This is a genomic window from Caulobacter sp. GW822-FHT01G02 (genome assembly GCF_058802865.1).
The window spans coordinates 54,328-489,787 of record NZ_JBXAON010000005.1 but is presented as its reverse complement, the minus strand read 5'-3'; the positions used below and the strand labels follow the sequence as shown (position 1 = coordinate 489,787).

At 67.7% G+C, this 435,460-nt stretch carries 392 protein-coding genes, 2 tRNA genes, 9 pseudogenes and 1 riboswitch (1 of these 404 cut by a window edge); of the genes and pseudogenes, 187 read left to right on the top strand and 216 right to left on the bottom strand.

The genetic code is table 11. The features are described 5' to 3' along the window. Positions 1-153 precede the first annotated feature (153 nt). Both AC1RNC_RS17575 and AC1RNC_RS17570 read left to right on the top strand, forming a co-directional pair. The gene (locus tag AC1RNC_RS17575) at positions 154-438 is read left to right on the top strand and encodes a hypothetical protein (RefSeq protein ID WP_492887606.1); all 285 of its coding nucleotides are present in this window, start codon (positions 154-156) and stop codon (positions 436-438) included. Between the two features lie 204 nt (positions 439-642). Continuing rightward, the gene (locus tag AC1RNC_RS17570; protein WP_492887605.1) at positions 643-2,748 is read left to right on the top strand and encodes a TonB-dependent receptor plug domain-containing protein; all 2,106 of its coding nucleotides are present in this window, start codon (positions 643-645) and stop codon (positions 2,746-2,748) included. Between the two features lie 6 nt (positions 2,749-2,754). On the opposite strand, the gene pgi is transcribed toward AC1RNC_RS17570, so the two are convergent. After that, entirely contained in the window at positions 2,755-4,374 is a 1,620-nt protein-coding gene (gene pgi / locus AC1RNC_RS17565) for a glucose-6-phosphate isomerase (RefSeq protein WP_492887604.1), read from the bottom strand. Positions 4,375-4,480: 106 nt separating this feature from the next. Between pgi and AC1RNC_RS17560 the strand changes: the two genes are divergently transcribed. Beyond that, positions 4,481-4,975 (top strand): hypothetical protein, encoded by a 495-nt coding sequence (locus AC1RNC_RS17560; RefSeq protein ID WP_492887603.1) that lies wholly within the window; start codon positions 4,481-4,483, stop codon positions 4,973-4,975. 85 nt (positions 4,976-5,060) lie between these two features. Beyond that, the gene (locus tag AC1RNC_RS17555; RefSeq protein WP_492887602.1) at positions 5,061-5,792 is read left to right on the top strand and encodes a DUF1353 domain-containing protein; all 732 of its coding nucleotides are present in this window, start codon (positions 5,061-5,063) and stop codon (positions 5,790-5,792) included. On the opposite strand, the gene AC1RNC_RS17550 is transcribed toward AC1RNC_RS17555, so the two are convergent. Then, positions 5,793-7,952, bottom strand: a complete 2,160-nt coding sequence (locus AC1RNC_RS17550) for a protein-disulfide reductase DsbD family protein (protein ID WP_492887601.1) — start codon at positions 7,950-7,952, stop codon at positions 5,793-5,795. Between the two features lie 111 nt (positions 7,953-8,063). Between AC1RNC_RS17550 and AC1RNC_RS17545 the strand changes: the two genes are divergently transcribed. Next, on the top strand, positions 8,064-8,456 hold the full coding sequence (locus tag AC1RNC_RS17545) for a hotdog family protein (protein WP_099581833.1): 393 nt from the start codon (positions 8,064-8,066) through the stop codon (positions 8,454-8,456). Between the two features lie 170 nt (positions 8,457-8,626). Here AC1RNC_RS17545 and AC1RNC_RS17540 read toward each other — a convergent pair whose 3' ends face one another. The 6 genes from AC1RNC_RS17540 to AC1RNC_RS17515 all read right to left on the bottom strand — a co-directional run bounded on the left by AC1RNC_RS17540 (position 8,627) and on the right by AC1RNC_RS17515 (position 17,031). Then, positions 8,627-9,433 (bottom strand): SapC family protein, encoded by an 807-nt coding sequence (locus AC1RNC_RS17540; protein WP_492836248.1) that lies wholly within the window; start codon positions 9,431-9,433, stop codon positions 8,627-8,629. A gap of 277 nt (positions 9,434-9,710) precedes the next feature. Then, positions 9,711-11,738, bottom strand: a complete 2,028-nt coding sequence (locus AC1RNC_RS17535) for a TonB-dependent receptor (RefSeq protein ID WP_492887600.1) — start codon at positions 11,736-11,738, stop codon at positions 9,711-9,713. Between the two features lie 279 nt (positions 11,739-12,017). Further along, complete coding sequence (locus AC1RNC_RS17530) at positions 12,018-12,545, bottom strand: GNAT family N-acetyltransferase (protein ID WP_492887599.1); 528 nt, start codon at positions 12,543-12,545, stop codon at positions 12,018-12,020. Positions 12,546-12,558: 13 nt separating this feature from the next. Beyond that, positions 12,559-13,437, bottom strand: a complete 879-nt coding sequence (gene aguB / locus AC1RNC_RS17525; protein ID WP_492887598.1) for an N-carbamoylputrescine amidase — start codon at positions 13,435-13,437, stop codon at positions 12,559-12,561. Next, positions 13,437-14,444 (bottom strand): agmatine deiminase family protein, encoded by a 1,008-nt coding sequence (locus AC1RNC_RS17520; RefSeq protein ID WP_492887597.1) that lies wholly within the window; start codon positions 14,442-14,444, stop codon positions 13,437-13,439. Before AC1RNC_RS17520 ends, aguB begins: the two co-directional genes overlap by 1 nt. 172 nt (positions 14,445-14,616) lie before the next feature. Further along, positions 14,617-17,031 (bottom strand): TonB-dependent receptor, encoded by a 2,415-nt coding sequence (locus tag AC1RNC_RS17515; RefSeq protein ID WP_492887596.1) that lies wholly within the window; start codon positions 17,029-17,031, stop codon positions 14,617-14,619. A 187-nt stretch (positions 17,032-17,218) separates the two neighbouring features. Between AC1RNC_RS17515 and AC1RNC_RS17510 the strand changes: the two genes are divergently transcribed. Together AC1RNC_RS17510 and AC1RNC_RS17505 are read left to right on the top strand one after the other, a co-directional pair. Continuing rightward, complete coding sequence (locus tag AC1RNC_RS17510) at positions 17,219-18,793, top strand: ArnT family glycosyltransferase (protein WP_492887595.1); 1,575 nt, start codon at positions 17,219-17,221, stop codon at positions 18,791-18,793. Between the two features lie 78 nt (positions 18,794-18,871). Beyond that, a complete protein-coding gene (locus tag AC1RNC_RS17505) occupies positions 18,872-19,864 on the top strand; it encodes a DJ-1/PfpI family protein (RefSeq protein ID WP_492887594.1) in 993 nt (330 codons plus the stop codon). Here AC1RNC_RS17505 and AC1RNC_RS17500 read toward each other — a convergent pair. Together AC1RNC_RS17500 and AC1RNC_RS17495 are read right to left on the bottom strand one after the other, a co-directional pair. Then, positions 19,861-20,502 (bottom strand): 3-oxoacid CoA-transferase subunit B, encoded by a 642-nt coding sequence (locus tag AC1RNC_RS17500; RefSeq protein WP_492887593.1) that lies wholly within the window; start codon positions 20,500-20,502, stop codon positions 19,861-19,863. The two genes, AC1RNC_RS17505 and AC1RNC_RS17500, sit on opposite strands and share 4 nt — an antisense overlap. Continuing rightward, positions 20,502-21,230, bottom strand: a complete 729-nt coding sequence (locus tag AC1RNC_RS17495; protein ID WP_492887592.1) for a CoA transferase subunit A — start codon at positions 21,228-21,230, stop codon at positions 20,502-20,504. Before AC1RNC_RS17495 ends, AC1RNC_RS17500 begins: the two co-directional genes overlap by 1 nt. A gap of 171 nt (positions 21,231-21,401) precedes the next feature. Between AC1RNC_RS17495 and kefF the strand changes: the two genes are divergently transcribed. Next, positions 21,402-22,010, top strand: a complete 609-nt coding sequence (gene kefF / locus AC1RNC_RS17490; RefSeq protein ID WP_492887591.1) for a glutathione-regulated potassium-efflux system oxidoreductase KefF — start codon at positions 21,402-21,404, stop codon at positions 22,008-22,010. A 5-nt stretch (positions 22,011-22,015) separates the two neighbouring features. Further along, complete coding sequence (locus AC1RNC_RS17485) at positions 22,016-23,920, top strand: monovalent cation:proton antiporter-2 (CPA2) family protein (RefSeq protein ID WP_492887590.1); 1,905 nt, start codon at positions 22,016-22,018, stop codon at positions 23,918-23,920. A 3-nt stretch (positions 23,921-23,923) separates the two neighbouring features. Here the strand turns inward: AC1RNC_RS17485 and AC1RNC_RS17480 are convergent, their stop codons facing one another. The 3 genes from AC1RNC_RS17480 to AC1RNC_RS17470 all read right to left on the bottom strand — a co-directional run bounded on the left by AC1RNC_RS17480 (position 23,924) and on the right by AC1RNC_RS17470 (position 27,123). After that, positions 23,924-24,946 carry a helix-turn-helix domain-containing protein gene (locus AC1RNC_RS17480; protein WP_492887589.1) on the bottom strand — a complete coding sequence of 341 codons (1,023 nt, stop codon included), beginning with the start codon at positions 24,944-24,946 and terminating at the stop codon, positions 23,924-23,926. Positions 24,947-25,299: 353 nt separating this feature from the next. Continuing rightward, the gene (cerH, locus tag AC1RNC_RS17475) at positions 25,300-26,331 is read right to left on the bottom strand and encodes a ceramide hydroxylase CerH (protein WP_492887621.1); all 1,032 of its coding nucleotides are present in this window, start codon (positions 26,329-26,331) and stop codon (positions 25,300-25,302) included. Between the two features lie 120 nt (positions 26,332-26,451). Further along, the gene (locus AC1RNC_RS17470) at positions 26,452-27,123 is read right to left on the bottom strand and encodes a YiaD family glycine zipper/OmpA-like lipoprotein (protein WP_125157074.1); all 672 of its coding nucleotides are present in this window, start codon (positions 27,121-27,123) and stop codon (positions 26,452-26,454) included. 178 nt (positions 27,124-27,301) lie between these two features. Between AC1RNC_RS17470 and AC1RNC_RS17465 the strand changes: the two genes are divergently transcribed. Beyond that, positions 27,302-28,237 carry an isopenicillin N synthase family dioxygenase gene (locus AC1RNC_RS17465; protein WP_492836222.1) on the top strand — a complete coding sequence of 312 codons (936 nt, stop codon included), beginning with the start codon at positions 27,302-27,304 and terminating at the stop codon, positions 28,235-28,237. Positions 28,238-28,319: 82 nt separating this feature from the next. On the opposite strand, the gene AC1RNC_RS17460 is transcribed toward AC1RNC_RS17465, so the two are convergent. Beyond that, a complete protein-coding gene (locus AC1RNC_RS17460) occupies positions 28,320-29,924 on the bottom strand; it encodes a ubiquitin-activating E1 FCCH domain-containing protein (protein ID WP_492887588.1) in 1,605 nt (534 codons plus the stop codon). A gap of 117 nt (positions 29,925-30,041) precedes the next feature. On the opposite strand from AC1RNC_RS17460, the gene trmD reads away from it, so the two are divergent. The 3 genes from trmD to AC1RNC_RS17445 all read left to right on the top strand — a co-directional run bounded on the left by trmD (position 30,042) and on the right by AC1RNC_RS17445 (position 32,042). Beyond that, entirely contained in the window at positions 30,042-30,779 is a 738-nt protein-coding gene (gene trmD, locus AC1RNC_RS17455; RefSeq protein WP_492887587.1) for a tRNA (guanosine(37)-N1)-methyltransferase TrmD, read from the top strand. Positions 30,780-30,781: 2 nt separating this feature from the next. Next, a complete protein-coding gene (gene rplS / locus AC1RNC_RS17450; RefSeq protein WP_492887586.1) occupies positions 30,782-31,189 on the top strand; it encodes a 50S ribosomal protein L19 in 408 nt (135 codons plus the stop codon). 118 nt (positions 31,190-31,307) lie between these two features. Continuing rightward, a complete protein-coding gene (locus AC1RNC_RS17445; protein ID WP_492887585.1) occupies positions 31,308-32,042 on the top strand; it encodes an SDR family oxidoreductase in 735 nt (244 codons plus the stop codon). An 11-nt stretch (positions 32,043-32,053) separates the two neighbouring features. On the opposite strand, the gene AC1RNC_RS17440 is transcribed toward AC1RNC_RS17445, so the two are convergent. Continuing rightward, positions 32,054-32,185 carry a hypothetical protein gene (locus tag AC1RNC_RS17440; RefSeq protein ID WP_492836214.1) on the bottom strand — a complete coding sequence of 44 codons (132 nt, stop codon included), beginning with the start codon at positions 32,183-32,185 and terminating at the stop codon, positions 32,054-32,056. A 93-nt stretch (positions 32,186-32,278) separates the two neighbouring features. Here AC1RNC_RS17440 and AC1RNC_RS17435 point away from each other — a divergent pair, with 93 nt between their 5' ends. From AC1RNC_RS17435 to AC1RNC_RS17405, 7 genes and pseudogenes are all read left to right on the top strand, one after another. After that, on the top strand, positions 32,279-33,244 hold the full coding sequence (locus AC1RNC_RS17435) for a LysR substrate-binding domain-containing protein (protein ID WP_492887584.1): 966 nt from the start codon (positions 32,279-32,281) through the stop codon (positions 33,242-33,244). Between the two features lie 283 nt (positions 33,245-33,527). Then, positions 33,528-34,964, top strand: a complete 1,437-nt coding sequence (leuC, locus tag AC1RNC_RS17430; protein ID WP_492887582.1) for a 3-isopropylmalate dehydratase large subunit — start codon at positions 33,528-33,530, stop codon at positions 34,962-34,964. Further along, positions 34,964-35,572, top strand: coding sequence for a 3-isopropylmalate dehydratase small subunit (gene leuD / locus AC1RNC_RS17425; RefSeq protein ID WP_492887581.1), 609 nt, complete (start codon positions 34,964-34,966; stop codon positions 35,570-35,572). The genes leuC and leuD overlap by 1 nt, the downstream gene beginning before the upstream one ends. A gap of 7 nt (positions 35,573-35,579) precedes the next feature. Continuing rightward, positions 35,580-35,697, top strand: a pseudogene (locus tag AC1RNC_RS17420) (hypothetical protein); the annotation flags it as partial. A 15-nt stretch (positions 35,698-35,712) separates the two neighbouring features. Continuing rightward, complete coding sequence (locus tag AC1RNC_RS17415) at positions 35,713-36,015, top strand: putative quinol monooxygenase (protein ID WP_492887579.1); 303 nt, start codon at positions 35,713-35,715, stop codon at positions 36,013-36,015. Between the two features lie 18 nt (positions 36,016-36,033). Continuing rightward, positions 36,034-37,086, top strand: a complete 1,053-nt coding sequence (gene leuB / locus AC1RNC_RS17410) for a 3-isopropylmalate dehydrogenase (protein ID WP_492887578.1) — start codon at positions 36,034-36,036, stop codon at positions 37,084-37,086. Positions 37,087-37,150: 64 nt separating this feature from the next. Beyond that, a complete protein-coding gene (locus AC1RNC_RS17405) occupies positions 37,151-38,770 on the top strand; it encodes a long-chain fatty acid--CoA ligase (RefSeq protein ID WP_492887577.1) in 1,620 nt (539 codons plus the stop codon). 22 nt (positions 38,771-38,792) lie between these two features. On the opposite strand, the gene AC1RNC_RS17400 is transcribed toward AC1RNC_RS17405, so the two are convergent. Continuing rightward, a complete protein-coding gene (locus AC1RNC_RS17400; protein ID WP_492887576.1) occupies positions 38,793-39,188 on the bottom strand; it encodes an SRPBCC family protein in 396 nt (131 codons plus the stop codon). 114 nt (positions 39,189-39,302) lie between these two features. On the opposite strand from AC1RNC_RS17400, the gene AC1RNC_RS17395 reads away from it, so the two are divergent. After that, entirely contained in the window at positions 39,303-39,614 is a 312-nt protein-coding gene (locus AC1RNC_RS17395) for a hypothetical protein (protein ID WP_492887575.1), read from the top strand. A 90-nt stretch (positions 39,615-39,704) separates the two neighbouring features. Here AC1RNC_RS17395 and AC1RNC_RS17390 read toward each other — a convergent pair whose 3' ends face one another. Then, positions 39,705-40,007 (bottom strand): hypothetical protein, encoded by a 303-nt coding sequence (locus AC1RNC_RS17390; RefSeq protein WP_492887574.1) that lies wholly within the window; start codon positions 40,005-40,007, stop codon positions 39,705-39,707. 110 nt (positions 40,008-40,117) lie between these two features. Between AC1RNC_RS17390 and AC1RNC_RS17385 the strand changes: the two genes are divergently transcribed. Further along, complete coding sequence (locus AC1RNC_RS17385; RefSeq protein ID WP_492887573.1) at positions 40,118-41,554, top strand: IS1182 family transposase; 1,437 nt, start codon at positions 40,118-40,120, stop codon at positions 41,552-41,554. Positions 41,555-41,853: 299 nt separating this feature from the next. On the opposite strand, the pseudogene AC1RNC_RS17380 reads toward AC1RNC_RS17385, so the two are convergent. From AC1RNC_RS17380 to AC1RNC_RS17370, 3 genes and pseudogenes are all read right to left on the bottom strand, one after another. Continuing rightward, positions 41,854-41,992: pseudogene (locus AC1RNC_RS17380) on the bottom strand (hypothetical protein); the annotation flags it as partial. A 653-nt stretch (positions 41,993-42,645) separates the two neighbouring features. After that, the gene (locus AC1RNC_RS17375) at positions 42,646-43,080 is read right to left on the bottom strand and encodes an acyl-CoA thioesterase (protein WP_492887572.1); all 435 of its coding nucleotides are present in this window, start codon (positions 43,078-43,080) and stop codon (positions 42,646-42,648) included. Positions 43,081-43,096: 16 nt separating this feature from the next. After that, positions 43,097-43,414: a zinc-finger domain-containing protein gene (locus AC1RNC_RS17370; RefSeq protein ID WP_492887570.1), complete on the bottom strand. Its 318-nt coding sequence runs from the start codon at positions 43,412-43,414 to the stop codon at positions 43,097-43,099. A 243-nt stretch (positions 43,415-43,657) separates the two neighbouring features. Between AC1RNC_RS17370 and AC1RNC_RS17365 the strand changes: the two genes are divergently transcribed. The 4 genes from AC1RNC_RS17365 (at position 43,658) to AC1RNC_RS17350 (ending at position 46,616) form a co-directional block, all read left to right on the top strand. After that, positions 43,658-44,620, top strand: coding sequence for an ABC transporter ATP-binding protein (locus AC1RNC_RS17365; protein ID WP_492887568.1), 963 nt, complete (start codon positions 43,658-43,660; stop codon positions 44,618-44,620). Positions 44,621-44,624: 4 nt separating this feature from the next. After that, positions 44,625-45,056: a hypothetical protein gene (locus tag AC1RNC_RS17360; protein WP_492887566.1), complete on the top strand. Its 432-nt coding sequence runs from the start codon at positions 44,625-44,627 to the stop codon at positions 45,054-45,056. Between the two features lie 109 nt (positions 45,057-45,165). Further along, positions 45,166-46,488 (top strand): NCS2 family permease, encoded by a 1,323-nt coding sequence (locus AC1RNC_RS17355; protein WP_492887565.1) that lies wholly within the window; start codon positions 45,166-45,168, stop codon positions 46,486-46,488. Positions 46,489-46,539: 51 nt separating this feature from the next. Continuing rightward, positions 46,540-46,616, top strand: a tRNA-Arg gene (locus AC1RNC_RS17350). A gap of 167 nt (positions 46,617-46,783) precedes the next feature. Here the strand turns inward: AC1RNC_RS17350 and AC1RNC_RS17345 are convergent. From AC1RNC_RS17345 to AC1RNC_RS17335, 3 genes are all read right to left on the bottom strand, one after another. Continuing rightward, a complete protein-coding gene (locus tag AC1RNC_RS17345; protein WP_492887564.1) occupies positions 46,784-47,722 on the bottom strand; it encodes a hypothetical protein in 939 nt (312 codons plus the stop codon). A gap of 142 nt (positions 47,723-47,864) precedes the next feature. Then, entirely contained in the window at positions 47,865-48,653 is a 789-nt protein-coding gene (locus tag AC1RNC_RS17340) for an alpha/beta fold hydrolase (protein WP_492887563.1), read from the bottom strand. Positions 48,654-48,780: 127 nt separating this feature from the next. Continuing rightward, entirely contained in the window at positions 48,781-49,731 is a 951-nt protein-coding gene (locus AC1RNC_RS17335) for an AraC family transcriptional regulator (RefSeq protein ID WP_492887562.1), read from the bottom strand. Between AC1RNC_RS17335 and AC1RNC_RS17330 the strand changes: the two are divergent. After that, a pseudogene (locus tag AC1RNC_RS17330) lies at positions 49,712-50,095 on the top strand (esterase/lipase family protein); the annotation flags it as partial. The gene AC1RNC_RS17335 and the pseudogene AC1RNC_RS17330 overlap by 20 nt on opposite strands. Before the next feature lie 134 nt (positions 50,096-50,229). Beyond that, positions 50,230-50,433 (top strand): hypothetical protein, encoded by a 204-nt coding sequence (locus tag AC1RNC_RS17325; protein ID WP_492887623.1) that lies wholly within the window; start codon positions 50,230-50,232, stop codon positions 50,431-50,433. Between the two features lie 388 nt (positions 50,434-50,821). Here AC1RNC_RS17325 and AC1RNC_RS17320 read toward each other — a convergent pair whose 3' ends face one another. Together AC1RNC_RS17320 and AC1RNC_RS17315 are read right to left on the bottom strand one after the other, a co-directional pair. Further along, positions 50,822-52,177, bottom strand: a complete 1,356-nt coding sequence (locus tag AC1RNC_RS17320) for an ATP-binding protein (protein ID WP_492887560.1) — start codon at positions 52,175-52,177, stop codon at positions 50,822-50,824. Then, the gene (locus tag AC1RNC_RS17315) at positions 52,177-52,821 is read right to left on the bottom strand and encodes a response regulator transcription factor (RefSeq protein WP_492887619.1); all 645 of its coding nucleotides are present in this window, start codon (positions 52,819-52,821) and stop codon (positions 52,177-52,179) included. The genes AC1RNC_RS17320 and AC1RNC_RS17315 overlap by 1 nt, the downstream gene beginning before the upstream one ends. Before the next feature lie 156 nt (positions 52,822-52,977). Between AC1RNC_RS17315 and AC1RNC_RS17310 the strand changes: the two genes are divergently transcribed. The 5 genes from AC1RNC_RS17310 to AC1RNC_RS17290 all read left to right on the top strand — a co-directional run bounded on the left by AC1RNC_RS17310 (position 52,978) and on the right by AC1RNC_RS17290 (position 59,602). Then, positions 52,978-54,015 (top strand): efflux RND transporter periplasmic adaptor subunit, encoded by a 1,038-nt coding sequence (locus tag AC1RNC_RS17310; RefSeq protein ID WP_492887558.1) that lies wholly within the window; start codon positions 52,978-52,980, stop codon positions 54,013-54,015. A gap of 1 nt (position 54,016) precedes the next feature. Further along, entirely contained in the window at positions 54,017-57,103 is a 3,087-nt protein-coding gene (locus tag AC1RNC_RS17305) for an efflux RND transporter permease subunit (RefSeq protein WP_492887557.1), read from the top strand. Then, complete coding sequence (locus AC1RNC_RS17300) at positions 57,100-58,359, top strand: TolC family protein (RefSeq protein ID WP_492887556.1); 1,260 nt, start codon at positions 57,100-57,102, stop codon at positions 58,357-58,359. The genes AC1RNC_RS17305 and AC1RNC_RS17300 overlap by 4 nt, the downstream gene beginning before the upstream one ends. Further along, on the top strand, positions 58,356-58,712 hold the full coding sequence (locus AC1RNC_RS17295; RefSeq protein WP_492887554.1) for a hypothetical protein: 357 nt from the start codon (positions 58,356-58,358) through the stop codon (positions 58,710-58,712). The genes AC1RNC_RS17300 and AC1RNC_RS17295 overlap by 4 nt, the downstream gene beginning before the upstream one ends. Positions 58,713-59,104: 392 nt before the next feature. Then, a complete protein-coding gene (locus AC1RNC_RS17290; protein ID WP_492887553.1) occupies positions 59,105-59,602 on the top strand; it encodes a hypothetical protein in 498 nt (165 codons plus the stop codon). A 139-nt stretch (positions 59,603-59,741) separates the two neighbouring features. Here AC1RNC_RS17290 and AC1RNC_RS17285 read toward each other — a convergent pair whose 3' ends face one another. Beyond that, on the bottom strand, positions 59,742-60,728 hold the full coding sequence (locus AC1RNC_RS17285) for an alpha/beta hydrolase (RefSeq protein WP_492887551.1): 987 nt from the start codon (positions 60,726-60,728) through the stop codon (positions 59,742-59,744). Between the two features lie 506 nt (positions 60,729-61,234). Between AC1RNC_RS17285 and AC1RNC_RS17280 the strand changes: the two genes are divergently transcribed. Beyond that, positions 61,235-62,236, top strand: a complete 1,002-nt coding sequence (locus tag AC1RNC_RS17280) for a LacI family DNA-binding transcriptional regulator (protein ID WP_492887618.1) — start codon at positions 61,235-61,237, stop codon at positions 62,234-62,236. Here AC1RNC_RS17280 and AC1RNC_RS17275 read toward each other — a convergent pair. Both AC1RNC_RS17275 and AC1RNC_RS17270 read right to left on the bottom strand, forming a co-directional pair. After that, positions 62,233-63,852 (bottom strand): glycoside hydrolase family 43 protein, encoded by a 1,620-nt coding sequence (locus tag AC1RNC_RS17275; RefSeq protein ID WP_492887550.1) that lies wholly within the window; start codon positions 63,850-63,852, stop codon positions 62,233-62,235. The two genes, AC1RNC_RS17280 and AC1RNC_RS17275, sit on opposite strands and share 4 nt — an antisense overlap. Beyond that, positions 63,836-65,035, bottom strand: coding sequence for an MFS transporter (locus tag AC1RNC_RS17270; protein ID WP_492887616.1), 1,200 nt, complete (start codon positions 65,033-65,035; stop codon positions 63,836-63,838). The genes AC1RNC_RS17275 and AC1RNC_RS17270 overlap by 17 nt, the downstream gene beginning before the upstream one ends. Positions 65,036-65,504: 469 nt before the next feature. On the opposite strand from AC1RNC_RS17270, the gene AC1RNC_RS17265 reads away from it, so the two are divergent. Continuing rightward, positions 65,505-68,384, top strand: coding sequence for a TonB-dependent receptor domain-containing protein (locus AC1RNC_RS17265; RefSeq protein ID WP_492887614.1), 2,880 nt, complete (start codon positions 65,505-65,507; stop codon positions 68,382-68,384). 53 nt (positions 68,385-68,437) lie between these two features. Here the strand turns inward: AC1RNC_RS17265 and AC1RNC_RS17260 are convergent, their stop codons facing one another. Together AC1RNC_RS17260 and AC1RNC_RS17255 are read right to left on the bottom strand one after the other, a co-directional pair. Continuing rightward, positions 68,438-70,780, bottom strand: coding sequence for a beta-L-arabinofuranosidase domain-containing protein (locus AC1RNC_RS17260; RefSeq protein WP_492887549.1), 2,343 nt, complete (start codon positions 70,778-70,780; stop codon positions 68,438-68,440). Further along, positions 70,777-73,122, bottom strand: coding sequence for a glycoside hydrolase family 95 protein (locus tag AC1RNC_RS17255; protein ID WP_492887547.1), 2,346 nt, complete (start codon positions 73,120-73,122; stop codon positions 70,777-70,779). The genes AC1RNC_RS17260 and AC1RNC_RS17255 overlap by 4 nt, the downstream gene beginning before the upstream one ends. 253 nt (positions 73,123-73,375) lie before the next feature. Here AC1RNC_RS17255 and AC1RNC_RS17250 point away from each other — a divergent pair, with 253 nt between their 5' ends. From AC1RNC_RS17250 to AC1RNC_RS17240, 3 genes are all read left to right on the top strand, one after another. Next, the gene (locus AC1RNC_RS17250) at positions 73,376-75,088 is read left to right on the top strand and encodes a glycoside hydrolase family 43 protein (RefSeq protein ID WP_492887546.1); all 1,713 of its coding nucleotides are present in this window, start codon (positions 73,376-73,378) and stop codon (positions 75,086-75,088) included. 93 nt (positions 75,089-75,181) lie between these two features. Then, positions 75,182-76,759 carry an alpha-N-arabinofuranosidase gene (locus AC1RNC_RS17245; protein ID WP_492887613.1) on the top strand — a complete coding sequence of 526 codons (1,578 nt, stop codon included), beginning with the start codon at positions 75,182-75,184 and terminating at the stop codon, positions 76,757-76,759. A 183-nt stretch (positions 76,760-76,942) separates the two neighbouring features. Next, a complete protein-coding gene (locus AC1RNC_RS17240; protein ID WP_492887545.1) occupies positions 76,943-77,680 on the top strand; it encodes a FadR/GntR family transcriptional regulator in 738 nt (245 codons plus the stop codon). A gap of 9 nt (positions 77,681-77,689) precedes the next feature. Here AC1RNC_RS17240 and AC1RNC_RS17235 read toward each other — a convergent pair whose 3' ends face one another. The 3 genes from AC1RNC_RS17235 to AC1RNC_RS17225 all read right to left on the bottom strand — a co-directional run bounded on the left by AC1RNC_RS17235 (position 77,690) and on the right by AC1RNC_RS17225 (position 82,576). After that, the gene (locus AC1RNC_RS17235) at positions 77,690-79,249 is read right to left on the bottom strand and encodes a glycoside hydrolase family 43 protein (protein WP_492887543.1); all 1,560 of its coding nucleotides are present in this window, start codon (positions 79,247-79,249) and stop codon (positions 77,690-77,692) included. Between the two features lie 27 nt (positions 79,250-79,276). Next, complete coding sequence (locus tag AC1RNC_RS17230) at positions 79,277-81,079, bottom strand: IlvD/Edd family dehydratase (RefSeq protein WP_492887542.1); 1,803 nt, start codon at positions 81,077-81,079, stop codon at positions 79,277-79,279. A 183-nt stretch (positions 81,080-81,262) separates the two neighbouring features. Beyond that, positions 81,263-82,576, bottom strand: a complete 1,314-nt coding sequence (locus tag AC1RNC_RS17225) for a sugar MFS transporter (RefSeq protein WP_492887541.1) — start codon at positions 82,574-82,576, stop codon at positions 81,263-81,265. A 125-nt stretch (positions 82,577-82,701) separates the two neighbouring features. Between AC1RNC_RS17225 and AC1RNC_RS17220 the strand changes: the two genes are divergently transcribed. Genes AC1RNC_RS17220 through AC1RNC_RS17210 form a run of 3 tightly spaced genes read left to right on the top strand, consistent with a single transcriptional unit; the run spans position 82,702 to position 85,776 of the window. Beyond that, the gene (locus AC1RNC_RS17220; protein WP_492887540.1) at positions 82,702-83,847 is read left to right on the top strand and encodes an aldose epimerase family protein; all 1,146 of its coding nucleotides are present in this window, start codon (positions 82,702-82,704) and stop codon (positions 83,845-83,847) included. 19 nt (positions 83,848-83,866) lie between these two features. Further along, positions 83,867-84,853 (top strand): AraD1 family protein, encoded by a 987-nt coding sequence (araD1, locus tag AC1RNC_RS17215; protein ID WP_492887539.1) that lies wholly within the window; start codon positions 83,867-83,869, stop codon positions 84,851-84,853. After that, entirely contained in the window at positions 84,850-85,776 is a 927-nt protein-coding gene (locus tag AC1RNC_RS17210; protein ID WP_492887537.1) for a Gfo/Idh/MocA family protein, read from the top strand. Before araD1 ends, AC1RNC_RS17210 begins: the two co-directional genes overlap by 4 nt. A 30-nt stretch (positions 85,777-85,806) precedes the next feature. Here AC1RNC_RS17210 and AC1RNC_RS17205 read toward each other — a convergent pair whose 3' ends face one another. Next, entirely contained in the window at positions 85,807-86,904 is a 1,098-nt protein-coding gene (locus tag AC1RNC_RS17205; RefSeq protein ID WP_492887536.1) for an alpha/beta hydrolase, read from the bottom strand. A 241-nt stretch (positions 86,905-87,145) separates the two neighbouring features. Here AC1RNC_RS17205 and AC1RNC_RS17200 point away from each other — a divergent pair, with 241 nt between their 5' ends. Continuing rightward, the gene (locus AC1RNC_RS17200; RefSeq protein WP_492887535.1) at positions 87,146-89,218 is read left to right on the top strand and encodes an alpha-L-arabinofuranosidase family protein; all 2,073 of its coding nucleotides are present in this window, start codon (positions 87,146-87,148) and stop codon (positions 89,216-89,218) included. 33 nt (positions 89,219-89,251) lie between these two features. Here AC1RNC_RS17200 and AC1RNC_RS17195 read toward each other — a convergent pair whose 3' ends face one another. Together AC1RNC_RS17195 and AC1RNC_RS17190 are read right to left on the bottom strand one after the other, a co-directional pair. After that, complete coding sequence (locus AC1RNC_RS17195) at positions 89,252-90,274, bottom strand: cupin-like domain-containing protein (protein ID WP_492887534.1); 1,023 nt, start codon at positions 90,272-90,274, stop codon at positions 89,252-89,254. Then, positions 90,271-90,951, bottom strand: coding sequence for a SapC family protein (locus tag AC1RNC_RS17190; protein WP_492887533.1), 681 nt, complete (start codon positions 90,949-90,951; stop codon positions 90,271-90,273). The genes AC1RNC_RS17195 and AC1RNC_RS17190 overlap by 4 nt, the downstream gene beginning before the upstream one ends. A gap of 300 nt (positions 90,952-91,251) precedes the next feature. On the opposite strand from AC1RNC_RS17190, the gene AC1RNC_RS17185 reads away from it, so the two are divergent. The 6 genes from AC1RNC_RS17185 to AC1RNC_RS17160 all read left to right on the top strand — a co-directional run bounded on the left by AC1RNC_RS17185 (position 91,252) and on the right by AC1RNC_RS17160 (position 103,981). Then, on the top strand, positions 91,252-94,203 hold the full coding sequence (locus AC1RNC_RS17185) for a TonB-dependent receptor (RefSeq protein WP_492887532.1): 2,952 nt from the start codon (positions 91,252-91,254) through the stop codon (positions 94,201-94,203). A gap of 65 nt (positions 94,204-94,268) precedes the next feature. Continuing rightward, complete coding sequence (locus tag AC1RNC_RS17180; RefSeq protein ID WP_492887531.1) at positions 94,269-95,813, top strand: tryptophan halogenase family protein; 1,545 nt, start codon at positions 94,269-94,271, stop codon at positions 95,811-95,813. Beyond that, positions 95,810-97,924, top strand: a complete 2,115-nt coding sequence (locus AC1RNC_RS17175) for a right-handed parallel beta-helix repeat-containing protein (RefSeq protein WP_492887530.1) — start codon at positions 95,810-95,812, stop codon at positions 97,922-97,924. The genes AC1RNC_RS17180 and AC1RNC_RS17175 overlap by 4 nt, the downstream gene beginning before the upstream one ends. A 35-nt stretch (positions 97,925-97,959) precedes the next feature. Beyond that, positions 97,960-100,668, top strand: a complete 2,709-nt coding sequence (locus AC1RNC_RS17170) for a glycoside hydrolase family 3 C-terminal domain-containing protein (protein WP_492887529.1) — start codon at positions 97,960-97,962, stop codon at positions 100,666-100,668. A gap of 28 nt (positions 100,669-100,696) precedes the next feature. Beyond that, on the top strand, positions 100,697-102,619 hold the full coding sequence (locus tag AC1RNC_RS17165) for a sialate O-acetylesterase (RefSeq protein WP_492887528.1): 1,923 nt from the start codon (positions 100,697-100,699) through the stop codon (positions 102,617-102,619). A gap of 99 nt (positions 102,620-102,718) precedes the next feature. Continuing rightward, positions 102,719-103,981: a DUF3422 domain-containing protein gene (locus AC1RNC_RS17160; RefSeq protein ID WP_492887527.1), complete on the top strand. Its 1,263-nt coding sequence runs from the start codon at positions 102,719-102,721 to the stop codon at positions 103,979-103,981. A gap of 68 nt (positions 103,982-104,049) precedes the next feature. Here the strand turns inward: AC1RNC_RS17160 and AC1RNC_RS17155 are convergent, their stop codons facing one another. Next, complete coding sequence (locus tag AC1RNC_RS17155; protein WP_492887526.1) at positions 104,050-105,051, bottom strand: glycoside hydrolase family 43 protein; 1,002 nt, start codon at positions 105,049-105,051, stop codon at positions 104,050-104,052. A gap of 93 nt (positions 105,052-105,144) precedes the next feature. Beyond that, on the bottom strand, positions 105,145-107,043 hold the full coding sequence (locus tag AC1RNC_RS17150; RefSeq protein ID WP_492887525.1) for an NPCBM/NEW2 domain-containing protein: 1,899 nt from the start codon (positions 107,041-107,043) through the stop codon (positions 105,145-105,147). A 409-nt stretch (positions 107,044-107,452) separates the two neighbouring features. On the opposite strand from AC1RNC_RS17150, the gene AC1RNC_RS17145 reads away from it, so the two are divergent. Further along, positions 107,453-109,939 (top strand): glycoside hydrolase family 9 protein, encoded by a 2,487-nt coding sequence (locus AC1RNC_RS17145; protein ID WP_492887524.1) that lies wholly within the window; start codon positions 107,453-107,455, stop codon positions 109,937-109,939. 111 nt (positions 109,940-110,050) lie between these two features. On the opposite strand, the gene AC1RNC_RS17140 is transcribed toward AC1RNC_RS17145, so the two are convergent. From AC1RNC_RS17140 to AC1RNC_RS17115, 6 genes are all read right to left on the bottom strand, one after another. Then, positions 110,051-111,655, bottom strand: coding sequence for an MBL fold metallo-hydrolase (locus AC1RNC_RS17140; RefSeq protein WP_492887523.1), 1,605 nt, complete (start codon positions 111,653-111,655; stop codon positions 110,051-110,053). 4 nt (positions 111,656-111,659) lie between these two features. Next, on the bottom strand, positions 111,660-114,188 hold the full coding sequence (locus tag AC1RNC_RS17135; protein ID WP_492887522.1) for a cation-translocating P-type ATPase: 2,529 nt from the start codon (positions 114,186-114,188) through the stop codon (positions 111,660-111,662). 34 nt (positions 114,189-114,222) lie between these two features. Further along, a complete protein-coding gene (locus tag AC1RNC_RS17130; protein WP_492887521.1) occupies positions 114,223-115,062 on the bottom strand; it encodes a universal stress protein in 840 nt (279 codons plus the stop codon). A 152-nt stretch (positions 115,063-115,214) separates the two neighbouring features. Beyond that, positions 115,215-116,438, bottom strand: coding sequence for an MgtC/SapB family protein (locus tag AC1RNC_RS17125; RefSeq protein WP_492887612.1), 1,224 nt, complete (start codon positions 116,436-116,438; stop codon positions 115,215-115,217). A 149-nt stretch (positions 116,439-116,587) separates the two neighbouring features. Continuing rightward, entirely contained in the window at positions 116,588-117,184 is a 597-nt protein-coding gene (locus AC1RNC_RS17120) for a polysaccharide biosynthesis/export family protein (RefSeq protein WP_492887520.1), read from the bottom strand. 102 nt (positions 117,185-117,286) lie between these two features. Then, complete coding sequence (locus AC1RNC_RS17115; protein ID WP_492887519.1) at positions 117,287-118,075, bottom strand: metallophosphoesterase family protein; 789 nt, start codon at positions 118,073-118,075, stop codon at positions 117,287-117,289. 259 nt (positions 118,076-118,334) lie between these two features. On the opposite strand from AC1RNC_RS17115, the gene AC1RNC_RS17110 reads away from it, so the two are divergent. Then, positions 118,335-119,171, top strand: coding sequence for a transglutaminase-like cysteine peptidase (locus AC1RNC_RS17110; protein ID WP_492887518.1), 837 nt, complete (start codon positions 118,335-118,337; stop codon positions 119,169-119,171). Positions 119,172-119,319: 148 nt separating this feature from the next. On the opposite strand, the gene AC1RNC_RS17105 is transcribed toward AC1RNC_RS17110, so the two are convergent. Further along, positions 119,320-119,472, bottom strand: coding sequence for a hypothetical protein (locus AC1RNC_RS17105; RefSeq protein WP_492887517.1), 153 nt, complete (start codon positions 119,470-119,472; stop codon positions 119,320-119,322). 195 nt (positions 119,473-119,667) lie between these two features. Between AC1RNC_RS17105 and AC1RNC_RS17100 the strand changes: the two genes are divergently transcribed. Beyond that, positions 119,668-120,321: a sugar transferase gene (locus tag AC1RNC_RS17100; RefSeq protein ID WP_492887516.1), complete on the top strand. Its 654-nt coding sequence runs from the start codon at positions 119,668-119,670 to the stop codon at positions 120,319-120,321. Here AC1RNC_RS17100 and AC1RNC_RS17095 read toward each other — a convergent pair. The 8 genes from AC1RNC_RS17095 to AC1RNC_RS17060 form a co-directional block, all read right to left on the bottom strand. Beyond that, a complete protein-coding gene (locus AC1RNC_RS17095) occupies positions 120,315-122,186 on the bottom strand; it encodes an O-antigen ligase family protein (protein ID WP_492887515.1) in 1,872 nt (623 codons plus the stop codon). The genes AC1RNC_RS17100 and AC1RNC_RS17095 overlap by 7 nt on opposite strands. Before the next feature lie 52 nt (positions 122,187-122,238). Further along, positions 122,239-124,464, bottom strand: coding sequence for a GumC family protein (locus AC1RNC_RS17090; protein WP_492887514.1), 2,226 nt, complete (start codon positions 124,462-124,464; stop codon positions 122,239-122,241). A 45-nt stretch (positions 124,465-124,509) separates the two neighbouring features. Further along, entirely contained in the window at positions 124,510-125,772 is a 1,263-nt protein-coding gene (locus AC1RNC_RS17085) for an outer membrane beta-barrel protein (protein WP_492887513.1), read from the bottom strand. A 66-nt stretch (positions 125,773-125,838) separates the two neighbouring features. Beyond that, positions 125,839-126,447 carry a hypothetical protein gene (locus AC1RNC_RS17080; RefSeq protein WP_492887512.1) on the bottom strand — a complete coding sequence of 203 codons (609 nt, stop codon included), beginning with the start codon at positions 126,445-126,447 and terminating at the stop codon, positions 125,839-125,841. Between the two features lie 360 nt (positions 126,448-126,807). Then, complete coding sequence (locus AC1RNC_RS17075; RefSeq protein WP_492887511.1) at positions 126,808-127,875, bottom strand: methyl-accepting chemotaxis protein; 1,068 nt, start codon at positions 127,873-127,875, stop codon at positions 126,808-126,810. Positions 127,876-128,240: 365 nt separating this feature from the next. Then, a complete protein-coding gene (locus tag AC1RNC_RS17070) occupies positions 128,241-130,400 on the bottom strand; it encodes a DUF6351 family protein (protein WP_492887510.1) in 2,160 nt (719 codons plus the stop codon). Between the two features lie 25 nt (positions 130,401-130,425). Then, the gene (locus tag AC1RNC_RS17065) at positions 130,426-133,320 is read right to left on the bottom strand and encodes a TonB-dependent receptor plug domain-containing protein (protein ID WP_492887509.1); all 2,895 of its coding nucleotides are present in this window, start codon (positions 133,318-133,320) and stop codon (positions 130,426-130,428) included. Positions 133,321-133,446: 126 nt separating this feature from the next. Then, positions 133,447-134,802 carry a CitMHS family transporter gene (locus AC1RNC_RS17060; RefSeq protein WP_492887508.1) on the bottom strand — a complete coding sequence of 452 codons (1,356 nt, stop codon included), beginning with the start codon at positions 134,800-134,802 and terminating at the stop codon, positions 133,447-133,449. Between the two features lie 201 nt (positions 134,803-135,003). Here AC1RNC_RS17060 and AC1RNC_RS17055 point away from each other — a divergent pair, with 201 nt between their 5' ends. Both AC1RNC_RS17055 and AC1RNC_RS17050 read left to right on the top strand, forming a co-directional pair. Next, positions 135,004-136,413 (top strand): sensor histidine kinase, encoded by a 1,410-nt coding sequence (locus tag AC1RNC_RS17055; RefSeq protein ID WP_492887507.1) that lies wholly within the window; start codon positions 135,004-135,006, stop codon positions 136,411-136,413. After that, positions 136,410-137,522: an ABC transporter substrate-binding protein gene (locus AC1RNC_RS17050; RefSeq protein WP_492887506.1), complete on the top strand. Its 1,113-nt coding sequence runs from the start codon at positions 136,410-136,412 to the stop codon at positions 137,520-137,522. The genes AC1RNC_RS17055 and AC1RNC_RS17050 overlap by 4 nt, the downstream gene beginning before the upstream one ends. Before the next feature lie 98 nt (positions 137,523-137,620). Here AC1RNC_RS17050 and AC1RNC_RS17045 read toward each other — a convergent pair whose 3' ends face one another. Then, positions 137,621-138,289: a response regulator transcription factor gene (locus AC1RNC_RS17045; protein WP_492887505.1), complete on the bottom strand. Its 669-nt coding sequence runs from the start codon at positions 138,287-138,289 to the stop codon at positions 137,621-137,623. 221 nt (positions 138,290-138,510) lie between these two features. Between AC1RNC_RS17045 and AC1RNC_RS17040 the strand changes: the two genes are divergently transcribed. Next, entirely contained in the window at positions 138,511-139,722 is a 1,212-nt protein-coding gene (locus AC1RNC_RS17040; protein ID WP_492887504.1) for a serine hydrolase domain-containing protein, read from the top strand. 146 nt (positions 139,723-139,868) lie between these two features. After that, positions 139,869-140,255, top strand: coding sequence for a hypothetical protein (locus tag AC1RNC_RS17035; RefSeq protein ID WP_492837670.1), 387 nt, complete (start codon positions 139,869-139,871; stop codon positions 140,253-140,255). A gap of 238 nt (positions 140,256-140,493) precedes the next feature. Here the strand turns inward: AC1RNC_RS17035 and gyrB are convergent, their stop codons facing one another. The 7 genes from gyrB to hrcA form a co-directional block, all read right to left on the bottom strand. After that, positions 140,494-142,959, bottom strand: a complete 2,466-nt coding sequence (gyrB, locus tag AC1RNC_RS17030; protein WP_492887503.1) for a DNA topoisomerase (ATP-hydrolyzing) subunit B — start codon at positions 142,957-142,959, stop codon at positions 140,494-140,496. Continuing rightward, on the bottom strand, positions 142,956-144,119 hold the full coding sequence (recF, locus tag AC1RNC_RS17025) for a DNA replication/repair protein RecF (protein WP_492887502.1): 1,164 nt from the start codon (positions 144,117-144,119) through the stop codon (positions 142,956-142,958). Before recF ends, gyrB begins: the two co-directional genes overlap by 4 nt. 43 nt (positions 144,120-144,162) lie before the next feature. Continuing rightward, positions 144,163-144,324 (bottom strand): hypothetical protein, encoded by a 162-nt coding sequence (locus tag AC1RNC_RS17020; RefSeq protein ID WP_492887501.1) that lies wholly within the window; start codon positions 144,322-144,324, stop codon positions 144,163-144,165. An 81-nt stretch (positions 144,325-144,405) separates the two neighbouring features. Further along, positions 144,406-144,777 carry a VOC family protein gene (locus AC1RNC_RS17015; protein WP_492887500.1) on the bottom strand — a complete coding sequence of 124 codons (372 nt, stop codon included), beginning with the start codon at positions 144,775-144,777 and terminating at the stop codon, positions 144,406-144,408. A gap of 177 nt (positions 144,778-144,954) precedes the next feature. Continuing rightward, a complete protein-coding gene (gene dnaN, locus AC1RNC_RS17010) occupies positions 144,955-146,073 on the bottom strand; it encodes a DNA polymerase III subunit beta (RefSeq protein WP_492837675.1) in 1,119 nt (372 codons plus the stop codon). A gap of 155 nt (positions 146,074-146,228) precedes the next feature. Then, on the bottom strand, positions 146,229-146,849 hold the full coding sequence (gene grpE / locus AC1RNC_RS17005) for a nucleotide exchange factor GrpE (protein WP_492837676.1): 621 nt from the start codon (positions 146,847-146,849) through the stop codon (positions 146,229-146,231). Between the two features lie 12 nt (positions 146,850-146,861). Continuing rightward, positions 146,862-147,938, bottom strand: coding sequence for a heat-inducible transcriptional repressor HrcA (hrcA, locus tag AC1RNC_RS17000; protein ID WP_492887499.1), 1,077 nt, complete (start codon positions 147,936-147,938; stop codon positions 146,862-146,864). A gap of 140 nt (positions 147,939-148,078) precedes the next feature. Between hrcA and rph the strand changes: the two genes are divergently transcribed. The 3 genes from rph to AC1RNC_RS16985 all read left to right on the top strand — a co-directional run bounded on the left by rph (position 148,079) and on the right by AC1RNC_RS16985 (position 150,707). Beyond that, positions 148,079-148,795, top strand: a complete 717-nt coding sequence (gene rph, locus AC1RNC_RS16995) for a ribonuclease PH (RefSeq protein ID WP_492887498.1) — start codon at positions 148,079-148,081, stop codon at positions 148,793-148,795. 119 nt (positions 148,796-148,914) lie between these two features. Continuing rightward, on the top strand, positions 148,915-149,892 hold the full coding sequence (locus AC1RNC_RS16990; RefSeq protein ID WP_492887497.1) for a S1C family serine protease: 978 nt from the start codon (positions 148,915-148,917) through the stop codon (positions 149,890-149,892). Positions 149,893-149,921: 29 nt separating this feature from the next. After that, positions 149,922-150,707 (top strand): retropepsin-like aspartic protease family protein, encoded by a 786-nt coding sequence (locus AC1RNC_RS16985; RefSeq protein ID WP_492887496.1) that lies wholly within the window; start codon positions 149,922-149,924, stop codon positions 150,705-150,707. 26 nt (positions 150,708-150,733) lie between these two features. Here the strand turns inward: AC1RNC_RS16985 and AC1RNC_RS16980 are convergent, their stop codons facing one another. The 4 genes from AC1RNC_RS16980 to AC1RNC_RS16965 form a co-directional block, all read right to left on the bottom strand. After that, positions 150,734-151,057 carry a hypothetical protein gene (locus AC1RNC_RS16980; RefSeq protein ID WP_125157210.1) on the bottom strand — a complete coding sequence of 108 codons (324 nt, stop codon included), beginning with the start codon at positions 151,055-151,057 and terminating at the stop codon, positions 150,734-150,736. A gap of 83 nt (positions 151,058-151,140) precedes the next feature. Beyond that, entirely contained in the window at positions 151,141-151,380 is a 240-nt protein-coding gene (locus AC1RNC_RS16975; protein WP_492837681.1) for a helix-turn-helix domain-containing protein, read from the bottom strand. Positions 151,381-151,397: 17 nt separating this feature from the next. Further along, on the bottom strand, positions 151,398-151,931 hold the full coding sequence (locus AC1RNC_RS16970; protein ID WP_324112865.1) for a DUF2975 domain-containing protein: 534 nt from the start codon (positions 151,929-151,931) through the stop codon (positions 151,398-151,400). 94 nt (positions 151,932-152,025) lie between these two features. Then, positions 152,026-152,142: a hypothetical protein gene (locus AC1RNC_RS16965; protein WP_492837682.1), complete on the bottom strand. Its 117-nt coding sequence runs from the start codon at positions 152,140-152,142 to the stop codon at positions 152,026-152,028. A gap of 231 nt (positions 152,143-152,373) precedes the next feature. Between AC1RNC_RS16965 and rdgB the strand changes: the two genes are divergently transcribed. From rdgB to AC1RNC_RS16925, 8 genes and pseudogenes are all read left to right on the top strand, one after another. Continuing rightward, the gene (rdgB, locus tag AC1RNC_RS16960) at positions 152,374-152,976 is read left to right on the top strand and encodes an RdgB/HAM1 family non-canonical purine NTP pyrophosphatase (RefSeq protein ID WP_492887495.1); all 603 of its coding nucleotides are present in this window, start codon (positions 152,374-152,376) and stop codon (positions 152,974-152,976) included. After that, positions 152,969-154,123 (top strand): radical SAM family heme chaperone HemW, encoded by a 1,155-nt coding sequence (gene hemW, locus AC1RNC_RS16955; RefSeq protein WP_492887494.1) that lies wholly within the window; start codon positions 152,969-152,971, stop codon positions 154,121-154,123. The genes rdgB and hemW overlap by 8 nt, the downstream gene beginning before the upstream one ends. A gap of 36 nt (positions 154,124-154,159) precedes the next feature. Next, positions 154,160-155,032: a 16S rRNA (cytidine(1402)-2'-O)-methyltransferase gene (gene rsmI / locus AC1RNC_RS16950; protein WP_492887493.1), complete on the top strand. Its 873-nt coding sequence runs from the start codon at positions 154,160-154,162 to the stop codon at positions 155,030-155,032. Then, positions 155,032-155,439 carry a YraN family protein gene (locus tag AC1RNC_RS16945; protein WP_492887492.1) on the top strand — a complete coding sequence of 136 codons (408 nt, stop codon included), beginning with the start codon at positions 155,032-155,034 and terminating at the stop codon, positions 155,437-155,439. Before rsmI ends, AC1RNC_RS16945 begins: the two co-directional genes overlap by 1 nt. Next, on the top strand, positions 155,436-156,251 hold the full coding sequence (locus AC1RNC_RS16940) for a SirB1 family protein (RefSeq protein WP_492887491.1): 816 nt from the start codon (positions 155,436-155,438) through the stop codon (positions 156,249-156,251). Before AC1RNC_RS16945 ends, AC1RNC_RS16940 begins: the two co-directional genes overlap by 4 nt. A gap of 84 nt (positions 156,252-156,335) precedes the next feature. Continuing rightward, positions 156,336-157,289 carry a glutathione synthase gene (gene gshB, locus AC1RNC_RS16935; protein WP_492887490.1) on the top strand — a complete coding sequence of 318 codons (954 nt, stop codon included), beginning with the start codon at positions 156,336-156,338 and terminating at the stop codon, positions 157,287-157,289. Between the two features lie 108 nt (positions 157,290-157,397). After that, positions 157,398-158,234: pseudogene (locus AC1RNC_RS16930) on the top strand (ATP-binding protein); the annotation flags it as partial. 272 nt (positions 158,235-158,506) lie between these two features. Next, positions 158,507-159,547, top strand: a complete 1,041-nt coding sequence (locus AC1RNC_RS16925; RefSeq protein ID WP_492887489.1) for a hypothetical protein — start codon at positions 158,507-158,509, stop codon at positions 159,545-159,547. A gap of 666 nt (positions 159,548-160,213) precedes the next feature. Here the strand turns inward: AC1RNC_RS16925 and AC1RNC_RS16920 are convergent. From AC1RNC_RS16920 to AC1RNC_RS16910, 3 genes are all read right to left on the bottom strand, one after another. After that, positions 160,214-160,807 carry a 7-cyano-7-deazaguanine synthase gene (locus tag AC1RNC_RS16920; RefSeq protein WP_492887488.1) on the bottom strand — a complete coding sequence of 198 codons (594 nt, stop codon included), beginning with the start codon at positions 160,805-160,807 and terminating at the stop codon, positions 160,214-160,216. 1 nt (position 160,808) lies between these two features. After that, positions 160,809-162,011 carry a PfkB family carbohydrate kinase gene (locus AC1RNC_RS16915; protein WP_492887487.1) on the bottom strand — a complete coding sequence of 401 codons (1,203 nt, stop codon included), beginning with the start codon at positions 162,009-162,011 and terminating at the stop codon, positions 160,809-160,811. A 295-nt stretch (positions 162,012-162,306) separates the two neighbouring features. Next, entirely contained in the window at positions 162,307-163,191 is an 885-nt protein-coding gene (locus tag AC1RNC_RS16910; protein ID WP_492887486.1) for an 8-oxoguanine DNA glycosylase, read from the bottom strand. Between the two features lie 498 nt (positions 163,192-163,689). Here AC1RNC_RS16910 and AC1RNC_RS16905 point away from each other — a divergent pair, with 498 nt between their 5' ends. Next, positions 163,690-165,510, top strand: a complete 1,821-nt coding sequence (locus tag AC1RNC_RS16905) for a hypothetical protein (protein WP_492887485.1) — start codon at positions 163,690-163,692, stop codon at positions 165,508-165,510. A gap of 42 nt (positions 165,511-165,552) precedes the next feature. Here the strand turns inward: AC1RNC_RS16905 and AC1RNC_RS16900 are convergent, their stop codons facing one another. After that, positions 165,553-165,828: a toxin-antitoxin system HicB family antitoxin gene (locus AC1RNC_RS16900; RefSeq protein WP_492887484.1), complete on the bottom strand. Its 276-nt coding sequence runs from the start codon at positions 165,826-165,828 to the stop codon at positions 165,553-165,555. 217 nt (positions 165,829-166,045) lie between these two features. Here AC1RNC_RS16900 and AC1RNC_RS16895 point away from each other — a divergent pair, with 217 nt between their 5' ends. Further along, positions 166,046-167,464, top strand: a complete 1,419-nt coding sequence (locus AC1RNC_RS16895) for a recombinase family protein (RefSeq protein ID WP_492887483.1) — start codon at positions 166,046-166,048, stop codon at positions 167,462-167,464. Positions 167,465-167,556: 92 nt separating this feature from the next. Here AC1RNC_RS16895 and AC1RNC_RS16890 read toward each other — a convergent pair whose 3' ends face one another. From AC1RNC_RS16890 to AC1RNC_RS16855, 8 genes are all read right to left on the bottom strand, one after another. Continuing rightward, positions 167,557-169,104, bottom strand: coding sequence for a DUF4062 domain-containing protein (locus tag AC1RNC_RS16890; RefSeq protein ID WP_492887482.1), 1,548 nt, complete (start codon positions 169,102-169,104; stop codon positions 167,557-167,559). A 294-nt stretch (positions 169,105-169,398) separates the two neighbouring features. Further along, on the bottom strand, positions 169,399-171,828 hold the full coding sequence (locus AC1RNC_RS16885; protein ID WP_492887481.1) for an AAA family ATPase: 2,430 nt from the start codon (positions 171,826-171,828) through the stop codon (positions 169,399-169,401). Positions 171,829-171,836: 8 nt separating this feature from the next. Further along, positions 171,837-172,406 carry a hypothetical protein gene (locus tag AC1RNC_RS16880; RefSeq protein ID WP_492887480.1) on the bottom strand — a complete coding sequence of 190 codons (570 nt, stop codon included), beginning with the start codon at positions 172,404-172,406 and terminating at the stop codon, positions 171,837-171,839. Continuing rightward, positions 172,403-174,118, bottom strand: coding sequence for an SIR2 family protein (locus tag AC1RNC_RS16875; protein ID WP_492887479.1), 1,716 nt, complete (start codon positions 174,116-174,118; stop codon positions 172,403-172,405). The genes AC1RNC_RS16880 and AC1RNC_RS16875 overlap by 4 nt, the downstream gene beginning before the upstream one ends. 225 nt (positions 174,119-174,343) lie before the next feature. Continuing rightward, entirely contained in the window at positions 174,344-175,528 is a 1,185-nt protein-coding gene (locus tag AC1RNC_RS16870; protein ID WP_492887478.1) for a TniQ family protein, read from the bottom strand. After that, positions 175,525-176,439 (bottom strand): TniB family NTP-binding protein, encoded by a 915-nt coding sequence (locus AC1RNC_RS16865; RefSeq protein WP_492887477.1) that lies wholly within the window; start codon positions 176,437-176,439, stop codon positions 175,525-175,527. Before AC1RNC_RS16865 ends, AC1RNC_RS16870 begins: the two co-directional genes overlap by 4 nt. After that, a complete protein-coding gene (locus AC1RNC_RS16860) occupies positions 176,439-178,361 on the bottom strand; it encodes a transposase (RefSeq protein ID WP_492887476.1) in 1,923 nt (640 codons plus the stop codon). Before AC1RNC_RS16860 ends, AC1RNC_RS16865 begins: the two co-directional genes overlap by 1 nt. Further along, positions 178,348-179,043 carry a TnsA endonuclease N-terminal domain-containing protein gene (locus tag AC1RNC_RS16855; RefSeq protein WP_492887475.1) on the bottom strand — a complete coding sequence of 232 codons (696 nt, stop codon included), beginning with the start codon at positions 179,041-179,043 and terminating at the stop codon, positions 178,348-178,350. Before AC1RNC_RS16855 ends, AC1RNC_RS16860 begins: the two co-directional genes overlap by 14 nt. 81 nt (positions 179,044-179,124) lie before the next feature. Between AC1RNC_RS16855 and AC1RNC_RS16850 the strand changes: the two genes are divergently transcribed. The 4 genes and pseudogenes from AC1RNC_RS16850 to AC1RNC_RS16835 form a co-directional block, all read left to right on the top strand. Next, the gene (locus AC1RNC_RS16850; protein WP_492887474.1) at positions 179,125-179,883 is read left to right on the top strand and encodes an ATP-binding protein; all 759 of its coding nucleotides are present in this window, start codon (positions 179,125-179,127) and stop codon (positions 179,881-179,883) included. A 36-nt stretch (positions 179,884-179,919) separates the two neighbouring features. Continuing rightward, on the top strand, positions 179,920-181,476 hold the full coding sequence (locus tag AC1RNC_RS16845; protein ID WP_492887473.1) for a response regulator: 1,557 nt from the start codon (positions 179,920-179,922) through the stop codon (positions 181,474-181,476). A gap of 33 nt (positions 181,477-181,509) precedes the next feature. Continuing rightward, the gene (locus tag AC1RNC_RS16840) at positions 181,510-183,207 is read left to right on the top strand and encodes an AmpG family muropeptide MFS transporter (RefSeq protein ID WP_492887472.1); all 1,698 of its coding nucleotides are present in this window, start codon (positions 181,510-181,512) and stop codon (positions 183,205-183,207) included. A 9-nt stretch (positions 183,208-183,216) separates the two neighbouring features. Then, a pseudogene (locus AC1RNC_RS16835) lies at positions 183,217-183,302 on the top strand (hypothetical protein); the annotation flags it as partial. Positions 183,303-183,313: 11 nt separating this feature from the next. Here the strand turns inward: AC1RNC_RS16835 and AC1RNC_RS16830 are convergent. The 6 genes from AC1RNC_RS16830 to AC1RNC_RS16805 all read right to left on the bottom strand — a co-directional run bounded on the left by AC1RNC_RS16830 (position 183,314) and on the right by AC1RNC_RS16805 (position 188,293). Further along, on the bottom strand, positions 183,314-184,147 hold the full coding sequence (locus AC1RNC_RS16830) for a S1 family peptidase (protein WP_492887471.1): 834 nt from the start codon (positions 184,145-184,147) through the stop codon (positions 183,314-183,316). 24 nt (positions 184,148-184,171) lie between these two features. Further along, positions 184,172-184,600, bottom strand: coding sequence for a DUF350 domain-containing protein (locus AC1RNC_RS16825; protein WP_492837695.1), 429 nt, complete (start codon positions 184,598-184,600; stop codon positions 184,172-184,174). Between the two features lie 110 nt (positions 184,601-184,710). After that, complete coding sequence (rlmN, locus tag AC1RNC_RS16820) at positions 184,711-185,922, bottom strand: dual-specificity RNA methyltransferase RlmN (protein ID WP_492887611.1); 1,212 nt, start codon at positions 185,920-185,922, stop codon at positions 184,711-184,713. Positions 185,923-186,108: 186 nt separating this feature from the next. Beyond that, positions 186,109-186,909 (bottom strand): SDR family NAD(P)-dependent oxidoreductase, encoded by an 801-nt coding sequence (locus AC1RNC_RS16815; RefSeq protein WP_492887470.1) that lies wholly within the window; start codon positions 186,907-186,909, stop codon positions 186,109-186,111. Positions 186,910-187,084: 175 nt separating this feature from the next. Then, on the bottom strand, positions 187,085-187,693 hold the full coding sequence (locus tag AC1RNC_RS16810) for a flavodoxin family protein (protein WP_492887469.1): 609 nt from the start codon (positions 187,691-187,693) through the stop codon (positions 187,085-187,087). 159 nt (positions 187,694-187,852) lie between these two features. Next, the gene (locus AC1RNC_RS16805; RefSeq protein WP_492837698.1) at positions 187,853-188,293 is read right to left on the bottom strand and encodes an Rrf2 family transcriptional regulator; all 441 of its coding nucleotides are present in this window, start codon (positions 188,291-188,293) and stop codon (positions 187,853-187,855) included. A 199-nt stretch (positions 188,294-188,492) separates the two neighbouring features. On the opposite strand from AC1RNC_RS16805, the gene AC1RNC_RS16800 reads away from it, so the two are divergent. From AC1RNC_RS16800 to AC1RNC_RS16790, 3 genes are all read left to right on the top strand, one after another. Next, positions 188,493-190,496, top strand: coding sequence for a potassium transporter Kup (locus AC1RNC_RS16800; protein WP_492887468.1), 2,004 nt, complete (start codon positions 188,493-188,495; stop codon positions 190,494-190,496). Between the two features lie 15 nt (positions 190,497-190,511). Further along, positions 190,512-190,874, top strand: a complete 363-nt coding sequence (locus AC1RNC_RS16795) for a hypothetical protein (protein WP_492887467.1) — start codon at positions 190,512-190,514, stop codon at positions 190,872-190,874. Between the two features lie 85 nt (positions 190,875-190,959). Then, positions 190,960-192,186, top strand: a complete 1,227-nt coding sequence (locus AC1RNC_RS16790; RefSeq protein WP_492887466.1) for an argininosuccinate synthase — start codon at positions 190,960-190,962, stop codon at positions 192,184-192,186. 59 nt (positions 192,187-192,245) lie between these two features. Here the strand turns inward: AC1RNC_RS16790 and AC1RNC_RS16785 are convergent, their stop codons facing one another. After that, positions 192,246-192,446, bottom strand: a complete 201-nt coding sequence (locus AC1RNC_RS16785) for a KTSC domain-containing protein (protein ID WP_125157233.1) — start codon at positions 192,444-192,446, stop codon at positions 192,246-192,248. A 188-nt stretch (positions 192,447-192,634) separates the two neighbouring features. On the opposite strand from AC1RNC_RS16785, the gene AC1RNC_RS16780 reads away from it, so the two are divergent. From AC1RNC_RS16780 to AC1RNC_RS16770, 3 genes are all read left to right on the top strand, one after another. Then, positions 192,635-193,042 (top strand): MAPEG family protein, encoded by a 408-nt coding sequence (locus AC1RNC_RS16780; RefSeq protein ID WP_492837704.1) that lies wholly within the window; start codon positions 192,635-192,637, stop codon positions 193,040-193,042. Positions 193,043-193,075: 33 nt separating this feature from the next. After that, entirely contained in the window at positions 193,076-193,708 is a 633-nt protein-coding gene (locus AC1RNC_RS16775) for a LysE family translocator (protein WP_492887465.1), read from the top strand. Between the two features lie 97 nt (positions 193,709-193,805). Further along, the gene (locus tag AC1RNC_RS16770; protein WP_492887464.1) at positions 193,806-194,399 is read left to right on the top strand and encodes a CC0125/CC1285 family lipoprotein; all 594 of its coding nucleotides are present in this window, start codon (positions 193,806-193,808) and stop codon (positions 194,397-194,399) included. A 12-nt stretch (positions 194,400-194,411) separates the two neighbouring features. Here the strand turns inward: AC1RNC_RS16770 and AC1RNC_RS16765 are convergent. Together AC1RNC_RS16765 and AC1RNC_RS16760 are read right to left on the bottom strand one after the other, a co-directional pair. Further along, a pseudogene (locus tag AC1RNC_RS16765) lies at positions 194,412-194,489 on the bottom strand (hypothetical protein); the annotation flags it as partial. 61 nt (positions 194,490-194,550) lie between these two features. After that, complete coding sequence (locus AC1RNC_RS16760; RefSeq protein ID WP_168077022.1) at positions 194,551-195,333, bottom strand: SDR family NAD(P)-dependent oxidoreductase; 783 nt, start codon at positions 195,331-195,333, stop codon at positions 194,551-194,553. A gap of 55 nt (positions 195,334-195,388) precedes the next feature. Here AC1RNC_RS16760 and AC1RNC_RS16755 point away from each other — a divergent pair, with 55 nt between their 5' ends. Then, the gene (locus tag AC1RNC_RS16755; protein ID WP_492887463.1) at positions 195,389-195,799 is read left to right on the top strand and encodes a YkvA family protein; all 411 of its coding nucleotides are present in this window, start codon (positions 195,389-195,391) and stop codon (positions 195,797-195,799) included. 14 nt (positions 195,800-195,813) lie between these two features. Beyond that, positions 195,814-196,284 (top strand): nuclear transport factor 2 family protein, encoded by a 471-nt coding sequence (locus tag AC1RNC_RS16750; protein WP_492887462.1) that lies wholly within the window; start codon positions 195,814-195,816, stop codon positions 196,282-196,284. On the opposite strand, the gene AC1RNC_RS16745 is transcribed toward AC1RNC_RS16750, so the two are convergent. Next, positions 196,281-196,802 (bottom strand): GNAT family N-acetyltransferase, encoded by a 522-nt coding sequence (locus AC1RNC_RS16745; RefSeq protein ID WP_492887461.1) that lies wholly within the window; start codon positions 196,800-196,802, stop codon positions 196,281-196,283. The two genes, AC1RNC_RS16750 and AC1RNC_RS16745, sit on opposite strands and share 4 nt — an antisense overlap. Positions 196,803-196,931: 129 nt before the next feature. Between AC1RNC_RS16745 and AC1RNC_RS16740 the strand changes: the two genes are divergently transcribed. Next, positions 196,932-198,107, top strand: coding sequence for a class I SAM-dependent methyltransferase (locus tag AC1RNC_RS16740; protein WP_492887460.1), 1,176 nt, complete (start codon positions 196,932-196,934; stop codon positions 198,105-198,107). Positions 198,108-198,132: 25 nt separating this feature from the next. On the opposite strand, the gene glmS is transcribed toward AC1RNC_RS16740, so the two are convergent. Continuing rightward, the gene (glmS, locus tag AC1RNC_RS16735) at positions 198,133-199,968 is read right to left on the bottom strand and encodes a glutamine--fructose-6-phosphate transaminase (isomerizing) (protein WP_492887459.1); all 1,836 of its coding nucleotides are present in this window, start codon (positions 199,966-199,968) and stop codon (positions 198,133-198,135) included. Positions 199,969-200,128: 160 nt separating this feature from the next. Between glmS and glmM the strand changes: the two genes are divergently transcribed. After that, on the top strand, positions 200,129-201,475 hold the full coding sequence (gene glmM, locus AC1RNC_RS16730; RefSeq protein WP_492887458.1) for a phosphoglucosamine mutase: 1,347 nt from the start codon (positions 200,129-200,131) through the stop codon (positions 201,473-201,475). On the opposite strand, the gene AC1RNC_RS16725 is transcribed toward glmM, so the two are convergent. Beyond that, positions 201,472-202,218 carry a DUF6065 family protein gene (locus AC1RNC_RS16725; RefSeq protein WP_492887457.1) on the bottom strand — a complete coding sequence of 249 codons (747 nt, stop codon included), beginning with the start codon at positions 202,216-202,218 and terminating at the stop codon, positions 201,472-201,474. The genes glmM and AC1RNC_RS16725 overlap by 4 nt on opposite strands. A gap of 269 nt (positions 202,219-202,487) precedes the next feature. On the opposite strand from AC1RNC_RS16725, the gene AC1RNC_RS16720 reads away from it, so the two are divergent. The 5 genes from AC1RNC_RS16720 (at position 202,488) to AC1RNC_RS16700 (ending at position 205,350) form a co-directional block, all read left to right on the top strand. Continuing rightward, entirely contained in the window at positions 202,488-202,991 is a 504-nt protein-coding gene (locus tag AC1RNC_RS16720) for a prolyl-tRNA synthetase associated domain-containing protein (RefSeq protein WP_492837719.1), read from the top strand. Positions 202,992-203,088: 97 nt separating this feature from the next. After that, positions 203,089-203,988 carry a tetratricopeptide repeat protein gene (locus AC1RNC_RS16715; RefSeq protein WP_492887456.1) on the top strand — a complete coding sequence of 300 codons (900 nt, stop codon included), beginning with the start codon at positions 203,089-203,091 and terminating at the stop codon, positions 203,986-203,988. 19 nt (positions 203,989-204,007) lie between these two features. After that, the gene (locus AC1RNC_RS16710) at positions 204,008-204,691 is read left to right on the top strand and encodes an LON peptidase substrate-binding domain-containing protein (protein WP_492887455.1); all 684 of its coding nucleotides are present in this window, start codon (positions 204,008-204,010) and stop codon (positions 204,689-204,691) included. Between the two features lie 9 nt (positions 204,692-204,700). Next, entirely contained in the window at positions 204,701-204,901 is a 201-nt protein-coding gene (locus tag AC1RNC_RS16705; protein ID WP_125157247.1) for a Trm112 family protein, read from the top strand. 53 nt (positions 204,902-204,954) lie between these two features. Further along, a complete protein-coding gene (locus AC1RNC_RS16700) occupies positions 204,955-205,350 on the top strand; it encodes a hypothetical protein (RefSeq protein ID WP_492887454.1) in 396 nt (131 codons plus the stop codon). Positions 205,351-205,365: 15 nt separating this feature from the next. On the opposite strand, the gene AC1RNC_RS16695 is transcribed toward AC1RNC_RS16700, so the two are convergent. Together AC1RNC_RS16695 and AC1RNC_RS16690 are read right to left on the bottom strand one after the other, a co-directional pair. Continuing rightward, complete coding sequence (locus AC1RNC_RS16695; RefSeq protein ID WP_492887453.1) at positions 205,366-206,622, bottom strand: UbiH/UbiF/VisC/COQ6 family ubiquinone biosynthesis hydroxylase; 1,257 nt, start codon at positions 206,620-206,622, stop codon at positions 205,366-205,368. 45 nt (positions 206,623-206,667) lie between these two features. Further along, positions 206,668-207,363 carry a MarC family protein gene (locus AC1RNC_RS16690; RefSeq protein ID WP_492887452.1) on the bottom strand — a complete coding sequence of 232 codons (696 nt, stop codon included), beginning with the start codon at positions 207,361-207,363 and terminating at the stop codon, positions 206,668-206,670. 90 nt (positions 207,364-207,453) lie between these two features. On the opposite strand from AC1RNC_RS16690, the gene pyrF reads away from it, so the two are divergent. Beyond that, on the top strand, positions 207,454-208,155 hold the full coding sequence (pyrF, locus tag AC1RNC_RS16685; protein ID WP_492887451.1) for an orotidine-5'-phosphate decarboxylase: 702 nt from the start codon (positions 207,454-207,456) through the stop codon (positions 208,153-208,155). On the opposite strand, the gene ggt is transcribed toward pyrF, so the two are convergent. Next, positions 208,152-209,849: a gamma-glutamyltransferase gene (gene ggt / locus AC1RNC_RS16680; RefSeq protein WP_492887450.1), complete on the bottom strand. Its 1,698-nt coding sequence runs from the start codon at positions 209,847-209,849 to the stop codon at positions 208,152-208,154. The genes pyrF and ggt overlap by 4 nt on opposite strands. Positions 209,850-209,964: 115 nt before the next feature. On the opposite strand from ggt, the gene AC1RNC_RS16675 reads away from it, so the two are divergent. Next, complete coding sequence (locus tag AC1RNC_RS16675; RefSeq protein ID WP_492887449.1) at positions 209,965-210,375, top strand: DUF1801 domain-containing protein; 411 nt, start codon at positions 209,965-209,967, stop codon at positions 210,373-210,375. Between the two features lie 7 nt (positions 210,376-210,382). On the opposite strand, the gene AC1RNC_RS16670 is transcribed toward AC1RNC_RS16675, so the two are convergent. From AC1RNC_RS16670 to AC1RNC_RS16660, 3 genes are all read right to left on the bottom strand, one after another. Further along, positions 210,383-213,409, bottom strand: a complete 3,027-nt coding sequence (locus AC1RNC_RS16670) for a DUF2339 domain-containing protein (RefSeq protein ID WP_492887448.1) — start codon at positions 213,407-213,409, stop codon at positions 210,383-210,385. Positions 213,410-213,497: 88 nt separating this feature from the next. Further along, on the bottom strand, positions 213,498-213,941 hold the full coding sequence (locus tag AC1RNC_RS16665) for an ester cyclase (RefSeq protein WP_492887447.1): 444 nt from the start codon (positions 213,939-213,941) through the stop codon (positions 213,498-213,500). A 39-nt stretch (positions 213,942-213,980) separates the two neighbouring features. Then, complete coding sequence (locus AC1RNC_RS16660; protein WP_492887446.1) at positions 213,981-214,214, bottom strand: DUF1674 domain-containing protein; 234 nt, start codon at positions 214,212-214,214, stop codon at positions 213,981-213,983. Positions 214,215-214,305: 91 nt separating this feature from the next. On the opposite strand from AC1RNC_RS16660, the gene rsmB reads away from it, so the two are divergent. From rsmB to AC1RNC_RS16625, 7 genes are all read left to right on the top strand, one after another. After that, positions 214,306-215,592 (top strand): 16S rRNA (cytosine(967)-C(5))-methyltransferase RsmB, encoded by a 1,287-nt coding sequence (gene rsmB, locus AC1RNC_RS16655; RefSeq protein WP_492887445.1) that lies wholly within the window; start codon positions 214,306-214,308, stop codon positions 215,590-215,592. 74 nt (positions 215,593-215,666) lie between these two features. Beyond that, a complete protein-coding gene (rpe, locus tag AC1RNC_RS16650) occupies positions 215,667-216,326 on the top strand; it encodes a ribulose-phosphate 3-epimerase (RefSeq protein WP_492887444.1) in 660 nt (219 codons plus the stop codon). 9 nt (positions 216,327-216,335) lie between these two features. Continuing rightward, positions 216,336-218,078 (top strand): heparinase II/III family protein, encoded by a 1,743-nt coding sequence (locus AC1RNC_RS16645; RefSeq protein ID WP_492887443.1) that lies wholly within the window; start codon positions 216,336-216,338, stop codon positions 218,076-218,078. Positions 218,079-218,083: 5 nt separating this feature from the next. Then, positions 218,084-218,368, top strand: coding sequence for a hypothetical protein (locus AC1RNC_RS16640; protein WP_492887442.1), 285 nt, complete (start codon positions 218,084-218,086; stop codon positions 218,366-218,368). Positions 218,369-219,045: 677 nt separating this feature from the next. Beyond that, a complete protein-coding gene (locus AC1RNC_RS16635) occupies positions 219,046-219,774 on the top strand; it encodes a hypothetical protein (protein ID WP_492887441.1) in 729 nt (242 codons plus the stop codon). Between the two features lie 1,118 nt (positions 219,775-220,892). Next, a riboswitch (ZMP/ZTP riboswitch) is annotated at positions 220,893-220,972 on the top strand. Between the two features lie 26 nt (positions 220,973-220,998). After that, the gene (gene purH / locus AC1RNC_RS16630; RefSeq protein WP_492887440.1) at positions 220,999-222,588 is read left to right on the top strand and encodes a bifunctional phosphoribosylaminoimidazolecarboxamide formyltransferase/IMP cyclohydrolase; all 1,590 of its coding nucleotides are present in this window, start codon (positions 220,999-221,001) and stop codon (positions 222,586-222,588) included. 148 nt (positions 222,589-222,736) lie between these two features. Next, a complete protein-coding gene (locus tag AC1RNC_RS16625) occupies positions 222,737-223,489 on the top strand; it encodes a dienelactone hydrolase family protein (RefSeq protein ID WP_492887439.1) in 753 nt (250 codons plus the stop codon). On the opposite strand, the gene AC1RNC_RS16620 is transcribed toward AC1RNC_RS16625, so the two are convergent. From AC1RNC_RS16620 to AC1RNC_RS16605, 4 genes are all read right to left on the bottom strand, one after another. Further along, complete coding sequence (locus tag AC1RNC_RS16620; protein ID WP_492887438.1) at positions 223,456-224,670, bottom strand: DUF418 domain-containing protein; 1,215 nt, start codon at positions 224,668-224,670, stop codon at positions 223,456-223,458. The genes AC1RNC_RS16625 and AC1RNC_RS16620 overlap by 34 nt on opposite strands. 37 nt (positions 224,671-224,707) lie before the next feature. Then, positions 224,708-226,027: an MFS transporter gene (locus tag AC1RNC_RS16615; RefSeq protein WP_492887437.1), complete on the bottom strand. Its 1,320-nt coding sequence runs from the start codon at positions 226,025-226,027 to the stop codon at positions 224,708-224,710. 57 nt (positions 226,028-226,084) lie between these two features. Next, positions 226,085-230,911 carry an NAD-glutamate dehydrogenase gene (locus tag AC1RNC_RS16610; RefSeq protein WP_492887436.1) on the bottom strand — a complete coding sequence of 1,609 codons (4,827 nt, stop codon included), beginning with the start codon at positions 230,909-230,911 and terminating at the stop codon, positions 226,085-226,087. Between the two features lie 289 nt (positions 230,912-231,200). Continuing rightward, positions 231,201-232,352 (bottom strand): AI-2E family transporter, encoded by a 1,152-nt coding sequence (locus AC1RNC_RS16605; RefSeq protein WP_492887435.1) that lies wholly within the window; start codon positions 232,350-232,352, stop codon positions 231,201-231,203. 97 nt (positions 232,353-232,449) lie between these two features. On the opposite strand from AC1RNC_RS16605, the gene AC1RNC_RS16600 reads away from it, so the two are divergent. Then, complete coding sequence (locus AC1RNC_RS16600) at positions 232,450-233,997, top strand: helicase HerA-like C-terminal domain-containing protein (protein WP_492887434.1); 1,548 nt, start codon at positions 232,450-232,452, stop codon at positions 233,995-233,997. Here AC1RNC_RS16600 and AC1RNC_RS16595 read toward each other — a convergent pair. The 3 genes from AC1RNC_RS16595 to galE form a co-directional block, all read right to left on the bottom strand. Further along, complete coding sequence (locus AC1RNC_RS16595; protein ID WP_492887433.1) at positions 233,994-236,342, bottom strand: ATP-binding protein; 2,349 nt, start codon at positions 236,340-236,342, stop codon at positions 233,994-233,996. The genes AC1RNC_RS16600 and AC1RNC_RS16595 overlap by 4 nt on opposite strands. Positions 236,343-236,452: 110 nt before the next feature. Continuing rightward, a complete protein-coding gene (locus AC1RNC_RS16590) occupies positions 236,453-238,885 on the bottom strand; it encodes a bifunctional diguanylate cyclase/phosphodiesterase (RefSeq protein ID WP_492887432.1) in 2,433 nt (810 codons plus the stop codon). 136 nt (positions 238,886-239,021) lie between these two features. Beyond that, positions 239,022-239,999: a UDP-glucose 4-epimerase GalE gene (gene galE / locus AC1RNC_RS16585; protein ID WP_492887431.1), complete on the bottom strand. Its 978-nt coding sequence runs from the start codon at positions 239,997-239,999 to the stop codon at positions 239,022-239,024. Between the two features lie 194 nt (positions 240,000-240,193). Here galE and AC1RNC_RS16580 point away from each other — a divergent pair, with 194 nt between their 5' ends. Then, positions 240,194-241,501 carry a UDP-glucose dehydrogenase family protein gene (locus tag AC1RNC_RS16580; protein ID WP_492887430.1) on the top strand — a complete coding sequence of 436 codons (1,308 nt, stop codon included), beginning with the start codon at positions 240,194-240,196 and terminating at the stop codon, positions 241,499-241,501. Positions 241,502-241,503: 2 nt separating this feature from the next. Then, positions 241,504-242,478 carry an NAD-dependent epimerase/dehydratase family protein gene (locus AC1RNC_RS16575; protein WP_492887429.1) on the top strand — a complete coding sequence of 325 codons (975 nt, stop codon included), beginning with the start codon at positions 241,504-241,506 and terminating at the stop codon, positions 242,476-242,478. Here AC1RNC_RS16575 and AC1RNC_RS16570 read toward each other — a convergent pair. From AC1RNC_RS16570 to AC1RNC_RS16550, 5 genes are all read right to left on the bottom strand, one after another. Then, on the bottom strand, positions 242,466-243,359 hold the full coding sequence (locus tag AC1RNC_RS16570) for a DMT family transporter (RefSeq protein WP_492837749.1): 894 nt from the start codon (positions 243,357-243,359) through the stop codon (positions 242,466-242,468). The two genes, AC1RNC_RS16575 and AC1RNC_RS16570, sit on opposite strands and share 13 nt — an antisense overlap. Then, positions 243,356-244,246 (bottom strand): SDR family NAD(P)-dependent oxidoreductase, encoded by an 891-nt coding sequence (locus AC1RNC_RS16565; protein ID WP_492887428.1) that lies wholly within the window; start codon positions 244,244-244,246, stop codon positions 243,356-243,358. Before AC1RNC_RS16565 ends, AC1RNC_RS16570 begins: the two co-directional genes overlap by 4 nt. A gap of 109 nt (positions 244,247-244,355) precedes the next feature. Then, complete coding sequence (locus AC1RNC_RS16560; protein ID WP_492887427.1) at positions 244,356-244,547, bottom strand: hypothetical protein; 192 nt, start codon at positions 244,545-244,547, stop codon at positions 244,356-244,358. A 66-nt stretch (positions 244,548-244,613) separates the two neighbouring features. Beyond that, positions 244,614-245,531, bottom strand: coding sequence for a WecB/TagA/CpsF family glycosyltransferase (locus AC1RNC_RS16555; RefSeq protein ID WP_492887426.1), 918 nt, complete (start codon positions 245,529-245,531; stop codon positions 244,614-244,616). A 117-nt stretch (positions 245,532-245,648) separates the two neighbouring features. Continuing rightward, the gene (locus tag AC1RNC_RS16550) at positions 245,649-246,647 is read right to left on the bottom strand and encodes an NADPH:quinone oxidoreductase family protein (protein ID WP_492837755.1); all 999 of its coding nucleotides are present in this window, start codon (positions 246,645-246,647) and stop codon (positions 245,649-245,651) included. 70 nt (positions 246,648-246,717) lie between these two features. Here AC1RNC_RS16550 and AC1RNC_RS16545 point away from each other — a divergent pair, with 70 nt between their 5' ends. The 4 genes from AC1RNC_RS16545 (at position 246,718) to AC1RNC_RS16530 (ending at position 251,417) form a co-directional block, all read left to right on the top strand. After that, positions 246,718-247,596, top strand: a complete 879-nt coding sequence (locus tag AC1RNC_RS16545; RefSeq protein WP_492887425.1) for an isoaspartyl peptidase/L-asparaginase family protein — start codon at positions 246,718-246,720, stop codon at positions 247,594-247,596. Positions 247,597-247,683: 87 nt separating this feature from the next. Beyond that, positions 247,684-249,321 (top strand): phosphoglucomutase (alpha-D-glucose-1,6-bisphosphate-dependent), encoded by a 1,638-nt coding sequence (pgm, locus tag AC1RNC_RS16540; protein ID WP_492887424.1) that lies wholly within the window; start codon positions 247,684-247,686, stop codon positions 249,319-249,321. Positions 249,322-249,365: 44 nt separating this feature from the next. Continuing rightward, positions 249,366-251,024 (top strand): lysine--tRNA ligase, encoded by a 1,659-nt coding sequence (locus AC1RNC_RS16535; RefSeq protein ID WP_492887423.1) that lies wholly within the window; start codon positions 249,366-249,368, stop codon positions 251,022-251,024. A 183-nt stretch (positions 251,025-251,207) separates the two neighbouring features. Next, positions 251,208-251,417 (top strand): hypothetical protein, encoded by a 210-nt coding sequence (locus tag AC1RNC_RS16530; protein ID WP_492887422.1) that lies wholly within the window; start codon positions 251,208-251,210, stop codon positions 251,415-251,417. A gap of 75 nt (positions 251,418-251,492) precedes the next feature. Here the strand turns inward: AC1RNC_RS16530 and AC1RNC_RS16525 are convergent, their stop codons facing one another. Next, on the bottom strand, positions 251,493-252,152 hold the full coding sequence (locus tag AC1RNC_RS16525) for a S24 family peptidase (RefSeq protein WP_492887421.1): 660 nt from the start codon (positions 252,150-252,152) through the stop codon (positions 251,493-251,495). Positions 252,153-252,345: 193 nt separating this feature from the next. On the opposite strand from AC1RNC_RS16525, the gene AC1RNC_RS16520 reads away from it, so the two are divergent. The 7 genes from AC1RNC_RS16520 (at position 252,346) to AC1RNC_RS16490 (ending at position 260,528) form a co-directional block, all read left to right on the top strand. Continuing rightward, positions 252,346-252,825 carry a MerR family transcriptional regulator gene (locus tag AC1RNC_RS16520; RefSeq protein WP_125157280.1) on the top strand — a complete coding sequence of 160 codons (480 nt, stop codon included), beginning with the start codon at positions 252,346-252,348 and terminating at the stop codon, positions 252,823-252,825. 90 nt (positions 252,826-252,915) lie between these two features. Next, positions 252,916-254,709, top strand: a complete 1,794-nt coding sequence (locus AC1RNC_RS16515) for an acyl-CoA dehydrogenase C-terminal domain-containing protein (RefSeq protein WP_492887420.1) — start codon at positions 252,916-252,918, stop codon at positions 254,707-254,709. Between the two features lie 2 nt (positions 254,710-254,711). After that, positions 254,712-255,875: an acyl-CoA dehydrogenase family protein gene (locus tag AC1RNC_RS16510; protein ID WP_492887419.1), complete on the top strand. Its 1,164-nt coding sequence runs from the start codon at positions 254,712-254,714 to the stop codon at positions 255,873-255,875. Next, positions 255,872-256,258: a hypothetical protein gene (locus AC1RNC_RS16505; protein ID WP_492887418.1), complete on the top strand. Its 387-nt coding sequence runs from the start codon at positions 255,872-255,874 to the stop codon at positions 256,256-256,258. Before AC1RNC_RS16510 ends, AC1RNC_RS16505 begins: the two co-directional genes overlap by 4 nt. A 64-nt stretch (positions 256,259-256,322) precedes the next feature. Next, positions 256,323-257,528: an acetyl-CoA C-acetyltransferase gene (locus tag AC1RNC_RS16500; protein ID WP_492887417.1), complete on the top strand. Its 1,206-nt coding sequence runs from the start codon at positions 256,323-256,325 to the stop codon at positions 257,526-257,528. Positions 257,529-257,546: 18 nt separating this feature from the next. Next, on the top strand, positions 257,547-259,745 hold the full coding sequence (locus AC1RNC_RS16495) for a 3-hydroxyacyl-CoA dehydrogenase NAD-binding domain-containing protein (RefSeq protein WP_492887416.1): 2,199 nt from the start codon (positions 257,547-257,549) through the stop codon (positions 259,743-259,745). A gap of 132 nt (positions 259,746-259,877) precedes the next feature. Continuing rightward, positions 259,878-260,528 (top strand): hypothetical protein, encoded by a 651-nt coding sequence (locus tag AC1RNC_RS16490; protein ID WP_492887415.1) that lies wholly within the window; start codon positions 259,878-259,880, stop codon positions 260,526-260,528. A 7-nt stretch (positions 260,529-260,535) separates the two neighbouring features. Here AC1RNC_RS16490 and AC1RNC_RS16485 read toward each other — a convergent pair whose 3' ends face one another. The 6 genes from AC1RNC_RS16485 to hemC form a co-directional block, all read right to left on the bottom strand. Then, positions 260,536-260,835: a hypothetical protein gene (locus AC1RNC_RS16485; protein WP_492887414.1), complete on the bottom strand. Its 300-nt coding sequence runs from the start codon at positions 260,833-260,835 to the stop codon at positions 260,536-260,538. Between the two features lie 71 nt (positions 260,836-260,906). Then, positions 260,907-260,982, bottom strand: a tRNA-Thr gene (locus AC1RNC_RS16480). Between the two features lie 40 nt (positions 260,983-261,022). Continuing rightward, positions 261,023-262,579, bottom strand: coding sequence for a heme biosynthesis protein HemY (locus AC1RNC_RS16475; RefSeq protein WP_492887413.1), 1,557 nt, complete (start codon positions 262,577-262,579; stop codon positions 261,023-261,025). Further along, positions 262,576-263,469: a COG4223 family protein gene (locus AC1RNC_RS16470; RefSeq protein WP_492887412.1), complete on the bottom strand. Its 894-nt coding sequence runs from the start codon at positions 263,467-263,469 to the stop codon at positions 262,576-262,578. Before AC1RNC_RS16470 ends, AC1RNC_RS16475 begins: the two co-directional genes overlap by 4 nt. Before the next feature lie 98 nt (positions 263,470-263,567). Next, positions 263,568-264,287, bottom strand: coding sequence for a uroporphyrinogen-III synthase (locus AC1RNC_RS16465; protein WP_492887411.1), 720 nt, complete (start codon positions 264,285-264,287; stop codon positions 263,568-263,570). Positions 264,288-264,291: 4 nt separating this feature from the next. Next, positions 264,292-265,260 (bottom strand): hydroxymethylbilane synthase, encoded by a 969-nt coding sequence (gene hemC / locus AC1RNC_RS16460; protein WP_492887410.1) that lies wholly within the window; start codon positions 265,258-265,260, stop codon positions 264,292-264,294. Between the two features lie 71 nt (positions 265,261-265,331). On the opposite strand from hemC, the gene tsaD reads away from it, so the two are divergent. The 6 genes from tsaD (at position 265,332) to AC1RNC_RS16430 (ending at position 270,453) form a co-directional block, all read left to right on the top strand. Next, entirely contained in the window at positions 265,332-266,435 is a 1,104-nt protein-coding gene (tsaD, locus tag AC1RNC_RS16455) for a tRNA (adenosine(37)-N6)-threonylcarbamoyltransferase complex transferase subunit TsaD (protein ID WP_492887409.1), read from the top strand. Next, positions 266,432-267,427, top strand: a complete 996-nt coding sequence (locus AC1RNC_RS16450; RefSeq protein ID WP_492887408.1) for an NAD(P)H-dependent glycerol-3-phosphate dehydrogenase — start codon at positions 266,432-266,434, stop codon at positions 267,425-267,427. Before tsaD ends, AC1RNC_RS16450 begins: the two co-directional genes overlap by 4 nt. Before the next feature lie 31 nt (positions 267,428-267,458). Beyond that, entirely contained in the window at positions 267,459-267,743 is a 285-nt protein-coding gene (locus tag AC1RNC_RS16445) for a YciI family protein (RefSeq protein WP_492887407.1), read from the top strand. 1 nt (position 267,744) lies between these two features. Further along, a complete protein-coding gene (locus AC1RNC_RS16440; protein WP_492887406.1) occupies positions 267,745-268,110 on the top strand; it encodes a Rieske (2Fe-2S) protein in 366 nt (121 codons plus the stop codon). 45 nt (positions 268,111-268,155) lie between these two features. Beyond that, complete coding sequence (locus tag AC1RNC_RS16435) at positions 268,156-268,533, top strand: hypothetical protein (RefSeq protein ID WP_492887405.1); 378 nt, start codon at positions 268,156-268,158, stop codon at positions 268,531-268,533. A 120-nt stretch (positions 268,534-268,653) separates the two neighbouring features. Beyond that, positions 268,654-270,453 (top strand): methyl-accepting chemotaxis protein, encoded by a 1,800-nt coding sequence (locus AC1RNC_RS16430; protein ID WP_492887404.1) that lies wholly within the window; start codon positions 268,654-268,656, stop codon positions 270,451-270,453. On the opposite strand, the gene moaC is transcribed toward AC1RNC_RS16430, so the two are convergent. From moaC to moaA, 5 genes are read right to left on the bottom strand one after another with little or no spacing between them, the layout of a single operon-like run. Further along, the gene (gene moaC, locus AC1RNC_RS16425; protein ID WP_492887403.1) at positions 270,450-270,929 is read right to left on the bottom strand and encodes a cyclic pyranopterin monophosphate synthase MoaC; all 480 of its coding nucleotides are present in this window, start codon (positions 270,927-270,929) and stop codon (positions 270,450-270,452) included. The genes AC1RNC_RS16430 and moaC overlap by 4 nt on opposite strands. Then, on the bottom strand, positions 270,926-271,477 hold the full coding sequence (gene moaB / locus AC1RNC_RS16420) for a molybdenum cofactor biosynthesis protein B (RefSeq protein WP_492887402.1): 552 nt from the start codon (positions 271,475-271,477) through the stop codon (positions 270,926-270,928). The genes moaC and moaB overlap by 4 nt, the downstream gene beginning before the upstream one ends. 10 nt (positions 271,478-271,487) lie before the next feature. After that, positions 271,488-271,946 (bottom strand): molybdenum cofactor biosynthesis protein MoaE, encoded by a 459-nt coding sequence (locus tag AC1RNC_RS16415; protein ID WP_492887401.1) that lies wholly within the window; start codon positions 271,944-271,946, stop codon positions 271,488-271,490. Continuing rightward, positions 271,943-272,182: a MoaD/ThiS family protein gene (locus AC1RNC_RS16410; RefSeq protein ID WP_492887400.1), complete on the bottom strand. Its 240-nt coding sequence runs from the start codon at positions 272,180-272,182 to the stop codon at positions 271,943-271,945. The genes AC1RNC_RS16415 and AC1RNC_RS16410 overlap by 4 nt, the downstream gene beginning before the upstream one ends. Before the next feature lie 3 nt (positions 272,183-272,185). Then, entirely contained in the window at positions 272,186-273,229 is a 1,044-nt protein-coding gene (gene moaA, locus AC1RNC_RS16405; protein ID WP_492887399.1) for a GTP 3',8-cyclase MoaA, read from the bottom strand. Between the two features lie 30 nt (positions 273,230-273,259). Between moaA and AC1RNC_RS16400 the strand changes: the two genes are divergently transcribed. After that, the gene (locus AC1RNC_RS16400) at positions 273,260-273,880 is read left to right on the top strand and encodes a nucleotidyltransferase family protein (protein WP_492887398.1); all 621 of its coding nucleotides are present in this window, start codon (positions 273,260-273,262) and stop codon (positions 273,878-273,880) included. Between the two features lie 48 nt (positions 273,881-273,928). On the opposite strand, the gene AC1RNC_RS16395 is transcribed toward AC1RNC_RS16400, so the two are convergent. The 7 genes and pseudogenes from AC1RNC_RS16395 to AC1RNC_RS16365 form a co-directional block, all read right to left on the bottom strand. Continuing rightward, on the bottom strand, positions 273,929-274,153 hold the full coding sequence (locus AC1RNC_RS16395; RefSeq protein WP_492837792.1) for a hypothetical protein: 225 nt from the start codon (positions 274,151-274,153) through the stop codon (positions 273,929-273,931). Continuing rightward, the gene (locus AC1RNC_RS16390) at positions 274,131-274,559 is read right to left on the bottom strand and encodes a hypothetical protein (protein WP_492887397.1); all 429 of its coding nucleotides are present in this window, start codon (positions 274,557-274,559) and stop codon (positions 274,131-274,133) included. The genes AC1RNC_RS16395 and AC1RNC_RS16390 overlap by 23 nt, the downstream gene beginning before the upstream one ends. 147 nt (positions 274,560-274,706) lie before the next feature. Beyond that, positions 274,707-274,841, bottom strand: coding sequence for a hypothetical protein (locus tag AC1RNC_RS16385; protein ID WP_492887622.1), 135 nt, complete (start codon positions 274,839-274,841; stop codon positions 274,707-274,709). Next, the gene (locus AC1RNC_RS16380) at positions 274,838-275,128 is read right to left on the bottom strand and encodes a hypothetical protein (protein WP_492887610.1); all 291 of its coding nucleotides are present in this window, start codon (positions 275,126-275,128) and stop codon (positions 274,838-274,840) included. The genes AC1RNC_RS16385 and AC1RNC_RS16380 overlap by 4 nt, the downstream gene beginning before the upstream one ends. 124 nt (positions 275,129-275,252) lie before the next feature. After that, positions 275,253-275,432 (bottom strand): annotated as a pseudogene (locus AC1RNC_RS16375) (LuxR C-terminal-related transcriptional regulator); the annotation flags it as partial. Between the two features lie 62 nt (positions 275,433-275,494). Further along, the gene (locus AC1RNC_RS16370; RefSeq protein WP_492887396.1) at positions 275,495-277,681 is read right to left on the bottom strand and encodes a xanthine dehydrogenase family protein molybdopterin-binding subunit; all 2,187 of its coding nucleotides are present in this window, start codon (positions 277,679-277,681) and stop codon (positions 275,495-275,497) included. Beyond that, positions 277,678-278,208, bottom strand: coding sequence for a (2Fe-2S)-binding protein (locus AC1RNC_RS16365; RefSeq protein ID WP_492887395.1), 531 nt, complete (start codon positions 278,206-278,208; stop codon positions 277,678-277,680). The genes AC1RNC_RS16370 and AC1RNC_RS16365 overlap by 4 nt, the downstream gene beginning before the upstream one ends. 202 nt (positions 278,209-278,410) lie before the next feature. Between AC1RNC_RS16365 and AC1RNC_RS16360 the strand changes: the two genes are divergently transcribed. Together AC1RNC_RS16360 and AC1RNC_RS16355 are read left to right on the top strand one after the other, a co-directional pair. Then, positions 278,411-278,725, top strand: coding sequence for an MliC family protein (locus AC1RNC_RS16360; RefSeq protein WP_492837796.1), 315 nt, complete (start codon positions 278,411-278,413; stop codon positions 278,723-278,725). A gap of 14 nt (positions 278,726-278,739) precedes the next feature. Continuing rightward, on the top strand, positions 278,740-279,633 hold the full coding sequence (locus tag AC1RNC_RS16355; protein ID WP_492887394.1) for an NAD(P)-dependent oxidoreductase: 894 nt from the start codon (positions 278,740-278,742) through the stop codon (positions 279,631-279,633). On the opposite strand, the gene AC1RNC_RS16350 is transcribed toward AC1RNC_RS16355, so the two are convergent. The 4 genes from AC1RNC_RS16350 to AC1RNC_RS16335 all read right to left on the bottom strand — a co-directional run bounded on the left by AC1RNC_RS16350 (position 279,630) and on the right by AC1RNC_RS16335 (position 287,360). Beyond that, entirely contained in the window at positions 279,630-281,270 is a 1,641-nt protein-coding gene (locus AC1RNC_RS16350) for an MFS transporter (protein ID WP_492887393.1), read from the bottom strand. The genes AC1RNC_RS16355 and AC1RNC_RS16350 overlap by 4 nt on opposite strands. 75 nt (positions 281,271-281,345) lie before the next feature. Next, positions 281,346-284,054, bottom strand: a complete 2,709-nt coding sequence (locus tag AC1RNC_RS16345) for a PAS domain-containing hybrid sensor histidine kinase/response regulator (RefSeq protein ID WP_492887392.1) — start codon at positions 284,052-284,054, stop codon at positions 281,346-281,348. A gap of 99 nt (positions 284,055-284,153) precedes the next feature. After that, positions 284,154-284,837, bottom strand: coding sequence for a Fe2+-dependent dioxygenase (locus AC1RNC_RS16340; RefSeq protein ID WP_492887391.1), 684 nt, complete (start codon positions 284,835-284,837; stop codon positions 284,154-284,156). Positions 284,838-285,020: 183 nt separating this feature from the next. After that, positions 285,021-287,360, bottom strand: a complete 2,340-nt coding sequence (locus AC1RNC_RS16335) for a TonB-dependent receptor (RefSeq protein WP_492887390.1) — start codon at positions 287,358-287,360, stop codon at positions 285,021-285,023. Positions 287,361-287,600: 240 nt separating this feature from the next. Between AC1RNC_RS16335 and AC1RNC_RS16330 the strand changes: the two genes are divergently transcribed. Next, on the top strand, positions 287,601-288,299 hold the full coding sequence (locus AC1RNC_RS16330) for a ribonuclease T2 (RefSeq protein WP_492887389.1): 699 nt from the start codon (positions 287,601-287,603) through the stop codon (positions 288,297-288,299). A 36-nt stretch (positions 288,300-288,335) separates the two neighbouring features. Here AC1RNC_RS16330 and AC1RNC_RS16325 read toward each other — a convergent pair whose 3' ends face one another. From AC1RNC_RS16325 to AC1RNC_RS16300, 6 genes are all read right to left on the bottom strand, one after another. After that, positions 288,336-288,839 carry a universal stress protein gene (locus tag AC1RNC_RS16325; RefSeq protein ID WP_492887388.1) on the bottom strand — a complete coding sequence of 168 codons (504 nt, stop codon included), beginning with the start codon at positions 288,837-288,839 and terminating at the stop codon, positions 288,336-288,338. A gap of 31 nt (positions 288,840-288,870) precedes the next feature. Continuing rightward, positions 288,871-289,902, bottom strand: a complete 1,032-nt coding sequence (trpS, locus tag AC1RNC_RS16320) for a tryptophan--tRNA ligase (protein WP_492887387.1) — start codon at positions 289,900-289,902, stop codon at positions 288,871-288,873. A gap of 80 nt (positions 289,903-289,982) precedes the next feature. Continuing rightward, entirely contained in the window at positions 289,983-290,030 is a 48-nt protein-coding gene (locus tag AC1RNC_RS16315; RefSeq protein ID WP_370450218.1) for a hypothetical protein, read from the bottom strand. A gap of 32 nt (positions 290,031-290,062) precedes the next feature. Continuing rightward, a complete protein-coding gene (gene murJ / locus AC1RNC_RS16310; protein ID WP_492887386.1) occupies positions 290,063-291,697 on the bottom strand; it encodes a murein biosynthesis integral membrane protein MurJ in 1,635 nt (544 codons plus the stop codon). 1,437 nt (positions 291,698-293,134) lie between these two features. Next, positions 293,135-293,671, bottom strand: coding sequence for an RNA 2',3'-cyclic phosphodiesterase (gene thpR / locus AC1RNC_RS16305; RefSeq protein WP_492887385.1), 537 nt, complete (start codon positions 293,669-293,671; stop codon positions 293,135-293,137). A gap of 13 nt (positions 293,672-293,684) precedes the next feature. Continuing rightward, positions 293,685-294,737 (bottom strand): aldo/keto reductase, encoded by a 1,053-nt coding sequence (locus AC1RNC_RS16300; RefSeq protein ID WP_492887384.1) that lies wholly within the window; start codon positions 294,735-294,737, stop codon positions 293,685-293,687. A gap of 222 nt (positions 294,738-294,959) precedes the next feature. On the opposite strand from AC1RNC_RS16300, the gene AC1RNC_RS16295 reads away from it, so the two are divergent. Next, a complete protein-coding gene (locus AC1RNC_RS16295; RefSeq protein ID WP_492838826.1) occupies positions 294,960-295,712 on the top strand; it encodes a Bax inhibitor-1/YccA family protein in 753 nt (250 codons plus the stop codon). A gap of 138 nt (positions 295,713-295,850) precedes the next feature. Then, positions 295,851-296,195 carry a hypothetical protein gene (locus AC1RNC_RS16290; RefSeq protein WP_125158868.1) on the top strand — a complete coding sequence of 115 codons (345 nt, stop codon included), beginning with the start codon at positions 295,851-295,853 and terminating at the stop codon, positions 296,193-296,195. Between the two features lie 3 nt (positions 296,196-296,198). Here AC1RNC_RS16290 and AC1RNC_RS16285 read toward each other — a convergent pair whose 3' ends face one another. The 3 genes from AC1RNC_RS16285 to acnA form a co-directional block, all read right to left on the bottom strand. Next, the gene (locus AC1RNC_RS16285) at positions 296,199-296,531 is read right to left on the bottom strand and encodes a DUF2794 domain-containing protein (RefSeq protein WP_492887383.1); all 333 of its coding nucleotides are present in this window, start codon (positions 296,529-296,531) and stop codon (positions 296,199-296,201) included. Between the two features lie 568 nt (positions 296,532-297,099). Beyond that, on the bottom strand, positions 297,100-297,831 hold the full coding sequence (locus tag AC1RNC_RS16280; protein ID WP_492887382.1) for a DUF1223 domain-containing protein: 732 nt from the start codon (positions 297,829-297,831) through the stop codon (positions 297,100-297,102). Positions 297,832-297,998: 167 nt separating this feature from the next. Continuing rightward, positions 297,999-300,689 (bottom strand): aconitate hydratase AcnA, encoded by a 2,691-nt coding sequence (acnA, locus tag AC1RNC_RS16275; protein WP_492887381.1) that lies wholly within the window; start codon positions 300,687-300,689, stop codon positions 297,999-298,001. A 183-nt stretch (positions 300,690-300,872) separates the two neighbouring features. Between acnA and ccmA the strand changes: the two genes are divergently transcribed. Continuing rightward, a complete protein-coding gene (gene ccmA, locus AC1RNC_RS16270; RefSeq protein WP_125158872.1) occupies positions 300,873-301,502 on the top strand; it encodes a heme ABC exporter ATP-binding protein CcmA in 630 nt (209 codons plus the stop codon). Further along, entirely contained in the window at positions 301,499-302,164 is a 666-nt protein-coding gene (ccmB, locus tag AC1RNC_RS16265) for a heme exporter protein CcmB (RefSeq protein ID WP_492887380.1), read from the top strand. Before ccmA ends, ccmB begins: the two co-directional genes overlap by 4 nt. 10 nt (positions 302,165-302,174) lie before the next feature. On the opposite strand, the gene AC1RNC_RS16260 is transcribed toward ccmB, so the two are convergent. Further along, positions 302,175-303,068 carry a DMT family transporter gene (locus AC1RNC_RS16260; RefSeq protein ID WP_492887379.1) on the bottom strand — a complete coding sequence of 298 codons (894 nt, stop codon included), beginning with the start codon at positions 303,066-303,068 and terminating at the stop codon, positions 302,175-302,177. Positions 303,069-303,307: 239 nt separating this feature from the next. Between AC1RNC_RS16260 and AC1RNC_RS16255 the strand changes: the two genes are divergently transcribed. From AC1RNC_RS16255 to AC1RNC_RS16240, 4 genes are all read left to right on the top strand, one after another. Continuing rightward, the gene (locus AC1RNC_RS16255; RefSeq protein WP_492887378.1) at positions 303,308-303,949 is read left to right on the top strand and encodes a Spy/CpxP family protein refolding chaperone; all 642 of its coding nucleotides are present in this window, start codon (positions 303,308-303,310) and stop codon (positions 303,947-303,949) included. 107 nt (positions 303,950-304,056) lie between these two features. Continuing rightward, the gene (gene ccmC / locus AC1RNC_RS16250; RefSeq protein ID WP_492838837.1) at positions 304,057-304,800 is read left to right on the top strand and encodes a heme ABC transporter permease CcmC; all 744 of its coding nucleotides are present in this window, start codon (positions 304,057-304,059) and stop codon (positions 304,798-304,800) included. After that, a complete protein-coding gene (gene ccmD, locus AC1RNC_RS16245; protein WP_492887377.1) occupies positions 304,797-304,979 on the top strand; it encodes a heme exporter protein CcmD in 183 nt (60 codons plus the stop codon). The genes ccmC and ccmD overlap by 4 nt, the downstream gene beginning before the upstream one ends. Further along, positions 304,976-305,488: a DsbE family thiol:disulfide interchange protein gene (locus AC1RNC_RS16240; protein WP_492887376.1), complete on the top strand. Its 513-nt coding sequence runs from the start codon at positions 304,976-304,978 to the stop codon at positions 305,486-305,488. The genes ccmD and AC1RNC_RS16240 overlap by 4 nt, the downstream gene beginning before the upstream one ends. A 44-nt stretch (positions 305,489-305,532) precedes the next feature. Here the strand turns inward: AC1RNC_RS16240 and AC1RNC_RS16235 are convergent, their stop codons facing one another. From AC1RNC_RS16235 to rimP, 14 genes are all read right to left on the bottom strand, one after another. Beyond that, positions 305,533-306,369 (bottom strand): alpha/beta fold hydrolase, encoded by an 837-nt coding sequence (locus AC1RNC_RS16235; protein ID WP_492887375.1) that lies wholly within the window; start codon positions 306,367-306,369, stop codon positions 305,533-305,535. Between the two features lie 125 nt (positions 306,370-306,494). Next, positions 306,495-306,758, bottom strand: coding sequence for a hypothetical protein (locus tag AC1RNC_RS16230; RefSeq protein WP_492887374.1), 264 nt, complete (start codon positions 306,756-306,758; stop codon positions 306,495-306,497). Positions 306,759-306,884: 126 nt separating this feature from the next. Then, on the bottom strand, positions 306,885-309,023 hold the full coding sequence (gene pnp / locus AC1RNC_RS16225; protein ID WP_492887373.1) for a polyribonucleotide nucleotidyltransferase: 2,139 nt from the start codon (positions 309,021-309,023) through the stop codon (positions 306,885-306,887). A 313-nt stretch (positions 309,024-309,336) separates the two neighbouring features. Further along, a complete protein-coding gene (gene rpsO, locus AC1RNC_RS16220) occupies positions 309,337-309,606 on the bottom strand; it encodes a 30S ribosomal protein S15 (protein WP_099581985.1) in 270 nt (89 codons plus the stop codon). 14 nt (positions 309,607-309,620) lie between these two features. Further along, positions 309,621-310,553: a tRNA pseudouridine(55) synthase TruB gene (gene truB / locus AC1RNC_RS16215; protein ID WP_492887372.1), complete on the bottom strand. Its 933-nt coding sequence runs from the start codon at positions 310,551-310,553 to the stop codon at positions 309,621-309,623. Between the two features lie 2 nt (positions 310,554-310,555). After that, complete coding sequence (gene rbfA / locus AC1RNC_RS16210; protein ID WP_492887371.1) at positions 310,556-311,053, bottom strand: 30S ribosome-binding factor RbfA; 498 nt, start codon at positions 311,051-311,053, stop codon at positions 310,556-310,558. A 110-nt stretch (positions 311,054-311,163) separates the two neighbouring features. Then, positions 311,164-311,949, bottom strand: coding sequence for a dienelactone hydrolase family protein (locus AC1RNC_RS16205; RefSeq protein ID WP_492887370.1), 786 nt, complete (start codon positions 311,947-311,949; stop codon positions 311,164-311,166). A gap of 103 nt (positions 311,950-312,052) precedes the next feature. After that, entirely contained in the window at positions 312,053-312,409 is a 357-nt protein-coding gene (locus tag AC1RNC_RS16200; protein WP_492887369.1) for a YciI family protein, read from the bottom strand. A 95-nt stretch (positions 312,410-312,504) separates the two neighbouring features. Continuing rightward, the gene (locus AC1RNC_RS16195) at positions 312,505-313,071 is read right to left on the bottom strand and encodes a hypothetical protein (RefSeq protein WP_492887368.1); all 567 of its coding nucleotides are present in this window, start codon (positions 313,069-313,071) and stop codon (positions 312,505-312,507) included. Next, positions 313,068-313,583, bottom strand: coding sequence for a DUF2939 domain-containing protein (locus AC1RNC_RS16190; protein ID WP_492838854.1), 516 nt, complete (start codon positions 313,581-313,583; stop codon positions 313,068-313,070). The genes AC1RNC_RS16195 and AC1RNC_RS16190 overlap by 4 nt, the downstream gene beginning before the upstream one ends. Positions 313,584-313,713: 130 nt before the next feature. Further along, positions 313,714-316,818 carry a translation initiation factor IF-2 gene (gene infB, locus AC1RNC_RS16185; RefSeq protein WP_492887367.1) on the bottom strand — a complete coding sequence of 1,035 codons (3,105 nt, stop codon included), beginning with the start codon at positions 316,816-316,818 and terminating at the stop codon, positions 313,714-313,716. Positions 316,819-317,113: 295 nt separating this feature from the next. Then, complete coding sequence (locus AC1RNC_RS16180) at positions 317,114-317,761, bottom strand: RNA-binding protein (protein WP_492838858.1); 648 nt, start codon at positions 317,759-317,761, stop codon at positions 317,114-317,116. A 98-nt stretch (positions 317,762-317,859) separates the two neighbouring features. Beyond that, positions 317,860-319,548 carry a transcription termination factor NusA gene (nusA, locus tag AC1RNC_RS16175; RefSeq protein ID WP_492887366.1) on the bottom strand — a complete coding sequence of 563 codons (1,689 nt, stop codon included), beginning with the start codon at positions 319,546-319,548 and terminating at the stop codon, positions 317,860-317,862. Positions 319,549-319,550: 2 nt separating this feature from the next. Continuing rightward, on the bottom strand, positions 319,551-320,126 hold the full coding sequence (gene rimP / locus AC1RNC_RS16170; protein WP_492887365.1) for a ribosome maturation factor RimP: 576 nt from the start codon (positions 320,124-320,126) through the stop codon (positions 319,551-319,553). Positions 320,127-320,482: 356 nt separating this feature from the next. Between rimP and ppa the strand changes: the two genes are divergently transcribed. Continuing rightward, on the top strand, positions 320,483-321,016 hold the full coding sequence (ppa, locus tag AC1RNC_RS16165) for an inorganic diphosphatase (RefSeq protein ID WP_013077233.1): 534 nt from the start codon (positions 320,483-320,485) through the stop codon (positions 321,014-321,016). 47 nt (positions 321,017-321,063) lie between these two features. Here the strand turns inward: ppa and trmB are convergent, their stop codons facing one another. From trmB to AC1RNC_RS16095, 14 genes are all read right to left on the bottom strand, one after another. Further along, positions 321,064-321,744 carry a tRNA (guanosine(46)-N7)-methyltransferase TrmB gene (gene trmB / locus AC1RNC_RS16160; RefSeq protein ID WP_492887364.1) on the bottom strand — a complete coding sequence of 227 codons (681 nt, stop codon included), beginning with the start codon at positions 321,742-321,744 and terminating at the stop codon, positions 321,064-321,066. Between the two features lie 91 nt (positions 321,745-321,835). Further along, a complete protein-coding gene (gene metK / locus AC1RNC_RS16155; protein WP_492887363.1) occupies positions 321,836-323,059 on the bottom strand; it encodes a methionine adenosyltransferase in 1,224 nt (407 codons plus the stop codon). A gap of 113 nt (positions 323,060-323,172) precedes the next feature. Beyond that, on the bottom strand, positions 323,173-323,607 hold the full coding sequence (locus tag AC1RNC_RS16150; protein WP_492887362.1) for a helix-turn-helix domain-containing protein: 435 nt from the start codon (positions 323,605-323,607) through the stop codon (positions 323,173-323,175). Positions 323,608-323,647: 40 nt separating this feature from the next. Further along, positions 323,648-325,228 (bottom strand): apolipoprotein N-acyltransferase, encoded by a 1,581-nt coding sequence (gene lnt, locus AC1RNC_RS16145; protein ID WP_492887361.1) that lies wholly within the window; start codon positions 325,226-325,228, stop codon positions 323,648-323,650. Continuing rightward, complete coding sequence (locus tag AC1RNC_RS16140) at positions 325,225-326,139, bottom strand: hemolysin family protein (protein ID WP_492887360.1); 915 nt, start codon at positions 326,137-326,139, stop codon at positions 325,225-325,227. The genes lnt and AC1RNC_RS16140 overlap by 4 nt, the downstream gene beginning before the upstream one ends. Before the next feature lie 8 nt (positions 326,140-326,147). After that, positions 326,148-326,615 (bottom strand): rRNA maturation RNase YbeY, encoded by a 468-nt coding sequence (gene ybeY / locus AC1RNC_RS16135; protein ID WP_492887609.1) that lies wholly within the window; start codon positions 326,613-326,615, stop codon positions 326,148-326,150. Between the two features lie 36 nt (positions 326,616-326,651). Continuing rightward, on the bottom strand, positions 326,652-327,596 hold the full coding sequence (locus tag AC1RNC_RS16130; protein ID WP_492887359.1) for a PhoH family protein: 945 nt from the start codon (positions 327,594-327,596) through the stop codon (positions 326,652-326,654). Further along, entirely contained in the window at positions 327,593-328,960 is a 1,368-nt protein-coding gene (miaB, locus tag AC1RNC_RS16125) for a tRNA (N6-isopentenyl adenosine(37)-C2)-methylthiotransferase MiaB (RefSeq protein WP_492887358.1), read from the bottom strand. Before miaB ends, AC1RNC_RS16130 begins: the two co-directional genes overlap by 4 nt. A gap of 63 nt (positions 328,961-329,023) precedes the next feature. Next, the gene (locus tag AC1RNC_RS16120) at positions 329,024-329,431 is read right to left on the bottom strand and encodes a Fur family transcriptional regulator (protein ID WP_125158899.1); all 408 of its coding nucleotides are present in this window, start codon (positions 329,429-329,431) and stop codon (positions 329,024-329,026) included. A gap of 44 nt (positions 329,432-329,475) precedes the next feature. Further along, positions 329,476-329,928 carry a ribosomal protein S18-alanine N-acetyltransferase gene (rimI, locus tag AC1RNC_RS16115; protein ID WP_492887357.1) on the bottom strand — a complete coding sequence of 151 codons (453 nt, stop codon included), beginning with the start codon at positions 329,926-329,928 and terminating at the stop codon, positions 329,476-329,478. After that, positions 329,925-330,566, bottom strand: a complete 642-nt coding sequence (gene tsaB, locus AC1RNC_RS16110; protein WP_492887356.1) for a tRNA (adenosine(37)-N6)-threonylcarbamoyltransferase complex dimerization subunit type 1 TsaB — start codon at positions 330,564-330,566, stop codon at positions 329,925-329,927. The genes rimI and tsaB overlap by 4 nt, the downstream gene beginning before the upstream one ends. A 3-nt stretch (positions 330,567-330,569) precedes the next feature. Beyond that, positions 330,570-331,223: a DUF1131 family protein gene (locus AC1RNC_RS16105; protein WP_492887355.1), complete on the bottom strand. Its 654-nt coding sequence runs from the start codon at positions 331,221-331,223 to the stop codon at positions 330,570-330,572. A 156-nt stretch (positions 331,224-331,379) separates the two neighbouring features. Continuing rightward, the gene (locus tag AC1RNC_RS16100) at positions 331,380-331,967 is read right to left on the bottom strand and encodes a malonic semialdehyde reductase (RefSeq protein WP_492838879.1); all 588 of its coding nucleotides are present in this window, start codon (positions 331,965-331,967) and stop codon (positions 331,380-331,382) included. Between the two features lie 79 nt (positions 331,968-332,046). After that, positions 332,047-332,646: a NifU family protein gene (locus AC1RNC_RS16095; RefSeq protein WP_492887354.1), complete on the bottom strand. Its 600-nt coding sequence runs from the start codon at positions 332,644-332,646 to the stop codon at positions 332,047-332,049. Positions 332,647-332,792: 146 nt separating this feature from the next. Between AC1RNC_RS16095 and AC1RNC_RS16090 the strand changes: the two genes are divergently transcribed. Further along, positions 332,793-334,061 (top strand): cytochrome P450, encoded by a 1,269-nt coding sequence (locus tag AC1RNC_RS16090; RefSeq protein ID WP_492887353.1) that lies wholly within the window; start codon positions 332,793-332,795, stop codon positions 334,059-334,061. Positions 334,062-334,190: 129 nt separating this feature from the next. On the opposite strand, the gene AC1RNC_RS16085 is transcribed toward AC1RNC_RS16090, so the two are convergent. Beyond that, the gene (locus AC1RNC_RS16085; protein ID WP_492887352.1) at positions 334,191-334,574 is read right to left on the bottom strand and encodes a hypothetical protein; all 384 of its coding nucleotides are present in this window, start codon (positions 334,572-334,574) and stop codon (positions 334,191-334,193) included. Between the two features lie 118 nt (positions 334,575-334,692). Here AC1RNC_RS16085 and AC1RNC_RS16080 point away from each other — a divergent pair, with 118 nt between their 5' ends. Continuing rightward, complete coding sequence (locus AC1RNC_RS16080) at positions 334,693-334,968, top strand: hypothetical protein (protein ID WP_492887351.1); 276 nt, start codon at positions 334,693-334,695, stop codon at positions 334,966-334,968. 11 nt (positions 334,969-334,979) lie between these two features. Here AC1RNC_RS16080 and AC1RNC_RS16075 read toward each other — a convergent pair whose 3' ends face one another. The 3 genes from AC1RNC_RS16075 to ftsY form a co-directional block, all read right to left on the bottom strand. Next, entirely contained in the window at positions 334,980-335,531 is a 552-nt protein-coding gene (locus AC1RNC_RS16075; protein WP_125158908.1) for a MarR family winged helix-turn-helix transcriptional regulator, read from the bottom strand. A 106-nt stretch (positions 335,532-335,637) separates the two neighbouring features. Continuing rightward, the gene (locus AC1RNC_RS16070) at positions 335,638-336,249 is read right to left on the bottom strand and encodes an inner membrane-spanning protein YciB (RefSeq protein ID WP_492887350.1); all 612 of its coding nucleotides are present in this window, start codon (positions 336,247-336,249) and stop codon (positions 335,638-335,640) included. Between the two features lie 3 nt (positions 336,250-336,252). Next, positions 336,253-337,194: a signal recognition particle-docking protein FtsY gene (gene ftsY / locus AC1RNC_RS16065; RefSeq protein WP_492887349.1), complete on the bottom strand. Its 942-nt coding sequence runs from the start codon at positions 337,192-337,194 to the stop codon at positions 336,253-336,255. Between the two features lie 91 nt (positions 337,195-337,285). Here ftsY and AC1RNC_RS16060 point away from each other — a divergent pair, with 91 nt between their 5' ends. Beyond that, positions 337,286-337,930: a trimeric intracellular cation channel family protein gene (locus AC1RNC_RS16060; protein WP_492887348.1), complete on the top strand. Its 645-nt coding sequence runs from the start codon at positions 337,286-337,288 to the stop codon at positions 337,928-337,930. Positions 337,931-337,978: 48 nt separating this feature from the next. Here the strand turns inward: AC1RNC_RS16060 and AC1RNC_RS16055 are convergent, their stop codons facing one another. The 3 genes from AC1RNC_RS16055 to dapF all read right to left on the bottom strand — a co-directional run bounded on the left by AC1RNC_RS16055 (position 337,979) and on the right by dapF (position 341,137). After that, entirely contained in the window at positions 337,979-338,872 is an 894-nt protein-coding gene (locus tag AC1RNC_RS16055; RefSeq protein ID WP_492887347.1) for an endonuclease/exonuclease/phosphatase family protein, read from the bottom strand. 74 nt (positions 338,873-338,946) lie between these two features. Continuing rightward, on the bottom strand, positions 338,947-340,278 hold the full coding sequence (mtaB, locus tag AC1RNC_RS16050; protein ID WP_492887346.1) for a tRNA (N(6)-L-threonylcarbamoyladenosine(37)-C(2))-methylthiotransferase MtaB: 1,332 nt from the start codon (positions 340,276-340,278) through the stop codon (positions 338,947-338,949). A gap of 4 nt (positions 340,279-340,282) precedes the next feature. Then, the gene (gene dapF / locus AC1RNC_RS16045; RefSeq protein WP_492887345.1) at positions 340,283-341,137 is read right to left on the bottom strand and encodes a diaminopimelate epimerase; all 855 of its coding nucleotides are present in this window, start codon (positions 341,135-341,137) and stop codon (positions 340,283-340,285) included. A 31-nt stretch (positions 341,138-341,168) separates the two neighbouring features. Here dapF and AC1RNC_RS16040 point away from each other — a divergent pair, with 31 nt between their 5' ends. From AC1RNC_RS16040 to AC1RNC_RS16025, 4 genes are all read left to right on the top strand, one after another. Further along, positions 341,169-341,963, top strand: coding sequence for a potassium channel family protein (locus tag AC1RNC_RS16040; RefSeq protein WP_492887344.1), 795 nt, complete (start codon positions 341,169-341,171; stop codon positions 341,961-341,963). A 53-nt stretch (positions 341,964-342,016) separates the two neighbouring features. Beyond that, positions 342,017-344,158 (top strand): prolyl oligopeptidase family serine peptidase, encoded by a 2,142-nt coding sequence (locus tag AC1RNC_RS16035; RefSeq protein ID WP_492887343.1) that lies wholly within the window; start codon positions 342,017-342,019, stop codon positions 344,156-344,158. A 24-nt stretch (positions 344,159-344,182) separates the two neighbouring features. Continuing rightward, the gene (locus AC1RNC_RS16030) at positions 344,183-346,303 is read left to right on the top strand and encodes a prolyl oligopeptidase family serine peptidase (protein ID WP_492887608.1); all 2,121 of its coding nucleotides are present in this window, start codon (positions 344,183-344,185) and stop codon (positions 346,301-346,303) included. Between the two features lie 99 nt (positions 346,304-346,402). Continuing rightward, on the top strand, positions 346,403-347,488 hold the full coding sequence (locus AC1RNC_RS16025) for a GNAT family N-acetyltransferase (RefSeq protein ID WP_492887342.1): 1,086 nt from the start codon (positions 346,403-346,405) through the stop codon (positions 347,486-347,488). Between the two features lie 14 nt (positions 347,489-347,502). Here AC1RNC_RS16025 and AC1RNC_RS16020 read toward each other — a convergent pair whose 3' ends face one another. Continuing rightward, positions 347,503-347,838: a DUF2218 domain-containing protein gene (locus AC1RNC_RS16020; RefSeq protein WP_492887341.1), complete on the bottom strand. Its 336-nt coding sequence runs from the start codon at positions 347,836-347,838 to the stop codon at positions 347,503-347,505. A gap of 17 nt (positions 347,839-347,855) precedes the next feature. Continuing rightward, positions 347,856-348,446: a PadR family transcriptional regulator gene (locus tag AC1RNC_RS16015; protein ID WP_492838906.1), complete on the bottom strand. Its 591-nt coding sequence runs from the start codon at positions 348,444-348,446 to the stop codon at positions 347,856-347,858. A gap of 225 nt (positions 348,447-348,671) precedes the next feature. Here AC1RNC_RS16015 and AC1RNC_RS16010 point away from each other — a divergent pair, with 225 nt between their 5' ends. From AC1RNC_RS16010 to AC1RNC_RS15990, 5 genes are read left to right on the top strand one after another with little or no spacing between them, the layout of a single operon-like run. Next, positions 348,672-349,556, top strand: a complete 885-nt coding sequence (locus AC1RNC_RS16010; RefSeq protein WP_492887340.1) for an MlaA family lipoprotein — start codon at positions 348,672-348,674, stop codon at positions 349,554-349,556. Further along, entirely contained in the window at positions 349,553-350,218 is a 666-nt protein-coding gene (locus AC1RNC_RS16005; RefSeq protein ID WP_492887339.1) for an MlaC/ttg2D family ABC transporter substrate-binding protein, read from the top strand. The genes AC1RNC_RS16010 and AC1RNC_RS16005 overlap by 4 nt, the downstream gene beginning before the upstream one ends. A 32-nt stretch (positions 350,219-350,250) precedes the next feature. After that, entirely contained in the window at positions 350,251-350,766 is a 516-nt protein-coding gene (gene mlaD, locus AC1RNC_RS16000) for an outer membrane lipid asymmetry maintenance protein MlaD (protein WP_492838911.1), read from the top strand. 1 nt (position 350,767) lies between these two features. After that, on the top strand, positions 350,768-351,589 hold the full coding sequence (locus AC1RNC_RS15995) for an MlaE family ABC transporter permease (protein WP_492887338.1): 822 nt from the start codon (positions 350,768-350,770) through the stop codon (positions 351,587-351,589). After that, complete coding sequence (locus tag AC1RNC_RS15990) at positions 351,586-352,356, top strand: ABC transporter ATP-binding protein (protein ID WP_492887337.1); 771 nt, start codon at positions 351,586-351,588, stop codon at positions 352,354-352,356. The genes AC1RNC_RS15995 and AC1RNC_RS15990 overlap by 4 nt, the downstream gene beginning before the upstream one ends. Before the next feature lie 191 nt (positions 352,357-352,547). On the opposite strand, the gene AC1RNC_RS15985 is transcribed toward AC1RNC_RS15990, so the two are convergent. Next, a complete protein-coding gene (locus AC1RNC_RS15985; RefSeq protein ID WP_492887336.1) occupies positions 352,548-353,453 on the bottom strand; it encodes a hydrogen peroxide-inducible genes activator in 906 nt (301 codons plus the stop codon). 231 nt (positions 353,454-353,684) lie between these two features. On the opposite strand from AC1RNC_RS15985, the gene ahpD reads away from it, so the two are divergent. Continuing rightward, positions 353,685-354,236 carry an alkylhydroperoxidase, AhpD family gene (ahpD, locus tag AC1RNC_RS15980; RefSeq protein WP_492887335.1) on the top strand — a complete coding sequence of 184 codons (552 nt, stop codon included), beginning with the start codon at positions 353,685-353,687 and terminating at the stop codon, positions 354,234-354,236. 151 nt (positions 354,237-354,387) lie between these two features. After that, positions 354,388-355,761 (top strand): crescentin, encoded by a 1,374-nt coding sequence (gene creS, locus AC1RNC_RS15975; protein WP_492887334.1) that lies wholly within the window; start codon positions 354,388-354,390, stop codon positions 355,759-355,761. Between the two features lie 147 nt (positions 355,762-355,908). Here the strand turns inward: creS and AC1RNC_RS15970 are convergent, their stop codons facing one another. From AC1RNC_RS15970 to AC1RNC_RS15960, 3 genes are all read right to left on the bottom strand, one after another. Continuing rightward, entirely contained in the window at positions 355,909-356,430 is a 522-nt protein-coding gene (locus AC1RNC_RS15970) for an SRPBCC family protein (RefSeq protein WP_492887333.1), read from the bottom strand. Between the two features lie 68 nt (positions 356,431-356,498). Further along, on the bottom strand, positions 356,499-357,488 hold the full coding sequence (locus tag AC1RNC_RS15965) for a TraB/GumN family protein (RefSeq protein ID WP_492887332.1): 990 nt from the start codon (positions 357,486-357,488) through the stop codon (positions 356,499-356,501). Positions 357,489-357,558: 70 nt separating this feature from the next. Then, positions 357,559-359,685, bottom strand: coding sequence for a M3 family metallopeptidase (locus AC1RNC_RS15960; RefSeq protein ID WP_492887331.1), 2,127 nt, complete (start codon positions 359,683-359,685; stop codon positions 357,559-357,561). Between the two features lie 133 nt (positions 359,686-359,818). Between AC1RNC_RS15960 and AC1RNC_RS15955 the strand changes: the two genes are divergently transcribed. The 6 genes from AC1RNC_RS15955 to AC1RNC_RS15930 all read left to right on the top strand — a co-directional run bounded on the left by AC1RNC_RS15955 (position 359,819) and on the right by AC1RNC_RS15930 (position 368,634). Further along, a complete protein-coding gene (locus tag AC1RNC_RS15955) occupies positions 359,819-360,667 on the top strand; it encodes a glutamate racemase (RefSeq protein ID WP_492887330.1) in 849 nt (282 codons plus the stop codon). Between the two features lie 139 nt (positions 360,668-360,806). Beyond that, the gene (locus AC1RNC_RS15950; RefSeq protein WP_492887329.1) at positions 360,807-363,308 is read left to right on the top strand and encodes an FtsK/SpoIIIE family DNA translocase; all 2,502 of its coding nucleotides are present in this window, start codon (positions 360,807-360,809) and stop codon (positions 363,306-363,308) included. A gap of 266 nt (positions 363,309-363,574) precedes the next feature. Next, positions 363,575-364,216: an outer-membrane lipoprotein carrier protein LolA gene (locus tag AC1RNC_RS15945; RefSeq protein WP_492838933.1), complete on the top strand. Its 642-nt coding sequence runs from the start codon at positions 363,575-363,577 to the stop codon at positions 364,214-364,216. 239 nt (positions 364,217-364,455) lie between these two features. After that, complete coding sequence (locus AC1RNC_RS15940; protein WP_492887328.1) at positions 364,456-365,262, top strand: exodeoxyribonuclease III; 807 nt, start codon at positions 364,456-364,458, stop codon at positions 365,260-365,262. Positions 365,263-365,479: 217 nt separating this feature from the next. Beyond that, positions 365,480-367,324, top strand: a complete 1,845-nt coding sequence (locus AC1RNC_RS15935) for a methyl-accepting chemotaxis protein (RefSeq protein ID WP_492887327.1) — start codon at positions 365,480-365,482, stop codon at positions 367,322-367,324. Positions 367,325-367,338: 14 nt separating this feature from the next. After that, complete coding sequence (locus AC1RNC_RS15930) at positions 367,339-368,634, top strand: DcaP family trimeric outer membrane transporter (protein ID WP_492887326.1); 1,296 nt, start codon at positions 367,339-367,341, stop codon at positions 368,632-368,634. A gap of 12 nt (positions 368,635-368,646) precedes the next feature. Here the strand turns inward: AC1RNC_RS15930 and dnaQ are convergent, their stop codons facing one another. The 5 genes from dnaQ to AC1RNC_RS15905 are packed head-to-tail and all read right to left on the bottom strand — an operon-like array spanning position 368,647 to position 372,351. Next, complete coding sequence (gene dnaQ, locus AC1RNC_RS15925) at positions 368,647-369,357, bottom strand: DNA polymerase III subunit epsilon (RefSeq protein ID WP_492887325.1); 711 nt, start codon at positions 369,355-369,357, stop codon at positions 368,647-368,649. Between the two features lie 31 nt (positions 369,358-369,388). Then, positions 369,389-369,988 carry a dephospho-CoA kinase gene (gene coaE, locus AC1RNC_RS15920; protein ID WP_492887324.1) on the bottom strand — a complete coding sequence of 200 codons (600 nt, stop codon included), beginning with the start codon at positions 369,986-369,988 and terminating at the stop codon, positions 369,389-369,391. A 1-nt stretch (position 369,989) separates the two neighbouring features. Further along, the gene (gene aroE, locus AC1RNC_RS15915) at positions 369,990-370,859 is read right to left on the bottom strand and encodes a shikimate dehydrogenase (protein ID WP_492887323.1); all 870 of its coding nucleotides are present in this window, start codon (positions 370,857-370,859) and stop codon (positions 369,990-369,992) included. Next, positions 370,856-371,449, bottom strand: coding sequence for a Maf family protein (locus AC1RNC_RS15910; RefSeq protein WP_492887322.1), 594 nt, complete (start codon positions 371,447-371,449; stop codon positions 370,856-370,858). The genes aroE and AC1RNC_RS15910 overlap by 4 nt, the downstream gene beginning before the upstream one ends. Continuing rightward, positions 371,446-372,351 (bottom strand): pyruvate, water dikinase regulatory protein, encoded by a 906-nt coding sequence (locus AC1RNC_RS15905; RefSeq protein ID WP_492838948.1) that lies wholly within the window; start codon positions 372,349-372,351, stop codon positions 371,446-371,448. Before AC1RNC_RS15905 ends, AC1RNC_RS15910 begins: the two co-directional genes overlap by 4 nt. A 447-nt stretch (positions 372,352-372,798) precedes the next feature. Here AC1RNC_RS15905 and hemE point away from each other — a divergent pair, with 447 nt between their 5' ends. The 4 genes from hemE to rho all read left to right on the top strand — a co-directional run bounded on the left by hemE (position 372,799) and on the right by rho (position 377,062). Continuing rightward, on the top strand, positions 372,799-373,857 hold the full coding sequence (gene hemE, locus AC1RNC_RS15900; RefSeq protein WP_492887321.1) for a uroporphyrinogen decarboxylase: 1,059 nt from the start codon (positions 372,799-372,801) through the stop codon (positions 373,855-373,857). Beyond that, positions 373,854-374,885: a ferrochelatase gene (gene hemH, locus AC1RNC_RS15895; RefSeq protein WP_492887320.1), complete on the top strand. Its 1,032-nt coding sequence runs from the start codon at positions 373,854-373,856 to the stop codon at positions 374,883-374,885. The genes hemE and hemH overlap by 4 nt, the downstream gene beginning before the upstream one ends. Further along, positions 374,882-375,349, top strand: a complete 468-nt coding sequence (locus AC1RNC_RS15890; protein WP_492838952.1) for a CopD family protein — start codon at positions 374,882-374,884, stop codon at positions 375,347-375,349. The genes hemH and AC1RNC_RS15890 overlap by 4 nt, the downstream gene beginning before the upstream one ends. Positions 375,350-375,613: 264 nt before the next feature. Continuing rightward, complete coding sequence (rho, locus tag AC1RNC_RS15885; protein ID WP_492838954.1) at positions 375,614-377,062, top strand: transcription termination factor Rho; 1,449 nt, start codon at positions 375,614-375,616, stop codon at positions 377,060-377,062. A 108-nt stretch (positions 377,063-377,170) separates the two neighbouring features. On the opposite strand, the gene AC1RNC_RS15880 is transcribed toward rho, so the two are convergent. Next, complete coding sequence (locus tag AC1RNC_RS15880; protein ID WP_492887319.1) at positions 377,171-378,136, bottom strand: quinone oxidoreductase family protein; 966 nt, start codon at positions 378,134-378,136, stop codon at positions 377,171-377,173. Further along, the gene (locus AC1RNC_RS15875) at positions 378,136-378,831 is read right to left on the bottom strand and encodes a dienelactone hydrolase family protein (RefSeq protein WP_492887318.1); all 696 of its coding nucleotides are present in this window, start codon (positions 378,829-378,831) and stop codon (positions 378,136-378,138) included. Before AC1RNC_RS15875 ends, AC1RNC_RS15880 begins: the two co-directional genes overlap by 1 nt. Before the next feature lie 125 nt (positions 378,832-378,956). Between AC1RNC_RS15875 and AC1RNC_RS15870 the strand changes: the two genes are divergently transcribed. From AC1RNC_RS15870 to AC1RNC_RS15845, 6 genes are all read left to right on the top strand, one after another. After that, positions 378,957-379,202: a DUF6489 family protein gene (locus tag AC1RNC_RS15870; RefSeq protein ID WP_492838959.1), complete on the top strand. Its 246-nt coding sequence runs from the start codon at positions 378,957-378,959 to the stop codon at positions 379,200-379,202. A 3-nt stretch (positions 379,203-379,205) separates the two neighbouring features. Next, positions 379,206-380,546 carry a tRNA uridine-5-carboxymethylaminomethyl(34) synthesis GTPase MnmE gene (mnmE, locus tag AC1RNC_RS15865; RefSeq protein WP_492887317.1) on the top strand — a complete coding sequence of 447 codons (1,341 nt, stop codon included), beginning with the start codon at positions 379,206-379,208 and terminating at the stop codon, positions 380,544-380,546. Between the two features lie 170 nt (positions 380,547-380,716). Then, positions 380,717-382,573 (top strand): tRNA uridine-5-carboxymethylaminomethyl(34) synthesis enzyme MnmG, encoded by a 1,857-nt coding sequence (gene mnmG / locus AC1RNC_RS15860; RefSeq protein ID WP_492887316.1) that lies wholly within the window; start codon positions 380,717-380,719, stop codon positions 382,571-382,573. A gap of 4 nt (positions 382,574-382,577) precedes the next feature. Continuing rightward, entirely contained in the window at positions 382,578-383,213 is a 636-nt protein-coding gene (gene rsmG / locus AC1RNC_RS15855) for a 16S rRNA (guanine(527)-N(7))-methyltransferase RsmG (protein WP_492887315.1), read from the top strand. Beyond that, positions 383,203-384,006 carry a ParA family protein gene (locus AC1RNC_RS15850; RefSeq protein WP_492887314.1) on the top strand — a complete coding sequence of 268 codons (804 nt, stop codon included), beginning with the start codon at positions 383,203-383,205 and terminating at the stop codon, positions 384,004-384,006. The genes rsmG and AC1RNC_RS15850 overlap by 11 nt, the downstream gene beginning before the upstream one ends. Positions 384,007-384,046: 40 nt before the next feature. Then, entirely contained in the window at positions 384,047-384,958 is a 912-nt protein-coding gene (locus AC1RNC_RS15845; protein WP_492887313.1) for a ParB/RepB/Spo0J family partition protein, read from the top strand. A 218-nt stretch (positions 384,959-385,176) separates the two neighbouring features. On the opposite strand, the gene holA is transcribed toward AC1RNC_RS15845, so the two are convergent. The 4 genes from holA to AC1RNC_RS15825 form a co-directional block, all read right to left on the bottom strand. Continuing rightward, entirely contained in the window at positions 385,177-386,229 is a 1,053-nt protein-coding gene (gene holA / locus AC1RNC_RS15840) for a DNA polymerase III subunit delta (protein ID WP_492887312.1), read from the bottom strand. 12 nt (positions 386,230-386,241) lie between these two features. After that, positions 386,242-386,748: an LPS assembly lipoprotein LptE gene (lptE, locus tag AC1RNC_RS15835; protein ID WP_492887311.1), complete on the bottom strand. Its 507-nt coding sequence runs from the start codon at positions 386,746-386,748 to the stop codon at positions 386,242-386,244. Between the two features lie 17 nt (positions 386,749-386,765). After that, positions 386,766-389,351 (bottom strand): leucine--tRNA ligase, encoded by a 2,586-nt coding sequence (gene leuS / locus AC1RNC_RS15830; RefSeq protein ID WP_492887310.1) that lies wholly within the window; start codon positions 389,349-389,351, stop codon positions 386,766-386,768. A gap of 141 nt (positions 389,352-389,492) precedes the next feature. Then, the gene (locus tag AC1RNC_RS15825) at positions 389,493-390,020 is read right to left on the bottom strand and encodes a DUF3576 domain-containing protein (protein ID WP_492887309.1); all 528 of its coding nucleotides are present in this window, start codon (positions 390,018-390,020) and stop codon (positions 389,493-389,495) included. Between the two features lie 252 nt (positions 390,021-390,272). On the opposite strand from AC1RNC_RS15825, the gene AC1RNC_RS15820 reads away from it, so the two are divergent. Continuing rightward, a complete protein-coding gene (locus tag AC1RNC_RS15820) occupies positions 390,273-390,683 on the top strand; it encodes an NtrZ family periplasmic regulatory protein (RefSeq protein WP_199743570.1) in 411 nt (136 codons plus the stop codon). On the opposite strand, the gene AC1RNC_RS15815 is transcribed toward AC1RNC_RS15820, so the two are convergent. Next, complete coding sequence (locus tag AC1RNC_RS15815) at positions 390,673-391,311, bottom strand: thiamine phosphate synthase (protein ID WP_492887308.1); 639 nt, start codon at positions 391,309-391,311, stop codon at positions 390,673-390,675. The genes AC1RNC_RS15820 and AC1RNC_RS15815 overlap by 11 nt on opposite strands. 5 nt (positions 391,312-391,316) lie before the next feature. On the opposite strand from AC1RNC_RS15815, the gene AC1RNC_RS15810 reads away from it, so the two are divergent. Continuing rightward, positions 391,317-391,970: a YggS family pyridoxal phosphate-dependent enzyme gene (locus AC1RNC_RS15810; RefSeq protein ID WP_492887307.1), complete on the top strand. Its 654-nt coding sequence runs from the start codon at positions 391,317-391,319 to the stop codon at positions 391,968-391,970. On the opposite strand, the gene AC1RNC_RS15805 is transcribed toward AC1RNC_RS15810, so the two are convergent. Beyond that, a complete protein-coding gene (locus tag AC1RNC_RS15805) occupies positions 391,967-392,476 on the bottom strand; it encodes a L,D-transpeptidase family protein (protein WP_492887306.1) in 510 nt (169 codons plus the stop codon). The genes AC1RNC_RS15810 and AC1RNC_RS15805 overlap by 4 nt on opposite strands. Positions 392,477-392,606: 130 nt before the next feature. Between AC1RNC_RS15805 and AC1RNC_RS15800 the strand changes: the two genes are divergently transcribed. After that, positions 392,607-393,293 carry a response regulator transcription factor gene (locus AC1RNC_RS15800; RefSeq protein WP_492839141.1) on the top strand — a complete coding sequence of 229 codons (687 nt, stop codon included), beginning with the start codon at positions 392,607-392,609 and terminating at the stop codon, positions 393,291-393,293. Positions 393,294-393,308: 15 nt separating this feature from the next. Here AC1RNC_RS15800 and AC1RNC_RS15795 read toward each other — a convergent pair. Next, a pseudogene (locus AC1RNC_RS15795) lies at positions 393,309-393,432 on the bottom strand (hypothetical protein); the annotation flags it as partial. A 56-nt stretch (positions 393,433-393,488) separates the two neighbouring features. Next, positions 393,489-393,995 (bottom strand): protein-export chaperone SecB, encoded by a 507-nt coding sequence (gene secB, locus AC1RNC_RS15790; RefSeq protein ID WP_492887305.1) that lies wholly within the window; start codon positions 393,993-393,995, stop codon positions 393,489-393,491. 144 nt (positions 393,996-394,139) lie between these two features. Here secB and timA point away from each other — a divergent pair, with 144 nt between their 5' ends. The 3 genes from timA to AC1RNC_RS15775 are packed head-to-tail and all read left to right on the top strand — an operon-like array spanning position 394,140 to position 396,497. Further along, complete coding sequence (gene timA, locus AC1RNC_RS15785; protein WP_492887304.1) at positions 394,140-394,745, top strand: TIM44-related membrane protein TimA; 606 nt, start codon at positions 394,140-394,142, stop codon at positions 394,743-394,745. Next, entirely contained in the window at positions 394,745-395,929 is a 1,185-nt protein-coding gene (mltA, locus tag AC1RNC_RS15780; protein ID WP_492887303.1) for a murein transglycosylase A, read from the top strand. The genes timA and mltA overlap by 1 nt, the downstream gene beginning before the upstream one ends. Position 395,930: 1 nt before the next feature. Next, on the top strand, positions 395,931-396,497 hold the full coding sequence (locus AC1RNC_RS15775) for a Smr/MutS family protein (protein ID WP_492839142.1): 567 nt from the start codon (positions 395,931-395,933) through the stop codon (positions 396,495-396,497). An 18-nt stretch (positions 396,498-396,515) separates the two neighbouring features. Here AC1RNC_RS15775 and AC1RNC_RS15770 read toward each other — a convergent pair whose 3' ends face one another. The 6 genes from AC1RNC_RS15770 to AC1RNC_RS15745 are packed head-to-tail and all read right to left on the bottom strand — an operon-like array spanning position 396,516 to position 400,592. Further along, a complete protein-coding gene (locus AC1RNC_RS15770) occupies positions 396,516-396,842 on the bottom strand; it encodes a phosphoribosyl-ATP diphosphatase (protein WP_492838984.1) in 327 nt (108 codons plus the stop codon). Then, a complete protein-coding gene (hisF, locus tag AC1RNC_RS15765) occupies positions 396,839-397,615 on the bottom strand; it encodes an imidazole glycerol phosphate synthase subunit HisF (protein WP_492838985.1) in 777 nt (258 codons plus the stop codon). The genes AC1RNC_RS15770 and hisF overlap by 4 nt, the downstream gene beginning before the upstream one ends. Next, on the bottom strand, positions 397,615-398,349 hold the full coding sequence (gene hisA / locus AC1RNC_RS15760; protein ID WP_199170688.1) for a 1-(5-phosphoribosyl)-5-[(5-phosphoribosylamino)methylideneamino]imidazole-4-carboxamide isomerase: 735 nt from the start codon (positions 398,347-398,349) through the stop codon (positions 397,615-397,617). Before hisA ends, hisF begins: the two co-directional genes overlap by 1 nt. After that, entirely contained in the window at positions 398,337-398,978 is a 642-nt protein-coding gene (gene hisH, locus AC1RNC_RS15755) for an imidazole glycerol phosphate synthase subunit HisH (RefSeq protein ID WP_492887302.1), read from the bottom strand. Before hisH ends, hisA begins: the two co-directional genes overlap by 13 nt. Positions 398,979-398,987: 9 nt before the next feature. Next, entirely contained in the window at positions 398,988-399,578 is a 591-nt protein-coding gene (gene hisB, locus AC1RNC_RS15750) for an imidazoleglycerol-phosphate dehydratase HisB (RefSeq protein ID WP_492838991.1), read from the bottom strand. Positions 399,579-399,602: 24 nt separating this feature from the next. Continuing rightward, entirely contained in the window at positions 399,603-400,592 is a 990-nt protein-coding gene (locus AC1RNC_RS15745) for an adenosine kinase (RefSeq protein ID WP_492887301.1), read from the bottom strand. 146 nt (positions 400,593-400,738) lie between these two features. On the opposite strand from AC1RNC_RS15745, the gene AC1RNC_RS15740 reads away from it, so the two are divergent. Then, positions 400,739-401,596, top strand: a complete 858-nt coding sequence (locus AC1RNC_RS15740; RefSeq protein ID WP_492887300.1) for an ATP-grasp domain-containing protein — start codon at positions 400,739-400,741, stop codon at positions 401,594-401,596. Here the strand turns inward: AC1RNC_RS15740 and nth are convergent. Further along, positions 401,593-402,300, bottom strand: a complete 708-nt coding sequence (gene nth, locus AC1RNC_RS15735; protein ID WP_492887607.1) for an endonuclease III — start codon at positions 402,298-402,300, stop codon at positions 401,593-401,595. The genes AC1RNC_RS15740 and nth overlap by 4 nt on opposite strands. A gap of 69 nt (positions 402,301-402,369) precedes the next feature. Between nth and AC1RNC_RS15730 the strand changes: the two genes are divergently transcribed. From AC1RNC_RS15730 to AC1RNC_RS15720, 3 genes and pseudogenes are all read left to right on the top strand, one after another. Continuing rightward, complete coding sequence (locus AC1RNC_RS15730; RefSeq protein ID WP_492887299.1) at positions 402,370-402,846, top strand: DUF2244 domain-containing protein; 477 nt, start codon at positions 402,370-402,372, stop codon at positions 402,844-402,846. A 73-nt stretch (positions 402,847-402,919) separates the two neighbouring features. Then, on the top strand, positions 402,920-403,822 hold the full coding sequence (locus AC1RNC_RS15725) for a methylated-DNA--[protein]-cysteine S-methyltransferase (RefSeq protein WP_492887298.1): 903 nt from the start codon (positions 402,920-402,922) through the stop codon (positions 403,820-403,822). A 6-nt stretch (positions 403,823-403,828) separates the two neighbouring features. Then, positions 403,829-403,926: pseudogene (locus AC1RNC_RS15720) on the top strand (hypothetical protein); the annotation flags it as partial. Positions 403,927-403,934: 8 nt separating this feature from the next. Here AC1RNC_RS15720 and hslU read toward each other — a convergent pair. The 3 genes from hslU to hslV all read right to left on the bottom strand — a co-directional run bounded on the left by hslU (position 403,935) and on the right by hslV (position 406,750). Beyond that, positions 403,935-405,230: an ATP-dependent protease ATPase subunit HslU gene (gene hslU / locus AC1RNC_RS15715; RefSeq protein WP_492838999.1), complete on the bottom strand. Its 1,296-nt coding sequence runs from the start codon at positions 405,228-405,230 to the stop codon at positions 403,935-403,937. Continuing rightward, the gene (locus AC1RNC_RS15710; RefSeq protein ID WP_492887297.1) at positions 405,227-406,066 is read right to left on the bottom strand and encodes a DUF4440 domain-containing protein; all 840 of its coding nucleotides are present in this window, start codon (positions 406,064-406,066) and stop codon (positions 405,227-405,229) included. The genes hslU and AC1RNC_RS15710 overlap by 4 nt, the downstream gene beginning before the upstream one ends. Positions 406,067-406,150: 84 nt before the next feature. Further along, positions 406,151-406,750: an ATP-dependent protease subunit HslV gene (gene hslV / locus AC1RNC_RS15705; protein ID WP_492887296.1), complete on the bottom strand. Its 600-nt coding sequence runs from the start codon at positions 406,748-406,750 to the stop codon at positions 406,151-406,153. Between the two features lie 5 nt (positions 406,751-406,755). Between hslV and AC1RNC_RS15700 the strand changes: the two genes are divergently transcribed. From AC1RNC_RS15700 to AC1RNC_RS15685, 4 genes are all read left to right on the top strand, one after another. Then, positions 406,756-407,493, top strand: coding sequence for a HesA/MoeB/ThiF family protein (locus AC1RNC_RS15700; RefSeq protein ID WP_492887295.1), 738 nt, complete (start codon positions 406,756-406,758; stop codon positions 407,491-407,493). Positions 407,494-407,551: 58 nt separating this feature from the next. Then, the gene (locus AC1RNC_RS15695; RefSeq protein WP_492887294.1) at positions 407,552-408,514 is read left to right on the top strand and encodes an alpha/beta fold hydrolase; all 963 of its coding nucleotides are present in this window, start codon (positions 407,552-407,554) and stop codon (positions 408,512-408,514) included. 79 nt (positions 408,515-408,593) lie between these two features. Further along, positions 408,594-410,108 (top strand): succinyl-CoA:acetate CoA-transferase ScpC, encoded by a 1,515-nt coding sequence (gene scpC / locus AC1RNC_RS15690; protein WP_492839007.1) that lies wholly within the window; start codon positions 408,594-408,596, stop codon positions 410,106-410,108. 82 nt (positions 410,109-410,190) lie between these two features. Then, positions 410,191-410,574: a group II truncated hemoglobin gene (locus tag AC1RNC_RS15685; RefSeq protein ID WP_492887293.1), complete on the top strand. Its 384-nt coding sequence runs from the start codon at positions 410,191-410,193 to the stop codon at positions 410,572-410,574. Positions 410,575-410,578: 4 nt separating this feature from the next. On the opposite strand, the gene AC1RNC_RS15680 is transcribed toward AC1RNC_RS15685, so the two are convergent. Then, the gene (locus AC1RNC_RS15680) at positions 410,579-411,565 is read right to left on the bottom strand and encodes a 2-hydroxyacid dehydrogenase (RefSeq protein WP_492887292.1); all 987 of its coding nucleotides are present in this window, start codon (positions 411,563-411,565) and stop codon (positions 410,579-410,581) included. Between the two features lie 72 nt (positions 411,566-411,637). On the opposite strand from AC1RNC_RS15680, the gene AC1RNC_RS15675 reads away from it, so the two are divergent. From AC1RNC_RS15675 to AC1RNC_RS15660, 4 genes are all read left to right on the top strand, one after another. Beyond that, the gene (locus AC1RNC_RS15675) at positions 411,638-412,162 is read left to right on the top strand and encodes an SH3 domain-containing protein (protein ID WP_492839011.1); all 525 of its coding nucleotides are present in this window, start codon (positions 411,638-411,640) and stop codon (positions 412,160-412,162) included. Between the two features lie 80 nt (positions 412,163-412,242). After that, the gene (fabA, locus tag AC1RNC_RS15670) at positions 412,243-412,758 is read left to right on the top strand and encodes a 3-hydroxyacyl-[acyl-carrier-protein] dehydratase FabA (RefSeq protein ID WP_125158983.1); all 516 of its coding nucleotides are present in this window, start codon (positions 412,243-412,245) and stop codon (positions 412,756-412,758) included. 104 nt (positions 412,759-412,862) lie between these two features. Continuing rightward, positions 412,863-414,077 carry a beta-ketoacyl-ACP synthase I gene (gene fabB / locus AC1RNC_RS15665; protein ID WP_492887291.1) on the top strand — a complete coding sequence of 405 codons (1,215 nt, stop codon included), beginning with the start codon at positions 412,863-412,865 and terminating at the stop codon, positions 414,075-414,077. 72 nt (positions 414,078-414,149) lie between these two features. After that, complete coding sequence (locus AC1RNC_RS15660) at positions 414,150-414,965, top strand: enoyl-ACP reductase FabI (RefSeq protein WP_492887290.1); 816 nt, start codon at positions 414,150-414,152, stop codon at positions 414,963-414,965. A 54-nt stretch (positions 414,966-415,019) separates the two neighbouring features. Here AC1RNC_RS15660 and AC1RNC_RS15655 read toward each other — a convergent pair whose 3' ends face one another. From AC1RNC_RS15655 to AC1RNC_RS15645, 3 genes are read right to left on the bottom strand one after another with little or no spacing between them, the layout of a single operon-like run. After that, a complete protein-coding gene (locus AC1RNC_RS15655) occupies positions 415,020-415,628 on the bottom strand; it encodes a TetR/AcrR family transcriptional regulator (RefSeq protein ID WP_492887289.1) in 609 nt (202 codons plus the stop codon). Positions 415,629-415,644: 16 nt separating this feature from the next. Beyond that, positions 415,645-417,234 carry a DHA2 family efflux MFS transporter permease subunit gene (locus tag AC1RNC_RS15650; protein ID WP_492887288.1) on the bottom strand — a complete coding sequence of 530 codons (1,590 nt, stop codon included), beginning with the start codon at positions 417,232-417,234 and terminating at the stop codon, positions 415,645-415,647. Between the two features lie 16 nt (positions 417,235-417,250). Further along, complete coding sequence (locus AC1RNC_RS15645; RefSeq protein ID WP_492839017.1) at positions 417,251-418,369, bottom strand: HlyD family secretion protein; 1,119 nt, start codon at positions 418,367-418,369, stop codon at positions 417,251-417,253. A gap of 66 nt (positions 418,370-418,435) precedes the next feature. Between AC1RNC_RS15645 and AC1RNC_RS15640 the strand changes: the two genes are divergently transcribed. Further along, positions 418,436-418,660, top strand: coding sequence for a hypothetical protein (locus tag AC1RNC_RS15640; protein ID WP_492887287.1), 225 nt, complete (start codon positions 418,436-418,438; stop codon positions 418,658-418,660). 18 nt (positions 418,661-418,678) lie between these two features. Beyond that, a complete protein-coding gene (locus AC1RNC_RS15635; protein WP_492839018.1) occupies positions 418,679-418,807 on the top strand; it encodes a hypothetical protein in 129 nt (42 codons plus the stop codon). Between the two features lie 54 nt (positions 418,808-418,861). Here the strand turns inward: AC1RNC_RS15635 and dut are convergent, their stop codons facing one another. Further along, complete coding sequence (dut, locus tag AC1RNC_RS15630) at positions 418,862-419,329, bottom strand: dUTP diphosphatase (protein ID WP_492887286.1); 468 nt, start codon at positions 419,327-419,329, stop codon at positions 418,862-418,864. Between the two features lie 153 nt (positions 419,330-419,482). Beyond that, entirely contained in the window at positions 419,483-420,679 is a 1,197-nt protein-coding gene (gene coaBC / locus AC1RNC_RS15625) for a bifunctional phosphopantothenoylcysteine decarboxylase/phosphopantothenate--cysteine ligase CoaBC (RefSeq protein WP_492887285.1), read from the bottom strand. Positions 420,680-420,846: 167 nt separating this feature from the next. Between coaBC and AC1RNC_RS15620 the strand changes: the two genes are divergently transcribed. After that, a complete protein-coding gene (locus AC1RNC_RS15620; RefSeq protein WP_492887284.1) occupies positions 420,847-421,410 on the top strand; it encodes a hypothetical protein in 564 nt (187 codons plus the stop codon). Positions 421,411-421,414: 4 nt separating this feature from the next. Here the strand turns inward: AC1RNC_RS15620 and ubiB are convergent, their stop codons facing one another. After that, complete coding sequence (gene ubiB, locus AC1RNC_RS15615; protein ID WP_492887283.1) at positions 421,415-422,923, bottom strand: 2-polyprenylphenol 6-hydroxylase; 1,509 nt, start codon at positions 422,921-422,923, stop codon at positions 421,415-421,417. 153 nt (positions 422,924-423,076) lie between these two features. Beyond that, positions 423,077-423,835, bottom strand: a complete 759-nt coding sequence (locus tag AC1RNC_RS15610) for a class I SAM-dependent methyltransferase (protein WP_492887282.1) — start codon at positions 423,833-423,835, stop codon at positions 423,077-423,079. Between the two features lie 85 nt (positions 423,836-423,920). On the opposite strand from AC1RNC_RS15610, the gene mutM reads away from it, so the two are divergent. Beyond that, positions 423,921-424,784, top strand: a complete 864-nt coding sequence (mutM, locus tag AC1RNC_RS15605; protein ID WP_492887281.1) for a bifunctional DNA-formamidopyrimidine glycosylase/DNA-(apurinic or apyrimidinic site) lyase — start codon at positions 423,921-423,923, stop codon at positions 424,782-424,784. 4 nt (positions 424,785-424,788) lie between these two features. On the opposite strand, the gene AC1RNC_RS15600 is transcribed toward mutM, so the two are convergent. Beyond that, positions 424,789-425,277, bottom strand: a complete 489-nt coding sequence (locus AC1RNC_RS15600; protein ID WP_492887280.1) for a GNAT family N-acetyltransferase — start codon at positions 425,275-425,277, stop codon at positions 424,789-424,791. A 115-nt stretch (positions 425,278-425,392) separates the two neighbouring features. Between AC1RNC_RS15600 and AC1RNC_RS15595 the strand changes: the two genes are divergently transcribed. The 3 genes from AC1RNC_RS15595 to dnaA all read left to right on the top strand — a co-directional run bounded on the left by AC1RNC_RS15595 (position 425,393) and on the right by dnaA (position 428,543). After that, a complete protein-coding gene (locus tag AC1RNC_RS15595) occupies positions 425,393-426,181 on the top strand; it encodes an enoyl-CoA hydratase (protein ID WP_492887279.1) in 789 nt (262 codons plus the stop codon). 207 nt (positions 426,182-426,388) lie between these two features. Beyond that, positions 426,389-426,664, top strand: coding sequence for a 30S ribosomal protein S20 (rpsT, locus tag AC1RNC_RS15590; protein WP_004617408.1), 276 nt, complete (start codon positions 426,389-426,391; stop codon positions 426,662-426,664). A gap of 403 nt (positions 426,665-427,067) precedes the next feature. Further along, positions 427,068-428,543 carry a chromosomal replication initiator protein DnaA gene (gene dnaA, locus AC1RNC_RS15585; RefSeq protein ID WP_492887278.1) on the top strand — a complete coding sequence of 492 codons (1,476 nt, stop codon included), beginning with the start codon at positions 427,068-427,070 and terminating at the stop codon, positions 428,541-428,543. Positions 428,544-428,632: 89 nt separating this feature from the next. On the opposite strand, the gene AC1RNC_RS15580 is transcribed toward dnaA, so the two are convergent. Then, positions 428,633-429,244 (bottom strand): alpha-ketoglutarate-dependent dioxygenase AlkB, encoded by a 612-nt coding sequence (locus tag AC1RNC_RS15580; RefSeq protein WP_492887277.1) that lies wholly within the window; start codon positions 429,242-429,244, stop codon positions 428,633-428,635. Between the two features lie 92 nt (positions 429,245-429,336). On the opposite strand from AC1RNC_RS15580, the gene AC1RNC_RS15575 reads away from it, so the two are divergent. The 3 genes from AC1RNC_RS15575 to dnaJ all read left to right on the top strand — a co-directional run. Beyond that, on the top strand, positions 429,337-432,009 hold the full coding sequence (locus AC1RNC_RS15575; RefSeq protein WP_492887276.1) for a M1 family metallopeptidase: 2,673 nt from the start codon (positions 429,337-429,339) through the stop codon (positions 432,007-432,009). Between the two features lie 328 nt (positions 432,010-432,337). Continuing rightward, positions 432,338-434,239: a molecular chaperone DnaK gene (gene dnaK, locus AC1RNC_RS15570; RefSeq protein WP_492887275.1), complete on the top strand. Its 1,902-nt coding sequence runs from the start codon at positions 432,338-432,340 to the stop codon at positions 434,237-434,239. A 160-nt stretch (positions 434,240-434,399) separates the two neighbouring features. Then, positions 434,400-435,460: the 5' portion of a molecular chaperone DnaJ gene (gene dnaJ, locus AC1RNC_RS15565; protein WP_492887274.1), read on the top strand. 97 nt of this gene lie beyond the right edge of the window; the window shows 1,061 of its 1,158 coding nt (coding positions 1-1,061); the start codon lies at positions 434,400-434,402; its stop codon lies beyond the right edge, outside the window.

Sequence of the window (435,460 nt, the reverse complement as noted above, 5' to 3'; positions counted from 1 at the left end):
CTACGGTCTCCGGGTTCGCCCGGCCGCTCCGTCGCCTCCCCACACGCCTTCAGCGGCCGCGCCGCGTGAAGCCGATCCCCCTTGCCCCCACCTGACCGCCGCGCGGTCGTCCGCCCCCGCAAGGGGCGGAGCAGCAAGAGACAGGAGAACCCCATGCCCAAGTCCAAGCCCCCGCGTCGCAAGCGCCCCCGTCACGTCGTCTCGCGCACCCGGACGCTGCTCGACTTCTATGACGACCTGGAGCGGATCACGGCCCAGGCCGAGCGCGAGGCCGAGGCGCTGGCCGACAAGGTCCCGCCGGCGGAGCTGGCGATCATGCGGGCGACCTGCGCCGAGAACCGGCGGATCTTCGCCGAGGGCCGGGCCGAACTGCTGGCCCCCAGCCGCACGCCGGTGCTGGATCGCCTGGCGACCGAGGCGCGCCAACGCGCCAAGTAATCGCCGTTCAGTCGCGATCCGCCCCGGTCCTGTAAATGATTTCTTAAGTCGAGCGCGGGGCGCGGCCAGATTTATCCACATGAGCCGCCGGTATAGAAAGATGAACGCCCTGTAATATAACCGCGAAGTAACGCACCTTTCGGTCTTGTAACTTGAGATGAAGACCCTACGCCGTCACAGCTTCCCGTACCGAGGGGAAAGTTGATGACCAAGACCATGCTGATGGCCACTGCGGCCATGCTATGCATCGCCAGCGCGGCTCACGCCGGCGACGCCGACAAGGCGCCGGCCACTCCGATTCCCGCCGGCCAGGAGGCCGCCCAGAACCCGGTGCCGACCGGCCCGACCGACAAGGCGCCGCTGGACGACGCCAGCCAGCGCGGGGTGCTGGTGTTCCAGCCGGAATTCTTCGCCGCCCAGCGTCCGAACACCGCCCAGGACATGGTCAACCGGGTGCCGGGCTTCATCATCAACGACGGCGCCGGGACGCGCGGCTTCGAGGGCGCGGTCGGCAACGTCCTGATCAACGGCGACCGCCCGGCGTCGAAGAACGACACCAGCTCCAACGTGCTGGGCCGCATCCCGGCCAACCGGGTCGAGCGCATCGAGCTGATCCGCGGCGGCGCCCCGGGCGTCGACATGCAGGGCTATTCGGTGATCGTGAACGTGATCCTGAAGAAGGGCGTCAGCCGGCAGTCGATCCTGACCTGGAACGCCATGCTGTTCGACGGCGGCCAGGACCTCTACGGCGGCAACTACCAGTTCACCGCCACCAATGGCGACAAGACCTGGAGCGTGACGCTCAGCGACAGCATGAGCAGCAGCGACAGCAACGGCCCGGGCACCAATGTGCGCCACGACGGGACCGGCAAGCTGATCCGCGACGAGAAGTACCTGAACGACGGCTATGGCGGCGGGCGCGGCGTTCGCGGCAACCTGTCGACCCCGTTCAAGGGCGGCAAGCTGGAAGCCACGGCGCGCTTCGGCGTCAACGACTGGCAGCAGTGGCAGCAGCTGAGCTCGCCCGTCGCCCTGCGCCGCAGCGACTATGCCGAGGAGAGCCACACCACCGAGCTGGGCCTGACCTACACCCGCCCCCTGGCGCCGAAGTGGGCCCTGGAGACGCGGGCGATGTACTCGTTCGAGAATTTCGACAACGCCTCGACCAGCGACGAGACCCTGAACGGCGCGGCCAGCCCGCAGCAGCGCTTCACCGCCGACGGCGACGACTCCGAGTCGATCCTGCGCGGCCTGCTGCGCCACGACTTCTCCAAGGCCATCACGATCGAGGCCGGGGCCGAAGTCGCCTACAACATGCTGGACGTGAAGCAGGCCTATTCGGTCGGCGGCGTGGGCGTTCCCTTGCCCTCGGCCTCGGTCAAGGTCGAGGAGCTGCGCGGCGAGGCCTTCACCAAGGCCACCTGGCGGGTGAACCCCAAGCTGACGCTGGAGGGCGGCCTGCGGCTGGAGAAGTCGACGATCAAGCAGTCGGGCGACGCCAGCAACGAGAAGAGCTTCTTCTACGCCAAGCCGCGCTTCCTGGCGACCTGGACGCCGGTGGCCAACAACCAGCTGCGCGTGCGGTTCGAGCGCGAGCTGGGCCAGCTGGACTTCGAGGACTTCGCCGCCTCGTCGGACCTGGAGGACGAGACCGTCTATGGCGGCAATGTCGACCTCAAGCCCGAGCAGCGCTGGATCAGCGAGATCGGCTACGAGCGCCGCTTCTGGGGCGAGGGCGTCATCTCGATCACCTATCGCCACGACGAGATCATCGGCGTGATCGACCGCCTGCCGCTGCCGGACAACCTGTCGGCCACCGGCAATATCGGCGACGGCACGCTGGACCGCCTGTCGCTGAACATCGTGGTGCCGACCGACAAGCTGGGCGTCAAGGGCGGCCGCTTCACGTTCAAGAACGACTGGAACGAGACTCACGTGAAGGATCCGACGACCGGCAAGGATCGTCCGATCACCAAGGTGCGCCCGACCCAGGCCAATATCGGCTTCCAGCAGGACCTGCCCAGGCGCCGCATCCAGTGGGGGATCAACTGGCTGCCGCTGCTGGGCCAGGGCACCTACGACGTCGACCAGACCAACGTGTGGCGCGGCTCGAACTATTACGAAGCCTTCACCGAATACAAGCCGACCCCGACCCTGGCGATCCGCGCCCAGCTGAACATCTGGGACGACTACACCATCCGCCGCACGGTGTTCGCCAACCGCGCGCCGGAACGGGCCGTGGCCTATGTCGAGGACCGCGCCATCAACCCGCGCACTTTCGTCAGCCTGCGGGTGCGCAAGACGTTCTAGCGGCGGCTACTTCTTCAGCCGCCGGATCAAGGCCGTGGTCGACGGGTCATGCTGGCCCGTCGCGCCGCTCTCCAGCTCGGGCAGGATGCGACCCGCCATCACCTTGCCCAGCTCGACGCCCCACTGGTCGAAGCTGTTGATCCCCCAGATCACGCCTTCGACGAAGGTCTTGTGCTCGTAGAGGGCGATCAGGGCGCCGAAGGTCTGGGGCGTCAGGCGCTCCAGCAGCAGCAGGGTCGAGGGTCGGTTGCCGGCGAAGGTCCGCTGCGGGGCCAGGGTGGCGATCTCGGCCTCCGGCACGCCCTTGGCGGTGAGCTCGGCGACGACATCCTCCGTGGTCCGACCGACCATGAAGGCCTCGGCCTGGGCCAGCAGGTTCGACAGCAGCTTCTCGTGCATGCCGGCCGGCCCCTCGTCCGACCGGGCGACGCCGATCAGCTCCATCGGCGTGATGTCGGTCCCCTGGTGCATGCACTGGAAATAGGCGTGCTGGACGTTCGTCCCCTCGTCGCCGAACACCACCGTGGCCGTGCCCCGCTTGGCGGGCTGGCCATCCGGACCGACCGACTTGCCGTTCGATTCCATCTCCAGCTGCTGCAGGAACGACGCCAGGCGGCGCAGGCGGTGCGAATAGGGCACGACGGAGCGGGCGCGGCGGTCCAGGCCGTTGCGATTGAAGATCTGGGCCAGGGCCACCAGCACCGGGGCGTTCTTGTCCAGCGGCGCGGAACGGAAGTGCGCGTCCATGGCCGCGCCGCCATCCAGGAAGCCCTGGAACGCGTCCCACCCCGCCGCGACGGCCACCGACAGGCTGACCGACGACCACAGCGAATAGCGGCCGCCGACCCAGTCCCAGAAGCCGAACACCCGCTCGTCCGGCACGCCGAAGGCGGCGGTCTTGTCCAAGGCGGTCGAGATGGCGGCCAGGTGCTGATTGGCGCCGTCCTCTCCCAGGGCGGCGGCCAGCCAGGCGCGCGCGGCCCCGGCGTTGGCCAGGGTCTCCTGCGTCGTGAAGGTCTTGGAGACGACGATGACCAGGGTCTCCTCGGGGTCCATGTCGGCCGTGGTCAGGGCGAATTCGGCGCCGTCGACATTGGCGATGAACCGCAGGTCGATCTGGGTCTTCACGGGTCGCAGGGCGTCCCACAGCAGGCGCGGGCCGAGGTCCGACCCGCCGATGCCGATATGCAGGATCGCCTTGAACGGCTTGCCGGTCGCGCCCTTGATCTGGCCCGACCGGACGGCCTCGGCGAAGGCCTTCATCCGCTGGCGGACGGCCTCGACCTCGGCCATCACCGGCTGGCCCAGGGCCTTGAAGTCCGCGTCCGCCGGAGCCCGCAAGGCGGTGTGCAGCACGGCGCGGCCCTCGGACGAATTGATCGCCTCGCCGCCGAACATCCGGGTCCGTGCGCCTTCGACATCGGCCGCGTGGGCCAGGTCGAGGGCGGCCTCCAGCCCGGCCTCGTCCCAGGCCTGCTTGGACAGATCCAGGTGCAGGCCGGCGACGTCGAGGGTCAGCAGATCCAGACGGTCAGGCTCGGCCGCGAAGAAGTCGACGATGCGCTGTTCGCCCGCGGCCTTGGCGGCGGTTTCCAGGCGGGTCCAGGCGGCGTCGAGATCGGCCATCGGTAGTCCTCTGAATCTTGGTAAATCGGCGTTTACGAAACCGGGCTTATCAAACACCTGCCGCCACGTCATGGCAGACCAATGACGTTTTTTGCGGGAGTCCCCCATGTCCTGTGACGCCGTCGCCTTTTCCGCCATGCTCTGGATGGCCTCGTTCAATCCCGGGCAAGCTATCGGGCCAGCGCCAGCCGTCCTGCAACAGCCCTCCGTTCCCCAGTCGGTCGCCGGCGAGCCGCTGTTCCTCGACATCGTCAAGCGCGCCAGGCAGCTGAAGGCCGAGACGGAAGGCTACCGCAAGACGTTGGCCAAGGCCGACCCGGCCGGCGCGGCGACGAAGCTGAAGAGCTTCGATGCGTTCTCCACCCGGATCGGCGACCTCTCGGCGCTGGACATGAAGGGCCACGTGACTCTGAAGGAACGCGGCGCGGTCGACGATCTCAAGTGCATCCTGCGCGGCATCAGCCAGGACCTGCCCGAGAAGCTCGCCGCCGTCGGCGCGGCCACGACGATCAAGGCCCAGGACCTGGCCCTGCGCGACATGGCCTATCTGCTGAACGACAATGTCGAAGTGATCACCGCGCCGCCCCAACCGGCGGCCTAAGGCCGAAACTTCGCCATTGTCGCTTGATACCTGACCGCCGGGCGCTCAGAAGATCGCCCTGACCCTTCCTGCTCTCCCCGGCTCGATGTCCCGCACCAAGACCCTCGCCGCCGTCGTCGGCTCCGGCCTGCTCCTCGCCGCCTGCGCCAGCGAGACGAACACCACCGTCTTCGTGCCGGTCGTCGCGCCGGTGCTTCCCAGTTCGCTGACGCCGCAGCCGATCATGCTGTTCAACCAGACCAAGGACGGCCGCAAGCTGTTCACCCTGGACGCCGAGTTCCCCTATTGCGACGTCGAGACCGGCAAGGTGATCGTGGTGCCGCGCTGGTACGTCACCGACTTCGCCAGCGTGCCCTGGTACGGCCAGGGCTTCGTCGATCCTCAGGGCCCGACGGCGCGCGCCGCCATCGTCCACGACTGGCTCTACACGATCGGCGAACCGGGCAAGCGCGAGGAGGCCGACCAGATCTTCCTGCGGGCCATGCTGAAATACGGCGTCACGCCCTTCCAGGCCAATCTCGCCTATCAGGCCGTGCGGCTGGGCGGCGAGAAGGGCTACGGCCTGCCGACCGACTGGCGCTTCGTCGATCCCAAGCGCCAGGATCTCGTGCAGCCCGCGCCGTTCGCCAAGCCGCGCACCGGCATGGTCCGATACCTGCCCAAGTGCCAGGGCTTCGGCGCCCTGATCCAGACCGGCTGGCGGGCCTATCCGGTCAAGGTCAACGCCCCGGTGATTCCGCCGCCGCTGGTCGTGACCAAGACCCCGCTGGACAAGGTCAAGGACAAGCTGCCGTTCGGCAGCGACAAGAAGAAGTAACTAGGCCCCCGCCTTCTCGATCGCCTCGATCACCAGGCCCTCGGTCAGCAACTGGGGCAGGATGACCGGCGCGCCGCCGCCCTTCGGATAGACCACGTAGAGCGGTACGCCGACCCGGTCGAACTCGGCCAGGGCCTTGGCGATGACCGGGTCGCGATTGGTCCAGTCGGCCTTCAGATAGACCGCGTTCCGGGCCTTGAAGGCCTCGGCGACCTTCGAACCCGAGAGAGCGACCTTTTCGTTGACCTGACAGGTCACGCACCAGGCGGCGGTGAAGTCGACCAGGATCGGCCGGCCCTCGGCCTGCAGCGCCTTCACCTTCTCCGGCGACCAGGCTTCCGCGGTCAGGCCAGGCCCCGAGGGCGCGGCCTCACCGGCGGCGGCGGCGGCGGCGCTCGGCGGCTGGGCGGCCAGGGCGCCGGAAGCGGCCAGGGCGATGGCGCCGGCCACCACCAGCAAAGCGATCACGGTCGAGACGGCCCCGCCCTTGCCCGCCGCGCGGCGGTTCTGGGCGACGCCATGGAGCCAGGCGCCGAAGGCGGCCAGCACGCCGGCGGCCAGCAGCTGGCCCAGGGCGATCGGACCCGATTGCTGGGCGAACACCCAGGCCAGCCACAGGGCCGCGCCGTACATCGGGAAGGCCAGGCCCTTCTTCAGCACGTCCATCCAGGCGCCGGGACGCGGCAACAACTTCAGGAGGCCAGGGATGAAGGCCACCGCCACGAACGGGGCGGCGAAGCCGAGGGCCAGGGCCAGGAACACCGCCAGCGCCACGACCGGCGGCTGGGTCAGGGCGTAGCCCAGGGCGCCGGCCATGAACGGCGCGGTGCAGGGCGCGGCCACGACGACAGCCAGGGCGCCGGTGAAAAACGCCCCGGTCGCGCCGCCCTGGGCCGAAGCGCCCGAGCCGACGTTCTGCACCGAGGTCCCGATCTCGAAGACGCCCGACATGTTCAGGGCGACCAGAAGCATCAGCAGGCTCAAGCCCGCGATGACCAGCGGCGACTGCAGCTGGAAGCCCCAGCCCACCGCCGCGCCGCCAGCGCGCACCACTAGCAACAGGCCGGCCAGAGCCATGAAGGTCGAGACGACGCCCAGCAGGAACACCAGCCCCTGCAGGCGGGCCTTGCCGGCGTCGTGGGCGTGACCGGCCAGGCTGGCCGCCTTCATCGACAGCACTGGGAAAACGCATGGCATCAGGTTCAGGATCAGCCCGCCGACGAAGGCGAACAGCAGGGCGCCCGCCAGACCGCCCGAGGTCTTGCCGTCCCCGGCGGCCTTCTCGGCGGGCGGCGGCCCCATCCCCGCGGCGGTCGCGGGCGGGTCGCCCGGCGTCGCGGTGATTTCCCAGGCCCCGGCCTTGGTCGCGATGACGCCGGCCACCTCGGCCGGCGCGATCCCGCCGCCGACGAAGTCGTAGCCCGGCTTCAGCGACAGGGTCAGGCCCTCGGGGCCGCGATCGACGACTTGGTCGGCGGCGTGCTCGATGGCCTTGGGCGAATAGGGGAAGAAATAGGCGCCAGCCATGTCAGCGCCCTTCAGGGCTTCCCCGGTGACGGCCAGCTTCAGGGCCTGGCCGTCCAGCTTGAACACCGCCTTCAGACCGGCCGGCTTGGGCGCCTTGGCCAGGACGTCACCGACGACCGTCCCCCACTTGGGATCGGCGGCCGGCGCGGCCACGACCGGCAGCAGCAGGGAGAGCTTGGCCTCCTCCGGCACACAGACCTGTTCGCAGACCAGGTAGAAGACGTCGGCGGTCAGGCTGATCGTCGTCCCGACCTGGGCGTCCGCCGCCGCGGTGATCGGCACGGGAATGAAGACCTCGCCCTCGTAGGCGTAGTCCAGCAACGGACCCAGCCTGGCGGTCTTCGGCGTCGGCCAGACCATGTCCCCGGCCTTCCAGCCGGCGGGCAGGGTCCAGGTGATCTTGGTCGCCTCGCCCGCGTCGCCCGGATTGCGCCAATAGGTGTGCCAGCCGGGAATGATCTTCTGGCGCAGGGCCACATAGACCGTGCCGCCCGGCGCGATTCCCGTCTCCTGGGCGACCAGTTCGGACTGGATATGCCCGGAATTGACCACCGGCCCGGCCAGCGCGGCGCCCGCCAGAAGGCTCGCGGCCAGCAAGGCTTGCAGGGCGAGGACGGCTCTCTTGAGGAACATGCGCGGGTCCGGAAGGAAAAGTCTGCGGACGAACACATGGCCCGGCCTAGCCGGCTCGACAATGGCGAAGACGCAGCCGACAGTCGAATACGGAATCACCCGGAGAGACCCATGCCCGCCGCGTTCGACGACATCGAGATCGGCCAGGTCGTGAACCTGGGCTCGCGGGCCGTGGACGGCAAGGCGCTGGACGCCTTCATCGCCGCCTTCACCCCCGGCTGGCCGGTCGAGAACGGCGCCCCGGACGGCATGGTCTTCGCCATCTGGACACGCCTCGACGGCGAGGCCAGCGCCGCCTGGCCGCAGACCAAGCGCCTGGGCGTCGACGCGCTGCGCTGGATGCGCAACCCGCCCGTCGGCGAGTTGCTGCGCGGCCGCATGACCGTGATGGGCAAGGACCCGGTCGGCGAGGGCAAGGGCATCGTCATCGCCCAGCACGACCTGCTCGACGAGGCCGGCCGCCTGGTCTTTTCCTGCCTGACCCGCAGCATCTTCGCGCGGTAGAGCAATTTCCGACGAAGTGGATACCGGTTCGTCGTCAGAAAATGCGTCAAAACAAGATGCTAGAGCATTTCACCGATCCAGTTGGATCGGTGATGCTCTAGCCGCGGCCAAGAAAAAGGGCGGCGAAGCCGAAGCCCCGCCGCCCTCTTGTCTTCAGCGCTCGCCGAACCTTAGTTCAGGTTCGCGGCGGCGGCGGCGGTCTCGGCTTCGGCCTGACGCATCATGGTCTTGTTGACCAGACGGTCCCAGCCGAGCAGCGACACCAGGTGCGCGTAGATCTGGGCCAGGGCGCCGTTTTCCTGCAGTTCCTTGAGCTTGGCGGCCGGCAGGGCGTTCAGCTTCTCTTCCGAAACGCCGTAGTACTCGGCGACAGTGACCGGTTCGCCAGCGGCGGCGCCGGTTTCGTCCTGCGGCTGGAAGGTGGCCTTCTTCAGTTCGAACAGGTCCAGTTCCTTCAGCAGGGCGACGAACGAATCGGTGCGGCGACGCTCCAGCTCGAAGTCGTCGCAGAACTTGATGCACTGCTGGGTGTATTCGGTCGGCTCGCCCTTGGCGTCGAACAGCGGGGTCTGGCCTTGCTCGCTCAGCAGCTCCGAGCCGCGGTCGATGCAGACGATCAGGCGGTCCTGGCCGTCGTCATTGGCCAGCACGAACGGATAGCGGCGGATATAGGCCGGGATGTAGACGTTCGGCTCGACCGAACCGTCGGCGCCGATGAACAGGTTCTCGGCGTTGTTCAGGCCCATCACGGCCAGCGGCACGCGGTCTTCACCGGCGAAGATCACCGGGAAGGTCAGGGCGGCCGGACCGAATTCCGAGACCGTCAGCGGCACGGCGGTGCCGGCGGCGGCGAAGGCGTACGGCTTTTCCTTGTGGACCAGGGCCAGCTTGGCGTGCTGTTCGCGGTTCAACGGCTCCGGCGAATTGTAGAACAGGACGTTGCCGGAGATCTGGCCGGCGGACTGGTTCGTTTCCATGAAGAGCTCTGCGACAAAATAAGAAACGGACGCTCGAACGCTTCAAGACGACCGCAAAGGGTCCGGCGTTCTAGCCGATCCAAAAAGAACCGGCAATCTGGACCGCCGTCATAGAGACGCTCGACGGCCGTTATTCAACGGGCGCGCGAGCGGTTAAGCTTGATATCCGCCTCGCGGAGCGAGACGCAGTCCGGAGCCTGGCGGAAGGGGGCCAGGCTCCGGCGCGCGGCGGCACCTCTCTGGGGGCTGACGGAGAGGGCCGCTCCTCGACCCGGCGCTAAAAGCGCCAGGCGAAACCGGCGCGGACCGAGCGGCCCGGCGAGGGCGCGAAGTCCTTCAGGAACGAGACGTGCTCGCGGATGGTCTCGTTGGTCAGGTTGCGGCCGTCGATGAACACGCGAAGGCCGGAATCGGCGATCGGCTTGTAGGTCACCATGGCGTTGACCTGGGTGTAGCTGTCGGTCGGCAGCTCGAAGGCGGCGACGCGGTTCTGGCTGGCCACGCGGCGGACCTCGCCCTGGACCTCGAGGCGCGTGGTGCTCCAGATGGCGCGGCCGGTCACGGCCCAGGGCGGCACGCGGGCCGGCACGCCCAGGTCGGTCGAGCCGCACACCCAGTCGTACGAGCCTTCCAGCTTCAGCGACCGCTCGCCCTCGCGCCAGGCGACGTAGGAGGCCTCGGCCTCGGCGCCGTGGAACTTGGCGTCGGTCTGGCTGTACTGGAACACCGGCAGGCCATCCTCGACGGCGCCCGTGCGGGCCTCCTCGATGAAGCCGTTGTACTGGGCGCCCCACAGGTGGGCTTCGGCGCGCAGGCGATCGCCGGTGTAGCGATAGGTCGCCTCGACCGAGACCACCTTCTCGGACTTCAGGTCGGCGTCGCCGACCTCGTAGCCGCCGGTGCCGGGGTGCGGGCCGTCGGCGAACAGCTCGGCCTCGGTCGGGGCGCGGCCGTTGCGCGACACGGTCAGGGCCACGAACTGGTGCTCGGCGGGCTTGTAGAACACGCCCAGCGAACCCGAGACATTGTCGAAGGTCTTGTCGGCGAAGCTGGTCTTCAGCTCGCGGCTGTCGAAGCGCAGGCCCGCGTCGACGCCCCAGTCGCCCTTGTCCAGACGCTGCAGGGTGAAGACGCCGTATTCCTTGATGTCGGTGGAGGGCACGAAGGCCTCGTCGCCAATGGCCTCGAAGTGGCGCTTCAGAGCCTGGAAGCCCACCGCGCCCTGCCAGCCGTCGCGTTCCTTCTGCACCAGTTCGACGCGGCCCTCTGTGCCGTTCGACAGGAAGCGGGTGCCGACTTCGCCGCTGTCGACGCCGATCTCGGCGTGCTCGTACTTGGCGTGGCCGACCGACAGGCGGACCTTGTCGAACGGGCCGAGGTCGACATCCTGCTCGCCGCGCACGTCGTAGCGGGTCTGCTGCAGGTGGATCGACACCGGGCCTTCGGCGTTCGGATCGATCGGGGCCAGGATCTGCTCGTAGGGCACGCCGTAGGTCGTATCGATCTTCTTGACCGAGACCCCGAAGAAGCCGCTGTCGTGGACGTAGGAGACGCCCGCGCCGTAGGCGTCGACCTCGACGTCGGCGTTGCGAACCTTCTTCTCCGGATCGACGGTCAGGCCGTTGGCCTTGGCCAGCCGGGCCGAGACCGGGGCGGTCGGAACGTCGTAGTCGCTGCTCTCGCGGTGATCCGCGTCGATGGCGAAGACCAGCGGACCCTTGCCGAACTTGGCCGAACCGTTGATCGACTTGCCGTCGTCGACCGACGAGACCGAGCCGGCCAGGCGGCCTTCGAAGCCGTTGGCCGGGGCCGACGACGGCACCCGGTCGTCGATGATATTCACCACGCCGCCGATGCCCGAGCCGCCATAGGCCAGGGTCGAGGGACCACGCAGCACTTCCACCCGCGACGCCTCGCCCGGATCGGAGGCCACGGCGTGGTCGGGCGACAGCGACGAGGCGTCGACCTGGCCGACGCCGTTCTGCAGCACCATCACCCGCGGACCCGACAGGCCGCGGATCACCGGGCGGCTGGCGCCGGGACCGTAGAAGGTCGAGCGCAGACCCGGCTGGCCGTTCAACATGTCGCCCAGGCCGGCGGGCGGGGCGACGTCCAACTGGTCGCGGGTCACGATGTTGACGCTGCTGGTCACCGTATCCAGCGACACCGCATAGGGGGCGGCGGTGATGACGACCTTGTCGACCTGGTTGGCTTGCTGGTCAGCGGCCGGCTCCTCGGCGTGGGCGGAAACGGCGGCGGCGAGCGCGACGAGACTCGCGGCGGAAAAGGCGACGCGACGAAGCATGGGCGGTCCTGAAACGACTGAAACTTGGCCGGAGGCGCGGCCGCGAGAGCGCGTTATGAAATAACATATCTTCGCGTCAATCCGCTTTCTCTCGACGCGCGACTTTCCCGCCCCTGTGTGGGCGAATGACCATGCGGAAGCATCCGATGACCCGTTTCGCGCTCATCGCCGCCGCCGCTTCGGGCCTGGCCCTGGCCGGCTGCGCGGCCTGGGTTCGGCCAGGGTCACGCGGCGGCATGACGATCCGGGCTTCATGGCCGATCTGGCCAAGGCGCGGGCCTAGGCGCGCGCCACGAACACCACGTGGGCGCGCAGCGGATCGCTTTCCGCCACGCCCGGATGGTCGAAGTCGCGCGCCGGGTCATGGCTCATGCCGATCCGCCGCATGACGCTCTGCGAGGCCAGATTCGTACGGGCGGTGAAGGCGATGATCTCGGGCAGGCGCAGGGTCTCGAAGCCGTAGGCCAACGCCGCCTTCGCCGCCTCGGTGGCGTAGCCCTGACCCCAGGCCTCGGGATGGAAGCGCCAGCCGATCTCGACCGTCTTAGGCATGGCCATCTCGGGCGGAACCCACCAGAGGCCGGTCATGCCGACCACGCGCGCGTCGGCCTGGCGCTCGACGACCCAGAAGCCGAAGCCGTGCTCGGCCTGATGAGCCTGAACCCGGTCGACGAAGGCGTCGCTCTCGGCCCGACCGCGCACGCCGCCCAGCCAGGCGCCGACTCGCGCATCGCCGTTCATGGTGGCGATGGCGTCGCGATCGGCGTCGACCGCCGGACGCAGGACCAGGCGGTCGGTGGAAATCATGCCAAGCTCTCCACTAAGCAGGCCGACCGGTGGCCAGGGCGGCGTAGAACTCTGGCCGGCGATCACGGAAGAAGCCCCAGGCGGCGCGGTGCGTCGTCAGGAAGTCCAGATCGAAGGTGGCGTTGACCAGGCCCTCGTCGGCGCGCCCCAACTCGCTGACCAGATCGCCGCGATGGTCGGCGATGAAGCTGGAGCCATAGAAGGTCTGGCCGCCGTTCGGATAGCCGTCCCACGGTTCGAAGCCGATACGGTTGGCGCCGACCACCGGGATCACGTTCGAGACGGCGTGGCCCTGCATGGCCCGACGCCACGGCAGGGCGGTGTCCAGACTGGAGTCATGCGGCTCGCTGCCGATGGCGGTCGGATAGAACAGGGCCTCGGCGCCCATCAGGGCCATGGCGCGGGCGGCCTCCGGATACCACTGGTCCCAGCAGATGCCGACGCCCAGACGGCCGAAGCGCGTATCCCAGACCTTGAAGCCCGTGTCGCCGGGCCGGAAATAGTACTTCTCCATATAGCCCGGACCGTCCGGAATATGGCTCTTGCGATAGACGCCCAGCAGCGACCCGTCGGCGTCGGCCATGACCAGGCTGTTGAAGTAGTGAGGCCCCTCGCGCTCGTAGATCGAGATCGGGATCACCACGCCCAGCTCGCCGGCCAGCGGTGCGATGGCCTTGACGACCGGGTGCTCGCGCCACGGATGGGCCTCGGCGAACCACCGCTCCTCCTGGGCGACGCAGAAGTACGGGCCCTGGAACAGCTCCGACGGCAGGACGACCTGCGCGCCGTTGGACGCCGCTTCACGAATGAAGGCTTCCGTCTTCTTGATGTTGGCCTGCAGGTCCATGCCATACGAGGTCTGGATCGCGGCGACGCTGAGCGTGCGGGCCATCAGGCGGTCTCCGGCTCTTGCTGGGAAATGCAGTGGAACGAACCGCCGCCGGTCAGGATGGCGGTGGACGGCAGGCCGATCACCTGACGCTCCGGGAACACGCCCTTGATCACCTCGACGGCGAAGGCCCCCGACTCCTCGGCGTAGATCGGCACGATGATCGCCTCGTTGGCGATCAGGAAGTTCATGTGCGAGGCCGGGATCGGCTCGCCGTCCTCGTCCAGGATCAGGCCCGGCGACGGGATGCGGACGACCTGCAGCGGCGAGCCGCGGCTATCGGTCATGCCGGCCAGCATGCGGGCGGTCTCGGCATAGACCTCGGCGTTCGGGTCGTTCGCGCCGAAGCCCATCGGGCAGGCCACGACGCCCGGCGCGACGAAGCGGGCCAGGTTGTCGACGTGGCCGTCGGTGTGGTCGTTCAGCAGGCCGTCACCCAGCCACAGCACCTTCTTGGCGCCCAGGGCGTCGGCGAGGGCGGCCGTGGCCGCGGCTTCGTCCCAGCCGGTGTTGCGGTTGGCGTTCAGCAGACACTGGCGCGTCGTCAGGATGGTGCCGTTGCCGTCGTGGTCCAGCGCGCCGCCCTCGAGGATGAAGGGGTTGCGGACCAGCGGCGCGCCCGAGGCGGCGGCGATCTGCTCGGCGACGATGTCGTCGCCCTCCAGGCTGTACTTGCCGCCCCAGCCGTTGAACTGGAAACCGGCCGCGCGCGCCGAGCCCTTATCGTCGACGAAGATCGGCCCGGTGTCGCGCAGCCAGATGTCGCCGAACTGGCCGCGGACGATCTCGACCGTGGTGTCGGAGAGCAGGGCGCGGGCGGCGGCCTCGGCCTCGTCGCCGACCACCATCAGGCGCACGCGCTCGCCGCCCGGGCCGGCCAGGGCGCGGGCCAGGTCGGCGACTTCCTGCTGCGCCTGTTCCAGATTCTCCTGCCAGAGGTCGGCATGGCTTGGGAAACCCACCCACATGGCGCGGTGCGGAGCCCACTCGGCGGGGACGGTGACGGTCATTCGAAAGCCCAATAGAGACGGGGAAAAACGAAAGGGGGCGCAGATGGCCCCCAAAGGAGTCCGGGTCAAGGGGTCCGGGTCAAGCGTCGCCTAACTATCAGGCCTAGATGACAAAGAAAAAGGGCGGCCCGGAAACCGGGCCGCCCTCGTCCTTGGTCTTGGATCGCGTCGCTTAGAAAGCGGCGTGGATCGTCGCGCTGATCGTGCGCGGCGAACCCGGCTGACCCAGGCCGGTGCCCGACGGGTTCACCGCCAGATCGCCCAGGTACTTCTCGTTGCCCAGGTTCTTCACGTTGACCTGGAAGTAGGTGCCCTTCAGGCCGAAACCGTCCAGAGCGTAGCGCACGTCCATGTCGAGCAGGGCGTAGTGCGGGGCCTTTTCGGTGTTGGTCAGGTTGGTCCAGCGCTCGCCGACGTACTTGGCCTGAACGCCGAGGCTCAGAGCGTCAGTGATGTCCCAGTCAACGCGGGCAGCGCCTTGGTACTTCGGCGCTTCGTACAGTTCCTTGCCCTTGGTCAGCAGGAGCGAGCCCAGGGCGGTGCCCGGGATGTTCTCTTGCAGTTCCGAGTCCTGGTACGAGAACGAGGCGTAGAAGCTCAGATAGTCTTCCGGCTTGAAGCCCAGTTGGGCGTCGAAGCCCTTCTTCTTCACGTCACCGACGTTGACCGAGAAGGCAATGTTGTCCTGCTCGTTGAACGCGCGCTCGATGCGGTTGTTGAACTGAGCGAACCACACCGCGGCGCTGAACAGGACAGTCGGCGACTGGAAGCGATAACCCATGTCGAACGAGTCGGTGATTTCCGGCTGCGGGTTCGTGGCCTTCCGGTCGTACAGGTCGTCCGTACGCGGAGCCGATAGGGTCTGGGCGTAGCTGATGTAGACCGACTGGTGGTCAGCCAGTTGGTAGCTGGCGGCCACGCTCGGCAGGACCTTGTCGTACTTGCGGGTGAACTGGCGCGGACGACCGTATTGGGTCGCGCCTTGGCCCGGCAGGGTGACCAGGGTCTGGCCGAAGCCATCGTCCGTACCCGCCACGGCCGTCGGGGCCTGATTGGTGCAGTAGGCGTTGAAGGTGTCGGCCTGATAGCAGAAGTTGTTCAGCTCACGCTTGAAGAACGGGGCGCGCAGGCCGGCGTTGACCAGCAGGTTGTCGTCCATGAACTTGCCGCGGTACTCGACCGAGAACTGGTTCAGGGTGGCGACCGAGACGCGGTCACGCTTGCGCAGGATGCTGCCGTCCGAGAGCTTGATCGGCGTGCCGTAGCCGTCCTTGCCGCCGAAGACGCTGTTCGGCGTCGTGTCGCTGCTGAAGGTCGTGTACTCGCCGGTCTGGCGGTGGTGCGCTTCGTCGTAGGTGTAGGCGGCGCGGAAGCTCTGGCTGTCCGAGAACTTCCAGATCAGCGACGAGGTGACGCCGTAGCGGCGGGTGTTCGTCGTGTTCGGCGAGTACAGCAGGACGGTGTCGAGGATGTCGCCGTCGCCATTCAGGTCCTGGCCGCCGGTCAGCGCGCTGCCGCGGATCAGGCCGCTGCCCGTCGTGGCGCCGCTTTCGTTGAACAGGGCGCGGCCGCCGCCGTTGGCCAGCACGTACTGGAACGAGGGGTCGACGGTCAGGATGAAGCTGTCACCGATGTGGAACAGCGACTGACCGCGGATGTTGCCCGTGTTCGACGGGTTGATGTTGTACTTGTAGCAGGTGCCCGCGTTCGTATCGATCTGGGCGGTGCCGGCCACGGCGGTCGGACGGGTGCAGGTCGCGCGGCTGTAGCCGATGCCGGTGCCCGCATTGAAGGCGGCCAGCGACATGCGGTTGATGAAGTTGTTGCGGTTCTGGTTGTAGTTGGCGATCAGGCTGATGAAGTCGCCGTTGTCGCCGATCGGCTGATAGATGCGGGCGTTATACTGCTTCTTGTGGATCTTGCCCGGGCCGTTGAAGACGTCGTTGATGGCGTCAGCGGCGCTGAACCAGGCGCTGGTGCCCCACGGGCCGACCTTGCCGGTGTCGATCACGGCGAAGAAGCGGCGGAAGTTGCCGTCGCCGGCTTGGGCTTCCACGACGCCGCTGAACTGTTCGTTCGGCTTGCGGGTCACGTAGTTGACGGTGCCGCCAGCGGCCGCGGCCGTCGGGCTGTCGACGTCGGTCGTGCCGGTGTTGACGTCAACTTTGGCGATCAGTTCCGAGTCCATCTGCTGGTTCGGATAGATGGCGTAGTTGCCGCTGTCGTTCAGCGGGATACCGTCTTGCAGAAGGGCGATGCGCTGGCTGTCGAAGCCGCGGATGGAAATGTCGCCGCCGGCCGAGCCGTAGGCGTCGTTGTTGGTGAAGTTGACGCCCGGCAGAAGGTTCAGCGAGTCCAGAATGGTCTGGCCCGGCACCTGGCGGGAGATGAATTCCTGGGTGATGGTCGAACGCGACTTCGGAACCGTCTGCGACACGATCGCGCCATTTTGGTTCTTCAGGGTCGTGGCGGTGACGACGACTTGTTCAACAGCGTCCGAACCCGTCGATTGCGCCATCGCGGCGCCGCTGGCCATCAGGCAACCGACCAGCGCGGTCGTCGCCAGGGCGAAATTTCTCATATTCATCTTGAAGATCCCCTCATTATTCGACACGCCTGCCGTGGACGGCATGGATGAGCATCGTTGGGGGCCGTTTAGCGAAAGTTTTAGAAGGTTTGGTGACGGAAAGGCCACGCCCTCCCCCAAACTGTCATAAAGGGCGGATAACGCGGAAGAATTGGTCAAATTTTTCTTACTTGGCTAGTTAGGCGTCATGGTAACCGCACACGAATCTTCGAGATTCTCGATCGAGTCCCGCGCCTGGCGCCTGATGCTGATGATGGTCGCCGCGCTCACGCTGGCGCGGCTGATCGCCCTGTTTTCGACGCCTCTTGAGCTGTACCCGGACGAAGCCCAGTACTGGCTGTGGTCGCGCGAGCTGGCGTTCGGCTACTTCTCCAAGCCGCCGATGATCGCCTGGCTGATCTGGGCCACGACCCATGTCGGCGGCGACGCCGAGGCCTGGGTGCGACTTTCCGCCCCGCTCCTGCACGGCGCGACCGCCCTGGTGGTCCACCGCATCGCCGGCAAGCTCTACGGCGGCTGGACGGGTCTGGTCGCGGCGGCGATCTACAGCCTGATGCCGGGCGTGGTGCTGTCGTCGGGCCTGATGGCCACCGACGCGCCGCTGCTGTTCTTCCTGTCGCTGACGATCTGGGCCTATGTCGCCCTGGCCGAGGAGACCGCGCCGCGCCGCTACTTCGTCGCCGCCGGCATGGGCGTGGCCCTGGGCCTGGCCTTCCTGTCCAAGTACGCCGCCGTCTACGCCCTGGGCAGCATCGTGATCCACTTCGCCATCTCGAAGGAGGCCCGCAAGCGCTGGTGCCCGGCCGCGGCGGTGCTGTTCGTCACGGCCTTCGTCCTGACCCTGGCCCCCAACTTCGCCTGGAACGCCAGCCACCATTTCGCGACGGTCAAGCACACGGCCTCGAACGCCAACTGGGGTTCGCATCAGCTGTTCAATTTCCGTGAGCTGATCGAGTTCGTCGCCTCGCAGTTCGGCGTGTTCGGTCCCGTGCCGTTCGCCGTGCTGCTGGGCGGCGCGGTCTGGCTGGGCGTGAAGAAAAAGCTTCAGTCGCCGGATCTCCTGCTGCTCTGCTTCTGCGCGCCGCCGCTGATCATCGTGGCCGGCGAGGCCTTCGTCTCGCGCGCCAACGCCAACTGGGCCGGGGCCGCCTTCGTCGCGGGGTCGGTGCTGTCGGCCGGTTGGCTGCTGCGCTGGAACGCCCGGCGCTGGCTGATCGCGGGCCTCGCCTTCGAGGCCCTCTTCGCCGCCTTCTTCGTGGTCTGCATGGTCAACCCGAAGGCCGCCGACGCCGTGGGCCTGTCGAACGGCTTCAAGCGCGTGCGCGGCTGGGACCAGACCGTCCAGGCGATCATCGAGCGCTCGCGCGAGGAGCAGGCTCTGCGCGGCCCGCTCAGCGCCGTCGCGATGGACGATCGCTTCGTCTACAACGCCGCCGCCTATTACGGCCGCGACTATTTCGGCCAGCCGGGCGCGCCGCCCTTGCGGATGTGGGTGCACGAGGCCCAACCGCAGAACCAGGCCGAGACCGAGGCCCCACTCGACGCCGACTACGGCCGCCGCGCCCTGATCGTCAGCCTGGAAGGCGGCTACCGGCCCGAGATCGAGCAGGACTTCAAGGCGACCTCCGGCATGCAGATCAGCCGCGTGCGCCTCGACAAGAAGCGCTCGCGCCGGATCGATCTGTTCATCGCCGAAGGCTTCGCCCCCCTGCCCCGCGATCCGGTGACGGGCCTGCCGCCGGAGCCGAAGCGGAAGCCCTAGGCAGGTTTCGAGGGATAACCGTCCTTTCTTAAGCGCCGCCATCACCGAGACTTCCCACGTGTTCGAAGGGAGGTCCCGATGCTGCGCCTGTTCGTGTTCCTGTTGGCCCTAGTCGCGGGCGCGCCCGCCTGGGCCAAGCCGCTGGTGGTGATCCTGGCCGAGCCACGCGGGACCGAGACCACCGACCTGATCGCGCCCTACGCCGTGCTGGCCGGATCCGGATCGGTGGATGTCAGGGTGATCGCGCCCAGCCTGGCGCCGGTTCGGCTGATGCCGGGCCGGGCCTGGATCCGTCCGCAGACGACCTACGCCACGCTAGGCAGACGGCCGGACGTCATCGTGGCGCCGTTCATGATGCCGGCCTATGACCCTGCCCGCGACGCCTGGCTGCGCGAGCAGGCCAGGGCGGGCGTCCGCATCGTCGCGATCTGCGCCGGGGCCGAGACCCTGGCCCGCGCCGGCCTCCTGGACGGCCGCGAGGCCACCACCCACTGGTTCGAGATGGCGCGCCTGGGCAAGGCCTATCCCAAGGTGCGCTGGCGCAAGGACCGCCGCTGGATCGTCGATGGTCCCGTGACCACCACCGCCGGAGTGACGGCCTCAATCCCGGCGAGCCTCGCCCTGCTGCGCGACCTCGCCGGGGAGGAGGTGATGCAGGCCACCGCCGCGCGGCTGCGGGTCCCGCTTCCGGTCCAGACCCATGACGGCGCGGCGTTTAGGGTGGGCGGCGACGCGGCCCTGGCCGGCCTCTCGGGCTGGGCCAACGCCTGGCGCGGCGAGAAGGTGGCGGTGTCGATCGAGGACGGTTTCGACGAGCTGGCCTTCGGCGCGGCTCTGGACGCCTGGTCACGGACCAACCGCTCGGAAGCCTTCGCCAGTCGGGATGCGGTGTCGAAACACGGCCTGGCGGTGATCGCGCCGGCGAAGCTTCCCCGGCCGAGCCGGACGGTGGCGGCGGACACGGGCGATCCGACCACCATCCTGAACGACATCGCCGCCGCCTATGGCAAGGCGACGGCGCGTTGTGTGGCGCTGACGATGGAGCACCCTTACTGGCTGAAGCGCGACTAGACCGCGACCTCGAACGCGGCCTCGGTCTTGGCCTTGACCTCGTCGACGGTCACGCCTGGGGCCAGCTGGATCAGCTTCACCGGCGTCTTGCCGCGGTTGATCTCGAAGACGCCCAGTTCGGTGATCAGCAGATCCACGACACCCGCGCCCGTCAGCGGCAGCGAGCACGCCTTCAAGAGCTTCGGCGCGCCCGACTTCTCGCAGTGGTCCATGACCACCACCACGCGCTTGACGCCGGCCACCAGGTCCATGGCCCCGCCCATGCCCTTGACCATCTTGCCGGGCACCATCCAGTTGGCGAGATCGCCGGTCTCGGACACCTGCATGCCGCCCAGGATCGACAGGGCGATGTGACCGCCGCGGATCATGGCGAAGCTGTCCGACGAGCTGAAATACGAGCTCGAGTCCAACTCGGTGATCGTCTGCTTGCCGGCGTTGATCAGGTCGGCGTCCTCCTCGCCCTCGTAGGGGAAGGGGCCCATGCCCAGCATGCCGTTCTCGCTCTGCAGCGTCACGGACATGCCCTCGGGAATGTAGTTGGCCACCAGGGTCGGGATGCCGATCCCAAGGTTCACGTAGAAGCCGTCCTGCAGCTCCTTGGCGGCGCGGGCCGCCATTTCGTCACGGGTCCAGGCCATCAGACTTCAACTCCAGCGGCGGCGGTTTCCTTTGGACGGGTGGTCACCCGCTCGATGCGCTTCTCGAACCTGGCGCCCTTGACGATGAAATCGACATAGATGCCGGGGGTATGGATGGCGTCCTTGTCCAGAGCGCCGATCTCGACCAGCTGCTCGACCTCGACCACGGTCTTCCGGCCGGCCGTGGCCATCATCGGATTGAAGTTCCGGGCGGTCTTCCGGTAGATCAGGTTGCCCTCGGCGTCGCCTTTCCAGGCCTTGACGATCGCGAGGTCAGCGGTCAGGCCGCGCTCCATCACGTACATCTCGCCGTCGAACTCGCGCACTTCCTTGCCCTCGGCCACCAGGGTGCCGTAGCCGGTGCGCGTGAAGAAGGCCGGGATGCCCGCTCCGCCCGCACGGATGCGTTCGGCCAGCGTGCCCTGCGGATTGAACTCAAGTTCCAGTTCGCCGCTGAGGTAGAGCTGTTCGAACAGCTTGTTCTCGCCCACATAGGACGAGATCATCTTCTTGATCTGGCGGTTCTCCAGCAGGATCCCCAGGCCGAAGCCGTCGACGCCGCAATTATTGGAGATGACCGTGAGGTCCTTCGTCCCAGCCTCGCGGATCGCCGCGATCAGGTTCTCCGGAATGCCGCAGAGGCCAAAGCCCCCGGCCATGATGGTCATGCCGTCGAACAACAGCCCGGCGAGGGCCTCGACGGCGTCCTTCTTCACCTTGTCGACCATGGTGTCTCCCTATTCCCGAGCTCGCGGGCTATCCCGAACGGGGTCGGCCTGTTTATCCGTAACGGATGAAAAGGCTGCCTCGCCGCACCTGTTTGGCTCTTGGCGAACCGTGTCGCCCGAGCCGCGAAAAAATTCAACCCTTGATGAATTATTTTCCGAAAGGGTCGCCTGATGACCGACGCTAGCACCGGCTCCGTGACGCCCGCCACCCCAAGGACCGCCTCCGGCGTGCTCCTCGTGCTGGCCCACCCCGCGCTTGAACGGTCTCGCGCCAATCGCGCCCTGGCCAAGGCGGCCAAGGGCCTCTCGGGCGTCACCTTCAAGGATCTCTACGAGATCTATCCGGACTTCGCGGTCGACATCGAGGCCGAGCAGGCGGCCCTGCTGGCCCACGACGTCATCGCCCTGCAGTTTCCGCTCTACTGGTACTCGACCCCGGCCCTGATGAAGGAGTGGCTGGACCTGGTCTGGCTGCACGGCTTCGCCTATGGCGAGGACGGCGTCGCGCTGAAGGGCAAGAAGCTGTTCGTGGCCTGCTCCACCGGCGCCAGCGCCAAGGCGTACCATATGCACGGCTACAACCGGTTCAGCATGGACGAGTTCCTGCGACCGCTGGAGCAGACCGCCCACCTGTGCGGCATGGAGTGGGAGACGCCGTTCGTGGTTCACGGCGCCTCCGTGAAGGACGACGCCGCCCTGAAGGCCGAGGCTGAGCGCTACAAGGCGCGGGTGGCCTCGCTGCTGCCGGCGTCCCGGGTTACCGGCAAGGCGGAGACATAAGACGCATGGAGAACTTTCTCACCCAGACCCTGGTCTATCTGGGCGCGGCCGTCGTCTCGGTGCCGATCGCCAAGCGGCTGGGGCTGGGCTCGGTGCTGGGCTACCTGATCGCCGGCGTGGTCATCGGCCCGTTCGCGCTGTCCCTGGTCGGCGACCAGGCCGACGTCATGAAGTTCGCCGAGTTCGGCGTCGTCATCCTGCTGTTCCTGATCGGCCTCGAGGTGCAGCCCTCGATGCTGTGGGACATGCGCAAGGCCATCTTCGGGCTGGGCGGGGCCCAGGTGCTGGGCACGGCCCTGGCCATCGCCGCCGCCGCTCTGGCGCTGGGCCTGCCCTGGCAGACGGCCCTGGCCGTGGGCCTGGTGCTGGCCATGTCCTCGACCGCGATCGTGCTCCAGACCCTGGACGAGAAGGGGCTCCGGCAAGGCCCCGTCGGGCGCGCCGCCTTTGGGGTGCTGCTGCTGCAGGACCTGGCGGTCATTCCGATGTTCGCCCTGCTGCCACTGCTGGCCACCGGCGCGGCGGGCCACGCGGCGGGCGGCGGCGGCCATGGCGGCGGGAGTCTCGTGGCCCACCTGCCGATCTGGGCCCAGACCCTGTCGGTGTTCGCCGCCGTCGCCGGAGTGATCGGCGGCGGCCGCTATCTGGTCCAGCCGCTGTTCCGCTTCATCGCCAAGGCCCGCCTGCGCGAGATCTTCGTCGCCGCCGCCCTGCTGATCGTGGTCGCGGTCGCCAGCCTGATGCAGATCGTCGGCCTGTCGCCCGCCCTGGGGGCCTTCCTGGCCGGGGTGGTGCTGGCCGAGAGCGAGTTCCGCCGCGAGCTGGAAAGCGACATCGAGCCCTTCCGGGGCCTGCTGCTGGGCCTGTTCTTCATCACCGTCGGGGCGGGCGTCGACCTGCCGCTGGTGGCGCGCCAGCCGTTGCAGCTGCTCGGCGTCGTCATCGGCCTGATGGTGCTGAAATTCATCGTCATGTACGGCATCGCCCGCCTGTTCGGCGCGCCCAGGCGCGGGGCGATGGCGGTGGCCACGGCCCTGGCCCAGGGCGGCGAGTTCGCCTTCGTGCTGCTCAGCTTCACGGTCGGCGCGGGGGTGATCGGCGTGCAGTTGGCGGCCCTGCTGACCGCCGCGGTCGCCGTCTCGATGGCCCTGACGCCCGTCGCGATGATCCTCTACGAACGCGTCGCCGCCCTGATGGATGCGGCGATCCCGGACGTCGTCCCCGACACCGGCGCCTTCGACGAGGGCGAGCCGGACATCATCATCGCCGGCTTCGGCCGCTTCGGTCAGATCACCGGCCGCCTGCTGCAGGCCAGCGGCTTCAAGTCGACGGTTCTCGACAGCGACATCGAGCAGATCGAGCTGCTGCAGCGCTTCGGCCGCCGGGTGCACTATGGGGACGCCACGCGCCTCGATTTGCTACGCGCCGCCGGCGCCGAGCGGGCCCGGATGCTGATCGTCGCCCTGGATGACCGCGAAAAGACCGTCGAGCTGGTCGAGACCGCCCGCAAGGCCTTCCCAGACCTCGTGATCCTGGCCCGCGCCTGGGACCGTCGCCACGCCTACGACCTGCTGGCCAACGGCGCCGACGCGGTCGAGCGCGAGACCTTCGAGTCGGCCCTGGCCCTGGGGACCACCGCCTTGCAGAAGTTGGGCTACCGCGCTCACCGGGCGCACCGGGCGGCCGCCTTCTTCCGTCGCCACGACCGCCGGGTGTTCGAGGAACTGCGCCCGATGTGGGGCCAGGAGGAGGCCTATATCCTGGCCTCGCGCGACGCGGCCAAGACCATGGACCGCCTGCTGGACGCCGACCTCCACCGCATGCGCCCAGGCGACGCCGGCGGGGCCTGGGACACGGCCAGCCTGGACGAGGAACTGCGCGAGCGCGCCGAGCGGGAGGGAGCGGAGTAGGCTCTAGGCCGCGTCCAGCGCCCTCAGCCAGTCGGGCAGCGCGCCGGCCGAGGCCTGCAGCGCGTTGGCCCGCGCCGCCGCCGTCACGCCCTGTCCACGCGCCTCGCCCGGCGTCATGCCGAAGCGGCTCTTGAACGCCCGGCTGAAGCTTGACCAGACGGTGAAGCCGTAGCGTTCGGCCACCTGGGCCATGGCCAGAGGCTGGATCGGATCGGACAGCGCCTCGAACACCCGGCGCAGGCGTCGGTTGCGGATGTGTTCGCTGACCCCGCCCAACGGCGCGAACAGCCGATAGAGCGAAGCGCGCGAGACGCCGAATTGGCGGCACAGCATCTCGGCCCCTAGATCTGGGTCGTGCAGGTTGGCGTCGATGAACCGGCGCATCCGCGCGCGCTGGGTGTCGGCCGAGGCCCGCCGAGCCGCGTCGCCGCGCTGGCCCAGGATCAGGCCGGCCAGCAGGTCGGTCGTGGCGCGGCCGACACCATACGCCTCCTCCGGGCGCAGATTGGTCGCCACGCGCATCAGGCTCTCGGCGTGCGATTTCAAGAGCTGCGCGCCCGCGCTCTCTCGGCGCAGGACGAGGCCATGCAGCGGGTCCAGGTCGATGTCGCGAGCGTCGAAAGCGTCGCGCGGCAAGGCCAGATTCAGGTTCACGCAGTCGCCCGCCTGGGACTGGAAGGTGCGGGTCAGGTCAAGAACGCAGACATCACCAGGCCGCGCGAAGGTTTCGTCCCGCCCCGTCCGGCGGCTATCCCCGCCCTCGAGGATGATCTGCACCAAGATCAGCTCCAGCCCAGTCGCGGCGACCTTCCGCGCGTCGCGGCCATAGGCGAAGGCTCCGCCGGTCATGTGGGCCGCGCCCAGCAGCATCGGGCCGATGTTGAAGGTGTCGACCCAGAGGTCGGGGCCCGCGGCGTCGACGCCGTTCAGCCGGACGTCGAAGATCGGCGCGATGGCCTCCGCATAGGCGTGCACGCCCTGGCGGCCCGGCGTGACCTGGGTGCCCGCCTGATAGTGGGGAAGCATCGACGCTTGCGACATGGAACTCGAACCCGGAAACGCGAACCAACGATAAGCGGACAGCTGAGCCAAATCCCGAAAGCCGTCCGCCGTCAACGGCTGGGCCAGGCGCGCGCCGCGTCTCAGATTCATGACCCGCCGTCTCAAACCCCTGGCGCCCCGTTGCCAGGCGTCAGACCCAGGCTCTACGGAAGCGGCCGGCGCGAAAATCGTCTGATCCATTCCCTTGGTGACGAACTCGCGCCGAGCGGTTTGGTCCGGTCCGTCCAGGGTGGGGAACTTTTGGAGGGTCCGGACCGCCGCGTGAACAACCCAAACTACCGCGACGCGGACTCCCGCCGAGTCCGCGTCGCTTTTTTTTAGGTCGCCGGCTGCTTCTGGCCCACCCGGCGGAAGAGATCCGTCAGGGCCTCGAACAGACCCTTCTCCGAGGCCTGATGGTAGATCGAGTCCGTCGTGAGGGCGGCCGACAGGCGGGCGTGGGCCTTGCCCAGATTGTGATACGGCAGGCGCGGCAGCAGGTGGTGCAGGGCGTGGTAACGCAGGCCGACCGGGGCCCACAGCGCCGAGGCCAGGTTCGGCGGCGGCACGTTGACCGAGTCCAGGAACTGTTCGTCGAGGGTCATCTTGTCGCCCTGGTTGTCCCAGTGGTGGGCGACCAGGGTGCGGGCCTGGTTGAGGAAGGTGGCCAGCGAGAAGATCAGGAGACCGGTCAGCACGGCGCGCAGCGGCAGCCAGCCGGCGACGGTGGCGGCGATCACCGCCCACGACCACAGCCAGCAGGCGACGTCCTGGACCACCCAGGCGGCGCGCCAGCGGTTGAGGTCGTCGCGCACGAAGTCGGGATTGATGATCAGGGCCGACAGCTTGGTCTTCAGGTAACGGCGCAGCGGCGGAACCACGAACGACAGCGGGATCAGGATCGCCGAGCGCAGGATCACGCCCAGCGGAGCCAGCAGCGCCACGAACAGGAAGCCGGCCAGCTTCAGCGGCGTGAAGCGCGACAGCGGCATGTATTCCGGATCCAGCGCCGTGCCGAAGCGGTCCTTGATGTGGTGGATGTTGTGCACGCCCTCGTACATCAGCGAAGGGGTCATTAGCGGCACGCCGACCAGGATGTTCCAGCCGACGCGGAAGCCCGGGGCCTCGTCGTCGCGGATGTGGGTCAGCTCGTGGATGAAGCTCAGGGCGCGATAGAGGGCCAGCACGCTGACCAAACCGGCGCCCAGGCCGATCGCCAGGTTGGCCGTCGTCGCGGCGACATAGAGCCCGCCCCACATCAGGACGACCGAGACGATCATGTCGACCCAGTAGATCGCCGCGTTCGGCGTCATCAGGTCATCGGTCAGCGCATAGGCCTGCTTGGTCAGACTGACGCCCTGGCTCGCCAACTTGTTCACTTCGACCTCGCGCCGCCCACAAACCCGTAACAGGCATGACGAATTGGCGACGACGCGAGGGAAAAGCAACCGTTTGGATCAAAGACGCGACAATTCCGCGCCCTTAGGTGTTCACTGGGTCAGCGGCCGCAGGATGATCTCCACCCGGCGGTTCTGGGCGCGGCCGGCGGCGGTGGCGTTGTCGGCGATCGGCTGGCGCGAGCCCATGCCGGCCACGAAGACGCGGTCCGACAACACCCGGCCCTGGCGGACCAGGTAGTCGGCCACCGCGCTGGCGCGGCGCTCGGAAAGACCCTGGTTGTAGTCCGCGCCGCCGCTGCTGTCGGCGTGGCCCACCACGTCGATCGTGGTTTGCGGATAGGCGTTCAGCGTGCGGGCCACGTCATCCAGCACGCGGGTGAACTGCGGCTGCACGTCCGACTTGTCGACGGCGAAGGTCACGTCGCTGGGCATGACCAGAACGATCTGATCGCCGTTGCGGCGGATCATCACGCCCGAGGTCTCGAGGCTGCGGCGCAGGTCGGCCTGCTGGCGGTCCATGTAGTTGCCGACCGCGCCGCCGGCCAGCGCGCCGATGCCAGCGCCGATCAGCGCGTTCTTGCGACCCTGCTCGCCCTTGTTGGTGTTGGTCAGGTAGCCCAGCAGCGCGCCGCCTGCAGCCCCGGCCAGCACGCCGGTCCCGGTGTTGTTGCGCACCGGCATGCCCGTATAGGGATCGGTGGTGGTGCAGGCGACCAGGGCGGTAGCGCCCATCAGTACAGCGACCAAGGCAATCTTGCGCATTCTCGCAACCCTCACGGCTTTGTTGTAGATCAACGTCAGACGGGCAAACGCCCTTCTTATGGTCAAGTTCCAATATCGCACCTGACGCCAGGATGAACGGTCTTCGTTTCACCCCTGGCCCGGTGTAGTAAGAAGGAACTTACTCATCTCCCATTCCGCTGTCTCAGGGCTCGAAGAAGTGTCTACCTCCGCCATCGAACCGATCTCGTTCTCCCTCTACAGCAAGGATTTTCCGCGCTTCGCCCAAGAGCTGGGCGCGTCGTTCGAGCGCTACGGCTTCGCCGTGCTGTCGGAGTACGACATCCCGCAGGACCGCATCGACGCGGCGATCGCCGACACCAAGGCCTTCTTCGCCCTGCCGGAAGAGATCAAGAAGCAATATGCCGGGGTCAAGGGCGGCGCGCGCGGCTACATCCCGTTCGGGGTCGAGACCGCCAAGGGCGCCACGCACCACGACCTGAAGGAATTCTGGCACATGGGCCGCGACCTGCCGCCCGGCCACCGCTTCCGCGCCACCATGGCCGACAATGTCTGGCCGGCCGAGATCCCGGCCTTCAAGCACGACGTATCCTGGTTCTACAACGCGCTCGACAGCATGGGCGGCAAGGTGCTGGAGGCGATCGCCACCTATCTGAAGCTGGACCGCGACTTCTTCTATCCGACCATCGAGAACGGCAATTCGGTGCTGCGCCTGCTGCACTATCCGCCGATCCCGCAGGACGCCACCGGCGTGCGCGCCGGGGCCCACGGCGACATCAACACCATCACCCTGCTGATGGGCGCCGAGGAAGGCGGTCTTGAGCTGCTGGACCGCAACGGCGACTGGCTGCCGATCAACCCGCCCCCGGGCTGCATCGTCATCAACATCGGCGACATGCTGGAGCGGCTGACCAACCACGTCCTGCCCTCGACCATCCACCGCGTGCAGAACCCGCCGCCCGAGCGCCGCCACATCCCGCGCTACTCGACGCCGTTCTTCCTGCACTTCGCGTCGGACTACGAGATCAAGACCCTGCCCAACTGCATTAGCCCTGAGAACCCGGACCGCTATCCGGAGTCGATCACGGCGGACGAGTTCCTCCAGCAGCGCCTGCGCGAGATCAAGCTGGCGTAGAACGCCGCGCCGGAACCCGGACAAGACAAAGCCCCGCCGGTCGCTCGGCGGGGCTTTTTCGTTCCGCGACAGCCGGTTTTCGCTACTTGGCGATCCGAAGGTTGGAGATACCCTGGGCGATCGACTTGAACGACGACTTGAGGTCCGAGCCCGTCGCGGGGAAATAGACCTTGTCGGAGTCGGTGGCGCAGTATTTCAGCATATCCTTGGCGGCGTTGCTGGTGACCGTGAACCCGACCGTGTAGATGGTCAGCCCATAGGTCGACTTCTTCATCTCGTCGCACATCTTCTTGGTCTGCGTGAAGGGGTCGCCGTTGGTGGCGTTGCAATTGATGTGATCGTTGCCGCTGCCGCTGCCGCTGCCCGCGTCGGCGGCGATGACGCCCTTGCAGTAGGGGGTGTTGAAATCGCCGTCGGTCATCAGCACCACGACCTTCATCAGGTCCTTGGCCTTGTAGGCCGCCGGGCGCTGCGAGGCATTGGGCCAGAGATAGCCGAAGTTCGGTGAGATCATGTACCAGCCCCACGCGAAGCCGATCTGGCCGGCCGTCGAACCCGCCGCCTCGAGGTCGTTAATCGCGCTCTTCAAGGCCGTGCGATCGCTGGAGAGCGGCGTGATCGTCGCGGTCGGACACTTGTTGCCGTTGCTGGCATAGTTGCGCCCGACATAGGCCGTGCTCGGCGCGACGTCTGTATAGGCGTTGGTTCCGGTGCGCTCGCTGACGCAATCACCGATGGTCAGGGTCTGGTTACCCCAATTGGCGTTGGGGAAGTTGAACTTCGCGCAGCCTGGATTGGTGCTGTACTCGCAGGTGGCGACGCCGCCCGAGGTGTATTTCGATGAACTGGACGTATTGGCGTTGATCTTGAACGTATTCGTCGTCGTGGCGGTCACCGAATAGGTGTTGCCGTTCAGCATCGTCATACCGGACACGCCCGCGAACGAGACCTGGTCGCCGACGATCAAGCCATGGCCATTGGAGGTGACGATGGCCCCGTTGGCCTTGCTGATGGCGCTGACGGGATAATTGTTGACCGGCCCACGGATGTCATCCGCGTACGATCCGACATTGACCCCCACCGAATAAGGGACGATCGCCACCTTGGAATAGAAGGGCGACTGGACGTCCTTGACGACGATGTCGACCAAGTCGGAGGCGCCGGTCTTCAGGTCGGACAGCCGCGTGCCGGCCATCGAGCCGGTGATGTCGAGCACGATCGCCACTTCCAGGTTCCTCGACGCGCGGACCACGTCGGACGTCGCCGTGATGGTGATGTTCTGCTGGGTCCACAGGTTGGCGATGATGGGCGTCAGCGTGCCCGTCGCCGTTCCCAGGATATGGTTGTCCGTCCCGGCCTTGAAGGTCGAGCTGGAGTTAGTCAGCCCCAGGTTCAGGCCGGAAATCTCGGCCGCGAAGGCCGCGTCCCCTATGCTGTCCAAGGCGGCGTCGGTCGTGGCCGGCGAGCGGGCGGCGATCAGGGTGGCGGCGTCCAGGGCGTCCTGCATCTGCCGGCGCTGCAGGCTGACACGGCTGATATCCACCAGGCCGAACACCAGCACCGCCAGCGGCAGGGCCAGCAGGGCGAACTGCACGGCGATCGCGCCGCGTTCGTCGCGCCGCAGACGGCGAGCGAAGGCGGCGAAGCCTTCGGTCAGGCGTCGGAGGAAGCGGCTCTCGGTCGGCATGGTCGGATTCCGGGTGTGATTTTCCGCGTGACCTTCGCCGATGAGGGTGAACAAGCCGAAAACGCCGTTGATGAACGCCCCTTCGACTCCGAGCCCGCCTGCGGCTAAACAGCGCCCATGCCGTTCACCGCCACCGTCCTGACCATGTTCCCCGAGGCCTTTCCCGGCCCGCTCGGCGTTTCGATGATCGGGACCGCCTGGAAGGAACAGGACCTGTGGCGTTTGGAAACACTGGACATTCGGGCCTTTTCCAAGGATAAGCGCGGCTTCCTCGACGACACCCCCGCGGGTGGCGGCGCGGGAGCCGTGCTCAAAGCGGACGTCATCGCCTCTGCGCTCGACAGCGTGGAGCTCGATGGTCGGCCGCTTTTGTACATGAGCGCCCGGGGCAAGCCCCTGACCCAGGCGCGCGTTCGAGAGTGGTCCAAGGCGCCCGGCATCGTGGTGCTGTGCGGCCGCTTCGAGGGGGTGGATCAGCGGGTGCTCGACGCCCGCGGGTTCGAGGAGGTCTCGGTCGGAGACGCCGTTCTCGCCGGTGGCGAGGCGGCGGCGATGGTCGTGATCGAGGCGTGCGTTCGACTGGCCCCGGGTGTGCTGGGGAACATCGAGAGCACGCTGGAAGAAAGCTTCGAGGACGGCCTCCTCGAGCATCCGCAGTACACGCGACCGCGGACGTTCGAAGGGCTCGACATCCCCGAGGTGCTGCTGTCGGGCGATCACAAGCGGATCGACCAATGGCGCAAGCATATGCGTGAAGAAACGACCCGCGAGCGGCGTCCAGATCTCTGGGAAGCGCATCTCGCCAATCAACAGGCAAAAGGCGGCCCGAAAACGGGTAAGCCCAAGGAGAAATGATCATGGCGATCAACATCATCGCTCAGCTCGAGCAAGAAGAATCGGCCCGTCTGCTGGCCGCCCGCGCGATCCCGGAATTCCGTCCCGGCGACACCCTGCGCGTCAACGTGAAGATCAAGGAAGGCGAACGCGAGCGCGTTCAGGCCTACGAAGGCGTCTGTATCGCTCGTCAGGGCGCGGGCGTCCACGAGAGCTTCACGGTCCGCAAGATCTCGTTCGGCGAAGGCGTGGAACGTCTGTTCCCGCTGCTCTCGCCGAGCATCGAAAGCATCGAAGTCAAGCGTCGCGGCGTCGTCCGTCGCGCCAAGCTGTACTACCTGCGCGACCGTCGCGGTAAGTCGGCCCGGATCGCCGAGCGCTCGAACAGCAACACCAAGGCCACGGCCGCCGCGGCTTCGTCGGAAGACTAAGTCTTCTCGACTTTCGCGAATGAACGAGGCCCCGGCGGGAAACCGCCGGGGCCTTTTTCTTGGTCGATGGCCACGCAGGGCCTAGACGTCTCCGCTGGCGAGCACCAAGGCGGGACCCATGAAGGCCATTCTCATCACCGGCGCCAGCCGAGGGATCGGGCGAGCGACAGCCCTTCGCGCCGCCGAGGAAGGCTGGTCGATCGCCATCAACTACAGGACCGACCGCGACGCGGCGGAGGCGACCATGGCGGCCGTGCGCGAGCGCGGCGTCCCGGCCGTTCTCGTTCCCGGCGACGTGGCCTCGGAGCCCGACACCCTCGCCATGTTCCAGCAGGCCAAGGCGGCTCTTGGCCCCCTGGCTGGCGTCGTGATCAACGCCGGGATCGTCGCCCCGCCCCAACGCCTGGCGGACATGGACGTCGCCCGCCTGCGGCGGATGTTCGAGGTGAACGTCCTGGGCGCCTACCTCACGGCGCGCGAAGCCGCGCGAGCGCTCACGAGCGCCCGGGGCGGCGCGATCGTCGTGGTGTCCTCCGCCGCGGCGCGACTGGGCTCGCCTTTCGAATATGTCGACTATGCCGGATCGAAGGCCGCGCTCGACACCCTCGCCGTCGGCCTGGCGAAGGAACTGGCGGGCGACGGCGTGCGGGTCAATTCCGTCCGCCCTGGCCTGATCGAAACGGAGATCCACGCCAGCGGCGGCCAGCCGGACCGCGCCCACCGCCTCGGCGCCCAGACCCCGCTAGGCCGCGCCGGCCTTCCCGAGGAAGTCGCCGAAGCCATCGTCTGGTTGCTGAGCGACGCGGCCTCGTACGTGACGGGCGCGACCCTGGATGTCAGCGGCGGCCGCTGACATCCACCGGGCTATCGCGGGACGATCGGACGCGGATGCTTCCGAGGCTTGGCCGGCGCCCGCAGGGCGGCCCACAGCTCCTGCAGGGCCAGCACCCAGCCGAACGTGGTTTCCTTATGGGTCTTGAAGGCTTCGTCCATCATGTTGGCCTCCCATGGCTATCCATGACGGCGAAAATCGTCGTTCCGCGCCCGAGTGACAAACGCGGACTCCTTGGATACACATAAGCATTGCTTATGGCCGACATCCTTTCCCGCCTGCCGCTCAGCGCCATTCGCGTGTTCGAGGCGGCCGCTCGCCTGAAGAGCTTCACCCGCGCGGCCGACGCCCTGGGGGTGACCCAGGCCGCCGTCAGCTGGCAGGTGAAGGCGCTGGAGCGGCAGCTCGACCAGCCGCTCTTCAACCGCCTGCCGCGCGAGGTGACCCTGACCCCGGCCGGCGAGCGCCTGTCGCGCGCCGCGACCGAGGCGATCTCGTTGCTGCGCTCGGCGGTCTCCGATCTGGTCGAGGCCGAGGAAGGGGTTCTGTCGATCACCACGGTCCAGAGCCTGGGCGGCCAATGGCTGGCCCCGCGCCTGGGCGGCTTCCAGATCGCCCATCCGCGCATCGCCGTCCGGCTGGAGGCCTCGAGCCGGGTGGTCGACCTGTCGCGCGAGGGCGTCGACATGGCCCTGCGCGGCGGCCACGGGAAATGGCCGGGCACGACCGCGCATTTCCTGATTCCCGCCGTCCAGACGCCGCTGGTTTCGCCCGAGTTCCTGGCCAGGATCGGCGGCCTCGGCCGGCCCGAGGACCTGCTGGACGTCCAGCGCATCGGCGTCGCCCGCGAATGGGACGAGTGGTTCCAAGCCGCTGGCGTGGCGGCCAGCCCCGAGCAGCCGCCGCCCACCCTGGCCTCCGACGCCCAGGCCCTGGAAGTGGCCAGCGCCCTGGCCGGCCACGGCGCGGCCCTGGGCTCGCCGATCTTCTTCGCGCGGGAACTGGCCGAGGGCCGGCTGATCATGCCGTTCGACGTCGTCGCCCTCTACACCGGCGGCTATTGGCTGGCCTATCCCAGCGACCGCGCCCGCGTGCGCAAGATCGCCGCCTTCCGCGACTGGGTGCTGGACCAGGCCGCCGCCGATCCGCTGATCGCCCGCTACGCCACGCTGGCGCCCTTGGAGTCACCGGCTGTCTCGCCGTTGGCGCGCTCGACCCCATAGTCAAGTTTGCGTGCGGACGCACCATCTTGACAAACCGCCGTTCCGTGAGATGGTTAATCCACCCCCGGCCTCGGCCGGGCTTCCTGACCGTCTCCTTTCTAGTGGACGGCCCTTTCCGGGCGGAGCCATCGGCCCCCGGAAGCAAAGAATGATGCTAGGGCGCGCCGAAACCACTGGCGCGCCCTATGTCGTCCTGTCGTCCGGGTCACACAGAACGCAAGAATTTGGCCCACCAGCCGCCCCCCACTGGATTTCGACGCACGATCCGCCCTATATCCCCGCCATGTCCGGCAAAACCCTTTACGACAAGATCTGGGACGCCCACGTCGTCAGCGAAACCGACGGCGAGGCTATCCTCTATATCGACCTGCACCTGATCCACGAGGTGACCACGCCGCAGGCCTTCGCCGGCCTTCGCGCGGCCGGCCGCAAGGTGCGCCGCCCCGACCGCACCCTGGCCGTGGCCGACCACAATATCCCGACCGAGGGTCAGGCGCTCGGCGTCGACGCCGTGGCCGACGAGGAAGCGCGCCTTCAGCTCAAGACGCTGGCCCGCAACGTCGCCGACAACGGCATCGAGTTCTTCCCGATGGGCGACATCCGCAACGGCATCGTCCACGTGGTCGGCCCCGAGCAGGGCCGCACCCAGCCGGGCATGACCATCGTCTGCGGCGACAGCCACACCTCGACCCACGGGGCCTTCGGGGCCCTGGCCCACGGCATCGGCACGTCCGAGGTCGAGCACGTCCTGGCCACCCAGACCCTGCGCCAGAAGAAGGCCAGGAACATGCTGGTCCGCGTCGACGGCCAGCTTGGCCCCGGCGTCACCGGCAAGGACATCGCCCTGGCCGTGATCGGCGAGATCGGCACGGCCGGCGGCACCGGCTATGTCATCGAGTTCGCCGGCCAGGCCGTGCGCGACCTGTCGATGGAGGGGCGCATGACCCTCTGCAACCTGACCATCGAAGGCGGCGCCAAGGCCGGCCTGATCGCGCCCGACGACAAGACCTTCGCCTACATCCAGGGCAAGCCCGCCGCCCCCAAGGGCGCGGCCTGGGACATGGCCGTCAGCCACTGGAAGACCTTCTTCACCGACGAGGACGCCGTCTTCGACCGCACCGTGGTCATCGACGGCTCTGCCCTGGTTCCGATGGTCACCTGGGGCACCTCCCCCGAGGACGTCATCCCGGTGACCGGCAATGTCCCGGATCCGGAAAGCTTCGCCACGCCCGACAAGCGCGCGGCCGCCCACCGGGCGCTCGACTATATGGGCCTGACCGCCGGTCAGCCGATCTCGGAAGCCCGCATCGACCGCGTGTTCATCGGCTCGTGCACCAACAGCCGGATCGAAGACATGCGCGCCGCCGCCGCCGTGGTGCAGGAAGCCTTCCTGCACGGCCGCATGGTGGCCCCGCACGTCAAGGCCATGGTCGTGCCCGGCTCGGGCCTGGTGAAGGAACAGGCCGAGGAAGAAGGCCTGGACGCCATCTTCAAGGCCGCCGGCTTCGACTGGCGCGAGCCCGGCTGCTCGATGTGCCTGGCCATGAACCCCGACAAGCTGCAGCCGCACGAGCGCTGCGCCTCGACCAGCAACCGCAACTTCGAGGGCCGCCAGGGCCGCGCCGGCCGCACCCACCTCGTCTCCCCCGCCATGGCGGCGGCCGCGGCGATCGCCGGGCATCTGACCGACGTGCGCACCTTCCTTGAGGAGACCGCCTGATGCGCGCCTTCACCCGCCTCGACGGCCGCGCGGCTCCGCTGGAGCTGGCCAATATCGACACCGACCAGATCATCCCCAAGCAGTTCCTCAAGACCGTGGAGCGCGAGGGCCTGGCCAAGGGCCTGTTCTACGACTTCCGCGTCGACGGCGAAGGCAACGAGATCAAGGACTTCGTGCTCAACAAGCCGGAGTACAGAGGCGCCTCCGTGCTGATCGCCGGCGACAATTTCGGCTGCGGCAGCTCGCGCGAGCACGCCCCCTGGGCCCTGATGGACTTCGGGATCATGTGCGTGATCTCGACCAGCTTCGCCGACATCTTCTACAACAACTGCTTCAATAACGGCCTGCTGCCGGTGGTGGTGAAGCCCGATGAGCTGGCGCTGCTGATGGAGGAGGCCAAGGGCGGCAACCACATGGTCAGCGTCGACCTCGAGGCCCAGACCGTGATCTCGCCGTCGGGCAAGACCATCGCCTTCGACATCGATCCGGTGCGCAAGGAAAAGATGCTCAAGGGCCTCGACGCCATCGGCGAGACCCTGATGCACGGCGGCGACATCGACGTCTACGAGAGCAAGCGCGCGATCAGCCAGCCCTGGCTGGAGATCTAATTCAGCAATAGCTTGTCATCCCGGCCGTAGCGCAGCGGAGAGCCGGGACCCAGGGGCCGCCGCACGCGCTTGGCCCCTGGGTCCCGGATCGGCCTTCGGCCGTCCGGGATGACAAGATGTTTTGGCTCGGGACGACCAGCATGACCATCATCCTCGCCGGCACGATCCGCGTCGCGCCCGACCGCCTGGCGGATCTCCGCCCCCACCTCCGCGCCCAGGTCGAGAACAGCCGGGCCGAGCCGGGGTGCCTGGACTACGCCCTGACCGAAGACCCGCTCGACCCTGGCCTGATCCGGGTCTACGAGCATTTCGTCGACGAAGAGGCCCTGGCCTTCCACCGCGCCAGCCCGCACATGGCCGCCTGGCGCGCCTGCTGGCCGGAACTCGGCGTCGGCGAGCGCCGCATGTCGTCGTTCGACGTCTCCGCCTACCGCGAAATCTGATCCTAGAGAGAGCCTCCCATGTCCACCCTGCTCCTCCTGCCCGGCGACGGCATCGGCCCGGAAGTCTGCGCGCAGGTGCGCCGCGTGGCGGCCGCCCTCACGCCGGATCTCGAGGTCTCCGAAGCCCCCTATGGCGGCTCCAGCTATGACGCCCATGGCACGCCGCTGCTGGACGAGGTCCGCGACCAGGCCATCGCCAGCGACGCGGTGCTGATGGGCGCCGTCGGCGGCCCTCAGTGGGCCAACGCCCCGCGCCACCTGCGCCCCGAGGCGGGCCTGCTGAACCTGCGCAAGGCCATGGACGTCTACGCCAACCTGCGCCCCGCCTACTGCTTCGAGGCTCTGGCCGACGCCTCCAGCCTGAAGCGCGAGCTGGTCTCGGGCCTGGACATCATGTTCGTGCGCGAACTGGTCGGCGGCGTCTATTTCGGCCAGCCGCGCGGCATCGAGGACCTGCCGGACGGCCAGAAGAAGGGCTTCGACACCCAGGTCTACACGACCAGCGAGATCGAGCGGGTCGGCCGCGTGGCCTTCGAACTGGCCCGGGGCCGGACCAACAAGGTCCACTCGGCCGAGAAGTCGAACGTCATGGAGTCGGGCCTGTTGTGGAAGCAGGTGATCACCGAGCTGCACGCCCGCGAATATCCGGACGTCCAGCTGGAGCACATCCTGGCCGACAACTGCGCCATGCAGCTGGTCCGCGCGCCCAAGCAGTTCGACGTCATCGTCACCGACAATCTGTTCGGCGACATCCTGTCGGACGCCGCGGCCATGCTGACCGGCTCGCTGGGCATGCTGCCCTCGGCCGCCCTGGGCGCGCCCGGCAAGCCGGGCCTCTACGAGCCGATCCACGGCTCGGCCCCCGACATCGCCGGCAAGGGCCTGGCCAATCCGCTGGCCGCCATCCTGTCGTTCGAAATGGCCCTGCGCTGGTCGCTGGGTCAGGTCGAGGCGGCCGACGTGCTGCTGGCGGCGGTCAAGAAGGCCCTCGACGACGGCGCGCGCACCCGGGATCTGGGCGGGTCGCTGACCACCGCCCAGATGGGCGACGCGGTGCTGGCGGCGCTCTAACCCCTTCCCCAACACCCGTTTCACACCCTAGGCTCCTCCCAACAAGACATGTTGGGAGGGACCGATGATCGCGGGCCTGATGCAGACGACGCCGCTGATGATCAGCGGCATTCTCACCTATGCGGCCCAGGCCCACGGGACGCGCGAGATCGTCTCCAAGCTGATCGACGAGCCGCTTTGGCGCTACGACTACGCGGGTCTCGGCCGCCGTAGCGCCCAGTTGGCCCACGCCCTCCAGCGCCTGGGCGTGAAGCCCGGCGACCGGGTCACCTCCCTGGCCTGGAACACCCACCGGCACCTGGAGCTGTTCTACGCCGTCCCCGGAATCGGCGCGGTGCTGCACACGGCCAATCCCCGCCTGTTCGACGAGCAAATCATCTACACGATCAATCACGCGGAAAGCGGCGTGCTGTTCTACGAGCGGAGCTTCGCGGCCCTGGTCGAACGGATCGCTCCCCAGCTGACCACGGTGAAGACCTTCGTCATGCTGTCGGATCCCGAACGGACCCTCCCCGGCTCGGTCGGCGCCATCTCCTACGAGGCCCTGATCGCTGGCGAGGCTGAAAGCTTCGACTGGCCGGTCTTCGACGAGAACGCCGGGGCCTTCCTCTGCTACACCTCGGGCACGACGGGCGATCCCAAGGGCGTGCTCTATTCGCACCGCGCCGTGGTGCTGCACGCCATGGCCGGCGGGCTGAACAGCGCGTTCGGCTTCACCGCCTTCGACGTGGTCATGCCCTGCTCCAGCCTTTACCACGCCACCGCCTGGGGCCTGCCGTTCAGCGCCCCGATCTGCGGCGCCAAGCTGGTGCTCCCCGCCGACAAGATGGACGGCGCCAGCCTGCATGCGCTGATCGAGGGCGAGGGCGTCACCTTCACCGGCGGCGTGCCGACCATCTGGACGATGTATCTGGACTGGCTGGAAAGGAACGACGCCTCGCCGACAACGCTGAAGCGCGTCGTGATCGGCGGCAGCGCCGTGCCGCGCGCCATGGCCGAGGCGTTCAAGCGGCTCTACGGCGTCCAGACCCTGCAGATCTGGGGCATGACCGAGACCTGTCCGATCGGCGTCGTCTCCACCCCCACCCCCGCTCTCGCGGCCCTGGGCGAGGAGGCGATGGACGAGGCCATCTGGACCCGCCAGGGCCGCCTTCAGTTCGGCATCGAGCTACGCGTCGAGCTGGAGGACGGGAGCGAGGCCCCGCACGACGGCGAAACCTCCGGCGCGCTCCTGGTGCGCGGCCCCTGGGTGGTGCGCCGCTACTTCCGCCAGGACACGGACGCCGCGCGCGCCGATGGCTGGTTCGACACCGGCGACATCGCCACGCTGGACGCTCACGGCTTCATGCGCATCACCGACCGCCAGAAGGACGTCATCAAGTCCGGCGGCGAGTGGATCAGCTCGATCGACCTGGAGAACGTCGCCGTCGGCTGCCCCGGCGTGCGGATCGCCGCCGTCATCGGCGTGCCGCATCCGAAGTGGGAGGAACGGCCGCTGCTGGTCATCGAGGCCCACGAAGGCTCGATCCTTGGCAAGGCCGATGTGCTCGACTATCTGGCGACCCGGATCGTCAAATGGTGGACGCCCGACGACGTGGTCTTCGCCGTCGTGCCGCTGACCGCCACGGGCAAGATCGACAAGAAGGTCCTGCGCGAAGCCTGGAAGGCCCACCTCATCGGCTAGCGCTACGGCGCGCGGGGAACCGTCACGCCTCGAGCAGCGCCTTCAGTCTGGCCAGATCCCTGGCCACGGCCGCCGCGTCGCGATCGTAGGCGGCGTCGTCGTACAGGGTGGGCGGCCGGTAAAGGACCATGCCGACCTCGGCCCCCTCGCCGTTGGCCACCACCCGCAGCGGCATGTAGAGCTCGGTCCCGTCCGCCAGGGTCACCCAGTGATCGAGCACGCCATAGGGGTTATCCGGCGAGAACCGCACGCGGACGTCGCCGCCCGGGCCGTGGGCGAGCCACCGCTCGCCGTCCCGGGTCAGACCCGAGGCCAGGCCCGCCGCCCATTTGGGGAAGCTCTCGGGATCCTTGGCGAAAGCGTAGACTTCTCCCGCGGGCCTATGGATTCGGATGCTGATGTATCGGGACTCGAACATGGGTCTCTACTCCACGGTCACCTGGGCCTGGGCTGGGGCCACTTTCGTGAAAGCGGCGCGGCTGTCGAGAGAGCTTGGGGTGTTTATCGGACTTCCGGAATGAAGCTTTAAGTAATGTTGCCCGAAGATGCATCCATGACGAATGAGATGCGAAACCGGGTCCGGGCCGGATTGCTTTCTGTCGGTACGTTTCTCGCGGCTTTCTTTGGCGCGGGTTTGGCAGTTCGCGCCATCAGCACCGGTACCTACCAACAACACGGACACCTATCTCACGACCGCGTAGGCTTGATCCTATATGTCGGGATGATGAGCCTTGGTGCGCTTGTCGCAGCCGGCATTGGCGTTGCGTTCGCTTATTCTGCTTGGTCGGCCCGGGGAGAAAGCGCTCGCATTGATGCCTACCTCAAAAAGCGCCAGCCTCACTAGCCGGCGACCTAAGTCAAACTCGCCCCTATAAGGAACGCAAACGGGTCGGGTGCAGAAACGGGCGCCGCGCCCGAAACCAGAACTTGGGCGTCATTCCGGAAAGCGGGCCGGGCCGAGGTCTGTTCGGGGTTGTTGGCTACCGTTCTCAGCCAACTCCAGTCGCGCGAGGCTGACCGAGGCGTATCTGAGCACGTAAGGCGTTTGCTCAGGCTCGCCCTCTGGGATTGCCGAGCCAAAGAAGGCGACGTAGCAGTCGTAGAACTTGACCTGTGGATGTAGCCAGCAACTGACGACCACACCAAATTCCGGCCCGCCATCAATTAGACCGTCGTAGCGAACAAGAGTACCGGGCTCTATCGGCGCGTCAGTGAAGCTGTCGCTACGTTCTCGCATGGCCTTCCATCGCACGTCGCTGCTGAAGTCATCAACGTCTGACTTGGGTCGAGGCTGTGTGAAAACGCGACGGATCAGCTAGACTCCTGACGAGCAGTCGGGAGGTGTGCATGAGCCGCTTCGTTGAAGGTGTTGATCGCCGACAGCCGACGCTGCTTCCCGAATGCCTGGACGACTATGTCGCCGCCGAGAACCCGGTACGGGTGGTCGATGTGTTCGTCGATGAGCTTGACCTGGGCGGGCTGGGCTTTGAGGTGGCGCCGGCGGCGACGGGGCGACCGGCCTACCACCCGGCGATGCTGCTGAAGCTCTATGTGTACGGCTACCTGAACAAGGTGCAGTCCAGCCGGCGGCTGGAGCGCGAGGCGCGGCGCAATATCGAGCTGATGTGGCTGACGGGCCGGCTGGCGCCCGACCACAAGACCATCGCCGACTTTCGCAAGGACAACGGCCCAGCGATCCAGGCGGCCTGCGCCCAGTTCGTGGTTCTGTGCCGCCAGATCGGTCTGTTCGGCGCGGCGCTGGTGGCCATCGACGGCAGCAAGTTCAAGGCGGTCAACACCCGCGACAAGAACTTCACGCCCTACAAGCTCAAGAAGCGCCTGGAGCAGGTGGCCGAGCACATCGCCGGCTATCTGCGCGATCTGGACACCGCCGACCGCCAGGAGGGCGAGACCATCGAGGCTCGCTCGGATCGACTGAAGGAGAAGGTCGATCGCCTGCGCGAGCAGATGCGGATGCTGCGGGCGATGGACGCGCAAGTGGCCGCCTCGGACGACGGTCAGGTCTCGCTGACCGATCCCGACGCCCGATCGATGGCCACCAGCGGACGCGGCAGCGGCATCGTCGGCTACAACGTCCAGTCGGCCGTCGATGCCGAGCATCACCTGATCGTCGCCCACGACGTCGTCATGACCGGCAGCGACCGCCAGCAGCTGTCGTCGATGGCTGGCAAGGCCAAGGACGCCTTGGGCCTGGATGAGCTCGAGGTTCTCGCTGATCGTGGCTACTTCTCCGGCGAGGAGATCCTGAGCTGCGAGGCCATGGGCGTGACAGCCTACGTGCCCAGGCCTCTGACCTCCGGCGCCAAGGCAGATGGCCGGTTCGGCAAGCAGGACTTCGTCTACCTGCCCGATCAGGACGTCTATCGCTGCCCGTCGGGCGCGCTGCTGCCGCGCCACATGACGACCGTCGAGAAGGGCATGACGCTGCACCGCTACTGGGATCACTTCAGCTGTCAGACCTGCGCCCTCAAGCCCCAATGCACGCCCAGCGTCGCGCGGCGCGTGACCCGCTGGGAGCACGAGGGCGTCATCGACGCCCTGCAGATCCGGATGGATCGTCGTCCTGGCGCCATGCGCCAGCGAAGGCGGACCGTCGAGCACCCCTTCGGCACGATCAAGGCCTGGATGGGATCAACGCACTTCCTGATGAAGCGCCTGCCCAACGTGAAGACCGAGATCGGCCTCCACATCCTGGCCTACAATCTCAAGCGGGTGATCGCCATCATGGGCGCCCAGCCGCTCATGGCCGCGATCACGGCTTGACGCCAAACTCGCCGCGCGGCGGAACCGCCATGCTACGGCGCGAACGTCCGCGAGTTTTTACACAGCCTCGGTCGAAAGCCGACCTCCCTGGTCGGTGCGATCCTTAAATCTCTTGGAGGCTGCAGCGTGCAGGGCTGTCCAGGTCAGTCAAGGCTCGCCTCCGGCGACCGCGCGCGGCGACGCGGAGCGTCGGCCTTGAGTGACCTGGACAGCCCTGCGATCGTCTCGCCGTGAGATGTAAGGGGCGCGCTCTTCCGGGGCGGACGGGCTTTTTCTCACTGATCCTAAAACATCCCCCGTCATTCCCGCCCTTGTGGCGGGAACCCCTGGTTCAGCTGACACGTGAGACGCCTTGGCGGGCTGGCCCGCCACACCACCGCCCTTGCGGCGGACAGAGGGGTTCCCGCCACAAGGGCGGGAATGACGATTGTTTGGGGGGATTGAGGGCGCTCTATCCCCGGCGTTCGCGATATGGAAATCTACGAAATCAAGGGCTTGTCGATTTTTCGCGCCCCTGAATGATCCGCGTTGAATCCGCCTGCACAATCATAGCCGTCCCCGTCGCGGGGGAGGGCGTTTGGATCCGGCCCAAAACGGCGGCGGGGGTAGGTTGAGCGGGGCCGCTGGCGGTTCCCGGCGGTGTCGTCAGGTCGTGCGGCTTACTCTTTAGGAGCGCGTACGGGTGACGGTATCGTTGGGATCAAAGCCATCAGCGGAGCGACAGGGCGGTGATCGTACAAGCCGCCTATCGTGGATCGTCGGGGTCGAGACGGATGTAGCCGATCGACTTGGTCCGCGCCCGTCCGGGGGCTAGTGGGGTCCCGAGCTGAAAGACGCTCACGCCCCCCATCCTCACGGGCAAGAACAGCCTGGCGGAGCGGTCAAGCGAGCCGAAACACAACAAACCATCACGGTCTCCGGGTTCGCCCGGCCGCTCCGTCGCCTCCCCATACGCCTTCAGCGGCCGCGCCGCGTGAAGCGGTTCACGCTTGTCTGACTCAGCACTGGCCCCCACCTGACCTGCTCACGCCGGTCTGTCCGCCCCCAAGCGGGGCGGAGAGCCTATGAGCGGCTTATGCGCCCGAAGCACCCTAAACCGGCAGCGGCCTTGGCTTGCGGTCGTCGCCGATGGCCACGAATGTGAAGACGCCCTCGGTCACCTTGTGGGCCTGCTCGCCGTCGCGACGGCGGCGCCAGGCCTCGACCTGGACCCTCAGCGAGGTGCGGCCCGTGTGGATCAGGCGCGCGAACAGGCTGACCTCGTCGCCGACGAACACCGGGCTGATGAAGGTCATGCCGTCGATGGCGATGGTGGCGCAGCGGCCGGCGGCGCGGTGGAAGGCCACCGAGGCGGCCGCCAGGTCCATCTGCGACAGCAGCCAGCCGCCGAAGATATCGCCTTCGGGATTGGTGTCGGAGGGCATGGCGATGGCGCGCAGCACCGGCGCCTCGTGCGGCCACTCCAGCGCTTCCCAGGCCTTGGCCAGGGTCTCGGCGCGGTTCGATGGGGAGATGTCGTCGGCCATGGGACGGGCGGCGGGCCTAGTGCCCGCCGGCGCCTTCATAGACGCCCGGGGCCAGGATCTCGTCCTCGTCGCCCACGGCGGTCGAAGCCACGAAGCGGCGGTCGCAATAGGGGCAGTCGACGAAGCCGGCCGCGCCCATCTCCAGCCACACGCGCGGATGGCCCAGGGCCCCGCCGACGCCGTCGCAGGCGATGCGGTGCGAGCGGACCGAGATCGTCTCCGGCGCGGGACCGACCTGGGCCAGGGTGTCCATGGCGGTCGGAACCGTCGCCGGCTCGGTCGTCGCCGATCCGGGCAGGGCGTCGAGGGAGGAGGTGGACGGGGTCTTGGCCATATTGGGAAATCCCTGATTTCGAGCGCGACAGACGAAAGTGGCCGCCGGTTTCGGCGTCCGTCGCGCGCCAAACGATAGACAGGAGCCTTTCTCGCGAGAAAGGCTCCGGACGCGGCCTTGGCGCGGCGGCGAACGAGGCATACCTATGCGACGCTCAAAGGCGCCGTCAATCGACGCGCGCCTCAAACGACATTTCCCGGCCTCCCCGCCACTCGCTCCGCCCATCTTCTATCTGGACGCTCCATGGACCTGCCCGCCTACGCCATCGAAGCCGAGGGCCTGTACAAGACCTATGCCGCCACCAAGACCTCGCCGGAAAAGCGGGCGCTGAACGGCATCGACCTGAAGATTCCACGCGGCTCGATCTTCGGCCTGCTGGGTCCCAACGGCGCGGGCAAGTCGACCTTCATCAACATCCTGGCCGGCCTGGTGCGCAAGAGCTCGGGCACGGTGAGGATCTGGGGCCGCGACATCGACCAGCGCCCGCGCGACGCCCGCGCCGCGATCGGCGTGGTGCCGCAGGAACTGGCCGCCGACGTCTTCTTCACCCCGCGCGAGTCGATGGAGGTGCAGGCCGGCTTCTACGGCGTGCCCAAGAACGAGCGCCGCACCGACGAGCTGCTCAACGCCCTGGGCCTGGGCGACAAGGCCAATGCCTATGTCCGCCAGCTATCGGGCGGCATGAAACGGCGACTGATGGTGGCGAAAGCCATGGTCCACCAGCCGCCGGTGCTGATCCTCGACGAGCCGACCGCCGGGGTCGACGTCGAGCTGCGCCGCCAGCTCTGGCGCTATGTGAAGGGTCTCAACGAGCTGGGCGTCACCATCGTGCTGACCACCCATTACCTGGAAGAGGCCCAGGAGCTGTGCGACGAGATCGCCATCATCAACCGCGGCGAGGTGGTGGCCTGCGAGCCGACGGCTACCCTGCTTCGCCGCATGGACAGCCGCAATGTCGTGGTGACGCCGGAGGAGCCGGTGCTGACCGCCCCAGCCCTGGCGGGCTTCGACACCAAGCTGCGGGCCAACGGCGCCTTCCAGGTCAGCTATCGCACGGGCCAGTCCAGCGTCGAGCAGGTGCTGGCGGCGGTGCGCGCGAGCGGCCTGAAGATCAAGGACATCGCCACCGAGGACCCGGATCTGGAAGACGTCTTCCTGGCCCTGACCTACAACGACCCGAACGCGGCCGATCCGACCAAGGACTGAGCGCATGACGAGCAAGCCTGACGCGCTACGGCGCCTGATCGACCTCCCCGGCGTCAAGGACCTGGAGTACCGGGCGCTGCTCAAGCGCGACTTCGCCGAACCCGAGGCCCGGGCCGAGTTCCCGGAGATCGACGCCTGCGTGCTCGCCCTGTTCGGCTTGACCGCCGACGCGGCCGACACGGTGGAGCGGCCGCCGGGCTGGGACGATGTCGAAAGCCAGCCGCCGGCCGCGCAGGTCGCCGCGTTCGAGGCGGAGGGCTGGGACGTCACCGACGACAAGCGCCGACCGTTGCGCGTCCTGGGTCACTTTTCCGCGCCGCTGTGGCTGGCGGTGCGCGGCGTGGCCGGAACCCTGCCCTTCCAGCCGGAAAGCACCGAGCCGGAAGCCTGGATGTCCAAGCTGGAGGCCGAGGCCAAGCGCTTTCGCAAGCGCTAGAAGCGTCGGGCGGCGTCGATAAGGCCGGCGACAAGCTAAGGCTTGCGTTCCAGGGCGCGCCCGCCAAACTCGCCCCGACCTGTTTGAGCGCGCGTTGGGGGCGCATCGCATGACCTTTCTTGAGCGGCGGTTCGGGCTTAAGGCCCAGGGCACGTCGGTGCGCACCGAGGTGCTGGCCGGCTTCACCACCTTCCTGACCATGGCCTATATCGTGATCGTCAATCCGGCGATCCTGGGCCAGGCCGGCATGCCGATCGCCGCCGTCGCCGCCGCCACCTGCCTGGCCGCCGGCTTCGGCTCGATCCTGATGGGCCTGATCGCCAACTACCCGATCGCCCTGGCCCCCGGCATGGGCCTCAACGCCTATTTCACCTTCACCGTCGTCAAGGGCATGGGCCTGCCGTGGGAGACCGCCCTGGGCTGCGTCTTTCTGTCGGGCGTGGCCTTCCTGGTGCTGACCGTGGCGGGGATCCGCCAGCTGATCGTCGGGGCGATCCCGCGTCCGCTGTTCTCGGCCGTCGCGGCGGGCGTGGGCCTGTTCATCGCCTTCATCGGCCTGAAGGAGGCCGGCATCATCGTCGCCAATCCGGCCACCACGGTGGCCTTGGGGGACCTGACCCAGCCGACGGCGGTCCTGGCCATACTGGGCCTCGCCATCATGGGCGGGCTGATGGTCTGGCGGGTGAAGGGCGCGATCCTGATCGGCATCCTGGTCGCCGCCGCGGCCGGATGGGCCCTGGGTCTGGCCAAGGTCGTTCCCGGCGAGTACGGCCTGGCCGCCCTGACGGCCACCGCCTTCAAGCTGGACATCCCAGCCGCCCTTCGCCTGAACGGCGGAGCCGGCATGGCCATCGCCGAGGTGATCTTCGTCTTCCTGTTCGTCGACCTGTTCGACAATGTCGGCACCCTGGTCGCGGTGACCAAGAAGGCCGGTCTGGTGCAACCGGATGGCACGATCCCGCGCCTGAACCGCATCCTCACCGCCGATAGCATCGCCACGATCGGCGGCTCGCTGGCCGGCACCTCGACCGTGGTCAGCTATATCGAGAGCGCCTCGGGCGTCGCGGCCGGCGGGCGGACGGGCCTGACGGCCATCGTGGTCGGCCTGCTGTTCCTGCTGACCCTGTTCTTCGCGCCCTGGGTGCAGGCGATCCCGGCCGCCGCCACGGCCCCGGCCCTGATCATCGTCGGCTCGATGATGGTCGGCGCCCTGGCCGACATCGACTGGGACGATCCGGGCGTGGCCATCCCCGCCTTCCTGACCGTGATCGCCATCCCCCTGACCTTCTCGATCGCCAACGGCCTGGCGTTCGGCATCACCGCCTTCGCCGTCCTGAAGCTGATGCGCGGCCAGGCCAAGCCCGGCGACTGGCTGCTGTTCGTCCTGGCGGCGCTGTTCGTGGCGCGATTCATCTACATGGGAGCCGCGTGATCGCGTTGCGCCCGCGCCGCCTTTCGGCTAAGACCCGCTTCCCGCAAGGATGCACCCGTAGCTCAGCTGGATAGAGCGTTGCCCTCCGAAGGCAAAGGTCACACGTTCGAATCGTGTCGGGTGCGCCAAAAACCTCCGCGAAAACTGTCGGGTTTCATGAAACCTGACTCGTATTCCACTCAATTGACTCTGCGAGCTAACGGATCGTTCGCGCCAGGAGCGGAACTTGGCGAGTGTCCAAGAAGCTGACATTCGGCGGCGGGCCCGATCACAAGATGATCGACGGCGGAGGGGCCTACCGCTTGAGCAGGTAGAACGTCTTGTTCGGGTAGTCCCAGACAGTCTTGTACTGCTGGAGGAAGGCGTAGCCGAGACTCATGATCCGGGGCGAAGTGAGGCCGATCGCCTTGGCGAAGGGGGCCGCGTCCTCGATCGGATGGCCGCCGATCTTGGCAAGCGAGATGGAGGGGCCCTTGGCGAACTGGACCGCCTTGATGTCGATGGCGTCGTCCTCGCCGGCGACGGGCGTGATCGCCCCCGCGGCCGTCAACTGCTCCAGCGTCGCCTTGTCGGCGAACAGGTTGCCGTACTGGCCGGTGTCAAGCACGGTCTCGAAATCCAGGCCGCCGACCTTGGCGGTCAGCACCGGATTGTTGGGCAGCTTGAGCGTCTCGAAGGGGATGGCGGCGACCACCGTCTCGCCCTTCAGGAAGGCCTTGGACCCGCCCTTGTAGAAGGTCGCCCTCGACGCCTTGTAGTCGACCTTCACCGCGTAGCCGTCCCAGAACTGATAGCCCAGCCAGCCGATGAAGTCGGGGGTAATACGCTCCAGCTGGGCCGCGTCCTGGCTGCGGAAGGTGGTGACGCGGCCGTAGCTCAGCCCACCGGGTAGCTGGACGTTGTCGACGCTGGGGCGCAGGACCTTCTCGTAGGTCTGGCCGCTGCCGAAGACTCCGCGTCCGATGACGCGGCCGGCGGGCAGGTCGAGGTGGTTGTGGTTCAGGACCAGGGCCTCGAACGCGCCGGTGTCGAGCAGGAGCTTGCCCTTCACCCCAGCGATCTTGGCCTCCACGAACGGGAACTCGCGGACCATCACGAAGGGGAAGGAGACGGTGTCACCCTTCAGGCGGAACTCCGGCGCGATCTGGGTCTCGCTGGAAACATCCTGGGTCAGGGCGGCGGCCGGGGCGGCCAGGGTCAGGGCGATAGCGGCGGTGAGCGCTGCGCGCAGCATGGGAAGCTCCCTTCGGGGTCGGTTCGGAGACGCCCGCATACCGCGCGGACCGGTGGGTGACTTGATCATCTCTGATGTCGCTGCACGATGGGAAGGGGCGAACAGCCTTGGCCCTTCCGCCCCTTTCGTGCGCCTGGAGGGTCTACTGGGCGGCCTTCTCGATCGCATCTGCGAGGCCGTCCGGATCGGTCAGGAACGGCGTGTGGCCGGTCTGCAGGGTATACTCGACGCGCACTGGGGTGGTGGCGACCATCTTGGCCTGAAAGGCCGGGCTGATCACTTGGTCCATGGCGGTGTGGATATAGACCTTGTCGACCTTGCCGAAGTTGGCGGCGGTCACCTTGACCGGAGTAGCCAGCGGGGCCAGCGGCTCGTCCAGGATCAGGTCCGGGATCGCCTTGCGCAGGCCCTCGGGTCCGCCGTTGGCGAACAGGTCGGCGCGCGCCGAGTACTCGATCGAAGCGATGCCCTTGTCCTTCTGGATCTGTAGGTGCGGGCCGATCTTGGCGTCCGGGTCCCGCTGGGCCAGCGACACCAGCGAGTCGCCGTCCCGCGGCAGATAGGCGGCCAGATAGACCAACGTCCTGATCTTCTGGGGCGCCTGCTCGGCGGCGGCGGAGACGACGATGCCGCCGAAGCTGTGGCCGACCACGACCGCCGGTTGCTTGGCCTGGTCCAGAGCCTGGACGACGGTGTCGCGGTAGGCGTCCAGGCTGACCTTGTCCGGTGTCATCGGATTGCTGGGGCGGCCCGGCAGGTCGACGGTGATGACCTGATAGCCGTCCTTCTGTAGCTTCGCAGTGACATGACCCCAGACCTGGCCGTTCTCGAAGGCGCCGTGCACCAGGACGATGGGCGGCTTTTCTGCAGCCATGGCGTTGGCGCCAAGGGCGAAGGCGGAAGTGGCCAGAGCGGCGATAATCGTTTTCATCGTTCCCATTCCTCTAATCTTTTCCGCGGCCCTCATCGGTGCGGCGAGGAGGAACTTAGGCGGCGCGGTCGTCTTCCGGCCATGTTCGGGCCTCCGGATGGCATGCTCCATCGTCCGGATTTTCGAGCTAGGCGGGCGACTGGCGACGAACCTCGCTCGGCGCGTAGCCGAAATGCGCCTTGAAAGCCCGGCTGAACGCGGCGTCCGAGGCGTAGCCGCTGCGATAGGCCGCCTCGGTCACCTTCAGCCCGCCGCTGCGCAACAGGTCGGCGGCGATGGTCAGGCGCCAGCGCGACAGGTAGCGCAGCGGCGGCTCGCCCACGGCGGCGGTGAAGCGCTCGGCGAAGATCGAGCGCGACATCCGGGCGATCTCGGCCAGCGACTGGACCGTCCAGCGATGAAAGGGATCGGCGTGCATGGCGCTAAGCACCCGGCCGATGCGCTCCTCGCCCAGGCCGCCCAACCAGCCCATCCGATTGGCCTCGCTGGCCGCCCAGCTGCGCAGGGTGCGGATCACCAGCAGATCGATTAGGCGCGAGATCATCAGCGACGAACCCGGATTCGGCTCCTGCGCCTCGGCCAACAGGAACCGCGAAATCGCCGCCAGCCAGGGCGGCGCGCCGTTCTCGCCCTTGGGAATATGAATCAGCGACGGCAGGGACGACATGATCGCCGGCAGCGGACTGCCCTCGAAGCTGAAGAAGCCGCCGACCAGCCTGGCCCCCTCCCCGTCGCCGCCGTGGCGCAGGACCAGGCCATCGCGGTCGAAGTGGTCCGCGGCGGCCGTCTCGATGCTTTCGACCGGCGAGTCGAGGGCGTCGGTCATGACGTGCCCCTTGCCCTGGGGCAGGAGGACAAGGTCGCCCTCCCGCGTCAGGATCGGCCCTTCCCCGGTCGGCGTGATCCACATCTCGCCGCTCTCGACGAAATGGAAGTGGGCCGGTCCTGCCTGGAACCGCAGCCCCCACGGCGCCCCGAGAATGGCGGTGTAGACAAGTTCGCCGCGCAGCCGGATCAGGGTGAGCACCTCGGAGAGCACGTCATTGCGCGCGGCCGACATGCCGAAGTCTTGGGTCATTCCGGACGATCCATCATGTTATTCGGAGACGACGGCATGTCCCGCCCAAACCGCGAGGCCTAGGTTTCCCCCATCGACGCAGGCCGAAACAAGCCACTTTTCGCTTCACGGGGAGACGAACATGACCATCGAAACCACGAATTCACCCGCCGTCGCCATGGCTGCAGAAAAGCCGCCGATCGTCCTGGTCCACGGAGCCTTCGCCAACGCGCCGGTCTGGGGTCATGTCGCCGCCCGGCTGCGCGCCGCCGGCCACGAAGTCACCGCCGTCGACCTGCCGGGCCGCCCCGGCGCGCCGATGGAGCCCGACAAGGTTACCCTGGACCTGCATCGCGACGCTGTGGTCAACGCCCTGCGCGTCCTGGGGCGTCCCGCCGTGCTGGTCGGCCACAGCTTCGCCGGCATCGCCGCCCCGCCGCCGCGGCCGAGCAGGCGCCGGAGACCGTCCGCACCCTGGTCTTCGTCGCCGCCTATCTGCCCAAGAACGGCGACTCCCTGGTGTCGCTGGCTCAGCAGGATCCGGACGCCAGGATCGGCCCCAATCTGCGCATCGACCATGACAAGGCGATCGCCGTCGTCGACTACGCCGCCCGCGCCGAGCTGTTCGCCAATGACGGCCCCGAGGGCCTGAAAGCCAAGCTGCCGGACCTGATCCTGGACGAGCCGCTGGCGCCGCTGGCCACGCCCCTCAGCATCAGCTGACGACCGGTTCGGCCGGATCGACAAGGTCTATGTTCGCACCGCCCTGGACCAGGTCATCAGTCCGACCTTCCAGGACCGCATGCTGGCGGCCACGCCCGTGCGCAAGACCGTCACCCTCCTGACGGGCCACCTGCCGTTCCTGACCGATCCCGACGGCCTGACCCAGGCGATCATCGGCGCAGCGGAATAGGCCGGCGCCGCATGGGCGGCGGGCTTTCGCAGCATGGCGGCCTCGCGGAGTGAAGCCCCGCGGCGCTGGAGGCTCGCGAAGTCCGGATGGTGCCAATTGCCGCCGTTGGCGCACCTCCAGGAACACGACGTTCGCTTAGGTGCGGTTACACGACGGCGGTCGGCGCGCACGCCCGCAATCTCGGATGGCTTTCCCCGTCTACTCCGTGATCGACGGAAGAGCCAGGATCACCCGCAACCCACCCAGCGGCGCGAGGTCCAAGGCCACGCTCCCTTCGTAGAGCTCCACGAGGTCTCGGACGATCGATAGCCCCAATCCATGGCCGGGCGTTCGCTCATCGAGCCGTTCACCGAGGCCAAAGACGTGCTCGTAGGCTTCTTGCGGCAGGCCGGGTCCGTCATCGTCGACGACGATCTCCGCGAAATCGCCCCGACGCCGAACCAGGACCTCTATTCTCGACCTCGCCCATTTTCCCGCGTTGTCGAGGACGTTGCCGACAATCTCGCTGAGATCCTGGGCGTCGAGCGCGACCATCGGCTGGTTTTGGTAGGTCACGCTGAACGTCACATCCCGGCGCCCATAAAGGCGCGAAAGCGCCGCGACGACCGGGTCCAGACTTGAGCGCACATCAGCGGCGACACCGGGCGAGCGTTTCAACGCCACCGCGCGCGCCCTGGCGAGTTGATAGTCGATCTGGCGCCGCATCCGTTCGCATTGCAGCTCGATGACGTCGGCCGCCTCGCGCTGACCCGTGGCGCGCAGCCGCTCGGCTTCGTCGGTGAGGACGGCGAGCGGCGTCTTGAGCGCGTGGGCGAGGTTGCCGGCCTGGGTGCGGGCGCGCCGCAGCATCTCGAGATTGCCCTCCAGCAGAGCATTGAGGTCGATCGCCAGGGGCCGCACTTCACTGGGAAGGTCCTCTGGCAAACGGCTCGCCTTGCCCATACGGACAGCCGACAGCGCGTGACGCATACGGGTGAGCGGCCGCAAGCCAAACCAGACTTGAAGCATCGCCGCACCGATCAGGCCGGACGCGACGATCGCCAGCGACAGAAAGAGGGTCCAGTTGAACCGTCCCAAAACCTCGTCGAGAAGGCGCTGCTCGACGCCGATGCCCAAACGTAACGGCGGTCCGTGCGGATTGGCCACCGAACGCTCCACTAAACGAAGCTGTCCGGAAGGGCCCTCAACGAAGACATGGCGCTCGACGCCGAGGGCGGGAAGCGGATCCGGTAATGGCAGGTCCCGTCCAGCCAGGGACGGTGAGGTGATGGCTTGGCCGCTCGCCGCTTCCACACGCCAATAGAAGCCCGAGTCCTTGGGCAAAAACCGGGGATCGCTGAGCCGGCGGTGCAGCAAGAGCTTGCCGTCCGGCGCAATGTCGATCAGCGCCGCCAGTTCGGCGGCATGGCCGTGCAGTTCGTCGTCGAACTGTTGCGTCACGTGAGCCCTGAACAGCTCGGACAGCAGGACACCGCTGACGGTAAGTCCCGCGATGATCCATATCGCGGCGCCGACGATCAGGCGGGTGCGAAAACTGGTCCAGAGCTGGCGCATCAAGCGAACTTGTATCCCAGGCCCCGGATCGTGCGGATGGCGTCCTTGCCCAGTTTCTTGCGCAGGCGGGCGACATAGACCTCGATCGTGTTCGACTCCCGCGTCTCATCCAGACTGTAGACGTGGTCAATGAGCTCGCCCTGGGAGACCACCCGGCCGGCGCGGTGCATCAGATAAGCCAAGACCTTCAGCTCGCGAGCGGTGAGTTCGACGGCGTCGGCGCCGCGCTGGACAGTCCCCGCCTCGGGATCCAGCACAATGTCGCCGCGGCGCATGACGGACGACGAGCGGCCCGCCGAGCGCCGTGTCAGCGCCCGCAGCCGCGCCACCACCTCGGCGTTCTGGAAGGGCTTGCCCAGATAGTCGTCGGCCCCTGCGTTGAGGCCATCCACGCGGTCGGTCCAAGCGTCCCGCGCTGTGAGCACCAGCACCGGCATGTCGCGTCCTTCGCGACGCCATTGTTTCAGAACCTCCAGGCCCGACAGGCGCGGCAGGCCAAGATCCAGCACCACGGCGTCGAAGTCGTTGGTCCGCCCCAGGAACAAGGCCGTCTCGCCATCGCCGGCCTGCTCGACGACAAAGCTGGCTTCCGCCAGCGCCGCGGCCAGGCGACGGGCGATCTCCGGATCATCTTCGACGAGCAGGATGCGAATGGCGGGTCTCCTCTGACTGACGTCTCAGCATAGCAGCACCGCCTGAAAAGAACCTGACACGGCGCTTTCAGGTTCGTTTCAGCTTCGCTTCAGACAGGCTTCAGGCTCGCGGCGCATCAGGGCGGGACAAAGCCTTGCGAGACGCCCATGCCCCCCGCCCATCCACTGATCGCCGCCGCGCTCGCGGCCTGCCTCTTGAGCACCTCCGCGTTGGCCGCGGGTCCGATGGCGTTGAGCGCGGCGCAGGAGAAGGCCATGGGCATCGTTCTGGCCACCGCCAAGCCCGCGTTGGGCGCCCCCTTGGCCGCGCTTCCCGGCGCGATCACCCCCCCGCTCAACGACCGGCGAGTGGTCGCCGCCCCGTTCGCGGGAACGGTGACGCGGATCCACGTGCTCGAAGGCCAATCGGTCAAGGCCGGCGCGCCGCTAGTGACCCTGTTCAGCCGCGAGGCGCTGGCGGTGTCCTCCGAGCTCGTCCAGAGCCAGGCTGAACTGCGCGTGGCCGAGGCCGCCGCGCGCCGGCTGCAACAGCTAGCCAGCGAAGGCGTCATCGCCGGCGCTCGCGCCGAGGAGGCCCAGGCCCGCCTCGCTCAGGCTCGCGCCATGGTCAACGAGCGTCGTCGCCTGCTCTCCGGCGCCGGCGGGACGAGCGGCGAATATGTCCTGCGCGCCCCGATCGCCGGTCGCGTCGCGGCCGTGACCGCCCAGCCCGGCGGCGGCCTCGAGGCCATGGCGCCCGCCGTGACCCTGGACCGCGCCGACCGCCTGTGGGTCGAAGCGCGGGTGTCGCCCGAGATCGCGCGCAAGCTGAAGGTCGGCTATCGGGTCCGGGTCGGCGACATCGCCGGACGCATTGTGGCGCTGGGCGCAAGCATAGACCCCAAGAGCCGGTCGTTGCCCCTGCGCGCCGAACTCGACACCGCCACCGGGCTTGCGCCAGGCCAGACAGTCACGGTGACGGTCCTGAGCCCCGCCCCGACCGGCGCTCAAGCCATTCCCCGCAGCGCCCTGGCGCAGGACAGCGACGGCGCACGCGTGTTCGTCAAGGCCGCCGCCGGATATGAGGCGCGGTCGGTGACCGTGGTGGGCGCGGCGGGCGCGGAAGCGGTCGTCACCGGGCTTCCCCCAGGCGCGCGCGTGGCGGCCTCGGGCGCCTCGCAACTGAAGTCGGCGCTGGGCCACTAGGATGCGCAAGCTCATCGCTTTCGCGCTCTCGCAGCGCCTGCTGGCCGCCGTGCTGGCCATCGCCCTGGTCGGTCTGGGCGCCAACGCGTTCCTGAAGCTGCCGGTCGACGCCTTCCCCGACATCTCGCCAACCCAGGTGAAGATCATTCTCAAGGCCCCAGGGATGACCCCCGAGGAGGTCGAGAGCCAGGTCATCACACCGCTGGAGATGGAGCTGCTGGGCATTCCCAAGCAGGCCATGCTGCGCTCGACGGCCAAATACGCCATTGCGGACCTAACCATCGATTTCGCGCCAGGCACGGACGTCTATTGGGCTCGCCAGCAGACCGCGGAGCGGCTCTCAAACGCCCTCGGCGCTCTACCGGACGGCGTCAGCGGCGGCCTGTCACCGATCTCGACGCCCCTGTCCGACGTCTTCATGTTCACGATCGAGGGCGAAGGCCTGACGCTTGAGCAGAAGCGCACCCTGCTGGACTGGACCATTCGTCCGGCGCTGCGCGGACTTCCGGGCGTGGCCGATGTCAACGTGCTGGGCGGCCGCGCCAGGACCTTCGAGGTGTCGCCCGACCCGGCCGCGCTGGCTGCGGCGGGTCTGACCGCGCAGGCGATCGTCGACGCCATCCCGGCCTCGAACCGCAACGACGGCTCGGGTCGTCTCAGCGAGGGCGAGGAGGCTCTGGTCGTGCGCGTGGCCGGCGCGATCACCAGCTTGGACGATCTGCGCGACACCGCGATCGCCTTGCCCAGCGGGGGCGTGGCCCGTCTCGGCGACCTGGCGCAGGTCAGCGAGGGCGCCCTGACACGCTATGGCGCGGTCACCGAGAACGGCCAGGGCGAAGTCGCTCAGGCGATCGTCATCGCCCTACGCGGCGCCGACGCCAAGGCGGTCGTCCGATCGGTCGAAGCGCGGTTGAAGGAGCTTCAGCCGTCCCTGCCCAAGGGCGTGACGGTGAGTCCATTCTACAACCGCTCCGACCTGATCCAGCGCGCGACGGGAACGGTCAACAAGGCCCTGGTGGAAGCCACCATCCTGGTGGTCATTCTGCTGCTGTTGTTCCTGGGCGATCTGCGGGCCGCGACTGTTGTGGCGGTGACCCTGCCGCTGGCCGCGCTGACCACCTTCCTGCTGATGCGGACCTTTGGCCTGTCGGCGAACCTGATGAGCCTGGGCGGGCTGGCCATCGCCATCGGCATGCTGGTCGACGCCGCCGTCGTCGTGGTCGAGAACACCGTCGAGCGTCTGGACAATCCCAGCATCACCGGCTCGCGCCGCCTGCACGCGATCTATGAAGCCGTTGCCGAAGTCGCCGCGCCGGTCACGTCAGGCGTGCTGATCATCTGCCTGGTGTTCCTGCCCCTGCTCAGCCTGCAGGGCCTGGAAGGCAAGCTGTTCGCGCCGGTAGCCCTGACCATCGTCTTCGCCCTGGGCTCGTCGCTGCTGCTGTCGTTCACCGTGATCCCGGTCCTGGCCTCGCTGCTGCTGAAGGCTCATGCGCACCGAGAGTCCTGGATCATGCGCAGGATCGGACCGTTCTACGAGCGTCAACTGGCCCGCGCCCTGGCCCGTCCCAAGCCAGTCTTCGCCGCGGCGGGCGGCGGCATGGTGCTAGCGGCGATCGCCTATGTGCTGATCGGCAAGAGCTTCATGCCGACCATGGACGAGGGCGCGATCCTGATGCAGCTGGCCAAGCTGCCCTCGATCAATCTCGACGCCAGCGCCAGACAGGACATGGCCGTGCAGCGCGCGATCCTGACGCAAGTACCCGAGGTGAAGCGGATCGTCGCCCGTGTCGGCTCCGACGAGCTTGGCCTTGATCCCATGGGCCTGAACGAGACCGACAGCTTCCTCGTGCTGGCCGACCGCAAGGACTGGCGCAGAAAGGACAAGGCCTGGCTGACCGAAGAGATCCGCAAGGTCGCGGCCCAGTTTCCCGGAGTGGAAGCCACCTTCACCCAACCGATCGAGATGCGAGTCTCTGAGATGCTGACCGGCAGTCGGGGGGACCTAGCCGTCAAGGTGTTCGGCCCGGATCTCCAAACGCTGGGCGATCTGGCCGGCCGTATCGAGGAGACCCTCAAGAAGACGCGCGGCGCGTCCGACATCTACACGGTCGCCGGCGACAGCGTGACCTATCTGCAGCTGGACGTCGATCGGGCCGCCGCTGTGCGGGTCGGCTTGTCCGCTCAGGCTCTGCAGCAGGAACTACGCGCCCAGTTGGAAGGCGCACCGGCTGGCGTCGTCTTCGAACAGGGCAAGCGCACGCCGATCCTGGTCCGGGGGCCTCAGACCCTTCGCGAGGATCCCGTCCTGTTCGAACAAGCTCAGATCGCCACGCCTGATGGCGGCGTCGTGCGCGCCGGCGACGTGGCGCGCGTGGAACGTCGGGAGGGTCCGGTCAAGATCGATCGGGAGAACGCTTCCCGCTTCGCCGTGATCCAGGCCTATGTCCAGGGTCGCGACCTCGTGGGCTTCGTCAAGGAAGCCCAGGCCAATGTCGCGCGCGATGTTCCGCTGCCGCCCGGCTATCGCATCGCGTGGGGCGGACAGTTCGAGAACCAGAAACGGGCCGCCGCGCGTCTCGGCGTGGTGGTGCCGATGGCGCTGGCCCTGATCTTTCTGGTCCTGTTCATCAGCCTGAAGTCCACCCGCCAGTCGCTGCTGATCCTGGCCAACATCCCGTTCGCGATGATCGGCGGTCTGGTGGCCCTGTGGATCTCGGGCGAATACCTGTCGGTCCCGGCGTCGGTCGGACTGATCGCCCTGCTCGGCATCGCGGTGCTCAACGGCCTCGTCCTGGTCTCGCACTTCAATGAGCTGGTCCAGCGCGGCCGCGACGTGGCGACCGCTGTGACCGAGGGGGCCCGCCGCCGCCTGCGGCCCGTACTGATGACCGCCAGCATCACGGCGCTGGGCCTTGTGCCGTTGCTGACCGCCACCGGTCCCGGCTCCGAGATCCAGCGCCCGCTCGCCATTGTCGTGGTCGGGGGTCTGGTGACCTCGACCCTGCTCACCCTGATCCTGCTGCCCATCCTCTATCGCCGCTTCGGCGTCGAGCCTGGAGCCGCAGTGCTGGAGGCTTCATCGTGAAGGTCATTCTTCTCGCCGCCGCGGCCGGGCTGGTCCTGGCCTCAGCCGCCACCGCCGCCGACACCGGCTGGACGCGCCCGGATTTCCTGCCGAGCGACGCGCTCATTCTGTCGGCGTTGGAGGGTTCGCCCGAGCTGGCGGAGGCGCGGGCCCTTCAGCGCGGCGCCGAGGCCGAACAGCGCGGCCTGGCCGCCGGCCCCTACGAGACAACAATCGGCCTCTCGAGCGACCGGCGCCGGGTTCGAGGCGAAGGCGACTTCGCCGAATGGTCCTTGCAGGCCAGCCGCCCCCTGCGCTCGCCGGGGAAGCGTAACCTGGATCTTGCGGCGGGCGCGTCCGGCGCTCTAGCGGCGCGCGACAGCGTCGACGACGCGCGCCACCAAGCCTCCCTGCGCCTGGCCGGCCTCTGGATCGAATGGCTGGAAGCCGAGGCCCGCATTACGGTCGACCGTGACGAGATCGCCGTCGAGCAAAAAGAGGTCGCGGCGCTGCGGCGGCGGGTCGAACTCCGGGACGCCGCCTTGCTAGAGCTTGAACTGGCGCAGGCGGCCCTGGCCCGAGCCCATGCGACCCTGGCTGAAACCCAGGGACGCGCCGAGGCGGCGCGCTCGGCGCTCGACATGCTCTACCCAGGCCTGCCCCCAGCCCAGGCGCCGAGCTTGTCCGAGCCCATGGCCCCAACCCGCGCTCTGGACGACTGGATCCCCGTAGTCGTCGCGCGGAGCCACGAGATCACCATCGCCAAGGCCCTCGCTGACCGCGACGGCGCGCTCGCCCGGCGAGCAAAACTCGACCAGCGCCCCGACCCAACCTTGGCGCTTCGTGTCTTCAATGAGCGGGGCGGCGCCGAAACGGGCGCAGGTTTCACCGTCAGTATCCCCTTCGGCGGCGGCGGACGCTCGGCGACCGCTGAGCGTCAGGCCGCGTCGGCTTCCGCCGCGGAGGCGCGCTATCGCATGGTGGCGCGCAATGTCGAGGCCGAGGGACGCAACGACGTGGCCAAGGCCCGATCGGGGCTCACAGCCTGGGCGCGCAGCCGCGAAGCCGCAGCCGCAGCCGCTCAGGCCACGGATCGCGTGCAGCGCGCCTACGGGCTCGGCGAGCGGAACCTGACGGACCTGCTCGCGGCGCGTCGCCAGCTGTTTGACGCGCGCCGGACCGAGGTCTCGGCCCGCGCCGCCGCCCAGGGCGCGCTGCTGCGACTGGCGCTGGACGCCCATGAACTTTGGCTTTCGGAAGAGGAGGCGTCGCAATGACGGTCATGATCAGCTTCGCGCTCGCCCTGGCGCTTTTACAGACCGGACCGCGGCCAGACGTGGTGATCGGTGAGATCGGCAGCCGTGCGTTCGTTCTGAAGTCGGTCAACCTCGATCCACGTCCCGACGATCGCCCGGTGCTGCGCGGATGGATGTGCCGCCGAGCCGCTGGCGCATCCATCCGCCGTCTCGCCGTCGCGGCTGAAAACGCGTCAGGCGTGACGATTTGGAAGGGCGTCGTGGCGACGCCCAGCTTCGCCCCTGGCCGGACGCATGAATGCCGCGTTCTGAAGATCGACTTGCCGCCGGAGATCGCGCCTCAAGCCGTACGGTGGCGCCTGGAGCGCCCTTGACGGCGGACCAGGATTGCCGTCACCCCGCGCTACAAGAGACCGAACACGGCGCTCCCGGGGCGGCGAAACGATAGAAACATTACTCAAAACGGGTCATCGTACTCGGTAAACAGAATACGATGAGATATTCGCCAAGTTAAAATTGACGAATACGCAGAACATTCAGACTCGTCTCAGGTACGAGTGCTAACAGCTCAGAGCAACATAACCCGCACCATCGGAAGGCAGCTGAAACGTCGGGAAAGCACAACTGCACTCAATCGAGCCAAGAAAAATACGTTTTCACCTTTGACGCGTCAGGTAAGGTCACGTCCGTCGCCGAGCTCGAAGGCAATGGTCGGTTTTCCTACGAACGGATCGACCGGAATGAGACCTACAATCGCTATGGCGATTTGGTCATCAAGCTCGAGACCGAACGTGGATCCACGGAGTGGACCGCCTATGCCGACAGCGACCGCGACGGCCTGTGGGCCGAGCTGGCCTCGGGCTATGGAGTGCCCGATATGCCGGGCCTCGCGACCCCGCTGAAGTCCGCAGCCCAGACCGTCCAGAAGCCGCAGTTGGCTCACCTCCGGAAATGCGACATTCGCCTGGGGGCGCACGGAAACGTCGGTTGCGGGCATCCCACTGTTGCACGCCGAGTTCATGCCACTTCCGCACAACCATCCCCCACCCCCGCCATCCCGCCGATCCGGCTGAAGAAGGTCGAGCAAGGCCTTCGCGCCGGTCAGTCCATCCGGGCGGTAGCCAAGGCGACCGGCGTCTCGACCGCCACCGTCCAGAGGGTCAAGCAGACCATGGCCAAGACGGTTCAGCCCCTTCAGCTGTCTCGTGTCGGGTGCGCCAAAAACCTCCGCGAAAACAAAAGCCTATTTCTCCCATTTCGCTGACCGGCGCGTTGGAAGACGTACGCCGCGCGATCTTCAACAAACCGTATCATCCAGTGGCGCACCGAGCCCGTCGAGGGAATCGTATCGCTCGGCGAATGTGATCCATATCCTCGGTGCGCGACCGCTCTAGCTGTCCAGGCTAGTTCCCCCGCGACGGGCGAGCGCTCGCCGGTTTCAGGAGCCCGTGCATTCCCATCCAGCGGGCGAAGGCGTCGAACCAGCCGGTGCTGGTGGTTGCCTTCTGATACATGCCAAAGCCGTGGCCGCCCTGTTCGTAGAGGTGGAACTCGACCGGCCGCTTGGCCGTCCGCCAGCTCTCGATCAGGCCAAAGCCGCCGTTCGCGAAGAAAGGGTCATCAGCCGCCAGCGCGACGAACAGCGGCGGCGCGTCAGCCGGAACGGTGACGGGCGCCAGCGAGCCATAGATCGTCCCGATGAACGCGGGCTTGGCGTCCTGCCCCGCGAGCGTGGTGGCCATGGTCAGCATGGCGCCCGCCGAGAACCCGACCATCCCGATCCGGTCGGGATCGACATGCCATTCGGCCGCGCGCTTGCGGACCAGCGCGAAGGCGGCGCGGGAGTCGGCGATCTGCGGGGCCAGACCCGCGATGGCCTGTTCGGGATTTGGCCGCGGGTTTCGCGCCGTATTGGCGAACATCTCGGTCATGGACCGCTCGAAGCCGGCCATGTCGGCGGGCGTCTGGTTCAGGCGATACTTGAGCACGAAGGCGGCCACGCCCTTGTCGGCCAGGGCCTGGGCGACCTGCCAGCCTTCATTTTCCATGGACAGGGTGCGAAAACCCCCGCCCGGCGCGACGATGACCGCCGCGCCCGTGGCCTTGGCCGGATCGGGCAGGAACGGGGTCAAGGTCGCGACGGTGACGTTGCGCGCGAACACGCTGCCATACTGACTGTGCCAGGATTCAGCGGCGGTGGCGCCCGGCAGCGCGCCGGTTCCCAGCTCGATCGCCTTCGGCTGCGCCGGGGTCGCGATCGGCGTCATCTTGTCGGCCTGAGCCTGGACGGGCGCGGCGACGGCGCACGTCACGGCCATGGCGCCCGCGACAAGGCCCGCGCGCACCGCCCTCACCCACGCCGACCGGCGATCTTTGTTGATCCGCTCCATGGCGCAACCTCCCATTTTTGACTTTGTTACCGGTATCATTCCGGCTTTTTACTCCTACAAATAAGCGGGGCGTTTGTCACGTCCTGATGGGGAACCAAGTTTGGCTGGCGCCACGCGTTGAGAGATAAGGTTGAGAGATAAAAAAGCCGCCCGAGCCTGGCGATGTGACCGGGCTCGGGCGGGCCGCCCAGGAGGGGGAAAGCGGGCAGTCGAAAGCTCGCGGCCAAAGGACGAAAGCGGCGGAGCCTCGAAACCAAGTCCAAGGCCGCGCCACGCCCCCGATCTGTAAGACAGATTGCGGAATGGTTGCGTTAACGTAATCGTATTTACTTGAACCTGTCCAACCAATAACAGTGGCGATACCGATAATCGTGACGCCACTGGCAGGTCCGCCCGCCCCATGGCGCTGATTTTGAGTCGAGCCGACAATCGACTAGGTAGGGTTTCAATGACGGTGGCGGGGTAGACGATTGGCCAGAAATACTGAGGGCGCCCGCGGCCCAACAATTGTCGATGTCGCGGCCGCGGCCGGTGTTTCCCCCATGACCGTGTCGCGCGTGATCAATGCCCGCCCGGGCGTGGGCCCCGACACACGCCTTGTTGTCACCGAAGCGATCCATCGCCTGGGCTACACGCCGAACGTCGCCGCGCGCAGCCTCGTGACGTCGGCGGAGCTGCGGATCGGCGTCGTCTATTCCAATCCCAGCGCCGCCTTCATGAGCGAGTTCCTGACCGGGGTCTACGAAGAGGCGTCCACGCGCGGAGCCCGTCTGATCCTGCTCAAGGGCGGCGAAGGCGGGCGTCCGCCCCAGGACGCCGAATTGAAGACCCTGATCGCCGCCGGCGTGCGCGGCGTGATCCTGGCCCCTCCCCTGGGAGAATCCCCCACGGTCCTGCAGGTGCTGCGCAAGGCGCGACTGCCCCTGGCGGCGGTCGGCGCCTATGGCGTGACGGGCGCCATCTGCGTACGGATCGACGATCGGCGGGCCGCCTACGAGATGACGCGAGACCTGATCGCCGAAGGGCATCGCCGCCTGGGCTTCATTCTCGGTAATCCCGACCAGGCGGCGAGCGCCGAGCGGTTGGCGGGGTTCTACGCCGCGGTTCGGGAGGCCGACGACGTGCAGACGATGATCGCCCAGGGCGATTTCAGCTTCACCTCGGGCCTCGCGGCGGCCGAGCTCCTGCTCGATGCGTCACCCGCGCCGACGGCGATCTTCGCCAGCAACGACGACATGGCCGCGGCCGTGGTGTCGGTCGCGCACCGTCGCCACCTCGACGTGCCCGGCGAACTCACGGTCGCCGGGTTCGATGACACCGCCGCGGCGGTCACCCTGTGGCCGCCGCTCACCACGGTGCGTCAGCCGGTTCGCGAGCTGGCCGCCGAGGCGCTCGGCCTGCTGGCGGCGCAGATCTCCGGGGCCGAGGCCCCTCTGAGCGATCACCGCGACCGGGTGCTCGATCACCAACTCGTTCGCCGGCTGTCGACCTCGCCGCCCCTGAGCTAATCGTCACCCCGACCTTCGTAGCGGAAGAAGGCGAAGTCGGCGGGCGTCGCCCTCCCCGACATGTCCTGGCACGCCATCCCCACGAAGGTCCCCGTGAAATTGGGCAGGCCGGGCAAGGACGCCTCGTCGGACAGGATGCTGGCGTCCAGCGCGTCGGGCAGGTCGCGCCAATCGTTTTCACGGTCGCCGCGCCAGGCGAACCGAAGCTGGTCCAGGTCGACCTCGACCCGCAGTTCGATCGGTCCTTCGGGCAGGCTGGCGACGAGAACCTTGAGAGTGCAACCGCCAGCGTCCGGAGAGGCGGTCATCAGCTGCAGCTGACGCTCGCCCGCGTCGCGAGTGACGTGGAGGTAGTGGAACTTGGTGCTGTTGTAGTAGCAGACCAGCCCGGCGGCCTGCTGGAAGTCGACCGGGTCGAACGCGAGCCGCGTCGTGGCCGTGAACCGCAGATCCTCCTGGCGCCGGGCCACGAGCGCCTGACGGAAGGGACTGCCGATGGTCTCCCGTCCGTAGAGACGCAGATATCCGGGCCGGGCCGCCAGGCTGAAGAGCTCGTCCGGACAGGGCGTGCGCAGCCACTGAAATTCGGACGGCAACGAGTCGACGGCAAAATCGCCGTTCCACGTCTGCGCCGGCCAAGGCGCCGGCGGGAGACCAGGGGCAGCGGGCGTCGGATCGGGCGCGCCATCGACCGTCAGACTTCTGAGCCAGCCGTCCTCGCACCACCGCATCGGCTGCAGAGCCGTCTCGCGCCCCAGGACGCATCGCTGCCGGCCCGGCAAGGGCCTGCCGCACAGATAGGCCATCCACGGCGTTCCGTCGGCCAGCTCGATCAGGTCGCCATGCCCGGCGCGGGCCAGCGGACCATCGCGTCGGCCGCCGGAGGACAGGACCACCGCGTCGGGGTGCAGCTCATACGGTCCAAGCAGGTGGCGTGAGCGCGCCATGACCACCGCGTGCCCCCACCCCGTGCCGCCCTCGGCCACCAGCAGGTGATACCAGCCGTCTCGCTTGTAGAGATGCGGTCCCTCGGTGAAGCCCCGGTCCGTGCCTTGGAAGATCAACTCGCGTTCGCCGATCAGGGCGCCGGTGGCGCGATCGAGTTCCTGGATGACGATGCCCGCGAACCGCGGCCTGTCCGGACGATGGTCCCACAGCATGTTGAGCAGCCAGCTGCGCCCGTCGTCGTCATGGAACAGCGCCGGATCGAAGCCGCTGCTGTTGAGATAGACCGGGTCGGACCAGACGCCGTCGATCTGGTCGCAGGTGACCAGGTAGTTGTGGAAATCCCTGAGGGTCACGCCCGTCGCGCCGTCCAGGGTCGATTGCCCGAACCGTTTCACATCGGTGTAGACCAGCCAGAAGCGCCCATCGGCATGGCTGAGGTCCGGCGCCCAGACCCCGCAGGAGTCGGGATCGCCGCGCATGTCCAGCTGGGACGCGCGCGCCAGGGGGCGGGCCGCCAGTCGCCAGTGCGCGAGGTCGCGGCTGTGGTGGATCTGGACGCCCGGAAACCACTCGAACGTCGAGGTCGCGATGAACACGTCGTCGCCGACGCGAACGATCGATGGGTCCGGATTGAACCCTCTGAGGACGGGATTACGAAGCTGGGACATGTCGTTTACGCACAAGGGTCCAGAGCAGGGCGGCGCCGACGAGGTCGAGCAGGCCGAGTATGACGAAGAAGGGGCCGTAGCCGACCTGGTCGACGAGCTTGCCCAGCGCCAGGGTGAAGATCAGGATGCCGAGGTTTCCCGCCAGCCCTGCGAAGCCGGCCACGGTCGCGACCTCATCACGGCGGAACAGGTCCGAGGCCATGGTGATCACCGTCACCGACAGGGTCTGATGGGCGAAGCCGCCGACGCATAGCAGCGCCAGGGCGACGTACGGATTGGCCGCCAGGCCAACCAGCGTCATGGCGGTCATCAGCACCGCGCCCAGGCTGAACGCCCAGCGCCGCGCGTCGATCAGGTCGACGCCGCGCTTCTGCAGATAAGCCACGGCCGCGGGGCCGAACAGGCAGCCCAGGTCGGCGGCGAGAAAGGGCAACCAGGCGAACAGGGCGATCTGCTTCAGGTCGAAACCGCGCACGCGCATCAGGTAGAGCGGCATCCAGAACGACAGCATCCCCCACACGGGATCGGCGAGCATTCTGGGCAGGGCGATGCCCCACAGGTCGCGGCGGCGCACCAGTTGCGCCAGGGATGCGCGCTTGCCGCGCGCCGTCAGCTCGGCTTCCTGGCCCTGCTCGATATGGCCGCGTTCGGTCGCGCCAAGCCGCCGGTGCTCGGCCGGCGCCCGGTACCAGACGATCCAGGCCGCCACCCACACCAGACCCAGCGCGCCGGCGGCGACGAAGGCCAGACGCCAGCTGCCCATCATCACGGCCCAGGCGACGAGCATCGGGGCGAACACCGCGCCGAACGACGCGCCGATATTGTAGACGCCGCCGGCGAAGCCACGCTCGCGCGCGGGGAACCACTCGGCGATCAGCTTCTGGCCGGCGGGCTGGGCCGAGCCCTCGGTCAGGCCCAGAGCCAGGCGCAGCCCGGCGAATGGAATCCACCCCTGAGCGAAGATGTGCGCCATGGTGATCAGGGACCACAGGATGGCGCAGAGGGCGAAGCCGAGCCGCAGCCCGACGCCGTCGAGGAAGTAGCCCACGAGCGGCTGGAACATCACGCCCAATTGGAAGGCGCTGGTGATCCACGAATACTGCTCGCTGGAGATCGACTGCTCGCTGAGCACCATCGGCGCGGCGACGCCCAGCACCGATCGCGACAGGTAGTTGAGCACCATCGCCAGGACGAACAGGCCCAGAATGGTCCATCGGATGTAGGCGAAGCGCGGCCGTCGAAGCGCTCGACCGTCGTTCTGACCTGCTGACACGCCCCCTCCTCCGGTAACGTTATCATCCCCGATCGGCGAGAACGCCGACCCGCCTTCGTCGAGGCCTGGCGCGGTTTCACTCGCCAACCCACAACCGACTAGCGAACCAGAACGATCGTTTCAACGATAATATGTCGGAGTATTGACACCGGGGCGGCGGCCATACCAAGATCACTGATAACGTTACCATCGCGGTTGGCCATGGCGACGATCAAGCACGCAGAGCCGGTGAGCCTGCGGATAGGGAGGGAAGAGAATGAACGCCAATGGCATGACGTCCTCGGAGGGCGGCGGCGCGCATAGCCGCGCCCAGATCGAGGCTCGGAACAACACCACACGGATTCGGGACCGGATTTTGCGGTCGGCCAGCGCCGGCGCGATGACCGCGGCCCTGTTCGCGGCCGCGCCCGCCCTGGCTCAAACGGCCCCTGCTTCGGCGCCGGCCAACGACTCGGCCACGGTCACCGAGGTGGTCGTCACCGGCACGCGCATCCAGACCACCGGCTTCACCGCGCCGACGCCGACCTCGGTGATCGGCGAGGCCCAGATCCAGAACAACGCCCAGCCGAACGTCTTCGCCACCATCGTCCAACTACCGTCGCTACAGGGCTCGAGCGGTTCGGCGACGAACACCTTCAGCACGTCCAGCGGCCAGCAGGGCCTGAGCTCGTTCTCGCTGCGCGGCCTGGGCACGATCCGCACCCTCACCCTGCTGGACGGCCAGCGCGTGGTCGGGGCCTATTATACGGGCGTCACCGACGTCAGCCTGTTCCCGCAACTGTTGATCCAGCGCGTCGACGTCGTGAACGGCGGCGCCTCGGCCTCCTACGGTTCGGACGCGGTGGGCGGCGTCGTCAACTTCATCACCGACACCCGCTTCGAGGGTCTGAAAGGCAACGTCCAGGCGGGCGTCTCGAAGTACAATGACAACGAGCAAGGCCTGGTGCAGCTGGCCGGCGGCCGCAGCTTCGCGGGCGACCGCGTGCATGTGGTCGGCAGCGTCGAATGGGCCAAGGAGAACGGCGTCGGTCCGGGCGACTTCGGCCTGGACCTAGCGGGTGACCGTCACTGGTTCACCCAGACGACCATGATCGATCGCAACGTCCTCAATGACGGCTCGCCGCGTTACGTGATGCGCGACAACGCCCAGCCTTACGCCTACACCAAGTACGGCTTGATCACGGCCGGTCCGCTGCAAGGCATCGCCTTCGACCAGGCTGGCAACCCGTTCCAGTTCCAATACGGCTCGAACGGCGTTCCGTCCAAGACCGCTGGCGGCGCCGTCACCGGCTGCTTCCCGGGCTTCTGCGTCGGCGGCGACCTGTCCGGTAACGTCGACTCGGGCCGCACGCTGCAGTCGAAGATCGAGCGCAAGGTCGCCTACGGCCGCGTTGGCTACGACTTCGCCGAGGGCAATGAGGCCTACGTCTCGTTCAATCTGGGCCAGGTCAAGACCAGCAACCAGCCCGTCAACGGCATGAATCGGACGGGCCTGACGCTGCAGTGCTCCAACCCTTACCTGCCGACCTCGGTGCGGGACGCCTGCGCGACCGCCGGCATCACCAGCTTCCAGTACGGCGCCAGCAACGCGGTGCTGCCCAATACCAAGGTCCATACAGACCGTCGTCAGTATCGCGTCGTCGCCGGCCTGAAGGGCAAGTTCGCAGCGGTGGGCTCGGATTGGACCTACGACGCCTACTACCAGCACGGTGAAAACAAGACCGCTATCGACGTCGACCACATCATCCTGACGCCACGCTTCAACCAGGCGATCCAGGCCACCACGTTGAACGGGGCGATCGTCTGCGCCGATCCCGTGGCGCGCGCCAACGGCTGCCAGCCGCTCAACATCTTCGGCGGCAAGCCCCCCTCCGCCGCGGCCCTGGAATATGTCCAACCCGCCGCCGGCCCGTTCCAGCGCCTGCTCATGAAACAGGACGTGGCCAGCCTGAACTTCTCGGGCGCCCCGATCGACCTGTGGGCCGGTCCGCTTTCGGTGGCCTTCGGCGCTGAATATCGCCGGGAATATTACACCGTCCGCGCGGACCCATATGGCGCCGGCGTCGCCGATCGCAGCCCCTACGGCGGCAGCTATCCGGCGGATCCGCTGCTCAACACTCTCGGCAACAACTGGCACGCGGGTAACTACAAGAACGGCAACGGCGTCTACAACGTCAAGGAAGCCTTCCTCGAAGTCGACCTGCCGCTGTTCAACAACGACTCCGCCGGCCGCGCCAACTTCAACGCCGCGGCGCGGGTCACCGACTACAGCACCTCGGGCACCATCTGGACGTGGAAGGCGGGCGGAACCTGGGACACGCCGATCGACGGCCTGCGCTTCCGTGGCGTGACCTCGCGCGACGTCCGCGCGCCCAACCTGTCGGAGCTATTCGCCGCACCGGTCACCACGACCCTGCCGAACTTCTTCGATCGGGCGAACAACCGGAACGTGGTGGCGATCCAGAACGCTGTCGGCAACCCGAACCTGACGCCGGAAATCGCGCGCAACTCCCAGATCGGCGTGGTCCTGGCCAATCCGTCCTGGCTGCCAGGCTTCAGCGCGTCGTTCGACTACTACAAGATCAAGGTCGACGACGTCGTCTCCAGCCTGGGCGCGGCCCAGATCGTCGACTACTGCATCGACAAGGTCCTGCCCCAGACCTGTAGCGCCTATAACCTCAACAACCCCAACGGCCCGAACTACATCAACGTCCAGTCCTTCAACCTGGCGTCGATCAAGACCAGCGGCTTCGACATCGAGGCCAGCTATCGCTGGCAGCAACCGCTGGGCCTGTCGGGCGCCTTCACCCTGCGCGCCCTGGCCACCCACATCCGCGACTTCTGGACCGACACCGGCCTGCCCGGCACGGCGCCCGTCGACTCGGCTGGCGTGAACCAAGGCAGCACGCCGAACTGGAAGTGGCTGGCGATCCAAAGTTACGAGACCGACCGCTTCAGCCTGACCCTGCAGGAACGCTGGTTCACCGACGGCAACTACGGCAACCAGTATGTGGTCTGCGCCCCGGGAACCTGCCCCGCCTCGACGCCCAACGCGCCGACCATCGACAAGAACTTCATGCCCGGCGCGTTCTACATGGACGTCGGCGGGACCTACAACATCCGCAAGGACGTGAGCGCCTACTTCAAGGTCGACAACCTGTTCGACCGCGATCCGGCCAAGTCGCCCAACTACGCCAACCCGGCCCTCTACGACATCGTCGGCCGGATGTACCGCGCGGGCGTTCGCTTCCGCTTCTAGATCCCCCCGACTACGGAGGTCAGGCGTCCGCGCCTGACCTCCTTATTTTTGCTTCAGGTCTCTCGCCGCGGCGCTTCGATCAGCTCGAGCCCGTAGAGGACACTCGTCCCCTTGCGACCGATCAGCCTGACCTTCGAGCGCTTCTGGTCGCTGGGCGGCAGGGGATAGTCGACGATGACCCAGTCGTTGCGCTTGGGTCCGGACCGACGCTCCACGGCGACTTGCCGCCCGTCGAACTCGATCGCCATCTCGCGGTCGGCGTCGTTGCCCCAATAGGTCGCGCGCAGGAACGCGGCGCCGGGTCGACGGGCCATCGTGAACGACACCTCCGCGCCCTCGGGGATCGACCGGCTGTGACGGCCATAGAAGGTCCCCGGCTGTCCGGCCGTGGCCGTCAGCCCGTGATCGCGCTCGGGCTGCATCTCGCCGATATGGAAGACGTCGATCCTCCGTCGCGCCAGGTCGGCCCGCTGCGCCTCGGACGCCAGATAGTCCTGACGCTGAGCCTTCCAGTCCGTCGGCGTGAAGGTCTGGAAGTAGACCGCCGTCCGCCGGTCATAGAGCGCGTTGAACGGCCGCAGGGTTTGACTCTGCCCCAGGACATCGACCGTGGCGTAGCGATGAACCCCGCCGCCCGGGACAAGGGTGTCGGTGGGCGAGGCCTTGGCCAGGAGCGCCGGCGCGGGGCCGTCGAACGGCTTGTCCGAAGGTCCGAGATCGGCCGCCAGGACCAAGGGTCCGCTGAGAAAGGCGTAGGTGGCCGGGGCGCCCTTGAGCGGCTCGGCGCGCAAGGTCATCGGCAAGGTCACGGTGATCGTATCGCCTGCCCGCCACACGCGCGTCACGCGCCAGTAGCCATCCGAAACCGGCGCGTCGAGCACCTGACCGTTTAGCGCGATCCGCGCGCCCTGCGCCCAGCCGGGGCGGCGAATGGCGAGGGTGGCAGCGGTCGCCGAAGGACGGACCACCCGAAGCACGACCTCGCCCTGCTCGGGATAGCGCGTCCGCAGTTCGAGCCTGGCGTCGCCCGGGAGATCCAGCGTCGAGGGCACAAAGAGATTGACGTAGATCGCGTCCGACCCGCGCCAGAAGATGCTGTCGGCGTGCTTGGCGTGGCTTTCCATGCCTGAGCCCACGCAACACCAGAAGCTGTCTTCCGGCGTGGAATAGTCGCGCTTGGCGCCCGCCTGAAGCGGCATGAAATAGACGAACTGGCCGGTGTCGGGCCGCTGGTGCGCCAGGATGTGATTGAGCTGCGCCCGCTCGTAGTAGTCGAACAACGCGCCGTCCGGCTTCCAGGCATAGAGATGCCGCGTCAGCTTCAGCATGTTGTAGGTGTTGCAGGCCTCGCAGGTGCCCGTCGTCAGCGTGCCGCCCAGTTGGTCGGCCGGACCGAAGTGCTCGCGCTCGGAATTGCCGCCCAGCACATAGCTGTGGTGATCGACGACCGTCTGGTGAAAGAACGCCGCCGCCTCGCCGTGGTCAGCCTGGCCGGTTGTTTCGTAGAAGCGCGCCAGGCCGACGGCCTTCGGGATCTGGGTGTTGGCGTGAAGCCCGGCCAGGGCGTCCCGGTGGGCCAGCAGCGGATCGACGAAAGCCCGGTGGCGCAGCCGCTCGGCGGTGCGCAGCCAACGGGCGTCGCCCGTAAGGGCGTACAGCTCGGCATAGGATTCCAGGATGCCGCCGTGCTCGACGGATAGCACCTTCTGGACCTGCTCGTCCGACAGGGGCGCCAAGACGCCGGCCAGGTAGTCGGCCAGGCCCAGGGCGATCGGCAGGGCCCGCGCGTTGTGGGCCAGCAGATGCGCGTCGATCACGCCCGCCAGCACCTTGTGGTAGGCGTAGATCGGGACCCAGCCGCCGTTCAGCGTCCAGGTGACCTCGATCTGGCCGCGCCGAACCTCCTCGAAGATGACCTTTCCCGGAACCTCCTTGCCGCCCCGGTCGGCGGTCGTGCCGCCGACATAGCCGTCACCCTCGGCGGCCTGGATTCTCGCCATCTCCGCGAGCGTGCGGTCGAGGACGGCCGCGACGGCGGGATCGCCGGTGTTGGCCACCGTCAGGCTGCAGGCCGATAGCCAGTGGCCCAAGGAATGACCAGCGATGCTCTCGCTCTCCCATCCGCCGTAGCGCGGCTTGTTCGCTGGCAGGCCGGCCGACCAATAGAAGTTGTGCAGCAGCCGTTCGGGATCCAGCGACAGCAGGTAGCGGCGGTTGGCCGCCATGGCGTCGGCGAACGGCGACGGCTCCAGCATTACGTATCGGGCCGGGATCGGCTCGACCTTGCGCAACGGGTTGGGCGCTTGCGCCGAGGCCTTGCCCACGAACGTGACGCTCAGAGCGGCGCCGGCCAGCAGCACCGACCGCCGGCTGGGGGTGAGAGCCTGGCCGCTCATGCGCGCACCAGGGCGCCGTCGCGGGCCGCGAGGCGGACGCTTTGACCTTGCTTCATCTCGATCTCCAGGGTCGATGACCCATGAACCACGGTGTGGCGGCCGTCGGCCTCGGCGGTCAGCACCGCCTCGGAAAGCTTGCCGCCCGCCCAACGCACATCGACACCGACCGCGCCCCTCGCCCGCAGGCCGGTGATGTGGCCGGTCGGCCAGGCCGATGGCAGGGCCGGCAGCAGATAAAGGCGGTCGTTGCGACTTTGCAGGATCATCTCGGTCATGCCCGAGGTCCCGCCGAAATTGCCGTCGATCTGGAACGGCGGGTGGGCGTCGAACATGTTCGGATAGGTCCGCTCGGGGCCGAGCAACAGCCTGAGCACGCTGTGGGCGTGGTCGCCGTCGCCCAGTCTCGCCCAGAGGTTCAGCCGCCAGGCGATGGCCCAGCCGGTGGTGAGGTCGCCGCGCTTCAGCAGGGACGTCTTGGCCGCCGCCGCCAGCTTCGGCGTGGTGTCGATCCCGATCTGGTCCGATGGGAACAGGCCATAGAGGTGCGAGACGTGCCGGTGCTGGGGCTCCTTGGCGTCGGCGTCCCAGTCCTCCTGCCATTCCTGCAGCTGGCCGTCCTTGCCGATCCTGTACGGCGCCAGCTTGTCGCGCGCCGCCGTCAGCTCGGCCACGAAGGCCGGATCCGCGCCGAGGATAGCCTCGGCTTTCAGGCAGTTGTCGAACAGGTCCCGGATGATCGCCTGATCCATGGTCGGACCGGCGACCAGCGAGGAGCCATGACCATGATCGTTCTCCGGCGAGATTGACGGGCTGGTGACCAGCACGCCGAACTTCGGATCGACGACCAGGGTGTCGAGGAAGAACCGCGCCGAGCCCTTCATCAGCGGATAGACACGGGCCAGATAGGCCTTGTCGCGACCGTAGTCGTAGTGGTCGAAGACGTGTTTGCAGAGCCAGGCGCCGCCCGTGGGCCAGACGCCGTAGATCGCGCCGTCGATCGGCGCGGTGGCGCGCCACAGGTCGGTGTTGTGGTGGGCGACCCAGCCGCGCGCGCCGTACATGACCTTGGCGGTGCGGGCGCCGGTCTTGGCCAGGTCCTGGACCAGCGCGATCAACGGCTCGACGCAGGGCGCGAGATGGGTCGGCTCGGCCGGCCAGTAGTTCATCTCGGTATTGATGTTGATCGTGTACTTGCTCTCCCAGGGGGGCGAGGTCTTGTCGTTCCAGACCCCCTGCAGGTTGGCCGGCTGGCCGCCTGGGCGCGAACAGGCGATCAGCAGGTAGCGGCCGTACTGGTAATACAGCGCCGCCAGCGAGGGATCGTCCGTGCTCGGCGACCGCCGGATTCGCTCGTCCGTGGGCAGCAGGTCGGCGCGGGTGCGGCCGAAGTCGACGCTGACACGACGGAACAACGCCCGGTGATCGGCCTGGTGATCGGCCAGGATCTTCGCCCAGGGCTTGCCGACGAGCCTGGTCAGCGTCGCGTTGTTCAGCGCCTTGGGGTCTCCGGAGACGTCGTCGTACCTGCGATAGCTGGTGGCCGCCGCGATCAGCAGCACGACTTCGTCGGCATTCCGGACCGACAACACGCCGCCCTGTCCCGTCACCGCGCCCCCCTTGGCGCGGACTTCCACGCGGCACTCGAACGTCAGGGCGGCGGAGATACCCTCCCGGCTCTCATTGGCGCCGGCCAGGACCAGGGCGCGCCCCTCGACCCTGGCGACGGGCTTGGACTTCAGCGGGCTGGCGAAGGACAGATCGACGCTGATCGCGCCCTTGCGGCTGGCGCTCAGGCGCACGGCGATGACCCCGTCCGGATAACTGCCGATCACCTCTCGGCGATAGCGTACGCCGCCGGTCGTGAAGGTCGTGGCGGCGACCGCCCCGTCGATGTCGAGGTCGCGCACATAGTCGCCGCTCGCCTCGCCCAGCCCCGGAAAATCGAGCTTCAGGTCGCCGATCGTCTGGTAGGCCATCTGCCGCCTGGGCGCGCCCAGGAACCTGGCGTCGGCCAGCTTGGTGGCCTGGGCGTATTCGCCGGCGTCGATCAGGCGGCGGATCTCCGGCAGCGCCGCCAGCGCCTCGGGATTGGCCGGGTCGTATGGACCGCCGGCCCACAGGGTGTCTTCGTTCAGTTGCAGCCGCTCGGACGCCACGCCGCCGAACACCATGGCGCCCAGCTTGCCCGAGCCGATCGGCAGGGCCTCGACCCACGCCTTGGCGGGCTGGCGATACCAGAGGCGCAGCGGCGAGGCCTTGGTCTGGGCGGCGCGCGCCCGCGCCGCGGTCAGGGCCGAGGCGGCGCCGAGGACGGCGAGCGTGGAGCGGCGAGTCAGCGTCATAATACTCCGACAAAAGCACACTCGACCGCCAGCCTACAAGCTGGATAAAAACAACCGGCCCATCCCATAAGTTAGCGCTACCATTACTTCATTCCGCACGTTAGGGTTGGCCAAGCCATGACGCATGGCGATCCGGATGGGCGACTTGCCCGACATAATAACGACCGCGCGCCGACGCGGCAGGGAGACACGAAACGTCATGTCAGCGTACGCTTTCCCAGGTCGTCGATCGCGACGACTGGTCCATGGACGGATGTTGAGCCTGGCCTCCGCCCTGGCCTTGCTCGCCGGATCGGGCCATGCGCAAGCGCCAAAGACGGTCTCGAGCGCCGCGCCGACGGCGGCGTTCGATTGGTTCGAATACGAAGGCGCGGATCCGTCGGACGCGGCCTTCAAACCGACGCCGGGCCAGTACGCCAATCCGATCCTCAAGGGCACCTATCCCGACCCGGCGGTCATGCGTGTCGGCAAGGACTTCTATTTCGTCAGCTCGACCTTCGCCTGGTTCCCGGGGCTGCCGATCTTCCATTCGACGGATCTCGTGCACTGGAAGCAAATCGGCAACGCCATCGACCGCCCAGGCATGCTCGACTTCGGACGCCTTGGCCTCTCGCGCGCGGTGTTCGCCCCGACGCTGAGCCACCACGACGGCACGTTCTACCTCCTCAACACCTGTGTCGACTGCAAGGGCAACTTCCTGATCACGGCGAAGGACCCCAAGGGCCCCTGGTCCGACCCGGTGTGGCTGCCGACGGTCGAGGGCATTGATCCGTATCTCTTCTTCGACGACGACGGCAGCGCCCTGATCGTCTTCAATGGCGAGCCGCCCGGCCCGGCCGAGTACAGGGGCCACCGCGCCATCTGGGCGATCGCCTACGACATCAAGACCGGAAAAACCGTCGGCGAACGCAAGCTCCTGCTGGACAAGGGCGTCAATCCCGCCGCCAAGCCCATCTGGCCCGAAGGTCCGCACATCCTGAAGAAGGACGGCTGGTACTACCTCATCGCGGCCGAAGGCGGCACGGCGGAAGGCCACAGCCAGGTCGCGCTGCGCTCCAGGAGCGCCTGGGGACCATATGTTCCGTACACGAATAATCCGGTCCTGACCCAGCGCGGCCTGCCGAAGGACCGCCCGCTGCCGATCACCTCGGCCGGCCATGCCAACCTGGTCGACACCCCGGACGGAAAGTGGTGGGCGACCTTCCTGGCGGTGCGCCCTTACGGCGATGACCTCTACAACACCGGCCGGGAGACCTTCCTTCTGCCCGTGGAATGGAAGGACGGCTGGCCGATCATTCTCGAGAACGGCAAGACCATTCCGTACGTCCACGCCAAGCCGGACCTGCCGGAGATGACGCCCAGGCCGCCGCCGACGGCCGGCGCCTTCAAGGTTCGCGACGAGTTCGACGGCAAGGCCTTGCCGCTCAACTGGGTGACCATGCGCATCCCCCGGCAGCGCTGGTGGCGACTGGACAGCGGCAAGCTGATCCTGACCGCGCGGCCCGAGACCATCGGCGGCATGACCCAGCCCTCCTTCTGGGGACGGCGGCAGCAGCACCTCAACGCCAGCGCCGCCACGGAAATGCGCTTCCGCCCGACCAAGGTCGGCGACAAGGCCGGCATGGTCGCCGTGCAGAACGACGACCACTTCTTTTTTCTGGGCCTGGAGCGAAACGCCCAGGGACAGGACGAGATCGTGCTCGAACGCCGCGCCAGCCCCAGCGACCCGGAAGGCGGCGTGAAGATCGCCAGCGCGCCCGTAGCGCTGAAGGCCGATGCGCCCGTCTGGCTGAAGGTCACCGCCCGGGGCGGCGCCTACGACTTCTCGTACGCCCTGGCCGCCGGACAATGGAAGACCCTGAAGGCCGGCGAGGATGGATCGATCCTCTCGACCAAGAAGGCCGGCGGCTTCGTGGGCGCTCTGCTGGGCGTCTACGCCCACGACGGCGGCGCCCAGGGCCAGTGAACATAGACGCGGACTTTTGACCAACGGAAGGCGGCGCCGAAGCGACCGTCGGTGAAGCGCCCAGAGGCGCCGAGGGGAGACAAGATGACCAGAATGACGTGGCCGATGGCCGCCTGCGCCCTGACGCTCGCCGCGACCGCGCCGGCGCTGGCCCAGACCAAGACCGATGCGCCGATCGCCGTCCGCATCGAGGCCGGGGCGCCCGGGGCCAAGATCGATCGCAACATCTTCGGCCAGTTCGCCGAACACCTGGGCAGCGGCATCTATGGCGGCGTCTGGGTCGGCAAGGACTCGACCATCCCCAATGTCCGCGGCATCCGCACCGACGTCGTCAAGGCGCTGCGCGACATCAAGGTGCCGAACGTGCGCTGGCCCGGCGGCTGCTTCGCCGACGAATATCACTGGCGTCACGGCATCGGCCCGATCGAGGGTCGCCGCAAGACGATCAACTCCAACTGGGGCGGCGCGGTCGAGCCCAACACCTTCGGGACCGACGAGTTCATGGACTTCGTCGGCCAGATCGGCAGCGACGCCTACATCTCGGTCAATGTCGGCTCGGGCACGGTCCAGGAAGCGGCCGAGTGGGTCGAGTACATGACCGCCGATCCGGAGACCACGGCCGGCAAGGAACGCGCCGCCAACGGCCACCGCGAGCCCTACAAGATCAAGTATCTGGGCCTGGGCAACGAGAGCTGGAGCTGCGGCGGCGCCATGCGGCCGGAGTACTATGCCGACCAGATGAAGCGCTACGCCCGCTTCGTGCGCAACTACAATCCCAAGCAGACCGGCGCCGACGCCATGCAGCGCATCGCCGTGGGCCCCGACCAGGGCAAGCCGGCCTATACCGAGGCGGTGATGGCCGCGCAGAAGGGACACGACTGGGCGTGGAACATCGAAGGCCTGTCGCTGCACTCCTACACGACGGGCGGCTGGCCGCCGTCGTTTTCCAGCACCAAGTTCGACGAGACCGCCTACGCCAAGCTGCTGAAGGAAACGCTCGGCATGGACGGGCTGATCACCAAGCACGCCACGATCATGGACAAGTATGATCCGGAGAAGAAGGTGCCGCTGGCCGTCGACGAATGGGGCGTGTGGCTGGCGCCGCTGGAAGGCACCAATCCGGGCTTCCTGGTCCAGCAGAACTCGATGCGCGACGCGCTGGTGGCGGCGCTCAACCTGAACATCTTCGCGCGTCACGCCGACCGTGTGCGGATCACCAACATCGCCCAGATGATCAACGTGCTGCAGGCGATGATCCTGACCGACAAGGACAAGATGGTCCTGACGCCGACCTATCACGTCTACAAGATGTACCTGCCCTTCCAGGACGCGACGTTCGTGCCGGTGAAGTTCGACGCCGGGACCTATACGCAGGGCGACATCACCCTGCCGCGCATCGACGCCATCGCCGCGCGCGACACCCAGGGCAAGCTGTGGCTGGCGGTCTCCAACCTCGACCCTGGCAAGTCGGCCAGTATCCGGGCCGACATCGCCGGCGTCAAAGCCGCCTCCGCCACCGGCCAAGTCATGACGGCGCCGCGCGTCGACAGCGTCAATACCTTCGACGCCCCCAACGCGGTCGTCCCCAAGCCCTATTCGGCGAAGGCCGGCGCGGGCGGTCTGACGCTGGAAGCCCCGCCCAAGTCGATCATGGTCGTCCGCCTGGACTGACGACATCTGACCACTTCCCGCATGATGGCGAGGGCTCCCATCGCATCATGCGGGAAGAAGCGCCTTCGCCGTCATGGCCGGCAGCGGCGATCATGCCGCGGCGGCAAACTTGCCTGACAACTTGCCAACGCCCGCGTGCTTGCGCTTATAGAAATGAGCGCACCCACGCAGGAGCCCGAGCCCATGTCCACCGACGAACCAGACGACAAGTCGATCCCCCGATCGGCGAGAGGGTCTGGTCGACGGCTGCGGGGCGCGGTGGCGCACTATCTGGGCAGCGCCATCGTCTCGGGCCAGATCGCGCCCGGCGAGAAGCTGACCGGCGAAATCGCCAACGCCGAGGCCCTGGACGTCTCGCGTAGCGCCTACCGCGAAGCCGTCCAGGTGCTGACCGCCAAGGGCCTGGTCGAGAGCCGCCCCAAGGCGGGCACCCGGGTCCTGCCGCGCAGCCGCTGGAATATCCTGGATCCTCAGGTGCTGGCCTGGGCCTTCTCGGCCGAACCCGACGTCAGCTTCGTGCGCGACCTGTTCGAGCTTCGGGCGATCGTCGAACCCGCCGCGGCGCGCCTCGCCGCCGAGCGACGCGACAAGGACGACCTCAAGACCATGAAGGACGCCCTGACCAAGATGCGCCGCCACACCCTGGCGACCGAGGCTGGCCGGGCGGCCGACCGCGCCTTCCACGACGCCCTTCTGGGCGCCACGCACAACAGCGCGATGATGGCGCTCAGCGCCAGCATCAGCGCCGCCGTCAGTTGGACCACAGAGTTCAAGCAGCGTTCGCGCGCCCTGCCCCGCGATCCGGTGCCCGACCACGCCAAGGTCTTCGACGCCATCGCGGCGGGCGATCCCGACGCGGCCAGCGCGGCCATGCGCGCCCTCGTCGACCTGGCGCTGGATGACACCCGATCGGCGATGTAGAGCCCTCTCCTAGGGCTTGCTCAGCGTGAAGCTGTCGACATCCAGGCGGCCCGGACCGCCGGCGGGATTGTAGCAGAAGAGACCATACTGCTGACCCTGGAAGGTCCCGGTCCGCCAGTCGAAGGCCAGCGGGAAATCACCGGGCATAGCGGTCCAGGCCTTGCCGTCCAGGCTGTAGCCCAGGGCCGCCTTGTCGGTGGTGAAATCCATCTCGACCGACAGCCACAGGTCCACGAGCGGGACCGTCAAGGCCTCGCCCCGCGGCGTCGTCTTGGGCCCCTCCTGGGTACTCTCGACCAGGCGCGCGGACAGCGCGCCCCGCCCGTCGGCCGTCCGGGTGACGACCAACTGGCTGGAGAACTTGCCGAACGTGCCGAAGCCGCAGGCGTCGCCGACCGTCAGTCCCCGCACGTCCAGCTTGACCACGCCCCGCCCGCGCGGCGCCTGGCCCTTTTGCAGGAGGGTGTTGCGCGCGGTCCAGAACTGGTCGCTGGTCGTGGCCTTCAGGCGCAGATAGCCCGGCCGCTCGCGCAGCGACCAGCGGCTGTCGTCGGGATTGTGGTTCCACTGCCACTGCCGGCCCAACGCCTTGCCGCCGAAATCGTCGGAGCTGGGCGGCTCGACGAAGGCCCCGCCGGCGATGGGCTTGGCGGCGACGTCGGGCACGCGGCCGGGCGCCTCGGGCGTCCCCCAGACCGGCCAGTCGTCGCGCCAGAACACCGGACTGATATTGGTCACCCGCCCGATGGCGCCGGCGTCGCGCATGACGAAGCCGTACCAGCCGCCGTCCGGCAGATCGACCAGAGCGCCCTGGTGCCCGCCGGTGGTGTCGTCGATCTGATCACGGGTCTCCCACGGCCCAGTCAGGCTGCGGGCGCGCGACACGGTCAAGGCCAGGCGTCGCGGGATGGCGTTGAAGAGGTAGTACCAGCCGCCCCGCTTGATCAGCTTCGAGCCCTCGGCGCCCTTGATGTAGTGGATCTTCCGCGCGCTGGTGACGGCGGTCAGGTCGGCGTTGAGGCTGAGCAGGGTGATCGTGCCGTCCGCGCTGCTGGCGGTGACGACATAGCCCTTGCCGTCGTCGTCGAAGAACAGGGCGGGGTCGAAGGCTTCGCGATCAAGCTCGCGCACGCTCCAGGGCCCCCGGATGTCGCCGGCGGAATAGATCCGGGTGTTCCGACCCACCGGCGTGACGGCGATGTAGAAGCGCCCGCCATGACGGCGCAGGCTGGGGGCGTAGACGCCGTGGCGATAGTCGCCGCCGTCGGCCAGGTCGTATTTGGGATTGCCCGTCAGCTTCGGCATCACGTGGCTGACGATGTCCCAGTTCACCAGGTCTCGAGAGTGCAGGATCGTCAGGCCCGGCGCGTTCACGAAGGTGGTCGAGGCGAAATAGAAGTCCTCGCCGACCCGGATGATGTCGGGATCGGGATAGTCGGCGTTGAGCGGCGGGTTGTGATAGGTCCCCTGCCCGCTATCGGCGCGCCAGACCTGGGCCTGGACGCTCGCGGCGGCGCAGGCCAGACTCAGGGCCAGGGCCGACACGATCAGCTTGGATGGCTTTGGCATGAGACCCTCGGATCGTCGCCGGAGCGACTAGTGGTTGTCGCGCGGCAGGCCCTTGGTCTGGGCGATGCGCTGGTACTTCACGGCCGGTTCGAGGACCGCGCCGGTCTCCATCTGGCCGACCACCGCGCGCTGCATTTCCTGCCACGGCGTCTGGCTCTCCGGATAGGCGAAGCCGCCCGCCGCATCGAGAGCCTTGCGGCGCTCGACGATCTCGGCGGCCGAGACCAGCACATCGACGCGCGACTTGCGCAGGTCGAAGCGCACGCGGTCACCGGTCTTCAGCAGCGCCAGGCCGCCGCCCACCGCCGCTTCCGGCGAAGCGTTCAGGATCGAGGGCGAGCCGGAGGTGCCCGACTGGCGCCCGTCGCCCACGCAGGGCAGTTGGTGGACGCCTTGTTTGATCAGGTAGTCGGGCGCGCGCATGTTCACGACCTCGGCCGCGCCGGGATAGCCGACAGGCCCCGCGCCGCGCATGAACAGGATCGAGTTCGAGGTGATCCCGACCGCAGGATCGTCGATGCGACGGTGATAGTCCTCCGGCCCGTCGAAGACGACCGCGTCGCCCTCGAAGGCGTCCGGATCATCGGGATTGGACAGATAGCGCTCGCGGAACTCCTGGCTGACCACGCTGGTCTTCATGATCGCCGAGTTGAACAGATTGCCGCGCATGACCACGAAACCGGCCCGCTCGACCAGCGGCCGCGAGAACGGACGGATGACGTCCTCGTCCTCGATCACCGCGCCGCGATACTGCTCACCGATCGTCTGGCCCGAGACGGTCTTCACGTCCTCGCGGATCAGCCCCTGCTCGATCAGCTGGCCGAACACCGCCGGCACGCCACCGGCGCGGTAGTAATCCTCGCCCAGATATTCGCCGGCCGGCTGCAGGTTGACCAGCAGCGGCACCTCCTCGCCGAACTGCTGCCAGTCGTCGATCGACAGCTCGACGCCGATATGGCGCGCCAGGGCGTTCAGGTGGATCGGGGCGTTGGTCGAGCCGCCGATGGCCGAGTTGACGACCACGGCATTGAGGAAGGCGTCGCGGGTCAGGATGTCGGACGGCTTGAGGTCCTCGTGGACCATGTCGACGATGCGCAGGCCCGTCCGATAGGCGTTCTCCTGCCGGTCGCGATAAGGCGCCGGGATCGCCGCCGAGCCGGGCAGCGACATGCCCAGGGCCTCGGTCAGCGAGTTCATGGTCGTGGCCGTGCCCATGGTGTTGCAGTAGCCCGTCGAGGGCGCGGAGCTGGCCACCAGTTTGATGAAGCCGGCGTTGTCGATCTCGCCGGCCGCCAGCATCTCGCGGGCCTGCCAGACGATGGTGCCCGAGCCGGTTCGCTTGCCCTTGTGCCAGCCGTTCAGCATGGGCCCGACCGACAGCGCGATGGCCGGGATGTTCACGGTCGCCGCCGCCATCAGACAGGCCGGCGTGGTCTTGTCGCAGCCGATGGTCAGCACCACGCCGTCGATCGGATAGCCGTAGAGCAGCTCGACGAGGCCCAGATAGGACAGGTTGCGGTCCAGCCCCGCCGTCGGACGCTTGCCGGTCTCCTGGATCGGGTGGACGGGGAACTCCAGGACAATCCCACCGGCGGAGCGAACGCCCTCGCGCACACGCTCGGCCAGGACCAGGTGATGCCGGTTGCAGGGCGACAGGTCCGAGCCGGTCTGGGCGATGCCGATGATGGGTTTGCCCGACTGCAGCTCTTCCAGCGACAGGCCGAAGTTCATGTAGCGCTCGAGATAGAGCGCGGTCATGTCGGTGTTATCGGGGTTATCGAACCAGGCGCGCGAACGGAGCTTGGGTGCGTCGCTTTTGGGGGAAACCATGAAGAGCCTTGTCGCTGCTTAGTCCGGCTCGGCGCCGGTAGCTTGCTGAACTCCATCAGAGTGGCAAATCACCGCGCGCCTCGCTCGTATTTGTCTGACTATAATTTCAACGAAACAGGGTCAATCGACTAGGCCGAGCCTTAACCATGCGCGCAACCGCGTTGGGCGCATGGCGGAGCCGATTCAGGCCGCTTCGCCGACCTTGTCCGCGTCCTGCGCGTCCCCGGTCGGCTTGCAACCCCAGAGCGCGTAGAACAGCACATAGAGTTCGCACACCGCCGTCAGCAGGAACGACACCTGCAGGCCGTAGGCGTCGGCGATCTGCCCCTGGACCACCACCAGCGCGCCGCCGGCGATGGCCATGACCAGAAGCCCCGAACCCTCTTCGGTCAGCGGTCCCAGGTTCTTGATGCCGAGCGTGAAGATGGTGGGGAACATGATCGAGTGGAAAAGGCCCACCGCGATCAGGCTCCACATCGCCAGCGGCCCATGGGCCAGGACCGTGACGATCATCACGATGAACGCCAGCAGGCTGGCTGCGGCCAGGATCTTCTCGGCGGCGACCTTGCGCATCAGCTGGCTGCCGACGAAGCGGCCGACCATCATCCCGCCCCAGAGCAGGAACAGGTAGCGCGAAGCCTGCGCATGGGTGACGCCGCCGATCTCGGGCGCGGAGATGAAGTTGATGAAGAGGTTGCTGACGCCGATTTCGGCGATCAGGTAGATGAAGATGGCCGGCACGCCGAGCACCAGATTGCGGTGGCGCCACAGCGAGTGCTTCTTGCGCTCCTCGGCGCCGGCGCGTTGGGCGGCCAGCCCCAGTTCGGGCAGCTTGTAGAAGGCGATGACGACCGCCAGGGCCACCAGCACCACCGCGACGATGAAGTACGGCAGTTGCACAGACTGAGCATCGGCGAGGCGCTGCGCGGGCGTGAGAACCGCCCCGGCCTGACTGTTGCCCGAGGCCGAGCGTGACAGGATCAGCCAGCCGCCGAACAGCGGCGCCAGCGTCGTGCCCATCGAGTTGAAGGCCTGCACGAGGTTCAGACGCGACGACGCCGTCTCGGGCGGTCCGATCACCGCCACATAGGGGTTGGCCGCGACCTGCAGCAGCGTGATCCCCGAGGCGATGATGAACAGCGCCGTCAGCACCACGCCGTAGGACGGGATCCGCGCGGCCGGGATCATCAGCAGCGCGCCCAGCGCCATGATCAGGAGGCCGGTCACCAGGGCGCGCTTGTAGCCGATCTTCTCGATCAGCTTGGCCGAAGGCAACGAGGCGACGAAATAGGCGATGAACCAGGTCGATTCGATCAGGGTGGTCTGGGTGTAGTTGAGGTCGAACACCGAGCGCAGATGCGGCAGCAGGGTGTTGTTGATCACCGTGATGAAGCCCCACATGAAAAAGAGGCTGGCCAGCAGGGTCAGGGCCGATTTCTGCGTGACCGCGGAACCGCCGTCCGACCGCGCGGCCGACGTCATGGGCGCTGGCGCCATTGGATAGTCTCCCGAATGTGATGCTCGGCGCGACGTCGGTTGCGCACGTTTGTTTTGTCGGAGTATATGGCGGTCACCATGACCGTCAATCGAGAGCGGTCAACAGGATCGGGGAGAAGGTTCGAATGCGCGTCGCAAACCTGTCGGCTGGAGCGGTGGCCCTGCTCACCCTCGCTGGCCCGATCGCCGGTCATGCCGCGACCCTGTCGCGCGCCGCCTTCGGCCAGACGCCCTCGGGCGAAGCGGTCGAGGCCTTCACCCTGACCAACGCTCACGGGGTCAGCGCCACCGTGATCACCTATGGCGCCACCCTTCAGTCGCTGGTCGCGCCGGGCCGCAATGGCGCCAAGGCCGACATCGTGCTCGGCTTCGCCGACGCCGGCGCCTATGCCCGCAACGCCAGCTATTTCGGCGCGACGGTCGGACGCGTCGCCAACCGCATCGGCAAGGGCCGCTTCACGCTGGACGGCAAGAGCTATCAGCTGGCGCTGAACAACAACGGCGTCGCCGCCCTGCACGGCGGTGTGAAGGGCTTCGACAAGGTCGTCTGGAAGGTGCTCGACGCGAAGTCCGGCGCCGCCGGCGCGTCCGTGACCCTGGGTTATGTCAGCCCGGATGGCGACCAGGGCTATCCGGGGACCCTGACCGCCACGGCGACCTACGCCCTGGACGAGAAGAACCAGCTGACGGTGACCTACGGCGCGACGACCGACAAGCCGACCATCGTCAATATGAGCAATCACGCCCTGTTCAACCTCGCGGGCGAAGGCTCGGCCGACGGCGCCATGGGCAACGTCCTCACCCTCCTCGCCGACGGCTACACGCCTGTCGACGCCGAATTGATCCCGACCGGCGAGATCAAGCCGGTGGCCGGCACGGCGTTCGACTTCCGCAAGCCGACCGCCGTGGGGACGCGCATCCGCGACGCCCGCGATCCGCAGATGGTCATCGGCCGGGGCTATGACCACAACTACGTCCTGAACGGCAAGTCCGGCGCCCTGCGCCTAGCCGCGCGCCTGTCCGATCCCAAGAGCGGCCGCACGCTGGACGTCCTGTCGGACCAGCCCGGCATCCAGTTCTACGCCGGCAACTTCATCGACGGCACGATGGTGGGCAAGAGCGGCAAGATCTATCGCCAGGGCGACGGCATCGCGCTGGAGCCGCAGCACTTTCCCGACGCGCCGAACAAGCCGGCCTTCGCCTCGATCCGCCTGAACCCGGGCGAGCGCTACAGCAACCGCATGGTCTTCAAGCTCTCCATCGCGAAGTAGCCAGTAAGGACAGTCCAGAATGACGTTTGTACAATTTGTCGACGGCGTGGGCCGGCGCGGCCTGGCGATGCTCGATGACCAGGGAACCGCCCGTCAGGTCAGCGTCGCCGACACCCTGCTGGACCTGGCCCACAAGGCGCTGGCGGCGCGATCGACCCTGGTCGAAACCGCGCGATCGGCGCTTGGCGAGACGGTCGACATCGCCGCCGCCCTGGCCGAGGGGCGCGTGCTGGCGCCGATCGACCATCCGGATCCCGCGCACCTGTTCCTGACCGGCACCGGCCTGACGCACCTCGGCTCGGCCGAGGGACGCGACAAGATGCACAAGGCCGCCCAGTCTGGCGAGCAACTGACCGACTCCATGCGGATGTTCCTGATGGGCGTCGAAGGCGGCAAGCCCGCGCCCGGCCAGACCGGCGTGCAGCCCGAGTGGTTCTACAAGGGCGACGGCTCGCAACTGGTCGGCCCCGGCCAGCCGCTGACCTCGCCCAGCTTCGCCCAGGACGGCGGCGAGGAGCCCGAGATCGCCGGCGTCTATCTGATCGGTCCCGACGGGACGCCGCACCGACTGGGCTTCTGCCTGGCCAACGAGTTCTCCGACCACGTGATCGAGCGCGGCAACTACCTGTGGCTGGCGCACTCCAAGCTGCGCAACGCGGCGCTCGGTCCCGAGCTGCTGCCGGGCGCCCTGCCCGCCGACGTGCGCGGGACCAGCCGCATCGTGCGTGACGGCGAGACCATCTGGGAAAAGCCCTTCCTGTCGGGCGAGGCGAACATGTCCCACGCCATCGCCAATCTCGAGCATCACCACTTCAAGTACGACCTGTTCCGCCGCCCCGGCGACGTGCACGTCCACTTCTTCGGCACCGCCACCCTGTCCTTCTCCGAGGGCTTCCAGACCCAGGAAGGCGATGTGTTCGAGATCGAGGCCGCGCCGTTCCGCTATCCGGTCAGCAACCCGCTGGCCCAGGCGGTCGACCAGCCCGTGACCGTGAAGGCGCTGTGACCCCGATCCGCCTCGCTCTCGTTGGCCTGGGCAAGATCGCCCACGACCAGCACGCGCCGGCCATCGCCGCCGATCGCCGCTTCGAACTGGCCGCTGTCGTCAGCCGTCACGCCGGTCTGGACGGCGTCGCCCACTTCGCCAAGCTGGAGGACCTTCTTGCCGACGGCCTGGCGATCGACGCCGTGGCCCTGTGCACGCCGCCCCAGCCGCGCCACGCCCTGGCGCATCTGGCGCTGGCGGCCGGCAAGCACGTCATGCTGGAAAAGCCGCCGGGCGCGACGCTGAGCGAGGTCGAGGACCTGCGTCAGGTCGCGGCCGCCCGGGGGCTGACCCTGCAGGCGACCTGGCACTCGCGCCATGCCGCGGCCGTTGAGCCCGCGCGCGCCTGGCTGGCCGAACGGTCCGTCAACGCCGTGCGGATCAACTGGAAGGAAGACGTCCGCGTCTGGCATCCGGGCCAGGACTGGATCTGGGAGGCGGGCGGCCTGGGCGTCTTCGACCCCGCCATCAACGCCCTGTCGATCGCCACGCGCGTCCTGCCCCGCCCGTTCTTCCTGTCGCGCGGCCTGCTGCACGTGCCGGCCAATCGCCAGGCGCCGATCCAGGCCGAGCTGGACTTCCGCGACACGGCCGGCGCGCCGATCCGCGTCGAGCTGGATTTCCTCCAGACCGGTCCGCAAAGCTGGGACATCGAGGTCGACACCGACGACGGCGCGCTGAAGCTGACCAATGGCGGCGCCAAACTGTGGATCGACGGCAAGCTGCTGCACGAAGGACCCGACCGCGAATATCCGGGCCTCTACGACGCCTTCGCCCGGCTGATCGCCGACGGGGCCAGCGACGTGGACACCTCGCCGCTGCGCCACGTCGCCGACGCGTTTCTGCTCGGCGAGCGCCGCGTCGCGCCGGCCTTCGACTGGTAAGGCCGCGAGGCCTCACCAGCGCCAGGAACGCTAACGTTTATCGAAGGCCAGGTTGCGGCTGAAGAACGGCAGCACGTGATCCTGGAAGCGGGTCGGCACGTCGCTGGTGTGGTCGCCCGGATAGATCTCGAAGCTGTTGGCCAGGCCATAGCGGTCCATCACCGCGTGAAGCTTGGCCGCGTCGTCCTTCAGCCCGTCACGGTCGCCGACATCGATGGCGATCGCCTTGTAGCGCCGCAGAGCGCCGACATACTGGTCGATGAAGGCCAGGGGCGCGTTGGCGGCCCATTTGGCCACCACGTCCGGCCGGGTCACGCCGTTCTCGACCGGCAGGTCCAGATAGAGCGGCGGCTTCTGCGGATTGGGCGACCACGCCGCGGCCGTGGCCAGCTGGGCGCGCAGGCCCCAAGGCAGCTTGGCGGCGTCCTGCAACGTCTTGACCTCGGCGAGCGCGGCGGCCGCGCCGGGAGGGGCCTGGGCTGGGTCGCGTGGCGACAGGCAGCAGGGGCTCATCATGTAGAGCGCCCCGAACACATCGGCATGGCGCATGCCGATCCGGCTGGCGCCGTATCCGCCCATCGAGTGGCCCACCAGGCCGCGACTCTCGCGCCGGGCCAGGGTGCGATAATGCTGGTCGACATAGGCGACCAGGTCCCGGGACACGAAGGTCTCGAAGTCGCCCGTGGTCTGGGAGCTGGAATACATCGAGCCGTTGTGCACGGTCTTGCTGTCTGGCAGCACGACGATCACCTCGCCCGCGCCCTTGGCGAAGGCCCCCGCGATCGTCTGGGACGCGTGGATCTCGCCGCTCCATTGCTCGGCGCTGATCGAGTAGCCGTGCAGCGCGTAGACGACCGGGTAGCGCCGCTTGGGGTGGCTGGCATAGCCCGGCGGCAGGAACACCAGCACGTCACGATCGGCGGTTTCGCCCTCGAGATTGCCCTCGATCGCCGGCGAATGGACCTTGATGCGCTGGAGCGTGACCGGCTTGGCGCCGGCGACGGCCGGGGGCGCGTTGGTGGCCACCTGGGCCTGCGCCAGGGTCGCCCCGGACAGCGCGATCGCCATCGCGCAGGCCAGCCTGGCCCAGCCATGGCCGCGCCCGGCGTTGATGTTGGATCTCTTCATTCAAACCCTCCCTCGTCACTTTGCGATCTTGCGTCGCGCAACTTGTTAGCGTTACCATTTGTCCGTCTAAAAGATTTCGACGTCAACCGTTCCGGCTGGATTGCAGACGGCCTTCGGAAGACGCCTTTGACCTGCATACCGAGCACTAGGACGGGTAACTCGACGAGGACGGACGCCGCGAAAATGGCGCTGCGCGTCGCGTCCATAATTCAAAAAAGACTGAGTAATTAGGGAGAAGACAATGCGATACGGGTTGATGCTGGGCGCGTGCCTGGCGGGGTCGATGGCGATCGCCACCGTGACCTGCGCGGCGACGCCGGTCACGTTGACCATCGACGGCGCCCAGCGCGCCGCGCCGATCACCAAATACGAATACGGCATGTTCATCGAGCCGATCGGCGGACTGGTGGCCCGCACGCTGTGGGCCGAGATGCTGGACGACCGCAAGTTCTACTACCCCGTCGTCGCGCCCGCTCTCGATCAACCTCCGCCCCTGAACGCCGAAGGTCGGCCCGGGGTGAGCTATCGCAAGTGGCGGCCGGTGGGCGCGGACAATGCGGTGACGATGGACGCCAAGGCGCCCTACGTCGGGAAGCAGAGTCCCGTGATCGGCGTGGACGCCACGACCCGCAGGGGCCTGTCACAGGCCGGCATCGGCCTGGCCAAGGGCAAGCGCTATGACGGCTACCTCCAGCTGGCCGGCGATCCGGGCGCCAGGATCGAGGTGACCTTGATCTGGGGCGACGGCCCCGAGGCGCGTCAGACCGTGACCCTGCCGGCGCCGGGCGCGGACTGGAAGCGCGCCGACTTCAGCTTCACCCCGACGGCCGACGCCGCCGACGCGCGCCTGGAGATCACCGGCCTGGGCTCGGGATCGTTCCGCGTCGGCGCGGTGTCCCTGATGCCTTCCGACAACATCCGGGGCTGGCGCGCTGACACCACCGCCATCGCGCGATCGCTCAATTCGGGCATGTGGCGGCTGCCCGGAGGCAACTTCCTGTCGGACTGGGACTGGCACAGCGCCATCGGACCGCGCGACAAACGCCCGCCGATGTTCGATCATGCCTGGAGCGCCATGCAGCCCGACGACATCGGCATGGACGAGTGGATGGATCTGACCAGGATCATTGGCGTCGAACCCTATGTCACCGTCAACGCCGGCCTGGGCGACGCCAACTCGGCGGCCGAGGAGGTCGAGTATCTCAACGGCCCGGCCACCAGCCCCTGGGGCGCCCGTCGGGCCGCCAACGGCCACCCCGAGCCCTATGGCGTCAAGTTCTGGAACATCGGCAACGAGCCCTACGGCTGGTGGCAGATCGGCAAGACCTCGCTCGACTATTTCATGATCAAGCACAACGCCTTCGCCGACGCGATGCGGGCGGTCGATCCGACCATCACCCTGATCGGCTCGGGCGCCATGCCCGACCAGATGCATCCGAAGGACACCAAGGAGAACGCCTCCCTGGAAAGCATCGCCCCCAAGTTCGGGACCGAGTGGGACTGGACCGGCGGCCTCCTGGCCAAGGCCTGGGGCAATTTCGACGGCATCTCAGAGCACTGGTACGATCGCCCCGAGGAACGGCCGAACGCGCCCAAGGACGCCGAACTGATTGAATACGTCCGCGCGCCCTCGAACCAGGTGCGGATGAAGGCCGAGGAGTGGAAGATCTACCAGAAGCGCTTCCCGGCGATGGAGGCCAAGAAGATCTTCCTGTCGATCGACGAGTACGCCTATTTCGGCGAGGTCAATCTCAAGTCGGCCCTGGCCTACGCCATGGTGCTGCAGGAGATGCTGCGCCACACCGACTTCCTGACCATGGGCGCCTTCACGACCGGCGCCTCGACCATGGACATCACGCCCACGGCGGCGACGCTCAACACAACCGGCCTGATCTTCAAACTCTATGGCGAGCGCTTCGGGACCGGCGTCACGCCGCTGGCCGTAGAGGGGCAGGCGCCGCAGCCGCCCCCGCGCTACCCCGTCGGCTTCGCCCATCCCCAGGTGCGCGCCGGCAGTTCGACCTACCCGCTCGACGTGATCGCCGGCCTGACCCCGGACGGCAAGGCCCTGCGGGTCGGCGTCGTCAACGCCACCTTCGAGGCTCAGACCGTGAAGCTCGACCTCAAGGCGCTGAACGTTCGCGGCGCAGGCCGCAAGTGGGTGCTGAGCGGTCCGGATCTCAAGGCCCAGAACAAGGTCGGGGCGCCGGACGGCGTCACGGTCAAAGAGGGCTCCGCCGCCGCCCTGTCAAAGGGCCTGTCGGTCTCGCCCACCTCCGTGACCATCTTCGAGTTCCCCATCGTGCGGCGCTGACGTCAACGGGCGCCGGCCTCCGGGGTTGGCGCCCTAGCCGACGCGTAGCGCGCGCATGACCAGGGCCCGGACGCGGCCATGGGCGCTCTTGTCGAGCAGTCCGTGGCGCTCGACCGGCAGATGGTCCAGCGGATGACCGTCGGGCCGAAAGACGTAGTGGTCGAAGAACGCCCGCCAGGCCGCGCGTTCGGCCGGCGGACGCTCGGCGATGGCGGTCATGGCCAGCATCATCGTCAGATAGGGCGCGTCGGGACCGACGGCCGCGCTGTCCCACCAGTAGTTGACCAGCATGTTGACCGGCTCCAGCGCCTCGACCTGATGCCACCAGAGCTTGGGCAGGAACAGCGTGTCGCCGGGCTGAAGCTCGACCACCCAGGCGCGGGACGCGGCGGCGGTGAAGCGCGGATACCGCGGATCACCGGCCGGGGCGTTGGCCGCCATCGAGATGGGCTGACCCGCCAGGGTGTGGTCGATCGGCCCGACATAGAGATCGCCGACCGCGTCGGGCGGATAGAGGGTGAAGCGTCGTCGCCCCGCCACGACGCAGGCGATGTTGTCATAGGTGTCGTAGTGGCAGGCCACGCGGCCGGCGTTGCCGAGCCAGACGCGCGGCCGGATCGCCGGCGCCAGCAGGTCGAGCCGGTTGTCCTCGTCGAAGCCCGGAACATAGTCGTCGACCGGGAGCGAACCCATGTAGTGGGTGGCGAGGCGGGCGTCGGCGGCGGCCCGCCCCATGCGATCCAGCCCCTGGGCCAGGGTCATGGATACGCGATCGAAATTGAACCCTTCCGGCCCGTCGCCATAGTCGTAGCGCCCGGCGATGGCTGGCGCGCCGACGAAGGTCTCGCCCATGCGGTCCGTCGCGAGGCCCAGGAGATAGGCCGCCAAGGTCGGCCAGCCTTCGTTGGCGGCCCGCACGGCGGGCCAGGCGCGGCATAGCCCCGCGAGCACGACCGGCTCGCAGCCGGCGGCCAGTTCGGCGAAGGCCTCCGCTCCGCCTGGGGCAAGATCTCCAGGCTCGATCCGCCGGGGTCCCGAAGAGGAGGGCGGCCTCATGCGGCGAGCTTGTCGTTCCGCAGCTTGGCCAGGGCCGAGACCTGCCTGAGCGAGCCGCTCATCGCGTAGACCAACTGCAGATCCCCGCGCCGGAAAAGCCGCAGCACGGCCGCGTCGTCCAGTTCGCTCAAGGCGTCGAGGCTGACGGTATAGAGCCCGTTCAGAGAAAGGCTCCGGCCGTCATCGAAGGAGAGATCGATGTCGATCGGCTCGATGAGCTTCAGCGACAGCAGGACCTGTATGAAGCGCTCGCTCTCGGCCACGCCCGCCTGAAGCTGAGCTAAGACATGTTGCAGCCGGCGGGTGGCGGCTGTGGGCTCGCCCTGCGCGTCGAAAAGCGGCGCGCCCTGGCCGGCGGCGAACCTGGGATGATCAAGGTCGACGGCGATCACGCCGCCGTCCGTCAGGAAGACCCCCTGACGCTCGAGGTCCAGGGGCGTGAACAAGGCCTGAGTCGTTTCCCCGACGCCAACAAGACTCTCGCCCGGCTCGAAGCCAAACATGGCGCCCGCGTAGAATTGGCCCGTGTCCGCGTTCTTGGTCAGGAAGATGGGGCACACGGCGGCCGCCGCGACGAATTCCGACGGCACGATCTGGACGAAGTGCGGGCCGGCCGCCGGAAGCGGGCCAAGCCGCAGGCGGGCGTGATCCTGGGCGTTCAGCAACTGCAGATCCATCGTCCCTCCCCGCCGCTCGCCGTTTGTTCGGAGCGGCTTTGGTTACCCCTAACGCGTCCAGCGCCAGAGGTCTAACGCGACAATAATTACACCGACAAATAGATATTGATACCGGTACCTTTTCGGACTACCGTTCGCCCATAAGCATAAAAATGCATGTGGGAGGATGTGATGCGCTACCGACGCCATGCTTTGGCGAAGCTCCCTCATACCCAGTGAATTCGCGAGCTTACAACGCTCTCGGATAAGGCCGGCCACACGTGCCGGCAACAAGTCATCCCATGACACCTGGAGGGGGAAATGAAGCTATCCAACTTTTCTTATCAGAGTAAATCCGCGCGCGGATTGGGCGGCAAGCTCGCCCTGGTCGGCGCGTCGAGTCTGCTGGTCCTCAGCCTCTGCGGCGCCGCCAACGCGGCGGAAAACGCCGACGAGGTGATCGCGACCGCCTCGCCCATGGCCGCTCCAGCGGCGGAACCGGCCGCGGCGCCGCAGGCCTCCGATCAAAGCGTGGTCGAGGAAGTCATCGTCACGGGCCTGCGCGGCTCGCTGCAACGCAACCTCGACATCAAGCGCAGTTCGGCCGGCGTCGTCGACGCCATCTCGGCCGAGGACATCGGCAAGTTCCCCGACTCGAACGTCGCCGCCTCGCTGCAGCGGCTGCCGGGCGTGTCGATCCAGCGTTCCGGGGCCCGCGGCGAGCCGCAGGGCATCACGGTCCGCGGCTTTGGCGGCGACTTCAACGAGACCCTGTACGACGGCCGCCGGATCTCGACGGCGACCGGCGGTCGCTCGGTCGATTTCAGCACCGTCGGCGCGGACTTCGTCGGCGGCCTGAGCGTCCTGAAGACTCCGGACGTGTCGCTGTCGAGCAGCTCGATCGGCGCCACGGTCAACGTCTCCTTCCCCAAGCCCTTCGACCATCCGGGTCGCCGCATGGCCCTGAGCGCTTCGGGTTCGGTGCAGGACGACGCCGGCAAGTTCGTGCCCACGGTCGGCGCGCTGTTCAGCGACACCTTCGCCGACAACAAGTTCGGGGTGCTGGTCGACGCGATGTACACGCGCCACGACACCCAGACCAACCGCGTCTATGTCAGCGGCTGGCCGGGCGGCTACTACGCGCCGTGCCAGTTGACGGCGGCGTGCACCCCCGCCCAGCTGTCCGCGGGCAAGACGGTCCTGGGCTGGTTCGAGCAACAGGCCGGCGCGACCCAGATCTACACCAAGGATGAGCGCCTCGACGGCCGCATCGCCCTGCAATGGGCGCCGGTCGAGGGCGTGACGGTCACCCTGGACGACAACTATTCGCGCCAGAACATCCGCGCGGACAACTTCGGCTACGGCATCTGGTTCAACCAGGACGGCCTTCGGAACGTCAAGCTTGACCAGAACGGGACGACCGTCGACTTCACCCAGGCCGGCTCGCAGACCGACTTCACGGCCGGCACCGACCGTTCGGTCCTGCGGACGAACCAGACCGGCCTGAACCTGCAGTGGGAAGTCTCCGAGAACCTGAAGTTCGAGGCCGACGGCAGCTACGCCAAGAGCTGGCTGAACCCGGGCGGCGAGATCACCAGCGACAACGCCGACGTCGGCTACGGCTTCGGCATCGGCCCGTCCCTGGGTATCAGCATCGGCGGCAGCAGCGACAACACGCTTCCGGTCCTCCACGGCTACGGCCCCAACGGCGACGGGTCGCGGTGGGCTGACACCTCGGTGATCGGCTCCCACGTGGTGGTGCGCCAGGCCCAGCAGAACACCGACGTCGTCAAGCAGCTGCGCTTCGCCGGGTCGTGGGAGCAGGACGGCTTCAAGATCAAGGCCGGCGGCACCTACCTGGAAGACCACTACAAGTTCCAGCAAAGCAATACGTTCGTGAACAACTTCTGGCAGGCCTATCCCGGCTACGGTCCCGCCTCGGGTCCTAACGGCGGGGTCATGGTCCCGGCCAGCCTGTTCACCGAAAAGGTCAGCACCAAGAACTTCATCCCCGGCTTCGACGGCGCCCTGCCGCCCTACCTGCTGAAGTTTGACGCTCAAGAATACCAGAAGTTCCTGACCGGCCTGGGCAACCCGCAAGCCAAGAACATCCCCGGCTTCAACTACAGCGGCAGCGGCGTTGGAACCCAGTTCACCGGCGCGTTCGACATGGCGCTCGACAACGGCAGCATCCGCGACATCACCGAGAAGACGTGGTCGCTGTTCGTGAAGGCCAATTTCGACATCGAGGTGGCCGGCATGCCGTTCCACTTCAACGCCGGCGTGCGCGAGGAGAACACCCACGTCACCTCGGCGGGCTTCGGTCAGGTGCCGACCGCGATCACGCGCAGCGCCGGGGATCCCACCCTGCTGACCGTGTCGCTGAGCGCGCCTCAGAGCGTGTCGACCAAGAGCAACTACTCGTACCTGTTGCCCAGCCTCGACATGAAACTGGAGCTGACGGACAGCATCCACCTGCGTCTGGACGCCTCGCGCACCCTGACCCGCCCGGGCCTCAACCTGCTGACCCCCGTGGCCAGCGTGGGCACCGGCCAGCGCGTCGGCGCCCTGACGGCCAGTGGCGGCAGCCCCTCGCTGAAGCCTTACCTGGCCGACAACTTCGACGCCGCGGTCGAGTGGTACTACAAGCCCAACTCGTACGCGGCGGTGAACTTCTTCATCAAGGACGTCAGCAACTTCATCGTCGGCGGCACCCAGCGGCAGACAATCAACGGCGTGATCGATCCAACGACCGGTCAGCCGGCGATCTTCAGCGTCACCCAGCAGGTGAACGGACCGGAAGCCACCGTGCGCGGGGTCGAACTGGCCTGGCAGCACGTGTTCGGCGACAGCGGCTTCGGCTTCAACGCCAACGCCACCTTCGTCGACACCAACAAGCCCTACGATCCCAAGGACATCTCCCAGAGCGGCTTTGCGATCACGGGCCTGGCCAACTCGGCCAACCTCGTGGCCTTCTATGACAAGAACGGTCTGGAGGCCCGCGTGGCGGTCAACTACCGCAAGGAGTATCTGCGCGCTTTCGGCCAGAACCAGAACACCGGTGCGTTCGGCTCCGAGCCGACCTTCGAGAACCCGAACCTGCAGATCGACTTCAGCACCAGCTACGCGATCACCAAGCAGATCACCGGCTTCTTCGAGGCGCTCAACCTGACCAACGAAGTCCAGAGCACGCACGGGCGGTTCGACAACCAGCTGCTCGACGTGTTCGCCTACGGCCGCCGCTATACGGCCGGGGTCCGCTTCCGCTTCTAGTATTCCCCTCCCCTAGACTGGGAACGTCGAGCCGTCGTTCCCAGTCGCTTTTTCTTCGATAGGCCATGGTCCGTCCCGTCAAGAATATCGTCATCGTCGGCGGCGGGACCGCGGGCTGGCTCACCGCCGGCGTGATCGCCGCCAAGCATCGGGCGCGGCAGGCGACCGGCTTCACGGTCACCCTCGTGGAGTCGCCGACCACGCCGATCATCGGCGTCGGCGAGGGCACCTGGCCGACCCTGCGCACGACCCTGTCCAAGATCGGGGTTTCCGAAACCGACTTCTTCCGCGAGTGCGACGCCGCGTTCAAACAAGGCGCCAAGTTCGCGCGCTGGACCACGGGCGAGCCCGACGACGCCTATTATCACCCGCTGGTGCTGCCCCAGAGCTTCGGGCAGATCAACCTAGCGCCCCACTGGCTGGCCAGCGACGCGTCCGGCAGCTTCTGCGACGCGGTCTGTCCGCAGGGCCGCCTCTGCGACGAGGGCCTGGGGCCCAAGACCATCACCGCCCCGCCCTATCAAGGCGCGGCCAACTACGCCTACCACCTGGACGCGGGCAAGTTCGCGCCGTTCCTCCAACGCCACTGTTGCGATAAGCTGGGCGTCCGCCATGTCCTGGCCGACGTGCGCGGCGTGGCCCTGGCCGAGGACGGCGACATCCGCGCCGTGGTCACCGAACAGGCCGGCGAGATCGAGGGCGATCTCTTCGTGGACTGCACCGGCTTCCGCTCGCTGCTGCTGGGCGAAACCCTGGGCGTGAAGTTCCGCGACTGCGGCGACGTCCTTTTCTGCGACACCGCCCTGGCCGTCCAGATCCCCTACGAGCGTCCCGACAGCCCCATCGCCACCCACACCATCTCCACCGCCCAGTCGGCCGGCTGGATCTGGGACATCGGCCTGCCGACACGGCGTGGCACGGGCCACGTCTATTCCAGTCGCCATATCTCCGACGACGAGGCCGAGCGCGAGCTGCGGGCCTATCTCGGTCCGGCCGGCAAGGACCTGCCGGTGCGCAAGATCGCCATCCGCTCGGGCCACCGCGAAACCTTCTGGAAGCGCAACTGCGTGGCCGTGGGCCTGGCGGCGGGCTTCCTGGAACCGCTGGAAGCCTCGGCCATCGTGCTGATCGAACTGTCGGCCAAGCTCATTGCCGAGCAGATGCCCGCCTGCCGCGAGGTGATGGACATCGTCGCCGCCCGCTTCAACGCCACGACCCACTACCGCTGGGGCCGGATCATCGACTTCCTCAAGCTGCACTACGTGCTGAGCCAGAGGACCGACACCGCCTTCTGGCGCGACAACCGCGACCCGGCGACCATCCCCGAGCGCCTGTCGGACCTGCTGCTGCTGTGGCGTCACCAGCCGCCGTGGCTGCACGAGGAGTTCGACCGGGCCGACGAGGTGTTTCCCTCGGCCAGCTACCAGTATGTGCTCTACGGCATGGGCTTCCGCACCGAGGTCGAGGCCGCCGCGCTCGCCGACGAGGCGGCCCTGGCCCAACGCGCCCTGCGTGAGAACGCCCTGCAAAGCGAACGCCTGCTGTCCAGCCTGCCGAAACACCGCGACCTCATCCGCAAGATCGTCGAGCACGGCCTGCAGCCGGTATGACGCGCGATACATCGCTCTTCCATCGCGGTCGCGCGGCCGTCCTGCTGTCCGTCGTCCTGGCGGGCGGAGCGGCCCACGGCGCGCAGCTACCGCCGGCGCCCAACATCCCCGTCATCACGGCCGCCGATCGGCCCAACTCCGAAAAGGCGTTCTCGTCGGTCGAGATCCACGACCGCCCGGCGCCCATACCCGTCATCTTCGAGGTCGCCCCCGGCGGCTCGGACGCCGCCGACGGCGCGCCCGGCCGCCCGTTCGCGACCCTCGCCCGCGCCCAGGCCGCGGTGCGGTCGGTCAACAAGACCCACTCGGTCACGGTGCGACTCGCGGACGGGGTCTATCGCCTGACCAAGCCGCTGCGCTTCTCGGTCGAGGACGGCGGCCAGGACGGCTATGTGGTCCGCTGGGAAGCGGCCAAGGGCGCGCGGCCCGTCCTCTCGGGCGGCCAGCCGGTCGAAGGCTGGCGCCAGGCGGACACAGCGCGCGACATCTGGGTGGCCGACATCCCGCGCGGCGCCGATCCACGCCAGATCTGGGTCAATGACCGGCTGGCGCATCGCGCGGCGGTCGAGGCCCCGCGCAAGGCCTTCGCCTTCCACGACTGGGGCATCCAGATCGTCGATCCGGCCTGGCGCTTCCTAGCCGACCTGCCCGACCAGACCCGGCTGGAGGTGGAGAACACCGGCTTCTTCACCGACCGTCGCGCCCGGGTCGAGCGCATCCAGGGCGACCGCATCGTCCTGGCCCAGCCCGGCTGGCGAAACAATCTGATCGGCTACGACACCTTCGCCCGGCCAGTCTCGGGGGACAGGGCGCGCTTCTTCATCGGCAACGCCCTGGCCTTTGTCCGGGCCGGCGGCGACTGGTGGGCCGATCCCGCCCAAGGCAAGCTCTACTACAAGCCGCGCGACGGCGAGGTCATGGCCTCGAGCCGGGTGGTCATGCCGCGCCAGGAAGCCCTGGTCTCGATCGCCGGCCGTCCTGGTCAACCCGTGCACGACCTGCAGTTCGCGGGCGTCGGCTTCGCCCACACCAGCTGGCTTGGCCCCTCCAGCGCCGAGGGCTACGCCAGCCAGCAGAGCGGCGCCTTCCTGTCGGGCCAGGTCCCGAACTATCCCAGCGATCCGATCCGCGACTGCAGCTGGGGATGCTGGGCCTTCGAGGGGATGCGGAACCAATGGCGGCAACAGCCAGCGGCGGTTCAGGTCGCCGCGGCCGCGCGCATCGTCTTCGAGGACGCCGAGTTCGCTCACCTTGGCCAGATCGCCCTGGGCATCGGCAACGACGCCAGCGCCAACCTGAGCGGGGCGGGCCTGGAGACACGCTCGGTGGAGGTGGTCCGCGGCCGCTTCCACGACCTGGCCGGCGGCGCGATCATGGTCGGCGGCGTCTCGCCCGACGCGCACCACCCGGGGCGACCGGAGCAGGCCGTGCGCGACATCATCATCCGCGACAACACCATCCAAGGCGTCTCGCAGGTCTATCGGGAACAGGCCGCGATCCTGGTCACCTATGCGACCGCCGCCGTGATCCTGCACAACGAGGTCTCGGACGCGCCCTATGACGGCATCGACGTGGGCTGGGGCTGGGGCGTCAACGACCCAGGCGGCAACAGCGCCTATATGAGCCTGGGGCGCGGCTACTACGACCAGCCCGGCAATCGCGTCTACGACACGCCGACCACCCTGCGCGACACCGTGATCGTCGGCAATCGCGTCCATGGCGTGAAGCGGTGGTTTCCCGACGGCGGCGCCATCTATCACCTGTCGGCCGATCCCGGCGCCCTGATCGCGGAAAACCACGTCTACGACGTCCCCGGCGGCATCGGCGTCTATCTGGACGAAGGGTCGCGATACGTCACCGTGCGCGACAACGTCTTCGACGGCCTTGGCCTGTGGGTCAATCTGAACGCGCTGGACGGCGCCTATCCGCGCCGCACGGCGGCGGACAACGTCGCGCGCGGCAATTGGCGCAACGGCGGCAAGGCCAACGGATCCTGGTCCGACTACGCCAACAACCGCCTGATCGACAACGTCGCCGTCGAGGGCCAAGCCTGGCCCGCGCCCGCCCGCGAGGTGATCGCGCGCGCCGGTCCCCGCCCCGCCGAGCCCTGAACACAGCCTGGACGCCCATCATGAGGTCTTCTTCCATGTCCAAGTCATCCTGGCTTCAATGCGCCGCCAGCGCGGCGCTCTGCGCGAGCCTGGCCTTGAGCGCGCCCGCTCTCGCCCTCTCCGCGCCCGCCGCCCCGGCCAAGCCCGAAACGTCGGTAGCCCGCGCCAAGGCCGACCGGCTTGCCGCCGAGCTGGTCGGCAGGATGACCACCGAAGAGAAGCTGGATCAGTTGCTCAACACCGCCCCGGCCATCCCCCGGCTCGGGATCCCGGCCTACAACTGGTGGACGGAGTCGCTGCACGGCGCGCTGGGAACCCTGCCGACCACCAACTTCCCCGAACCGATCGGCCTGGCCGCCAGCTTCGACACCGGCCTTGTCCAGGACGTCGCCGCCGCGATCAGCGCCGAGGTCCGCGACCTGCACATCCTGTCGCGGCAGACCGGCCGGATGGGACGCATCGGCACGGGCCTCGACACCTGGTCGCCGAACATCAACATCTTCCGGGATCCGCGCTGGGGTCGTGGCCAGGAGACCTATGGCGAGGACCCGTTCCTGACCGCCCGCATCGGCGTGGCCTTCGTGCGGGGCATCCAGGGGCCCGACCCCGACCTGCCGCGCGTCATCGCCACGCCCAAGCACTTCGCGGTCCATAGCGGACCGGAGTCGACTCGGCACGGCGCCAACGTCTTCGTCTCGCGCCACGATCTGGAAGACACCTATCTGCCCGCGTTCCGCGCCGCGATCACCGAAGGCCAGGCCGGATCGGTGATGTGCGCCTACAACCGCATCGACGGCCAGCCGGCCTGCGCGAGCGACCTGCTGCTGAAGGACCATCTACGCGGCGCGTGGAAGTTCGATGGCTACGTCGTTTCCGACTGCGACGCCGTCAAGGACATCGCCGACAATCACAAATATTCGCCCGATGCAGCCACCGCCGTCGCCGCCGCGATGCGGGCCGGCGTCGACAACGAGTGCAACGGCGCGACCCTGACCGACACCGCCGGCCTCGCCCGGCCTTACGCGGACGCGCTGAAGCGCGGATTGATCACCGAAACCGATGTCGACCAGGCCCTGATCCGGCTCTATTCGGCGCGCCTGCGGGTCGGCGACCTGCCCGGCGTGCGGGCGGTCGAAACCCGCCCGGGGCCGGTGACCTCGGTGATGACGCCCCAGCATGAGGCCCTGGCGCTGGCCGCCAGCGAGAAAAGCCTGGTGCTGCTGAAGAATGACGGCCTGCTGCCCCTGAAGCCCGGCCTGCGCATCGCGGTGATCGGGCCGCTGGCCGACGCCACCCGCGTCCTGCGCGGCAACTATTCCTCGGCCCTGTCGGCGCCGCCGATCTCGGTGCTGGACGGTCTTCGCCGCGCCATGCCGTCGGCCAAGATCATCCACGCGCCGTTCGGCGCTTCCTTCACCGACGGCGATCGCGTGCCGAGCACGGCCCTGGTCACGCCGGATGGCAAGCCCGGCCTGCTGGCCCGCTACTACAACACCGTCGAGCCGCCGCCGACGCGCTTCGAGCCGGGGACCTTCGGCGAGGCGGTGGCCAAGATGCGCTATCTCGACAAGCCGGTCGTCACCCGCATCGAGCCGGACATCGCCTCGCGAAGCCTGGACCTGGCCTCGGTCTCCGACCACCACCGCGTGGTCTGGACGGGCTTCCTGGTTCCACCCGAGAGCGGAACCTATCGCCTGGGCCTGGCGGGCTTCAACGGCGAGCTCAAGCTCGACGGCAAGCCCTTCGCCGACCTGCGCAAGGCCGGCTGGGCCAGCCTGCCGACTCTCAAGACCATCCGCCTGGAGAAGGGTCATCGCTATCCGATCGAGATCGTCTCGGAGTCCCACGCCCTGTCCGGCATCAATCTCGTCTGGAAGCGCGTCTCGGACGATCCAACCGCCGAGCTGAAGAGGGCGGCCGCCCAGGCCGACGTGCTGGTCGCCGTGGTCGGCTTGACCTCCGACCTGGAGGCCGAGGAGTCCCCGGTCGAGGTCCCCGGCTTCAAGGGCGGCGACAAGACGACCCTGGACCTGCCGCCCGATCAGCAAAAGCTGCTGGAACAGGCCAAGGCCCTGGGCAAGCCGCTGGTCGTGGTGACGATGAACGGCAGCCCGGTGAACCTGACCTGGGCCAAGGCCAACGCCTCGGCCATCGTGGAGGCCTGGTATCCGGGCCAGTCCGGCGGCCTGGCCGTCGCCAACGTGCTGTCGGGCAAGACCAATCCGTCGGGCCGCCTGCCGCTGACCTTCTACCGTTCGATCGACGATCTCCCGCCCTTCGGCGACTATGCGATGGCCGGCCGCACCTATCGGTACTTCACGGGCGAGCCGGTCTATCCGTTCGGCTTTGGTCTCAGCTACACGCGCTACGACTATGCGCCGGTCTCGGTCGAACCCTTGCCGGGCGGCGCGGACCAGGGCGTTCGCGTGACGACCACCGTGCGTAATGTCGGCGCGCGGGCGGGCGAGGAAGTCGCCCAGCTCTATCTGAACTTCCCCGACACGCCCGGCGCGCCGCGCGTGGCCCTGCGCGGCTTCCAGCGCGTGGCGCTCAAGCCCGGCGAGGCCCGGAAGGTGACCTTCACCCTGTCGCCGCGCGATCTCAGCTCGGTGACCCCGGAGGGCGATCGCCGCGTGGCGGCCGGCGCCTATCGCGTCAGCATCGGATCGGGCCAACCCGGCACGGGCGTTCCGAGCCAGTCGGCCCCGTTCACGATTGGCGCCGCCGTGGCGCTGGCGAAATAGACCGGCCTCGGCGGATCAGGAGAAGAGCGTGAAGACCATCGCGACCATCACCGGGGCCCTCGCCCTCCTCCTCCCGACGCTGGCGAGCGCCGCGCCCAGGCTGGAGGGCGCGATCGGCGACCACGCCGTGCTGCAGCGGGACAGGCCCATCATCGTCACGGGCCGTTCCGCGCCCGGCGAGAAGGTCCTGGTCAATCTGGCAGGGCGCTCGGCCACGGGCCAGGCCGATCGCGATGGCCGCTTTCGCATCGCCTTGCCGCCGCTCGCCGCCGGCGGCCCCTACCAGATGCTGGTCGACGCGCCCAGCGGCCAGACCTTCGTCAACGACCTCCTGATCGGCGACGTCTTCCTCTGCTCGGGCCAGAGCAACATGGAGCTGTCGACCGAGCAGTCGCAGAACAGCTTCCAGATCGCCGGCGCCGCCGATCCGCAGATGCGATTGATGACGGTCGGCAAGCAGTTGGCGGAGACGCCGAAGGACCGCTTCGACGTCCCGCCGGCCTGGACGACAGCCACGCCCGGGACGATCGCCAAGTTCTCGGCCGTCTGCTTCTACGCGGGCCAGGACCTGCGGCGGACCACCAAGGCGCCGATCGGCCTGATCCATTCCAGCTGGGGCGGCTCGCGGATTTCCGCCTGGATGGCGCCCGAGGGTCTGCGGGCCGGCGGCCTGGACCTGGAAGCCAAGGCGCTGGAGCTCCATGCCCGTGACGCGGCGGCGGCCGAGGCCATGGTCGCACGTCAGTGGGAGACCTGGTGGCGCGACCGCTCGGGTCTCGCGAGCGCCGAGCAGCCCTGGCGCGGCGAGCATCCCGACTGGTCACCCGTTCCCGCGATCAGTTTTTTCGGGCGCTGGGGCGCGCCCGAGATGGCCAAATATCTCGGCATGGTGTGGTTCGAGAAGGCCGTGGACCTCACGCCCGCCCAGGCCGCGCAAGGCGCCGTCCTGTCGCTGGGCCTGATCGACGACGCCGATCGCACCTGGGTCAATGGCAAGGCCGTCGGCGGGTCCAGCATCGGCGCCCCACGCCGCTACCGACTGGCCCCGGGCACGCTGGTCGCCGGGCGCAACCGGATCACGGTCAACGACGACAACGTCTATGCCGATGGCGGCCTGGCGGGCCCCGCCGAACTCATGCGTCTCCAGCTGGACGACGGGACATCGGTCCCGCTTGACGCCGGCTGGCGCTACGCCCTGGCGGGACGGCCCAAGACCAACGCTCCGCGCGCGCCGTGGGACGACATTAACGGCGCGGGCGTCCTCTACAACGCGATGATCTCGCCCCTTGGGCCGGTCGGCCTGGCCGGGGCGCTCTGGTACCAGGGCGAGTCCGACACCGGCCTGCCCGGCTACGAGCGCCGCCTCGCGGCGATGATGGCCGACTGGCGTCGCCAGTTCGAGGCCCCGACGCTGCCCTTCGCGATCATCCAGCTGTCGGCCTACGGCGCCGGCGCGAGCAGGCCCGTCGAAAGCGGCTGGGCCGGCGTGCGCGACGCCCAGCGACGCGCCGCGGAGACCGACGGCCACGCGGCCGTGGTCGTCACCCTGGACCTCGGCGACCCCTACGATATCCATCCTGGCGAGAAGCAGGAGGTCGGCCGTCGCGCGGCGGACGCGTTGCGGGTCCTCGCCTACGGAGAAGCCGTCGCCGCCGGCCCAAGGGTCGCGACCGCAGAGCGCGCGCCCGACGGCGGCGTCGTCTTGACGTTCGTCGGCGCGGCCGGAGGCCTGGTCGCCCGCGGCGCGGACACCGCCATCGGCTTCGAGCTTTGCGGCGCGGACGGCGCCTGCCGCTACGCCCCCGGCCGTGTCGCTGGCGATAAGGTCACGCTGAAAGGCGACGGCGGGGCCATCGGACGCGTGCGCTACGCCTGGGCGGACAGTCCGACGGTGAACCTCTTCGATCAGGCCGGCCGGGCTGTCGGTTCGTTCGAGATCAAGGTTCCCTAGTCCCGGCAAGGCGCGTGACGACGGCGGACAAGTTGGCTAGATTTATGTGACCGGTAACATTGAACATAGACCAACGATCCGGGAGCATGGGGTAAGGACGTGACGGATAGCCGGGATCATCCGCTCAGGGTGGCGCTGAGTGAACTGATGCATCTGCGCGCCCTGCCGCTGGAGCAGGCGCCGGTCAGGCTGCGCCAGTGGGTGTTCCTGGTGGGCGCCGACGAACGGGCGTCCGAGGCGGCCTTCGTGGCGTTGTTCGCGCCAGGCCAGGATCCCGCCGTCGGCAGGGTTCTGGCGACCAGCCCGGCCGGCGGCTGGCTGTGGGAGCGGCATCAGGAATTCTCGACCTGGACCCGGTTCACCTACGGCCCGCTGGGCCCGGAGCTTGGCTTCGAGACCAACGTCGGCGAGGACTGCTTCTGGCTGGACGGAGCGCCGGGTCAGGTGTTCAGGGGCGTCGAGATCTCTGTCTCCGCGCCGGGCGCCGAGCCGCCGGCCGAGGCGATCCTGAACCGACATATCGACCTAGCCCATTGCGTTTCGTGCGAGGTCTTCGACGGCGCCGCGCGGATCTGGACGGACTTTCGCCTGCGCGAAGGCGGCACGGGGCGCATCCACGTCCACAACATCGCCCTGGCCAATGATGAGGTCTCGCGCCTGGTCCAGACGCTGTTGGAGATCGGCAACTATCGGAAGCTGGCGCTGATCGGCTTTCCGCCCGCCCGCGAGCTTTTGGCCTGGCTGGACGGCGCCGAAGCCAGGCTTTCGGCGATCGCCAGCGGCCTGGCGAGCGGCGAGGACAGCCAGGCGGTGCTAGACAGCCTCCTGAAACTCTCCGCCGAGGTAGAGCTGCGCGCCGCCCACAGCCGTTTCCGGCGCGGCGCGACGGAATCCTATCACCGCCTGACCCTGGACAGGCTAGAGGCGCTGCGAGAGCGCCATGTTCCCGGCTATTCGACCATGAGCGAGTTCATCGCGCGGCGCCTGCAACCGGCCATGCGCACCCGCGAGGCGGCCGACCGGCGGCTGGACGACCTTTCGGTGCGCGTCGCGCGCTGTGGCGATCTTCTGCAGGCCCGTCTGGGCATCGTCCTGGACCGCCAGAACCAGGAGACCCTGCGCGGCATGGGCGCCAGCCTCCAGCTGCAAGCCAAGCTGCAGGGCCTGGTCGAGGGCCTGTCGATCTTCGCGGTCGGCTATTACGTGCTGGGCCTGCTCGGCTATTTCCTGAAGCCCTGGCTGCACGGCTGGCCGGGCGCGAGCGAACAGGTTCTCTCGGCGCTGGTTCCCCTGGTGCTGCTCGCCGTCGCCGCCAGCCTGCACCGGCGCAAGAAGCGCCTGATCGATCGGGGCGACGGATGACCCGCCTGATCGGAGCGCCGCCAGAGCTCTTCTGACGACGCTCGGTCTCCACGTCCTCGGAAAATGCTTTAGCGGGCCGGGACCGAAACCCCGGCCTCGGTCTGCACGACCGGCAGCATCGCGCCGTCGGGACTGTAGCGAAGGCGTTCGACGGTCACGGCGCGGCGACCGATCGCCCCGCTCTGGTCGCCGACCGCGAGGGTCGCGTTGTGCAGGAAGATATACCACTCGCCCTTGAAACGGACGATGCCGGGATGGATCGTGAAGCTGTACTTGCCCGAGCCGGTCAGGAGGCCCCGAGGGGTCCAGGGACCGGTGATGGCGGGCGCGGTGGCGTAGGACACATGCTCGTCGCGCTGGGTGCTTCGGTCGAGCGAGGCATAGGTCAGGTAGTAGGTCCCGTCGCGCTTGTGCAGCCACGGGCCCTCCTCGAAATGCGGCGGCGTGATCTCGGTGATCGGACCGTCGATCTCGATCATGTTGGGCTTGAGCTTGGCGATGTAGCAGGAGCGATTGCCCCAGGCGATCCAGGTGGTTCCATCGTCGTCGGTGAACACCGTCGGATCGATGTCCTCCCAGCTGTGCGGCCCCTTCGGGGTCATCTCGTTGGTGATCAGCGCCGACCCGCGCGCGTCGACGAACGGGCCGGTGGGCGAGTCGGAGACCGCCACGCCGATCGCCTTGCCCGGGTGCGTGTTGTCATGCTCGACGGCGGCGTAGAAATAGAACTTGCCGTTCTTCTCGATCGCCTGCGAGGCCCAGGCGTCCTTCTTGGCCCACTTGAAGTCCGTGGCCTTCATGATCGGTGGGTAGGCCGTCCACGTCTTCATGTCCGTGGTCGAGTAGACCAGCCACTCGCGCATGTTGAACATCTCGTCACGCTGGGCTTCGTCGTGGCCCACGTAGAGAAAGAGGCGATCTCCGACCACCAGCGGCGCGGGATCAGCGGTGAACCGGTCCCGGAAGATGGGGTTCGAGCCTGCCGCCGGCGCTTTTTCATCGCCGGCCGCGCCTGGCGTCGCCATGCCCAGGGCCGCCATCAACGCGAGCGCCGCAATTTTCGAAACCATCCGACCGTCTCCCCAACGCCTAATATTTCTCTAATGAAAACGCCGCCCAGGCGCGGTGCGAACCACCATCGCCTGGGTTTCCCGCCGGGTTGATCAGCGCTCGAGAAGCGCCGCTTCACCCCAGGTCACGGGCAAGCGCTGGTTGTCGCCGCGAGGGCTGCGCGCCACCAACTCGATCAGCTTCACGCCGGCGACCGGGGCCGAGATCGGCTGGGCCGCCATGCCCCATTTGACCGGCTTGCTGGTCGCCAGCAGCTTGCCGTCGCCATAGACGGCGAAGGTCACGGCGGCGGCCTTGTCGCTGGCGCTGTCATCGACGCCGACCATCGCGGTGAAGCGCTGCGCCCCGTTATTCCGAACCTCCATCCGAGAGTTGGCGAGGATGCCGATGCCCGCCGCGAACGGCTTCCCCGCGACACGCAGCACCTGGCCGTAGGGCGCGCTGTCGGCCCGCGCGCCGCCCCAGCCGGCATAGGACGGCCGGTCGCCCGCACCGCTCGTGCCACCCCAGCCCGCCGCGGTGCGGAAGATGGAGGGATCGGGCGTGGGTTCCAGAACGCCGTCGACCGCCGGGTTCACGCTCCCCGGCTGTTCCGACAGATAGTAGCCCCCAGGCAGCGCGCGCGCGCCGTGGGCGCGGAAGATCAGGGTCTCGCGCGGCTTGACGTGGAGCTTGGTCCGCTTGGTGAACGTCGTCCGCTGCTTGCTCCACAGGTCGGTCAGCGCGATCGGCGCGTCGTCGCTGAACTTCAGATGGGTCGCGTTAAGGTCGACGTCATAGTCGACCGAGCCCCGGTTGAAGATCGCCACGGCCTTGTCGCCCGACGCCAGGGTCTTCACTAGGATCTGCAGGTCGCTGGAGTCGTGCGCCAGCGTCGCCTGGTTGCCGGCTGGATCCTGGTCCAGCGCGATGATGTCGGCGTTGCCGAAGATATCGAGCAGCGCCTTGGGCGTCTTGCGCAGGTCGGTCCCGATCAGCAGCGGCGCGTTGAGCATCGCCCACAATGCGAAGTGCGAGCGGGCTTCGGTCAGGTGGTCCGCGTCGAAATCCCCGGCCCCGATGTGCAGCATGTCCGGGTCGTTCCAGGACCCGGGGTGCGCGTAGAGCGACCGCGTCACGGTCGTATCGTAGTTGACCAGCAACCGCCCCCAGGCCGGCGAAATGTCGTCGCTGGTGCGCGAGAGGCCGCCATAGTCCTTGCCCCAGGCGCGGACATTGGCCGCCCCCCAGACGCAGAGCGACAGCAGGTAGTCGCCGTCCGGATTTTCCCGAGCCAGCGCGACATTGATCTGTCGGAACATCGCCTGGATCGCCGGAATGTCGGTTCGCGTCACCGCCCCGGAATCCAGGAATGGTCCCAGCGCCCGGAACTTGCCCGAACGCACGCGTTCGCTTTGCGGTCCGTAGTCGCGCAGGCCGCAGCCATCGACCTTGATGAAGTCGAAGCCCCAATCCTTGAAATAAAGCGCGATGTCCTGGTCGATGCGGCCGTAGATGCCGACCTCGCGCTCCAGGACCGTGCCCTTGGGCAGGTCGTCATCGGTCGGGGAATAGGCTTCGGAGCAGGTGTTGCGGCCCAGGTCGGAATAGATGCCGGCCTTCAGCCCCATGGCGTGAAGTTTGTCCGTGAACGGCTTGAAGCTGGGGGCGTCGCCGCCGGTGCGCGCCGACGGGAACTTGTCGTCGCGGATGATCATCCGCCCGTCGGGCATCCGCCGCCTTAGCGCCCAGCCATCGTCGATGTTGATATAGCGATAGCCCTTGGCCGCCAGGCCGCTGTCGACGATCTGCTTCGCCGAGCCGAGGATCTTGTCCTCGTCGATGTCGGTGGCGAAGGCGTTCCAGGTGCTCCACCCCATGGGCGGCGTGGCCGCGCGGCCAGCGGTATAGGCCGTCCAGCGTCCGGTCGGCGCCAACGGATCGCCCTGCGCCGCGGCGACGGACGGTCCAAGAAGCGCGGCGATCACCCCCGCGGTCAGCAGCTTCCTCATCGTTTCCCGCGCCGTTTTTTATGGGTTGCTGAACGGCTCGGCTGTCGCAGCCCAAACGCTCACTATAAGCGCGATGTTTACTCCGACAAAACCTGCCGTCAACATACGCTCCATCGTCCGTCTGGCCGGCCAAGCGTTCCCCACGCCTGGCGCTTCACCTCGCACCCAAGACGCCAGGGCTGTTTGGCGACGTGGACGCCGACCCGCGATAGACGCCAATAACACCGACAAATATGGATTGTCGGAACGGCGCGCCCGGGCCTAAATCCCTCCCATGGGCGGGCTTTCCGCTCAGTATGGCCCGCGCGATACGCAACGGCCGGAAGACCCTACTCCCAGATCGGCGACGTGAAGATCACCGCTGGGCGATACATAAAAAATTGTTACCGGTAACAAGGGAGGAACTGGAATGCCAAGGATCGTCGCCGCCCCGCTGTCCCTAGCCGCGTGTTCGATATTCGCGATCGCGACCGCCCAGGCCCAAACGCCGCGGCTGAGTCCGGACCAGACGCTCGAGGCCCCGGGCCTCAGCGTGATCGTCGAGCAAAATCACTTCAGCCCGATCTTCTTCGACGAGAAGAACGCAGGCATCCAGATCGTCCTGCACGGCGAGCGGATCGCCACCGACGGCGAGGTCCGGCTCAATCCGACGCCCGAACAATGGGACCCGGTGCCGATCTTCGGCGAACGCACGCTCGGCGAGACGCCGGGTCAGCTGGTCGTGAGATCGAGCTATCCGAAGGAAAAGCTGAGCTACCGCGTGAAGGTGACTCCCGAGGACGGCGGTTTCCGCATCGCGGTGGATCTCGACGCCCCACTGCCGCCGGAGCTTGTCGGCAAGGCCGGCTTCAATCTCGATTTCCTGCCCACCGCCTATTTCGGCAAGACCTATCTGATGGGCGAGCGGCCGGGCCTGTTCCCGCGCAATCCCAACGGCCCCATGGCGACCGACGGCTCGGGCGATCCCCAGCCGATGGCCTCCGGCGCCCGCAGCGTGACCCTCTCGCCGGAAGACCCCAAGACCCGGGTCACGATCACCGCCAACGCGCCGCTCGCCCTCTATGACGCGCGCAATCGGGCTCAGAACGGCTGGTTCGTCGTGCGGTCCATGATCGCCGCCGGAGCCAAGGAAGACGCCGTCGTCTGGCATGTGCGACCCAATGTCATCCCGGGCTGGACACGGACCCCCGTCGTCTCCTTCAACCAGGCCGGCTACACGCCGCAGCGCGGCAAGGTCGCGCTGATCGAGCTGGATCCGAACTTCAAGGCGCCGGCCGAGGCCACGCTGGTCAAGCTGACCGACAGCGGCGAGAAGCCCGTGTTCAGCGCGCCGGTCCAGCCGCGCGGCAAGTTCCTGCGCTACAACTACGCCGCGTTCGACTTCTCCAGCGTGCGCGAGCCCGGCGTCTACGCGATCTCTTACGCCGGGCAGACGACCAACCCCTTTCCGATCGCCGCCGACGCCTATTCGCGGATCTGGCAGCCTTCGCTCGACACCTACCTTCCCGTCCAGATGGACCACATGACCGTGCGGGAACAGTACCGGGTGTGGCAGCGCGCCTCGCACCTCGACGACGCGGTCCAGGCTCCACCCAATCACGTCCATTTCGACGGCTATCGGATGGGGCCGAACCTCGACTCCCCCTTCAAGCCGGGCGAGCACATCCCGGGCCTGGCGGTCGGCGGCTTCCAGGACGCCGGCGACTACGACATCCAGACCCCGCAAAACGCGCAGGTGGTGCGTGATCTCGTCTGGACGCGCGAGCTCTTCGGGCTCGACTGGGACGAAACCAGCGTCGACGAGAAGGCGCGCGAGGTGGAGATCCGCAAGCCGGACGGCGCGCCCGACGCGCTCCAGCAGGTCCGCCACGGCGTCGTGCAACTGCTCGCGCAGTACAAGGTCTTCGGCCACTCGATCGTCGGCATCATCGACCCGAAGCTGCGCCAGTACGCGCACCTCGGCGACGCCGCCTCCCAGACAGACGGCAAGCTATACGACGCCGCGCTGGGGCCGAACGAGGTCCGGGGCGACCACTCGGGCGTCCCCGACGACCGCTGGGCGTTCACCACCGCCTATCCCGCGAATGACCTGATGGTGGCCGGCAGCCTTGCGTCGGCCAGCCGCGCGCTGAAGGACTTCGACCCGGCGATGTCGGCCGAAGCGCTGTCCGCCGCCAAGGCGCTGTGGACCAAGCGCGAGGGCGAGGCCGCCAACGGCAGCGACGGCCGTGACGACAGCGGGAACATGTCCCGCTTTCTCGACCTGGCCAAGGTCGCCGCGACGGTGGAGCTGATCATCACCACCAAGGGCGACGCGGTCTATACGGCGCGGCTGCGCGCCCTGATGCCGGCGATCGAGGCGAACTTCGATCGCGTCAGCGGCGTCGCCGTGCGCGCCCTTCCCTATATGGATGCGAGCTACAAGGCGCGGATCAGGACCCTGGTGAGCGCCGCCAAGTCGCGGGCCGACACCGGACTGGCGGGCAACCCCTTCGGCGTCCCGGTCGGCATGGGCTCATGGGCGGGGTCCGGCGAAGTCGCCGGCTTCGGGATCAACATGTACCTTATGCACAAGGCGTTCCCGGACCTGATCGGACCGGAATACACCCTGCACGCCCTGGACTACATGCTCGGCCGCCATCCCGCGAACAACCTGTCCCTGGTCTCGACCGTCGGAACCCGCTCGAAGCTGAACGGCTACGGGCACAACCGCGCGGACTACGGCTTCATCCCCGGCGGGATGGCGCCGGGCGTGCTGGTCATCAAGCCGGACTTCCCCGAAATGATGACCGACTGGCCGTTCTTGTGGTTCGAGAGCGAATACACGGTGAGCTCCACCACCGCCTATATCCTCGCGGCCAAGGCGGCGATCGCGGCCACCGAAGACACTCGCTAGAAGTCAGACCCAGGTCGCCACGGAGAGGACTCCGTGGCGACCTTCGATGTCGGGCTGCTTCGATTTTGGAACCGCGAGCTTCCTCCAGAAACCGCGTGACGCCCCCCGAGCTCAGGCGTCGGAAAAGTCCCCCGCCTCGTTCAAGGCGGCCTCCAACGCCTGCAGCAGCCTCGAACGGGCCTCTTCGCTGGGGGCTTCCTGGATCTTGGCGTTGAGCCGGGCGAACAGGTCGGCGCGCTGGTTGTGCCAGTCGAGGGCCGCGGCTTTTCCCGGCTGAAGTCGAGGCGGGCCGCCGGGGACCTGATGCGCCTCGGACCGGGTCAGTTCGAAGGTCTCGTCGAGAACAGGTATGGCGATGCGCGCGGCCGGAAAGCCGACCTGCTCCAGGCGTTCGGCCAGACCGGTCAGGGCGCCCGGCTCTCCGTGCGCCAGGAAGACCTGGCCCGCGATCGGCTGACGCTCCAAAGCCCAGCGCACCAGGCCCTTGGCGTCGGCATGAGCCGAATAGACGTCCAGCACCCTGATCCGCGCCTTGACCTGAAAGTCATCGCCCTGGATCCGCACCAATTTCTTGCCGTCGACCAGCAGGCGGCCAAGCGTGCCCGCCGCCTGGAAGCCGGTGATCAGCACGGTCACCTCGGATCGCCACAGCAGGCGCTTGAGATGCCGGCGGATGCGACCGGCGTCGCACATGCCGCTGCCCGCCAGGATGATATGCCAGTCGCGCACCTTCTCCAGCTGATCGCTTTCCTCGGGCTTCATCAGATAGTGCAGGTTGGGGGCGTGCCGTAGCAGACTGAACGGATTGGCCTCAGTATCCCGGTTCCACCCGCGCTCGAGGAAGACGTCGGTGGCCTCGATGGCCAGGGGAGAATCCAGGAAGATCTCGCCGCGCGGCGCCTCGCCCGATTCCATCACCGCCAGAAGATCCAGCAGCAGCTCCTGGGCGCGACCGACCGCGAAGGTCGGCATCAGCAAGGGCCCGCCGGCGGCGTGGGCCTGACGCAGTTCCTCGGCCAGCAGCCGGCGCCGTTCGGCGGTGTCGGCCAGATCCCGCTCGCGGTCGCCGTAGGTCGATTCCAACACCAGGTGATCGACGCCCGTCGGTCCGGTCGGCTCGGGGAGGTAGGCCTGACCTCCGGCGCCCAGGTCGCCGGAGAACAGGATCCGTTCGGCGTCTTCGTCGGGTCCGACGATCACCTCGATCGAGGTGGCGCCCAGCATATGGCCCGCGTTCCAGAAACGGGCCCTCACGCCGGGGACGATCTCGGTGATCTCGTCGAGCTTGACCTTCTCGAACAACTCCATCGTCCGGGCCGCGTCCCTGGCCGTATAGACCGGCTCGACCAGCGGGCGACCGCGCCGCTGGTTGCGTCGATTGAGGTGGAAGACCTCGCTTTCCTGGATCTCCCCGGCGTCGGCCAGCATCACCTCGCACAGGGCCCGGGTCGGGGCCGTGGCGTAGATGGGCCCCTTGTAGCCCGCGCGCATCAGCTTCGGCAGCATGCCCGAATGGTCGATATGGGCGTGGGTCAGCAGCACCGCGTCGATGGCGTCCACGTCGAAGGGAAAGGGGTCGTAGTTGAGGGCCTTCAGAGTCTTGGAGCCCTGGAACATGCCGCAGTCGATCAGAAGGGTGAAGCCTTCGCCGCTGAGGCGGGCGCAGAAGCCCGTCACGCATTCGGCGGCGCCGTGAAAGGTCAGGCTCAAACTCATGGGACTACTTTCTTCTGGTCTGCTCGAATGAACGAAGCCGCGACAGGCCTGCCGTCCAGCCGCCGCTCAGCATTGCGGTGACCAGCACGACGATCGCGAGGGTCAGGTCGGGCGCCGCCACCTTGAAGACCGCGGCCACCGGCGCGACGCTCAGGATCACCGCCAGCAGGGCGACGATCGCCGACGCGATGATCCAATAGGCGCGCCGATGGGGCGACAGCAGCTTGCCCGACGCGGCCGCGTCGGCCAGGGCCAGGATCAGGTTGCCCAGCACCAGGGTCGTGAAGGCCGCGCCCCGCGCCTGATCCTCGGGATAGTTCCGCAGGGCCCAGATATAGACGCCCAGAACCCCGCCCAGGACGGCCAGTCCCTGGAGGAGGGCCAGGCCGATTTGCTTCCAGCCGAACAGCGGCTCGTCGCGACGGCGAGGTGGGCGCTTCATCGCCCGCGCCTCGCTGGGCTCGGCCTCGAAGACCAGGGCGCAGATCGGGTCGATGGCCAGCTCCATCAGCACGACATGCATGGGAAACAGCAGGGACGGCAGACCCAGCAGGATGGGGGCCAGCGCCAGGCCAGCGATCGGCACGTGGATGGCGGTGACGTAGGTCAGGGCGCGGCGCAGGTTGGTGAAGATTCGCCGCCCCAGGCGCACACCGCCGACGATGGAGGCGAAGCTGTCGTCCAGCAGGACGAGATCGGCCGCCTCGCGCGCGACATCCGTTCCCTTCTTGCCCATGGCGATGCCGATGTGCGCGGCCTCCAGCGCCGGAGCGTCGTTGACGCCGTCGCCGGTCATGGCCACGACCTCTCCGTTCGCCTTCAGGGCCTCGACCAGTCGCAGTTTCTGGGCGGGCGCGATGCGTGCGAAGACCCGCACGCCGCGCAGACGCTCGCAGAGGGCGGCGAAGGACAGTTCCTCGATCTCGGATCCGAGCAGGACGCCGGCCGAGGTGTCCAGACCCGCCGCCTTGGCGATGGCCAGGGCCGTGGCGGGATGGTCGCCGGTGATCATCACGACGGCGACGCCCGCCGCGCGCGCCTCGGCCAAGGCTTGCGGCACGTCCCGGCGCAGCGGGTCGATGAAGCCGATCAGTCCGCCGAACGTGAAGGCGACGGTCCGAGGATCATCATCCGCGAAATCGCCCTCCACCCGGGCCGAAGCCACGCCCAGGACGCGCAGCCCCTGCCGCGCATAGTCCTCGACCACGGCTTGCAGGCGCGCGATCTCGGTGTCGGACAGCCGGCACAGATTGAAGATCGCCTCGGGCGCCCCCTTGGCCGCGGCGATCCGCGCCTCGCCGGCGCGACGCCAGACCTGGACGACCGCCAGCAGTTCGGGCCGCAGAGGCCAGGCGCGCTCGGGCTCGCCCTGGATCACCTCCCCGTCGACCAGCGCGTCCATCGAGAGGTGACGCACCGCCTTGTCCATCGGGTCGATCGGTCGCACCGCCGAGGCCAGGGCGGCCAGCTCCAGCAGGTCTCCGGCCGCGCCCTCGATGGGGCGCGCCGCCTCGACGGCCATGTCGCCGGCCTCCGTCCACAGGCGGGCGACCCGCATCTGGTTTTCGGTGAGGGTCCCGGTCTTGTCGACGCAGAGCACCGTGGCGCCGCCCAGGGTCTCGATGACCGCGCTTCGCCGCGTCAGCACCTGGTGGGTCGCCAGCCGCCACGCGCCCAGCGCCAGGAACACGGCCAACACCATGGGAAACTCTTCGGGGATCAGCGAGATCGCCACCGTCACCCCGGCCAGGACGCCGCCGATCCAATCGTGACGCAACCATCCGTAGGCGACCGCGACGAGCACGCAGAATCCCAGGGCCAGCGCGCCCAATATGGCGACAAGGCGTCCGGCGGTCTTCTGCAGCGGCGTCGGCTCGTGATCGATCGCCGCAAGCGATGCGCCGATCTGGCCCAGCGCCGAGCGCGGCCCGGTGCGGGTCACCCGCGCGACGCCCTGTCCGCGGACCACGAGGGTGCCGGCGAAGAGATCGGGCGAGCCGTCCGCCCCTGGCGCCGGATTGGGCGCGCCGACATCGTCGGGCCCGGCGGGCGGCTTGGTCACCGGCGCCGACTCGCCGGTCAGGGCGGACTCGTCGACGGTGAGCACCTCGCCTCCGACCAGTCGGGCGTCCGCCGGCAGACGTTCGCCCTCGCCGATCAGCAACAGGTCGTCGGGAACGAGGTCGCGCGCGGCGACCTGGCGTTCGACGCCGTCGCGAATGACCCGGGCCAGGGGCTGGGCCAGATCGCGCAAGGCGCTCAACGCCCGTTCGCTGCGCGCCTCCTGCAGAACCACCAGCCCCACCGAAGCCAAGGCCCCGGCGGTCAGAAAGAGCCCTTCGCCCAGGTCGCCGAGCACCAGGTAGAGGACCGCCGCCCCGACCAGCAGCAGGAACATCGGCTCGCGCAAGGTCTCGCCGAGGATTCCGGCCAGACCGCGCCGGCTCGCGTGCGGCAGTTCATTGGGACCGACGGCGACCAGACGCGCGGCCGCCTCCGCCTCGTCCAGGCCGCGCAACAGTTCGACGGTCATGCAACCATCCTCCTCGGGAGGCTCGGTGAGCGACTCAGTGCGAGAGGAAGAGCGGGACCTTTGGCGCGTGCAACATGTACTCGGTGGCGCCGCCGAGAATGAACTCCTGGAGGCGCGATCGACCATAGGCGCCCATCACCAGGAGGTCGGGAGGGGTCTTCGCCAAATAGGCTTCAAGGCTCTCACCAATCGACACGCCCTTCCCATCGACCTCTTCGGCGACGGCGGCGACACCGTGGGCCTTCAGGTGACGGACGGCCTCGGCGGCGAGGCCGGCGACGGCGGCCGGCTTCTCATTGATCACCGTGAGCACGCGAACCTCGCCGGCGCGCGCGAGGATGGGCAAGGCGTCGGCCAGGGCGCGGGCGGCGCACCGGCTCCCGTCCCAGGCCACCACGACCGAGCCGAGCTTGGCGGCCGGCAAGCCTCCGCGATAAACCAGAACCGGCCGCCCCGAGCCGAAGACGGCGCTGGTCGCCACCTCGGCCTGGCCGTCCAGCGGTCCGCCCAGCGGCACCAGACACAGGTCGCGAGTCCGGGCGCGAGCCGCCACATGGTCGGCCACGGCGTAGTATTCCACGGTCTCGATCAGGGCTTGGCCGAGCACCCCGGCGTCCCGAGCCTGAGCGGTGAAGGCCGCCAGGCTGGCGTGACCGTTGGCCAGACTCTTGGCCTGCTCGTCGACCGCCATGCTGCTCAACCCGATCAGGTAGTCGGCGATCCGATTGCTGTGGACAGGAAACCTCACCCCCACCGCCAGGGCCGAAACCCGGCCGCCGATCAGCCGGACGAAGCCGACCGCGCCCTCGATCGCCTCGGGCGGCGTTGCCTCAGGATAGGTGTCGACGTGAAGCAGGATGTCGTTGAGGCTCATCCGTGAAATCCATTTTCTTGGCCGAGCCGATCGTATCGACAAGCCCCATGACCAATACAACGTCGGGCGGGCGGGCCGTCGTCACCTTGACGCAAGTCAATTCGCGCCGTCGCGACTTCGGCCCCAGGGACGGACGGGTCCGCCACTTCCCGTCATGACGCGGACGTCAGCAGGGCGCCAAGCCAGGCCGCGCCGGCGACCAGGAACAGACCTGGCGCGACCCGCCAGGCGAAACCACGCTGCCCGCCCGAAAAGGCGAAGACCAGCTTGGTCAGGGTGTTGGTCGAAAGCCCGGCGAGAATAGGTAGCACGGCTTGCTCCGGGGTCATCCGACCCGACCCGACCAGGGACGCGATCGAGATCGCCGCGGCATGAGTGTCGACCAGGCCCGCCAGGGCCGCCCCGGCGACGGCTCCGGCCGCTCCGAACCGTTCGCGAAGCGCCGCGGAAACGACAAGGATCGCCGCCAGGGTCACGGCGAAGGTCAGGGCCGTCGTCAGGCTGAAGGCCTGGCCTGGATCGGGGTCGTCACGGGCGGGTTGACGCAGCGCCAGGCGCGTGAACGCCGCGCCATAGGCCACCGCCGCCAGGCCCGCGCACAGCAGCGGCCCGGCCATGACCCGCAGGGTCGGCAGGCTGGTGACGGCGATCACGAGCGTCATCTGGACGATGGTGGCGACCGTCGACAGCACCGCGCCCGCCACCGCCGCCGAGAGCGCCGCCGGCGTCGCCGCCGCTCGTCCGGCCATGGCGCCGATCGTCGCCGTGCTCGAGATGAAGCCGGAAGCCAGCCCGGCCAGGGGCAGACCCCACCGGGCGCCGAGCGCGCGCACCGCGACGTGGCCAGCGGCGCCGATGGCCAAGACCAGGACGACGACGACCCAGACCGAGCGGGGGTTGAGGGCCTGGAACGGCCCCATCGCGCGATCGGGCAGCAAGGGCAGGACGACCAGGGTCGCGCCTGCCAGGATCAGGGCGTCGCGAACCTCGTCCGGGGTCAGGACCTGGCTGACGAAATGATGCAGCGGGGTCCGGGCGGCCAACAGGATCGCGACGACGACCCCGACACAGGCGGCGACACCAGGCGAAAGGATCGCCAGCCCGCCCACCAGGACCGACATGATCAGGGCGACCTCGGTGGTCAACCCGGCGTCCGGCTCGGCGCGGGCCCGCCAATAGCTCAGGGCCGCCAGAACGGCGACTCCGGCCGTTACGACCGCCAGAAGCATCGGCCCGCCGACGGCCAGGCTGACCGCTCCGGCCAGGGAGGTGACCGAGAAAGTGCGGATCCCGGCCGCCGAGGACGAGGCTCGCGCCTGCTTGCGACGCTCGCGCTCGGCGCCGATCAGCAGACCGACTCCAAGAGCGACGGCCAGGTTCAGGATGGGGACATCAGGAATGGGGCTGGCTCCGATGGCGCGTGCTCAAGACTAGGATCGGTTCAGTGCTAGACCTTTCCCGCCGAAACGACAAAGGCCCGGCGGGGGTGTCCCGCCGGGCCTTGTCTCGTTCGGTGCGCTCTGGATCAGAAGAAGCGTTCGCCGATCCGGATCGTGTCGCCCGGCGCCACCAGGGTCGACGGCTCGAGCGCGCCCTTCGCCTCGGTCGTTTCGCCATTGTGCTTGATGTAGACGCTCTTCTTGTCGGCCCGGTAGGTGAAGCCGCCCGCGGTGGCCACCGCGTTCAGAACCGTCAGGCCGGCGGTGTAGGGATAGGTGCCCGGCTTTCCGACCTCGCCCAGGATATAGAACGGGCGGAAGGTCAGGACCTCGGCGCTGACGCGCGGCTCCTTCAGATAGCCGTCGCTCAGCGACTTCTGCACGGCGTCCTGGAACTGGCCGACGGTTAGACCGCCCGCCTTGATCTCGCCGATCAGCGGCAGCGACATCAGCCCGCTGCCGGTGACGAAGAATTCGCCCGACAGGGTGGGCTCGCCGTAGACGGTCACCCGGACTTTGTCGCCGGCGCCGAGCAGGTAGTCCATCGACTGCGTCGCCGGGATGGGCGTGTCGCTGACCAAGGGTTGCTGGGCGCGCGCCACGCCACCCCAGCCGCCGGCGGCGATGCAGACGACCAGCGCCAGCATCGAAAAGAGGCGCGAGAGTTTCGAAACAACGATCATCGCGAAGCGTCTCACCTTGAACGTTTAGAACCTGGGGACTTCTCAGGCCTGGAAATTAAAATGCCACATCGCACGTGACCGTGACATGAACAAGATCAAGACTCAGGTCGCGCGCGCTTTACTGAACTGAATGATCTTAGGCTCGCCGCCATCAAGTCTAACGGCGGTCAGGACGCCGGTCGCATAGGCGCCTGTATCGACATTGATCCGCTGGCGTCCGACGAAAGCCTCCTCGACCGGCGTGTGGCCGTGGACGACGGTGGCCTTCAGCCCGTGCGGGTTGTCGAGGAATTCGTTGCGGATCCACAGCAGATCGGCGGCGACTTGGCGCTCCAGCGGCAGACCCGGGCGCACGCCCGCGTGGACGAAGACATAGTCGCCATAGACGACCACCAGCTCCAGCTGGCGCAGAAAGGTCTCGTGGGCCGGTGGGAGGGCGGCGCGGAAGGCCTGACGGGCCTGCTCCCATACCTCCGGCTCAGCGCGGCCGACCGGGCGCTGCACGCCGTAGGACGTCAAGGTCTCGCCGCCGCCATATTCGATCCAGGAGGGTCCGGCCATCGGATCGTCGAGGAAGTGCAGCAGCGTCTCCTCGTGATTGCCCATCAGGGTGCGGAATTCGAAGCGGCCCACGGCGGCCTGCGCTTTCAGCAGGATCAGCCGATCGATCACCGCCGAGGATTGAGCGCCGCGGTCGACATAGTCGCCCAGCATGACCAGCACCGGCGGGTCCTCGCGGCCCGTGGCGCGATAGTCTTCGGTCACCGCCCCGATCAGGCCGTCCAGAAGGTCGAGCCGCCCGTGCACGTCCCCCACGGCGTAAACCATTCGACCGCCCGTGGACGACGCGCGGCGCGGCTGGGATTTCGGACGAAAGAGGGACTTGAACATCGGACTCGTCAGGACGGCGATAAACGCCAGGACCAAGAACCCTGATTTTGCCCCAGCCGACGACGTAGTTCAACGACGCATTCAGCAGTTAATTCGCAATTCATCATGCTCATTTCCTCTCAATTTACCAAGTATATTTCTTGTTCATTGTAGTTAATTTTAGAATTACCACAGTTAAACATTCGAATTATACCATCTAAATTCAGCTCAAATTTGCGCCCCAAATGAATACTGACCTCACGAACACAGCGAGGTCAGCATGTTCAAGGCACGTAACATTGTTCTGGGACTCGTCAGCGCCATCGCCATGATGACCGGCGCCAACGCTCAGGCCGGCTCGGCCCCGTTCATGCCGCGCGGCGAAGGCGTCGGCGCTCCGATGGGTTTCGCCGACCTGTGCCGCCGAGACGCCAACGCCTGCGGCGCGCCGGCGAGCCAGCTGGCCTTCTTGGGCGGCGCGGTCGGCCTGATCGCGACCTCTTCGGTGGGCGCGCCCTCGCAACATCATTTCGAGGCCGCCGCGTCGACCGCGTCGACCGACGAGGACGGGGCGAACCTGATCACGGTGGAGATCGTCCGGGCCTGGACGCCCGCCACGGTCGAGGACTTCGTCGCCGCCGGCCAGGCGCGGCCCGTCGCCGCCGCGGTCGTCACGACGCCCGCCGCCGCCGTGAACGCGCCCCAGGGTCTCGCCTGGACCACGCGCACCGACCGCGAACAGGTGAAGCTGCTGAATCAGGTCAACCAGCTGGTCAATCGCACGGTCAAGAAAGCTACGGACCAGGATCTCTATGGCGAGCTCGAATACTGGTCTCTGCCGCGACTGGTGAACGGCAAGCTCTACGGCGACTGCGAGGACTATGCGTTGGAGAAGCGCCGTCAGCTGATCGCGGCTGGCGTGCCGGAAACGGCCTTGTCCATGGCCGTCGCCTTCACGGCCCGCGGCGAAAGCCACGCCGTGCTGATGGTCTCGCTAGAGAGCGGCGACTGGGTGCTGGACAATCTGACCCCTTGGGCGACCCCCTGGGGAGACCTGAACTATCGCTGGGTCGAGCGCCAGATCCCCGGCACCGCCCTGTGGACCATGGTCACCTGATCGACCGTCAGGCCTGAATGCGAAAACCCCCGGACCATCAGGTCCGGGGGTTTTCTCGTTGAGCCTCTTCGCACGAACGAAAACGCCCGCTCGATGATGAGCGGGCGTGCGGACCAAACTTAGGATCGGCCTGGCGTGAATGGAGAGCCTAGAAGATGTGGGAGACGGTCAGCGCCAAGGCGCCCCACAGCCCCGCCGAAATGATCGCGCCCATGCCCAGCCCCAGCAGCGGGGGGAGGCGTTTGGCGCGAGTCGGCGCGACGGCTTCGACTTGGGCAAACGAGATCTTGGCTTCAATCATCGATCACACTCCTGATGTGATGACTGTAGTGCGGCGCAGCTAATCGCCCGTGAATGAACAGAGTCTACGTGCGTTAAGCATATATGTGAGGTCCGTGGATTTTTCCCGGCGACGCTGTACAGCGTTTGCGCTAGCCTGAGGTCGTCGGAACTGGAAACCAGTCGCGACGCGGTGGGGAACTCAGAGGGTTGTCTGGTGGACGGGGGAGGCCATATCGAATTTCTCTCGCCAGAATTGCATGGTCCGCTACCGCGGGTAGCCGTGGATCCCTGCAAGCGCGCGCTGGACGTCATGGCCTCCGCCTTGTTGTTGCTGCTGTTCGCGCCGCTCCTCCTGCTGGCGGCTCTGCTGGTCAAGCTTGAGTCTCCCGGTCCCGCCCTCTTCCGACAGACCCGTGGCGGCCTCGGCGGCGCGCGCTTCCAGATTCTCAAGCTGCGCACCATGCACTGTCGCGAGGACGGGCCCGAACTGACCCAGGCGCAGCGCGGCGACAACCGGATCACCCGGATCGGCCGCCTCCTGCGCGCCAGCAGCATCGATGAGCTGCCTCAACTGCTGAACGTGCTGCGCGGCGACATGTCCCTGGTCGGTCCCCGCCCCCATGCCGCGGTCCATGACGAATATTACGGCGTGCGCATTCCGGACTACTACGCCCGCTACCAGGCGCGGCCGGGCCTGACCGGCTGGGCTCAGGTCAAGGGCCTGCGCGGCGGCACAGAGACGGTCGAGGCCATGCGTCGCCGGGTCGAGGCCGATATCGAGTACATCCAGACCTGGTCGATCCTGAAGGATGCCCAGATCGTCCTTCTCACCATTCCCAGCCTGCTGATCGCCGAGAACGCCTACTGAGCCTTGGTCTGGGCCAGGGAAAGGCGTTCGGCGACGATCAGGAACGCCAGCGCGAGTCGACCCGAAGGGCTGCTGATGGTGCTGACCACGCTCCTGAGGCGCCCCTCGCCGCCAGGCCGGCCAAACTCGATACGCGCCTGATAGACGACCTGATCGCGCACGGCGTCCGACAACTCGGGCCAGTGCTCATAGGCCAGACGCGTTCGACTCCGGAAGAGGCTGGTCTGCAGCGGAGCGACGGCGAACGAACGGCCGAGCGCGACATTGGCTGCGGCGATGTCGCCCCGCTGGAAATCGACGGCCGCCTTCCGAAGCCACGCGGCGCCGGATCCAGGACGCAGGGCGACTTCGCGACGGCTGAGGCCTTCCAGACGCGCCCGCGCCGTCGACCCCGCCGGGGAGGCAAGACCGGTCTCGATGCTGCTCGCCAGAACCTCCGCCGAAGCCGTCGGCATGGCGGAGAGGTCGCCGCCGAACCGTGACGCCGCCAAGGGAAGAGCGAACAACAGGGAGATCACGAGAGCGACGCCCGCGAAAGCTGTCGTTCCCCAGTCAGCCTTTCGCTCGGCGCGCGCGCGACGCGGCGCCGAGGTCGCGGTCATCGCGCCGAGCCCCACGGCGAAGACCGCCTGCAGAGCCGGGACCTGAACGGCGAAATCCGAGAGGCCATGCAGCAGGACGACCACCGTGGCGGCGATCGTGGCGCGCGCCAGCGCTCCGATCGTGCCCGGCCTGATCGCGTCCTGTCCGACACGCCAGAGCGCGGCGAGCAGCCAGGCCAGCATGACGACGGAGCCGACGATCCCGGCCTCCTCCAGCCATTGGAGGTAGAGGTTGTGCGTGGCGCGCACATCGAACAGGACGTTCAGGTTCCCGGTGGTGGTGATCAGCTGATTGACGACCGGAAAAGACCCGAGACCGAACCCGAACCAGGGCGAAGACTGGAAGGCTTGCCAGTGGGCGTCGAAGATCGCCTTTCGAACGGCGACGTCGCTGTCGAGGTGCTCCAGGCGCGCGGCCGTCAGATCGGCGCTGCGCATGGCCACGCCGATGACGATCAGCAGGGCCGCCGCGCCGCCAACGATCGCGATGGCGCGAACCCGTCGCCCCTGGGCCAGCACTTGCCATGTCAACAGCACCGCTAGACCGACCACGGTGGCGAAGATTCCGCCCCGCGAGGCTGTCAGCGCCAGGGCGACGGCGAAGACCGCCGCGGCGGCCAGGCTCAGGCTGGCGTTCAGGTCCATCCGGTCGAGACGCAGGGCGCCACCGGCGCGCTGGATGGCCTGGGAGAAGAACATCACGGCGAAGACAGCGCCTACGCCCATCAAGGTGGCGACGGAGTTGGGGCTGAACAGGGTCGCCGTCAGACGTCGCCCGGCGCGCAGGCTGACATGGTCGATGATCGCTATCGCCGCGAAGGCCGCGAGCCCGAGCAGCAGCCACCAGACCAATGTCCTGCGCCGGGTCTCCGACGCGCCGACAATGCGGGCCGCCAGGAACAGGCAGGCCAGGTTCACGAGGCTCACGAGATTGAGCATGAGGGCGGAGCGGTCGACGGTGATCGCACCGCCATTCCGGTCCAGATAGTTCCAGACGGGGTGCGCGCCGCCGGGCCCGAACGGCGTCAGGGGCCAGGCCGTGACGGCCAGCAAGCCGATGAACAGAAGGCCGGGCCAAGGCGCGGTCAGAATGCTTGGGACCTTTCGCGCCCAGCCGCAGGTTCGCAGCAGGATCAGGAGAAAGGCGGCCTGGAGCACGCCGAAGACAGCGGCCATGGCCACGTCACTGGCCCCGAATGCGATGATCTCGGCCAGGACCAGAACGACGAGGGCGCCGATCGCGACGCCCTCGGAGGTCTGCAATTTTCGCGTCCTGGCCGCCCCGGGCGAGGACGCTCCCCCGCCCGTGCGTGTCCTAGTCCGCATAGTACTTTCGATAGTTCGCGTAATAATAATAGGAGTCGCCGTAGCCGTAGCGGGACTGGGCCTTGAGATCCATCTGGGTCAGGGCCACGCCGGCGATAAAGGCGCGCGTGCCCTGCAGCAGGGCCAGGGCCGACTGCACGGCCTTTACCGGCGTCTTCTTCCAACGGACCAGCATCACCACCGCGTCGGCGTGCGGCGCCAGGATGCGGGTGTCGGCGATGGCCAGCAACGGCGCGGTGTCCAGCAGCACGATCTCGTAGCGATCGCGCAGGTCCTGCAGCAGCTTGTGCATGGCCGACGAACCGAGCACGTCGCGCGGCGTGTAGGCCGACTTGGCCAGCGGCAGGATGTGCGCGCCGCTCTCATCCATGATCACGGCCTGATCCAGAGTGGCGACGCCATTGAGAACCTCCAGCAGACCGATCGAGGCCGGCTCCTTGAGGAACTGGCTGATCGCGCTCTGGCGCAGGTCGCAGTCGACCACCACCACCTTGGCTCCCGAGGTCGCCAGGGTGCGGGCCAGGCAGAAGGTCGTCGTGGTCTTGCCTTCGCCCGGCAAGGACGAGGTGACCGCGATGACCTTCACGGGCTCGCCCACCTTCGAGAACAGGATCGAGGCGCGCAGCTTGCGCAGGCTTTCGGCGAAGCTGGAGAGCGGTTTGGCCAGAAGATAGTCGGCCGGCGTCATGCCCTTCAGAATCTTGGCGTCGTCGACCGTGGTGCCCAAGGTCGGGACGGCGCCGAGATAGGGCAGGCCCAGACGGCGCTCGACCTCATCCTCGGTGAACAGGCCCGCCATCAGGATCTCGGCCAGGACGATCGCGGCCACGCCCGCGCCCAAGGCCAGAACCAGGCCGAGCGCTAGGTTCAGCGATGGTTTCGGATAGCTGGGGCCGGTCGGAATCTTGGCCGGCGACACCACCCGGGCGTCGGCCTGCTCGATGCCGTCCGAGGCCGTGGTCTGCTTGAAGCGGGCCAGCAGGCTCTCGTACAAGGTCTTCACCGACTGCGCCTTACGCTCCAGCTCGGCCAGGCCGATGCTGGCGCGGTTGTTTCCCGCCAGCGTTCCCCTCGAGGCGGACACGCTGGACGCCACCGAACCGGTCCGCTGACGTGCGACCTGGGCCTGGGCTTCCAGATTGGAAATGATACGGCGGATTTCGGCCTGGATCTGGCCGTCGATGTCGGCCAGCTCACGCTTGGCCTTCAGCAGGTCCGGATGACGATCTCCATAGCGTCCGCCGAGATCCGCCACTTGGGCGCTCTTCTCGGCCCGCTGCTTGCGCAGCTGCTGCACCACCGGCGAGTTCAGGGATTCACCGACATCCTCGCCCGTGCTGCCGCGCGCCAGCTGCTGGCGCGCGATGTTCAGGCGCGCATCGGTCTCGGCCTGCGCGGCGCGGCTCAGGGCCAGTTGCTGGTTCAGGCCGGAGATTTCCTGCTCGGTCAGGGTCGCGCCTTCGGCGCTGAGCAGGTTGTTGGCGATCTTGTACTGCTGAACCGCCGCGTCCGCCTGCTGGACCTGGTCGCGCAACTCGCCGACACGGGTGTCCAGCCATTCATTGGCCTTCTGGGTCGCGTCGAACTTCGCCTCAAGCTGTTCGGTCAGATAGAGGTTGGCGAAAGCGTTGGCCAGTTCGGCCGCGCGCTTCGGATCGGTATGGGTATAGTCGATCGCGATGAGATAGGTCAGGCCCGCGCGGCGAACCTTCAGCCCCCCCAGCACATTGTCGACGATGCGTTCGCGTCGGCGCTGCAGCTCGATCGGATCCGTCGGCGTGGCCGTTGTCGGCGACGCCGCCTTCTTCAACGAGGAGAACCAGGCCTTCGCCCCTTTGGCCTGCGCGAGGTAGGGATTGAAGTAGGGGTCTTCCTCGAGCTTTAGATCCTTGACGACGCGCCCCGCCAGGGAGCGCGACTTCAGCACCTCGACCTCGGTGTCGACGACGGACGAATCCGCCGGCAGGCCCGAGAGCACCGCGCTCATATCGGTGACCTGTTCCCTGCGGACATCCAGCATCACCTGCGCGGTCGCGGTGTAGCGCGGCGTCTGTTGCAGGGTGAACAACACCACCGCCGCGAACACCACCACCGCCACCGCCGCGAAGAGTCGGAAGCGTCGCCTGAACGTCGCGATCACGATGTTCAGGTCAAAAGACAACGCTCCGGTGTCATTCACCGGAGCGTTCGAAGTTTCAAAACCGGAGCCGTCCATGGATACTCTCAGCAATCGGCAAACCTTGCCGTTTTGTGGTCGTTGCTAGAACTGCAGCGCCACGGACGCAATCAGCTTGTTGTCCTTGAACGACGAAGCCTTGGCCAAGCCGCTCGAGTCCTGCTTCAGGTAGTTGTACGTCAGGAACAGGCCCACGCGACGATTCAGCAGGTAGGTGGCTGTCGCCGAGAAGTTGTCGCGCTTGTCGCTGCGATCCACGCCCTTGTAGTTGTCCTTGCCGTGCGTGTAGGCGCCGGACAGCAGCACGTTACGCAGCAGCTCGTGGTCGATCGACGCGCCGATGTTGTTGGAAATGAAGCCGGCCGAACCCGTCGCGGTCGATTCCTCGATCGTGCGCGAGCCGTTCAGGCCGACGGTCGTCAGCTGGGTCGGGAACCACTCCAGGCGCCCCGCGGCGCTGAAACCGCTGATGCTCTTGTAGAGGGCGCTGTTGTCGTAGGACTGCTTCATGTAGCCGACCTGAACGTCGCCACGCACCAGATCGGACGCTTCGAAGTTGGCGCCGACGCCCAAGAGATAGCCGTCCGACGAACGATCGGTCGCGCCGCTGAGATCATAGTCCTTCTTGTTGCCCGTGGCCGTCGCATAGACCGCCGTGTCCGGACTGACCGCGTATTCGGCCTTTGCGCCGTAGTACAGTTCGTTGCGGTCACGCGTATTCTGATTGAACGCCGCGCCCTGGTCCTTGTAGTTGAAATCCTTGTCGTCAAGGCGGCCGGTCAGGCGCAGACGATTGAATTCCTTCACCGCAGTCAGGTTGGTGGTGGTGAGGTTGTACTCGACGGGCTTGGGCGTCGCGCCGGCGGGCGTGCCGGCCGTGATCGCCGAGCGCGGCTCGATCAGGCGCTGATACTGAGCCGAGCCGGAGATGTTCGAGCCCCGCACCACATCAATGCGACCGTTGGCCGCGAGCGTATATTCTTTGGCGTTTTCGGTCTTTTCGTCGCCATAGCGTATGACGTTGCCGCCCGCGAAGAAGCCGAGCGCGTTGCGCGACCAGTTCGACCGGACGGCCACTTCCGGCTTCACGCGCCAAATGTTGTCGTCGATCTTGCCCGCCGCCACGGCGTAGATGTTGTCGTTGTGCTCAAGGTCGACGGTCACGCGCGGATAGACGGTGAAACCGCCAGCCTTCTGGCCGGTCGCCTCATAGTCCGGTCGCGGGCGCTGACGAACGGAGACGTTCTTGTCACGCTTGAAGTTTGAACCGAGATCCTGCGCCTGAACAGCTTGTGGCGCGGTCAACGCGATACAGGCCGCAATGGCCGAGCACGTCAGAAGTCGCATAGCTTAATCCCCACCAAGGGTCGGTCGCCGCGCGTCGTGGCGCGCCAATCCGCCCGAATTTAAATCTTAGCCGCAGTAGGTCGCGATCACGCCCGCGCAGGGGTCGAACGCCGCCGGGGCCGTCGGGGCCGCCGCCGTCAGCCCGCCCGCACCGGGAGGATTGGCCGTCGGCGGGTTGACGAGGCTGGGCGCATCACCGCCCTGCGTCGTAGCGGCCGTGATGATGTTATTGACCTGCGTGACAACGGCCGTCGCGACCGCCGCCGGGACGGCGCCCGCGGCAACGGCGCTGTTGAGGGCGGCGCTAACGGCAGCCGCCGTCGCTCCCTTGCTGATCGCATCCTGCATCACGGCGGTGGTCGCCGCCTGAAGGATACCGGACTGCTTCGCCTTGGCCGCGTCGACCTTATCCTGAGCAGCCTTTTTCTCGGTGGCGGGCGCGGTGGCCGGAAGCGCGTTTAGCGCGGCCTGAGCGGCTGCGCCTTCATTCTGGGCGGCCACGAATTCCGGGGACTTGGTCGCGTTCGTTATGGCCTGGGTGACCTGCGCGGCAATCTGCGCCTGGGTCGGCGCGGCGGCGTTCGCGACAGACAGGAGGGTCGTCGGGCCCATAGAAAGCGGGGCAATCGCCATGATGGCGCCCAGGGTCAAGGCGCGTATGCGGTTAGAAGCCATGATTGCTCCCTCCAATTGAACGGCGTCCCTTTAGGACAACGTGAATAAATGCTCTAGCCCAGATAACGCGGTCTCGTCTTTTCCTAGCGACACCGTTCCCCGAAGAACACACTCAAGGCGCAATCTATGGGAGAAAGATAACTTGGTCGACGGTTTACACTTAAAAGTATGACGCGGTACCGCCGCCCAGCAGACGCACAGATAACATGCCGGGCGCATGGCTAGGCTTAGACTAACCATGTGGGACCGAGAATGGCAATGCTGCACTGCGAGAATCGGCGGCCGGCGCCGAGAATCTGATCGCTTTCGCGTCCGGGGCGATTAATTTGTCCGAATATTCCGCAATGGATCTGGTTAAGATTAAGCCGCCGCGACAGTCACGCCGGGAATTTGTCGCCGCTGCACAAGACATCCGTACCAGCCGAGACCGGCATAGGTCTCGTAGCCCGGCGTCAACGCATAGCCGACCGTGATGTCGCCGTCGGCGTAGCTGCCCATCGCACCGCTGGACACATCCAGCGGAAACACCTCGGTCAGGACGCCCTGGTTGTCGGAAGAGGCCAAGACGCGACCTTTCTGGTCCAGCAGCATGACGCGCGAACGCTCGCGCTCCTCCGGGGTCAGGCGAACGCCATCCACCACGGCCTGGGCCTGAGGCCGCCAGTCGAAATGGACGCCCAGCACGCCCAGGATCTTGCCCTTGGCCTGGCCGCCCTCGCGAATGGCCGTGGCGTAGGTGGCCACGGGCGCGTCGCCGAGGGCGCGAGCCTTCTCGATGTCACAGGCCACGAAGTCGTCGCCGGTCGCGGTGCGCATGCCGTCGCGGAACCACTTGGCGTCGGCGACGGACTGGCCGACCACGCCGGGATACTTGCCCGGCCGGCCATTGGCGACCACCCGCCCCTTGGTGTCGCAGATCCACAGGTCGAGATAGACGGTGTAGGCGTCGAGAATCACACCGAGGCGCTCACTGGCGTGACGGCTGGCGGCGGGATCGGCGTCGGCCAGGCAGGCGACCACCGCCGAGTCCGTGGCCCACCAACGGACGTCGCAGGTCCGCTCATAGAGATTGCGGTCGACGATCTCGATGGCGTTCAAAGCCAGATCGGCCAGGCGCTGGCCGCGCATGTGACCCAGGATCGCCCCGCCGATCGCCGAGAGCTCGTCGAGGTCGGCCCGCACCTGGCTTTCCAAGGCGGCGGCCACGGCGTCGATCTCGGTGGAGATCTTCTTGAATTCCTCGGCGACGATGGCGAAGCCCTTGCCGGCCTCGCCGGCGCGCGCCGCCACGATCAAGGCGTTGATCGACAACATCTTGGCCGCGCGGTTGACCCGGGCGATCTCGCCGATCTTGGCGCCCGCCACGCTGGACAGACGCTCCGACAAGTCCAGTATCCGTTCAGGACGAAGACTGACGTCTTGTTCCATCACAGGTAAGCCCCCACGCAAAACTTCCGTCCAATCGACTCACTTTACGCAAAATGACGCCCTCGTCATCGCCACGCGATGACACCGTTGGCCACACTCAAACAGGGACGGACTTCGTTAACGAGAAAACGCCGGATCGCCTTCGATTTGGGCGCCCGGCGCTTATAAAGACATCGCTCTTGGGCCGACTCATCCAAGCGGAGAACCAGCGCCGCTGATAATCCTCAGCTTTTCCATCCGCCAGTTCAAATCCGTTGAGACGCCTGGGCTCAGTCAGAATGAGGCCCGACATCCCCGACTGGCTGTTCACCCTGCCCGAGGCGGAATACCTGCGCCGCTGCGCGCCCGATCACATCGCCGCCGGATCACGAAGCCGCCCCTGCCGGACCGAAGGACAGCCAGCGTCCCATCAAAGGCTGCTGTTCCACGCCCGGCTTGGCATAGTCGCAGACGCCTTCGGGGAAGATCTCGCGCAGCTGCGCCAGCTCCTCGGGCTTTAGCGGCTTGACGTAGTCGGCCGGATCCAGTGGCTTCAACTGGCACTTGAGCACGTCGTTGGCCAGGGGCGCGCCAGCGACGATGTAGGGGTTGGCGTGCGGCGGATAGAGCCGGTTGCAGGCGGTGTCCTGTCCCCAGATCTGGCGCTCGGCGATCTTGCCGCCGTCCTTGTCGAAGCAGGCGTCGACCAGCGCGAGCGGCTTGGCGGCGACCACACGCTGGCGCGGTGTCAGTCCTGGCGGCGCGGCGCGCAACGCCCGCAGCCAGGCGTCCATCTGGTCGAGGGCTTCCAGCAGCACCGGATTGTTCAGACTGAACAGGCCCCTCCTGGAACTGTCGGTCAGCAACACCTGATTGTCGGCGTCGCCGTTGACGCGGATCAGGCGCTCGCGGAATGAAAACGAGTGAAAGCGCTGGTGGGGATCACCGTTGTCGAAGTCGGCATAGGCGCGGTAGTCGATGATCGGGACCGAGGCGAGACCGCCGCCGCCCGACAGGAACCGACCGCTGCGATAGCCCAGGGCGATCGCCGCCAGGTCGCCGCGCGTTCGCTCCGGGGTGAACTTCGCATCGATGTCGACCCCGCCGATGTTGCGATTCAGGTCCACGAACTGCGCCGCGCTGATCGCGCCGGCGTTGAAGGCGGTCAGCCCGTATTGCACCCCGACATTGTCCAGCGGTCGACGCGCGAAGCCGGTCGCGGGATCGACGCCAAAGCCGGCGCGGCCGTGGTCGTAGATCGAACAGCGCGCACCGCGCGGATTGCCCTTGGGATCGTACAGCAGATCCTTGGGCACGGCCTTGGGGCAAACGTCGGTCGGGTCGATACGATCGCCGCGATCACCCTGTTTCTCCAGCGAGGTGTAGTCGGGCAGGCCCGAGGCGGCGACGATCTGGTCCTGGGTCCAATCGGTCTTCGCCCCCGCCTTATAGTAGCGATAGACCAGCTTGGCGCCGAACGAATGGACGCTGACCGCCGCGTGGCCGACGTCGGGAAAGCTGCAGCCCACGACGACGCCGTCCAGCAGGCCCGGATAGTTGTCGGCGATCTGCTCGGCCTGGTAGGAGCCGCCCGAACAGCCCCAGCCGATCGTGCGCTCGGGTAGGCCGAAATGCTCGATGAAGCGCTCCTTGACCATCATCATGGTCTCGGACGCCAGCAGGTCGTTGCAGTTGTTGCCGAAGACGTTGAGCGTCGAGGAGGCCACCGCATAGCCGCGCGCCAGCATCTGGTGCTCCAGCACCCCGCCGGTCGTCTTGCCCTGCACGTACATGCCGCCCGGACAGCCGCCGCCGAAGGTGTAGACCAGGCCTCGGTTCCAGATCCGCGGCGGCCGCGTGGGCGACAGCGCTGGTCCGCGCGGGTCGTGCAGCACCGCGATCTGGTAGATCGAGCGGTTCACGACCCCGGTCTCGACCCGCACGATATAGGGATGACGTCCGCCGGCCGCGTCGATGATCTCGTCGAGGTCGCCCGGCAGGCCGTCGGTCGGCAAGGCTTTGAAGTCGCCATCCTTCTGGCGATAAACATAGTCCACCCGGGTCGGAACATCGCAATCGGCGCTCAGCGCTGGACCCAGCTTCTCGCCCGTTCCCGCGAGGGTGAACTCCTCGGTCTGGCAGATGAACGGCGTCTCGTGCGGACCCGAGATCACCGGCCCCTGAACCGGCCAGTTGGTCAGGGTCAGTCGCGCCGGGGTCGCGCCGGGGCGGCTGACCTCGAGGATGTTGTCGCCCAGAGCCAGGCCCGAGACGACCCCGACCAGCGCCCCGCCCGATCCACGCTGGAAGGCCGCGTCGACCGGGCGGCCGTTCAGCGTCACGCGGACGCCGGCGGGAGCGCTGACCTCAACCAGGGCGTCGCCGCCCGTGACGAGGTCGTTGTGAGAGGAGAGCACGCGAATACGGGCCGCGTCGCCGGTCTGGACATGCTCAGCCGAGACATAGGGCTGAGCGCTGGCGCCCGCTCCCCAGGCCAGAACCAGTCCCAGCATCATGCGCCAGAACATCGACCGCGTAATCCGCATGGTGCGCCCTCCCCTACTCCTCGCCCTAGCGGCGCAGCCGCAGGCCGACCTTGAACATCGGTCCGATCACGTCGTACTGCGGCGAGGCGTTCAGGCCATAACCCCAGCCGAAACCCTTTGGCGGCTTGACGTTGAAGACGTTGTCGGCGTTGGCGAACACCTCGGCCTCCCCGCCCAAACCCTGGAACGTGTAGTTGACGTTCAGGTTGGTGTAGAGGCGCGCGGCGACGTGGTTGTCGTCGATCTCGTTGGGCGCCTTGAAGTCGTTGCTGACCACGCCGCTGGACAGGTAGCGATTGACCACCGTCACGCGCAGCGGACCGTTCTTGTAGAAGGCGCTGGATTGCACCGTCCAGTGCGGCTGGCGGTCGCCCAGCGAGCCGGCCAGGTCCAGGGCGGTGACGCCGTCATTGGTCTCGAACTTGCCGACATAGTTGGCCAGCATCCGCAGACCGACCTCGCCGTCCCAGCCGGAGACCAGGTTTGACACCGGCATGCGATAGGACGCCTCGATGTCCAGGCCGCTGGTCTCGAAGCCGGCCAGGTTCAGGTTGGTCGAGCGGATCTCGATGATGTCGCCGCCCAGGCGGGTGATCTGGCCGCACAGCTCCGCGTTGCCGTTGAAGCAGCGATCAACGATCTGCTGCACCGCCAGGGTCGAGATCGAGTCGCGGATCTTGATCTGGTAATAGTCGACCGAGGCCGAAAAGCCGGAGAAGAAGCGCGGCTGGAAGACGACGCCGCCGGAGACGGTGTCGGCGATCTCCGGCGTCAGAGCGGCGTTGCCGCCACCGATCTGCTGCAGGTTGACGGTCACCGAACCCGGCTTGAACCGGTCGATGACGTTGGCGCGGGCCTGGGTCGCGCCGGTGTACAGTTCCTGCAGGCTGGGCGCGCGGATGTCGCGCGACCGGGTGAAGCGCAGGCGAATGTCCTCGATCGGCGTCCAGGTGACGCCGGCCTTCCAGGTCTCGACGCGGCCCGAGGTGGAATAGTCGGTCACCCGACCCGCCAGGTTGGCGTCGGCCTGGCCCAGGCCCTCGCTCTTGAGCAGCGGCACGACGAGTTCGCCGAAGGCCTCCTTGACGTTGTACGAGCCGCCATAAGGCTTGGGATTGCCGATGCCGAACGCGCTTTCCCGCGACAGCGGGTCGGAGACGGCCTTGATCTCCTCGCGGCGATACGAGGCGCCGGTCGCGAACGACACCGGCCCGGCCCAGGTCGAGAACAGGTCGCCTTGCAGCGAGCCTTCGATGACGTGCTGGGTGTAGCGCTGGCGGGTGAACTGTTCGCCCAGCACGTAGTCGATCGCCGCCTGCGAGGCCGCGCCCTGGCCGAAGATGTTCAACGGCGCGCAGCCGTTGTTCGGATTGGTCAGGGTCGAGCGGCAGACTATCGTGCCCGGCGCGATGCCGGCGGCGTTGCCGGGCGGCGCGACCACCGCATCTACCGCCAGGTTGACGTTGCCCTGGGCGGTGACGCCGCCACGCGAGGTGATCAGGTTATCGTCGACCGTGCCAAAATAGGTGTTCTGGCCGAACTGGTAGTAGGCGTTCCACTTCCAGCCGCCGCCCAGCGCGCCGTCCAAGCCGGTGACGAAGCGGTAGGTGGTGTTGGTGTTCTTGATCCGCGAATTGCCGGTCCAGTCGTCGTTCATCCGGCCGATGTTCAGGAGGGCGGGCCCAGCCGGATTGCCGCCGCCGGCGCCCGACATCTGGGCCTTGATGCTGGCCGGCAGGAAAGCGTTGTCGGCGCTGACCGACAGCCAGGTCGTGGCGCTGGTGCCAAAGCGGTAGGGCGGCACCGAATAGGACGGACCAACATTGCTCTTGGTGTACATGCCCTCGACGAAGGCGCTGAAATTGTCGGTCAGCTTGTAGTCGGCGTGGCTGAACAGGCTGATCCGGTCCGACGGGTTCACCGCTTTGATATTGTCGTAGATCTGGGTGTAGTCGCCGTAGGGATCGGTCGCCGGGGCCAACATGTTACCGGTCGGATTGACGTAGGTCCCATAGATGAAGCGGTGGGTGGAGCCGCCCGGACCGAAGGCCGTGCCGGCCAGCGAGCAGTTCGGGATATTGGCGCCGGTCGCGGTGCGGCAACCGTTCACGAGGCCGCCCGTCGACATATAGGCGGCCACGATATTGCCCGCGACCTTGACACGGCGCGGCTGGCCGTTGGTCGCCGTATAGGCGGGATTGTTGATCACGCCGGGCCGCGCCGCCAGCCAGTCGCGGTCCATCAGGTTCTGCGGCCCGCCGACGAAATATTCCGCCGAGGCGATGATATGGCCGCGCGCGTCGGCGAACGAGCGGCCGACGGCGGCCGAGATCGTGCCTTCGCCGTTGTCGCCGTGGCTGGAAACGCCCGTGGAGATCTCGGCCTTGAAACCGTCGAACTTGGTGTCGAGCACGAAGTTGACCACGCCGGAGACAGCGTCAGACCCCCAGGCGGCCGAAGCGCCGCCGGTCACCACGTCGATGCGCGAGATCAGGGCGCTGGGCAGGATGTTGACGTCGACGATGCCGTTACCGGTCGAGGGCACGACGCGGCGGCGGTCCAGCATGACCAGGTTGCGATTGGCGCCCAGGCCGCGCATGTCCAGGCTGCCCTGGCCGCCATTGGCCGAGCCGTTGCTGCCGCTGCGCGCGCCGCCCTGATTGCGGAAGACCGGCAGGTTGCGGGAGACGTCGACCAGGCGCGTGACGGCCTGCTCCTTGAGCTGCTCGCCGCCGACGACGGTCACGGGAGTCGGCGCCTCGAAGCCGTCGCGAACGACGCGCGAGCTGGTGACGACGATGGTCTCGACCGAGGTCTCGCTGTCCGCGGCCTGAGTGACGGCTTGCGCTTGGGCGTTGGCCGCCGTGGCCATGGCCAGGCAGAGCATGGACGCACTGGTCCACAGAGTGTGTTGACGCATGTTTCGGCTCCCTTTTCCCCGGAGCTCTTGGCCGCCGCTTTCGCGGGTCGGTGAGCTCTTCATAGGGTTTGTTCTAGTGTGTGAACCTGACAGCAGCCTTGCGGCCCAAGCTCAGGCGACGAGAGGTCAGGCGATGAACGGAAAGGCTCCCACGAGGCCGCCCGCGATCAGCAGCACCAGCGAGGTGGCCACGGCCCAGCGGACCGTGAATTTCTGGTGCTCGCCGAACTCCACGCCGGCCAGGTTGACCAGCAGGTAGGTGGACGGGACGAGCGGGCTGAGCAGATGCAGCGGCTGGCCCACCAGCGAGGCGCTGGCGATGGCCTGGCGGCTGACCCCATAGTGCGAAGCCGTCTCGGCCAGGATGGGCAGCATCCCGAAATAGAAGGCGTCGTTGGAGATGAAGAAGGTCATCGGCAGGCTGATCAGGCCGGTGATCGGCGCCATGTAGGGTCCGAACGCGGGCGGGATAATCGCCACCAGCCCCTTGGACATGGATTCGACCATGCCCGTGCCGTTGAGGATGCCGGTGAAGATGCCGGCCGCGAAGATCAGCGATACAACCGCCAGGATGTTGGCCGAATGCGCCGCCACCCGCGCCTTCTGGGCTTCCAGATTGGGATAATTGACCACGGCGGCGATGCAGAAGGCCACCATGAACAGCACCGGCAGCGGCAGCAGACCGATGATCAGCACGACCATCAGGGCCCCGGTCAGAGCGGCGTTGAACCATAGCAGCTTGGGCCGGCGCGCCTCGGGATCGGACGAGACCGTGAACGCCCCGCCCGCGACATCGACAATCTCGGCGACGCCGGCGTCGCCCACGACGGTCTGTTCGAACCGCGGCGTGTCCTCGCCCAGCACCAGGCGGCCCAGCCGCTTACGCTCGAAGCGTCCATAGACGAAGGCCAGCCCCAGCAGCCAGACGAACGCGATGACCATGGCCGGCACCAGGGGCAGGAAGACGTCGGCGGCTTCCAGTTGCAGCGCACTGGCGGCGCGGGCGGTCGGCCCGCCCCAGGGCGTCAGGTTCATCACGCCGCTCGACAGCATGATCAGGCAGGCCATGATCAGCGGATTAAGGCCCAGGCGCTTGTAGAGCGGCAACAGCGCGGCGGCGGTGATCATGTAGGTGGTCGAACCGTCGCCATCCAGCGAGACGAAGGTGGCCAGCACCACCGTGCCCATGACGATCCGCACCGGGTCGCCGTGGACCATCCGCAGCAGCGCCCGAACCAGCGGGTCGAACAGGCCCGCATCGATCATCACGCCGAAATAGAGGATCGCGAACATCAGCATCACGCCGGTCGGCGCGATGCTCTTGATGCCCGACAGCATCATGGGCCCCAGGCCGGCGCCGAAGCCCGCCAGCAAGCCGAAGACGATGGGAATGAAGATCAGCGCCACCAGCGGCGTCAGGCGCCGCGTCATGATCAGCACCATGAACGTGGCGACCATCGCGAAGCCGAAGAGAGAAAGCATCAAAGCCGTCGGCGCCAAACCTCGCCCCTACCCTAAGAATCGTCCTGGGCTTCGGCGTGCCGGCCAGGGCTGTTTGAGGGCACTGTAGGGCGGTTGGCTTGCAGGAACCTGTCGTCATCAAATCGGCTGACGACGACGTCGCGCTGGCCCTACTATCGCGTCAGGGGGCGACAGAATCCCCCTGGGGGAGACAGCGCGGCCGTGGCCTTGTCGAACGTGATCGGCCTTCGCCTGTTCGGGCCGGAGGCCCGCCAGTCGGTCTTCGATCGTCTTCGCGTGATGCTGGCCGGCGTGTTTCTGATCGGCGGAGCCCTGGCGCTGGTCGCCGCCTTCCTGTTCTCCCGCACCGCCGCCAACGAGGCCTATGACCGCCTGCTGATCAGCGCGGCCCTGCAGATGGCCGAGACGGTGGCCGTCGGCGAAACCGGCGTCACCGCCAACCCGCCCGATGCGGCCTTCGAGACCCTGGCTCAGGCCAAGAACGACCGTGTGTTCTACGTCGTGCGCGATCCGCGCGGCCGGGTCATCACCGGTACGCCGAACCTGCCTGGGCTGGCGACCTCGTCGGAACTGAATCGCCCGCGGATCGGCGACGACGAGGTTGGCGGCGCGCCGGTGCGGACAGCAACCGTGGGGCGCTACGTGACCACGCCCGCCGGCGGCGGCTGGGCCAGCGTCGTCGTCGCTCAGACCCACCTGGCGCGGAACACCTTGGTCTGGTCGCTGATGCTGAAGATCGCGGCCCTGGTCATCTTCGTCAGCGCCCTGGGCTTCTTCGCCGCCCTGGCCGCCGCGCGGCGCGCGCTGCTCCCCCTGTCACGCATCGAACAGGCCCTAGCGGCGCGGGAAGCCAACGACGTGACGCCGCTGGAGGTGGAAAGTCCGCGCGAAACCCAGGCCCTGGTCGACGCCATCAATCTGGTCATGGCCCGGTTCGACGATCGGATGTCGCGTCTGCAGACCTTCGTCGGCATCGCCGCCCACCAACTGCGAACGCCGATCGCCGCCTTGATGGCCCAGGTCGAGCTGCTGGACGGCGATCGCGCGGCCGCCGCTCGCCACGCCAGGATCGAGCGGCTTCGCGAGCGCCTGATCGAACTGGGACGCCTGACCAACCAGCTCCTGGGCCACGCCATGGTCATCTACCGGGCGGGCACCATCACGCCAACGGTCGTCGACTTGTCGGACATCGCCCGCAAGGCTTTGAACGACGGCGTTCCCCGCGCCTTGGACCGCAATCTGACCCTGGCCTTCGACGCGCCGGATCCGGTCATGATCCTGGGCGACGAGGTCACCCTGCGCGAAGGCCTGACCAACTTGGTCAACAACGCCGCCCTGCATGGCGCCCGCGCGCGGCTGGAAGTCGGCGTCACCCACGAGAACGGCGAGGCCGTGGTCTGGATCTTCGACGACGGTCCCGGCATCGGGCCAGACGACTGGGCCGCGGCGCTCAAGCCCTTCACCAGTCCGCGCGGCGCGCGCGCCGGCGCCGGCCTTGGCTTGGCCATCGCCCAGGAGATCGCCGTCGCGCACGGCGGCCAGCTCGAACCCCGGCGCGGCCCGGACGGCTTCGAGATCCGCATGCGCCTGCCCGCCGTGGAGGCTCCATGAAGCGCGCCCTGCCCTGGCTGTTCGGCCTTGTCGTGCTGGTCATCGGCTGCGTCCTGGTCTGGCGGCGCCCCGAACCGCTGCAGCCGCCCTATCCGCGCCCCAGCGTCGGGGCGCAGACGCTGTTTCCGGCCCGCGATCTCGGCGCACGGTTGCTGACCATCGAGGGCGCGACGGACGTCAGCTTCATGCGCCCGTTCATCGTCGCCTTCCAGGCCACCCACCCGGACGTCTCGATCCAGTATGTCGACATGCTGAGCAGCGAGCTGCTGACCCGGGCCCAGAAGGGTTGCGATCGCGTCCAGGCCCAGCCGGACCTCTATGTCACCATCGCCACCGATCACTTGGTGGCGCTGGCCAATCACGGTTGCGGACGCCCCGCGCCCAAGGCCGTGGCCGCCCTGGCCCCGGCGGCCGCGCAATGGCGGCGCGAAGTGATCGCCTTCAGCCTGGAGCCAGCCGTCTTCGTCTACGACAGCCGCGCCTTCCCCAAGGGCGAGCCGCCGTCGAGCCACTTGGCGCTGGTCGAGTCGCTGCGCGCCGATCCCCTGGCGTGGCGCGGCCGCATCGGCACCTACGATATCGAACAGTCCGGCCCCGGCTACAACTACGCCAGCTTCGACGCCCGCCAGGCGGCGATCTACGGCCGGCTGATCGAGAGCTTCGGCCGCAGCCTGGTGCGGACCTATTGCTGCTCAAACGAGATGGTCGACGCCGTCGGTCGCGGCGAGATCCGCATGGCCTATAATGTCCAGCTCTCCTACGCCTATGCCGGCCAGCGACGCTACGGCCATGTCGGCGTGGTTCTGCCGTCCGACTACCAGGCCATCCAGACCCGCTCGGTGATGATGAGCCGTGACGCCCGCAACCCCGGCGACGCCACGGCCTTCGTCCAGTTGCTGGTCTCGCCGCGCGGTCAGCTCATCGCCCGCGAGCAGGTCCAGCCGCCGCGAGGCGCGATCACCCGTGGCGCGCTGTCCGAAGCCGAGCGCGCCAGCCAGGAGGTGGTCGGCTCCTCTCTGCTGTCGCTGCGCGATCCGGCCAAGCGCGGCGCCTTCATCCGCGAATGGCGCCGGGCGCTCTATCCGCCGCCTGAGGCGCGGACGCCCTAGAGCATTTTCCGACGAAGTGGATACCGGTTCGTCGTCAGAAAATGCGTTAAAACAAGATGCTAGAGCATTTCACCGATCCAATTGGATCGGAAAATGCTCTAGCTGGCGGCGACGATCTGATAGCCAAGGCCGCGATGGGTGCGGATCTCGGCAAGGGAGCCGGCCAGCTTGGGCCGCAATCGGGTGATGATGACCTCGACCGCGTTCTCGGACGGCTCGGCGGCGTAGTCGAAGATCTGGTCCAGGATCTGGGCCTTGCTGAGGATCTTGGCCTGGTTGGCCAGCAGCACCTCCAGCACCGACAGCTCCCGGCGTGTCAGGTTGATCGGCGCGCCCTTCACGGCCGCGATGCGGGCGGCGCGGTCCAGGCTGACGTTCTGGCAGGCCAGCACGTTGGTGCGGTCGCCGCTGCGCCGCCGCAACAGGGACCGCGCCCTGGCCTCCAGCTCGCGGAAGTCGAACGGCTTGACCAGATAGTCGTCGGCGCCGTGATCCAGCACGTCGACGCGGTCGTCGACGGTCGAGCGGGCGGTCACCACCAGCACCGGCGTCCCGCAGCGCCGGGCCCGCAGGTTTCGCAGCACCGTCACCCCGTCCATCTCGGGCAGGTTCAGGTCCAACACCACCAGCTCGTAGGTGGTGTCATGCAGCAGATCGTCGGCGCTGACGCCGTCCTGCGCCCAGTCGACCGCGTGGCCCATCCGCGCGATGCACGCGACGATGCCTTCTCCGAGGTCGGCCGTATCCTCGACGACGAGAACCCGCACGCTTCACTCCCTTTGTCCGGCCCTCGCTTCGTGGGGCCTTTTTATCAAGTCTGCCCAAGTCGCCTGGCGCGCGCCAGGCCTGGGAGACTCAATGCAAGGCAGACGATACTGCGCCAGTCTGACAGCTGGCTGTCAGGTTGGGGCGGCAGAGTGCTCGCCGCCGGGGGACAGGGTCACCACAACGAAGGACCTCGCCCCGGCGCGTCGATTGGGAGGCAGATTTGAAATTGACGAAACACCTGTTGGCCGCCGCATGTCTGGCGGCGCTGGCGCCCGTGACGGCCGGCGCCCAGACCGCATCGACATCGCAGGCGACCGTTCCCAGCCCGCTGGCCCACGCCGCGCCCTATGCCGAGCACGTCAGCACGCCCTCGCGTCGGGCGGCGGTCGAAGCCGGCCGCAAGCGGATCGCGGACTACATGGCCCAGCGCGGCGTGCCGGGCCTGGCCATCGCCGTGTCGATCGACAATGTCTTCGTCTGGTCCGAGGGTTTCGGCCTGGCCGATGTCGAACAGGGCGTGCCTGTCACCCCATCGACCCTCTTCCGCACCGGCAGCGTCGCCAAGCCCATGAGCATGGCGATCGCCGCCCGTCTGCACGACCAGGGCAAGCTCGACTTCGACACGCCCGTGCAGAAGCTGGTCCCGACCTTCCCCGTGAAAAGCAAGCCGATCACCTTCCGGATGCTGGCGGGAATGCTGGGCGGCCTGCGCCACTACCGCCTGGGCAGCGACGACTTCTTCAACGCCGTCAAGTACGACAACCTGCTCGGCTACGTCGATACGTTCAAGGACGAGCCGCTTGCCTTCGAGCCGGGCGCGAAATTCAACTATTCCAGCCTCGGCACCAACCTGCAGGGCGCCATGACCCAGGCCGCCGGCGGCAAGCTCTTCCCGGATCTGGCCCAGGAACTGGTGTTCGAACCGCTGGGCATGGTCCACACCCTGCCTGACCGCAACGAGGAGATCATCCCCTACCGCGTCCGCTACTATGAGCGCACCGGCGGTGAGCACACCTATCGCATCCGCCAATCCTCGTGGGGTGACGGCGGACGCGGCGTGCTGCTGAACGCCCCCTACAGCGACAACAGCAACAAGTTTGCCTCCGGGGGCTATCTGACCACGCCCGAGGATCTGGTCCGCTTCGGTCAGGCTCACCTCGCGCCCGGCTTCCTGAAGGCGGCCACGCTGAAGGAGCTCTTCACCGAACAGAAGACCACCGACGGCAAGGGCACCGGCTACGGGATGAACTGGTTCATCGACAAGACCCCCGCCGGCGACCCGATCTACTGGCATTCCGGCTCGTCGGTCGGCGGCAACTCGATGCTGCTGATCTATCCGAAGCAGAACCTGGTTCTGTCCATGCAGACCAACCTGACGGACTCTAACCTCAAGGGTCTGCCGCGCGAGCTGGCCCAGCTGTTCATGAAGTGAAGTCGACGCGATCGTTCAACGATTGAATGCACAGATCGCCGTCGCGGACGGTGATCGTGGCGGACTGAAGGTGACGATTTGGCTTTGACCCAGACCTCAGTACAGGTGTCCAAATGACCACAGGATATCGCGTTCGCGAAGCAAGGATGTTGCGGATCTATTGCCCGGTCGAACGGCAGACGATCATTGCTCTGGCCGGTGGAGACGCGTCGGCCATGGAGCGGGACCCAACCCTGGCGAAGATGCTGCGGATTCTGCGCGCAGATGGACCTTTAGGCGATTTCGGAATCTACAAATCCGTGGCCGAGATCGTCGCTGGCTGGGAAATCTTCAGACCTGAAACCGGCGCTCAACCTGCATTCGGCGAACCCGGTCAACCAGCAGCTTCTCCGACTGTTATACTGACCACCTACTTCCCCTATGATGCGTCGGCGCATGCTGTAGATCGCTGCCTGGAAGCGATTATGCTTGCCCATCCCTGGGAAACACCTGTTATCGAACTTCGCGATGCGTCGCTGTTGGAACGAAGCTAGTTCAGCGACGGCGCCGAAGAGCATTTCGGGCGCCGCCGCCTTTGGCCCGCAGGTCAGGACAAGCCGAGCGGTCGAACAGGCCGGGTTCAGGTCGATGACGCCCCTGGTTGGGGCAAGATTCCATCAGCAAGAAACCGGTTCACTAAGCTCGACGGATTCCACCCAGCGTGGCTTACGCTCTCATCTGTCGTGGATCATTTCTCACTCTTGGTGAGCCGGTCCAACTCTCTACAGAGGCTTAGACATCGACCTCGGCGTCCAGGGCGTTTTCCTGGATGAACTCGCGGCGCGGCTCGACCAGATCGCCCATCAGACGACTGAACATCTCGTCCGCGTCGTCGGCGTGGTTGACGCGAACCTGCAGCAGGGTGCGGGCCTCGACGTCCAGCGTCGTCTCCCACAGCTGATCCGGGTTCATCTCGCCCAGGCCCTTGTAGCGCTGGATGCTCAGCCCCTTGCGGCCGGCGTCCATCACGGCGGCGACTAGGTCCATCGGCCCCCGGACGGTGGTCGACTTGTCCTTGCGACGGAACACGGCTCGCCCAGAGAAGATCTCAGCCAGAGCCCCGGCCCGCTCGGCCAGGCGTCGGGCGTCGGCGGCCTGCAGCAGGCCATCGTCCAGCACGACGCTCTCGGTGACGCCGCGACGGGTGCGCTTGAAGACATAGGCCGTGTCGCCGCGTTCGCCGGTCCACGGTCCGTCGCCTTCCTCGGCGTAGAGGTCGAGGCGGGTCGCCGCCGCGGCGATGTCGGGGTTGTCGCCCAACAGGCCGGCCAGGGCCGACTGCTCGACGGCGAAGGACGGCGCGCGGGCGGCCAGGCGATCGATATTGCCCTTGGCCTGGCGGCACAGCTGCACCAGGGCCAGCAGGTCCTGGCCGGTGCGGCGCTCGCCCGACGGCAGGTCAAGCTCCGCCCCCTCGACGCCCTCGTCGATCAGGAAGGCGTCCATCTCGCTGTCGTCCTTCAGATAGCGCGAGGACTTGCCCTTGGCGGCTTTATAGAGCGGCGGCTGGGCGATGTAGATGTAGCCGCGCTCGATCAGCTCCGGCATCTGCCGGTAGAAGAAGGTCAGCAGCAGGGTGCGGATGTGGGCGCCGTCCACGTCGGCGTCGGTCATCAGCACGATCTTGTGGTAGCGCACCTTGTCCGGGTTGAAGTCGTCGCGGCCAATGCCGGCGCCCAGGGCCGTGATCAGCGTGCCGATCTGGTCGGATGACAGCATCTTGTCGAACCGCGCGCGCTCGACGTTCAGGATCTTGCCGCGCAGCGGCAGGACGGCCTGGTTGTCGCGGTTACGGGCCTGCTTGGCCGAGCCGCCGGCCGAGTCACCCTCGACGATGAAGATCTCGGACTTGGCCGGGTCGCGCTCGGAACAGTCGGCCAGCTTGCCGGGCAGCGAGGTGATGTCCAGCGCGCTCTTGCGGCGGGTCAGTTCGCGGGCCTTGCGAGCGGCTTCGCGGGCGGCGGCGGCCTCGGCGATCTTGCTGACGATGGCCCGGGCCTCGTTCGGGTGCTCCTCGAACCAGGTCGCCAGACCTTCCTGCACCAGGCCTTCGACGGCCGGGCGCACCTCGGACGAAACCAGCTTGTCCTTGGTCTGCGAGCTGAACTTGGGGTCCGGCACCTTGACCGACAGCACGCAGGTCAGGCCTTCGCGGGCGTCTTCGCCGCCGACGCTGACCTTTTCCTTCTTGGTGATGCCCGAGCTCTCGGCATAGCCGGTGATGATCCGGGTCAGGGCCGCGCGGAAGGCCGACAAGTGCGTGCCGCCATCCCGCTGCGGGATGTTGTTGGTGAAGCACAGCATCTGCTCGTGGTAGCTATCGTTCCACCATAGGGCCAGATCGACCTCGACCTTGTCCTTGACGCCGCGCACCACGATCGGGGTCTTCAGCAGCGGGGTCTTGACCTTGTCCAGGTGGCGGACGAAAGCCTCGATGCCGCCGTCATAGTGCAGCTTCTCTTCCCACGGCTCGGCGTCGCGCAGATCACGGAAATAGATCGTCACGCCCGAGTTCAGGAACGCCAGCTCGCGCAGGCGGTGCTCCAGGGTCTTCCGGTCGAATTCAATGAACGCGAAGGTGGACCGCGACGGGAAGAAGGTCACTTCCGTACCCGACAGCAGCTCGCCGGCCTTCGGCCCGTCCTCACGCATCGGCGAGTCGCCCGTGACCTTCAGCGAGGTCACCGCGTCACCGCGCTCGAAGCGCATCTGGTGGGCCTTGCCGCCCCGGTGGATCTTCAGTTCCAGCCAGTCCGACAGGGCGTTGACGACCGAGACGCCGACGCCGTGCAGGCCGCCCGAGACCTTGTAGCTGTTCTGGTCGAACTTACCGCCGGCGTGCAGCTGGGTCATGATGACCTCGGCCGCCGAGACGCCTTCGCCCTCGTGGATGTCGGTGGGGATGCCGCGACCGTCGTCGGTGACCGTCACCGAACCATCGGCGTTGAGGATCACCTGGACCTTCGTCGCGTGACCGGCCAGGGCCTCGTCGATGGCGTTGTCGACCACCTCATAGACCATGTGGTGCAGGCCCGAGCCGTCGTCGGTGTCGCCGATGTACATGCCGGGGCGCTTGCGGACGGCGTCCAGGCCCTTCAGCACCTTGATCGAGTCCGCGCCGTACTGGGCGGCGGCTTCCTCGGTGGTCATTTCGTGGGCCGGCGCTTCGGGAACTTGGTCTTCGGTGTTCTCGGTCATTCGTCTTCCAGGATGGTCAGGCCGGCGTCGCACACGCGAACACCTAGCGCCCGACCCTTGAGATGGTCGAACAGCGACTCGTCCGTGCCGGTGAGGAAGGCCTGGAGCTTGAGCGCCGTGAGTTCGTCGGCCAAGGCGGCCCGACGGGTAAGGTCGAGATGCGCGGCGACTTCGTCGAGCAATATTACAGGATTCGGCGCGGATTCCGCACGCGAAAGTCGCGCCGCCTGGGCCAAAACCAGGTTCAAAATCAGGGCTTTTTGCTCGCCCGTGGAGCATTCCGCCGCCGGACGGTCCTTGTCGACGTGGAAGATGGCAAGATCGCCGCGATGGGGGCCGGTCAGGGCCCGCCCGGCCGCCCCGTCTCGCGCGCGCGCGACGGCCAGGGCGGCGGCCAGACGCTCTTCGATCTCCGCGAACGGAACCTCGTCCAGCGCCATCTTCTCCCACTCGCCGGTCAGGGTCAGGCGGGCCTGCGGGAAGGGGCGGTCGCCGCGTCCGTCGATCTCGTTCTGCAGGGCCAGCAGCGTGCGGGCGCGGGCCTGGGACAGCAGAGCGCCGGACTCCGCCAGCCGGGCCTCCAGGGCGTTCAACCAGGTCGCATCCGGCGCGCGCCCGGCCTCGGCCGCGTCGGTCAGCAGGCGCATGCGCTCGCGCTGGGCTTTGTCATAAGCGTTGGCGTTGGCCGCGTGTCCGGGCTCGCCGGCGAAGACCAGGCGGTCGAAGAACCGGCGGCGCTCGGACGCGGCCTCCAGAAACAGGCGGTCCTGGGCCGGCGTCAGCCAGATCGGCCGGACGTGGTCGGCCAGGCGGCCCGGCGAGACAGTCTCGCCCTCGATGCGAACGGTGCGGCGGGCGGCCCCGCCCTGCTCGACGCCGGTGCCGATGCGGAGGGGGGCGTCCTCACCGGACTCGACCTCGGCGGCCACGGCCCAGGCCCGGCCGACCGCTTCACCGGGCAACCGACGGCCGACCTCGGCCATGCTGGACCCACGCAGACCCTTGCCGGGGGTCAGCAGGCTGATCGCTTCGAGAAGATTGGTCTTGCCCGCCCCGTTGGCCCCGAACAGATAGACGCTGCGCCCCTCGGTCTCGAGGCGCGCGCGCGCGTACGAGCGGAAATCCGTCAGGGTCAGGGAAAGCAGTGCGGCCGACGCCATGAGCGCCTAATAGCATTTCGGGAGCGATGCGCAGCCCAGCACTTCAGGCGAAGCTGCCGCGTCGCCCCAGCGCAAGGTGAGCCAGGGTGTGAACCTCGCCCCAGGCCAAGTGCAGGACATGCCGCCCGGAGACGAGCAGCAGGGTCCAGATGCCCACGCTCAGCGCGACCGCACCAACGCGCTCCCAGGCGATACGCATGCTCATCTCCACGTCGAATTGGACGTGGGTTGCGCCCCGATAGAGACCGAAAGCGGTCCTAACCGGGGCGAAACTTGGCCGCGAAACCTAACCCAGCTTGTAGCCGCAGAGCTTGTTGCCATCCAGATCGCGGAAATAGGCGAAATAGGCCTTCGGCATCCGCGCGCCCGGCTGGCCCTCGTCCTTGCCGCCCAGTTCCAGGGCCTTGGCGTGGAAGGCGTCGACCTCCTCGACCGTGTCGAAGGCGAAGCCGCCCATCATGCCGTTGCCGACGCAGGCCGGATTGCCGTCATACGGGCCCAGCACCCCGAACATGCAGCCGTCGCCGCGATAGAGACGGCCGCCCGACGGGTGCTCGAACAGCGGTTTCATGCCGATCGAGCCCAGCAGGCCGTCATAAAAGGCCTTGGCCTTCTCCAGGTCGTTCGAACCGACCGTCACGTAGTTCAGCTTGGCCATGGGCCACCTCCCGTTTTCTTACGAAACGGACCTTAGCGCGCTTATGAGCGTTCGCAACATGACCCTCGCGTCAGGGTGGGCGTGAAGACCCGCCGCTTAACGCCTCCGCGGCGTCCCAGACAGCAGAACGGGCGCCCGAAGCGCCCGTCCTTTGTTCTTCAAGACTCTGTCGCGGGATCAGACTCGCAGCGGCATCAGCACGTACTTCACGCCCGGATCGACCGGATCGACCACCAGGGTCGGGCTGGCCGGGTCGGCGAAGCGGAACTCGGCCTGCGGGCCGGCGATCTGGCCGCATACGTCCAGCAGGTAGCGGGCGTTGAAGCCGATCTCGAAGGGCTCGCCGTCGTAGTCGACCTCGACCTCTTCCACGGCCTGGCCGGCTTCCATGTTGCGCACGGTCAGGGTGATGCGGCCCGGCTCGATGGCCAGCTTCACCGAGCGGCTCTTCTCGGCCGAGATGGTGGCCACGCGGTCGACGGCCTTGGCGAACAGATCGTTGTCCAGGGTCAGGATCTTGGCGTTGTCGCGCGGAATGACGCGCAGATAGTCCGGGAACGCGCCGTCGATGACCTTGGAGGTCAGGGCGGCCTGGCCGAACTCGAAGCGGACCTTCTGGGGCGAGACCTGCAGGTCGACCGTCTCGCCGGCCGATTCCATCAGGCGGCGGGCCTCGGCGATGGTCTTGCGCGGCACGATCACGCCCGGCAGGCCGGCCGCGCCCTCGGGGGCCGGCATCTCGGCCAGGGCCAGGCGGTGACCGTCGGTGGCCACGGCGCGCAGCTTGGTCTCGCCGCCCTCGTTGACCGTGTGGACGTAGAGGCCGTTCAGGTAATAGCGGGTCTCTTCGGTCGAGATCGCGAAGCGGGTCTTGTCGATCAGGCGGATCAGCTCGTTGGTGTCGACCGCGATCCGACTGGAGAGGCCGTCGCTGCTCATCACCGGGAAGTCGCCGGCCGGCAGCACCGGCAGGTTGAAGCGCGAGCGGCCGGCCTGGATCACCAGGCGCGGATCATCGCCGCTGAAGCTCAGCGAGACGTCGGCGCCGTCGGGCAGCTTGCGGACGATTTCATAGAGGGTGTGGGCCGGCGCGGTGATCTGGCCGGGCACGTCGATCTGGGCGAAGCCCTCGTCGATGATCTCCATGTCCAGGTCGGTGGCCGAGAAGGACAGGCGGTCGCCTTCGGCCGACAGCAGGATATTCGACAGGATCGGGATGGTGTTGCGGCGCTCGACGACGCTCTGCACGTGACCCAGCGCCTTCAGGAGCGCCGCCCGTTCGATTGTAAGCTTCATAGTCCGGTCCAGATCGTGCGGGCGGAATGCAAGGAATCGCCCGCTACCCCCGTTGAGAATGGACCGCCGACATTATCGCAAAGCGCGCAGGGGGAAAGGGGGCGCGCCCGTCATTCGCGCGCCCCGGAGTCCGAAAAACGAAGCTTTCCGCCTCGTCAGGCTTTTTGATCGAACGAACCGCCCGCGTTGTCGCCGTCCGCGCCGGCGCCGGCATACGGATTGGCGGCCGACGACTCGTTGGTGGAAGGTCCGGTCGAGCCCTTGGCCGCCACGGCGACCATGGCCGGACGCACCAGGCGCCCCATCAGCTCGTAGCCGGCCTGCAGGACGGTGATCACGCCGCCGGCGGCGACGTCGGTCGCCGGCTGCTCCATCACCGCCTGGTGCAGGTGCGGGTCGAACTTCTCGCCCTTGGCGGGCGCGATCTGCTTGAGGCCATTGCGTTCGAAGGCGGCTTGCAGCTCCTTCTCGGTCATCTCGACGCCAATGATGAAGTTCTTCACCGCCGCGTCGGTCGAGTCCTTGGGGCTGTGGGCCGTGGCGCGCGACAGGTTGTCGGCGACGCCCAGCAGGTCGCGGCCGAACTTCTGGATCGCGTAGGCGCGGGCGTCGTTCATCTCGCGCTCGGCGCGGCGCTTGGTGTTCTCGGCCTCGGCGGCGTAGCGCAGGGCCTGCTCCTTCAGAGCAGCCACTTCCAGCTTCAGCGCCTCGATCTCCTGCGACGCGTCGTCAGCTTCGAAGGCGACGTCTTCAGCCGGCGTTTGCTCGTCGGTCATATCCTACAGTCCTTATCCATCCATCATCCGCCCGAGCACCCGGGCGGTATAGTCCACCAACGGAATGACACGGGCGTAGTTCAAGCGGGCGGGCCCGATCACGCCGATCGCGCCCAGCACCTTCTGCCGGCCCGTCATATAGGGCGCCGCGATCACCGAGGAACCCGAAAGCGAAAACAGGCGCGTCTCCGCTCCGATATAGATGCGCACGCCCTCGGCGTCACGAACGTCATCCAGCAGGCCGATCAGCTGGCCCTTCTGCTCCAGGTCGTCGAACAGCTGGCGCACGCGGTCGATGTCCTCGCGCGCCCGGGCGTCGACCAGCAGGTTCCCCTGCCCCCGCACGATCAGCGAGCGGGCGTCGCCCTCGCCGCCGCTCCAGGCCGCCAGGCCGTCCTCGACCAGGCGCGCGGCGGTCTCGTCCAGCTGGCGGCGGGCGATGTCCAGTTCGCCGCCCATCTCGCTCCGCGCCTCCGACAGCGTGCGGCCGCGCAGGCGGGCGTTGAGGAAGTTGCTGGCCTCCTGCAGCGCCGAGGGCGTCACGCCGGGAGCCTGGCGCATCAGCCGGTTCTCGACCTGGCCGTCCTCGAACACCATGACCGCCAGCACCTGGCCGCCGCCGAGCGGCACGAACTCCACATGCTTGACCCCGCCCTCGCGGACGGGCGTGACGACGATGCCGGCCCCGCCGGCCAGGCCGGAAAGAATGGACGAGGCCTCGCCCAGGGCTTCCTCGAACGAGCGGCCCTTCACGGCCAGCCGCGCCTCGATGGCGCGCTTTTCCCCTTCGCCGATGTCGCCGACTTCCAGGAAGCCGTCGACGAACATGCGCAGGCCCGCGTGGGTCGGCATCCGGCCGGCGCTGGTGTGGGGAGCGTCCAGCAGGCCCAGCTGCGCCAGATCCTGCATGGTGTTGCGGATCGAGGCCGGCGACAAGGCCAGGCCGCCCTTGGAAATAGTCCGCGACCCGACCGGCTCGCCGGTCTCCAGATACGACTCCACGACCCGGCGGAAGATGTCGCGGGCGCGGCTGTCCATCTCGCCAAGGCCTGGCGCGGGGACGATCGGACCAGGGAACAGATGAGTCATGCTCTAAAAGGCCATGAAGGGCGTGTCGTTTGGGACCCGGTCAGCGGACAAAAGCGGTCGGCCTCTTTCAACTACGGCTATCAATAGGATAAGCGGCCCCTCACACACATTCAAATATCCCTGAGATCAGGAGTTTCCTCATGCGTCCGTCCGAACGCGCCCCCGACCAGTTGCGCGCCGTCACGCTGGAAACCGGCGTCAACCGCTACGCCGAGGGCTCCTGCCTGATCAGCTTCGGCCACACCAAGGTGCTGGTCACCGCCACGGTCGAGGAGAGCGTTCCCGGCTGGATGCGCAACAAGGGCGCCGGCTGGGTCACGGCCGAGTACGGCATGCTGCCGCGCGCGACCCACACCCGCGGCCGTCGCGAGGCCGCCGTCGGCAAGCAGACCGGCCGCACCCAGGAAATCCAGCGCCTGATCGGCCGTTCCCTGCGCGCCGTCGTCGACCTCAAGGCCTTGGGCGAGCGCCAGATCAGCCTGGACTGCGACGTCATCCAGGCCGACGGCGGCACCCGCACCGCCGCCATCACGGGCGCCTGGGTCGCCCTTCGCCTGGCGGTCAACTACCTGCTGGAAGAGGGCGTGCTGAAGACCGACCCGATCCAGGGCCAGGTGGCGGCCGTCTCGTGCGGCGTCTTCAAGGACACCCCGGTCCTGGACCTCGACTACGAAGAAGACTCGAGCGCCGAGGCCGACAGCAACTTCGTCCTGACCGACGTGGGCGACATCGTCGAGATCCAGGCCACCGGCGAAAAGCGCGGCTTCACCAAGTCCGAGTTCCAGAGCCTGTTCGGCCTGGCCGAGAAGGGCGTCAACGAGCTGTTCGTGATGCAACGCGCGGCGATCGGAGCCTAGGAGCTTCCATCTCCAACTCGCGAGAAGAACGTGGTGGCCGCGCCATCACGTTCGGGTCGCACTTGCCGGAACGGGGTAACGGTCCCAGATTCCTATCTTAAGGATTTCAGGAGTTTCGCGTGACCACCCCGTTCGAAGGCCATGAAGTCGAAGCCCGCCTGCGCCCGTCGGCGGAGGCCTATCGCTTCGACCTCGACCAGGCGCTGTCCTCCATGGTGGCGCTGGAAGCCACCGTGCCCCCCGACGCCTATACGGCCGGGATTCTGGGGACCGAGCGCGTCGGCAACGGCGTTGTCATCGGCCCCGGCGGCCTCGTGCTGACCATGGCCTATCTGATCACCGAGGCCGAGGAGGTTGTGCTCACGCGCAACGACGGCCGCCGCGTGCCGGCCCACGTGCTGGGCCTGGATGTCCGCTCGGGCCTGGGCCTCGTCCAGGCGCTGGAACCGCTGGACCTGCCGGTCATGACCATCGGCAGCGCCAAGGACCTGGACACCGGCGCGCCGATCATCGCCGCCGGGGCCGGCGGTCGCGCCCACGCCGTGGCCGGCAAGGTGCTGGCCCGCATGCCGTTCGCCGGCTACTGGGAATACCTGCTGGACGACGCCATCATCACCGGCCCGGCCCACCCGCACTGGAGCGGCGCGGCCCTGATCGGCCCCAAGGGCGACCTCGTCGGCCTCGGCTCCCTGACCCTGGAAGGCCGCGACAATGAAGGTCTGGCCCGTCCGATCAACATGTTCGTGCCGGCCGAGCTGCTGCCGCCCATCCTGGACGAACTGGCGCGCGGCCGCAGCCCGCACCCGCCCCGGCCGTGGCTGGGCGTCTTCGCCCAGGAGATGGACCATCACGTCGTCATCGTCGGCATCTCACCCAAGGGCCCGGCCGCCCGCGCCGAGCTGAGAGCCGGCGATCTGATCCTCGCCGTCGACGGCATGCCGGTCTCGACCCTGGCCGAATTCTACGAGACGATGTGGAGCCTCGGCGACGCCGGCGTCGGCGTGCCGCTGAAGATCCTGCGCGAGGGCGACGCCTTCGAGGTCGAGATCCGCTCGATGGACCGCGCCAGCCTGCTGAAAAAGCGGCGGCTGAATTGACGCCTTCGCCAAATGATAGCGGCCGCCCAATGAAAGGCCCATGGGACCAACCCGACGCGCCGCCGGCGGCGGTCAGGTCAGGGCCGCCAGGGATCCCGCGTCATCGGCTCTGGCTGTGGCTGGGGGTGCTGGCCGCCATCGGCGCCTTGGCGTTCGCGCTCTGGCGCGCCTTTCCCGAAGCGATGCGGACCGGCGACGACAAGGCCGACCTCGTCTACCAGATCGGCTTGGTGGTGCTGGTCTCGACGGCGCTGCTGCGCGGCCTGCAGGGCTCGATCAGCCAGCACCTGAAATATGTCGCGATCTGGAGCGGTATCATCGCGGTCCTGGCGTTGGGCTACGCCTACCGCGCCGAGCTGGCCGACGTCCCGCAACGGCTCAAGCTGGCCTTCAATGTCGGCACGCCCGTGGCGGTCGGCGAGCGCACCCTGATGGTTCCGCAAGGCGAAGGCGGCCACTACGTCGTCGACGGCCTGGTCAACGGCCAGCGCGTGCGCTTCATGGTCGACACCGGCGCGACCGAGACCGTGCTCAGCCCCGACGACGCCCGCCGCCTCGGGATCGCCGTCGACACGTTGAACTACGGCTACGAGACCGAGACCGCCAACGGCAAGGGCTACAGCGCCGCCTACGACGCCACGAGCCTCGAGATCGGCTCGATCAAGCTCGAGGGCTTCCGGGTGATGGTCAACAAGGCGCCGATGAACGGCTCGCTGCTGGGGATGAGCTTCCTCAAGCGTCTGGACGCCTTCGAATTCCGCGACCGCCAGATGATCCTGAAGTGGCGCGAGGACGAGAAAGGACGCGCCTACTAGGCGCGCCCCTCCCGGCAAGCCCGCGCCTAGCGCGGCTGCGGCGGCGCGACCCAGCCGTCGGCGTTGTCGATATAGGCTTTTCGGCTGGCCTTGTCGTAGAGGCAGAGCTTGGCGTTGTTGGAGCCGCGCGAACGGTCGGAGACCAGCACCGCGACCTTACCGACGCGGTCGTCGAAGCCGATGATCGGCGAAGGCCGGGCGTTGCGGTAGCCCGAGGCGGCGACGCAGCTGCGGGTGACACGCTGATTGAACTCGGCCCAGGCGCCCGGACTGGAGGCTTGGGCGGAGACGGCGGACGCTAGGGCGCCGACGGCGAAGACAGAAGCGAAGATTACGCGAGTCACGGTCAATTCGATTTTCCCAGGATGTCGAGGCGCCCCCGCCTCACCCCTGAAACGTCCTGCCCCGTCGGTGGTTTCCTCGGGCGCGCGAACTAGTCGTCTTCGTCGTCGTCATGCCCGCCGGCCGGGCCGTATTCGAAGGTCAGCAGGTCGCCGGGCTGGCATTGCAACTCCCGGCACAGGGCGTCCAGGGTCGAGAATCGGACGGCGCGGGCCTTGCCGGTCTTGAGGATCGACAGGTTGGCGATCGTCACCCCCACCCGGTCGGAGAGCTCCGTCAGCGACATTCGGCGGTCGAGCAGCACGCGGTCGAGGTTCACGCGGACAGGCATGCTTGGATCGCTCCGGTTCAGATCGTGAGTTCGGCTTCGCGACGAAGGCGGGCGCCCTCGCGGAAAACCTCGGCCAGGACGAAGACGACCAGCACCGAGAACCAGGCGGTCAGGGTGAAGCTGTCGTCGATGACCTTGGCCTTGGGGGCCAGCCAGCGGGCCATGCCCGAGAAGACGTAGCGCCCAACCTCGAGGCCCGCCAGAACGAGGCCGATCAGGCGCAGGCGCACCACGTTGTCGGGATGGAAGGGATCGCCGGCGGTCAGGGTGGCGAAGATCTTGCGCAGGCGCTCGACGATGACCATCCAGCCGCCCAGCAGCAGCGCCCAGGCGGCCAGGGCGCCGGCGAACAGCGGCCCGTCGCGGCTGACCGCCTCGACGGCGTCGCTGATCGGCAACATCGAGGCCAGAAGTTCTGGATTGAAGCTGAACAGCAGGGCGACCAGCGTGAACAGCGACAGAAGGCTCACGAAGATCCACAGCCCGACATAGATCACGTCGAGGATGATCTTCAGAAAACTCGATACGGAGCCTGGGCCCAAGGCGCGCATGGCTGCTTCCCCCCGACAGCGACGCTAAGCAAATTGCCCCGCGTCGCGGCGGGCGTCAAAAAACCCAGTCTCGGCTCTGGAAACCCTTACCCGCCTAGAGAGTCTGCACCACGAAGGCCACGGCCGACACCGGCACGGCCACGATGAGCGCGGCGGTGATGACGGTCATGAGAACCTTGTCGGCGATGCGGAACAGGCGGGCGGCGGACATCGTGTTTCCAGTTTGAGAGACGTGGACGGGGTCGAGCCATTCGGCCTCTATCCACAGGTCAACAGATAGAGCGCGTTTCCGGTTCCGCCAATGTTGTTTATCGAGAAACGATATTAAACTCTGGTAATGATGCACGGTCGCGCGGAACAGTTGCCGTAAGGTCACAGTGGTGTCGACGGCGGTCTCCAAGCCAGGGTAAGGAAGCGCGTTGCCGTGCTTAGGAGATGTCGGATGGCGCTGAAGCTTGAATCGGGCGCGAAGCTTGTGCTGGCCACCCACAATCCCGGCAAGGCGCCCGAGATCGCCGCCCTGCTGGACGGCCGCTTCGAGATCGTCACCGCCGGCCAGCTGGGCCTGCCCGAGCCGGAGGAAACAGAAGGTAGTTTTGTCGGCAACGCCCTGCTGAAGGCGCGTCACGCGGCCGACCGCTCGGGCTTGCCGGCCATGGCCGACGACAGCGGCCTGTCGGTCAAGGCGCTGGACGGCGCGCCGGGGATCTTTTCGGCCCGCTGGGCAGGACCCTCCAAGGATTTCGTCGCGGCCATGAAAAACGTCGAGACGCGGCTGGAGGAGACGGGTTCCGACGACCGCTCGGCCTGGTTCACCTCGGCCCTGGCGGTGGCCTGGCCGAACGGCCCGGCCGTGGTGGTCGAGGGCCGCGTCGACGGAATCCTGGTGTTCCCCGGCCGTGGGGCGCGCGGCTTCGGCTACGACCCGATCTTCCTGCCGGAGGGCGAAAGCCTGACCTTCGGCGAGATGGAGCCGGCCGCCAAGGACGCCATTAGCCACCGCGCCCGCGCCTTCGCTAAGCTGAAGGCGGCGCTGATTGACTGATCCTTCCAGGGCCCCGCTGGGCGTCTATGCCCACTGGCCGTACTGCGCGCGCATCTGCCCCTATTGCGACTTCAACGTCGTGCGCGACCGGGGCAAGACCGACGAGCAGGCGGCGCTGGCCGACGCCATCGTGGCCGACCTGGAGGCCCAGCGCGCCCTGACCGGCGAGCGAACCTTGCTCTCGATCTTCTTCGGCGGCGGCACGCCCTCGCTGATGGATCCGGGGGAGGTCGCCCGGGTGATCGACACCGCCAGGCGCCTGTGGTCGCCGGCCGACGACCTGGAGATCAGCCTCGAGGCCAATCCCACCGACGCCGAAGCCGATCGGTTCAAAGCCCTGGCCGACGCCGGGATCCAGCGCCTGTCGCTCGGCGTCCAGGCGCTGGACGATGAATCCCTGAGGGCCCTGGGTCGCAACCACGACGCCGGCGCGGCGCGGCGGGCGATCACGGCGGCGACCAAGGCCTTCCCCCGCCTGTCGATCGACTTGATCTACGCCCGTCCCGGCCAGACCGACGCGGCCTGGCGCGCCGAGCTTTCCGAGGCCATCGCCCTGGGCCCCGAGCACGTCTCGCCCTACCAGCTGACCATCGAAGCGGGCACCGCCTTCGACCGCGCCGTCGGCCGCGGAACCCTGGTCGTCCCCGACGAGGACCTGGCCGCCACCCTGTTCGAGACCACGCAGGAGATCCTGGAGGCCGCCGGCTTCGACGCCTACGAGGTCTCCAACCACGCCCGGGGCGAGGCGGCGCGATCGCGGCACAACCTCGTCTACTGGCGCGGCGTCGACTATGTCGGGGTCGGGCCGGGCGCGCATGGCCGCCTCGCCTTGCCCGAAGGCCGCGCGGCGACCGTCGCCCACCGCGCCATCAAGGACTACATCGCCGCCGTGACCGAGACCGGCGTCGGCTTGGAGCGCGAGATGCTCACCCCCAAGGAAGCGGCCGAGGAGCGCCTGGTCCTGGGCCTGCGCATCGACGATGGCGTCAGCTTCGACGAGATGACCCCGCTGGGCCTGACTCCTGACCTGCCCAAGGTCCGCGATCTCGTCGAGGCCGGCCTGCTGGGCGACGATCGCAACCGATTGCGCGCCACCCGCGCCGGTCGCCTGGTGCTGGACCGGCTGACAGGCGCGCTCGCGACCTGATATGCCTGTTTCGGCTAACTCAAGGACACCCGCACGTTGAGCCGTCAGCTTCCCCCGCCAGCCCTGTCCGACGCGCCCCTGGCGCCCGGCCTCTATCTGGTGGCGACGCCGATCGGCAACCTGCGCGACATCACCCTGCGGGCCCTGGACGTGCTGGCCGCCTGCGACGTGTTGCTGGCCGAGGACACCCGCGTCACCGGCAAGCTGCTGGCGGCCTATGCCATCAAGACCAAGCTGGAGCGCCACGACGAACACGTGGCCGAACGCGCCATTCCCGGCGTCCTGCAGCGGCTGGAGGCCGGCGAGCGCGTCGCCCTGGTCTCCGACGCCGGCACCCCGATGGTCTCCGACCCCGGCCATCGCCTGGCCAAGGCGGCGATCGCCGCCGGCCATCCAGTGATCCCGATCCCCGGAGCCTCGGCGGTCCTGGCGGCCCTGACCCTGGCCGGCCTGCCGACCGACCGCTTCCTGTTCGCCGGCTTTCCGCCGCCCAAGAGCGCCGCGCGGCGGACCTTCTTCGAGGAATTCGCCAACACCCGCGCCACCTTGATCTTCTACGAAGGCGCCTCGCGGGTCGACGACTGCCTGGCCGACATGGCCGCCGTGTTCGGCGGAACGCGGCCGGCGGCGGTGTGCCGCGAACTGACCAAGCTCTATGAGACCTGCATTCGCGGGCCGCTCGCCGAACTGGCCGCGGATCCGCGCTTCGCGGCGCCCAAGGGCGAGATCGTCATCCTGGTCGGTCCCGGAGCCGAGGAACTCGCCACCGCCGACGACGCCGAGGCCGCCCTGCGCGAGGCTATGGCCCGCCTGCCCCTGGGCGAGGCCGCTTCGGAAGTCGCCAAGGCCTTGGGCCTCTCCCGCAAGGATCTCTACCGCCAGGCGCTGGCCTTGAAGGAGCAGACCTGATGGTCCCCGGCGGTCGCCATGCGCATGTTCGCCAGGCCAAAGCTCGGCAGGAGAGAGGCGCCGCGGCCCGCAAGCTGGGCCGTAGGGCCGAGGTGGTCGCGGCCCTGTGGCTGATGGCCAAGGGCTACCGCATCCTGGGCTTCCGCTTGGCCACCCCGCTCGGCGAAATCGACCTGCTGGCGCAACGCGGCAAGGTGCTGGCCGTTGTGGAGGTCAAGCAGAGATCAACGATCGAGGACGCCCTGGACGCCGTGACGCCCACCCAGCGCGACCGCCTGCGCCGCGCCGCCGCCCATGTCAGCGCGCACCGCGTGGCCTTGCGCGATCTCTTCGTGCGCCTGGATCTCATCGCCCTGGCCCCCGGCCGCGCGCCGCGCCACCTTCCCAACGCCTGGGGGGCCGCATGACGCGCGACGAGGCCGAGGCGATCCTGACCAAGGCCGGCGAAGGCCCCGACGAGGGCTTCCCGCTGTTCGAGGCGGCCCTGGCCTGCGCCGTCCATGACGATCCCAGCCGCGACACCCAACCGGCCCTGGACCTGGCCCGCGACGCCGTCGAGCGCTTGCGCCGGCGCGCCGAGGCCGAGTCGCCGGAGGAGGCCGTGGCCGAGACCCTGGCCGGGGATCTCCGCCTGACCGGCGACGTGCTGACCTACGACCATCCCGACAACGCCGACATCATCGCCATCGCCGAGCGCCGCAAGGGCCTGCCCGTGGCGCTCGGCGTCTTCTACCTGCACGCCGCCCGGCAGGTCGGGCTGGAGCTCTACGGCGTCGACTTCCCCGGCCACTTCCTGCTGCGAATCGAGACCGAAGAGGGTCCGCTGGCCCTGGATCCCTTCAGCGAGGGCCGGGTGGTGCTGCCGTCGGAGCTGTCGCGCCGGGCGCTGCGAACGGGCCTGATGCCCGACGTCGCCTCGCGGCTGGAGCTCCTGATGGCGCCGATCTCGGACCGCGCCGTGCTGATCCGCCTGCAGAACAACATCTTCGCCCGCGCCCAGCAGGCCAAGGACTGGGTCCGCGCCGAGCGCTCGGCCCTGCGCCGCGCCCTGCTCAACCCCGCCGACCACCGCCCCTGGCTCGACGTCGCCGCCGCCCGCGAAGGCCAGGGCGCCCTGGCCGGCGCCCTGCAGGCCCTCTCGCGCGCCCAGATCCTGGACGGCGGCGCGGCCATCGCCGCCCGAGCCGCCCGCGAACGGATGCGGCTAAGGCTGAACTAGAACGCGTCCGCCGTTGGACCTGGGCGCGAGAACGCCTAACTAAGCCGTCGCGTCCAAACGCCAGGAAGAACCCCAGGAGCCCCCATGTCGCTGCGAGTCGCCGTCCAGATGGATCCCGTCCTGGGGATCAACATCGAAACCGACACGACCTTCCTGATGATGATGGAAGCCCAGGCTCGGGGCCACAAGCTGTGGTTCTACACGCCCGACAAGCTGTCGCAGGAAGACGGCCGGGTGTTCGCCCGCGCCCAGTCCCTGGAGCTTTCGGCCGTCCACGGCGCGCACGCCAATCTGGGCGAGCTCGTGGTCCTCGACATGAAGGACGACATCGACGTCGTCCTGATGCGCCAGGATCCGCCGTTCGACATGGCCTACATCACGGCCACGCACTTCCTGGAGAAGGTGCACCCCCACACCCTGGTGGTGAACAACCCCGCCGAGGTGCGCAACGCGCCGGAGAAGCTGTTCGTCACCGACTTCCCGGGCGTGCAGCCGCCGACCCTGATCACCTCCGACCACGAGGCGATCTACGACTTCCGCGCCCGGCACGGCGACATCGTGCTGAAGCCCCTCTATGGCGGCGGCGGCTCGGGCGTGGCCCGTCTGTTGGCGGACGATCCCAACCTCGACGCCCTGCTGGAGCTGCACGCCATGATCGGTCGCGAGCAGGTCATCGCCCAGAAGTTCGTGCCGGCCGTCAGCAAGGGCGACAAGCGCGTTCTGCTGGTCGACGGCGAACCCGTCGGGGCCATCAACCGGGTGCCGGCCGACGGCCAGGTGCGCTCGAACCTTCGGGTCGGCGGCCGCGCCGAGGCCGTCGAACTGACCCCGCGCGACCTGGAGCTCTGCCGAATCATCGGCCCCGAGCTGAAGCGCCGTGGACTGATCTTTGTCGGCATCGACGTCATTGGCGAGTACCTCACCGAAATCAACGTCACGTCACCAACTGGCGCCCAACAGCTGAAGCGTTTTACCGGGATCGACGCGGCGTCTGTACTTTGGGACCGCATCGAGGACATTCGCCGAAACGGTGGGTAACTCTGCGGAAACGTGGATGTTTCGCGAAACGTTCGTTTTTCGTTCTTGCTCCATTTCACGCGCTATGCTGTGACTTGTGGATAAATCAAATATCCGCAAGGGGTTGGAATGGCCGCCAGGGTGGTCACCGTCGCGTTCGAGGGCGTCGAGGCCCGACGCGTCGATGTCGAGGTGCAGCTGACGACCGGCGCTCAGGTGTTCGTCATTGTCGGCCTGGCCGACAAGGCCGTCGCCGAGAGCCGTGAGCGGGTGCGCGGAGCCTTCGCGGGCCTTGGCCTGTCCTTGCCCGGCAAGCGCATCGTCGCCAACCTGGCGCCGGCCGACATGCCCAAGGAAGGCACGCACTTCGACCTGCCGATCGCCCTGGCGGTGATGTCCGCCATCGGCGTGATCCCGATGGACGCGCTCGACGGCTGGGCGGCCATGGGCGAGCTCTCGCTGGACGGCCGCATCGTACCGGCGGCGGGAGCCCTGCCGGCGGCGATGGCGGCCGGGGCCATGGACCTGGGCCTGATCTGTCCGGAGGCGTCCGGTCCCGAGGCGGCCTGGGCTGGCGAGACCCGGATTCTGGCGCCACGCTCGCTGGTGGCGCTGATCAATCACTTTCGGGGCAGCCAGATCCTGTCGGCCCCCGCGCCCGGCCCGATCGTCGAGGGCGAGCGGCCCAAGGACCTGCGCGACGTCAAGGGCCAGGAGCACGCCAAGCGGGCCCTGGAGATCGCCGCGGCCGGCGGCCACAATCTGCTGTTCGTCGGTCCGCCCGGCTCGGGCAAGTCGATGCTGGCCCAGCGCCTGCCGGGCCTCCTGCCGCCGCTGAGCTCCAAGGAGCTGCTGGAGACCTCGATGGTCCACTCGGTGGCCGGGCTGATCGCGCGCGGCGCCCTGACCCGCGACCGCCCCTTTCGCGCGCCACATCACAGCGCCAGCATGGCCGCCCTGACCGGCTGTGAACTCTCAAAGATAATGAGAATTATCGAAGAAAATGAGATGTCAAATACGCATACCTTAGCGGGACGCGGGGAACGCAACGCCAATCGCTGACTGTGGCCGCCTTGGGCGTTGCTGTTATCCACCGGCCGGGAATGTCGCTTCAGATCCTGGAGATGTGCGCATCTGGGATCGATGCGGCTTTTCCTCCGGTCGGCATCGCCTAGGGCTTTCCGAAAGCTTAAGACGGAGCATTGACGCCTCTGACAAACCCAGGCGAAACACTCACTATGCCAGCTTCGCCCACCGCAGCACCGGATCAGCCTAAGCAACTGTCGGTAACACAGAATTCGCCATCGGCATCGACTCCTCCGCCGCAAATCGGAGATACGGCACCTAAAGGGGCACCCGAGAGTTTACCCCAAGTGGTTGTTAATATTCCGGCCCCGCCACCGGTACGGAAGGACAGTACTGCGGATATTATCAACGCCTTTGCAGCTCTTGCATGGCCCTTAGTTATTGGCCTAGCCCTCATCCTCTTTCGGCAGGACATTGTGTCGTTAGCAAAGCGCATTCGGCGAGGAAAGGCGTTCGGCGCTGAGGCTGAATTTGACCAGGATCTTGAAGCTCTGAATCGCGAGGTAAAAAAGGCGGTTGAAGAGTCAGAGGCCACAGCACCTGGTGTCGCGGAAAGACAAGGGGCCGAAAGCAGGAGCGTCGAATCTCCCGATACTATTCAGACCAAAGTTCTCGCCGAGACTGTGCGATCACCTCGCCTCGCGTTGATGATGTTGAGTGCGGAGATTGACCGCTTGGCGCGACGTTTGGCAGCTGCGACAGGCCATAGGACGAGATCAACTTTGCGGGAGCAGCTTGATATCTGGGGCGCAACTTTGCCACCGCACATCTCTCTAGCATATAGACTCTTCTCCCGCGTTAGAAACAGCATCGTTCACGGTGTTGATGCGTCCGACAACGAAATTTTGAGCGCGATAGACTCCGGTCTAGCTCTCTATTCTGCGTTGGACTCTGTTCCCTACGAGCGGAACACCGTCCTGCACACCGACGTCGACATCTTCGGTGACGCTGCAGCTACTCAACTGATGGAGGGCAAGGCTGTGATCATTAAGACCGTCTATGACGGTAAAGAGATGACGCGCATTTTCCCCACCACTCAATCGAACCTGCGCCCAGGCATGAACCTTACGTGGGAGTGGAACATGGATCGGGTTTGGGGCGAGGCTTGGTATCGCGACCCTGACACCGGCGAGATCAGAAATGCGTGGAGCGGATCGGCGGAATTTGTCGGCCGAGATTTAAATCAAGTGTAGGCAAGACATTACCCACCCATGGCTTCACTGCTGATCTGAATGCCCCCAAGGCCTATTAGGCCGTGTGAATTCCCCAGCAGATCGCAGAGTGAGCTGCCGAGAGACCCGAGAGGACAGGAACGCAGGCTCAGCCACTCGGCACAAAGGCCGATGGTTGCTGAAAGACCACCGGCCTCGCGCAATAGAAGCGTCTCGGGAGAGGTATAGGCAGCCTGAGCCTTGCTCAGGTCGCCGACGAAACGCAGAGTACAGCCGACGGCATGACCCAGAACTAGCGCCACATCGTCATTATTCTCTGCGATCAGGCCGGGAACTTCGATAACGTCTAAGCGATGCTCCCTAGGCTCATACAGAGCAACGAGTTGCTCATCGCGACAAACGACAAGTACGCGAACGCAGCAGAGGCCCCCAAAAGAAGGATAGGGCCGATGTTCGACCGGCATTCCCGCTCGCCCCCGACCTACGGGGGTTGGCGCCATCGCGTACCAAAGCAGGTCCGCTATTTCTTGGATCTGAACCCGACTACCGACGGAGGATTGGCGGGACTGCAAAACGTCGAGAAAAGACCGTTGCGGTGGGCCAATTGGCGCTCGCAACGACACAGAGTGGGTCGCTAGCGGCCAGCAGTCCGACCACACACCCGGTTCGTCACGCGGAGCGGGCTCTTTAATGAGCATCCCAGCCGAGGGCTTCCCACGTCTTATAGTGCTTGATGCAACCGCGGCACTGGCCGCAGGCCAAGTTGCCTGTATGGCAAGAGTGGGCCCAGCCCAGCACTTCGCGAGGAATTCCTGACGTCGTTACCAGCTCCACGGCATCCAACTGGATGGCCGGCGCCTCTACGGTAAGACCTCCCTCCTGCATCGCCATTAGGCCCGAAATCCGTTCGATGAACTCCGGCCGACCATCGGCGTGCTCGCCATCTGTGCGTAGGGCGCCGATCGCCAAACTCTTGGCCCCCATCTTGATCGCGAACATCCCGGCCAGGGTCAGTAGGAGTTGATTTCGAAACGGCCACCACTCCGGAACGGGAGCGACGGCAGAGGCAGGAGTTCCGGCCATGTCGCCAGAGCCCAAGGCCGAACAATCAACCTTTATAGCTTGGTGCTCGATCCCCATCGCCGCACAGGCCGCCACGCCCGCGTCAAATTCTGCCTGAGCAGCGCGCTGGCCATAGTCCACGAAGATGGCGACGTCGGGACGACGCCACCAAGCGACACTGATCGAGTCCATGCCCCCAGACATGAGGATGGCGCGCATGTCAGGGTAGCTTCCAGACAGCGCGGTATAGGCCCGACGCGAAATCGTCTGTCACCTCGCAGCCGGTGCCCACGATCATCTTCAGATCCTCTTCCTTCACATTCTGCGCCAGCGCCACTACGGGGATCGCTTTTTTGATCGCATACCCGATCTCGAAGATCGTGCCGGGGTCCAGACCATTAAGAATGGCGAAGACAACGTCGCTACCTTCCAAGCCTTCAATATCCTTGGGCGCAACGTAGTTGGCAGGGCCAGGCCCCACCTCATGAACGGGCGAGAATACCGATGCGCCAAGTTCTTTGAGGAGACTGAAGCTCTCTTCGACGAGCCAACGTTGGCCGATGTCGAAGAAGGGGCCGGCTAGATAGATCTTGCCCTTGCCGGGCTTGATCGGGGCCATCTGCAACGCCTGGAGCGTAGCTATGTCAGGTGCGGGGAGATGTCTGGTGTTGGCGTAGTTGGCTGTAGCTCGTGACGCTAGGTCCGCCGCTTGGTCGGGCGACATACCGTGACATCCCCAAAGAGCAGCGAACGTCGCCGAAAAGACGTCCCCCGATCCCACTTTCCATACATACTCGGTCTGGTAGGCGGGGATTGGGTGCTCACCCGAGGCGGTGACGACGACGGCGCCGTGACTGCCTTGTTTGAGCACGATCACCTCTGCGCCTTCTAGTTCCAGCAGCCTATGGGCGGCCAGCATCGGATCCTCGATGCCGGACATTGCCTGGACTTCCTGACGATTGAGTACCAGCGCAAGGCGCCTCGCCTTTGAGCCATTTTCCGAGAAGGGACGCGGGTCAAAGGCGGATTGGGGATCATACACCGCGACATCAGCGTCGATGATCGCATCTCCCTCCATCATCCCGTAGCGAAGGACGACGTCACCTTTAATGGTGATGGTAGCTGCTTGTTCGATCAGCGCTGGCGGTGGGTGGATCGCAGGTGTCGACAGCGGGTGCAAATAACTGAAGCTGACAAACTGTTTCGCGGGATGCGACTTCAAGATGGCGCCGCACCGCTTCGCGAGATCCTCAACCGTGGTCGCGGCTTCCTCGGCGACGTAGGTCACAAGCTCTACAGGACCGGCAAGCAACGTTTCCACTGCGTGAGCGGCACGGCCGGCGGAGCCGAAGACCGCATCCCAAGCCGGCTCGATGCAGGTTTCGCCGTAGACACCACCTACAATGGTTAGGCTTCTGGTCATTGGGGATCCACCGTGACTTGATAAACTCCCCCAGCGATGTTGGTGATTGTAGCTAAATAGCCCGCGCCGCTATCAATGCATTTGATAATGTTCAGGTAGCCATTGAATGTCAGGGAGCCGGCTTCAGTCCCTGCCGGCGTTTTGACCACCAAGACTGGCGACCGACCGGTCTTATCAACCGAAACAGTGAGCTTGTCTCCAATCTTGACACTAGCCAGCGCAGCGGCCTTGGGGCTGTTGATCGGTCCCTTATACGAAATCGAGCAAGGATCGACGGAACCGCCGCCACCCTGGCCTAACCCGCCGCCGCCCGAGCTACCGCCTCCCGACCCGCCACCGAAGTAGCCGTCGCTGCGGTTGCCGCCTGATCCTGACACTGCTGCTCTCCCCAGCGCAAAAGGGGTAAAGCTTCGCCACTGCAATTGGAGGTGTCAATGAGCGAACTCAGTAGCCTGCGCCCCATGGATCGCATGGTTTGCCACATTACTGCGTCAACGACCGACGCCCGCACTCCTCCTGCAGAGCAGAAGTCTAGGAACCTGCTTTCAAGGTCGAGATAGTGACGCGCTGGATCAGAGCCGCTTGGGAAAACCGCCATGTGTTCACATGCGCGAATGATGTGAACGTCAAGGATCGCCACAGCGTCACTGGCGCGCCGATTTCTTACGATCCACGACGCTGTCTTGGGTCCAATGCCGGGCAATCCACGAAGCGCGTCGCGGAACTCAACATCTGTCAGGCCGGCCTCATCGATCGCATCCAGTCCAACGAGCGCACCGGCCAGATATTTTGCCCTTTGTCGGGCGAAGCGATAGCGAACAGGCCTTCCCTTTACGATGAGCGGTTCAAGCAGCAACGCCTCCAATCGCTCCTGGGATAGATGCCCAGAATCCTGACTGGCGAGGGCGCCCAGAACCCGCGCCGATGCTGCCAGCCCCACTTCCGCAGGTGCCCCGTGCCCGCCGAGCAGACAGGTGACAACTTCGTCGCGAAGCGTCTGGGTCAGCGTGAAGTCGATCTGGCCGCCGTCATCCTGCATCCATGACTGACTAACCCAGAACGCAGGTGACAGCATGTGCTCGAACCTGCCCCACTGGATGCCCGGCATAATCTCGTCTTCCGGGCTCGGCAGCTCCAGAAAGCGATAGCGGCCGTCGACACCGGCAATGACCTGTTGCATTGAAATCTCGACCTATGTATTACATGATAATCTATGTAATTTATGCATGGCTTGTCAATGGCGTCGGCTGAATTTGTTGACGAAATCCTTGCTCGAATGACCGCCCTAGAGATCAGTCAGAGCGCCTTGGCGCGAGTGATCGGCGTATCCCAGCCACACCTGAGCCGCGTGCTAAGCAAGCAGTTGATAGCTGGCAAGAAAACTCGCTCGCAGCTTGAAAAATGGATGGCAGGTCAGCCCATATCTAGCGCGAGCAGCTCGGCCCCTCCGCCCACTGCCGCTGAGCTGGAATTTCTCATTCGTAGGCTGAGCACGACACCGGCGGAGCAGCGTATGCATGTTATGCAAATGCTGCGGGCGATCGACGCGATGGTAGGTAAGGGCTGACGGCGTCACCACGGGAAATGAATCCCTGGCGCGCATTCGTTCGTAACTCAGCCTTTAGAAGAGTGCCGCTACTCGACTCCAACGAACATGGTCACGTCGAGTGTCGGTCCCATGAAAGATGCCGCTCCCAAGCTGGTGCTTTCCGCTCTTCCGCAGGATGAGCGCTCGTGGGAGGTGGTCGGACACGGGAAAATCCGAGCGCCAACCGAGGTAGACGAAGCGACTGTTGAAGTCTTCCTAGCTGAAGCTGGCTGGGGCAAGCCCTCGTGGGCCGCGCCGACGCCGGTGGAGACGCGAGCGGTCTGGCTTGGCCTGGGGCAGTTGCCTCTCATCCCAATTGGCAGCACATGGCGACAGGGCGTCTGGGCCGCGGACTCCAAGCGCCAACGAAAACGCGTAACCATAACGGGCGCCAGTAGGCTCTGGCCCGACGCCGAGCTGGGCAAAACGATCGCCTATCAAACCAGTCCGCGCGCACCCTGGACCCCGGCCTATCCGATCGGGGCGGGCGACGACATACCGCTATTTCGCGTCACGACCGACGACGGTGGCGCGTTGTGGGTGTCGCCTCTCGAGGTCGCCAGGGCGACCTTTGGCGTAACGAGCCAGTGGTTGCGGCTGATGGTGGAAGGCCGCATGCGTTTTTGGCCCGACGAGAAGGGCAAGGTCATCGATCCAGCACGGTCGGGCCGTATGCGAGACTCGCGATCCCTCAAGCTATGGGCTCATCGTCATTTAGATGAGCTGGACGTTCTGGCCGCAGCACGGGTTTGCGCTGACAATGGCCTTCGGGTGAGCTTCGATGAGGTCAATGCGGGCTTGGTACGCAACGGCTTTGGCAGAGGCCCCGCGCACGTGCGCACGCCATTTCCCTTCCGGCGCCCTAGCACATGGACGATCGAGGAATGCTGGATCGGGACTGAAGGCGTACGCGGCCACATCACAAAGCGACGCTTAATCACTCGGATATTGGACGTCGAGTATGACCTTGGCGTGGACCACATCCGCGTGTTCCATCCCGGTCCCGTAGAATCTGAAGACGAAGATCTTGCCGAAGAGGTGGGCCCCGGCCGCCACCGCTTACGCGCCAAGGGCGAAATCGCCGACGAGGTGAGGGTGATCAGCGGGCAAGCCAGTTGGAGCGCCCTCGGCACCCTCAAGAAGCCGTCGGCCCATTCACGCACGTCGGCGGCCTGGACGGTGGAGCATATTGCTGTAGCGACCGATGAACCTCAGACCAGCGCGACACAGGTGATCTTTGTCGACGAGGAGATCCGCATCGCCACAACGGCCGGCCATGGGACCAGCGGCGAGCGTGGCGGCCGCTTAGCGATCCGAATGAACATCAAGGACAAGGTGCAGGCAAAAATGGACACCGCCCGCCCCCCGCTGACCCGCGTCGCTTCCACGATCTTGGCGCTTCAAACGCTGGCGGCGGAGCTTGGACGCCAGTTGGAGATCGTGCGACCGGGCGACCAACCCGGCTGCGATCTCATCGATGGGCTCTGGCGCTATCCGATTGATGGCGGCGCCGTCCGATGGGCGACGACGAAGGAAGGCCGGCAAAGGCGAGCGCTCGTGGCGCGGCTTCAGCGTGACAGAGGCTGGGTTTACTTCTTCGACACCGAACATCTTGAGATCGAGCCCCCTGAGGGCGCACACGAGGCAGATCAGGACGCGATAAGCCAGGATGGCTATTCCTCGCTCTGCCTGCTCTTCCCGCCGGGCCAGGATTTGCTCTCGGGCGAGATGATAAGTGACATTCTACGAATAAACGCCATCGCTCGCGGCGTATGGCGTCGGTCGTTGAAAATTCCCATGACAACCGTGCGCCGAAATAGCGCCTGGCTTCATGACCATGGCGCCTACGCAAGAGCTATTCTACGCGCCATCGTGCGACTCGAGACAGGGCCCGATAAGCTCTTGAGCTAGGCCGGCGCCGGGCTATCAACGCCCCACGCCAGCAGCATCGCGTCAATCGCGATCGTCGTTCATTTTCTTTTCCGCAGCCCACTTCTCAGCCACGTCGGGCGGAAGCTCGTCTCCTGGAAAGGGCGGCCTATTAGGCCCCGCTCGAAGGATTTTTGTCAGATCGCCGGGCTTTGAGTTGCCGGCTCGGCTCCTGAAAAACTCCGTCACCTCAACGCGCTCATTGACCGTCTGCACGATGAACTCTTCGACACTGATCTCGAGTTCGGCTGCCAGCACAGCGACCTTCTTGTGAAGGTCTGGAGGGAGTATTTCCGTCATGGGCTCACCACGAGGTCGCGCATCGGCGCCAGCGAAAGGAATTCTCAGCCTTGTCGGCATGGTAGGCCATGCCGCACCCTGAGCAAAGCCTACCGCCTTTGAATCTCCCCACGCTCGCTCCGCACAAGCAGCTGCTTCGGAACTCCTCAAGCAGCCGCGGTTAGGCTGCCCACTGTTGGCGAGCTGCTAGAAGCCAACGAGCGCCTTTGGAGTTCATATGAGTTTTGAGTTGCAGTTGGCGCCGCGCGTGCGTGCGGCGCAGTACCTTCGCATGTCGACCGAGCACCAGCGGTATTCCCTGGACAACCAAACCGCTGCTATCGCCGAATATGCGGAGGCGCGCGGGTATGTCATCACCCAGACCTACAAGGATGCGGGCAAAAGCGGCGTCAGCCTTCGGGGGCGCCAAGGGTTGCGCAGCCTGATCAGCGACGTGATGGCCGGTAGCGTTGATTTCTCGACCATCCTGGTTTTGGACGTCAGCCGGTGGGGTCGCTTCCAGGACACAGATGAGCCCGCCCACTATGAATTTCTCTGCCGCAGCGCCGGCGTCAGTGTGCAGTACGTAGGCGAACTGTTCGAAAACGACGGCAGCATGGTCTCCGCCATCTTGAAGAACATGAAGCGGGTGATGGCCGGCGAGTTCAGCCGCGAGCTATCGGTCAAAATTTCGCGGGCGCAGATGCGCCAAGCGCGGTTAGGATTCAAACAGGGCGGGAATATCCCCTACGGCATCCGACGGCTTCTGGTCGATGAAGATCGAGAGCCCCGCTTCTACCTCGCTCCGGGGCAACGGAAAGGGCTCAATACCGATCGCATCCTCTTCGCGCCGGGGACCGCCGAGGAGATTCGCGTCATCCGTCGCATCTTCAAAATGTTCGTGGATAGGCGGACCAGCATGCTTTCGATCGCCCGTATCCTGAACGAGGAGGGCATTCCGTCCACCGGCGGGGAAATTTGGAGTGCGTCCAGGGTGAGGACGGTGCTCAGCAGCGAGCTGATGATCGGCTACTACGTCTTCAATCGAACCTCGCGGCGCCTGCACAGACCGTTAAGCCAGAACCCCGAAGAGCGCTGGATTAGAGTCAGGGTCATGGACCCCATCATCAGCACCTCCCTATTCCAACGCGCCCAAGCGGAGTTGGCCTATAAGCGGGGCTACTGCTACGCCAAGCCCGAGATGCTCAAAAACCTGAAGCGGCTCTATCGGGAGAAGAAGAGCCTATCGGTCGCGGTCATCGACGCGTGTCCGTACACGCCGTGTGCGGCGTCATATGCGGCGCACTTCGGGTCGCTGCATCACGCCTACGAACTTGTCGGCTACGAGGGCAACAGAACGCCCCGGAACAAGCGGCCGTACTTCTCAGATGAAGCGCTTCTGGCGGGCATTCGACAGATCCACGAGAAGCACGGCTATGTCACTATCGCCCTTGTGAACTCCGACCGGAGCTTGCCGGCCGCCAAGATATTCACTGACAGGTTCGGAAGCATGTCTGCCGCCTACACCGCCGCCGGATTTCCGACCACCAAGTCGGAATCCATCTCCGCTGCCAGGAAACGGGTTAGCGAGCGCTTCAAGGCCTCCAAGCAACTAGATGTCGTAAAGCCCCGCACGGAACGACAAGCTGGCTCGTAGGGCGCGCCACAGCTTCGCCATCGCGATAAAGTGCGGGCTCGGCGCCGTTGTTCGCTTTACGCGCCCGCCGCAGATCCTTGAGGGCGGCTCACCTAGCCCGCGTCGCCGAGACGTGATGGCGATCCCTCCGCGAACCCGGCCGCCAGCCAGAGATCGTCAAAGGCGTCGCGCATCCGCGCGGCCGACTGGGTCGTTCCGTCGGGGAGAAATACAGGCGAGATTCCCAGGCTAGGCTGCCGGAAGCGGCCGCTTCGGCCGAACCCGGCGAGGCGGATAGGGGCGAGCTCGTGGAGGCTCAGGGCCACCAGAATCGGCCCCTTCAGTCCGATCTTGAGCAGGAGCCTGAGGCTACGGTCGATCGTGTCTACGATACGGTGTTCGAGCGCGACACCGTCGACGAGGATTTCCTCATCATCCCCAACCGGCCGCCCTAGCGTGAAGAGCTGCTCGATAACTCCAGGCCTTAGCAAGCGTCCACTCCAGTCCGCTTCGGGATTGAGCCGGTCGACGATGGAGCGGGTCGGGCCGTGGGCCCACCATTGGGTATTGTCTTGGTTGGCTATGACGTGGGGTGAAGTTTCGGGTGCAAGCAGGCCACGGTGGGCCTGGATTTTGCTAAGGTCGAGACGCGGGGCCTCCAGCGCTTGGGCGGGGACGAGGTAGATATAGGCTGACGGCAGCGAGACCAGGCAGGGCGGATTGTTGGCGATACGGTTGTTCTGAGTGGTCGCCCAGAGGTCGCGCAGCCGTTGGGTGAGCTCTGGGCTGGACGCGTCAGGTCCATGCGGATCTTCCGGCTTCAGAGACGCCGCCGCTTCCCAGCCCGCGTGGGCAAGCCGGAAGATTTCACGCTTGGACGATGTGGCCTGCACCAGGCCGTAGGCGTCCAGCTCCTCGATGGCGGCGATCCAGCGCGCCGCAGCCCGGGCACTGCGATCCTCGCCCAGCATATCTACCCGCCCCGCCTTGATGATCGCGCCGCTATGGGTGCGGTGCGTCATGATCATACCCTCTTTCGTGTCAGCGGCCGCCGACAGGAGCTTGACTGCTTCATCGCTGAGGGTGACGCGGCGCTTCTCCGCTGGCGGCGTCGTCTGTTCGGGCTGGGCTGGCGCCAGTTCGCGGGCAAGGTGGGCGTTGTCGCGTAGGTTCAGTTCGAGGTCGCGCCTGAACTTGTCCCGGAAATTGTCGGGACTGTCGAACTCGGCCACTAGGCCCTTGGGCATCGCCCAGGCCTTGAATTCCTTGAGCTTGGCGTACTGCTCCTGATCGAGGTTATCGGGCATGATGGGTGCGCGCGAGAAGTACAGCATGGCCGGCTTACCGGCCTTGATATGCTCTTCGATTTCCTCGACCGTGCCGCTGGCCGCCACGCCCGTGGAACTGCCCAGACGCGTCCAGAAGATCCCGACCAGCAAATCGCAATGCACCAGCAAGCGATCGTTGATCATCTGCTGAGGGCGACCGCTGAGCTCCGGGGCCGAGTGGGTCTCCCATCCGACCGGGACGAGCATCGCCTTGCGGGTCCGGCTGTGCAGAATGTTCCAATCGTTGAGAACCTCGCGGATCACCTGTCGCTCAGCAACGACGTCACCTGGTGACGCGATCATCACTTCCAAGACCTTGGCCGCGTACGCCATTCGCCATCTTCTCCCCGCGCGCCGCACCGAGACGCGCAATCCTACGTAGCTTTGCCGGCGAGATATCGACAGCGCCAATGTGGCGGCGACGGCCACACCGTCTGGCTCCCGGCCCTCGGCGACAGGCGCCTACCAGAATGCGGCCCTTCCCAAGGTGAAAGAAGAGTCAGGCGCTGACGTTGAAATCGCGCTGGGGAGCAGACGCTCCAGGGGCGGAATCTGCTGTTCTGTAGCCCGCGATGCCGGTTTGCTTCTGACTAAGTTTCGAGATCGCGGATCGGTCGGCCTAGCCTATTAAGCGGCGACGGCGCGGTCCGGCTCAAAGACAGTCAGCGCCCAAGGCGACGTCGTTATACCTTCGGCGGTGCGACCCAGCTCGATTGTGATGAGGCGGTCACCGTTGACGGCGGGGCTCAGTTCCAGGGCGAGATAGTCAAACAGCTGGCGATCGTGGACCGCAAGGAAGACCTGTCGGCCTTCACGTTTGAGCGTCCGAAGCAGCGCTGCAAACTGCGCGATGTGGACGTCGTCCATGCTCTGCACAGGGTCGTCGATGATGAGCCAAGGTAGGAGCGGTTTCGCCGAGAGGTTCAATGCGAGAAAGAGGGTCAGCGCTGCGGTGTTGAGATTGCCGGCGCTCAGCATCGACTTCGGATTGCCGCCCTTGCCGCCGGCCCGGTAAAGCGTCTCCAAGACGGCTTCGACAGGGCCACCATTCGCCGGCGGGAGCGCGAAGGCGGGTACGAATTCCTCGTCGGGTGCGAGCCGGATGAACAGCTCGCGCCAGACGCTGTTGAGCTCGTCATTGAACACCTGACGGACCTTCGCCGTCCGGAGCGTCTGAGCACGTGTGGCCAAGGCTTTAGAGGCGGCTATGCGGCGTTCTGCTTCCTCTCTCTGTGCCGTGGAGGTCTTTTGTTCCTCCAGCGCGGCCTTAAGCTCGTCTTCGGCCTTGACGAGTTCGTCGCCAAGCGTCGGGAAACTGTCCAGAAGCTCGCCGATGTGGGCGATCTGTGCTTGCCGCCCCTTCGCACCGTCCTCGTCACGCTGGACGAACGCCAACAGGTCGTCGACTACGGTCTGCAGCGGCACGTCGCTGGGCACGATCGGCAGTCCCATCTCTTGCGCATGACGATCGAGTTCGGCCCTCATTCCGCTGAGACCCGACCGACGCGACACAAGCGCGGAGAGCGCGCCCGCTGCGGCGGAGGCCTCCGTCTGCAGTCGAGTTCCAAGCGCAGCGGCGTCGGCAAGTTCGTTGAGGCCGGTCCGCCATTCGAGCAGCCGCGCAAGCTCGACCTTGAAAGCATCCCGCTGCTTGTCGACCAACTGGCGCGAGAGAATTTCGCTCTTGCGACGTTGAGCTTGTTCCACGGCTGAGGACGTCGTCGAGCGGTCGCGCACAAGCCCCTGAACCCGTCCGGCCGCTTCGACGAGGCGCCCGACTTCCTCCGAGACGTGTGAGGCGAGCGGCTGTTCGGACACCTCGCGGAAATCCCGCTGGCAGACCGGACAAACTTCGTCGTCGATATAGGCTGCGATAGCCGTGAGAGCGCGCGCAAGTTCGTCGTTCGCACCTTTGTCTCGGGCTAATTCCTCATCGATGTTCTTCAGACGAGCGCTGCCTTGGCTGATCGCTTCATTGACCTCCGCCAGCGCCTTCGCGTCCTTGGCGTCGCGATCCAGCGTGTCCTGGAGACGGACGATCTCCTTCTGGACCAAGTCGGCGGCCTGTCGGTGCGTGGCGGCGACGCCGCTTGCAACATCGGCCAAGGTCGGGAAGTGAGCTCTGATGATTTGGAAGAGGGATTGGAGCTGCCGCCCCTGATCGGCCTGCCACGTCTCGAGCGCAGACCGGGCGGTGTTAGCAGCCGTCTCCGCAGTAGCGACCTGCCCCCCCGCCTCGGCCGCCAGAGCGGCGGTCAGCTGGTCAGCGGCGCTGCGCAGATCACGGCGGCGGCGCGCAAGATCCTGCAAGCGGATTTCAAGCTCGTTGGCTTCGGCCTCAAGACCGGCCTCGAGCACGGCGGCGTCGATCGGCGCCTCCGCCGTCGCGAGGTCCTTCAGCTTATCGCGAAGCTCAACCTCAAGCGCGGACACCGCCTCGCGGGCGCTCGCCGCTGCTTTCGTCGCCGCTTCGACCCGCGCGGACAGGGCGGCGGCTCCGGAACGGGCGGCCGTGAACAGCGGCGCCGGAGCCTTCAAACGGCGGACGTCACCGCTCGCATGCAGTCCGTCGATTAGGGCGTCGAGCGCCTCCAATCCCAGCAGCTCTTTTACGAAGCGCGTCAACGGCGAGTCCGAGCGCCGACTGTCTTGATGCTCGTATATTTCGAGCAGCCGCCCGAGAGCGGCCTGAGGCAGATAACATCGCTCGCTGAAGAAGCGTCCTAGATCCGGGCTGAGAAGGCCCCCGCCCCTCACCGTCAGTCCGTCCGAAGAAACCTCCGCGCGCCCCGACGGCGCGCCGCCTGGAAACCCCTCAGCCTCTATGATGACCCTGCATTCATTCGAGGGGCTCCGCTTGTGCGGAAGATGCTTGAGGAAACCAGAGTCTAGCCGGCTAAGTGACCCGACTGTCCCCGTCAGGCCAAATTCGATGGCCGACAGCAGGCTGGTCTTACCCGTCCCATTTGGCCCATGGATGAGGACCACAGGCGCATCGAGCGAGATGCGCTGCGGGCCGCGGATGCTGCGGAAGTCTTCGATAAAGATCGAGGACAAGCGGGTACTCACTGGGCCTCCTCCCCGTCCTCGTCGAACTCGGCGAACGGTTGTTCGACCAGCTCGGCGAACCGCGCGGCCACCGCCTCCGCCCCGTACGCTGCGAGGTCGATCAGCTCGTGGGTCAGGGGGTCGGCCTCGACCCGTAGCTCGTCCAGGCTGTCGATCCCACGCGCGTCAACGGGCTTGGGAAGCCGCAGCGGCAACAGAACAGCTAGCCAGTTGTCGAGGCTGGCGGTGTCCGCCGACTCGCCAACTGGCAGCACGCGCGCGAATCGCGACAGGGCGCTGATCGCTTTTGACTCCGGCCGCGGACCCACTAGCACAAGCGTCAAAGGTCGGCGCGACTGCATGACATCGAGCGCGCGGCCGACACCCTCGACCGTCCTCTGGATCTCCTTCGCGGATTGGACGGTGCTGTCGCCCACAACGACGAGGTCGGGCGATGGTGGCGCCCCGACGAACGCTGCGGGCGTGTTGAAGGTTAGGCCGGCGATCTGCAGGGGATGGGCCATGCGCCGAAAGTTCGCGGCTTCCAGTGCTTTCGCGACGCGCTCGACAGGGGTCGTCTCGGTCAAACCGCCACCTCCGCTTTGAAACGCTGCAGGAGCTCCTCGAGACTCACCGCGCCATCGGCCATCGAGAATACGCCGAATTCGCGCAAACCGAGCTTGCCCGTGCGCCCAGGCGCGCTCGTGGGATGGCGCGCCGATCTAGGGGCGACGTCGAAGCTCTGGACGATGACGGCGTCGTCCTCCTCGGTCACATGGCCGCTGGCGAAGAGCTGCGCAGCCGCGTGCGCGCTCGCTGCGAAGAAAACTTCCGATTGCCTCACGGCACCCACCAGTCGGACCGCGCCGGTGCTGGCTTGCGCTGGATCGCCTGTCGCGCAGGTCCAATGTCCTTCCTGTTCCCCGCGCCCGACGAGGGCGAAGGCGAGCGCGAGCTGAACGACCCCATCTGCATCGACATGAGGCGCATCTACCGTCCGGGTGACGCCGACGTCGGTGAGCGGGGCGTAGATTCCTTCGCCCGCCGCTCGGGCGCGCCCTCGACGGAACAGGCTGAGCGCGCGTCCAGCGAAGCCGAGCGCGGCATGCATGTAGCCTTCTTGATCCGCGGGATCGGCTACGGCCGCCGACAGGTCGCGCAGGCGCTTGATCCCTTCCCGCAGGCTGTCGCGTTCCCCTGCGGGTAGGCCAGGCGCCGCTTTGTCAATGAGCGCAGTGAGCTTCGCGCACAAAACATGGAGCCATAGGGCGGGAAGCAAGCTCTTCGCGTATGAACGGACAAGCGACGCCGTATGGATTTCCTGCGCATGCGCGGCGTAGTCGGACCGATAGAAGTTCCGCAACAGTCCGTCCTGGTGCGCGCCGACCGCGTCTTCCGAGACCATTACGAAGGGCGGGTGTGTCGGATACGTCGCCGGGAGCTGTGTCTGCGCCCGGACAAACAGGTCCTGGATGTTGGCGTCCTGCGCGGACAGCCCAAGCATCAGCGTCGGCTTGGAGATGGCCAAGTCGACCAGCTTGCCTGCGATGACGACGTTTTCCGGTTTCTGCGCCCAACCGTTGATCTGTGACTGGCGCCCGACGATCCGGTCGCGATAGACTCCTTCGTTGTCGCCCGCCTTCGCGGCGCAGCCGTGGAACTTATAGAGGCGCGCACGCGGGACGTTGTTTTGGACATCGGCAGGCAGCACCCGAACCTGCAGAACGCCTGACCCGGGTCCGTCGAGCAGGCGCATGGCCTTCTCGATCAGATCGTCCCAGTTCGCGCTAACACAGTCCGACGCGACGCCTTCGGCCACTAGGGCGGCCAAGCCAAGGTGTTCTGGGCCGGGCGTGGTCGCGGGATTAGCATATCGGCTGACGACGTCGACACCGTTCCACACGAGGTAATCCGGCAGTTCACCCGGGGGTGATTGGTCGAGCATCACGGCATAGCGGCTCACCAACTGAAGCGTCACTTGCTCAAGCGGAGGCCACGCTGCGACAGGTTGGGCATAGTCGACAGCGGCGCGCTGACCTGCGTCTAGCGCGACTAGGCCGAGCATTCGGTCGAGGCTGGTCTTGAACGCGCAAGCAGGGTTCGCGGGATCGATCCTGGCCCGCACATGTTCAAGCACCGCTTCGACGACGCCGCGCAAACCGGGCAGCTTCCCAGAAGAGACTCCTGCGCCTAGCCAAATGGCATAGCGGTCGTCAGCCACGCCCTCGGAAAACTCCCTGAGCGAGTCGTCGAGGAGGTGGAGGGTTTCCAAAATCGTGATGTCCCAGGCCGACGGCACTCGCGGTCAACTCCACCTTCGCGGCTGTCTACGACACATTCGGACATCTCCGGTGCGTGGACGAGGCCAGGACAGTGCTACAGCGGATTGCAATGCTCAAGCTGCACCCGCTCTGCGGTCCCGTCCGGCGATCACGGAGCTGACAACCCAGCGGGCCGACGGTCAGCTGGACAGTGGCCGGGCACAGCTTCGTCCGTGCCTTTAGCGGGTGACAACAGGTTGGCGTTATGCATCTGGACGCCCGTTCAGGCTGGCTTCCGATTGTAGTAACGCCGCAGAGGCTTCGCACTCACCAATCAGCCTGATCAGCTTCGCCTTTGTGACGGTGCCATCCTGACGCCGCAGATAGGAGATGGCCGCCCGTATTTCGAGCTCGGAGGGCTTATAGAAGCCGACGGTCAGATGCTCGTCGACCAGGCTTGCTATGGCGTAGGGTGGGCAGAGATCGTCGTGAACGAGCCAGCTGCGCCACATCCTGGCTTCGCGGCACGCCTCGACGAGGCGGAACGGCCATTCCTTCAGAAGCGGCGCCAGTAAATCCATGAGCCGATGGCGGTCATCGACGCCGAAGTGCTCCAAGCTTCGACCACTGCTCCAGGGATAGGGTGAAGGATCGCCACCAAACCGCCGGACAACTGCCCGGCGAAATGCGTCGGCGCGCGGGCCATGGGCAAGCGCCTTTGCGATGATCCGTAGCGTCGCGAAATAGAGGTGGCTCCAGCTGAAGATGGCTTCTCCGAGATGGCCCCAACCTCTAGCCAGCACCGCCATCGCCCTCGTCTGGAGTTCAATAACGCGCCGGCTCGCCTTGCAGGCCTGCACCCCACGCAGATCGGCGCCGCAGCGGGCGCAAATCCACAAAGCTGGAGATCGATGGGGCTCGACCGTGGCACCGCAGCTTGTGCAACGATCAAGAAGCTGGACGCCATGAGCAGGACAGCTTGTTACGAACCCTAAGCGCCAGGCGCGCTTGAAGTAAGCCGCCTCGCCCAGGCAGATAGGACAGTACTGCAGGCCAGCGAGGGCGCGAATGCGGTGGCGAACCCCAAGTTGGAGAATCCAGGCATTGCGGCCCCCGGGCACGTAGTTGTCGACGAGAAGGCCATCGAACGCCGCGAGCGTGGTTTCCCAAGCCCTCTGAACCGATGTGTCAGCCTTGGCGGCCATACCGCCGACCACCCTAGGATCCGCGAGATTGTCGATATCCCGCGTCAACAGCGGGGGCGTAGACCGCCAGGTCATATGCGCGAGGGTGTAGGGCTTTAGCTTCAGTCCATAAGCGGCCCGCAAGAACCAAGACGAGAGCAGCTCGTCAGGACGCGGTTGAGGTCGGAAGGGCCAAGGGCGAGACTTGGTGGAGTCGGGGCTTTCCTTCCAGGTGCGGAAGACGGCCTCGACCTCCTCGATCATCGGATCGCTCGAATGAGCTGCTCTGTGATGCGCTCTTCGCCGCTGTCGATCGCGGCCACCGCAGCGTCAAAGAGAATGTTGGATAGTTCGCCGATCACGCCTTTGGACAGCGCATAAAGCCGTTCTGAAAGCCCAGCCTCTGTCAGATCGCTAGGTAGTCGGAGCGGGATGATCTTGCCGTAGGCGCGGAGGATCTTGCGCCACTCGCCGTCCATTTTCATCCGCTCCAGCTTGATGCGGTTGAAGCGCCGGTTGAGCTGATCTTCCTTAGCGAACACCTGGTCGACGCTCTCGGTACCGGCGGCAACGATGGGAACGCCAGTCTCGTTGGTAAGATTCTTGATCAGGACATTGAAGTGGAGGCGCTTATCGAAGCGGCCGGATAGGGCATTGTGAAACTCGTCCATGAGGATGACCTTCACACCGCATCTGGCGATCAGCCGGCGGACCATAAGCTCCTTCTGCGCCAACGCCATGGACGGCGAGACCCGCATACCGAATTCTATCAGAATGTTGTTGTAGAGCTTTGCCTCATCGCCGGCTGGGGGCGTCTGAAACCGGATCGCTGGGAGGACCGCCCACCCACCGACGCCATCGTCATCTTCGCTTTCCGCTTTCTTGGCGTTTTCGGCGCGGACGCGGCTCTCCCAACGATTCAGGATCGTTGATTTACCGACGCCGGACTCGCCAAAGATCAGTAGGTTTCGCGGGCGGATCGACGGCGGCGTAACAAGGTAGCGGTCCAAGGTTTGAAAGACATTGTCAGCCGCTCGATGTCCGATCCAGAGGCTCTGCCACCGGGCGATGATCCGCTCCTCCACAGGCAGGTGGACAAGGGCTTGAGCCTTTGGATGTAGGTGATCCAAACCGGGCTGGGCGGCCACTTCGCTGGTGATCGGGGGGCGCTCCATCAGATGTCCAGATCATCGTAGTCTTCGCCGACCTCGGCCACTGAGCCTGCGGGTGTCAGCACCACTGCCGTACTCGTCGGCTCGTGGGGCGATGGACCGTTACGCTCTATGGGGATGGCCGACGCCGACTGTGTGGCTGCGGCTATGACGCTCTGCTCGCGCGCGATCGCCGCGCCCTGGCTACGTCTACGCTGGTTCTCACGCTGTGCTTTCCGCGTGAGCTTGCCCGCCTCCTCAAGTAGCGCCTGGCGCTGGCGCCGCTCATGGTAGGCATCAAAGATTTCGAGCTCTGTATAGGCTCGCTGGCCCTTGTTCTTCAGTTCGGCCCGCACCGCGCGCAATTCCCAAACGCTCATCGGCGGCCCTTCGGCGTGCCGATACGGAACTGTCAGATAGCGTTTATTGTCGGGGTCCCAGACGTAGGCACGACTTATGTCGCGAGGGTCACGCCGCACGGTAAAGGTTTTGCCTTTCTGGCGAGCGTAGCGATGGCGCATCGCCACCAACTCGTCGGAGTCATAGCTAATCTTGTCCCAGCGAACTCCGTAAGCCTGGAGCGTGAGCATCTTCAGCGGCAGAAGCTCAAGACGTATTTGCTCAAGGTTAGATGGCTCTTCCGGCAATTCTCGAACCTGGGCGCCATTTTCGAAAAAGCACGATCTCCACTTCTCAAGGGGCGTGAGTCCCCCGAGGGATGAGTGCGGCGTGTTCATATATTCCTTCAAGATGCTGAGCAGGTGCAGCTCAAGCTCTCGGAGCGTGAGGCTTGCGGTCCTGGCGCTGTCTCTGCTCTTGCGCTCATTAATGTTCGAGCCAGTCGCCCCCGGCGCCGATTTCACTTTCTTGGCGAGAGTCCCGAAGAAGCGTTCGATATGGGCACCGAACTGGGGTCGCTTCACAGGCCTGTTCAGGAGCTCACGGTCCTCCTGAGCGAGGAAGCGGCGAAGCATAGTGCCGCGAAACTCCTTGGCGTTATCGGCCATCACGATCAGGGGCAGGCCCCAGACCGGCCAAATCATGTCGACGCCGATTACCTTCAGCCAGGGCTCCTTGCGGGTGATTGAATGGAAGATCGCGGCGCCGGCGACGCTGGCTGAAGGGTCGTCTAGCGTCAGGACGTAACCCGTGGGCATGCAGGTATGGGTATCGATGACCATGGCAAGCCATGGCCGCCCGATTGGAATACGGTAGACGTCGTCTACGATCTCTACGTCATAGGGCCAGTAGTCGATCTGCACGCAGGAAAGAGGCGCCGTGCCAAAGGGGAACTTCCCCATCATCTTGGCTTTCGCATCGCGAGCCGCGCGCTTGCCGACGCGGCGCTCAATCACCAGGATTGGGTCAAGAGCGTCGATGTGGCGGTAGACGGTCGGGATGCCCGGAAAAGGCAGCTTGGCGTCCGCGAAGGCAGGCAGCACGAAATTGTCGTAGAACTCTTTGACGTTGCGCTGCTTGCGATTGAGGTACTCCTTGTCGATCAGATAGCTGAGCAAGGCGACCCGTTCATCACCAAGTCTGCTCCGGCCGCGACCGCCCGATCTCTTGCCCGGCAACAAGCTCACAGGGTCGCCGTTCCACTGTTCCAGGCGCCTGTAGATCGTCGCCCTGCTTACGGCCAAGGTCTTCGCGGCAGCGGCAATAATCGCGTCGCGTTCACCGCGCTCGACTGTCTGATCCAGGAGCGGGCCCAAAACCTCCCGCCATCTATAGGCCAGTTCGATTTCAGCGGGACTGCAATCGTCGAAGTGCCGCTTTGAGCGGGTTACGGCGTCCACCCGATCGACATCACCCGATGTCACCGCACGGGTGTCGCCGTTCTCAAATCGGACAAGGAACAGGTCAAAATCGAGGATTTTCACGAAACGGGCGGCGCGTCCGCTGATCGTGACCTCCTCACCGACGCTGAAGTTAGCCGGTTTCAATCGCCCCCTCCTCAGCGGCTACATCCGCCCACCACTTCATTCGCATGTCATCGCTAATTGGCGCATCAAGATCCGCCACCAGATATCCGACGCCCAACATGTGCAGCAGCGCCTGGTGGGCGGTGTCACGCAGCAGCCCATCGGCGATGAGTAGCCTCTTCACCTCCCCGAACGAGCGGCTCTCCACTCCGGGGTAGGTAAGGATCGCGCGAGCCGTGGAAATGATGTCTTGTGAGAGAGGCCGGCGCATCGCTGGGCCGATCAGGGCGGCGTTGGCTTGCCTGGCGCAATAGATGCTGCGGTCGGTGATCACGCGGAAACCGACTCCCTTCGCGGCGAAATAGCTCCTCGCCGCCCGGTACTTCGGGGCCAGGTCCGCGTAATCGCGCTTCAAGATGGCGTAGGGCTTAACTTCGAAAACAACCCTGGACCTGCCATGCGGGAGGGCCACGTCATCCCACCAGACGGCAAGGACGTCGGGCGTGTATCGCCGTCGACGGCCATCCACGACCAGATCGATGGTGATCGGCTGCGTTACCACGGTCTCGATGCCTGGATCGATTTCCAGGAGAATCAGGAAATCCCGTTCAAGCTTGGATTCGTAATGAAGCTGCCGAGGAGGATACCGCGTCGGCAGTGAGCCGGTGATCGACCGATGGCTGGGCGGGATAGTGCGGGTCATCGGCGACCTCCAATCATGTCGCAATATCTACGAAAAACGACGAACGAGTCTCGCCTTCTTTGAAAAAATCTTGGGGGCTCTGTGCCGCCCGCTAGGAGAACAAACCGGCATTTCATCTCATTATCTCCGAGAAATCACACCGGCGGCGGGCTGAAAGCCAAGCCAGGCGAGGTGTCGCTGGCCCACAACGGCGTTCTCTTCCTCGACGAGCTGCCCGAGTTCGGCGTCCAGGCCCTGGACAGCCTGCGCGCGCCGCTGGAGACCGGCGAGGTGATGGTGGCTCGCGCCAACGCCCACATCCGCTACCCGGCCCGGGTGCAGCTGGTGGCGGCCATGAACCCCTGCCGCTGCGGCCACGGCGGGGCCGGGCGCGGCGCGTGCGGCAAGGCTCCCCGGTGCCAGCGCGAGTACCAGGGCCGGGTCTCGGGCCCGCTGATGGACCGTATCGACCTCACCGTCGACATGCCCGCGGTCACCGCCGCCGATCTGTCCCTGCCGCCGCCCGCCGAAGGCTCGGCCGAGGCCGCCGCGCGGGTGGCCAGGGCGCGGGCGCTGCAGCAGGATCGCGCCGACGCGCTGGAGGTCGCCGACGGCCTGAACGGCCGCGCGGAGGGCGCCTTCCTGGAGAAGATCACCAACCTCGACGCCCCCGGCCGCGCCTTGCTGGCCCAGGCGGCCGAAGCCGGCCGGATCAGCGCCCGGGGCTGGACCCGCACCCTGCGCCTGGCCCGCACCATCGCCGACCTGGAGGGCGCCGACGCCGTCCGCCGCGTCCACGTCGCCGAGGCCCTGGCCTATCGGCGGACCACGACGCCGGGTGAAGAACCGGTTCGCGTTTGACCGCCCGTTAAGCCGCGGCGGGTAAGCTTGATCTCCATGAGCGATCCCAGACCCGACGATAAGCGCCCCGGCGTCACGCCCGAGCAGCTGGCCACCCTGAGCCACGAGTTCCGCACTCCGCTGAATGGCGTGCTGGGCATGGCGCGCCTGCTGGAAAACACCAAGCTGACCGCCGAGCAGCGGTCCTACGTCACCGCCCTGCGCGAGAGCGGCGACCACCTGCTGTCGCTGGTCAATGACGTGCTGCACTTCGCCCGCCTCGGCGCGGCCTCGATCGAGCTCAGCCTGGCCCCGGTCGATATCGAGGGCCTGCTGCGCCAGGTCGCCGAGCTGATGAGCCCGCGCGCCCACGAAAAGGGCGTCGAGATCGCCTGGGCCGTCCCGACGCCCTTGCCGACCATCCAGGCCGACGAGGGTCGCCTGCGTCAGATCCTGCTGAACTTCGCCGGCAACGCCGTGAAGTTCACCGAGGCCGGCGGCGTGCTGCTGACCGCCACGGCCACCACGGAAGGTCGCATCCGCTTCTCGGTCGCCGACACCGGCCCCGGCGTCGCGCCCGAGGCCCGCCGGCGGATCTTCGACGCCTTCGTCCAGACCGACATCACCCACGCCACCCAGCTGGGCGGCGCGGGCCTGGGCCTGGCCATCGTGGCCACGCTGACCAAGGCCATGAACGGCGAAGTCGGGGTCGGCGGCGAGCTGGGCCAGGGCGCCGAGTTCTGGTTCGAGGCGCCCTTTGACGTGGCCGCTCCCGCCCTCCGCGCGGCTCCGCTGGACGGCCGCGCCGTCGCCATCGCCTCGCCCAACGCCATCGTCCGCGCCGCCACCGCGCGGCAGATCGAGGCCGCTGGCGGCCGAGCCTTCGCCGCCGTCGACATCGCCTCGGCCCTGTCGGGCGCGCCGGCCGACGCCGTGCTGCTGATCGACGCGGCGCTTTCGGGGCCTCGTGGGGCGTTAAAGCCCCCAACCGGCCGCAAGGCCGTGGTGCTGCTGACACCCGAGCAGCGCGACCGCATCGAGCCGCTCAAGGCCGTCGGCTTTTCGGGCTATCTCATCAAGCCGCTGCGCGCCGCCTCGCTGGTCGTCCAGGTGCTGCAGGCCGGCGAGACCGAAGCGACGCCCGCCACCGAGACGGCGCACGACGACCGCATCTCCGGGGCCGTGGCCCAGGGCGTCCGCGTGCTGCTGGCCGAGGACAATCCGATCAACGCCCTGCTGGCCCGCACCCTGCTGGAGCGCGAGGGTTGCAAGGTCGACCGCGTCGCCGACGGCGAGCAGGCCGTGGCCGCCGCCTCGGCCGGGGCCTACGACCTGATCCTGATGGACCTGCGGATGCCCGGCCTGTCCGGCGTCGAGGCCGCCAAGGCCCTGCGCGCCAAGGGCGTGGCCTCGCCGATCGCCGCCCTGACCGCCGACGCCTTCGACGAGGACAAACGCACCTGCCTGGCCGCCGGCATGGACGACTTCCTGGTCAAGCCCCTCACCCAGGAAGCCTTGCGTGACGCCCTCAAGCGCTGGACCACCTCGGGCGTCGCGAATGGGCTTGGCGGCGGCTGGACGAAAACCGCGACGCGAGCCAAGGTCGCCGGCTAGATCCGGGCGCGCCCCGGACAGGGGATCGCCGCGATGACTGACGAAACGAAGGCGCAGGCCGCGCCCGAGAAGAAGACTCTTCTCCAGACCCTCGCCTTCTTCGGCGAGCGGCGCAGCCTGGTGATGCTGGGCCTGGGCTTCGCGTCGGGCCTGCCCTTCATGCTGATCTTCGACACCCTGTCGCTGTGGCTGCGCGACGCGGGCCTGTCGCTGGCGGTGATCGGCTTCTTCAGCCTGGCCACCCTGTCGTTCTCGTTCAAGTTCCTGTGGGCCCCGCTGATCGACCGGGCCAAGGTGCCGGTGCTGCACGGCCTGCTCGGCCACAGGCGGGCATGGATCCTGGTGTTCCAGACCGCCATGATCCTGGGGCTGTGGACGATCTCGACACTCAATCCGGCCACGCAGCTCCCGCTCCTGGCCGCCGCCGCCGTCGCGGTGGGCTTCGCCACGGCCTCGCACGACATCGTCCTGGACGCCTGGCGAATCGAGGTCGCCGACAAGGAAGAACAGGGGCCGATGGCGGTCGCCTATCAATGGGGCTTTCGGGGCGCAATGATCGCCGCCGGCGCCGGGCCGCTGCTGCTGGCCGAACGGTTCGGTTGGAACTTCTCCTATGCCGTCATGGGCTTCGTGGTCGGGATCGGCGTCCTCGCCACCCTGTGGGCGCCGCGCGAGATGGAGCACACCATCCGGCCGATCCCGACCGGCGACGTCCATCAGCCCCGCTCGCTGGAAGCCCTGGAATGGCTCGCGCGCCTCGCCATCCTGCTCGTCGGCGCCCTGGTCCTGGGCTCGGGCCTGTCGGGCGACGCGTCCCTGTTGTCCAAGCTGGTCGGCGGCGAGGCCCTGGCCGAGGCTTGGAAGGCCAAGCCCAATGGCGTTTGGCTGCAATTGCTGGGCGTGCTGACCGGCCTGGCCATCGTGGTGGTGGCGGCCTGGCCGATCCCCAAGGTCCGCACCAAGCCCGGCGTCTATATGTCCGCGGCGTTCGGTGAGCCTCTGATCGACTTCGCCAAGCGCTTCAAGGGCGTGGCCGGCCTGATCCTGGCGGCGATCTGCGTCTATCGGGTTTCGGACTTCGTGCTCAACATCATGAATCCGTTCTACCGCGACATGGGTTTCTCGCTGACCGAGATCGCCGAGATCCGGAAGGTGTTCGGCATCATCGCCTCGATGATCGGCGTGTTCATGGGCGGGGTGATCGTGGCGCGGCTGGGCCTGATGAAAGCCCTGGTGATCGGCGCCTTCGCCCAGCCGATCAGTAACCTGTTCTTCGCCTGGCTGGCCATGAACGGCCACAGCGTGCCGGTGCTGTTCTGGGCGATCTGCATCGACAACCTGGCGGGCGGAGTCGCGGGCACGGCCCTGATCGCCTACATGTCCAGCCTGACCACGGCCGGGTTCACGGCCACGCAATACGCCCTGTTCTCGTCGCTCTATGCCCTGCCCGGCAAGCTGATCGCCTCGCAGTCGGGGCGCATCGTCGAGGGCTCGGCGCTGGCGGCCGAGCACGGCGGGTTCACCGCGCCGCTGAAGGCCCTCTTCACCCGCCTGCCGCCTGAGAGCTTCACCGCCGCCGGCGCCAAGCTGGGCGTCAGCGGTCCGGCCTTGGCGGCGGGCTATACGGCGTTCTTCATCTACACGGCCCTGATCGGCGTCGTGGCGATCGTGCTCTCGTTCCTAGTGGCGGCGCGGCAGAAGCCGGTCGAGACCGAGGCGACGACCACCTAGGCGTCGTGCGTGATCCTCGTCCTTCGACAAGCTCAGGATGAGGATCAGGGCCGGTTCAGTAGAGACCTCATCCTGAGCCTGTCGGAGGACGAGGTTTCGGTCCCGCCTAGACCTTCAGGCACACCACCTGGGCCACGCGCAGATCGCGGCGCAGGCCGTCGGCGACGCGGCCGTAGTTCTCGGTGGTGATCGGCTCGCTGGGCGCGAACTCCGACGGCGCGGGCCGGCGGCGCGGGCCCAGCAGGGTCTTCAGGGTCTCGGGCGCGGTCGTGTAGATGCGGCCGCGACGCGGAGCCTCGGCCACCGTCACCCCGATCACCCGCCCGGCGCTGTCCAGGGCCGGCGAGCCCGAGAGGCCGGCCAGGGTGCCCTTCAGCGTGTCGGTGCGACCGACCTCGGCCCAGACCAGCACCGGCTCGGTGCGAGCGCCTCGGCCGTGGACGACCAGGTTCTCGCGGCCCAACAGGCGCGAGGCGGCCTCGCCAGGATGGCCCTGCGGGAAGCCCGGGTGATAGGCGCGCGCGCCCCGGCGCAGCGGCGTGTCCAGACCCAGCGGCACCGACGGGGCGCCCCCTTCGGTGGTCAGGATGGCGGCGTCGGCGTTCGGATCGACATGGATCCTGGCCGCCACGCCGCGACCATCCGCGACGACGATCGCGGCTTGCTTGCAGCCGTCGACCACGTGGCGGGCGGTCAACCAGGCGCCGTCGTCACCGATGGAGAAGGCCGTGCCGGAGCCAGGCTCGGGCTTGTCGGGCACCTGGACCACGATGGAGGGATCGAACGGCGAGGACGGTCCCAGCGGCAGCCCCTCCTCGCCCGGCACCGGCGGCGGCGGCGGCGGCGCGTCCGAGCGCTCCTGCCGGCCGACGGCGACGATCAGCAGGGCGCTGACCGCCGCGGCATAGACCAGCCAGTCGGGAAGCTTGGGGAAATGCACGGTACGCCCCCCGATGCCGCCGGCTCAGCCAGCCACGGCGGCGGCGAGGATCAGGGCGGTGGCCAGCTTGGCGCCGACCAGCAGGGCGGCGGCGGCGACCTCCCCCTCGTGGATCCGCTCGGGCAGGCCCTGCAGCACCATGTCGGTGATGCGGAACACCAGGAGCTGCACGGCGATGGTCGCCGCGCCCCAGATCAGGATCTCGATCACCGAGGTCGAGGCGGTCAGCGAGATGGCCAGCGGAATGGCCAGGCCGACCATCACCCCGCCCAGCGACAGGGCGGCGGCCGAGTTGCCCTCGCGGATCAGGGTGATTTCCTTGTGCGGGGTCAACAGGGCGTAGAGCGCCGTGCCCAGGATCAGCATGACCAGGGTCACGCTGGCATGCAGCAGGGTGACCGGGAAGCCGGTGGCGAAGGCCTGGACCTCGGGCGACTGGAGCTGGGACGGCATGGACGCGAACTACCCCGATGAACTTGCGGCCCCCTGACTAACACGGGTCGACAAGTTTTGCGTAGGGGGCGCCCGCGTCGGGGGAGTCGTCGCCTGTTTCTGGATGCGCCCTAAGCCGCCTCGTCCTCGTCATCGCCGAGCATCCCGGCCATGGCCGCCATCGACAGCTTGCGCATCGCCGAGGCGCGGACCTTCTCGCTCTCGCTCTTCAGCTGGCCGCAGGCCGCCAGGATGTCGCGGCCGCGCGGGGTGCGGATCGGCGAGGAGTAGCCGGCCTTGTTGAGGATCGCGGCGAAGGCCTCGATCGTCGACCAGTCCGAGCACAGATAGTCGCTGCCCGGCCACGGGTTGAACGGGATCAGGTTGATCTTGGCCGGGATGCCCTTGATCAGCTTGACCAGGGCGCGGGCCTCGTCAGGGCTGTCGTTGACGCCCTTCAGCATCACATATTCGAAGGTCACGCGGCGGGCGTTGGACAGGCCCGGATAGGCGCGGACGCCGGCCATCAGCTCGGCGATCGGATACTTCTTGTTCAGCGGCACCAGGACGTCGCGCAGAGCGTCGTTGGTGGCGTGCAGGCTGATCGCCAGCATGGCCTGGGTCGTATTGCCAAGCTTTTCCAGCATCGGAACCACGCCCGAGGTCGAGACCGTGATCCGGCGCCGCGAGATGCCGATGCCCTCGTTGTCGCTGATGATCTCGATGGCGTCGGCCACCTGGCCCAGATTGTACAGCGGCTCGCCCATGCCCATGAACACGATGTTCGAGAGCACGCGGTCTTCCTTGTCCGACGGCCATTCGGCCAGGTCGTCCTTGGCCACCTGGACCTGGGCGACGATCTCGGCGGCGGTCAGGTTGCGGACCAGCGGCTGGGTGCCGGTGTGGCAGAAGCTGCAGTTGAGGGTGCAGCCGACCTGGCTGGAGACGCACAGGGCGCCGGCGCGGCCGACGCCGGGGATGTAGACGCTCTCGACCTCGATGCCCGGGGCCATGCGGATCAGCCACTTGCGGGTGCCGTCCTTGGACACCTGGCGCTCGACGATCTCCGGGCGGTTCAGCGTGAAGGCTTCGGCCAGGCGGGCGCGGGTCTCCTTGGCGACGTCGCTCATCAGCGCGAAATCGGTGACGCCGCGATGGTGCATCCAGCGGAAGATCTGGGTGGCGCGCATCTTGGCCTTGCCGTGCTCGACCACGCCACTCTCGACCAGGGCCGCGACCAGCTGCGGGCGCGTGAGGCCCGAGAGGTTGACCAGGGGTTTGGCGACGGGTTGGGCGGGCGTCGTCTCTGAAGAGACGCGCGACAGGTCGAGGGTGACGCTCAAGGGGGTGTCCGGATGCTCGGGGGTCGAGGCGGACATATAGCAGGTCCGGGGCGGTTTTCCAAAAGGGCCGGTCCGCGACGTGCGGCCTTACCCTTCGACAGGCTCAGGTTGAGGCCTACCGCAACGCCCCGGTCTCGACCGAAAACCTCATCCTGAGCTTGTCGAAGGACGAGGTTTTCGCGCCCCCTACACCTTCCGGAACCGGCTTCCCTGGCTGGCCATCAACGCCAGAGCCCAGTCGTCCGGCACGATCTTGGCGATGGCGGCGATGGCCTTGTTCGGGGCGCCGGGGACGCAGATCGAGCGATTGGCCTCGGCGGCCTCGTAGCCGGCGGCGGCGACCTCGTCGGCGCCCAGCCACATCCATTCGGGCACGCCCTGGCTGACCTGGCCGCGGGTGCCGTTGACGTCGTGGAATTCCGAATAGGTGAAGCCGGGGCACAGCGCCGAAACATGCACGCCGGTCGCCAGGTTCTCCAGGTGCAGGCTCTGGGAGAACTTCACGAGAAAGCCCTTGGTCGCCGCGTAGAGCGTGTGGCCAGCCGCGCCGGGAACCAGGCCCGCCAGCGAGGCGACATTGACGATACGGCCGAACTTCCGCTCGACCATGCCCGGCAGCACCTTGTGGGTCATGCCGCAGACGCTGGTCAGCATCAGCTGCAGGAAGGCCGCCTGGTCGGCCCAGGTCGTGGAATCATAGGTTCCAGGCAGGCCGTAGCCGGCGTTGTTGACCAGGGCGTCGACCACCCGGCCCTGCTCGGCGATGGCGGCCAGCACCGTGTCGACGCCGGTCGGCTCGGCCAGGTCGGCGGGAATGGCGTAGGCCTCGACGCCCGAGCGCAGTTTGATCTCGGCGGCCAGGCTCTCGAGGCGGTCGGCCCGGCGCGCGGTCAAGGCCACGTCATAGCCGTGGCTGGCGTAGATGCGGGCGGAGGCGGCCCCGATGCCGGCGGAGGCGCCGGTGATCAGGGCGAGGCGGCGGGCCATGCGGGGGTGATCCGGAAGAAGACGAAACTCCGCCGGAGTCGAGCACGGCCCGTGATTTGGTTCAAGCAGCCCTCGAGCCTGAGGGGCGGAAGAGGCGCGCCAGCTCGGCTGGGGGCGCGCCTCTTCCGGGCCGCGGTTGGGGAGGGAGACCACCGCGGCCTTGGGGACCTGGATCCTAGGCGGCCTTGTCGAGCTCGGCGGCCCGAGCGCCGACCGTCCAGCGGACGGCGGCCTTGGCCACGCGCTCGCCCAGCAGGCGGGCGGTCTCGCGGTCGCCGGCCGGCGGGGTGATCTCCGGCGAGGCGTTGTCCGACTGGGCGGCCAGGCCGATGAAAGAGCCGACGCGGTTCAGGGTGTCGGGGCCACGCTCGGCGGCGGTCACGTTCGGCGGGGCGATGCCCAGGTTGACCCAGTTCATGCCGTGCTGGGCGGCCAGGATGGCCAGGCTGGCCAGGGCGTGGCCCTTGTCGCCGGCGAAGCTGTGCGAGTTGGTGAAGCCGGCGGCCAGCTTGTCCTTCCAGGCGCCGGTGAAAAAGGCGCTGGCGGTGGCGTCGGCGAACACTTTGAACACGCCCGAGACGTCGCCCATGTAGGTCGGGGCGCCGAACACGACGGCGTCGGCCTTGGTGATCTCCTCGATCAGCGGTGCGAAGTCCTGGGCGGCGCTTTCGATCTTCAGCAGCACCGGGGTCTGGCCGGCGTCGCGGACGCCCTCGGCGACCTTGTCGGCGAGGACAGCGGTGTGGCCGTAACCGGAATGATAGACGATGGCGACGGTGGTCATTGGATCCCTCGATCTCGAATGGATGTCGTTTCGAAACTGAAACGGTAGCGATTACGTAACATCGCCCAACGAACCCGCCAGAGGATCAGCAACAACAGCAGGTGCAATTTTTCTGTAAGTCGAATTTAGCGCTGCTGATAGAGCGCTAGCCGGATAGGCTCAGCAGGGCTCGATGGCCGCGTGAGCGCCGTGCAGCAGGTCGGCGACGGTGATCTGACTCAGGCGGTCGTGCGCCGCGCGATCGGCGGCGGTGATGGCGGCGCGGACGGCGTCGGGGATCTTCTCCCCGACCGGGCAGCCCTTGACGCCCTTGGGCGCGACGCCGAGGTGGGCGCAGCCGTTGACGGCCTTCAGCACGATGTCCAGCGTGATGGTGTCGGCGGGCTTCAGCAGCCAGGCCCCGCCATTGGCCCCGGCCCGCGCGCCGATCAGCCCGGCCTTGCCCAGCATGGCCGTGACACGACGGACCACGACCGGATTGGTCGGGACCGAGGCGGCCAGTTCGGCGCTGGCCACGGCGCGGTCAGCCGAAAACGCCTCCTTGTGCGCCAAGTAGGCGAGAGCGTGAGCCGCGACGGGAAATTTCTGGCTGTCAGACATATCTACCCGGGAACGTAAGGTGGCCGCCCGCGCGTTCAACTGAAAACTGGTTCAGCCTCGAAGCAAAATCTCCTTGAGGGAGTCCTCAGGGCGACGTCGGGTGATCATTGTATCGGCCGCGGTTTGGGTGTATCGCGCCGCGCTTGATCGCGATATGGGTCGGCTCCTGGCGTTTTGCGAGGGCGCCCGGAGGGATTGAATGGCTTCCGAAGCCCCCGGCGCTTCCAACTCCGCCAGCGCGTCCAATTTGGATTGCGCGCCAACGTCCACCGACATCCCTCATCAGGACGGCGGTCCGCCGAACGGCAATGGTCACGGCCATGACGCGAAGGGCCATGGCTTCCTGGCCATGGCGCTGGGCTCGATCGGCGTCGTCTTCGGCGATATCGGCACCAGCCCGCTTTACGCCCTGCGCGAGGCCCTGGCCCATTCGCGCAGCACCACGGCGACCGAGCACGCGGTGCTGGGCGTCGTGTCGCTGGTCCTGTGGACCATGACGCTGTTCGTGACGATCAAGTACGTCATCTTCTTCATGCGCGCCGATAATAAGGGCGAGGGCGGCACCCTGGCCCTGATGGCCCTGGCCCAGAAGGCGCTCGGCAAGACCGGCGGCAAGCGCTCGATGGTGGTCTTCTTCCTCGGCGTGGTCGGAGCGGCGCTGTTCTATGGCGACGGCATCATCACCCCGGCCATCTCGGTGCTGTCGGCGGTCGAGGGCCTGAAGGACGCGCCCGGCGTCGGCCACGCCCTGACGCCCTACATCCTGCCGATCTCGGCCGGCATCCTCATCCTGCTGTTCGCCGTCCAGGCCAAGGGCACCCACCGGATGGCCTCGCTGTTCGGACCGTTCACGGCCGTTTGGTTCCTAATCCTGGGGGCGCTGGGCGCCTACCACCTGGCCGACGATCTTTCGATCCTGCGCGCCTTCAATCCCTGGTACGGCGTGCGCTTCCTGCTGGAGAACGGCTTCCTGGGCTTCGTGATCCTGGGCAGCGTGTTCCTGGTCGTGACCGGGGCCGAGGCGCTCTATGCCGACATGGGCCACTTCGGGAAGCGCCCGATCCAGGCCGCGTGGCTGTGCCTGGTGTTCCCGTGCCTGGCCCTGAACTATCTGGGCCAGGGCTCGCTGGTCCTCGATCACCCGTCCGCCCGCCACAATCCGTTCTGGGAGATGGTGCCCAGCTTCGCCTACTGGCCCGTGCTGCTGATGGCCACCGTCGCCACCGTCATCGCCAGCCAGGCGGTGATCACCGGGGCCTTCTCCATGACCCAGCAGGCCGTGCAGCTGGGCCTGCTGCCCCGCATCGAGATCAAGCGGACGTCCGAGACCCAGGCCGGCCAGATCTTCGTGCCGGCGGTCAATCAGTTCCTGCTGATCGGCGTCTTGGTGCTGCTGTTCGCTTTCCGCAGTTCGCACAAGCTGGCCTCGGCCTACGGCATCGCCGTCACCGGCGCGATGTTCGTCGACACCCTGCTGGCCTATGTCGTCATCCGCCGCGTGTGGAAGTGGCCGCTGTGGCAGACCGGCCTGCTGCTGATCCCGCTGGTGGCGCTGGACAGCGTGTTCATCGCCTCCAACATGCTGAAGATCCCCGACGGCGCCTGGCTGCCGCTGGTGTTCGGCGCGGCCCTCGTCCTGATCATGGCCACCTGGACGCGAGGCGCCAACATCCTCACCGCCAAGACCCGCCGCGACAGCGTCCCCCTGGTCGACCTGATGGAGATCCTGCGCGCCCGCGCCCCGCACCGCGCGCCCGGCACCGCGATCTTCCTGACCTCCGACCCGGACATGACCCCGGTCGCGCTGATGCATAACCTCAAGCACAACAAGGTGCTGCACGAGCGCAACGTCATCCTGACCGTCCGCACCACCGAGACGCCGCGCGTCCGCGAAGAGGACCGGGTGACGATCGAGAAGGTCAACGACGACTTCAAGAAGGTCATCGTCAACTACGGCTTCATGGAAAGCCCCAACATCCCCAAGGCGCTGGCGGTCTGCCGCAAGCAGGGGCTGAAGTTCGACATCATGGCCACCAGCTTCTTCCTGGGACGCCGCTCGATCGTGCCGTCGGCCAACAGCGGCATGCCGCTGTGGCAGGACCGCCTGTTCATCTACCTGATGAAGAACGCCGCCAACCCGACGGACTTCTTCAAGATCCCGCCGGGCCGCGTGGTCGAGCTGGGCGCCCAGGTCACGGTTTAAGAGTTAGTATCCGGCATGGAAACGACCCTGCGCGTGCTGGGCGACGGTCTGTCGATCGCCGCCCTGGCCATCATCGCCGCCACCGCCCAGGGCGCGTGGAAGCGGATCCCCAAGGACGTCCTCGTCCCCATGCTGTGGGGGCGCGACGGCAAGCCCTCCGTCCGCGCGCCCAAGGGCGTGGGCCTGCTGAGCATTCCGCTGCTGTCGATCCTCGTCCTGCTGTCGTTCACCGCGACCCAGGCGACGTTCACCGACGATCCGACCCAGGCGATCCTCATCTTCCTGGTCCGCGCCACGCTCACCGCCAGCCTGGCGCTGAGCCAGCTGTTCCACCTGCGCTTCGTCATCAGGACGTTGCAAGACGAAGGTCAGCTGTAGAACCGCCCCATTTGGCTCTTGACCGGCTCGCCCTGATCCCGTTGAAGGCGCGCGACTTTGTGTTTCTCTCCGAAAGGACCCGCCCATGGCCGACAAGTCCGTGAAGAAGGTCGTGCTCGCCTATTCGGGCGGTCTCGACACCTCGATCATCCTGAAGTGGCTGCAGACCGAGTACGGCGCGGAGGTCATCACCTTCACGGCCGACCTGGGCCAGGGCGAAGAGATCGAACCGGCGCGCGCCAAGGCGCTGGCCGCCGGCGTCAAGCCCGAGAACATCTTCATCGAGGACGTGCGCGAGGAGTTCGTCCGCGACTTCGTGTTCCCGATGTTCCGCGCCAACACGGTCTATGAAGGCCAGTACCTGCTGGGCACCTCGATCGCGCGTCCACTGATCGCCAAGAAGCAGATCGAGATCGCCCGCAAGATGGGCGCCGACGCCGTCAGCCACGGCGCGACCGGCAAGGGCAACGACCAGGTCCGCTTCGAACTCGGCTACTATGGCCTGGAGCCCGACATCACCGTGATCGCCCCCTGGCGCGAGTGGGACTTTAAGTCCCGCGAGGCCCTGCTGGACTTCGCCGAGAAGCACCAGATCCAGATCACCAAGGATAAGCGCGGCGAAGCCCCGTTCAGCGTCGACGCCAACCTGCTGCACAGCTCGTCGGAAGGTAAGGTCCTGGAAGACCCGGCGGTCGAGGCCCCCGAGTTCGTCCACATGCGCACGATCTCGCCCGAGGACGCGCCGGACAAGGCGACCGTCATCACCATCGACTTCGAGAAGGGCGATCCGGTCGCCATCGACGGCGTGAAGATGAGCCCGGCCACTCTGCTGACCAAGCTGAACGAGCTGGGCCGCGACAACGGCATCGGCCGGCTGGACCTGGTCGAGAACCGTTTCGTCGGCATGAAGTCGCGCGGCGTCTACGAGACCCCCGGCGGCACCATCCTGCTGGCCGCCCACCGCGGCATCGAGAGCATCACGCTTGACCGCGGCGCCATGCACCTCAAGGACGAGCTGATGCCGAAGTACGCCGAGCTGGTCTACAACGGCTTCTGGTTCTCGCCCGAGCGCGAGATGCTGCAGGCCGCCATCGACTACAGCCAGGACAAGGTCGCCGGCCAGGTGCGCGTGAAGCTCTACAAGGGCAATGTCACCGTCATCGGCCGCACCAGCCCCTACTCGCTGTACGACCAGGACCTGGTCACCTTCGAGGAGGGCAAGGTCGCCTACGACCACCGCGACGCCGGCGGCTTCATCAAGCTGAACGCCCTGCGCCTGCGCGTGCTGGCCAAGCGCGATCGGCGCGGCTAGGGACTTCCGACTTCGGAAAAACGAGAACGCCCCGGCCGTCGGTCGGGGCGTTTTTCGTTTCACACCCGGTTGTATGGATACCGGTCCCGGATGATCCGCTGGAAGAACCGGCCTTTCGACGGGGCCCGCAGGAAGGCCTGGCTGATCCGCTCGGGGACGCCGACATAGACGTACGCGTCGCCATCGCGGAATGTAACGAACAGCTTGCCGTGTTCGGGGGTGTAGTCGATTTCGGCGATCGCCGTGGAGTCCACACGCATGGCTTCAAGCCTCCGCGAATGAGGATCGTCAGCCTTAGGAGCGAATAGGCTCCAGGAGGGTTCCAGAGCGCCACGCGCGGCGAAGGCGACGGCCGTGCTCTAAGGGTTGGCGGGACGCGTGCAAACTCAGGACGAATACGGTTAGGGTTTCCCCCGAGGCGGCATGAGTCCGCGGAAGGACCCAAGAAATGCATCAGTCCCACGCGCTCGTGGCCATCGTCACCCTGGTCTCGCTGCTGGTCTATGTCTGGATGATCCTGCGCATCCCCGGCGCGCGCCGCCGGACCGGGATCGACGCCCCCGCCATGACCGGCCATCCCGAACTGGAGCGCCACCTGCGCATCCAGGCCAACACCGTCGAGTGGCTGGTCATCTACCTGCCCTCGCTGTGGCTGTTCGCGATCTACTGGAACGACCTGTTCGCGGCGGCCATGGGCGTGGTCTGGATCATCGGCCGGATCCTCTACGCCCTGGGCTACGCCGCCGATCCGAAGAAGCGCGAGCTCGGCTTCACCATCCAGGCGCTGGCGACCGCCGTGCTGCTGTTCGGCGCCCTGGGCCGGGCGATCTACGTTCTCGCCGTCGTCGGCGCCTAGCTCGGCCATGGCGCGGGGCGCTATACCCGCGCCATGGACCACCTGCCCGTCGATCCCGCCCGCTACGGCGCCTTCCTGGTCGCCATGTTCGTCATGGCCATCACGCCGGGGCCGGCCAACCTGTTCGCCATCGCCACCGGCATGGAGCGCGGCAAGGGCGCGGCGCTGATCAGCGTGGTGGGCATGAACACCGCCACCCTGGTCTGGTTCAGCGGCTCGGCCCTGGGCCTGGGCGCGCTGATCCTGGCCTTCCCCAAGGCCTTCCACCTCCTGGCCTGGGCGGGAGCGGCCTATCTGGTCTGGCTGGGGCTGAAATCGCTATGGGCGGGGATCAGGAACATCGAAAGCCACGCCACGGCCACGGTGCGGGCGGGACGCTCGGCCTTCCTCGACGGCTTCATGGTCCAGATCGCCAATCCGAAGATCCTGCTGTTCTTCTCGGGCGTGCTGCCGCCGTTCCTGGACATCAAGCGGCCGCTGGCCCCGCAATTGATCATGTTCGCCTGCGCCACCATCGGCATGGACCTGATCAGCATGTCGTCCTACGGCCTGGGCGGAGCGGCCCTGTCGACGCGCATGAACGAGCCGGGATTTCGGCGCGGATTCGCGATCCTGGTCGGCGTCCTTCTGATCACGGCGGCCGTACTTATCGTGTCGAGAGGTTGAAAGATTTCCGTGGCGTCGCAAACTTCGCCTTGGCGAAACCACAAAGCCTCGCCAGAGTTGTCTTAAGTACCGAGGACTCCGCTTGAAGGAGCAGATCATGTCCATGAAGAAGGTCGCCATCGCCGCGGCGCTGGTCATAGCCGCCGGCCTGTCGGCCTGCGCCACGCCGACGCCGTACCAGCCCAAGATGTCCGCCAGCTCGTCCGCCGGCGGCTTCTCCGAGCAGAAGCTGGAAGGCGACCGCTACCGCGTGTCGTTCGCCGGCAACAGCCTGACCTCGCGTGAAACGGTCGAGCGCTATCTGCTTTATCGGTCGGCCGAGCTGACCGTGCAGCAGGGCTACGACTGGTTCGAGACCGCCGACCACCGCACCGACCGCACCTCGCGCTCCTATGTCGAGCCCGATCCGTTCATGCGTCCGGGCTTTGGCTACGGCTATCCCTACGGCTACTGGCGCCCGTCCTGGCGTTACTACGGCGGCGCCTATGGCTGGCGCAGCTGGGACCCCTTCTGGGGCGACCCCTTCTTCGCCGACCGCGCCCAGATCCGCACCGTCGAGCGCTTCGAGGCCGGGGCCGAGATCGTGATGCACAAGGGCAAGAAGCCGGAAGGCGACCCGCGCGCCTACGACGCCCGCGAGATCATGACCAACCTGGCCAGCAGCATCCAGCGGCCCGCGCCGGGCAAGTAGCCAACCCGCCTCTCTCCTCCCCCTATGGGGGAGGGGGACCGCCGAACGGCGGTGGAGGGGGTCAGCGCCGCGCCAACTGGGCCGTACCAGCCCCCTCCGTCTCGTCGCGCTTCGCGACGATCCACCTCCCCCAGACGGGGGAGGAGAGTTCTTACCGCGGCGCCATGCGGATGCCGCCGTCCAGGCGCACGTCCTCGCCGTTGAAGTAGCCGCAGGTGATCATGGTCACCGCCAGCTGGGCGTACTCCTCGGGATTCCCCAGGCGCTTGGGGAACGGCACCGAGGCCGCCAGGCCCGCCTTCACCGCTTCGGGCGCGCCGTTCATCAGCGGGGTGTTGAAGATCCCCGGCAGGATGGTGTTGACGCGGATGCCCTCGCCCATCAGGTCGCGAGCGATCGGCAGGGTCATGCCGACCACGCCGCCCTTCGACGCCGAATAGGCCGCCTGGCCCATCTGGCCGTCCTCGGCCGCCACCGAAGCGGTGTTGACGATCGCGCCGCGCTCGCCGTCTTCCAGCGGCTCAAGATCCAGCATCCCCTTGGCCGATTTGGCGATGCAGCGGAACGTGCCGACCAGGTTGATCTGGATGATGCGGTCGAAGGCGTCGAGCGGGAAGTGCTTGGTCTCGCCGGTGGCCTTGTCGCGGCTGGCGGTCTTGGCCGCGTTGCCGGTGCCGGCGCAGTTGACCAGGATCCGCTCCTGGCCGTGGGCGGCGCGGGCCTTTTCGAAGCCGGCATCGACATCGGCGTCGCTGGTCACGTTGACCTTGCAGAACACGCCGCCGATCTCCTTGGCGACCTCTTCGCCGCGGGCCTCGTTCATGTCGAAGATGGCGACCTTGACGCCCTGGGCGGCCAGGGCGCGGGCGGTGGCCTCGCCGAGGCCCGAGGCGCCCCCGGTGACGACGGCGGCGACGGTGTTGTCGAGTTTCATGGACGTTTCCTGCGGGTTTGCGTTTAAGCTCGCTGTTGAGCAAAGGTTTAAACCGATGAGCCGCGACGCCAAACCGTCCCCCGACGTAAACGTCAACGAGGTGCTGGATCCGAAGAAGGCTCTGGCGCCCGTCACCGTGCAGTTGAACGAGGAGCGGGTCGAGAAGGGCTTCCTGCCCAAGATCCGCAAGATGGCCACGAAGGTGCCGTTCGCCGCCGACGCCCTGTCGGTCTGGTGGGCCGCCCGCGATCCCGAAACCCCGACGGCGGCCAAAGGCATGATGCTGGCGGCCCTGGCCTATTTCGTCCTGCCGACCGACGCCATTCCCGACATCCTGCCGGTGATCGGCTTCACCGACGACGCCGCCGTGATCGCGGCCCTGGTCGCCATCCTCGGCAAGACCGTCAAGCCGCGCCACAAGGAGGCGGCCCAAGCCTTCCTGCAGCGCCTGTCCCACGACGCCTGAGCCAAGGTTCCGCCATGCCCCTGCTGCCCGCCCTGATGCTCGCCGCCGCCTTGGCCCAGAACCCCGCCCCGCCGCCTTCGGCCGACGCCGAGGATCGGGCGGTGCTGGCCACGGCCCAGGCCTTCTTCGACGGGCTGGAGGCTGGCGACGCGGCGGCCATGCGCGCCACCTTGCTGCCCGAGGCCCGCCTGATGTCGCTGACCAGCAAGCCCGACGGCGACGTCGTGATGCGGCGCTTCAGCTTCGAGGACAGCTTCGGCAAGCGGACCCCGACCGGGTTCAAGGAATGGATGTGGTCGCCGGTGATCATCCGCCGCGGCGCCCTGGCCACCGTCACCGCCCCCTACGAGGCCAGCAAGGACGGCAAGACCGTCCACTGCGGCATCGACATCTTCACGCTCGCCAAGGCCGACGGCGCCTGGAAGATCGACAGCATCAGCTGGACCGCCGAACCCGACGCCTGCCCGGAGCTGAGGAAGCTCTAGCCTACCCGGAACCGCAGGATCGCGCCGTTCCACAGCGCGTCGTCGTGGTCCTCCTCGACCACGTCGCGCACGCCCGGGTAGCTCTGGGCGGCGCGGCGCCAGAAGGCCAGCGCCCCGACATTGCGGCGCACCACCGCCGCCTCCCAGACGCCCCAGGCCGTGCCGAACAGGGCGTGGGCGGCCGCCAGCCCCACCCCGCGCCGGCGATGTTTGCGGACGATGAAGAACTCGGCCACCGCGCGGTCGACCGGAGTCGCCGAATGGGCGACGTCGTTGACCAGGGCGAAACCGACCGGCAGGCCCTTGATCCGGAACAGCCAGGCCTCGCGCGTCGGGTCGGTCCAATAGGCGTCCAGCCCCGGATAGTCGGTATAACGGCCGTCCGCGCCGAGCTCGCCCTCGACCTCCCGGTCGAACCAGAGCTCCGAGAAGTCGTGGATATAGAGCTGCATGAGGTTGGCGATGATCGACGCCTCTTCGGGGCCGGCCTTGGAGACGACGAGATCCGCGCGGCTCACCGGGACGCCTCCACGATCTCCAGCGGCCCGCCGCCCCGGACCTGCCCGATCGGCGTCATCACGATCGACATGGCGCTTGCTCCGTATGCGACAGGTTGTCGCGGCCGAACTTGAGCTTAAGTTGGTCCCATGATCGAAGCCCTGCTCTCCAAAATGATCAAGACCGGCGATTTCACGGCGCACCTGCCGGGAGGTCGCGTCATCAAGGCGGGGGACGGGACGGGGCCGCCGGTGGCCATCCGGATCAACAGCCGGGGTCTGCGCCGCCTGGCCAATCCCAGCCTGGGCCTCGGCGAAGGCTATATGGAAGGCGACATCGTCTTCGAACAGGGCTCGATCTCGGACCTCCTGACCATCGTCGGCGAGAGCGGCGGTCGCAAGCCCAAGCGCGGCTCGGCCTTCACCCGCTTCCGCAAGGCGCTGAAGCGGCGGATCCAGCAGGTCAACGACCGCGTGGCCTCGCGCCGCAACGTCTCGCACCACTACGACCTGTCGAACGACCTCTATCGCCGGTTCCTCGACACCGACATGCAGTACAGCTGCGCCTATTTCGAGCGTCCGGACATGACGCTGGAAGAGGCCCAGGCCGCCAAGAAGGCCCTGATCGGCCGCAAGCTGCTGATCAAGCCGGGCATGAAGACGCTGGACATCGGCTCGGGCTGGGGCGGGCTGTCCATGACGCTCGCCAAGGACTTCGGGGCCCAGATGACGGGCGTGACCCTGTCGACCGAGCAGCTGGCCCTGGCCAAGGAACGCGCCGAGAAGGCGGGCCTGGCCGACAAGACCGACTTCCGCCTGACCGACTATCGCGACCTGGATGAAAAGTTCGACCGCATCGTCTCGGTCGGCATGCTGGAGCATGTCGGCGCGCCGAATTTCCGCACCTATTTCGAGACCATCGCCAAGCTGCTGGACGACGACGGCGTGGCCTTGGTCCACTCGATCGGCAAGATGCACGGACCAGGCGCGACCAACGCCTTCACCCAGAAGTACATCTTCCCGGGCGGCTACATCCCCGGCCTGTCGGAGATCGTCGCGGCCATCGAGCACGCGGGCCTGTGGATCACCGACATCGAGATCCTGCGCCTGCACTATGCCGAGACCTGCCGCATCTGGCGCGAGCGGTTCATGGCCGATCCGGACATCCCGACGATGTTCGACGCCCGCTTCCGGCGGATGTGGGAGTTCTACCTGGCCGGCGCCGAACTGGGCTTCCGGCACGGCGGCCACATGGTCTTCCAGATCCAGCTGGCCAAGAAGCGCGACGCCACGCCCCTGACACGGGACTACCTGCTGAAAGCCTGATCCTCCCCGGCGGGGAGGATCAGCCTCACTCCACCGTCACCGACTTGGCGAGGTTGCGCGGCTGGTCGACATCCGCGCCCTTCACCACCGCCACGTGGTAGGCCAGCAGCTGGATCGGGGCCGACATCACCAGGGTCGAGACCAGCGGGTCCGAGGCCGGGGCGGTGACCACCACCTTCGCCCCCGCCGGCGCGTGCTTCACGCCTTCGGTGTCGGTGATGAAGATCACCTGGCCGCCCCGGGCCATCACCTCGCTCATGTTCGAGGCCGATTTCTCGAAATAGCTGTCGTAAGGCGCCAGGATGACGATCGGAGTCTGGTCGTCGACCAGGGCGATCGGGCCGTGCTTGAGCTCGCCGGCGGCGTAGCCCTCGGCGTGGATGTAGCTGATCTCCTTCAGCTTCAGCGCGCCTTCCAGCGCCAGGGCCGACATCGGGCCACGGCCGAGATAGAGCACGTCCCGCGCCTTGGCGACGTCGGCGGCGATCTCCTTGATGGCGTCTTCCAGGCCGATGGCCTCGGCGATCAGGCGCGGCGCCTCCAGCAGCACCTTGACCAGGCGCTGCTCCTCGGCGTCGCCGATCGTCCCCCGCGCCTTGGCCGCGGCGATGGCCAGGGCGATCATCACGCTGACCTGGGCGGTGAAGGCCTTGGTCGAGGCGACCCCGATCTCGGGACCGCAGTGGATCGGCCAGACCACGTCGACCTCGCGGGCCATGGTCGACTCCTGGGCGTTGACCACCACCGCGCTCTTCATGCCCTTGGCCTTGCAGTAGCGCAGGGCCGCCAGGGTGTCGGCGGTCTCGCCCGACTGCGACATGGCGACGACCAGCGAGCCCGGCCGCAGGGCCGGGGTGCGGTAGCGGAACTCCGAGGCGATCTCGACATCGACCGGCAGATCGGCCAGCTGCTCGATCAGGTACTTGCCCACGACGCCGGCGATGTAGGAGGTGCCGCAGGCGACGATCTGGATGCGCTCGAGCTTGGCGAAGTCGATGTCGCCCGGGACGGCCGCCTTCGAGGTCAGGGTGTCGACATAGGCCGCGATCGTGCGCTGGCAGCCCTCGGGCTGATCATGGATCTCCTTCTCCATGAAGTGCCGGTAGTTGCCCTTCTCCAGCATGACCGACGAGGTCGGCACCACGCGGACTGGCCGCGTCACGGCCGCGCCCGACGCGTCGAAGATGCGATGGCTGTCGTGGTCCAGGGCCACGTAATCGCCCTCGTCCAGATAGATCACCCGGTTGGTGAAGGGGCCGACGGCCAGGGCGTCCGAGCCCAGGAACATCTCGCCCTGGCCCTCGCCGACGACCAGCGGGCTGCCGCGGCGGGCGCCCAGGATCAGGTTGTCCTCGCCCTCGATCAGCACGGCCAGGGCGTAGGCGCCGGTCAGGCGGTCCAGGGTCGCCTTGAAGGCTTCGAGCGGCGCCAGGCCGGTCGCCAGCTCGGCGTCGATCAGGTGGGCGATGACCTCGGTGTCGGTGTCGCTGGAAAACGCGCGGCCGGCGGCGGCCAGCTCGGCCTTCAGCTCGGCGAAATTCTCGATGATGCCGTTGTGGACCAGGGTGACGCGGCCGGCGGTCTGCGGGTGGGCGTTCTGGACGTTGGGCGCGCCATGGGTCGCCCAGCGCGTGTGGCCGATGCCGACGGAGGCGACCAGCGGGTCTTCCGCGAGCAGGGCTTCCAGCGCCTTGATCTTGCCCTTGGCCCGGCGGCGCTCGACCCTCGTTTCGCCATTGGAGCCGCCAACGACGCCCGCGACGCCCGCGGAGTCATAGCCCCGATATTCGAGGCGTTTGAGGCTCTCGATCAGACGGTCGGCGACGGGTTGTTTTCCGACGATGCCGATAATGCCGCACATGGGCCATGATCCCTTGTAGAACGCGCCGACAGGATTATCCCTAGCCGCGCGAGGATTTCGAAGTCGGCCTTTAGCACTCGCTCAAGGCCGTCTCCCGTAAATCTGCATTTCGGATCGTTTCGCGGTCCGACGATGGCTTCAAAGAGACGACAAAGCGACCATGAGCAAGCGCGCCTATTTCGGCACCGACGGCATCCGGGGCCAGGCCAACAAGCATCCGATGACCGCCGAGGTGGCCCTGCGTGTCGGCCTCGCCGCCGGCAAGCTGTTCCGCTCGCAGGACGAGCGTCGCCACCTGGTGGTGATCGGCAAGGACACCCGCCTGTCGGGCTACATGATCGAGCCGGCCCTGGTCGCTGGCCTGACCAGCGTGGGTCTGGACGTGCGCCTCTTTGGTCCCCTGCCGACGCCGGCCGTGGCGATGATGACCCGCTCGATGCGCGCCGATCTCGGGATCATGATCTCGGCCAGCCACAACGACTTCGCCGACAACGGCATCAAGCTGTTCGGCCCCGACGGCTACAAGCTCTCCGACGAGCAGGAGCTGAAGATCGAGGCCCTGATGGATGAGGGCCTGCAGGAAGGCCTGGCCGCCCCCCGCGACCTGGGTCGCGTCAAGCGCATCGACGACGCCCAGGCCCGCTATATCGAGATCGTCAAGGCGACCTTCCCGCGCCACATGAACCTGTCGGGCCTGCGCATCGTCGTCGATTGCGCCCACGGCGCGGCCTACAAGGTGGCGCCCGACGCCCTGTACGAACTGGGCGCCGAGGTGTTCCCGGTCGGGGTGGCCCCGAACGGCACCAACATCAACGCCGAATGCGGCTCGACCCATCCCGAGGCCATGGCCAGGATGGTGCGCGAATATCGCGCCGACATCGGCATCGCCCTGGACGGCGACGCCGACCGCCTGGTGATCTGCGACGAGAAGGGCGTGGTCGTCGACGGCGACCAGATCATGGCGATCATCGCCGCGGCCCTGGCCAGCGCCGGAATCCTGAAGGGCGGCGGTGTCGTGGCCACCGTCATGTCCAACCTGGGCCTCGAGCGCCAGCTGAACGCCCTGGGCCTGAGCCTGGAGCGCACCGCCGTGGGCGACCGCTATGTCATGCAGCGCATGCGCGAGGGCGGTTTCAACCTCGGCGGCGAGCAGTCGGGCCACCTGATCCTGTCGGACCTCTCCACCACCGGCGACGGCCTGATCGCCGCCCTGCAGGTGCTGGCCGTGATGGTCCAGACCGGCCAGCCGATGAGCGCGCTCGGCCGCCAGTTCGAGCCGGTGCCGCAGCTCCTGGAAAACGTTCGCTTCGCCGGCGGCAAGCCGCTGGAGGCCAAGGCGGTGAAGCAGGCCATCGCCGACGGCGAGAGCCAGCTGAACGGCGCCGGCCGCATCGTCGTGCGCGCCTCCGGCACCGAACCGCTGATCCGCATCATGGCCGAGGGCGATGACCCGGCCCTGGTCAAGAAGGTGGTGAAGTCGATCGTCAGCGCGGTGAAGGCGGCTTAGACACCCACCTTCGGGGCCTTCATCCGTCGCTTGTTGACGTGGTGGCTGGGGGCCTCGGCGGCGATTTCCTCGGGGTATTCGCCCTTGAAGTAGAAGCGCTGCCAGGCCTCCTTGGTGGCTTCGGGGTCGCGCTTGAAGATCAGCTTGTTGAACTCGCTGCGCTTCTCGGCCCAGACGTCGTACTGGCGGCGCAGCTCGGGATTGGCGTTCATCGACTTGATCACCGGCTGGAAGGCCTCCATCGGCTTGTCCTGGATCAGCATGATGAAGCAGAAGGTCTCGCCCTTCTCGAACCGCACCGTGCCGGGGCGGGTGAACATCCAGTTCATCGTGAAGGGGAACGGCAGCCAATCGGTCTCGATCACGCCGGCCAGCGGCTGGATGCCGTCCTTGATGTGGTTGGGCGGTCCCATCGCCATCAGCGACCAGCCCGGCGGCGTGCGGAACAGATAGCCCGTGTGGAAAGTCACCACGCCCCGGGTGAAGTGCGACTTCACGAAGTCGGTGAAGCCCGGATACGGGTGGTCGGGCTGGAACTTGATGCACTCCTGGTGCGCCCCGCCGTCCCAGCTCATCGAGAAGCCGACCGGACAGAGGATGTCCCAGCCGGTGGTGTTGGCCATGGTCAGCGGCAGGCAGCGATAGGGGTGGCGGTCGGCGAAATGATCCATCCAGGCGCGCTGCGGCCGCCCCGGCACGATCTCCGGCGGACGGTTCTCGGTGGGATAGCACTCCAGTTCCATGCCGGCCTTCGTCCTTGTTTTCCTACCCTGATCGTCTGGTCTAGCGCTCGCGAGGCGAGGCCGTCCAGCGTCGCGAACTGATGACACCTCCAACCGATCTCCCCGGCGAACGCCGGGGCCCGGATCGAACCCAAAACGTCGATCGCCTGAGCACTGGAGAAAGGCGCGAACACCCAAGCCGATCCGGATGACTCTGGACCCCGGCTTTCGCCGGGGAGGTCGGCTTTTTGGAATTGGAGGTGTTCCATTCGGCCGTTAAACTGCCTCTCATGAAGACCCGAACCGACCTCTTCGCCTTCTTCGACGCGCACGGCGTCAAGCACTCGACCCTCGACCATCCGCCGGTGTTCCGCGTCGAGGAGGGGCTGGAGATCAAGCAGGCCCTGCCCGGCGGCCACACCAAGAACCTGTTCCTCAAGGACGCCAAGGGCCAGCTGTGGCTGATCTCGGCCCTGGGCGAGACCACGATCGACCTCAAGCGCCTGCACACCGTGATCGGCTCGGGCCGGCTGTCGTTCGGTCCCGAGGCGATGATGGTCGAGACCCTGGGCGTGACGCCCGGCTCGGTCACCGCCTTCGGCCTGATCAACGACGCCGGGCGGCGGGTGCGCTTCGTGCTCGACAAGGCCCTGGCGGACAGCGACCCGGTCAACTTCCACCCCTTAAGCAATGACGCCACCACGGCGGTGTCCCAGGCCGATTTCCGCAAGTTCCTGGCGGCGCTGGGCGTCGAGCCGATGATCGTGGATTTCGCGGCGATGGAAGTGGTCTGAAGCTTCGCCTGATACGCGAACGGGACATTGCGCGGCGGCCCTTGAAGGACCATCTTGCGGCTTCGAGCGTTCCCACCTTGAGTACACGAGAGACCCGATGTCCCTGATCGGCGAAAAGCCCGCCGCACCGGCGAAAAGTGAACACATCAAGGACGGCACGGACGCCAGCTTCATGGCCGACGTGATCGAGGCCTCGAAGATCCAGCCGGTCATCGTCGACTTCTGGGCCACCTGGTGCGGCCCGTGCCGCCAGTTGACGCCCGCCCTCGAAAAGGTGGTCACGGCCGCCCAGGGCGCGGTGAAGCTGGTCAAGATCGACGTCGACGCCAATCCCGGCTTCGCCGGCCAGCTGCGCGTGCAGTCGATTCCGACCGTCTACGCCTTCGTGGATGGGCGTCCGGTGGACGCCTTCCAGGGCGCCCTGCCCGAGAGCCAGGTCAAGGCCTTCGTCGAGAAGCTGGGCGGCCCGGCCGGCCCCAGCGCCATCGACGACCTGATCGCCCTGGGCAAGGAGTCCCTGGAGATCGGCGACATCGGCGGCGCGGCCCAGGCCTTCGCCCAGGCTCTGCAGACCGATCCCGAGAACATCAAGGCCCTGGGCGGCATGGCCCGCGCCTATCTGCTGGGCGGCGACCTGGAGGGCGCGGCCGAGGTGGTGGCCATGGCTCCGGCCGACGCCAAGGATCCCGACCTGGACGCCGCCCGCGCCGCGCTCGCGCTCGCGGAAGACGCCCCGTCCGAGACGTCCGAGTTCGAACAGCGCCTGGCCGCCAACCCAGACGACCACGAGGCCCGCCTGGAGCTGGCCAAGGCCCTGGCCGGTGCCGGTCGCCTGCAGGACGCCGCCGACCACCTTCTGGCCATCATCGCACGCGACCGTGCCTGGAACGATGACGCGGCCCGCAAGCAACTCCTGACGGTGTTCGAGGCTGCGGGACCGACCTCCGAAGTCGCCAAGCAGGGTCGACGCAAGCTGTCGTCGATCCTGTTCAGCTAGAGAAAAAGGGGAGCGCCGAATGGCGGCGGCCTACCGAAAGCTCAGCGACCTTCCTCTGGTGATCCCGGTGTTTCCGCTGGATGGCGTCCTGCTGTTGCCCGGCGGCCATCTGCCGCTGAACATCTTCGAACCGCGCTACCTGAACATGCTGGATGACGCCATGTCGGGCGAGCGGATCATCGGCATGATCCAGACCCGCCAGCGGGCGCCCGGCCAGGAGGCCGACCCGCGCCAACCGCCCCTGGCCCCCGTCGGCTGCGCCGGCCGGGTGACCAGCTTCGCCGAGACCAGCGACGGCCGCTACCTGATCACCCTGACCGGGGTCTGCCGCTTCCGGACCGGCGACGAGCTGCCGGTGCGCACGCCCTATCGTCAGGTCCGCGCCGACTTCGCGCCCTACGAGCCGGACCTGCGCGAGGACGGCCCCGGCGGCACGCGCACCGCCGCCGATATCGACCGCCTGCTGTCGGCCCTGCGCCGCTATCTCGACCACCGGGGCCTGGCCATCGACTGGACCGACGCCGAGAGCGCGCCCTCCGACGCCCTGATCAACAGTCTGGCCATGGCCCTGCCGTTCGACCCGATGGAAAAGCAGGCCCTGCTGGAGGCCGAGACCATCTTCGAGCGCAAGGCGACCCTGACGGCGCTGCTGGAGATCGACGCCGCCGCCGGGGACGATGACGAACCCCATTCTATCCAGTAGACACGGCCCATGACCCAAGACGCTCCCACCCCGACCATCGATGTCGATCCGCGCCTGCTGGAAGTGCTGGTGTGCCCCGTGACCCGCGGCCCGCTGGAATATGACCGCGCCAAGGGCGAACTGATCAGCCGCTCGGCCAAGCTGGCCTATCCGATCCGCGACGGCGTGCCGATCATGCTGCCGGAAGAGGCGCGGGAACTGAGCGAGTAGCGTGAAGCGCCAAGGCGCTTCGGTTCCCCGAGCTGGGCCAGAATACGGGTTGCATGTCCGAACAGCCATTCGATCTGCAAACAGACTCGATCTTCGAGGCCTTCCCCAAGTGGCAGGGTCTCGTAATCGTTTTCCTCACCGCACCCTTGCTGATCATTTTCGATAGGCTTGGCTTCCCCGGCGCAGGGGGAATGGCTTGGGCTTCTGCCGTTTCCATCGGTTTCGCCAGTCGGATCTTCTGGCCCTTGCGACGAGAACCGTGGTTCTGGGTGACCATGATTTGCATAGGCGCGGCGCACGCAGCGGTCGTCTCGCTCTATCCTTGGCCGGATGAAACCCATCCGAGCTGGATGTTGGGACTGATATTGCTGGCGGACATCGCGCTGGTTGCCGGAGTCATCGTACTCGTAGCTACGTCTATTAGGCGCGCCAGCAAGGCAGCGGACTAGCCAAGATCCGCTCGACTAAAGCGCCACGCCCCGCAGCAGCTTCGGCAGATCCCCCACCCCGCCGCCGGCCTCGTGCATGAAGAAGCGTCGCGCCGGGGCGATGCGGTTGACTACCGCCAGGCCCGCCCCGCGCGCCACGCGCAGCAGCGGATTGTCGTTCGAGAAGATCCGCACGAAGGCGTCGAAGGCCAGGGCGTTGGTCACGGTGTCGAACCGCCGCCAGCGGGCGTAGCGCTCCAGCACCGCCTCGGCGCCGATGTCCTCGCCGCCGCGCACGGCCTCGACCAGCACCTCGGCGAGCGCCGCCGCGTCCTTCAGGCCCAGGTTCAGCCCCTGCCCGGCGATCGGGTGCACGCCATGAGCCGCGTCGCCGATCAAGGCCAGACGCGGGGCGGTCATCCGCTCGGCCAGCAGCAGCGACAGCGGATAGACGAAGGTCGGCCCCTCGACGGTCACCGCGCCCAGGAAGTCGCCGAACCGCCGCATCAGGTGGGCGTGGAAAATCTCGGGCGAGGCGTTGCGCAGGGCCTCGCCGCGCGCGGTGCTCTCGGTCCAGACCAGGCTGGCGCGGTTGCCCGTCAGCGGCAGGATGGCGAACGGGCCGCTGGGCAGGAAATATTCGTGGGCCACGCCCTCGTGCGGCTTTTCCATCCGCACCGTGGCGACGACGCCGCTCTGGCCGTAGCCCCAGGCGATCTCGCCGATGCCGGCCGCCCGGCGCAGAACCGAGCCGCGTCCCTCGGCGCTGACCGCGAGCGGGGCCGACAGCACCCGGCCGTCCGACAGGGTCAGCTTCGCGGCCCCAGCCTCGACCGCCAGGGCCTTGGCCGCCATCGGAGCGATGACCGGAATACCCTTGTCGATTACCGCCTTCGACAGCGCCGCGCGGGTCTGGCGGTTCTCGATCAGATAGCCCAGCGGCTCGCCATCGATGCGGCCGGAGATCTCGCTGCTGTCGAACCGCAGGAAGGCCGGCGAGGCCTTGCGGGCCGCGGCCCCCGGCGTGCGGCCGTCGGTGACCAGGATCTGCTCGATGCGCTGGGCGTGCGGCGCGAGCGCCTCCCCCGCGCCGATAGCGCGCCACTGGCGGAACGAGGAATAGGCGATGGCCGAGCTGCGCCCGTCGAAGGTCGGGGCCAACTGGGCTTCGAACGGCTGCGGATCGATGAGAAGCGGCTTCAAGCCGCCCGACGCCAGGGCCAGAGCCAGGGTGGAGCCGGCCATGCCGGCGCCGGCGATGATCACGTCGGCATCGTGAGCGGAAGCGCGCATGGCGGGATATGGGCGCGTGCGGCCGAGGCTGTCCAGACCGCGCGGCTACTTAGCGGCTGCGTAGGGGGCCTTGGCGTCCTGGCGCACCAGGCCGCGCGTCGCGTCGCCGACGCCGATCAGCACGAACTGCACCGCCAGGGCGCAGAGGATCAGGCCCAGGACCCGCACCACGATGCTCATGCCGATTCGGCCTAGCACCCGGCTGATCAGCGGCGCGGCCCAGAACACCGCCACCAGCACCAGCGACACCGCCGAGATCACCGCCACGCCCAGACCCAGGCCCGCCCAGCCGAACGGCTTGGCCTCGGCGGCGTAGATGATCACCGTCGAGATCGCGCCCGGACCGATCAGCAGCGGCATGGCGAACGGCACGATCAGGCGCTCGAAGCGCTGCTTGGCGTAGACCCGCGCCGACTGCCCCTCGATGCCCTCGGCCGCGTCGGCGAACATGGTGGTGAAGTCGTCGCGCACCATGTCGAGGCCGAGAATGAACAGGATGATGCCGCCAGCGATCCGGAACGCCGGCATCGAGATGCCGAAGAAGGCCAGCAGGCCCACGCCCGTGAAAAAGAAGAAGATCAGGAACGCCGCGACGAACAGGCCGATATAGACGGCCACCATCCGCCGGCCCGCGGCGGCCGCGCCCAGGGTGGCGGCGGCGAACAAAGGCACGTTGCCGATCGGGTCGATCAGGGCGAACAGCGCGACGAAGAAGTTGACGGCGAGTTTGGCCTCGGTCATTCGACGTCCTTACCTTTATCAAAGCGCCTGAACCTTCACCCTATCTCCTAGGGCGGACGGCTTCGCGCGCCAACCCCTGGGGGCAAAGACATGACCGCCGATCCGCGCCTGATCGTTCCGCTGGACCTGCCCACCGTCGACGACGCCCGCGACATGGTCCAGCGCCTGGGCGACGCGGTGTCGTTCTACAAGATCGGCCTGGAGCTCTTGGCCAGCGACGGCATGGCCCTGGCCCATGAGCTGAAGGCCTCGGGCAAGTCGATCTTCCTCGATTGGAAGCTGCACGACATCGGCGCGACCGTGGAGCGTTCGGCGCGGGTGCTGGCCCAAAGCGGCTGCGACCTGCTGACCGTCCACGCCGAGCCGCAGGTGATGAACGCGGCCGTCAAGGCGCGGGGCGACTCGAGCCTGAAGATCCTGGCGGTGACGGTGCTGACCAGCCTGACCGACGCCGACCTGATCGAGATGGGCTACGCCTTCGGGGCCCGCGACCTGGTCGAGCGCCGGGTGCGCCAGGCGGTCGAATGCGGCGTCGACGGCATCGTCTCCAGCCCGCACGAGGCCGCCCTGGCCCGCGAGATCGCCAACGAGGCCGGACGCCCGGACTTCCTGATCGTCACCCCCGGCGTGCGCCCCTTCTGGTCGGCCAAGAACGACCAGGCCCGCGCCGCCACCCCCGAGGCCGCCATCCGCGCCGGCGCCAGCCACCTGGTCTGCGGCCGCCCGATCACGGCGGCCAACGACCCGCGCGAGGCGGCGCTGAAGGTCGCGGCGGAGATCGCGGGGCTCTAGGGTTTCACCACCAGCGCCACGCCGCGCGCCCGGGGATCGGCCTCGGGCACCGGCGTCCGGTCCACGACCTGGATCGCCTCCATGTCGCCGCTGAAGTCCTCGAGCCACTTGTAGCCACGCGCCTCCAGCGCCGTCTTCAGGGCGGCGGAGGGCGGGGCGGACGGCTCGTAGAAGATCACATTCTCGGGCAGCAGCTGGTGGTGGAAGCGCGGCGCCTTCTGGGCGGCCTTCAGGGTCAGGCCGTGGTCATAGACATTGGCCAGCACCTGGAACACCCAGGTGAAGATCCGCGAGCCTCCGGGCGTGCCGATGACCATGGCCGGCTTGCCGTCCTTGACCAGGATCGTCGGGGTCATCGACGACAGGGGTCGCTTGTGGGGCGCGATCGCGTTGGCGGTCCCGCCGACCACGCCGAACATGTTGGGCGCGCCCGGCTTGGCCGAGAAATCGTCCATCTCGTCATTGAGGATGAAGCCCGCCCCCTCGACCACCACGCCCGACCCGAACCAGCCGTTCAGCGTGTAGGTGTTGGAGACGGCGTTGCCCCACTTGTCGACGATCGAATAGTGGGTGGTCTGCGGCTTCTCCAGGCCCGGGACCACCGCCTTGGTCGGCGAGGGCCTGTCCGGATCGACCTCGCGGGCGCGCCGGGCGACATAGGCGGGGTCGATCAGGTTGGACACCGGGACCTTCACGAAGTCGGGGTCGCCCAGATATTCCGCGCGGTCGGCGTAGACGCGCTTTTCGATCTCCGCCAGCAGGTGGACGTACTGGGGATCATTGAGGCCCACGCCCTTGAAGCTCGGGGCCAGGTCCTGCTTCATCAACAGCATTTGCATCAGCGCGATCCCGCCCGAGCTGGGCGGCGGGGCGGTGATGACGTCATAGCCGCGCCACTTGGCGGTGACCGGCGCGCGCCAGACGGCCTTGTAGCCGGCGAGGTCGGCCTTGGTGATCAGACCCTTGACCGGACCGCGCCCCATCTGGGCGACGATCAGGTCGGCGGTCTCGCCCTCGTAGAACGCCTTGTCGCCGCCTCGGGCGATCCGCTCCAGGGTGGCGGCCAGGTCCGGCTGCTTGAACAGCGTCCCGGCCTTGTGCGAGCCGAAATAGGTCCGGAAGTTCGTGCCCTTGAACTGCGGCGGGACCTCGCCGGCCAGCATTCCGGAGAACTGGGCGTTCACCGTGAAGCCGTCGCGGGCGTAGCGGATGGCCGGGGCCAGGACCCGCGCCCAGGACAGCTTGCCGAACCGCTTGTGGGCCATGGCCAGACCCCGCACCGTGCCGGGCGTGCCGGAGGCGAGATTGCCGTACAGGGACAGGCCTTCGACCGGCTCGCCATCCTTGCCCAGGTACATGTCGGCCGAAGCCGCCGCCGGCGCCGTCTCGCGATAGTCGAGGAAGTAGGGCTTGCCGCCCACATACAGCGTCATGAACCCGCCGCCGCCCAGATTGCCGGCCTCCGGGTAGGTGACGGCCAGGGCAAAGCCCGTCGCCACCGCCGCGTCGACCGCGTTGCCGCCCGCTTTCAGGATCTCCGCCGCCGCCAGCGCCCCGTGGCGGTCCGGCGAGGCCACGGCCCCGGCGGTAAGCACCGGAACGGGCGTGGCCGGTTTCGCGAAGGCCGCCGGGGCGAGCGCGGGCGGGGCGAACAGCAGCAGGGCGGTCGCGAGCAACTTGGCGAACAGGCGCAAGGGAAGTCTCCGGAGATGAGACGGCCACGCTAGCCGATACCATTCGCGGAACAATGGTTCTTGACGGCCTCCTCGCCCTGGTCTTGCTGATCGGCGGGTTTTCTGGAGGAACGCCGTGAAGAGCACCCGCCCCGAGGACGTCGGCGTTCCCGCCTCCATCCTGATCGACCGCGCCATCGCCGCGATCCCCGACTGGCGCGGCCAAACCCTGGCCCGCCTGCGCGCCCTGATCCTGGACGCCGATCCCGAGGTCGTCGAGGAATGGAAGTGGGGCAAGCCGGTCTGGTCGCACGACGGCCTGATCTGCACCGGCGAGGTCTACAAGGCGGTGGTCAAGACGACCTTCGCCCACGGCGCGGCGCTGGAAGATCCGACCAAGCTGTTCAATTCCAGCCTGGAAGGCAATGTCCGCCGCGCCATCGACTTTCCGCAAGGCGCCGAGATCCCCACCGAGCCCTTCAAGGCCCTGTTCCGCGAGGCGGTGGCCTTCAACGCCGCCAAGGCCAAGCCGAAGAAGAAGGCCTGAGACGCGTCTAGGTCTCCAGATCCTCCGCCGGCCGGCGCCGCGCGTTCAGGCGACGGGCCAGCAGGGCGCCGCCGATGAACAGCGCGCCGACGGCCAGGAACGAGGCCGCGCGCGTCACGCCCTCCAGCCGCGCCAGGTCGAACAGCACCACCTTGGCCGCCGTGAACAGCAGGGCCGCCAGGCCCGCCCAGCGCAGGACGATATCCTTGCGCGCCGCGCCTAGTCCCAGCACCGCCAGGCCGAACACCGCCCAGAGCGCCGAGAAGGTCCAGGTCTCCAGGCCCGCGTTCCCCGTCGCCGCGCGCATGTCGCCGCCGTGGAAGGCGTAGCGGATCAGCAGGGTCAGCAGCACGAACAGCGTCCCGACCGCGACCGCCAGGGCGGTCCTGTCGAACGGCCGGTCAGCCCGCCTCAGACCTAGCATCGCCGCCGCGCCCAGACCGTACAGGCCGAACAGCAGCAGCGCCGCGCCGACCGGCGCCAGCGGCTGGCTCATCGGCCCCCACCAAGGGCTGGCGCGGACGCCGAACACCAGGCCGGCGACGATCAGCGCCAGCCAGCCGAAAGCCGGCCCGACCCGAGCCAGCCAGGCGGCGCCGGCGCGCCCGGCCAGGCTGGGCGCGCTCAGTTGACGAGCGGCGAGCAGGCCGAGGATCGCATAGGCCGCGCCCTCGGCCCGGCCGATCGGCGCGGAACCCATGGCGGCGCCGTGGAAAAGGTGGCGTAGCGCCAGCAGGGCCCACAGGAGGGCGAAAAGCGGGATGGCCAGGACCCAGGCCTTGGTCCAGCGATCCTCCGCCGGCCGGCGTCGCCAGGCGATCGCCGCCAGCAGACCCGCCGGCGCCAGATAGGACAGGATCAGGGTGTTCAGCACCGGCGGTCCGACGACGGGCTCGCCCGCGCCCCACCACGGGTTCCAGACCAGGCCTTGCAGCAGGACGCCGTGCGCGACGCCCAGGCTGACCACGATCACCGTGCGCCAGCGCGTGATCGGGCCATCGTCGGGCCGCTGGCGCAGCACCAGCAGCAGGCCCGTGCTCAGCAGCGCCAGGGTGCGCAGCGAGGCTTCCAGCAAGCCGTCGCCGCCCTGATCGCGGGGTCCCGCCATCACGACATGCAAGGCCGCGAACAGCGCCAGCAGCACGATCAGCAGGCCCGTGGCGCGTTGAGCCTCGACCTCGGTGCGGACGCTCTCGCCGCCGCTCTTCCAGATCAGGGCCGAAGAGACGACCAGCAAGCCGGCGGCCACGGCGCTGACCGCCAGCAGGGTCGCCGGCGGCAGACGCCCGTCCAGGGCCGCTCCGATGAAGTCCGGTTGCAGCATGGCGATGAAGGCGATCAGGCCGCCCACCACGCTGGCGGGGGCCAGGCCTCGCCAGGGCAGACGCCAGGCGGCGACGGCCAGGGCGAGGGCGGCGAGGCCGAAGGCGGCGGGCTCGAGACGCGGCGCGACGGCGGCGTGCGTGGCCAGGAAGGCCATCTCGGCGGCCGCCGCCAGCCACAGCGCCAGGCCTCGATCCGTCGAGGCCTGTTCCACCCGGCGCGCGATCAGGGCCGCCGCGCCGAACAGGGCCGCCGCCAGGATCGCGGCCGGCGCCCAGCCGAAGTCGATCTTCGCCGCCTGCAGAATCGGCCAGGTCAGGCTGGCCAGGATCGCCACGCCGATGCCGCCGATGGCCAGGACGCGGGTGCGCTCGACGGCGGGCAGGCCCAGCGCCAGCCAGAGTGTGACCGCCGGGATCAGGGCGGTCAGAGCGTGCTGCCACGGCAGCTGCGCGGCAAAGGCGGGGGCGCGCACGGCGATGGCCATGGCCACGAGCTGGCAAAGGATCGCCATGCCGACGGGCAAGGCGAACAGGCCAGGGCGGATCATGTCGCGGATCGCCATGGCCGCCGCCAGGACGATCAGAAATCCCGACAGCAGGATGGCGGTCGGCAGGTGTCCCGTCCCGATCGGGGCCGAGAACCAGGGGCCGACCGACGCCAGGCTGGCCAGCACCAGCGCCAGGGCGGGCAGGCCTCGGAAATCGTCGCCGGCCGACTCTCCCGCGTCGTCGCGACGGAAGCGGCGTCGCCACAGCGTCGCGGCGAACGGCCCGGCGGCGGCCAGGATCTGGATGATCACCGCCGGAAGGGTCTGGTGTTGGTCGATCGGGACCCCGCTGAGCAGCAGCAGGCCGATGATCGTGGCGGCGCCCGCCTTGCCCCAGCGCCGTAGCGCCGAGATCGAGAACCCCGTCGCGCCGATCAGCGCCGCATAGGCCGTCAAGGCCAGCGGCGACCAGTCCGGCAGGCCGGTGAAGGCCGGCGTCAGCACGGCGCCGACAACGGCCACCAGGGCCAGCGGCTCACCGTGTCTTAGTGACAAGCCCAGCAGGCCCAGGGAGACGCCCGCGGCCAGGATCGCGGCCACGCCCAGCGGGATCAGGTGATAGAGCCCGTGGGCCGCGCAGACGGCGCCGTACAGGGTGACCGCCCCGGCCCCGGCCGAGACGGCGGCGGCCAGCAGGTGGCGACCGCCGGCGATCGACGGTGTCTGGCGCAGCATCCACTCGCTGGCGCCCAGCATCGCCGCGCCCAGGACCACGGCCAGAGCGATGCGGAGCTCGGGAATGAACAGCCCGCGCTGGGCGGCATAGGCCACCAGCAGCAGGCCGCCCAGCGCCAGACCGCCGCCGCCGATCCAGGCCAGGCCGTTCTCGGACAGCCACGTCGAGACCGACTCGCGGTTGATCCTGGGCGGCGGCGGGGCGGGCTGAGGCTGAGCGCTGGGGGCGGCTGGCAAGGGCGCGAAAGCCGGCTCGGGCGTCGGAGCGCTGGACTCAAGCGACTCGGCAACGGGGTCCGGCGCGAGCCCAGGCGGGCGCGCCGCCATCGGCTCGGCGATCGCCGACGTCTCCGGGGCCGGCGCGGCGGGCTGGTGAGCCATGCGCGGCGCTAAGTCGGCGGCGTCCAGCCGTCGCTCGAGCGTCCGGATCTTCTGGCCCTGTCGATAGATCCAGGCGCCCAGGGCCAGGATCACCAGCCATTCCATGTCGTGCGTCCCGTCCGGCGAAGTGAGCGGCCCTGTCTTGGTATGCGAGGACGGCGCTCAATGAAACCTTAAGTCGCAGACCCCGCCCTCACCCCAGCTCCAGCGCCCGCAGCACCGCGAACTGGTCGTAATAGGGCCGCTCGCAGATGATCTTGTCGCTGCCGGGCGCGAACTCGAAGCTGGCGGCCATGCGGATGCGGAAGGCCTTGCCGGTCGGTTCGACCGTGCGCCCGGGGATCTTCAGCGGCCCCAGATGCGTGCCGGTCAGCCAGAACTCGACCAGCACCGTGTCGCCGGCGTGGGCGATGGCGATGATCTCGTTGCCCTGGTCCGGGAACGGCGTGCGCGAGGCGGCGAAATAACCGCGCACGGCCGCCTCGCCGTCGAACACCGCGCCGCCGCCGTACATCTCGTAGCGGGGATGCTCGAAGGTGGCGATCACCCCGTCCCAGTCGTGGACGCACTCCAGCGCCATGTGGTCGCGCACCACCTGGATGCGGCGTTCCGCGAGATTGGTCGCGAGGTCTTCCATGGCCCGTTCCTCCTCCTGTTTCGGAGGAGCCTGCCAGCCTCAGAAGTCGACCGCCACGCCCTTCTTCTCCCAATCGCCGAAGCGGGTCGGCTCGGGGCCTTCGCGGCCGCCCTTTTCCGTCGGCAGGGCGGCGGCGTGTTCAGCGGCGCGGCGGGCGGCGGCCTCCTCCAGCGCGCGGCGGGCGGCCGGGCTCAGATCCTTGCCGGGCGCCGCGCCGGGGACGTCGGATCGTGCGATTTCAGGCTGCGCGGACGGGGTGGACGGCTCTGACATGGGCGGATTCTAGCATTTTTCGTCCGCCGCGCCGCGCGATTTTTCCGCAAGACGCTTGCGCTGGCCCTCGCCTTTGGGGCACGGCGAGGCGGTGACTCAAGAACTGAACGACGGCCTCCCCGCCCGGGAAGCCGCCCTGACCCTGATCGACGCGGCCCTCTCGCGCCGCGGCGGCATCGACGAAGCCGCCTCCGCCAACGGTTTCCGCTTCCTGGAGCCGCGTGAGCGGGCCTTCGCGCGCGCCCTGGCCATGGCCGTGCTGCGCCACCTCGGCCCCATCGACCGCGCCCTGGCCGCCAAGTTGCAAAAGGCCCCGCCGGATCGGGTGATGCACCTGCTGCGCCTCGGCGCGGCCCAGGCCTTCTATCTGGAGGTCCCGGCCTTCGCCGCCGTGGCGACCTCGGTCGAACTGGCCGGGGCCAACAAGACCAGCCGCCCGTTCAAGGGCCTGGTCAACGCCGTGCTGCGCGGCCTGCTGCGCGACGGCGAGCCGGCCAAGGACCCGACCCTGCTGGCCCCGCCCTGGCTCTATTCGCGCTGGGTGGCCGCGTTCGGCGAGGCCACGGCCCGCGAGATCGCCGCCCAGATCGCCATCGAGCCGGCCACCGACCTCTCCCTGAAGCCCTCCGCAGACGCGGCCGCCCTGGCCGAGGCGCTGGAGGCCGAGATCCTGGACGGCGGGACCCTGCGCGTGCGCCGCAAGGGCGATGTCGCCGCCTGGCCGAACTTCGAGGACGGAACCTGGTGGGTGCAGGACGCCGCCGCCGCCGTCCCGGCCCGCCTGCTGCACGTCAAGGCCGGCGAGCAGGTGCTGGACCTCTGCGCCGCGCCCGGCGGCAAGACCCTGCAGCTGGCCGCGACCGGCGCGAGCGTCGTGGCCCTGGACCGCTCGGCCGCGAGGCTCAAGCGCGTGGCCGAGAACCTGGAGCGCATGGGCCTGACCGCCGAGATCGTCGCCGCCGACGCGGCCGCCTGGGAGGATGCGCGGACCTTCGACGCCATCCTGCTGGACGCCCCGTGCAGCGCCACCGGCACCTTCCGTCGCCATCCGGACGTGCTGTGGGCCGCCCGCCCCGGCGACGTGGCCAGCCTGGCCGGCGTGCAGTCAAAGATCCTCGACAGCGCCGCCGACCGCCTCAAGCCCGGTGGGCGGCTGGTCTACACCGTCTGCTCGCTGGAGCCGGAGGAGGGCGAGGCCCAGGTCGAGGCCTTCCTGGCGCGCCGCAAGGACATGGCCCTGGAGCCGATCGCCGCCGGCGAAGGCGGCTCCCCCGAGGCCAGCCTGACCGCGCGGGGGACCCTGCGCCTGCTGCCGCATCAGCGCGACGGCGGCCAGGACGGCTTCTTCGCGGCCAGGTTCAGGAAAGTGACAACGTAGTTGTCATCCCGGCGAAAGCCGGGACCCAGGCAAGTAGAGATGACAGAAGCGGCGGACGCGGTTATCCCAGGACCATGACCGCGCCGCTTATCGCCCCCTCGATCCTCGCCTCCGACTTCGCCAAGCTGGGCGAGGAAGTCGCCGCCATCGAGGCGGCCGGCGCCGACTGGGTGCATGTCGACGTGATGGACGGCCATTTCGTGCCCAACATCACGCTCGGCCCCGACATCGTCAAAGCCATCCGGCCGCACGCCAAGATCCCGTTCGACGTGCACCTGATGATCAGCCCGGCGGACCCTTATCTTGAAGCCTTCCGCGCCGCGGGCGCGGACCTGATCAGCATCCACCCCGAAGCCGGCCCGCACCTGCACCGCTCCCTGAAGCGCATCCGCGAGCTGGGAGCCAAGGCCGGCGTGGTGTTCAACCCGTCGACCGGCCTGGACCACGTCGAGTGGATCCTGGAGGACGTCGACCTGCTGCTGGTCATGTCGGTCAATCCCGGCTTCGGCGGCCAGAGCTTCATCCCCGGCCAGCTGCGCAAGGTCGAGGCCCTGCGCGAGCTCGTGGACAAGGCCGGCCTCGACATCATCATCGAGGTGGACGGCGGCGTGACCCCGGCGACCGCCCCGCAATGCGTCGCGGCGGGCGCTACAGCGCTTGTCGCCGGCTCGGCGGTGTTCAAGGGCGGCCCCGACGCCTATGCCGACAACATCCGCGCGCTGAAGGGCGGCTGACCCCAGACCATGGCCGTCAAGCGTTCCGCCAGCGGCTCGAAGTTCCCCGCCTCTTCACGCGGCGGCGGCGTCCTGTGGAAGGCCGTCGGCGCCGAACTGGCCAGCCACGTCGCCCGCGAGTGGTACGGCTCGGGCCCGCATCGCCTGCTGATCGCCTTCCCGCGCCCCGAGGGCCTCTCCGCCCGGCCGCACGACCCGCGTCCGGTCGATCCCGGGCGCGGATCGAAGATCCTGGCCGGAACCCTGACCCTGGACGGCGGATCCTTGCGCCTGGCCCCCGACGGCGACCCGTTCGACACCGCCAGCCCCTCGCGCCGCTTCGCCGTCAGCCTGCACCGCTTCGACTGGCTGCCGGACCTGGCCGCCGCCGGCTCGGACGGCGCCCGCCGCTCCCTGCGGCTGATCGACGACTGGCGGCGGGTGTTCGGCAAGTGGAACGCCTTCTCGTGGTCCCCCGAGTGCCTGGAGCGCCGGGTCTTCCACCTGGCCTGCGCCGCCAAGACCCTGGCCGCCGAGGGCAGCGACGCCGAGATCGCCGACCTGACCCGAGACCTGGCCCGCCAGGCCCGCCACCTGCTCGAGATCGCCGCCGCCCCCGCCCGCATCCTCGAGCGCGCCGCCGTCGCCACCCTGGCCGGCTGCGTCCTGGCCGGCAAGCCCGGCGAGCGGCTGATCGACAAGGGCCTCAAGGTCCTGCTGCGCCACCTCGACCAGATGGTGCTGGCCGACGGCGGCCACGCCACGCGCTCGCCCGAGGCCGGGGTCGAGCTGCTGTTCGACCTGCTGACGCTGGACGACGCCCTGGGCCAGCGCGGCCGGCCCAGCCCCGAGGCCCTGTCCCGCGCCATCGACCGCCTGTCCAGCGCCACGCGGTTCTTCACCCTCGGCGACGGCCATCTGGCGGCCTTCCACGGCGGCGAGGCCATCGCCCAGCCGCGCATCGCCGCCGCCCTGGCCCACGACGACGCCGGTCCGCGCCCGCTGAACGCCGCGCCGCACAGCGGCTATCACAAGATGATCGGCGGCAGCATCGAGCTGATCGCCGACTGCGGCCCGCCCCCGGCCGGCCCCTTGAGCGTCGCGGCCTGCGCCCAGCCGGCCGCCGTCGAGATCGTCTGCGCCAAGGACCGCCTGATCACCAGCTGCGGCTGGAGCCCCGAGGCCGCCGGCGCCAACGCCTTCCGCCTCTCCGACGCGGCCTCCACGGTCTCGGTCGGCGACGGCTCGGCCGGCCGGCCGCTGTCGGGCTTCCGCGCCCGCGCGCTCGGCCCCTGGCTGGTCGACGGCGCGCAGGCGGTCGAGGCCAAGCGCCACGACGACGTCGGCGGGGTGTGGCTGGACATCGTCCACGACGGCTGGCGCCATGTGGGCCTGCAACACGCCCGCCGCCTGTTCCTCGACGCGGTCAATGACGAGCTGCGCGGCGAGGACAGCCTGACCCCCTTCGCCGGCCCCGCCGACCCCCGAGACGGAATTGGCGGCCCGCGCCGCTACCTGCCCTTCGCGGTGCGCTTCCACCTGCACCCCGAGGCCCGCGCCTCGATCGCCCGCGACGGCAAGAGCGTGCTGATCCGGGGGCCCAGCAACATCGGCTGGTGGCTGCGCAACGACGCCGTCGACGTCGAGATCGCCCCCACCGCCCACTTCGACCACGGCCTGGCCCGCAAGGCCGGCCAGATCGTGCTGAAGAGCCAGGTGCGCCCGGAGGTCGGGGCCAAGATCCGCTGGAAACTGACCCGGGCGGAGGGGTAGGGCCGATGGGCTTTGAGCGCAGGCCGCCGATTGATCCGGGTCGGGCGCGGCAGGCGCCCGAGTACACGGCCGACGAGGTGTCCGAGGTTGTCGCCGCCCTGACGGCGGACGCGCCGGAGATCCTGGCGGTGCTGGAACGCGAGGCCCGGGCGCCCGGAAGCGTGGCGTCGGGGGACTATGACGACGCCTACGACCGGATGCTGACGTACCTGTTCGAGCATGGGTACGTGCACACGCATATCGAGATGGCGATGGTGTTTCGGGCGGTGCGGGAGCGGGTTGAGCGGTAGCGGGCACTAGGTGCGGCCGGAGACCCGTCGAAATCTGACATTGATGCAGGGCGCAGGGGCCTGCGTCCGACACTGGCGCAACCACCCGCTAAGCTAGGGCTTCACGCGACCTCAATTTCGGCGTTAGCTTAAGCTTGCATGACAGCTATCAGTCGATCCAACGAGGTTGCCGAGATTGACCGCTTTCTAGCGGAACAAAAGACGGTGACCGATGCACTGCCAGAATGGAAAGACGGTGAAAATCTGGGCCGTTGGCAAGCCGAATGGCCTGTCCTCGATCAAGATGGGATTGCGCGGGAGGGCACGAGACTGGTGTTCTCTTGCCGAAAGCAACGAACCGATCTCGTTTCGATCAGGCTGCTTCTACGAGGCCAGCAGATCTACGGGATAGACTTGGTTGTTCCCGAGGAGACGAAACCGAATCCTCCGGATGCGATGCGTTTTGGACTGCCTTCCCGCGTCTCCGGTTCACATTTTCATAGGTGGGACGACAACCGAGATTATGCGCTTAGAGTGGGACCCGGCTCCTTGCCATATCGTCGACCCACGCCAGTTCACTTATCGAGGCTACCACATGCCCTCGCCTCACTTGCACAAGCCACCAATCTGGTGTTGACCCCGCAACAGTTGTCATTCGACGTTCCGCCGCAAGGCTACCTACTAGTGGGAGGTGAGCAATGATCTGCGAAGATATCCGCCTTTCTCTAGCGGAGGGCGAATTTTGCGAGGAGACGGAAAATGGAGCAAGGGTCGCAACCCATTGTCTTTACCCGTCTTTTGAGCCAGTTGAAGTATTCGTAGCCAAGTTTGGTGATGGCTATATCATTACCGATGGCGGCGGTGCCGTTAACTCTGCTTGGCTGCACGGCCGTGATGAAATCCGAAAACTCGTTGAACGAGAGAGTGCACGCTACGGCGTTACTGCAAACGATGGGGTAATCCAATCTCGCGTGCCGAGTATCGAATGGCTCAGATCCGCAATCATTGGCGTTGCTAATGCCTCTGCGTCAGCCGCTGCCGCCGCACTAGAACGAGCTGCTGTAGCTGCTGAACGTGTACTTGGTGATAAAATATACGATGCCCTAACGCACGTGGTGCCTAAGTCAAGCATTGCCAGAGAATATGAACATAGAGGCGCGAGTGGAAAGCGCTGGCGATATGACTACGCGGCAACAGCACCGGAACACCTTCTCTTAGTAAATGCCGTAACGCCACATCACGTATCAATCAGTGCAAAGTACGTTGCTTTTGCGGATCTTCCTGCAAATGACCGGGGCATTGAGAAATTTGCTGTTTACGGGCGCAAGCTTGAGACGGACGACGTGGCACTAATTACTCAGGTAGCCACGCTCGTCCCCGTAACGTCTCTTGAGCAGGGCATTCGGCGCGTTCTTTTAAGAGCCTAGAGCCCGCCTTAGATCTCTTGGAGGCTGCAGCGTGCAGGGCTGTCCAGGTCAGTCAAGGCTCGCCTCCGGCGACCGCGCGCGGCGACGCGGAGCGTCGGCCTTGAGTGACCTGGACAGCCCTGCGATCGTCTCGCCGTGAGATATAAGGCGGGCGTTCTTCCGAGGCAAAAGGGCATTCTCACTGAGCGGGGATCGCCCAACCCGAACCCTCTCTCATGGAGAGAGGGAGGGGCCCGCGCCGCAGGCGTGGGAGGGTGAGTGGGTAGGCGAAGCCCGTGGACGATCTTGGCTCCGCTGCGAGCGATGTGCCGGCACGCCGGTTGGCGGTGTAACCACTCACCCTCCCATCGCTTCGCGATGGGCCCCTCCCTCTCTCTAAGAGAGAGGGGATTGAGGGCGCTGGATCCTCGGCGTTCGCGGAACAGAACCCCACGAAATCAACGACTTCTCACTTTTACGCGCCGCTGAATGATCCGCGTTGAATCCGCCTGCACAATCATAGCTGTCCCCGTCGCGGGGGAGGGCGTTTGGATCCGGCCCAAGACGGCGGCGGGGGTAGGTTGAGCGGGGCCGCTGGCGGTTCCCGGCGTAGCCATCACGCCACGTCGCTTACTCTTTAGGAGCGCACGCGGGTGATGGGATCGTCCGGGATCAAAACCATCAGTGGAGCGACAGGGCGGTGATCGTACAAGCCGCCTATCGTGGATCGTCGGGGTCGAGACGGATGTAGCCGATCGACTTGGTCCGCGCCCGTCCGGGGGCTAGTGGGGTCCCGAGCAGACAACGCTCACGCCCCCCATCCTCACGGGCAAGAACAGCCTGGCGGAGCGGACTCGCGAGCCGAAACAAAAACAAACCTCACGGTCTCCGGGTTCGCCCGGCCGCTCCGTCGCCTCCCCATACGCCTTCAGCGGCCGCGCCGCGTGAAGCCGCCAAGCCGTGCCGGCTCAGCACAGGCCCCCACCTGACCTGCTCACGCAGGTCTGTCCGCCCCCAAGCGGGGCGGAGAGGGAACCACGTCCCCTTCTCTCCTCCCCCTGTTGGGGGAGGGGGACCGGCGAAGCCGGTGGAGGGGGCAGCGCCACGCATTGACTCCCCCGCCCGCCCCCGTATTTTCCGCGCGTTCGAGTGACTGGCGTTGAAGGTGGGCGACCACCGGGGAGCTCGATCGCATATGCCGCGCGCCTGGGCTCCCTTCTGACAACCACAGACCTGGAGTCCGCCGTGCCCGCAGCGCCCGATTATCCGTCCGCCCCCGATCTCGTCGCCCCCAAGCGGGCCTTGCTGTCGGTCTCCGACAAGACCGGCCTGGTCGAGGCCGCCCAGGTGCTGCACGCCGCCGGCGTCGAGCTGGTCTCCACCGGCGGCACCAAGGCCGCGATCGCCGCGGCCGGGATCCCCGTCAAGGACGTCTCGGACCTGACGGGCTTCCCCGAGATGATGGACGGCCGGGTCAAGACCCTGCACCCGGTGGTGCACGGCGGCCTGCTGGGCGTTCGGGATGCGCCCGACCACGCCAAGGCCATGGCCGACCACGGCATCGGCGGCATCGATATCCTCTATGTGAACCTCTATCCGTTCGAGGCCACGGTCGCGAAGGGCGGCAGCTATGCCGAGTGCGTCGAGAACATCGACATCGGCGGCCCGGCCATGATCCGCTCGGCGGCCAAGAACCACGGCTATGTCGCCGTCTGCACCGACCCGGCCGACCTGGCCGACGTGCTCGAGGCCCTGAAGGCCGGCGGGACGACGCTGGAGCTGCGCCAGCGGCTGGCGGCCCGCGCCTATGCCCGCACGGCGGCCTATGACGCGGCGATCTCGGCCTGGTTCGCGGCCGCGCTGGGCCAGGACTTCCCGGCCCGCAAGGCCATCGCCGGCGAACTTCGCCAGACCATGCGCTATGGCGAGAACCCGCACCAAAAGGCGGCCTTCTACACCTTCCCGAACCCGCGTCCGGGCGTGGCCACGGCCCGCCAGCTGCAGGGCAAGGAACTCAGCTACAACAACATCAACGACACCGACGCGGCCTTCGAGTTGATCGCCGAGTTCGACCCGGCCCAGGGTCCGGCCGTGGCGATCATCAAGCACGCCAACCCGTGCGGCGTGGCGGTCGGCGGCAGCCAGCGCGAGGCCTATGAGCGGGCCCTGGCCTGCGACCCGACCTCGGCCTTCGGCGGCATCGTGGCGGTGAACTCGCGCCTGACCCGCGAGGCGGCGGAAGCGATGGTCGAGATCTTCACCGAGGTGGTCATCGCCCCCGAGGCCGACGACGACGCCGTCGCCGTGTTCGCGGCCAAGAAGAACCTGCGCCTGCTGGTCACCGGCGGCCTGCCCGACCCACTGTCGACCGGCGACACCTTCAAGAGCGTGGCCGGCGGCTTCCTGGTGCAGTCCCGCGACGACGCACGGATCACGGCCTCGGACCTGAAGATCGTGACCAGGCGCCAGCCGACCGAGGACGAGATCCGCGACATGCTGTTTGCCTTCACCATCGGCAAGCACGTCAAGTCCAACGCCATCGTCTACGCCCGCGCCGGCCAGACCCTGGGCGTCGGGGCCGGCCAGATGAACCGCAAGGACTCGGCCCGGATCGCGGCCCTCCGGGCCGCTGATTTTGGCCTGGACCTCCGTGGATGCGCCTGCGCCTCGGAAGCCTTCTTCCCGTTCGCCGACGGCCTGATCCAGGCGGCCGAAGCCGGCGCCACGGCGATCATCCAGCCGGGCGGCTCGATGCGCGATGGCGAAGTGATCGAGGCGGCCGACAAGCTTGGCCTCACTATGGCCTTCACCGGCGTGCGAGTGTTCCGGCACTGATTGAGGCACGAAACCCTCGCCCGGAGTTTATCCTCGGGCCGACCAAGGTCGGTCCCGGGGGACGGGCTCAGGGTGAGGATTTCTACTGACGCTCAGTAGCCCTCATCCTGAGCTTGTCGAAGGACGGGGGCGGACCACGAGGAGCTATATGAACAGCGCGGATTGGGGGAACAAGGTCGCCAAGCACTCGCGGGTCTTCAAGCCCGCCGGTCCGGGACCGTTTCCGGTGGCGCTGATCCTGCACGGCTGCGGCGGCAAGACGCCGTTCCTCGAAGCCTACGCCCGGGCCGCCGTCGCGGCCGGCTGGGCGGCGGTCGTGGTCGATTCGCTGAAACCCCGCGGCATGTCCTCGCTGGACGCCAAGCTGCTGGTCTGCACCGGCGTGGCGCTGCGCGGCCTGACCCGCGCGGCCGACGTCTTCGCCATGCTGGCCTGGCTGGAGACTCAAGGCTGGGCGGATCCGGAGCACGTCTTCCTGGCCGGCTGGAGCCATGGCGGCTGGACGATCATGGACAGCTACGCGATCGGCGAGAACGCGGCCCGCGCCACGAAGCTGGCCGACGCTGATCCGGCCCGGCTGCGCCAGCGGGTGCGCGGGGCGCTGCTGGTCTATCCTTACGCCGGCTATCCCTCCCTGACCTCGCGACGGGGCTGGGGAGAGGGGGCGCCGCCGGTCTGGTCGGTGCTGGCCGGCAAGGACGCCGTGGTCGGCTGGAAGCTGCCCGGCAAGGCGCTGGACCGCCTGGCGAGCGACGGCCTGCGCGTGGATCGCGTGATGTTCGACGACGCCACCCACGCCTTCGACGACGACAAGGCCAACGATCCCCGGGCCCGCTACCGGCCCGACCTCTTTCAGGAGATGCAGACCTATTTCGCCAGGGCGCTGACGGCCTGCGGCTGAGCCCGGCGCAGGCGGGTCGGACCGCGATAGAGGCGGCGCCAGACCCACTCCAGCGGCCCCATCTCGAACCGGTCCATCCACCAGCGCGACCACAGGATCTGGACGGTCCAGGTCGCCACGGTCAGGGCCGCCAGCACCGGCCGGTCGACCTTGCCGTGCAGGGCCAGGCCCCGACCGCCATAGAAGATGGAGGTCATGATCAGCGACTGCGTCAGATAGTTGGTGAACGCCATCTGCCCGACCGGCGCCAGGGCCTTGGGGATCGCGCTCCACGAGCCCTTCGACCGGGCGGCGAAGACCATCAGGCCGACATAGGCCAGGGTCGTCAGGGGCGCGGTCATCCACTGCACGGCCTGGAAGATCATCGACAGCGGCCTCGGCAGGCCCAGAACGATCTGGGCGACCAACAGGCCGCCGACCGCCGCCGAGGCGGTCAGGCCGACGGCGACCAGGGTGACATAGGTCCGCCTGCTCGCCTCGCCGGTCAGCACCCCCAGCTTGAAGCAGCCCAGGCCGATCATCATCAGGGCCGAGGTCATGACGAAGATGAACGGCTCGCCCTGCAGGTAGCCCAGCCGATCCTTGGCGTTCTGGATCATCGACTGCAGGAACGTCCCGCCGTACTGGACCTCGGCGGCCCTGGACTTGGCGACGGCCTTGGCGGTCTCCAGCGTGGCCTGGGCCGCATCGTGCTGCATGACGGCGGCGGCGGTCATGCCGGCCGTCATCAGCAGCGAGAACACGACCCAGATGGTGACCCCGGTGCGGATCAGCCTCCGGGGCGCCCAGGACCGGGTCAGCATCACCGCGAAGCCGGCCAGGGCATAGCTCAGCAGCACGTCGCCAAACCAGATCGCGAAGCCGTGCAGAAGGCCGAAGACGACCATCCAGGCCAGGCGCTTCCTCAGGATCGCGCCGCGCTCCTGGTCCGATCGCTCGCCGCCGACCAGGAAGATCGAGACGCCGAACAGCATGGCGAACAGGGTCACGAACTTGCGCTGGAACAGCCACTGGGTGACGGCCCAGACGCCCAGCGTCGCTGGGCCGGTCCCGTGCGGCCAGTTGACCACCGACTCCGACAGCGGCGGGGCCACCGAGAAGTCCGGCATGTTGCACAGCAGGATGCCCAGCACGCCGAGACCTCTCAGCGAGTCGAGCAGAACGATGCGATCCTTGGTCATGAGCTCCCCCTCGGGAAGGAGCCTGACGTGTTCCGCGTCAGCCGACAACCGGGGCGCGTCTGGGGGCGCTGGTCAGAACGAGAGCGCCCAGCGCCATGAACCCCGCCGACACCACGACGGCGATCCGCTGGTCGCCGGCCAGGCGGGTGCCGACGGCGATGACCAGAGGAGCCAGGAACGCCGTGGCCTTGCCCGACAGGGCGTAAAGCCCGAACCACCGCCCGGTCTCGCCGGCCGGGGCCAGCTCGGCCATCCAGGCGCGGAGGCTGGATTGCGCCGGCCCGAAGGTCAGGCCGACGAACAGGCTGAAGACCAGGAACATCCGCTCTGGCGTACTGGAGAACAAAGCCTCATCGGCCTGAGCCGGCGTGACCGGAACGAGGAAGAAGACCGTATCCCGGCCGACCATCCCCACGCCCGTGGCGCCGAACAGGATCACGCCCGTGGCGATCAGCACGGTGGCCTTGGAACCGATCTTCTGGTCGACCCGCCCGCCGATGAACGTCCCGATGCCGGCCGCGACCGACAGCATGATCGCGTAGAGCCCCAGCTGCGTCGTCGTCCAGCCGAACAGGCCCGCCGCCAGCACCCCGCCGAAGGCGATGAAGCTGGAGATGCCGTCGCCCAGCAGCATACGGCCGATCAGGAACTTCAGCATGTGCGGCTGGCGGGGCAGGCTGCGGATCGTCGCCCACAGCTCGGCCAGAGGCTTGTCGCCCGCACCTTCCGATGGCTTGGGGGCGATCAGCATCAGCGGCCAGGCGAAAGCCAGGAACCACACGGCCACCAGCGGTCCGACGATCCGGTCCGGCTCGTGCAGCGCCTTTGACAGGCCCAGCAGCGGAACCTTGGGCAGGGAGAAGCAGAAGAGGACGATGAACAGGGTGATCAGCGCCCCGACATAGGCCAGGGCCCAGGCGGTGCCGGACAGCCGCCCGATCTGGCCCGGCTTGGCAACCACCGGCAGCAGGGCGTTCATCACCGTCACGCCCAGTTCGGCCACGACACTGGCGATGACCAGGCAGGCCAGGATCAGCGGGATGCGGGCCGTCTCGCTGGGCGCGGCCCACCACAGCCCGGCGCTGGCGATGACGAACGGAAAGGCCAGGCCGACCAGCCAGGCGCGCGGATTGCGCCGGGCGTCCAGCGTCGCCCCGAGCAGGGGACTCAGAATGGCGATGGCCAAGCCCGACACCACCCCGGCATAGCCCAGGAGGCTCTGCCCCCGGACGGCGTCGCCAACGAAGCCGGACGCGAAATAGGGCGTGAAGATGAAGGTCGCGATCAGCGCCCAATAGGGTTGCTGGGCCCACTCATAGAGGGTCCAGGCCAAACGCCGACGATCGCCCTGATCCATTCGGAGTCCCTTCTCCACCCCTCCCTCGTAAGGGAGAGGTGGAGGATGAGCCAGCGCTTAAGCGGCGGTCGAGAGTTCGCGCAGGGCGGCGTTGGCGATGGTCAGCTTGGCGAAGGTCCAGCCGCCGCCGGCCTGTTCGATGTCTTCGATCGTCCGCTTGACCGCGCGGGGACGATCGCCGCGCAGGGCGGCCCAGGACGCGATGGCGGACTTGGCCGCGCTCTCGTCCTCGCCGGCCTGAGCGTTGGCGGCGAACTTCAGCACCGATTGGGTGATCGAGGTCTGCTCGGTCAGCATGTCCTCGATCAGGCGACGGACCGCCAGACGCTCGAAGGCGTCCCCGCCCACGAAGGCGCCGGCCGCGCCGCGCAGGCGGTCGAAACCGAAGGCCGCGCCGACCTGATGGTACAGACGGGCGACGTTCTCGACGCTCCAGCTGGAGGCGTTGGCCAGGTCGACGAGATCGGCGGCCGTGGTCAAGGGCTGCAGAGCCGCGACGGACTGGGCCAGGGCTTCGGGCGCGCCGTCGACGATATAGGCCTTCACCCGCTTGGCGACGGTCTTCTGCTCGAACGGCGACAGGATCGCCGGCGCCATGCCGGTCAGCGTCTTCACCGCTGGGCCGTAGGCCTCGACCAGTTGCTGCACGGTCGCCTTGTCGCGGACCGCGCGGCGAGCCAGCCAGAAGCTGAGGCTTCGCAGGGCGTAGGCCAGGGCCTTGTAGAGCGCCGTCTGGCCGTTGGCCGAGGCCTTGTTGTCGAGCGCGTTGACCTGGTCCCACAGGCCGTCGATCCCGAGGATCTCGCGCGCGGCGGTGAAGCCCACGACCACCGCGCCGACATCGGCGACGGCGGCGGCCTTCAGGCGGCTGGCGAAGGTCGGGCCGCACATGTTGACCATCTGGTTGCCGACCACCGTGGCGATGATCTCGCGCTTCAGGCGGTGCTTCTGCATGGCGTCGGCGTACCGGTCCAGCGCCTTGGGGAAGTAGCTTCGCAGGGTGGCCTCGAACCACGGATCGTCCGGCGCCGGGCTGGCGACGATGTCGTCGAACAGGTCCAGCTTGCCATAGGCCAGCAGCACCGCCAGTTCCGGCCGGGTCAGGCCCTTGCCGGCGGCCTTGCGTTCCAGCAGCGCCGTATTGGTCGGCAGGCCCTCGACGCGGCGATCCAGGCGACCGCGCTGCTCGAGATCAACCATGTAGCGGATTTGGGCGTCGACCTCGCTGACGGCGTCGCTTTCCAACAGGGTCAGGGCCAGGGTCTGATCGTAGTTGTGCTCCAGCACGTGATGGCCGACATCGTCGGTCATCGAGGTCAGCAGCGTGTTGCGGCTGTCACGGGTCAGCTCACCGCCCCGCTCCAGGATCCCGGTCAGGATCTTGATGTTGACCTCGTGGTCCGAGCTGTCGACACCCGCCGAGTTGTCGATGGCGTCGGTGTTGATGTGGCCGCCGCTCTGCGCGAACTCGATCCGACCGGCCTGGGTGAGGCCGAGGTTGGCGCCCTCGCCGACCACTTTCACGCGCAGATCCGAACCGTTGATGCGGATGGCGTCGTTGGCCTTGTCGCCGGCGTCGGCGTTGCTCTCGCCCCTGGCCTTCACATAGGTGCCGATGCCGCCGAGATAGAGCAGTTCGGCCTTCGACTTCAGGATCGCGGTCATCAGCTCGGCCGGCGAGACGGCCTCGGCCTTGATCTCGAACAGCTCGCGAACTTCCTTCGACAGCGGGATGCTCTTCAGGCCGCGGGCGAAGACGCCGCCGCCGGCCGAGATCTTCGACTTGTCGTAGTCGTCCCACGACGAGCGCGGCAGCTTGAACATCCGGTCCCGCTCTTCCCACGACACGGCCGGATCCGGGTTCGGGTCGAGGAAGATGTGGCGGTGGTCGAAGGCGGCCAGCAGCTTGGTCTGCTTGGACAGCAGCATGCCGTTGCCGAACACGTCGCCCGACATGTCGCCCACGCCGACCACGGTGAAGGGCTCCGTCTGGATGTCCTTGCCCAGCTCGCGGAAGTGGCGCTTGACCGCTTCCCAGGCGCCGCGGGCGGTGATGCCCATGACCTTGTGGTCATAGCCGACCGAACCGCCGGACGCGAAGGCGTCGCCCAGCCAGAAGCCGTAGCTCTCGGCCACGCCGTTGGCGATGTCGGAGAAGGTGGCCGTGCCCTTGTCGGCGGCGACCACCAGGTAAGGGTCGTGGCCGTCATGCACGACCACCGAGGGCGGCGGCACGACCTGGTTGTCGGCGTCGATATTGTCGGTCAGGTCCAGCAAACCCGACAGGAAGGTCTTGTAGGCGCGGATCGCCTCGGCCTGGATCGCGTCGCGATCGCCGCCGCGCGGCAGGTGCTTGGGATAGAAACCGCCCTTCGAGCCGACCGGCACGATGACCGCGTTCTTGACCTGCTGGGCCTTCACCAGGCCGAGCACCTCGGTGCGGAAGTCGTCGCGGCGATCCGACCAGCGTAGCCCGCCGCGGGCGACGGGGCCAAAGCGCAGGTGCACGCCCTCGACATGCGGGGCCGAGACGTAGATCTCGCGATAGGGCTTGGGGGCTGGCAGGTCTTCCAGCTCGCGCGAGGCGATCTTGAAGCTGATGTAGGGCTTTGGACCCCCGTCGGCCGCCGGCTGATAGAAGTTGGTGCGCTGGATCGCGCCGACCAGGGCGGCCAGACGGCGCAGCACGCGGTCGGCGTCGAGGCTTTCGACGGCCTGCAGGGCCTCGGTGATCTTGCCCTCGACCGCCCTGGCCTGCTCTTCGCGGGTTTTGAGATCGGCGCGAACCGCCGGATCGAACTTGGTCTGGAAGAGATCCAGGATCAGGCGCGCGACGCCCGGGTGATCCGCCAGGGCCCGCTCCTGCACGCCCTGGCTGGGATCCAGGCCCGACTGCTGGCGATAGCGGGCGAGCGCGCGGATCAGGGCCGCCTCGCGCCAGCCGATGCCGAGTTCCAGCACCAGGCGGTTGAAGCCGTCGCTCTCGGCGCGCCCCGTCCAGATGGCGACGAAGGCGGCCTCGAAGGCCTGCTTGATGTCGCCGAAGACCAGATGCTCGCCGGCCTCGTCCCGCAGGACGAATTCGTGAACCCAGACCGGCTTGCCGTCTGGGGAGACCTTGAAGCCGTCCTCGATCAAGGCCTTGAGGCCCATATGCTCCAGGATCGGCAGCACGTCGGCCAGCGGGGCGGCGGCGCCCGGGCGATAGAGCTTGAAGCGGAACGTCACCGCGCTGTCGCCGTCGCGGCGGAAGGCGCGGACCCGGACCGCCTCGTCCTCGGCCAGATCGTCGATGACCTGGATGTCGGCCAAGGCCTCGCCGGCGTCATACTGGTCGCGATAGCCGGGCGGGAAGGCGCCGGCATAGCGGGCCAGCAGGTGGGCGACGCGTCCCGTGGAGCCCTCGCGAACGGCGGCCTCGAAGCGGTCGTCCCAGGTGCGGGCGGTCTCGGCGATGGCGGCCTCCACGGCGGCCATGTCCGGCTCGGCGTGATCGCCTGGCGTCACGCCCAGAATGTAGTGAACACGGGCCAGCGGGGCGTCGGAGAAGCTCGGATAGTAGGCCGACACCCGGCCCCGGAACGCCTCGGCCAGGATGTGGCCGGCCCGGGTGCGGACGCCGGAGTCGTAGCGATCGCGCGGCACGAACATCAGGACCGAGATGAAACGGTCGAAGGGATCGCGGCGGGCGAACAGCTTGACGCGGGGACGGTCATAAAGGTGCAGCACGCCCATGGCCGTGGCCAGCAACTGGGCCTCGTCGGTCTGGAACAGCTCGTCGCGCGGCCAGGTCTCGAGGATGTTGCGCAGGCGCTTGCCGTTGTGGCTCTCGGGATCCTTTCCGGCGCGCTCCAGGATGTGGCCGACCTTGCGACGGATCAGCGGCACCTCGTGGGCGGGCGTCTCATAGGCCTCGGCGGTGAACAGGCCCACGAAGCGGACCTCGCCCGAGGCCTTGCCGTCGGCGCCGTAGCGGCGGACGCCGACATAGTCGGTGTAGCCGCGGCGGTGGACGCGCGAACGCAGGTTCGACTTGGCCACCACGATCGGGTCGCCGATGTCGATATGGCTGCGGATCTGGGCCGATAGAATGGCCGGCTCGCTGCTCCGGCGCAGGACCGTGCGAGCCTGGTCGCGCAGGACGCCCAGGCTGCCTTCCGGCTGATAGAGGGGCTCCTCGGCCGCATAGCCGCCATCGGCGGTGCGGGGATATTCGTAGAGGCGCGCGCCCAGGAACACGAAGTGGTCACGCTCCAGCCAGTCGAGGAAGGCCAGGTCCTCGGCCTTCTCGTCCGCGGAGACCGGCGCCTTGGCGGCCTTCAGCTCGTCGATCGTGCGGCGCATCAGCCCGCGCATGGCTTCGAAATCCTGCACGGCCAGCTGGACGTCGGCGAGCGCTTCGCGAACGCTTATCAGCAGGGCCGCCTCGCGGTCCTCGCCGACCGGGGCTAGCCAGATCTGGATCATCGAGCGGCGGACGCCGCCGCAGTCGGCGACGGGGTGGAACAGGGCGCGGACCGAGAAGCCGGCCTCGGTCACCTCGCCCATGATGCTGTCGACCAGGAACGGTCGGTCGGGCTGCACGATCTCAAGCAGATCGGACGGGGGCTCTCCACCCTCGGTGCGGCGCAGGCGGATGACAGGTTCGGAGACGTCCTTGGCGCTTTCGCCGAAACGCCAGAAATCGGCCAGGGCGCGCGCCACGTCGGCGACGTCCAGACCGGGCAGTTCCTCAGCCGACCAGTCGTCCTGGGCCTGGGTGGCGAAGCCGCGCGCGGCGACTGACAGGGACTCGGCCGACACCCCCAGAGCCTGGGCGAAAGCGCTTACTAGCGGACCGATCGGAGCCTCAGCGGAAATGAGGTCTTTTTTTTCACCGATCATTCGATTTCCTCGCGAATTTTTGGCCGGAACCTAGCCCTTTCGGGCGTCACTTCAACCGTTACGTCTGGAAGTGGAAAGAATTCCTGCTGTTTTCGGCCAAATTCGGCTTGAAACGGAAGCGCCGCCGGCTGGGGGGAAGCCGGCGGCGCGGGCCCGCTCCGGGGGGAGAGGCGGGCGTTTTCCGCTTCGATCGCGGCGGCCTTGCCAGCCGGGACCTGCGGGGCGTCCGGGTGGGGGGAGCCGGACAAGGCATAGATAGGAGCCAGCCAGTTTATTTTAAGGGGCGTGTTCATTTCTTTCGCGTCCGCCGCGGCGGAGCGTCGGGCGCCGGCCCGTGACCCCGCCCCGACAGCATTTGCCCGCCCTGCGGGTCGCCGTCCTCGGACAGCAGGATGGCGATCCAGCGCGAGCCCTCGAACTGCGCCAGAATCACCATGGCCGCCACGGTCAATGGCGTGGAGAGGAACATGCCCGGCACGCCCCACAGCGCGCCCCAGACCGCCAGCGAGAGCAGGATCACCGTCGGATCCATGTTCAGGCTGTCGCCCTGCATGCGCGGATAGATGACGTTGCCGACCACGAAGAAGATTCCCTGCAGAGCCGCGAATAGGATGATCGCCGGCCACAGGGTGTCGGGGAACTGGACCAGCGCGAACAAGGGGGGCAAGAAGCAGCCGATCGCCCCGCCCAGGATCGGGATGTAGGCGGCCAGGAAGATCAGGAACGCCCAGAAGAAGGCGTTGTCCAAGCGGACCAGCATCATCACCGCCCAGGCGGCGGCGGCGATCATCAGGCCGGTGACCGTCTGAATCCAAAGATACTGCTCCACCCCGTCGCGAATGCGCTGGAACATGGTCATGTTCGACTCGCGCTCGGCATGATGCGGGAACAGGGCGACGATCTTTCGGCTGAAGCCCCGGCGCGAGGCGAGGATGAAGCCGAGATAGATCAGCACCAGCACGGCGCTGGTGCCGAAATTCTTGAACGACTGGGCCACATCGCCGATGTAGCTCTGCAGGTTCAAAAGCTTGGCCAGGTCGGTGATGGTGGGAACGCCATGCAGCTGCAGGCCGGGAAACAGCCTGCCGGCCAGCGGCGTGAACTTGGCGATGATCGCGTTCAGGCTGGCGACATACTCCGAGGAGTGGTCGAAGAACGTCTTGCTGTTCACCACGACGATCCAGATCGAGACGCCGAACAACGCCAGGGACAGCACCACCGCGGTCGGCAGAGCCAGCTTGCGCGGGAAGCCCGGCGTGCGCAGGGTCAGCACGCGAGCGAAGCTGTCGATCATCACCGCCAGGAACACGGCCAGGGCCAGGGGGGTCAGGATGTCCTGCATCCACTTCAGCGTCGCGCCGCCGGCGATGACGGCCAGGAAGACCACCGCATTGCGCGTCGTGACCGGCGGCGGAGCGCGGGGCGGGTCAGTGGCCGTCATTTGTAAAATATCTCCAGAGGCGAGCCCGACATTGACCGCGCAGATTGGCGCGGCGCAAGGCCCCGGTTAGGGTCAACGCGTTCGAAGGAGTTTGGTCATGCCGCTGTCGATTGGCGAAAACGAGATCCTAGTCGGTTTGGGCGAAGGCCCGGTGACACAGCGGCTCGATCGCTCCAACCGCCACGGCGTGGTGGCCGGGGCGACCGGCACCGGCAAGACCGTCACCCTGCAGGTTCTGGCGCAGGCCTTCTCCGACGCCGGCGTGCCCGTCTTCGCCGCCGACGTGAAGGGCGACCTCTCCGGCGTGGCCATGCCCGGAACCCCGAACGAGAAGATGCAGGCCCGCGCCGATCAGATGGGCCTCGTGCTCTCGCCGGCCGCGCCGCCGGTGATGTTCTGGGACCTTTTCGGCCAGAAGGGCCACCCGATTCGCACGACCATCTCGGAGATGGGGCCGCTGTTGCTGTCGCGTCTCCTGGAATTGAATGACGTGCAGGAGGGCGTGCTGACCATCGTCTTCCACGTCGCCGACCAGGACGGCCTGCTGCTGCTGGACCTGAAGGACCTTCAGGCGGCGTTGAAATATGTCGCCGACCATGCCGACGAGATCGGCACGCAGTACGGCAATGTCTCGGCCGCCACGGTGGGCGCGATCCAGCGCAAGCTGCTGACCTTGCAGACGCAAGGCGCCGAGCATTTCTTCGGCGAGCCGGCTCTCGATCTCTCCGACATCATGCGCACCGACGCGGCCGGCCGCGGCTACGTCAACCTGCTGGCCGCCGACCGCCTGATCCAGTCGCCCAAGCTCTATTCGACCTTCCTGCTGTGGCTGCTGTCGGAGCTGTTCGAGGTGCTGCCCGAGGTCGGCGACCCGGAAAAGCCCAAGCTGGTGTTCTTCTTCGACGAGGCTCACCTCCTCTTCAACGACGCGCCCAAGCCGCTGCTGGAAAAGATCGAGCAGGTCGTGCGCCTCATTCGTTCCAAGGGCGTCGGGATCTACTTCGTCACCCAGAATCCGGCCGACATTCCCGACGCGGTGCTGGGCCAGTTGGGCGCCCGGGTGCAGCACGCCCTGCGCGCCTATACCCCCGCCGATCAGAAGGGCCTGAGGGCGGCCGCCCAGTCGTTCCGGGTCAATCCCAACTTCGACACCGCCGAGACCATCCAGGCCTTGGGCGTCGGCGAGGCCCTGGTCTCGACCCTCGACGAGAAGGGGGCGCCAAACGTCGTGCAGAAGACCCTGATCCGGCCGCCGGCCTCGCGCCTGGGACCGCTGACGCCGCCGGAGCGCGCGGCCCTCCAGGCCCAAAGCCCCGTGGCCGGAGTCTACGACACCGCCGAGGATCGCGATTCCGCCTACGAGATCCTGCAGGGCCGCGCCAAGAAGGCCCAGCAGGACGCCGACAACGCGCGCGAACAGGCCGAGGAGAACAAGCGCGAGACCGTCGAGGCCAAGGTCCGCGAGCGCGAGGAAGCCCAGCGGGAGCGCGAGAGCCGACCCCGGGCGTCGGGCCGCCAGACCATGACCGAGGCCTTCGCCGTAACCCTGGTCCGCACCGTGGCGTCCACCGCCGGACGTGAGCTGATCCGAGGCCTGCTGGGCGGTCTGGTCGGGGGAACGACTACCCGGCGCCGGCGGCGCTAGAGCTTCGTCGCGGGCGGGGCGCGGTCGCCCAACAGCGCCGCGGCGATCTCGGCCAGTTGGTCGATCTGGAACGGCTTGCGCAGCATCGGCCATGGCAGCTCGGCCGGAGCCGTGTCCATGCGGTCGCCGGCGTAGCCGGTGGTCAGCAGCACGGCCATGTCCGGCCGATGGGCCGAGACCGATCGCGCCAGGTCCACGCCGCTGACGCCGCCGGGCATGATCACGTCGGACATCAGAAGATCGAACGCCACGCCCTCCGCCAGCGCCTCCAGCGCGGAGGCCCCGTTCTCGGCGGTGGCGACCTCGCAACCCAGATCGCGCAGCAGGCCGCCAGCGATCTCGCGCACGGCCGCGTCATCCTCGACCAGCAGCACCCGCACGCCCTTCAGCCGGTCGCGCGCCGGCGGCTGTACCGGGATCCCGGCCGGCGTCGCGGCGTCGTCCGTGGCCGGCAGGTAGAGGACGACGGTCGTGCCGTGGCCTTCGACGCTGTCGATGGCCACCCCGCCGCCACACTGCCGCAGGAAGCCGTAGACCTGGGCCAGGCCCAGACCCGTACCCTTGCCGACCTCCTTCGTGGTGAAGAACGGCTCGAACACCCGGGCCAGAACCTCGGGCGGCATACCCGCGCCGGTATCGCTGACCGCCACCTGGACATAGTCTCCGGGCGCGGTGTCGGCGACCTCGTCCACGGCCAGAGTCATGGGCGCGACGGCGATGCTGATCTCGCCGCCGAACGCCGTGGCGTCGGCGGCGTTGACCACCAGGTTCAGCAGAGCCGCCTCGAACTGCGCCGCGTCGACCCGCGCGCAGCAGGCGGCCGGGTCACGGCGCAGCGTCAGGGTCACGCCTTCACCCACCGCCCGGCGCAGCAGCGGCTCGGCCTGGTCGAGCAGCGCCCCGATCTCGACCACCTCCAGCTTCAGCTCCTGATTCCGCGAGAAGGCCAGCAACTGGCGGGTCAGGCGTTCGCCCCGCTGACCGGCCGCCAGGGCCGCCTCGGCCAGGCGAGTGACACGCGGCGTGTCGTCGGGTCTGCGCAGGATCATGTCCAGGCCGCCGACGATCACGGTCAGCAGGTTGTTGAAGTCGTGCGCCACCCCACCGGTCAGCCGGCCGACGGTCTCCAGCCGTTGAGCCTGGGCCAGCGCCGCCTGGGCGCGAGCGGTCTCGGCCATGCTGGCCTGCAGCGCCGCCGTGCGCTCGGCGACCCGATCCTCCAGGTCCTTGCGCGCCTCGACCGTCTCGGTGAAGTCGAAGCAGCTACCGATATAGCCGCGATAGGCCCCGGCCTCATCGAAGCGTGGCGCGCCGACGCTGTTGATCCAGCGCCAGGCGCCGTCGGCGCGGCGCAGGCGGAAGACGACATTGAAAGGTTCGCGTCGGCTGGCCGCGGCGTTGGCGATCTCGAACCCGGCTTGGCGATCTTCGGGATGCAGGCCCTCCAGCCAGCCGGCGCCCAGTTCGGCCTCAAGGGAGCGTCCGCGAAAGTCGAGCCAGGCCTGGTTGAACCAGTCGGCCCGGCCGTTCTCCGCTGTCGCCCAGATCAGCACCGGCGCCGTATTGGCGACGCCTCGGAACAGCTCCTCGCTGCCGCGCAGCGCCGCCGCCGCGCGGCGCTCCTGGGTCACGTCGCGAAAGGTCACGGCCAGATCCTCGCCCAGCCGCACGCCGCTGGAGCGGATCCAGCGCTCCTCGCCGTCGATGACCCGCCGCACGTCGATGTCGTCGGGGCCGCCGCTCTCCAGCAGGCGCGCCAGGCGATCGACCATGTCGCGGCCAGTCTCGTCGGAAAAGACATCCAAAGCCCGCCTGCCCAGCAGGGTCGAAGTCCCCTTCGGCCTCATGGTCTCGGCCATCGGATTGGCGTAGGTCCAGCGGAAGTCGATCACCCGTCCGGCCTCGCGAACCGGCTCCAGGATCACGAAGGCGTCCAGCGACACCTCCTGCGCCGAACGGAAGCGCGCCTCGGCCGCCAGGCCCGACCGCACGGCCAGACGCAGAGCCTCGACGAGCATCACGATCAGCCCGCCGCACAGCAGGAACATGATCAGCTGGGCCGCTTCGCGGGATTGCGGGGCCCACGCGCCGTCGGGGGTCATCCAGAACCGAAAGGCCGTCAGGGCGCAGACGATAAGGGCCAGAAATCCCGGCCCCAGCCCGCCGACCATCGCCGCGACCATGACCGCGACGAAGAAAGTCGGGAAATAGATCGGAACGCCGAACACGGAGACGGCGGCGAAGCGGGCGACGACGGCCACGCCTACAGCCAGCAGCGCGAAGCCATAGCGCAGTTCGCGCCGATCGGCCGCGGTTACGAACTTGATGGCGGTCCGTCCCAGCACGCGCTCGCCCCGATGTCGGCTCTACGGCCCCGCTTGGGACCGTCTAACGGCTCAGGGCCTAGGAGGGTTCCGGGGCGCCGTGGAAAGCGTTCGATGTCCGGCTGATCGGCTCAGGCCGAGCGCTTGGCCTCGCCCGGCGCCTGACCCAGGTCGACGGGACCTTCAAGACGGGCTGGCGCGGCGCCGACCAGGGTCCAGGCCGACAGGGTGTCGATCGGGGCCGGGCGACCGATGGCGTAGCCCTGCAGCTCCGTGCAGTTCTCGCCGCGCAGGAAGATGATCTGCTCTTCGGTCTCGACGCCCTCGGCGACGACCGGAATCTCCAGGCTGCGGCCCAGGCCCAGCACGGCCCGCACGATGACCGTGGCGCGGTCGTGACGGTGGATATTCTCGACGAAGCTCTTGTCGATCTTGATCTTGTCGAACGGGAACGACTGCAGGGTCGACAGCGACGAGAAGCCGGTGCCGAAGTCGTCCATGGCGATCCGCACGCCCAGGGCCTTCAGGCGGCGCAGATTGTCCAGCGCGCGCTGATAGTCCTTGAAGAGCGCGCTCTCGGTGATCTCCAGTTCCAGGCGCGAAGGCGACAGGCCGGTGGCGATCAGCACTTCGTGCACCAGGCTGGGCAGGGCCGGATTGTGCAGCTGGATCGGCGAGAGGTTGACCGCGATGCGCAGCGGCTTCTCCCATGAGGCGGCGTCGGCGCAGGCGCGGCGCAGGACCCAGTCGCCCAGCGCGCCGATCAGGCCGTTCTCCTCGGCGACCGGAATGAAATCCAACGGCGGGATCATGCCGCGCGTCGGGTGCTGCCAACGGACCAGGGCCTCGAAGCCGCAGACCTCGCCGTCGGTGGCGCGGGCCAGGGGTTGGTAGTGGACCACCAGTTCATCTTCGGCGATGCCCTGGCGCAGGTCGCGGGCCAGATTGCGGCGCTCGCGGATGGTGTCGTCCATCTCGCGCTTGAAGAAGCGGTAGACGCCTCGGCCGCTTTCCTTGGCGCGGTACAGGGCCATGTCGGCATTGGCCATCAGAGCCTCGGTCGTGCGGCCGTCGTCGGGATAGAGGCTGACGCCCAGGCTGGCGCCGAGCGCCAGCTCCTGGCCGTCATAGACCACGGGGGCCGACAGGAGTTCGAGCAGGCCGCCCGAAAGTTCGGCGGCCGCGGTCGGCTGATCGCCGCCGGCCACCTGGACGATGATGAACTCGTCGCCGCCCAGACGCGCGGCGAACGAAGGGGCCTGGACCGCCGACTGCAGGCGGCGGGCGGTCTCCACCAGGATGGCGTCGCCGGCCAGGTGGCCGTGCTGGTCGTTGGCTTCCTTGAAGTGGTCCAGGTCGATGCAGATCACCGACAGGGTCTCGCCCGAAGCCTCGACGCGATCGAGGGCCGCGCCCAGGCGGGCTTGCAGCGAATTGCGGTTTGGCAAACCGGTCAGACCGTCGTGCTCGGCGAGATAGCGGATCTTCTCCTCGGCGGCGCGGCGCTCGCGCAAATCGCGGACGGCCAGGACGGTCAGACCCGAGGTCTCCACGCGGGCGCCATCGTCCATCAGGCGCGAAAAGACCTCGACCGGGATCTCGCGACCGCCGGTGATCGGCTGGATCTTGCCTTCGCGGCGCACGCCCTCGCGGGTCGGACCGGCTTCGTCGAAAGTCAGGATCGAACCGACCAGCGGGCGGCCGACCAGTTCGGGGAGTTCGGCGCCGACCAGCTCGCAGAAGGCGGCGTTGGCGTCGTTGATCTTGCCCGACTGAACCACGACCAGACCTTCATAAGCGGCGTTGGCCAGGCGGCGAATGCGCTCGAGGGCCGAGCGCGAGGTCTGGGATTCAATGGCGACGGCGCCGAGGCCGCCCAGGATGATCATGGCCGTGATCGACCCGACGGCCAGGGTCAGGAAGCCGCCCGACAGCAGTTGGTCGGGCACCTGGACCCCGGCGTCGGGAATGATGGTGATCGCGGACATGCCGGTGAAGTGCAGGGCGACGATGCCCAGGCACAGCAGGCCGCCGCCGATGGCTTGCTTCTTGACGGTCCGGGCCTGGCCGGCCAGCACCAAGGCGGTCGTCGCGCCGCAGACCCCAAGAATCGCCGAGAGCCCGACGGTGGCGTGTTCCCAGACCAGGTGGCCCTGGGTCACGAAGGCCGACATGCCGGTATAGTGCATGGCCGCGACACCCAGGCCGATCAGGACGCCGCCGGCGAAGTCGTTGGTGGTCGAGCGCTGGGCGGAGGCCACGGCGAAGCCGCTGGCCATGAACACGGCCGCGATCATCAGCGACAGCAAGGTGCCCGTCGGGCTGTAGCCGGTCTTCAGGCCCGGCGTGAAGGCGACCATGGCGATGAAGTGAGTGGCCCAGACACTGGAGCCGGCGACCAGACCGGTCAGCAGCAACCACGCGGCGCGCACGACACCCCGGGCGCCGCGCATCCGCGAATAGAGGCGGAACGTGGTGAAGCAGCCGGCGATGCAGACGAGGCCGGCGACGAGCACCAGGCGCAGGTCGTGTTGCGTCGTCAGACAGGTCAGGAACTTGAGCACGCACGCCCCCCGAGGGTCACATCCCTCTAGAGCTACAGCGAGAGTTGCAAATAAAGCGTTTCGCGCGAGTTCCGGCGACATCTGGTCAGAACGGCCGGGCGGCACGGGTCGAATTTGCCCGCTCGATGACCAGCGTTCAGCCGTTCGCTTGAGCCTGATGCCACTTCCAGGCGCTGGACAGGATGGCGTCGAGATCCCGCGACGGGCTCCAGCCCAGCTGCGCGCGGGCCTTGGTGTTATCGCCCACCAGGATCGGGGCGTCGCCTGGGCGTCGCGGCGCCATCTGGACGGCCAGCGGCTTGCCCACGGCGCGGCCGACGCCATCGACCAGCTCGCGCACCGTCGTGCCCGTCCCGGTGCCCAGGTTGTAGGATTCCGACGAGCCGCCCGCCAGAAGACGCTTCAGCGCCGAGACGTGGGCGTCGGCTAGGTCCAGTACGTGGACGTAGTCGCGCACCGCCGTGCCGTCGCGGGTGTCGTAGTCGTCGCCGAAGATCGTGAAGTGCGAGCGTTGGCCGAGGGCGACCTGGATCGCCAGCGGGATGGCATGGGTTTCCGGCTCGTGCCACTCGCCGATGCGGCCCTCGGGGTCGGCGCCGGCGGCGTTGAAGTAGCGCATCACGGCGCTACGGAAGCCGACATAGCGGTCGTAGTCGGCCAGGGCCTGCTCGACCATCAGCTTGCTGCGGCCATAGGGATTGAGCGGCGCCTGCGGGTGATCCTCGGCCATCGGCAGGGTCACCGGGTCGCCGAAGGTGGCGCAGGTCGAGGAAAACACCAGGGCCTCGACCCCGGCCCGTCGCGCGGCCTCGATCAGGGTGATCGTCCCGCCGACATTGTTGTCGAAGAAGGCGCCAGGGTTCTTGACCGACTCCCCGACCTCGATGCGGGCGGCGAAGTGCAGGACGGCGATCGGCTTGTGCTGAGCGAACACCGCGTCCAGCCGCGCGGCGTCACGAATGTCCCCGACCTCCAGCGGTCCCCACTGGACGTGCTCGCGATGACCGTTCGACAGGTCATCGAACACCACCGGCCGGAAACCGGCCGCGGCGAGCGCCAGGCAGCAGTGCGAGCCGACATATCCGGCGCCGCCGGCCACGAGTACGGTTTGCATCGGAATCTCCACGCCGTCGCTTCTCGCTAGCGACTTTGCATGACGCAGGGAAGGCGCTACCCGGCAAAGGTCATCAAGATGTCACGGGACCGAGCGTTTTGACGGTGGGCGCCGGGGCGGCTTGCCTCGGCGTCGCGATTGCTGGATTAGGCGGGAGCGCCGCGCGAGGCGCTCGTTCGGATCGGGAAGAATCGATGCGCGTAGCGATGATTGGCACGGGTTATGTGGGCCTGGTGTCTGGGGCGTGTTTCGCCGACTTTGGTCACGTGGTGACGTGCATCGACAAGGACCCGAGCAAGATCGAGCGCCTGGAGAAGGGCGAGATCCCGATCTTCGAGCCGGGCCTGGATGACCTGGTGGCCCGCAACGTCCGTGAGGGCCGGCTGTTCTTCACGCTGGACGGCGCGCAGGCCATCAAGGACGCCGACGCGGTGTTCATCGCCGTGGGCACGCCCACCCGTCGCGGCGACGGCCATGCCGACCTCTCCTACGTCTACGCCGCGGCCGAGGAGATCGCCGGCCTGATCGACGGCTTCACCGTGGTGGTCACCAAGTCGACCGTGCCGGTCGGCACCGGCGACGAGGTCGAGGCGATCATCAAGAAGACGCGGCCCGACGCCCAGTTCGCGGTCGTGTCCAACCCCGAGTTCCTGCGCGAGGGCGCGGCGATCGAGGACTTCAAGCGCCCCGACCGCGTGGTGGTCGGCACCGATGACGAGCGGGCCCAGGCGGTGATGCGCGAGCTCTATCGCCCGCTGTCACTGAACGAGACCCCGATCGTCTTCACCGGCCGTCGGACCAGCGAGCTGATCAAGTACGCGGCCAATGCGTTCCTGGCGATGAAGATCACCTTCATCAACGAGATGGCCGACCTCTGCGAAGCGGTTGGCGCGGACGTGCAGCAGGTCGCCAAGGGCATCGGCCTCGACAAGCGGATCGGCGGCAAGTTCCTGAACGCCGGCCCCGGTTATGGCGGCTCTTGCTTCCCCAAGGACACCATCGCCCTGGTGCGCACGGCCCAGCAGTACGGCGCGCCCGTGCGGCTGATCGAGACCACGGTCGAGGTCAATGACGCGCGCAAGAAGGCCATGGCCGGCAAGGTGGCCAAGGCCATCGGCGCCGAGGACCTGACCGGCAAGACGATCGGCGTGCTGGGCCTGACCTTCAAGCCCAACACCGACGACATGCGCGACGCGCCGAGCCTGGACATCGTCCCGGCCCTGCAGGCCCTGGGCGCCAAGGTGCAGGCGTTCGATCCGGAAGGCGCCAAGGAAGCCGCCCACATGCTCAAGGACGTCGAGTTCAAGTCAGGCGCCTATGAAGCCGCCGAGGGCGCCGACGCGCTGGTGATCATCACCGAGTGGGACCAGTTCCGGGCCCTGGATCTGGACCGCATCAAGCTCCTGATGGCGGCCCCGGTCGTGGTCGACCTGCGCAATGTCTACAAGCCCGCGGAGATGGTCCGGCATGGCTTCACCTACGCTTCCATCGGGCGCGGCTGAGCATGGGCAAGACTCCGATCATCGTCACGGGCGCGGCGGGCTTCGTGGGCTACCACGTGGCCGAGCGCCTGCTGGATCGCGGTGAGACGGTGATCGGCGTCGACGTGTTCAACACCTATTACGACCCGGCGCTGAAGGCGGCCCGGGCCGCGCGGCTGGAAGGCCGCGACGGCTTCACGATGGTCCGCATGGACATCGCCGAGCACGAGGCCTTCGCCGAACTGGTGAAGACCTCGGGCGCCAAGCGGGTCGTCCACCTGGCCGCCCAGGCCGGGGTCCGCTACTCGATCGAGAACCCGTTCGCCTACGAGCGCAGCAACCTGGCCGGCCACCTGTCGGTGCTGGAAGCCTGCCGCCATGCCGGGGCCGAGCACCTGGTCTACGCCTCCTCGTCCAGCGTCTATGGCGACCGGCCGCTGAACGGCGACGGCTTCCGCGAAACCGACCCGGCCGAGACCCCCGTATCGCTGTACGCCGCCACCAAGCGTTCGTGCGAACTGCTGAGCCAGAGCTACGCCCAGCTCTACGGCTTTCCGCAGTCGGGCCTGCGGTTCTTCACCGTCTATGGCCCCTGGGGCCGGCCGGACATGGCCTATTACGGTTTCACCGAGAAGATGCTGAAGGGTGAGACGATCGAGGTCTATGGCGAGGGCAAGATGGCCCGCGACTTCACCTATATCGACGACATCGTCGACGGCATCCTGGGCGTGCTCGACCATCCGCCGGCCCAAGGCGGGCATGAGGTCTACAACATCGGCGACAACGATCCGGTCGGACTGTTGGACATGATCTCGACGCTGGAAGCCGCGCTCGGGATCGAGGCCAAGAAGGTCTTCCTGCCAATGCAGCCCGGCGACGTGCCAGCGACCTTCGCCAATATCGACAAGCTCCAGGCTCTCTGCGGCTACCAACCCAAGGTCAAGCTGGCCGAAGGCCTGGCCAGGTTCGTCCAATGGCGGAGAAGCTACGCCGGCTGAAGCATCGCCCGCCTCGACAGCTGGTGCTCGCGCCAGGAGATGAACAGGGTCGACGCGACCACGATCGCCGCGCCGACGATCACCGCCGGCTTGGGAACCTCGTGGAACAGCAGTAAGCCCGCGCCCACGGCGAAAACCAGCCGGGTATAGTCGATCGGGGCCATGACCGCCGCCTCTCCGGCCTCCATGCCCTTGATGTAGGCGCCTTGGGTCAAGGTGCCGATCACGCCCATGGCGGCCAGCAGACCCAGGTCCGGCAGGGTCGGCCACCGCCAGACGAACAGGGCTGGAGGGATGGCGAACACCAGGCCCAGCACGGCGGCGTAGACCAGCAACACGAACGGGCTGTGGTCGCGGGTCATGACCTTCATGCCGGTGATGGTCAGGGCGAACAGGAAGGCCGAGATCAGGGCGCAGGCCTGGGGCCAGCCGATCCAGGCGGCGGCCCCGCCCGAGCCGGGCCTCAGCATGATCAGCACGCCAGCGAAGCCGACCAGGGCCGCGCCGATCCGCAAGGGTCCGATCGGCTCGCGCAGCACGAAGGCGGCCAGCGGGACAAGCCAGAGCGTCCGCGTGAACGACAGCGCGTTGGCGTCGGCCAGCGGCAGCTTCTGATAGGCGTAGAAGCCCATGATCAGCGCCAGCACTCCGGCGCTGGATCGGAAGATCAGGATGCCCGGCCGGGTCGTCCGGAACGCCGCGCGCCAGTCGCGGGCCATCAGCGGCAGGAGCACAAGCACCCCCGCCAGCTGCCGGTAGAAGGTCTGCAGCGCGGCCGGATAGCCGGGTCCCAGGAACTTGATCAGGGTGGTCATCGCCGTAAAGCCGACCGCGGAGGCCAGCATCCACAGCGCGCCGCGCAGGTTCGGCGTGAGGGTCACCCCGCCGCGCCGGAGGCCACCAGCTGGGCGCGCATCGCCTCGGCCTGTTCGGGCGTGATGCCCATGGCCGCCAGGATCGGCGAGGGCGTGTTCTTGTCCCACGCGCTGCGCGGACCAACCGTGATGCCCCCGTCGACGACGATGTGGGTTCCGGTGACGAACTGGGAATCATCGCTGGCCAGGTAGAGGGCGGCGGCGGCGATGTCCTCGGGCAGGCCCGACTTGGGGATCGGCTGGATCTTGGGACCGATCGAGGCGATCTGGGCGGCCATCTGGTCGGCGACCTCACGCGGCAGACCCATTGAGGCCCCGAAGATCGAGGTGGCGATCAGGCCCGGGCAGATGGCGTTGACCCGGATCTTCAGCGGGGACAGCTCGGCCGCCGCACATCGGCTCATGTGGATCACCGCCGCCTTGGCCGCCGAATAGGCCAGCGGTCCGAAGCCGGCCTGCAGGCCCGCGATCGAGGCGGTGTTGATGATCGAGCCGCCGCCGCGCTTCAGCATCAGCGGCAGGGCGTGCTTCATGCCGATGGCCGGACCGCGCACCAGAAGGGCGAAGGTCTTGTCCCAGCCCTCCACCGTCAGTTCGGGAACGGCGGCGGGCGTGCCGCCGTGGCCGGCGTTGTTGAACAGGATGTCGAGGCCGCCGAAGCTCTCCTCGGCCATGGCCATGGTCCTGGCCAGATCGTCTTCCAAGGTGACGTCGCAGCGCGAGAAGCGGACGCTGTCGGGGAAACGCTTCTCCAACATCTCGCCCTTTTCGGCCTGCAGATCGGCGGCGATCACGCTCGCCCCCTCGGCCACGAACAACTCGACCGCGCCGAGCCCGATGCCCGAGCAGCCCCCGGTGACGACGGCGACCTTGCCGTCCAGACGTCCGACCATGGAAATTTCCTCCGCGTCCCCGACCTCTTCGCGGGTCAGTGATCAATGATCATATTCGCGGAGCAAACGGTCGTTGGCTAGGGGTCTTGGACCCGGACGGGAGATGAAATCAGGCCGGGCGGCGAACCAGCGGCTGCAGGCGGCGCCCCAGGTGGCTGGCGGCCAGCCAGATCATGCACGGGATCAGCAGAACGGCCCACGCCAGACCCAGCCCGACCAGGCCCACGCCGGCGACGGCGCGGTGAGCGAAGCCGGAGCGCTCGTTGGCCTCCAGCGTCATGACGCGAATATCCAGACCCATTATCCCCCAAGCCCCTCTTTCGAGATCACCGTAACGGTGATCTCGGCCCCCACAGGCCACATCATTCTAGCGCGCTCCCTCGTTGCGCGCACGCATTTGCTCCCACCGGGCGTTTTCCGCCGCGCGGGTATCGCTCGCCGCGCGCCTGCCCAGCGCCCGGACCACATCGTGACAGGCCAGGCCGACCAGCGACCAGGGCTCGACGCAGTAGCGCGAGAACAGGCGCTGCGGATCGACCATCAGCCGGAACAACCATTCCATGCCCATCGGGCCCATCCACCGCGGCGCGGCCTTCTGGACGCCGGCTTCGTAGTCGAAGGCGCCGCCCACGGTGAAGGTCGCGGCCGGGCCGTAGGCCTTGTGGTTCTCCAGCGTCCAGATTTCCTGGCGCGGCATGCCCATGCCGACCAGTACGATGTCCGGCGCGTAGTCGCGGATGGCCTCGATCACCGCGTCGTTGGCGGCCGAGCCGGGCTTGACGTCGAAATAGCCGTGATGGCTGGCGATCTGGGCGGTCGGATAGTCCTGATGGATGCGCTCGATGGCCTTCTCGGCCACGCCTGGGGCGCCGCCAACGAAGAAAACCTTCCAGTTCTTCCGCGTGGCCAGGGACCAGAAGTCGTCACGCCAGTCCAGATAGGTGCAGCGGTGGAAGCGCCGGCTGGCCCGGCCCACCAGCCGCGCCCAGAAGATCAGTGGCACGCTGTCGACCTCGATCAGGTCGGCCTGCTTGTAGAACGCGCCGACCTGGTGATCCTTGCCGATCAGATAGAGGCTGTGAAGGTTGTGGTTGGCGACGATGACGCTCTGGCGTGCTTCCAGCTTGCCGGTGACGAAATGGAACACCTCTTCCGGGCGCACCAGATCCATGACCCCGCCGAGCACGCGCACACGCTCCTCGGGGCGGCGCGTCAGGCGATAGGGTCGGCGCGGCGCGGCGGGCGCCGCGTCGTTCATTCCGCTCTGTTCCTGGGGGACGAACATCGCCGCAGAGTCTCCTAGTCTTGAGGAGCACTCTGCGGGAATGTCGTGTTTCCTTTGCTAAAAAGGATACTTAGCGAGATTTAACCACGACGGCGTTCACCATTCTAGGCAACCATTCTATTCAACCGTGATCACCACCTTGCCCATGGCCTTGCGGCTGGAGAGGTGGGCGATGGCCTCGCCCGCCCGGGCTAGCGGGAAGCGCTCGGAAACGTAGGGCTTGATCTTGCCCTCGGCATAGAGGCCCATCAGGTCCTTGAGGTTCTGGGCGTGGCCCTTGGGATCGCGCGCCACCGCCGCGCCCCAGAACACCCCGACGATGTCGCAAGACTTCAACAGCGTGAGATTCAACGGGATTTTCGGAATCCCCGACGGGAAGCCGATAACCAGGAAGCGGCCGTTCCAGCCGGCGGCGCGGATCGTCGCCTCCGAATAGTCGCCGCCGACGGCGTCATAAGCGACGTCCCAGCCATTGGGTCCGCAGGCGTCCTTGATCAGGTTGGCCAGCGCCTTCTGGCCGTCCTTGTCGAACGGGCCGCGCGGATAGACGACGCCGCTGTCGGCGCCGTGCTTGATGGCCAGATCGACCTTCTCCTGGCTGGAGGCTGCGGCAATAACACGCGCCCCCGCCGCCTTGCCCAGTTCGACGGCGGCCAGGCCCACGCCCCCGGCGGCCCCCAGAACCAGTAGGGTCTCGCCGGCCTTCAGCGCGCCGCGGTCCTTCAGGGCGTAGTAAGAAGTGCCATAGGTCAGGACGAAGGCGGCGGCCTCGTCGAACGGCATGTTGTCAGGAATGGGGGTGCAGCGCTGCTCTTCCAGGGCCAGCTTCTCGGCGAAACCGCCCCAGCCGGTCGAGGCCAGCACACGGTCGCCGACCTTGAAGCGGGTGACGCCCTCGCCGACCGCGGCGATCACGCCCGACACTTCGCCGCCCGGCGCGAACGGCCGCGTCGGCTTGAACTGGTACTTGTCCTCGATGATCAGGACATCGGGATAGTTGACCCCGCAGGCCTTGACGTCGATCAGCACCTGACCGGGGCCGGCGACAGGATCGGGCAGCTCCTCCAGCACCAGGGTCTCGGGACCGCCGACTTCCTTGCTGAGCACCGCCTTCATATCGCCTCTCCCAGGTTTCTTGATTAAGAGGGCCGGACGCTAGCGCGGGACGCCGGGCCAAGGAAGCAGAATGTCAAACAACCGTTTTAGTCTCGCCCTGCACGGTGGCGCGGGGGCCAAGCGCGGCCACGACTACACCGTCGAGATCGCCCATATGCGCGGCCTGGTCGAGACGGCCCGCGACCGGCTGGCCGCTGGGGCCAGCGCCCTGGACGTCGCGGTCGAGACCGTCGTCGCTCTGGAGGCCAGCGGTCTCTATATCGCCGGCAAGGGCGCATCGCCCAACGCCGATGGCGCGTACGAGCTGGACGCCAGCCTGATGGACGGCCCCACCCTGCGGGCCGGTTCGGTGGCCGCCCTGCAGGGCTTCAAGAGCCCGATCCTGGCCGCCCGAGCGGTGATGGAAGAGACCCCCAACGTGATGCTGGCCGGCCAGGGCGCGATCGACTTCGCCCGCGACCGGGGACTGGAAAGGGTCGAGGATCCGGAAGCCTGGTTCACCCGCGCCGGGGCGTTCGAGGACAATCATCCGCCGGACGCCTTGCCGACCGGCACCGTCGGCTGCGTGGTTCGCGACGCCGAGGGCCGGCTGGCGGCCGCGACCTCGACGGCCGGGGTGTTCGGCAAGCGGCCGGGCCGGGTCGGGGATTCGCCGATCATCGGGGCCGGCGCATGGGCCGATGGCCATGCGGCGGTCTCCTGCACCGGCCAGGGCGAGTATTTCATCCGCACGGCCGTCGCCGCCCAGATCGCCCACAGGGTGCGGTTCGGCGGCGAGAGCCTGCAAAGCGCGGCGCGGGCGGCGATCCAGGGCGTGGCGGACTTGGGCGGCCATGGCGGATTGGTCTGCGTGGATCGGAAAGGCGATATCGCCATGCCGTTCGCGTCGAGCGGCCTGAAGCGGGCGGCGCTGCTGCTGGACGGAACGATCGTCAGCGAAGCGTTCTGAAGCCGCAGATAGTTGATGAAATCGTCTTGAACCGCCTCTAGGGGTTGGCCGTCGCCGTCCGACGTCGAACCATAACCTGGGGTCTTCATGCACAGCCGCGCCGGCCTTCGCGCTCTTCCCGAGGATCTGATCGACCTGGAGGCGCTGACCAGCGCCTATTTCGAGATCAAGCCCGATGTCGCCAACCCCGCCCAGAAGGTGGTGTTCGGCACCTCGGGTCACCGCGGCTCCAGCCTGGACGGCGGCTTCAATGAGAACCACATCCTGGCCGTCACCCAGGCCGTGGTCGAGCATCGCGCGGCCCAGGGGATCACCGGCCCGATCTTCGTCGGCCGCGACACCCACGGCCTGTCGGAGCCGGCCTTCCGCTCGGTGCTGGAAGTCCTGGCCGGCAACGGCGTCACCGCGCTGATCGACAGCCGCGACGGCTTCACCCCGACCCCGGCGGTCTCGCACGCCATCCTGACGCACAACCGTAAGAACGCGGCGCGGGCCGACGGCCTGCTGCTGACGCCGTCGCACAACCCGCCCCGCGACGGCGGCATCAAGTACAATCCACCGAGCGGCGGCCCGGCCGACAGCGACGCGACCTCGGCCATCGCCGCCCGCGCCAACGACCTGCTGGCCCAGGGCCTGGCGGGCGTGAAGCGCGTCAGCTTCGACGAGGCCCACAAGGCCGCGGGCCGGTATGACTTCCTCGCCCGCTATGTCGACGACCTGCCCAGCGTCATCGACGTGGAGACCATCCGCGCGGCGGGGGTGCGCATCGGCGCCGATCCGCTGGGCGGGGCGGCCGTGGCCTATTGGGGCGAGATCGCCGAACGCCACGGGCTGAACCTGACGGTGGTCAACGCCGCGGTCGATCCGCGCTGGGCGTTCATGCCGCTCGACACCGACGGCAAGATCCGCATGGACTGCTCGTCGTCGTCGGCCATGGCCAACCTGATCGAGATCATGAAGGGCGGCGCGGCCTATGACGTCGCCACCGGCAACGACGCCGACGCCGACCGCCACGGCATCGTCACGCCCGACGGCGGGCTGATGAACCCCAACCACTATCTGGCCGCGGCGATCTCGTACCTGTTCACCCACCGCCCAGGCTGGGGCGCGGACGTCGCTGTCGGCAAGACCCTGGTCTCGTCCTCGATGATCGATCGTGTGGTGGCCGGGCTCGGCCGCCGCCTGCTCGAGGTGCCGGTCGGCTTCAAATATTTCGTGCCCGGCCTGCTGGACGGTTCGGTCGGCTTCGGCGGCGAGGAATCGGCCGGCGCGGCCTTCCTGCGCCACGACGGCTCGGTGTGGACCACCGACAAAGACGGGATCCAGCTGGCCCTGCTGGCCGCCGAGATCCAGGCCAGAACGGGCAAGAGCGCCAGCCAGCTCTACGCCGACCTGACCAAGAAGTACGACGCTCCATCCTACGCCCGCGTAGACGCCCCGGCGACTCGCGAGGAGAAGGCGCGCCTGTCCAAGCTCAGCCCCAGTGACGTCAGCGCCAAGACTCTGGCCGGCGAGCCGATCACCGACATCCTCACCAACGCCCCCGGCAACGGCGAGGCGATCGGCGGCCTGAAGGTTGTGACGCAAAATGCCTGGTTCGCCGCGCGCCCCTCGGGCACCGAGGACGTCTACAAGATCTACGCGGAGTCGTTCCTGGGGCCGGATCACCTGAAGCAGGTCCAGGCCGAGGCGCGTGAGGTGGTGGCCGGGGCGTTGAAGGGCTGACGCAAAGCTGGCCCTTCGCGCCCACACCGCTTATACCGCCCCGCATGTTTGAAGGCCTCTCCCCCCTCGCCCGCGAAGCCCGCTCCTGGCCGTTCGAGCAGGCGCGCGCCACCATCGCCCGCGTCCTGCGCGTGCGCCTTCCCGACCGCGCCGACCAGGAAGCCGCCAAGGCCCTGATCGACGCCGGCAAGGCCGACGAGGCGGTGAAAGCCTATCCGGCCCTCTCCAAGGCCGTGATCTTCGAGACCGGCTACGGTCCCTCGGGCCTGCCGCACCTGGGCACCTTCGGCGAGGTGGCGCGCACGACCATGGTGCGCCAGGCCTTCCGCGCGCTGGTCGACGACCACATCCCCACGCGACTGATCGCGTTCAGCGACGACATGGACGGCCTGCGCAAGGTCCCCGACAACATCGAGAACAAGCAGCCGCTGATCGAGGACCTGGGCAAGCCGCTGACCGTCGTCCGCGACCCGTTCGGCACCCATGACAGCTTCGGCGCCCACAACAACGCCCGCCTGCGCGCGTTCCTGGACGGCTTCGGCTTCGAGTACGAGTTCGTCTCGTCGACCGAGTGCTACAAGAGCGGCCTGTTCGACGCGACGCTGCTGATCGCCCTGGAGCGCTTCGACGCTATCCAGAAGGTCATGCTGCCGACCCTGGGCGAAGAGCGCCGCGCGACCTATTCGCCGTTCCTCCCGGTCAGCCCAACCACCGGCAAGGTGCTGCAGGTTCCGACCCTGGAGCGCAACGTCGAGAAGGGCACGATCGTCTTCGAGGACGAGGACGGCAGCAAGGTCGAGGTCCCGGTCACCGGCGGCCACGTGAAGATGCAGTGGAAGCCCGACTGGGCCATGCGCTGGACCGCTCTAGGCGTCGACTACGAGATGTCGGGCAAGGACCTGATCGACTCGGTCAAGGCCTCGGGCGCGATCTGCAGGGCCCTGGGCGGCGTGCCTCCGGAAGGCTTCAACTACGAGCTCTTCCTGGACGAGAACAACCAGAAGATCTCCAAGTCCAAGGGCAACGGCCTGTCGATGGAGGACTGGCTGCGCTACGGCGCGCCGGAGAGCCTGTCGTACTACATGTTCCAGAGCCCCAAGTCGGCCAAGAAGCTCTATTTCGACGTCATCCCCAAGGCGACCGACGAGTACCTGCAGCAGTTGGACGCCTTCCAGCGCCAGGAGCCGGCCAAGCAGTTGGACAATCCCGTCTGGCACATCCACTCGGGCCGCCCGCCGCAACACGGCTCGCCGGTGTCGTTCAGCCTGATGCTGAATCTGGTTTCGGCCGCCGACGCCTCGACCAAGGAGATCCTCTGGGGCTTCCTGTCGCGCTACATCCCGGGCGCCTCGCCGGAAACCCAGCCGCTGCTGGACCGCCTGGCCGGCTACGCGATCAACTACTACGAGGACTTCGTCAAACCGACGAAGTCCTTCCGCGCCCCGACCGACCAGGAGCGCGCCGCGATGCTGGACCTCTTGGCCAAGCTGAAAGCCATGCCAGCCGACGCGCCGGACGCGGAGCTGATCCAGAACGAGGTCTTCGAGGTCGGCAAGACCCACGGCTTCGACCCGCTCCGCGCCTGGTTCCAGGCGCTGTACGAGGTGCTGCTGGGTCAGAGCCAGGGCCCGCGCTTCGGCTCGTTCGCGGCGATCTTCGGCATCGACCGGACGATCGCGCTGATCGAAGAGAAGCTGGGCTAATCCCGCTCCCGCGTCGCGCGGCGTCAACGGCGCTGCTTGCGCGCGCCGGGTGAATCCGCGCGCCCTGCGACACCATGTCCTTGAAAATGAACGAAGTCTGAAAACGCGGTTAAGGGTCCGACCACCTTTCGGAGTCTAGGTTCGGACCATCAGAACCAAGATCAGTCATCAAGGTTTAGGACCATGGCTTCGTTCACTCTCCGCCCCGCCGACCGTCAGGAATTCGATTCCCTTCTGGGCGGGATCATCCAGCAGTTCCCCGACGCCCATGTCGAGGCCGCGCACAACGACACCTGGGCGTCGTACCGCCTGGACGTGTCGTGCGAGGATCCCTCGGCCGGTCCGTTGATCGCCTGGCTGCTCGACAGCCACGCCAACTGCCCGCGCACGTAAGCGCGATAGCCGAAAGTGGTCGCCGGTTTCGGCGGCCGTCGCGCGCCAAGCAAAAATGCGACTATAGGGTCGGCCCTACTGGCTGACCCAGACGATCCGCGCGACCCAGGCGACCTCGTCCCGCGAAAGCAGGCGGGGTGCGCCCAAGTGGTCCAGGGCGACAAGTTCGAGGGTTCGGGCCGTCACCCGCCCCAGCTCCCGCACCAGCACCTCGCCAGCGTTCGTCCGCGCCACCACGCGGTCGCCCTTGCGCGGCTCCTGATTAGGCGAGACCAGCAGGCGGTCGCCGTCGCGATAGACCGGCGCGAGCTCGGCGCCCGTCACTTCCAGCGCGAACAGGCCCTCGCCCAGATCCGGGGCGGCGACCTCGTCCCAGCCGGCCCCGACCGGCATACCTGCATCGTCGAAGAACCCGTCCTGCCCGGCCTGGGCCAGGCCGATCAGCGGCGCGCCGCGCGCGCGCCCAAGCATCCCGCTAGGCGTCCGCACCGGCGTGCGTTCGGTCAGGGCCGCGAACTCCGAGAAATTGACCCCCGTCGCTTCCAGCAGCTTGGCCAGGCTCTCGGTGGAGGGCCAGCGCGCGCGGCCATCGGCTTCGGCCGAGCCGCGCTTGGAGCGGTTGAAGCTGGTGGGATCCAGGCCCGCCATGCGGGCCATGGCCGAGGGCGTCATGTCGAAACGCTCGGCCAGGGCGTCGATGGCCCGCCAGATTTCGCCGTGAGAGAGGGTCGCCACTGACGCCTCCTTGAGCGCTGTCTTACCGAGGAAAATACGCCTCGCGGGCTAGGAAAGTAAACCTATCGCTGATCCTCGGATTGACGTTTACGTAAGCGTTGACGTCTGCCTGGGATCGGGTTTAGGGTGATCAGCGATAATAAAGCGGCCCGGCCGCGGTAGCCAGGCCCTCTTCATTGGGAGGTTTCCATCCATGGCCGACCTGCGACGCCCCGAGCGGACCTTCACGATCCGCCAGCTCTGCAACGAATTCAAAGCCACGCCGCGCGCCCTGCGCTTCTACGAGGACAAGGGCCTGCTGAATCCGGCCCGCGAGGGCCTGAACCGCGTCTATTCCCACAAGGATCGCGTCCGCCTGCAGCTGATCCTGCGCGGCAAGCGCGTGGGTCTGTCGCTGACCGAGATCCGCGAACTGCTCGACCTCTATGACGAGAACGACGAGGGCGCGGCGCAGATGGCCCGCTCGCTGAAGAAGTTCCGTGAACGCGCCAACGCACTGGAGCAACAGCGCGAAGACATCGACAACGCCCTGATCGAGCTGCGCGAAGCCTGCAACCGCCTGGAACGTCGCCTCGCCGAGATCCGACCCGACCTGCTGCCCCGCGCGGCCGACTACGAACAGGTGCTGCGCGCCCGCCTCGACGGTCACGCCGAAGCCATGCTGGGCAAGTAAGACCTTCCGCGACGCCGCCTCCGTGCAAGACGCGCGAGAGACGGCGACCGCACATCCGTTTTTCCTCCCGATCCTAGCCAGGACCGTTTCATGACTTACCAGCCGCCCGTTCGCGACCACGCCTTCATCCTGCGTGACGTGCTCAACATCGATCAGCACGGCGATCTGCCCGGCTTCTCCGACGCGCCTTTCGAGACCGTGGAGCAGATCCTCGAGGCCGCCGCCCAGTTCACCGGCGAAGTCCTGGCCCCGCTGAACACGGTCGGCGACAAGACCGGCTGCAAGCTGGATCCGGCCACCAACCTCGTCACCACCCCGCCGGGCTTCAAGGACGCCTACAAGCAGCTGTGCGAAGGCGGCTGGACCGGCCTGGGCTCGGATCCCGCCTATGGCGGCCAGGGCCTGCCCTACGTCGTCAACCTGGCCTTCAGCGAGATGTCGAGCTCGGCCAACATGGCCTTCTCGATGTATCCGGGCCTGGCCCACGGCGCCTATTCGGCCATCCATACGGGCGGCACCGACGAACAGAAGCAGACCTACCTGCCCAAGATGGTGAGCGGCGAATGGACCGGCACCATGAACCTGACCGAGCCCCACTGCGGCACGGACCTGGGTCTCCTGCGCACCAAGGCGGTCCCGCAGGCGAACGGCAGCTACAAGATCACCGGCCAGAAGATCTGGATCTCGGCCGGCGAGCACGACATGTCGGACAACATCGTCCACCTCGTCCTGGCCCGTATCGAGGGCGCTCCGGCCGGCGTGAAGGGCATCAGCCTGTTCATCGTGCCGAAGTTCTTCCCCAAGGCCGACGGCTCGGTCGGCGAGCGTAACCAGGGCGTCAAGTGCGTCGGCCTGGAAGAGAAGATGGGCATCCACGGCAACGCCACCTGCGTCATGCAGTACGACGACGCCGAGGGCTATCTGATCGGCGAGGAAAACGCCGGCCTGAAGATCATGTTCGTGATGATGAACGAGGCCCGCCTGGGCGTCGGCATGCAGGGCGTGGCCCAGGGCGAGGCCGCCTACCAGGCCGCCGTCGCCTTCGCCAAGGACCGCCTGCAAGGCCGCTCGCTGACGGGCCCGAAGAACGCCGACGGCCCGGCCGATCCGATCATCGTCCACCCGGACGTCCGCCGCATGCTGCTGGAGAGCAAGGCCCTGATCGAGGGCGGTCGCGCCTTCCTGTTCTGGACCGCCCTGCACGGCGACCTCTCGCACGTCCACCCGGACGCGGCGGTGCGCGAGAAGTCGGCCGACTACATGGGCCTGATGACGCCGGTGCTGAAGGGCTATCTGACCGACAAGGGCTTCGAGGTCTGCTCCAACGCGGTGCAGGTGCACGGCGGCAGCGGCTTCACCGAGCACTTCCCGGTCAGCCAGTTCATGCGCGATTGCCGCATCGCCCTGATCTACGAAGGCACCAATGGCGTCCAGGCCCTGGACCTGGTTGGCCGCAAGCTGGCCTCCAAGGGCGGCCGCGCGGTCATGACCTTCTTCCAGGAAATCGACCAGTTCATCGGCGAGAACGACGCCGACGAGAGCCTGAAGCCCTTCATCGAAGCCCTGGCGGGCGTGAAGGCGCAGCTGCAGGACGGCACCATGTGGCTGATGCAGAACGGCCTGCAGAACCCCGACAACGCCGGCGCGGCCTCGACCGACTACATGCACCTCTTCGGCCTGACCGGCCTGGCGTACATGTGGGCGTTGATGGCCAAGGCGGCCAACGCCAAGATCGCGGCCGGCTCGTCCGACCCGTTCTTCACGACCAAGCTGGTCACGGGCCGCTATTTCATCGAACGCATCTTGCCTGACGCCGGGGCACACCTGGCCAAGCTGAAGACCGGTTCGGCGACCCTGATGACGCTGCCCGCGGAGGCCTTCTGATCATGAGCGTGCTCAACGTCGAAAAGCCCGCCTTCATGGCCGAAGAGGACATCGCGATCTTCGAGGACGCGGTGGGCAAGTTCTTCGATGAGCACGCGCCGGAAGCGACGGTCGCGAAATGGCGCAAGAACCATTGCGTCGACCGCGACATGTGGACCAAGGCGGGGGAGGCCGGCTTGCTCGGCCTCTCCACGCCCGATCAGTACGGCGGAGCCGGCGGCGACTATCGCCACGAGGTCGTGCTGATGGACATGCTGGGCCGCAAGGGCGTCGACGGCTTCGGCATCAGCCTGCACAACGCCATCGTCATGCCGTACATCTTTCACTACGGCACGGAAGAGCAGAAGCAGCGCTGGCTGCCCCGCCTGGCCACCGGCGAGTTGGTCGGCGCCATCGCCATGACCGAGCCGGGCGCCGGTTCGGACCTGCAAGGCATCAAGACTTCCGCCAAGCAGGTCGGCAACCAGTACGTCATCAACGGCTCCAAGACCTTCATCACCAATGGCCAGACGGCCAATCTGATCATCGTCGTCGCCAAGACCGACCCGGCCGGCGGGGCGCGCGGCACCAGCCTGCTGATCGTCGAGACCGACGGAACCGAAGGCTTCGAGCGTGGCCGCAATCTCGACAAGCTGGGTCACGAGGCCCAGGACACCTCCGAGCTGTTCTTCAACGACGTGAAGGTCCCGACCGAGAACCTGCTGGGAACCGACGAGGGCCAGGGCTTCTTCCAGCTGATGGGCCAGCTGCCGCAGGAACGCCTGAACATCGCCGTGCAGGGCATGGCGACGATCGAGCGCGCGCTGGAGCTGACCATCGCCTACGTCAAGGACCGCAAGGCGTTCGGCAAGGCGATCATCGATTTCCAGAACACCCAGTTCGTCCTGGCCGAGTGCAAGACCGAGGCGACCGTGGCCCGCGTCTTCACCAACCATTGCATCGAGCAGCACCTGGCCGGCAAGCTGGACGCGGCCACCGCCTCGATGGCCAAGTACTGGGTCTCGGACCTGGAAAACAAGATCGTCGACCGCTGCCTGCAGCTGTTCGGCGGCTACGGCTTCATGAACGAGTACCCGATCGCGCGCATGTACAAGGACAGCCGCATCCAGCGCATCTACGGCGGCACCAACGAGATCATGAAACTCCTGATCGCGAGGACGCTGTGATCGTACTGCCTCTCATCGTGTTGCTGGCCGGTCCCGCCGCCGCGCCGGCTTCCGCTCAGGCCGACGCCCGTTCGGCCGTGGTCTGCGTGCGCGCCGCGCCCGGTCCGCGCCCCCTGACCTTCTCCGGCGAGCTGGTCGGCAAACGCCCGCAACCTGGCGCCTTCAAGCTGCCGCTGACGCCGCCCGGCAAGGACGTCTGCAACACGCTGCTGCGCTCGAAGATCGCCGAGTGGAAGCTGGAGGTCACGACCTCTGGCTTCACCGCTTGCTCGCTGCCGCCGCCCGAGTTCGGTTCGCGCCTCTACTACCGGGCCAAGGCCGGCGCCAGCGGCCTGAAGTGCGAGCCCATCGGCAAGTACCCGATCGGCAACTGGAAACCCTAAGGCCGGTCCCCGACGACCGCGCTTTCAACGACACGAACACCACTTCGCAGGAAGGAGCCATTCCATGGCTGACGCTTACATTTTCGACGCCGTGCGCACCCCGCGCGGCAAGGGCAAGAAGGACGGGTCTCTGCACGAGATCACGTCCCTGTCCCTGGCTTCCCAGGTGCTGGAAGCCCTGCGTGACCGCAACAACCTGGACACTAGCAAGGTCGACGACGTCATCCTGGGCTGCGTCGCCCCCGTCGGCGAGCAGGGCAGCGACATCGCCCGCACCGCCGTCCTGACCGCCGACTACGCCGAAAGCGTCGCCGGCGTGCAGATCAACCGCTTCTGCGCCTCGGGCCTGGAAGCCGTGAACATGGCCGCGGCCAAGGTCGCCTCGGGTGAAGCCCAGATGGCCATCGGCGGCGGTGTCGAGAGCATGAGCCGTGTGCCCATGGGCAGCGACGGCGGCGCCTGGCCGACCGACCCGTCCTCGGCCTTCAAGACCTATTTCGCCCCACAGGGCGTCTCGGCCGACCTGATCGCCTCGCTCTATGGCTTCAGCCGCGACGACGTCGACGCCTACGCCGTCGAGAGCCAGAAGCGCGCCGCCGCCTCGTGGGCCGATGGTCGCTTCAAGAAGTCGGTGATCGGCGTGAAGGACCAGCTGGGCCTGACCATCCTCGACCACGACGAGACCGTGCGCGGCTCGACCACCATGCAGACCCTGGCCTCGCTGAACCCGTCGTTCACGGGCATGGGCGAAATGGCCTTCGACGCCGTGGTCACCCAGCGCTATCCGCAGGTCGAGAAGATCAACCACGTCCACCATGCCGGCAACAGCTCGGGCATCGTCGACGGCGCCGCGGGCGTGCTGATCGGCACCAAGGAAATGGGCGAGGCCCTGGGCCTGAAGGCCCGCGGCCGCATCAAAGGCGCGGCCTCGATCGGCAGCGAACCCTCGATCATGCTGACCGGCCCCTCGCTGGTCACCGAAAAGCTGCTCAAGCGCCTGGGCATGAGCGTCAAGGACATCGACCTCTATGAGCTGAACGAGGCCTTCGCCGCCGTCGTCCTGCGCATGATGCAGGCGCTGGACATCCCGCACGACAAGATGAACGTCAACGGCGGCGCCATCGCCATGGGTCACCCCCTGGGCGCCACCGGCGCGATGCTGATCAGCACCATGCTCGACGAGCTGGAACGCTCGGACAAGGAAACCGCCCTGATCACCCTGTGCGTCGGCGCCGGCATGGGCACCGCCACCGTCATCGAACGCGTCTAAGGCTGAGGAGCTAACACCATGGAAAACTTCAAGATCGAGGTCGATTCCGACGGCGTGGCCCTGGTCACCTTCGACGTGCCCGGCCGCTCGATGAACACCCTGACCGCTTCGGTCATCAAGGAAATCGGCGAGGTGGTCGAGACCATCAAGTCGGACGCCGCCATCAAGGGCGCAGTCATCACCTCGGGCAAGACGACCGGCTTCTGCGCCGGCGCCGACCTCGGTGAGCTCGGTGGTTCGGGCGGCCTGGGTGGCGGCAAGCCGGGCGAAGAGGGCCTGAAAGCCGCCTTCGAGGCCGGCTTCGCGCTAAACAAGGCGTTCCGCGCCCTGGAGACCTGCGGCAAGCCGGTGGCCGCGGCCATCAACGGCCTGGCCATGGGCGGCGGCCTGGAGATCACCCTGGCCTGCCACTATCGCGTGGTCGCCGATAATCCGAAGATCCAGCTGGCCCTGCCGGAAGCCAAGGTCGGCCTGCTGCCGGGCGCCGGCGGCACCCAGCGCCTGCCGCGCCTGATGGGCGTGATGGCCGCCGCGCCGTACCTGCTGGAAGGCAAGTCGATGAAGCCGGCCGAGGCCCTGGCCAACAAGGTCGTGCACGAGGTCGTCCCGGCCGACCAGGTGGTGGAAGCCGCCAAGACCTGGGTCAAGACCAAGGGCGATCCCGTCGCCCCGTGGGACAAGAAGGACTTCAAGCTTCCGGGCGGCGGTCCCTACACCCCGACCGGCAGCCAGGTCTTCGTGATGGGCAACGCCATGCTGCGCAAGCAGACCTACGGCAACTACCCGGCCCAGCTGAACATCATGAAGGCGGTCTATGAGGGCACGCAGGTGCCGTTCGACGCCGCCCTGCGGATCGAGACCCGCTACTTCCTCAAGACCATGATGACGCCCCAGGCCAAGGGCATGATCCGCACCCTGTTCCTCTCCCTGCAGGAGCTGGGCAAGGGTTCGGGCCGTCCGGCCAACGTCCCGCACTATGACGTCAAGAAGGTCGCCGTCCTGGGCGCCGGCATGATGGGCGCGGGCATCGCCTATGTCCAAGCCATGGCCGGCATCGAGAGCGTGCTGATCGACCAGACGCAGGAAGCCGCCGACAAGGGCAAATCCTACGCCGAGGGCCTGGTCAAGAAGGCCGTCTCGCGCGGCAAGATGACCCAGGAAAAGGGCGACGCCATCCTCGCCCTGATCACCCCGACCACCGACTACAGCCTGGTCAAGGGCTCTGACCTGGTCGTGGAAGCCGTGTTCGAGAACCGCGACGTGAAGGCCGAGGTGACCAAGAAGGCCGAGGCCGAACTGGCCGACACCGCCATCTTCGGCTCCAACACCTCGACCCTGCCGATCACCGGCCTGGCCAAGGCCTCGGTGCGTCCGGCCTCGTTCATCGGCATCCACTTCTTCTCGCCGGTCGACAAGATGGGCCTGGTCGAGATCATCATGGGCCAGGAGACCAGCCAGGAAGCCCTGGCCAAGTCGATCGACTACGTCCTGAAGATCAAGAAGACCCCGATCGTCGTCAACGACAGCCGCGGCTTCTACACCAGCCGCTGCTTCGGCACCTTCGTGCAGGAAGGCCTGGAAATGATGGCCGAGGGCATCGCCCCCGCCATCATCGACAATGTCGGCCGCGCCACCGGCATGCCGCGCGGTCCGCTGGAGATGAACGACGACGTCGCCCTCGACCTCTCCTACAAGATCGGCGAGCAGACCAAGAAGGACCTCGGCGATAAGTACGAGGAGCGTCCGTTCGCCCCGGTTCTGGAAAAGATGGTCGTCGAGCTGGGCCGCCTCGGCCGCAAGAACGGCAAGGGCTTCTACGACTATCCGGAAGGCGGTCAGAAGAAGCTGTGGCCGGGTCTGGCCGAACTGGCGCCGGTGACCATCAAGGACGCCGACGCCAAGCTGATCGAAGAGATCCGCACCCGCCTGCTGTATCGCCAAGCCGTCGAGGCCGCCCGCTGCTTCGAGGAAGGCGTCATCGTCGACCCGCGCGAGGCCGATGTCGGCGCCATCCTGGGCTGGGGCTTCGCGCCCTGGACTGGCGGCCCGATCAGCCTGATCGACGGCGTCGGCGCCAAGGCCTTCGTCGAGACCTGCGACGCCCTCGCCCAGAAGTACGGCAAGCGCTTCGCGCCGCCGGCCCTGCTGCGCGAGATGGCCGAAAAGGGCGAGACCTTCTACGGTCGCTTCGGCGTCAAGGCGAAGGCGGCGGCGTAAAGCTTCCAGCCTCATCGCTGAAACAGGCAAAGGCCCGGTGGAAACATCGGGCCTTTTTCTTGTCCCGTACGGCCACGCTCGCGCCGCATCGCACGCATACCCATATCCAGCGCCGCAGCGCCTGGAGACATCATGAGTACGGCGATCGCCATCGGAACCTGGCGGCGCTCCTCACGACGGGATCTGCGGCGCAACCTCACGGCCCTGGGCGCGGTTCTGGCCGCTCACATCCTGGTGCTGCTGGCCCTGGTCTCCGGGGCGCGCTGGCTGCCGCAGCTGGTCGAGCCGCCGATCATCGAGGCGCAGCTGCTGGACGCGCCGTCCCGCCCTGTCGATACGTCCACGCCAGCCCCGGTCGCGCCGGTCCAAGTCCGGCCAAGCGCCGCCTCGCCCTTGCCGTCCTCGCCCACGATCATTCCGGCCCCGTCCGTGGCGGCCAGGCCCTCAGGCCCGCCAACCATCGTCGCCCCGCCCGGCTTCACCGCCCGCAAGCTGGTCGAGCAGAGCGATCAGACCCGCGAGAGCCTGCGCAAAAGCCTCGGTTGTCGGCACGAGAAGACCGTCGCCCTGAACCGCGACCAGAAGGCCGCCTGCGCCGAGGCCGACGGCCAGCGCTCGCGCACCGCCCCGATGTACGCCGCCATCGACCCGGACAAGAAAGCCGCCTTCGACGGCGACTGCGCCAAGGACGACGACTGGTGCCTCTACCGCGTCGGCAAGGGGCCCTATCCGGGGATCTTCGCCCTGGGCAAGAAGAAGAAGCGCAAGGGCTGGGACGACTGAGCGGCGCTTACGACTTGCTCACATCCATGCCCAGGGTCGGGCCGATGCCGTCCGGATGGTCGCCAAAATAGTGGCTCCCGCCCCGCTTTTTCGCCAGCGCTTCCAGGCGACCCCGCAGGCTGTCGTCCAGCTGCAAGGTCGGCCCGTCCGCCGGATCCTCGCCCTCATCCAATGGAATCGCCGCCGCGATCACCTGCCTCAACCGCTCCCCGAACCGCTCGTCGTCGGCGCTGCCTTCCTCTGGCGGTGAGTCGAGAAAGCTCATGACTTCCTCTAGGGCGGTATCGTCGTCGACGCGGTTGGGCATGCGGAACTCCTTCGAGACACGAACGAAGCCGTCGTGGCGAGAGTTCCTGATTTCAAAAAGGAAAGAAGAAGTGGTGCCGCCTAGGTGACTCGAACACCTGACCTACGCATTACGAATGCGCCGCTCTACCGGCTGAGCTAAGGCGGCCCACGCACCCCGAAGCAGGGCTTCAGGGCGAAGGGAGCGCCTATTTAGCGGCGCGCGAGCCGCTTGCCAAGCGCCGTCTTGCACCAGAATTGCGACGAGGCGCCGGCCCTCCCCCAAGAGGCCCTTCCGGCGGGTCCGAAATCGGCGGCGCGTCGAAGACGCCGGGATCGTCAGGGACGGGCATCAGGGCGCCGCCGGTCTCGGCCGCGCGAATGAACGGCGTCGACGCCGCGTAGTCGGCATAGGCCGAAGGCAGCTCGGGCAGGTCGTTCATCGTCCGCTCGCGGCGCTCGTGGCGTGGGTGGATCAGCTGGCCGGTCTCGCCATAGCTGCCCACCAGGCGGGCCCAGTCCTCGCGACGATAGGCGAAGGCGCGGCCCTCGGGGTCGAGGTCGGACCAGTCGGGCTCCTGCGGGGCCTCCACGCCGCGGGCGATCCAGGCGCGAGCCTCGTCGGCCTCGCCGTTGGCGGCGGCGACGCGGGCCATAAGACCGGCGAAACGGGCGGTCGGGGCCTCGGCGTCCAGCAGCCGGGCGGCGGCGCGGGCGGCGATGGGGTCGCCGCCAATCAGGGCGCTCTCGACACGCAGGATGCGGCTCTCGCGCGGCTCGGGCTTCATCGCGGCCAGGGCGGTCAGGCGTTGGGCGCGGACCTTGGGAGTCTCGTTGGTCTTCAGGTCGCGATAGGCTAGCCAAAGCGCCGGGTGCGGCTCGGCCTTCCAGGCGGTCTCGATCAGCTGGCCCGCCTTGGCGACCTTGCCATCGTCGGCCAGCAGGCGGGCGGCCATCACCACGCCGGGTGCGAAGTCGGGCTTCAGTTTCACCGACTGGGTCGCGAAGTCGAGCGCCTGGACGCGGGCCTTGGGCTCGGGGCTGTCTTCCAGGCTGGCGGCCGAAGCGGCCAGGAGCGCGGCGCGGCTGCGATCGGCGACGACCGGCGAGACGATCTTGCGTTCCAAAGCGCCCTGGACGAGATCCAGGGCCGCGGCCCAGTCACCGACCTCCAGCCGAGCTTCCAGCAGGGCGCGCCAGGCCCAGCGGGCGGTGCGCGCCAGGCCGTAGGCGGTCTCGGCGTGACGGAGGGCCGTCGGCCGGTCGCCCTCGGCCTGGGCCGCCTGAATCAGGCCGCGCAGGCCGGCCAGACGCATCTCGGGGAAGCCGAGCATGGCGTTGTAGGCGCTCTTGGCCGCGCCAAGGTCGCCGGCCGCCTCCGCGGCCTGGGCGGCGAGCACGCGGACCAGGGCCGGAGCGTCCTCGGCCAGTTCGGCCGACTTCTGGGCCAGTCGGCGAGCCTCGGAGCCGTCGCCGGCGGCGACCGCCAGGAAGCCGCGCGACAGAGCCTCGATCGCCGACTTGCGCTTGGCCTCCGCGCGAGCGCGGGCGGCCCGGCGCGGCGCCTCGACGATCCAGATCACGCCGCGCCACAGCAGGGTGAACGCCAACGCCGAGAACAGGGTCAGCAGGGCCGCGGCGGCGGCGGTCATCTCGATGCGCCAGCCCATCCATTCCAGAGCGGCGCGACCCGGCTCGCCGGTCAGGGCCAGGACGGTGACCGCGACGGCGGCGACGAGGAAGAGGGCGAAGGCGACGCGGGTCATGGCAGCCCCTCGGAGCCCGTCCGCGTGACACGAGACAGGCCGGTCAGGGCGTCGGCGCGGATGGCGGCGACGTGGCGGTCGATCTCGATGCGGCGGTTGGCGGCGTTGATCCACGGGGCCAGGACGACGCGGGCTGCGTCGGGCAGCGGGTCCAGCGCCTGGACCGCGCCCTCGACATCGCCGTCGTCGAGCAAGGCCTGGGCGCGGGCCAGCATGGCGTCGGGCGTCGAGCCGGTGGTCGAGCCGACGTGGCGGATCGAGACGATGCTGGAGAGGGCGTAGCGGATGCGCGAGAACAAGTCGGCGTCCGGACCGGGATTGCGCGAAGCGCTGGCGGCGCGGCCAGCCAGGGCGCTGAACTGCACGGCCAGGCCGGCGCGGGTCGGCGCGCCCTTGTCGGCCAGCTCGCTGAGCGCCCGCAGGTCGGGCGAGGGCGGCAGCACGCGCTGCAGGCCGGCCAGCTCCTGGCCGAACGGGCGCGAGGTCTCGGTGGCCTCCGCGAGCGCGGAAACCGCCAAGGCCGCCGCCGCCGCGGCGGTTACGCCCTTCTGGCTGTATTCGAGGGCGGCGATTCGGCCGTCCAGGCGCTCGAGATCGGCGGCCGGCGGGGCCACGGCGCTGGTCCCGGCGTCGACCGGCAGGGCCAAGCCCGTAGCGACGCGATCGGCGACCGCGTGCGGGCTCGGCTCGGCCGAGACCACGCCGTCAGTTGGGGCGGCCTTGATCTTGAACAGAGTCGGGCCGTAATGCGCGACGCCCGCGCCCAGGGCGATGCAGAGCACGCAGAGGATCAGCCAGATCCAGACGCCGGGTCCCATCACGCGGCGGCGGGCATACAGCGCCGGATCGCTGGGGGCGACGATTTCAGCGGGATCGGGAGCGGCGTTCATGACGTCCATTCGTGCCCCACGCCGCCGCGCTTCGCAACGGCGCGCTTGAGCGCGACAGCCAAAAGTGGCGTCCGGTTTTGGCGACCGTCGCGCTCTCCCTAGGAAATCAAGTCTGTCTGAACAGACAGACCTGTGGCGTTGAGCAGATCCAGCAACGCGGATTCGTCCGGACGCGGCGCGAAGGTCACAGACCCGGGTTCGGCGGCGTCGCGCAGAGGGGCGGCGACGGCCTTGGAGAGACACAGGAATCGCACGGCCGGCGCGGGCCGCTCACGCAGGATCGCCGCCAAGGCGCGGGCCGCGCGGGGCGAGTGCACAAGCACCGCCGCTGGCGCGTCCAGCCGCGCCAGAGTGTCATCGGAAGGGGCGCGCTCCAGCGTCTCGTAGACGGCCACGCCTCTGGCCATCACCCCGTGGCCGCGCAGCATGCCGACGAGATCGCCGGCCGGTTCCTTGGCCCCGGCCCACAGCACCGGTCCGGAAGCCCCGGCGGCGATCAGCGCGCACAGGTCCTCGACATCTCCGTCGGCGCTGGAGACCGACGCGAAGCCCTCGCCCTGCGCCGCCTTGGCCGTGGCCCGACCGACCGCGAACACCGGCAGGCCGCGTTCGTCCGACAGCCGCGCGAAGGCCTCGACCCCGTTGGCGCTGGTGAAGGCAAGCGCCGTAACGTGGGCGAGGTCCAACTCGGCGTCCAGGATTTCGACGGCCAGCAGAGGATCGACGATGGCCTCGAAGCCCAGGTCCCGCACGCGCTCGGCGGTGGCCAGGGCGCCGGGGCGGGCGCGGGTGATCCAGACCGGCGCGCCCGCGTCCACCGCGCTATTCCGGCAGCAGGATGGCGTCGCCGCCCGCGACGCGGACCTGGGCGCCCAGCTCCAGGCCCAGGGCGCGGGCGTCGGCGATATCATCCACCCCCGAAAGGGTTGTCTCGCCCTGCCGGCGGAAGCGCTGCGCGCCGTCCGGAGTCAGGGCCTCGACGATCAGGGTCAGGCGTGAACCATCCAGCACCGCGCGGGCGCCGATGGCCGTGCGACACGAGCCTTCCAGGGCGTAGAGCGCCCCGCGCTCGGCGGCGACGGCGAGCGTGGTTTCGCGGCAGCTGACGGCCTGCAGCCAGGGCGCGTGGGCGTCTTCGAGGCGGGTCTCGATGACCAACGCGCCTTGTCCAGGGGCCGGCGGAGCGGCCTCCGGGTCGAGCCAACTGCGGGTCAGGTGACCCAGGCCCAGGCGGTTCAGGCCCGACTGGGCCAGCAGGATGGCGTCGGCCTCGCCGCGCTCCAGCTTGGCCAGGCGGGTGTCGACATTGCCGCGCAGCATGATGATCTCGAGGTCGGGCCGCACGTGCAACGCCTGGGCCTGACGACGCAAGGACGCGGTGCCCAGGCGCGCGCCCTTGGGCAAGTCCTCCAGCCGCTCGGCGACATGGCTGATGAAGGCGTCGCGCGGATCCTCGCGCTCGGGTGTGGCGGCCAGGATCAGGCCCGGCGGCAGCTCGGCCGGCATGTCCTTCAGCGAATGGACCGCGCAGTCGATGCGACCGTCCAGCAGGGCCTCCTCGATCTCCTTGGTGAATAGCCCCTTGCCGCCGATCTCCATCAGGCGGCGGTCCTGGATGCGGTCGCCGCTGGTGATGATCGGGATCAGCGGAGCGGCGGCCTCGATCTCGGCCTGCGAGGCCCCCTTGGGGACACCCAGCGCGTGCGCGATCCGCGCCTGCATCAGCCCCGACTGGGCCAGGGAGAGCTTGGAGCCACGCGCGCCGATACGGATGGGAGGTTGCCGGGACACGGTCGGAACGTTACCTGCGGAGACAAGATTTCACCTTCGCTGCTACAGGAGCGGCGGGAAGCCCGCAACGAATGACTGTCCTTACGGATTCAACACTCACCATCCTCGGCCTGGAAACCAGCTGCGACGAGACCGCGGCCTCGGTCGTACGGCGCGCGCCGGACGGGACGGTTGAAGTGCTGTCGTCGGTCATCGGCACCCAGTTCGAGCAGCATGCGCCGTTCGGCGGCGTCGTGCCCGAGATCGCCGCCCGCGCCCACGTGGAGTCGATCGACGCCATCGCCGCCGAGGCCATGCGCGCCTCGGGCCTGACCTTCGACCAGTTGGACGGCGTGGCCGCCACGGCCGGTCCAGGCCTGGTCGGCGGGGTGATGGTCGGCCTGGCGTTCGGCAAGGCCGTGTCGCTGGCGCGGGGCGTGCCGCTGGTCGCCGTCAACCACCTGGAAGGCCACGCGGTCTCGGCCCGCCTCGGCGCCGACATCGCCTATCCGTTCCTGCTGCTGCTGGTCTCGGGCGGTCACTGCCAGTTGCTGGAGGTCTCCGGCGTCGGGGCCTGCAAGCGCCTGGGCACCACGATCGACGACGCGGCCGGCGAAGCCTTCGACAAGATCGCCAAGAGCCTGGGCCTGCCCTATCCGGGCGGTCCGGCCCTGGAGAAACTGGCGGTCGGCGGCGACGCGACCCGCTATAGCCTCCCCCGGGCCCTGCTGGGCCGCAAGGACTGCGACTTCTCGTTCTCGGGCCTGAAGACCGCCTCGGCGCGGATCGCCGAGACCCTGACCACCGACGACGAGCGCCGCGACCTGGCCGCCGCCGTCCAAGGCGCCATCGCCCGCCAGCTGTCCGAGCGGGTCGACCGGGCGATGAAGCTCTACAGGGATAGCCACGGCGCGGACGACCTGCGTTTTGTCGTCGCCGGCGGCGTGGCCGCCAATGGCGCGGTGCGCGCGGCCCTGCTGGCCGACTGCGAGAAGAACGGCTTTTCCTTCGCCGCGCCGCCGCTGGCCTATTGCACCGACAACGCCGCCATGATCGCCCTGGCGGGGGCCGAGCGGCTGGCCCTGGGGATCTTCGACGACCTCGACGCGGTCGCTCGACCGCGCTGGCCGCTGGACGAGGCCGCGGCGCTGGCCAACCCCGCCAACGCCTACGGACGCAAGGGAGCCAAGGCATGACCTTTAAGCACGTGGGCGTCATCGGCGCGGGCGCCTGGGGCACCGCCCTGGCCCAGGTCTGCGCTCGCGCCGGTCTGCAGGTCACCCTGCAGGCCCGCGAGCCCGAGGTCGTGACGGCCGTCAATGAGCGCCACGAGAACGCGGTGTTCCTGCCCGGCGTCGGACTGGAGCCTGGGATCACGGCCGTGACGGACCTGGCCGCCCTCGCCGACTGCGACCTGATCCTGGCCGTGGCCCCGGCCCAGCACCTGCGCGCCGCGCTGGCGGCCTTCGCCCCGCATCGTCAGGCCGGCGCGCCGATCGTGCTGTGCGCCAAGGGCGTCGAGCAGGGCACGCTGAAACTGATGACGGAGGTCGCCGCCGAGACCCTGCCGGGCGCACCGATCGCGGTCCTGTCGGGACCCAGCTTCGCCGGCGAGGTGGCCCGCAACCTTCCGGCCGCCGTCACCCTGGCCTGCGCGGACGAGGCCCTGGGCCGCGCCATCGCCGAGGCCATCGCCACCCCGACCTTCCGTCCCTATACGGCCAGCGATCTGATCGGCGCCGAGGCGGGCGGGGCGGTCAAGAACGTGTTGGCGATCGCCTGCGGCGTGGTCGAGGGCAAGGGTCTGGGCCGCAACGCCCACGCCTCGGTGATCACCCGGGGCTTCGCCGAACTGACCCGCCTGGCTGTGGCCCTGGGGGCAAAGCCGGAGACGCTGTCGGGTCTCTGCGGCCTGGGTGACCTCGTTTTGACCTGCTCCAGCCCGCAGTCGCGCAATATGAGCGTCGGCCTGGCGCTGGGCCGGGGCCTGACCCTGGAGCAGGCCCTGGCCGGCAAGGTATCCGTGGCCGAAGGCGTCGCCTCGGCCCCCGCCGTCCGCGCCCTGGCCCGCAAGGTCGGGGTCGAGGTTCCGATCTGCGAGGCCGTCGCCGCCATCCTGGACGGCGAGATCGAGGTCGACGCCGCCATCGCGCGCCTGCTGTCTCGCCCCCTGAAGTCTGAAATTTAAGAGCTATCAGAAACCTAAAAAGGACCGCCGCATGGCCCTCTTCGTCATCTACTGCAAGGATAAGCCCGGCGCGCTGGAGACGCGCATGGCCACTCGCCCGACCCATCTGGACTATCTGAACGGCGCGGGCCTGGTGAAGGCCGCCGGCCCGCTGCTGGATGACGCCGGCGCCCCGATCGGCTCGATGCTGATCGTCGAGGCGCAGGATCGCGCCGCCGCGCAGGCGTTCGTCGACAACGACCCCTACACCCTGGCCGGTATCTTCGAGAGCGTCGAGATCCAGGCCTGGCGCGTCGGCGTCGGCTCGCTCGGCTAGCTTGCGCGCCGACCCGGACAACCCCGCCCGCCCGGCCGCCGGCACGGTGCTCTGCGCGCTGGACGAGATCGCCTCGCCCGGCGCGAAGGGCTTCCGCTGGCGCGAGGGCGACGCGATGTTCGCCGGGTTCGTGGTCCGCAAGGACGAACGGGTGGTCGGCTATCTGGACAGCTGCCCGCACGCCGGCTGGCCGCTGGCCGGCTTCGCCGGCCGCTACCTGACCCGCGAGAACGACCTGATCCTGTGCGCGGGTCACGCGGCCCTGTTCAAGATCGAGGACGGGACCTGCGTGGCGGGCCCCTGCCCCGGCGACAAGCTGTTCCCCTGGCCGGTCGAGGTCCGCGACGGCCAGATCGTCGTCGCTTAAGACCTTTCCGGTACGGTCTCGCCAACGATCGCGAGGAACCGGATCATGGCCGCCGCCGACATGCACTTCGACGCCGAGACGGTCACCCACCGCGCCGGTCTCGCCAAGCTGCGCTCGCAGACCAAGATCAATCCGCGCCTGGCCTCGAACCTGGCCAAGTGCGGCTTCAAGAGCCTCGACACCCACAAGGGCTTCTCGACCTACGTCCTGCCCCAGATGCTGGAGCGGAGTGAACAGTTCGACCTGATCTACGTCGGCGGCATGATGGTGCTGGACGACTACTGGCACGACATCAGCGAGATCGGCGGACCGGGCGTGAAGCAGGCCGTCGATCAGTTCCACGCCGCCTTCGGCCGCTATTTCGAGGTCGCGGCCGTCTATCGTCAGGTCGCCCTGGTCAAGACCGCCGAAATCCCGCGCTAGATATCGCCGGTACGCGACACTATGTCGCCGGCTCGATACGGCCAAGGTTAAGGGCCGTTAGATAACTATCCCCGCATCCTGCCCCGCGAATTTGCGATGCGTCGCGGGGGAGATACCGATATGGCGTCCTTGGGTCAGAAGGTCATAGGAGCGGCCGCCGGCGCTGCGCTGCTGTGCGCGGCCACCGCCGGCACGGGCCTTTGGGTGGCGATGAGCCTCGACTCTGCCCTCACCCGCTCCGAGACCTCGGCCAAGATCCTGCGCCTGCACATGCATGCCGACATGATGCACGACGCTCTGCGCGCTGACGTCATGGGCGGGATCATGTCCTCCGACCCTGCCCTGGGCGTCGACATCAAGGCCGTCCAAGCGGATCTCGCCGAGCACATCCAGGCTTTCGAGAGCGACATCGCCGCGAGTGGCCAGTTGGCCCGCGATCCGGCGATCAAGGCCGCCCTCGCGGACGTCGAGGGCCCGTTGGCGACCTACATCGCCTCGGCCGACGCGATCGTCGGTCGAGCCGACACCGATGCGGCCGGCGCGCGCGCCGGGCTGCCCGACTTCTCCCGGCAGTTCTCCGCCCTCGAGACCAAGATGGAAGAGGCCTCGACCAAGATCGAGACCGCCGCCATCCGCGACGCCAAGGCCGCCAAGACGATAGGCCTGCTGGGCCAGGTGGTGATGGGCGCGCTGCTGCTGGTCGCCGCCGCCTTCGCCGCCATCCTGATGATCGCCGCCCAGAAGGGTCTGGTCGCGCCGCTGGTCGAGATTACCCGCGCCCTGCGCCGTCTGGCGGCCGGCGACCTGTCGGTAGTGTTGCCCGAAAAGCGCAGCCAGGACGAGATCGGCCAGATGGCCGAGGCCCTCCAGACCTTCCACGACACCGTCGAGGCCCGCCGCAAGGAGCTGGAAGCCGCAGACGTCCGCGACGCCCTGGAGATCGAGCGCGCCGAAGCCGAAGCGCGCCGCGACGAGGCCGAAGCCACTCAAAAGGCTGTGGTCGAGAGCCTGGCCGGCGCGTTGAGGTCGATGTCGGAGGGTGACCTGACGCAACGCCTGGAGCGTCCGTTTCCGGCCGGCTACGAACGGCTGCGCGTCGATTTCAACATCGCCGTCGAGAAGCTGTCGGGCGTGATCGCGGCGTCCCTGGAGGCTACCAGCATGATCCACGGCGGCGCGCGCGAGATCACGGACGCGGCCGACGATCTGTCCCGCCGCACCGAGCAACAGGCCGCCAGCCTGGAAGAGACGGCCGCCGCCCTGGACGAGATCACCTCGACCGTACGCCAGACCGCCGAGGGCGCCGACCGCGCCCGCGCCGTGGTCCAGCGCGCCCGGGACGCGGCCGGGGCCAGCGGCGACATCGTCGACCAGGCCGTCGGGGCCATGGGCGCGATCGAGAAGTCCTCCAGCCAGATCGGCCGGATCATCGGAGTGATCGACGAGATCGCCTTCCAGACCAACCTGCTGGCCCTGAACGCCGGGGTCGAGGCGGCCCGCGCGGGCGAGGCTGGCCGCGGCTTCGCCGTCGTGGCGCAGGAAGTCCGCGCGCTGGCCCAGCGGTCGGCCGACGCGGCCAAGGAGATCAAAAGCCTGATCGCCGCCAGCGCCGCCGAGGTCGACCAGGGCGTTGACTTCGTCGGCAAGGCCGGCGAGGCCCTGCGCGCCATCGCCGCCGAGGTCGAGCAGATTGACGGCCTGGTTCGCGCCATGGCCGCCTCGGCCCAGGAACAGGCCCGGGGCCTGGCCGAGGTCAATGTGGCCGTGAACCAGATGGATCAGGTGACCCAGCAGAACGCGGCCATGGTGGAAGAGACGACGGCGGCGAGCCATGCGCTGGCGCAGGAGGCCACGCGCCTGGCCCAGCGGATGGGCGAGCTGCGGATCGCGGATGAGACGGCGGAGCGTCGGGCGGCTTAAGCCGGCGAGTCCGCCGCCCAGTCTCCCGACTTGCCGCCGGTCTTTTCGAGCAGTCGCACGGCCTCGATGACCATGCCCTTCTCGGCGGCCTTCAGCATGTCGTAGATCGTCAGGCAGGCCACCGACGCCGCCGTCAGGGCCTCCATCTCGACGCCCGTCGGTCCCGTGGTCTTGACCCGCGCCGTCACCGACAATCCGCCCTCGGCCGGCTCGACCTCGACCACCACCTTCGACAGCGCCAGCGGGTGGCACAACGGGATCAGATCCGAGGTCTTCTTCGCGGCCATCACCCCGGCCAGTTCGGCCACCGCGCGGACGTCGCCCTTGCGGCCCGAACCCGACACCGCCAGAGCCAGGGTCTCCGCGCGCATCCGCACGAAGCCGGTCGCCACCGCCTCGCGCGCCGTCGCCGGCTTGTCGGAGACGTCGACCATGCGGGCTCGGCCCTGCTCGTCGATGTGGGTGAGCTTGCTCACTGCTCGAGAAGCCTCGGCATCAGCTCGACCATGTTGCAGGGCTTGTGGCGGCTGTCCAATTGCGCGGAGATGACCTTGTCCCAGCCATCGCGCACCGCGCCGTTGCTGCCCGGCAGACAGAAGACGAAGACGCCGTCGATCAGCCCGGCCGTGGCCCGCGACTGCAAGGTCGACAGACCCACCGATGCGTAGCTGACCAGGTGGAAGATCACCGAGAAGCCGTCGATCTTCTTGTCGAACAACGGCTCCAGGGCCTGGGGGGTGACGTCCCGGCCGGTCAGGCCGGTGCCGCCGGTGGTGACGATGGCGTCGACGGCCTTGGCGTCTATCCAGTCGCGGACCTGCCGGCGGATCTGCTCGACATCGTCGCGGACCACCGCCCGGCCGCCCAGGTCGTGGCCAGCGGCCTTGACGCGGTCGACCAGGATCTGGCCCGAGGTGTCGCTCTCCTCGTCGCGGGTGTCGGAGATGGTCAGCACGGCCACGCGGACCGGCTTGAACGGAAGGTCCGGCTTGATCCCGCCGCCCGGCTTCAGCGCTTCGGTCATTCCGTCTCTCCTATCCGTCCCAACGTTCGGCGTCGGTCCTATCGCGGTCCGTCGGCTCGATCCAGCGCGCGCCGTCCGGGCCATGCTCCTTCTTCCAGAAGGGCGCGCGGCTCTTCAGATAGTCCATCAGGAAGTCGCAGGCCTCGAAGGCCGCGCGGCGATGGCCGGCGGCCGTGGCGACGAAGACGATGGCCTCGCCCGGCGCGATACGGCCGGTGCGGTGGACGATGTGGACGTCCTGCAGCTTGAACCGGTCGATCGCGTCCTTCGCGATCTCGCCGATCGCCGCGTCGGTGAAGCCCGGATAGGCCTCAAGCTCCAGCGCGGCCGCCGCGCCCTGCTCGGCGCGGGCCAGGCCGACGAAGGTGGCCACCGCGCCGGTCTCCTGGCGATCCGCGCAAAAGGCGGTGACGAGCGCGCCGGGTTCGAATGGCTGGTCGGCCAAGGTGATCGTGGGCGTGACGCTCATCCGCCGCTCATGGGGGGCAGGAAGGCCACCTCGGTCGCGGCGGTCAGCACGCTCTCACCGCGCACGATAGTCTTGTCGACGGCGACCTGGACGCCGGGACCGGAGAGAGCCTCGCCCAACTCGGGGTCAGTGGCCGAAAGCGTCGCGCGCAAGCTAGCCAGATCGCCGGCCTCGACCACGCGCTCGCGCCAGCCGGCCTGGTCGGCCAGGCGTCCGAACAGCAGCACCCGCGCCATCGTCTAACCGCCCGTTTGGGACATGTGGCGCGCCACGGCGGGACGGGCGATCTGGAAGTCGTGACCCTTGGGCTTGGACCCGATCGCCGCGAAAATCGCCGCGCGCAGTTCCGCGTCCGTCGCGCCGCTCCGAATCACCGCGCGCAGGTCGCTGGCGTCGTCGCGGCCCAGGCAGGTATGCAGGGTGCCGGTGCAGGTCAGGCGCACCCGGTTGCAGGTGTCGCAGAAGTGGTTGCTGAGCGGCGTGATCAGGCCCAACCGCCCACCGGTTTCGGCCACCCGGACGTAGCGAGCCGGACCGCCGGTGGTGTGATGAATGTCCTCCAGCGTCCAGAAGGAGGACAGATCGCGGCGCACATCCTGCAGCGACAGATACTGGCCGGTGCGGTCCTGATCGACCTCGCCCATCGGCATGGTCTCGATCAGGGTGATGTCGCAGCCGCGCGCGTGGGCCCACTGGATCAGGCTGGGCAGCTCGGCGGCGTTGTCGGCCTTCAGGGCCACGGCGTTGATCTTCACCGCGATCCCGGCCGCCAGGGCCGCATCGACGCCGGCGATCACCCCGTCGAGGTCCCCGCCCCTGGTCAGGGTGCGGAAGAGGTCGGGCTTCAGCGTATCCATCGAGACGTTGATCCGGCGCACCCCATGACGCGCGAGGTCGGCGGCGTAGCCTTCCAGCTGGGTGCCGTTGGTGGTCAGGGTCAGCTCGTCCAGCGCTCCGCTGCGCAGGTGGCGCGACAGGCCGGCGACCAGGGTCATGAAGCCCTTGCGCACCAGCGGCTCGCCGCCGGTGAGCCGCAGCTTGCGCACCCCCAGGCCGACGAAGGTCGAGGCCAGTCGATCAAGCTCCTCAAGCGTCAGCACTTCGGCCTTCGGCAGGAAGGTCATATGCTCGGACATGCAATAGAGGCAGCGCAGGTCGCAGCGATCGGTGACCGAGACGCGCAGATAGGTGACGGCGCGCCCGAACCCGTCGATCAAGACCGGGCTCGGCGAGGGGGTGGGCGCGTGAACCGCTTGCGCGGGACTGTCGTCATAAGGCGTCATGTCTGTCTGTAAGAATAGGCGCTGGAGCCCATGACGCAAAGCGATACGAACGGATTGGAGGCCGTCGTGCTGGCGGCCGGCCGCGGCGTGCGCTTTGGCGGCGGCAAATTGCTGGCCATGCTGGAAGACGCGCCGCTGGTGGCCCACGCCCTGCGCACCGCCTTGCTGTCGCCCGTGCGGCGGGTGTTCGTGGCCGTCGCCGATCCGGCCGTGCGCGCGGCGGTCGAGACGACGGCCCGGCGGCTCAAGGCTTCGGAGCGGCTGGTGATGGTTCAGGTCGAGGACGCGGACGAGGGCATGGGCGCTTCGCTGAGGGCGGCCGTGTCGGCCCTGCCCGACGACACGGCGGGCGTCTTCGTGTTCCTGGGCGACATGCCGGCCGTCGATCCGGCCACGCCGGCGCTGCTGGCCCGGTCCCTGAGGAGCCCGTACGACATCGTCGCGCCCGCGCATCTGGGCCGTCGCGGCCATCCGGTGCTGTTCGGCGCGACCTGGCTGCCGGCCCTGCGGGCGCTGTCCGGAGACGGAGGCGCCCGCGCCCTCCTGGAGAACGCGGGCGCCCGGTTGGCGCGGATTCCCGTGCAGGATCCGGGGATCCACCTCGACGTGGATCGACCCGAGGACCTTGCCCGCGCCGTCGAAGGCCGCTGACGCCGGGGCCCTCCCCTAGGGCCCGGCCACGACCTTCGCCCGTCAGGTTCAGTGCAGCGGCTCCTCCTCGCCGATGACGATGCGCTTGATCTCCGCGATCAGCCGCAGGGCGGCCGCGCAGTCGCCGCGCTCCTGCAGGGCGGCCAGCCTGGGCAGCAGCACCCGCAGGATCCGGCGATGGTCGGCATTGACGCCGACCAGGTTGCGCTTGAACTCGGCGGTGTCCTCGGCGTCGGCGATCGCGTCGAGGTCAGGATCGAACTGCTCCCTCATCGGCCCGTCCCCGGGCGCGCACGGTCAGCACAGTGGCGACGACCATGACCGCGAGGAGCAGGTAGCCCAGCACATTGTAAGCGCTCTGCCAGTAGAACCGGTGGAAATGCGCCGGGTAGGCGACAAACGGCGTCAACACCTGCAGGAAGCTCAGAGCGACCATCACGGTGCTCCACAATCGCCGCCACCGCAGCGAGATCCAGGCCAAGGCAAGCGTGGCGTTCAGGTCGACGACGATGGTCGGCAGGTTCCAGCCCTGCCACCAGTGGCTGACCAGCGGCGTGATGCTCCAGAAGAAGATGCTGACCGCCGCCGTCGCCTTGAGCGGTCGGTCGCCCAGCCAGAAGGCCACGCCGCAGATCGCCCACATGAGGACGTAGGTGACTGACGCGAGATATTCGAACAAACGCTGATCCCGAAGAGCACCACGCCCCGTGGTCGCGGAGGGCCGATGATCTGGCGCTAGACCGTTTCATGCAAAGGAAATCCTGTCGCGCGGCGCCGGCCGCGCGTTGGGGACGCTGGGATTTCGGAGAGACGACCAGACAGGCGCCTAGCTGTAGTGCGGCGCCATGATCCGTTCGACCGCCTTGATGAACTGGTGCAGCCCGATGGTGGTCACCGCCAGCAACACCGCGGTCACGGCCGTCACCACGAGGATCAGGCCGAGCCATTGGACGGTGGTCAACTCATGGCGCCAATCCCGCCCATTGGCCCGCCCATTGGCCCGCCGAGCGGCCGGTCGTCCGTCAGGAACGCCGTCGCCGCCAGGACCCTCAACAAGGTCCGCGAAGACGGCTCGCCAGTCGCCTGGGCCTTGCGCAGCGCCGACACCGTCCCCGGCACCAGGGCGCCTCGCTCCGCCGTGACCGCCAGCAAGGTCAGGCACGCCTCCAGCGACACCCAGCTGGCCACGAAGCCGGTCGTGTTCGCCGCGTGTCGAGGGCTTAGAAAACTCAGGTCTTGGTCGTGCATCGCCGCTCCCTGCCTCTCGCTCAGAAGGCGGCAGGCCGGCAAGCGCTGCCAGATCGTCTGGCTGCTTACGGTAGTCATTGCCGGGGTCGCCGCCCTCCCAGGCCACGAAGGCCAGGGCGGCGTCGCGGCGGCTCAGGCCCGACAGGCGGCGGCGGGCGCTGAGCACGTGCATCTCGACGGTCTTGGGCGACAGGCCCAGCGCGCGGGCGATCTCCTTGGACTGGAGATGGCCCGCGACCAACCGCAGGATTTCCCGCTCGCGCGGGGTAAGCTTTTCGAACGCGGTACTGACGCCCTGAACCATGCGCCTAGGATGGGCGGCCCAATTGTTCCCGTCTAGCGAGCGAAACGGGTAATTGCAGTGGGTCAGGTTTCCGAGCGCACGAACGGCAGGCGGGTGGTCGCCGTCTTGTTTAGGGCGAACAGGGCGTTGGCCACAGCCGGACCGATCACCGGCGTGCCAGGCTCGCCGACCCCGCTGGGCGGATTGCCGGACGGCACGATGTTGGTCTCGACCATCGGCGCTTCGTTGATGCGCAACACGCGATAGCGGTCGAAATTGGTCTGGTCGACCTGACCGTCGGTCAGGGTCACCTCGCCGAACAGCGCCGCCGAGAGGCCGTAGCAGGTCCCGCCCTCCATCTGCGCCGCGATCTGGTCGGGCGAGACGGCGACGCCGCAATCGATGGCGGTGACCACGCGGCCGACGCGCGGGACGCCGTCCTCGAGCTTGACCTCGGCCACCTGAGCGACGACCGAGCCGAAGCTCTCATGCACCGCCACGCCACGAGTCCAGCCGACCGTCGGGGCCGAGGCCTTCTCGACGGCCAGGTTCAGGGCCGCCAGATGCCGGTCGGCCCCGGCCTTGGTGTAGAGCGCCCGGCGGTACTCGATCGGGTCCTTGCCGGCCTTGGCGGCCAGCTGGTCGATCGTGTGCTCCATGACGAAAGCGGTGTGGGTCGCGCCCACCGAGCGCCACCACAGCACCGGCACCCCGACATCGGGCAGCGCCACCTGGGCGTCGACGATCGGGGTGGCCTTCAGGTACGGCGAGCCGGCCGTACCCTCGATCGCCGTCTGGTCGGGGCCTTTGCCGCCCATCGGCGAGCCCTTCATGATCGACTGGCTGACGATCCGATGGCGCCAGGCGGCCGGATAGCCGTCCTTGTCCAGCTGAACCTTGACGGCGTGGATGGTCAGCGGCCGGAAATAGCCGGCCCGCATGTCGTCCTCGCGGGTCCAGACCAGCTTCACCGGCCGGCCCTTGCCGACCTTCTTGGCGATGTGGACGCACTCGGCGACATAGTCGGACTGGAAGTTGGCGCGCCGGCCGAACGAGCCGCCGGCGAACAGGGTCTCGATCTCGACCGAGCCCGGCAGGCAGCCGACGATCTTGGCGGCGGCCAGTTGATCCAGGGTCTGCCCCTGCGAGCCGAAGGTCAGCTTGACCTTGCTGCCGTCCACGGCCGCGACGCAGTTCATCGGCTCCATGGTCGCGTGGGCCAGGTAGGGGAACTCGTAGGTGGTCTCGAACACCTTTTCGCCCTTGGCGGACGCGAGCGCCGTGGCGTCGCCGCGCTGGTCGAAGGCCTCCCACTTGGTCTCGGTGTTCCTGCCGGCGGCGACATCATGGAAAAGCTGGGCGATCGCCGCCGAACCGCGCTTCTCGGCCTTGTCCTCGTCCCACTCGAGCTTCAGCGCCTCACGGCCCATGCGGGCGGCGTAGGTGGTCTGGGCCACCACCGCCACGCCGGTCGGAATCTCGAAGACGTCGACCACGCCCGGCACCTTCTTGGCGTCGACGGCGTCGAGGCTTTTGACCTTGGCGCCGAAGCGCGGGGCATGGGCGACCACCGCCGTCAGCATGTCGGGCAGGCGGACGTCCTGGGTGTAGCGGGCCGTGCCGTCGCTCTTGGCCTGCGAATCCTTGCGGCGCACCCGGTCGGTGCCGATCAGGGTGAAGGTCTTGGGGTCCTTCAGCCTGACGTCGGTCGGGGTCGGGACCTTGGCGGCGTCGGCCAGCAGCTCGCCAAACCCTGCGGTCTTGCCCGAGGCGTGGGTGAGGACGCTGTCCTTGACCGTGATCTCGCCGACCGCGACGTTCCATTTGTTGGCGGCGGCCTGGACGAACATGGCCCGCGCGCCGGCGCCGGCCTTGCGCAGCTGGTCCCACGAGTTGGCGATCGCCGACGAACCACCGGTCAGCTGCGCGCCCAGGGCGCCGTTGGCGTAGAGCTTGGCGTTGGCCGGGGCCTGCTCGACCTGGACCTTGGTCCAGTCGGCGTCCAGCTCCTCGGCGACGATGGCCGCGAGACCGGCGTGATTGCCCTGGCCAAACTCGATGTGCTTGGAGATCACCGTCACCACGCCATCGGGCGCGATCTTGATGAAAGGCCCGAAGGCCCCGACCTCGACCTTGGAGCCGGCGCTCATGATGTCGGCCGGCGAGCAGCCGACCAGCAGCGTTCCGCCGACCAGGGCCGAGGCGACGACCACGTCGCGGCGGCTCGGCTGGGCCTGGGCGAGGTCCTTGGGGTTGACGGGCGCGTTCATCGGCCGACTCCGCGATTGGTCGCGCCCGAGGCGGCCACGATGGCCTCATCGATGTCGGCGTGCTTATCACCCTGCGGCGGACCGAAGTCGGCCGCGTCCTTGATCGCCGCGCGGATGCGCTGATAGGCGCCGCAGCGGCAGATGTTCCCGGCCATGGCGTTGTCGATGTCCTCGTCGGAGGGCTTGGGCTTCTGGGCCAGCAGAGCGCAGGCCGACATGATCTGGCCCGACTGGCAGTAGCCGCACTGCGGCACGTCGTGGCGCACCCAGGCCTGTTGCACCGGATGCTGGCCGCCCAGGCCCTCGATGGTGGTGATCTTGGCGGCTCCGACGGCCGCGATCGGCGTGACGCACGAGCGGATCGGCTGGCCGTCGAGGTGAACGGTGCAAGCCCCGCACTGGGCCATGCCGCAGCCGAACTTGGTGCCCGTCATGCCCAGTTCGTCGCGCAGAACCCACAGCAGCGGGGTCTCCGGCGCGGCCTGGATCGCGGTCGTCTTGCCATTGATGTCGAGCGTCACGGCCATGCGTCTTCGTCTCCGAACGATAAGGTCTCGCCGATATCGAAACCTAACACCGTTCACTCCGGGCTTGACCAGGGGATTTCGCCAGGGGTGTTCGGGCGGAGAACGCACGACATTGTAAAAACGCTTCCGCGGATGCGAAGGCGGGCGGGCGCCGTCTTCGAAACCCGCTATGCTTTGACCGCACCGTGTGGAGATCTTCGTCTTGCGCCGCGTCCTCGTTTCCTTCGCCGTCCTCGCCGTCACCCTGGCCGGCTGCGCCACCGTGGCCCCGATGGACTCCACGGACGCGCCGATCCGCTACAGCTGCAAGGCCGGCAAGCGGTTCACCAGCGCCTACGCCTTGCACGGCAAGACGGTGGTGGTCACCGCCGGCGGCGCGACCAAGACCCTGAAGCTGGCCCGCTCGGCCTCCGGCGCGCGCTACGCGGCCGGCGAAGCCGAGCTGTGGAGCAAGGGCGCCGACGCCATGCTCAAGGGCTTCCCCGGCGGTCCCTACGCCGATTGCCGCTCGCAATAGTACCGAGGTTCCCGTTGGATTCCTTCCCCGCCTATTTCCCCCTGGCCGGCCGCAAGGTGGTGATCGCCGGTTCGGGCGACGCCGCCGACGCCAAGGCCCGCCTGTTCGAAGGCTCGCCCGCCACGGTGATCCGCCTGGACGGCCATGAGGCCTATCTCCCCGGGTCCTACACCGGCGCGATCCTGGCCTTCGTCGCCAGCCAGGACGAGGTGTTCGTCCAGGCCGCCGCCAGCGCGGCGCGGGCGGCGCGGGTGCTGGTCAATGTCGTCGACCGGCCCGAACTCTGCGACTTCAACACCCCCGCCGTGATCGACCGCGGCGAGGTGGTGGCGGCGGTCGGCACCGGCGGCTCGGCACCGGTGCTGGCCACCATGCTGCGCAACGACATAGAGGCCCAGGTGCCCGAGGGCATGGGTCGTGTCGCCGCCCTGCTGCGGAAGTTTCAGAGCGAGGTGCGCGGGGCGCTGCCGGCCCTGCACGAGCGCCGGGCCTTCCTGCGCGACGCGGTGCTGGGCGAAGCCGCCCAGGCCGCCCGCGACGGCGACATGGAAAGGGCCGGCCAGCTGTTCCGCGAGGCCCTGGCCAAGGGTTCGGCCCGCAAGGGCGTGGTGCGCTTCATCGCCGGCAAGGGTCCCGCCGATCTGCTGACGCTACGCGCCAGCCGGGCCCTCGGCGCGGCAGACGTGCTGGTCCTGGATGGCGACGCCGAGCCGGAGGTCGTGAAGATGGCCCGCCGCGACGTCGAGCGGCTCGACCCGTCGCAAGCCGACGCCGATCGCCTGGTGCAGCTGGCGCGCGAAGGTCGCCAGATCGTGCGGCTGATCACCCACGCCATCGACCCGGCCCTGGTCCATGCCTTGACCCAGGCCGGCGTCACGGTCGAGGTGCTGCCGGCGGCGACCGCCTAGTCCAGCGACCGTCCCCTCGTCTCCGGCAGCAGGAAGGCCGTGGTCAGCACGCTGATCAGGGTGAAGGCGATCGGATACCAGAGGCCGGCATAGATGTTGCCCACTGCCGTGACGATGGCGAAGGCGAAGAACGGCACGAAGCCGCCCACCCAGCCCGTGCCAATGTGGTAGGGCAGCGACAGGGCCGTGTAACGCACCCGCGTCGGGAACAGCTCGACCAGGCAGGCCGCCAGCGGGCCGAACAGGGCCGTCGCCCCGAGCACGAAGACGAACAGCACGCCCAGCATCAGCGGCTTGTTCATCCGCGCCGGATCGGCCTTGGCCGGATAGCCGGCCTCGGCCAGGGCGGCCTTGATCTGGGTCTCGACGCCGGTCTTCACCGCCTTCACCTCGGCCTTGGGCAGGCCCTTGGCGCTCCTGGAGGCGATCTCGGCGCCGCCGATCTTCATCACCGCCACGGAGCCGGCGGGGGCCTTCTGGTTGGCGTAGGAGACGCCCGCATTGGCCAGAGCGCTCTTGATGATGTCGCACGAGCTGACGAAGGCGGTCTTGCCGACCGGATCGAACTGCAGCGAACAGTCCTTGGGATCGGCCACGACCACGACCGGCGATTTCGCCGAGGCCTCGGCCAGGGCCGGGTTGGCGGCCCTTTCCAGCAGGTGGAAGCCGGGGAAATAGAACAGCAGGGCCAGGGTCATGCCGCCCAGCATCACCGGCTTGCGGCCGATCCGGTCCGACAGCCAGCCGAAGACGACATAGAACACCGCGCTGATCGCCGTGGCGGTCATCATCACGCCGTTGATCGTCGCGGCGTCGACCTTCAGGAACTTCTCCATGAAGGTCTGGACGTAGAAAAAGCTGGTGTACCAGACCGCCCCCTGCGCGCACATCATCGACAGGAAGGCCAGGATGACGAGCTTCAGATTCTTCCACTGGCCGAACGCCTCGGCATAGGGCGCCTTGGAGGCCTGGCCTTCTTCCTTCATGGCGGCGAAGGCGGGGCTCTCGGTCAGCTTCATCCGCATCCAGACCGACACGCCCAGGAGGCCAATCGAAACCGCGAAGGGAATGCGCCAGCCCCAGGCGTCGAAGGCTTCCACGCCGACGGCCGCGCGCGCGCCCATGATCACCAGCAAGGCCCCGAACAGGCCGAAGGCGGCCGAGGTCTGCACCCACGAGGTCGACCAGCCGCGCTGGTTCGGCGGCGAGTGCTCGGCGACATAGATCGCCGCCCCGCCGTATTCGCCGCCCAGCGCGAAGCCCTGCACGCAACGCATCAGGATCAGCAGGATCGGCGAGATGATACCAGCCTGCTGATAGGTCGGCAGGAAGGCGATGGCGAAGGTCGCGCCGCCCATCAGCAGCACCGTGGCCAGGAACGCGCCTTTACGGCCCGCCTGGTCGCCGATCTTGCCGAACACCAGAGCGCCGAGCGGCCGGAAGGCGAAGCCGACCCCGAACAGGGCCAGCGCCGCGATATAGCCGGCGGTGTCATTGAGTCCGGCGAAGAAGGTCTTGGAAATGACCTGGGTCAGGCTGCCGAAGATGAAGAAGTCGTACCATTCGAAGGCCGTGCCGGCCGACGAAGCCGCCACCACTGTGCGCATCGAGGCGCGTTCCTGATCGGCTTCGGCCATCTGTATTCCCCCGTATTTTGACCCTGCTTAGCGTGGTTCAGGGCCCGGCGAAAAGGGGGCGGGGAAAGCGCGGGGTCAGGCGACGGCGCCCTGGCTGTCGTCGTCGGCCCGCGACAGGCGCAGGATTTCGGCGACCAGGGCGGCCGGCGCGATGGGCTTGGCGGCGACCCCGTCCATGCCGGCGGCGCGGTAAGAGGCCCGCTGGTGGGCCATGACATTGGCGGTCAGGGCGATGATCGGCGCGCGCGCCGCGGCCCCCGGCAGGGCCCTGATGCGGCGGGCGGCTTCCAAGCCGTCCATGCCCGGCATCTGGACGTCCATCAGGATCAGGTCGAAGGCGCCGATGCGCGCGGCCTCGACGCCCGCCGCGCCGTCGTCGGCGACGCTCACCCGGGCGCCCAACTGCTCAAGGATCCGGCAAGCGACCAATTGGTTGGTCGGGTTGTCCTCGACCACCAATACCTTGAGGCCCGCCAGCAGGTCGTCGGCCGCCGCCTCGATGGCGGCGGGCGCGACGGCCGGCGGGCCGGCGATGGTCAGGGTGAAGGTCGAACCCTCGCCCGGCGTCGAGCGGAACGACACCTCGCCCCCCAGCATCTGGGCCAGCTTTCGGGTGATGGCCAGACCGAGACCCGAGCCGCCGAAGCGGCGGGTGGTGCTGGCGTCGGCCTGCTGGAAACGTTCGAACAGGCTGGCCTGCGCCTCCAATGGCACGCCGATGCCGGTGTCGATCACGTCGAAGACCAGACGCTGGCCCTCCGCCGTCATGGCCTTGCGGGCCCGGACGGTCACCGAGCCCTTCAGGGTGAACTTCACCGCGTTGCCAATCAGGTTGAACAGGGCCTGGCGGACGCGGGTCGGGTCGGTCTCTATCCAGCCCAGGTCGTCGGCGAGATCGAGCTCCAGTCGCAAGCCCTTGTGCGAGGCCTGGCCGGCCAGCAGCCGGGCCACGCCCCGGGTCAGCTCGCGCGGATCGACCGGCTCCCGGTTCAGATCCAGGCGCCCGGCCTCGATGCGGGAGATGTCGATCACGTCGTCCAGCAAGGTCGACAGCATTTGGCCGGCGGCCAAGGCCTCTCGCAAGAGATCGGCGCTATCGCCGGCCGGCAGCTCGCGGCGGAGCACGTGCATGACCCCCAGCACCCCGTTCATCGGCGTGCGGATCTCGTGGCTCATATTGGCCAGGAACTGAGCCTTGGCCTCGTTGGCGGCCTGGGCGGCGCGCTCGGCGGCCACCAGGGCCAGCTCGGCCTTCTTCTTCTCGTCGATGTCGAGGACGAGGCCTACCGCCTTGCGGGCGATGCCGCGGGCGTCGCGGCGCACGTCGTGAAAGATCCGCACCCAGCGCGTCTCGCCGCCGGGCGACAGCACCCGGACGTCATATTCCTGGGTTCCGCCGAGATCGTCGCGCCACCACTCGGCGGCGGCCTTGTAGACGTGGGCGCGATCCTCGGGGTGGACCATCGGCAAGATGGCCTCGCGAACATCGTCATAGACGACCCGGCGCCCCATGATGCGGTGGAACTCCGGCGAGCCCCAAAAGCTCTCGGCCTCATGGTCGATCTCGTAGACGCCGGCCCGCGCCGCGCCCAGGGCGACCTTCAGGCGGCGGGCGTTGATCCGCGCCTCGCGCCGCGCCGCCGTCAGGGCGGTGATGTCGTCCATATAGGTGATGACGCCGACGATCTCGCCGGCCGCGTCCAGCCAAGGCCGGGCCTCCCAGCGGAAGGCGCGCTCCACGCCCTCGGCGTCGAACAAGCGATCCTCGCGTCGGGAGACCACTTCGCCGGACAGGGCCCGGGCGACCCCGGCCACGAAGCGGCCGCGCCCGCTGTTGGTCAGCTCCGTCAGGGTCTTGCCGATGACCTGCGCCTCGGTCGACCGGAAGATCTCCAGGAAGCGTGGGCTGACCAGCCGCAGGCGCATGTCTAGGTCGTAGACGGCGACCGCGAACGGAGCGTCCTCGACCAGGCGGCGGGCCCGGCGCTCGCTCCAGATGGCCTTGTCGCGGCTGCGCGCCACGTCGGTGATGTTCTGGGTGATGCCCTTCAAGGCGAACAGCGCGCCACGCCGGTCGGCGGCCCGATAGGTGCTGCGGAAGGTCTCCCACCGGCCGTCGGCGCCGCGCAGGCGGAACTCGATCGCGCCGCCTTCGCCGGTGCGAGCGGCGTGGCCGAAGGCCTCGCGCACCGTCTCGCGCTGGTTGTCGGGCAGGCGGGCCAGAAACAGATCCGCCGTGGCCACGTCGGCCGGCGATAGGCCCAGCAGCGCCAGCACGTCGGGCGACCAGTCGATGCGCTCGCCCTCGGGCTCGTAGCTCCAGATCCCGACGCCGGCCTCCTCGGCGAGGATCTGATGCGTGCGGCGCGCCGACTCCAGTCCGGCCCGGACCGCCACCTCGGCCGAGATGTCGTGCATCAGTCCGATCAGCTCACCGTTCGGACCCAGGCGCGAACGGCCCTGCACCCAGATCGTACGGCCGTCCTTGCAGCGGATCTTCAGTTCGTTGATCGTCTCGCCGGTCGCGCGCAGGCGAGAGCCGCTCTCGATCAGCTCGGCCTGGCTGTCGGGATGGGCGAACTTCAGAGTGGGCTGGCCGATCAGCTCCTCGGGGGTCCAGCCCGTTAGCGCCGTCCAAGCGCCGTTGACGCTGACGAAGCGGCCCTCGGGCGAGACCACGGCGAAGAGATCGCTGGCGTTCTCGAACAGCCAGCGCGCGGCCTCGGCCTCGCCAAACGGCGATGGCGCGTCCGCGACCCCTTCGTTATCTCGCCCCTGGGACATCAGGTCTCCGCCAAGTTGGGCGGATCGTGGGACGCAACCGTAAACTTATGGTTCGCAAGAAGGACCCGCGTTCCGCGAACACGCTATTTCAATCGATTTTCACACCTCGGCCCATTGGCGCAACAGGTTGTGATAGACGCCGGTCAGCGACAGGACGCCCTCGTCGCCGGCCTCGACCTTGCGGGCCAGGCGCTGGATCGCGACGTCCATCTCCAGCAGCATCGTGCGCTTGGCGTCGTCGCGGACCAGGCTCTGGATCCAGAAGAAGCTGGCTGTGCGCCTACCGCGCGTCACCGCGGTGACGTGGTGCAGGCTGGAACTGGGATAGAGGATCATGTCCCCGGCCGAGAGCTTGACGACGTGATCGCCGTAGAGGTCGTTCACGACCAGCTCGCCGCCGTCGTAGTTCTCCGGCTCCTCCAGAAAGAGGGTGGCCGACAGGTCGGTGCGCAGGCGCCGGCCGCTGACCGGGTCGCGACGGATGGCGTTGTCGACATGATCCTTGAAGCCCATGCCCTCGCCGTAGCGGTTGAACATCGGCGGCAGGATGAACTGCGGCAGGGCGGCCGAGACGAACAGCGGATTGGCCTCCAGCGCCTGGAGGATCGCCTCGCCGACCCGGAGGGCGGCCTCGCAGTCCTGCGGCAGCTGCTCATTGGTCTTGGCCCGCGCGGCCTGGAAGCCCGAGGTCAGATTGCCGTCCACCCACGGACCGGCGTCCAGGATCGCCCGGCACTCGGCGACCTGGGCCTTGGTCAGCACCTCGGGAATCTGCAGCATCATGGGGACGTCCTTGTTGCGACTCGTTCCTACCACGCCGCGCCGCGTCTTGTTTGATCCGGATCAGGCCGAAACCAAATCGCCCCGCCCGGCCATGGAGAGGCCGGACGGGGCGCGGAGGCAAGGTTTCAAACCTTTCCTCCCGGGGCCAGAACCCGTGACGCCGTCACCCTGTTCAGGGGAGACCTAGTACTTCACGTTGACGGTCAGGATCGCCTGGCGGCCCGGCGCCGGGTCGGCGTGGTGCACGCCATTGGTGCGGGCGATGTAGCGTTCATCCGTCAAGTTCTGGATGTTCAGCTGCAGGTCGACCTTCGGGTTGATGCTCCACGAGGCGAAGGCGTCATAGCGCGTGTAGGACGGCGCATAGATGCGGTTCGTACCGCCGCCGGCCCCGCCCTGGTTGCCGCCGAAGCTGGTCGACACGTAGTAGGCGCCGCCGCCCAGGGCGATCTGGCGGGTGATCTTGTACGTCGTGAAGGTCGAGAAGGTATGCTTGGGCGTATTGGCCAGCGGGTCGCCCTGGTTGACGCTGGTATAGGCGCCGCGGACCAGCTCGCTGTCCATGTAGGTATAGCCGCCGAACACCTGCCACTTGGGGGTGACGTTGCCCGAGAAGCCGAGTTCGAAGCCCTTCACCTCGACCTCGCCGACCTGGGCGTAGGTGTTGGCGTCGATCAGGATCTGGGCGTTCTTGCGGGTGGTCTTGAAGGCCGCCGCCGACAGCGCCAGCGTGTCGTGGAACACATTGGCCTTGGCGCCCAGTTCGAAGCTCTCGCTGTCTTCCGGCTCCAGCTGCACCGTGGCCAGGTTGCCCGTGCCGGTCGAGGTGTTGCTGTTCTGGTCGCCGCCCGAAATGCCCGGAGGCGTCGAGGAGGTGCCGTACGAGACATACAGGCTGGAACTGGTCGTCGGCTTGTAGACCAGGCCGACCTGGTAGTTGGTGAAGTCCCACGAGCCGCCGCGCGGCGTGTAGGTCACGGAGGTGACGACGCCGTTGGCGCTGGTCGAGGACGCGTCAACGCCACGGCTCTCGTAGCTGTCGTGGCGCAGACCCAGGTTCAGCAGGACCTTGTCGCCGAGCTTGATGGTGTCGAAGCCGTAGATCGCGGCCGTCTTGGTCAGGTTGCGCGTGAGCGGCCCCTTGTTCAGCGTGCCGACCCAGACGTCGTTGGCGTTGGGCTTGTAGACGAGCGTGCAGTCCCCGCCGCCGACGCTGGTCAGGGCCGTCGCGGCGATCACGAAGCCGGTCGGGCAGGCCGAGGTCGTCGTACCGTAAGGCAGGTAGGCGGCGTTGCGGTTTTCCTCGCGGCTCAACTCGATGCCGACATCGAAGCTGTGTTCCAGGCCGGCGAAGACCTTCTTGCCGTGCAGGTCGGTGACCGCGGCGACCGTCTCGGTCGGGTTCCAGCGGCTCTTGGTCCCCCGCTTCATCCACCACTGGCCCTGAACGAACTGGGCCGCGCCGCCGTCGCCGGGGTTGGTGACCAGATAGTCGTTCACGCTCTTCGAATAGCGGACCACCTGCCGGACGTTCAGGTCGTCATCGATCTTGTGGTCGATGGCGAAGGTGGCGATGTCCGACCTGGTCTTCTGGAAGTCGCGGCTCTTGATGCCGTAAAAGCTGCGACGGTCGACGTTAAGGATGCCCGAGGCCGTACGCGGCTCGGTCGTCTTGGTCATCAACGGGATGCCGTAGTCGGGCGTCTGGTTGGTGTCGAGGTGGTAGTAGGCGATGGTGATCTGGGTGTCGCCGTTCAGGCCGATGGCCAGCGAGGGCGCGACGCCCCAACGGTCGAAATCGACGGCCTTGCGGCCCGGCGTATTGCCTTGCGTGCCCAGCACGTTCAGGCGCACCGCGACGCTGTCGTTGATCGCGTAGTTCAGGTCGGCGGTGGCGCGGACATAGGCGTCCGTGCCCATGCCGACCGAGCCGCGCGCGAAGGTGTCGGCCTTCGGGGTCTTGGACGACAGGTTGATGCTGCCGCCGCCCGAGCCACGGCCGCTATAGGCGCTGTCCGGACCTTTCACGACCTCGACCTGCTCGAGGTTGAAGATCTCGCGGGTCTGGCCGCCGCTGTCGCGGACGCCGTCGACGAAGATGTTGTTGGCCGAGCTGGAGCCCCGGATGAACGGACGGTCGGCCAGCGGCTGACCGCCTTCGCCGGCGCCGAAGGTGATGCCCGGCGAGGTGCGCAGGATGTCCTGCAGCGAGGTGGCGGCGGTCTGCTCGATGATCCGCGATGGGATGACCGTCACCGACTTGGGGGTGTCGACCAGCGGCGCGGTGAACTTGCTCGACGAGGGGTCGGCGACGCGGCGAGCGTCGATCTTGACGGTCGAGACCTCGGTCCTGTCTTCGTCAGCCGTTGGCGAGGCGACAGCCGGCGCGGTCGCGATGGCGGCGGCCGCCTCGCCGGCAGCGGCGGCGTGGGCCCAGCCGAGACCCGCCAAGCCGGCGACGGCGGCGGCGCCCAGGGCGCGACGAGGCCGGCTGACAACGCCGGCGGAGTTCAAATTACGCATGATCGTCCCTATTCCCCGAGGGCTCGCCGTGAGAGCCCCTCCTGAAATTGCGAGGCGTTCTTAGCGATCCTGCGATGCAGTCGCAATGATAATCGTTCTCAATCGCGGCAAAGATGGCAAAATGCGGGCGTCCTGGCCGCGCGGGCCATCGAGACGCGCCCCCCCGGGGCGTCGCCAAAGGGCTTCTTGACGTCGGCGCCGGCGCGGGTCCCTATCCGCGCCGCCGTTCCGGAGTTCATGATGAAGACCGCCCTCGCCACCGCTTTCGCCGTCCTGACGCTTGCGACCGGCGTCCAGGCTTCCGACCTGAAGGCCTGCGCGGTCCCGCCCGTTGTGACCCCCGCCCCGGCCGAGGTTCCTCCGGCCGACGAGATCCACGCCAACGTGCCGATCGCCGCCTATCTGCTGGCGCTGTTCTGGTCGCCCGAGGCTTGCCGCGCCGGCATTCCGGAGTCGGATAAGGTCATCCAGTGCCAGAACAACCGTTTCGGCTTCACGGTGCACGGCTTGTGGCCGAACGGGCCAGACAAGGTCCACCCGCGCTACTGCAAGCCCAGCCCACCGATGAGCCCGGCGACGGTGAAGGCCAATCTCTGCATGACCCCGTCGCCCTGGCTGCTGCAGCACGAGTGGCAGGCGCACGGCACGTGCAACTGGGACAGCCCCGAGGCCTATTTCCGGAAAGCCCAGAAGGTCCGTAAGGGCCTGAACGTCCCCGACCTGACGCCCGTCGGCGAGACCATGACCGCCGGCCAGATCCGCGACGCCTTTCTCAAGCGCAACAGGGGCATGACCCGCGACGGTCTCAATATCCGAGTCAAGGACGGCCGCCTGACCGAGGTCTGGGTCTGCCTGGACCTGAAGTTCAAGCCCGCCGCCTGCCGAGGCGGCAACGGCGCGCCGGACGCCTCGCCGGTGCGGGTGACGCCGCGGGGCTAGAGCCCGTTCAGATGGAGCCGCCTAACGGGACGGGCTCTAGGCCAGCGCCTCGATCTCCGCGTCGGTCAGGTCGCCCGGCACCACGGTGACGGGCAGCTTCCGCCCCGCGAAGCCGACGCCTTCCTTGGCGATGGCCGAAATCAGGGGGCCGGGGCCCCGGCCGGCCGTGGAGGTCGCCAGGATCAGGATCTTGATGGCCGGGTCTGCGGCGATGACCTGCTTCAACGCCGCGCGAACGCTGTCGGCGTGCTTGATGATGAACTCGGGCGGCAGGCCCGTGGCGGCGACCACCTGGCTGGCGAGGCTCTGCAGCAGGGCCTCGGCCTCCTCGCGCTCCTGGCGTTCGATCTCTTCGCGCACGCCGCTCCAGTGCTCGAACTCGGCGGGCGAGATCACCTTCAGCAGCGCCACGTGACCGCCGGTCGAGCGGGCGCGGCGGCAGGCATATTTCAGCGCCGCCGCGAATTCCGGAGAGTCGTCGGCGACGACCAGGAACTTGCGGCGGCTGCCCAAGGCGTTGGATGAAGCGGCGTCGGTCATCGCGCGAGATGACGCCGCTTCAATCCGAACCTCAAGCCCCCCAGAAGCCGACCAGCTTCTTGGTCTCGGCGATCACCGGATCGGCGACGGCTCGGGCCCGCTCGGCGCCGTCCCGGAGGATGGCGTCGATCTGGCCTGGGTCGCCGGTCAGCTCGCGCATGCGCGCGCCGATCGGACCCATCACCTCGACCGCCAGTTCGGCCAGGGCCGGCTTGAACGTGCCGAAACCCTTGCCGCCATATTCGCCGATCACCTGCTCGCGGGTCTGGCTCGAGAGGGCCGCGAAAATGTCGACCAGGTTCTTGGCTTCCGGACGCTCCTTCAGGCCCTCGACGGTTTCCGGCAGCGGCAACGGATCGGTCTTGGCCTTGCGGATCTTGGCGGCGATGGTGTCGGCGTCGTCCATGAGATTGATGCGCGAGGCGTCGGACGGGTCGGACTTGCTCATCTTGGCCGAGCCGTCGCGCAGGCTCATCACCCGCGTCGCCGGCCCCTCGATCACCGGCTCGGTGATCGGGAAGAAGCCCGGCGCGCCGAAGTCGTTGTTGAACTTCTGGGCGATGTCGCGCGTCAGCTCCAGGTGCTGTTTCTGGTCCTCGCCGACGGGAACGTGCGTGGCCTTGTAGAGCAGGATGTCGGCCGCCTGCAGCACCGGATAGGTGTAGAGGCCCACCGAGCTGCGCTCCTTGTGCTTGCCGCTCTTTTCCTTGAACTGGGTCATGCGGTCGAGCCAGCCGAGGCGGGCGACGCAGTTGAAGATCCAGGCCAGCTCGGCATGGGCCGGCACGGCCGACTGTGGGAAGATCGTCGCCTTTCGCGGATCCAGGCCGGCGGCGATGTAGGCGCAGGCGATCTCGCGGGTCTGGGCGGCCAGAACGGCCGGATCCTGCCAGACGGTGATGGCGTGCATGTCGGCGACGAAGATGAAGGGCTTCTCGTCCTGGATATCGACGAAGCGCTTCAGGGCGCCGAGATAGTTGCCCAGGTGCAGGGCCCCGGAGGCCTGGATCCCAGACAGGATGCGCTTGGGGCCCGCATAGACGACGGGGGCTTGATCGGTCATGGCTTCAGCCTTGGCTGCGGAATTCGAAGGATGTGGCTAGGGCGCGGTCGCGCGCTCGCGCCGAAGCGCGAGGATCGAGATCAGAAAGAGCCGCGCCATCGCGGCGCGAGGGGACCGATCGGAGCCATGCCCCGCTGGTTAGCCTCCTCGCGGGCATGGATCAAGCCTTGCCACGTCGCAGCACCGCCTTCAGTTCGGCCGGCTTGACCCCGCCGAACAGGAACAGCAGCGGCGGATAGACCGCCACGCCGGCCAGGCAGGTCAGGGCCAGGGCGAACTCCTTGGCGCCGATCGCGTGGCCCGTCAGGCCCAGGCCCCGCAGCGGCGCCTCGATCAGGTCGCGATAGTGCGAGGCGGCGGCCAGCAACAGGCCCATGCCCAGGCTGGCGGCCAGGATCCGCGCCAGGCGCGACCAGGTCCGCGACGAGGGGCCATAGTGCTTCTTGGCCGAGAGCGCCCAGGCCATCTGGCCGACATTGATCCAGGAAGCGATCGCGGTGGCCGCCGCGATGCCCTTGACCCCGACCAGTTGGAACAGCACCACGCCGAAGGCGATGTTCACCGCCACCGAGATCAGGGCGAACCGCATCGGGCTCTTGGTGTCGCCGCGCGCGAAGAAGGCCCGCGAATAGAGCTGCTGCAGCACGAAGGCCGGGGTGCCCAGGCCGTAGAAGAACAGCGCCGCCGCCGTCTGGCTGGCGTCGAAGGCGGTGAACTGGCCACGCGTATAGAGGCCATCCGACAGGAAGCCGGGCATGGCGATCAGGGCGGCGGCGGCCGGCAGGGTCAGGGCCATGGCCAGGGTGATCCCCTGGTCCATGGCGCTCTGGGCGTCCGCGCGGTCGCCCGAGTGGACGGCCCGCGACAGGCGCGGCAGCAGGGCCACGCCGATGGCCACGCCCACCAGACCCAAGGGCAGCTGGTAGAGCCGGTCGGCCGTGGCTAGCCAGGTGCGGCCGCCCGGCACGTGGCTGGCCAGGTTGCCGGAGATGAAGATGTTGACCTGGGTGGCGCTGGCCGCCAGGGCGCCGGGAATGGCCTTGCCGATCAGCTCGCGCACCTCCGGCGTCAGGCGCGGCAGCCGCCAGTGGACCTTGGCGCCGGATTTGTTGACGCCCCAGGTTAGCAGGGCGGCTTGCGCGACACCGGCGACCACGACGCCGATCGAGCCCCAGCGGGCCGCGTCGATCGCGGTGCTCTGCGGCAGGATGAAGGCCAGGGTGCAGAGGTTCAGCAGGATCGGCGCGCCGGCCGACAGGATGAAGCGGTCGCGGGCGTTCAGCACCCCCGACAGGTGGGCAACGATCGCCATGCAGGGCAGGTAGGGCATGGTGATCTGGGTCAGCAGCACCGCCAGCTTGTACTTCTCGGTGCCCCAGCCGAAGCCCGGGCTGATCAGCATCATCAGCCACGGCATGGCCAGCTGGCAGACGACGGTGATGAGGATGGTCGAGGCGGCCAGGGTGGCCATGGCGTCGGCGGCCAGGATGTCGGCCTTCTCCTCGCCGTCGCGCTGCAGCGACTTGGCGTAGGCCGGCACGAAGGCCGCCGCGAAGGCGCCCTCGGCGAAGAACCGGCGGAACAGGTTCGGGAACGCCAGGGCCGCGTTGTAGGCGTCGGCGGCCGGGGTGGCGCTGGCCCCCATCCGGTACGAGACGGCCAGATCGCGCGCGAAACCCATGAACCGGCTGACCAGGGTCAGGCCGGAATAGATCGCCGACGACTTGAGCAGCCCCCCCGTCTTGGGCGCGGGGGGCGGCGTATCGGCTGAGGCGGGGGGAACGGCGTCGGTCACCAACGGCTTCTGCGGTTTCGGGCGAGGGGCGTCAAGGGCGGCGCTGCCCCCCCCTCCACCGGCTCCGCCGGTCCTCCTCCCCCAACAGGGGGGAGGAGAGAAGGGGTCCCAGCTCTCTTCTCCGCCCCGCTTGGGGGCGGACAGACCTGCGTGAGCAGGTCAGGTGGGGGCCTGTGCTGAGCCGGCGCGGCTTGGCGGCTTCACGCGGCCGAGCCGCTGAAGGCTTGTGGGGAGGCGACGGAGCGGCCGGGCGAACCCGGAGACCGTGAGGGTTTGTTGTGTTTCGGCTCGCTTGACCGCTCCGCCAGGTTGTTCTTGCCCGTGAGGATGGGGGGCGTGAGCGTCTTTCAGCTCGGGACCCCACTAGCCCCCGGACGGGCGCGGACCAAGTCGATCGGCTACATCCGTCTCGACCCCGACGATCCACGATAGGCGGCTTGTACGATCACCGCCCTGTCGATCCGCTGATGGTTTTGGTCCCGGACGATCCCATCACCCGCGTGCGCTCCTAAAGAGTAAGCGACGTGGCGTGATGGCTCCGCCGGGAACCGCCAGCGGCCCCGCTCAACCTATCCCCGCCGCCGTATTGGGCCGGATCCAAACGCCCTCCCCCGCGACGGGGACGCATTGAGTATCGCGGCGGATTCAACGCGGATCATTCAGGGGCGTGGAAAAGTGAGAAGTCGTTGATTTCGCGGGGTTCGGCGCCGCGAACGCCGGGGATAGAGACCCGCCAATCCCCACAAACAACCGTCATTCCCGCCCTTGTGGCGGGAATGACGGTGGATGTTTTTTGGATCGGTGGAAAAGCCCTTCCGCCCCGGAAGAGCGCCCGCCTTACATCTCACGGCGAGACGATCGCAGGGCTGTCCAGGTCACTCAAGGCCGACGCTCCGCGTCGCCGCGCGCGGTCGCCAGAGGCGAGCCTTGACTGACCTGGACAGCCCTGCACGCTGCAGCCTCCAAGAGATTTAAGGGTCGCACCGACCCGGGAGGTCGGCTTTCGACCCTAAGTCGGACCAATCGAGGTCTGGTTGTCGGCAAAATGGAGCCGAGATACCATTCGCCCTGATGGCATGGCTCCCCTTCTCGATATTTGCGTGCTGCTGCGTGGCGCAATTTTGGTTCGTGCCGAAAGTGGCCTCAGCTCTCGCTGCGCGACATCCCGGAATATACGGTCGAATGCGCGGCCTATCTTATTGGAACAAGCTGATCTGGTTCGCGCTCTTCCGGCGGGATAGAGGGCTGGATGACGCCGATCTGACGCGCCACACCAAGCGATTGCAGCTGCTCAGCAGCATCGCGTTTGCGGCGTGGCTCTCATTCGCAGTCCTCGCCATGACGGGGCGCACTTAAAGTCCGACAACCACCCTTCTCGGACAATCAACATGTCCGCTCTTGGCGCTTGAGATAGCCCCAGGCGATCACCGACCAACCTCACCCCAGCGGATATTCCCGTTCCAGCCGGTAGGCCGAGCCCTCGCTGGTCCGCCAGCTGGAATAGAGCCCGAAGCGATCCACCGTGAAAGCCGGCGAGCGCAGCAGGTTGTTGGCCTGGATCCAGGCCCCGACCTCCTGGACCGAGGCGCGCTTCAGATAGGCCAGGGTGACGTGGGGGGTGTAGAGGCGGCTCTCGGGCTTGAGCCCCACCGATCGGGCGGCGCTCTCGTTAGCCTTCTGCAGGCGACGCAGCGGCGCGCTGTCCTCGACGCCGGCCCAGACAGCGTGGATATCCGCGCCCTCGCCGAAGCAGCCGGCGCGGGTCAGCTCCAGGTCGAAGGCCGGCGCGGCGATCTCGGCCAAGGCCTCGTCCAGCTCGGCCGCCACGGGCTCCTGCACATCGCCGATGAACTTCAGCGTGATGTGGAACGCCTCCAGCGGCCGCCAGCGCGCGCCCTCGATCCCGTGCTGGCGCGAGAGCAGGCCCTGGCCGATCTCCGGCGGGATGGCGATGGCGGTGAACAGGCGGATCATCCGGGAAGAACGCCTATGGACAGGGATTGGGCTGGCGGGCGTGGATGTCGTTGACGGCCTTCTCAAGGTCGTCGGTCCAGGCCAGGTCGAAGGCGTCGATGTCCGTCTTCAGCTGGGCCATCGAGGTGGCGCCGATGATCGTGGCGGTCACGAACGGGCGCGTGTCGCAGAACTTCAGCGCCAGCTGGGCCGGGTCCAGGCCGTTGGCCTTGGCCAAGGCGACATAGGCGCGGAACGCCTCCACCGCGCCCGGACCCTCGTAGCGCTGCATGCGGTTGTAGAGCGCCTTGCGCGAACCCTCGGGCAGGCCGCCGTCCAGATACTTGCCGGTCAACTGGCCTTGAGCCAGGGGCGAATAGGCCAGCAGGCCGACCTGTTCGCGCATGGCGATCTCGGCCAGGCCGAACTCGAAGGTGCGGTTGGCCAGATGATAGGCGTTCTGGATCGAGGCGATGCGGGGAAGGCCCTTGGTGTCGCTCTCGGCCAGGAACTTCATCACGCCCCAGGGGAACTCGTTCGAGACGCCGACATGGCGGATCGAGCCCTTCTTCACGTGGGCGTCCAGCGCCTCGAGGATGTCGCCGAACGCTTCGAAATCCTGGTCGTAGTCGCGGTAGGACTGGCCGCCGAACACCCGCACTTTGCGGTCGGGCCAGTGCAGCTGGTAGAGATCGAGATAGTCGGTCTTCAGGCGGCGCAGCGAGCCTTCGACGGCCTCGTCGATCTGGGCCTTGGTCTGGCGGGTGGTCGCGCCGTCCTTGCGCATCCACGACAAGCCGCCGAAGGCCGCGCCCTGGCCGGCGACCTTGGACGCCAGCACGATCTCGTGGCGCTTGCCGGTCTTTTCCAGCCACGTGCCGATATACCGCTCGGTGCGGCCCTGGGTCTCCGGATTGGGAGGGCTGGAATACATTTCGGCCGTGTCCCAGAAGTTGACGCCGCGCGACAGCGCGTAGTCCATCTGCTTGTGAGCCTCGGCCTCGGTATTCTGCGAGCCCCAGGTCATGGTGCCCAGGCAGCAGCGCGACACCGACACGTCCGTGCGGCCGAGCTTGACGTACTCCATGGGCCAGCCCCTCTTTCGCCCCAATGGGCAAGCTTTGTCAGGCAAGCGTTCTAAGGGCTGTCGTTGCGTCACCGCAAGGCGGGTCGGCGGGCGCGTTCCGGAGCCGGCCACTTCACGAACGCATACCATGAACACTTTCGTGAGGGGATTGCGCGACCGGTCGCGACACCCGATATTCGTCTAGCGTCCACCGTGGACGCTCTAGCTCAAGGGCTTACTTCGATGAACGACTTCAACCGCGGCTACGCGCGCTCGATCCCGGCGGATCGCGCCGACATGTCGGTTGACGCCGGCCTGCGTACTTTCATGCTCGGCGTCTACAACAAGGTGGCGCTGGGCCTCCTGCTGTCGGCCGGCCTGGCCTTCCTGACCAGCGCCTATACGCCGGTCGCCAGCCAGCTGTACGTGCTGACCCCGGACGGCCGCCTGGCCGGCTTCACCATGCTGGGCACCATCGTCCGCTTCGCGCCGCTGGCTATGATGCTGGTGGCCATGTTCGCCATGAAGAACCCGACGGCGCGTTCGTCGGGCATCCTCTACTGGGCCCTGGTCGCGTCGATCGGCGCCGGCGCGGGCGTGTGGCTGCTGGCCTATACCGGCGCTTCGGTGGCCTCGACCTTCCTGATCACCGCCATCGCCTTCGGCGGTCTGAGCCTGGTGGGTTACACCACCAAGAAGGATCTGACCGGTCTCGGCAGCTTCCTGATCATGGGTTTGATCGGCCTGGTGCTGGCTTCGCTGGTCCAGATGTTCCTGCACCTGCCGGGCCTCAGCTTCATCATCAGCGTCCTGGGCGTGCTGATCTTCGCGGGCCTGATCGCTTATGACACCCAGCGCCTGAAGATGACCTACTACCAGCTGGGCGGCGAGCAGCAGTCGATGGCCGTGGCCACCAACTATGGCGCGCTGAACCTCTATCTGAACTTCATCAACCTCTTCCAATTCCTGCTCAGCATCCTGGGCAGCCGCCGCTAAGACGGCCACCGGTCCGACCGAAGGGGCGGACCGGAGACTGGAAAGAACCGAGGTCGAAACCACGAAGCCCCGGCGGGAAACCGCCGGGGCTTTTTCTTTGACCGCATCGCGCCCACATTGTCGGGGATGGAGACGACGATGATCCGAGCCCTCGCCCTGACCGCTGGCCTGCTGTTCGCCGTCGGCGCCCACGCCGAGACGACGCTCCCGGCCTATCCGCCGGTCGCCAAGACCCCGAACCTCTCCACGCCCCTGAACCTCAAGCCCGTCGGTCCGGTGGAGCTGCGCTACGCCCAGGCGCGGCCGCCCCTCCCGCGCGGCGTGGCCCGGACGGCGATCGAGCGGCGCGAGGGCGGCGTCTCGGGCGGGATCGGGGTGCTGTGCGGCATCCAGCCCAGCGCCGACACCAGCGGGGTGGGCGCCGCGCGCGGCTACGACAACGAAGGCCGCTTCGTCGGCGCCAAGCTGGGCTTCTCGTTCTAGCGGTCAGTCTACGACCGAGAACTTGCCCTTCTCGAACACCCGCAGCACCTGGGCCAGTTCGTGGCCGCGCTTGAGGATCTGGCCGCCCTGGCCGTGCACCGCCCAGGCGCCCTGCTTGCGGGCCAGGGCCGGACGCTTCTCGACACGATAGAGCGGCACCTCGGCGGTATGGCGGAAGATCGAGAACACGGCGTGGTCGGAGAGACCGGCGATGCCGTAGTCCCGCCACTCGCCGGCCGCCACCATGCGGCCGTAGAGGCGCATCAGCTGGTCCAGCTCACGCCGTTCGAAGAAGACAACGCCGCCGACGGGCGCGGATTGGGATTCCAGGGCCATCGGCGGAATCTAATCCCAAATCGGACGATTGGAACAGCCTGGCGCCACGAAACCCCGGCCTTCGTGTCACGCCGGTCACGCCCGGCCAAAAAGACACGCCACGGCCATGCTGCGCCCCGATATGACCTTATTTCGGTCGTTCGCCCGCCTGTTTGCGGGTCGATAAAGTGATTGTCGGCTGATCGGACACCCTGTGGTCCAGGATCCTGAACAGCCCCCCCAGCCCCCCAGATCGCGGGCCGGTCAGCCGACAAACTCTATATCCCCTCCCCCAAATGAGCCCGCGCGGATCCCCCTACCGCGCGGGCTTTTTTGCGCGTGCGCCTCATCCATGACGTGTCTCATCCATGACACAGCCCGCCCAGAAACGACCTTTGTTTGGTCCAGTCCTCGCCTGTTTGGGCGGCGATAAGGGATGTGTCGACGAAGAGCGGACCGGGTTCCTGTCCAGCCCCCCCAGCCCGCCCGGTCACGAGACGCTTCTCGTCGGCATGCAAAGGAACCCGCGTGGCCCGTCCCCTCCGGCCACGCGGGTTTTCTTTTGACGGGCTCCTGAAGTTCAGAGACCTCAGCGCTCGGGGGTGGTGGTTTCCAGCACGCCCAGGATGCGGCCGCCCTTGGCGCCCTGCACCAGGATCACGCTCTCCAGACCGTCGTCGGTCGAGGCCGGCAGGCGATAAAGCTTGGGCCGGCCTGCCCAGGGACCCAGCTTGACCAGTTCGCGCACCACATTGCGGTGAACCAGGGTCTGGCCCTTGTTGTCGCCGCGCTTGACGGCGATGTCCTGTTCGCGCGGGTCGTAGCGCACCAGCCAGACCTCGGCCCCGCCGCGCGGCGCCGGACCCGAACCGACCGCGACGCGCGTCTTGCCGACGAACTGCATGTCCGGCGGATCGATGGGCGAGCGCCTGGCGGTCTTGACCAGGTCCTCGACCGCCTCGGCCTTGGCGCCCGACACCTGGACGCGACCGCCGACCACCATCTGGGGCGTGGGCACGTCGCGCAGGGCGAACTTCTTGGCGTAGGCGCGCTGGCGCTCGGCGAAGCTCGGCTTGGCGAAGGTGTCCTTCCAGCCGAGATAGTCCCAGTAGTCGACCGAATAGGTCAGGGCCAGGACGCCGTCCTGCTTGGAAAGATCCGCCGCCAGCTGGTTGGCCTTGCCGCAGGACGAGCAGCCCTGGGCCGTGAACAGCTCGACCACCACCGGCGGCTTGGCGGCCCAAGCGGCGGGCCCCCAAGACAGGGAGATGGCGACGCCGGACAGGGCCAGGGCGAGCAGGGAGAGGGCGGCCTTACGCATTGCGGGTCACTTAAGCCAAGAACGCCCGAGATAGCCGTTCACGAGGCCGTGAATAGCGTCGGTCATGGGGAGAAAAGGTGGAGACATCGTTGTCACGCGCTCCTCCAACGAAAACGGCCGACCCCCGAGGGAGCCGGCCGCCTTTTTCGTGCGCCTGAACGCTTCGCTTAGCTAGCCGACTTGGCCAGGTTGCGCAGCACGTAGTTCAGCACGCCGCCGTTCTTGAAGTACTCAAGCTCGGTCGGCGTATCGATGCGGCAGCGGACCGGGAAGCGGGCGATGCGGCCGTCGGTCGGGCGATAGAGCTCGACGATCAGCTGCTTGCGCGGCGCGAGGTCCGTGAGGCCGCGGATCGAGACGATCTCCTCGCCGGTCAGCTCCAGCTTCTGCCAGCCGTCCTGGACGAACTGCAGCGGCAGCACGCCCATGCCGACCAGGTTCGAGCGGTGGATGCGCTCGAAGCTTTCGCAGATCACCGCGCGGACGCCCAGGAGCTTGGTGCCCTTGGCGGCCCAGTCGCGCGACGAGCCGGTGCCGTATTCCTTGCCGCCGAACACGACCGCCGGACGACCTTCGGCCTGATACTTCATGGCCGCGTCGTAGATCGGCATCACTTCACCGGTCGGGAAGTGCTTGGTCACGCCGCCTTCGATCTCCGGGGTGATCTTGTTGCGGATGCGGATGTTGGCGAACGTGCCGCGCATCATGACCTGGTGGTTGCCGCGGCGGGCGCCGTAGCCGTTGAAGTCCACCGGCTGGACGCCGTGGTCGATCAGGTACTGACCGGCCGGGCTGGAGGTCTTGATCGAACCGGCCGGGCTGATGTGGTCGGTGGTGATCGAGTCGCCGAACACGGCCAGGATGCGGGCTTCCACGATGTCGGTGACCGGGGTGGGGGTCATCGAGATGTTGGGGAAGTACGGCGGGTTCTGGACGTAGGTCGAGTCGCCTTCCCAGGCGTAGGTCTGGCCGCCGGTCACCTTGATGCCCTGCCAGTTCTTGTCGCCCTTGAAGACGTCGCCGTAACGGGTGGCGAACATCTTCTCGTTGATGGCCTTGCGCTGCAGGGTCGCGATGTCTTCGTTCGAAGGCCAGATGTCCTTCAGGAAGACGTCGTTGCCCTTCTTGTCCTGGCCGATCGGCTGGGTGGCCAGGTCGATCTTCATCGTGCCGGCCAGGGCGTAGGCCACCACCAGCGGCGGCGAGGCCAGGTAGTTGGCGCGGACGTCCGGGTTCACGCGGCCTTCGAAGTTGCGGTTGCCCGAGAGCACCGAGCAGGCGACCAGGTCGTTATCGTTGATCGTCTTGCTGATGGCTTCCGGCAGCGGGCCCGAATTGCCGATGCAGGTGGTGCAGCCATAACCAACAAGATTAAAGCCGAGAGCATCGAGGTGCTTGGTCAGGCCAGCCTTGGCCAGATAGTCGGTGACGACTTGCGAGCCGGGGGCCAGCGAGGTCTTCACCCACGGCTTGACCTTCAGGCCCTTGGCCACCGCGTTCTTGGCCACCAGGCCGGCGGCGATCAGGACCGAGGGGTTGGACGTGTTGGTGCACGAGGTGATGGCGGCGATGACCACGTCGCCGTGGCCGACGTCGAAGTTCTCGCCTTCCACCGGGGCGCGCAGGTCAGGCTGATCGGCCTTGCCAAACTCGCCGACCAGCGACTCCTGGAACTTGTACGAGGCCTCGGCCAGCAGGACGCGGTCCTGCGGACGCTTCGGGCCGGCCAGCGACGGCTGGACGCTCGAGAGGTCGAGTTCCAGGGTGTCGGTGAAGGTCGGCTCGGGCGTGCCCGGCTCCCACCACAGACCCTGTTCCTTGGCGTAGGCCTCGACCAGGGCGACGCGCTCGGGCGTGCGGCCGGTGCCCTTCAGATAGGCCACGGTCGAGGCCGAGATCGGGAAGAAGCCGCAGGTAGCGCCGTATTCCGGGGCCATGTTGGCGATCGTCGCCTGGTCTTCCAGGGTCAGGTTGGCCAGGGCGTCGCCGTAGAATTCGACGAACTTGCCGACCACGCCCTTCTTGCGCAGCATCTGGGTGACGGTCAGCACCAGGTCGGTCGCGGTCGCGCCTTCTGGCATGGCGCCGGTCAGCTTGAAGCCGATGACTTCCGGAATCAGCATCGGGATCGGCTGGCCCAGCATCGCGGCCTCGGCCTCGATGCCGCCCACGCCCCAGCCCAGAACGGCCAGGCCGTTGACCATGGTCGTGTGGCTGTCGGTGCCGACGACGGTGTCGGGATAGGCGACTTCATCGCCGTCCACTTCGTTCGTCCACACGGTCTGGGCCAGGTATTCGAGGTTCACCTGGTGGCAGATGCCGGTGCCGGGCGGCACGACGCGGAAGTTGTTGAACGCCGACGAACCCCAGCGCAGGAAGCGGTAGCGCTCGATGTTGCGCTCGTACTCGCGCTTGACGTTGTCGTCATAGGCCTTCGGGTTGCCGAAGTTGTCGACCATCACCGAGTGGTCGATGACCAGGTCGACGGGGTTCAGCGGGTTGATCTTGGCCGGGTTGGCGCCCAGGGCGACCATGGCGTCGCGCATGGCGGCCAGGTCGACGACGGCGGGAACGCCGGTGAAGTCCTGCATCAGCACGCGGGCCGGACGGAAGCTGATCTCGTGCTCGACCGAGCCCTTGTTCTGCAGCCAGGCGGCGACGGCCTTCAGGTCGTCTTCCGACACCGAAACGCTGTCTTCGTTGCGAAGCAGGTTCTCCAGCAGCACCTTCATCGACACCGGCAGCGACGAAGTTCCGGTCAGACCGGCTTCCTCGGCGGCGCGAAGGCTGTAATAGACGTAGGACTTGTTGCCGACCTTCAGTTCGCGGCGGGCTTTCAGGCTGTCAACAGACGCCATTCTTGAGGATCCTTCTCTGTCCACGGCCGCCCGAAAACCGCTCCCGGGATCACGCGCTGATCGGAAGGGACACACAGGTTCCGCCTCCGCGCCGCGTACCACCCAAAACGACTGGAGGGGGACGACCGCGCGCTTATTAGCGCCGCCGTCGTCGAACGTCCATGTCGCGCACGGGGTCTTGACGTGTTGAGAGTTGTTCTCATTAAGGAACTGGCGATCACGCGGGGCGAGCGCACGCTGTTTTCGCGCCTGGATCTGACGCTGCGCGCCGGCGAGGCGGCGGTGCTGACGGGCCGCAACGGGGCCGGCAAGACCAGCCTTTTGCGGGCCGTGGCGGGCCTGCTGCGCCCCGCCGAAGGAACGATCGCCTTCGAGAGCGAGACCGGACCGATCGAGGCCGACACCGCGCGGGCCGAGCACCTGCACCTGCTGGGCCACCAGGACGGGCTGAAGTCCAGCCGGACGGCCTGGGAGGAGCTGCGCTTCCAGACGCTGTGGACCGGCGGAACCGAGGATAACGCCCGGGCGGCGGCCAAGCGCTTCGACCTCAATCGCCTGCTGGACCTGGAAGTCCGCCGCCTGTCGGCCGGCCAGCGCCGTCGCCTGGCCCTGGCGCGACTGGCGGCCAGTCCGCGGGCGCTATGGCTGCTGGACGAGCCGATGGCCCCGCTGGACGCGGGCCAGCGCGCGGCGTTCGGCCAGGTGATGGCCGAGCACCTGGCCGGCGGCGGCATGATCCTGGCCTCGGTGCACGATCCGCTGCCGATCCCGACCCGGTCGGTGCCCATTGGAATGGAAGGAGCCGGGCGATGAAAGGCTTCGGCATCCTCCTGCGGCGGGAACTGGCCCTGGCCTGGGGCAAGGGCGGCGGGCCGCTGCTGGCCCTGACCTTCTACGCCTGCGTCGTGGTGCTGCTGCCAATGGCCTCGGGCCGCGCGCCCGAGCGCCTGGCCGCCATCGCGCCCGGGATCGCCTGGCTGGCCCTGGCCCTGGCGGCGCTTCTGTCGCTGGAGCGACTGTTCGAGCGCGACTACGAGGATGGGACCCTGGACCTGCTGGCCCTGGGCCCCGCGCCGCTGGAGGCCGTCGCGGTCGCCAAGTGCCTGGCCCAATGGCTGGCCACCGGCGCGCCGCTCGCCCTGGCCGCGCCCGTCGCGGCGCTGATGCTGGGCGCGGATCTCAAGGTCATGCCGCTGCTGGTGCTGTGCGCCCTGGCCGGCGGCCTGGCCTTCGCCTTCCTCGGCGGTCTCGGCGCGGCGCTAGCCCTGGGCAGCAAGCGCGGCGGCCTGCTGGTGGCGGTGATCGTCCTGCCGCTGTTCGCCCCGCCGGTGATCTTCGGAGCCGGGGCGCTGGACGGCTATTCGGCCGGCCTGCCGTGGACCGGCGGGCTGCTGCTGCTGCTGGCCTACTGCGTCGGCGCGATCGCCCTGTCGCCGCTGGCCATGGGCGCGGCCTGCCGCAACGCGCTGGACTGAGCCGCCCATATCAAGGGGTTGGCGCCACCGTCGCCTGGATGTCGCCCAGCGCGGCCTTCTTCTCACCCAGCACCACCGCCAGAGAACCGCCGATGATCAGCAGGCCGCCGGCGAACAACGCCGCGGTCAGGTGGTCGCCGAACAGCAGCACGCCGCAGCAGGCGCCGATCAGCGGCTCGATATTGATGAACACCCCGGCGCTGGCCGCCCCGACCCGGGCCGCGCCGTACTGCCAGGCGGCGGTGGCCAGCAGGGTGGCCAGGACGCCCTGGGCCAGGATCGCGGCCCAGACGGGCGCGCTCAGGGTCAGTTTCGGCGGGCCGTGCATGACGAAGGCGATCGGCAGGACGGTCGCGGCCGCGATGATGATCGACACCGCCGGGATGGCCATGGCGTTCGGGGCCTTCGGCGCGCGGCGCAGGGTCAGCAGCCAGGCCAGGAACAGGAACAGCGCGCCCAGCGACAACGCCACGCCCAACGGCGAGCTGGCCCCGTCAGGCTTGCCGGCGATCAGGGCCGCGCCCAGGGTCGCCGCCGCCACCCCGATCCACGACATCCTCGAAACCGTCTCGCCCAGCACCTTGGCGCTGACCGCGATCAGGGCCGGCATGGCGCCGACCAGCAGGGCCGCGACCGTGACGCTGACATGGGCCAGACCCTCGAACTGGACCATGAAGGCCACGCCGTAGAGCACGCCCGCCAGCAGCACGACCGGCGACTTGAACAGGGCCCGGACCTCGGGCGAGCGCAGGGCGAACGGCGCGGCGGCCAGGGCGGCGACCACGAAGCGCAGCAGCACCATATGGGCCGCGTCCATCTCGGTCAGGATCAACTTGCCGGTCGGAAAGCCCAGGCCCCAGCACAGTCCCGCCAGCGCCAGGGCGACGAAAGCGATCGACTTCATGAAAAGACTCCGGACCGGAAACGCGGGCAGACCGGCGCGGACGCACGGCGGGACCGGCGTCCTCTAGATCACGACGATCCCGGAACTGGCAGCTGACATAAAGCACGCCCGCTTGAGCGCAAACACGGAACCTTTCGCGGACTTCGTCAAACATGGAACATTGTTCATGTTTTCTGACATTTTCGCGCCATATCCCGATGGCCAAGCTCTCGTCCTCATACGACAGGGAGCTCACAACCATGCGTAAAACCCTTACCCGCCTGGCGTTTGCAGGGGCTGCCACAACCCTTCTCGCCGGCGCGGCCCTGGCCCAGGTTCCGCCGCCTCCGGCCCCGCCCGCCCCGCCGCCGCCGCCGGAAGCGCCCCTGCCCCCCATGCCTCCCATGCCCCCGATGGACATGATGATGGCGATGGGTCCGGACATGATGTTCATGCGCCAGGATCGCCACGCCGACCCGGAAAAACGCGCCCAGCGTCTGCGCGACATCCTGCAGCTGCGCGGCGACCAGGACGGCGCCCTGAAGGCCTATGTCGAGGCCACCACGCCCAAGATCGTCATCGAGAAGCGCGAAGTCTCCAAGGACGACAAGAAGGATGGCGACTCCAAGCGTGACGGAGGCGAATGGGCCGAGCGCAAGCCGCTGACCACCCTGGAGCGCCTGGACCGCGTGACCAAGGCCGCTGACGCCATGAAGACGCGCGCGGAAGCCACCCGCGCTTTCTACACCGCCCTGACTCCGGCCCAGCAGAAGACCTTCGACATCCTGGGCATGGGCGAGGGCGAAGGCGACCAGCGCGTCTTCGTGCGTCGCTTCGAAACCCGCGGCCCGATGATCAAAAGCGACGACCGTAGGGTCGTCATCCAGCGCAAGGTCGGCTGACCCCGACCGAGCACGAAGGCGCGTCGGGCCTGCAACCGACGCGCCTTCTCCTCTTCAGTAGCGATACGACCATTGCCCGCGCTCTCGCCGCGCTCTAAGCAGCCGATATGGACGCGCGCCACACGTTCGATTTCCTGACCAACCCCGAGCGGTTCATGGCCTTCTCGCGGTGGGCCGCGCCGTGGCTCGGCGCGCTGTCGGCCCTCGCCGGGATCGCCGGCCTGGTCATGACCTTCCTGGTCCCCGAGGACTATCAGCAAGGCGACACGGTGCGGATGATGTTCATCCACATTCCGGCCGCCTCGCTGGCCATCTTCATCTATGTCTGTCTGGGCGCGGCCAGTTTCCTGGCCCTGGTTTTCCGCCAGGCCCTGGCCGACCTCGCCGCCCAGGCCTGCGCCCCGATCGGCGCGGCCTATACGGCCCTGGCCCTGATCACCGGCTCGCTGTGGGGCAAGCCGATGTGGGGCGCCTGGTGGGTGTGGGACGCGCGCCTGACCTCGGTGCTGGTGCTGCTGCTGTTCTATCTGGGCTACATGGCCCTGCGCGGCGCTCTGGAAGATGAGCAGAAGGCCGCCCGCGCCGCCGCGATCCTCGCTTTGGTCGGCCTGATCAACCTGCCGATCGTCAAGTTCTCGGTCGAGTGGTGGAACACCCTGCACCAGGGCTCCTCGACCTTCATGGCCAAGGACGGCGACGGCCTGCCGGCCATCTACGCCTGGCCGGCCGTCCTGATGGGCCTGGCCTATCTCGGCGGCTTCGGCGCGCTGTGGCTGGTCCGCATCCGCGGCCTGGTGTGGCGGCGCAAGGCCCGGAGCCTGGCCATGAAGCTGGCGGAGGGCGCGCGATGAGCTTCGACTTCGACGCCGGCAAGTACGCCGTCTATCTGTGGCCCGCCTTCGCCATCTCGGCGGCGGCTTTCGCCTGGATGATCGCCGACAGCCTGCTGACGACCCGCCGGTGGAAGCGCGAGGCCGAACGCCTGCAGGCCGAGTTGAACGAGGTCGGCCAAGAAAGTGTCGGGCCGTGAGGCGCTGGCTGGCCTTCGCGCCGCTGATCATCCTGATCGCCCTCGCGGCCCTGTTCGCGGGTTTCGCCCTGAAGCGTGATCCGCACGTCCAGCCGCACGCCCTGGTCGGCAAGCCGATGCCGGCCCTGTCCCTGCCCGAACTGGACAGCGGCCGCCCGGCCCCGATCCGGGCCACAACGGACGGCCCGATCCTGGTCAACTTCTTCGCCTCGTGGTGCGCCCCCTGCGAGGTCGAGCACCCGCAGTTGATGGCCCTCAAGGCCCAGGGCGTGAAGGTGGTCGGCATCGCCTACAAGGACGCCCCGGCCAACACCCAGGCCTTCCTGACCCGCCTGGGCGATCCCTTCGCCGAGCGGCTGGTCGACCGCGACGGCCGCGCGGGCCTGGAGTTCGGCGTCACCGGCGTGCCGGAGACCTATCTGGTGAGCTCGGACGGCACGATCCTGGCCAAGCACACCGGCCCGCTGACGCCCGACGCTGCCGAGGACCTGCTGAAGAAAGCCCGCTAGACCGCGCCCTTCCCGAAGGAAGGACGCGGCCCAGAGCGTCGGCCTCAGCCCTGGATGAAGGCCAGCAGGTCCTTGTTGATCGTCTCGGCCTCGGTGGTCGCCATGCCGTGCGGGAACCCCGGATAGGTGATCAGCTGACCGTTCTTCAGCAGCTTGATCGCCTGGCGGGCCGAGGCGTCGATCGGCACGACCTGATCGTCCTCGCCATGCAGCACCAGCACCGGCACATCGATGACCTTCAGATCCTCGGTGAAGTCGGTTTCCGAGAAGGCCGCCACACAGTCGTACAGCGCCTTGACGCCAGCCATCATGCCCTGGCGCCACCAGTTGTCGATCACGCCCTGGCTGACCCGCGCGCCCGCGCGGTTGAAGCCGTAGAACGGGCCGGCGGCGACGTCGCGGAAGAACTGGGCGCGGTCATTGGCCGTGCCATTGCGGAAGCCGTCGAACACCTCCAGCGGCAGGCCGCCAGGATTGGCCTCGGTCCTCAACATCAGCGGCGTCACGGCGCCGACCAGCACGGCCTTGGCGACGCGGCCCGGCTCGGCGCGGGCCACGTAGTGGGCCACCTCACCGCCGCCGGTCGAGTGACCGATGTGGATGGCGTTCTTCAGGTCCAGATGCTTGGCCAGGGCGATGACGTCGGCGGCGTAGGTGTCCATCTCGTTGCCGGTGTCGGTCTGGCTGGACCGGCCGTGGCCGCGACGGTCATGAGCGATGACGCGATAGCCCTTGCCCAGGAAGAACATCATCTGCGCGTCCCAGTCGTCCGACGACAGCGGCCAGCCATGGTGGAAGACGATCGGCTGGGCGCTCTTCGAACCCCAGTCCTTGAAGAAGATCTGGGCGCCGTCGCTGGTGGTGAAATAGCCGCTGCTCATGTCCGTTTTCCCTCTGGCTGGGAGGCCGTCTGGCCCGTCCCGTTGTCCCGATGAGGAGAGAATGAACGCGGACAATCATCACGGATATGGAAACTATGGAAATCCATTGTTTCCAATTTGGAACTTTATCCGCCGACGCCCTTGAGCACCCAGTCGTAACGCTGGGCCGGCTGGTAACCGACGATCGGGCTGGCGCGGACGATTTCCCGCAGGTTCTCGTCGAGATCGCGCATGATGACGTCGATCAGAGAACTGCGGGCCACCCGGATGGCCTCATCCTTGGGCGCGGTCCGGGCGCAGGCCGGACAGCGCGCGGCAAAACCATCGCCCTCTCGCACAACCTGGACATCGACGCGGCACGCTCCGCACTGCACGACATGGTCGGCCATCGCTCGCCTCCTGTTCCGCAACTCAGAATGGAACAAAGAGAGAACAATGAAAAGCCAAAACGCAAAACGGGCGGCCCCTTTCGGAACCGCCCGCCTGATAGCGTCCGGAATGGAAGCTAAAGAGGCTTACGCTTCTTCGGCCGCCGCTTCCTTCTTGGAAAGGTCTTCGCCAGTTTCCTGATCGACGACCTTCATCGACAGCTTGGTCTTGCCGCGATCGTCGAAGCCCAGGAGCTTCACCTTGACGATCTGGCCTTCCTTCAGCACGTCCGACGGCTTGGCGACGCGTTCGTTGCTGATCTGGCTGACGTGGACGAGGCCGTCCTTGGCGCCGAAGAAGTTCACGAAGGCGCCGAAATCGACGACCTTCACGACCTTGCCGTCGTAGATCTTGCCCACTTCGGCTTCGTCGGTGATCGACTTGATCCAGTCGATCGCGGCCTTGATCTTGGCGCCGTCCGAGGCCGAGACCTTCACGGTGCCTTCGTCGTTGATGTCGACCTTGGCGCCGGTGGTGGCGACAATCTCGCGGATCACCTTGCCGCCGGTGCCGATCACTTCACGGATCTTGTCGGTCGGGATGGTGATGGTCTCGATCTTCGGCGCGAAGTCGCCCACGTCGGCGCGCGGCGCGTCCATGGCCTTGTTCATTTCACCGAGGATGTGAGCGCGGCCTTCGTGAGCCTGGGCCAGGGCCTGCTTCATGATCTCCGGGGTGATGCCGGCGATCTTGATGTCCATCTGCAGCGAGGTCAGGCCTTCGCTGGTGCCGGCGACCTTGAAGTCCATGTCGCCGAGGTGATCTTCGTCACCCAGGATGTCCGACAGAACCGCGAAGCCGTCCTTTTCCAGGATCAGGCCCATGGCGATGCCCGAGACCGGACGGATCAGCGGAACGCCGGCGTCCATCATGGCCAGCGACGAACCGCAGACCGTGGCCATCGAGGACGAGCCGTTCGACTCGGTGATCTCCGAGACCAGGCGGATCGTGTAGGGGAAGTCTTCCTTGCTCGGCAGCATCGGGCGCAGGGCGCGCCAGGCCAGCTTGCCGTGGCCGATTTCGCGGCGGCCCGGGCTGCCCATACGGCCGGTTTCGCCGACGCTGTAGGGAGGGAAGTTGTAGTGCAGCAGGAAGGATTCCTTGTAGGTGCCTTCCAGGGCGTCGATGAACTGCTCGTCGTCGCCGGTGCCCAGGGTGGCGACCACGATCGCCTGGGTCTCGCCGCGGGTGAACAGGGCCGAGCCGTGGGTGCGCGGCAGGATGCCGACTTCGCCCAGGATCGGACGGACGGTGCGGACGTCACGGCCGTCGATGCGCAGGCCGGTGTCCAGGATGCCGCGACGCACGACGTCGGCTTCCAGTTCCTTGAAGATCGCGCCCAGCTTCTGCGGGTCGTAGCCGGCCGGATTGGTGTCCGACTTGCCCAGGGCCTCGATGGCCTTCTTCTTGGCGGCGCCGATCGCTTCGTAGCGGTCCTGCTTCTTGGTGATCTTGTAGCCGGCGGCGATGTCGGCGCCGACAATGCCCTTCATCTCGGCCTTGATCGCGTCGGTGTCTTCCGGCTCGAACGCGAAGGGCTCCTTGGCGGCGTGCTCGGCCAGGTCGATGATCGCGTCGATCACCGTCTGCATTTCCTTGTGGGCGAAGTTGACGCCGCCCAGCACGATCTCTTCCGAAAGCTCCTGGATCTCGCTTTCGACCATCATCACCGCTTCGGTGGTGCCGGCGACCACGAGGTCCATCTTGCTGTCCTTCAGCTCGTCGAGCGTCGGGTTCAGCACGTATTGGTCATTGATCCAGCCAACGCGGGCCGCGCCGATCGGGCCCATGAACGGGGCGCCCGACAGGACCAGGGCGGCCGAGGCGGCCACCATGCCCAGGATGTCGGGATCGTTCTCGAGGTCGTGCTGCAGCACGGTGACGACGACCTGGACTTCGTTCTTGAAGCCCTTGACGAACAGCGGGCGGATCGGACGGTCGATCAGGCGGGAGACCAGGGTCTCCTTTTCCGACGGACGGCCTTCGCGCTTGAAGAAGCCGCCCGGGATCTTGCCGGCCGCGAAGGTCTTTTCCTGATAGTTGACCGTCAGCGGGAAGAAGTCCTGACCGGGCTTCTGGCTCTTGGCGAACACGGCGGTGGCCAGGACGACGGTTTCGCCCATGGTGGCCAGAACGGCGCCGTCGGCTTGACGGGCGATGCGACCGGTTTCGAGGACCAGCGTCTTGCCGCCCCACTCGATCGTCTTGCGCTTGATATCGAACATTTTTTCTTCTTTCGGTTCCGAAGGACCCATTTCCTTCAGGACGGACAGGGGCGGGCGGCCGAAGGGCGGTCCCGAGATTTCCTCATCCAGTTCGACAGACGTCCGAAGACAGTGATCTCCGGCTTACGTGTTCGGATCGCGCATGGCGGACCCGCGGCAACCTTTCGTTTCGGCCTGTCTCGAAACGAAGGCTTGGACTTTTTCGCGTGACGGGCGCCGAAACCGGAAACCACTTTCGGCAAACCGTTTTCGACCGGCACGCTTCAGAAAAACGTTCGGCCGCTCTACGAAAGCAGAGCGGCCGAATTGTGCCTTAGCGACGCAGACCCAGCTTTTCGATCAGGGCCTGATAGCGACCGGCGTCGGACTTCTTCAGGTGGTCGAGAAGCCGGCGACGCTGGGAAACCAGCTTCAGCAGGCCACGACGGCTGTGGTTGTCCTTCTTGTGCGTCTTGAAGTGCTCGGTCAGGTTCGAGATGCGTTCCGAGAGGATCGCGACCTGGACTTCAGCGCTGCCGGTGTCGCCGGTGGTGCGGGCGTGTTCGGCGATAAGAGCGGCTTTGCGCTCGATGGTGATCGACATCGGGTTGTCTCCGCTCAGGTGAGTTGGAAGACCCGCACCGGATTGAGCTTCCCGGCGCGCATCTCGCACAGGGCCACCAACCTGTCGCCGGACATGGCGGAAACGGTGCGATCGCCGGGCGTGAGCTCGGCTTTCAGCGTTTCAACCTGCCTCGGAAGCAGGACGATGGCGCGTCCCTGTGCAAGCCGGAAGGCGTCTTCGTCGGTCACGGCCAACGCCGGGATGTCGTCCAGCGCGGTCTCGACCGGAAGCAATGCCTCCGACAGCCGGGCCTCATAGCTCAAATTCTCAAGGGTTTCCAGCGATATCGCGGTCGCCTCGGCGAAGTCGCCCACCCGCGTCCGGCGCAGCTCGGCCACGTGACCGCAGGTTCCCAGCGCCTTGGCCAGGTCCCGGACCACGGCCCGCACATAGGTGCCCTTGCCGCATTCCATCTCCAGCGTGACGTGGTCGGCGTCGGCCTGCTCGACAACCTTGAGGTCGAAGATGTTGACCTTGCGGGTCGGCAGCTCGAACTCGACGCCGTCACGCGCCAGGTCATAGGCGCGCTCGCCGTCGACCTTGATGGCCGAGAAGTTCGGCGGGACCTGGTCGACCTCGCCGATGAAGGCGGGAAGGGCGGCTTCGACCTGCTCGCGGGTCGGCCGCACGTCGGAGGTTCCGGTCGTCTCGCCCTCGCGGTCCAGGGTCGTGGTGTCGCGGCCCCAGGCGATGGTGAAGCGATAGGCCTTGTCGGCGTCCATCAGGAACGGAACGGTCTTGGTCGCCTCGCCCAGGGCGATGGGCAAGATCCCCGTGGCCAGCGGGTCCAGCGTGCCGGCATGGCCGCCCTTCTGGGCGTTGAACGCCCGGCGCACCCGGCTGACCGCCGTGGTCGAGGTCAGGTCGTAGGGCTTGTCCAGGCAGATCCAACCCGAGACGGCGTCACCCTTCTTGCGGCGGGCCATGCCTAATGCTCGTCCCCATGGCCCTGATCGTCTTCGCCGGCGACGTCCGAGAGGGTGCGCACGTCCTGCTGCACGCGCGGGTCGTCGAACAGGCGGTCCATGTAGGCGGCGGCGCCGAAGCTCTCGTCGTGGATGAACTTCAGGTCCGGCGTGAACTTCATGTCGATCACCTTGCCCAGGCGCCCGCGCAGGAAACTGGCCCCCCGGTTCAGGGCCTTCATGACCTCTTTGATGTCCTCGTCCCCGCGGCCAGCCTCGCCCTTCAGGCCAGCGCCGAGGGGTTCGACGAAGCAGACGGCGTGGCGCAGATCGGGGCTCATCCGCACCTCCGACACCGTGAACGAGACGTTGACCAGCACCGGATCGGCCAGGCCTTCCTCGTGGAAGACATCGACCAGGGCGTGGCGGATCAGTTCGCCGGCGCGGAGCTGGCGTTGCGAAGGGCCCGTCGGGGAGGCCTTCTTGGTTTCGGCCTTCTTGGGGCCCGAGAGGCGCTTCATGGCGCGGAATCCTTGTGGCCCGGCCGGCGGATCGAACGCCGGTGCGCGGGGAAAATCGGAGGCGGGTGTCTAGGCGCGTAAGCGGCGGAAGTCCAGCCCCGCCCCCTTCCCTAGGCGCCAACCCGATCCTTGAAGAACGCGATCACCTTGTCCCGCGCCTTCATCGATCCGCTGTCCGGGACCGAGCGGTGCAGGTGCAGGGTCAGCACCGAGTGCGGGGCCATGGGCACGCCCGGCGCGGCGTCCGCGTCATCCAGCTCGACCACCTCGACCTTGTCGCCGAACTCGGCCTTCAGCCGCGCGATACGGGCGTCGGGCACCAGCTTGTCGGCGGAAAAGCGCAGGGCCAGCAGCGACAGATCCTCGTCCTTGAACCGCCGCTTGGCGCAGGCCAGCTCCGAGGCCGAGCAATCCAGGCCGCCCTTGTCCTTCAGCGGCAGGGAGGGTTGGGACAGCACGGGCGCCACCACGGCCGGTTCGGTCATCATCGCCAGGGCGAAGCCACCGGTGAAGCACATGCCGACCGCGCCGACGCCCTTGCCGCCGCAGTCCTCGTGCGCCTGGCGGGCCAGGGCCCGCAGCCAGTCGACGATCGGGCTGGAGCGGCCGTCCTTCCAGACGCTGAACTCGCGCCGCACGCAGATGTTCTTGAGGATCACCCCGATCGCATAGCCGCGCGTGACTTGCTTGGCGGGCTTGCCGAACAGGCTGGGGCAATAGGCGGTCAGGCCCGAGGCGGCCAGGTCGCGGGCGAAGGCCAGCACGCCCGGATGCAGGCCCGGCACCTCGTGGATGACGATCACCGCCGGCCCGGAGCCGATCTTGTAGACCTCGCGCGTCCAGCGCCCGTCGTCGAACTCGAAGCGCTCGAATCCCGACAGCCCGTCGTCAGCCATGCCCGCCCCCTCTTTGTTTCGAGAAGGCTAGAGCATTTTCCGACGAAGTGGATACCGGTTCGGCGTCGGAAAATGCGTCAAAGCAAAAGGCTCCCGGTCAGGATCAGAAGGCCATCGCCCGCTTCCAGGCGGGCCGCGGCCTGCCCGGCTCGGGACGTTCGGAGAGATCGCCCGGCTCAAGCAGCAGGCGGATCTCGATCTCGGCCGAACCGTCAGCCGGCGCGGGACAACGGCGCACCCAGGCGGCGGCGTCCTCGCGCGAGGCGACATCGAAGACCCAAAAGCCGGCCAGGGTTCGACCTTCAGCGGAGGCGTCGGCTTCCATCCGCGCGCCGCGGGCCGACAGCCTCGCCCGGTCCGCCACGCCGGCCCTGACGAGTTCCGCGTCATAGTCCCGCATCGCCTGGCCCAGTTCCGGCCCGACGTCGGTTTCGACCTTCAGCAACACCATGAACCGCATCGCGCGTCTCCCGCCGGGAAATCGCCGGCCTCATCCTAAAGACGCGCCAGCCCCTGTTGTTGCGACATGCGGCGGCTAAATTCTTGAACGATCGCCTAGTTGGTTGTGTCGGGATGCTGGGGATTGTCGGTCCAGTCCGACATCGGGTCCGGTCCGTCGCGGCCGCGCGGCAGGCGCCACTCGCCGCGATACGAGAAATCCAGCGTGCCACAGAGCCGCGCCTTCCCCTCCGCCTTCGGATCGTCGCCGAACGCCTGGATCCGCAGGTCGCGGCGCAGGGCGATGGTGCTGAACGACAGCCACAGCCGCGTCGAGCCGGGGCAGAAGGCGCGGACATAGATCTTGCCTTGGGCCGCCGTGGCGTCGACCTCATAGAGCGAGGCGTCGGCGTCGACGCCCTCCATGCCCGAGAGGCCACCTGGACCCAGGTCCTTCTGGCGGCCGTCCTTCAGCCGCGCCTCGGCCGGCACGCCGGTGGCCAGCACCTTGATCGGCCGGCTGGCGCCCATGAAGCCCTGGTTGAAGAGGATGGTCACGCCAGCGCCGGTCAGCCGCTTGGCGTCGGCCGAGATCGGGTCGTACGAGAACAGCCGGGTTTCGGCCCGGGCGGCGGTGGCCGACAGCAAGGCTAGGGCGACGCCCCCCCAGACGACTGGCTTCATCGTTTCAGATGCAGGTTCGCGGCCTCGGCGTCGAAGCTCGTCAGGCGCCAGGTCGCCCCCTCTTGAGTGAAGGTCAGCAGGCAGGGGCCGTCCTTCTTGGCCGCGCAGACCCGGCCGTCGCCGACGGGGCGTAGCGCGCCGGCGATCGCCACCCGGCCCGGGATCGGCCGATCAGGCGTGTAGCCATAGTAGTTGGCGGCCGCGTGGAAGGTTTCCGGCCGGATCAGCGCCTCGCCGGCCGCGTCGGCCAACGGGCCCGCCGCCAGGGCGGCCAGGGCCATGACCCCGCTGCTCTGCCCGCCGCGCTGACGCGCCTCTTCCATCAGCCGCGTCTCGATCTGGGCTTTCAGCGCCCGGCGATCGACATGCGCCTCGAACGTCGCCCGGTCGTTGTCGCGGATGGCGACCAGCAGGTCGTGCACGTCGCCGCCGGCGTCGAGACGATTCACGGTCGCGCAGGCCGCGAGCGATGCGGCGACGGCGGTGAGAGCGAGGAGGGCCTTGATACGCATACGAAAGGGGTAGCGCCGGATTGGGGCGATTTCCAGTCTCGCTTCGAGTCCCCAAGCAATACCCAGACAAAGACAAAGGGCGCGGACCTCGCGATCCGCGCCCTTCGAATTTTCGATCTCGCGATCAGCCCTAGTCGAGCTGGCGCTTGATCTCTTCGACGGTGAAGCACTCGATGGTGTCGCCGACCTTGATGTCCTGGAAGCCGGCGAACAGCATGCCGCACTCCTGACCGGACGGGACCTCGTTGACCTCGTCCTTGAAGCGCTTGAGCGTCGCCAGGGTGCCCAGTTCCAGAACGACGATGTCGTTGCGGATGATCCGGACCTTGGCGCCCTTGCGGACCACGCCCTCGGTGACCCGACAGCCGGCGACCTTGCCGATCTTCGAGATGTCGAAGGCCTGCAGGACCTCGGCGTTGCCGAGGAAGGTTTCGCGCTGGATCGGGGCCAGCATGCCCGAGAGCACGCCTTTGATGTCGTCCAGCAGGTCGTAGATGATCGCGTAGTAGCGGATCTCGACCCCTTCGCGTTCGGCCAGGGCCCGCGCCTGGGCCGAGGCCCGGACGTTGAAGCCGATGACCGGCGCGCCGGCGCCCTTGGCCAGCATGACGTCGCTTTCGCTGATCGCGCCGGCGCCCGACAGGATGATCCGCGCACGGACCTCGTCGGTCGACATCTTGTCCAGCGAACCGATGATCGCTTCGGCCGAACCCTGCACGTCGGCCTTGATGACCAGCGGCAGTTCCTTCAGCTTCTTGTCCTGCAGCTTGGCCATCATGTCGGCCATCGAGGCGCCGGCGCCCACGGGGGCCATCGACTTCTCGCGCTTCTGGCGGATGCGGTACTCGGTCAGTTCACGGGCGCGGGCTTCGTTCTCGACCACGGCGAAGGCTTCGCCGGGCGAGGGGACGCCGTCCAGACCCAGGATCTCGACCGGGGTGGCTGGTCCTGCCTCGGTCAGCTGCTCGTTGCGCTCGTTCAGCAGGGCGCGAACCCGGCCGAACTGGGCGCCGGCGACGACGATGTCGCCGCGCTTCAGCGTCCCGCGATTGACCAGCACGGTCGAAACCGCGCCGCGACCCTTGTCCAGCTTGGCCTCGATCACCACGCCGTCGGCGGTGCGGTCGGGGTTGGCCTTCAGGTCCAGCACTTCGGCCTGCAGCAGGATGGCGTCGAGCAGCTCGTCGAGACCCGTGCGCGCCTTGGCCGAGACCTCGATAATCTGGGTGTCGCCACCCAGGCTTTCGACGACGATCTCGTGCTGCAGCAGCTCATTGACCACGCGGGTCGGATCCGAGCCCGGCTTGTCCATCTTGTTGACGGCGACGATGATCGGCACGTTGGCGGCCTTGGCGTGTTTGATCGCCTCGATCGTCTGGGGCATCACGCCGTCGTCACCCGCCACCACCAGCACGACGATGTCGGTGATGTTGGCGCCACGGGCGCGCATCGCCGAGAAGGCGGCGTGGCCGGGCGTGTCGAGGAACGTCACGCGCTGGCCGTCCTTCAGGCGAACCTGATAGGCGCCGATGTGCTGGGTGATGCCGCCGTGTTCGCCGGCCGCCACGTCCGTGGAGCGCAGGGCGTCCAGAAGCGACGTCTTGCCGTGGTCGACGTGACCCATGATCGTGACGACCGGGGGGCGCGGCTCCAGGTGATCGTCGATGTCCTCGGCGCCGATGAAGCCTTCTTCGACGTCGGCTTCCGACACGCGGCGCACGGTGTGACCGAATTCGGTCGCCACCAGCTCGGCGGTGTCGTTGTCGATGACGTCGTTGATCTTCAGCATCACGCCCTGACGCATCAGGAACTTGATGATCTCGACGCCGCGCACGGCCATCCGGTTGGACAGCTCCTGCACGGTGATGACGTCGGGAATGACGACTTCACGCGCGACGCGGGTCTGTTCGGCGACGCCGCCGCGACGCTTTTCCTTTTCACGTTCGCGGGCCCGGCGAACCGAGGCCAGCGAGCGCATGCGGTCGGCGGAATCCCCATCACCGGCCACGGCCTGGATGGTCAGACGGCCTTCGCGGCGCTGCGGAGCGCCCTTGACGCGCGAGACGGCCTTGTTGGGCGCGTTGGCGGCCTTGCGGCGATCATCGTCGTCGTCCGGACGGCGGCTGACTTCGCCGCCGGGACGCGGGGCCGAACGCATGGCGCGTTGGATTTCCGGCGTGGCCGGAGCCTGAGCCGGCACGCCCGGACGCGGACCGCGCGGCGGACCGCCGGGACCCGTGCGGGCGCCGGGCGCCGGGCGCGGGGCCAGGGCCGAATAGCGGACGGTCTGCTGCGGGCGGTCGCCTTGCGGACGATCACCCTGCGGGCGGTCGCCACGATAGCCGCCGCGGTCGCCCTGCGGACGATCGCCGTCGGGACGCGGACCGCGCGGGCGGTCGCCTTCCGGACGCGGGGCGCGTTGACCAAAGTTGGCGCCGGCGTCGGGGCGCGGGGCGCGCTGGTTGAACGGACGGTCGCCCTGCGGGGCCGGACGATAGGTCGTCGTGCTCGGACGATCGTCGCGACGCTCGCGGCTAGGCTCGTAGGTGCGGGTCTGGCCAGCGGGAGCCGCCGGGCGAGGCCCGTCGTGACGCGGACCTTCATGACGCGGACCTTCATGACGGGGCGCGTCCTGGCGCGGAGCCTCGGCGCGCGGAGCCGCCGGAGCCTGGGCCACGGGACGCTGAACCGGCGCGGCCGGTGGCGGCGTCACCGGTGCGGCGGGCGCGACCGGAGCCGGCGCCGGAGCCGGTGCTTGAGCGGCGGGCGCTTGAACCGGCGGCGCGGCGGCGGCGCGTTCGGCCGCGGCTTTAGCGGCGGCTTCGCGCTGAGCGGCTTCCTGAGCGGCGCGGGCGCGGGCCTCGGCGGCGGCCTGGTCGGCCGCCTGACGCGCTTGGTTTTCGCGCGCGGCGTCGACGACGCGCTGGCGAGCGCGCAGTTCTTCCTGCGAGAGACCACCGGCCGAACCGCCGCCCGACGGGGCGTGGCCGCCGCCTTGCAATGACTGCTGGCGCGGCGGCGGCGCGTCATGGCGACGCTCAGCCGAAGACGGCGCGGCGAGATTGCCCGTCGCGGACGCGTGCGGACGCGTGCGCTTGGTTTCGACCACCACCGTCTTGGTCCGGCCGTGGCTGAAGCTTTGCTTCACGACCCCGGCGCTCACCGAGCCCTGGCGGGGCTTCAGGGTGATGGGGGCTCGTCCGCCGGGTCGGCCGTTTTCGTTCTCGTCGCTCATGCGCTCGCTTGTACTTCCGCCAGGCGGTACCTGGCTAAAAAACCGCATTTTCCATGTGAGAAAGGGGCCTGGACGTACCTGCCGAGGCAAGCGCGTTTCCCGACCCTTCACTCACGAACGCGACCCGAATAGCCGCGCCCAACGTCTAAGATTCTAGAGCTTTTCCATCGCACTGAAGCGGATCCAGTGGGATGCAAAAGCTCTAGAGCCTGTCCCGGCCGGTTGACCGACCAGGGCGAACAGGCCCGCCCTCTTAGTCCAGTGACCTTCTCATCCGCCGAGGGCGGGAAGGCCGCTAGCCGTCCTCACGTCCGTTCGCCGACCATTCGGGAGGCAAAAGCGGGCGGAAACCTGACAAACGCTCGACATCCAATGTCCAACGTTCGGCGCCGCGCCCGGCGAGGAGTGCGGTGTGTATCACATTCTCCCCGCCCAAGGCCAAACTCAATTCATCCGAATTGAAGGCGCCCAGCAAACGAGGCGGCGTGGGGGCCTTTCGGGCGGCGTTAAGTATCTTGCGGCGACCATCGGCGGCCGCGTCGGACGCCTCGATCAGCCAGGCCACCTTGCCCGTTCCCAGGGCGGCGACCACCTTTTCGTATCCCGAGATAATGCTTCCAGCCTTGCGCGCAAGGCCCAGGCTGTCCAGCAGCCGGCGAACCAGCAAGGCCTCGACCTGGTCGGCGAGATCCGCCGGAACCGTCAGCTTGGTCTTGGCCGCGCGCGAGAACAGGCCCTTCTTGGCCGCCGTGGCGATCGAGTCCCGGTCGGCGCCGACCCAGATACCTCGGCCCGGCAACTTTCTCGCCACGTCGGGCGTGACCGTCCCGTCCGGCCCCGCCACGAAGCGGACCAGGCGCGCTTCGTCCGTCGCCTCGCCCAGGACGATGTCCTTGCGCAGACGATTGGCCTCGGCGTGGGTTTTGGGGTCGGTCTCGGTCATCTTGTCTTTTGCTTGGAGCGAGGCGAACGCCGCGCTCCGGAATGGCGAACGGCCCCGCGGATCGCTCCGCGAGGCCGTCGTTTCACGCTCCGAAGGGCTTAGGCCTCTTCTTCGGAGACGGCTTCTTCGGTCGCGGGGGCCTCGGCGACGGCTTCGCCTTCGCCTTCAGCTTCAGCTTCAGCTTCGGCCTCATACTCGGCTTCCGCTTCGTATTCCGGTTCCGGCGGCGCTTCGACCCAACCCATGGCGACGCGGGCGCGCATGATCAGGGCCTCGGCGTCTTCCGGCGACAGGTTGAAGCTTTCCAGGATGCCCGGCTCGCGCACGCGCTCGCCGTTCTTGGTCTCGAACCAGCCGCGCATGTCGTCCGGCACCAGACCCGCGAGGTCTTCCACCGTCTTCACGTCGCCTTCGCCCAGGGCCACGGCCATGGCCAGGGTCACGCCCTCGACGGCCAGGAGTTCGTCCTGCACGCCCAGCTCCAGACGCTTGGCGTCCAGGGCGGCGGCTTCCTTGTCGAGGAATTCGCGAGCGCGGGCCTGCAGCTCCTCCGCGGTTTCCTCGTCGAAGCCCTCGATCGAGGCGATCTCGTGCGGTTCGACGAACGCCACGTCTTCCACCGCGGCGAAGCCTTCGGTGACCAGCAGCTGGGCGATGACCTCGTCGACGTCCAGCGCTTCCTGGAACAGGGTCGTGCGCTCGGCGAACTCGCGCTGACGGCGCTCGCTCTCCTGGCTCTCGGTCATGATGTCGATCTGCCAGCCGGTCAGCTGCGAGGCCAGGCGGACGTTCTGGCCGCGGCGGCCGATGGCCAGCGACAGCTGCTCGTCCGGCACCACGACTTCGACGCGCTCGTCTTCCTCGTCCATGACGACCTTGGAGACTTCGGCCGGGGCCAGGGCGTTGACGATGAAGGTGGCCTCGTCTTCCGACCACTGGATGATGTCGATCTTCTCGCCCTGCAGCTCGGCCACGACCGCCTGCACGCGCGAGCCGCGCATGCCGACGCAGGCGCCGACGGGGTCGATCGAGCTGTCGTTGGAGATGACGGCCATCTTGGCGCGCGACCCCGGGTCGCGGGCCACGGCGCGGATCTCGATGACGCCGTCATAGACTTCCGGCACTTCCTGCGCGAACAGCTTGGCCATGAAGCCGCCGTGCGCGCGGCTCAGCATGATCTGCGGGCCCTTGGTCTCGCGACGGACGTCGTAGATGTAGGCGCGGATGCGGTCGCCGACGTTGAAGTTCTCGCGCGGGATCGACTGGTCGCGGCGCATGATGCCTTCGCCGCGCCCCAGGTCGACGATGACATTGCCGTATTCGACGCGCTTGACGCTGCCGTTGACGATCTCGCCGACGCGATCCTTGTACTCTTCGTGCTGACGCTCGCGCTCGGCTTCGCGGACCTTATGCATGACGACCTGGCGGGCCATCTGGGTCTGGACGCGGCCGATCTCGAACGGCGGCAGAACTTCTTCGTAGATCTTGCCGACCTCAGCGTCGCGCCAGGTGCGCTTGGCGATCGACAGCTGCATCTTGCCGATCTCGCCTTCCAGCTCGGCGTCGTCGGGCACCACCTCGATCACGCGCTTCTGCGTCATTTCGCCCGTGCGCGGGTCGATCTTGACGCGGATGTCGTGCTCGGCGCCGTAGCGGGCGCGGGCGGCCTTCTGCAGAGCGTCCTCGATGGCCTCGATGACGACTTCCTTCTCGATGCTCTTTTCACGCGCGACCGCGTCGGCGATCTGCAGGAGTTCGAGCCGGTTGGCGGAGATGCCGATGGCCATGGTCAGTCCTCTTCACTTTCGGACAGGTCGTCGTTGTCGGATTGAATGCGGGCGGCGCGCTGCTTCGCGCCCCGCTCCATCAGGGTGTCGGTCATGACGAGCTTGGCGTCGATGATCCAGGCGAAGGGGAAGTAGACGGTGACGTCGTCCTCGCCCTCGATGTTCAGGCCGACCTGGTCGTCTTCGATCCCGGCCAGCTCGCCCTTGAAGCGCTTGCGGCCCTCGGCCACGCGGTCGAGTTCGATGCGGGCCTCGAGGCCGGCATAGTCGGCGAAATCCTTCAGGCGGGTCAGCGGCCGGTCGATGCCGGGGCTGGAGACCTCCAGCGTATATTCGCCGGCGATCGGGTCGGCGGCGTCGAGGATTTCGGAGATCCCGCGCGACAGCTTCGCGCAGTCCTCGACGTTCATGTCGCCGCCGCTGCCGTCTTCCCGCAGCGGATGTTCGGCCATGATCTGCAGGCGACGCTGCTCGGCGCCGCCCATCAGGCGCAGCCGGACGATCTCGTAGCCAAGGGTTTCGGCCACGGGATCGAGCATGTCGATCAGATCACGGTCTTCCTGCGTCTTGCCGCGCACGTTCTTCTCAACTCGATACGGCTGGCGGGAAAACTCCCGTTCAGCCAAACAAAAAGCGGCAGCCTTTCGGCCGCCGCTCGAAAGCGCCATCTAGCGCTAACGGACGATGTAGGACGCTTTATAGGCGAATTGAAAAACCTTGTCGACTCCATCGGCGTACGCCCCTTCCGCGCCGCAGCAATTTTAGGAAGAGCCTGTCCATTTTGGATGCCTGCATCCAAAATGGATAAACAGGCTCGTTTTAAAAAAGTAGAGCGTGATGGCCGCCAAAACCGCTCACACTTTTGGCTATCACGCTCTATAAGCCAGCCCGCGCAGGCCGCCTCCCCGCGGACCTCATAAGACGAAGAGTCACAATGGACCTCTCCAAGATCCCCACCGGGGCCAACCCGCCTTACGACCTCAACGCCATCATCGAGATCCCGCAGGGCGGCGAGCCGGTGAAGTATGAGATCGACAAGGAAAGCGGCGCTCTGATGGTCGACCGCTTCCTGCACACGGCGATGTTCTATCCGGCCAACTACGGCTTCATCCCGCACACCCTGGCCGACGACGGCGACCCGGCCGACATCATGGTCGTGGGCCCGACTCCGGTGGTGCCGGGCGCGATCATCCGCTGCCGCCCGATCGGCACCCTGATGATGGTCGACGAAGCCGGTTCGGACGAGAAGATCCTGGCCGTGCCGGTCGACAAGCTGCACCCGTTCTATACCGGCGTGTCCAGCTGGCGCGACCTGCCGACCATCCTGACCGAGCAGATCGCCCACTTCTTCCAGCACTACAAGGATCTGGAAAAGGGCAAGTCGACCAAGATCAGCGGCTGGGCGGACATCGAGGAGACCGCCGACATCATCCGCACGGCGATCAAGCGCTACAACGAAACGTACTAGGCCAGACGATGACGCCCCTCCCCCTCGTGGGGAGGGAAGGTCAGCGCCTATGCCCTGACGAAATCCAGGAACACCGGCGCGCAGTCGCCCAGCTTCTTTTCCTCGTAGCGCGTGGTGACGTGGTCGGCCGGAATCGCGTTGCGGTCGGCGTCGGCGTCGGCGAAGCGGAAATTCGCATCGGCCAGCACCCGCTCGGTGGTCCACTCGCCGTAGTCGGCCCAGTCGGTGGCGAAGCGCAGGGCCGCGCCCGGCTTCATGACGCGCGCCAGCTTGGCCACGAACTCCGGCTGGATCAGACGGCGCTTGTTGTGGCGCGCCTTGTGCCAGGGGTCGGGGAACATGATGAACACGCGATCGAGGCAGGCGTCGGGCAGCCAGTCGACCACGTCGCGAGCGTCGCCCTCGTGAATGCGCACGTTCTTCAGCGCCTGCTCTTCCACATGGCGTACGGCGCTGGCCACGCCGTTGACGAACGGCTCGGCCCCGATGACCAGGGTCTCCGGAACGCGACCAGCCTGGGCGGCCATGTGCTCGCCGCCGCCGAAGCCGATCTCCAGCCATACGGCCTTGGCGCCCGGCATCAGATCCAGGGGCAGGAACGGGCCCTGCGGCACGGCGATCTCGGGCAGCAGGGTGTCGAGCAGAGCCTGCTGGCGCGGCTTCACCGGGCGCGCCTTGATGCGGCCGAACGAGCGCAGCGGCCCGTGGGGAATGGGAGCGGAAGTCATGGGCGGCGTCTTAGAGCTTTGAAAGCGAAATGAAAACGGGCTCCGACCCGGATGGATCGGAGCCCGCTTCGCGAGGGGTCGAAGGTGAGGCTTACGCCAGGCCCTTCAGTTCGCCCACGAGGTCGGTCTTCTCCCACGAGAAGCCGCCTTCGTTATCCGGCGTGCGGCCGAAGTGGCCGTAGGCGGCGGTGCGGGCGTAGATCGGGCGGTTCAGCTGCAGGTGCTCGCGGATGGCGCGCGGGGTAGCGCCGCCGATCAGCTGCGGCAGCACCTTTTCCAGCACCGCCGGATCCACCTTGCCGGTGCCGTGCAGGTCGACGTGGAACGAGACGGGGTGGGCCACGCCGATCGCATAGGCGATCTGGATGGTGCAGCGGTCGGCCAGGCCCGAGGCCACGACGTTCTTGGCCAGGTAACGGCAGGCATAGGCCGCCGAGCGGTCGACCTTGGTCGGATCCTTGCCCGAGAACGCGCCGCCGCCATGCGGAGCCGCGCCGCCGTAGGTGTCGACGATGATCTTGCGGCCGGTGACGCCGGCGTCGCCGTCCGGGCCGCCGATCTCGAAGCGACCGGTCGGGTTGACCAGCCACTGGGTCTTCTTGGTGATCAGGCCGTCCGGGAACACCGGCAGGATGTGCGGCTTGATCAGGTCCAGCACGCGCTTGGAGGTCGCGGCCTTGCCGTCGATCTTCTTCTTGTGCTGATGGCTCACGACGATCGAGACGACCCGCACGGGACGGCCATTGCCGTCATATTCCAGGGTCACCTGGCTCTTGGCGTCCGGCTCCAGCGCCGAGAGCTCGCCGCTGTGACGCAGCTCGGCCAGGCGCTTCAGCACATTGTGGCTGTACTGCAGGGTGGCCGGCATCAGCTCCGGGGTCTCGGTGCTGGCGTAACCGAACATGATGCCCTGGTCGCCGGCGCCTTCGTCCTTCTTCTCGGTGGCGTCCACGCCCTGGGCGATGTGCGCCGACTGGCCGTGCAGGAAGTTCGAGTACTTCGCCTTCTGCCAGTGGAAGCCCTTCTGCTCGTAGCCGATATCCTTGATCGCCGCGCGAACCTTGGGCTCGAGCGAGGCGAGGATGTCCTTGGTCAGCTGCTTGTTGGCCTTCTTGTCGCCATCCGGCTTGCCGGCGCGGACCTCGCCGGCCAGGACGATGCGGTTGGTCGTCACCAGGGTCTCGCAGGCGACGCGCGCCTCGGGATCGACGGTCAGGAAGGCGTCGACGACGGTGTCGCTGATACGGTCGGCGACCTTGTCGGGGTGACCTTCAGAGACGCTCTCGCTGGTGAAGATGTAGGACGAACGGCTCAAGAGACAGCTCCGGTCATGAAATTCCGCGCAGGCGGACAGGCGCCCGGTACGGCGTCAGTTAGACCGGAACCATATAAAGATATGTTTATGCGATCAAGCGGCGCTTGAGGGACTTACGACTCGTCGTCGCCGGGTTCCTCTTCCTCGGCCATCGAGCGAACAAGCTCCAGGATCCGCCGGCGCACCTTCGGCTTGGTGATCCGAGGGAACAGGCTGGCCAGTTCCAGGCCTTCGGGCGTCATCAGGAAATCGTGGACGAACACCTCGCCGCCCTCGGCCACGCCCTCGCTGGCGGTATCGGCCAGGCCCTCGAAGAAATAGGCCACCGACGACTGCAGGCTCTTGGCGATTTCATAGAGCTTGCTGGCGCTGACCCGGTTGGCGCCGCGCTCGTACTTCTGGATCTGCTGGAAGGTCAGACCCAGATGCTCGGCCAGTCGCTCCTGGCTGACGCCCAGAATCTTCCGGCGCATGCGGATACGCGCCCCGACGTGCAGGTCGATGGGGTTGGGGTGGCGCTCGGTGTGCGGCAGGTCGCTCATACCCACGCTTGATAGCTGAAATTGCGGTTTTAATTCAGCCTAAGTCTTACAGGCGCGCAATAGAGGAAAAGGACTTACCTGCTCGCAGGCGAACTGACGCAACCGCAGATATCAGTAGAAGCGCAAGAAACGCGAGATTTCCGAAGTTATCGAAGGGTGTAATCTCACCCATCCCCGGTATTTGCGCATCGACGACGCCGCTTTTGCCTAAATCAAGCCGGGCCCCCGGGATGATCCGACCACGCGCGTCGATGACAGCGCTTACTCCGGTGGGCGTGGCGCGCAGGATCGGCTTGGCGCTCTCGATGGCGCGATAGCTGGCCAGATTGAGGTGCTGCAAAGGTCCGGACGTCACGCCGAACCAGGCGTCGTTCGACACATTGATCAGGGCGCGGACGTTCGGATCGCTTTTGGCCAAGCCGGGAAACAGGCTCTCGTAGCAGATCAGCGGCTGGACCAGCAGGTCGGGCGCGATGCGAAGGGGGGCCGGGCGCGGACCCGTGGCGAAGCTGTCGCCCAGATGCGTCAGGCTCTTGAAGCCGATGAGGGTGAGGAACTTCTCCGCCGGCAGGTATTCGCCGAACGGCACCAGCCGATGCTTGTCATAGATCCCGACCACCGCGAGATCCGTGGCCGTGCGACGCAGGGCGATCAGGCTATTATAATAGACTGGCGCCTGGACCGGCCCTTCGTAACGATAACCGCCGATCAGCAGCAGCTGCCCAGGCTGGAGACTGTCGACAATCGCCTGGCGGACCCAAGTCCCCGGCGCGAGATAATCGTTGGTCGCCGCCGGCAAGGCGCCCTCGGGCCAGATCACGATGTCCGCGGGCCTGTCCTTGTACGGCGCCGCGGTCAGCGAGACATAGGACTGTACGATCCGCGAGAAGCGCTCGGCGTCCCACTTGGCGTCCTGCTGAATGTCGGCCTGGACGATCCGCACGGTGGTCGGCGGGCCCTCGGCCAGCGGTCGCGACTGCGCCACCGCGCCGTAGGCGTAGAGCGCGACGAGGCCGGCGCCCGCCGCGCCCAGCGCGACCTTCCCGGCCTTGCCCTCGCGCCACGCGGCGGGAGCGGCGGCGATGGCCAGGGTGATCCAGGTCAGGCCGTAGGCGCCGACCAGGGCGGCGGCCTGGGACGGGAAGGATCCCGCCCGCCAGGTCTCGCCCGGGAGGTTCCAGGGAAAGCCGGTCAGGACGTGGCCGCGCGCCCACTCCAGCGCCGCGAAGGCCCCGGCGAAGGTCAGGACCCGCCAGGCGCTAGCCGGCCGAACCCAGCGGTAGAGCAGCGCCGCCAGGCCCCAGAACAGCGCCAGGCCCGAGGCCATGGCCGCCACGGCGAAGGGGGCCATCCAGCCCTGGTTGGCGGCGTCGACCATGAAGGCCTCGGCGATCCACCAGGTGCTCAGGCTGAAATAGCCCACCCCGGCCAGCCAACCGCGCCAGAAGGCCGAGCGCAGCGGCTTGGCCGGATTGGCGTCGTCCAGAAGATGAAGAAGAACGGCATAGCCCAGCAGCCCCGGCAGCACGCCGAACGGCGGATGGGCCAGGGCGGCGGCAAGGCCGGCGATCAACGCCAGAAGCGGGGCGCTCCAGGCCTTCGCGCGGAAGTCCGTCCACGCGGTCACGAGGCTCCAAGGCCCTCGGAGACGGTCCCGGCCAGCGCTGACTGCGGCGACGAACCGCCGCGCACACGCACCCGGCGCACCCGGCGCGGATCGGCCTCGACCACCTCGAACTCGTAGCCGTCCGGATGGGCGATGACCTCGCCCCGCTGCGGCACGCGGCCGGCCAGGGCCACGACCAGGCCGGCGACCGTATCGATGTCCTCTTCCATGTCCGAGGGGGCCAGCTCGCGGCCGAGGGCGGCCTCCAGTTCTTCCAGCGGCGCGCGGGCGTCGGCGTCGAAAACCCCGCCTGGCCGCGCCACGATCGCGACGGCGGCCGCGTCATCGTGCTCGTCGTCGATCTCGCCGACCACCGCCTCGATCAGGTCTTCCATCGAGACCAGACCGTCGGTGCCGCCGAACTCGTCGATGACCAGGGCCATGTGGATACGGCTGGTGCGCATGCGGAGCAGGAGATCGGCGGCCTTCATCGAAGCGGGCACGTACAACGCGTCACGGCGCAGCTTGTTCAGCACCAGATCGCCCGCCGCCGGCCGTCTGGCCTCGTCGGAGAGCAGGCGGAAGATGTCCTTGACGTGGACGACGCCGACGGGATCGTCGAGGGTCTCGCGATAGATCGGCATCCGCGAGTGCTCGGCCTCGGCGAACTGGGCGACGACCGTCTCGAACGGCGTCGAGAGCTCGACCGAGACGATGTCGGCGCGCGGAGTCATGACGTCGGCGACCCGCAGGGTCTGGAAGGCCTCGGCCTGGTCGACGATGTCGATGACGCCGGTCGCGGCCGGGGGTTCGGGCGGCCGCGAGGGCTCGCCGCCGGTCAGCTGTCGGCGCATACGCCGGAAAAACGCCCGCACGCCCCGGCTCCTGCGAGCCGGACCGGCGGGCTGTTGACTAGGCTCGTCGCTGGGCATGGCCCCTGTCAGCGCCCCTCTTCATCACCGGCATAAGGATCCGGAACGTCCAGACCCGCCAGAATTTCGCGCTCGAACGACTCCATGGCCTCCGCCTCTTCGTCGTCCTCGTGGTCGTATCCTAGGAGATGAAGCACGCCATGCGCCACCAGATGTTGCAGGTGGTGGGCGAGAGGCTTGCCCTGCTCGGCCGCTTCACGGGCGCAGACGCCATAAGCCAGGGCGATGTCGCCGATCTGACCCTCGGGGTTGGCTTCCGGATTTTGCGGCGAGGGGAAGGACAGGACGTTGGTCGCGTAGTCCTTCTGGCGGAAGTCGCGGTTCAGGGCCTGGACGCTGTCGTCGTCGGTCAGCAGGATCACGATCCCCTGGCCTTCGATGTCCTCGTGCGCGTCCAGCACGGCCTGGGCCGCGCGCCAGACCAGAGCCTCGGTATCCGCCTCGGCCCGGGTCCAGGCCTCGTCTTCGATCTCGATGTCGACGGTGATGGTCATCTAAAGGGGCGTACTCACTTACCGGGGCGTGCTTTGGGCCGCGTCGGCGTCATAGGCCTTGACGATCCGCTCGACGAGCGGATGGCGGACGACGTCGGCCGAGGTGAAGCGCGACACCGACACGCCCTCGACCCCCTCCAAGATCGAGACGGCATGGGCCAGACCCGAATCCCGCGGGTTCAGAAGATCGACCTGGGTCGGATCGCCGGTCACCACCATGCGCGCGCCTTCGCCCAGGCGCGTCAGGACCATCTTCATCTGCAGGCGCGAACAGTTCTGGGCCTCGTCGACGATGACGAAGGCGTGCGCCAGCGTGCGGCCGCGCATGAAGGCGATCGGGGCGACCTCGATCTCCAGCTTTTCCCGACGCCGACGCAGCTGATCGGCCCCCATGATGTCGGTCAGGGCTTCCCAGACCGGGGCCATGTAGGGATCGACCTTCTCGTTCAGGTCGCCCGGCAGAAAGCCCAGCTTCTCGCCGGCCTCGACGGCGGGGCGGGTGACGATCAGACGATCGACCTCGCCGCGCATCAGCATGCCCGCCCCATGGGCCACGGCCAGGAAGGTCTTGCCGGTGCCGGCGGGACCGAGGCCAAAGCTCAGCGGATGGCTGGCCATGGCCTCCATGTAGCGGGCCTGGCCCTTGGTCTTGGGCGAGACATTACCCTTGCGCACCGCGCGGGGCGAGGCCTGGCCGCCAGTTTCGTGAGCCTGGCCAATGGCGATGCGCACGTCGGCCTCGACCACCTCCTCGCCGGCGTCGGCGCGGGCGGCCAGGCTCTGCAGCACCCGCTTGGCGCCGGTGCGGCCGCGCGCGTCGCCGGTGATGGTGACGCCGCCGCCCGGGGTCTCGATCAGCACCTTGAAGGCGTCTTCGATCAGGGCGGCGTGACGGCCGGACTGGCCGGTAACGGCGATGACGGCGTCGTCGGACAGCGGCAGGAACTCAGGGGTGCGGCTCAAGCGGTCTCCCAAATGGGCTGGATCGTGTCGGGATTGGCTTCCAGGACGCCGCCCAAGCTCATCTTGGCGGCGCTCTCGATGCGGACGGGCGCGATCGTCCCGATCAGGCTTTCGGGGCCCTCGGCGTGGACGGCCTGCAGATATGGGCTGCGCCCCACGATCTGGCCAGGGTGGCGGCCCGACTTCTCGAACAGCACCGGCATCACCTTGCCGACCTGGCTGGTGTTGAAGGCGCGCTGCTGCTCGTCCAGCAGCTGGTTCAGGCGCTCCAGGCGCTCGGCCTTGACCGCCTCGTCGACCTGGCCGGGCATCGCCGAGGCCGGCGTCCCCGGACGGCGCGAATACTTGAACGAGAAGGCGCTGGCGAAGCCGACCTCACGGACCAGCTCCAGGGTCTTGTCGAAATCGCCGTCGCGCTCGCCGGGGAAGCCGACGATGAAGTCGCCGCTCATGGCGATGTCCGGTCGCGCCGCGCGGATCTTCTCGATCAGCTTCACATAGCTCTCGGCCGTATGATCGCGGTTCATGGCCTTGAGAATCTTGTCCGAGCCCGCCTGCACGGGCAGGTGGAGGTAGGGCATCAGCTCGGGCAGCTCGCCGTGGGCCTCGATCAGATCATCGCCCATGTCCCGCGGGTGGCTGGTGGTGTAGCGGATACGGTCAAGGCCATCGATCCTGGCCAGCTGGCGAACCAGCTTGGCCAAGGAAGAGCCGTCGCCGTCATAGGCGTTGACGTTCTGGCCCAGCAGGGTGACTTCGCGCACGCCCTTTCCGGCCAATTGCTTGGCTTCCTCGACGATGTCGTTGACCGGCCGCGACCATTCGCCGCCGCGCGTATAGGGCACCACGCAGAAGGTGCAGAACTTGTCGCAGCCTTCCTGCACGGTGAGGAACGCGGTCACCCCCGTGACGTGGCGCTCGGCCGGCAGGGCGTCGAACTTCTCGTCGGCGGCGAAATCGGCGGCCAGGCGCTCGCCGGTCGCCCGGTGGGCGCGGGCGATCAGCTCGGGCAGCTGGTGATAGGCCTGCGGCCCCACCACCAGATCAACCGCCTTCTGCCTTTGCATGATCTGAACGCCCTCGGCCTGGGCGACACAACCGGCCACGGCGATGGTCATGCGACCGCCGCTCTCGGCCTTCCGATCCTTCATCTGTTTGATGTAGCCGAGCTCGGAATAGACCTTCTCGGTCGCCTTCTCGCGGATGTGGCAGGTGTTCAGCACCACCAGGTCCGCGCCTTCCGGGTCATCGACCACGCCATAGCCCAGCGGGCGCAGGACATCGGCCATGCGCTCGCTGTCGTAGACGTTCATCTGACAGCCGTAGGTCTTGATATAGAGGCGCTTTTGCGGGGTCTCGCTCATGGGCGAGGTTATGGGGTCACGCGGCCCCTGGCGCAAGTTCGCCAGGGCCACACCCTCGCCGGATCAATCCTCCAGCGGAACGCCGTAGAGCTCCAGCCGATGGTCGATCAGCTTGTAGCCCAGCTTGCGGGCGATGGCGTTCTGCAGGGCCTCGATCTCCTCGTCCACGAATTCGACGACCTTGCCGGTCTTCATGTCGATCAGGTGGTCGTGGTGGTGATCGGGCGTCTCTTCGTAGCGCGAGCGACCGTCACGGAAGTCGTGGCGCTCGATGATGCCGCTTTCCTCGAACAGGCGGACCGTACGGTAGACCGTGGCGATCGAGATGTGCGGATCGATGGCGTGGGCCCGGCGGTGCAGTTCCTCGACGTCCGGGTGGTCGTCGGCCGACGACAGCACGCGCGCGATCACGCGGCGCTGGTCCGTCATGCGCATGCCCTTTTCGATACAGGCCTTTTCGAGTCGATCCACGGCGGAACCTCCGTCTGAGTCGCGGCAAGATAGGCGGTCGGCCCTTAAGTGTTAAGCGCCCGCCGCATGACAAGAGCGTCCTTGGCCCCATCCGGGTGGGGATAATAGCCCTTGCGCAGGCCGACCTTGGCGAAACCGGTCGTCTGGTAGAGGGCGATGGCCGCCAGATTGTCCGTGGCGACCTCCAGGAACATCGCCTCGGCCCCCGTCTCGGCGGCGATTCCGGCGGCGATTTCCACCAGCGCCGCGCCCCAGCCACGGCGGCGGGCGGCCGGATCGACGGCGATGGTCAGGATCTCGGCCTCGCCGGCGATCGAGCGGCACAGGATGAAGCCCTTGGCCTCGGCCGGCTCACCGGCCTCGCCCAGAACGGCGAAGACGCCGGGGGATTTCAAAAGGTCGTCGAACTCCGGCGCCGTCCAGGGCCGGTCGAAGGCCTTGTCGTGGAGATCGGCGAGATCGAAAGCGGCCTCGGAGCCGACGGGACGCAGGTTCATGATTGGGCGGCCGGCAAGGTCGCATAGGGCGCGCGCAGATAGAGCGGCCGGGGCGAATGGCTCGGCGTGGGCTTGGCGGCGGCCAGGCCCGCGACGGCGACGGGATCCGGCGCGGCCGGGGCCAGCACGGTGACGCCGCTCAGCGTGTCGGCCAGCAGCGGCGCACCGGAACCGACCAGGGTCGCGGGACCGCCGGAATAGAGCTCGGCCAGGCGCGCGGCGGCCTCGCCAAGGCCCAGGGCGTCCGGCGCCATCAGCGAGACGCCGTCGGCGAAGACCTGGATATACACTTGGTTCATCCGCGCATCGATGACGGCGGCGACGAAGCCCTTGTGGCCGAACGCCAGGCTCTCCAGCGTGTTGACGCCGACACACGGGATCGACAGCGCCGTGGCCAGGCCCTTGGCGAAGGCCAGGCCCACGCGCAGTCCGGTGAACGAGCCGGGGCCGACCGTCACGCCGATGCGGGTGAGATCCGCGAAGGCCACGCCGGCCTCGGCGGCCGCCTCGCGCGCCAGGACGCCGATCCGCTCCTGATGGCCGCGGGTCATGGGCTCGCTTCGGGCGGCCAGCACGCGCTCGCCGTCCAGCACGGCGACCGAGCTGGCGCCGAGACAGGTGTCGATCGACAGGATCATGGATCAGCCGGCGCCGACGACCGCGCCTTCGGCCGGACGCCAGATGAACGCATTCAGCTGGCCCTTGGCCTTCAGGGTCGCCTCGGGCGGCACGGCCTTGCCGGTGTAGCCGGGGACGCCGAACACGTAGGAGACGTTCGGGGCCTCGGGACGGACGCAGATCGTCTGATTGATCTCGCGGCCTTCGCCGGCCCGGCACTGGTCGACGGTGAAGCCGAGGCCGGCCCACTTGGCCAGGAGCTGCTCATCCTTGGGGCCCCGCGCATCGCCGGCGTCGACCAGGACATAGGCGATCTCGGCCTCGTCGTTCTTGCCGATCTCGGCCAAGGGCGTGTTGTCCTGCTCGACGGTGATGATCGGCTGGGCCGGGCCTTCGCCGAAGTGCATGAAGGCCTGCTCGACCTTGGCCTTGGGGAACAGCACCTTCAACGTGGCCAGATCGAAGGCGACCGAGCTGTTGATCGGACCGACACCGTCGTTGCTGACTTTCAGCGGGCCGCCGGCATAGGGCGCGATGGCGACACGCACGGGGGCTTTCGCGCCAGTCTCGGCGGCGGGCGTCGCGCCAGGAGCGGGCTGAGTCTCGTCCTTCTTGGCCGGCCCGCAGGCGGCGAGCAGCACGAGCGGCAGGGCGAGGAGGGTGTGGCGGAGGGGCATAACCCTCTTCTAGCGAATGTTCGCAACACGCACAAAATGCTTGTCATCCCGGCCGCAGCAAAGCGGAGAACCGGGACCCAGGGGTAGCCGCACCGCGCCGGCTCCTGGGTCCCGGACAGCCTCTGCGAGGCTTCCGGGATGACAAGGCTGGGTGCGTTACAGAATCTTCGCCGCCTCGTCGAAGGCGAGACGCGGATTGCGCGGGAACAGGCCCTCGTCCGTGCCGTGGCCGATCGAGACGATGAAGTTGCTCTTGATGTTGGTGCCCGCGAAGAACTCGGCGTCGACGCCGGCGTTGTCGAAGCCGGACATCGGACCGGCGTCCAGACCAAGGGCTCTCGCGCCCAGGATCAGATAGCCGCCCTGCAGCGAGCTGTTGCGCAGCGCGCCCCACTCACGGGCCGTCATGTCGCTGAACCAGTCCTTGGCGCCCGGGGCGTGCGGAAACAGCTTCGGCAGGGTTTCCGGGAAATCGAGGTCGTAGCCGACGATCACCGTCACCGGCGCCTGCAGGATCTTCGGCGCGTTCGAGCCCGACGCGAGCTTGGCCAGGCGCTCCTTGGCTTCCGGCGAGGTCAGGAAATAGAAGCGGGCCGGGCTGGCGTTGGCGGCCGTCGGGCCGAACTTCACCAGTTCGTACAGCGCGTGCAGCGTCTCTTCCGGCAGGGGGGTCGGGTCCCAGCCGTTGCGGGTGCGGGCTTCGGTGAACAGCTGGGCGAGCGCGCCGTCTTCGAGCTTGGCCATGATCAATCCTTCGGGAGGCTATCTGTAACTCTATGGGTTACGATATAGCCGCCCGCGCGACGGGATCAACCCTTCGCGCTCAGAGCGTCTGCTCGACCCGGGTCACTTCCGGCACATAGTGCTTGAGCATGTTCTCGACGCCGGCCTTCAGGGTCGCCGACGAGGACGGGCAACCCGAGCAGGCGCCGCGCATGTGCAGCCAGACCACGCCGGTCTGCGGCTCGAAGCGCGAGAAGACGATGTCGCCGCCGTCCTGGGCCACGGCGGGACGGATGCGGGTGTCGAGCAGTTCCTTGATCTCGGCGACGATCTGCGAGGTCTCCTCGTCATAGACGCCGTCCTCGTCGTGGCCGCCACCCCCATTGGCGCTGGCGCTCTGGTCGAGCAGGACCGGCCGACCGCTGGTGAAGTGGTCCATGATGGCCGCCAGGATCGGCGCCTTCAGGTGCGGCCACTGGGCGTCCTCGCCCTTGGTCACGGTCAGGAAATCGGGACCGAAGAACACCCGCGTCACGTCGCCCAGGTCGAACAAGGCCTTGGCCAACGGCGAGGCGTCGCCCTCTTCCGGGGTGCGGAATTCTCGCGCGCCCCCGCCCGAAGTATTTGAGCCCAGCACTTCGCGGCCGGGCAGGAACTTCAGGACCTCGGGGTTCGGGGTGGTTTCGGTCTGAATGAACATGACTCTGAAATGGACCTCGCGAGGTCGTGACGCAAGACCGGCCGCCGCGTTCACAAGACCGTAGACCGGCGAATTTTAAAAGTGACACAGGCGTCATTTTCTGGCGGTATGGCGGAATAACAATGGTCCGCGGGAGGATCCTGAAGATGAGCGATGGTTCGGTTGACCTGAAGGAAGCCGCGCGGGCTGAAGCCTACGCGATGCCCCTGGAAGACATCCACGTGGCCAGCCCGGCCCTGTTCCAGGCCGACGCCATGTGGCCCTATTTCGAGCGGCTGCGGAAGGAGGACCCCGTCCACTATTCCAAGGGCGACGAGGAGACCGGCCCCTACTGGTCGATCACCCGCTACAACGACATCATGACCGTCGACACGACCCATCAGGTCTTCTCGTCGGACGCGCACCTGGGCGGCATCACCATCCGCGACTTCGACGAGGACTTCGTCCTGCCGATGTTCATCGCCATGGACCAGCCCAAGCACGACATCCAGCGCAAGACGGTCAGCCCGATCGTCTCGCCGCAGAACCTGGGCCGGCTGGAAGGCGTCATCCGCGAACGGGTCTGCCAGATCCTCGACAACCTGCCGATCGACGAGCCGTTCGACTGGGTCGACAAGGTCTCGATCGAGCTGACCACCCAGATGCTGGCCACTCTGTTCGACTTCCCCTGGGAAGAGCGCCGCAAGCTGACCCGCTGGTCGGACGTGGCCACCGCCTCGCCCGAGAGCGGCATCGTCGAGAGCGAGGACGCCCGCCGCGCCGAGCTGCTGGAGTGCCTGGGCTATTTCACCAATCTGTGGAACGAGCGGGTCAACCAGACCGAGCCGGGCAACGACCTGATCTCGATGCTAGCCCACGGCGAGGCCACCCGCGACATGCCGCCGATGGAGTATCTGGGCAACGTCATCCTGTTGATCGTCGGCGGCAACGACACGACTCGCAACTCGCTGACCGGCGGCCTCTACGCCCTGTCCAAGAATCCGCAGGAAGAGGCCAAGCTGCGCGCCGACCCCAGCCTGATCCCGAACATGGTCTCGGAGATCATCCGCTGGCAGACCCCGCTCGCCCACATGCGCCGCACGGCGCTGGAGGACTACGAGCTGGGCGGCAAGACCATCAAGAAGGGCGACAAGGTCGTCATGTGGTACGTCTCGGGCAACCGCGACGACACGGTGATCGAGAACGCCGACGCCTTCATCATCGACCGGCCCGGCGCCCGCCGCCACCTGTCGTTCGGCTTCGGCATCCACCGCTGCGTCGGCAATCGCCTGGCCGAGATGCAGCTGAAGATCGTCTGGGAAGAGATCCTCAAGCGCTTCCCCCGGATCGAGGTGCTGGAAGAGCCCAAGCGAGTCTATTCGACCTTCGTGAAGGGCTACGAGCGGATGATGGTGCGGATCCCGGAGCGGCTTTAGCAGGCCGCCGCGCACCTAAGGCCTGTCCCGTTTAGCGGAACTGCCTAACGGGACAAAAGGCTATAGAATCAAATATTTATATCCCTTTAGTTTTAGGTGACGCCACCTGAAGCTAAAGGGCTCCAGGCGCTATTTCACGCAGGTTTTGGGCGACACGGCCTGACGCTCCAGGCCCGCCAGCATGGCCAGCGCCTCGGCCTTGGCGACCGGATGCAAGGCGCCGCGCCCCTCCGCGACCTGGTAGTCGCAATCGAGAAGCTCGAATGGCGGCTTCTCGTCGGTCGCATGCCGCTCCACCAGCATCCGGTCGGCGGAGGTCCAGACCGAACTCACGTCGGTCACCAGGGTCTGGCGGTCAGGCGACCGGATCCAGGTCTCGCCCTTGCCGCCGACCGAGACCTGGTAGCCGTTCGGCAGGACCTGCCTGCTCGGCATCATCGAGCCGACCATCGAGGCGATGAACAGCCCGACCGCGACCAGGACGATCAGGAAGATTATCTTCTGCCGGCTCACGGGGTCTCCAGACGTCAAGTCTCGCGCGCGGGTGCGCTCTCAGGTCGCGGAGCTATCGCGTTAACGCGGCGTTGACCATACTCGCCGAACCTCCGTTAACCATGTTACAGTTCGCGTCATGAGCAACGTTCGCCCGGCCGGCTGGCCGTCCGTCCCGTCGAAGCCCGCTTCCGCCCCCGCTACGGGTCCGGCCGCTCAGACGCGCGCGGCCTTCTTCCAGCAGGCCCTGGGCGACGCGGCCCCGACCCGTCCGGCCATCGCGCCGTCGACCGTGCAAATGCAGACCATGGCCCAGCCGCAACAGCGCCAGGCGCCGCAGAAGCCGTTCGTGCAGCCGGACGCCCAGCCCACGAGGATCCTGCGCCCCGGCTCGCTGCTGAATATCGTGGTCTAGCCCAGAGAGGCTCAGGCCGCCTTCTTCGCGGCCTTGTCCTTCTTGGGCTTCTTGTCCTTCTTGGGTTTTTCGGCCTTCGGCTTCTTGGCCTTGGGCTCCGGTTCGGCCGGGTGCAGCTCGGCGCCGGCCATGTCGGACAGCAGGTCGAGGAAGCCCTCGCGCTTGCCGGGCTTCAGCAGGGCCAGGATGCGGGCGTCGGCCATGCCGACCATCGGACGGATGGCCTCCAGGGCCTCGCGGCCGGCGTCAGTCAGGCGGACGCTGTTGGCGCGAGCGTCCTCGCTGGAGCGCTGGCGCTCCAGGTGGCCCTTGGTGATCATGCGGGCGACCATGTCGGCCAGGGTCGAGCGGTCGATGCCGGTGGCGCGGACCAGGGCCGTCTGGGTGACGCCCTCGTTCTCGGCCACGGCGGCCAGCACGGCGAACTGGCGCTGGGTGACCCCCGCCTCGCCGCACTCCTCGGCGTAGATGTCGAGCGCCAGTTGCAGGACCCGGTGAAGCAGGTGGCTGGGCGAGCGCTCCAGGAGACCCCCGACCGTCTTTTCGCCCTTGCTCTTGGCCATGCTCGCGCCCCCGTTTCCGCAGGCCGTGCTCGGCCGACGGACGAACGGTAGCACCTTTACACGTCGATTTGACGACAACGGTCCGTGGACGGTGGAAACGGCGCCTCTAGAAACCGGCGTCCGGCGGCTCGACCGCCGCCGGCTCGTCGCCCTTGGCCATGTGTTTCATCATGAACGGCACCTGGGTGGCGACGAACACAAGCGCCAAAGGCAAGAGACCGAGGCGGAACTTCACCCAGGTTTCAGTGTCCTGAGTGTTGCGGACGATCTCGTTCAACAGAGCCACGACGCCGAAATAGCCGCCGTAGCGCAGGGTCAGGGTGCGCCAGGCCGCGTCGGACAGGTGCAGGGCCTCGCCCATGATCAGCTTCAGCGGCTGGCGGCCGGTGAAGACGCCGCCGAACAGGAAGCCGGCCAGGGCCAGGTTGATCACCGTGACCTTGATCTTCACGAACACGTCGGAATGGAAGATCAGGCCCAGCGCGCCGAAAATCAGCGCCATGCCGCCGAAGAACAGCGGCAGCAGGGCCAGGCGCCGTTCGACCGCGAAGCCGACGGCCAGGGCCGCGGCCGAGGCGGCGACCAGCACCCAGGTCGCCTTCTGGAAATCCTTGGTGACGAAATAGGCGACGCCGAAGGCGATGGCCGCGCCGTAGTCGACGACCGTCCGGACCCAGCCGTTGCTCTTCTTCGGAGTCTCTGCGGACGCTTCGCTCACGGATCAGTCCTTCAGGCCGACGAGGGAGCGCGAAAAGGCGCGGGCGTCGAACGGTTGCAGGTCTTCCACGCCCTCGCCGACGCCGATCAGCTTGATCGGGCTGTCGGAGGCGCGCGCCACCGGCACCAGCACCCCGCCGCGCGCGGTGCCGTCCAGCTTGGTCATGACAATCCCGGACACGCCGACCTGGTTGCCGAAGATCTTCTCCTGGGCCAGGGCGTTGCGGCCGACCGTGGCGTCCAGCACCAGCAGGGTCTCGTGCGGATAGTCGGGATCGACCTTCTTCACGACACGGATGACCTTGAGCAGCTCGTCCATCAGGCCCTGCTTGTTCTGCAGGCGGCCGGCCGTGTCGATCAGCACGACGTCGTAGTGCTCGGCCTTGGCCCGCTCGACGGCCTCATAGGCCAGGGCGGCGGCGTCGGAGCCGGTGGGCTTGGACATGAAGTCGGCCCCGGCCCGATCGGCCCAGACCTTAAGTTGCTCGACGGCGGCGGCGCGGAAGGTGTCGCCGGCGGCGATCAGGACGCGGGCGCCCTTCTCGGTCAGGTCGGCGGCGATCTTGCCCAGGGTGGTGGTCTTGCCCGAACCATTGACGCCGATGAACAGCACCACATAGGGGCGCGGACCGCTCAGCGGGTCGAAGTCGCCCTGCCGATCGGCCAGTTCGGCGGCGATCAACTCGGCCAGGGCCTCCTTGACCTCGTCGTCGGTCGACGACTTGCCGAAGCGCGCCTTGCCGAAGGCTTCGGTGATGCGGGCGGCGATCTGCGGACCGAGATCGGCCTCGATCAGCATCTCTTCCAGCGCGTCCAGCTGTTCCTGGTCCAAGGGCTTCTTGGTGAAGACCCCGGTGACCTGGTCCGTCATCTGCTGGGACGACCGGGTCAGGCCGGAGGTCAGGCGCTGGAACCAGCCTTTTTTCTGTTCGGGCTTCTCGCTCATCCGCGCTCCTTTAGGGGAACGGGCGAAAGTGTAAATCGGAGATTACCGGCGCGAGGTTAGCGCGGTCGCGCGACGCGTGCGAAGAAAGGGCATGGACTTGCAACTTGACCCACTGGGCGCGGCGCTTTTCTGGCTCGACTACGCCGCCGTGGCCGTTTTCGGGGCAACGGGCGCCCTCGCGGCCGCCCGACGCAAGCATGACATCATCACCTTCGGATTCTTCGCCGCCATCACCGGCGTGGGCGGCGGCACCCTGCGCGACCTGCTGATCGGCGCGCCGGTCTTCTGGGTGCAGCGGCCGGGCTACATCATCGCCTGCCTGGCCGCCGCCACGGTGGTCTGGCTGCTGGGCAAACGCGGATGGCGGTTCCGCGCCCTCCTCTGGCTCGACGCCCTGGGCATGGCCGCCTACGCCGTGGTCGGCACCGCCAAGGCCCTGGGCCTGGGCGTCCACCCGTTCAGCGCCGTGGTCATGGGCGTGCTGACCACCGCCTTCGGCGGCGTGATCCGCGACGTCCTGGCCGAGGAGCCGAACCTGCTGCTACGCCGCGAGATCTACATCACCGCGGCGCTGCTGGGGGCGAGCGTCTTCGCGGTCCTGAAACTGCTGGGCGCGCCGTTCTGGCCGGCGGGCGTCACGGGGTTCGTCGCCGCGTTCGGGTTGCGGGCCTGCGCGATCAAGTTCGGCTGGAGCCTGCCAGGCTTCGCGGGAGAAGAAGAGGCCCACGACGCCTGACCTCTGGCGGCCTCGACCGCCTTGAGCAAGACCTGAAGCAGGATGTCCCTACCTCTTCGGAGTCAGCCTGAAGGTGACCTTGTAGCCGTTGTGATCGGACAGCACCGGCTCGTCCGCGCCATCGAAGGTGGCCTCGACCGCCCTGGGGGTGACCTCGACCGCATCGCCGCCCAGAAAGCCGATCAGGTCCTGGGTGTTCAGCCACGGCGCCTCGCCCGTGTAGGAGATCTGGGTGTCGCAGGCGCCCGGGTTCTCGTGACACCACCGGCTGACCACCATGAACGGGTAGTCGCTCATCATCTTGTCGAAGCGATCGGGCGAGCGGCGGACATTGAAGTCGCCGCCGACGATCAGTGGCGCGCCGGGCGTGCGGCTGGCCGACAGGAAACGGCCCAGCTCCTGGGTCTGCAGGGCGTGGGCCTCGTTGTAGCGCTTGCGCGGCACCTTCGAAGCCCCGTGCGAATTCATGTGGGTGTCGGCGATCTCGACCGAGGTCGGCAGGCCGGCGACCTGGATCGAGACCAGCATCACCCCCTTGTTGGCCAGGCAGTCCAGGCCCGCGCAGTAACGGTAGGCGTGCGACTTGACCCAGTCGATCGGATGGTTGGACAGCACCCACAGGCCGCTGGAGCCCCACTTGCCCCAGCCCTCGCCCTGGCGGCGATACTTCACGCGCCGGTAGTCGGTCTTCTCGCTCTTCAGGTAGTTTTCGTCGCGCTGGCCTTTGCGCGGCCCCCGCGCGACGTACGGATAGCCGCTCTCGTCGATCAGATCCCAGGTCTCGTCGCGAAAGCCCTCCTGGATCAGGACGACGTCCGGCTCCTTGCCCTTGGCGCGCATGGCGGCCAGCTCGTGGCCGATCTGCTTCAGCGCCGTCCCGCGACCCTTGCGGACCAGCGAGGGCAGGCCCTCGACATTGTAGGTCATGACGCTGAGCGTCACCGGCTTGGGCTCGTCGGCGCGCGCCGGCGCGGCCGTCAGCAGGCAAAGCGCCAGAAGGGCCCAGGCCGACCGGATCAGTTTGCACGCTCCGCGATGACGTGAGCCCCGTCATGACCGGTGATCGTGAAGGTTACAATCTCGCCCAGCGGCGCGGCGCCGGTGAAGCGGATCTCGGTGAAGTCGTCGGCGCGGGCGACGCCTTCCCGTTCGACCAAGCCCGGCAGGGTGCGGCCGATCTGGCGTTGCAGGTGGCGCTCCAGGCCGCGCTGGCCGGCTTCGCGCAGGCGCTTGGCGCGCGCCTTGATCAGCGGGCCCTTCACCGGCGGCATCCGCGCGGCCGGGGTGCCGGGGCGGGCGCTGTAGGGGAAGACGTGCAGGAAGGCCAGACCCGCCTCCTCGACCAAGTCCAGCGTGTTCTGGAACGCCTCTTCGGTCTCGGTGGGAAAGCCGGCGATCAGGTCGGCGCCGAAGGCGGTGTCGGGACGCACGCGGCGCACCTCGGCCACCAGCTTCAGCGCGTCCTCGCGGCTGTGGCGGCGCTTCATGCGCTTGAGGATCATATTGTCGCCCGCCTGCAAGCTGAGGTGCAGGTACGGCATCAGACGCGGCTCGGTCTCGAGCAGCTTGAACAGGTCCGGATCGATCTCGGCCGCGTCGATCGACGAGAGCCGCAGCCTGGGCAGGTCCGGGACCATGCGCAGGATGCGGCCGACCAGCTGGCCCAGGGTCGGCTGGCCCGGCAGATCCGCGCCCCACGAGGTGACGTCGACGCCGGTCAGCACCACCTCGCGATAGCCCTCGGCCGCCAGCTTGCGGACCTGCTCGACGACCTCGCCGGCCGGCGCCGAGCGTGAATTGCCGCGACCGTAGGGGATGATGCAGAAGGTGCAGCGGTGGTCGCAGCCGTTCTGGACCTCGACATAGGCCCGGGCGCGATCCTTGAGGCCGTCGATCAGGTGACCGGCGGTCTCCTTGACCGACATGATGTCGTTGACCCGCACGCGGGCGGTCGTGTCCGTCATCGCGCCCGGCGCGGCCTTTTCGGCGTTGCCTAGCACCAGATCGACCTCGGGCATGGCGGCGAAGGCGGCCGGATCGACCTGGGCGGCGCAGCCGGTGACGATGATCCGCGCGTCCGGCCGCTCGCGGCGCGCCTTGCGGATCGCCTGGCGGGCCTGGCGCACGGCCTCGTTGGTCACGGCGCAGGTGTTGAACACCACCGCGTCGGACAGACCGTCGGCGGCGGCGCGGGCTCGCATGGCCTCGCTCTCATAGGCGTTCAGGCGGCAGCCGAAGGTGACGACGTCGACGCCGTCCGGGCCCGACATGGTCGTGGCCGGACCGCCCTCCTCGCCCGCTTCCGGCCTGGGCTTCGGCGTCGCATTGATAACGGTGTAGCTGGCCATGACCTCAGGCCGCGACCGTCTCCGGCAGCTTGCCGGCATATTCCATGGTGATCGGGCCGGTCATGATCACGTGACCGTCACTCTCGCGCCATTCGATGACCAGCGAGCCGGTCTCGAACTGGACGCGCGCCTTGCGGTCGGTCAGGCCGCGACGCACGGCGGCGACCTGGGCCGCGCAGGCGCCGGTGCCGCAGGCTGCGGTCAGGCCCGCGCCGCGCTCCCAGACCTTAAGCTGGATGTGATCGCGAGCGGCGATGTGAGCGAAGCCGACATTGACGCCTTCCGGGAACAGCGGGTGATGCTCGACCAGCGAGCCGGTTCCCGTGGCGAAGGCGTCGCTGACCGGGGCGTCGACGAAGAACACCACGTGCGGATTGCCCATCGAGACGCAGACCGGCGTATGCACCAGCGGCGCGTCGATCGGACCGACCTGCAGCTCGACCCGCTCGGTGTTCATCTCTTCGGACAGCGGGATCTGGGTCCAGTCCAGGCCCGGGACCCCCATGTCGACCGTCACCAGCTTCTCGCCGGCCGCGACGCCCGACAGGCGGCCCGCGACGGTGTCGAACGCCACGGCGTCCTTGCCGGACGACTGCATCAGGAGCCACGCCACGCAGCGGGTGCCGTTGCCGCAGGCGCCGGTCTCCTCGCCATCCGAATTCCAGAAGCGCACATAGGCCGACGCGCCCTCCGCCTTCGGCGGATCGATGGCGATGACCTGATCGCAGCCCACGCCGCCGTCCCCGCGTTTGGCGATCGCGCGGATCTCCTCGGGGGTCGGATCAAAGGACTGGGTCTGGGTCTCGATGACGACGAAGTCGTTGCCCAGCCCGTTCATCTTCAGGAAGGTGCGGCTCATAGCCGGGCTATATAGTGGAAAGCAGAGCGAAATGCACCGCGACGAACAGGACCACGCCGGCCTTCGCCTGCGCGCCCGATTGCGGGCCCTCTATCACGGCGCCTCGCCGACGGCGGTGCGGTTCCGCTACGGGATCATCCTGATCGACCTGGCGATCATCGCCTTCTTCATCGCCGCCCCGCTGATGGAGCGGCACGGCCTGACCTTCTATCTGATCGACTACGGGGTGGCGGCGTTCCTGGCCCTAGACCTGAGCGCCCGCGCCGTGGCGCACGGGGACATCAAGTCCTGGCTCAGGAAGCCCATCGTCTGGCTGGACCTGTTCGTGCTGGGCACCCTGCTGTTTCCCGCCTGGCTGTTCAACTTCGGCTTCCTGCGGGTGCTGCGCCTGTGGACCCTGATCCACAGCGAGTTCTTCTGGCGCACGGTCGGACGGCGCTATGACGACACGCGGATCGAGGACATCACCCGGGCGGCCAGCTCGCTGGTCACCTTCGTCTTCGTGGTCACGGGCTTCGTCTATACGAGCTTCGCCGGCCGCCACGAGGGCATCGCCGGCTATGTCGACGCGCTCTATTTCACCGTCACCAGCCTGACGACCACCGGCTATGGCGACGTCACCCTGCCGGGCGTGTGGGGCAAGCTCTTGTCCATGGCGGTGATGCTGGGCGGCGTGTCGCTGTTCATCGGCCTGATCCAGTCGATCCTGCGGCCGCACAAGGTCGTCTATCAGTGCCACGCCTGCGGCCTGCGCCGGCACGATCCGGACGCCGTCCACTGCAAGGCCTGCGGCGTCCTGCTGAACATTCCGGACGATGGGGCGTGATCGGCTCGGCCTAGCTCTGGCGCGGGGGAAATTTTCCGATACCGTCCCGCGCCATGACCCTGCTCCGCACCTGTTCCGCCGCGGCCCTGGCCGCCATGCTCTCCGCCGCAGCGTACGCCCAGGAGGCCGATCCCCACCTGGCGCTGGAGGCGGTCGAAAGCCCTGACTCCCTGGCCTGGGTGAAGGCCCAGAACGACAAGACACTACCCATCCTGTCGAACGACAAGCGCTTCGCTGGCCTGCAGGACCAGGCCCTGAAGATCCTGTCGACCAAGGACCGGATCGCCATGCCGACCTTCATCGGCAAGACGGTGTTCAACTTCTGGCAGGACGAGACCCACGTGCGCGGCGTCTGGCGGCGCACCAGCCTGGAGTCCTACAAGACCGCCGCCCCGCAGTGGGAGACTGTCATCGACCTGGACGCCCTGGCCAAGGCCGAGGGCAAGAACTGGATCTGGAAAGGCGCCGACTGCCGTCCCAAGACCCACGACCGATGCCTGGTGAATCTGTCCAATGGCGGCAAGGACGCCGTCACGGTCCGCGAATTCGACCTGACCACTAAGAGCTTCGTCGACCCCGGCGCGGGCGGCTTCGTGCTGCCCGAGAGCAAGCAGTCGATCGAGTGGCTGGACCCCGACACCTTGATCCTGACGCGCGACTGGGGTGGAGGCACGACCACCGACAGCGGCTACGGCTTCGTCATCAAGACGCTGAAGCGGGGCCAGACCCTCGATCAGGCCGTCGAGGTCTTCCGCGGCCAGAAGTCCGACGTCTCGGCCGGGCCGAACGTGCTGCACGACGCGGCTGGCGACACGGTGGTGTTGCTGACCCGCGCCACCGACTTCTTCCACGACGAGACCTATATCTGGGACGGCAAGGACGCCAAGCGCCTGCCGATCCCGGAAAAGGTCGGCGTGCGCGGCCTAATCGACGGCAAGCTCGTCCTGAAGATCGAGGAGCCGTGGACCGTCACCATCGGCGCGCACCCCTACACCTATCCGGCCGGTTCGATCGTCGCGGCCTCGACGAAGTTCCTGACCAAGGCAAAGGACCCCGAGATCGTCATCAGCAACGACTGCGATCCCTGCCAGCTGCTGGCGCCGGGTCCGCGCCAGTCGATCGATCAGGTGACCGTGACCGATCACCGCGTGGTGGCCGTGGTCTACGACAATGTGCGCGGCAGTCTGGTCAGCCTGCGGCTGCGCGGCGAGTTCGGCGTGCAATCCCAGGCCCTGCCGGTGATCGACAACGGCTCGGTGGCCCTGGTCTCGCACTCGGACGAGGGCGACGAGGTCTTTTACACCAACGAGGGTTTCCTGACGCCGACCGAGCTGAAGCTGGCCGACGCTACCGGGACCACCGCCCAGACGGTCAAGGCCCTGCCCGCCCAGTTCGAGACCAAGGACCTGGTGGTCGAGCAGAAGTCGGCGACCTCGAAGGACGGCACGGCCATCCCCTACTTCCTCGTCCACAAGAAGGGCTGGAAGCTGGACGGCCAGAACCCGACCCTGCTGCACGCCTATGGCGGCTTCAATCTTTCCAAGCTGCCGGTCTACGACCCCCTGATCGGCAAGCTGTGGCTGGAGCGCGGCGGCGCCTACGCCGTGGCCAATATCCGCGGCGGCGGCGAGTTCGGACCGGCCTGGCACGAGGCGGCGCTGAAGGCCAACCGCCAGCGGGCCTATGACGACTATTTCGCGGTCGCTGAGACGCTGATCGCCGACAAGGCGACCACGCCGCGCCACCTGGGCGCCTATGGCCGCTCGAACGGCGGCCTGCTGATGGGCGTGGCCCTGACCGAGCGTCCGGACCTGTGGAACGCGGTGGTGGTCGAGAGCCCCCTGCTGGACATGATCCGCTACACCTACCTGCCCGCCGGCGCCTCGTGGATCGGCGAGTATGGCGACCCGGCCATCCCCGCCGAGCGCGCCTGGATCGAGAAGTACAGCCCGTACCAGAACCTGAAGGCGGGCGTGAAATACCCGCTGGCCTACATCACCACCTCGACCAAGGACGACCGCGTCCACCCCGGCCACGCCCGCAAGTTCGCCGCCAGGATGGACGATCTGGGCGTCGACCACCTCTATTTCGAGAACACCGACGGCGGCCACGCCAATGGCGCCGACCCCAAGAACAACGCCCGCCGCTGGGCGCTGCACTACACCTACCTGTCGCGCCAGCTGATGGATCACTAAGTGGGTAAGCTGCTGACCGTTCTCATGGCCTCCACGAGTTTGATGACCATAACCCCCGCGATCGCCGCCGAAACCGACAAGCCCAAGGCCGCCGAAGAAGCCCGCACCCCGCTGACCGAGCTGGGCAAGAACGATCCCTATCTCTGGATGGAGGAGATCGAAGGGGCTCGCGCCATGGACTGGGCCAAGGCCCAGAACGCCAGGACGCTGCCGGTGCTGCAGGGCGACAAGCGCTATGCGGACCTGGAGGCCAAGGCCCTGGCGATCCTGAACGCCAAGGACCGCGTGCCGGGGGTCTCGTTCGCTGGCGATGGATTCTTGCGCAACTTCTGGCAGGACGCCGACCACGTGCGCGGCGTCTGGCGCCAGACCACGCTGGAGAGCTATCGCACCGAGACGCCGGCCTGGGAGACGATCCTCGACATCGACGCCCTGTCCAAGGCGGAGAACGCCAACTGGGTGTTCAAGGGGGCCTCGTGCCTGCCGCCCGAGGACACGCGCTGCCTCGTAACCCTGTCGGACGGCGGCAAGGACGCCGTGACAGTCCGGGAGTTCGACACCGCCATGAAGAGCTTCGTCCCGGGTGGGTTCACCCTGCCCGAGGGCAAGCAGAACTACACCTGGCTCGACAAGGACACCCTGCTGGTCGGCCGCGAGTGGAAGCCGGGCGAGCTGACCAAGTCCGGCTATGCCTATGTCCTGAAGACCCTGAAGCGCGGCCAGACCCTGGACCAGGCAGTCGAGGTGTTCCGGGGCGTCGACACCGACGTCTCGGTCAATCCGTTCGTTCTGCGCGACGCCGACGGCAAGGCCGTGGCGGTGATGGCCGGCAGAGGCGTGACCTTCTTCGAGGCCGAAACCTATCTGATCGAGGGCGACAAGCCCGTGAAGCTGGACCTGCCGCTGAAGAGCTCGGTCCAGGGCTATGTCGCCGGTCAGATGATCGTGCTGATGGAGCAGGACTGGAAGGGCTTCAAGACCGGCGACCTGGTCAGCTTCGACCTGGCCAGGCTGAAGGCCGCGCCGGACCAGGCCGTGGCGACGCTGGTGCTGCGCCCGACGGCCCGCCAATCGGTCGAACAGGTGACCACCACCCGAACCAAGCTGGTCGTGGGTCTGCTGGATAACGTCAAGGGCGCGGCGCTCGTGCTGACCCACGGCCCGAAGGGCTGGACCTCGCAGGCCCTGGACCTGCCGGCCAACAGCGCCATCGGCCTGGGCTCGACCGCCGAGAAGGACGAGCGCCTGTTCGTCACCGTCACCGGCTACCTGGCTCCGACCACCTACTGGCTGGCCGACGCCGGCTCGCTGAAACTGGAACAGGTCAAGGCCTCGCCGGCGCGCTTCGACGCCTCGACCCACGTGGTCGAGCAATTCGAGGCGACCAGCACCGACGGCGCCAAGATTCCCTACTTCGTCGTGCGGCCCAAGGGCCTCAAGTACGACGGCCAGGCCCCCACCCTGCTCTACGCCTATGGCGGCTTCCAGGTGCCGCTGACCCCGGGCTATTCGGGCGTGATGGGCAAGCTGTGGCTGGAGCGCGGCGGCACGTATGTGGTGGCCAACATCCGGGGCGGCGGCGAATTCGGCCCAGCCTGGCACGAGGCCGGCCTGAAGGCCAACCGCCAGAAGGTCTATGACGACTTCTTCGCCGTGTCCCAGGACCTGATCACGCGGAAGATCACCTCGCCGCGCCGCCTGGGCGTCATGGGCGGCAGCAACGGCGGCCTGCTGATGGGCGTGGCCCTGACCCAGCGGCCCGAACTCTACAACGCCATCGTCGTTCAGGTGCCGCTGTTCGACATGATCCGTTACAGCCAGATCGGGGCCGGCGCCTCGTGGGTGGGCGAATATGGCGACCCGGCCATCCCGTCCGAGCGGGCGGTGATCGCCAAGTATGACCCCTACTCCAACCTCAAGGCCGGCCAGAAGTACCCCGAGGTGTTCATCGAGACCTCGACCAAGGACGATCGTGTCCACCCGGCCCATGCCCGCAAGGCGGCCGCCAAGCTGGAGGAACTGGGCTATCCGGTGCTCTATTACGAGAATATCGACGGCGGCCACGCGGCTAGCGCCAACCTGGCCGAGACCGCCCGCCGCCAGGCGCTGGAATATGTCTATCTCAGCCGCAAGCTGATGGATTGAGCAAAACGGCGCGGCGTTTCGGATAACGCCGCGCCGTCAACCCAAACGAAAGTTATCGACGCCAAGATGCGCTCCGACAAAGCTGCCGGACCCGTCACAGTGCCCATCCAAGTCGTCAAAGCCCTGGACCTTTTCCCCGCCGATATCGCGCGGTGGATGGAGCTGCAGCGCAGCCAGGCGCGGCTGGACTCGCCGTTCCTGTCGCCGCACTGGGCCCTATCGGTCGCCCGCGCCCAGGGCGACAAGGGCGAGGACGTCAAGGTCGCGATCGTGCGCGGCGCCGAGGGCGAGGCCCTGGCCTTCCTGCCGGCCCGCATCCGTCACGGCGTGGCCATGCCGGCCGGCGCTCCGATGTGCGACTATCAGGCCTTGGTCTCTGCCCCGGGCGTCGCGGTCAATCCGCGCGACCTGTTGGCGGCCCTGCACGCCTCGCGCATCGACTTCTGTCACATGCTGGCCGACGACGAGACCCTGGCCCGCCACGGGCGTGGGCAGGCGGACTCCTGGATCATCGAACTGCCAGACGGCTACGAGGCCTACGCCGCCGAGCGCAAGGCCGCCAATGTCGGCGTGCTCAAGGACATCGACAAAAAGCGCCGCAAGGCCGAGCGCGAGGTCGGGCCCTCGCGCTACACGGCCATGTCGGAAAGCCGCGGCGACTTCGACCAGCTGATCGCCTGGAAGCGAGCTCAACTGCTGGCCACCGGCCAGACCGACCTCTTCAAGACGCCCTGGGTCAATAACCTCGTCGAGGCGCTGTTCCAGAACCGCGCCCCCCACTTCGGCGGCGGGCTCTACACCCTGCATCTGGGAGACCAGCTGGCGGCCGTGCACCTGCACCTGCGCGGTGAGCACACGCTCCACGGCTGGCTGATCGCCTATAATCCAGAGCTCGAGCGCTATTCGCCCGGCATGCTGCTGTTTCAGGACATCCTGAAGAGCATGGACGGCACGGACTATTCGCGCCTGGACCTCGGCACCGGCGACTACCGGTTCAAGCGTGAGCTGTCCAACGCCCGTCAGACGGTGGTGTTCGGCTTCCTCGGCTCGCCCTCGCTGCCGACCCTGGTCCGCCACGCCGCCTACGGCATGCGCAGCGTCGCCGAATCCCTGCCGCTGGGCCGGATCTCCGAAATCCCCGGCAAAGCCATGCGCCGCATCGACCTGCTGCGCGGCCTGCACTGATCCTTGGCGGATCCCTAGTGGAGGGCGTTGATCCGCATGGCCCGCGGATCAACCGAACCGGCCGCCCAGGCTCGGGTCCAACCGTATTTCAGCTCGCCCTCGCGGAAGGCGAAGCGGTCCAGGTGCTTGGCCACCACGTCCTCCAGCCGGGCCAGGCCTTCGAGGTCGGCGGCCTCGACGGTGATGTCGAGGCCATCGGGATGAGCAACCATCCGGCATGTTCCCAACGGCAGCGGGAACAGGGCCGAGGTCTCGTCATAGGCGACCTCGAACTTGTGGCTCCAGTGCTTGGCCAGCTGGGTCATGTAACGGGCCGCCTTGTCGGTGGCGACGCGAGCGTGGCTTTCCATGCCGTCCCTCCTTCCGGTTAGATGGTCTCGATGACCGCCGCGGCGTCGTCCATCGCCTTGGCGATGGCCGCGATCTGCTCGGCGCTCAGCTGGCCGCCGTGCAGCTTGAGCCGCAGCGCGGTCTTGAGGTTCTCGCGAGCCCGCATGATCTGCGGCGAGAAGGCTGCGCTGGCGGACGCGGCCTCGGCCATGCGCTCGAACAGCGAGCGGACGGGGGCGTCGTTGCTGGCCAGGAACGCCTCGCCTTCCGGCGTGATCGTGTAGAGCTTCTTGCCGCCGCCGGCGTCGCTGGCGGTGACGTAGCCCAACTCTTCCAGCAGGGTCAGGGTCGGATAGACCACGCCGGGGCTGGGCGTATAGGCGCCGCCGGCCGCGGTCTCGATGGCCTTGATCAGCTCGTAGCCATGGCTGGGCTTCTCGGCGATCAGCTTGAGAACCACGAAGCGCAGGTCGCCATGATCGAAGAACCGGCCCATACGGCCGCCGCGACCGCGCGGGCCGCCATGATGACCGGCGGGACCGCCATGGAAGCCGAAGGGATGACGGCCGTGATGCTCGTCGGCGTGGCCGCGCCAGTGACCGCGGTGATGGTGATGTCGTCCAAACATTGTGTTTTTAGATCCTGTTTCGTTATATCGGATTTATAGATATATCGGATTGCGGCTGGGTCAAGAGCTATTTTCGATATATCTGATTATGTCGAAGAACGCGGCGGCGCGGCGGCGCCCTTTTCGCGGCCCGCCGCTTCAAGTCAGGGCGATTTGAAGCAAGGCCGACCCAACGTGGCCGAAATACAACGTAATCAGTCTTGATACGGATTGCGGCGTGAATACATGCCGGCGTGTAGACGTAGGAGCACGGGCTTGAACGACCAGGATAACGGCCTCCGCCGCAGGGCGACCGGTCGGCGTATCGCCGCCATGGGGCTTGCCGCGGCCGCCAGCCTGGCGACGTTCTCGCCGGCCCTCGCTCGGGAACAGGGCGTTAAGGGCCAGTCGGTCGGCACCACCGCGAACGTCGAGGCGCCCAACGATCCGCTGGAAGGCTTCAATCGCGGCGCCTTCAAGCTGGGCATGGGCCTGGATCACGTGATCCTGGCGCCGATCGCCCACGGCTACATGGCGGTTACGCCCCGCGTGGTCCGCAACCGGGTCAGCTCGGCCGTCTATAATCTGGGCGAGCCGAACACCGTCATGAACATGGTGTTGCAAGGAAAGCCCAAGCGCGCCATGCGTTCGACCACCCGCTTCGTGGTCAATTCAACCTTCGGCGTCCTGGGCCTGTTCGACGTCGCCGCCAAGATGAATCTGCCGCGTCGCGACGCCGACTTCGGCCAGACCTTCGGCAAATGGGGCGCCAAGCCCGGGGCCTATCTCTATGTGCCGCTGATGGGTCCGCTGAATGTCCGCGACGGCGTCGGCCGCGCGCTCGACTTCGTCACCGACCCCGTCTCGCTGTATGTCGGCGGCCTCTCCACCGACTTCGGCAAGGCCCGTGCGGGCGTGACCATCGTCGATCTGCGCTCGAACACCGACCCGGCGTTCCAGGCCTTGAAGGACGCCGCCGACCCCTATGTCACCACCCGTTCGGCCTATACCCAGTATCGCGAGGCCTTCGTCCGCGACGCCACGGGCGACGCCGAGGTGCTGCCCGACTTCGACGCGCCGCCCCCGGAAGCTCCGCCTCAGGACGCTTCACCCGCGACGCCCAAACCATGACCGGTAAGACCATGACCAACACCACCTCCACCCGGCGCGGCGCCAACGCCGCGCTTTTGGCGTTCTTCGGGGCCGTCGCGATCGGCGGCCCGGCCCTGGCCCAGAACAGCGCGCGCGACGCCGGCGCCGAGGCCTTCGTCCAGGCCAAGGCCCAGCGCGTGATCACCGTTCTGGCCAACAAGAGCATGAGCGACGCCCAGAAGACCCAGGTCTTCCACCAGGCGGTGGACGAGTTGGCCGACGTGCCGCGCATCACCAACTTCGTTCTGGGCAAGTACGCCCGCACCATCACGCCTGAGCAGCGCGCGCGCTTCACGCCGGTGTTCCGCACCTATGCCGAGAACGTCTATCAGAGCCGTATCGACGACTATCGCGGCGAGCAGCTGAAGGTGGTCGGCTCGGTGGTCAACAAGCCGGGCGACGTGACGGTCAAGACCGTGATCTCGGGCGGCCAGATCACCCAGCCCCTGCCGGTCTCCTGGCGCGTGCTGGGCGGCGGCCAGACCTGGAAGGTCGTCGACGTCCAGTTCAAGGGGATCTGGCTGGCCATCACCCAGCAGCAGGACTTCGTCTCGACGATCGACAACGCCGGCGGCAACATCGACGTGCTGATCAATCAACTCCAGAAGGGCGGCGCGGCGCCTTCTGGCCGTCGCAAGTAGCGACGGGACGACACGTTAAGGACCAAGGGGATTTGGCATTGCGCGAACAATGGGCCGAGACAGCCATGGGCGTCGTCGTCCTCGCCCTGGCGGCGGGGTTTCTGACCTATTCGCTGAGCGTGGGCGGCGTCCACATGAAGCGCGGAAACTATGAGATCAACGCCAAGTTCGGCGAGGCCGGTTCGCTGGCCCCGGGCGCGGCGGTGAGCGTGGCCGGCGTCAAGGTCGGCACGGTCTCGCAGATCACGCTGGAGCCGAAGACCTTCCTGGCCGTGGCCAAGCTGAGCATCGATCCGACCGTCAAGCTGCCGTCGGACTCGACCGCCAAGATCACCAGCGACAGCCTGCTGGGCGGCGCGCACGTCTCGATCGCGCCGGGCGCGGCCATGGACGACATCAAGCCGGGCGGCCAGATCGAGAACACGCAAGGCGCCGTGGACATCTTCGGCCTGATCGGCTCGGTGATCCGTCCGCAGGGTGGTTCGGATGCGGCGGCCTCGTCGGACGCACCCGCGCCGGACGCCTCGCAGCCCGCCGCGAGCTACTGATATGGCCGCGGCCGAGGCGGCCCGGCAGGTCGCCCCTCGTTCTCTTGCCAGCCCCGTCCGGGCTCTGGGTCGCTCGACACTGGCCGCCGTGCGCATGGTCGGGTCGGTCGGCGTTTTCGCCGTGCGCGGCGTCGCCGCCGCCCTGACCCCGCCCTGGTTCCTCGGCCAGCTGTGGCGCCAGTTCGTGGCCATCGGCTTCTTCTCGCTGCCGGTGGTGGGCCTGACCGCCATCTTCACCGGCGCGGCCCTGGCCCTGAACATCTTCACCGGCGGCGGACGCTTCAACGCCGAGCAGGTGATGCCGCAGATCGTGGCCCTGGGGATCACCCGCGAGCTGGGCCCGGTTCTGGCGGCGCTGATGCTGGCTGGCCGAGTCTCGGCCGCCATCGCCGCCGAGATCGGCGCCATGCGCGCGACCGAGCAGATCGACGCCATGCGCACCCTGTCGACCGACCCGTTCCGCTATCTGGTCGGCCCGCGCCTGCTGGCCGGCGTCCTGATGACGCCGCTGCTGACCGCGGTGGCCGACACCATCGGCGTCGCCGGCGGCTGGCTGGTCGCCACGCGGGTGCTGGACTTCAGCTCGGCCGTCTACATCCGCAACACCATCGACTTCCTGCAGAGCTGGGACATCGTCTCGGGCCTGATCAAGGCCGCGGTGTTCGGGTTCATCGTGGCGCTGATGGGCTGCTACCACGGCTACAACGCCAAGGGCGGGGCGCGGGGCGTCGGCCGGGCCACCACCCACGCGGTGGTCTCGTCGGCGATCCTGATCTTCGGCTCCGACTACCTCCTGACCACCCTTTTCACCCACGCCTCATGACCGACGTGACCCCGAAACTCGCCTGGAAGGGCGTCACCAAGCGCTTCGAGGGCCGCGCGGTCCTCGACGGACTCGACCTGTCCGTCGCGCCGGGCCGGTCGCTGGTCATCATCGGCGGCTCCGGCCAGGGCAAGTCGGTGACGATCAAGACCGCTTTGGGCCTGATGCGCCCCGACGCCGGCAAGATCGAGCTGGACGGCAAGAACACCGTCACCCTGTCGGAAGGCGCCCGCCGCAAGCTGTTCTCCCGCGTCGGCGTGCTGTTCCAGGGCGCGGCCCTGTTCGACAGCCTGACCGTCTGGGAAAACGTCGCCTTCCGCCTGATCAACGCCGACGGCCTGAACCGCAAGGCGGCCAGGGAGAGGGCGATCGAGGCCCTGGAGCAGGTGCGCCTGTCTCCCGACGTCGCCGACCGCTTCCCGTCCGAACTGTCGGGCGGCATGCAGAAGCGCGCGGGTCTGGCCCGCGCCGTCGTCGCCCAGCCCGAGATCCTGTTCTTCGACGAGCCGACCACCGGCCTGGACCCCATCACGGCGGCGGCGATCAATGAGCTGATCTCCCACCAGGTGCGGCGCCTGGGCTCGACCGCCGTGTCGATCACCCACGACCTGGCCTCGGCCCAGACCATCGGCGACGAGATCGCCATGCTGCACGGCGGCAAGATCATCTGGCGCGGGCCGGCCGCCGAGCTGCGCACGACCGACAATCCATATGTCCGCCAGTTCGTCGAAGGCCGCGCCGAGGGTCCGATCTCGCACGCGGTCTAGTGTCCCGATTCCGAAGTTCGCAAGCGTTTGTGGCAAGCTCCGACGAACTTCGGAATCGATAAGGACACTAGTAAGCTTATGTTTCTAGTGTGCTTTTTTGAATTTGAAGTTCGCTCGGAGCATGATCCAAGTGCGGGCGAACTTCAAATCCAGCACACTAGGATGTCGCGCGCCGCCAGGCCGGCGGCGCGTTAAGCTTCGGTTTCTCGCAGGGTCTCGGCCAGCAGCCGCCCTTCGACGCCACGGCTGGAGCCTGCCCGCCAGGCCACCACGATCTCGCGGCTGGGATGCTCGGTCGCCAGGGGACGGATCGTCAGCGCGGTCTTGTCGGTCAGGCCCGCGTGCACCGCCATGGCCGGCAGGAACGAAACGCCCAAGCCCGAGCCGATCATCTGCACCAGGGTCGGCAGCGACGTGGCGGCGAAGGTCTCGTCGTCGCCGACGCCGCGCGGCGGCTCCAGGCCGCAGGCGGCCAGGGCATGGTCGCGCAGGCAGTGGCCATCCTCCAGCAGGATCAGGTCGTCGCCACGCAGGCTGTCGGGATCGACCCGGGTCGAGGCGGCCATCGGGTGGTTGGCGGGCGCGGCGGCCAGCAGCTCGTCGTCCTCGACATGAGCCCAGTCCAGGCCGGACATGTCGTAGGGCAGGGCGATCAGCGCCGCGTCCAGCGCCCCGCTCTTCAGGGCCGCGATCAGCCGCTGAGTCAGGTCCTCACGCAGGAACAGCTTCAGCTTCGGGAACCTGTCGCGCAGGACGGGCAGGGCGCGCGGCAGCAGGTACGGAGCCACGGTCGGGATCACGCCCAGGCGGAAACGACCGGCCAAAGGCTGGCCGGCCCCGCGCGCGGCCTGCACCAGGTCCTCGGCCCGCGCGAGGATATCCTCGGCTCGCCGCACCGCCTCCTGGCCGGCGGCGGTCAGGATCACGCCCGAGCGCGCGCGATCGACCACCGGCGCGCCCAGGATCTTTTCCAGTTCCTGGATGCCGGCCGACAGGGTGGGCTGGGTGACATAGGCGCTCTCGGCGGCCCGGCTGAACGAGCCGTGCTCCGAGAGGAGTTTCAGATACTGCAGCTGGCGAAGGGTCGGGAGAAGCATGGCCTGGATATAGGCGTGATCTATCGGAAAGCCAAAAACTATCGATTGGCTATCTGATCGGTCAGCGCATACCTCTGTCTCACGGTGAAGTTCCGGCGTGTCTCCCCCACCGACGCCGGGCCCCAACCCGTTGAACCCGGTCCGCCCGCGTCTCCCCCCTCCCAGCGGCGCGGACCGGGACGAACCTTTCCCGCGATGCTAAGCCCGCTCCAGATCTCACGGAGCGTCCCCATGTCGATCGAGGCCCTACGCGCCCAGCTGCCCGACTACGCCAAGGATATCGGGACCAATCTGGGCGCCCTGGCCGGCGAGACCGTGCTGAGCGACCAGGCGCGCTGGGGTTGCTTCGTCGCCAGCGCCTGCGCGGTCGGCGAGCCAGAGACCCTGAAGGCGATCACCATCGCCGCGCATGAGGCCGGCTTCTCGTCCGAGGCCTTCACCGCGGCCAAGACCGCCGCGGCGATGATGGCCATGACCAACGTCTATTTTCGCGCCGTTCACCTGATGAAAGCGCCCGAATACGGTGCGTTGGCCTCGCGTCTGCGGATGAACCGCCTGACCCATTCCGGCGTGGCGGCGGTCGATTACGAACTCTGGTGTATCGCCGTGTCGGCGATCAACGGTTGCGGCGCCTGCCTCGAAAGCCATGAGACGGAACTGCGGAAGCGCGGCGTGGAGCCCGTCCAGGTCCAGGCCGCCCTGCGCATCGCCGCCGTGGTTCACGGGGTCGGCCGGGTGCTGGCGGTCGAAACGGCGGATCGTCCCCAGTTTTCGGGCTTCTGAGGCCCATGCGCGACGCCAGGTCGCGGCGTCCGCCCCTCGACATTCACCTTGCCAATAAACTAGGTTGTTAACCTCTGGGTAAGAGATTCGCGGCGTTCGCAAGGCGGCCTTTCAGGTCGCGATGGGGTCGCACGGGGTGAAGGTGGGCGATATGAGACTGCTGTCGAAGAATCCTCGCGATAACAAGAACGCCAAGCCGGCCGTTCTGGGTGAAGAGGCCCGGGTCGAGGCCGTACAGCACCAGATCGAATCCACCCAGGCGATCGGCCAGCGCTACGAGACCATTCACGGCGGTCTCGACAGCATCGGCCGCGTGATGGAGCACCTGAAAGCCATCGAGCCGCTGATCGCCGAGATCCGTGGTCCGGTCGCCCAGGAGTTCGAAGCCCGCCGCGCCGAACACGCCGAGCTGATCGCCCTACGCGCCAACTACGAGCACGCCCAGCGCCAGGTCACCCAGATTCAGGCCGAGGAACGCGAGGTCAGCGCCCGCCTGGCCGCCGCCGAAACCGCTCTGGGAGAGTCCGACGCCCGCCGCCAGACCCAGGACGCGGCGCTGGAAGACAACGCCCTCGAAATCGACCGCCTGCGCAACGCCCTGCTGCAGTCGGATCTGAAGGTCTCCAGCCTCGACGCCAGCCTGCGCGACTCCACCGCCCGCATCGAGCACCTGGTGCAGGACGTCGAGGGCCTGCGCCTTCAGGCCCAGGACATCGACACCCGCCGCGGCGACGCCGAGGCGGCGCTCGCCCGCGCCAACCAGGACAACGCCCTGCTGGGCGACGAAGTCGCGACCCTGAAGAAGCGCGTCGACCAGGCCGGCCTGGACGTCGCCCGCCTGTCGCGCATCGAAACCGACCTCGAAGCCCAGCTGGCCGGCGAACGCGCCCGCGTGCAGGCGATCGAGAACGCCCTTTCGGCCCACCAGACCGACAGCGGCCGCACCATCCGCAACCTGGAAAGCCAGGTCGAAGCGGCCCGCGCCGAGATCTCGGCCCTGCAAACCCGGCTGGAGACGGCCACCGGCCGCGCCGACAAGCTGGAAGAGATGAACGGCCAGATCTCGGCCCGTCTCGCCGAATCTTCCGCGCACCAGAAGGCGGTCGAGCGCCGCGCCGGCGACCTCAACGTCGCCCTGGAACGCGCCCTGGAACGCATCCGCACGCTGGAGGAGGATTCCGAAGGCCTGCGTCAGCGCCACGCCGGTGTCGACACCGCCCGCGCCACGGCGATCGAGCGCGCCGACCAGCTGGCCAAGAGCGCCGTCGCCCAGGAAAAGGCTATGAGGCGCGCCGAGGAACGGGCTCAGCAACTGCGCTCGCGCCTCGACGGCATGCAGGAAGCCCAGGACCAGCTCCGTCGCGAACACGAGGACAAGGTCGCCGAACTCCAGGCCACGATCGAGCGCCTCACCTCGGAAGCCGCCCTGGCCGAAGGCGCCCTGGAAGCGGCCCGCCGCGACCGATCGCGCCTGCAGATGGCCCTGCTGGGCGCCTCGGACGACGGCATGGCGGAAAGCGCCTAACTCAGACGTCCGATCTTCCCGGCGAAAGCCGGGACCCAGATGCGAAAGCGCCCGCGTTCCAGACAGGATCGCGGGCGTTTCTGCGTTCGCCTCACAGCCCTGCGATCTGGGCCCCGGTTTTCGCCGAGGAGATCGGAGGAGGGCGGGCTACTTCGCCTCCGCCGCCGCCTTCAGCCCGGCCACCTGCTGGGCGAGCACCCCGTCGACGGGCGCGGCGATCTTGTCGAGCCCGCCCTTGAAATAGCCGCCGACATCGTAGGTGACGGTCACCGTCGTCTGGCCGTCCTTCTCGGCGAGCAGGAAGGTCAGGGCCCCGCTGGCGCCGGAGCTCTGCAGCGGACCGAGCGCGCCGACCAGCACCAGCTTCGTCCCAGGCGCGGCGTTGACCGTGGTCATGTGCAGCGCCGAGCCGCCGTTCGGCAGCCGCTCGCAGAAGCAGCCGCCCGAGGCCGCGCCCAGCGACAGGTTGGCGGCCGAGCCCGACCAGGTGTGGGCCGAGGCCCACCATTTCGCAGGCTGCACCAGCGTCGCCCAGACGGCGCTGGCTGGCGCGGCGATCACGACCTGACGCCGGACCTCGAATCCGTTGGGCTGGGCGTCCGTAACCTCGGCGCGCGCCGAGCCGGCGACCAGCAGCGCAAGGGCGATGGCGGCGATCTTCGTCTTCATGAGGGGTCCCTCCCTGGCCAAGGTTGAGGGCAGGGGCGGGCGGGCGTCAACGCCCGCTCTTCGTCGTCCTATTCGACGGGCGAGCTCACCGTCGCGCCGCCGGCCTTCAGCCTGTCCAGCACGCCGTTGGCCGGCAGCAGGAAGCCGAGATCGACCACCGCCACCGTGACGCCGGGACGCTTCAGCGCGTCGGTCATGGCGTCCGTCGTCTGGTCGACACCCTTCTCCAGCAGGGCTGCCCCCCCCGGCGCGCGCTGCAGGCAGCGCTGAGCGCCGCTGGCGCGGTAGCGGGCGCGCACCGAGCCGAGGTCGCCCTGCGCCCAATCCTGGCCGATCGTGGTGGAATGGGCCCCGTCATAGGCGATCTCGTCCAGCGCCACCCGCAGGCAGTAGAGCTGGTCCTCGGGCGAGAGCTTCGAGATGATCGACGTCACCGCGCTCATTCGGTACTGACCGACCGACTTGACCTTCAGCTTGCGGGCCTTGGCCATGCGCTCGACCGTGCTGACCGGCTTGGCTTCGGAGAGACCCGCCGCCTGGCGGAAATCCGAAAGCAGCAGGAAGCCGGCCACGCCCGGCTTCCAGTTCTTGTACTCGCCCGCTCCCTTGCGGGCCTGGTTGCGGAACTCCACGAAGCGCGCCTTCAGGTCGGGCGGCAGCTGGTCTTCCAGGTTCTTGCCCATCGGCTGGCGCAGGCCGCCGCCGAAGCTGAGGATGAAACCCGCCGCCTGGGTGACGCCGACCGCCGCCTGAGGCGGGACCAGCACCAGGCTGGCCTTGTCCAAGGCCCTGTTCAGGCGCGGGCTTTCCCATTTCAGCTGATGGGGCAGGGGCGCGGCCGAGCCGAGGATATAGAGCTTGGCCCCGTCCTTCTCGACCAGCCAGATCGCCGGCCCCTTGGGCTTGGCCACCACGGTCAGTTCGGCGACCACCGCGCTCTCGTCCTGAGCCGGGGCCTGGCCGAGCTCGACCACGGGCGGAGAAGGCGCGGTCTGGGCGAGGGCAGGGGTGGCGAGGGCCAAGCAAAGGGCCAGAGGTACGAGCTTGGACGCAGCCATAGATACTCCTTCAGCCCCCGAGCCCATTTAGCCCTTCTCCCGTGGCGGGAGAAGGGCGTGGGTCAGGCGCCTAAGCCCCCGCCGGGACCGGGAAGCCGCGCTTGCGCATGAGAGCCCCGATCTTGACGTCACGGCCGCGGAAGGCGCGGAACTGGTCGACAGGGTCGACCGCGTTGCCCTTCGACATGATCGTCTCGTAGAGGCGCTTGGCGGTCGGCTTGTCATAGAAGCCGCCAGGCGCCTGCTCGAAGGCCTCGGCGACGTCGGCGGTCAGGGTGTCGGCCCACAGATAGCTGTAGTAGCCGGCCGAATAGCCGTCGCTCGAGAACACATGGCCGAACTGCGGCGTGCGGTGACGCATGACGATTTCGTGCGGCATGTTCAGCTTGGCCAGCTCCTCGCGCTCGAACTTGTCCGGATCGATGTCGACGTCGCCGGCCAGGTGCAGCTTCATGTCGATCAGGGCGCTGGACAGGTACTCGGTCGTACCGAAGCCCTCGCCGAACTTGCCGGCGGCCTCGATCTTGTCGACCAGGGCCTGCGGAATCGGCTTGCCGGTCTGGTAGTGCAGGGCGAACTGGTTCAGCACCTGCGGCGTCGGCAGCCAGTGCTCGTTCAGCTGGCTGGGGAACTCGACATAGTCGCGCGCCACGTTGGTGCCCGACACCGACGGATAGGTCGCGTTGGCGTTCAGGCCGTGCAGGGCGTGGCCGAATTCGTGGAACAGGGTGGTGGCGTCGTCCCAAGAGATCAGCAACGGCTCGCCGGGCTTGCCCTTGATGAAGTTGGAGTTGTTGGAGACGATCGTGGTGACCTCGCCCTTGAACCGTTCCTGGGTGCGGTAGGCGTTCATCCAGGCGCCCGAACGCTTGCCCGGGCGGGCATAGGGGTCGAAGTACCACAGGCCCACATGCTTGCCGGCGCGGGTCACCTCATAGACGGTGATGTCCTCGTGGTAGACGGGGATGCCGTCCAGCTTCTTGAACTGGAAGCCGTAGAGCTGGCCCGAGGCCCAGAACATGCCCTCGCGCAGCTTGTCCAGCTGCAGGTACGGCTTCACCTCGTTCATATCGAGGGCGTACTTCGCCAGGCGGACCTTCTCGGCGTAGTACCGGTAGTCCCACGGCTCCAGCTTGAAACCGCCCCCTTCCTTGTCGATGATCGCCTGCATGTCGGCCACGTCGATGGCGACCTGGGCGATGGCCGGGGTCCACACCGCCTCCATCAGCGCCATGGCGTTCTCGGGCGTCTTGGCCATGGCGTTCTCGAGGCGCCAGTGGGCGTGGGTCTTGTAGCCCAGCAGCTTGGCGCGCTCGACGCGCAGCTTCAGGATCTTGCTGATGATGGCGTTGTTGTCGGTCGCCCCGCCGTTGTCGCCGCGGTTGACGAACGCCCGCCAGACCTTCTCCCGGGCCGCGCGGACCGGCGAGGCGGCCAGGAACGGGTCGACGCTGGAGCGGGTGTTGACGACGACGAACTTGCCCGGGAGCTTGCGCGCGGCGGCGTTCGAGGCGGCGGCGTCCTTCAGGCCCTGGGGCAGGCCGGCGAGATCGGCGTCGGAAAGCTCGATCCAGGTGCTTTCATCGGCCAGCAGGTTCTGGCTGAACTTGGTGTAGAGGCCGGCCAGCTCGGTGTTGATCGCGCCGACGCGGGCCTTGGCCTCGGGCGACAGCTTGGCGCCCGAGCGCACGAAGTTGGTGTAGTAGATCCACAGCACGCGCTGCTGTTCCGGCGTCAGTTTGGCCTTGTCCGGCGAATTGTAGACCGCCTCGATGCGGGCGAAGAGCGCGGCGTTCTGGTTGACCTTGTCGCCGTGGGCCGAGAGTTTCGGATCCATCTCCTCCTCGACCTTCTGGAACTCGGGCGTGCTCATGGTCGAGCCCCAGACGCCGTAGTAGGTCGAGACGTCGTTCAGCATCCGGCCGGCGTCTTCCAGCGCGCTGATGGTGTTGTCGAAAGTCGGCGCGGCCTTGTTGGCCGTGATCGCGTCGATCTCGGCCAGGTTCTTGGCCATGGCCGTTTCCAGGGCCGGCTTGAAGTCGGCGACCTTGACCTTGTCGAAAGCCGGCACGCCGCCATAGGGGCCGACCCACTTCTGGGTCATGGGGTTCGCGCCTTGGGCCATGGACAAACTCGGATTGAGGGCGACGACCGCGCCGGTGGCGGCGGCCGAGGCCAGGAATGTACGACGTTGCACGGAGTGTCTCCGGTGAAGATTTGGCAGCGACCCTAACAAGGTTCCGGGGCGTGTCACATGACAGGCGCGTAACCTTTCAGGAACCGCGCCCAGTCCGTGGACGACGCCCGCTTTGGCGGCTACAGCTTGGCCCATGATCGGCGTCTTCGACTCCGGCGTGGGCGGCCTTACGGTCCACCGCGCCCTCGTGCAGCGTCTGCCCCAGGCGGACTTCACCTATCTGGCCGACCAGGCCCATGCGCCCTATGGCGTGCGCACCGGCGAGGACATCGTCGAGCTGACCAAGGCCGGCTGCATCCGCCTGTTCGACCGCGGCGCCAGCCTGGTGGTCCTGGCCTGCAACACCGCCTCGGCCATCGCCCTGCGCCGCCTGCAGCAGACCTGGCTTCCGGGCTACCGCAAGGACATCGGCCGGCCGGTCAACATCCTGGGCATCATCGTGCCGACCATTGAGAAGGCCACCGGCCTGCCGTGGGAGCACGAGGCCGAGCGGCGCGGCGAGAAGGTCGAGCAGCTGGACATCCTGGGGGTCTTCGCCACCCAGGCCACGGTCCGCTCGCGCGTCTACGAAATCGAGATCGACAAGCGCAAACAGGACCTGGCGGTGTTCTCCGAGGCCTGCCCGGAGCTCGTGCCTCTGATCGAGGGCGACGCCTCGGTGGTCGAGCTGGCCAAGGCGGTCGAGAGTCACGTCGAGGCCCTGAAGACCCGCATCGGCCGCTATCCGCACCGCGTGGTGCTGGGCTGCACCCACTACGAGATCATCGCCGACCTGTTCCGCGCCGCCCTGCCGGCCGGCACGCCGCTGATCCAGCAGCCCGAAGCCACCGCCGACGCGCTGGAGCTCTATCTGCAGCGCCATCCGGACTATGCCACGGGAACCAAGGGCGGGCGGGTATTCCTGACCACCGGAACGCCGGGACCGCAGAACGGACTGGTTCAAGGGTTCTGGGGCGGACCGGTCACGTTCGAGGCGGCCTGAGCATTGCCCGAATAGCGCCCTGCATCCCGGCGCATCCGCGACGTTGTGAATCATGTCCTGACGAACGCCGTAAACGCCTCTTAACGCTCTTCGGGCACAACATCGCGGTTCGACCCATTCTGAGGGTCAGACGGCGAAGTTGAGTTCGGAGACTTTCATGGCGCGAGCCGCGCGGCGATCCACGACGGAGCTCCTCTGGGATGCGATCCGTTACGGCTGGGTCCAGCCCTGGACCGCCCGGTTCCGGGGCGGGATCATCACCGTGATCGGGGCCGTCCTGCTGCTGGCCATCGCCACCTACAACGCCACCGACCCCAGCCTGAACGCCGCCACCGGCGAGCCCGCCCGCAACGCCCTGGGCGCGCCCGGCGCGGCGATCGCCGACCTGCTGATGCAGTCGTTGGGCCTGTCTGGCTGGGGCGTGGCCCTGTTCATGCTCGTTTTCGGCGTCACCCGCGTGGCCCAGGCCGACCCGGACGCCGAGCGCAAGGATCTGCGCCAGCGCGCTCTTGTCGGCGCCCTGGGCCTGCTGGCGCTCTCCGCCACCCTCGCGGCTCCGCCGCCGCCGGCGATCTGGCAGCTGGAAAAGGGCCTGGGCGGCTTCTGGGGCGACGCCCTGCTGCACATGGTGGCCGGCGTCCTGCGCTTCGCCCACATTCCCGGCGCGACGATCGTCGCCGCCATCCTGTTCGCCGTCGCGGCCATCGTCGCCCTGGGCTTCGCCATCGGCGTGCGCGAGGTTGATCCCGACGCCATCCACACCGCCGTCAGCAACGCCCTGCAGCCGCGGGTCCGCGCCGAGCCGGAGCCCATGCCCGAGCCGGCGCCCCAAATGGCTCCCAAGCCGGCCCGCGCCAAGAGGGAAAAGGCCGAGGCCCCGCCCCAGCGCGAGCGGCCAGGCCGCCTGCCGCCGATCGACACCGATGACGACGAGGCCGTGGTCGCCGCTGCGCCGACCCTGGTGTCGCAGCGCGCGACGGAGCGCGCCTACACCCCGCCCCCGCAGGACGACGAGGACGCCTTCGAGGACTCGCTGGACGCCCGCCCGATGGCGATCGCCAAGCCCAAGACCGTACCCAAGGAATCGGGTCGCGAGGCGCGCGAGCAGCAGAAGGCCTTCGACTTCGACGACGAGGCGGGCTTCCAGCTGCCGGAGCTGGCGATGCTGGCCAAGTCCAAGCCACGCTCGTCGGAAGTCGACGCCGCCGCCCTGCGCCAGAACGCCCGCCTGCTGGAAAGCGTACTCGCCGAGTTCGGGGTGAAGGGCCAGATCGACCAGATCCGTCCCGGCCCCGTGGTCACCATGTACGAGCTGGTGCCGGCGCCGGGCGTCAAGACCGCCCGTGTCGTGGCCCTGGCCGACGACATCGCCCGCTCGATGAGCGTGATCTCCTGCCGCGTGGCCGTGGCCCAAGGCCGCAACGCCATCGGCATCGAGATGCCGAACTCCAAGCGCGAGACGGTCTATCTGCGCGACCTGCTCTCGAGCGCCGACTACGAGAAGGCCAGCCAGATCCTGCCCATGGCCCTGGGCGAGACCATCGGCGGCGAACCCTATATCGCCGACCTGGCCAAGATGCCCCACCTGCTGATCGCCGGCACCACCGGCTCGGGCAAGTCGGTCGGCGTCAACGCCATGATCCTGTCGATCCTGTACAAGCTGCCGCCCGACAAGTGCCGCTTCATCATGATCGACCCGAAGATGCTGGAACTGTCGGTCTATGACGGCATCCCGCACCTGCTGGCCCCCGTCGTGACCGATCCGAAGAAGGCCGTCGTGGCCCTCAAATGGACCGTGCGCGAGATGGAGGACCGCTATCGCCGCATGTCGAAGATCGGCGTGCGTAACATCGGCGGCTATAACGAGAAGGCCAACGAGGCGCTGGACAAGGGCGAGCACTTCGAGCGCACGGTCCAGACCGGTTTCGACGACGCTGGCCGGCCGATCTACGAGACCGAGCAGATCCGTCCCGAGGCCATGCCCTATCTGGTCGTGGTCATCGACGAGGTCGCCGACCTGATGATGGTGGCCGGCAAGGACATCGAAGGCGCCGTCCAGCGCCTGGCCCAGATGGCCCGCGCCGCCGGCATCCACCTGATCATGGCCACCCAGCGCCCCTCGGTCGACGTCATCACCGGCACCATCAAGGCCAACTTCCCGACCCGGATCAGCTTCCAGGTCACCTCAAAGATCGACGCCCGCACCATCCTGGGCGAGCAGGGCGCCGAACAGCTGCTGGGCCAGGGCGACATGCTCTATATGGCCGGCGGCGGCCGTATCACCCGCCTGCACGGCCCGTTCGTCTCGGACGGCGAGGTCGAGCAGGTCGCCAAGTTCCTGCGCGACCAGGGCATCCCGCAATATCTGGAAGAAGTCACCGCCGGCGGCGACGAGGAACAGGAAGAAGCCATCGAGGGCGCGTTCGCCGGCGAGGGCGGGTCCAACGACCTCTACGACCACGCCGTGGCCGTGGTCACCCGCGACCGCAAGGCCTCGACCAGCTACATCCAGCGCCGCCTGCAGATCGGCTACAACCGCGCCGCCTCGCTGATGGAGCGGATGGAAAAGGAAGGCGTCGTCGGCGCCGCCAACCACGCCGGCAAGCGCGAGATCCTGGCCCCGCCGCCACCGCCGATGTGATTTCTACTCCGCTCTCCCCGGCGAAAGCCGGGGTCCAGATCGAACCCAGAGCGCCCTTCGTCGACCCTCGGCGGAGGGCGCTTCAACATCTGACGCTCAGGATGAATCTGGGCCCCGGCTTTCGCCGGGGAGAGCGGGATGAGGGGAAACCTTGGCCGTTTGGACGCGTTCCCAGCATCCCAACCTGAACGGCGCTTCATCGGGGCGCCGGAAAATGGCCTCGCGGCGGCCTTCGCGCGGGCCAAGGTTGAGGCTAAGGAGATCGCATGACCACTCGCCGTATTCTTCTGGCGGCCGGCCTGGCCGCCGCCATCGCTTCTCCGGTTCTGGCGCAGGACGCCAAGCCCGTCCCGGCCGCCTTGACCACCGAACAGAAGGCCCTGCTGGACAAGGCCACCGCCTATATCCAGGGCCTGGGCTCGGCCAAGGGCCGCTTCGTGCAGACCGACGCGCGCGGGACCCAGACGCAGGGCGCCTTCTATATGCAGCGCCCGGGCAAGGCGCGGTTCGCCTATGACCCGCCCGCGGGCCTGCTGGTCGTCAGCAACGGCAATAATGTCAACATCTTCGACAGCCGGCTGAAGACCTATGAGAGCTATCCGCTCAGCAAGACTCCGCTGAACCTGCTGCTGGCCCGCGAGGTGCGCCTGGATCGCGGCGTGACCATCACCGACATTCGCCCGCTGGCCGACGGCTTCACCATCGTGGCCCAGGACGCCAAGCGCCAGGCGCTGGGCCGCATCTCGATGGACTTCTCCAATGCGCCCGTGGGCCTGATGGGCTGGACGGTCACCGACATCAAGGGCGGTCAAATCCGCGTGCGCCTGATCGATTTCGCCGAGACTTCGGACCTCGATCCCAAGCTCTTCGTGCTGACCGACCCCCGCCGCAAGGTCGGCAAACCCTAGCGCCGCCGAAATGTGACATTCTCACAACAGGCAAGAATCAACCTGATCCAGGGTTGACTTAAAGTTTTGAAGTGGCATATTTAACACGCATGGCGATGAGCGACCGACCCGCTCTTCGCAAACCGTGCCGGATCCTATCCCCTCCCGGCGGCGGCATGAGAGACTAGACTTTCGCCCCAACGCCCCTGCGTTGGGGCGTTTTTCTTTTCAGGCGTCGGCAAACCCCCTAAAGCCAAGCCATGCGCCTCCGTATCGCCACCTGGAACGTCAATTCCGTCCGCCTCCGCGCTGAACAGGCCGCCCGCTTCGTCGACGAGCAGGCGCCGGATGTCCTGTGCATGCAGGAGATCAAGTGCCAGGAGGGCGAGTTCCCGCGCGAGGCCTTCGAAGCCATGGGCCTGAAGCACCTCAAGATCGCGGGCCAGAAGGGCTGGCATGGCGTGGCCATCGCCTCGCGCCTGCCGTTCGAGGATGTCCCGACCCTGATGAACTGCCGCGAGGGCCATGCCCGGTGCGTCGCGGTCAAGGTGGCCGGCGTCGACATCCAGAACTTCTACATCCCGGCCGGCGGCGATACGCCCGACCGCATCGGCAACCCGAAGTTCGACCACAAGCTGGACTTCTACGAGACCCTGACCGCCGCCCTGAAGAAGCGCGACCCCAAGGCGCCGCTGATCGTCACCGGCGATCTCAATATCGCGCCGGGCGAGAACGACGTCTGGAGCCACCGCCAGATGCTCAAGGTGGTCAGCCACACCCCGGTCGAGCTCGAGGCCTTTGACGCGATGATGAAGTCGATGGACCTGCTGGACCTGCCGCGCCTGGCGACGCCGGAGCCGGAAAAACTGTTCTCCTGGTGGAGCTATCGCGCGGCCGACTTCCGCAAGTCCAACCGCGGCCTGCGCCTGGATCACATCCTGGCCAGCCCCGGCCTGCGCGACGCGGCGATCGTGGACGGCAAGGTCTCCTCGCGGGTCCACGACACCGTCCGAGAGTGGGAGCGACCCAGCGACCATGCCCCGGTGACGGCCGATTTGCGGCTGTAAAGCTGTCGTCGCGGTTCCGACCTAGCCAAAAGTACTATTTCCCGGATTTGAGTACACTTTACCCAAATCCGGGAAATGATACCGGTAACATTCTTGTTGAGGTCGAAACCAAGACAAGTTGTCGCAGCCGCGAGAGCCTTCCGACCATCTTTGCTTAACTGCTTTGAGCGCCCGATGACCCTTGGTTAACTTGGTCAATCCTCTCCAGGGGGACGGTGTGCGAAAATTCCGCGATTTCTCGATCATGGCCAGGTTGCGACTGGTTATCCTGCTCACGGGATTGGGCCTCGCGGTGGCGATCGGCCTGGGCCTGGTGAAGCTGGGCGCGACCATGCACGCCGACATCGCCGAAAAAACCCGAAGCCAGGTCGAGACCGCCAGTTCGATCGTCGCGCACTACGCGGCCGAGGCCCGGACCGGGCGCATAACCCGCGCCCAGGCCCAGACCGCCGCCCGGGAGGCCGTGTCGGCGCTGCGCTATGGCGACCAGGAATATTTCTGGATCACCGACCTCGACACGCGAATGGTGCTGCACCCGTTCAAGCCAGCGCTGAATGGCCAGGATGTGTCCAACCTGCGCGATCCGAATGGCAAGGCGCTGTTCGCGGCGATGACCGAGGTGGCCAAGACCAAGGGCGAAGGCTTCGTAGACTACCAGTGGCCCAAGCCCGGCCACCAGACGCCCCAGCCCAAGATCTCCTACGTCAAGCTGCTGCCGGCGTGGGGCTGGGTCATCGGTTCGGGCGTCTATGTCGATGACATCGAGGCCGCCGTGAACAAGGCCGCGCTGGAGCTCACGGCCGTGGGCCTGGTTCTCCTTCTGGCCATGGCCGCCCTGGCCAGCCTGCTGGGCGGAACCATCTCGCGCCCGGTCAAGGCCCTCACGCTGCGAATGACCGCCCTGGCCCGCAACGACAAGGAAAGCCCGGTGCCGTTCGTCGATCGCTCGAATGAGGTCGGCCAGATGGCGCAGGCCCTGGAAGTCTTCCGCGAGGCCGCGGTGGAGAAGGACCGGCTGGAATCGGAAGCCGCGCTGCAACGGGCGGCCGCCGAGACCGCTCGCCACGAACGCGAGGCCGAGAACCTCGCGGCGGCGAGGATCCAGGAGCGCGTGGTGGCCGATGTCACCGCCGTCGCCGCCCGCCTGGCCGACGGAGACCTGACGATCCGGCTGGCCGCCGACTTCCCCGCGCAATACGCCGTGCTGCGCGAGAACTTGAACGCCGCCCTGGACCAGTTGGCCGACGCCATGAAGGTGGTACAGGACAATTCCGCCGGCATCAGCAGCAGCGCCGACGAGATCGCCTCGGCGTCCAACGACATGTCGCGGCGCACCGAGCAGCAGGCCGCGACCCTGGAGGAGACCGCCGCGGCGCTGGGTGAGCTGACCGACGCGGTGAGCCGCTCGGCCAAGGGCGCGGGCCAAGCCCGCGCCGCCGTGGCCCTGACCCAGAAGCAGGCCGAATACAGCGGCGGCGTGGCCGAACGGGCGATCGCCTCGATGAGCGAAATCGAGAACTCCTCGCAACAGATCCATCAGATCATCGGCGTCATCGACGAGATCGCCTTCCAGACCAACCTGCTGGCCCTGAACGCCGGCGTCGAAGCCGCCCGCGCCGGTGAAGCCGGCCGAGGCTTCGCGGTCGTCGCCCAGGAAGTCCGCGCCCTGGCCCAGCGCTCGGCGGATTCCGCCCGCGAGATCAAGAGCCTGATCGGTTCGACCACGGCCCAGATCGCCGAGGGGGTCGACCAGGTGCGCGTCATGGGCGCCGCCCTGGGCGACATCGTCTCCAAGGTCGCCGAGATCGACACCGTCGTCCGAGAGATCGCCGACCTGACCCAGGAACAGTCCCACGGCCTGGGCCAAATCAACATGGCCATGGGCCAGATCGACCAGACGACGCAACAGAACGCCGCCATGGTCGAGGAATCGACGGCCGCCGTGCACTCGCTGCGCAACGAGACCGTCGAGCTGGTGCGGCTGATGGGCCGTTTCCGTCTGGGCGAACAAGTCGGGCGCGCCGCCGGACGGGCCGGGCCCGCCCTACGGGCGGCCGGCTAACCCTGGGCCGCGCCATGTTCCGCGACCGCGCCGCCCTGGCCGCGATGCTGGCGATGCTTGCCGTCCCGTCCCTGGCCCGGGCCGCCGACCCCCAGTTGGAGGCCCGGGTGCGCGAACTCGAAAGCGCCCTCGCCGACCTCAAGGCCCAGATGGCGGCCCGGGACGCCCAGGCCGCGCCGCCAGCTATCGTTCCCGCCGCTCGGCCGCCGTCCGATCCGACGGCTTCGACGGCTACGGACCGGCTCGAGCTGCGTTTCGGCGGCTATGTGAAGCTGGACGCCATGGCCACCCGGTTCCAGCGCGCCGATCCGGCGCTGGGCGATCCGATTCGCGACTTCTATTCGCCCGGGGCGATCCCGGTCGCCGGGGCGGGAGAGGGCGCGAAGGTCGATTTCAACGCCCGCCAGACCCGTCTCTGGGCGAGCGCCAGCCGCCGACTGGGCGGTCACGATATCCAGGCCAGGATCGAGGGCGACTTCCAGACCCTGCCGGGCGGCGGCGACGCGCGCACCACCAATCCGTCGACCTTCGCGCTGCGGCGGGCCTATGTGTCGGTCGACGGTTGGTTGTTTGGCCAGGACTGGTCGACGTTCCAGAACGTCGCGGTCCTGCCGGAAACCGCCGACTATCTCGGCCCGAGCGAGGGCCTCGTCTTCGTCCGTCAGGCGCAGATCCGGCGCACGCGCGGACCGCTGACCCTGGCCCTGGAAAATCCCGAGACGACGGTCACGCCCGCCGGCGGCGGCGCCCGCCTCGTGGCCGACGACAATCGCCTGCCCGACCTGGTGGTTCGTCTCGACGGTCGCCGCCCGTGGGGAGACTGGTCGCTTGCCGCCCTGGGCCGCCGGCTCTCGGTCGACCAGGGCGGGCTTCGCGACGCCGCTTTCGGCTGGGGTCTCTCGGCCGCGGCGCGCGTGAAGGTCGGCGGGCGAGACGATATCCGGCTGATGCTGACGCGCGGTCGAGGGATCGGACGCTATGTCGGTCTGAACTTCGCCAACGACGTCGCCGCGGACGGCGCCGGAGCCATCCGGCCGGTCGGCGTCACGGCCGGGTTCGTCGCCTACCGCCATCTGTGGAGCCCGGCCTTGCGGTCTAGCCTGTTCTATTCGACCCAGGTCGTCGACAATCCGGCCGCCTCGGGCCTGAACGTCAACCGTCGGGCCGAAAGTCTGCACGGCAACCTGATCTGGACGCCCGTGGCGGGCTTCGACGTGGGGATCGAGTACATGAAGGGCCGGCGGGTTCTGGAAAGCGGGACCGACGGCGCGCTCGACCGGGTCCAGGCGTTCGCCAAGTACGGCTTCTAGAGACGCGCGGTCCTAACCCTCGGCCGCGACGATGCCCTGCTTGATCCAGAGCGCCGAGTCCTTGAGGTTCTTGCGGATCCAGGCGGCGTGGACCTCGCGTTCGGCGTCGGTCGAGCGGGGCGCCAGCGGACGCGGCCGGGCGCCGTACGAGCCCTGGATCGCGGCCGAGACCGACAGGGTCTCGACGTGGGTCAGTTCCAGGGCGCGTTCCTTGCCGCCCTGCAGTTCCAGATAGACTTCGGCCAGCAGGTGCGAGTCGATCAGCGCCCCGTGCTTGTCGCGGCTGTCCAGGCTGATCTTGAACCGCTTACACAGCGCGTCGAGCGAGTTGTACATGCCCGGAAAGCGCTTCTTGGCCATGGCCAGGGTGTCGATCCAGCGCTCCTCATGGATCGGCGCGCGACCGCACTTCTCCAGTTCGAAATTGACGAACGAGCGGTCGAAGGCGGCGTTGTGGGCGACCACGACGCTGTCGCCGACGAAGTCGATGAACCTGTCGGCGATCTCGTGGAACTTCGGCTTGCCGGTCAGGAAGGCCGACGACAGGCCGTGGACCTTTTCGGCCTCGGCCGGCATGTCGCGCAACGGGTCGCAATATTCATGGAACGAGCGGCCGGTCGGCATGAAGTCGACCACCTCGATGCAGCCGATTTCGACCAGGCGGTCGCCCGTCTTCGGATCGAAGCCGGTGGTTTCGGTGTCGAGGATGATTTCCCGGGCCATGATCCTTCAATGCCGCCGTTCGTGGCGAGCTTCAAGCGGGGCCGGGACTTCTCAACAGAGTCAGAAGGTCGCGGACCTGGGCATGGGCGTGCTCGACGCCCTGGCTGGTATCGATCACGAAATCGGCGCGGGCGCGTTTTTCGGCGTCCGGCGTCTGGCGAGCCAGGATCGCCTCGAACTTCTCCGGCGTCATTTCGGGACGGGCCAGGACGCGCTGCCGCTGGACCTCGGCGGGCGCCGAGACGACCACCACCTTGTCGACCTTCTTCTCGCCGCCGGTCTCGAACAGCAGGGGGATGTCCAGCACCACGATCTCGTGGCCCTCGGCCTGGGCTTTCTCGAAGAAACCGATGCGATGGGCGCCGACCAGCGGGTGGACGATCGCCTCTAGCTTGGCCAGGGCCTCGGAATTGCCGACCACCTGGGCGCTGAGCTTGGCCCGGTCGATCGCGCCGTCGACGACGACGCCGGGGAAGGCCTCTCCCACCGGCCCGACCGCCGCGCCGCCGCTGGCGTAGAGCGCGTGGACGGCGGCGTCAGAGTCGTAGACGGGCACGCCCTCGGCCTGGAACAGGGCCGAGGTCGTCGACTTGCCCATGCCGATGGAGCCCGTGAGACCCAGGATCAACATGTCAGGCCTCTCCGAGAAGGCGCAGCAACAGGCCCCGCGCGTCGACTTCGGCTGGCGGCGCCACGCCATACATCCGCTCGAAGCTTGGGACGGCCTGGCGCAGCAGCATTTCCAGGCCATCGACGGTGCGGCGACCGGCGGCCTGGGCGCGACGGAGAAATTCGGTTCGCAGCGGCTTGTAGACCATGTCCATGATCACCGCCGTCTCCGGCGTCAGGGCCAGATCCGCCGCCGGGCCTTCGCCGCCGCCCAGGCCGAGCGAGGTGGCGTTGATGACGAGGCCCGCATCGGCCAGCAGGACCGAAAGGTCCGGCTCTCCGGCCGCCACGACCTTTTCGCCAAAGGCGTCGGCCAGCTCTTGAGCCCTCTCGACGGTGCGGTTGACGATCCGGACCGTGGGCGCGCCGGCCAGCAGCAGGGCGGCGGTCGCGCCACGCGCCGCGCCGCCGGCGCCAAGGATCACGACCGGCGCGGCCGAGACGGCGAAGCCTGGCGCCTGCTCGGCGAGCGCGCCCAACAGGCCAGGCCCGTCGGTGTTGTCGGCATGGATCGAGCCGTCGGCCTCGAAGATCAGCAGGTTCGCCGCGCCCGCCATCCTGGCGAGGTCGCTGGCGTGGTCGGCGACCGCGAGCGCGCGTTCCTTGAACGGGATGGTGACGTTGAGCCCCCGGATGGCGCCGCCTCGGAAGCCGTTCACGAAGGTCTCGAAATTGTCCACGCCGGGCGCGAACGGAACATAGGCCGCGTCGAGCCCCGCCGCCTGGATCCAGGCATTGTGGATCAGCGGGCTCATCGAATGCTTGATCGGCGCGCCGCAGACGCCGCCGACGATAGCGGCTCCCGAGATCCCCGAAGCCCGTTGGGAGGTCATGCGGCCAGGGCTCCGTGAAGACGCAGAAAGTCCAGAAGCCCGATCAACGGCAGGCCCAGTATGGTGAAATAGTCGCCGTCGACGGCGTCGAACAGCTGCACGCCTTCGCTCTCCAGCTCGTAGCAGCCGACCGACCACAGCAGGGCCTCGCCGCGACGCTCGATATAGGCGTCGAGCCAGGCCTCGCTGAACGGCCGCACCGACAGCTTGGCGCTCTCGACGATCCGCCAGATCGGCTGGCCGTCGCGGGCCACGACCACGGCCGAGCGCAGCTTATGGCTTGTCCCGCGGAGTTCCAGCAGGCGTTCGCGGGCTTCTTCCAGGGAATTGGCCTTGTCGATCAGCCGGCCCTTGAGGTCGAGCGTCTGGTCGGCGCCGATCACCAGGCCCGGGCGTTTGGTCGAGACCTTGACCGCCTTCATCTCCGCGAGCGCGTCGGCGATGTCGCGCGGCGTGACGTCTTCGGCCAGCAGGCCGGCCTTGGCCGCGTCCTCGTCGACGCCGGGGCTGACCGCCTCGAAGGCGACGCCGGCGTTCTTCAGGATCATCTGTCGCGCCGAACTCTTGGACGCGAGCGTTACGGGGGTCATCTCAGGACCTCGACCTTGCCGCGGCCGCCCGACAAGAGGTTGATGACCGCCGCCGCCGTCTCCTCGACCGAGCGACGGGTGATGTCGATGACCGGCCAGTTCATCCGCTCGAACAGACGGCGGGCGGCGATGATCTCCTGGCGAACGGCGTCGCCGTCGACATAGTCGCTCTCGCGGTTTTCCTTGAGGGAGAGCAGGCGGTTTCGGCGGATCTGGATCAGGCGATCGGGCGAGGTGATCAGGCCGACGATCAGGGTGTTCTTAAGCTCGAACAGATCCTGCGGCGGCGGCCGGCCCGGGACCAGCGGCACATTGGCGGCGCGCACGCCGCGGTGGGCCAGATAGATGCAGGTCGGGGTCTTGGAGGTCCGTGACACGCCGACCAGAATGACGTCGGCCTGGGTCAGATCCTGGCCGCCCTGGCCGTCATCGTGGGCGATGGCGTAGTCCAGCGCCTCGATACGGTCGAAATAGTCGTTTGTCAGCGCGTGCTGAGCCCCGACCCGGGTCGAAATCCGCGCGCCCAGATAGCGGGACATAGCGCTGATCACCGGATCCAGCGCGGCGATGCAGGGCATTTCCAGCTTGCGGCAGCCTTCTTCCAGCGCCGCCCGCAGGCCCGGATCGACGATGGTGTGCATCACCACGCCAGGCGCGCCGCCGATCTCCTCGAGCGCCCGATCCAGCTGCCGCGTGGAGCGAACCAGCGCGTAGATATGTTCGATGGGCAGGATGTCGGTGAAGCGAGCACAGACCGCGCGCGCCATGGCGTTCAGAGTCTCGCCGGTGGAATCGGACACCAGGTGGATATGGAAGTAGGTGGCGAAGCGCGGTGGCAGCCGTTCCGCTTCCCCCCGAGCCAGACTCTCCTGTGGATCATCCGTTAACGGTTGCTTAACCACTTGTCCTGCCTCTGGGGACGCCCGGGCGCCGAATGGCCCAAGAGACGTCGTGTCATAGCGCCGCTGTGATCAACGGTCGCATTGCCCGCGTACCATCCCCAGGCTCGCCCCGCATCCCCCGATAAGTGAATCCCAACTGTCCAAGGCTCGGGACAGAGTCTCGCGAAGGGTCTTTCTCCCGCCTGGGCGTGTTAAGAATTCATTAAGACCTTCAAGGCGCTTACGGGTCTGTCCACATGATTAACAGATCCTTAACCCCATGTGGGAAGGGCTGGGGGTAACGAGGGATCGGCTGTGCGAGTCACTCGCCCGTCAGGCGTTTTCCCCACTATGCAGTTGCCCTCCCACCCCCTCTTTCAAACTTAATTTCTTATTAAGATATGAGAGGAGGGTCTTAAGGGCCTTACGGGCTTGAGCCTGAACGCTCGCCGGGCTTTAACCCGTTCCATGACGTCTCCGACCCAACGCCCTGAAAATGGGACCCCGAAGTTTCTCTCCGCGCTGTCTGGCGAGAAGCACGCGAATCCTCCGATCTGGTTCATGCGTCAGGCGGGACGGTATCTGCCGGAGTACCGGGCGGTGCGCGCCACGGCTCCGGACTTCATCAGTTTCTGCTTCGATCCGGAGAAGGCGGCGGAAGTCACCCTGCAGCCGATGCGCCGGTTTCCCTACGACGCCTCGATCGTGTTCGCCGATATCCTGCTGATCCCGGGCGCTCTGGGCCAGAAGGTCTGGTTCGAGGCCGGCGAAGGCCCGAAGCTGGGTGAGATGCCGTCGATCGAGTCCATGGCCGAAAAGGCCGGGAATGCGGGCGAGGCCCTCAAGCTCGTCGGGGAGACGCTGACGAGGGTTCGCTCAGAGCTCGATCCGTCCAAGGCCCTGATCGGCTTCGCCGGCGCGCCCTGGACGGTGGCGACCTACATGATCGAAGGCGGCTCCAGCGATCGCAGCGGCGCGCGGACCTACGCCTATCAGAACCCTGAAAAGCTGGACGCCCTCATCCAGGTGCTGGTCGACTCGACGGTCGACTACCTGGCCATGCAGGTCGACGCCGGGGCCCAGGCCCTGAAGCTGTTCGAGAGCTGGGCCGAGGGCCTTTCCGAGCCGCTGTTCGATCGGCTGGTCACCCAGCCGCACATCCGGATCATCGAGGGCTTGCGGACGCGCGGCGTGACCGTGCCGGTCATCGGCTTCCCGCGCGGCGCCGGGACCCTGGTCGAGGACTACGCGGCCAAGGTTCCCGTGCAGGGCGTGGCGCTCGACACCTCGGCCTCGGCCAAGCTGGGTCAAGCGATCCAGAAGACCAAGACCATCCAGGGGGCGCTCGATCCGCTGCTGCTGCGGGCCGGTGGCGATGCGCTGCTGCGTCGCGTCGACCAGTTGCTGGAACAGTGGAACCAGGGTCCCTACATCTTTAATCTGGGACACGGCATCCTGCCCGACACGCCGATCGCCAATGTCGAGTTGGTGCTGGAGCGGGTGACCGGCCATAAGGTCGGCGGATGACCCGCAAGCTCGCCGTCGTCCTGTTCAATCTCGGTGGGCCGGACGGTCCGCGCGCGGTGCGGCCGTTTCTGTTCAACCTGTTCCGAGACCCGGCCATCATTGGCTTGCCGGCCATCGCCCGCTATCCGCTGGCGGCGCTGATCTCGACCAGCCGTGAAAAGATGGCCAAGGCCAACTACGCGATCATGGGCGGCGGCTCGCCGTTGCTGCCGGAGACGAAGAAGCAGGCCAGCGCGCTGGAGGCCGAACTGGCCAGGAGCTTGCCGGGCGTCGAGGCCAAGTGCTTCATCGCCATGCGCTACTGGAACCCGCTGACGACTGAGACCGCCAGGCAGGTGAAGGCCTTCGCGCCGGACGAGATCGTGCTGCTGCCGCTCTATCCGCAATATTCGGAGACCACGACCGGCTCGTCGCTGAAGGCCTGGGCGAAGAGCTATTCGGGTCCCGGGCGTCAGACCACGGTCTGCTGCTATCCGAACGAGGCCAGGCTCGTCGAAGCGCATGCCCGCTTGATCCGCGACACCTGGGAGAAGGCCGGTTCGCCGGCGAATGTCCGCCTGCTGTTCTCGGCCCATGGCCTGCCGGAGAAGGTCATCCTGGGCGGCGACCCCTACCAGAAGCAGATCGAGGCCACGGCCGCCGCGGTGGCGGCCAGGCTGCCGGCGGGCCTGGATTGGACCGTCAGCTACCAGAGCCGGGTGGGGCCGATGAAGTGGATCGGCCCTTCGACCGACGACGAGATCCGCCGCGCGGGCGCCGAAGGCAAGGGCTTGATCGTCACCCCGATCGCCTTCGTCTCCGAGCACGTCGAGACCCTGGTCGAACTGGACCACGAATACGCCGAGCTGGCGACGGCGGTCGGCGTCGTGCCCTATATCCGCGTACCGGCCCTGGGCGTCGCGCCGGAGTTCATAGCCAGCCTGGCCGGAATGGTCCGTCAGGCCCTCGCCAGCAATGGCGTCGTTCCCGGCGGCGACTGGCGCTGCGGCGCGTTCAACTGTCCGTGCAAAGAGGCGGCCTCGGCATGACCGATTTCCTGGTGGCGCACTTCAACGTCGTGCGGGGCCTGCACATCCTGTCGGTCATCGCCTTCATGGCCGGGATGCTCTACCTGCCGCGCCTGTTCGTCTATCACAGCAAGGCGACGCCGGGCTCGGAGATGCACGAGACCTTCACGGTCATGGAGCGGCGTCTGCTACGCGGCATCATCAATCCGGCCTCGATCGCCACGGCGCTGTTCGGTCTTGGTCTGATCCTGGCCGACGCCCAGATCCGCGGCTGGAGTTTCCTGGTCGAGCCCTGGATGGCGACCAAGCTGGTGGCCCTCGTCGGGCTCTACGGCTTCCACGGCTTTCTGTCGGCCTCGCGCAAGAAGTTCGAGAAGGGCGAATATCCCCGGTCCGAAAAGTTCTGGCGGATGGTCAACGAGATCCCGTTCGTGCTGGCGATCGTCATCGTCCTGTCGGTGACGACCAAGTTCCTGAACCACTGAGTCCGGCCGGCGGCTTGACCGCCGGTTCGCCGCGTGGTTTGCATCCAGGGAAGTTCGGATTTTCCGAACTCCTTCTCTACGGACCGGCGCCCGTCCTGGCGCGCCCCGCGAGCGATCCGCTCCAAGGTCCGTCCCCCGAACGATCCGCGTCATCGTCAATCGACGCGCTCGCCTGGTCCGTCCGCATGGGCGGACCGGTGTGACCATCGAAGTCTTACTGGCCGGACTCCGTCTTGGGGTCCGCGCCCACTCTTGAGTCTTGTCATGACCGAAGAAACCGAAAACGAAATTCTCGCCTCTGATGGTGGGACCGCCGAAGAGGCGACCCCCGAAGAGAGCTCCGTCGATATCGATACGACGGTGGAGGCCGCGTCCGCCGACGCGGAAGCCGAGGCCGAAGGCGAAGACGATGGCTCCGGGATCGCCGAAGCCGTCGCGGCGCTGGGCCTGAAGTCCATGTCCCTGCAGGAGCTGAAGGAGAAATCCCCGGCCGACCTGCTGGCGTTCGCCGAGACCTTCGAGGTCGAGAACGCCAACTCCATGCGCAAGCAGGACATGATGTTCGCCATCCTGAAGACCCTCGCCGAAGAAGGCGTGGAGATCTCGGGCTCGGGCACCATGGAAGTGGTGCAGGACGGCTTCGGCTTCCTGCGCTCGCCGGAAGCCAACTACCTGCCGGGCCCGGACGACATCTACGTCTCGCCCTCGCAGATCCGGAAGTATGGCCTGCGCACCGGCGACAGCGTCGACGGCGCCATCCGCTCGCCGCGCGAAGGCGAGCGCTACTTCGCGCTGACCAGTGTGGCGAAGATCAATTTCGAAGCGCCTGACAACGTCAAGCACAAGATCCACTTCGATAACCTGACGCCGCTCTATCCCGACGAGCGCCTGAACATGGAACTGCCCGATCCGACCATCAAGGATCGCTCGGGCCGCGTCATCGACATCGTCGCTCCGCTCGGCAAGGGCCAGCGCTGCCTGATCGTGGCCCCGCCGCGCGTGGGTAAGACGGTCATGCTGCAGAACATCGCCAAGTCGATCGAGACCAACCACCCCGAGTGCTACCTGATCGTCCTGCTGATCGACGAGCGCCCGGAAGAAGTCACCGACATGCAGCGCACGGTGAAGGGCGAGGTCATCGCCTCGACCTTCGACGAGCCGGCGACGCGCCACGTGCAGGTGGCCGAGATGGTCATCGAGAAGGCCAAGCGCCTGGTCGAGCACAAGCGCGACGTCGTCATCCTGCTGGACTCGGTCACGCGTCTGGGCCGGGCCTACAACACCACCGTCCCGTCCTCGGGCAAGGTGCTGACCGGCGGTGTCGACGCCAACGCCCTGCAACGCCCCAAGCGCTTCTTCGGCGCGGCGCGCAACGTGGAGGAGGGCGGTTCGCTATCGATCATCGCCACGGCCCTGATCGACACCGGCAGCCGCATGGACGAAGTGATCTTCGAAGAGTTCAAGGGCACCGGTAACTCGGAAATCGTCCTGGATCGCAAGGTCGCCGACAAGCGCATCTTCCCGGCCATCGACGTGCTCAAGTCCGGCACCCGCAAGGAAGAACTCATCACGCCGCGCGACCAGCTGCAGAAGACGTATGTGCTGCGCCGCATCCTCAACCCGATGGGCGCATCGGACGCGATCGAGTTCCTGCTCGACAAGCTGCGTCAGTCGAAGACCAACGGCGACTTCTTCCAGTCGATGAACACCTGAGTCCAAACGGACTCACATTTTGGCCTTTGGCCGATACGAGAAAGGCCCCGGTGCTACCCGGGGCCTTTTTTGTTGGGCCATACTAGTTCGGTCAGGCCGGGTTCGGCCCTACGGAATGAGCACGGTGGCGCCGGTCGTACGGCGGCCTTCGAGCGCTTCATGCGCCGCGCGGGCCTCGGCCAGCGGAAAGGTCTGGCCGATGTCGATCTTCACCGCGCCGGAGCCGAGGACGGCGAACAGCGCCTGGGCGCTCTCATCCAGTTCCTGGGTCGTGGCGATGTAGTCGAACAGGCGAGGTCGGGTGACGTACAGCGACTTGCCCGACAGCTCCAGCGGCGCGAAGGCCGGGACCGGGCCAGAGGCGTTGCCGAAGGTGACCAGCATCCCGCGCCTGGCCAGGCTCTTGAAGCTGGCGTCCCAGGTGTCCTTGCCGACCCCGTCATAGACGACCGCCACGCCCTTTCCGCCGGTGATCTCGACGACCCTGGCGGCGACATCCTCGTGGCGATAGTCGATGACATGGTCCGCGCCGAGCTGGCGAGCGAGGGCCAGCTTGGTCTGGCCGCCAGCCGTGGCGATCACCGTCGCGCCCAGGGCCTTGCACCACTGGACCAGGATCTGGCCGACGCCGCCGGCGGCCGCGTGGACCAGGACAAGGTCGCCAGGTTTCACGTGGAAACATCGCCGGACAAGAAACTCGGCGGTCATGCCCTTGAGCAGGACGGCGGCGGCGGTCTCCAGGCCGACGTCGTCAGGTACCTTCACCGCGCGCTCGGCCGGAACGACCGCCGCTTCGCTATAGGCCCCGAGGGTTCCGTTGTAGGCGACGCGGTCGCCGATCTGGAACCGGGTGACGCCGTCGCCGATAGCCTCGACCGTACCGGCCGCCTCGAGACCGATCACCGCCGGCATCTTCAGCGGGTAGAGGCCTGAACGGTGGTAGGTATCGATGTAGTTCAGGCCCACGGCTTGGTGACGCACGAGAATCTGTCCGGCGGCAGGCGAGGGGACGGGAAGCTCCACGGCTTCCAGAACCTCCGGACCGCCGGTGCGAACAGCCTGGATCGCAAGCATTAGCCCAGCGCCTTCTGGAAGAAGGTGAGGCTGCGGCCATTGGCCTTGGCCGCGTCAGTCGCGTCGTAGTGGGCGCCGCCCTCGCGGGCGAAGGCATGGTCGCGGCCAGCGTAGGTGTGCAGCTCGATCTGGGGGTGATCCTTCAAGGCGCTCAGGATCAGCTGCTGGGCTTCAGGCGGCACGAACTGGTCCTTCTCGGCGATGTGCATCAGCAGCGGATGGGTCAACTTCTCGGCCTCGTTCACGTGCTTCTCGATGCCGACGCCGTAGTAGGAGACGCTGGCGTCGACGTCCGTGCGGGTCGCGGTCAGGAAGGCCAGCAGGCCGCCCAGGCAGTAGCCGACGGCGCCGACCTTGCCGTTGACGCCCGGCAGCTCGCGGGCCTTGGTGATGGTGGCGGCGATGTCGCCGATACCAGCGTCCACGTCGAACGCGTTGAACAGCTCGAACGCCCGCTTCCACTCGGCTTCGGACTGGTCGGTGATGTCGATGCCGGGCTCGATCCGCCAGAACAGGTCGGGCACGATCGCGACATAGCCCTGGGCGGCCAGGCCGTCGGCGATGTCGCGCATCACCTTGTTGACGCCGAAGATCTCCTGGATCACGACGATGGCCGGCGCGCTCTCGGCCTTGGGCCGGGCGACATAGGCCGAGAAGTCGCCATCGGGCGTGGTGATCGTGAGGGTCTCACTCATCGCGGGTCTCCGTCCTTACTGTGTCCCAAGTCAGACCGATGTGACTTTCGACCAAAGCGCTCTAACCTGAGCCGACGGGCCTTGGCCCATAACAATATCGTGCCCTACCCGAAGGGAACCTCCGCATGAAGATGACCATCGAGATCGACTGCACCCCTGTCGAAGCCAGAAGCTTCCTGGGCCTGCCCGACGTCAGCACCCTGAACGAGCATCTGGTGAAGGAGATGCAGAACCGCATGGACGCCAACATGGCCATGCTGGCGCCCGAGGAGCTGATGAAGAACTGGATGGCGTTCGGCACCGGCGCCCAGGAGCAGTTCCGCAAACTGATGACGGCGGCGGCGGGCGCGGCGGCCGGCAAGCGCGACTAAGCCATGACGGATACGATTTTCGCGCCCGCCACCGCGGCGGGGCGCGCGGCCGTGGCCGTCGTGCGGGTCTCGGGTCCCGCGACCTTGTCGGTGGTCGAGGCGTTGACCGGCCGCCCGCCCAAGGCGCGGATGGCGGCGCTGCGCACCCTGCGTCACGGTGGGGTGGATCTGGACGAGGCTCTCGTCCTGCGCTTCGAGGGACCGGCCAGCTATACCGGTGAGGACAGCGCCGAGTTTCACGTGCACGGCGGTCGCGCCGTGGTCGAGGCGCTGCTGTCGGCGCTATCGGACCTGGGTCTGCGCCTGGCTGAGCCCGGGGAGTTCACTCGTCGGGCTTTCGAGAATGGCAAGCTCGATTTAACCCAGGCCGAGGGCGTCGCTGACCTGATCGACGCCGAAACCGAGGCTCAGCGCAGGCAGGCGCTCGGCCAGGTCGGCGGGGCGCTGGGTCAGCGCTATGACCGCTGGCGTGATCTACTGATCCAGTCTCTGGCCATGCTGGAAGCGGCCGTCGACTTCCCGGATGAGGATTTGCCGGAAGCGGTGGCTGAACGTGCGCGCCCGGGACTGCGCACCCTCAGCGCCGAGCTCGACACAGCGCTGGCCGATGTCTCCCGTGGGCGGCGGGTGCGAGACGGCTTCCGCATCGCGCTGGTCGGCGCGCCGAACGCCGGGAAGAGCACATTGCTGAACGGGCTTGTCGAGCGAGAAGCGGCGATCGTGACGGACACACCGGGTACGACCCGGGACGTCATCGAGGTTCCTCTGGTTCTCGCCGGCTACAAGGTTCTGGTCGCCGACACGGCAGGTCTTCGCGAGACGAGCGACGCCATCGAAGCTGAGGGCGTCCGCCGCGCGCGAGCCTGGGCTGAAGAAGCTGACCTAAGGCTTTGGGTCGTCGATGGGTTTCACGTGAAACATACGGTGAAGCTTCAAGAGGCGGTTCGGCCTGGGGACTGGCTGATATTGAACAAGGCCGATATCGCCCAGGGTTCGGCGCTCGATGAGGCGGCCGCGCGCTGGGCGGGGGAGGGGCTGAGAGTCGTTCGTCTGTCCGCGCGCTCGGCGGCCGCGGTGAGCGAAGTTCGAGAGGCGTTGTCCGCGCACGTCGCCGAGGCCCTCTCCGGCGCCGAGTTCCCAGCCGCCACCCGCTTGCGTCACGCGGAACGTCTCAGGGAGGCCCAAGGTCATCTCCTTAGGGCTCTGTCCGAAGTCGGTCTGGAGGTCGAACTGGCCGCTGAAGACGTGCGGCTTGCCGCCCGCGCGCTGGAGAAGATCACGGGGCGCGTCGATCCGGAGGACGTGCTCGGTCGCGTCTTTTCGACCTTCTGCATCGGCAAATGATGTTCCACGTGAAACATCCCCTATAGTATCCACAGCGCGCTCACAGCTGGGGTGGGGGTGTTTCACGTGGAACGCCGCTGAGTCACATCGACCGCCTCGCCTGATTGGCGTATAGATCGAGTCCAACGCCCCCGCAGTATCCCGGGGGCGTTCGCATTGAGGCGAGTCCGTTGTCCAACACCTGGGATGTCATTGTCATCGGCGGCGGTCACGCCGGCTGCGAGGCGGCGGCCGCCTCGGCGCGCGCCGGCGCGCGCACCCTGCTGCTGACCCACAAGCTGGAAACCATCGGCGAGATGTCCTGCAACCCGGCTATCGGGGGCTTGGGCAAGGGTCATCTCGTGCGTGAGATCGACGCCCTGGACGGCGTCATGGGCCGCATGGCCGACAAGGGCGGCATCCAGTTCAGGATGCTGAACCGCTCCAAGGGGCCGGCCGTCCGCGGTCCGCGCGCCCAGATCGACCGCAAGCTCTATCGCGAAGCGATGCAGGCGGAACTGGCCGCCACGAAAAACCTCGACATCATCGCCGCCGCCGCCGAGGACCTGATCGTCGAGGAGGGTAAGGTCGCTGGCGCGATCGACGGGGAAGGGCGGTCATACCGCGCCCCGCGGGTCATCCTGACCACTGGCACCTTTCTGAAGGGCGTCATTCACCTGGGTGAAACCCGCATCCCGGCCGGCCGCGTCGGCGACCAACCGGCGATCGGCCTGTCGGATCGACTTTATGGGCTGGGCTTCCAGATGGGTCGCTTGAAGACCGGCACGCCCGCGCGCCTGGACGGTTCGACCATCGCCTGGGATCGCCTGGAGATGCAGCCCGGCGACGACGAACCCGTGCCATTCTCGTTCCTGAACGATCGGATCGAGACCCCGCAGATCGCCTGTGGCATCACCTTCACGACCGCCGAGACCCACCAGATCATCGCCGACCGACTGAGCGAGTCGCTGGTCTATGGCGGTCGCGCCACCGGGATCGGCCCGCGCTATTGCCCGTCGATCGAGGATAAGGTCGTCCGCTTCGCCGACAAGACCAGCCACCAGGTGTTCCTCGAGCCGGAAGGCCTGGACGACACCACGGTCTATCCGAACGGCATCTCGACCTCGGTCTCGGAAGAGACCCAGCTGCTGTTCCTGCGCACCATCCCCGGCCTGGAGGCCGTGGAAGTCAAGCGTTACGGCTATGCGATTGAGTACGACTATGTCGATCCGCGCGAGCTGTACGCCACGCTGGAGACCAAGCGCTTGCCGGGTCTCTATCTGGCCGGCCAGATCAATGGCACCACCGGCTATGAAGAGGCGGGGGCCCAGGGCTTGGTCGCCGGCCTGAATGCGGCCCTGGCCGTACAGGGCAGGGAGCCGGCCGTCTTCGCGCGCGACGAGGCCTATATCGGCGTGATGATCGACGACCTGGTCACCCGGGGCGTCACCGAGCCCTATCGAATGTTCACCAGCCGGGCGGAGTTCCGTCTGACCTTGCGCGCCGACAACGCCGACCAGCGCCTGACCGATCGCGGGATCGCGCTGGGCGTGGTCGGTGAGCGCCGCGCCGCCGCCTGGGGCGAGAAGAAGGCGCGTCTTGAAACGGCCCGAGCCTTTGCCCGCTCGGTCAGCCTGACGCCGAACGAGGCCGTGAAGGCCGGCTTCAAGGTCAATAGCGACGGCGTGCGCCGCGACCTGTTCGCCATGCTGGCCTATCCGGAGGTGACGCTGGACGACCTCGGCGCCGTATGGCCGGAGGTTTTCACGTGGAACACCGACGTCCGCGAGCAGATCGAGATCGAGGCCGCCTATGCCGGCTATCTCGACCGCCAGCGCGCCGACGCCGAGTCGCTGCGCAAGGACGAGGATCTGCGCCTGCCCGCCGATCTGGACTATGCCGACATCGGCAGCCTGTCGAACGAGGTGCGCGAAAAGCTGACCCGCGTGCGCCCGCTGACCCTGGGACAGGCGGCCCGCATCGAGGGCGTCACCCCCGGCGCGTTGACCGCGCTGCTAGCCCATGTGAGGCGCAGCCGTGCAGCCTGAAGCCATGATTGCTGAACCTCCGGTGCTGGACGCGGCTGGTTACCAAGCCCTTACCGGCGCGTCCGACGCCCAGATGGCCGACCTGACGCGCTTCCAGGACCTGCTGGCGGAATGGAACGCGGTCATGAACCTTGTTGGGCCGCTGACCATCGCCACCTACTGGACCCGCCATGCGCTGGACAGCTCGCAGCTGTTGGCCCTGGCGCCGGGGGCGCGGACCTGGGCCGACCTGGGAGCCGGCGCCGGTCTGCCCGGCGTCGTGCTGGCCATACTGCTGAAGGGCCAGGATGGGGCCAAGGTCCATCTGGTGGAAAGCATGGCCAAGCGTTGCCGCTTCCTCGAGGTCGCGGCCAAGGCGCTGGATCTGCCCGCCGAGATCCACAATGTCCGGGCCGAAGAGCTGAAGCTGAAAGTCGATGTGGTCACTGCCCGCGCCTGCGCGCCGATGACCAGGCTGCTGGGCTTCGCCGAGCCCTATCTCTATCGCGGCGCGACCGGCCTGTTCCTCAAGGGCCAGGATGTCGCGACCGAGCTGACGGAGGCCCGCAAGGCCTGGTCGTTCGCCAGCGAGCTGCTCCCCAGTCAAAGCGACCCTCGCGGCCGCATCGTTCAAGTGAAGAGGCTTTCCCGTGCCCGCTAATCCTCTCCGCGTCTTCGCCATCGCCAACCAGAAGGGCGGCGTCGGCAAGACCACGACGGCTATCAACCTGGGCACCGCCCTCGCGGCTTGCGGCGAGCGCGTGCTGCTGATCGACGCCGATCCGCAGGGCAACTGCTCGACGGGCCTGGGCATCACCCGCATCCAGCGCCGGACCACGCTCTATGACGTGCTGATGGGCGAGTCGCCGGTGATCGACGCCGCGGTGAAGACCGAGCTGCCTGGCCTGGACGTCATACCGGCCGACGCCGACCTGTCGGGCATCGAGATCGAACTGGGTCAGACCGCCCGACGGTCGTACCGTCTGCGCGACGCGCTGGAGACGGTCCGCGCCAACGGGCCCTACACCTATGTGCTGATCGACTGCCCGCCGTCGCTGAACGTGCTGACCGTCAACGCCATGACCGCCGCCGACGCGGTGTTCGTGCCGCTGCAGTGCGAGTTCTTCGCGCTGGAGGGCCTGACCCAGCTGATGCGGACCATCGAGCGCATCCGAGGCAGTCTCAATCCGCGCCTGGAGATCCAGGGCGTGGTGCTGACCATGTACGACCGCCGCAACAGCTTGTCCGAGCAGGTGGCGCGCGATGTCCGCGACTATTTCGGCGACAAGGTCTATGACGCGGTCATCCCGCGGAACGTCCGGGTCTCGGAGGCGCCGTCATTCGGTAAGCCCGTGCTGCTGTATGACCTGAAATGCGCCGGCAGCCAGGCCTACCTGAAGCTGGCCCGAGAGGTGATCAGCCGCGAGCGCGACCGCCAGGTCCAGGCTGCCTAAGCCTTTTTCGAATATTGATCCGAACTAGAACGAGAAGAAGATGGAGTCAGTGGTGGCTGAGGCGAGTGGTTCCGAAGGGCGTCGTGGTCTGGGGCGGGGGCTTTCCGCCCTGCTGGGCGAGGTCGAGAACGCGCCGGCCCAGGCGCCGGGCGATAACGCTCCCGGCTCGCGCGAAGCGCCGATCGAGATTCTGAAGCGCAATCCCGACCAGCCGCGCCGCACTTTCCGCGAGGAAGACCTGGAGGAACTGTCCAACTCGATCCGCGAGAAGGGCGTCCTGCAGCCGATCCTGGTCCGCCCGGCGCCCGGCGCGCCCGGAGAATATCAAATCGTCGCCGGCGAGCGCCGTTGGCGTGCGGCTCAGCGCGCCGGCCTGCGCACCGTGCCGATCATGGTGCGCGAGCTGGACGACCTGGCGGTGCTGGAAATCGGCATCATCGAGAATGTTCAGCGCGCCGACCTGAACGTGCTGGAGGAGGCGCTCTCCTACAAGGTGCTGATGGAGAAGTTCGAGCGCACCCAGGAGGCCATCGCCCAGACCATCGGCAAGAGCCGCAGCCACGTCGCCAACACGATGCGCCTGCTGGCCCTACCGGACGAGGTGCAGTCCTACCTGGTCAGCGGCGAGCTTTCGGCCGGTCATGCCCGCGCCATCGCCGCGGCGGCCGACCCCGTGGCCCTGGCCAAGCAGATCATCGACGGCGGCCTATCGGTTCGCGAGACCGAAGCCCTGGCGCGTAAGGCGCCGACCGCCACGCCGTCGAAGAACAAGGGCGGCCGTCCGCCGCGCGTGAAGGACACCGACACCCAGGCGCTCGAGGCGGACCTCTCATCGGTGCTCGGCCTCGATGTCTCGATTGACCATCGCGGGGCGGGAGGCGCTCTGACCATCACCTACGCGACGCTCGAGCAGCTCGACGATCTCTGCAACCGCTTGACGCGCGGGATCTGATCAGTCGCACCTAAAAGCGTGTGGATGAGCGGATTTTAGGCCCGTCTAAAATCGCCCCTGTCGCGCACCGAACGGCGCCTTTCCGTACCCGCGGAGGCGCCGCTTTCGTGAGAGGAGATCGGTTCACAGCGATTTCCACCGCAAACCCTTCTGTCAAAAGGCTTTCTTAAGAAACGTCCACAGGCGCGCAAAGGCCCTGTTTTTGGGCGCTTTCGGGCTTAGAGGCCCAAGCGCCGCGCGCGACCGGCGATCATCAGCGCCAGGCGCTCGGAGATCAGTTGATCGGGCGAGCCGGACGTCTTGCAGGCGCGGTCGGCGTTGAGAACCTCGCCCTGGATCTCCAGGATGGCCTCCAGGTTCCAGGCGCGGGCTTGGCGGAGGAACTCACGCTCCTGTTTCCAGAAGACGCCCGAGGCCTTGGCGGCGGCCTGCAGGTCGACGCCGTTCTTGTGCAGGGTCAGCACGCGGCGCAGGCGGCCCAGATAGTAGCTCATGGCCCGGACAGCGGCCGGACCGCCTTCGCCCTCGGCGGCGGCGCGGCGCAGGGCCTGCTGGGCAGGACCGGCCTTGCCGCCGAAGGCGTCGGCGGCGGCGTCGCTGAGCGAGGCCTCGGGCTCGACGCCCAGGAAATCGGTCAGGTCGGCGGCGGTGGCGGTGACGCCGCTATTGGGGCCGAGATAGAGGGCCAGCCGTTCGATCTCGGCGCGGGCCACGCCGCGCTCCTTAGGCAGACGCGAGACGAAGAGGTCCAGGGCCTCGCTGTTCAGCCCGACCTTGTCGTTGGCCAGGGTGTCGCGGGTCAGGCGGGCCAGGTCGCCGGCCTCGTCCTCGTAGCAGGGGATGACGGCGCAGCCACTGGCTTTTTCGCCGACCTTGCGCAGCTGGGAGTCGCGACCCAGCGCCCCCGCCTCGACCAGGAAGAAGGCGTCGGGATTGAGCTGGCCCTCGACGTGGCGGGTCAGGGCCTCGGCGGCCTGCTTGTCGGGTCCGGCCTTCTCGCCGGCCAGGCGCAGGCGCACCAGACGCCGGCCGCCCATCAGCGACATGGCCGACAGCTCGTCCTCCAGCTTGGCCGGATCGGCGTCCAGGTCGCCGTCGGTGAGCATGGCGGTGTCGAAGGGGTCGTCCGGCCGCGCGACCACGCGCTTGGCCAGCGCGTTGGCGCGGTCACGCACCACGCCCCGATCCTTGCCGTAGATGACTACGGCCCGGATGTCCGGGGCCGGCTCCCGCAGGAAGCGTTCGACGTCCGGACGCTTGGAGAGGATCATCGGCCGCGGCCCTTAAGCCGGCTTCTTCTTGCCCGCCGCCAGCCAGGTGGCGAGATCCAGCTGGATCTTGCGCGCGGCCTCGGTCGCCGCCCGCTCCTGGCCGTCGTTCTGGGCCGCGATGGCCGCATAGGGCTGGTCGGCGGAGTCGTAGGTCACGGAGACCTCGGTGTTGCCGTTGGTGGCTTCCTTGCCGGTCTTGGCGTCCATCAGGCGCCAGCCGACGGTCATCCGCAGTTCGTAACGGTTGGCGACGTTGTCGAGACGCACGCCCCGGGCGAAGCGGAACTCCTTGACCGAGAAATAGAGCTTGTAGGCGGGGGTGTCGCCCTGCTTGTGGCCCAGGGCGTCGTCCAGCTGCTCGCGCAGCAGGTAGCCGCCCCGGCCCTCGGCCGCGACGGTCTCGATGCTGGAGAGACCGCCCTCGACGCCCGGCCGGCCGTACAGCGGCGTGAAGCCGGCGCAGGCCGAGAGGACGAGGGTCGAGAGCGCGAAAGCGCCAGCCGCCAGGGTGCGTTTCATAGAGGTCCCTTGGGGTCTCAGTTGGCCACGATGTTGACGATGCGGTCCTTGACCACGATCACCTTACGGACCGTGACGCCCTCAAGGTGGGCCAGGACGTTGGGATCCGCCAGAGCGATTTTCTGGACCTCGTCTTCCGGCGCGCCAGCCTTGACCTTGATCTCGCCGCGACGCTTGCCGTTGATCTGGATTGGCAGGACGCGCTCGTCGTCCGCGGCCAGGGCCGGATCGGCCTTGGGCCAGGGCGCGTCGACGACCATGCCTTCACCGCCGATACGGGCCCAGGCTTCTTCGGCCAGGTGCGGCGTGAAGGGCGCGACCAGGCGGGCCAGGATGTTCAGGGCCTCGGCGCGGGCCGCCAGGACGGCGTCCGAAGCGCCTTCAGCCGGAGCGGCTTTCAGGGCGTTCAGGAACTCGTACAGGCGCGCCACGCCGCTGTTGAAGCGGAAGCCCTCGATGCTGTCGGTGACGAAGCCGATCAGCTTGTGGGCCGACTTGCGCAGGGTGAGCGCCGCTTCGTCGCCGTCGTCGTGGGCGAAGTCGCCGGCCGGCTGGCTGTCGAACTCGTTCCACAGACGGTGGGTGAAGCGCCAGGAGCCTTCGACGCCCGAATTGGTCCACTGGACATCGCGTTCCGGCGGGCTGTCGCTCATCACGAACAGGCGCGCGCTGTCGACGCCATAGGCCTCGAAGATGTCCTCGGGGGCGACGACGTTCTTCTTGGACTTCGACATCTTCTCGACGTCGCCGATGATGATCGGGGCGCCGGTCGTGGCGTGGACCGCCGAGCGGTTATTGCCCTCGACGGTGATGCGGATGTCCGACGGCTCGACCCACTCGCCGGCCTCGTTCTTGTAGGCCTCGTGGGTGACCATGCCTTGGGTGAACAGGCCCGCGAACGGCTCTTCGACCGACAGCAGACCCTCGTCCTTCAGAGCGCGGGTGATGAAGCGGGCATAGAGCAGGTGCAGGATCGCGTGCTCGACGCCGCCGATATACTGATCCACCGGCAGCCAGTGGTCGGCCGCGTCCTTGCCCACCGGCTCGGCCGCGTGGGTGTCGGCGAAACGGGCGAAGTACCAGCTGGAGTCGATGAACGTATCCAGTGTGTCGGTCTCGCGCTCGGCCTTGCCGCCGCACGAGGGACAGGTGGTGTGGCGCCAGGTCGGGTGGCGCAGCAGCGGGTTGCCCGGCTTGTCGAAGGTGACGTCCTCGGGCAGGGCGACCGGCAGCTGGTCTTCCGGCACGGGCACGACGCCGCAGGCCTCGCAGTGAACCACCGGGATCGGGCAGCCCCAGTAGCGCTGGCGCGAGACACCCCAGTCGCGCAGGCGATAGACCGTCGCGCCCTGGCCCTGGCCGGCGGCCTCGATGCGGGCGACCGCTTCAGCCTTGGCGGTCTCGACGTCCATACCGTCCAGGAATTCCGAATTGAAGATCTTGCCGGGGCCGACATAGGCCTCCTTGCCGACCTGGAAGGTCGCCGGATCCTCGCCGTTCGGCAGGACGACGGGCTTGACCGGCAGGCCGTACTTGCGAGCGAAGTCCAGGTCGCGCTGGTCGTGGGCCGGGCAGGCGAAGATCGCGCCGGCGCCATAGTCCATCAGGATGAAATTGGCGATCCAGACGGGCAGGGTGATCGACGGATCCAGCGGGTGCTTGACCCGCAGGCCGGTGTCGTAGCCCAGCTTCTCGGCGCTCTCGATCTCGGCTTCCGAGGTGCCGCCCTTGCGGCAGTCGGCGATGAACCGCTGGACCTCGGGGTTCTCGATGCCCAGGCGCTCGGCCAGCGGATGCTCGGGCGCGATGCCGACGAAGCTGGCCCCGAACAAGGTGTCGGGACGGGTGGTGTAAACCTCCAGGCCCTCGGCCATGCCGTCCGGGACCTCGCCGTCGAACTGGAACTTGAAGCGCAGGCCCTTGGAGCGGCCGATCCAGTTCTCCTGCATCAGGCGAACCTTGTCGGGCCAGCGGTCCAAGGTTTTCAGGCCGTCGATCAGGGCGTCGGCGTAGTCGGTGATGCGCAGGAACCACTGGGTCAGCTTGCGCTTCTCCACCGTCGCGCCCGAGCGCCAGCCCTTGCCGTCGATGACCTGCTCGTTGGCCAGGACGGTCATGTCGACCGGATCCCAGTTGACCGAGGCTTCCTTGCGATAGACCAGGCCGCGCTTCAGCAGGCGCAGGAACCAGGCCTGCTGCTTGCCGTAATATTCCGGATCGCAGGTGGCGAACTCGCGCGACCAGTCGACCGAAATGCCCAGCGACTTCAGCTGCTCGCGCATGGCGGCGATGTTGTCGTAGGTCCAGCCCTTGGGGTGGACGCCGCGTTCCATGGCCGCGTTCTCGGCCGGCATGCCGAAGGCGTCCCAGCCCATCGGGTGCAGCACGTTGAAGCCCTGAGCGCGCTTGTAGCGGGCCACCACGTCGCCCATGGCGTAGTTGCGGACGTGGCCCATGTGGATGCGGCCCGACGGATACGGGAACATCTCGAGCACGTAGTATTTCGGACGGCCGTCGTTGATCTCGCCGGTCTTGAAGACGTCGGCCTTCGCCCAGGCTTCACGCCACTTGGGCTCGGTGTCTTTGGGATTATAGCGGGCCATCGGAAACCAGGGTCTTGGATGCAGGAACGCGCCCCAAAGGCGCGTCCGCGACAAATTAAGCGGTTTCGCGGTTGGAGCGCGCAGGAAATATAGGGTGTCACAAGGGTCCTCGCCGCGTCGACGAGAACCCTTGGAAGGACCTTAGCCCTTGATGTTCGAAAGTCGAAGCTGACGGGCGCGGGTCAGGATCGCGTTCTCGAGGTCGGTGGCGGTCTGGTCGGCGACCGGAGCGTCCACCCAGGCGCCGTTGATGTCCTTGGATTGCTTGAACACCGTGACGTTCAGGCCGTCGGCGCGCAGGCGGGTGTCCAGGATGTAGACCGTGGCCTTGAAGCGCTCGGCCGGGGTTTCCGGGTTCACGTACCAGTCGGTGATGATCACGCCGCCGTATGGGTCGGCCGAAGCCAGCGGCATGAAGGCCAGGGTGTCGAGGCTGGCGCGCCACAGATAGCCGTTGACGCCGATGGAGCCTTCCGACGTCGGAGCCTTGTTACCGCCGCCGAGACGCTTGAAGGGGTTGAAGCCCGGCTCGTCGGGGGTCTGGGTCGAAAAGGTCTTCGGGGGGGTCGAACTGCAGGCCGACACGCCTAGCATCGACAGAGCCAGGACGCCCGCGGCGACGCCGCGCATCACAGACCCACGCTCAAACGCCATAGTACCTCGCTCCAATATTTCGCGGGCGCTCGCGCGCACCCTGGCGCGCCCCCGCGGCCGGGAGCCGGTCTATAGCATGGCTGCGCCGCCTCAAAACAGGAATCGCGTGACCTCGTGGCAACAGGACTCGATTGAATCGCCCAATTTGGCCCTCGGTGCGACCGAAGCGAGGTTGACCGCGTTCTGCTCCAGCCTTTAATCGCAATGTAAGGGGCTCGTTCCTACATGGGATGGGTGGGGACAACTGAGTATAGGCGGCGAGTGGTGATGACCGCGACGCGTTTCTTTCTGGCGGGGACCGCCGCGTTGATCCTGACGGGATCGGCGTCGATGGCGTTCGCCCAGGCCAAGCCGCATGCCGTCACCCCCGATTTCTCGGTCAAGAACGACTTCACCAGCGCCGCCGCCGGCGTCCAGTATCCGCAGGACGACAAGCGCACCCTGCGTTGGGACGCCAAGAAGGGCCGTTGGGGTCTGAAGCTGGATCTCGACCAACCGTCCAGCCGTGAAATGGAAATGCAGGACGTGCAGGCCGGAGCCTATTTCAAGGTGACCCCGTCGATCCGCGTCGGCGGCGCCGTGAGCCTGGGTGAATCCAACCCGGCGCTCGCCGCCCGCAAGGCTCAGCAGCCCGATCCGGCCCCGCGCGTCCGCCTCGAGACCGCTTTCAAGTTCTAGGGTCGGAGAGGGCCTCCACGGCCGCGATCCCGACAATCCCGCTGCCGAACAGCCGTGAAACCGTGCGCGCACGTACGCCGCCCAGCGCATAGACGGGCAGCGACGTCGTCGCGACGAGATCCTTCAAGCCCTCCGCGCCCAGCGGTTCGCCGGCCGACGGACTGTTGCTGGGAAAGATTGGCGAGACGACGACAGCGTCGGCGCCCGCGCGCTCGGCCGCCTGGAGCGCGCCGCGATCATGGGCCGCGACGGTGATCAGCCAGCGGGCGTGCTCGGCCCGCAGGCGAGGGATCTCGGCCGAGAGCCGCTCCGGCATGTGCAGTCCATCGGCGCGGACGCCCTCGGCCAGGCCCGGATGGGCGCCGACCAGCAGCAGCAGGCCGCGTTCCGTGGCGATGGCCCGCAGGCGGCGTCCGCGCTCGATGGCGTCCTCGGCGCCGAACGCCCGGTAGACGACGCCCGCGCCGGCCGGCAGGCGTTCGGCGACGGCCTCGGGGTTGGGAACGCGCTGCGGATCGGTGAGGAACAGCAGGCTGGGCAGGGTCCGGCCGCGCACGGTCCTTGGCGGAAAGGCCGCGGCCGCACTAGACAGGACTTCCAGTTCGCTCACGTTCTCGTCCAAGGCCACCCCCAATGTCCCACGCCCTCGCTCGGATCCAGGACCGCATCGCCGCCGCCGAGAGGCGCGCCGGCCGGCCGGCGGGTTCGGTGACTCTGGTGGCGGTGTCCAAGACCCAGCCCTGGGAGCATATCGCGCCCGTGCTGGAGGCGGGACAGAAAGTCTATGGCGAGAACCGCGTCCAGGAAGCCATGGATCGCTGGGGCCCGCGCCGCGAAGGCCTGGAGCTGCGCCTGATCGGTCCGCTGCAGACCAACAAGGCCCGCGAGGCGGTCGGCTTCTTCGACGTCATCGAGACGCTCGACCGCGAGAAACTGGCCCGCGTGCTGACCGAGGAAATCCAGCGGGCGGGCAAGGCCCCGCGCCTCTATGTCCAGGTCAATATCGGCGAGGAGGCCCAGAAGGCCGGCGTCGCGCCCGCGGAGGCCGACGCCTTCCTCGCCGCCTGCCGCGAGGCCTACGGCCTGACGATCGAGGGCCTGATGTGCATCCCGCCTGTCGGCGCCGATCCCGCGCCCTATTTCGCGTCCTTGCGGACCATCGCCGCGCGCAACGGCGTGGAGAAGCTGTCGATGGGCATGAGCGACGACTTCGAGATCGCCATCGCCGAAGGCGCGACCTCGGTCCGGGTGGGATCGGCGCTGTTCGGCGGCCGCAATTACGGTTAGTCGGCCACGATCTGGACCGCGTCGCCGGGCTTGGCGATCGCCAACACCGCCTCGAGGTCCGGTCGCGCCAGGGCCACGCAGCCCTCGGTGCCCGGATAGCCGTCGCGGGCCAGGTGCATGAAGATCGCCGAACCCATGCCTGGCACGGGCGGACGGTCGTTGTGGCCCAGGATAACGACCAAATCGTAGACGTGGTCGTCACGCCACATCCGTTCAGCGCTGGCCGGGTAAGGCAGCAGGACAGGGCGGTTGTAGTTCGGATCGCCCGGGGAGTCGCACCAGCCGTCGTCGGGCCGGGTGGCGTGGACGGGCAGGGCGGTCTTCGGACCGCCTTTATAGACGTCGGGCCGGTACCAGACCTCGCGCATGACCCAGGTCCCGGCCGGGCTCTTGTTGTCGCCCTCGCGCTTGTCGGCGGCGGCGATCGCGCCAGCCTTGCCGATCGCGCAGCGCACGGTGCGCCCGTTCAACTCGAAGCGGCCATCGGCATGGGCTCGAAACAGCATCGAAGGTGTCTCCTAGACATTCCCGTTTGGCGCTCAATGGCCGCCGAAACCCGCTACCACTTTCGGCTATTGAGCTTAAGGCCCCGCTCGGGGTTGTCCCCGAGGGCCGCAGCGGTGCATGTTCCGCCTCATGGCGCAACGCAAGACGCTTCTGCTGATCGACGACGACGAGGACCTGCGCGGCGCCCTGGCCGAGCAATTGGCCCTGCACGAGGAATTCGCCGTGGCCGAGGCCGCGACGGCCGGCGAGGGCGTGAAGATGTCGCGCGAGGTCAAGCCCGACCTGATTCTGCTGGATGTCGACCTGCCCGACATGGACGGTCGCGAGGCCTGCCGCCTGATGCGCAAGAACGGGGTCACGGCCCCGGTGATCATGCTGACGGCAGCGGTCAGTGACAGCGACACCATCCTGGGCCTGGAGTCCGGGGCCAACGACTATGTCACCAAGCCCTTCCGCTTTGGCGTTCTGCTGGCCCGAATCCGCGCCCAGCTGCGCAGCTACGAAGCGTCGGAAGACGCGCTGTTCCGCATCGGTCCGTACGAATTCCGCCCCTCGGCCAAGTTGCTGGTCGACGAGAAGCAGAAGAAGGTGCGGTTGACCGAGAAGGAAACCAACATCCTCAAGTACCTCTACCGCGCCGGCTCCAAGCCCGTGTCGCGCGAGGAGCTGCTGACCGAGGTCTGGGGCTACAATGCCGGGGTCACCACTCACACGCTGGAGACCCACGTCTACCGCCTGCGCCAGAAGATCGAGCCGGATCCGGCGGCGGCCAGGATCCTGATCACCGAGATGGGCGGCTACCGCCTGCAACCGTAACATGCTGTAAAACATAAAAACCTTGTCATCCCGGAAGCGCGCAGCGCTGTCCGGGACCCAGGGGCCGGCGCAATGCGGCTGCCCCTGGGTCCCGGCTCTCCGCTTCGCTGCGGCCGGGATGACAAGCTGTTTTTGACATGAAAAGGGCCCGGCCTTTCAGCCGAGCCCTTCTCAAAACTACCTACGCCCAGATGATTAGGCGTTGCCCATCACGCCGCCGGCTTCGGCCTGGGCCTTGCGCGCGGCGTAGACGCCGGCGAAGTCGATCGGATCGATCAGGAAGGGCGGGAAGCCGCCTTCGGCGGTGACGTCCGAGATCAGGCGACGCGCGTACGGGAACAGGAAGCGCGGGCATTCGATCAACAGCACCGGCTCCAGGTCTTCCTCGGCGACGCCGGCGATGTGGAACAGGCCGCCATAGACGACTTCGATGTGGAACACCGCCTGCTCTTCGCGCGTGGCGCGGGCCGAGAGCTTCAGATCGACTTCGAACAGGCCATCCGGGCGACCGCGGGCGTTCATCTCGACGCCCATGTCAATGGCGGGCTGGGCCGCGCCGGCCCGCAGGCTGTCGGGCGCCAGCGGGTTCTCGAACGAGAAGTCGCGGACGAATTGGGCCAGGATACGGATGCCCGATTGCGCGGCGGCGTTGTCGTCCGAAGTCGCCCCAGGGGCGCCATTGGGGGCGGTGGTGTCGGTCATTAGGATAAAATCCGTAATCGGCGTCTAAAACGCCTAAGAAAGGTGGGCGCTGCTACCATGAGGGCCCGTCCGGCGCAACGCTGGGCGCCTGACGGGAGAACGCGTCTCACCTATATAGAGATGATATCCTGGGCCCAAAGCCCGTTGCCGGACCTTGAAGTGCTCCAGATCCTGTTCCTCGCCGCGGTCGCTGCGGTCGTCCTATATCAGCTGTACGCCACCCTGGGGCGCCGCACGGGCCGTCAGCCCGAGGACGTGGTGACGGCTCAGCCCGGCGCGGCCCCGGCGCCGGCCGATACGCATCCGATCCTGCGCACCGAAGGCCTGGCCGCCCTGAAGTCGAGGCAACCGGACTTCGACCCGACCAAGTTCCTGGCCGGCGCCCGCTCGGCCTATGAGCAGATCGTCAAGGCCTACGCCGAAGGCGACCGCGAGACGCTGAAGCCGCTGCTGGCCCCGGACGTCATGGCCAATTTCGAGCAGGCCATGGCCGCGCGCGAGACCGCCGGTCGCAGCGAGAAGGTCGAGTTCATGGCCCCGCCGCGCCTGGACCTCGAGCGGATCGACGTGGTCGATGACCTGGCCAAGGCCGTGGTGCGAATCCTGGCCGAGGTGCGCACCCGCACCAAGGACGAGCGCGGCGAAGGCGTCGACGATCGCCGCACCGCCGAGCTCTGGACCTTCGAGCGCGAGGTCAAGAGCGTCAATCCCAACTGGCGCCTGGCCTTCGTCGCCGCCGCCGAGGCGTAATGGCCAAGATCCGCAGCGCCCCGACCGCCTTCGCCCCCCTGGCCCTGGCGGGTCTGCTGCTGAGCGCCTGCGCCAGCACGACGACGACGGCGCCGCCCGTCCCGACCGGGCCGACGGTCTCGCCGCCGGCGACCGGCGCCACGCCTTCGCCTTCGACCCCGCCCGCGTCGGCGCTGTCCTTCGCCAGCCTGGCCGGCTGGGCTGAAGAGGATCATGTGGCGGCCCTCGACGCCTTCCGCGCCGGCTGCGGCGTCGCCAGGGCACCGGCCACGGTCCGCGTCTGCGGCCTGGCCCGCAACGCCACCGTCCAGGACGAGCCCGGCGCGCGGGCGTTCCTGGAAGCCAATTTCCGGGTCGAGCCGGTTCGCCAGAAGGAAGGGGGCGACGAGGGCCTGCTGACCGCCTATTTCGCCCCCCAATATGAGGCGCGGATGTCGCGCAACGCCGAGTTCACCGTCCCGGTGCGCGGCCTGCCGGCCGATCTGGTGGTGCTGGACCTGGGCGCGTTCGAGCCCAGCTTCGTCGGCAAGAAGATCACCGGCCACGTCGAGGGCGCGACCTTCGCACCCTATCCGGACCGCGCCGAGATCGAGGCGACCCCGACCGACAGACCCCTGGCGTGGATGCGACCGGAGGAGCTGTTCTTCCTGCAGATCCAGGGCTCGGGGGTGCTCGTCCTGCCCGATGGCCGCCGGGTGCGCGCCGTGTTCGCCGGCACGAATGGCCGACCGTTCGTGGGCGTGGCCAACGCCATGCGCGACAAGGGCCTTTTGCCCGACAACAACACCTCCGGCGACGCCATCCGCGCCTGGCTGGCCGACCATCGCGGGCCCGAGGCCGACGCGATCATGCAGCTGAACCCGCGCTATGTGTTCTTCAAGACGCTCCCCGATGACGGCAAGGAACCCGTCGGCTCGGCCGGCGTGCCGTTGCCGCCGGGGCGGGCCATCGCCATCGATCCCAGCCGCCACGCCATGGGCGAGCTCTACTGGCTGGACGCCGCCGCGCCGAAGCTGGCGGGCGCCTTCCCGGCCTATCGCCGCCTGGTGGTGACGCTGGACACCGGCGGGGCGATCAAGGGCGACGTCCGCGCCGATCTCTACATGGGCACGGGCGCGGCCGCCGGGGCCGAGGCTGGGCGCGTGCGCCACGCCCTGCGCCTGTACCGGCTCGTACCGCGCTGACATGGTCAGGAAGCCGCCGCCCGGGCCCGAGGACGATAAGCGCCTCTGGAAGCTCGTCGCCTCGACCGTGACGCCGCGCGCGCCGGAAAAACCCGAGAAGATGCGCTCCAAGGCGCGGATCCGGCCGGTGAAGAGCGACACGGCCATTCCGGTGGAGCAGCCCACGCACCTGGCCTCGATCGCGCCGCTGCGCGTCAGTCCCGAGGAGCTCAAGCCCGCTCCGGCCAAGGCCCTGAAAGGCCCCGCCCACCGCATCGAGCCCAACCGCAAGCGCCGCATAGCCAAGGAGCACGACCCGATCGGCGCGCGCCTGGACATGCATGGCCTCGACCAGGACCAGGCGAGGGCCACGCTCGAGGGGTTCATCCGACGGGCCTATGACGACGGCCACCGGGCGGTGCTGGTCATCACCGGCAAGGGCAGGGTCGGCCACGGCGTGCTGAAACAGCGAACGCCGGAGTGGCTGGCGGGGCCGGCCGTGCGGGAGATGATCGCCGGGGTCTCGACCGCCGATCAGCGGCACGGCGGTGACGGGGCGCTGTATGTGGCGCTGAAGCGCAAGGGTTAGCGCGAGGCTTCGGGCCCCTCAGCTCTTCCGCGAAGCTTTTTCCGCGATGCCTGAGGTCCCTTCGCGGGCCTCCAGCTTCTCGGCCACGGCGTCCAGGGACACCCCCGACGCCGCCATCAGCGCCAGCCAGTGGTAGAGTAGGTCGGCGCTCTCCGCCGCCAGGGCGTCCGGATCCTGAGCCACAGCGGCGATCACCGTCTCGACGGCTTCCTCGCCCAGCTTCTTGGCGGCCAGGGCGGGGTCGTTGAGAAGCTTGGCGGTGTAGGACACCGACGGATCACCGCCCTTGCGGGCCGCGATCGTGGCGGCGAGGCGTTGCAGGACGTCAGTCAGGCGCTGGCTCATGCGGCGCTCCGGTCCAGGCGCACGGGGATGCCGGCGTCGGCCATGGCCTGCTTGGCCTCGCCGATGCTGATCTCGCCGAAGTGAAAGATCGAGGCGGCCAGCACGGCGGCGGCGTGGCCGTCGCGGGCGGCTTCGACCAGGTGTTCGGTGGTCCCCGCGCCGCCCGAGGCGATCACTGGCACGGACACCGCGCTGGTCACGGCCTTCAGCAGCGGGATGTCGTAGCCGATCTTGGCCCCGTCGCGGTCCATCGAGGTCAGCAGGATCTCGCCCGCGCCGCGTTCCACGACCTTGGCGGCCCAGTCGACCACGTCGAGGCCGGTGTCCTTGCGGCCGCCATAGGTCCAGACGTTCCAGCCCGAGCCGTCCTCGCGCAGCTTGGCGTCGATGGCCACGACCACGCACTGGGCCCCGAAGGCGTCGGCGCCGGCGGCGATCAGGTCGGGGTTCTCGACGGCGGCGGTGTTGGTCGAGACCTTGTCGGCCCCGGCCAGCAGCAGGCGGCGCATGTCCGACACCTGACGCACGCCCCCGCCCACCGAGACAGGCATGAAGCAGACCTCGGCGGTGCGGGAGATGACGTCCAGGATCAGGCCGCGGCCCTCGCTGGAGGCGGTGATGTCCAGGAACATCAGCTCGTCGGCGCCGGCCGCGTCATAGGCGCGGGCCTGCTCCACCGGATCGCCGGCGTCGCGCAGGGAGACGAAGTTGACCCCCTTGACCACCCGCCCGTCCTTCACGTCGAGGCAGGGAATGATCCGGGTCTTCAGCATCAGGCGGCCGCCGCGATCAGGGCTTCGGACGGCTTGATCGTGCCGGCGTAGAGCGAGCGGCCCAGGATGGCGCCGGCGATCTCGACACCCGGACGGGCCTTGAGGCGCTCGATGTCGGCGACAGCGGCCACGCCGCCGGAGGCGATGACGGGAATGGAGACCGCGTCGGCCAGTTCGCCCACGCCCTCGACATTGACGCCGGTCAGGGCGCCGTCGCGGCTGATGTCGGTGATGATCAGGGCGGCGACGCCGACGTCCTCGAAGCGGCGCGACAGGTCGATCGCCGACAGGTCCGACAGGCCGGTCCAGCCGTCGATGGCGACCTTGCCGTCACGCACGTCGACGGCCACGGCGATCTGCTCGGGCCACAGGCGCGCGGCCTTGCGGACCAGGTCCGGGTCGTGGACGGCCACTGTGCCGAGGATGACGCGGCTGACGCCGGCCTCGATCCAGGCCTCGACGCCTTCCAGCGTGCGGATGCCGCCGCCCAGCTGCACGGGGATCGAGATCGACTCCAGGATCGACTCGACGGCGGCGGTGTTGACCGACTTGCCCTCGATGGCGCCGTTCAGGTCGACGACGTGCAGCCACGAGAAGCCGTCCTTGACGAAGCGCTGGGCCTGGTCGGCGGGCGAGGTGTTGAAGACCGTGGCCTTCTCCATGTCGCCGTGCAGCAGGCGCACGCACTGGCCGTCCTTCAGGTCGATGGCGGGATAGAGGATCATGGGCGCCATTCCAGGAAGTTGGCGAGCAGGGCGAGCCCTGAGGCTTGTGACTTTTCGGGGTGAAACTGTACGCCCGCGACATTGTCCTTGGCCACCGCCGCGACGAACGGGCCGCCGTGGTCGGTGGTGGCCACGACATCGGCCGGGTCGGCCGCGTCCAGGGCGAAGGAGTTGGCGTAGTACATGTGGGCGCCGTCCTCGATCCCCGCGAACAGGGCGTGAGGGCGGACGAAGCTGATGGCGTTCCAGCCCATGTGCGGGATGGTCAGCGAAGGATCGTTCGGCGCGAGCTTCTTCACCTGGCCGGCGATCCAGTCCAGGCCCGGCGTGACGCCGAACTCCAGGCCTTCGGTCGCCAGCAGCTGGTGGCCGACGCAGATGCCCATGAAGGGGACACCGCGGCCGTGCACGGCGTGGTTCATCGCCTCGTAGACGCCGGTGGCGTCCAGGCCCGCGCGGCACGAGGCGAAGGCCCCGACGCCGGGCAGGAAGACACGGTCGGCCTCGGCGACGAGGTCGGGGTCGGCGGTGACGACGATCTCGGCGTCGAGCGCGCGGCGACGGGCCGCCTCACGCAGGGCCTTCTCGGCCGAACGCAGGTTGCCCGACCCGTAGTCGATCAGGGCGACGGTCTGCATGGAGGATCCTTACAGCACGCCCTTGGTGGACGGAGCCTGGCCGCCGGTCTTCGGGTCGATCTCGACCGCCTGACGCAGCGCCCGGGCGAGGGCCTTGAAGCCGCTTTCGGCCACATGGTGGGTGTTATCGCCGTACAGGGTCTCCAGATGGACGCACGCCCCGACGTTCATGGCGAACGCGTGGTGGAACTCCTTGAAGAGCTCGGTGTCCATCTCGCCGACCTTGGGCCGCTTGAAGTCGACCTTCCAGATCAGATACGGCCGGTTGGAGAGATCGATGGCGCAGCGCGTCAGGGTCTCGTCCATCGGGATATAGGCGTGGCCGAAGCGCCGGACGCCCTTGAAGCCGTCCAACGCCTGCTTGATCGCCAAGCCGAGAACGATGCCCGTGTCCTCGACCGTGTGGTGCATGTCGATATGCAGGTCGCCCTTGGTCTCGACCTTGAGGTCGAAGCCGCCGTGGCGCGCGAAGCTCTCCAGCATATGGTCGTAGAAACCGATGCCGGTGGAGATCGTCGAGGCGCCGGTCCCGTCGAGATCGATCCAGACCCGGATCTGGGTCTCCTTCGTCTCGCGGACCACTTCAGCGGTGCGGGCCATTGAAATCCTACAGTCCGTTCTTGCCTAAAGACCGTTTTGGGCGGCCAGCTCGCGCAGGGAAACCTGCGGGCGCGGACCGTAGTGATCGATCACCTCGGCGGCGGCCAGGGAGCCCAGCTGGCCACAGACCGGCAGCGCGAGACCCTGGGTGAGGCCGTAGAGGAAACCTGCGGCGTATTGGTCGCCCGCGCCGGTCGTGTCCACGATTTTTTCCACGGGGTAGGCCGAGATTTCGTGAAGTTGCCCGCCCGAGGCCACGACCGAACCCTTTTCGCTGCGGGTGACGGCGGCGATCTCGACCATCTCGGTCAGCGCCTTGGTCGCGGCGTCGAAGTCGTCGGTCTCGAACAGAGCGCAGACCTCGGCGGCGTTGGCGAAGACGATGTCGCACTGGGTCTGGATGAAGCCCAGCAGGCCGGCGCGGTGGCGTTCGACCACGAAGCTGTCCGACAGGGTGATCGCGATCTTGCGGCCGGCGCCGTGGGCCAGGGCGGCGGCCTTGGCGAAGGCGCGGCGGGCTTCCGGCGGATCGAACAGATAGCCTTCCAGATAAGAGACCTGGGCGGCCTCGATGATCTCGGGATCGACGTCGGCGCTGGACAGCTCGACGCAGGCGCCGAGATAGGTCGACATGGTGCGCTGGGCGTCGGCGGTGACGTTGATCAGGCTCTGGGCGGTGGCCGGACCTTCGGCCAGCGAGGGCGTGGTGAACACGCAGCCGATCGCCTTCATATCGTGGCGAAACACGCGGCCCAGCTGGTCATCGGCGACCTTGCCGATATAGGCGGCTCTGCCGCCGAAGCTGGCGATGCCGGCCATGGTGTTGGCGACGCTGCCGCCCGAGGCCTCGATGCCGGAGGCCATGGCGTCATAGAGGCTCGCGGCCCGCGCCGGGTCGATCAGGGCCATCGAGCCCTTGGTCAGGCCTTCCTGGGCGAGGAAGGCGTCGTCGCACTGAGCGATGACGTCGACGATGGCGTTGCCGATGCCGGCGACGTCGTAGAGCGCGGTCATGGAGCGGAACAAACCTTTGAAAGAACAGGGCGGGGAAGCCACAAACACTTGGCGATTAAAGGAAGTGGGGGCTCAAGGCAACGCAAGGCTTGCCGCGCGTGTCGCGACATCTTAGCTGCGAGGCTTCGTTGAACGCGAGTATGCCGATGGCCGACGTCCTGATCCTGGTCCCCGCCCGCGACGAGCACCGCTACGGCGACAGCTGGGCGTCGCTGCTGGAGCGGCTGGCGACGCCGCTGCGCCGCCACGGTCTGACCATCGCCGCCCAGCCATGGACGGATCCGGTGAGCAAGGATCAGGCGCGTCTGGTCATGCCGTCCCTGGCCTGGGGCTATCATGCGCGCCAGGCCGACTGGTTCGCCCAACTCGATGCGTTCGAAGCCGCCGGCTTGCGCATGGTCAATCCGCCATCGGTGCTACGCTGGAACTCGACCAAGACCTATCTGGTCGAGCTGGCGGAGAAAGGCGCGCCGGTGGTGCCGACCCACGCCCACGACATTCTGACGCTGGAGCATGTCGAGGCCGCCTTCGACGCTTTCGGGGTGGACGAGGTGGTGGTCAAGCCGCAGATCTCGGCCGGCTCGCACGAGACCATCCGGGTCAAGCGCCACGGTTCGCTTCAAGGCGGACCCACGGGTCCGGCCCTGATCCAGCCGTTCCTGCCGGCGGTCGGGGAAGAGGGCGAGCTTTCCCTGTTCTATTTCGACGGCGTCTTCAGCCACGCCGTGGCCAAGGTCGCCGTGGAGGGCGACTTCCGCGTCCAGCCGCAGTTCGGCGGCAGGGTGACCGAGATCGCGCCTGAGCCCGAGGCCTTGCGCGCGGCCGAGATGGTGCTGGAGGCGGCCGGCGCGCCGCTGACCTATGCCCGCGTGGATCTGATCCGGGGCCTGGAGCACACCCCGCAGCTGATGGAGCTGGAGGCCATCGAGCCGGACCTGTTCCTCGAACATGCGCATGACCACGGCGAGGCTTTCGCCCGGGCGGTGCTCAGGGCGCTCGGCTAGGCCCCCAGGAACAATTCCCGCGAGGGACACAGATCGCTGATCTTGCAGATCTCGCACTTGGGTCGCCGCGCCACGCAGACATAGCGGCCGTGCAGGATCAGCCAGTGGTGCGCCCGGGTCTGGTAGGGCGGGGGGACGATCCGCATCAGGTCCTGTTCGACCGCGTCGGGCGTCTTGCCGGCCGACAGCTTCAGGCGGTGCGAGACGCGGAAGACGTGGGTGTCGACGGCGATGGCCGGCTCGATGTCCAGCTCGTTCAGCACCACGCTGGCGGTCTTGCGGCCCACGCCGGGCAGGGCTTCCAGATCTTCGCGGTTCAGCGGGACCTGACCGCCGTGCTTGTCCATCAGGATGTGGGCGGCGGCGATGACGTTCTTGGCCTTGGTGCGGAACAGGCCGATGGACGCGATGTACTTGATCAGCCCATCCTCGCCGAGTTCCAGCATCTTCTCGGCGCTGTCGGCGACCTGGAACAGCGGGCCGGTGGCCTTGTTAACCTGGACGTCGGTGGCCTGGGCCGAAAGGGCCACGGCGGTCACCAGTTCGTAGGGGTTGGCGTAGTTGAGCTCGGTCTTGGGATGCGGCTCCAGGCTCTCGAAGCGCTTGAACAGGATCTCGACCCGCTCGCGTTCGGCGGGGCTGATGCGCTTTTGGGCGGGCTTCTTTTTCTTCGCGAGCACGGGCTTGGCCATGGCGCGGACCATGCCGTGATGCGCCTGAAACGCCAAGAAGGACGGCTCGCCAAGCGCCAGGGACGGTCCTAAAATCCCGCCATGGCCCTACCGATCTACATGGACCGCGTGATCGCGCCCCACCGCTCGCTGACGCCGCGGGGCGCCGTGGTGCTGTTGGCGGTGGTCATGGCCTTCAACGTGATGGTGGCGATCTTCCTGCTGGTGGTCGGCGCGCCGCCGGTCCTGCCGTTCCTGGGACTGGACGTCCTGGCCCTGTGGCTGGCGCTGCGGGCCTCGGACCGCGCCGCTCGGCGGGTGGAGCGGGTCCAGGTCACGGCGGAGGCCGTCACGGTCAGCCGCGAGGACGAGAAGGGCGCACGCACCGTCTGGACCTCGCCGACCGCCTTCACCCGCGTCGGCGTCGACCATCTTGGCGAGCACGAGACCCGCGTCCGCCTGATGATCTATCGCAAGCGCCTGACCCTGGCCCGGTCGCTCAGTCCCGACGAGCGGACCCGCTTCGCCAACGCCTTGCAGGACGCCATCCGCGCGGCCCGAAACGAGCGCTGGTCATGACCGCCCCGAAACCGACCGCCCCGAAACCGACAGCAAGAACCGGGCGGACACTGTTCTCCGCGGGTCATAGCCTATGAGCATGGCATACGACGCATCCCCTATCGCGACCGCGATCCCGGAGACGGCCAGCCAGGAGCTGGTTCGTCTGGCCGAACGCTCGGTCGACTACCACCGCATGGCCAAGGCGCTCGACTGGCTGGCCGAGCGGTGGTCGGATCATCCCTCGCTGGACGAGGCGGCCCAGGCCGTGGGCCTGTCGCCGTTCCACTTCCAGCGCGTCTTCACCCGCTGGGCTGGGGTCAGCCCCAAGAGCTTCGTCTCGGCCATCGCCCATGCCGAGGCGCGACGCTCGCTGGAAGCCGGCGGCACGGTCCTGGACGCGGCCTTCGACGCCGGGTTGTCAGGCCCTTCGCGGCTGCACGACCTGTTCATCGCCCAGGAGGCCGCGACCCCCGGCGAGGTGCGCCGGCGCGGGGCGGGGATGCGGCTGCGCTGGGGCTGGGCCCCGACGCCGTTCGGCAAGGGCCTGTTCGTGATGGCCGATCGCGGCCTGGCGGGCCTGGCCTTCTCGGACGGCGACGACGAGGCGACCTTCGCCGACATGCACCGCCGTTTCCCGGCGGCCGACTGGCTGCGCGACGACGAAGCCGCCCAGGCCACGGCGATCCACGCCTTTACGGGCGGGGAAGGGCCGTTGCCGGTGGTGCTGATCGGCTCACCCTACCATGTGCAGGTCTGGAAGGCGCTGCTGCGGATTCCTGCCGGCGAGACCGCCACCTACGGACAAGTGGCGTGCTGGGCCGGCAAGCCCAAGGCGTTCCAGGCCACCGGCGGGGCCATCGGGGCCAACCCGATCTCGCTGCTGATCCCCTGCCACCGCGCCATCGGCAAGAGCGGCAAGCTGACCGGCTACCACTGGGGCCTGGCCCGCAAGGCGGCGATCCTCGGGATGGAGGCGGTCGCAGTCGCCTCATGAAACCCAGGGTCCGTCCTCGCCCTTCGACAGGCTCAGGGTGAGGACTACTCTTGCCGCCGATCAGCAGAAAACCTCACCCTGAGCTTGTCGAAGGGCGGGGTTTTCGGTCGCCCTAAAGGATGAACCGGCTCAGGTCGGCGTTGGCCGCGAGGGCGCCGATCCGCTCCTGGACATAGGCCGCGTCGATCGCCACGGTCTCGCCGCTACGATCGGCCGCCGAGAAGCTGATCTCCTCGACCACCTTCTCCAGGATCGTCTGCAAACGCCTGGCGCCAATGTTCTCGACCGAGTTGTTCACGGCCACGGCCGCGTCGGCCAGAGCGTCGATGGCCTCGTCGGTGAAGGTCAGGGTCACGCCCTCGGTCAGCATCAGGGCCTGGTGCTGACGGATCAGGTTGGCCTCCGGCTCGGTCAGGATGCGGCGCATGTCGTCGCGCGACAGGCCCTTCAGCTCGACGCGGATCGGCAGGCGACCCTGCAGCTCGGGCAGCAGGTCCGACGGCTTGGCGACGTGGAAGGCGCCGGAGGCGATGAACAGGATGTGGTCGGTCTTCACCGGTCCGTACTTGGTCGAGACCGTCGTGCCCTCGATCAGCGGCAGCAGATCGCGCTGCACGCCCTCGCGGGAGACGTCGGCGCCCGAGCGCTGGGCGCTGCTGGCGACCTTGTCGATCTCGTCCAGGAAGACGATGCCGTGGTTCTCGGTCAGCTCCAGGGCCTCTTGAGTCAGGGCTTCCTGGTCGAGCAGCTTGTCGCTTTCCTCGGCGATCAGCGGGGCCCAGGCGCCGGTGACGGTGGTCTTGTGGGTCTTGGTGCGACCGCCGCCGAACGACTTCATCATTTCCGACAGGTTCAGCACCTGTGCGCCGGGCTGGCCGGGGATCTCGAAGCTGGCGCCGCCGCCCGTGTCGGCCAGCTGCAGCTCGATCTCCTTGTCGTCCAGCTCGCCGGCGCGGAGCTTCTTGCGGAAACTGTCGCGGGCGGCGGTCGAGCCGGGGCCGGTCATGGCGTCGAGGATGCGCTCCTCGGCGGCGGCTTCCGCTTTCGCCTTCACGGCGGCGCGGCGCTTGTCGCGGACCATGGCCAGGGCGCTTTCCACGAGATCGCGGACGATCTGGTCGACGTCGCGGCCGACATAGCCGACCTCGGTGAACTTGGTGGCCTCGACCTTGAGGAATGGCGCCTGGGCCAGCTTGGCCAGGCGGCGAGCGATCTCGGTCTTGCCGACACCGGTGGGGCCGATCAGCAGGATGTTCTTGGGGGTGACCTCGTCACGCAGATCAGCCGGCACGCGCCGGCGGCGCCAGCGGTTGCGCAGGGCCACGGCGACGGCCTTCTTGGCCTCGGCGTGACCGACGATGTAGCGGTCCAGTTCGGAAACGATCTCGCGGGGGGAAAACTCGGTCATCGGTCGTTGATCAGGGTCTCGAAGATCAGGCGCCACCCGTTGGGCCGCCTTTGCCAGACATGCATATAGTGCGCGGCGACGGCTTTTTGACCCTCCGACCACGCGGCTTCGCCATGAGTCCAGACGAAATCGCCGGCCTTGGAGGCGCCGCCGCCCCGTAATGTCAGGGTCATGGCCGTCGGACGCTGTTCCAAGCGTTCCGCGATCGCCGTTGGGAGCAAGGCGCGGGTTCCGCGCGGACCGATCAAATGGGCGTCGGCCGTCAGAACGGCCTTGTAAGCCTGGGGCGCGTCCTTCTCAGCAGATTGGCTCAGCATCGTCTCGGCCGCCCGCACGGCGTCGAAGGCCTTGGCGGCCGAGCCTTCGCCAGTCTTGGACATTGGCCCTTTCCGGGCGGGCGTCGTCTGGACGGGAGCCGAGACCGGGTCGGCGGCGCTGCCGCCGTCATAGATCCAGCGCCAGACATTGTCGGCGTCCTTGCGCCAGATGCTGGAGTACCAGCCGCCCGGCTTGCCGTCGAAAAAGGACGGACCGGTGGAAAGGGCCAGGTCTCCGGACCTGGCGGCGACCACCCAGGCCGGCCACCATTCCAGCTTGGGCCCACTGTCGCCCGCCCGACTTTCGTAGAAGGCGCGGGCGTTGGTCGGGGCGGGCGTGAAGATGATGGCGTCATTGGCCATATGCTTCAGGAACGCGCGCTTCACGCCCAAGGCCAGGCCGTCGGCCGCGAAGGCGCGCTCGGCGGCCTCCACCTGGTCGGCGGGGTTCCTGGGCTCAGCCTGAACGGCGCCGGCGCCGGCCAACGCAACGCAAGCGATCGAAAGGGTCTTCAGCATGGCGGGATCCTCCCCGCGCCTAGCCAAGCGCCGGGAGAATTCGCCGCGCATCTCGTTTGCGACGAAAACCCGCTGGGCCTCGCCCTAAAGCGCTTCGACGGTGAGATTGCCGTTGGTGTAGACGCAGATCTCGGCGGCGATGGCCATCGCCTTGCGAGCGATCTCCTCGGCCGAAAGGTCCTGGTCGAGCAGTGCTTTACCCGCCGCCAAGGCATAATTTCCGCCCGAGCCGATCGCCGCCACGGCGTTGCCGTCGGCGCTCTCGCCCGGTTCCAGCACGTCGCCGACGCCGGTGACGGTGTAGATGGCGGTCTTGTCGGCCACCAGCAGCATGGCTTCCAGCCTGCGCAGGTAACGGTCGGTCCGCCAGTCCTTGGCGAGATCCACGCAGGCGCGGGCCAGCTGGTCGGGATATTGCTCCAGCTTGGCCTCGAGGCGCTCGATCAGGGTGAAGGCGTCGGCCGTGGCCCCGGCGAAGCCGGCCACCACCTTGCCGCCGGCCAGGCGTCGCACCTTGCGGGCGTTGCCCTTGACGACGGTTGGGCCCATGGAGACCTGTCCGTCGCCGGCGATCACCGTCTGTCCGTTCTTGCGCACCGCCAGAATGGTCGTGCCGTGCCAGTCGGGGAAGGAATTGCTGCTTTGCATGGCTTCGCATGTGGCGAGGCCGGGCCGGAGGGTCAAGCGCCATGAGTTTTTCAGAGGCCGAGGTCGAGCGCTACGCCCGCCATCTGGTGCTTCGCGAAGTCGGCGGTCCGGGTCAGCAAAAGCTGAAAGGCGCGCGCGTGCTGATGGTCGGGGCCGGGGGCCTGGGCGCGCCGGCGGCGCTGTACCTGGCCGCCGCCGGGGTTGGGACGATCGGCCTGGTGGATCCCGACGCCGTTTCGCTGTCGAACCTGCAGCGCCAGGTGCTCTACGCCACCGCCGATGTCGGCCGGTCCAAGGTCGAGGCGGCGGTCGAGCGTCTGGCCGCCCTGAACCCGCACACGGTCGTGGAAACCCATCCGGTATGGCTGGACTCCGCCAACGCTGGCGACATCGTCGGCCGGTATGACCTGGTGCTGGACGGCACGGACGATTTCGCCACCCGCTTCGCCGTCAGCGACGCCTGCCTGGCCCACGGCAAGCCGCTGGTCAGCGGAGCCCTGGGGCGCTGGACCGGTCAGGTCGGAATTTTCCACGGCAGGCCCTGCTACCGTTGCCTGGTTCCGGAAATCCCGCCGGACGCCGAGACCTGCGCCCTGGTCGGCGTGGTCGGCGCGTTGGCGGGGGTGATCGGATCGATGATGGCCCTCGAGGCGATCAAGCTGGTCGTCGGCGCGGGCGAACCCTTGTCGGGCAAGCTGTTGATCTATGACGCGCTTTCGGCCGAGACCCGCACCGTGAGAATCGGGGCCGATCCGCATTGTCCCTCGTGCGGCGCTTGACGGGCGACGGCGTCCGCCCAAATCCTGGCGCCCGGGTTCGACTGTCGGGGAGGGCGGGATGAAGACGCTGGCGAAGGGTCTTGCGATCGCTCTCGGACTGATCGTCGTGCTGGCGACCGCCGGCTGGTTTCTGCTGCAGCGGCCGGACATCCCCTACGCCGCGCTGGAAGCGCGGTATGGCTACGCGGATTCCCGGTATATGGACCTGCCGGGCGGGGTGCGGGCGCACTATCGCGATCTTGGCCCGCGCGAGGCGCCGGCCATCGTGCTGGTGCATGGCTTCTCGGCCTCGACCCATGCCTGGGACGCGTGGGCCAAGGCGCTGTCGGGCGACTATCGCGTGGTTGTCCTCGACCTGCCCGGCCATGGCTTGACCCGTACGCCTCCGGGCTATGCGGCCGGGCGGGACGGCTTCGACGCTGTTGTCGACGGGGTGACGGGCAAGCTGGGCCTGACCCGCTTCACCCTCGGCGGCAATTCGATGGGCGGCGGGGTGGCCTGGGCCTATGCGCTGAACCATCCGGACAAGGTCCAGCGCCTGGTTCTGGTCGATGCGGCCGGCTGGCCAATGAGCAAGGCCGGAGGGGCCTCGATCTTCGCGATCCTGCGCAATCCGCTGGGACGAAAGCTGTTGCGAAACATCGACGCCCGGCCGCTGGTCGCCCAGGGCCTGCGCGCGGCCTATCTGGATCCCAGGCTGGTCACCCCGGCGCTGATCGATCGCTATGTCGACCTGGCGCGCGCGCCGGGTCACCGGGATATCCTGCTGGGCCTGCAGACCGGCCCGCGCCGCCTGGCCTCGGCGTCCGAGCTGTCGCGGATCCATGTTCCCACCCTGGTGATGTTCGGCCAGGACGATCGGCTGATCCCGGCCCTGGACGGCGAGAAATTCCACAAGGCCATACCGGGCGCGACCCTGATCCTCTATCCGGGAGTCGGCCACGTGCCGATGGAGCAGATTCCGGACCGATCGGTGGCCGATCTGAAGGCGTGGCTGGCGACGCACCCCGTCAGATATTGACCGCTGCGGGCTAATACGGGACAGACACCGGCCCGACGGCCAAGCTAAGCCCTCGGCGTCCTGTACGGAGGCTTTGAAGATGAGCGGATCACGGATCGGACTGGAGAGCCTGGCGGCCAGGATCATGCCGGCCGAGGCGGCCGCGGCGCTGATCGCGCCGGGCGAAACGGTGGGCATGAGCGGCTTTACCGGATCGGGCTATCCCAAGGCCGTGCCGATGGCCCTGGCCAGCCGCATCGAAGCCGAGCACGCGGCTGGAAACCCCTTCCGCCTGAGAGTCTGGACCGGGGCCTCGACGGGGCCGGAGCTGGACGGCGCCCTGGCCAAGGCCGACGGCATCGAATTCCGCTTGCCGTACAACTCCGATCCCATCGCCCGCGACAAGATCAATCGCGGCGAGATGGACTATTTCGACATGCACCTGTCCCAGGTCGCGCCGATGGCCTGGCAGGGGTTCCTGGGTCCGTTGGACACGGCGATCATCGAGGTCAGCGGCATCCGCCCCGACGGCGCGCTGATCCCGTCCTCGTCGGTGGGCAACAACAAGACCTGGATCGACCGGGCCTCGAAGGTGATCCTGGAGGTCAACCGCTGGCAGAACCCGGCGCTGGAAGGGATGCACGACATCTACTACGGCACCGCCCTGCCGCCGAACCGGGTGCCGATCCCTCTAGTGCGGCCCGACCAGCGCATCGGCGAGGCCTATTTCCGCTGCGACCCCTCCAAGATCGTCGCCATCGTCGAGACCGACTCCCCCGACCGCAATCTGCCGTTCGACGCCCCGGGCGAGGACCATCGCGCCATCGCCGGCCACCTCCTGGAATTCTTCCGTCACGAGGTCGCGCGCGGCCGCCTGCCGGCCAGCCTTCTGCCGTTGCAGTCGGGCGTGGGCAACATCGCCAACGCGGTGATGTCGGGCCTGGTCCACGGTCCGTTCGACAACCTGACCGCCTTTACCGAGGTGCTGCAGGACGGGATGCTGGAGCTGATGGAATCCGGCAAGCTGCTGACCGCCTCGGCTACCGCGTTCTCGTTGAGCCCCGAGGCGGCCGCCGCCCTGAACGCCGACATGGCCCGCTTCCGCGATCGGCTGGTGCTGCGGCCCCAGGAGATCAGCAATCACCCCGAGCTGATCCGCCGCCTGGGCTGCATCGCCATGAACGGCATGATCGAGGCCGACATCCACGGGGCGGTGAACTCGACCCACCTGATGGGCTCGCGCATCCAGAACGGCATCGGCGGCAGCGGTGACTTCGCCCGCAACGCCTATGTCTCGATCTTCATGGCCCCCTCGACCGCCAAGGGCGGCAAGATCTCGACCATCGTCCCGAAGGCGCCGCACGTCGACCACATCAATCAGGACGTCCAGATCCTGGTCACCGAGCAGGGCCTGGCCGACCTGCGCGGCCTGTCGCCCCGCCAGCGGGCCGAGGTGATCATCGAGAACTGCTCGCACCCGGATTACCGTCCGGCCCTGAAGGATTACCTGGCCCGCGCCCGCCGCGACTCGTACGGCCAGCAGTCGCCGACCCTGCTGGACGAGGCCTTCGCCTGGCACCAGCGGTTCGTCGAGACGGGCGACATGCGCGGCTAGGTTCGCGCGACGGGCTTGAGGGGGATCAAGGCGCGGTCGGTCGATCGCGTCGATCCTGCCGGTTTCGAGTCCGGAGCCTTCGATGACCGTTCAACAGACCGCCTTCGACCAGATCGGCGGCGCCGCCCGCGTCGACGCCCTGGTCGAAGCCTTCTACGACCTCGTCGAGACCGACCAGGCCTATGCGGGACTGCGGGCCATGCACGCGCCCGACATGACCAACGTGCGCGCCGCGCTGAAGGGTTGGCTGACCGGCTGGCTGGGCGGCCCGCGCGACTGGTTCGTCGCGAACCCAGGCGTCTGCATGATGTCCATGCACCGCGCGATGCCGATCGACGCCGCCACGGCGGGGCAATGGACGGAGGCGATGCGCCGCGCCTTGGACCAGGTTCAGGTCGATCGCGAGATGGCCGGGGCGCTCAACGACGTCTTCGGGCGCATGGCCGCCAACATGACGACCCGCTGAGCCCTTACAGCATCGCCGGGATCACCCGGTCTGGCGGCCGGTGGCCGTCCATGAAGGTCTTCACGTTGACGATGACCTTCTCGCCCATGTCGATCCGGCCCTCGACCGTCGCCGAGCCCATGTGGGGCAGCAGCACGACATTGGGCAGCTTCAGGAGTTTGGGGTTGATCGCGGGCTCGTGCTCGTAGACGTCGAGGCCCGCGCCGGCGATCTCGCCCTTGGCCAGCATGTTGGCCAGCGCGCCTTCGTCGATCACCTCGCCGCGGGCGGTGTTGACCAGCACCACGTGCGGCCGCAGCAGCTTCAGGCGGCGAGCCGACAGCAGGTGATAGGTGGCCGGGGTGTGTGGGCAGTTGACCGAGACAAAGTCCATCCGGGCCAGCATCTGGTCGAGGCTTTCCCAGTAGGTGCAGCCCAGCTCCTCGGCGATGCGCGGGCTGACGGGCTTGCGGTTGTGATAGTGCACCTGCATGCCGAAGGCCTTGGCGCGCCGAGCCACGGCCTGACCGATGCGGCCCATGCCGATGATGCCCAGGCGCTTGCCCCACAGGCGGCGGCCCAGCATCCAGGTCGGCGACCAGCCGTGGAAGCCGCCGGACTTGACCACCTCGGCGCCTTCGACGATCCGGCGCGAGGCGGCCATGATCAGGGTCATGGTCAGGTCGGCCGTGTCCTCGGTCAGAACCCCCGGCGTATTGGTGACGATGATGCCGCGCGCATTGGCCGTGGCGACGTCGATATTGTCGACGCCGGCCCCGAAATTGGCGATCAGCTTGAGCCGATCGCCGGATCGCGACAGAAGGCGCGAGTCGATACGATCGGTGATCGTCGGCACTAGCACATCGGCGCGGCTCATGGCCTCGACCAGTTCATCCGCCGTCAAGGGTTTGTCGGAGACGTTCAGTTCGGTATCGAACAGTTCGCACATTCGCGTCTCCACCGGATCGGGGAGTTTGCGGGTGACGATGACTTTGAGCTTGCGGGCGGCCATGGGCGGTTTGAAAAGCTCTCACTGACGGGCGTTTGAAAGCTGTAGCAAAGGGGCCCGAAGGGGCCAAGCAACATGCCGTCGAAAACAAAACAAGGTTCGTTTCATGTCGTTCTTGGGGCGATCGTCGGTCTGCTGGCGGGTCCGGCCCTGGCGGAGGGTCCCAAGATCACGCCGTCGGGCCTGGAGGTGCCACGTTATGTGTCGCTGAAATACGCCGAGGTCAACGCGCGCAACGGCCCGGACGAGGCCCATCGGCTGCTCTGGATCTACCATGCCAAGGGCCTGCCGGTGCAGGTGGTGGCCGAAACCCGCGAGTGGCGTCGGATCTGCGATCCGGAAGGCGGACTGGCCTGGGTGCACAAGCGGACCACCGACGGCCGCCGCTCGGCCATGCGCGTGCAGCCGACCAACCTGCCTCTGCTCGGCGCCCCCCGGGATGGAGCCAAGGTCAGCGCCTATCTGAAGGGCCGCTCGGTCGCCCAGCTCGACAAGTGCGAAGAGGGCTGGTGCAAGCTGCGCGCCGACGGCTCGTCCGGCTGGGCCAAGGAAAGCGACATCTGGGGCGCGGATCCGGCCGTGCAGTGTCGCAAGGGTTAGGCGCCCGTCCGCCCGGCGTCGGAACACCCCCCGTCAGGGAAACGTTGAGACCTGACCCGCCGCCGTGCTAGGGCGTCCCCATGCAGAAGAACGCCTACACCTTCGAAGAACTCCTGGCCTGCGGCCGCGGCGAGCTGTTCGGCCCCGGCAACGCCCAGCTTCCGGCCCCGCCGATGCTGATGTTCGATCGCATCGTCCGGATCGAGGCCGAGGGCGGCAAGCACGGCAAGGGCTATGTCGAGGCCGAGTTCGACATCAATCCCGACCTTTGGTTCTTCGGCTGTCACTTCATCGGCGATCCCGTCATGCCCGGGTGCCTGGGCCTGGACGCCATGTGGCAGCTGGTCGGCTTCTTCCTGGGTTGGTCGGGTGGTCCCGGCCGTGGCCGCGCCCTGGGCGTCGGCGAGGTCAAGTTTACGGGCCAGGTGACGCCGGACGTCAAGAAAGTCGTCTATAAGATCGACCTGAAGCGGGTGATCATGCGTAAGTTGGTCATGGGAATCGCCGACGGCGTCCTGGAAGCCGACGGCAAGGCCATATACGAAACCAAGGACCTCAAGGTCGGGCTGTTCACGCCCGAACAGATGGCGTCCTGATCCGTTAGACGAGACCGGCCATTCCGGGAGCGGCGACGCCGCGCTCGGGGATTTGGGAGAGCTGGCCCCTGGCGGATTTCGAGGGGGAGAAGAGGATTTACGATATGCGTCGCGTCGTCGTCACCGGACTGGGGATCGTCTCGTCCATCGGCAACAACGCCAATGAGGTGTTGGCGTCCCTGAAGGAAGCCAAGTCCGGCGTGATCGCCGCGCCGGAATATGCCGAGCTCGGCTTCCGCTGTCAGGTCCACGCCGCGCCCCAGATCGAGTGGGAGCCGCTGGTCGACCGCCGCGCCGCCCGCTTCCTGGCGCCCGGCACGGCCTACGCCCACATCGCCATGGAGCAGGCGATCGCCGACTCCGGCCTTGAGGAGAGCGACATCTCCAACGAGCGCACCGGCCTGATCGTCGGCTCGGGCGGCCCGTCCACCCGCGTCATCGTCGAGGCCGCCGCCACGACGAGGGAGAAGGGTCCCAAGCGGATCGGTCCGTTCGCGGTGCCCAAGGCCATGAGCTCGGGTCCGTCGGCGGTGCTGTCGACCTGGTTCAAGATCCGCGGGATCAACTATTCGATCAGCTCGGCCTGCGCGACCAGCGCCCACTGCATCGGCGCGGGCGCCGAGCAGATCCAGATGGGCAAGCAGGACATCATCTTCGCCGGCGGCTGCGAGGAGCTGGACTGGACCCTGTCGAACCTGTTCGACGCCATGGGCGCCATGAGCAGCAACTTCAACGACCGCCCGGCGGTGGCCAGCCGCGCCTACGACAAGGACCGCGACGGCTTCGTGATCGCCGGCGGCGCGGGCGTCGTGGTGCTGGAGGAGTACGAGCACGCCAAGGCGCGCGGGGCCAAGATCTATGGCGAACTCGTGGGTTATGCGGCTAATTCCGACGGATACGACATGGTCGCCCCGTCGGGCGAGGGCGCGGCGCGCTGCATGAAGCTGGCCATGGCGCAGGCTGGCGACCGCACCATCGACTACCTGAACCCGCACGGCACCTCGACGCCGGTCGGCGACAGCAAGGAGATGGGCGCGGTGCGCGAGGTGTTCGGCGACAAGGCCCCGATGATCTCGTCGACCAAGTCGCTGACCGGGCACAGCCTGGGCGCGGCCGGCGCGCAGGAGGCCATCTACTCGATCCTGATGCTCAACAACGGCTTCGCCTGCGAGAGCGCCAACATCGAGACGCTGGATCCCGAGTTCGCCGACCTGCCGATCCTGCGCCAGCGCGTCGACAAGCCGCTGCAGACGGTGATGTCCAACAGCTTTGGCTTCGGCGGCACCAACGGCACGTTGATCTTCAGCCGCGCCGACTAGGTTGGGGAGGGTTCCGCCCGGCGGAGCCGCCTGCTAACCAGCGGTCAACGACTTCCGGAAAGGGCCCGACACATGGCCGACGAATACGCGTTCCCCAAGGGCGAGCTGATGCGGGGCAAGAAGGGCCTCGTCATGGGCGTGGCCAATCACAACTCGATCGCCTGGGGCATCGCCAGCCAGCTGGCCGCCCAGGGCGCCGAGATGGCCTTCACCTATCAGGGCGAGGACCTGGAGCGCCGCGTGCGCCCGCTGGCCGAGAGCATCGGCGTCAAGACGATGATCCCCTGCGACGTCACCGACGACGCCTCGATGGACGCGGCCTTCGCGCTGATCGAGAAGGAGTTCGGCACGCTGGACTTCGTGATCCACTCGGTGGCCTTCGCCAACAAGAACGAGCTGAAGGGCTCGTTCGTGGACAACACCACCCGCGAAGGCTTCCTGACGGCCATGAACATCTCGGCCTTCAGCTTCGTGGATGTCGCCAAGCGCGCCAGCAAGATCATGCCGAACGGCGGCTCGCTGGTGACCATGACCTATCTGGGGTCGGAGCGGACGATCCCGAACTACAACACCATGGGCGTGGCCAAGGCGGCTCTGGAAGCCTCGACCCGCTACATCGCTCGCGACTTGGGTCCCAAGGGCATCCGCGCCAACGCCATCTCGGCCGGCGCCATGCGCACCCTGTCGCTGGCCGGCATCTCGGGCGGCCGCGGCATGATCGCCCAGGGCCGCGCCTTCTCGGCGATGAAGGAAGACACCTCGATGGAAGGCGTCGCGGGCTGCGCCTTGTGGCTGGCCTCGGATCTCGGCAAGTCGACCACGGGTGAAGTCGTCCACGTCGACGCCGGTTTCCACATGATGGGCATGCCGGACCCCGAAGAGGCTTAAGGCTTCTCTAGCGCCATGGCCGCCAAGACCGGCGGCCACTTCGGCTAATCGCGCTTACGGCGCGTAGGCCCGCATGAAACGAACGGCCGCCTCCCGCGCGAGGCGGCCGTATTCGTCCGGCGTCTTGTCGGACGGCAGGCGCAGCAGCGAGCGCAGCTGGCTGTGACCCATGACCATGCCGGAAAAGAACTCCGCGGCCTGGTCGAAATTCTCCACCTTCATCCGGCCCAGCTCGGTCTCGGTCTTCAGGAACGCCGCCAGCTGCCGGCGGGCGCTCAACGGGCCGGCCTCGAAGACCTCCTTGGCGACGTCGGGCATCTCGCCCGATCCCAGCATGATCACCCGCATCATCGAGTAGCTCTTGCTGGTGATCACCGTCTCCAGCACCGAACGGGCATAGGCCTCCAGCGTCTCGGTCGGGTTGTCCACCGCCCCCGGTTCACGCAGCGAGGCGGTGATGGCCTCGACCCGCCGGTTCATCAAGGCCCGCATCAGCTCGGCCTTGGAGCCGTAGTGGTTGTAGACCGTCTGCTTGGAGACCCCCGCGCGGCGGGCGATCGCCTCCATCGGAGCGGCCAGGCCGCGTTCGCCGATCACCTCGACGGCGGCGTCGAGGATGGCTTCGGTCTTGGCGACGTCGATCTGTCCGGGCACCCTTGGCATTAGAAAACTCCGGGCATCAGTGAGCGTCCGAAGGCGGCGGGGCGGCGTTCTTGACCGGCGCGGCCAGCAGCGAGACGCCAGCGGCGACGAAGCAGCCGATGGCCAGCAGGGTGAAGCTGTCGCCGAAGGCCATGACCGTGGCCTGCTGCTGCAACATGCCGCCGATGGCCTTGCGCGCCGCGCCGCCGGGGTCGGCGACGCCCAGCTGCTGCATCCGCTCCATCAGGCCCGCCATCATGCCGGCCGTCGCGCCGCCCTGGGTCACCTTCGAGGTCAGGTCGTCGTAGTAGAGCGCCGTCTGCTGGGAGATCGAGGTGGCGAGCAGGGCGAGGCCGATGGCCCCGCCGGTGTTGCGCGACAGGTTCACCAGGCCGGAGGCGTTCTTGACCATATGCGGGGGCAGGGTGCTCATCGTGATCTGCTGGGTGGCGATCATGGCGATCATGACTCCGACGCCGCGACAAGCCTGGACGCCGGCGAATTCCCAGAAACCCCAGTCCTTGGTCACGCCATGGGCCATGTACATGCCCCAGCCGGCCAGAATGAAGCCGATGAACATCGGCACGCGCGGGTCGGTCTTACGCACCAGGCGGCCGGCGATCGGCCCGGTCAGGAACATCGACAGGCCCGAGACGATCATCGTGGTGCCGACCTCCGACGCCGAATAGTGGCGCACCCGGCCCAGGAACTGCGGCAGCAGGAAGGTGCCGCCGAACAGGCTGGCGCCCGAGACGGCCGTCATCAGCACGCCGACCGAGAAGTTGCGATTGGCGAAGGCGCGCAGTTCGACGATCGGGTTCCTGTAGGTAAGCTGTCGCCAGATGAAGGTCACCCCGCCCAGGACGGCGACCACGGTCAGCCACAGGATGCCGCTGTCGTCGAACCAGTCGTCCTTGGCGCCCTCTTCCAGCACGAACTGCATGCTCATCAGGAAGATCGCCATGACGATCAGCCCGAACCAGTCGAAGCCCTTGGCCAGGCTGGGATCGCCCTTGTCGAAGTCGGCCCAGCGATAGACGCCGAACAGCACCACCAACCCGGTCGGGACGTTGATGAAGAACAGCCAGCGCCAGCTCAACGCCTCGGTCAGGTGTCCGCCCAGGGTGGGACCGACCGTCGGGGCCAGGGTGACGATCAGGCCCATGATCACGCTGGCGGTGATGCGCCGCTCGGGCGGGAAGGCGGTGAAGGCCACGGCGAACACCGTCGGGATCATCGCCCCGCCGATGAAGCCCTGCAGGGCCCGCGTCAGGATCATCATGTCGATCGACGAGGACAGGCCCGTCAGCACGCTCATGACGATGAAGCCGGTGCACGAGATCAGATAGAGGCGCTGGGTGCCCCACAGGCGCGACAGGTATCCCGACAGCGGGATCATCACGACCTCGGGGATCAGATAGGCCGTCTGGATCCAGCTGATCTGGTCGGTGCTGGCCCCAACGCCGGCCTGGATCTGCGGCAGCGAGGCCGCCACGATCTGGATGTCCAGGATGGCCATGAACTGGCCGATGACCATGGCGCCGAAGCCGAGGAACAGTTTGGTCCAGTCGACCTCGGGTTTTGTCGGGGCCTGGGGAGCGGCGGCGGGCAGGGCGGCGTCGGTCATGACGCGCTCCTTCGCTCTAGCGATCCACGCCCTGGCGGGCGACCTGCGGCGTGGCTTGGCCGGCCTCGGCGAACGAGGGGCCCGACCGGTCGCGGACGTCGACCTTGATCTCGACCGACAGGCCCGGACGCAGAGCCTGGCCGAGCTGGCTGCGGTCGACCACGATCTTGACCGGCAGGCGCTGGGTGATCTTGGTGAAATTGCCGACGGCGTTCTCGACCGGGATCAGGGCGAACTCCTGGCCGGTGGCCGGGGCGAAGCTGTCGACCTTGCCGACGATCTTCTGCTTGCCGAAGGCGTCGGCCTTGATCTCGACCGGCTGGCCGACACGGATGCGCGAGACCTGGGTCTCCTTGAAGTTGGCGACGATATAGGCCTGGCCCAGCGGCACGATCGACATCAGCGCCACGCCCGGCTGGACCAGCTGACCCGGACGGACCGAGCGGGCGCCGACCACGCCGCCGGCGGGCGCACGGATCACGGTGCGCTCCAGGTCCAGCTTGGCCTGCTCCACGGCGGCGTGGGCGGCGGCGGCCTGGGCGATGGTCTGGGCCTTGGCCGAGCCCAGCGACTGGGCGGCGCGCTTCTCGGCCTCGAGAGCGGCCTGGGCGCTGGCGACGCCGGCCGCGGTCTGGGTGGCGCCGGCGCGCTCGGTCTGGACCTTCTGTTGCGAGACCCAGCCTTGCTTGGCCAGGGCGTCGTAGCGCTCGAGGTCGGCCTTGGCGCGCCCGGCGTCGGCCTGGGCGCTGGTCACGCCGGCCGCCTTCTGGGCGATCATCGCCTGCTCCAGGCTGGCCTTGTCGTCGATGGCGCGGATGGCCGCGTCGGCGGCGCTGGCGTTGGCGATCGCCTGGTCAAGGCGCGCCTGGAAGGTCGACGGATCGATCTTGGCCAGCACTTGGCCGGCCTCGACCCGCTGGTTGTCGGCCACCAGCACCTCGGCGACATAGCCGGAGACCTGTGGGCTGACCGACACGGTGTCGGCCTGGACGAAGGCGTTGTCGGTGCTCTCGAAGTGCTGCTTGTCGAGGAACCAGAACGTCCCGCCGACGACCACGCCGGCCAGGATGGCCCCCCCGGCGATCATCGGGACCAGCTTGCTCTTCCTGTTCGCGGAGGTTTCCGGCGAGGCCATGATCTGTTCCGATCGAAAGTTCGAAGGCGCCGGATACTGGGGTCCGACGCGCCCTTCAAGGGATAAATGGACGCGCTCGTCCAAAAATCAACGATCGACGAAAGGTTCCTGGACATCGTCGAGCCGACGGGCCGTCGCGGTCTCGGCAGCCGCGTGAGCCTGACCCTGCGACGACACGCCACGATTTTTCTTGCGCCGGAATCACGACAGACTAAAAGCCGCTCCCCAACGGCAACCAACGGTTCGGGAGCGCGTATCTCCTCCGGCGTCAGTATTCGCCGGCCCCGCTGAAGGTCGCAGGAGGTTCAGATGAAGTCCCACCCTCAGACGCCGCTCGACATGATCCGCCCGGTGCTCTGGATGGCAGCGGCTGCTTTCGCGGCCGGCTTTGGCGGCTATCTGATGCTGGGCCTGCGGGCTATCCACCCGGCCGTCTGAGCGATTGCCAAGGGTGACCGCCATTTTTGGCGGCCGCGCGCGTCCAGGAAAAGTCTAGACGCCCGTCGAGCCGAAGCCGCCCGCGCCCCGGTCGGTGGCGTCCAGGTCGTCGACCTCGACCAGCGTCCATTGCGGGGCCGCCGCGATCACGCCCTGTGCGATGCGGTCGCCCCGGCGGATGGTGAAATCCTCTTCGCCCAGATTGATCAGCAGCACGCAGACCTGGCCGCGATAGTCGCTGTCGACGGTGCCCGGGGCGTTGACCACCGTGACGCCGTTCTTGAACGCCAGGCCCGAGCGCGGGCGCACCTGCATCTCATAGCCGTCCGGAATAGCCACCGAGAAGCCGGTCGGTGCCATGCAGCGCGAGCCCGGCTTCAGGACGATCGGCTCGTCTTCAGGCACGTGGGCCCTAAGATCGAAGCCGGCCGCGCCGGCCGTCGCATAGGCCGGAACCGGCAGGTCGGCATTGCCGTCCCAGCGCTTGAAGCGGATGGCGAGGCCGGCGGGGATGGCGGACATGCTGGCGGTTCCTGGGAGAGCGTGGCAGCCGAAAGTGTGTGCGGTTTCGGCGTTCGCCACGCTCTCGATGTTAGAGTGAGCCTATCCATAGGATAGGCGCGGGAAAGGTGCGCCCGGCTGTAGCTGATTTGCCGGGCCTCCGGCCAGCGCCGCTTAAGCGAGGGCGTCGGCGATCCGCTTCGCGATTTGGGCCGCCACCTGATCCTTGGCCGCGCGGTCCCAGCGCTCAAGCCCGTCCTTGGTTATCAACAGCACGGCGTTCTCGGTCCCGCCCATCACGCCCGGTTCGGTGACGTCGTTGGCGATGATCCAGTCGCAGCCCTTGCGGGCCAGCTTGGCGCGGGCGTGCTCCTCGACATGGTCGGTCTCGGCCGCGAAGCCGACGACCAGTTTCGGCCGCAAGGGTCCGGTGGCCGACAGGGTCGCCAGGATGTCGGGGTTCTCGACGAAGGTCAGGGCCGGCGGGCCGCCCTTTTCCTTCTTCAGCTTGGTCCCGAACGCCTCGTCCACCCGCCAGTCGGCGACGGCGGCCACGAACACGCCGACGTCGGCCGGCAGGGCCGCCTGGCTGGCCGCCAGCATCTGGCGGGCGGTCTCGACATCGATCCGCTTGACCCCCACCGGGGTCGGCAGGGCGACTGGGCCGGCGATTAGGGTGACCTCGGCGCCGAGTTTCGCCAGCGCCTCGGCGATCGCGAAGCCCTGCTTGCCGCTGGAGCGGTTGGTGATGCCGCGCACCGGGTCGATCGGCTCGAAAGTCGGGCCGGCGGTGACCAGGGCCTTCTTCCCGGCCAGCGGCCGGGCGGCCTTTCCTTCAAGGAGCGCCATGATCGCCGCGAAAATCTCTTCCGGCTCGGCCAGGCGGCCGGGGCCGAACTCGCCGCAGGCCATGGCGCCCTCGTCCGGCCCGACGAAGCTGACGCCGTCGGCTTTCAGGGCGGCGATGTTGCGCTGGGTGGCCGGATGCAGCCACATCCTCACATTCATGGCCGGGGCCATTAGAACCGGCTTGTCGGTGGCCAGCAGGGTGGTGGAAGCCAGATCCCCGGCCAGGCCATGGGCCGCCTTGGCGATCAGGTCGGCCGTCGCGGGGGACACGACGATCAGGTCTGCCGAGCGTGACAGCTCGATATGGCCCATCTCGTGCTCGTCGGTCAGGGAGAACAGCTCCTGATAGACCTTGTCCTCGGCCAGGGCGGCCAGGGACAGCGGGGTGACGAACTCGGCGCCGGCCTTGGTGAGGATCGGCCGCACGCCGACGCCCGCCTTGCGGAGGAGCCGCGTCAGCAGCAGCGCCTTGTAGGCCGCCACCCCGCCGCCGACGATCAGAAGAACCCGTTTTCCGCTCACGTCGCGCTCCGCTTTCCGCGTTCGTCTCGTCCCCTGCACATGCCCACGCTCGAACCAAAGCGCCAGAGGCAATTCGCGCGGCAATCACAACGCGAAGATAGGGACTCGACTCTCGTTCCGCTTTCGTTCAGTAATCGCATAGATAGAGTTATGGGGCGAATGCGATCATGAAGGTTGTACGACATATCTCGGCGGGCGTTGTGGCCGCGCTCGGCCTGATGAGCCTCTCGGCCTGCGATAGTGGGGCGTCGGCGGTCAAGGCGCCCAAGGCCGGCGAGCGCGCCAGCGTGGAGGCTGGGTCTCCGACCGAGACCACCGACGGCGGCAGGGGCGAGGGCGTCCGCCGCGTCGATCCGCGCGATGCGCCGGTCAAGCTGGTGGCGGGCAAGCCGTACTGGGCCGCCAATCGCACCCGTACCGCGGAGGAAAACGCCGAGCGCTCGTTCCAGAGCAACGGCAAGACCTTCGACGCCCGGTCGACCGACGACTATGTCGCCAAGGTCCACGCCTTCGTCAGCGACCCGCCCAAGGGCGCGGAGACGCTCAAGCGCGCGAATGGCGACCTGCTGATCTACGATCCCAAGGGCAATGTCTTCGCGGTGGTGTCGCGCGAAGGCGCGCCGCGCACGATGTTCAAGCCGGACGAGGGCGCGGCCTACTGGGACGAACAGAAGACCCGCGAGGCGCGCCGGGCTTCGGCGGCCAAGCGGCGGGAACAGGCCGAAGGGTAGGGCTCTACCGCGCCAGCAGCAGGCCCGTCACGAACGCCGCGCCCGCCGTCGCCGCGCCGACCAGGAACCACAGCAGCGGCCAGGTCTGGTCACGCTCCACCTTGACCGGGACGGGCGCCGGCGGGGCCTCGGCCAGGCGGGCGAGGGTCTTGATGGCGCGCAGGGCTTCTTCGGCGAAGTCGCGGGCCTTGGCGGCGGGCGAGAGCTCGCGGCCGATCCAGCGGCGCACCACCGGGTCGGCGGCGGCCCACAGATCGTGGGTGGGGTCGATGCGGCGGGCGACGCCCTCGACCGTGACCATGGTCTTCTGCAGCAGCACCAGCTCCGGCCGCAGGGCCATGTCGAACAGGGCGGTGATCTCGAACAGCTGCGCCAGCAGCCGGCCCATCGAGACCTCGCGGGCGTTGCGGCCGAAGACCGGCTCGCCGACGGCGCGCAGGGCCTGGGCGAAGGCGTCCATGTCCTGATGGGCGGGGACATAGCCGGCGTCGAAATGGATCTTGGCCACCCGCGCGTAGTCGCGGTTCAGGAAGCCGTAGAGGATCTCGGCGAGATAGCGGCGCTCGCCGGGACCCAGGCGACCGACGATGCCGTAGTCGACGGCGACCACCTCGGCCGGCGCGGCGACGAACAGGTTGCCCTCGTGCAGATCGGCGTGGAACAGGCCGTGGTCCAGGGCCTGAGCCAGGAAACCTCGGGTGACGTTCTCGGCCAGGGCCTTGCGGTTCAGGCCGGGCAGTTCCAGCGCGGCGGGGTCGGATAGGGGTGTTCCTTCGGCCCAGATCAGGGTCAGGACCCGCTTGCCGACGCCCTCCCAGCAGACCAGCGGCGCGCGCATATAGGGATCGACCGCCATGGCCTCGCCCAGTTCGGCGCAGCCAGCGGCCTCGAAGCGCAGGTCCATCTCCAGGTCCAGCGACCGGATCACGACCTCGACGAATTCGGTCGGGCGCAGGCGGCGCGCGGCGGGGGCCAGTTTCTCGGCCAGGCGCGCGGCCAGGCGCAGGACGGCGCTGTCCTGGGCGACCTGGCGCTCGACGCCGGGGCGCAGCACCTTCACCGCGACCTTGCGGCCGTCCAGCAGGGTGGCCGGATGGGCCTGGGCCAGGGAGGCGGCGGCGACCGGCTCGCCGATCTCCTGGTAGACCTCGCTCAGCGGCTTGCCGAGGTTGCGGACGATCTCGGCCTTGGCGGTTTCCAGCGGGAACGGAGCCAGCCGGTCCTTCAGGTGCGACAGGTCCTCGGCGAAGGCGGTCCCGAAGATGTCGGCCCGTGTCGACAGGAACTGGCCCATCTTGATCGCCGCCGGGCCCTGCTTTTCCAGCACCCGCGCCAGGCGCTCGCCCGGCCGGCCGCGCCTGGCGGCGCCGCCGGCGAACAGGCGCAGCAGCCGCCCCGCCAGCTTGGCCGACGGCGGCAATTGCGGCTCGACCTCGCGCGGGATCAGGGCGTCGGCCCGGACCAGGGCCCAGCCCGCGCCGGTCAGGCGTAGAAGCGCGGAGAAGTTTGTCACTTGGCGCGCCCCTTCCCTTCACCCCGATCTTCCCGGCGAATGCCGGGATCCAGATACAGCCTGAGCGCTGACCAAACCTGGCGCAGCTCAGCCCCGTGATCTGGGCCCCGGCATTCGCCGGGGAAGTCGGGAGAAAAAAAGGCCATCAGCAAATCAGAGCGCCCAGCCCTGGTGCAGAGCCGCGACGCCGCCGGTGAAGTTGGTGAAGGTCACCCGCTTGAAGCCGGCGTTTTCCATCATGCCGGCGAAGGTGCGCTGGTCGGGGAAGCGGCGGATGCTCTCGACCAGGTACTGATAGGCCTCGCGGTCCTTGGCGACCCACTCGCCGACCTGCGGGATGACCTTGAAGCTGTAGGCGTCATACGCCTTGGCCAGGGCCTCGGTCACCGGACGCGAGAACTCCAGGCACAGGAAGCGGCCGCCCGGCTTCAGCACGCGGCGGGCCTCGCGCAGGGCCGCGTCGATGTCGGTGACATTGCGGATGCCGAACGAGATCACATAGGCGTTGGCGTAGGCGTCCGGCAGCGGCAGGCGTTGGGCGTCGCCGACGGTCCAGGTGATCTCCGGTTCGCCGCCACGCTCGATGCCGGCCATGATCATCTCGGCGTTGTAGTCGATGATGTTGATGGTGGCGTCGGGGCCGCCTCGGCGCTGCTGGGCGCTCCGGGCCATCTTGGCGAAGCGGCGGGCCATGTCGCCGGTGCCGCCGGCGCAGTCGATGATCACCTCGCCCGGCTGCGGGTTGAGGCGCGCGGCCACGGCGTCCTTCCAGAGCCGGTGCACGCCGCCGCTCATCAGGTCGTTCATGATGTCGTAGTTCTTGGCCACGCGGTCGAACACGCCGCGCACCATCCCGGCCTTCAGCGAGGCGTCGACGTCCTTGAAACCGAAGCTGGCGGAGGTGTTGCTCATGACGTCCTTGGGCCGCGCTCTTACTATATGAACGTCCGCTATTAGCTTGCGCCTCGCGCCGCGTCATCGCCTTAAGGAATGATCCTTGCCCGAATTGCCCGAAGTCGAGACCGTGCGACGCGGTCTCGAGCCCGTCCTGTCCGGCGCGCGCCTGGCCCGTGTTCGCGCCAACCGGCCTGACCTGCGCTTTCCCCTGCCGGATGGCTTCGTCCAGCGGCTGACGGGCGCGAAGATCCTGCGCCTCGATCGCCGGGCCAAGTACATTCTCGCCCCGCTGGACCGGGGCGACACCCTGGTCATGCACCTGGGCATGACCGGCCGCTTCGAGATCGCCGCGCCGGAGGGCGCTGTCCGTCCCGGCGACTTCGCCCGCGAGGTCAAGCCGGACGACAAGCATGCCCACATCGTCTTCGAGACCGAAGAGGGCGCGATGGTCACCTACTATGATCCGCGCCGGTTCGGCTTCATGGACCTGATCCCCACCGATCGCGTCAGCCATCATCCCTGGTTCGCCACCATGGGACCTGAACCGCTGGGCGAGGGCTTCGACGCCAAAACGCTGGAAAAGGCGTTCGCCAACCGCAAGCAGGGACCCAAGACCCTGCTGCTGGACCAGCGCACCGTCGCGGGCCTGGGCAATATCTATGTGTGCGAGGCCCTGCACCGGTCGCGCATCTCGCCGTTCAAGTCGTCGGGCGGGATCGCGAAGACGCGTCTCGCGCCCCTGACCCTCGCGATCAAGGAGGTGCTGGCCGAGGCCGTCGAGGTCGGCGGCTCCACCCTGAAGGACTTCGCCGCCGCCGACGGGGCGCTGGGCTATTTCCAGCACCGCTTCCGCGTCTACGACCGCGAGGGCGAACCCTGCCCGACGCCGGGCTGCGAGGGCGTCATCGCCCGCCAGGTCCAGGCCGGCCGCTCGACCTTCTTCTGCCCTGTCTGCCAGGTGTGAGGGGCTAGGGGGCGCCCAAAGCCTTGATCAGCAAGAGTGTCATCAGGCCGCTATTCCATTCCCGGTCCGGATAGCAATCGGCTTGGCGGTACCCGCGCGCGAAATAGAAAGCCCGTGCGCGGGTGTTGAAGGTGTCTGTCTCCAATCGCGCCGTGAAAAAGCCGGCGCTGACGATTTCGGCCTCGGCCTTGTCCATGAGGCGGGCGCCGATCCCCATGCGGGCATGACTGGTCCGCACATGGAGCGCGTTTACGAAGTCCGCCTCCCAATCCACGAAGCCGACGACCTGGTCGTTCAGCTCGGCGACCCAGAACCGGGCTCCATGCTCGGCGACATAGGCGGCGGGCGGCCGCTCGTCCCCGAAGATGCGAGCGGCTTCGGGCGACAGCTGAGGAAGCCAGGTGCTTTCATACGTATCGAGAAGCACCTGCTCGATCGCCATCGCATCCGAACGCGCGGCTCTGCGGATCAATACGTTCGAGCGCGTCCGCATGGGGCTCCCTTCCCGAGCGGAAGCAGGAAAAGGGAGTCCGATGAGGCCACCAAGCCCCTCCCCAACGCCGCCCGGCTCTCTATAAATGCACCGCTCAAGCAGGAGAGACCCATCAATGGCCGAGTACCAGACCCTGATCGTCGAAGCGCCCGAGGCCGCGCCCGGCGTCGCCCTGATCCGCCTGAACCGGCCCGAGGCCCTGAATGCGCTGAACACGGCGCTGTTGGGCGAGTTGGCCCAGGCCTTGGCCGCGGCGGAGGCCGACGACGCGGTCGGCTGCATCGTACTGACCGGCTCGGCCAAGGCCTTCGCGGCCGGCGCCGACATCAAGGAGATGTCGGACAAGAGCTACGCCCAGATGTTCAAGGCCGACTTCTTCACCGCCGGGGCGCGGGCGGTCGAGCAGTGCCGCAAGCCGATCATCGCCGCCGTCGCCGGCTACGCCTTGGGCGGAGGCTGCGAGCTGGCCATGATGTGCGACTTCATCCTGGCGGCCGACACCGCCAAGTTCGGCCAGCCCGAGATCACGCTGGGCGTCTCGCCGGGCATCGGCGGCACCCAGCGCCTGACCCGCTTCGTCGGCAAGTCCAAGGCCATGGACATGATCCTGACCGGCCGGATGATGGGCGCCGAGGAGGCCGAGCGCTCGGGTCTGGTCTCGCGGGTCTTCCCGGCCGACACGCTGATCGACGAGGTTCTGGCCGTCGCGGCGAAGATCGCCGCCCAGTCGCCGCTGGCCGTGGCCATGAACAAGGAACTGGTCGAGGCCGCCTATGAGACGACCCTGACGACGGGCGTGGCGCTGGAGCGGCGCCTGTTCCATTCGCTGTTCGCCTTCGAAGATCAGAAAGAAGGCATGGCCGCCTTCGTCGAGAAACGAAAGCCGGCGTTCAAGGGCGTGTGATCTGCCGCATGTCCTTTTTATGCGTGGGCGTCGCCGGAACCGGGCTCCCCTTCCGGCTGTCACGCTTAGAAACGATTGCGTCAGGATGGCTCGCAGGATTCCGCCTGTGGACCGTTGACCCCGGCCGGCGCTTCCCGTATATCCGCGCGCTCTATTTTCCCTGCTTCGCGGCCGCCCGCGTGGCTGTCCGTTTGAAGGTCCGACCTAATGGCCAATAATCCCGGCGCCAAGAAAGCGATCCGCAAGATCGCTCGCCGCACCGAAGTCAACACCGCTCGTCGCTCGCGCGTGCGCACCTTCCTGCGCAAGTTCGAAGACGCCATCGCCAAGGGCGATGTGGCCGTCGCCAAGGCCGCTTTCGTGGAGGCTCAATCGGAGCTGATGCGCGCGGTTTCGAAGGGCGTGGTTCACCCCAACACGGGCTCGCGCAAAGTGTCGCGTCTGGCGGCCCGTCTGAAGAAGCTGGACAAGGCCGCCGCCTAGTCCAAATTCTAGACGAACGCTGTTCGTCTAACGATTTCAAGTATTTACAAAAGCCGATCAGGTCCGCCTGGTCGGCTTTTGCTTTGAATCCAACGCCCTATTCCTGTCGTTGCAATCTGTGATCTGAGTAGCTGACTTCACTATTCCCTTGCCGGGCGAGGGGCTCTCGCGAGTCAACAGAAATATCCGGGCTCGGACGCAAGTTTTCCGTTTGACCGGCCCCCGCCGCTGGCTAGTTTAAGCGTCTCAGCGCTTCTCCAGTCTTGGAAAAAACGAGGCGGCGGCGGACCCATTGTGTTCGCCGGGTAAGAACCTGTGTGCGTTGAGTGAACCGGCCGTACGCCATGGGGGGCGGGCGGCAGGAATGGTAGCGGCGGTTGTTTTTGTACAAGGCGGTGGACGAATGACGATGAAGGGCGGGGTGGCCAGCCAGGACTTCTCGACAGCGATCGCGGCGGCTGTAGAGCCGGCGACGAGTGTGTGGTCGAAGGTTTGCGTGGCTCTGAAACGCGAGCTTGGCGATGCGGCCTTCGGGTCATGGATCGCTCCGGCGGCTCTGCGCGAGGCCGCGGCCGGCGACGTCGTCCTGGTCACGTCGACGGGCATCGCCCGCGACTGGATCCGTCGCAGCGCCTGGCGCCGCATCGGCGAACTGTGGGCCGCCAACGACCCGACCGGGCGTCGCATCGATCTGAAGTCGCGCCTGGAGTTCGAGGCCGCTCTGGCCGGTAACGGCGCCGCCTATGTCGAGGCCGCCCCCAAGGCCGTGGCCGCCGAGCCCATCGAGATCGTTCTGCCGGTGTCCAGCGACGTGCCGGCCCCGATCACCAAGTCGACCCGCACCCAGGGTCTGCAAGAGCGCTTCACCTTCGAGACCTTCGTCCCGGGTCCGGCCAACGAGTTCGCCCACGCCGTGGCGCGCCGGATCGCCAACTGGGCCGACGGCCACTTCAATCCCGTGCTGTTCCACGGCCCCTACGGCTTCGGCAAGACGCACCTGCTGAACGCCCTGGCCTGGGAGGCCATGCGCAACGCACCGGAAAAGCGCGTCGTGTATCTGACCGCCGAACGCTTCCTGTCGACCTTCGTGCGCGCCCTGATGGATCGCCAGACGGCGGCCTTCAAGGAGGAGCTGCGCGCCGCGGACCTGCTGATCATCGACGACGTGCATTTCATCGCCGGCAAGCAGTCGACCCAGGAAGAGCTGTTCCACACCCTGACCGCCCTGGTCGGCGACGGCGGCCGGGTCGTGTTCTCGGCGGACCGTCCGCCGTCGGCCATGACCGAGATGGACGCTCACCTGCGCTCGCACCTGTCGGCGGGCCTGGTGTGCGGCCTGGAGCCGGCCGACCGCAACCTGCGCCTGGGCATCCTGGAGCGTAAGATCCAGACCCTGGCCGTGGCCCACGGCTTCGAGCCGACCATGCGTCCGGACGTGCTGCAGTTCCTGGCCGACCGCTTCACCGACAGCGTCCGCGAGCTGGAAGGCGCGCTGAACACCCTGTCGGCCCGCGCGGGCGAGGGCCTGTCGCGCATGACCCTGGACGAGGTGCAGGCGGTCCTGCGTCCGCACCTGCGGTCGGGCGAGAAGCGCATCACCATCGACGATATCCAGAAGGCGACGTCCGACCACTACGGCATGAAACAGGCCGACCTGCTCAGCGAGCGCCGCAACCGCGCCGTGGCCCGTCCGCGCCAGGCCGCCATGTGGCTGGCCAAGCAGCTGACCACCCGTTCGCTGCCGGACATCGGCCGTCGCTTCGGCGGTCGCGACCACACGACCGTCCTGCACGCCGTGCGCCGCATCGAGGCCCTGCGCGCCGAGGACAGCACCCTGAACCACGACCTGGAAGTCATCACCCGCAAGCTGCGCGGCTGATCCGCCGGGACACCGGCCTCCGTACGGTTGAATGAGAGGGCCGCTCCGGAAGGGGCGGCCTTTTCGCTGTGGGCCATGCCCGCCGCGCGCTACCGCGCCCGCCTCAGGGTCAGGTTGATCCGCCCGCCGTCCGGCACGAGGCTCGAAGATCCCGCCAGGATCCGGTCGACGCCATGGAAGGCCAGCCGGGCGGGGCCTGACAACCGGCAGACGTCGCCCGAGGCCAGCTTCAGGCTCCGCGTCGGGTCCTTGCGCGACGTCCCGCCGATCCGGAACACCGCCGTGTCCCCCAGAGAGATCGACAGCACCGGAAAGGCTGGGTCGGCCTCGTCGCGATCCTGGTGCAGACCCATGCGCGCGTCGCCGCGATAGAGGTTCACCAGGCAGGAGTCCGGCGGGGTGTCGGGGTCGCCCAGCGCCTTCCAGAGATCGAGCAGCGCTTGCGGCATCTCGGGCCAGGCCTGGTCCGTGCCCGGATGGCGTTCGGCGTAGCGGTATCCCGCCCTGTCGCTGGTCCAGCCCAACGGACCGAAGGCGGTCATGGCCACGCTCATCGCCTTGCCATAGGCCGTGTCGTAGTGCGCGAACGGCGCGGTTTTCGCCGCGGCCATCACCGCGTCGATCAGCGCGCGCTGGGCCGACAGGTCCAGCAGGCCGGGCCAGAGGTCGAAACCGGGAATAACGGAGAGGGGCTGAAACATTACTGAAATTTAAGACGCGCCATAGGGACGGAAGGTGTTGGTTTGCGCCTCCGGCGCGGGCGCCGGACTATTTTTCCATATCAGGACCGTACATGCGCCGTCTTATGTCCTCCGCGGCCATCGCCGTGATTTTGTTCGCCGCCGGCGCCGTGTCCGCCGCGACCGTCGTGAAAGCCAAGCCGACCGTCGCCGCCGCCCAGGCCGGGAGCAAGGGCGCGACCTTCGCCTCGGTGACGACCCAGCTGCCGCGCAACGTCCGGCCCACGCACTACGACCTGTCGTTCACGCCCGACGCCGACAAGATGACCTTCGCCGCCAGCGTGAAGATCGCCATCGAGGTGGTCGAGCCGACCGCGACCGTGACCCTGCAGGCCGCCGACCTGGCCTTCTCCAAGGCCGAGATCGCTGGCGTGGGCGTCGCGAAGGTCAAGGTCGACGACGAGGCCCAGACCGCCAGCTTCACGTTCGCCAAGCCGCTTCCGAAGGGCAAGTACGTCCTGGCTCTCGACTACACGGGCAAGATCTACACCCAGGCCGCCGGCCTGTTCGCGCTCGACTACGAGACCGAGACCGGCAAGAAGCGCGCGATCTACACCCAGTTCGAGAACTCCGACGCCCGCCGCTTCATCCCCTCGTGGGACGAGCCGTTCTACAAGGCGACCTATAGCGTCGAGGCGACGATCCCGACCGGCCAGATGGCGCTGGGCAACATGCCGATCGCCGCGTCCAAGGACCTGGGGAACGGCAAGACCCTGGTGAAGTTCGCGACGTCGCCGAAGATGTCGACCTACCTGCTGTTCTTCGGCCTGGGCGAGTTCGATCGCGCCTCGGTGAAGGCCGCCGGCGCCGACGTTGGCGTGGTCACCAAGAAGGGCGACACCCCCAAGGCGCAGTTCGCCCTGAAGGCGGCCGCCGACATCCTGCCCTGGTACAACGACTATTTCGGCACCCCGTACCCGCTGCCGGTGCTGGACAACATCGCCGCTCCGGGCCGCAGCCAGTTCTTCAGCGCCATGGAGAACTGGGGCGCGATCTTCTACTTCGAATACGCGCTGCTGCTGGACCCGAAGATCTCGACCGAGAGCGACAAGCAGACCGTCTTCACCACCGTGGCCCACGAGATGGCCCACCAGTGGTTCGGCGACCTGGTCACCATGGCCTGGTGGGACGACCTGTGGCTGAACGAGGGCTTCGCCTCGTGGATGGAGGGCCGGGCGACCGAGCACTTCCACCCGGAATGGAACGCCAACCTGAACGCCGTGGGCGGCCGCGAATACGCCATGGGCCTGGACGCCCTGTCGACCACCCATCCGGTGGTCCAGCACGTGACCACCGTCGAGCAGGCCAGCCAGGCCTTCGACGGCATCACCTACCAGAAGGGCGAGGCCGTCATCCGCATGCTGGAAAGCTATGTGGGTCACGACGCCTGGCGTGACGGCGTGCGCGCCTACATGAAGAAGCACGCCCACGGCAACACGGTCAGCGACGACCTGTGGTCGTCGGTCGAGGGCGCGGCCAGGAAGCCGATCACCGCCATCGCCCATGACTTCACCCTGCAGCCCGGCGTGCCGCTGATCACCGTCGACGCGGCGACCTGCGCTGCCGGCAAGACCACCCTGACCCTGACGCAGGGCGAGTTCAGCAAGGACATGCCGGGCAAGAAGCCTCTGCTGTGGCGCGTGCCCGTCACCGTCCAGGCCGTCGGCGGCGGCGAGGCCAAGACGCTGGTCACTGGCGGCAAGGGCTCGGTCACGGTCGACGGCTGCGGCCCGGTCGTGGTCAATGCCGGCCAGAACGGCTATTTCCGCACCCAATACGGCGCCGAGCGCTTCGGCGGCATCGTCCAGAGCTTCGCCAAGCTGCCGGCGATCGACCAGCTGGGCGTGATGAGCGACGCCTGGTCGATGGGCCTGGCCGGCTACCAGCCCGCCACCGACTTCCTCGACCTGGCCAAGGCCACGCCGGCCGACGCCGACCCGCAGGTGTTCTCGAAGATCGCCGGCGTCTATTCCAGCATCGACAACTACTATGAGGGCATGCCGGCCGAACGCGCGGCGTTCCGCAAGCTGGCCGTCGCCAAGCTGCGCCCCCTGCTGGCCAAGGTGGGCTGGACCGCCCACTCGGGCGAGCCCGACAGCACCGCCATCCTGCGTGGCGAACTGATTGGCGCGCTGGGCGGCCTGGGTGACCCGGAGGTCGTGGCCGAGGCCACCCGCCGGTTCAACGCCGAGAAGACCGATCCGTCGGCCATCCCCGGTCCGCTGCGCAAGACCATCCTCAGCGTCGTGGCCCGTCACGCCGACGCCGCCACCTGGGACGCCATCCATGCCCAGGCCCTGGCCGAGAAGACCCCGCTGATCCGCGCCCAGCTGTTCTCGCTGCTGGCCTCGGCCGAGGACGAGACCCTGGCCAGGAAGGCGTTGGAACTGGCCCTGACGCCGGAGCCGGGCGAGACCATGTCCAGCACGATGATTTCACGCGTCGCCGGCGCGCATCCGGACATGACCTTCGACTGGGCCGTGGCCAACAAGGACAAGGTCAACGAAAAGGTCGACTCCACCTCGCGCACCCGGTTCATCCCCGGTCTGGGCGCCGGCTCGTCGAACCCGGCCATGGCCGAGAAGATCAAGGCCTGGGCCGCGGCCAATCTGGCGGAAGGTTCGCGCAAGGAAGCCGACAAGGCCGCCGCCTCGGTGCTGAACCGCGCCAAGATCCGCCAGCAGCGCCTGCCGGCCATCACCGCCTGGGTAGGCAAGAACAGCTAAATCCTCGATAACGTGATATATTTCCTGGCCGCGCTCCACAGGGGTGCGGCCATTTTTCTTTGTCTTGAGGACAGAATCCCCCTCGCGGTATGGGGTTATGGCCTTGCACCCCGCTACCCATCCCCCATATCCGGCTTCGAAGCGGGGTTGACGGGCTCGTCAAGTTCGCACAACGCATTTTGCCCGCTCGGTTTTCGCCGGCGGAACAGGATGTGGATCTAACCGTAGAGCGTACGAACCCATCGGGGACGGGAACGAGAAAAACCGGGGCGCTTCCGAGAAGGCCCTCGTCACCACCGTCCGCCTAAAGGAGCGAACAGGTACCAAAATGAGCAAGATTATCGGCATCGACCTTGGCACCACGAACTCGTGCGTGGCCATCATGGACGGCAAGAACCCGAAGGTGATCGAGAACGCCGAAGGCGCTCGCACCACGCCGTCGGTCGTGGCCTTCCTGGAAGACGGCGAGCGCCTTGTCGGCCAACCCGCCAAGCGCCAGGCCGTGACCAACCCGACCAACACGCTGTTCGCGATCAAGCGCCTTATCGGCCGCAACGCCAGCGATCCGGTGGTCGAAAAGGACAAGGGCATGGTGCCCTACGAGATCGTCAAGGGCCCGACCGGCGACGCCTGGGTCAAGGCCCACGGCAAGGACTACAGCCCGCAGGAAGTCTCGGCCTTCATTCTGCAGAAGATGAAGGAAGCCGCCGAGGCCCACCTGGGCGAGCCCGTGACCAAGGCGGTCATCACCGTCCCGGCCTACTTCAACGACGCCCAGCGTCAGGCGACCAAGGACGCCGGCAAGATCGCCGGCCTGGAAGTCCTGCGCATCATCAACGAGCCGACCGCCGCGGCCCTGGCCTACGGCCTGGACAAGAACGACGGCAAGAAGATCGCCGTCTATGACCTGGGCGGTGGCACGTTCGACGTCTCGATCCTGGAAATCGGCGACGGCGTCTTCGAGGTGAAGTCGACCAACGGCGACACCTTCCTGGGCGGCGAGGACTTCGACCTGCGGATCGTCGACTACCTGGCCGACGAGTTCAAGAAGGAGCAGGGCGTCGACCTGCGCAAGGACAAGCTGGCCCTCCAGCGCCTGCGCGAAGAAGCGGAAAAGGCCAAGAAGGAGCTGTCCTCGACGGCTCAGTACGAGGTCAACCTGCCGTTCATCAGCATGAACGCCTCGGGCCCGCTGCACCTGAACATCAAGCTGTCGCGCGCCAAGCTGGAAGCCCTGGTCGACGACCTGATCGCCCGCACCATCGGTCCGTGCGAACAGGCCCTGAAGGACGCCGGCCTGAAGAAGAGCGACATCGACGAAGTGATCCTGGTCGGCGGCATGAGCCGCATGCCCAAGGTCCAGCAGGCGGTGCAGGACTTCTTCGGTCGCGAACCGCACAAGGGCGTCAACCCCGATGAAGTCGTGGCGCTGGGCGCGGCCGTCCAGGCCGGCGTGCTGCAAGGCGACGTCAAGGACGTGCTGCTGCTGGACGTGACCCCGCTGACCCTGGGCATCGAGACCCTGGGCGGTGTGTTCACCCCGCTGATCGAACGCAACACCACGATCCCGACCAAGCGCTCGCAGACCTTCTCGACCGCCGACGACAACCAGTCGGCCGTGACGATCCGCGTGTTCCAGGGCGAACGCCCGATGGCCGTCGACAACAAGGTCCTGGGTCAGTTCGACCTGGTCGGCATCCCGCCGGCGCCGCGCGGCGTGCCGCAGATCGAGGTCACCTTCGACATCGACGCCAACGGCATCGTGCAAGTCCACGCCAAGGACAAGGCGACCAACAAGGAGCACTCGATCCGCATCCAGGCCAACGGCGGCCTCTCGGACAGCGACATCGAGCGCATGGTCAAGGAAGCCGAGGCCAACAAGGCCGCGGACGAGAAGAAGAAGCAGCTGGTCGAGGCCAAGAACCAGGGCGAGGCGATCCTGCACTCGACCGAGAAGGCTCTGGCCGAGCATGGCGACAAGGTCGGCGCGACTGAAAAGACCGCGATCGAGACCGGCGTCACCGAGCTGAAGACCGCCCTGGAAGGCGAGGACGTCGAGGCCATCCAGGCCAAGACCCAGGCGCTGATCCAGGCGTCGATGAAGCTGGGCGAAGCCATGTACGCTTCGCAGCAGGGTTCGGCCGACGGCGCTGACGGCGCTGGGGCCGCGGACGATGGCGTCGTCGACGCCGAGTTCGAAGAAGTCGACGACAACAAGCCGGCGAACTAATCGCCATGCGCGCGCCGCGGAACATCAGCGACAGCCCTGTTCCGCGGCCGCGACCTCTTGCCGCTTCGCCCGAGGACGCCTTGCGCCGGGCCGCGTGCTATCCCACCTCTTCCTTCATCAACGCCACTTTCGTGGGCCTTTTGGGCGCCAGACGCTGATTATGCGCGACTATTACGAAATTCTCGGCGTGACCCGGACCATCGACGATGCTGGTCTGAAGTCCGCGTTCCGCAAACTGGCGATGGAACACCACCCGGACCGCAACGGGGGCTGTGAGAACGCCACTGGCCGGTTCAAGGAAATCAACGAGGCCTATTCGGTCCTCTCCGATCCGCAGAAGCGCGCGGCCTATGACCGCTTCGGCCATGCCGGCGTCAACGGCGGCCAAGGCGGCGCGGGCGGTTTCGGCGGCCAGGGCTTCGACGCCGGCGACATCTTCAACGATGTCTTCGGGGACGTGTTCGGCGAGATGTTCGGCGGCGGTCGTCGCCAGTCGAACGGCCCGCAGCGCGGCCAGGACCTGCGCTACGACCTGGAGATCGCCCTCGAGCAGGCCTATGCCGGCGCCGAGGTCGAGATCAAGGTGCCCGCCGCCATGACCTGCGAGGTCTGCGAGGGCTCTGGCGCCAAGCCCGGCACCAGCCCCACCGTCTGCGGTACGTGCGGCGGCGCCGGCCGGGTCCGCGCCACCCAAGGCTTCTTCGCGGTCGAGCGCGGCTGCCCGCGCTGCGGCGGATCGGGCCGCCTGGTCCTGGATCCCTGCACCAACTGCCATGGCCACGGTCAGGTGCGCCGCGAGCGCATCCTGTCGGTCCGCATCCCCGCCGGCGTCGACGACGGCGCCCGGATCCGTCTGGCGGGCGAGGGCGACGCGGGCGCGCGCGGCGGTCCGCGCGGCGACCTCTACATCTTCCTGTCGGTGACCCCGCACGAACTGTTCGAGCGCGACGGTCTCGACCTGCTCTGCACCGTGCCGGTGCCGATGACCACCGCCGCCCTCGGCGGCGAGATCGAGGCCCCCTGCCTGTTGGGCGGCGAAACCTGCGACGGCGAGTGCAAGATCACCGTCACGGTTCCCGAAGGGGCCCAGACCGGCAAGACCGTCCGCCTCAAGGGCAAGGGCATGCCGTCCCTGCGCAGCCGCCAGCGCGGCGACCTGGTGGTCGAACTGTTCGTCGAAACCCCGACCCACCTGTCCGCGCGCCAGAAGGAACTGATGCG

Coding starts and splice junctions, on each gene's coding strand:
- AC1RNC_RS17575 (WP_492887606.1), top strand. CDS start 154: ATGCCCAAGTCCAAGCCCCCGCGTCGCAAGCGCCCCCGTCACGTCGTC.
- AC1RNC_RS17570 (WP_492887605.1), top strand. CDS start 643: ATGACCAAGACCATGCTGATGGCCACTGCGGCCATGCTATGCATCGCC.
- pgi (WP_492887604.1), bottom strand. CDS start 4,374: ATGGCCGATCTCGACGCCGCCTGGACCCGCCTGGAAACCGCCGCCAAG.
- AC1RNC_RS17560 (WP_492887603.1), top strand. CDS start 4,481: ATGTCCTGTGACGCCGTCGCCTTTTCCGCCATGCTCTGGATGGCCTCG.
- AC1RNC_RS17555 (WP_492887602.1), top strand. CDS start 5,061: ATGTCCCGCACCAAGACCCTCGCCGCCGTCGTCGGCTCCGGCCTGCTC.
- AC1RNC_RS17550 (WP_492887601.1), bottom strand. CDS start 7,952: ATGTTCCTCAAGAGAGCCGTCCTCGCCCTGCAAGCCTTGCTGGCCGCG.
- AC1RNC_RS17545 (WP_099581833.1), top strand. CDS start 8,064: ATGCCCGCCGCGTTCGACGACATCGAGATCGGCCAGGTCGTGAACCTG.
- AC1RNC_RS17540 (WP_492836248.1), bottom strand. CDS start 9,433: ATGGAAACGAACCAGTCCGCCGGCCAGATCTCCGGCAACGTCCTGTTC.
- AC1RNC_RS17535 (WP_492887600.1), bottom strand. CDS start 11,738: ATGCTTCGTCGCGTCGCCTTTTCCGCCGCGAGTCTCGTCGCGCTCGCC.
- AC1RNC_RS17530 (WP_492887599.1), bottom strand. CDS start 12,545: ATGATTTCCACCGACCGCCTGGTCCTGCGTCCGGCGGTCGACGCCGAT.
- aguB (WP_492887598.1), bottom strand. CDS start 13,437: ATGGCCCGCACGCTCAGCGTCGCCGCGATCCAGACCTCGTATGGCATG.
- AC1RNC_RS17520 (WP_492887597.1), bottom strand. CDS start 14,444: ATGACCGTCACCGTCCCCGCCGAGTGGGCTCCGCACCGCGCCATGTGG.
- AC1RNC_RS17515 (WP_492887596.1), bottom strand. CDS start 17,031: ATGAATATGAGAAATTTCGCCCTGGCGACGACCGCGCTGGTCGGTTGC.
- AC1RNC_RS17510 (WP_492887595.1), top strand. CDS start 17,219: ATGGTAACCGCACACGAATCTTCGAGATTCTCGATCGAGTCCCGCGCC.
- AC1RNC_RS17505 (WP_492887594.1), top strand. CDS start 18,872: ATGCTGCGCCTGTTCGTGTTCCTGTTGGCCCTAGTCGCGGGCGCGCCC.
- AC1RNC_RS17500 (WP_492887593.1), bottom strand. CDS start 20,502: ATGGCCTGGACCCGTGACGAAATGGCGGCCCGCGCCGCCAAGGAGCTG.
- AC1RNC_RS17495 (WP_492887592.1), bottom strand. CDS start 21,230: ATGGTCGACAAGGTGAAGAAGGACGCCGTCGAGGCCCTCGCCGGGCTG.
- kefF (WP_492887591.1), top strand. CDS start 21,402: ATGACCGACGCTAGCACCGGCTCCGTGACGCCCGCCACCCCAAGGACC.
- AC1RNC_RS17485 (WP_492887590.1), top strand. CDS start 22,016: ATGGAGAACTTTCTCACCCAGACCCTGGTCTATCTGGGCGCGGCCGTC.
- AC1RNC_RS17480 (WP_492887589.1), bottom strand. CDS start 24,946: ATGCTTCCCCACTATCAGGCGGGCACCCAGGTCACGCCGGGCCGCCAG.
- AC1RNC_RS17470 (WP_125157074.1), bottom strand. CDS start 27,123: ATGCGCAAGATTGCCTTGGTCGCTGTACTGATGGGCGCTACCGCCCTG.
- AC1RNC_RS17460 (WP_492887588.1), bottom strand. CDS start 29,924: ATGCCGACCGAGAGCCGCTTCCTCCGACGCCTGACCGAAGGCTTCGCC.
- trmD (WP_492887587.1), top strand. CDS start 30,042: ATGCCGTTCACCGCCACCGTCCTGACCATGTTCCCCGAGGCCTTTCCC.
- rplS (WP_492887586.1), top strand. CDS start 30,782: ATGGCGATCAACATCATCGCTCAGCTCGAGCAAGAAGAATCGGCCCGT.
- AC1RNC_RS17445 (WP_492887585.1), top strand. CDS start 31,308: ATGAAGGCCATTCTCATCACCGGCGCCAGCCGAGGGATCGGGCGAGCG.
- AC1RNC_RS17440 (WP_492836214.1), bottom strand. CDS start 32,185: ATGATGGACGAAGCCTTCAAGACCCATAAGGAAACCACGTTCGGCTGG.
- AC1RNC_RS17435 (WP_492887584.1), top strand. CDS start 32,279: ATGGCCGACATCCTTTCCCGCCTGCCGCTCAGCGCCATTCGCGTGTTC.
- leuC (WP_492887582.1), top strand. CDS start 33,528: ATGTCCGGCAAAACCCTTTACGACAAGATCTGGGACGCCCACGTCGTC.
- leuD (WP_492887581.1), top strand. CDS start 34,964: ATGCGCGCCTTCACCCGCCTCGACGGCCGCGCGGCTCCGCTGGAGCTG.
- AC1RNC_RS17415 (WP_492887579.1), top strand. CDS start 35,713: ATGACCATCATCCTCGCCGGCACGATCCGCGTCGCGCCCGACCGCCTG.
- leuB (WP_492887578.1), top strand. CDS start 36,034: ATGTCCACCCTGCTCCTCCTGCCCGGCGACGGCATCGGCCCGGAAGTC.
- AC1RNC_RS17405 (WP_492887577.1), top strand. CDS start 37,151: ATGATCGCGGGCCTGATGCAGACGACGCCGCTGATGATCAGCGGCATT.
- AC1RNC_RS17400 (WP_492887576.1), bottom strand. CDS start 39,188: ATGTTCGAGTCCCGATACATCAGCATCCGAATCCATAGGCCCGCGGGA.
- AC1RNC_RS17395 (WP_492887575.1), top strand. CDS start 39,303: ATGTTGCCCGAAGATGCATCCATGACGAATGAGATGCGAAACCGGGTC.
- AC1RNC_RS17390 (WP_492887574.1), bottom strand. CDS start 40,007: ATGCGAGAACGTAGCGACAGCTTCACTGACGCGCCGATAGAGCCCGGT.
- AC1RNC_RS17385 (WP_492887573.1), top strand. CDS start 40,118: ATGAGCCGCTTCGTTGAAGGTGTTGATCGCCGACAGCCGACGCTGCTT.
- AC1RNC_RS17375 (WP_492887572.1), bottom strand. CDS start 43,080: ATGGCCGACGACATCTCCCCATCGAACCGCGCCGAGACCCTGGCCAAG.
- AC1RNC_RS17370 (WP_492887570.1), bottom strand. CDS start 43,414: ATGGCCAAGACCCCGTCCACCTCCTCCCTCGACGCCCTGCCCGGATCG.
- AC1RNC_RS17365 (WP_492887568.1), top strand. CDS start 43,658: ATGGACCTGCCCGCCTACGCCATCGAAGCCGAGGGCCTGTACAAGACC.
- AC1RNC_RS17360 (WP_492887566.1), top strand. CDS start 44,625: ATGACGAGCAAGCCTGACGCGCTACGGCGCCTGATCGACCTCCCCGGC.
- AC1RNC_RS17355 (WP_492887565.1), top strand. CDS start 45,166: ATGACCTTTCTTGAGCGGCGGTTCGGGCTTAAGGCCCAGGGCACGTCG.
- AC1RNC_RS17345 (WP_492887564.1), bottom strand. CDS start 47,722: ATGCTGCGCGCAGCGCTCACCGCCGCTATCGCCCTGACCCTGGCCGCC.
- AC1RNC_RS17340 (WP_492887563.1), bottom strand. CDS start 48,653: ATGAAAACGATTATCGCCGCTCTGGCCACTTCCGCCTTCGCCCTTGGC.
- AC1RNC_RS17335 (WP_492887562.1), bottom strand. CDS start 49,731: ATGACCCAAGACTTCGGCATGTCGGCCGCGCGCAATGACGTGCTCTCC.
- AC1RNC_RS17320 (WP_492887560.1), bottom strand. CDS start 52,177: ATGCGCCAGCTCTGGACCAGTTTTCGCACCCGCCTGATCGTCGGCGCC.
- AC1RNC_RS17310 (WP_492887558.1), top strand. CDS start 52,978: ATGCCCCCCGCCCATCCACTGATCGCCGCCGCGCTCGCGGCCTGCCTC.
- AC1RNC_RS17305 (WP_492887557.1), top strand. CDS start 54,017: ATGCGCAAGCTCATCGCTTTCGCGCTCTCGCAGCGCCTGCTGGCCGCC.
- AC1RNC_RS17295 (WP_492887554.1), top strand. CDS start 58,356: ATGACGGTCATGATCAGCTTCGCGCTCGCCCTGGCGCTTTTACAGACC.
- AC1RNC_RS17285 (WP_492887551.1), bottom strand. CDS start 60,728: ATGGAGCGGATCAACAAAGATCGCCGGTCGGCGTGGGTGAGGGCGGTG.
- AC1RNC_RS17275 (WP_492887550.1), bottom strand. CDS start 63,852: ATGTCCCAGCTTCGTAATCCCGTCCTCAGAGGGTTCAATCCGGACCCA.
- AC1RNC_RS17270 (WP_492887616.1), bottom strand. CDS start 65,035: ATGGTGCTCAACTACCTGTCGCGATCGGTGCTGGGCGTCGCCGCGCCG.
- AC1RNC_RS17265 (WP_492887614.1), top strand. CDS start 65,505: ATGACCGCGGCCCTGTTCGCGGCCGCGCCCGCCCTGGCTCAAACGGCC.
- AC1RNC_RS17260 (WP_492887549.1), bottom strand. CDS start 70,780: ATGAGCGGCCAGGCTCTCACCCCCAGCCGGCGGTCGGTGCTGCTGGCC.
- AC1RNC_RS17255 (WP_492887547.1), bottom strand. CDS start 73,122: ATGACGCTGACTCGCCGCTCCACGCTCGCCGTCCTCGGCGCCGCCTCG.
- AC1RNC_RS17250 (WP_492887546.1), top strand. CDS start 73,376: ATGTTGAGCCTGGCCTCCGCCCTGGCCTTGCTCGCCGGATCGGGCCAT.
- AC1RNC_RS17245 (WP_492887613.1), top strand. CDS start 75,182: ATGACGTGGCCGATGGCCGCCTGCGCCCTGACGCTCGCCGCGACCGCG.
- AC1RNC_RS17240 (WP_492887545.1), top strand. CDS start 76,943: ATGTCCACCGACGAACCAGACGACAAGTCGATCCCCCGATCGGCGAGA.
- AC1RNC_RS17235 (WP_492887543.1), bottom strand. CDS start 79,249: ATGCCAAAGCCATCCAAGCTGATCGTGTCGGCCCTGGCCCTGAGTCTG.
- AC1RNC_RS17230 (WP_492887542.1), bottom strand. CDS start 81,079: ATGGTTTCCCCCAAAAGCGACGCACCCAAGCTCCGTTCGCGCGCCTGG.
- AC1RNC_RS17225 (WP_492887541.1), bottom strand. CDS start 82,576: ATGGCGCCAGCGCCCATGACGTCGGCCGCGCGGTCGGACGGCGGTTCC.
- AC1RNC_RS17220 (WP_492887540.1), top strand. CDS start 82,702: ATGCGCGTCGCAAACCTGTCGGCTGGAGCGGTGGCCCTGCTCACCCTC.
- araD1 (WP_492887539.1), top strand. CDS start 83,867: ATGACGTTTGTACAATTTGTCGACGGCGTGGGCCGGCGCGGCCTGGCG.
- AC1RNC_RS17205 (WP_492887536.1), bottom strand. CDS start 86,904: ATGAAGAGATCCAACATCAACGCCGGGCGCGGCCATGGCTGGGCCAGG.
- AC1RNC_RS17200 (WP_492887535.1), top strand. CDS start 87,146: ATGCGATACGGGTTGATGCTGGGCGCGTGCCTGGCGGGGTCGATGGCG.
- AC1RNC_RS17195 (WP_492887534.1), bottom strand. CDS start 90,274: ATGAGGCCGCCCTCCTCTTCGGGACCCCGGCGGATCGAGCCTGGAGAT.
- AC1RNC_RS17190 (WP_492887533.1), bottom strand. CDS start 90,951: ATGGATCTGCAGTTGCTGAACGCCCAGGATCACGCCCGCCTGCGGCTT.
- AC1RNC_RS17185 (WP_492887532.1), top strand. CDS start 91,252: ATGAAGCTATCCAACTTTTCTTATCAGAGTAAATCCGCGCGCGGATTG.
- AC1RNC_RS17180 (WP_492887531.1), top strand. CDS start 94,269: ATGGTCCGTCCCGTCAAGAATATCGTCATCGTCGGCGGCGGGACCGCG.
- AC1RNC_RS17175 (WP_492887530.1), top strand. CDS start 95,810: ATGACGCGCGATACATCGCTCTTCCATCGCGGTCGCGCGGCCGTCCTG.
- AC1RNC_RS17170 (WP_492887529.1), top strand. CDS start 97,960: ATGTCCAAGTCATCCTGGCTTCAATGCGCCGCCAGCGCGGCGCTCTGC.
- AC1RNC_RS17155 (WP_492887526.1), bottom strand. CDS start 105,051: ATGGTTTCGAAAATTGCGGCGCTCGCGTTGATGGCGGCCCTGGGCATG.
- AC1RNC_RS17150 (WP_492887525.1), bottom strand. CDS start 107,043: ATGAGGAAGCTGCTGACCGCGGGGGTGATCGCCGCGCTTCTTGGACCG.
- AC1RNC_RS17145 (WP_492887524.1), top strand. CDS start 107,453: ATGCCAAGGATCGTCGCCGCCCCGCTGTCCCTAGCCGCGTGTTCGATA.
- AC1RNC_RS17140 (WP_492887523.1), bottom strand. CDS start 111,655: ATGAGTTTGAGCCTGACCTTTCACGGCGCCGCCGAATGCGTGACGGGC.
- AC1RNC_RS17135 (WP_492887522.1), bottom strand. CDS start 114,188: ATGACCGTCGAACTGTTGCGCGGCCTGGACGAGGCGGAGGCGGCCGCG.
- AC1RNC_RS17130 (WP_492887521.1), bottom strand. CDS start 115,062: ATGAGCCTCAACGACATCCTGCTTCACGTCGACACCTATCCTGAGGCA.
- AC1RNC_RS17120 (WP_492887520.1), bottom strand. CDS start 117,184: ATGATCGTTGTTTCGAAACTCTCGCGCCTCTTTTCGATGCTGGCGCTG.
- AC1RNC_RS17115 (WP_492887519.1), bottom strand. CDS start 118,075: ATGTTCAAGTCCCTCTTTCGTCCGAAATCCCAGCCGCGCCGCGCGTCG.
- AC1RNC_RS17110 (WP_492887518.1), top strand. CDS start 118,335: ATGTTCAAGGCACGTAACATTGTTCTGGGACTCGTCAGCGCCATCGCC.
- AC1RNC_RS17105 (WP_492887517.1), bottom strand. CDS start 119,472: ATGATTGAAGCCAAGATCTCGTTTGCCCAAGTCGAAGCCGTCGCGCCG.
- AC1RNC_RS17090 (WP_492887514.1), bottom strand. CDS start 124,464: ATGGACGGCTCCGGTTTTGAAACTTCGAACGCTCCGGTGAATGACACC.
- AC1RNC_RS17085 (WP_492887513.1), bottom strand. CDS start 125,772: ATGCGACTTCTGACGTGCTCGGCCATTGCGGCCTGTATCGCGTTGACC.
- AC1RNC_RS17080 (WP_492887512.1), bottom strand. CDS start 126,447: ATGGCTTCTAACCGCATACGCGCCTTGACCCTGGGCGCCATCATGGCG.
- AC1RNC_RS17075 (WP_492887511.1), bottom strand. CDS start 127,875: ATGGAACAAGACGTCAGTCTTCGTCCTGAACGGATACTGGACTTGTCG.
- AC1RNC_RS17070 (WP_492887510.1), bottom strand. CDS start 130,400: ATGCGGATTACGCGGTCGATGTTCTGGCGCATGATGCTGGGACTGGTT.
- AC1RNC_RS17065 (WP_492887509.1), bottom strand. CDS start 133,320: ATGCGTCAACACACTCTGTGGACCAGTGCGTCCATGCTCTGCCTGGCC.
- AC1RNC_RS17060 (WP_492887508.1), bottom strand. CDS start 134,802: ATGCTTTCTCTCTTCGGCTTCGCGATGGTCGCCACGTTCATGGTGCTG.
- AC1RNC_RS17050 (WP_492887506.1), top strand. CDS start 136,410: ATGAAGCGCGCCCTGCCCTGGCTGTTCGGCCTTGTCGTGCTGGTCATC.
- AC1RNC_RS17035 (WP_492837670.1), top strand. CDS start 139,869: ATGTTGCGGATCTATTGCCCGGTCGAACGGCAGACGATCATTGCTCTG.
- gyrB (WP_492887503.1), bottom strand. CDS start 142,959: ATGACCGAGAACACCGAAGACCAAGTTCCCGAAGCGCCGGCCCACGAA.
- recF (WP_492887502.1), bottom strand. CDS start 144,119: ATGGCGTCGGCCGCACTGCTTTCCCTGACCCTGACGGATTTCCGCTCG.
- AC1RNC_RS17020 (WP_492887501.1), bottom strand. CDS start 144,324: ATGAGCATGCGTATCGCCTGGGAGCGCGTTGGTGCGGTCGCGCTGAGC.
- AC1RNC_RS17015 (WP_492887500.1), bottom strand. CDS start 144,777: ATGGCCAAGCTGAACTACGTGACGGTCGGTTCGAACGACCTGGAGAAG.
- dnaN (WP_492837675.1), bottom strand. CDS start 146,073: ATGAAGCTTACAATCGAACGGGCGGCGCTCCTGAAGGCGCTGGGTCAC.
- grpE (WP_492837676.1), bottom strand. CDS start 146,849: ATGACCGACGAGCAAACGCCGGCTGAAGACGTCGCCTTCGAAGCTGAC.
- hrcA (WP_492887499.1), bottom strand. CDS start 147,938: ATGACTCATCTGTTCCCTGGTCCGATCGTCCCCGCGCCAGGCCTTGGC.
- rph (WP_492887498.1), top strand. CDS start 148,079: ATGCGTCCGTCCGAACGCGCCCCCGACCAGTTGCGCGCCGTCACGCTG.
- AC1RNC_RS16985 (WP_492887496.1), top strand. CDS start 149,922: ATGAAAGGCCCATGGGACCAACCCGACGCGCCGCCGGCGGCGGTCAGG.
- AC1RNC_RS16975 (WP_492837681.1), bottom strand. CDS start 151,380: ATGCCTGTCCGCGTGAACCTCGACCGCGTGCTGCTCGACCGCCGAATG.
- AC1RNC_RS16970 (WP_324112865.1), bottom strand. CDS start 151,931: ATGCGCGCCTTGGGCCCAGGCTCCGTATCGAGTTTTCTGAAGATCATC.
- AC1RNC_RS16965 (WP_492837682.1), bottom strand. CDS start 152,142: ATGTCCGCCGCCCGCCTGTTCCGCATCGCCGACAAGGTTCTCATGACC.
- rdgB (WP_492887495.1), top strand. CDS start 152,374: ATGGCGCTGAAGCTTGAATCGGGCGCGAAGCTTGTGCTGGCCACCCAC.
- AC1RNC_RS16945 (WP_492887492.1), top strand. CDS start 155,032: ATGGTCCCCGGCGGTCGCCATGCGCATGTTCGCCAGGCCAAAGCTCGG.
- AC1RNC_RS16940 (WP_492887491.1), top strand. CDS start 155,436: ATGACGCGCGACGAGGCCGAGGCGATCCTGACCAAGGCCGGCGAAGGC.
- gshB (WP_492887490.1), top strand. CDS start 156,336: ATGTCGCTGCGAGTCGCCGTCCAGATGGATCCCGTCCTGGGGATCAAC.
- AC1RNC_RS16925 (WP_492887489.1), top strand. CDS start 158,507: ATGCCAGCTTCGCCCACCGCAGCACCGGATCAGCCTAAGCAACTGTCG.
- AC1RNC_RS16920 (WP_492887488.1), bottom strand. CDS start 160,807: ATGCGCGCCATCCTCATGTCTGGGGGCATGGACTCGATCAGTGTCGCT.
- AC1RNC_RS16915 (WP_492887487.1), bottom strand. CDS start 162,011: ATGACCAGAAGCCTAACCATTGTAGGTGGTGTCTACGGCGAAACCTGC.
- AC1RNC_RS16910 (WP_492887486.1), bottom strand. CDS start 163,191: ATGCAACAGGTCATTGCCGGTGTCGACGGCCGCTATCGCTTTCTGGAG.
- AC1RNC_RS16905 (WP_492887485.1), top strand. CDS start 163,690: ATGAAAGATGCCGCTCCCAAGCTGGTGCTTTCCGCTCTTCCGCAGGAT.
- AC1RNC_RS16900 (WP_492887484.1), bottom strand. CDS start 165,828: ATGACGGAAATACTCCCTCCAGACCTTCACAAGAAGGTCGCTGTGCTG.
- AC1RNC_RS16895 (WP_492887483.1), top strand. CDS start 166,046: ATGAGTTTTGAGTTGCAGTTGGCGCCGCGCGTGCGTGCGGCGCAGTAC.
- AC1RNC_RS16890 (WP_492887482.1), bottom strand. CDS start 169,104: ATGGCGTACGCGGCCAAGGTCTTGGAAGTGATGATCGCGTCACCAGGT.
- AC1RNC_RS16870 (WP_492887478.1), bottom strand. CDS start 175,528: ATGATCGAGGAGGTCGAGGCCGTCTTCCGCACCTGGAAGGAAAGCCCC.
- AC1RNC_RS16865 (WP_492887477.1), bottom strand. CDS start 176,439: ATGGAGCGCCCCCCGATCACCAGCGAAGTGGCCGCCCAGCCCGGTTTG.
- AC1RNC_RS16855 (WP_492887475.1), bottom strand. CDS start 179,043: ATGACCCGCACTATCCCGCCCAGCCATCGGTCGATCACCGGCTCACTG.
- AC1RNC_RS16845 (WP_492887473.1), top strand. CDS start 179,920: ATGAGCGATCCCAGACCCGACGATAAGCGCCCCGGCGTCACGCCCGAG.
- AC1RNC_RS16840 (WP_492887472.1), top strand. CDS start 181,510: ATGACTGACGAAACGAAGGCGCAGGCCGCGCCCGAGAAGAAGACTCTT.
- AC1RNC_RS16825 (WP_492837695.1), bottom strand. CDS start 184,600: ATGCCGTCCCAGCTCCAGTCGCCCGAGGTCCAGGCCTTCGCCACCGGC.
- AC1RNC_RS16815 (WP_492887470.1), bottom strand. CDS start 186,909: ATGGCCCGCCGCCTCGCCCTGATCACCGGCGCCTCCGCCGGCATCGGG.
- AC1RNC_RS16810 (WP_492887469.1), bottom strand. CDS start 187,693: ATGACCACCGTCGCCATCGTCTATCATTCCGGTTACGGCCACACCGCT.
- AC1RNC_RS16805 (WP_492837698.1), bottom strand. CDS start 188,293: ATGTCTGACAGCCAGAAATTTCCCGTCGCGGCTCACGCTCTCGCCTAC.
- AC1RNC_RS16800 (WP_492887468.1), top strand. CDS start 188,493: ATGGCTTCCGAAGCCCCCGGCGCTTCCAACTCCGCCAGCGCGTCCAAT.
- AC1RNC_RS16795 (WP_492887467.1), top strand. CDS start 190,512: ATGGAAACGACCCTGCGCGTGCTGGGCGACGGTCTGTCGATCGCCGCC.
- AC1RNC_RS16790 (WP_492887466.1), top strand. CDS start 190,960: ATGGCCGACAAGTCCGTGAAGAAGGTCGTGCTCGCCTATTCGGGCGGT.
- AC1RNC_RS16785 (WP_125157233.1), bottom strand. CDS start 192,446: ATGCGTGTGGACTCCACGGCGATCGCCGAAATCGACTACACCCCCGAA.
- AC1RNC_RS16780 (WP_492837704.1), top strand. CDS start 192,635: ATGCATCAGTCCCACGCGCTCGTGGCCATCGTCACCCTGGTCTCGCTG.
- AC1RNC_RS16775 (WP_492887465.1), top strand. CDS start 193,076: ATGGACCACCTGCCCGTCGATCCCGCCCGCTACGGCGCCTTCCTGGTC.
- AC1RNC_RS16770 (WP_492887464.1), top strand. CDS start 193,806: ATGTCCATGAAGAAGGTCGCCATCGCCGCGGCGCTGGTCATAGCCGCC.
- AC1RNC_RS16760 (WP_168077022.1), bottom strand. CDS start 195,333: ATGAAACTCGACAACACCGTCGCCGCCGTCGTCACCGGGGGCGCCTCG.
- AC1RNC_RS16755 (WP_492887463.1), top strand. CDS start 195,389: ATGAGCCGCGACGCCAAACCGTCCCCCGACGTAAACGTCAACGAGGTG.
- AC1RNC_RS16750 (WP_492887462.1), top strand. CDS start 195,814: ATGCCCCTGCTGCCCGCCCTGATGCTCGCCGCCGCCTTGGCCCAGAAC.
- AC1RNC_RS16740 (WP_492887460.1), top strand. CDS start 196,932: ATGATCGAAGCCCTGCTCTCCAAAATGATCAAGACCGGCGATTTCACG.
- glmS (WP_492887459.1), bottom strand. CDS start 199,968: ATGTGCGGCATTATCGGCATCGTCGGAAAACAACCCGTCGCCGACCGT.
- glmM (WP_492887458.1), top strand. CDS start 200,129: ATGAGCAAGCGCGCCTATTTCGGCACCGACGGCATCCGGGGCCAGGCC.
- AC1RNC_RS16725 (WP_492887457.1), bottom strand. CDS start 202,218: ATGGAACTGGAGTGCTATCCCACCGAGAACCGTCCGCCGGAGATCGTG.
- AC1RNC_RS16720 (WP_492837719.1), top strand. CDS start 202,488: ATGAAGACCCGAACCGACCTCTTCGCCTTCTTCGACGCGCACGGCGTC.
- AC1RNC_RS16715 (WP_492887456.1), top strand. CDS start 203,089: ATGTCCCTGATCGGCGAAAAGCCCGCCGCACCGGCGAAAAGTGAACAC.
- AC1RNC_RS16710 (WP_492887455.1), top strand. CDS start 204,008: ATGGCGGCGGCCTACCGAAAGCTCAGCGACCTTCCTCTGGTGATCCCG.
- AC1RNC_RS16705 (WP_125157247.1), top strand. CDS start 204,701: ATGACCCAAGACGCTCCCACCCCGACCATCGATGTCGATCCGCGCCTG.
- AC1RNC_RS16700 (WP_492887454.1), top strand. CDS start 204,955: ATGTCCGAACAGCCATTCGATCTGCAAACAGACTCGATCTTCGAGGCC.
- AC1RNC_RS16695 (WP_492887453.1), bottom strand. CDS start 206,622: ATGCGCGCTTCCGCTCACGATGCCGACGTGATCATCGCCGGCGCCGGC.
- AC1RNC_RS16690 (WP_492887452.1), bottom strand. CDS start 207,363: ATGACCGAGGCCAAACTCGCCGTCAACTTCTTCGTCGCGCTGTTCGCC.
- pyrF (WP_492887451.1), top strand. CDS start 207,454: ATGACCGCCGATCCGCGCCTGATCGTTCCGCTGGACCTGCCCACCGTC.
- AC1RNC_RS16670 (WP_492887448.1), bottom strand. CDS start 213,409: ATGGAATGGCTGGTGATCCTGGCCCTGGGCGCCTGGATCTATCGACAG.
- AC1RNC_RS16665 (WP_492887447.1), bottom strand. CDS start 213,941: ATGGAAGACCTCGCGACCAATCTCGCGGAACGCCGCATCCAGGTGGTG.
- AC1RNC_RS16660 (WP_492887446.1), bottom strand. CDS start 214,214: ATGTCAGAGCCGTCCACCCCGTCCGCGCAGCCTGAAATCGCACGATCC.
- rpe (WP_492887444.1), top strand. CDS start 215,667: ATGACCGCGCCGCTTATCGCCCCCTCGATCCTCGCCTCCGACTTCGCC.
- AC1RNC_RS16645 (WP_492887443.1), top strand. CDS start 216,336: ATGGCCGTCAAGCGTTCCGCCAGCGGCTCGAAGTTCCCCGCCTCTTCA.
- AC1RNC_RS16640 (WP_492887442.1), top strand. CDS start 218,084: ATGGGCTTTGAGCGCAGGCCGCCGATTGATCCGGGTCGGGCGCGGCAG.
- AC1RNC_RS16635 (WP_492887441.1), top strand. CDS start 219,046: ATGATCTGCGAAGATATCCGCCTTTCTCTAGCGGAGGGCGAATTTTGC.
- AC1RNC_RS16625 (WP_492887439.1), top strand. CDS start 222,737: ATGAACAGCGCGGATTGGGGGAACAAGGTCGCCAAGCACTCGCGGGTC.
- AC1RNC_RS16620 (WP_492887438.1), bottom strand. CDS start 224,670: ATGACCAAGGATCGCATCGTTCTGCTCGACTCGCTGAGAGGTCTCGGC.
- AC1RNC_RS16615 (WP_492887437.1), bottom strand. CDS start 226,027: ATGGATCAGGGCGATCGTCGGCGTTTGGCCTGGACCCTCTATGAGTGG.
- AC1RNC_RS16610 (WP_492887436.1), bottom strand. CDS start 230,911: ATGATCGGTGAAAAAAAAGACCTCATTTCCGCTGAGGCTCCGATCGGT.
- AC1RNC_RS16605 (WP_492887435.1), bottom strand. CDS start 232,352: ATGACGGCCACTGACCCGCCCCGCGCTCCGCCGCCGGTCACGACGCGC.
- AC1RNC_RS16600 (WP_492887434.1), top strand. CDS start 232,450: ATGCCGCTGTCGATTGGCGAAAACGAGATCCTAGTCGGTTTGGGCGAA.
- galE (WP_492887431.1), bottom strand. CDS start 239,999: ATGCAAACCGTACTCGTGGCCGGCGGCGCCGGATATGTCGGCTCGCAC.
- AC1RNC_RS16580 (WP_492887430.1), top strand. CDS start 240,194: ATGCGCGTAGCGATGATTGGCACGGGTTATGTGGGCCTGGTGTCTGGG.
- AC1RNC_RS16575 (WP_492887429.1), top strand. CDS start 241,504: ATGGGCAAGACTCCGATCATCGTCACGGGCGCGGCGGGCTTCGTGGGC.
- AC1RNC_RS16565 (WP_492887428.1), bottom strand. CDS start 244,246: ATGGTCGGACGTCTGGACGGCAAGGTCGCCGTCGTCACCGGGGGCTGC.
- AC1RNC_RS16560 (WP_492887427.1), bottom strand. CDS start 244,547: ATGGGTCTGGATATTCGCGTCATGACGCTGGAGGCCAACGAGCGCTCC.
- AC1RNC_RS16555 (WP_492887426.1), bottom strand. CDS start 245,531: ATGTTCGTCCCCCAGGAACAGAGCGGAATGAACGACGCGGCGCCCGCC.
- AC1RNC_RS16550 (WP_492837755.1), bottom strand. CDS start 246,647: ATGAAGGCGGTGCTCAGCAAGGAAGTCGGCGGTCCCGAGACCCTGGTG.
- AC1RNC_RS16545 (WP_492887425.1), top strand. CDS start 246,718: ATGTCAAACAACCGTTTTAGTCTCGCCCTGCACGGTGGCGCGGGGGCC.
- pgm (WP_492887424.1), top strand. CDS start 247,684: ATGCACAGCCGCGCCGGCCTTCGCGCTCTTCCCGAGGATCTGATCGAC.
- AC1RNC_RS16535 (WP_492887423.1), top strand. CDS start 249,366: ATGTTTGAAGGCCTCTCCCCCCTCGCCCGCGAAGCCCGCTCCTGGCCG.
- AC1RNC_RS16530 (WP_492887422.1), top strand. CDS start 251,208: ATGGCTTCGTTCACTCTCCGCCCCGCCGACCGTCAGGAATTCGATTCC.
- AC1RNC_RS16520 (WP_125157280.1), top strand. CDS start 252,346: ATGGCCGACCTGCGACGCCCCGAGCGGACCTTCACGATCCGCCAGCTC.
- AC1RNC_RS16515 (WP_492887420.1), top strand. CDS start 252,916: ATGACTTACCAGCCGCCCGTTCGCGACCACGCCTTCATCCTGCGTGAC.
- AC1RNC_RS16510 (WP_492887419.1), top strand. CDS start 254,712: ATGAGCGTGCTCAACGTCGAAAAGCCCGCCTTCATGGCCGAAGAGGAC.
- AC1RNC_RS16500 (WP_492887417.1), top strand. CDS start 256,323: ATGGCTGACGCTTACATTTTCGACGCCGTGCGCACCCCGCGCGGCAAG.
- AC1RNC_RS16495 (WP_492887416.1), top strand. CDS start 257,547: ATGGAAAACTTCAAGATCGAGGTCGATTCCGACGGCGTGGCCCTGGTC.
- AC1RNC_RS16490 (WP_492887415.1), top strand. CDS start 259,878: ATGAGTACGGCGATCGCCATCGGAACCTGGCGGCGCTCCTCACGACGG.
- AC1RNC_RS16485 (WP_492887414.1), bottom strand. CDS start 260,835: ATGCCCAACCGCGTCGACGACGATACCGCCCTAGAGGAAGTCATGAGC.
- AC1RNC_RS16475 (WP_492887413.1), bottom strand. CDS start 262,579: ATGACCCGCGTCGCCTTCGCCCTCTTCCTCGTCGCCGCCGTCGCGGTC.
- AC1RNC_RS16470 (WP_492887412.1), bottom strand. CDS start 263,469: ATGAACGCCGCTCCCGATCCCGCTGAAATCGTCGCCCCCAGCGATCCG.
- tsaD (WP_492887409.1), top strand. CDS start 265,332: ATGACTGTCCTTACGGATTCAACACTCACCATCCTCGGCCTGGAAACC.
- AC1RNC_RS16450 (WP_492887408.1), top strand. CDS start 266,432: ATGACCTTTAAGCACGTGGGCGTCATCGGCGCGGGCGCCTGGGGCACC.
- AC1RNC_RS16445 (WP_492887407.1), top strand. CDS start 267,459: ATGGCCCTCTTCGTCATCTACTGCAAGGATAAGCCCGGCGCGCTGGAG.
- AC1RNC_RS16435 (WP_492887405.1), top strand. CDS start 268,156: ATGGCCGCCGCCGACATGCACTTCGACGCCGAGACGGTCACCCACCGC.
- AC1RNC_RS16430 (WP_492887404.1), top strand. CDS start 268,654: ATGGCGTCCTTGGGTCAGAAGGTCATAGGAGCGGCCGCCGGCGCTGCG.
- moaB (WP_492887402.1), bottom strand. CDS start 271,477: ATGACCGAAGCGCTGAAGCCGGGCGGCGGGATCAAGCCGGACCTTCCG.
- AC1RNC_RS16415 (WP_492887401.1), bottom strand. CDS start 271,946: ATGAGCGTCACGCCCACGATCACCTTGGCCGACCAGCCATTCGAACCC.
- AC1RNC_RS16410 (WP_492887400.1), bottom strand. CDS start 272,182: ATGGCGCGGGTGCTGCTGTTCGGACGCCTGGCCGACCAGGCCGGCTGG.
- moaA (WP_492887399.1), bottom strand. CDS start 273,229: ATGACGCCTTATGACGACAGTCCCGCGCAAGCGGTTCACGCGCCCACC.
- AC1RNC_RS16400 (WP_492887398.1), top strand. CDS start 273,260: ATGACGCAAAGCGATACGAACGGATTGGAGGCCGTCGTGCTGGCGGCC.
- AC1RNC_RS16395 (WP_492837792.1), bottom strand. CDS start 274,153: ATGAGGGAGCAGTTCGATCCTGACCTCGACGCGATCGCCGACGCCGAG.
- AC1RNC_RS16380 (WP_492887610.1), bottom strand. CDS start 275,128: ATGCACGACCAAGACCTGAGTTTTCTAAGCCCTCGACACGCGGCGAAC.
- AC1RNC_RS16370 (WP_492887396.1), bottom strand. CDS start 277,681: ATGAACGCGCCCGTCAACCCCAAGGACCTCGCCCAGGCCCAGCCGAGC.
- AC1RNC_RS16365 (WP_492887395.1), bottom strand. CDS start 278,208: ATGGCCGTGACGCTCGACATCAATGGCAAGACGACCGCGATCCAGGCC.
- AC1RNC_RS16350 (WP_492887393.1), bottom strand. CDS start 281,270: ATGGCCGAAGCCGATCAGGAACGCGCCTCGATGCGCACAGTGGTGGCG.
- AC1RNC_RS16345 (WP_492887392.1), bottom strand. CDS start 284,054: ATGTCCCAGGGGCGAGATAACGAAGGGGTCGCGGACGCGCCATCGCCG.
- AC1RNC_RS16340 (WP_492887391.1), bottom strand. CDS start 284,837: ATGATGCTGCAGATTCCCGAGGTGCTGACCAAGGCCCAGGTCGCCGAG.
- AC1RNC_RS16335 (WP_492887390.1), bottom strand. CDS start 287,360: ATGCGTAATTTGAACTCCGCCGGCGTTGTCAGCCGGCCTCGTCGCGCC.
- AC1RNC_RS16330 (WP_492887389.1), top strand. CDS start 287,601: ATGAAGACCGCCCTCGCCACCGCTTTCGCCGTCCTGACGCTTGCGACC.
- AC1RNC_RS16325 (WP_492887388.1), bottom strand. CDS start 288,839: ATGACCGACGCCGCTTCATCCAACGCCTTGGGCAGCCGCCGCAAGTTC.
- trpS (WP_492887387.1), bottom strand. CDS start 289,902: ATGACCGATCAAGCCCCCGTCGTCTATGCGGGCCCCAAGCGCATCCTG.
- thpR (WP_492887385.1), bottom strand. CDS start 293,671: ATGATCCGCCTGTTCACCGCCATCGCCATCCCGCCGGAGATCGGCCAG.
- AC1RNC_RS16300 (WP_492887384.1), bottom strand. CDS start 294,737: ATGGAGTACGTCAAGCTCGGCCGCACGGACGTGTCGGTGTCGCGCTGC.
- AC1RNC_RS16295 (WP_492838826.1), top strand. CDS start 294,960: ATGAACGACTTCAACCGCGGCTACGCGCGCTCGATCCCGGCGGATCGC.
- AC1RNC_RS16290 (WP_125158868.1), top strand. CDS start 295,851: ATGATCCGAGCCCTCGCCCTGACCGCTGGCCTGCTGTTCGCCGTCGGC.
- AC1RNC_RS16285 (WP_492887383.1), bottom strand. CDS start 296,531: ATGGCCCTGGAATCCCAATCCGCGCCCGTCGGCGGCGTTGTCTTCTTC.
- AC1RNC_RS16280 (WP_492887382.1), bottom strand. CDS start 297,831: ATGCGTAAGGCCGCCCTCTCCCTGCTCGCCCTGGCCCTGTCCGGCGTC.
- acnA (WP_492887381.1), bottom strand. CDS start 300,689: ATGGCGTCTGTTGACAGCCTGAAAGCCCGCCGCGAACTGAAGGTCGGC.
- ccmB (WP_492887380.1), top strand. CDS start 301,499: ATGAAAGGCTTCGGCATCCTCCTGCGGCGGGAACTGGCCCTGGCCTGG.
- AC1RNC_RS16260 (WP_492887379.1), bottom strand. CDS start 303,068: ATGAAGTCGATCGCTTTCGTCGCCCTGGCGCTGGCGGGACTGTGCTGG.
- AC1RNC_RS16255 (WP_492887378.1), top strand. CDS start 303,308: ATGCGTAAAACCCTTACCCGCCTGGCGTTTGCAGGGGCTGCCACAACC.
- ccmC (WP_492838837.1), top strand. CDS start 304,057: ATGGACGCGCGCCACACGTTCGATTTCCTGACCAACCCCGAGCGGTTC.
- ccmD (WP_492887377.1), top strand. CDS start 304,797: ATGAGCTTCGACTTCGACGCCGGCAAGTACGCCGTCTATCTGTGGCCC.
- AC1RNC_RS16235 (WP_492887375.1), bottom strand. CDS start 306,369: ATGAGCAGCGGCTATTTCACCACCAGCGACGGCGCCCAGATCTTCTTC.
- AC1RNC_RS16230 (WP_492887374.1), bottom strand. CDS start 306,758: ATGGCCGACCATGTCGTGCAGTGCGGAGCGTGCCGCGTCGATGTCCAG.
- pnp (WP_492887373.1), bottom strand. CDS start 309,023: ATGTTCGATATCAAGCGCAAGACGATCGAGTGGGGCGGCAAGACGCTG.
- rpsO (WP_099581985.1), bottom strand. CDS start 309,606: ATGTCGATCACCATCGAGCGCAAAGCCGCTCTTATCGCCGAACACGCC.
- truB (WP_492887372.1), bottom strand. CDS start 310,553: ATGGCCCGCCGCAAGAAGGGTGACGCCGTCTCGGGTTGGATCTGCCTG.
- rbfA (WP_492887371.1), bottom strand. CDS start 311,053: ATGAAGCGCCTCTCGGGCCCCAAGAAGGCCGAAACCAAGAAGGCCTCC.
- AC1RNC_RS16205 (WP_492887370.1), bottom strand. CDS start 311,949: ATGGCTGACGACGGGCTGTCGGGATTCGAGCGCTTCGAGTTCGACGAC.
- AC1RNC_RS16200 (WP_492887369.1), bottom strand. CDS start 312,409: ATGCGGTTCATGGTGTTGCTGAAGGTCGAAACCGACGTCGGGCCGGAA.
- AC1RNC_RS16195 (WP_492887368.1), bottom strand. CDS start 313,071: ATGAAGCCAGTCGTCTGGGGGGGCGTCGCCCTAGCCTTGCTGTCGGCC.
- AC1RNC_RS16190 (WP_492838854.1), bottom strand. CDS start 313,583: ATGCGTATCAAGGCCCTCCTCGCTCTCACCGCCGTCGCCGCATCGCTC.
- infB (WP_492887367.1), bottom strand. CDS start 316,818: ATGAGCGACGAGAACGAAAACGGCCGACCCGGCGGACGAGCCCCCATC.
- AC1RNC_RS16180 (WP_492838858.1), bottom strand. CDS start 317,761: ATGACCGAGACCGACCCCAAAACCCACGCCGAGGCCAATCGTCTGCGC.
- nusA (WP_492887366.1), bottom strand. CDS start 319,548: ATGGCCATCGGCATCTCCGCCAACCGGCTCGAACTCCTGCAGATCGCC.
- ppa (WP_013077233.1), top strand. CDS start 320,483: ATGGACCTCTCCAAGATCCCCACCGGGGCCAACCCGCCTTACGACCTC.
- trmB (WP_492887364.1), bottom strand. CDS start 321,744: ATGACTTCCGCTCCCATTCCCCACGGGCCGCTGCGCTCGTTCGGCCGC.
- AC1RNC_RS16140 (WP_492887360.1), bottom strand. CDS start 326,139: ATGCCCAGCGACGAGCCTAGTCAACAGCCCGCCGGTCCGGCTCGCAGG.
- miaB (WP_492887358.1), bottom strand. CDS start 328,960: ATGAGCGAGACCCCGCAAAAGCGCCTCTATATCAAGACCTACGGCTGT.
- rimI (WP_492887357.1), bottom strand. CDS start 329,928: ATGAACCTGCGTCCCGTCGGCTCCGAGGCCGCTTTCGATCTCGCCGAT.
- tsaB (WP_492887356.1), bottom strand. CDS start 330,566: ATGATCCTGTCGATCGACACCTGTCTCGGCGCCAGCTCGGTCGCCGTG.
- AC1RNC_RS16105 (WP_492887355.1), bottom strand. CDS start 331,223: ATGCCCCTCCGCCACACCCTCCTCGCCCTGCCGCTCGTGCTGCTCGCC.
- AC1RNC_RS16100 (WP_492838879.1), bottom strand. CDS start 331,967: ATGGCCAAGCTCGAAGACGGCGCGCTCGCCCAGCTGTTCACCGAAGCC.
- AC1RNC_RS16095 (WP_492887354.1), bottom strand. CDS start 332,646: ATGTTCATTCAGACCGAAACCACCCCGAACCCCGAGGTCCTGAAGTTC.
- AC1RNC_RS16090 (WP_492887353.1), top strand. CDS start 332,793: ATGAGCGATGGTTCGGTTGACCTGAAGGAAGCCGCGCGGGCTGAAGCC.
- AC1RNC_RS16080 (WP_492887351.1), top strand. CDS start 334,693: ATGAGCAACGTTCGCCCGGCCGGCTGGCCGTCCGTCCCGTCGAAGCCC.
- AC1RNC_RS16075 (WP_125158908.1), bottom strand. CDS start 335,531: ATGGCCAAGAGCAAGGGCGAAAAGACGGTCGGGGGTCTCCTGGAGCGC.
- ftsY (WP_492887349.1), bottom strand. CDS start 337,194: ATGAGCGAGAAGCCCGAACAGAAAAAAGGCTGGTTCCAGCGCCTGACC.
- AC1RNC_RS16060 (WP_492887348.1), top strand. CDS start 337,286: ATGGACTTGCAACTTGACCCACTGGGCGCGGCGCTTTTCTGGCTCGAC.
- mtaB (WP_492887346.1), bottom strand. CDS start 340,278: ATGGCCAGCTACACCGTTATCAATGCGACGCCGAAGCCCAGGCCGGAA.
- dapF (WP_492887345.1), bottom strand. CDS start 341,137: ATGAGCCGCACCTTCCTGAAGATGAACGGGCTGGGCAACGACTTCGTC.
- AC1RNC_RS16040 (WP_492887344.1), top strand. CDS start 341,169: ATGCACCGCGACGAACAGGACCACGCCGGCCTTCGCCTGCGCGCCCGA.
- AC1RNC_RS16035 (WP_492887343.1), top strand. CDS start 342,017: ATGACCCTGCTCCGCACCTGTTCCGCCGCGGCCCTGGCCGCCATGCTC.
- AC1RNC_RS16030 (WP_492887608.1), top strand. CDS start 344,183: ATGGCCTCCACGAGTTTGATGACCATAACCCCCGCGATCGCCGCCGAA.
- AC1RNC_RS16020 (WP_492887341.1), bottom strand. CDS start 347,838: ATGGAAAGCCACGCTCGCGTCGCCACCGACAAGGCGGCCCGTTACATG.
- AC1RNC_RS16015 (WP_492838906.1), bottom strand. CDS start 348,446: ATGTTTGGACGACATCACCATCACCGCGGTCACTGGCGCGGCCACGCC.
- AC1RNC_RS16010 (WP_492887340.1), top strand. CDS start 348,672: ATGCCGGCGTGTAGACGTAGGAGCACGGGCTTGAACGACCAGGATAAC.
- AC1RNC_RS16005 (WP_492887339.1), top strand. CDS start 349,553: ATGACCGGTAAGACCATGACCAACACCACCTCCACCCGGCGCGGCGCC.
- AC1RNC_RS15995 (WP_492887338.1), top strand. CDS start 350,768: ATGGCCGCGGCCGAGGCGGCCCGGCAGGTCGCCCCTCGTTCTCTTGCC.
- AC1RNC_RS15990 (WP_492887337.1), top strand. CDS start 351,586: ATGACCGACGTGACCCCGAAACTCGCCTGGAAGGGCGTCACCAAGCGC.
- AC1RNC_RS15985 (WP_492887336.1), bottom strand. CDS start 353,453: ATGCTTCTCCCGACCCTTCGCCAGCTGCAGTATCTGAAACTCCTCTCG.
- ahpD (WP_492887335.1), top strand. CDS start 353,685: ATGTCGATCGAGGCCCTACGCGCCCAGCTGCCCGACTACGCCAAGGAT.
- creS (WP_492887334.1), top strand. CDS start 354,388: ATGAGACTGCTGTCGAAGAATCCTCGCGATAACAAGAACGCCAAGCCG.
- AC1RNC_RS15970 (WP_492887333.1), bottom strand. CDS start 356,430: ATGAAGACGAAGATCGCCGCCATCGCCCTTGCGCTGCTGGTCGCCGGC.
- AC1RNC_RS15965 (WP_492887332.1), bottom strand. CDS start 357,488: ATGGCTGCGTCCAAGCTCGTACCTCTGGCCCTTTGCTTGGCCCTCGCC.
- AC1RNC_RS15955 (WP_492887330.1), top strand. CDS start 359,819: ATGATCGGCGTCTTCGACTCCGGCGTGGGCGGCCTTACGGTCCACCGC.
- AC1RNC_RS15945 (WP_492838933.1), top strand. CDS start 363,575: ATGACCACTCGCCGTATTCTTCTGGCGGCCGGCCTGGCCGCCGCCATC.
- AC1RNC_RS15940 (WP_492887328.1), top strand. CDS start 364,456: ATGCGCCTCCGTATCGCCACCTGGAACGTCAATTCCGTCCGCCTCCGC.
- AC1RNC_RS15930 (WP_492887326.1), top strand. CDS start 367,339: ATGTTCCGCGACCGCGCCGCCCTGGCCGCGATGCTGGCGATGCTTGCC.
- dnaQ (WP_492887325.1), bottom strand. CDS start 369,357: ATGGCCCGGGAAATCATCCTCGACACCGAAACCACCGGCTTCGATCCG.
- coaE (WP_492887324.1), bottom strand. CDS start 369,988: ATGTTGATCCTGGGTCTCACGGGCTCCATCGGCATGGGCAAGTCGACG.
- aroE (WP_492887323.1), bottom strand. CDS start 370,859: ATGACCTCCCAACGGGCTTCGGGGATCTCGGGAGCCGCTATCGTCGGC.
- AC1RNC_RS15910 (WP_492887322.1), bottom strand. CDS start 371,449: ATGACCCCCGTAACGCTCGCGTCCAAGAGTTCGGCGCGACAGATGATC.
- hemE (WP_492887321.1), top strand. CDS start 372,799: ATGACGTCTCCGACCCAACGCCCTGAAAATGGGACCCCGAAGTTTCTC.
- hemH (WP_492887320.1), top strand. CDS start 373,854: ATGACCCGCAAGCTCGCCGTCGTCCTGTTCAATCTCGGTGGGCCGGAC.
- AC1RNC_RS15890 (WP_492838952.1), top strand. CDS start 374,882: ATGACCGATTTCCTGGTGGCGCACTTCAACGTCGTGCGGGGCCTGCAC.
- rho (WP_492838954.1), top strand. CDS start 375,614: ATGACCGAAGAAACCGAAAACGAAATTCTCGCCTCTGATGGTGGGACC.
- AC1RNC_RS15880 (WP_492887319.1), bottom strand. CDS start 378,136: ATGCTTGCGATCCAGGCTGTTCGCACCGGCGGTCCGGAGGTTCTGGAA.
- AC1RNC_RS15875 (WP_492887318.1), bottom strand. CDS start 378,831: ATGAGTGAGACCCTCACGATCACCACGCCCGATGGCGACTTCTCGGCC.
- AC1RNC_RS15870 (WP_492838959.1), top strand. CDS start 378,957: ATGAAGATGACCATCGAGATCGACTGCACCCCTGTCGAAGCCAGAAGC.
- mnmE (WP_492887317.1), top strand. CDS start 379,206: ATGACGGATACGATTTTCGCGCCCGCCACCGCGGCGGGGCGCGCGGCC.
- rsmG (WP_492887315.1), top strand. CDS start 382,578: ATGATTGCTGAACCTCCGGTGCTGGACGCGGCTGGTTACCAAGCCCTT.
- AC1RNC_RS15845 (WP_492887313.1), top strand. CDS start 384,047: ATGGAGTCAGTGGTGGCTGAGGCGAGTGGTTCCGAAGGGCGTCGTGGT.
- holA (WP_492887312.1), bottom strand. CDS start 386,229: ATGATCCTCTCCAAGCGTCCGGACGTCGAACGCTTCCTGCGGGAGCCG.
- lptE (WP_492887311.1), bottom strand. CDS start 386,748: ATGAAACGCACCCTGGCGGCTGGCGCTTTCGCGCTCTCGACCCTCGTC.
- leuS (WP_492887310.1), bottom strand. CDS start 389,351: ATGGCCCGCTATAATCCCAAAGACACCGAGCCCAAGTGGCGTGAAGCC.
- AC1RNC_RS15820 (WP_199743570.1), top strand. CDS start 390,273: ATGACCGCGACGCGTTTCTTTCTGGCGGGGACCGCCGCGTTGATCCTG.
- AC1RNC_RS15810 (WP_492887307.1), top strand. CDS start 391,317: ATGTCCCACGCCCTCGCTCGGATCCAGGACCGCATCGCCGCCGCCGAG.
- AC1RNC_RS15805 (WP_492887306.1), bottom strand. CDS start 392,476: ATGCTGTTTCGAGCCCATGCCGATGGCCGCTTCGAGTTGAACGGGCGC.
- AC1RNC_RS15800 (WP_492839141.1), top strand. CDS start 392,607: ATGGCGCAACGCAAGACGCTTCTGCTGATCGACGACGACGAGGACCTG.
- secB (WP_492887305.1), bottom strand. CDS start 393,995: ATGACCGACACCACCGCCCCCAATGGCGCCCCTGGGGCGACTTCGGAC.
- mltA (WP_492887303.1), top strand. CDS start 394,745: ATGGCCAAGATCCGCAGCGCCCCGACCGCCTTCGCCCCCCTGGCCCTG.
- AC1RNC_RS15775 (WP_492839142.1), top strand. CDS start 395,931: ATGGTCAGGAAGCCGCCGCCCGGGCCCGAGGACGATAAGCGCCTCTGG.
- AC1RNC_RS15770 (WP_492838984.1), bottom strand. CDS start 396,842: ATGAGCCAGCGCCTGACTGACGTCCTGCAACGCCTCGCCGCCACGATC.
- hisF (WP_492838985.1), bottom strand. CDS start 397,615: ATGCTGAAGACCCGGATCATTCCCTGCCTCGACGTGAAGGACGGGCGG.
- hisA (WP_199170688.1), bottom strand. CDS start 398,349: ATGGCGCCCATGATCCTCTATCCCGCCATCGACCTGAAGGACGGCCAG.
- hisH (WP_492887302.1), bottom strand. CDS start 398,978: ATGCAGACCGTCGCCCTGATCGACTACGGGTCGGGCAACCTGCGTTCG.
- hisB (WP_492838991.1), bottom strand. CDS start 399,578: ATGGCCCGCACCGCTGAAGTGGTCCGCGAGACGAAGGAGACCCAGATC.
- AC1RNC_RS15745 (WP_492887301.1), bottom strand. CDS start 400,592: ATGACCGCGCTCTACGACGTCGCCGGCATCGGCAACGCCATCGTCGAC.
- AC1RNC_RS15740 (WP_492887300.1), top strand. CDS start 400,739: ATGGCCGACGTCCTGATCCTGGTCCCCGCCCGCGACGAGCACCGCTAC.
- nth (WP_492887607.1), bottom strand. CDS start 402,300: ATGGTCCGCGCCATGGCCAAGCCCGTGCTCGCGAAGAAAAAGAAGCCC.
- AC1RNC_RS15730 (WP_492887299.1), top strand. CDS start 402,370: ATGGCCCTACCGATCTACATGGACCGCGTGATCGCGCCCCACCGCTCG.
- AC1RNC_RS15725 (WP_492887298.1), top strand. CDS start 402,920: ATGAGCATGGCATACGACGCATCCCCTATCGCGACCGCGATCCCGGAG.
- hslU (WP_492838999.1), bottom strand. CDS start 405,230: ATGACCGAGTTTTCCCCCCGCGAGATCGTTTCCGAACTGGACCGCTAC.
- AC1RNC_RS15710 (WP_492887297.1), bottom strand. CDS start 406,066: ATGCTGAAGACCCTTTCGATCGCTTGCGTTGCGTTGGCCGGCGCCGGC.
- AC1RNC_RS15700 (WP_492887295.1), top strand. CDS start 406,756: ATGAGTTTTTCAGAGGCCGAGGTCGAGCGCTACGCCCGCCATCTGGTG.
- AC1RNC_RS15695 (WP_492887294.1), top strand. CDS start 407,552: ATGAAGACGCTGGCGAAGGGTCTTGCGATCGCTCTCGGACTGATCGTC.
- scpC (WP_492839007.1), top strand. CDS start 408,594: ATGAGCGGATCACGGATCGGACTGGAGAGCCTGGCGGCCAGGATCATG.
- AC1RNC_RS15685 (WP_492887293.1), top strand. CDS start 410,191: ATGACCGTTCAACAGACCGCCTTCGACCAGATCGGCGGCGCCGCCCGC.
- AC1RNC_RS15680 (WP_492887292.1), bottom strand. CDS start 411,565: ATGGCCGCCCGCAAGCTCAAAGTCATCGTCACCCGCAAACTCCCCGAT.
- AC1RNC_RS15675 (WP_492839011.1), top strand. CDS start 411,638: ATGCCGTCGAAAACAAAACAAGGTTCGTTTCATGTCGTTCTTGGGGCG.
- fabA (WP_125158983.1), top strand. CDS start 412,243: ATGCAGAAGAACGCCTACACCTTCGAAGAACTCCTGGCCTGCGGCCGC.
- fabB (WP_492887291.1), top strand. CDS start 412,863: ATGCGTCGCGTCGTCGTCACCGGACTGGGGATCGTCTCGTCCATCGGC.
- AC1RNC_RS15660 (WP_492887290.1), top strand. CDS start 414,150: ATGGCCGACGAATACGCGTTCCCCAAGGGCGAGCTGATGCGGGGCAAG.
- AC1RNC_RS15655 (WP_492887289.1), bottom strand. CDS start 415,628: ATGCCAAGGGTGCCCGGACAGATCGACGTCGCCAAGACCGAAGCCATC.
- AC1RNC_RS15650 (WP_492887288.1), bottom strand. CDS start 417,234: ATGACCGACGCCGCCCTGCCCGCCGCCGCTCCCCAGGCCCCGACAAAA.
- AC1RNC_RS15645 (WP_492839017.1), bottom strand. CDS start 418,369: ATGGCCTCGCCGGAAACCTCCGCGAACAGGAAGAGCAAGCTGGTCCCG.
- AC1RNC_RS15640 (WP_492887287.1), top strand. CDS start 418,436: ATGGACGCGCTCGTCCAAAAATCAACGATCGACGAAAGGTTCCTGGAC.
- AC1RNC_RS15635 (WP_492839018.1), top strand. CDS start 418,679: ATGAAGTCCCACCCTCAGACGCCGCTCGACATGATCCGCCCGGTGCTC.
- dut (WP_492887286.1), bottom strand. CDS start 419,329: ATGTCCGCCATCCCCGCCGGCCTCGCCATCCGCTTCAAGCGCTGGGAC.
- AC1RNC_RS15620 (WP_492887284.1), top strand. CDS start 420,847: ATGAAGGTTGTACGACATATCTCGGCGGGCGTTGTGGCCGCGCTCGGC.
- AC1RNC_RS15610 (WP_492887282.1), bottom strand. CDS start 423,835: ATGAGCAACACCTCCGCCAGCTTCGGTTTCAAGGACGTCGACGCCTCG.
- AC1RNC_RS15600 (WP_492887280.1), bottom strand. CDS start 425,277: ATGCGGACGCGCTCGAACGTATTGATCCGCAGAGCCGCGCGTTCGGAT.
- AC1RNC_RS15595 (WP_492887279.1), top strand. CDS start 425,393: ATGGCCGAGTACCAGACCCTGATCGTCGAAGCGCCCGAGGCCGCGCCC.
- rpsT (WP_004617408.1), top strand. CDS start 426,389: ATGGCCAATAATCCCGGCGCCAAGAAAGCGATCCGCAAGATCGCTCGC.
- dnaA (WP_492887278.1), top strand. CDS start 427,068: ATGACGATGAAGGGCGGGGTGGCCAGCCAGGACTTCTCGACAGCGATC.
- AC1RNC_RS15580 (WP_492887277.1), bottom strand. CDS start 429,244: ATGTTTCAGCCCCTCTCCGTTATTCCCGGTTTCGACCTCTGGCCCGGC.
- AC1RNC_RS15575 (WP_492887276.1), top strand. CDS start 429,337: ATGCGCCGTCTTATGTCCTCCGCGGCCATCGCCGTGATTTTGTTCGCC.
- dnaK (WP_492887275.1), top strand. CDS start 432,338: ATGAGCAAGATTATCGGCATCGACCTTGGCACCACGAACTCGTGCGTG.